Origin of the sequence: Chitinophaga sp. RCC_12 (assembly GCF_041360695.1) — a bacterium.
Taxonomy (GTDB): domain Bacteria; phylum Bacteroidota; class Bacteroidia; order Chitinophagales; family Chitinophagaceae; genus Chitinophaga.
Window position 1 is genome coordinate 1 of record NZ_JBFUPS010000003.1, and the last position, 461,373, is coordinate 461,373.

Sequence of the window (461,373 nt, forward strand, 5' to 3'; positions counted from 1 at the left end):
CGCTTATATCTCCCCGAATCTTTTAAAATCAAAAGTGATCAAATCAGCGTAATCAGTGTAATAAGTTTAATCCTGAGAAAGACAAACTACGCTCCAATCCGCAAATTTTCGCTTATATCTCCCCGAATCTTTTAAATCAAAAGTGATCAAATCAGCGTAATCAGTGTAATAAGTTTAATCCTGAGAAAGACAAACTACGCTCCAATCCGCAAATTTTCGCTTATATCTCCCCGAATCTTTTAAAATCAAAAGTGATCAAATCAGCGTAATCAGTGTAATAAGTTTAATCCTGAGAAAGACAAAATACGCTCTGATCCGCAAATTTTACAGAAATCGCGTGCCCCCTGATGATGGAACTCCAAAAAATGCTAAATTCAAGGATCGGTAAATTTAAGTTACAAATGCTGGAAGCTCCGCGTAATGAATAAAAAGCTGACAGCCAAAAGCCAAAGCAATGAGACACATCAACAAAGTAGCCGTTTTAGGCTCGGGGGTAATGGGATCAAGGATTGCCTGCCATTTTGCAGGAATAGGCGTACAGGTTTTACTGCTGGACATAGCGCCAAAGGAACTGAACGAGGCAGAAAAGAAAAAGAACCTGCCACTGGATAATCCCGCTGTGAAGAACCGGATCGTGAATGATGCCCTGCAGGCCGCCATAAAATCCAACCCGTCGCCCGTTTTTACCAAAGATGTGATCAAACGCATTAAAACAGGCAACTTCACCGATGATATGAAACGCCTCGCGGATGTTGACTGGATCATTGAAGTAGTAGTGGAAAACCTGGATGTGAAGAAAAGCGTGTTTACCCAGGTGGAGCAGTTCCGGAAACCCGGTACCCTCATCACTTCCAACACCTCCGGCATCCCGATCCACCTCATGACGGAAGGCCGTAGCGAAGATTTTCAGAAACACTTCTGCGGTACCCACTTCTTTAACCCACCCCGCTATCTCCGTTTACTCGAAATAATTCCAACACCACATACCGATCCCGCTGTCATAGATTTTCTCATGCACTACGGCGATCTTTTCCTCGGCAAAACAACCGTACTGTGTAAAGATACCCCGGCATTTATTGCCAACAGGGTAGGCGTGTTCTCTATCATGGCCATCTTTCACATCATGCAGGAAATGGGCCTTGGGATAGACGAAATTGATGCACTCACCGGCCCGGTCATCGGCCGCCCTAAATCAGCTACCTTCCGTACCGCCGATGTGGTAGGGATAGACACCCTGGTGAGAGTAGCCAAAGGTGTTATGGAAAACTGCCCGCAGGATGAAGCCATCGGCATCTTTAAAATACCTCCCTTCCTCCAGAAAGTAGTGGAAAACAACTGGCTGGGCGATAAAACAGGGCAGGGTTTCTACAAGAAAACCAAAGGAGACGGCGGCAGCAAGGAAATCCTTACGCTGAACCTCCAGTCAATGGAATACGGACCAAAGCAAAGAGCTAAGTTTTCCAGTATCGACGCAGCCAAACCCATCGAAGACCTGAAACAACGCATAAAAGCGCTGGCAGGAGCTTCCGACAAGGCCGGCGACTTCTACAAACAGTTCCACGCATTCCTGTTCTCCTATGTGTCGCACCGCATTCCCGAAATAGCAGACGACCTATACAAAGTAGACGACGCCATGAAAGCCGGCTTCGGCTGGGAAATCGGCCCCTTCGAAACCTGGGACCTGCTCGGCGTGGAAGCATCCGTAAAACTCATCGAAGAAAAAGGACTCACCGTTGCCCAATGGGTAAAAGATATGCTGGCGAAAGGTATCACCAGCTTCTACAAAGTAGACAACGGCAAGAAATTATATTACGACGTAGCTACCCAAACCTACAAACCATTACCGGGAGAAGGACAATTCATCATCCTGGAAAACTTCTCCAATAATGTAGTCTGGAAAAACAGCGCCTGCAACCTGATTGATATCGGCGATGGCGTGGTTTGTTTCGACTGGAAAACAAAAATGAATACCATCGGCGGGGAAGTGCTGGAAGGGTTGAATAAGGCTATAGACCGCGCCGAAAAAGACTTCCGCGGATTGGTAGTAGGCAACGAAGGCACCAACTTCTCTGCTGGCGCCAACGTGGGTATGATCTTCATGCTCGCGGCAGAGCAGGAGTTTGATGAGCTGGACATGGCAGTACGCCTCTTCCAGCGCAGCACCATGCGCCTGCGCTATTCATCGGTACCCGTAGTGGTGGCCCCACATGCCCTCACCTTAGGTGGTGGCTGCGAAATGTGCCTGCACGCCGATAAAGTACAGGCGGCAGCCGAAACGTATATCGGCCTGGTGGAACTGGGCGTAGGCCTCATCCCCGGCGGCGGCGGTACCAAGGAAATGGCGCTTCGCGCCAGCCTGGAATACAAGGAAGGCCGCATCGAGGAAGAACCCCTGAAAGATTACTTCATGACCGTAGCCACCGCTAAAGTAGCCACCTCCGGTTTTGAAGGATTTGATATGGGCGTGCTAAAGAAAGGACACGATGAAATTACCATGAACCTCAGTCGCCTTATTGCCGATGCCAAACGCAGCGTAATTGCACTGGCCGACGAAGGCTATACCCGCCCCGTGGAAAGAACAGATATCAAAGTGATGGGTCGCGGCGCACTGGGAGCCTTACTGGCAGGCGTATACGCCATGAAGTTTGGGAATTATATTTCAGAACATGATCAGAAAGTTGCAAATAAACTCGCTTATGTGATGTGCGGCGGCGATCTTACAGAAGCCTCTTTTGTAAGCGAACAATACCTGCTGGATCTCGAAAGGGAAGCCTTCCTGAGTTTATGCGGTGAACGCAAAACGCTGGAACGCTTACAAAGCGTGATTAAAACGGGCAAACCCGTACGAAATTAGAAACTGTTATTTTAATGTATGGGAAATGTAGTGAAGATTAGCCATAAGATCATTCGCTGCATTTCCCTTTTTATTTTCATCTTTTAGACTTACTCCCGTGCCAATTCTATCCTTACAAAACATTTCCAAACGATACGGAACGGTGCAGGCATTGTCCGGTGTGTCCTTCGATGTGCCGGCTGGTAGCGTGTTCGGCGTACTGGGCCCAAACGGCAGCGGCAAAACAACCCTGCTGGGCATTGTTACTGATGTGCTCAAAGCAGATACCGGCAGCTTCACCCTTTTTGATAAAGCGCCTTCCGCCGCAGAACGCCGGCAAATAGGAACGTTGCTGGAAACGCCCAACTTCTATCACTATCTCAGCGCCTATAAAAACCTGGAAATCTCCGCTGCTATCAAACAGCGCGGGAAAGACGACATCGCCAGGGTACTGGAGATCTGCGGCCTTACACTCCGCCAGCACTCGGCCTTTAAAACGTATTCACTCGGCATGAAACAACGGCTGGCCATTGCGGCCGTTTTACTCGGTGATCCCGATGTACTCATCCTGGATGAGCCTACCAACGGCCTCGATCCCTCCGGTATCGCGGAAGTGCGCGAACTGGTGCGTAAACTGGCAGATAGCGGCAAAACCATTATCCTCGCCAGTCACCTGCTCGATGAAGTGGAAAAGGTATGCACACACGTGGCTATTTTGAGAAGCGGGAAGTTATTGCTGTCAGGACCAGTGAACACTGTCATCAGCCGGAACGATTTCGTGGAACTGGCGGCTGCCGATAACGCGCAGCTGCAGGCCACCATGCTCCGGTTCCCGGGTTGCACCGGCGCCATCATACAAGGCAACATTGTCAGGGCTTCCTTCGCTGAATCCCCCGATGCCGCAGCTATTAACAGCTACTGCGCCCAACAGGGCATCTGGCTCAGCTACCTGCAACTCCGCAAGAAAAGTCTCGAAACTGCATTCCTGGAAATCACTAACATCGCCGCATCATGAAACAGATCATCTATACCGAATGGCTCAAAGTAAGGAACTACCGCACCTTTTGGGTAATGCTGCTGCTGGCACTGGTGATTATCCCCGCCGGCAATTTCATGGTGGCCGACAAACTCAGCGGAAACCTGGAACAGATAAGCAAAATGCTTGGCAATCCCTTCAGCTTCCCGGAAGTATGGTTAACCATGGCTTCGCTCAACAGCTATATCTCCGCATTATTCGGACTGCTCCTGATCATCCTGGTAACCAATGAATATACGTATCGTACCAACCGCCAGAACGTAATCGACGGCTGGGAAAGAAGCCAGTTTGTATACGCAAAATTATTCTGGCTGGTGGCTATCTCCCTACTCACACTAATGGTGGCTACCATCAGCGGCGCCCTGGTGGGAATCATTTATGGCAACAAGCCCTTCGGCCTGGATGGATACCACTACATGCTGTATTACTTCCTGCAATTTAATGTGATGCTGACCATCGCCCTGCTGATAAGCGTGTTGGTGAAACGGGCGGGACTGGCTATCGTACTTTTTGTGGCGTATAATATGATGCTGGATCAGCTGTTGTCTTTTATTGTTAAAAGAAATGCTGGCCCTGTTGGCGGCCTGCTGCCGCTCCAGAGCGGCGACGAGCTGCTGCCGTTTCCACTGGTGGGCAAAATGGTATCCACCGGCGATCAGTATGAAGCGTATGTGTATGTAACGGCCATGATAGCCTATATCGCATTGGGCATCTACCTGGTTTTCAGGAAAATATTAAAATCCGATCTGTAGAAATATCCATATATTTCACATTCTTTTAAAGCGAAATGTTTGGCAGAGAGCTTAAATTTGTTGAGCAAAGAAAAAAGGTGAATTATGGCAAAACAAGAGCGGGTTATACTGGTAACAAACGATGACGGCATCACGGCGCCGGGCATCCGGGCGCTGATAGAAGCAGTGAAGCCCTTGGGCAAAGTGGTGGTGGTAGCGCCGGATAGTCCGCAGTCGGGTAAAGGACACGCCATTACCATCGGTGTTCCTTTGCGTTTGGAAAAGGTGGATATCTTTGAAGGAATAGAGGCGTGGCAATGCTCCGGCACGCCGGTCGACTGTGTAAAGCTGGCCCGCGATAAAATTCTGCATGGCAAACCGGACATCTGCGTGAGCGGCATCAACCACGGCGCCAATCACTCTATCAACGTAATTTATTCCGGTACGATGTCTGCCGCAATGGAAGCGGCCATTGAAGGCATTCCTTCCGTAGGCTTCTCCTTCCTGGAATACAGCTATGACGCTGATTTCTCGCTGCCCAAAAAAGTAGCGCACAGTGTCACCAAAAGAATGCTGGAATCTGATCTGCCGCCAGGCACCCTGTTCAATGTGAACATCCCGATAGTGAGTGAAAAGGATTTCAAAGGACTGAAGATCAGCCGGCAGGCAGACGCGAAATGGGTGGAAGAATTTGATGAACGCCGCGACCCGCACGGTAAAAAATACTACTGGCTGACAGGAGAATTTAAAAACCGCGATACCGGACAGGATACAGATGTGTGGGCACTGGAAAATAATTACGCCTCTATGGTACCGGTGCAGTTTGACCTGACGAACTATTCATTGAAAAAGAAGCTGGAAGAAGATTGGAAAGACCTGTAAACATTCGTTATATCGCCATCATAATTACAGTATGTTAAAAAAAGACAATCTTCCGTTAGGAATTTTACTGGGGTTTTTAACACCCCTGCTTGCGTTTTTCCTGTATTACTTTTTTGTCATCAAACCGCATAATAACGTGGGACTGGGACAGTTTCTCGGTATTCTGAAAGATAATAAACAGATGATACCAAAGCTCACCAGCATCTGCCTGTTATTAAACGGACTGGTATTTTTCCTGTATACAAGAAAACGGCTGGATATTACTGCCAAAGGTATTTTCCTGATGACCATGCTGTATGCTATCGGCATATTGTTACTCAAACTGATCAGATAATTTTTAATCGAAGAATATTGAAATATTACATTATTGCAGGAGAAGCGTCAGGTGATTTGCATGGCAGCAATCTTGTAAAACAATTACGGCAATTAGATACGTCTGCGGATATACGTAGCTGGGGAGGCGACCTGATGGAAGCCGCCGGCGCCCATGTGGTAAAGCATTACAAAGAACTGGCCTTCATGGGTTTTGTGGAAGTGGTGATGAACCTGCGCACCATTTTAAAGAATATAGAACTTTGTAAAAAAGATATCGCGGCCTTTAAACCAGATGTGCTGGTACTGGTAGATTATCCCGGGTTTAACATGCGCATCGCCGAATGGGGCAAACAACAGGGATTTAAAATAGTGTATTATATATCCCCGCAGGTATGGGCCTGGAAAGAGAACAGGGTAAAAAAACTCAGGCAGTATGTAGATAAAATGCTGTGCATCCTCCCATTTGAACCTGACTTTTACAATAAATGGAATTATGTAACGGAATACGTAGGACATCCGCTGGTGGAAGTAATTAAAGCCGCCAGGGAACAACCCGCAGATGCGCCGTTATCAGATAAACCCGTGATCGCTGTATTGCCGGGCAGCCGTAAACAGGAAGTCAGCGTAAAACTGCCGATCATGCTCACCATGGCAAAGCACTTCCCGCAATACCAGTTTGTAGTGGCACAAGCCCCCAGCCTGGACGATCATTTCCTGGAAAGCCTCACCGGTCAGCATCCCAACGTGTCCATGGTAAAAGGACAAACCTATAAGTTATTGCGCCAGGCAAAAGCCGCACTGGTAACTTCCGGAACCGCCACGCTGGAAACAGCTTTGTTCGGTGTGCCGGAAGTAGTATGCTATAAAGGAAATCCTATTTCCTACTTCTTCGCCAAACATCTCATCAAAGTAAAATATATCTCCCTGGTAAACCTGGTGATGGACAAACTGGTAGTGAAAGAATTAATTCAGCACGACCTCACAGAAGAAAACCTGTTGAAGGAATTAAATGCACTGCTGAATGATGAAGCTGCCAGAAGCCGCGTCATGAAAGACTATGCAGAATTGTGGCATAAGCTGGGAGAAAAGGATGCTTCCCGCCGCGCAGCAGAAGTGATCTACGAATATGCGATCGCTTAGTGCCGCCTGATCAGCTTGATCACCATGATAATAATAGCGATGATAAAAAGTAACAGTGAAATTCTGTTCATCCCATGCATCATAGCCACGTAACGTGTTTTTGGTGCATTGGGATCCTTCTTGCCTATATACAGATACCTCAATATTTGTTGCCAGATACTTTTCATCTCCCAAAGATCGTAAATCAGTGCTATTTTTGGTTCTTCTGAAAAAATAGGACATGAAATATTTACTGTTAACAGTGGGACTGTTTTTTACCCTGTTTACCAATGGAATAGCACAAAATAACCCTATGCTCACCGGTTGGGAATTTTCCCGCGCCGATGAAGGCATCTGGCGGCCGGCTACCGTACCGGGCACGGTTCACACCGATTTGCTGGCACAGCATTTAATCCCCGACCCTTTTGTGGGAACCAATGAAAAGGCCGTGCAGTGGGTAGATAAGAAAGACTGGCAATACCGGAAAAGATGGCATATCAAAAAGCAGGAGCTGAATGCGGAGGTGATAGAACTGGAGTTTAAAGGTTTGGATACCTATGCAGATGTATATCTCAATAATCATTTAATACTGCAGTCAGCCAACATGTTTGTTTCGCATACGGTAAGTGTAAAAGAATGGCTGGTAGCGGGTGACAATGAACTGCGCATCCTGTTTAAAAGTCCCATCAAAACAGACATGCCTAAATTTTTGCAGGACAGCATCATCTATCCCGCCGGTAATGATGCCAGCGATATTCCGTTAAGTATTTATGCACGTAAAGCGCCATATCACTATGGCTGGGATTGGGGGCCACGGTTAGTTACCTCCGGGATCTACCGCCCCATTGTATTGCGGAGCTGGAATAAAGCGGTGATCCGCGATGTGTACTGGCGACAGTTGCAGCTGGATTCCGCGAAGGCAGACATGCAGGCGGAAATAACCATTGAAGCCGCTGCCGCGGGCGATTATACCTTGCAGGTGCTGCCTGGGAAAACTATGCGGGAACTGGCGAAGTTACCGGTAAGTCTGCAGCCGGGGATCAATGTAATAAAAGTACCTTTCTCCATACCCAAACCGGTGCTGTGGTGGCCTGCCGGTATAGGCACGCCGTTCCTTTACGAGTTGCAGGCAAATCTGCTTAGTAATAAAAAAGTACTGGCTGCGCAAAGCGCCAGGGTGGGTTTACGCACCATCGAAGTAGTGAATAAACCGGACAGCCTTGGAGAGTCGTTTTATGTAAAAGTAAACGGCCGCCCGGTGTTTATGAAAGGCGCCAACTATATTCCCCAGGATAATTTTCTGCCGCGTGTAACCAAGGAAAAACAGGAAAAACTGTTTCAGGATATGGTAAGCTCCAACTTCAATATGGTACGCGTATGGGGCGGAGGTATTTATGAAGATGATAATTTTTATAAACTGACAGATCAGCACGGGATACTGGTTTGGCAGGACTTTATGTTTGCCTGTACCCTTTATCCTTCCGATCAGGCGTTCCTGGAAAATGTGAAGCAGGAAGCAGCCGATAATATTAAACGTTTGCGTAATCACCCTTCGCTGGCGCTATGGTGCGGCAATAACGAAGTGGCCGTAGCTATCAAAAACTGGGGCTGGCAAAGCGGTTACGCCTATACGAATACGCAGTGGGAAAGTTTGCAGCAGGGGTATGATAAACTGTTTAAAGAAGTGCTGCCACAACAGGTAGCCGCTTATCAGCCGGGCGCTTTTTATTTTCATTCTTCACCCATCAGCAACTGGGGCAAGCCGGAAGATTTTACCAAAGGAGACAATCACTATTGGGGCGTATGGCATGGCATGGAGTGGTTTGAAGCATTCAATACACATATACCACGCTTCATGAGTGAATATGGTTTCCAGTCCTTCCCATCTATGGAAACGATCCGCACATTTGCTGCGAAAGAAGATTACGATATTTTCTCCAATGTAATGCAGGCCCACCAGAAAAGTCCTGCGAAAGGAAATACGGCGATCAAAACGTATATGTTGCATTACTACCGCGAGCCGAAAGACTTTCCCTCTTTTGTTTACCTCAGCCAGGTGCTGCAGGCGGAGGGCATGAAAGTAGCCATAGAAGCCCATCGCAGGGCTATGCCTTATTGCATGGGCACCCTGTACTGGCAGTTGAATGATTGCTGGCCGGGAGCTTCCTGGTCGGGCAGGGATTACGATGGCCGCTGGAAAGCATTGCAGTATTATGTAAAAGATGCGTTCAAGCCGCGACTGGTATCCAGCGTCATTGAAAACGGGCAGCTGTGTACCTACCTCGTAACAGACGAATACGAAGGCAAAGCTGATTTATTGATGAAAGCCGTGGACCTGAATGGCAAGGTGATCTGGCAAAAGGAATTAAAGGATATCGCTGTAAAAGGAAATACCAGCGAAAAACTGCACAGCATAGATACCGCCGCTATTTTACAGGGAAATAACCCGGCAAGGGTAATATTCTATGCGCAACTGCGAATAGACAGTAAGGATATGGAGCGGAATATCTTTTACTTTGCTCCTGCGAAAGATATGAACCTGGAAGTGCCGCACCTGGACGTGGTAACCAGCAAGGTGGCCAAAGATAACGGCGTTGTTTATATCCGCCTGAAAACGGATAAGCTGGCGAGGAATGTTTACCTGTCGCTGGACAATGCCACTGCAACCGATCATTTTGAAGATAATTACTTTGATTTGTTGCCGGGAGAAACCCGGACCATCCGGTTGCGGACAGGGCAATTGCCCGAACTTATCCACCAGGCTTTGAAAGTAACTACATTAGTATCGTCTTATAAAAACTGACAATGAAAAAGAAATACCTGGTTTTATTGGGATTTGCGTTGCTGGGCTTTAATAGTTTGCACGCACAGAATGAAGAACCGCCTTATGTACCTGAAACAGACCAGGCGGTGGTGAAGAAGCTGGATGAGTGGCAGGACTGGAAATTTGGGATGATCATGCACTGGGGACCTTATTCCCAATGGGGCGTGGTGGAATCCTGGAGCATTTGCCCGGAAGATGAAGGCTGGACACAGCGTAAGCCGGCAGGGATTCCTTATTACGATTACCTGAAAAAGTACGAGGCATTAGGGAAAACCTTTAACCCCGTTCACTTCAACCCCGAGAAATGGGCGAAAGCCGCGAAGGACGCAGGGATGAAGTACCTGGTGTTTACCACCAAGCACCACGATGGCTTCTGTATGTTTGATACCAAACAAACCGATTATAAAATAACCGCTGCCGACGGTGCTTTCAGCAAGAACCCCCGCGCCAACCTGGCGAAGGAAGTATTCCAGGCTTTCCGTGAGGAAGGTATTCACGCAGGGGCTTACTTTTCCAAGCCCGACTGGCACACCGAATACTACTGGTGGAGCTACTTCCCGCCAAAGGACCGTAATCCGAATTATGACCTGAAGAAATATCCGGAAAGATGGAACCAGTTCAAGCAATACACCTATAACCAGATTGAAGAACTGATGACCGGCTACGGTAAACTGGATATCCTCTGGCTGGATGGCGGCTGGGTGCGCCCGCTGAAGCAGCAAACCAAGGAATCGCTTTCCTGGAGCCAAACAGCTCCGCAGGACCAGGATATAGACATGGGCAAAATTGCCACCATGGCCCGCAGCCATCAGCCCGGCCTGATTGTAGTGGATCGCAGTGTGCATGGCCCGTACGAAAATTACCGTACCCCTGAACAGCAGATCCCCGACAAGCCGCTCAGCTATCCGTGGGAAACCTGTATGACCATGGGCAGCTCCTGGTCTTATGTGCCGGATGATAAATACAAGTCTGTGAATGTACTGATCCACAACCTGGTGGACATTGTGGCCAAAGGCGGTAATTACCTGCTGAATGTGGCGCCTGGCCCTGATGGCGAGCTGCATAACGATGCTTATACTACCATGAAGCATATTGGCGAGTGGATCCATATCAACGGGGACGCTATTTACGGCACCCGTGCAGTGGCGCCTTACAAAGACGGGAAGGTGTGTTTCACCCGTAAAAAAGACGGCAGCGTATATGCGATCTATCTCCTGGATCAAAATGAGAAACTGCCCGCAGTAATTTCATTTAAAGGATTAACGCCGGTTAAAGGCGCCCGTTTACAGGTGCTGGGCGTCAATAATAAGCTGGTGTGGAAAACTACGGCAGCAGGAGTGGAAGTGCAGATCCCTGCATCTATCCGTGATAAAGGATTTCAGCATGCTATAGCTATTAAAATACCGGCTGTGGAAAAGCTGTGATTGTAATGTGAATTAATGTGAATTAGTGTTGATAAATAAAAAAAAGAGATGGACGCTTACCCGCGGACATCTCTTTTTTGTTTTATAGTCGAACTGATCACAAATGGTAGCTATATGAACAGAAATCCAAAAGTCTTGCTTGTTGACGATGACAAGGCATTCGGCGGTATCGTCAAACAGCACCTGGAGCAGGCCGGCTACAGTGTGGAGCATTGCTTCGACGGCGTAGATGCCTGGAACCTTTACTCAAGGTCCAAATACGATATCTGTCTTATCGACATCGTTCTTCCGAAAATGAGCGGATTTGAACTGGCGAAGGAAATCCGGAATGTGACCATGCTGACGCCGATCTTTTTCCTGACAGGAGAAAAGACCGACGAAGCAGACCGCATCAGCGGATTCCAGCTCGGAGGGGATGGCTACCTCGTAAAGCCATTCAGCTTTGAGGAGCTGGTAAAAAGAATGAAGGTGATGCTGAAGTGGACCCGTCCCAACCGAACAGAGTTGCTGGTAGGACACACAGTGGCTAATTACACCTTCCATTACCGCAAACTCAAGATCTTCGAAACCAGCAGCAAACTGGCCAAAGGCAAAATTTCTCCCATCGAGGCAAAAATGCTGCGTTATTTCCTCAGCCGGCCCAATATCATTGTCCAAAAGGATGAAGTATTGCTGCGGGTTTGGGGAAAAGAAGACTTTTATGCCAGTCGTAGTATGGACGTATTTATCGGCCGCGTACGCAGGCTGCTCCGGCTGGTGCCGCGCATAGAGCTGGAAACCGTTTACAACGTTGGCCTCCGCTTAAATGTGCCGGAAGACATCCTGCCGGTAAAGATCACCGTACCTCTTCACTGATAACATTTTTTTTCCCGCCTGATAATCAACCTGCCCACCCTTTCCGGTTTATCCCCGGCAAAGGGTGGGTGTTTTTTTGCAGCACCCTGTTTTTTCTTTCAGATTATATTAAATCGTAACTTTATTGCAATGGAAACAGTGGTTGTACAAAAATATAATTTAGACGAAGAGCAGGAAAAGAAGGAAATCGTTCGGCATTACCGTGCTTTATTGAGGGCGTTGAAGCCCCGTTTGAAAAAAGGCGACAGGGAGCTGGTACGTACTGCTTTTGAAATGGCAGCAGATGCACACAAGGAAATGCGGCGTAAATCCGGGGAGCCTTATATCTTGCATCCGCTGGCCGTAGCACAGATCTGCGTGGAAGAAATAGGCCTTGGCGTACGCTCCGCCATATGTGCCCTGCTCCACGATACCGTGGAAGATACCGAAGTAACACTGGAAGATGTGTCCCGCGAGTTCGGGAATGAGATCGCTCACATTGTAGATGGTCTCACAAAAATATCTACCGTAATAGACTCCAGTACCAGCACCGCACAGGCAGAAAACTTCAAGAAAATATTACTGACGCTGGCAGATGACCCCAGGGTGATCCTGATCAAGCTGGCAGACAGGCTGCACAATATGCGTACGCTCGACAGCATGAGCCGCGAAAAGCAGCTGAAAATAGCTTCTGAAACCGTGTTTATTTATGCGCCGCTGGCCCACCGTCTCGGGTTATACAATATCAAATCCGAAATGGAAGACCTGGCCATGAAGTACACGGAGCAGCAAACTTACCGTGAGATAGCCAAGCGTCTCAAAGAAACCAAACGCGAACGCACCCGCTATATCAACGAGTTTATCAAGCCAATCAAAGAGGTGCTGCAGGAGGAAGGATTTGAATTCGAGATTTATGGCCGCCCGAAATCCATTCATTCCATCCATAACAAGATCAAAACAAAAGGCGTTGCCTTTGAAGAAGTATATGACCTTTTTGCCATCCGTATCATCCTGGATTCCGCGATAGATAAGGAAAAAGCAGATTGCTGGAAGGTGTATTCCATTATTACCGACTTTTATCACCCAAGCCCCGAAAGGACCCGCGACTGGCTCAGCAACCCCAAATCCAACGGGTATGAGGCGTTGCACGTAACCGTAATGGGCCCCAGCGGTAAATGGGTGGAAGTGCAGATCCGCTCCAAACGCATGAACGACTATGCGGAAAAAGGGGTGGCCGCACACTGGCGGTACAAGGAAGGCAGCAATGCCTCCGCCCAGCAGGAATCTAAATTTGATCAGTGGTTCACCCAGATCCGGGAAATCCTGAACAACCCCGATTCCAATACGCTCGACTTCCTCGCCGACTTTAAGAGTAACCTGTTCACAGAAGAAATTTATGTGTATACCCCCAAAGGGGATCTGAAAATATTGCCGGTAAACTCCACTGCGCTTGATTTTGCATACTCTATTCACAGTGCGGTGGGAAACAAATGTATCGGCGCCAAAGTGAATTACAAACTGGTGCCCCTGAGCCATAAATTGCGCAGCGGAGACCAGGTGGAAATCATTACCTCCAATAAACAGAAGCCTTCGGAAGACTGGCTGAACTTTGTGCTCACTGCCAAAGCCAAATCCAAGATCAAGGATGCGCTGAAGGAAGAAAAGCGGAAAGTGGCGATGGACGGAAAGGCCGCACTGGAGCGTAAGCTGTCGCACATGAATATTTCTTTCAGCCAGCATAATATCAATGAACTGGTACAGTTCTATAAACAACCGTCCCCGCTGGATTTATATTACCAGGTGGCGGTCCGCAACATTGATCTGAAAGAACTTAAACAGTTTTCTGTACTGGGCGATAAACTGGAACCCCCAAAACCGGTGAAAGTACCGGAACACGTACCGGAAGAACATGTAAAACACCAGCTGCCATCCAAAAAAGATGCAGAACTGATCATTTTCGGTGAAAGCTCGGATAAAATCGCCTACAAACTGGCGAACTGCTGCCGCCCGATCCCGGGAGATGACGTATTTGGCTTTATCACTGCCAGCGAAGGGTTGAAGATACACCGTACCAACTGCCCCAATGCCGCACAGCTGTTGGCTAATTATGGCCACCGCGTGGTAAAAACCAAATGGGTGAAGAACCGTGAAATTTCTTTCCTGACAGGCTTGCGCATTATCGGGATGGATGATGTAGGGGTGATCCACAAAATCACCAACATTATTTCCGGTGAACTGAAGATTAATATCTCCGCCCTCAGTATTGAGTCAAAAGAAGGCTTATTTGAGGGTTTGATCAAAGTATATGTTCACGATAAGGAAGAACTGGACGAGCTCGTGGACAGGCTTAAAACGCTCGATGGAATACAATCTATCCAGCGCCTCGAAGAATCTTAAAGTAAAAAATACAAACAGTAAATAAAGAAGGGCGGGTAAAAGGGAGGATTTCAGAAGATCTTGATGAAATCTTCCCTTTTATCCGCAATTCCGGCGTGTAATTAGTAATTTGTTTGTAATTCTTAATATTCGCCTTAATTTTGCGACTTCTTTTAAAGCAACAAACCTCCGATATTTAATTAAATCATTATGGTAGACGTTTTGTTAGGCCTGCAATGGGGCGACGAAGGCAAGGGTAAGATTGTGGACTATTTTGCCGGCAGGTACGACGTGATTGCCCGTTTCCAGGGTGGACCAAATGCTGGTCACACTTTGTATGTAAACGGTCAGAAAGTAGTATTACGCACCATTCCATCCGGTGTATTTCATGATAAGACCATCAACCTGATCGGTAACGGCGTGGTGCTGGACCCTGTGGCTTTCAAAAAAGAAAGCGAAGATATTTCAGCCCTGGGAGTAGATCTGACAAAAAATCTGTTTATTGCTGAAAAAACCCATATCATTGTTCCTACACACCGCGCGCTGGACAAAGCGTCTGAAATAGCGAAAGGAAATGATAAAATAGGTTCTACTTTAAAAGGTATCGGCCCTGCTTACATGGATAAAACCGGCAGAAATGGTTTACGCGTAGGTGATGTTTTATCCCCCGATTTTAAAACACTGTACGAAAAACTGAAGCAGAAACACCTGCAGCTGTTATGTCAGTACGATATAAATGAATTTTCAGAAGATATTGCCAACTGGGAAGCTGAATTCTTCGAAGCTATCCCTTTCCTGCAGCAAATGAATGTGGTAAGCGGCGAATATTTCCTGAATGAGAAACTGAAAGCCGGTAAAAAAGTATTGGCTGAAGGCGCCCAGGGAAGTATGCTGGACGTGGATTTTGGTACTTATCCTTTCGTTACTTCTTCCAATACCATTTCTGCCGGCGTATGTACCGGTTTAGGTATTGCTCCACAGTGGATCAGAGAAGTGATTGGTGTTACCAAAGCCTATTGTACCCGCGTTGGTAGCGGTCCTTTCCCTACCGAACTGCATGATGCAACAGGCGAAAAACTGCGTTCTGCAGGCCACGAATTTGGTGCGGTAACCGGCCGTCCACGCCGTTGCGGCTGGATCGACCTGGTAGCGCTGAATTATACCTGTATGCTGAGCGGCGTTACCCAACTGGTAATGACAAAAAGCGACGTACTCGACGAATTCGACGAAGTACTCGCCTGCACCGCTTACGAAATTGACGGAAAACAAACAAAGCAACTGCCTTTCCAGATAAACGGTCTGGACATTAAACCAGTCTGGGAAACATTTAAAGGATGGAGTGATAAAACTTCTACCTGTCAGCAGTTCAACGAGTTACCAGCGGAAATGAAAGCATTTGTTACAGCAGTAGACACGTATTTGGGCGTTCCCGTGAAATACGTTTCCAACGGACCTGGGCGCGATCAGATCCTTGAAAAGTAGAACCAAAAAGTAAGGAAAAAAAACAGCAAAAAAAATTTGGCGAATAAAAAAAACTATTAAAACTTTACGGCAAAGAAATAAGGTAACCTATTATGAAATCAAAATCTGATAAAGAGAAAGAGACCAAAAAAACTACTTCTCCTAAGACTGCAAAAGAAGCTCCCAAAGCTGCGGCCAAGCCTAAGAAAGAGGTGGATGATGATGATGATGATGAGGATGATGAAGATGTGAAACCTTCCAAATCTGCCTCAAAGAAATCAGATAAGTCTGCATCCAAATCAAAACGTAAAGATGATGATGAGGAAGAAGACGACGCAGATGAGGAGGATGATGTAGATGATGCGTGGGAGAAAGGAGAAGATGATGATTATGATCCTGATTTTGAGGAGTTTGACATGCCTAAGTCGAAAGGTAAACGCGGCCGTCCCAGCACTGGCAGCAAAAAAGCCGATGACGACGACGATCTGGGTATCGATGATGAATTCAAAGACATGGATCTGTTCAACGATCGTTTTGATGATGACGATGATGATTTTTAAGCACTAAACACGATTGTTATCAGGATATTTCACACTTTTCCGGTTGATAATCAGAAAATATTTAAGCAACAAATGTTGGATTGGGGAAACCAGTTCAACATTTGTTGTTTTTTAGACAATAATAATTACGATTCTCCCTGGCATCAATATGAAGCCATACTCGCTGCAGATGCACTGCATACCCTCGAAGTAAACGCCGGCAACGCATTCCCCGCTTTACAGCAATTCCATCAAACACACGCCGGCTGGCTCTTCGGGCACCTCGCCTATGATCTCAAAAACGAAACGGCAGGTCTGCATTCACACCACTACGATGGTATCGGTTTTCCCGATATGCACTTTTTTGTACCCCGCATCATTATACAACTGCAAAAAGACCAGGTGCATATCGGTGGAGAAGCCTTTACCAGGGAAGACGCGCAGGAGATCCTTACAGCCGTTTTGCGCACGCCGCCGGATACAACACCCGTAGTTACTTCCCCGGTGCAGCCGCTGCAAAGCCGCCTGGATCACCAACGCTATATTGCTGCAGTGAAAAGCCTGCAACAACACATCCTGCAGGGCGATTGTTATGAAGTTAATTTCTGCCGCGAAAACTTCATGGAAAATATCAGCATACATCCACCGGCTTTATTTACCCGGCTCAATGGGTTGTCGCCATCGCCTTTTGCCGCATATTACCGCCTGCATCACCGTTACCTCGCCTGTTCCAGCCCCGAACGGTTTGTGCAAAAGAAAGGCAACACCGTTATCTCCCAGCCGATTAAAGGCACCAGCCGGAAAGATGCGGACCCGGTAACAGACCGCCAGCTGCAACAGGACCTGCTGAACAGCGCGAAAGAACGCGCAGAAAATGTAATGGTGGTAGATCTTGTTCGCAACGATTTATCCCATACTGCCTTGCAGGGCACCGTGGAAGTAACAGAGCTTTTTGGCATCTATTCCTTTGCCCATGTGCATCACATGATTTCTACCGTCTCCGCACAATTATCTTCTGAAACGCCCTTCACGGAAGTATTGCGGAATGCTTTCCCGATGGGATCCATGACAGGCGCGCCAAAATTAAGGGTGATGCAACTGATTGAACAATATGAGCAAACCCGCCGGGGGCTTTACTCCGGAGCCGTAGGATATATTACGCCGGCAGGTGATTTCGACTTTAATGTGGTGATCCGCAGCATACTGTATAACGCAGATAACCGTTACCTCTCTTTTCAGACCGGGTCTGCCATCACTTTTTACAGTGATCCGGAAAAAGAATGGGAAGAGTGCTTACTGAAAGCTGCTGCTATGGAGAAAACCGTTATCGGCTAAACAGCTGCTCCATTGCATCATTAATGGTAGGATAAGAATACTGGAAACCGGTTCGTTGTATTTTGTCGGCAGACGCTTTCACGCTTTTCAATACTTCCACACTCATTTCCCCCAATGCCAGTTTCAGGGCAAAAGAAGGTACATAGGTAGTCATAAAGCTGCGTCCTTTGGCCATCCGGGCCATACTGAGTATCAGTTCACGGTTGGTAACAGGATTGGGCGCCACTGCATTGTAAACACCTTCCAGCCGGTCGTTCACAATAGCATTGAAGTACAACCGTACAATGTCGTGAATATGTATCCAGGGAACAAATTGTTCGCCTGATCCAAGCACGGTGGCAAATCCAAACCGCAACGGTTTGTAGAATTCCTTTAAAGCGCCGCCATCGGGGCTGAGCACAATGCCGGTCCGGAAAATCACCAGCTTTTTATCAAGTGTAGTTACTTTGGAAATGCTTTGTTCCCAGGCATGGGTGGTGGTGGCCAGGTAGTCGGTAGCAGGAGGGTCTGTTTCGGTGAAAATATGGTCTGTAAAGTCGCCATAGTAGCCCGTTGCCGAAGCGCTGATCACCTTCTTAACCTTGTTGGGGAAGTTTTTAAGCGCGGTGAAAATTAATTCACTGCTTTGGGTACGGCTGTCAATGATTTCCTGTTTACGCGCTGCTGTCCAACGTTTCTCTCCCACGTTGGCGCCTGCCAGGTGTACGATATAATCCGCCTGTTGAATAACTTCTTTATCTATGGCTTGGGATTCCACGTTCCAGTGGGCATATGTTACATTCGTGTTGCTGCGTTTATCAGGACGCCTGCTGAGAATAATCACCTTATAGCCGCGCTCCAGCAGCAGCCGGGTTAATGCCGTCCCTATAAGTCCTGTTCCACCGGTTATAATAACGGTTTCCATCCAATAATAGCTGCTTTTTAAAAATAATTTATTAAAAATACACAATAAATCGGGCCTTTTGGAATTTATGTAAAAGCAGGACTTACCGGCTTTAAATTGACAAGTTAATTTCTGAATTTTAATGTAAGTTTGAAAATGGCACATGCAAATGGGCCATCTGCATTATCACAAAAATATCTGAAATCTATATAACCGCATGCATACGCTATACCGCCTACAGTTATTATTGTTGCTGCTTTTCGCCGGCACAGCAGCAACGGCACAGAAAATAACCTATTCTGAACCGGAGAAGGACGACTATAAAAGCACCGAGTTTGAGATTATTGGCAAGGTAGCAGGGAATATACTGGTGTATAAAACAGACCGCGGCGACTATGTGGTGTCTGTATATGACAATGCGATGCAGCTGAAAGAAAGGGTTAAACTGGACTTCCTGCCCCGTAAGGTGATCAGTATGGATTTTGTGGCCTATCCGGATAAGGTGCTGATGATCTACCAGTTCCAGCGCAAGGATGCGGTGTACAGTTTCTGCGCCACCATGTCGCCGGAAGCTAAATTTGCAGATGCACCCATCCTGATCGATTCCACCCGCATCGGTATCTATTCCAAAGAGAACAAAGTATATTCTGTTGAGGTATCGGAAGATAAAAACCGCATCATGGTGTATAAGATCAACCAGGATAACGAAAACAACAACGTATTCTATACCTTCCTGTACGACAGTGCCATGAGCCTGGTGAACAACAGCCGTTTATCCATGCCCATGCAAAAGAAGCAGTTCCTCAGCAACTTTAATCTTACCAATACCGGCGACCTGCTTTTTAATAAGCTGGAACGCACGTCCAACCGCGACTATGTGGTGAGCGGCAGCATGGTAGTGAAACGTTCGCTGGTCGACAGCTTTGAAACCTCTGTAATGGCCTTCAAAGCGCAGCTGCTGGATGAAGTGAAAATGAAGCTTGATAATAATAAGCAAACGGCCCTGGTCACCGCTTTTTATTATAAACAGAAAAGGGGAAATGTAGATGGCTTGTATCTGTACAAGTACGACTACGCCAATCATAAAACGGTGTACGAGAAATCGCAGGTATTTCCCGACGACCTGAAGATGAATGCCCGCGGCGAATCCAGCACCGCCGCCGCTTTTAACGACTACTTCATCCGTAAGATCATCAATACCAGTAACGGTGGATTCCTCCTTACGGCAGAATCTTTCTCCACTTCTTCCCGCTACCAGCCCTGGAACCGGTGGAATTATATGTACGGTAGTCCTTACGGCGGCATGTACGCCCCCTATTACTACTCGCCTTACTCTTCCATGTACTACAATCCCTACTACTGGAATAATTCACAGGGATTGCGTTATCATTATGATAACGTAGCGGTATTGTCTTTCGACGATGAGGGCAATATGCAGTGGAATAATTTTGTTCATAAGAGCCAGTATGACGATAACGCCGACCTGTACCTGTCTTACCTGATGGTAAACGTGGGCAGCGAATTACGTTTTCTGTATAATGAACTGGACAGAAGGAATTATATGTTGACAGATGTAAGTCTGGCCCCGGGAGGTAAAGTGAACCGCATGCCTACGCTGCGTAACCTGGATAAGGGTTTCACCTGGATGCCCCGGTATGGCAAACAAATCAGTGGCCGTACGGTAGTGATACCATGCATTTACAGGAATTATATTTGCTTTGCTAAAATTGACTTTTAATCACACCTTTGCACTGTGATAAGATTTTTCCGCTCAGGCAATCCGCTAACGGTATTGCTGTTGTTAATATACACGCTGGTTGTTAAGTTTTACTATCTGATCCACCCATCTACCTACATGGCAGACGGATCGGAGGGGCTTTTGTATCACCTGCTGGTGAAATGGATGCATACGTTTACCGGCGGCAGTCCGCTGGTGTTTACGTCGATGGCCGTGTTACTGCTGTTTCTGCAATCCCTGCTTTTCACCCGTATCATTAATCATCACCGTTTATTTCCGCGGCCTACTTACCTGCCGGCCATGTGTTACCTGCTGTTCACGTCCATGCTGCAAAGCTGGAACGTATTTTCGCCGGCATTGATCGTAAACCTCATCATGTTGTGGGTATTTACCAGTATAACGGAGCTGTATACACGTACCTCTGCCCGTGATGTGGTGTTTAATATCGGGTTTGCGCTGGGGATAAGCGGGCTCTTTTACTTTCCCTCGGTTATATTCTGTTCTTTGCTGCTGTCCAGCATGCTGATTATGCGGGCTTTCAGGCTGGCAGAATGGATCATTGCCCTGCTGGGCCTGATTTGTCCCTTGTACCTGATGGGTACCTACCTGTTCCTCACCGGTCAGATGACCCTGCTCTGGAAAATCCCGAATATGGGCGCCTCGCTGCCCATGATCACCGACTATAAGGTTTGGGGCGCCATGATCGCCTGTTTGCTCTTTTTCGTGATAGGGTGGCTGCTGTTGCAGCGCCCGCTTAAAAAAATGCTGATACAGGGCCGTAAAATATGGGCGGCACTCATCATATATGTACTGGTAGCCATGATGGTACCATTCTTTAATGTTCACTTTTCAGCAGCCTACTGGGTACTGGCAGTTTTGCCGATTTCCATGTTCGCCGGTAACGTATTCTGGTCGGTTACCAACGACACTTTTGCCAACATTATCCACTTCTTTGCACTGGCATATGTGATTGTTATGCAATATTTCAGCTGATTCTCCCATTTTAAGGGCCTGATTACCAGTAATTTGTTAAATCAGGACAAACGGCAATGGAAAATTGCGAACGGCGAAGTAATTTTGTCCTTTCCCATTAGTTTTGTCATTCGTATAAATGGTGGCAAAAACGTGGGGAAAAACGTTTTTAAAAGCATTATTTACACATAAACACAAAACATTTTCAGATGAAATTTGGCGTTGTCACCTTTCCCGGTTCTAATTGTGATCATGATATGATTGATTCCCTGCGTAATGACCTGGGACAGGAAGTTATAGAACTGTGGCATAAGGATAAAGACCTGAGCGCATTCAGCACAGAAGATTGTATCGTATTACCAGGCGGCTTTTCCTTTGGCGACTACCTGCGTTGCGGCGCTATTGCGAAATTTAGCCCTATGATGCAGAGTGTGATTGAATTTGCCAATAAAGGTGGCCGTGTCATTGGCGTTTGCAACGGTTTCCAGGTATTATGCGAAGCAGGTCTCCTGCCGGGCGTATTATTACAGAACCAGCACCAGCAGTTCATCTGCAAAAATGTATACCTGAAAAGCGAAAATACCACGGCATCCCTTACCAAAGATGTGGCCGGCAGACCATTAATGATCCCGATCGCACACGGAGAAGGCCGTTACTATGCCGACGACGCTACCCTGGATGAGCTGTTTAAGAACAACCAGGTGTTATTCCGTTACTGCGATGAGTTTGGCAACATTATTGAAACTGCTAACCATAACGGCGCCATCCGTAACATAGCAGGCATCTGTAACAAAGCAAGAAATGTTTTTGGGATGATGCCTCACCCGGAAAGGGCTACCAGCCTGGCCCTGGGTAATACAGACGGGCAGCTGATCTTACAAAGTCTGATCAATAACAACTAGATAGATTAAAATCAACCAACCAATTAAAAAGAAAAGCATGAAAAAATTATTAACAGCACTGGCTTTATTCGCCTTGCCCATCCTGGCAAGTGCACAGATAGAGAACCCGGTAAAATGGAGCTTTACAGCGAAGAAGGTGAATGCCACTACCTACGAAGTCCACGCTACTGCTACGATCGATGCCGGCTGGCATCTGTACGCACAGGAAGCGGGAGAAGGTCCGGTAGCTACCTCGTTTAAGTTCACCAAAAATCCACTGACAGCCGCTGTAGGTAAGGTGGAAGAAGTAGGTAAACTGCATAAGTCATTCGACAAAAACTTTAACTCAGAACTGAAATTCTACGAAAGCTCTGTAGACTTCGTACAAAAAGTAACGGTAAAAGGTAAAGCCGCTACCAAAGTAAAAGGATCTGTGGAGTACATGGTTTGTGATGACCATCAGTGCCTGCCACCGAAAGAAGTGGAATTTGCAGTAAGTGTTGGAGGAAAATAAATTGAATCCGGTAACTGATAACAATACTTGCAAAACGAGTTCCTCAAAGGAACTCGTTTCTTGTTTTCTCAGATTTATATTATTTAAAGCCTATTGACTATATGAAGCATTTGCTTTCATTTCTAATACCTGTCTTTGCCCTGTTCGCACTTAGTGCAAACGCGCAGGACGCAAGCCCGAAGCCTGTTAAATGGCAGTTTTCTGCAGAAAAGAAAACTGACCAGGAATATGTGCTGCATCTGAAGGGCACTGTAGGAAAAGGCTGGTTGCTTTTTTCCACCACCATGGGAAACGATGATCCTAATACCAGGGTAGTACTGGATAGCAGCGTAAAAGCCACTATTACAGGTATCACAGAGAATGGTAAACTGGAAAACCGCAAAGAACCATTATTTGATAATCTGGAAATCAAATATTTTGAAAATGAGGTAGAACTGGTGGCGGCGGTAAAATTCGATGGACCCGTTCCTGCCAACATCAAAGGCAGTGTTAATTATATGGCACTGAAAGGAGAAGAGGTAGCCGGGCCGGAAGAAGAAGCTTTTAAGTTCAATAAAGATGCTTCAGGTAATCTGATAAATGTAGCTGCCGGCTTGCAGGAATCTGCGGATAATGCGCAAACATTAAAGCGCACGGCTATCGATTTACAGCATCCAGTAAAAGATTGCGGTGGCACGGGCCAGGAAGGCAGTGCCAAAAAGAGCCTCTGGGGGTTATTTATTCTTGGTATGTTAGGAGGTTTCATCGCGTTGTTTACACCATGTGTATTCCCGATGATCCCATTAACTGTATCGTTTTTTACAAAGCAATCAAAGGACAGGAAAAAAGGGGTGATGAATGCCATCATATATGGCTTTTTCATTTTCCTGATATATGTACTTCTCAGCTTGCCATTCCACTTCCTGGATTCATTGAATCCGGAAATATTGAATAATATTTCCACCAACATTTGGCTAAATCTTACTTTTTTCGTCATTTTCATTGTATTTGCTATCTCATTCTTCGGCTATTTTGAAATCCAGATGCCAAGTAGCCTGGCTAATAAAGTAGATGCCAAAAGCAGTGTGGGAGGTCTTGTTGGAATTTTCTTCATGGCATTAACGTTGGCGCTTGTGTCTTTCTCATGTACCGGCCCTATCCTGGGATCTTTACTGGCGGGCTCTTTATCGACAGATGGTGGCGCTATTCAGTTGTCGGTAGGTATGGCTGGATTTGGATTTGCACTTGCGTTACCTTTTGCGCTCTTTGCGCTGTTTCCGGGGTGGCTTAATTCATTGCCCAAATCTGGCGGATGGCTTACTTCTGTAAAAGTGGTATTAGGTTTTCTGGAATTGGCGATGGCCATTAAATTCCTGTCGAATGCGGATCTGGTTAAGCATTGGGGACTTCTGAAACGCGAAGTATTCTTTGCTATCTGGATCATTATCGGATTTTGTATTGTGTTGTATCTGTTTGGTAAAATTCGTTTCCCACACGATTCTCCGATTAAGAAACTTAGCAAAGGCAGAATCGCTCTCGCCTTGATTTTCCTGGCATTTACAGTTTACCTGTTGCCGGGAGTGACCAATACTAAATATGCGAACCGTTCACTCATTAGTGGATTTCCCCCACCGTTGAATTACAGCATTTATGGAGAAGATGCGGCCAAAGGAGTGGAAGCCAATGTAGTAAACGATTACGAGAAAGCACTCAAACTGGCTAAAGAGCAAAACAAACCCCTGTTGCTTGACTTCACGGGTTGGGCATGCGTTAACTGTCGTAAAATGGAGGAGAACGTTTGGCCTAAAGACGAAGTAAAAGTGTTGATAGAGAAAGATTACATTTTGGTTTCTCTTTACGTGGATGACAGGAAGTTATTGCCCGAAGATCAGCAATTCCTGTTTACTACCAGCAATGGGTTTAAAAAGGAAATTAAAACAATAGGAGACAAGTTTGCCACTATGCAAACAGAAAACTTCTCCAATAACTCCCAGCCATTTTATGTATTAATTAGTCCTGATGAAAAGTTGCTGACACATCCTGTTGGTTACACACCGGACCCAAAAGCATACGCAGACTGGCTGAAATGTGGTTTGGATGCGTTTAAAGGCGCTAAATAGTTAGTTTCTTCTGATAAACAAAGAGGGCTGCGCAATTGAATGTGCAGCCCTCTTTGTTTATTTTGAAACGAGTTTATTCAAAATGCGTAGCTGATCAATTCCGCCCCGCTGATCTTCTCCTGTTGGCCCGTGGTAAGGTTTTTCACGCTTACCAGGTTTTCCTGCAGTTCAGATTCTCCGAGGATAATTACATAAGGGATCGCTCTTTTATCTGCATACTTCATTTGTTTATCCATCTTCGCTGGTTCATGGAATAATTCCGCGGCAACGCCCTGTTGACGTAACTGCATCATATAGCTGAAAGCTGCGCGGGAACTGGCTTCTCCCAGGTTGAGGAATAATACTTTGGTAGATTGCTGCGCCGTTTGCGGGAATAATTTCAGTTCTTCCAGCACATCGTAAATACGGTCAACGCCAAAGGAGATTCCCACGCCGGAAATACCTGGCAGGCCAAAGAGGCCGGTGAGGTCATCATATCTTCCGCCGCCGCCAATACTGCCCATTTTCACGGTAGCCGGGGCTTTTACTTCTACGATTAGTCCGGTGTAGTAGTTAAGTCCACGTGCAAGCGTTACATCAATGATGGGAGTGGTGTTAAAGGTCGCATAGCCGGAGTTGAGCACAAACGACAGTTCTTCAATACCTTTTAACGCGGTGGAAGAAGATTGCAGAAGTTCTTTCAGTTGTGCCAGTTTCTCTTCGCTGCTCCCGTCAATCGCCAGGAACTTTTCGATGGTATCAATATCGGCAGTGGTTAAACCTCGTTCCTGTAATTCTTTTCTTACGCCGTCTGCACCAATTTTATCCAATTTATCTATGGAGATGGTAATATCGGTGAGTAATTCCGTTTTACCGATCACTTCAGCGAGGCCGAATAATATTTTGCGGTTGTTGATGCGTAATTCATAACCCTGCAAGCCAAGTTTTGTAAGCACGGTATCATATATCAGCAGCAATTCTACTTCATTAAGTAAGGAATTGCTGCCCACCACGTCGGCGTCACATTGGTAAAACTCTCGGTAGCGGCCTTTCTGCGGTCTGTCTGCGCGCCATACGGGTTGCATCTGGTAGCGTTTAAAGGGAAGGGCCAGTTCGTGTTGGTTCATTACCACGTAGCGTGCGAATGGAATGGTGAGGTCGTAGCGCAATGCTTTTTCAGTAATGGCGGAAACGAGTTCCTTATTATCTTTAGCCTGATGGGCTTCGTTATAGATCTCTCCGTTGTTCAGTACCTTGAACATCAGTTTATCTCCTTCCTCTCCGTACTTGCCGGTGAGGGTGGATAAATTCTCCATCGCGGGTGTTTCCAGCGGCTGGAAACCAAATACCTCAAAGGTTTCGCGAATGGTCTGGAAAATATAATTACGTTTTCTCACTACCACCGGGCCAAAATCACGGGTGCCTTTAGGAATTCCGGGCTTTATCATCTCTGAAAAATATTAAAAGTTTTATGGTTGCTGGTCTGCGATGTTTTCACAGGCCTGATAGATCATTTTATAAACAGGTGCAAACAGGGCATCGTCAAACCAGGGGTCAGGTACGTCCTGCTGATCCGGCAGCAGGAAGGCTACTTTTGCTTTATCCGAGTCGTTCCGGGCTTTGCGCAGCACATCGGCATAATTATTCCTGTCCATTACATAGATGCGGTCAAAGGCATCAAAATCGGCGGTCTGGAACTGCCTGCCCCGTAATCCGGTGATATCAACACCATTTTTCCGGGCTTCCTTTATGGAGCGGTGATCCGGCGAGTGGCCCACGTGCCAGTTGCCGGTACCGGCAGAATCAATTTCCCAGTCCAGTCCCCTTATTGCTGCCAGGTGCCTCATAATCCCTTCTGCAAGGGGGGAGCGGCAAATATTACCCAGGCAAACCATCAATATCTTCATGCGGATGAATATTTGAATATCAGGCCGCAAACCTACAAGATATTATGGAAATGTGGGTGTATTTGCATCTTTTAACAGGAATCAGCAGAAAAAAACGGGGATTTATGAGTTACAAAGAAGTATTTGCCGCAAATTGTAATAGTCAGTAAATGATCATATTGTAAATCAAAAAATAACAACATGTTGAAAAAATGCCTCAAATTGCGGCTGGACAAGCAAAAGGGTGCGGTTTTAAGTCAGTTTTTTAACATTCCTCTAAAATTCTCTATGCCCGATTAAAAAATTATTTTTTGTATAATTGTAATTCGCAACATGGAAACACACGAAGAACAAACAAGCAGACGGCAGGAAAACAGGTATCGGCCAATGGGTGAGCTGATCAGGGGAATATTTTTTATCCTCTTTGGTTTGTTCGCAATCTTTGCGGAGAAACTGGGATTCGGGGAATTCAGAATATCGCCACAGATGATGAGTATTGTTGGTGCGGTTTTAATAGTTTACGGCCTCTTTAGGGTTTATAATGGAGTGAGAAAACTTTTTTTTAACAGGAACTAAAGAGGTGTGATATGTTTTTCAGTTTAGAAAGAATGAATGCTGTATATTTAGCAGCTATTACATTGATGATGGCCGCTTGCGGACAGAATCCAAATGCGAAAAAATTAGATACAGCTACAGAAGGCACCATCCATATAAGTGTGGATGAGACATATAAGCCGCTGATTGATTCGGAAATAAAAGTTTTTCAATCGCTGTATCCAAAAGCTCATATCATCCCTACCTATAAACCGGAGGCTGATTGCTTTAAAGATCTTTTAAATGATAGTGCCCGCCTGGTAATCGTTACCCGCGATTTCAACCAGCAGGAACGCGATTACTTCAAGCAAATCAAAATTACGCCTAACAGCCTTTTACTTGCCTGGGACGCGCTTGCGCTGGTGGTAAATAAGGAGAATCCTGATTCTGTGTTAAATATGAATCAGGTACGTGAGATTATGGACGGCACCAATAAAGACAGGAAGTGGCAACTGGTGTTTGACAATGCCAACTCAAGCACCGTGCGGTATATCATGGATTCCATCAATAAGGGTAAACCTCTGCCAACCAATACAATGGCTGCGAAAACCAACCCGGAAGTGGTGGACTATGTGACAAAAAACAAAGACGCGATTGGTGTTATAGGTGTTAGCTGGATCTCTGATCCGAACGATTCATTGTCTATGGCTTTTACACGTGAGGTATCTGTAGTTAGACTAAGAGCAGACAATGGTTCAGAATTTGTTAAGCCATACCAGGCCTATATTGGTATTGGCACCTATCCGTTAAAACGCGGCTTCTTCTATTGCCTGAAAGAACCATATCATGGACTTGGCAGTGGATTTGCAACCTTTCTCGGTAGTTATGAGGGACAGCTGGTAATGAAGCAGTTCCGTTTATTCCCGGCGAGATTGAATGTAGTATTCAGGGAAGCCAACCTTAAGTAGAAGAAAAACACAACTAAAACTAAAAAACCAGATTGCATGAACAAACGGAAAAGTTTAATCGTAGCATTGCTTTGCGCCGCCTCAAGCGGTGTGATGGCCCAATCTGTGGAGGACGGACTGAAAGACCTGTATTACGGTAAGTACCTGTCTGCCAAGCAGAATTTAGAGAAAGTGATCGCAGCAAAGCCTACGGAAGACAAAGCGTATTATTACCTCGGTATAGCCCAACTCGGAATGGAGGATGCTGCAGGTGCTGCTGCTACCTTCCAGAAAGGATTACAGGCAGTACCCACATCTGCTTTACTGCAGGCTGGTATGGGCCGTATTGATCTGATCAATGGTAACGCCGCCGCCGCAAAACAGAAATTTGAAGCCGCCAGCGCTGCCACACAGGGCCGCGATGGAGATGTTGCCCGCGCTATTGCCGATGCCAACACAGAAGTGAAAGGTGGCGACCGCCCTTATGCCCTCACTGTAATGGAAAAACTCCTGAACAACGAAGGCCGTAAGAAAAAAGAACAATATACTCCCGTTGCAGCCGATTATATTGAGCTGGGAGATGCTTACCGCTTCCTCGGTGGTGAAAACGGCGGTAAAGCCATCACCACTTACGAAAAAGCACTGGAACTCGATCCAAACAACGCTGAAGCAGTAATGAAACAGGGTTTGGTGAACTACAACGCCAGGCTGAAAGCAGAAGCAGTAGCAGATTATACCAAAGCCACCAACATGGATCCGAAATATGGTCCGGCCTTATATGAACTGTTCCTGTTCTACACCACACCTAAAAAAGATCAGCTTTCCTGGGAAAATGCAGCGCAATACCTGGAAAAATATATGGCAGTAGCCGATCCTGCAGATAAAACCAAGAATGAACTGCTGTCAGCTTCTATTTCTTTCTTCAAGAAAGATTATGACGCTGCTATCAGTAAAGGTCAGGCAGCATTGCCAAATGCCACCGACGCCTATAAGAACCAGTTGGTACTGCTGATTGGGGACTCTTACCTCCAGAAAGGTGATTCCCTGAACGCGCAGAAAACAATGGATACTTACGTGCAGCAGGTGGGAGAAAGCAAACTGGATTCTGCGGATTACAAACTGTTGTCAGCCATCTACATGAAGCTGAAATCTTCTGATTCCGCTACCCAGAACCAATACAATACAAAGGCCCTGGCTTACCTGGAAAAATATGCAGGTTCTATCACTACTAAAGATCCGGAAACCTTTATCCAGATCGCAGAGCAGCTGAAAGGAGCCCGTAACTACACTGCTGCGGCAGAATGGTATGCAAAAGCGAACGAATTATCTCTCGCTAATAAAGAGCAACTGCAGGCGATCGATTACTTCAACGTAGGTATCAACTACTACTACGGTGCCGTAAATGTTAAGCCTTTCGATACTACTTTGCTGGCTAAAGCCGATTCTGCTTTCCAGAAAGTAATTGAAGCAAAACCTGAGCTGGGTACCGGTTACTACTGGAGAGGCCAGAGCAATTTTGCTAAAGATCCACAGGCCCAGGCCGGTGTAGCAAAACCTTTCTATGATAAATACATAGAAATCTCTGAGGTTGATCCTGCTAAAAACAGGGGTACGCTGATCAACGCTTACACTTATGAGCTGTTATACTACTACTTTAAGGAAGATAAAGCCAATGTAAAAGTATATGCTGATAAACTGACTGCCTTAGATCCGAATAACACCGCTGTTAAACAGATCAACGAAAATATGGCTGCCCGTGAAAAACCAGCCGCCAAACCAGCTGCAAAGCAGGGTCAGAACAAGAAATAGTTATTAATTACATATAATTGCTAAAAACCTCCTGTACCCGCAGGAGGTTTTTTAGTTTCCGGTTGGTGAAAAAAGATAATATTTTAACTCTTAATAGATTTGATAATTGGTCAACTTACAGTATTTTTGCGCATTCGGACAATGTTTTTATCGGGAAGCTTATGTATACAGAAACTGTATTTTTGTCAGCAACGACTACTCCTTTTAGCTATTTCCCTATAGTACTGCAATTAATTGCTGCTTTAGGTTTCGTTGGGATCACGATGTTAGCTACTCACTTTTTAGGTCCTAAACGCAAAACCAGCGACAAGCTTATCAACTTTGAAAGTGGTATCGAGCAAAAGGGTAACGCCCGCCAGCCGGTAGCCATCAAATACTTTCTGACCGCTATTCTTTTCGTGTTATTTGATGTAGAAGTAATTTTTTTCTACCCTTATGCGGTTAATTTCAGGGAATTGGGATGGGAAGGCTTTACAGCCGTGCTGATGTTTGTGGGCTTCTTTTTGTGTGGATTTATCTATATCACAAAGAAGGGTGCTCTGAAATGGGAAGATTAATTAACTCTTTAAATTAAAACCAATGGCTCGTCCGGTTCAATATAATAACAAGGTGAAGATGGTGGAAATCCCCGAGGGATATTCCGGTGAAGGATTTTATGCCACCTCTTTTGACAAGGTAATAGGTTTGGCGCGTAAAAACTCCATCTGGCCTTTACCATTTGCTACCTCCTGCTGTGGAATCGAATTCATGGCTACCATGGCGGCTACATACGATATGGCCCGTTTCGGGGCAGAACGTATGGCCTTTACGCCACGCCAGTGCGATTTACTCATGGTAATGGGTACCATTTCCAAAAAAATGGGACCTATTGTGCGCCAGGTATACCTGCAGATGGCAGAGCCACGCTGGGTAATGGCCGTAGGCGCCTGCGCTTCCAGCGGTGGTATATTTGATACGTACTCTGTATTACAGGGAATCGACCAGGTGATCCCGGTAGATGTATATGTGCCAGGATGCCCTCCCAGACCGGAAGGTATCATCGATGGTTTCATGAAAATACAGGCCCTGGTAGGCCAGGAAAGTCTCCGCCGCCGCAACTCCGACAGGTATAAAGAACTGATGGAGTCTTACGGTATCAAGTAAGGAGAGGGGAATGGTTAATTGTAAATCGTAAATTTCAAATTGTTAATGTCTTTAACAAACGAACGCATACAGCAACGCCTGACGGAGAAGTTTGGAGATGTGCTAACCGGCTTTGAAGAGCCGTTTGGGCTGCTTACCCTCACCGCACAGAAAGATTATAACCTGAAAGTAATGCAATTCCTGTTTGATGATGAGGAATTGCGTTTTCGTTTTTTAACGGATATCACCGCAGTGCATTATCCCGACAGGAAAAACGAAGAACTGGCAGTAGTATATCACCTGCACAACCTGCAGGATAACATCAGGCTCCGTCTGAAAGTATTCACACCCGTAGCCAAACCGGACGTTTTTACAGCTACCCAGTTGTACGCATCGGCCAACTGGATGGAACGCGAAACTTACGACTTCTACGGGATCAACTTTGTAGGACATCCCAACCTGATCCGTGTGCTGAATGTGGACGAAATGACCTATTTCCCCATGAGAAAGGAATTTCCGCTGGAAGACTCCATGCGTATCGATAAAGATGATGAGATGTTTGGAAGGGGAGGAAATCTTTAATACAACGAGGTTATGTTAGATCAGAAACAACATATAAAGCTGCCGGAAGGCTCTATAGAAAAAGATACGACCACGCTCAACCTGGGTCCTACACACCCGGCCACGCATGGCGTATTTCAGAACATTCTGGAAATCGATGGCGAACGCATTGTGAGCGCTGTTTCTACCGTAGGGTATATCCACCGCGCATTTGAAAAGATCGCTGAACGCCGTCCCTATTACCAGATCACGCCACTGACAGACCGTTTAAACTACTGCTCCGCCCCTATTAACAATATGGGCTGGTTGCTGACCGTAGAAAAGCTCCTGGGCATTGAAACGCCTAAAAGAGTGGATTACCTGCGTGTTATCATCATGGAGCTGGCGCGTATTGCAGATCACCTGATCTGTAGCTCCGTAATGGGAGTAGATACCGGCGCATTAACCGGTTTCGTATACGTGATGACCTACCGTGAACTGATATACGAAATATATGAAGAAATCTGCGGTTCCCGTCTGACCACCAACATTGGTCGTATCGGTGGCTTTGAAAGAAATTTCACGCCCGCAGCTTTCGCAAAAATAGAACGCTTCCTGAACGAATATCCTGCTGTACTGAAAGAGTTTGAAACCCTGCTTACCCGTAACCGTATCTTCATGGAACGTACACAGGGCGTAGGTGCTATCACTGCAGAAAGGGCACTCAGCTACGGCTTCACCGGTCCAAACCTGCGCGCAGCAGGCGTGGATTACGATGTACGTGTAGCCAACCCTTACAGCTCTTACCAGGATTTCGACTTCTCCATACCGGTAGGTACTACCGGCGACAGCTACGACCGTTTCCAGGTGCGTAACGCAGAAATGTGGGAAAGTCTCAGTATCATCCGCCAGGCCATGGATAAAGTGAAAAGCCTGCCTGCAGATGTGTTCCACGCAGATGTACCTGCTTATTACCTCCCTGAGAAACAGGATGTTTATACAAAGATGGAAGCGCTCATCTATCACTTTAAAATTGTGATGGGTGAAGCAGACATGCTTCCAGGTGAAGTGTACAACGCAGTGGAAGGCGCCAATGGCGAACTTGGTTTTTACCTGATCAGCGATGGTGGCCGTAGTCCTTACAGGCTGCACTTCCGTCGTCCATGCTTCATTTACTACCAGGCCTACGCGGAGCTGGTGGAAGGCGCCATGTTGAGCGATGCGATTGTTTGTATGAGTAGCCTGAACCTGATCGCAGGTGAACTGGATGCGTAGTTACGCTATTGAATATTTCGAAGATTAAAGCTGAATAAAATAATGGCTGTGGTTCAATTTTCTGAAGAGAAACTGAATAAAGTAAAAGAAATCATTGCACGCTACCCGGAAGGGAAGCAGAAAAGTGCGTTGATACCGGTGTTGCACCTGGCTCAGGAAGCATTTGGTGGATGGCTGAGTGCAGAAACAATGGACTACGTTGCAACTTTACTGCAACTGCAATCAATTGAAGTGTATGAGGTAGCTACTTTCTATAGCATGTTTAACCTGAAACCGGTAGGCACCTATTTATTTGAGGTGTGCCAAACAGGCCCGTGCATGGTAAGTGGTTCTGATCAGATCATTGATTACATTAAAAATAAGCTGGGTATCGGCGTAGGTGAAACTACCGCCGACGGGCTGTTTACCCTTAAAACGGTGGAATGCCTTGGCGCCTGCGGTTATGCTCCCATGATGCAATTGGGTAAACATTACCGGGAGCACCTTACACCGGCTAAAGTAGACGAAATCATCGCAGAATGCAGATCTAAAGCAAACGCCAACTGATGCATCCAAAAAATAACCTGATCACGCGTTTTAAGGAAATGTATCAGCGCCACAAATTACAGGTAGTGGAAGCAATACTGCTGATGGCGTTACTCACCGCATTATGGCGGATCGATAACTGGCTGGTTTCCGTTATTTGTGGCGTAAGTGCCGGGCTGCTGTTTTACAGACTGGCAGAACGCATTTCGCAACACGGCATACGTAAGGCATAAAAGATATACACAAATCTGATAATGGCGCCGGGAATACCGGTAACATTACACCATAAGGAAGACAATGGGACGCAAATTACTGTTAGATAAAGCACATATTGAAGGCATCCGGTACTATGACACCTACCGGAGCAACGGCGGTTATGCTGCAGCTGAAAAAGCGCTGAAAACCCTGGGGCCGGACGGCGTACTGGATGAAGTGAAGAAGAGTGGCCTGAGAGGCCGTGGCGGTGCGGGTTTCCCTACCGGCCTGAAATGGAGTTTCATCGCCAAACCGGAAGGCGTTCCGCGCTACCTGGTTTGCAATGCAGATGAGTCGGAACCAGGTACGTTCAAAGACCGCTACCTGATGGAATTCATCCCCCACCTCCTCATTGAAGGATTACTGATCTCCAGCTTTGCCCTCGGCGCTAACAGTTGCTACATCTACATCCGCGGTGAATACGCCTGGATTCCGGACATCCTGGAACAGGCCATTGCAGAAGCAAAAAATAAAGGCTGGCTGGGTAAAAATATCCAGGGCACCGGCTTCGATCTCGAAATATATGTACAACGCGGCGCAGGCGCCTATATCTGTGGTGAAGAAACTGCCCTGATAGAATCCCTGGAAGGCAAACGCGGTAATCCACGCATCAAACCACCATTCCCGGCGGTAAAAGGATTATGGCAATCGCCAACCGTGGTAAATAACGTGGAAACACTCGCTGCAGTAGTGCCTATCATCAACATCGGCGGCGACGAATATATTAAATTCGGTACCGGCAAATCTACCGGCACCAAACTCATTTCTGCCTGCGGTAATATCAACAAACCCGGCGTTTATGAGATAGAAATGAACATCTCCGTAGAAGAATTCATCTACTCCGACGAATACTGCGGTGGTATCAAAAATAACAAACGCCTGAAAGCCTGTATCCCCGGCGGTTCTTCCGTTCCGGTGTTACCGGCTAACCTGCTGCTGAAAACAGCAAAGGGTGAAACCCGTATGATGACCTACGAAAGCCTGGCCGATGGCGGCTTTGCAACAGGTTCTATGCTGGGTTCCGGCGGATTTATAGTAATGGACGAAGACCAGTGTATTGTGCGCAATACCCTTACCTTTGCCCGCTTCTACCACCACGAAAGCTGCGGTCAGTGCAGCCCTTGCCGTGAAGGCACCGGCTGGATGAAGAAAGTACTGCAGAACATCGAGTATGGTAAAGGCAAAATGAGCGACATCGATTTACTGTGGGATATTCAACGCAAAATTGAAGGGAACACGATCTGCCCGCTTGGCGATGCAGCAGCATGGCCGGTAGCAGCAGCTATCCGCCACTTCCGCGATGAATTTGAATGGCATGTGGCAAATCCTGAAGAATCACAGACCCGTAATTTCGGTCTGGCTCATTACGCAGACCCATTGCCGGCGCCAACACCAGCTGCTGTATAACGGGTATGCATATACTGAAATAAAGAATCAATATATAAAATAAACGTTGCTCCCCGCGAGCACAAAAGATATTAAGATGGCGGAGGAAATAAAATTATTTAAGGTTAAAATCGATAACATCTCTGTGGAGGTGGAACCCGGTACAACCATACTGAATGCGGCCCGGAAGATAGGAGGAGAGGTAGTGCCGCCGGCCATGTGTTACTATTCCAAACTGCAGGGCAGCGGCGGTAAATGCCGTACCTGCCTGGTAAAAGTATCCAAAGGTTCCGATGCCGACCCACGCCCCATGCCTAAACTGGTGGCCAGCTGCCGTACTACCGTAATGGATGGTATGGAAGTAGCCAATATCACCTCCCCGGAAGTACTGGACGCACGTAAAGGAGTAGTGGAATTCCTGTTGCTCAATCACCCGCTGGATTGCCCGGTATGTGATCAGGCCGGGGAATGCCACCTGCAGGATCTGAGCTACGAACACGGCGCCGACAGCACCCGCTACGAATTCAAACGCAGAACTTTTGATAAAGTAGATCTCGGTGATCATATCAAATTGCACATGACGCGCTGCATCCTTTGCTACCGCTGCGTGTATACCGCCGATCAGCTCACCGAAAAACGCGAACATGGCATCCTGGGCCGTGGCGATGCTTCTGAAATCAGCACCTACATCTCCCAGTCGCTCGATAATGACTTCATCGGTAACGTCATCGACGTTTGCCCGGTAGGCGCCTTAACCGATCAAACTTTCCGGTTCAAAAACCGCGTATGGTTCCTGAAACCGGTTGATGCACACCGCAATTGCGAAAATCCAAAATGCTGCGGTAAAACCGTACTGTGGATGCGCGGCGACGAAGTATTCCGCGTAACCGCCCGTAAAGATAAATACGGCGAAGTGGAAGACTTTATCTGCGATGTTTGCCGCTTTGATAAAAAAGAAGCAAAAGACTGGATCATTGAAGGTCCACGCAAAATAGAACGTAACAGCGTTATTTCCCAGGGTCATTACGTGAATACCGTAAAACCTAAAGATCCGCTGGTGGATGTATTGGACGGAAGACAACCCAAACTGTTGTTTAATATTCACTCTGAAAGCCAGGTAAACAGACCGGACATTGATTTATCGAAGATCGACGGCCCGGCTCACTCTGATGATTTTAAGAAGTAACAATCGTAATTACGTGTAAGTATGACCTTATTAAGCATAGATTGGTTTTTTATAATTGAAAAAGTACTCCTGATATCAGGGGTGCTGGTACTTTCATTGGTAGTGGCCATGTATTCTACCTGGGGTGAAAGAAAGGTGGCAGCCTGGATCCAGGACCGTTTAGGTCCAAACCGCGCCGGTTTTATGGGATTGCTGCAACCGCTGGCAGATGGTGGTAAACTCTTTTTCAAAGAAGAAATTATTCCTACCAACGCCAACCGCTTTCTCTTCGTGCTGGGCCCTTCCATCGCGATGTTGGTGGCCTGTATGACCAGTGCCGTGATTCCCTGGGGTGATACCCTGGTAATTGCCGGCCGTCCTGTTTCGCTGCAGATAGCAGATGTGAACATCGGGATCCTTTTCATCTTCGGTGTAGTGAGCATGGGGGTGTATGGTATTATGATTGGCGGCTGGGCTTCCAATAATAAATACTCTTTGCTGGCATCTGTACGTGCCGCTTCGCAGATCATCTCCTACGAACTGCCAATGGGATTGGCCCTGATCGCATTACTGATGCTGACCGGCTCCCTGAGCTTAAAGGATATTGTGGAACAACAGCGTCATGGTTTATGGAACGTAGTATATCAGCCATTAGGCTTTTTCATCTTCCTGGTATGCGCTTTTGCTGAATGTAACCGCGCTCCCTTCGATTTACCGGAAGCAGAAAACGAATTAAACGGTGGTTATCACCTGGAGTATTCTTCCATGAAACTGGGTTTCTTCCTGTTTGCGGAATATATCAACATGTTTATCAGTTCTGCCCTGATTTCTACCATGTACTTCGGCGGGTATGCCTTCCCGTATATGGATCAGCTGGGACTGGATCCGAACATGGTCACCATCCTCGGATTTGTGGCGCTGTTCCTGAAAACACTGTTTTTCATTTTCTTCTTTATGTGGGTGCGCTGGACCGTTCCGAGATTCCGTTACGATCAGCTGATGCGTCTGGGCTGGAAGATCATGATTCCGCTGGCACTGGTAAATATGCTGATCACCGGGGCACTGGTATTGGCACGTCAACATTAATATTATCTGATTAAATACACACCAAACGTGTGGATTAAATAAAGCATTCATTATGCAAGCATTAACTAACAGGGCGAAAGCAGTAGACCGCCGGCCGATGACATTCGCCGAGAAGATGTACATCCCTGCTATTGCCAAAGGTATGGGGATCACTTTTAAGCACCTTTTTCAGAAGAAAGCTACCGTTAGTTTTCCGGAAAAAACACGTGATTTCAGTCCCGTATTCCGTGGTTTACATGTACTGAACCGGGATGAAGAAGGCCGTGAAAGATGTACTGCCTGCGGATTGTGCGCAGTAGCCTGTCCTGCTGAAGCCATTACCATGGAAGCAGCGGAAAGGAAAGAGGGAGAAGAACACCTGTACAGGGAAGAAAAGTATGCAGCGAAATATGAGATCAATATGCTCCGTTGCATTTTCTGTGGTTTTTGTGAAGAAGCTTGTCCGAAAGATGCAGTGTATATGTCTGAAACTTTTGCTCCTGCAAACTATCAGCGTAAAGGCTTTATCTACGGAAAAGATGATCTGCTGATTCCTCATCCGAAAGAAGGCAAATAATATTATTCACAGCGCACATTTAGCTAAAAATACAATAGTCAAACATAGCAGAGATGGGAATGAGTATACAACAAATAATTTTCATGGTGCTGTCGGTCGTGGCGCTGGTATCAGCGTTGGGCGTGGTATTGAGTAAGAATCCTGTGACGAGCGTGTTGTGCCTGATCGTAACATTCTTTACCATAGCCGGGCATTATATTATGATGAATGCCCAGTTCCTGGCAGTAGTGCATATCATTGTATATGCAGGGGCCATCATGGTATTGTTCCTGTACGTGCTGATGCTCATGAACCTGAATGCTGACCTGGAACCGCAGAAACGCAACTGGCTGAAGTATGCCGGCGCTATCAGCGGGGGCGCTTTACTGGTGGTACTGGTAGCTGCATTACGCGATGCCAGCATGCCGGCATTGAGCACAAATGCTACTGATATCGGGTTAATTAAAAATCTCGGTATGATCCTGTTCAAACAATATGTGGTGCCGTTTGAAGTGAGCAGTATTTTGTTCCTCAGCGCAATGATCGGCGCCGTGGTAATTGGTAAAAAAGAATAGTAATACGGATTGCCTGTTGTAATTCGTAATTCCTAACCCGTAATTTATTTTATGCCTGTTCAATATTACATATTCCTGAGTATCGCCTTGTTCTGCATAGGTGTGATGGGTGTACTGATGCGCAGAAATGCGATTATTATTTTTATGTGCATTGAGCTGATGCTGAATGCAGTAAACCTGTTGATGGTGTCATTTTCCAAAATGTGGGCAGATGCAGGAAGGGTAGATGCAGGTTCTGCACAACTCTTTGTATTCTTTATTATGGTGGTAGCGGCTGCGGAAGTAGCAGTAGGACTGGCTATAATTACTATGGTCTACAGAAACACACACTCAGTAGATATTAACATTCTTAACAGGCTGAAAAATTAATAATTCTGCTCTCTTAATTATTAAATTTTTCGACGTCGTAAATAGAATTGATAAATGATTAATCTAGTTTGGCTGGTACCATTTTTACCATTATTGGGTTTCCTGGTGAATGGATTGGGACGCAGATTTTTATCCAAGTCCCTGGTAGGATTTGTTGGCAGTGGCGCAGTTCTGGCGTCCTTTGTGATTAGCTTATTAATATTCCTGGAAGTTAAAGCTCCCGGATTTTCTGCTCAGACAGTACACCTGTTTGATTTCATTTCTGTAGGTTCCCTGCAGATTCCTTTCGCCTTCCAGGTAGATCAGTTAAGTGCCTTGTTCCTGCTGGTGATCACCGGCGTAGGTACCCTGATCCATATCTACTCTACTTCTTACATGCATGAGGAAAGTGACGAAAGCTTTGCAAGATATTTTGCTTATCTCAACCTCTTTGTGTTTTCCATGTTGATACTGGTGCTGGGCGCCAACTACGTGATGATGTTCATCGGCTGGGAAGGTGTTGGTCTTTGTTCCTATCTCCTCATCGGTTTCTGGTTTAAAAATACCAGCTATAACAATGCTGCTAAGAAAGCATTCGTGATGAACCGCATCGGTGACCTTGGTTTCCTGATTGCTATCTTCTTCATGATCCTGCAGTTTGGTACGGTTACTTTCCCTGACGTGTTTGCCAAAGCGGCGCCGCTGGGAATGAACAATGGCGTTATCACCGCTATTGCCATGCTGATGTTTGTAGGCGCAATGGGTAAATCAGCACAGATTCCTTTATATACCTGGTTGCCGGATGCGATGGCTGGTCCAACCCCGGTGTCTGCCCTGATCCACGCTGCTACGATGGTTACGGCGGGTATCTATATGATTGCACGCAGCAATGTGATTTATACACTCGCACCGCATATCCAGACAGTAATCGCCATCATCGGTCTGGCTACTGCCCTGTTTGCAGCTTCTATTGCTTTAAAGCAAAACGATATTAAAAAAGTACTGGCTTATTCTACAGTGAGCCAGTTAGGTTATATGTTCCTTGCCCTCGGTGTAGGTGCTTATGGAGCGGCTGTGTTCCATGTAATGACACACGCCTTCTTCAAAGCCCTCCTGTTCCTGGGTTCCGGTTCCGTGATCCACGCAATGGGTGGCGAACAGGATATCAGGAAGATGGGTGGCCTCAAGAAATTCATGCCTACCACTGCATGGACATTCCTGGTAGGATGCCTGGCGATTGCAGGTATTCCCGGTTTCTCCGGCTTCTTCTCCAAAGATGAAATCCTGGCGCAGGCATTTGCCAACAACCCGGTATTATATATACTTGGCCTGGTAGGCGCACTGATGACTGCCTTCTACATGTTCCGCTTATACTACATCACTTTCACCGGTAAATTCCGCGGCACGCACGAACAGGAGCATCACCTGCATGAAAGTCCTTCTGCTATCACCATTCCTTTGGTAATCCTGGCAGTACTTTCCGTGATAGGTGGTTATGTTGGTTTACCCGAAGTATTTGGAACGAAGAATATGCTGGCCGAATACCTGGCGCCGGTGTTTGCACCATCTGCACCTTTTGCAGTGGAACATCACCTGTCGCACGGTACAGAATGGCTGCTGATGGGTGTGAGCAGTGTGTTGGTGATTGTATTTATCCTGCTGGCGCGTCAGAAATTTACGAAGTTTGAAGATGCGGGTACAGAAAGTACTGGTTTGGCAAAAGTGCTCGAAAACAAATGGTATATAGATGAACTGTATGATACTATTATCGTAAAACCATTGTATGAATTGTCCCGTTTCTTCCGTGATACGGTGGAAAAGGCGGGTATCGACAAGCTGGTGAACGGGGTAGGCCGCGGTGTACAATGGGGAGGTCAGCAGATCCGCCTGGTACAAAACGGGCAGGTAGGTTTTTACATCTTTGCCATGGTCATCGGTATGATCGTATTATTTGTGATCGGATTCTTATTATAAACCAATAGCAGAAGTTACAAGCGCAGATAAATTATGTTGACAGTTTTATTAATATTGATTCCTTTCATAGCGGGCCTTATTGCATTTGGTCTGAAGGGGTCCGGGCCAAAAGTGCTGGGCATGATCTCATCGCTGGCAACAGTGGTGTTGGCAATTGGATCGTGGTGCCGCTTTCGTACTGCTCCCGACAGCCTGAACTTTGTTGCCGACTGGATTCCGCAGCTGGGAAGTCAATTCCGTGTTGGATTAGATGGAATGGGTGTGATGCTTTGCTTACTTACAGCGATTGCTTCCCTGCTTGTTTTCATTACTATTTATAACCGCAACTACGAAAAGGCCAATGCCTTTTATGGTCTGATGTTATTATCGCAGGCTGGCTTAACCGGTGTATTCACCGCTTTCGACGCCCTGCAGTTTTACATATTCTGGGAACTGGCCCTGATACCTGTTTACTTCCTCTGCTCTTTATGGGGTGGTGAAAAACGGATCGCCGTTACCTTTAAATTCTTTGTATACACTTTCCTCGGTTCGTTGCTGATGCTGGTAGGTATTATCTATATCTACTTTCAAACACCGGATCATTCCTTCAGCTGGGCTTCCTTTACAAGTGCGGCACTGAATCCGGATGACCAGAAATGGCTGTTCTGGCTGTTCTTTGTAGCATTCGCCATCAAGATGCCGGTATTTCCGTTTCACACCTGGCAGCCCGATACTTACGAGCAATCACCCACCCCTGTTACCATGATCCTTTCCGGGGTAATGGTGAAAATGGGTTTATTTGGAGTGATCCGCTGGCTGCTGCCGGTAGTGCCACAGGGCGCTGCGATGTGGTCTGATGTGGCCATTGTATTATGCATCATCGGTATCATCTATGCTTCCTGCATTGCGATGGTACAAAATGATCTGAAACGCCTGATTGCTTACTCTTCCATTGCCCACATCGGTTTGATGTGCGCCGCTATTTTCGCCAACAACGAACAAAGCCTGCAGGGGGTAATGGTACAGATGTTTAACCACGGTATCAATATTATTGGTTTGTGGATCATCGTGGAAGTAATTCAGAACCGTTTAGGGATCAAAAATCTCGACCAGATGGGCGGCATGGCACAGAAGGCGCCACGCATGGCTATTTTCCTCGTTATTATCAGTCTGGCTAACATCGGTTTACCACTGACCAATGGTTTCATTGGTGAGTTCCTGATGTTCAGCGGGTTGTTCCAATATAATCACTGGTTTATGGCATTTGCCGGATTAGGTATCATTCTCTCTGCTGTATATACCCTGGGTATGATTCAGAAAGTGATATTTGGCGAAGGAAATGAATTAACCGAAACTACTACAGATCTGCAGCCGGGTGAAACACTGGCACTGAGCCTGGTGGTGATCATGATCATAGTGTTGGGCGTTTATCCCAAACCTATGCTGGATCTGGTGAGCGGCACGTCTGATGTGGTAAGTAAATTATTCTGATCTTCAGCCAAAAACTGAATACCGGAATGGAAAAATTTGTAACGGGGTTTTGTAACGCAAAAATATGAATGCACTAATTTCTACTGCTTTATCGGGCGTTGTACTGATGTTTGTTGGTTTATTTGTACGCAATAAGCAGCATATTAAATTTTTTGCCATCGCGGCCATCCTCATAGCATTTATTGCTAATCTGGCGCAATATCCGTCTGTGGAGCATGGCGGGTATATCATGTATGGCATGATTGAAGTGACCAAATTTGGTGTGTTGTTCAATGCTGTAGCATTGGGCGCCACTTTGTTATATTTCCTGTTGTCAGGCAGTGAATTTGAAAAGGTAGGAGAACATGTAGCTGATTATTTCGCCCTGGTATTCTTTATCCTGGCAGGTATTTCGCTGGCTACCTCGTTCAGCAACCTGCTGATGTTGTTCCTGGCGATTGAAATTATGTCTATCCCGCAATACATTCTTGCGGGAGCAGATAAGAAAAGCCTCAAAAGCAATGAAGCATCCCTGAAGTATTTCCTGATGGGATCTTTTTCTACCGGTATCCTGCTCATGGGTATTACCCTGATTTATGGCGCCGCCGGCACTTTTGATATTGCAGCATTAGGACTTGGTGCAGAAAGCGTGCATCCGTTGGCGTTATGCGGCATCATCCTGATGGTATTTGCCCTGTCTTTTAAAGTATCTGCAGTACCATTCCACTTCTGGACACCGGATGTATACGATGGTTCCCCCACTGTATTCACTTCCTTTATGTCTACCGTGGTGAAAGCAGGTGGATTTGTGGCTTTCCTGCGGATGTTCCACACCAGCTTTGCCGGTGGCAGCATCAGCGGACACTGGACACTGATCCTTTCTATTATCACAGCAGCGACCCTGATACTTGGTAACTTCAGCGCAGTTTTCCAGCAGAGTGTGAAACGGATGCTGGCTTATTCCAGTATTGCGCAGGCAGGCTTTATGCTGTTTGCAGTAGTGGCTATGAATAACAGGGGCGCGCAGGGAATTATCCTGTACTCCGCCGCTTACAGTATTGCCACTATCGGCGTGTTTGCGGTACTGATGAAGCTGAAAGATTATACCTTTGAAGGATTCAACGGCTTGGCCCGCAAGGAGCCTTTGCTGGCAGCAGCGGTGGCAGTGTTCCTGTTTTCCCTGGCTGGTATCCCTGTTACGGCTGGTTTCTTTGCAAAATATTTTGTTTTAGCCGCCGCTATCGAACATGGTCATATTTTATGGCTGGTGATCATAGCAGTATTGTGTGCTGCTATCAGCGTGTACTATTACTTCCGCGTGATCATTGCCATGTATTTTAAACAGGGAGAACCCGAAGTAGAACCTGTTTCAGGCGGTTTTAAAACTGCCCTGATCCTGGCCATAGCACTGGTGCTGGTATTGGGCCTGTTCCCGAACCTTTTATTATGTTGGATGTAAAAGCTGTTAGCTTATAATATAGGGAGAAGACCGAAGCGATTTACCCGATCCGCTTCGGTCTTCTCTTTTATACTGATCGCCGTTACCCGCCGTTCATCCCAAATTGAATGGATTAAATAGCTATATTACGTTAACTTTATAGGTAACCCGTTATTATGCAATCAAGAGATATTTTTTCCCTGGCATACCGTTCTGTAACCAGCAACAAGTTGCGTACTGGTCTTACTGTGTCCATCATTGCATTGGGTATCACGGTACTGGTAGGTATTCTTACGGCGATCGACAGTATGAAGAGCAGCATCTACAGCAGCTTTGCGAGCATGGGCGCGAACAGTTTCTCCATCCGTAACCGGGGAATGCAGGTGCATATCGGGGACGACAACAATAAAGCCTCCAAGGGAAACAAGCACGTAAAAAAGGTAAAAAAATCTAACAGTAATAAAATTATCCGTTACCAGGAAGCAGTGGCCTTCCGGGACCGTTATCATTTTCCGGCGGTGGTGAGTGTGTCATTCCAGGCCACCGGTATTGCCACGGTATACAAAGATGATAAGAAAACGAATCCCAATGTACAGGTGATAGGGGGAGATGAACACTACCTGCAGATTTCCAACTATGAGATTTCACAGGGAAGGGATTTTAACCAGCTGGATGTTCAATCCGGCAGAAATGTGGCTATTCTTGGAATTGATGTGGCGGAGAAACTATTTGGCAAACAGCTTAAAAATGTGGTGAACAGTACGATCCGCGTGGGAGATATCCGGTACCGCGTAGTGGGGGTACTGGCTTCCAAAGGCAGCAGCAAAATGATGAGTGCCGATAATGTGGTGATCACCACGGTGAATAATACCCGCAGGGTATTTAACCGGCCCAACGCCAGCTACCAGATAGCAGTAGCCGTAAAAGATATCAAACAAATGGATGCCGCCCAGGGAGAGGCTACAGGCTTGTTCCGTATTATACGCGGATTAAATATTAATGAAGAAGATAATTTTGAGATCAGCAAGAGCGATAGTATTGCAGAAATGCTTTTTTCCAGTTTAGGTAAAGTAAACCTCTTTGCTATTGTTATCGCCTTTATCACGCTCTTTGGTTCTGCTATTGGACTGATGAATATTATGCTGGTATCGGTGGCCGAACGGACCCGCGAAATAGGTGTTACCAAAGCGTTGGGAGCCACCAGTCACGTAGTGCGTACCCAATTCCTGTATGAGTCTATTATTATCAGTGTGATGGGAGGGGTGATCGGTGTAATTATGGGTATGCTCCTGGGAAATATTGTTTCCGTATTACTGAGCTCTGCTTTCATTGTACCATGGTTCTGGATCATTATTGGAGTAACTATCTGTGCTGCAGTAGGGCTCGTTTCCGGTTTATATCCTGCCTATAAGGCTTCCAAATTAGATCCGATTATAGCCTTGAGATACGAATAATATTTTATTATCTTGTTGTTTTCCATGTTCATGTAAAACAACAGTTGTATGCCCTTATTAATTGTTATTGCGGCCATCCTCTTGCTGGTAATACTGGTCGCCTGGTGGCGTTTAAATACTTTCCTCTCTTTCCTTATAGTGTCTTTGCTGATGGGCCTGGCGTTGCATATGAACGTAACAGACATCACGCAGTCTATTCAAACGGGCATTGGTAAAACGTTAGGTTCCCTGATTGTGGTGATTGTTTTCGGCAGCATGCTTGGAAAGCTGGTGGCGGAAAGTGGCGCCGGGCAAAAGATTGCCGGCGGTTTAATGAACCTGTTCGGACCAAAGTATGTGCAATGGTCGTTGATGCTCACTGGTTTTATAGTGGGGATTCCCTTGTTTTATAATATCGGGTTTGTGCTGATGGTGCCCCTGATCTTCACCGTGGCGGCACGTACAAAGTTGCCGGTGGTATATCTCGGTATTCCTATGCTGGCGTCTTTATCGGTAACGCATGGATACCTGCCGCCGCATCCCTCTCCAACTGCGTTGATACAGCAGTTTCATGCCAACATGGGACTTACTTTGTTGTACGGTGTTATGGTGGCTATTCCGGCTATTGTGCTGGCGGGACCGGTATTTTCGCGTTTCCTGAAACACTACACCAATCCCCCGGGGAAAATGTTTGTGGCGCCACCGATTCCGGAAGAGCAGTTGCCGGGTATGTTTGTGAGTCTCTTTGCTGCGTTGTTACCGGTATTTTTACTGGCGGTGACGGCTTTGGTAAAGTTATGGGTACCTGAAGATACTTTTCTTTTCAGACTGGCCAACTGGCTGGGAGAGCCGTTGATAGTGATGTTGCTGGCGGTACTGAATGGCATGTATTTATTAGGACTGAGGAGAGGAATGCCTGCAAAAAAAGTTATGGTGGTAATGGATGATGCCGTGCGGGATGTCGCCGTTATCATCCTGGTAATAGGGGGCTCCGGTGCGCTTACGCAGTTGCTGCACGACAGCAAGGTTAGCAGTTACATTGCCACCACGCTTCAGAATATGCACCTGCACCCGTTAATCCTGGCGTGGGGTATTGCGGCTATCATCCGGGTGTGTATAGGATCTGCTACTGTAGCAGGACTCACCACTGCGGGGATTGTTGCGCCTATGATTGCTGCATCCGGTGTAAATCCCAGCCTGATGGTACTGGCTACCGGTGCGGGCAGCCTGATGTTTTCCCATGTAAATGATGCCGGTTTCTGGATGTTTAAGGAATACTTTAACTTGTCTGTAAAAGACACTATTAAAACCTGGTCGATAATGGAAACTATTGTATCAGTAACAGGCCTGATCGGGTGTTTGATCTTAAGTTTGTTTGTATAACGTAAATGATTATACGTAGTGTAATGTAAAATTCTCTGCATGGAATGGTATCAACTTACAAATGCTGCGCAGATTGATTCTCCGGCAATTGTTATTTATAAAGACAGGATAAAGGATAACATCTCATTGTTAAAAACAATGATCGATGACATACAACGGTTACGCCCACACGTAAAAACGAGTAAGATCGCTGAGGTAATACAGCTGATCATGGAAGAGGGAATAACGCGTTTTAAGTTTGCCACCATTGCCGAAGGAGAGATGCTGGGAATGGTAAATGCAGCTGATGCTTTAATGGCTTACCAGCCGGTGGGGCCGAAGATTGTTCGTTTGCTGGAACTGGTACAGAAGTATCCGCATACCGTTTTTTCCTGTGTTACCGACAACGCTGATGCTGCACTGGCTATCAGTACCGCTTTCGCTGCGCAGGGGCGCCGGTTGCCGGTATATGTGGATCTTAATGTTGGAATGAACCGCACCGGCATCAGGCCCGGGCCCGACGCGCTGGAGTTATACCAATATCTTAACACTTTGCCGGGAGTAGTGCCGGTAGGGTTACACGCATACGACGGTCACCTGCATGATACGGATATGGATATACGAAAACGGCGTTGTGATGAAGCGTATGCGCCTGTTGCTGCACTGGCAGCGGCTATAACAAATAGTGGGCTACCGCAGCCGGAGATTGTTGCAGGCGGCACACCCACGTTCCCGGTACATGCGGCAAGGAAAGATATCACTTGCAGTCCGGGTACTTTCATTTTCTGGGATGCGGGTTACGCAGCCAACCTGCCGGAGCAGCCGTTTAAATGGGCTGCGTTGGTGATCAGCCGCGTGATTTCTGTTATCGATGAACAGCATATCTGCGTTGATCTCGGGCATAAATCCGTAGCAGCAGAGAATCCGCAGCCACGGGTGCAATTCCTGAATGCACCATCGGCAGAACCTGTATCGCAGAGTGAAGAGCACCTGGTATTGAAAGTAACAGATGCCGCCCAATATCCCGTGGGCACAGTGTTGTATGGAGTACCAAAACATATATGCCCCACCGTGGCGCTATATGAAAAAGCATATGTTGCAGAATGCAATGCGGTGGTCGCCAACTGGCGTATTGTAGCGCGCGACCGGCAGATTATTATCTGAAGACGCGGATGTTGTCTTGGCTCAGGATTACGCTGATTATACTGATTAGTTTGATTTTTACTTTTGGATTTTATAAAGGATTAAGGGAGATGGAAGCGGATATATTCGCTCTTATCTCCCTTAATTATTATTGAATCTAAAAATCAAAAAAAAATCCAAAAGTAAAAATCAAACTAATCAGTATAATCAGCGTAATCCTGAGCCAAGACAACATCCGCGTTGCTCAGTAATATAATTGCGACAAAACATTTGTGTCGTCGAAGGATTTAGGTTTTAGCCCCAGGAACTCTGTGTATTGTGTGAGTGTTAGCAGTGGCTTCAGCTTTGCATGCAATCCATTTTGCATACTGTTCATCTTGGTAGTATAAGCTTTCAGATTACTTTGCTGGAGTGGTTGGATATTGACTTTTTGTCGCAGGTAATTAGTTACGATATTAAGTAGTTTGGGCTTTTGCGTTTCGGTGAGGAGCAGTGATTTATCCAGTTTGCTGACGATTGAACTGGCAGTTCCCTCCACATTCATGGTAGGTGCCTGGAACCTTGTATTAACTGGGGAGAGCGCGGCAAAAGCGGTATAGCAACAGGTGAGTGCTATTAATAAACCAGCGGTGAACAGTTTTTTCATGAGCGTGGATTTGATATGCGATATCTCACTAAATATACTAAATACTGTTATTGCATTACCATTTTCACATAGCGTATTTGTGTATTTCCTTCCTCGTCTATTGTAATGTATTCAGATAGAATGGTTTTGTTATTGATCCAGTGTACCAGGCCCGGACCCCAGTCGTCGAGGCTGGCTTCTCCCACGGCTTTTATGTCGTTACCGTTTACAGAAAACAGTTGAAACCCATTAGGATCAAAAGCGGCTACCAGGTCCATTGATGCGGTGATGATATACTTTTTATCTGGTGAAACGGCGGGGGCCGACCAGGTTACCATAGAATCGCCATTCAGGGTATTTACCAGCTCAAAGGCACTGCCTTCGTAGTAGGTAATAAAAAATCCTTTTCTTTTGATAGCTGGATAACTGCCGGCATAGGTATAGCCGATATAATCTTCGCCGTCGTTGTTGTTATTCGCCATGATCTTTTGCTTTCCATTTTCCAGCTGGATGGTTAGTTTATTTCCTTCCCTTTTTACGAGGCTGTCTTTTGCCAGTACATCTGCTTCGCTGGAATCCGGGGGAGCAAGCGGAAATTTATCGAAATCTGTTTTTTCGATAAAGTACACGAAGAAGGTTTTATTACCCAGCTGAACGGTATCATCGGGAGTTTTATTAATAGCAGGCGGTGTGGAATCGTTGGCAGTGGCGTTGGTGTTATCTGCTGTTTTGTTTTTGCAGCTCAATATCATTATTGCGCATGCACACAGCAGAAACCATAACTTATTCATCATCTTTTGTTGCATTTAAGTGTACAAATGTAAGTATTTAGAATTTCGGAAGAGGTTTAGCGGGTAAGTCTTTCTCCATCTGCTTTTGTCAGTGTAAAAAAGAAAAGATACCCGGTAAGGGTGCCGCTTAAAAAGCCAGCCAGGTGCGCTGCATTATCCACTCCTTGTGAAACCGCAGCAGCGATTACATTTAATGCTATAAATAAGCCGATATAAGCCAGAAACGCTTTCCTTATTTCCGCCGGGAAGAGGGAAGTGGTTAGCAGCGCCAGGAATACACCGTAAATGCCAAAAATAGCACCGGAAGCGCCTACACCCACTGCGCCTTTATGATACCAGATGCTGACATAGTCGGATATTAATCCTGTGATCATATAGGCAAGGCCATAACGGAAACTACGCAATACCGGTTCCAGGAAGATGCCTCCTATAAACAGTCCCAGCATATTTGTGAAAAGATGTCCCATTCCTGCATGCAGGAACATGCTGACAAACAGCCGCCAGTACTGCTGTTGCTCTATGGTCAGTGACCAATAGTTGGCGCCGGCATGCAGCAGGTGGGTTCCATCTCCCCACCATATATTCATTCCTGTTAGTATGGTGTAAAGAAATACGAGTACGTTTATGCCGATCAACACCAGTGTAACCGGCATCGCCTTTAATCGGTCTGTGATTTTCATCTCCTAAAAGTTAATGAAAAATCCCGAATTGCGCGTTATTCGTATTGATATTCAAGTGCAAAATGGTTGTCGCTTCCCAATTTGGTATATCCTTCACTGTGTAAATGCACCCAGGCGCCAGCCGGATATTGGCGGCCGCCGTTGAAATAGTAGGCATATTGAACAGTGGTAGTGCGGTCATATTCGAGTAAACCTTGCTGGCAGCGTGTTTTTTCTTTTTCTGTAATCTTGATAAGAAAAGGATTATGGGTATTCAGGTGCAGAAAAGCGTCTGATAAGTCACCCTGGGGAGAAAGGTTAACGACCGGAGCCACAGCATGACTGAGCAGCAACTGATTGGCCAGGGGATGCAGGGGATTAATAGAATCTTCGCATTCGTATTTTGCAGTTCTCAAAGTAACGAACGTATCTTCTTTTTTGCCTGAGAAACTATCGATACAGATATCTTTTCTTACAGGGTTTGCGGCATCATAATTCCAGCTGACTGCCTGTGTGGAATCGGAGTACTTCATGGCAGCCGGTAACCCGTTCTTCCAGCGAACATTGGCAACGCGGAGCAGTTGCTCTTTTGCATCAAAGTATTGTACGGTAGCGATGTTACCATCTTTGTCCCAGGAAGTGACTTTAGCGCGCTCTTTTATTGCTGTGACGTTATTTTCCCGGTTGGATATTACCATTCCGGTGATCCGGTGGGAATGATCATAGGAAAAAGTGCTGATGGTATCGTTTAATGGCCGGTGATGTACCAGTTCAGCGAGGTTGCCCTGCTGATCATACCGGAAGGTATACTGGGGCGTGCTTTCACCCTGGATGCTGATGGTGGTCAGCCGGGGAAGTCCGGGCCTGTGATTCCTGGTGCTGCAGGCCGAGGCGGTAACAACGGCGATAAAGAAGAAGATAATATTTTTCATACTCATGGCGGAATATTGGTATGAAAATACTAATAAGATTTGAGTTTTTCGGCGGTGGATTTACTGAGATTGCGAAAGCTGGAAATGATGTGTTCCTTCATAACATTTTTTGAATGAAGAATGATGGAACAGTGGATATCTATTTCTGATGTGGTGATAGACTCATTATATTTTTCAAGAAAACTGATTTTTTGCTGCTGGTACCAATGCTCAAACATTCTCATTCTGGCCGTTCCCCTGCTGTCTGCACTATCACAGACAAAAAATAAGATTTTGTCTTGCTTTTCATTAAGGAGATTAAGAATGTGATGGGTAATTGTAAAGCGGATTTTTATGTCGGCGCGGGATTTAGAGTGGGGGCTGCTAATCCTGTCAAATCCGAATGTCATTACATCATCGGAAAATTCCGGATAATCCTGAAAATAGCATATGCCATCCCCAAAATATACATTATAAACAACCTCTTGATCAGTTGTAAATTGATATAACCCGACTTTTAATTCTGTGAGTTTATAAGGGCTGAACAAACTTAATACCTTTAGATTTTAATTCAGATAAATCACGACCGTTCGTAATGTAATCATGAATCAATTTCTTATCCGCTATCATCTTCTTCAGAATAGTGATGACTTTAGGATCAGGCGTTGATATGTGTTTTGCTGGTTTCATTGTGGTTACATTACAAATATAACCAAATCTATCAACAACTCGGTTGCCATTCGTTAATGAAACATAAATGCAATCATATTGATACAAAAAAAATCCCGGGCTGATTCAGCCCGGGACTTTCTTCTTTCCAAACAAGTTGGAATATTACTCAGCTACTACTTCAAATTCCAGTTCGGTTTCGTTGCCTTTACCGAAATCGAGGCGAGCTTTGTATGTACCCAGTTCTTTAACATCATCCAGGATGTGGATGCGGCGACGGTCAATTTCATAACCTTTCTGTTCTTTAATTGCACGGGCAATCTGAACACCAGTTACGCTACCGAAGATCTTACCGGATGTACCGGTTTTAGCGCCAATTTTAACAGGAGAAGCTTTCAACACTTCTACCACTTTCGCAATTTCAGCCAGCAGTTTCTCTTCTTTCACTTTCTGCACTTTCAGGCGTTCCTGAAGCTGCTTCATGTTGGAAGGGCTTGCTTCTACCGCAAATTTCTGAGGAATCAGGAAATTCCTGGCGTAACCATTTTTTACGCTAACCAGTTCATTCTTCTGACCCAGGTTATCTACGTCTTGTATTAAGATAATTTGCATAACTTCTTACTTTAAAAGGTCAGTAACATAAGGCAATAAAGCCATTTGACGAGCTTTCTTAATAGCCTGGGCTACTTTACGCTGAAATTTCAGGGAGTTACCCGTAATACGACGTGGCAACATCTTGCCCTGGTCGTTCAAAAATTTCTTCAAAAACTCCGCGTCTTTGTAATCTACGTACTTGATGCCCAACTTCTTGAAACGGCAGTATTTCTTCTGACGTTTCTCGGTTTTTACGGCCGTTAAGTACTTGATTTCTTGTTTCGGTTTAACTGCCATAGTTTTAAGCTTCAGTGGTTTTAGATTCAGCATTTACGCCATGTCTTTTGCGACCGTTGTAAGTAACAGCGTGCTTGTCCAGCGCAGTAATCATGTGACGTAATACATTTTCATCGCGATTCAGCTGGATTTTCAGCTTCTCATTGAGGTCGGATGGCGCATTGTATTCCAGAACAACATACATTCCTGTAGTCTTCTTCCGGATAGGATACGCCAGTGATCTTAATCCCCAGGGATTTTCGTGCGTGATTTCTCCGCCGTTATCTTTAATGATATCAGCGAATTTCTTTTGGGCGGCTTTGTAGTCGTCCTCAGAAAGCACAGGGGTAAAGATCACCATCAATTCGTAGTTCATAATTCCCTGTTTTAAATGGTTTAATTAAAAAATTAGGACCGCAAAGATACTGAACTATTCCTTATTTCCACGCATGAAAGGCCGATTTCCCTAAATATCTTGCCTTTTATAGAGAATAATGCGTAATTACTTGATACCCATACATAAAAAGCCGCCCCGGTAAGCAGGGCGGCGTCTCATTTGCATGGTTTTTTCAAAAAAGATCACTGATTAATAAGAATCTTGGTCACCTGCACCAACTCACCCGACTGCACTCTCAGGAAATATATGCCCGCCGGCAACTGGTCGGTAGCGATAGTTCTGTAGTTCCGGCCCTTTACGAAAGTAGTTCTGCCCTGGTAACGGACACGACCCTGCACATCCAGTAATGTTATATTTGCATCACCACTGCGGGGCCAGTCCAGCCAATACTGCAACTGGTGGCCAAATATGCACCACAACAGCTTCCGCCAGAAGTCCTTGTCCGTTACCAATACCATTTTAACCGGACTGTACCTTACACTGCTGTCCAGCCCAATCGTTTTTAACCGGTAAGCGGAAAATCCCGGCCAGGGTTGCTCATCATAGGAAATATAATCGGATGCCTCCGCGGTACTACCATGAGCAGCCACCGTGTCCACCGCCTCATAAGTCCGGAGATTCCGGGAACGTTCTATCACAAACCTGCTGCTGTTGATTTCATAAGGCGTATGCCAGCTAACCAGCACTTTACCGCCATCGGCCCGGGCATCGAAGTTTTCCACCGGTAAAGGATTGCCCAAAATACCCAGATTATACCTGCTTAATACCGGGTAATGATCCGTGGTAGTAGTACCATAACTGCTTACCAGCCCCGCTACCTGGGTTTGTATCCGTGCAGATGCCGGTAAATAAGCAACACCCACCTCGTTGGAACCGATCACATTGTCGATCACCGAGGCATAGCTGACGGTGGAACGCTGCCCTGATAAACTCAAGGACAGGGTCAACGGCCGGTAATTGATACTGTCGCGGATGAAGTCAATATATGAAGTAGTGGTATCCGGTAATAACTCCGTTGTAATGGTTTTAGACAGATCATCATTAAAATCTCCCAGCATAATAATATTGCTATACGGATATTGCAGGTCCAGCGTATCTTTCAACTCCTTCAACCCGTCTTTGCGGCGGTTCCAGGAAGTAATCTTTTCGGGCTTTGTACCTGTATTGGCCTTCGCATGCAATAATATGAACCGGATACGCGCCGAGTCATTACCCAGTTTGGCAGTAGCCTCCATTTCATAAGGGAACCTGCCGGACGACCAGTTATAATAAGCATTGCTGCTGCCTCCCTGTCTTAATATGCCGTAAGTGCTGATTTTACGGATCACGGCCGTCTTATACACAAACGCCAGCTTCTGTGCCGATACATAATCAGCATCCGTGGTACTATCTGCATAAGAACCAAAGTCCGATAACACATAGCTATAACCCGGTAACTGGCTCACCACCGCACGGAAACGGGCAGTGTCCACTACTTCTGCCAACGCAAAAATATCGGCATCCAGTTTTTTCAGGATGGTAGTTACATTGGCTTGCTGTAAACTATCGTTGGCCGGGTTTTGAGCCGGACTGCCAAACCATTCTATATTCCAGTTTACCACTTTTAATGACCGCAACGATGTGCCGCTGAGTGCAATGGAACGGCCGGGGAAACCGGGACCGCTGAAGGCAAGTTGGCCGCTGTAAGCCTGATCAGCCGCCGCGGGGGCGAATTTTACAAATACTTCCTGCGGACCGGCAGCTAATGCTGCTGCAGTGAAAATAACCTGGCTGCTGTAATTGGAGCTGTCGCCAGACACCATGAAACCTGCCGGGGCAGTGATTTTCAGCTCTCCGGTAAAATCATTGGCCCAGAAACTAACACGCTGTGCTTCTGATGTTTGCCCGGATTTTACGTAGTCGAAGTCAATGGCAGTGGGACTGCTGTTCAAACTCGGCGCCGGCGCAGCGGTGGTATCCGTCAGCCTGAAATCATCAATCGTCCAGCGTGCCGCCTGAACGGCAGGACCGGATGTATAAACAAAAGCAATATAAACGCCTGTCTGCCTGTAAGCAGCGAGATTAATACCAGAGGATAATGTCCACACGTCGCTGCCGGGTTCAGGAAAACGGCCATTCAGCGTAGTCCAGGTAGCATTACGCGGATCGCCGCTGCCCGTGTAGTTAGTGGAAACACGCAGACTAAGTGTGGGTCCGGCAAACGCAGTGCGGCTGCTGAATTGTAACAGCGGGAATTGCAAACCGGTGAGGTCAAATACGGGAGATATCAGCCAGTCTTCATTTTCAACAGCTCCACCGCTGTAACCATTTATCTGTATACCATTGCTGTTCTGCTGACCGAAATTAGTACATCCCCATAGCTGCGCGCCGGTTACACTGTATTGTGTGAAACCACCGCTCAACTGGCTGCTGCCAATCGGCGTACAGTCGTTGAAGTTATAGCTGAGTTCCTGGCTGCCGGTGGTAAAATTCCACTGCGTGGTATCTGCCATACCTGTGAAGTTATTATCCGACAGATCCTTTACTAATCCGCTGTCCAGCGTGATGTAATAATGACTGTGTGGTTGCAGGATTTGTTTCAGGGTGAGCACATTGTTATTAATTACAACAGCGTTACCGGTTACCGGAAAACTGTCTGTTATCCCGCTGTTACTGTTGTGCAACCTGATGTACCCGTTACCGGCTTTTATGTTTTCACTGAATATAATTTCGGGAGATGTAACAGGCGACACGTCTGCTGCCGCGTTAACCGGTGCCAGGAGGGTGATTACAGGGGGAGTGGTATCTCTGCCACTGCCGGATGCAGTGATATTATCAATGGCAAATCCTGGCCTGGAGCCCGCGCCGCTGATCTGGCGGTTTACCCATCGCAGTTGTACAATCGCCTGGTTATTACAATCCGGCGGCAATATCACTGACATATTCACCAGGTGCTGCGGTGAGGTAACACCTGAACCGGTTTGCTGAATGGTGTCATTCTGGTAGGCCGTTTCATTGATACTGGTAAAGGTACCGGTTACGCCTATACGATATTGAATAACCATTTCATTGATCCTTGTATTGGAGTTGCCATCGTAAGGATTCCTGATGGTCATGGCATCGTAGCTTAAACGTACATTCTGCTGTCCGCTGGTACTAAGGGAAAGCACCAGTGAATTGTCGGCGCTGCCGCTGTTCAGGAAGCCCGGTTTACCGGTGTAGTTATAAACGCCATTGGCAGTAGCCGACGCACTGCCGTTACTGATCAGTGGTTTATCGGATGCCGGTGCCGCTGTATTAAAGCTGCCGGAAGGAGCGCCGCTGAGTAGCCATCCCTGCCATCCCGCTGGGTATGTTACAGCAGTCGATGGTAACGCGTCAAAATTTTGTTCATACGGTAATGGCTGCCCAGCCGGATTTGTTTGTGCGCTTACATTAGCACAAACAAAAAAAGCCATAAATAAGAAGATGAGTAGAGGTCTTTCCATAGTAATATTTGAAAAATTGGGGAATCCGGGTTTCGATACAATAAATCTACTGAATAAACCCTTTCGGCGGTTTTTTTAATATGATTATTTTGTTAATTTGACGGAATGTAATATGGATTTATTTTCATATTTGTTATAGACATTTTCTGCACTGCCCTTTTTTCAGAATTAAATTACAATGATGGATAAACCCAGGTAGTGTATATTCACAGCCGCAATATTCATATTTAATATTTTTTCAACTTGTGTGTTGTCATCTTGTCAGCCTTCATCCCGCTGGCACACACTTTGAAAAAAGTTTACCAAAAAAAATCAGATATCAATGCAAAAAGGTGCAATACGTGTTCAGACAGAGAACATATTTCCAATTATCAAGAAGTTCCTGTATTCAGATCATGAAATTTTTATCCGCGAACTGGTAAGTAATGCCGTGGATGCGACCCAGAAATTGAAAACCCTGGCCAGTGTAGGAGAATTTAAAGGAGAACTGGGAGACATTGCTATTGATGTAAGAGTAGATAAGGAAAAGAAAACCATCACCATTGCAGATCATGGGATCGGTATGACTGCAGAAGAAGTGGATAAATATATTAACCAGGTCGCCTTTTCCGGTGCAGAAGAGTTTCTGAAAAAATATAAAGGACAGGAAAATGGCACCAATATCATTGGTCATTTTGGTCTTGGTTTTTATTCTTCCTTTATGGTGAGCAGCCAGGTGGAAATCTTTTCAAAATCCTGGAAAGAAGAAGCTCCCGCTGTACGTTGGGAGTGCGACGGAAGCCCTGAGTATGAACTGGAAGAAATCAGCAAGGCCGACAGGGGAACTGAAATTGTAATGCACATCAACGAGGAAAGCGAAGAATTCCTGGAAGATGGACGCATCCGCACTATCCTCGAAAAGTTCTGTAAATTCCTGCCGGTTCCGGTAACTTTTGAAGGCACGCAGATTAATAACACTACTCCTGCCTGGACAAAGAAACCAAGCGAGTTGACCACCGAAGATTATCAGAATTTCTACAAAGAATTATATCCATATGCAGAACCTCCTTTGTTCTGGATCCACCTGAACGTAGACTATCCTTTTAATCTCACCGGTATCCTGTATTTCCCGAAGATTAACAAGAGCTATGAGATGCAGAAAGATAAGATCAATCTGTATTCCAACCAGGTATATGTAACAGATGAAGTGAAGGATATTGTTCCGGAATTTCTGATGTTGCTGCATGGCGTGATCGATAGCCCGGATATTCCGCTGAACGTGAGCCGCAGCTATCTGCAGGGTGATCCTAATGTAAAAAAGATCAATGCGCACATCACCAAAAAAGTTGCGGATAAACTGGATGAAATATTCCGTAACGACCGCGCTTCCTTTGAAGATAAATGGGATTCCATCGGACTGTTTGTGAAGTATGGTATGATGACCGACGACAAGTTCATGGAGAAAGCCAACAAGTTCCTGATAATGGAAGATGTGGAAGGCGGTAAATTCTATACACAGGAAGAATACCGTACTACTGCAGCAGCCCTGCAAACCAACAAGGAACAGAAACTGGTGGTATTGTATGCTACCAATCCCGTGCAGCAGGACAGCTATGTGCAGGCCGCAAAAAATAAAGGCTTCCTGGTAGTAAAGATGGAAACAATGGTGGATGCGGCATTCATCAACAACATGGAAATCAAATGGGATAACGTTTCCTTTACCCGTGTAGATGCAGATATTGCCGATAACCTGATCGATAAAGAAGAAAATACCACTACCGTATTATCAGAAGAACAGGAGGGTGCTTTGAAGGAGCTGTTTGGCTCCCAGGTAACGCAACCCAATATCAAAGTAGAAATGAAAGGACTCAGCGCAGAAGCGCAACCGGTAATTGTAACCCGTCCGGAGCTGATGCGTCGTATGAAAGATATGGCAGCCATGGGCGGCGGCGGAATGAGCTGGTATGCGAGCATGCCTGATGAAATAAATATGACCATCAACGCCAACCACCCTGTGTATACACAAATCCTTAAGGAAGAAGACAACGCATTGCAGCAGAAGCAGATAAAGAACCTGGCAGACCTGGCGCTGTTGTCCCAAAACCTGTTGACAGGTGCAGATCTTACAGCATTTGTGAATAGAAGTGTGGAATTGATGGGCGAGAAAAAATAATAAGACGGCACAATAAAAAAAATTAACGGTGTTTGCTCTTTTGGTCTTTTATTTGCAGTTGTTGCAATAGAAAAACTGAAACGAAAAATATTGTAAAACTGTCCCCCGGCGTATGGCCGGGGGACTTTAGTTTGTACTAGTTATATGAAAAAAAGAGCAATTAAAATTTTGTGCCATGTCTTTGTGCTGAGTGCGCTCGCATTTTTTTCCTGTTCAAAAACAGAAATGACTAATCCGGTAACTAATCGGCCGGGGGATACCATACCGGTAACGCCGCCACCAGGCGATACTTTTCCTCCACAGCAAACAGGCATCACTGCGAAAAAAATAGATACCAAAGGAGGCAACATCAGTAACTACCTGCTTTATATCCCGGATGGATATAACGAAAAGAAAGATTACAAATGGCCGATCGTGATATTTCTTCATGGGGTAGGGGAAATGGGGAATAATATTGATATGATAAGGAATGTTGGATTGGTAAAAGTATCAGCAGGAAAGCCATTTGTGATAATTGCTCCACAATGCCTGAGCGGATGGTGGAATCCACAGTACCTTGATATATTATACAAAGAAGTGATCAGCAAATATCATGTAGATCCAAAGAGGGTGTATCTGACCGGATTGAGCATGGGCGGCTATGGAACCTGGGACTGGAGTTCTGCACACCCCGAAAAATTTGCCGCCATTGTTCCTATCAGCGGGGGAGGAGATATAAACCGTATGAAAAATCTGAAAACCATGCCTATATGGGTTTTCCATTCAGCAGACGATCCCACCGTAAATGTGGAGAATTCACGTGTTCTGGTAAAGGCATTAAGAACGTTGGGTAATAATGTGCAGTATACGGAATATCCAAACGGCGGCCATGATGCCTGGACAAGGGCCTACGCCAACCAGGATGTTTATACCTGGCTGCTGAAGCAACACTTGTAACTGCCTTCATCTCTCTTTTATAAAAGTTACTGGATAGCTGCAGTTCTGATATCAATTACTTTCAGCTGGAGGGACGTTTGTCCGTTCCATTCATTTTCATCCAGTGTAAATGCCATATCGAAAGGCTTTTTATCTGCCATCAACGGAAATTTCTCCGCCATATAAAAGCCAATTCCGGACATAGTGGGACCATATCTCCCCTGTTTGACGGAGAATTTAATATGGTCATCTTTTACAATCTTCGAGTAGCCGTTGTCAACAAGGTTTCTGGCAAGAAAAACAGGGCGTAGGTTATCTGGCCCCAGTGGTTCAAACTGCCGGAGAATATTATAAAATGCAGCAGTGATTTCCGTGAAATGGATTTCGGTATCTATCACTATTTCCGGTACCAGCTGATCCGGGTGGATGGTCCGGGCTACCACTTCTTCAAAGCGTTCCTGGAAAGCTTTTACATTTTCTGTTTTCATGGTCATCCCTGCCGCATAAAAATGTCCTCCGTAATTTTCGAGAAGATCTTTACACTGGTGGATGGCTTCATATACATTGAACCCCATCACAGAACGGGCGGAGCCGGCTACTTTATCGTTCGACTGGGTGAGGATGATAGTAGGGCGATAATAATATTTATCGATCAGGCGGGAAGCCACAATGCCTACCACTCCTTTATGCCAGTGTGCCTGGTAAAGCACGGTTGATTTTCTGCGTGCAATATCCACATCATTTTGTAACAGAACGATGGCTTCCTGGGTAATAGTGCTGTCTATTTCCTTTCTGTCGAAGTTATCGGCGTGCAGTACGGCTGCGATGGCCGCAGCTTTTTCTACATCATTTTCGATGAAGAGGTTCACTGCTTTGCGGGCATCGTCCATTCTGCCGGCGGCGTTTACCCGTGGGGCAATTACAAATACGAGGTTGGCAATGGTCAGTTTTTCTTTCAGCGCGCTGAGTGTAATCAGTGCTTTGATACCAGGTAAAGGATCTTCATTTACTTTTATAAGACCATGAAAAGCCAGTATCCTGTTTTCACCGGTCATCGGAACGATGTCGGCTGCAATGCTGGTAGCCACCAGGTCCAGGAATTTGTTGGCTTCCGACTGGGGAAGCCCTCTCTTTTGTGCGAAGGCGCAGATCAGTTTGTAGCCGATCCCGCATCCGCTCAGTTCTTTATAAGGATAGGGACAATCGTGCTGTTTCGGATTTAGGATCGCCACGGCAGGCGGCAGTATTGCATCCGGCAAATGATGATCACAGATAATAAAGTCGATACCCCACTCCTTTGCGGTGGTGATATGTTCGATTGATTTAATGCCGCAATCGAGCGCGATGATCAGGCTAAAATCATTATCCCTGGCGTATTCGATTCCCTGTATGGAAATACCATATCCTTCGCGGTAACGGTGGGGAATGTAAAATTCAATATTGCTGTAGAGTTTTTGCAGAAAGGCGTACACGGTAGCCACAGCGGTAGTGCCGTCTACATCATAATCCCCGTAGATCAGTATTTTTTCGTGCTGGAAAAAAGCCAGTTCAATCCTGGAAATGGCTTTGTCCATGTCTTTCATTTTCCAGGGATCGTGCAGATCTTCCAGTGTAGGTCGAAAAAATTGCCGGGCAGCCTCATAGTTGGTCACATTGCGTTGTACCAGTAACCGGCATAACAACGGATGTATGCGTAATGATGACTGTAGTAACTGTTCCTGGTTTGGTTGATATGCCTTTACTGTCCAGCGTTTTTGCATTATTATATTTTAAAGGCTTAAGCTTCTCGCTTCTTCCGCATATTACATTATTTTTTATTCTTACTAAAATGTTCTGTCAGTTGTAAATCGTACGAGGGATTCTAATCCGTTTCTGACAGCGTTTTCAGGGAATTTATTCAGGATGGTAAGGGCTTCATCCCGGTATTCAAACATTTTTTTCCTGGTGTACTCAATGCCACCGGATGCTTTTACCAGCCGGATGACTTCTTCCACCCGGTCTTTTTCTGTATTATGATTTTTGACGATATTAATAATCTTCCTGCGTGTTTCAGTGGAAGCATGTTCCAGGGTATAGATAAGCGGAAGGGTCATTTTTTTCTCCCGGATGTCGATGCCGGTAGGTTTACCGATTTTGGCGGAGCCATAGTCGAAGAGGTCATCTTTAATCTGGAAGGCGATGCCTACTTTTTCGCCGAAAAGGCGCATTTGTTCGGTGGTATGGTCATCGTTGCTGCTGCTCCATGCGCCGGCAGCGCAGGCGGAAGCCAGTAACGAAGCGGTTTTGCGGCGGATAATTTCAAAATAAATATCTTCCTTGATATTCAGTTTGCGGGTTTTTTCGATCTGCAGCAATTCTCCCTCACTCATTTCCTTAACAGCTTCTGATAATATCTGTAAAGTTCGGAAATCATTATTGTTAAGAGACAGCAGTAGTCCTTTTGAAAGGAGGTAGTCGCCTACCAGTACCGCTATTTTATTTTTCCAGAGGGCATTAATGGAAAACAGGCCACGGCGTTCGTTGGCATCATCTACCACATCGTCATGTACCAGGGTGGCGGTATGCAGCAGTTCCACCAGGGCGGCGGCCCGATAAGTGCTTTCCTGGATATTGTCACTGAAAAGTTTGGCGGATAATAAAACAAACATGGGCCTGATCTGCTTCCCTTTTCGCTTTACAATATAATGCATGATCCGGTCCAGTAACGGCACATGACTTTTTACTGAATCTGCGAACTTACTTTCAAAATCCTGTAATTCTTTACCTATCAGGTGTTTAATATCGTCCATGTATTAAATAAAAAAGGATTGCTAAGCTAACTTTTATAAATCACATTTTAACATTTTGGCCTTTAATTTGTATAAGGAGTATAACATTCCTTTAACACGAGTTAAGGAATCCTTTAACACGAGTTATACAGATCTTTAACTTAACTGGAATTAAGGTATATAAATACTTTCATTTAAGCTCTAATTTTGAAGGACTTATCAATGAAAATAATATTGCAAGAAAAATTTGTATATTCATTTATGATATTTACCTTTGCTAGGTAAAAAACGGGTTATTAGTAAATTTTTAACAGTTTTTAATAAAAAAAACAATTATGGCAAGCAAAAAGTACTTATTACTGGCAGGCGCTGTGGGTTTACTATCAGCATCTACTAGTTTTGCACAGGTTCAACCAACCGGCTACGATGCTCTGGATAGCTCCAAAGTGTCTAGCAAGCGTATGGTACAACAAAATAACTTCACGAACCACCAATCAAATTTCCCGGCTAAACCGAGAGATATGTGGGAACTGGGTTTTAGTGGTGGTTTACACCTGATCAGCGGAACCGTTCCTCCTCAACCAGGTTTTGGTGGCGGTGTTTCCCTGAGAAAAGCACTGGGACATACTTTCTCCCTGAGAGCTGAGTACATCGGTTCCATCGATAAGGGTCAGGACTACAAACTGCGTCCTACTCAGGCTGCAGGTGGTATCAATCCATGGGGAAGAACTGCAGCTTTAAACGGCGGCATGATTGTTCCTAACTACAAGTCTCAAAACCATCAGCTGTCTTTGGATGTGATTGCTTCTTTAAGCAACATCCTGTTCTACAGAGCTGAACCTAAGGTTAACTGGTATTTACTGGCTGGTTACTCTATCGTAATGGCTGACGTTGACGTTGATGCATTAGATGCAAGCGGAAATGGCTATAACTATTCCGGTATTAATTTCAATGCAAAACGCAGTGATATCAGAAAACAGATCAAAGATCTGAGAGATGATAAATACGAGCAAAATGCTCCTTCTCAGGGTAACCGTATTTCCATCGGCCGTAACGACGACAACCAATTACTCCGTCATGCACTGGATGTAGGTACTGGCGTTGCGTTTAAAGTTTCTAAACGTTTCAACATCGGTATTGAAGAAAAAGTAACTATGCCTTTCGATGCGTATCTTGATGGTTATGCAGGACCAGGCGGTGCTTCTAAAGACTTCTACTCTTACACAAGCGTACGTCTGAACTTCAACCTGGGTAACCCAGCTAAACGTGTACAGCCATTATGGTGGATCAACCCACTGGAATATGCTTACAGCGAGCTGAGCAACCCACGTCACATGAAGCTTCCAACTCCGGTTCTGCCTGATGCTGATGGCGATGGCGTAACTGACCAGTTCGATCGCGAACCTAACACCCCAGCAGGTGCACCAGTGGATGTTCACGGTGTTGCTAAAGATACTGACGGTGACGGTGTTCCTGATTACAAAGACAAACAACTGATCACTCCTACTTACTGCCAGCCAGTTGATGCTGATGGTGTTGGTAAATGCCCGGATCCAGAATGCTGCAAGAATCCTCCAGTTGCGCCTTGCGCAAGCCTGGTTCTGCCTAGCGTTTCTTTCAAAGGCAGCTCTACCAAAATAGGTAACGATCAGGAAGCTATCCTGGCTTCTGTTGCAGCTTCCCTGAAATCTAACCCTTCCTGCAATGTACTGGTTACCGGTCACGCAGGTGCTAAAGGTAAGAAAGGTGGTGTTGACCTGAGCAGCCGTCGTGTTGACTCAGTAATCGACTACCTGGCTGACAAACAAGGTATCGACCGCGGTCGTTTCATCAAACAAAACACTCCTGGTGAGTCTGGCACTGTTGATTTAGCTCCTGCTAACTAATCAGTATCACTCATTAAGATGATAACTTAAAAAAAGTCCTCTCCCGTTCATTCGGGAGAGGACTTTTTTTTGAAGCAAACACTCCTGTACGAAATATTGTTGAAGTGTCAATTATTACCCCTAATTTTGGAGGCTTTTTTAATAAACTTATTATTACGTGGGAATTAACATCAACAGGGTATCCCTGGCAGGCCTGGTAGTAGCGCTCGGTATTATCTACGGCGATATTGGAACATCTCCACTCTATGTTTTCAAAGCCATCGTAGGAGGGAACCCCATCAGCGATCTGCTGGTAATTGGAGGTATTTCCTGTGTCATCTGGACACTAACCCTTCAAACTACCGTTAAATACGTTATCCTCACCCTCCGGGCAGATAATAAAGGGGAAGGTGGAATCTTTTCACTCTATGCGCTCGTAAGACGCCACGCCAGATGGACCGTAATTTTTGGTATGATTGGCGGCGCCGCCCTGCTCGCAGATGGCATCATCACCCCACCTATCACTGTTACTGCCGCCATTGAAGGTCTCCGGACGCTGGAGGTCTTTAAAGACCTGGGCCAGTTGACCATCGTCAAAATAGTGCTGACCATTATCACAGGGCTCTTTGTTATGCAACAGTTCGGTACCGTTTCCATCGGCCGGATGTTTGGCCCCATCATGGTATTGTGGTTTTCGATGCTGGGAATCCTCGGCATTTCGCATGTGGCAGATGATTTAAGCATTTTAAAAGCATTTAGTCCCCATTATGCCATTGAACTCTTAACTACTTATCCCCGGGGATTCCTGATCCTGGGAGCTGTATTCCTTTGTACCACAGGAGCAGAGGCCCTCTATTCTGATCTCGGTCACTGCGGTAAAGGCAATATCCGGGTATCCTGGATCTTTGTTAAAACATGTCTTATCCTAAACTATCTCGGTCAGGGTGCCTGGCTGCTCACGCAAAAAGGTCAGATCCTGCCAAAAGATCAGAACCCGTTCTTTACCATTATGCCGGAATGGTTCATCATTTTCGGGGTATTAATTGCCACACTGGCTTCGGTAATTGCCAGCCAGGCACTCATATCAGGTTCTTTTACCCTCATCGCAGAAGCCATGCGGCTTAACCTGTGGCCCAAAATGCGGGTAAACTATCCTACAGAAGAAAGAGGACAGCTTTACATTCCCGGTATCAATACCATGCTGTTTGTAGGTTGCGTTTCCATTGTGCTGATCTTCCGGGAATCGTCGAATATGGAGGCGGCTTATGGCCTCTCCATCACTATCTGTATGCTCATGACCTCCTGCCTCTTCGCTTTTTACCTTTATACAAAGCGGGTATGGGTAGGGTGGATATTACTATATCTCATCGTTTATTTCACCATAGAGTTCTCATTCCTCTTCGCCAACGTGATTAAATTCATGCACGGAGGTTACGTAACGGTTATTGTAGCCGGCGCGCTCTTCCTCGTGATGATTGTATGGTTCAAATCGCGTAAGATCAAGAACCGTTACGTGGAATTTGTGCGACTGGAAGATTATCTGCCTATCATCCAGGAACTGAGCAATGATACCTCCATTCCAAAATACGCTACCCACCTGGTGTATATGAGCAGTGCCGATAATCCGAAAGAAATAGAACATAAGATCATCTATTCAATTCTCAATAAAAAACCCAAACGGGCGGATATATACTGGTTTGTACATGTGGATGTGGTAGATGAACCTTACCTGAGTGAATATTCTGTACAAACAATTATTCCAAATGAAGTAATACGCGTGGAGTTCCGCCTGGGCTTCAAAGTGGAACAGCGTATTAACCTGATGTTCAGAATGGTGGTGGAAGATATGGTTCGTAACAAGGAAGTAAATATCACCAGCCGCTATGAATCACTGAGTAAGAATAATGTGGTGGGCGACTTCCAGTTTATTGTTATGGAGAAATTCCTGTCGCACGACAACGACCTGCCTTTGTATGAAAGAATGGTGATGAAGATGTATTTCTTCCTGAAAAAGATCAGTTTGTCAGAAGAAAGGGGCTTTGGATTGGATTCCAGCTATGTGACCATCGAGAAATACCCATTGGTGGTAGCGCCGGTCACCAATCTGCAGCTGAAGCGGATCGTACATTAATATAAATCTTTAACAAGGAAAGCCGGATCTTATTATGATCCGGCTTTCCTGTTTTATATAACCGATCGTCCTCTTTAAAGGAAAAAATCCACTTTTTTTATAGATATTGAGGTTTCCGGATGACGGTGATCAGTGAACAAATCACGTTATCCGAATATCTGAAAACGCTAAATTTTAGTATGGTGAACAAATTTTTTGGCGTGCTGGTAATGCTGGCACTGCAACAAAACGTATGGGCGCAAATATCTCCTGCCGCTGGCTACAGGGACCTGCCCGATCCCAAACCCGTTAATAAAGCTTCCTGGGCGGCTGTTAATGACACCAGGCTTCACGTTGCATTCGGTACTGCAGATACCCGTTATGAAAAAAGAAATGCACCCGATAACAGCGGATTAACGCCAGCCTGGGAAACGAAAGCCTGGAAAGGCGAAAGGGTCCATACCCAGTTGGTGATCTGGTCTGCCGTTGTGCAGCCCGAAGTAAGCCTCGGGGCATCCGCACTTCAGGACAGCAAAGGCAATAAAATTGCGGCTTCGGCAGTCACCACCGGTTTTGTGAGATATGTACTCACAGATGGTTTGAATAAAGACGGCGGCGGCTGCGGGCACCGCAACCCGAAGGATTACGACTCCTCGCTCGTGGCAGATGGCATTGATATCATCAATAAAAGCACTATCGCCGCCAATACTACACAGCCGGTATGGCTGAGCGTTCAGGTGCCGGCAAACACACCAGCTGGTACATATAAAGGCTCGGTGAGTGTAAAATCAGGCGCCACAACAGTGGATATGCCTTTTGCAGTAACCGTGCTGGAACATACCCTGCCTGCTCCGAAAGACTGGCAATTTCATCTTGATTTGTGGCAGAGCCCTTATGCAATAGCCCGCGTATATGGCGTAAAGCCCTGGAGCAATGCACACTTCGAAGCGATGAAACCTTACATGAAAATGCTGGCAAATGCAGGTCAGAAAGTGATCACTGCCACCATTATTTATGATCCCTGGAATAGCCAGACACAGGACATCTATGGCACAATGGTAAAATGGACAAAGAAGAAAAATGGCAGCTGGACATACGACTACAGCATCTTTGATAAATGGGTGCAGTTTATGATGGACCAGGGCATCCGGAAGGAAATCAACTGCTACAGCATGATCCCCTGGAACCTGAAGTTCTACTATTATGATGAGGTGGCTGCAAAGGATACTTTTATTGTAGCGAAGCCCGGCTCTGCGGAATATACAAAGCACTGGCAGCCTATGCTGACTGATTTTGTAAAGCACCTGAAAGCAAAGGGCTGGTTTGATATTACGGCTATCGCTATGGATGAGCGGCCTATGGAAGACATGCTGCAAACACTGAAAGTGATCCGTGGTGCGAGCAGCGACTTCAAATTATCACTGGCGGGTAGCTATCATGAACCGCTGGCCAATGAAATACATGACTACTGTATTGCACTGAAAGAATCTTTCCCTGCCAACATCATGAAAACCCGCTTAGAGAAGGGATTGCCCACTACTTTTTACACCTGTTGTACAGAAGGATTCCCCAATACTTTTACTTTTTCCCCACCTGCAGAAGCGGCATTTATGGGCTGGCATGCTGCAAACAAAGGATATAACGGGTATTTGCGCTGGGCTTTCAACTGCTGGGTTGCAGATCCGCTGCATGATTCCCGTTTCCGCTCATGGGCTGCAGGAGATACCTATTTCGTATATCCGGGACCGAGATCTTCCATCCGTTATGAAAGACTGATAGAAGGTATACAGGACTATGAAAAGATTAGAATATTGCGCGAAGCATTTACAAAAAGCGGCAACGCGGCAGGTTTGAGTAAGCTGGATAATTTAGTGAAGCCTTTCGAGGAAGAAACGCTGAAAACCACACCGGCAGCTCAAATACTGAATACAGCCAAGCAAGGGTTGAACGAACTTTAATTGAATAAAAGTATCATAAAAAAAGTCCTCCGGGGAACCGGAGGACTTTTTTTAACACAACTAAAAAACAATCAAATGTGTTCATCAATCGGGCTTTTTCCCATCTAAAAAGGTATTGATCGTATTGATTTCTGTATGATTATTAGGGCCCTGATCACCACTCACCGTATAGTTGGAGTAGAGATGTTCAGCAGAGCCAGCACCATTATCCAGGTTCACATTTCTGCGCAGGTAAGCAGGTACGTTTTCCAGTTCCGCGTTGTTGTCCATGTTTTTCACATTGAAACTGATGCTGCGTAATTTGGCCACTCTTTCCGCTTGTTTGCGTTTCTGTTCTTCCAGATCTTCGTAAGCCTGTTGCATAGGCACTTCCGGAGGAGCAGGAGGTACGTTTACCGCACTTTCTTCTTCCTCTTTAAATACCATTTTCATTTCGGGAGCAGGCGCGCCTGGTTCCACGTAAATATGTGCAGGTCTGTTTAAATATCCTCCGGCCGCATTACCTGTTTGCGGTTGAATGATATTTACACCAGGCTGTTGTGTATGTGCAGGCGGCACTTGCTGAACAGGTTGTTGTTGAACAGGTTGTTGCTGCATTTGCTGCATCTGTTGCGCCTGTTGCATTTGTTGTTGTATCTGCTGCGGGTCTGGCTGTTGTGGCTGTACAGGTGGTACCTGTTGTATGTTCAGCACATAGTTTTGACGTGCAGGAGCAATAGGCGCCTGTTGTTGTGGCTGCGGTGGCGTATAAGCCATTACAGGCTCAGGATGACTTACTACCGGCTCCATCAGGCGTGGCGCCATCAGGTCTTGCGGCTCCTGGAATAAGGTGCCCTGTGCCTGTTGTACGCTCATCTTTTTTTCGTCACCATCTTTACCTAGCTGCATTACAATTTTAGGTTCTACGCGCTCCGGGTTGGAGGGTGTGATTTTCTGCTGTGTAATGGGTTTTTGTTCAAAACCGGTAGCAATAATGGTTACGCCCAGTTGCCTGTCGAGTGTTTGATCGTAGCCAACACCGAGGATCACATCGCAATCTTCACCAGCCTGGCTTTGTACATATGCCTGAATAATATCCATTTCATCGAGGGTGTGTTCAAATTCACCTTCAGAAGAAGAGATATTGATGAGGATCCATTTAGCACCGCGTATATCGTTGTCGTTCAGCAGCGGAGAAGTTAATGCATCTTCGATCGCCCTTTGTGCACGGTTTTCGCCTTCTGCCAGTGCTGCACCGAGGATTGCTACGCCACCGTTACGCATAACGGTACAAACGTCGGCAAAATCCACGTTGATCTGACCGGTAGAGTTGATTACATCGGTAATACATTTGGCGGCAGTAGCCAGTACGTTATCTGCTTTTTCGAAAGCAGCCTTGAACTTCAGGTCGCCGAATTTCTGACGTAATTTATCATTGGAGATAATCAGCAGGGTATCTACATACTCTTTCAGGCGGTTAACGCCTTCATCAGCCTGCAGCATTCTCTTTTTTCCTTCGTAAGAAAAGGGAGTGGTAACAATACCAACGGTCAGAATACCGAGTTCCTTACATATCCGCGCGATGATAGGAGCGCCACCGGTTCCGGTGCCACCGCCCATACCGGCAGTAATGAAGGCCATTTTGGTATTTACCTCCAGTATTTTTTTGATTTCTTCAAAGGATTCTTCCGTCGCCTGTTTCCCGATTTCAGGATTTGCACCGGCGCCAAGTCCCTGTGTCAGGTGCGGGCCCAACTGTATTTTATTGGGAACCGGGCTATTAGCAATAGCTTGTGCATCGGTATTGCAAATAATGAAATTTACCCCCTCAATGCGCTGGCTATACATATGATTCACCGCATTACTTCCACCGCCACCGATACCGATGACTTTGATGATGGAAGATTTTTCCTTAGGAAGATCAAAATGTATCATGACTCTATACTTTTATGGGTTAGTACGAATAATTAATAATGAACTATTAAGAATTAAGTGCGTGTATGCTTGTATGTTACTATGGTTCATTTGTCCTGTCATTATTAATTATCGTTCTTAATTCTTATTATATTAAACGTTTGCTTTTTGCAACAATTGCGCCATTAAACTTTTAAAGTTTTGCATCTTCTTCTTCGGTGAACATATCAATGATTTTTGTTTTCATTTTGTCCAGGAAGTTTTTCAATGAGGCGTTCCTTTCTTTTGCTTTCCGGTCCTGTATTTCCTGACTGCTGGGGGTTTCTTCTTCTATCCAGTCTTCGGGTGTAGCCACCGACTGAGCAGCCTGTTCTTTGGCCAGATAGCTGGTATTAATTTTTACATAATTTTCTTCGAGTGCTTTTCGATCGTTTTCAAAATCGTTGTAGCCTTTCAGGATCAGGCCCACGCAGGTAGCATACATAGGTTTGGTTAATTCATCTATGTGGCCGCTTGCGAGGTGCTCGTTGGGGAATCCTATACGGGCGCTTGCACCGGTGGTGTATTCTGTCAGCTGTATGAGGTGTTTCAGCTGAGATCCGCCACCAGTAAGGATGATACCGCCATTCAACATTTTATTATCCATACCGATCTGCTTGAGATGATATACCACGAAATCGAGTATTTCACTCATGCGCGCCTGGATGATGTGCGCCAGGTTCTTCACGGAGATCTCTTTGGGGCTTTGACCTCTTAATCCGGGGATCGTGATATAGGCATTTGTTTTGGCTTCATCTGCCAGGGCATAACCGAACTGTACTTTCATCTGTTCTGCCTGTGTTTTCAATACACCCAGGCCGTTCTTGATGTCGTTGGTAATGTTTTCACCACCGTACGGAATAACGGCGGTATGTTTCAATATACCTTCATAAAATACTGCCAGGTCGGTGGTACCACCACCAATATCCACAATGGCTACACCTGCTTCAAAATCCATGTCGCACATTACCGCTGCAGCAGAAGCCAGTGGCTGAAGCACCAGGTCGCGGATTTTGAGACCGGATTTCTCCACGCTGCGGTTAATGTTACGGATGGCGTTTTTGTCGCCGGTAATAATATGGAAGTTTGCACCCACCTTTACCCCGGACATACCGATAGGGTAAGTAATGTTCTGCAGGCTGTCCACTATATATTGCTGCGGAATCACATCGATGATCTGATCGCTCGCGGGAATAACTGTTTTGTACTGATCGTTGATCAGCTGGTCAATGTCTTTCTGGGATATTTCCGCATCAGTGTCATTGCGTACAATATCTCCACGGGTTTGCAAACTTTTTATATGGTGACCGGCGATCCCAACATATACCTCGTTAATTTCCAGGTTAGGGTTGGATGCATAACAATTCTCGAGTGCTTGCCTGATAGCTTTAATAGTTTGGTCAATGTTCAGCACCATACCGTGCTGTACACCAAACGATGTAGCTTTACCGAATCCCAGGATTTCCAGTTTCCCGTATTCATTCTTCCGTCCTGCAATGGCAGCAATCTTCGTAGTACCTATATCGAGTCCTACAATGATGGGAGCTTCCTGATTCATGGCGTTTTTTGTTTTTTTGATGTGTTAACAGATTTATTCCCTGGCTTATACACTGCTTTAGGTTGTTGTTTGGCCGGCGCAGCTGCTTTTTCTTTCTTCACCTTTGCTTTCTGCGGTTTAGCCTTTTCTTTCGCTGCGTGTGCCGGTTTAGTTACCGGTTTGGCAGGTTCGGAATGTACCGGTTTTGCTACTACCGGTGCTACCGTTGTTGAATCTTCGCTGTCCGCTATCGGCGGTTCATCTGCATCGGCCAGTTTCAAACTATCCGTTTTGATCACTGGTTGCAATGGAACAACGCCATCCTTACGGGTACACACCACTTCGTTTTCAAATGCGATGTTGATGCGTGTATAATTATTCCAGCCTACTTTATTCAATCCTTCCTTATAAAAAGCCAGCAGTTTGGTGAATTTTTTTTCTATGTCTATACCTTCTCCGAATGCAATCACCTGGTCCCCCAGTTTTGGTATGAACTCAAACCTGCGGTCGCCCGTGATCATGAGTTGCTCTACCTGAGCCATCCAGAAAGGGTCCTTACCAATGTATGTACCCATATCTACTATCTGTGCTGCCAACAGGCTATCGGGTTGCTGCAGCTTTTCTGCATCCGAGGGAAACCCTGTGAATACAGGCACCCTGGCTGCGTAACGACTGGATACCGGTATATGTTCGCCGGCGCCATCCAGGTAAAAGCTGTTCCCTGAAAAAGTAAATACCCTGGCTACCGGTTCGCGTTGTGTTACTTTGATATTCAGCTGCTGGCCGTTATCAAAATAGATCTCCGCATTTTTTACCCAGGGATCCTGGTCTACAATGGATTCCAGCTGAGCGATATTGATGTCGGCAATACTTTTACCGACCGGGTTCAGATTTTTATCTTTCGTGATCAAAGATTTAATATCCTTTGATTCGATAAAAAAGTTATCATCTTTCCCCTCAAATTTTACCTGTATACTTTTACATTTACCGGCATCCTTGTCCTGTATAGCCGCCACCAGCAATACTGTAAAGCCTGTGAGCACCATTCCCCAGAGAACGGCGACACCCAGTCTTTTTAATATTGTGGTAGTTTTAGACAAGCTTTTTATTTTTAATGTTGTGTTGTTTTATTTTTAAGAAGATGAGCCACCGGTTCTTTTAACTGGTCTATATCTCCCGCTCCGGCGGTAATCAGTAAGGGTACGTCCTGTTTACCCAGGTATTCCGCTACTGCTTCTTTCGGTAAAATTTTTACAGGTACTGTTATTTTGTCTGCAATCATTTCGCTGGTAACACCGGCTATCGGCAGTTCACGCGCCGGGTAGATCGGAAGCAATATCACCTCGTCTGCCAGGGAAAGGCTTTCTGCAAAGCCATCTGCGAGGTCACGGGTGCGGGTAAATAAGTGCGGCTGAAAAATAACGGTGCATTTTTTACCTGGAAACAATGCCTTCGCACTGGTGATCAATGCACGCAATTCTTCCGGATGGTGTGCATAATCATCGATATATACCTGCTGATCTGTTTTTACCACATATTCAAATCTCCGCCTGATCCCTTTGAAATTACCAATGGCTGCACGGATTTTAGCCGCATCTATTCCCAGCAGGTGTGCTACTGTAATAGCTGCTACGGCATTCTCCACGTTGTGCATACCACCAATGTGCATGGAAATATTATCGATCATCCAGTCCTGATGCATTACATCAAACTCATATCCGCCATTGATCATGCGGATGTTGGAGGCGTAAGCGTTGGCAGCATCGTTTTGTAAACTGTACAACAACTTGTTTGTTGCATTGAGCTCCTTGTTGCGATGCAGGCCGAACCTAGCAATCAGCGTGCCATTGGGCTTAATATTGTGCGTATACTGGATAAACGCATCTTCCATTGCCTCCGGAGTGCCGTAAATATCCAGGTGATCTGCATCCATGGCAGTCAGCACCGCGATATCCGGACTTAATTTCAGGAAAGAACGGTCATATTCGTCTGCTTCAATTACTGCGACCGCCTTATCGCTGCTCCAGAAATTTTTATTATAGTTCACGCTGATGCCACCCAGGAAAGCGTTACAGCCATAACCGCTGTCGGTAAGCAGGTGGGCGATCATGGTAGATACCGTGGTTTTGCCATGCGTACCTGCCACGGTGATAGCAAACAGGGAACGGGTAATTTCCTGCAGCACATCACTGCGCTTTACTACTTCATAACCATTATCGCGCAACCACTGCAACTCCGTATGAGTAGCCGGAATCGCCGGCGTATATACGACCAGGTTAGCGGTTTTGTCGATTAAGTTAATATCGTCTGTATAATGGATTTGCATACCTTCTGCTTCCAGCTGCTTTGTGAGCGCTGTGGAGGTACGGTCATAACCGCTTACCTGCACCCCTTTCTCATTGAAAAAGCGTGCAATGGCGCTCATGCCAATACCACCGATACCGATGAAATAAACCCTTTGTATGTTGTTCAAATCCATATACTCTTCTAAAAATCTCTTCTAAATAATTCCTAAAACCTGGTTCGCAATTGTCACATCCGCGTGCGGATTTCCCAGCTTGCCGATATTGCTTTCCAGTTGTTCCATCAGCGCTTTATTTTGCAAAAGGCTGAACAGCACGTTGCCCAGTTGTGATGGCACCTGCTCGTCTTTAATGATCAGGCCCGCCTGTTTGTTTACCAGGTTCATGGCGTTGGACGTTTGATGATCTTCTGCCGCGAACGGGTAGGGCACAAATATTACCGGCTTTTTCACTACACATAATTCAGCAATCGCCAGTGCGCCGGCCCTCGATAACACTACATCAGCCGCTTTATAGGCAAAGTCCATTACGTTGATGAAATCGTATACCTTGATATGCGATCCATAAGGCGCCGCGGCAGCTTTCGCTGTTTCGTAATAAGGCTTCCCTGTTTGCCAGATCAGCTGTATATCCTTAGCCACTAATTCTTTTAACAGTGGTTGTAACCCTTCGTTTATTGACTTGGCGCCCAAACTTCCTCCCACGGCGAAAACCGTTTGCTTTGCCGTACTCAGTCCGAAATGCTGCAAGGCATCTTCCCGTGTTACGGCCGACTGGGAAATGCTGTTCCTCACAGGATTACCGGTCATTACCAGTTTTTCTGACGGAAAAAATTTATCCATACCATCGTATGCCACACAGATCTTTTTCGCTTTCCTGCCCAGTATTTTATTCGTTTTACCCGCAAAGGAATTTTGTTCCTGTATCAGGGTAGGCGTACCGTTTTTCTGTGCTCTGTTCAGCATGGGGAAGCTCGCATACCCGCCCACACCTACTACCACATCAGGCTGAAAGCTTTGCAGGATGGCCTTTGCGCGACGCAGGCTTTTCCATATTTTAAACGGCAGCAGGATATTTTTGAAAATATTGCTGCGGTTAAAACCAGCTATTTCCAGTCCTTCGATCGGGTACCCGGCCTGCGGCACTTTCTCCATTTCCATTTTTCCGGTGGCGCCCACAAAAAGAATGTTGATGTCCGGCTCTATTTTTTTCAACGCATTCGCGATCGCTATCGCCGGGAAGATGTGTCCCCCCGTACCGCCGCCTGCTATGATCACTTTGCGTTGCATGTTCTATTCCTGATTACAATTATTGTTATAAATACGTATTAAGCGACTGCAGCGGTTTCCGATTGCGCAATAACTCTTTCCAATCGCTCTTTTTCTGCCTGTTTACCTTCCATCTCTTCCACGTTCCGCGATACACTTAATATAATACCGATGGCCATACTGGTAAATAATACAGAGGAACCACCCATACTTACTAACGGCAGCGGAAGCCCTGTAACCGGGAACAGCTGTACGTTTACCGCCATATTGGTTAACGCCTGTATGACCAGTGTTACACTGAGTCCTACTGCCAGGAATGCCCCGAAAGCATATGGACATCTTTTATAAATCCTGATACTTCTCAGTAATAAAATCATATAAGCCGCCAGTATCAGGAAAGCGCCAAACATGCCATATTCTTCTATAATGGTGGCGTAGATATAATCGGAATAGGCGTGTGGCAGGAAGTTACGTTGTGTACTGTTGCCGGGTCCTTTTCCCAAAATACCGCCGCCTGCAATGGCAATGTTAGCCTGTTGCACCTGGTAGGGCGTTTCTGTATGATCACCGTGAAGGAAGTTATCGATACGTTTTTCCCATGTTTTTGTACGCATCTCCATGCCGGTTACTTTGGCGATTCCAAAAAGCAGCACTACCATTACTGCTCCCGCTGCCACCATAGAGGCCAGGAACCGGATAGGCACCCTGCCTATAAAGCAAAGGAGCATACAGCTGGCGCCCAGCAAAAGTGCGGTACTCATATTAGCCGGCATGATCAGTGCGCAGATAATGCCTACCGGTATAATGATGGGCAGAAATCCTTTTTTGAAATCATTGATCAGGTTTTGCCGTCTTGATAATTGCCTGCTTACATACATAAATATGGCAAGTTTAGCCACATCGGATGTTTGAAAGGTAAGGTTGATGATCGGCAGCTTGATCCACCTGCTGGCTTCATTGATATTAGACCCAAAGGCCAGTGTGTACATCAGCAATGGTATGGATACCAGGAAGCCTATTTGTGCCACGCGGGAATAAATCGTATAGTTCACGCGGTGTGCAAAATAGATGATCAGCAATCCCATTACCAGTACCGTGAGCTGCTTCAGGAGATAATACTCCGTATGGCCGCCCCTTTCGCGGTAAGCGAGTGAGCCGGTAGCACTATATACAGCAAGCAGGCTTACCAGCGATAGAAAAAATACTACCGTCCAGATAACCTTATCGCCTTTTGTTCTATAGAGCAATCCCATCATTAGCTGCGTTTTGCTTTCATTTATTTTTTAAGATGTAACCCTTTATTCTGTTTATCAACACCTGTTTACAATGCTTTTACTTCTTCTTTAAATTTCCTGCCACGATCTTCATAATTTTTAAAGAGGTCGAAGCTGGCGCAGGCTGGCGACAATAAAACGATGTCTCCTTTTGCGGCCTGTTTAAATGCTTCCTGTACTGCATCGTGCATACTGGTGGTGTTGATCATCACCGGTGTGTCTTTTGATAACGCAGTAAAGATGGGGGTGTTGTCCACACCCATACAAATTATTGCTTTTACCTTTTCTTTCACGAGGTCGCGGATGGCATCATAGTCGTTGCCTTTGTCCACGCCGCCCATGATCAGCACAATGGGCTTGTCAAAACTTTCCAGTGCAAACCAAACGGAGTTTACATTGGTGGCTTTGCTGTCGTTAATAAAATCCACGCCTCTAACCGTTGTCACATATTCCATGCGGTGTTCGAGGCTCTCGAACGACGCAAGACTTTCGCGGATCTTTTCATTTCTTATATCCATGGTCCTGCCTGCAATTGCTGCTGCCATTGAATTGTACAGATTGTGTTTTCCCTTTAATGACAGGTCATACATTGACATGATAACCGGTTCTCCGTTGACATCTATGTGCAACTGGTCGTTGGCAATAGAGCCGCCTTCTTTCAGTGGTTTCATGATGGTAAAAGGTATTGATGCTGAATAAATGGGTTGCTGCGCTAAATGTCGCATGATCTCAGGATCATCCATGCAGTAGATGAAGTAGTCTTCAGCTGTCTGGTTCATGGCAATTCTGAATTTGGAGGCTACGTAATTTTCCATGCTATAATCGTAGCGATCCAGGTGATCAGGCGTAATGTTCAGGAGGATGGCCACATTGGGTTTGAAGTCCTTAATGTCATCCAGCTGAAAGCTGCTGATTTCAATCACATAATACTCCGCTGGTGCGGTTGCCACCTGCCTGGCATAGCTCACGCCAATATTGCCTACCATCGCCACATCCAAACCTGCGTTTTTAAAGATGTGATAGGTGAGGGCCGTAGTGGTGCTTTTGCCGTTGCTGCCGGTGATGGCAATGATCTTTTTACCTGTCGAGAAACGGTAGGCCAGCTCTATTTCAGAAATCACGGGTATGCCTTTTTCGCGCACCTTTTTCATCAATTCCGATTTCTCAGGGATACCAGGGCTTTTAACGATTTCGTTTGCATCCAGTATGATATCCCAGGAATGATGTCCTTCTTCGAAAGAGATCTGGTTTACCGCCAGTTCCTGTTTATAATTATCTTTTATTGTTCCTCCATCAGATACAAATACATCATACCCTTGCTGTTTTCCCAGCAAAGCCGCACCTATTCCACTTTCTCCTGCTCCTAATATGACGAGTTTATATTCCATTCGTTTTGTTTTATCTCATTTTCAGTGTTGCAATAGCTACTACCACACACATGATGGTAATGATCCAGAAGCGCACTGATATTTTACTTTCGTGGTAACCGATCTTCTGATAGTGGTGATGCAACGGCGACATTTTCAGAATACGCCTGCCTTCTCCATATTTCTTTTTAGTGTATTTGAAGTAAGATACCTGTAACATCACCGACAGTAGTTCCACCAGGAATACACCACAGAAGATAGGTATCAGTAATTCTTTCCTTACTATAATTGCCAGTGAAGCAATGATGCCGCCCAATGCGAGACTACCGGTGTCACCCATGAAAACCTGCGCCGGATAGGCATTATACCAGAGGAACCCGATACATCCGCCCACAAAGGCTGCAATGAAAATTGACAACTCCCCAAGGTTCGGGATGTACATAATGTTCAGGTATTCTGCAAACTGGATGTTACCGGATACATAGGCAAAGATGCCCAGTCCTATCCCGATGATGCCTGAAACGCCTGTTGCTAGTCCATCTAAGCCATCAGTAAGATTAGCGCCGTTGGATACGGCTGTAATAATAAAGATGACCACCAGGATATAGAGTACGAATGTGTACTTTTCTGCGCCGGGAATCCAGGAGATCAGTTTGGAGTAGTTGAACTCATGATTTTTTACGAACGGAATCGTGGTAATCGGCGTTTTAACGTCCACAAAGCGGTGTCCGTCGCGGGTTACACGCTCCGGGTGATTAGTCACCTGTCTTTCATAAGGCGCCAGTGTTTTTGCGCCTATTACTTCACGGGATACCACTACATCTGTATTAAAATAAAGTGTACAGCCTACAATCAAACCAAGTCCCACCTGTCCCATGATCTTGAAACGTCCTGCCAGTCCTTCTTTATTCTTTTTAAATACTTTGATATAATCATCTACAAAGCCAATCATTCCTAACCATACGGTAGATAACAGGATCAGCCAGATATATACATTTGCCAGTTGTGCAAAAAGTAAAGTGGGAATTACGATGGCAGATAAGATGATGAGTCCGCCCATCGTAGGTGTTCCTTTTTTGGTGTTTTCTCCCTGGAGGCCCAGTTCACGGATCGTTTCACCAATTTGTTTTTTCTGTAGAAATTTAATAATCCTTTTACCGAACAGCAAAGAAATAACCAGCGACAGCAGTAATGCCATCGTTACACGGAAAGTGATATACTGAAACATACCACCACCGATGACGCTGATCTTAAATTCTGTTTTCAGGTAATTTAAAAAATAATATAACATATGTTTTAGTCGTAACCTGTCCTCCGCTGTCCGGGGAGTACAGGCTTTTAAGTCATTGGATTATTAAGTATCTATCTTCAGTTTTAGTCTATTTCTCCAGGGTTTTCATCAGCTCCAGCAGCACTTCTTTATCATCGAAGTGATGTTTAACGCCTTTTATTTCCTGGTACTTTTCATGTCCTTTACCTGCCACCAGGATGATATCTTCCCGGTTGGCGAGTGACAGCGCCGTTTTAATGGCTTCTTTTCTGTCGGTAATGGAAATGACTTTCTTTTTCAGGTGAACGGGAACGCCAGCTTCCATTTCCCGGATAATTTCCGCCGGGTCTTCCGAGCGGGGATTATCAGAGGTAAGGATAACGCGATCGCTGTTTTCCACGGCTACATCTCCCATCACCGGGCGTTTGCTGGTATCCCTGTCGCCGCCGCAGCCTACTACTGTGATCACCTGTTCATTGCCTTTACGCAGGTTTTTGATGGTAGCCAGCACATTTTTCAGTGCGTCCGGCGTGTGTGCGTAATCAACTATAGCGATGATCTGTTCTTTATCGGAAATGATATAATCAAATCTGCCTTCTGCACCGGAGGTGTCGCTGAGGGCCTGTAATGTTTTGGCTTTATCGATGCCCAGCAGCACTGCGGCGCCGTAAACGGCCAGCAGGTTATAGGCGTTGAATTCACCGATCAGGCGGAAATGCACTTCTGTATCTCCTGTCAGCATTACCAGTCCTGTGAGATTATTTTCCAGGATCTTTCCTTTAAAATCTGCCAGTGTGCGCAGGCTGTACGTTGCTTTTTTAGCTTTCGTATTCTGTAGCATTACCATTCCTCTTTTGTCGTCCAGATTAGTGAGTGCAAAAGCGGAGGAGGGCAGGTTGTCAAAGAATGATTTCTTTACCCGGATATATTCATCAAACGTTTTATGATAATCAAGGTGGTCGTGGGTGATATTACTGAAGATGCCTCCCGCGAATTTTAACCCGGCAATACGTTGCTGGTGAATAGCATGGGAGCTTACTTCCATAAACACATACAGGCAGCCGTCTTCCACCATCTGTGCCAGCAGGGCATTCAGGTTAATGGGATCAGGTGTGGTATGTGTGGCGGGTATAACGGCATCGCCTATCTGATTTTGCACGGTGGATAATAGTCCGCAGTGATATCCCAGTTTGGTGAACAAACGGAACAGCAGGGTAGCGATGGTTGTTTTTCCGTTGGTACCGGTAACGCCTACCAGTTGTATTTTATGAGAAGGGTTATCATAGAAGTTGCCTGCCATGATACCGCTGCTGACAGCGCTGTTGCTTACCTGTACATAGCAAACATTTTCTGCCAGTTGTTCGGGTAATGTTTCACAGATCACTGCTGCGGCGCCCAACGCAATTGCTTTTTCAATGTACACGTGTCCGTCTGTGTGTACGCCTTTCACTGCAATGAAAGCATCTCCGGACCCGATGGATCTGGAATCGATGGCGAGTGCGTGAATGGCAATATCAGTATTACCATGCACCGCCAGGATGCTTACATTATACAATATGTCTTGCAGCGTCTTCATCTAGCTCAGTTCTATTACGATTGTTTGTTCGTTTCCTATTTTAGTTCCGCCGGGGAGTGATTGCATTTTCACTTTACCGGCGCCTTTTATTACTACCCGTAACCCGGCATTTTCGAGCAGGTACAGGGCATCTTTGAGGCCCATTCCGGTAACATCGGGCACTGCGCCTTTTGTTTGTGCTACCTGCTGGAAGGCAATTTTGCGGTCTGTTACCTTGGCGCTTACCCAGCTGTTATTAGCGGGGGCGTTGCCAATGGGCAGCTGCAGTTTACCCAGGATTTGTTTCCATTCACTGCCTTTACCATTTTTCAGTGACAGCAGGGTATCCAGTTGCATGGTGGCCTGCATGGGTTTTTGTCTTTCTACCGCGATGGCATATAATTTATCTGCCACTTCTCTAAACACGGGACCCGCAACGCCTGCACCGTAAAAGTGCAATGCATGCGGTTTATTTTTTATCACCACCACGCAGGTGTACTGCGGATCATTTGCCGGAAAATAGCCGGCGAATGACGATTGGTAAATTTTATCTGCATACCCGCGGTTGCCGTTTGCCACGAGTGCGGTACCTGTTTTACCTGCGAAGGTGTAAAACTGGCTGCGCAGTTTTTTTGCGGTACCATCAATGGGCACACCTTCCAGCATGGCCTGTAACTGTTTCAGCGTGCTTTGCGTGCAGATGCTGTCCAGCAATACAGTAGGCTCAAACTGTTTTACTACCTGGCCATATTCCTGTATGGAGTTGACGAGGTAGGGTTTCATCATTTTACCGTTGTTAGCCACTGCATTGTACAGCATGCACGTTTGCAGCGGGCTGATAAGCACTTCATATCCGAATGCCATCCAGGGCAGGGATGTGGCGCTCCATGTTTTGGAAGCGGTGGTTTTAATAACCGGTCTTCCTTCGCCTATCAGGTCTATACCTGAAAACTGGTCGAGCCTTAATCTTTTCAGATGGCCGACGAATTTGTTAGGTTGCCGGTTATAGAACTGGTAGGCCAGTTTTGCCATACCCACATTTGAGCTGAGTTCAAATGCGTGTTTGATCGTTACATTTTGCGGGCCCGGGTGAGGTTCAGAATCGAATACGGTTCTGCGTCCTACCTGCCAGCGGCCACCATCCATGTTTACCATAGAGTTCATGGTGGCGTATTTATCTTCCAGCACTGCGATGACGGTAGCCAGCTTAAAAGTGGAACCGGGTTCCCCTACCTGCAGTGCGTAGTTCATATCTTCCCAGTAGCCGTTGCCATCGGGTTGTTTGCCGAGGTTGGCTATTGCTTTTATTTTGCCTGTTTTCACTTCCATGAGAATGCAGGTGCCGTGTTCGGCTTCATTCTGCACCATCATATTCATGAGGGCTGTTTCTACGATGTCCTGCATGTTTACATCGATGGTGGTAACTATATCACGCCCGTTTTCGGGTTCAATATCGTAACCATCTACGGGTACATAGGTACCTCCTGCGATGCGGCGCATCAGTCTTTTACCGGTAACGCCTTTCAGGTATTCATTGTAGGTTCTTTCAAGTCCTACGCTTTGTGAATTTTCGCGGGCCAGCCCGATGGTCCTGTTGGCGAGCAGTTTAAAGGGGTTGATGCGCTTACTTTTGGATTCAGCGATCATGCCGCCTTTGTTTTTGCCGAGGCGAAACATCGGGAAGCTGCGTAATTCCTGGTATTGATTAAAGGGTACGTCTCTTTTAAGTAAAAAGTAGCGGTCCTTTGATTTATATCCTTCCTGCAGCTGCTGCTTCCAGGCGGCTTTGCTGCGGTCAGTGAATATCTGGGACAGGCGGTAGGATAAGGAGTCAAGGTTTTCCTTGAACACCAGTCCGTTCTTATCCCGGAGGCCATCTGCTGCAAAGTCTATCCGGATGTCAAAATAAGGGATGGAGGTCGACAGCATCCTGCCTTCCTCCGAGTAAATAGTGCCTCTTTCTGCGTCCAGTGCCACGTAGCCGGTGTGCAGGCTATCGGCCATACTACGCCAGTAGTTGCCCTGCACGTTCTGGATATAGAACACTTTCACCAGGATGGCGACGCTGAACAGCGCCATGCCGATGAGGCACAGATACACTCTCCACAATATGTCCTTTTTTACATCCACGATGTTGTATTAGCATTTTAGCCTTTAGCCTTTAGCTGTCAGTTACTTACCCTGGGGCAGATAGCTGACGGCTAAAGGCTGATAACTTATAAGAAGATACCTGACACTGGCTGCATTTATAATTGAGATGCTTGCCATTGATTTGATTTACCAGCATCCCCGACCTGAGTGATGGGTCAGGCGGGCAGCGTCAGGCATCAATATTAAATTCAATTTTCTGTATCCTTTTTCAGCACAATCTTTTGCGGAGGGGAGCTGAGTTGTTTAAGGCCCAGCGGCTCTACTGACTTACTGACTTCACTCATTTTGCTTCGAAACATGAGCTCACTTTTCACATTGATATACTCCCACTTCAACTCTTTAATTTCTTTGCCTAGTTTGTTAATGCGCCGGATTTTTTTTTCAGCGAGGTGACTGTTGGCGATATATACTAAAGCCAGGAGGGAAAGGAAACCGATAAACGGCATGTTTTGCACCAACGCTTTGTAGTTGATGCGCAAACGCCATTCTTTACGTTGCTCCGGGGGAAGGGTACTTTCTTCAGCCGGATTTTCCTGGATTGTATCTAAGTCGTCTCCCACGCGCTATGTCTTTTTAAAAATTGACAATATTAATCTGAACGCAAATCAAAACGGGTGTGTATAGGATAGGGTAGGATGTGACAGGCAGTTTACAACCTTGTCACGCTTGTTTTTCGGCTACCCGCAGTTTTGCACTTCTGGATCTTCCATTAAGCTTCAATTCTGCATCACTGGCGGTAACCGGTTTTTTTGTGATTAATTTGAACAATTTAGGGGGTGTTTCTTTTGCAAACGGGTCTTCCTGTGCTTCTTCAAAACTTCCGGTCTTCATAAAATTTTTCACCATCCTGTCTTCCAGCGAATGAAAGGTGATGACGGCGAGTCTTCCTCCAGGTTTCAGCACATTGGTGGCCTGTTCCAGTAAATCTTTCAGTGCGCCCAGTTCATCATTAACGGCTATACGTAAAGCCTGGAAAACCTGCGCCAGGTATTTTTGCGGATTGCCTTTTACAATGGGCTGGATCACAGATTTAAACGCTGCGATGGTGCGCATGGGGTGTGTTTTGCGCTGCTTTACAATTGTTTGGGCGAGGGTTTTTGCATTGGTTACTTCTCCGTATTCCTGGAAAATCAGTTGTAACCTTGCTTCTCCCCATGTTGCCAGCAATTGAGCGGCAGTAAATTCCGTTCTGGTATCCATCCGCATATCCAGGTCGCCATCAAAGCGAGTACTGAATCCTCTTTCTGCTGTATCGAACTGGTGCGATGAAACACCCAGATCCGCCAGCAGGCCGTCTACCTGATCTGCTTTATGTAACTTCAGAAAGCGTTGCAGATGACGGAAATTTTGTTGTACAAAAGTGACACGTTCGTCTATAATCCTGTTTCGGTAAGCATCTTCATCCTGATCAAATACTATAAGCCGTCCTTTTTCACCCAGTTTCTCCAGTATGGCTCTTGAGTGTCCTCCGCCTCCAAACGTAGCGTCTACATAAATCCCATCGGGATTTATCTGTAACAGCTCCGTCGTTTCCTGCAGCAGAACGGGTAAATGATATTGTTGTTCGCCCATATGCTCCCCTCTTTAAATTGATATGTTATTATCTCCTCCTCCCATTACCTGTTGTGCCAGATCACTGAACGCCCCTGGTGAGAAATTTTCAAAGAACTCCTGGTATTTACCTTTATCCCAGATCTCAATTTTATTGGATGCTGCTGCCAGCACGATATCTTTTTCCAGATTGGCGTACGACAGCAGGTTTTTCGGTACCAGCAGTCTTCCTGCACTGTCTAACTCCAGAATGGTGGCCCCGTTTAAGAAGTACCGCCTGAATTCCCTTACTTTTGGATCAAAGTCATTCAACTTGCTGATACGTTCGAAAATAGGCTGCCATTCGTTCATGGGATACAGGGACAAGCATTTTTCAAACCCACGGTTAATCACAAACTGTCCTCCGGCCCCGTCTGTCAACTGCTTTTTAAACCCGGCAGGTAACAGAAAGCGTCCTTTTGCGTCCAGCGTCGATTCATATTCACCGAGAAATCCTGTCATACCATGGGGGCAAAGTCCTTGAAAATCCTTTTTCTAACACAAAATAACACTTTTTCCCACTTTTTAACGAAAAAATACTTTATAAATTTTTTCCACAGATGCAAGCGCCCGTATCAGGGCCATTTTACCCTCATTTATGCACCCTTACGGTGTATTAAACAATAATACGTGTGGATAACGTGTTTATAAGTGTGGATTGTGTGTTTATATCTTGCAGATGCCCCATGGGATAAGACATTCCCGAATAGCATAGCGGGTGGGAAAATGGGGTGCAGAAATCGTTATGAGTGGATTTTTTTTATAATCTGAGCCCTTTTTCCAGGGACATCCGTTAGCTGAAATCAATTTTTCCACATCGGAGTGGGAAAAATGTCAGCAACCCCGGCGGTGGTGGAAAACCCGTCTTTCGGCGATTTAATTCCCTCTTTTGCAAAATTTTAACAGCAATCAAAATCTCTCTGCCTTACATTTACATTTAATTCTTAATTTTGCCACTCTTTTATGCGGAAATTTTTATTGTACATCAGTGTTCTTGCGGTTGTCGTAACTACCTCCTGTAACAACCAGTTACGGAGAATAGAAAAAAGTAACAACTTTGAAAAGAAGTTGGACTACGCCAACCAGCTGTTCCAGAAGAAAAAATACAATACGGCAATAACACTCTACACTGACCTGGTTCAGGTGTACAAGGGAACTGAGAAGTTTGAGCCCATGTATTACAATTTCGCATATTGCTCTTACTACGTTAAGGACTACGTTCAGGCAGCCTTCCAGTTTAAAAACTACCTGGACCTGTTCCCGAACAGCCCGAGAGCGGTGGAAATAGATTATATGCAGGCTTATTGCTATTATAAGCAGTCGCCAAAGGTATCACTGGATCAAACCAATACCATGAAGGCCATTGCTGCCATGCAAACCTTCATTAATAACTACCCTACCGCAGATAAAGTGTCGGAAGCCAACCTGGTAATCGAGTTGTGCAGAAGAAAGCTGGAAAAGAAAGAGTTCTCCAGCGCAGAGCTGTATTATAACCTGGGCTTCTTCAAAGCCGCCGGTATTGCCTTCAAAAACCTGATGCGCAACTACCCCGACTCTGATAAAAGCGACAGTTACAAAGTAATGGCTATCAGATCTTACTATAATTATGCTAAAAACAGTATTCCGGAGAGACAAAAAGAGCGCTACGCAACGGTTCTCGACGAATACCTGGACTTCGCGGATCACTACCCGAACAGCAAATTAAAGCCAGATGCCGAAAAATTTTATACCTTAGCACAAAACAACATAAAAACACTGGATAATGAGCAAATTAAAGCGAAGTCTAACCAGTAGCCTTAATCCCTGGGTAGAAACCAAAAATACTACCGACATTAAGAACAGAACTGGTAATTTATATGAGTCTATTGCCGTAATAGCCAAACGCGCCAATCAGATCAATATTTCCGTGAAAGAGGAGCTCCATTCCAAACTGGAAGAGTTTGCCAGTCATACTGACAACCTCGAAGAAGTGCACGAGAACAAGGAGCAGATTGAGATTTCCCGTTTTTATGAAAGACTGGCAAATCCGGCGATCCAGGCTACTCAGGAGTTCCTGGACAGCAAAATTTATTTCCGCAAGAACGACGACGATTTGTTTAGCTAATCCGCCACACATTATTTTGTGAGGTGCGTGATTGCGAAAAATAAAAATATTAATTTCATGGCGGCAGAATGATTTCTGCCGCTTTTGTTTTTATATATGTCCATGGACGCTATCAAAATGCTACAAGGAAAAAAAATCCTGCTCGGAGTGAGCGGCAGCATCGCCGCCTACAAGTCCGCTACCCTCATACGCCTGCTGGTAAAGGAAGGTGCCGAAGTAAAAGTGGTCATGACCACCGCCGCCGCCGGCTTTATTACCCCCCTCACCCTGGCCACCCTCTCTAAAAACGAGGTTCCCCTGAATATCAGTGACCACAACAGCTGGAATAATCATGTAATGCTGGGCCGCTGGGCAGACGTTATGCTCATTGCACCCGCTTCTGCCAATACCCTCGCCAAAATGGCCCTGGGCCTGTGCGATAACCTCCTGCTGGCGGTATACCTTTCGGCAACCTGTCCTGTACTCTTCGCCCCCGCAATGGATGAAGACATGTGGCATCACCCGGCCACCCGCAGCAATGTGGAAAAGCTCATTTCTTTCGGTCATCAGCAGATTCCCGTGGAATCCGGGGAACTGGCCAGCGGACTCTTTGGAGAAGGCCGCATGGCAGAACCAGAACAGATCCTCACTTTCCTGCAACAGCATTTTCAGCAGAAAAACGGAAAAAAGGCCCTGAACGGTACCACTGCTATCGTTACAGCCGGCCCCACCATCGAACATATTGACCCGGTTCGCTACATTAGCAACCACTCCAGCGGCAAAATGGGAATTGCTATTGCGGAAGCCCTGGCAAATGCCGGCGCTGATGTACAGCTGGTACTGGGTCCCACCTCCCAGAAAACAACCCACCCCGGCATCACCATTACCCATGTGCAAACCGCCCAGGAAATGTTTGATGCTGTAACGGCGCGCTATCCCGGCGCCGGAATAGTAGTGGCCGCCGCCGCCGTAGCAGACTACCGCCCGGCAAATGTGGCCGACAAAAAAATTAAAAAAGGGGAAGCCCAGCTTCATATCGATCTTGAAAAAACACCCGATATACTACGCTCGCTGGGCGATAATAAACGCCCGGGGCAATTGCTCGTGGGATTCTCCCTGGAAACAAACAACGAAAAAGAATATGCACTGAAAAAACTGCGCGATAAAAACCTGGACCTGATCGTCATGAATTCACTGGCAGATACAGGTGCAGGCTTTAACTATGATACCAATAAAGTAACCCTGTTTGACAAAAACGGGAATGAACGCAGTTTCCCCCTCAAATCCAAACAGGCCGTGGCCCAGGATATTGTTTCCGCTATAATCGAATTGCAACATGCATAATCGTTTCCCGTTGTTCCTGCTGCTTGCAGGCGTCTTTTTACTATGCTGCTCCCCGGCCGTTAAAGCCCAGGAAATAAGGGCCAATGTGTCTGTAGTTGCCCAACAGATACAGGGGGTAGACAAAAAAATATTTACTACCCTGCAGAATTCTGTCCGGGATTTCCTCAATAACCGGCATTGGGCAAACGATGCCTTTACACCGGCTGAACGGATAGAATGTAACTTTTTGCTGAACATCACCGGTACTTCCGGGAACGACAGTTATAAGGCTACCCTGACCATACAGGCCACCAGGCCGGTATATAACGCCAGCTATGTAACCAGTTTGCTGAATATCCAGGATCCCAACGTGGTGTTCCGGTACGTGGAATTTCAACAGCTGGAGTTCAGCGATACCAGGGTGGTGGGAAATGATCCGCTCGCCTCCAACTTAACCGCTATCCTGGCCTATTATGTTAATATCATTCTCGGGCTCGATTATGATTCCTTCTCCCCCAAAGGCGGAGATGTATATTTTAAGAAAGCGCTTAATATTGTAAATAATGCGCCGGATGGAAAGGAGATTTCCGGATGGAAAGCTTTCGAAGGAAACCGCAACCGTTACTGGTTACAGGATAACCTGCTGAATGCAAAGTTCCTGCGGTTCCATGATGTAATGTACCAGTATCACCGGCAGGGGCTGGACCTGATGTATGATGATGTGATAAAAGGCCGTGCAGCCATCCTGAACTGCCTGAATATGCTCTATTCCATCCACCAGGATATCCCCAATTCCATGCTGATGCAAACATTCTTCCTTTCCAAAGGAGAGGAGTTATTAAAAATTTTCTCCCGTGCCACACCACAGGAGAAAAGCCGTGCAGCGGAATTGCTCTCCCAGATGGATGTGCCCAATGCACAGAAGTATCAACAGATGAAGTAACGCTATGATGAATATGATGATGAAATACGCCTCCCTGGCTTTGTTAGTGGTATTCCTGGTTGCCTGTGCCAACAGCGACCAGGTGCCGGGTAAATATATTTCAAAGGAACGTATGACAGGTATCCTGGTAGATATGTCTATTGCAGATGCCTACAGCAATGAGCAACAAATGCAGGTTACTTATACGCCCAATTTTGATTCCCTCCGGCAGGAGAAAGTAAAAACCTATTATAAACAGATACTGGACCTGCATAAAGTAAGCGTGAAGGAATTTATGGAAAGCTACCGGTATTACGAAAGTCATCCCAACAGGCTGAAGGAAGTTTTCCAGATGGTACAAACAGATATTGCTTCCAGGAAACAGCGGTTGCCCAATCCAATCGATGAAAATGCACCGCTCCGGTTTCGTATGAAAAGCATTTTCCCCTATGCAGACAGCGTACTATTGCTGCCGAAGGCGGATACACCCCGGCCTTTTATCAAGCGGCAGCCCTAATCTATAAAACACCAAAACATGAACAAAGTAGTAGCAAATGCCGATGAAGCCATACAAGATATCCGGGATGGAGCGGTACTGATGCTGGGAGGGTTTGGTTTGTGTGGCATTCCGGAGAATTGTATTACCGCCCTGGTAAAAAAAGGAGTGAAAGATCTGACCTGTATTTCCAATAACGCAGGAGTAGATGATTTTGGTCTTGGCCTGCTGCTGAAAACCAGGCAGATCAGGAAAATGATGTCTTCCTACGTTGGTGAAAATGCAGAATTTGAAAGACAACTGCTGGCCGGAGAGCTGGAAGTAGACCTCATTCCACAGGGAACACTGGCTACGCGTATCCAGATGGCAGGCATGGGGATTCCTGCTTTTTTTACGCCCGCCGGCTACGGAACCGAGATCGCTGAAGGAAAAGAAGTACGGGTATTCGATGGCAAGCCTCACCTGATGGAACTGGCGCTGCACGCCGATTACGCTATTGTAAAAGCCTGGAAAGGAGACACGTTGGGCAACCTCGTATTCCGTAAAACCACCAGGAATTTCAGTACATCCATGGCCAGGGCAGGACAAATCACCATTGCTGAAGTGGAGGAACTGGTGCAGCCCGGAGAACTGGAACCCGACCAGGTACATGTGCCGGGTATCTACGTACGCCGCATTTTCAAAGGCGGCAACTATGAAAAACGGATCGAACGCAGAACAGTTAAGATCTAGTTCATCCAATTCTCCACTCTTCAAATCTGATATTTTATGCCGCTCGATAAATATGGTATCGCCAAAAGAATTGCACAGGAACTGCAGGATGGTATGTATGTAAACCTGGGTATTGGTATTCCTACGCTGGTATCCAACTATATACCAGCCGGAGTTTCTATTATGCTGCAGTCTGAAAACGGGATACTCGGTATGGGACCGTATCCTGCCGCTGATGACGTTGACGCAGACCTGATTAATGCAGGAAAGGAAACAGTTACCCTGCTGCCCGGTGGCAGTTTCTTTGATTCCGCAGAAAGCTTTGGTATGATCCGCGCCGGCAAGGTAGATCTTACCGTATTGGGCGCCATGGAAGTTTCCGATACCGGCGATATTGCCAACTGGAAAATTCCGGGTAAAATGGTGAAAGGCATGGGTGGCGCTATGGACCTGGTGGCATCCGCCAGGAACATCATTGTAGCCATGATGCATACCAATCCAAAAGGAGAAAGCAAACTGCTGCCGGCTTGTACCTTACCGCTTACCGGTGTCAACTGTGTAAAGAAAATTGTTACAGAGCTGGCGGTGCTGGATGTAACGCCCGATGGGTTTAAGCTTCTTGAACGGGCACCCGGTGTTACCGTCGAAGAAATCCGCTCTAAAACTGCCGGTAAGCTGATCATTGAAGGTGATATTCCGGAGATGAAAATTTAAGGGAAGCATGGAACCTTCGCATCAGCCGGATGGCTTTGTATGTCTGCATTTCGGAGGATTGCAACTCCGTAAATAATACGTAACCTGTATAGGGATTTAGATGTTTTGTTTTTGGAATACATACTTCACTGAAACAAAATGTCTAAATCTCTAAACTTAAAAATACCTAAATAATTGGTACCTTTCAAACTGCTAAAATAGTTCGAGGTGCAAGTTGGATTTCTCTGTTATAACGGTAAATATATTCCTGCAGCCGACCCGATTTTTACGGCAGATAATCGATCTTTCAGATACGGGGATGGCTTCTTTGAAACCCTGAAAGTATACCAGGGACAAGTGTTGCTGGCTGACCTGCACTTTGAACGGATGCTCGCCAGTTTACACCTGCTGCATTTTGATATCCCCATACATTTTACCAAAGCATATTTTGTTAAGCAGATACTGGAACTCTGCAATAAAAATGATATATCCCAGATGGCCCGCGTACGGCTGGCTATCTTCCGCTCCGATGGCGGCTTATACGATCCCATCAATAACTTACCAAACTACATTATTCAATGCTGGGAATTAAGCAGAACAGTATTGGAATTAAACGATAACGGACTCGTAACAGACATCTTCCCGGATGTAAAAAAGAGCTGTGATAAATTATCCGCTATTAAATCAAATAACTGCCTGCCCTATGTAATGGCTGCGATGTATGCCAAGCAGCATCGGCTGAACGAGGCGATATTGCTTAATCCATATGGAAGAGTTGCCGACAGCACCATCGCCAATGTATTTATTGTGCGGGATAAAGTACTTTATACGCCACCGCTGTCTGAAGGCGGTGTGTGCGGCGTAATGCGCAAGTTCTTGCTGAAAACAGAACTGCCATTCAAAATAGAAGAAAAACCACTCAATATAGAAGACCTCGAAAATGCGGATGAAATATTTTTAACCAACGCCATCTATGGCATCCGTTGGGTGGGCCTCTTCCGCGACAGCAGCTATGGTAACGCCACCGCCGCTATTTTGCACGAGGTATTACATGAAAGCATGCTGTAAAAATCACCGTTAACATGGAACAAAAAATCAGTTTATGCTGGTTTCGCCGTGATCTGCGGCTGGACGACCAGGCCGCTTTCTATTATGCTTTACGTGCCGGAAACCCGGTAGTACCGGTATTTGTTTTTGATACCCACATTCTCAATGACCTGGAAGATAAACAGGATCGCAGGCTCACCTTTATTCACGAAGTACTGGAGGATATGCAGCAACAACTGCAACAGCTGGGTTCCTCAATGGACATTTTTTATGGTACTCCGCAGGCTGCTTTTGCGCACTGGACCAGCAAATACAACGTAGCCAACGTATACACAAATCATGATTATGAACCCTATGCAAGAAACCGGGATGCTGCCATAGCAAAGCAACTCAGCGAACAAGGGATTTCTTTTCACAGTTACAAAGACCAGGTGATACTTGAAAAAGAAGAAGTACTGAAAGATAACGGTGATCCATATACGATATTTACACCTTACAGCAGGAAATGGCACGATACCCTCACCTTTTTTCATCTGAAGCCTTATCCCTGTAAAAAATATTATCAGCATCTTTTTAAACAATCACCTGTAAAAATTCCCTCCTTAAAAGAGATGGGATTTACAACGGGTGAAAAACACTTTCCTGCAAAAGGCCTGAAAGAAGCACTGATTAAACACTACGATGAAACCCGTGATTTCCCTTCCATGAATGGTACCTCCAGATTAGGGGTCCATCTGCGTTTTGGTACGGTAAGCATTCGCGCATTGATGCAGCAGGCCATGCAGCTCAATGCCACTTTTGCAAAGGAATTGATCTGGCGGGAGTTTTACCAGATGATCCTTTGGCATTTTCCTCATGTGGTAGGAAATTCTTTTAAGAAAGAATATGATAAGATAGTATGGCGTAATAATGAAGCGGAGTTTGAGAAATGGTGTGAAGGACAAACCGGGTACCCGATAGTGGATGCCGGTATGCGGGAACTGAACACTAAGGGGTTCATGCATAACCGTGTTCGCATGATTACCGCCAGTTTTTTAACCAAGCATTTACTGATCGACTGGCGTTGGGGCGAAGCTTATTTTGCCGCTAAACTATTAGACTATGATCTCGCCGCAAATAACGGTGGCTGGCAATGGGCAGCCGGTTCGGGATGTGATGCTGCGCCTTATTTCAGGGTGTTTAATCCCACGCTGCAAACGCAGAAGTTTGATAAAGACTTAAAATATATCCGTAAGTGGGTGCCGGAATTTGAAGGGTTTGAATATGCTAAACCGATCGTGTTGCATGAAGAAGCACGCCGGTGCGCATTGGAAGTATATGGAAAAGCGCTGAAGAAATAATAAAAAAGCAATGGAGATGATCATTCATCTCCACTGCTTTTTTATGGTGAATATTAGTGGTTAAATACTTCTTTCAACTTAACGTCTAATGCCTCATGTTCTTCTCCGCCGCCGCCATAGCGGGCTATAATTATCCCTTTCGGATCAATTAATATCTGGGTAGGCAAAGAATGAATGCCGAAGTGTTCACTGATATCATCCGGGTTAGGTTCATTCTTCAGGCGTTTATTCATGTCCAGTCCGCGCAGCACATGTTTCCATACACCAATACCATCTTTTTCCACTGCTTTTTTCCAGGCGTCATGATTGCGGTCGTCATCAGACACGCTGATCACTTCAAAACCTTTATCCTTGTATTGTTTGTATAGTTCCAGCAGGTGTGGATTGCCCGCGCGGCACGGCACGCACCAGCTGGCCCAGAAATCCACCAATACATATTTTCCTTTGAAATCGGATAAACTGAGTGGCTGGCCATTGATATCTGCTTTACTGAAATTAAAAGCAACGCTGCCCGGAGAACCTTGTTCAATTTTTTTTATCTCCTGGGCTATCTCCACACCATTTTTACTTTGTTTTAAAGCGGTGCTTAAGCCGTTGTAATAATATTTGGCAGAATCCAATGTCATGCTGCCTACCTGGAAACGCATGAGATAAATACTCAGGAAAGAATTAGGATGTTCCCGGATAAATTTCCTGGACAACTGGTTGTTTGTCTCAAAGTAAGGCGCCAGTTGCTCGCGGATAGCCCCGGCTTTGTCGTGATCTTTTTCATTCCGTAATGCTTCCAGTAATGGCTGGTATTTTACAGTAGCGATTTCTCTTTCTTTCTCCAGTTGTACATTTTCGTCATTACTTACGGAACCTTTCAGAACGGTGGTACTGAGGTCACCGTTTGTGATAGTGATCGTCATGGCGGCGGGTTCCAGGAACAGGTAAGCCTGCTCTTTTTTGTTGCCGGTCATGTTGTTGATCAGCGCTGCAGAAAACACGCCGGGTGAAGGCTGCGATAAAGTACCCGCAAAGCCGAACCTGCCATTTTTAACTTCAGCGCTATCGGTAATGTATTTCGTACCATTGCTATACTGCAGGTAGTATTTCACGGGCGCATTGCCGGTAACGGTACCGGTTATACTGAATTTTTGTTGTGCGGTTACCAGCTGACTGAATGCTAACGGTAACGATAGTACGCAAATTATTTTTTTCATAATGCTATTGTTCGTTTTGTGTAAGATTAGGATTGAGGATAATTTCTTCCTGTGGAATACGCAGTAATATCTTCGGGCTGGTGGCGGCGATCGTCATGGCGCCGCTGCTGGCAGAAGTATAGTTGCGTACCATCGGTAATCCGTTTCTGAAAAAATCAAAACCACTATGCCCTTCAAAGGCAAGTTCCAGACGCCGTTGCAGGAGGATTTCGTCCAGCAGTGCCTGCCCGGAAAGATCTACGGAGGCAAGGCCTGCGCGGTTGCGGATGATATTCAGATCGGCCAGTGCAAGATCTTTTTTGCCGAGCTTGGCATTGGCTTCTGCACGGTTCAGGTATACTTCCGCGAGGCGGATGTACCGGAACGGCGATTTGCTGTAGATGGCGGTGTACAGGTACATGTACTTGGCCGTGGCAATGCTGTCGTTTGGAAAGCCGGGAGTTACGTTTACTTTATAGTGCGATGTGCGCAGATCTGTTGTGCTGATCCGCGTCAGCAAATCGGGAGAAGGACGGTAGTAACCGCCCGTATAATTGATCTGCGGCGGATAGGCGTACTGTTGGCTGATAGAGGTGCTGCCATAATCCGTATTGCCTGCAAAAATATCTTCCTTATTGGCGGCATTGCTGCTGTTGTAGTAAGCCCGGTAGTCGTTGCTGGTGAGCAGGGTGTACTTGTTACTGTTAATCACCTGGTCAGCATAACTCACTGCCTGCTGGTTAAAAGTGGCGTCGGGTTGCTGAAACGTGCCGCCCATATAAAGGTACACGCGTGACAACAAAGCAGCGGCGCTCATTTTACCGGCGAAGCTGTTGGACTTTTCCTGGTTAAACAAGGGGATAGCTGTTTCCAGATCCGAAACTATCTGCTCATACACGGCTTTAACACTGGCACGCGCAGGCTGATAACCGGTGCCGTTGGCCGCCGTGGTAATAAGCATTACACCAGGCGATCCTGCTGCATCCTGGTAGTACGGCTTTGCATAAAAACGCACCAGGTTAAAGTATACAAACGCCCTTACAAACAACGCTTCTGCTTTCGCCTGCAAAACGGCGGGACGTTGTTCCTCTTTGGTTACATTATCCAGCAGCTTGTTGGCGTGCAGGATGGTAAAGTAACTTCCTCTCCATAAGTAGTAAGTCCAGCTATGGTCTTTATCCGGCGAGTTGGTATAGTCGAACGCATCGGAGTAACGGTTCGGGCCCAGATCGAGTGAACGGATATTGTTACCGTGTGTTTCCGAGAGGAACATCGTAACATCACCATATCCAAAGCTGCTGTTTTCCATGGCAACACCCGAAGTGATCATGGGATACAAACCCAGTGCTGCCTGGGAAAATCCTTCAGGGGTACTGAACTGGGCATCTTCGTTGATCACGTTATGCGGACGTAATTCATCGAGTTGTTTATTGCAGGCGCTTAATGAAATAAGGCTGATGGCGGCTATTATTATTGTACGCTTCATTTTTCAGTAGTTTAGAATGTAACATTAAGACCGGCAGTAATGCGCCGTGGATTTGCGTTCCCGATACCTACTCCGCCATAGGAAGTGGACGTGCCGATGGAGGCGCCTTCGGGATCTGCCCCTACATAGTCTTTACGTTTGATAACAAAAACATTGTCCATGCTAACGAATACGCCTGCACGCTGCGCGCGGATCTTTGCCAGTGTTTTCTGAGCAAGATCGTATCCAATCCTGATGTTACGCATGCGGATATGACTGGCGTTTCCATACACCAGCGATGAACGGCTGTCGAATGCCCGCCAGGTATTCATCTTGCTGCTGTACACATCAGGGTAGTTAGCATTTTTATCACCGGGTTGTTGCCATACTTTCTGGCTGGATTGCCAGTTGACATTGTTCCTGCCAAGAAACGGCGCACCAGGATCCTGGAAGTTGTTGATAAGGCTCATAGCAGTATAGTTGCCTACCTGGAACCACATCTCTGCACTCAGGGAAAATTGTTTGTAGGTAAAAGTGTTGGTGAAACCTCCAAAGAATTTAGGGGTAGCAGAACCAACTGTCTGGTAATTGCGGATATCTGACATGGCGCCAATGCCTTCTACCACCTGCTTCTTCCCGGAGGCGTCGTAATTTTCAAACAGCGGAGCGCCGTTATCGGGATTCACACCTGCATAACGGATCGCTTTAATGACATTCAGGTCTTCTCCTTCATAGCGGTAATAGGCGCGGTTGTAGTTGTCAAGAAGAGAATCGCTGTATAATTTCTGTATTGTATTTTTATTAAAGCTCACATTGAGGTTGGTGGTCCAGCTGAAATTCCGGGCATCTATATTCCGGGTGTTCAGCATCAGTTCCAGCCCTTTGTTCAATACTTCTCCTACGTTCTGATATTGTTGGAAAGATCCTTGTGCAGAACCTACGAATACCTGTTGCAGCAGGTTTTTACTGAGCTTGGAGTAGAGGTCTGCTGTGAGTTCCACGCGTTTCCATAAGCTGAGGTCTATTCCGGCCGTATTGTTAACAGTAGTTTCCCAGCTGATATCCGGATTTTCCAGTTGCGTGATGGCGGAGCCAATGTTATTAATGTTGTCGTAGGTATAGTTGCTGGCAGCAGCATAAAGGGTTTGGTTCAGGTAGCCATCGCCTACATCCCTTCCGGATGTTCCGTGCACTACTCTCAGCTTCAGCAGGTCTATTGCTTTCACATCTGCCAGGAAAGCTTCTTTGTTGATCAGCCATCCGGCGCTTACGGCATAAAAAGTACCGTATCTTTTATTGCGGCCGAAGTTGGTAAAGGCATCAGTACGAAGGGAGGCCGCTGCATAGTATTTGGCGAGATAGTTATAATTTAATTCACTAAAAGCGGAGAAACTCGCTCTTTCTGTATAGGCGCCGGAGGGCCGGTAGGGGGAATTGTATGCCACATTGATAGCGCTGCCGAAATTTTTCGCTGCGCCCATGTTTCTTTCACCCGGCAGCAGATTATACATATCTGTACTGCTGGTTTCACTATTACGCCTTGCCCATTCTGTTCCTGCCAGGAAATTCAGGCTGTGCTGTCCAAACTGTTTGGAAGCATTCAGTGTATTCGTGGAGGTAAAGTTAAAGAACCTGGTATCTGCAATGGTAAGCGTTCCATTGGGAGTAGCAGCGCCAGGAGCAAACAGGTAAGGATAACCGCCATATTTCCCGGAGAAGCTGCGGGGATCCAGGTAAGAGTTCCGGTGGGTATTGATATAGTCAATAGTATTGGTGGTTTTAAGACTTAACCAGGGCAATACGCGATAGCTAAGCCACGCGGTGCCGGTGAAGTGCTGGTTGTTTATAACGGCGGTATTATCGAATTTCTTTTCGGCTAAAAAGTTCTGCGACCAGGTGGTATAAGGAACACCAAAATTATTGGATTGCCTCACCGGGATACTGTCGGCCAGTGTACCATTCGTATTGTAAGGCGTTACAAAAGGCTGGGTCATATAAAGTGCCGGCACACCATTGCGGGAAATGGTTTTATCGATGATGGCACTGGTATTCAATCCGCCGGAAACTTTTTTGGAGAAGTTCTGGACAAGGTTCAGCCGGAGGTTACGGCGGTCGAAGGTATTACCAATGTTAATGCCTTTCTCCTTGTACCAGTTTACGCCTGCGTACACCATTGTTTTATCGTTGCCGCTGTTAAGTCCCAGGCTGATATCAGAAAAATCGCCATCATCAAACATTGCTTTTTCCCAGTCGAAGTTCTTGGTTTTATCTTCATCTGTATAAATCCTTCTTTGCTGAATAAAATCCGCTGCAGTAGGAAATTGTTGCTGAAGAGAAGGTGTTTCCTCCCATCTGCGTTGCATTACTTTATCCATCAGCGCAGTACTTTCTGTGGTGTTCATCATGCGGATGGCGCGGTTCTGTTTAATAGCGCCGTAACGGGTATCCAGCGTAACATGTACCCCGCTGTTGGCGGCAGCTTTTTTGGTGGTTACCACAATGACTCCCTGCGCCGCGCGTGAACCATAGATGGCAGTAGACGCAGCATCTTTCAGGATAGTAATGCTTTCCACATCAGCCGGATTCACTACATCCTGCAGGTTCTGCGAATTGGAAATCACGCCGTCGATAACGATCAGCGGCCCAAAGTAAGCGCTGGTACCGGATGGGAGGGAAGATTCGCCGCGCAGCAATACCTGTCCCCTCGCACCGGCATCGGCGCTGGGTTCCACGATATACATGCCGGTGGTTTTGGCTTTCAGCATAGAGAGGATGTTGGAAGAAGAAACAGAGCTGCGCAACTGGTCGCCCGAAACTTTCTGCACAGCGCCGGTTAGTTCAGCCGCTTGTTTATTGGTATAGCCCATTACTACTACGCCACCAAGACTGGTCGCATCTTCCTCCATCGCAATATGATTTTCTTTCCCGGATATTACCTGCGTTTTCTGGCGGTAGCCAATGCTGCTGATCAGCAGCGGGTGACCTTCTTCAGCACTAACAGCGAACATGCCGTTGGCATCTGTAACAGTGCCTTTGCCGGTAATAATATCCCGTACGGTGGTGCCGGGCAGCGGCTGCCCCTGGCGGTCGGTTACCCTTCCTCTTATCATAGGTAGCGCCTTTGTAACGCCGGTTGGGTTGTAAGGCTTTACCACGCCGATCATGTTACCGCTTACCCGGAATTGAAGGCCGGAAGCATCTTCCAGCTCTGCCAGCACTTCGCGGATGCTCCTGGTTTTTAAGGCCAGGGTAACGTGCCGGATGGGTAAGGTGGCGGCGTCATAAAAGAACTTTACCTGGTAGGTGCTTTCAATTTTTTTGAAGGCGGTAGAAATTGCCACATCCCGGAGCGCTATTGATTTTCTTTGCTGCGCGTATGATAGCATACAGGTCATCAGCATTAACAACACCAAAAGAGGGAACTGCCATTTTACTGCAGTGCTTAACGGCGCACGCAGGCGCGCATAATTAAAAGTCATGCATCAGATTTTTTAATGATGGTTGATATGGTCACCACAGGCGCCGGCAGCCTGCATGTGATCCCGGTTTAGCGATTTTGGTGGAAACGCTTTGTTATTAAAATTGAATCAGCACTTTGTCCGGTTGTATTTGAAAACTACATCCGGCTGTAAAACAAAAGATGTTCAAAACTTTTTCTAATTTATCGTTGTCGAAGGCGCCGGAGAACCGTTTGGCATATAATGAATTTCCGGTTACCTCGAATGGTATTCCATACCAATTTTCCAGTTCACGTATAACTTCAAAAGCGCTGGCATTGTTGAACACTAATTTTCCTGATTTCCAGGTGCGTAATGCAATCGTATCAAATGTTGACCTGCTCATTTTCCGGGTAGATTCAATCCACTGCGCCTGCTCTCCCGGCGCCAGAGTGAGCGGATCTGCCTTACCTGATTGCTCACTTACCTTTACTTTTCCGCTGAGCAGGGAAACGGTCGACTGTGGCTCATACGGATAAGATTTTATTAAGAAGGAAGTCCCCAGTACAGTGGTTTGTATCTGTTTGCTGGTTACCATAAACGGATCATCGGAATTTGTTTTTACATCAAACAGAGCGGCGCCCTTTACCAGTTCTACATGCCGGTGCCGGTTGCTGTAATCAGAAGGAATCCTAACGGTTGTATTAGCGTTGAGAATTACCGAAGAGCCATCCGGTAAGGTGAGTAATTTCCGTTGTCCCCATTCGCTGGAATACACCAGGAAGGTGTTGGGTACCGTTGCGGGCTTCCGTGGCTTTAGCCGGGGCCATAGGAGGGTAGCGCCTCCCACCAGCAGGAGTACCGCTGCTGCGCGCCAGGCCACCTGCCGCCAGTTGATCCGCCGGATGCGGCCAGGATGAGTGGGTTTAATCGCCTGTTGCAGCCTGTTTAGCTGTACCTTCCTGTCTTTTTCGGCCTCAACCGTATTGATGTTATAATATAACGCCACTGCCGCTGCCACCTTACCTGTTATTTCAGGATGCCGCAGGATATAGCTTTCCCATTTAGCAATAGCCGTGTCGTTGTTTCGCCGGATATATTGCAGGAAGGTGTCGTCAAGCAGCAGGTCTAATTCAGTCAGGTCCTTTGGCAGCATTCCCCATCTATTTTTAAAGTAGAGCGACAATCATTGCTCTTTTACCGGGTATGGACCGGTAAATTTTCAAATTTTGATAAATTTTATCTTAAAGAGGCTTTATTGAAAATAATCTAACAGGGAAATTATAAGGGAAGTAACAGCAGTAAAGTTCTCAAATGCAGGTTGCCGGATCTAAGATCCTGTTCCAGTGATTGTTTGAGCGATTTCAGTGCTTCGTACAAGTGATTGTAAACAGTGCGGTGCGTAAGGCCCGTGATGTCTGTTATTTCGTCGTAGCTCCGGTTTTCGTAAAAGCGGAGGTTAATTAGTTCTTTCTGTCTCGGACTCAGTAAAGATATGGCTTCCTGTATACGTCCGATGGCTTCTTTGTTTTGTTGTTGCTGCATCAGCAATTGTTCAGCAGAAGGAATGTCGCTGCCGGTTTCTGTATCCATCCATAGCGACAACAGACCATTGTCTTTTTTTTCCTGCTGAAGATGTAATAACAGTTTGCGTTTAAAGGAGGTAATAATGTAGCTGCGTACATTGGTGACGGTATCCAGTCCTTCTTTCTTCTCCCAGAAATAAAGAAACACCTGTTGGATACAATCCTTTACCGGTTCGCTTCTTGCGCATATTTTAAGGCCCAGGAAAAGGAGCAGGTGATAATACTTTTCATACAAGGTATATAGCGCCTGTTCCTCTCCTTGCCGGAACCTGTTCCACAGGTCTGTATCCTTATTCTCGATCATACCGCAACAAAAGAACGAAAAAATCGGCTGCTTTACGGGCGGATTTTTTCCGCTGCTTCCATCAGCGCTACTACGGCGGCTTTGCCTTCTTCGCCCAGGTCTAAGCTGAAATCATTCACATACAGATCAATATGCTGGCGCATCACGGATTCATCCATTTCCTGCGCGTGTGATTTCACATAGTCAGACAGCTGAGGGTAAGTAGTATAGCTGTTTTGCAGGCTTTTATGGATCAGCGCATCCAGTTGCGCACGGGTCGCTTCAGGCACATCTTTACGGATAAAGATGCCTCCCAGCGGGATAGGATTACCGGTGGTTTGTTCCCAGTACTCGCCCATGTCCATCAGCTTTACGAGGCCTTTGAGCTGGTAAGTGAAGCGGTTTTCGTGGATGATCACGCCGGCGTCCACATCACCGTTCAGCACTGCGTTTTCAATTTCTGAAAACAGCATTACCTTTTTATTGGTGGCTTCGGGGAAAGCGATGGAGAACAGCAGGTTGGCAGTCGTGTTTTCTCCGGGAATGGCGATGGTCAGATTTTTTATCTCTTCGCGGGGAATATCCTTCTTTGCAATGAGCAAGGGGCCGCAGCCACGTCCCAGTGCACTGCCGCTGTTGAGCAGTTCGTATTGATCTTTTACCTTGAGGTATACGGCAAAACTCAGCTTTGTAATGGCCAGTTTGCCTTGTAGTGCCCAGTTGTTCAGTGTTTCCACATCTTCCAGGTGGGTATCGAAGGTAAATTCCCTGGTGTCTATTTTGTTGTTTACCAGTGCGTCAAAAATGAAAGTATCATTCGGGCAAGGTGAAAAACCTAAAGATAAATGCATAGCTATCAAAATTTTATAGTCTGTCGTTAAATGCCGGCCAGTGTTTCCACGGTTTTTATCAGTTCGTCGTTGAGTGTTTTTATTGCCAGGGGAATCTTCCATTTGCTTTTATCCCTGATTTCCACATAGTTAGAGATACTTCGCAGCTGAAAAAACGGTATTTCTTCCAACAGGCAGGCATAGTGAAAGGCGGCGCCCTCCATGCTTTCTATGTCGGGGTCGTATTTGGCCACCAGCTTTGTTATGGTAGATTCGCTGCCGCTTACCAGGTTTACGCTCACCCCGGTAGCAGTGGGCAGGGGAGGTACTTCGGGCAATCCGGCAAAGGTGTTCACCAGGCTGCTACCGGTGAAGGGCGGCTGTGATGGCTGCCATAGCTGTATATCAAATAAATCTTTAAACTGATCATTGTCTTCCGCGCCCAGGTCGGCCAGGTATTCGCGTTTAATGAGTACCACCTGTCCCAGCTCCCAGCTGTGGCGGAAACTACCGCCAATACCCGCCTGTATGGCTATATCGGGCCGGTTTACCACCAGGTGCCTCCCGAGGCTGAAAGCGGTGTGCATCATGCCAATACCCGCAATCAGTATGTCTATATTGCAGTTCGCGGCTTTAAGGGCCGGAATGTGCTGGTCGATGTACTGTAAAAAAGGCTGTATTTCCAGCGTGGTAGCCGCGGTCACCAATATTTTCATCCCGTAAAAATACAGCAAAAATGATTGCTCCCCATGTAAAACAATTGACAGGAATTAGGATAAATTGGCTCTACTCACTTAATAGTGGTATTTTTGCAAAAATTTTTTGCAATAATGATTTATTTAACGCGAGTAGAGAACTTCAATGCTGCGCATAAGTTATCTAACCCGGGCTGGAGCAAAGAAAAGAACGAAGAGGTTTTCGGTAAATGCGCCAACGAGAACTGGCATGGTCATAATTACGAACTGCACGTCACTATAAAAGGTAATCCTGATCCGGAAACGGGTTTTGTATTTAATGCCAAGACTTTAGGGGTAATTATCCGGGATGCGGTGATAGAAAAGATCGATCACCGGAACCTGAATATGGATGTCGATTTTATGAAAGATAAATTCACTTCCGCTGAAAATTTATCGATCGCTATCTGGGATCAGCTGGCCAAACACCTGCCTGCAGAAGTGCAGCTGCATTGTATCAAACTGTATGAAACCCCGCGCATCTACGTAGAGTACTATGGTGGCAAGTAATGCCTGTATATTACCGGCCTTTGACATTTGTTAAATCATATAAGAATGGCGTATAATAAGAACGAGAGTTACGATGAAAAGATCACGTCCGGTCTTGTTGAAAACTATAAAGAATGCCTGCACCTGCTGGGGGAAGATCCTGAAAGGGAAGGACTGTTGAAAACACCTGAACGGATGGCTAAAGCCATGCAGTTCATCACACAGGGATATCAGCAGGACGCGCGCGAAATACTGGAAGGAGCGAAGTTTACCGAAGCATATAGTGAAATGGTGATTGTAAAAGACATCGAGTTATACTCTATGTGTGAACATCACATGCTGCCCTTCTTCGGAAAGGCCCACGTAGCCTATATCCCCAACGGGTATATCACCGGCCTGAGCAAAATAGCCAGGGTGGTGGATGTATATGCCCGCCGCTTACAGGTACAGGAACGTTTAACACACCAGATCCTGGATGCTATCCAGGAAACCCTGCAGCCGCAGGGCGTTGCAGTGGTAATTGAAGCGCAACACCTTTGTATGATGATGCGCGGCGTACAAAAACAAAATTCCCTTACCACCACGTCTGCTTTCAGTGGCCAGTTCGAACATGGTACCACCAGGGCCGAATTCATGAAACTGATCAGCAAATAAAATAATTTATATTACGGATTACGGATTTATGGGTAGATGATAATAGTAATTTATATTTATCAGCTACCTGTAAATCCGTAATTCTTATTTATATTTGAAAAAATATTAATTTATATCCACATGAAGCATGCTTACGTATTTCCCGGACAAGGTTCCCAGTTTCCGGGTATGGGCAAAAATCTGTACGACACCAACACAAAAGCAAAAGAACTTTTTGAACAGGCAAACGACATTTTAGGCTTCCGTATTTCTGATATCATGTTCAATGGTACAGAGGAAGACCTGAAACAAACCAACGTTACACAGCCAGCCGTATTTCTGCATGCAGTGATCGCCTTCCTCTGCACGGAACATTCCCGGCCCGAAATGGTGGCAGGTCACTCCCTCGGGGAATTTTCCGCCCTCGTAGCCAATGGCGTATTGTCCTTTGAAGCTGCCCTGAAACTGGTGGCTATCCGCGCCAATGCCATGCAGAAAGCCTGTGAGCTGCAGCCCTCCACCATGGCCGCAGTACTGGCCCTGGATGATGCTAAAGTAGAAGAAATATGTGCTGCTGTTACCGCCGAAACGGGCGAAATAGTAGTACCTGCCAATTATAATTGTCCCGGCCAGCTGGTAATTTCCGGTACCCTCAAAGGCGTGGAAATTGCCTGTGAAAGAATGAAGGCCGCCGGCGCCAAAAGAGCGCTGATCCTGCCGGTAGGTGGCGCGTTCCACTCTCCTTTAATGGCTTCTGCCAAAGAAGAGTTACAGGCAGCCATCAACACCACCACCTTCAATAATCCTTCCTGCCCGGTATACCAGAACGTGGTAGCCGTAGCCGTAACAGCACCTGCACAGATCAAACAAAACCTGATCGATCAGTTAACCGGCGCTGTGAGATGGACACAATCCGTTCAGGCTATGGTGGCCGACGGCGGTAAAGAATTCACCGAAGTAGGCCCCGGTAAAGTACTACAGGGACTGATCCAGAAAATCAACAAGGAAACGGTGGTAAACGGGATTAATTAATGCAGCGGATTTTGTCTTCCTCAGGATTAAACTTATTACACTGATTACGCTGATTTGATCACTTTTTGATTTTAAATGATTATGGGAGATATAAGCGGATATTTTCGCTGATATCTCCCATAATCATTTAAAATCCTCTAAAAAATCCAAAAAGTAAAATCAAAGTAATCAATAAAATCAGCGTAATCAGCGGGAAAGACAAAATCCGCTATAATACAATCTCCATCTCGTACTGCGACAGGTAATGCATCAACCCCGCCTGTTGCAGGAATTTGTCGATCTCCGGAAAATGTTCATCGATATTAATAATGCTCACTGCCGCGCCCATAAACTGATCGGCCGCGTATTGCAATAAGGCGCTGCCTACTCCTTTTCTGCGGAACTCCGGGTGTACCGCTATATTCCTGATTCTGCGGGTATCTTTGTGAACACTGATAAAGCCTGCCGTTTGCCCGTCCACAGTAGCTTCCCAGGTCACTGTAAAAGGCGCTTCCCGCTGTATGCTGCTCACGCTGTTGGACCAGGTGGGCATCATATCCATAAACGTAGCCAGCAGGGGCCAGTCGGGTGTTGTATTTTCTTTTATGGAGATGCCCGCCGGATTTTTATGCGTTTTTATATTGCCTTTGAAAGAATGAATGGTGCGGGTTTTATGAAACCCCGTATTCGTATATGCTTTGATGGCAGGAAGGTTGGTGCTGATTACTTCCAGTATTATTTTACGGATACCCTGCAGCTGGTATGCAGGAATAAACTGGTCATACATTTTCTGCACGAGGTGCTGGCCGCGGTATTGGGGAATAATGCCGGTGCCGCCGTTGTATAATACGGTTGGATGCGCTTTGTCGTCCACAGCATGTAAAATGAAGCCGCCAAGTGAATTCCCGGCAAAGGCGCCGATAGAATAATCCCGTAGCAGGTTTTCGCCCTGCATCTTTTGTTCCAGTATAGAGGGAGTGAGATGCAGCGGTACTATATAATCGCTGAAAGCCGCGTTGAAAGTGTCGCAGAGGTCGGGTGTGGGTACGTTGTAAAGTGTCCGGAAGTCATGGATAAAAATCATAGTGGAATGGTATGTCATCAATATTAACGAGGATTAACGACATACCGTTCCGGAATTGTATGAGCGGAAAATTATTGCAGTTCTATGCTGACATTAATCCATTCAGGATCAAATTTATCCGTATATTTTTGGTAGAAATTAATGGCAGGCGTGTTCCATTCCAACACCTGGAATACGATGCCGCTGAACTGCTTTTCCTTTGCTTCAATGATCAGCTGATCAAACAGCAGCTTGCCGATGCCCCGGCCCCGCCAGTTCTCTGTAACAATAATATCTTCCAGGTACATCCGGCAACCTTTCCAGGTAGAGTAGCGGGTATAATACAGCGCAAACCCGTGGATCACTTCCTGCCCGTTAACTGCAGTGGAGGCTACAAATGCCTTCCACACCGGGTTGGGGCCAAATCCGGCTTCCTCAAAATGTTCCTGGCTCACCGTTACTTCTTCTGATGCTTTTTCATACGCCGCCAGTTCCCGGATCAGTTCCATCAACCTGGCACTGTCTTCTCTTCGTGCAACCCTTAACGTTATATCTTCCATATCTGTTATATTAATCAGGTACCCTGGCCGTTTGTTTATACACACCCGTTTGCAGGAACAGCCTCCGGCCGCAGGCTGCAAATTAATCAAAATTGCGAAGTCTGTCGCCGCCATGCATTCCCGTACACGGATGCCCACGTACCGGCAACTAAATATCGGTGGGTTAAAATGACAAACAATATTGTAATTTGTAGGTTGTTTGGGATGGAAACGGCATTAATCTCTTCTTACATGAAAAATATGCTTGCGCATTATACTGCTTACAATTGCTGGGCAAACCAGCAGCTGGCAAAGGGGTTACTTAAACTAACAGATGAACAGCTGGACCGGGAGCTGGGAGGAGGTTTGTCTACATTGCGCGCGGCCGTTTATCACCTGTGGCATACGGAAAGCCTCTGGTATCAACGCTTACAGCTCACGGAGAAAACAACCGATCCTACGGCGGGCTTCAGCGGGAGCTTTGCGGCAGCCTGCGCTGCCTGGCTTACACAGTCGGCACAACTGGAAGAATGGGTACAAAAGGCCAGCGAGGTAAGGCTGAACCACACCGTTGCCTACACCCTCAAAAAGAGTGAGCACTATAAAATAGCGGTGCAGGATGTGATCATGCAGGTGTGCAACAGTAGTACCTTTTACCGTGGTCAACTCGTATATATGTTAGCGTTGTTGGGGATAAGTAAGATACCGGCTATGGAATACAGTCGTTTTAAGCCGAAAAAATAGGTTGGTTTTGTTATTTTTGATAGATTTTCCGCCTTTTAAAATTCCTATATGAATGCTGCTTCTTTTTATGCTAAAGCCCCGAAACACCTGGTGGCAGTAGATTGTATCATCTTCGGTTTTGATGAGGGCCGCCTGAAATTATTGATTATGCAACGTAAAGTTGCCCCTATGGCTGGTGAATGGTCACTGGTAGGCGGCTTTGTGCAGGAAGATGAAAGTACCGATGAAGCGGCCGCCCGCGTGCTGGAACATACCACCGGGTTGAATGATATTTACATGAACCAATTGCATTGCTACGGTAATGTAGGCCGTGATACCGGCGCCAGGGTAATATCTGTTGCCTATTATGCCCTGATACGTATTAAAAACCACGATAAACCGCTGGCCCGTGAACATGGTGCGCACTGGCTGGAACTCCACGAAATACCGGAACTGATCTTTGATCATACAAAAATGATTGAAGACGCACTGGCCGCACTCCGCAACAATGCACAGTTCCACCCCATTGGATTTGAACTGCTGCCGGAGAAATTTACCCTCTCGCAACTGAGAAGTCTCTACGAAGAGATCTACCAGAAAACCCTCGATAAACGTAACTTCCGGAAGAAGATCCTGTCGCTGGATGTGATGGAAAAACTGGAGGAAAAAGACAAAACCTCCTCCAAAAAAGGCGCACACCTGTATCGCTTCGATCCTGAAAAATATGAAGCCCTGAAACGTAAGGGATTGGTATTTGAAATCTAGGGGGTAAAATGAACAAAATGGATGGAAGCAGGGACTGTAAATAAAATTATTTTACAGGCCGCTGATTCCCTTTTATGTCATGTTTACGCCGTATGGGCCTGTGTGCCCTGCTTTTTATTTCGCGGACATTGTGCGCCCAGCACAATGATATTGTAGCAATTAAGCATGCGTTACCACGGTTAACGGACAGTGCGGACTATGCAGATGCGTTAAACAGGATATCATCGTTGTATCTGCCGCGCCAGCTGGACAGCAGCGGGGCAGATGCCAGGCGCGCCAACGAACTGTCGGAGCGTATCCATTACAGCAAAGGACAACGCGACGCATTACGGGGCATGGGCCGGTACTATGCCCTGAGACCCCACCGGTATCTTTCCTTTCTCTTTTATGACAATGCACTGGCTGCCTGCCGCGCTGCCGGCGACTCCGCAGGGGTTACCGTGTCACTGATGAATATTGGCACCTTTTATCAATACCAGCAAAAACATGTGGAAGCGCAGCACTATATCAACAAGGCACTGAAAGTTGCCTGGGATGCAGGGTTAGACTCCCTGCGGGCATGGGTACTGGTTAGTTACTACCTTATTAATGAATCGGATTCCACCGCTTTACCCGTTGCACAAAAAGCACTGAAACAGGCCATCAACCTCACACACAGGTATAACGACGCCCCGGGTATTTTATACACCCGCTTATTTGCAGCGCACGAACAACTGCGTGCGGGCGAAACCCGGAAAGCAGAAGAAACCCTGAAAGAGACAATGGCCGCGGCCGGCAGTGCAGGTTTTAATTACATCGCCATGTACGCCTGCATGCAGCTAACAGGCTATTGTATCTGGCAAAGAAAGGCAGATTCGTTGCTATATCAGCGCAAATCGGTGGACTATGCAGTAGCAGGCGGATACACCGGGTTAATGCTTCCCGTGATCACCGGGCTGTATAACACCTGCCTGCAATCGGGAGACACTCCCCAGGCCAACGGTTACAGCCGCCTCGCCCTCGGCGTAATGCAGCAGCAACAGGAAGACATGCAGGCCGGCGAAGCAGATTATCTTTCCTACGCCTTTGGCGATGAATGGCTGGATTCCCTCCGGCTGCAACACCACTCACAACGGGAGCAACTTAGCTTTAATAAAGCCGCAAATCACTTCTGGTATTATCAACTGCTGATTATTGCGGGTATTGCCATCCTGCTCGTCGTCCTCCTCACATACTATGTGCGCGCCCACCGCCTCTCCCGGAAAAATGCCGCCAGTATGGCCACGTTGCAGGAAGAGATCCGCCTGGGCAATAAAGCGCTCCAGGATAACGACGACTTTAAGAATAAACTGATTTCCATGATCGCGCATGATTTCAGAACACCCCTGTATAACATCGTTAATATCACAGGGTTTATAGATGAAAAAGCGCTCACCGTAACAGATGCTGCCAGCATGATTGTGCAGGTGGAACATACGGCCTCGGATACCCTGGTTATTTTTGAAGAAATATTACGATGGATCCGTACCCAATTGTCCGGCTTCGTGTACCATCCGAAAATATTCCTGCTGGAAGAAATGATCAGTGCCACGGCGAATGCCCTGCAACATTTACTTGCGGCGAAAGACATCCGGTTATCGATCGACATTCCCGCAGGTACCACCGTTCAGGCAGACTATGAAATGTTGCAGTTCATCCACCGGAATTTTTTGCATAATGCAGTTAAATTTTCGCCCGACTATGGCGTAATAACAATTAAGGCTATACGTAAAAATAACTGGCTTACGGTTTCTTTTGCTGATGAAGGCTCCGGCATCGATGCCGCTGTACTGCCGCATCTCTTTAACTGGAACAGCCACACCAGCGAGCCCGAACGTGCAGGGAAAGGCGCCGGGCTGGCACTCATCATCTGCAAGGATTTTATAGATAAAATGAACGGAAAAATAAAGGCGGAAAACAATTATGAGGAAGGCAGCACCTTTTACTATCAGCTGCCGGAATCACCGGAAACAGCATGACGCGCAGCATAAACAACTCATATTACCAACGCAGGGTATCCGCCACGTTGCTGGCGCTCGCATTGTTGTGCACTGCACAGCGTGCTGTTCCCCAAAGTCCGCAGCTGCCGGAATTGCTGCATGAGTTGTCTGTTCAGCAGGATAGCATCGCTTATATCAACACCCTGGGGAAACTCGGGGCGCTGTACATGATGATTAACCTCGACAGCAGCTTTATCTATGCCATCAGGGAATATGAAATGGCCGGACGATGGCAGTATAAACAAGGCCTGGCAGACGCCTGCGATGTAATGAGTTTCTGCTACGCCCTGAGAACAGATTTTAATGTAGCCGGCATTTATGGCTACGAAGCACTGCGGCTGCATAAAGCGTCATCAGACAGTGCCCGCATCGCTAAAACACTGAGCAACCTGTATCTCTATTACCGGAATATGGGCCGGCCGGCAGATGCCAATAACTATTTCTATGAAGCCTTTCATATGGCTGCCAGGCTCCCCGCATCGCAGGATTCTATCTACAGTATACTATTGGTAAATTACGCGATGCGTTTTTACAGGGATAGTACCCGTAAGGACTCCGTACAATGGGCATTACAAACAGCTGCGCGTATCAGTAAGAAGTATCCGCAAAGCCGGTTGCCGTTGTACATCGACGCTTACGCAGCAGATACGCTGGTAATACAGGGACGTGGAAAAGAGGCAGAGGCCAGGATCAACAACCTGGCTGCTGCTGCATTGAACAGGGGACTGCCCTATGTGGCCATGGATATTTATAACCGGTTGGAAGACTATCACCGGCTCGGCTACCATACAGATTCTACCCGTTACCGGGAGCTGTCTTATGAGCTGGCAAAAAAAGCAGGATGCATTGAGCTGAACCTGCCGGTGCTGGCGGGGTTGTACGACTACTACCAACGGCATAACAACGTTGTGAAAACCGGTTATTACAGCCGGGAAATCATGCGGCTGGCCGCGCAACACCGCTACCAGCAGGGAAAGGATCCTATTAATTACATGGCCTTCTTCTTAAAAGAACAATCCCTGCAACAGCTGTCGCGCAGCAATAGGCAGCAACAACTGGAGCTGGAACAGGTGCAGTTGCGGAAAAAGCATAGCCAGTTTGTAATAGCGGGCCTGTTTATTATTGTGATCCTGCTGTTTATCCTGCTTTACAGCAGATACCGGCAATACATCACCTGGCAGGAACAGGAAGATGCCATTTCAGACAGTTATACACAGGTATCGCTTAAAAATGTGGCCCTGCGGGCAAATGATGAGTTTAAGAACAAGCTGATTACCATCATCGCCAACGACTTCCGCGCACCGCTGTATTATATTTCGGAGGTGGCCATGAAGCTGCGGAATCAGGAGGCCGGCCAGCCCGCCATGGCTGCTTTGATCAGGGAAATTGCGTCGGTATCCGGTAACACACTCTGTGTATTTGACAACATTTTAATGTGGATCCGCATGCAGTTGTCGGGGTTTGCTTATCAGGGAACACATTGCCAGCTGAGTGATATCTTCCGGCAGGTATTAAAACAAACAGCGGCTGCTGTAAAGGAAAAAATACTGGTGGTAGTTAACCTGCTGCCGGAAGGGGCGGTGGTAATGGCGGATCCGGAAATGCTCCGTATAGCACAGCTGCACCTGCTGCGGCTTTCCATACAGTATGCACAGCCGGGCAGCCTGCTGATCTTGTCGGCCTGGAACAACGAAGGGGCAGTATATATCCGCATCATTGCCGATGCCGGCCCTGCTACAGAAGAGATCTTGCAGCAACTGGCCTGCTGGCAGTACGATATGTATGCCCTTAGCTACGCTATTACCCGGGATTTTATGGAAAAGATGAAAGGGACTGTATTGGCTACCGCCAGTGAAGGACGGTACCTGGTGTTTACGGCCGTGCTGGAAGGCGTAAAAAACACAAACGGATAACAGCTGCGGGTGATCCGTCACTGTTATCCGTTGTAATATCGGGAGTAAGGTTATTTGCCGTATTGATCGCCGTCGTACGCCCACTTGATGTAGTTGGCGCCCCAGGTGAATCCGCCGCCAAAGGCAGCCATCATTACGTTGTCGCCTTTTTTAAGCTGCTTTTCGTAATCCCACAGGCATAAAGGAATAGTGCCCGCGGTAGTGTTACCATAGCGATGAATATTCATCATTACTTTCTCATCCGGTACATTGATGTATTGGGAAGTAGCCGCAATGATACGTTTGTTCGCCTGGTGGGGTACCAGCCATGAAATATCGTTTGAGGTAAGGTTATTGCGTTCCATTACATCCTTCGCGGCTTCCGCCATGTTGGAAACGGCGTATTTAAACACCATTTTACCTTCCTGGTATACGTAGTGTTCGCGGTTGTTTACGGTTTCAATGGTGGCAGGTTTTACAGAGCCGCCGGCCTTCATGTGGAGGTATTCACGGCCGTGACCATCACTTTTCAGGATGCTGTCAATTAACCCGAAACCTTCTGTATTGGCTTCCAGCAATACGCCACCGGCGCCATCGCCAAAGATGATACAGGTGGTTCTGTCGGTATAATCAATGATAGAACTCATTTTGTCGGCCCCGATGACCATTACTTTGGCGTAACGGCCACTTTCAATGAACCGGGCGCCGGTTTCCAGGGCATATAAAAAGCCGGAACAGGCAGCGCTGATATCAAAGCCAAAAGCGTTTTTAGCGCCAATTTTGTCGGTTACCACGTTGGCAGTAGCGGGAAAAGTCATATCAGGGGTTACGGTGGCCACAATCAACAGATCGATTTCTTCGGGGGAAATTCCTCTCTTTTTGCAGATTTCCAATGCTACCGGAACACACAAATCAGAAGTACCTTTCCCTTCTCCCTTCAATATCCTTCTCTCCGAAATGCCCGTCCGGGTTAATATCCAGTCGTTCGTTGTATCTACTAATTTTTCTAATTCCTGGTTGGTTAGCACGTAATCGGGAACATACCCACCCACCGCTGTAATAGCGGCCGTTATTTTATTCATATAAACTAAATATGTGTTTAAAACGAGGCGTAAAAATACGATATAAACGTATATTTCCTAAAAAAGTCGCATATGACAAATATTAGGGATTGTCAATCCGTTAAAAGTTAGCATCTTTGCCCCGGTTTTCCCGGATACATTATTAACCATTTTCCAAAAGTTTAATTAATTTACTGAACCTTTACCTCGTATGATTGCTTATCTGAATGGTAAATTAGCATATAAATCACCTGCTCTTGTTCATATGGATGTGAATGGAATCGGTTATGAAGTACAGATTAGCCTGAATACATATTCCCGTATACAGAATATGGAAAGTTGCAAACTGTTGACCTTCCTCCAGATTAAAGAAGATGCACACACGTTATATGGTTTTTTTGAAGAAGCAGAAAGAAGCCTTTTTCTGCTGCTGATCAGTGTTTCAGGGGTAGGTGCGAGTACCGCGCGCATGATGTTGTCGTCCTTACAACCGGAAGATGTACAACGCGCTATCATGATGGAAAATGAAAAAATGCTAGAAAGCGTGAAAGGGATCGGTGCGAAAACAGCCAAAAGAATCATCCTGGAACTCAAAGACAAATTGACGAAGCATAAGGATACCGGTATACATTTATCTGCAAACGTGAACAATACAATCCACGAAGATGCGTTAAATGCTCTGATAACTCTGGGGATAGCCCGGGGTATGGCAGAATCATCTATCCAGAAGGTCATGAAAACCGAGCCGCTATTGCAAAATTTGGAAGAACTGATAAAGAAGGCTCTGAAAACGTTATAAGAAGTAAATAAAATCCTCTATAAAACCTATTTTTCTTGGCAAGAAAGACATACTATGGTGCATTTGTAGTGACAGCAATTGTATCTTTTATCATTGTTGATACTGCCGCTAGGGATCGTTCTGGGAATCTGAAATTATCGAGAAGTAGATGGAAACCGGATACCACCATTACTCCTCAAACCAAAATCGATACTACCGGGAAAAAAGATACCTTGAAATACCCCCTTCAAGACAGACGCGGCCCCAAAATAACGGATCAGGGGTCAGGGAATGCTATTGATCTCAAGGACCCTTCCAATATCAACAAGTCAGTAGAATATGATCCGGTTACCAAACAATACACCGTTACCGAAAAAATAGGTAACCAGTATTACCGTAACCCTACCTATATGAACTTCGACGAGTTCTATAAACTGCAATCCAAACAAAGTGAACAGGACTACTGGCAGAAAAGAGCCAGCGCACTCGGTAACCTGAACCAACGCGCCAATGGTCCCACCCTGTACAATGGCAACAACCTGTTTGACCGTATCTTCGGAGGCAGCAAAGTGGATATCCGCCCGCAAGGTAGCCTGGACCTCACTTTCGGATACCAGGGCCAGAATATCAAAAACCCCGTGCTGGTGGAACAAGCCAGGAAAAACGGCGGGTTTAATTTTGATATGGGCATCAACATGAACGTAGTTGGCAAAATCGGGGATAAACTGAAACTCATCACCAACTATAATACCCAGTCACAGTTCGATTTTGAAAACCAGGTAAAACTGGAGTACACCGGCTATAACGATGAAATTATCAAGAAAATTGAAGCCGGTAATGTCAGCTTTCCCCTGCGCAGTACCCTCATATCCGGTATCCAGTCGCTTTTCGGGGTGAAAACACAGTTGCAGTTCGGCCGCTTAACCGTTACCAGTGTACTCTCCAATCAGAAGTCGCAGAAACAAAACCTCATGCTCAAAGGCGGTACCCAGGTACAGGACTATAACCTGAGAGCCGATGAATACGAAGATAACCGCCACTTCCTGCTGGCACAATACTTCCGCAATAACTTCAACAGCGCCATGTCTAACCTGCCGGTGATCAAGTCACTGGTCAATATCACCAGGCTGGAAGTATGGGTCACCAATAAAACCGGCGCCACTACCCAAACCCGCGACATCGTTGGTTTGATGGACCTGGCGGAACAGGAACCTTATAATAAGGATGATATCACCGTACTCACCAGCTCCAAGCTGCCGGATAGAGGAACCAACGACCTCTATTCAAAACTGATCAGCGATCCGGGCAGCCGGAATACCGGAACAGTGGTGAGCCGCCTGCTCAATATCGGCCTGCAGCCGGTGTCAGAGTTCGAAAAAACATTCGCCCGTAAACTCGATTCTACCGAATACACCTACAACAGGCAACTGGGCTTTATCTCCATTAACCAACAACTGCAACCGGATGAAGTACTGGCCGTAGCCTATCAGTATACCTACAACGGAAGGGTGTACCAGGTAGGTGAGTTCTCCCAGGATGTACCCCCGGACCAGAACAACAGCGCCAACCAGCCGGTGCTGTTCCTCAAATTGCTTAAAGCCACTTCCGCCCGTCCTACCCTCCCGGTATGGGACCTGATGATGAAAAATATTTACGCCACCGGCGCCTTCCAGGTAAATAAGGAAGACTTCCGCATGGACGTATATTATAAGGATCCAGGCGCCGAAGGAAGGCCTCCCAGCGATAAGCGGTATATCCCCGATGCCAAAGGCGACTACGCCGGCGCACCCATCATCACCATCCTGAACCTCGACCGCCTCAATAACCAGCTGGATCCACAGCCGGATGGCGTGTTCGACTACGTGGAAGGCTATACGATCAATTCCCTGTCGGGTAAAATCATGTTCCCCGTACTGGAACCCTTTGCCGACGGATTGAAAAAAGCATTTAACGGCGACGCCAGCCTGGAAAAACAATATCTCTACAACGTATTATACGATTCCATCAAAGTTATAGCCCAACAATTCCCGCAGCTGAACCGGTACGTGATCAGGGGCTCCTATAAATCGGCCAGCAGCTCGGAAATCAACCTTGGTTCCGGCACCACCATCCCGCCAGGATCAGTGGTAGTAACCGCCGGCGGCCAGCAACTCCGCGAAAATGTGGACTATATCATTGATTATAACCTCGGACGTCTGAAAATTATCAACGGAGGCGTACTCAATTCCGGCGTACCGATCAACGTGCAGTTTGAAAATAACTCCCTGTTCGGGCAACAGGTCCGGAACTATTTTGGTACCCGCCTGGACTATCTCGTAAATGATAAGTTAAGTCTCGGAGGTACTGTGGTGCGCATGAGCGAAAGACCCTATTACCAAAAGGTGAACTATGGCGAAGACCCCATTAAAAATACAATGGTGGGCGTGGACGCAAACTACGCCTCCGAATGGAAAGGACTTAACCGCTTCCTGGATAAACTGCCCAACTATAACAGCACTTCCCCTTCCAATATCCTGTTCACCGGTGAGGTAGCCCGCTTATTCCCGGGCCACAGTAAACTGGTAAATGAACCCGGCAGCAAAAGCGGTACCGCCTATATCGACGACTTCGAAGGTGTAAAAAGTGGCTACGACCTGAAGTTCCCTGCTACCAGCTGGGCGCTCGCCTCTACGCCAAAAGGCGCTACAGACGCCAGCGGCAGGGTAATGTTCCCGGAAGCAGAATTGAATAATATACTGGATTACGGAAAAAACAGGGCAAAACTGGCCTGGTATATCATTGAACCTACCCTCCAGTTACCAAAGTCCCCCAACCTGCCGGCAGGTATTTCGGTAGATGATCAGTCGGACCCGCGGGTAAGGCTGGTATACCAGAAAGAAGTGTTCAAGAACAGGTCTACCGATTTCGGGCAAAGCCAGCTGAGCACACTCGATCTGGCTTACTATCCTACTGAAAGAGGTCCTTATAACTTTACCAATACCCCCATTGCCATGGACAATAATGGTCACCTGGCACGGCCACAGGGTAAATGGGGTGGTATCATGAGGGCTATTGACAACAGTGATTTTGAAACAGCCAATATAGAATACATTGAATTCTGGATACAGGACCCCTTTATCAAACAGCCCAACAGCACCGGTGGTTCCCTGTATTTCAACCTCGGTAATGTGTCGGAAGATATCCTCAAAGACTCCAAAAAGTTCTTTGAAAACGGAATGCCCGATCCCCGCCAGGACCCGAATAAGATCGATTCTTCCAAATGGGGCCGCGTACCTAAGTTCCAGCAGCAGATCACCCAGGCCTTTGATAACGATCCCAATATCCGTAACTACCAGGATGTGGGTTACGACGGCTTGAAGTCACAGGACGAAGGGGCCTTCTTTAAAGGATACATGGATACGCTGAGACAAAATTTCGGCGGCAGCCCCGTATATAACCACGCCGTACAGGATCCGGCCAATGATGACTATAAACATTACCGCGATCCGGTATATAATGGTCTCACCATCCTGCAGCGTTATAAAAATTACAGCAACCCGGAAGGTAATTCCCCGGTGTCTGACCCGAAATCACAATTCTCCTCCGCGGCTACCAATATTCCTGAGTCAGAAGACCTGAACCGGGATAATACCATGAATGAAACAGAGGAATATTTCCAATATAGGGTAGATCTGAAACCCAATATGGCGGTAGGTTCCAACTTTATTGTGGATAAAGTAGAGGCAGATGTGACATTGCCCAATAACCAGAAAACAACAGAAACGTGGTACCAGTTCAAAGTACCGCTGAACCAGTACAATGCTAAAATAGGCAGCATACCGGATTTCAAATCCATCCGGTTTATGCGTATGTTCCTTACCAACTTTAACGACTCCATCGTAGTGCGTTTTGGTAAACTGGAACTGGTACGTAACCAATGGCGCCGTTATATGTACGAACTGCGTCCGGGTGATCCTATCCCGCTGGATAATACCACTACCTTTAATTCATCTGCTGTTAATATTGAAGAAAACTCTTCCCGTACACCAATACCATACGTATTACCACCGGGAGTAGTACGGCAAAATACCATCAGCACCAATAACACCACCCTGCAACTGAATGAACAGTCGTTGTCTGTTCAGCTATGTAACCTGCAGGATGGGGAAATCCGCGCATTGTACAAAACACTGAATATGGATCTGCGCCAGTATAAAAAACTGCAGATGTATATTCACGCCGAAGCGGTAGGCGCCGCTACAGCCCTGAAAGATGGACAGGTACAGGCGGTAATCCGTATCGGTAGCGACTTTGTAAGTAACTATTATGAATACCGCATCCCGCTGAAAGTAACGGATTGGAACGGCCCTAAAACAGCGCTCGACATCTGGCCGGAACGTAATAACCTCGACCTGCTCATGTCGCAGCTCAGCACCCTGAAACAGCAACGCAACATGTGCGACTCCTGTTCACCGCTGTTGCCTTATCCTGCTAACCCGGTAGCCGATCAGTACGGAAACTTTATGACGGTAATCGGTAACCCCAGCCTGGGAGATGCCCGCACCATGATGATCGGTATCCAGAACCCCAAAGATGATGGCCAGCCCCGCTGCGCGGAAGTATGGCTGGATGAACTGCGCCTCTCCGATTTCGATGAGAAAGGCGGATACGCCGCATTGGCAAGGGTGGATGTGCAACTCTCCGATCTGGGATCGATCTCTGTTTCCGGTAACATGCATACCGCCGGCTTCGGAAATATTGATCAGCGTGTAAATGAGCGGTTCCGCGATAACTTCCTGCAATACGATGCCGCAGCCAACCTGGATCTGGGTAAACTGCTGCCAAAGAAAGCAGGTATCTCCATCCCCGTATATGCCGGTTACTCACAGTCGGCCAGCAACCCGGAATATGATCCTTACGACCTGGATATAAAACTGAAAGATAAAATTGCCCTGGCCAGAAGCCGGCGGGAAAAAGATTCTATCCGGCGCGATGCACAGGACTTCACCTCTATCAAAAGTCTCAACTTCACCAACGTCCGGAAACTCAACCTGGGCGGCGGCGGAAAACGACACCTCTGGGATGTGGAAAATTTTGATATCAGCTACTCCTTCTCCCAGATCCTGCGGCACAATCCCCTGATTGAAAATGATATGCTCACCAAACACAGGGGAGGCCTGGGATATAATTATGCCGGTCAGCCGCATTACCTGGAACCGTTTAAGAAACTGATCAAAAGTAAAACGCACTGGCTCGACCTGATACGGGATTTCAATGTCAACTACGTACCCTCTATCCTGAGCTTCAGGGCAGATATTTCCAGGCAGTTTGGCGTTACCCGCGTACGTAATGTAGGCGGCGACGTGAAATACAAACTCCCGGAAACCTATAATAAATATTTTACGTTCGACCGGTACTACACCGTTAAATGGGATCTTACCCGTAGTATCAATTTTGAATTCAACGCAGTAAATAACGCACGCATCGACGAACCCGCCGGACGTATCAATAACTCAGCGAAAAAAGATACGGTGCGCAGTAACTTCTTCAAAGGCGGACGTAATACCAACTACATGCACAACGCCAACTTCACGTATACATTACCTACGTCGAAGTTCCCCGCACTCAGCTGGACCAACATCGCATTTGGTTACAGCACGGAATACCGGTGGACAGGCGCCTCCCAGCTGGCCTTATACCTCGGTAACGCGATCGAAAACTCCCAGCAGAAAACACTGACGGCGGAATTCAAATTCACGGAACTCTATAACAAATCGAAATTCCTGCGCGAAATAAATGCGAGGAAACCACAGAATAACAACAATCAGAATAATAATAACAATAATAAAAACAACACCGGCAATCAACAGTCCAATCAGAACCAGACCGCTTCTTCCAGCGAAATTTCACCGTGGGTAAAAGGACTGCTGAAACCATTGATGATGCTGAAACGGATCGGGTTTAACTACAATGAAAATGCCGGTACCCGTTTGCCAGGTTATATCGATAGTACCAAAATTATTGGTATGAACTGGGCCACCATGGCGCCGGGACTGAACTTCGTATTTGGTTACCAGCCCGACAGGAAATGGCTCGACAGGTTTGCCCAGAAAGGACTCATTACCCCGGATACCATGTTTAATATCCAGGCACAACAACAGTTTACACAAAGATGGGACTTACAGGCCCAGCTGGAACCGCTAAACGATCTGCGTATTGATCTGACCATGACGAAGTCGTTTACCAAAACACATACGGAACTGTTCAAAAATCTCACAGATCCAACAGACTTCCAGCACCTGAGTCCATATGATGCCGGCGGTTTTGAAATTACTTACATCGCCATCAAAACCATGTTCGGTAAAATCAATACGTCGGATGGTATTTCACAAACCTTCCGCAACTTTGAATCATACCGCAACGCCATTTCAAAACGACTGGGCGCCGCCAATCCATACAATAAAGATCCGGGCGTACCAGCCACCGATCCTAAAGATCCGGCTTATGCTTACGGTTATACAAGGTATGCGCAGGACGTGCTGATACCGGCCTTCCTGGCGGCATATACCGGCGCCGACCCGGATAAGGTATCACTGCTGAAACAAGGCAATGATAATGTGAAGAGCAATCCATTCAGTAATTATATTCCAAAACCGAACTGGAGTATTACCTACAATGGTTTAACCAAGCTGGAACCATTCCGTTCCTTCCTTACCAATTTTACCATCAGGCATGCCTACACCGGTACGCTGAGCATGAACTCCTATAATACATCCATGTATTTTGAAGATCCGCGGCTCACCGGGTTCCCGGCGTTCAGGGATACTATATCCGGAAATTATTTCCCTTATTTCCTGGTACCTAATCTCACGCTTATAGAATCGTTCTCCCCGTTACTGGGTGTGGACCTGACTTTTGTGAACAGCCTGAATGCGAGAGTGGAATTCAGAAAGAGCCGTTCCCTCAGTTTGAGCCTTATCGATTACCAGCTCACAGAAGTACGCTCCAGCGAAATCATCATTGGGGCCGGCTATAGGGTGCGAGGCGTTCAGATGCCATTCTCATTCAGTAAAAATGGTGGCAAGAAACTGCAAAACGATATGAACTTCCGGCTGGATCTGAGCTTCCGGGACGATAAAACGGCCAATAACCGCCTGGATGCCGACCTGTCTATTCCTACCAGCGGCCAGAAAGTAGTGGGCATTTCACCTTCTATCGATTATGTGGTGAATAACCGCCTGAACTTACGCTTCTTCTACGACCGTCGGCAAACCATACCGGTTATCTCTACCGCTTACCCGATAACCAGCACCAGCGGCGGTATTACCTTCCGGTTTGTATTATCACAGTAGGTAATAAAAATATTTTACGGATTTATAGTTAGATGGATAACGGCAGCAACTGTCCCGTTTATCTAACTATAAATCCGTTTTTTCCTGGCAGGGGAATGGTAATTATTTACTAGGTTTGCGGCGTGAAAGGATTGGGTATTATATGCATATTTCTGGGCCTGCTGTTACAAAACTTCAGCAGGAGTGTGGTTTTTGTGCAGTTTAAAGTAAACCAGTCCTATATCGCCAGCGTTCTTTGTGAAAATAAGAATAAGCCCCAGATGCACTGTAACGGCCGCTGCCATCTCAAAAAAGAGCTCGACCGGGACGCTCAACAGGACAAAAATAATAATACCGGGAAAGATAAATATGAGGTGATGTTCGTAGAAACGTTACAATCTTTCCACACCACGCCCCCCGTTAATCAGCTCGTTTTTACTTCATATTATAAAGCTCCCCACCCGTACACACTGATTCTTTCCGTTTTCCACCCGCCACAGCTGGTAGTAGCCTGATTTTTGGAACTTATACTACCTGACTAACCCTGTTCGCCACCGGCGAACAGTCAATGATATATATACATGAAACAATGTTGTTTACTCCTCATTGCATGCATGGCTGTTGCTAACAGTTATGCACAGCAGATACATGGGCGCGTGGCAGATGCACAAACGAAAGAAGCCCTGCCAGGTGTGAACGTAAGACTATTGCATGCCGGCAACGGATGTAATACCAATGCCCAGGGGAAATATGAATTAACAGCTGCTGCTGCAGACTCCATAGAAATATCTTACGTGGGATATGTACCTGTGCAAATACCCGCTGAAACAGCGGCCGGAATGCCCGTGATCTACCTGCGCCAGAGCACTACCAGCCTGAATGAGATCATCGTATCATCTTCGCGCGATAAGCAGCAACGCTCGGAAGCACCAGTAGCTATCAGTACTATATCTGCCCAAACACTGAGTGAAACCAAAGCCACCACGCTGGATAAAGTACTGAATAAAGTGAGCGGCGTATACATGGTAGACCTGGGCAACGAACAGCATACCATGGCGATCCGCCAGCCCATCGGGTATAAAAGCCTGTTCCTTTACCTGGAAGATGGTATTCCCATCAGAACCATCGGCGACTTTAACCATAATGCGCTGATTGAAATTAATATGGCCGCATTGAAAACAGTGGAAGTGATCCGCGGGCCGGCCTCTTCTTTGTATGGAAGCGAAGCGGTAGGCGGCGCCGTTAATTTCATCACGGCTTCGCCAACCTTGGTGCCTACCGCCCGGATACAACTGGAAGGCAGCAATTGGGGATACAAAAGAACAGATTTCAGCGTATCCAATACCGTGAAGAAAGTTGGATTTGCAGTGAGCGGCTATTACGCCAACCAAACCAATGGTTATATGGATCACAGCGATTTTCATAAACTGGCGCTCACCGCGAAAGTGGATTACCAGGTCAATGAAAAGAATAAATGGACCAATGCCGCCACACTCATCAACTATAAAACAGATCAAACCGGTGGCCTCGACAGCGCCCATTTCTTTGCAAAAGATTACCGCAGCTTTCAAACATTTACCTACCGGGAAGTAAAGGCATTACGTGTACGCAGTACGCTGGAACATGAATGGGATAACAGCAACCATACTACCTTTACCGCCTTCTTCCGTAATAATACCATCGGGCAAAATCCCTTTTATGCCATCAGGGATATAAGAGGTACTCTCAAAGCAGGCGGACAAATCAACAGCGACGGCTTTAACAGCTATGGCATTATTGCACAACACAAAAAACAATTCGGCTGGAAACAGGCAGCACTCATTGCGGGAGTAAGCGCCGATTACAGTCCTGCTACCTACGTGGCCAACTATATTGATATTACAAAAGATGCCGCAGGTTATTATACGAGCTACCGGAACACAGATTCCCTGCTCACAGATTACCGGGTAGGATTGCTTAACAGCGCCGTATACACGCAATTCGAATTTTCTCCATGGCCGGCAATGAGGGTGGTAGCTGCTTTACGTTATGATCGCATGGATTATAATTTCGAAAACCACCTTACACCATCAGCCTATACCGGCGCGCCCAGCGAACGGAATAATTTTAATGCGCTTACGCCTAAGCTGGGACTCACTTACAACCTCGGTAAAAACCGCGGTTTGTATGCAAATTATAGTGTAGGTTTTGCGCCGCCCAATATTTCAGAATTGTATACAGGTGTAAAAGTACCGGTACTGAAATCAGCTACTTATCAGAACTATGAAGCCGGCGGCTGGTTTGCCTTTGCTCAGCAGAAAGGTTATGCCGATCTGAGTATTTACCGCATGAATGGCACCAATGAAATTATCAGCGTAAGAAATGCGGATGGGGTGTATGAAAACCGGAATACCGGCGCTACCACACACAGCGGGGTAGAGTGGAACGTAAAATACACACCGTTGCGTAGCTTGTTCGTCCGCGCCAGCGGCACTTACGCAGAACATATTTTTAAAGCTTATGCGGATGGCAGTAAAGTATACAATAACAACCAGATGAGCGGTGCGCCCAAATGGATCACGAATACAGAAGTTACGTGGAAACCTGCGCTGTTAAACGGTTTCAGGCTCGGCGCTGAATGGCAGCATATCAGTAAGTATTATATGGATCCCGCCAACACTTCTTTATACAATGGCTATAACCTGTTTAATGCAAGGGTGGGATATGCCTATAAAGGATTTGAGTGCTGGCTGAACTGTATGAATGTAGGGGACCAGTTGTATGCCACTACCGGAGAGCAATCTGCCTATGGTAAAACTTACAGGGTAGGTCCGCGGCAAACTTTCAACCTAGGCGTGGCATATACGTTCATCGGAAAAAAATAAGCAAATGAAGCAAGCAGCAGTGTGGATATTAATGATAATTGGAATTGCCGCGTGTCACTCCGGCGCCTTACAACCCGGTAAGGCAACAGTGGTGTCGCATGCAGGGAAAGATGCCTCCTGTCCGTTTATTACAAAGGATGCAGATGGTCGCCCGGTAATCAGCTGGGTGGAAACAAACAGCGGTGCAGATACCGGTTTGATGTACTATGCAGTATCTAACGATAATGGTTATACGTTTCCTGATCCGGTAGCTATTCCTGCTTCTGCAGGCGTATACCCGCATGATGAAAATTTACCCAAGTTGCTGTTTAAGCCCGGTGGTACGGTGATAGCGCTCTTTGGTGTGGAAGCCAATGATCCGCGGAATAAATATGCGGGCAAAGTAATGTATACACAGTCGTTCGACGATGGTAAAACCTGGCAGCCCGCCGTACCGATGGTAACGGATACCGCCGGCTACGACCAGCGGTACTTTGATATGGCATTACTGCCGGGAGGGGAAGCTGCAGCTATCTGGCTGGATAACCGCAAGGATACTAACGCTGAAGGCTCTACGCTTTACTTCGCCACCACTGCGGGGCGTAATGGTTTCCAGCATGCAATGCCGGTAGCATCCACTATTTGCCAGTGCTGCCGCACTAAAATGTATGTGGCAGAAAACGGCAACATTCACCTGGCCTACCGCGATATCATCAACGACTCTATCCGTGATATGGTACACCAGGTATCTGCAGATGGTGGCCGCACCTTTTCTGCTCCCGTGCGCATCAGTGCAGATAACTGGGTAGTAAATGGCTGCCCGCATACCGGGCCAACGCTTACGGCCAACAGCACCGGCCTTCACTTTGCATGGTTTACCATGGGCGGTGGACAGGGCGCCTTTTACTGCCGCTCTGTTGATAACGGTAACACCTATACGCAAAAGGAATCGTTGAGTAAGTCGCCTATGGCAAAGCATCCGCAAATGACTACCATCGCAGATCATATTATGATTGTATGGGATGAACCTGTAAAGTGGAAAGGCGATTTCAATAGCAGGAATCGGCTTTCAGTATAAAGGAGCAGATGGTAAAACAATGGAGGCGGGCAACCTTACAGCCGACAGCACCTATGCTAATTTCCCGGTGATCAGCGGCGTAAAGGACAATAAAACACTGGTGGCTTATAAAAGAAGAGCAGGTAACAGGAGTGAAGTAGTGGTAAGCCTGTTGAGTATGCCGTAAAATAATTTTGGGATTTAGCTGTTTGTTTCCCCGGAGTCAAAAAGGGGAAATCAAATAACTAAATCCCAAAATTCAAGAACCTGTTTCAGCTGTAACCCAGGGAAAAGCCCTTTTGTCCGGCCCAATCTTTACGCGATGCCCAACGGCCATAATTGCCTTTCCGTGAATTACCGAAATAGAAGCGCCAGCCTTCTTTCCACCGGGGATAGTACAGACGCAGCAAGTACACAGTCATAAATGTAAGCATAGGGATATGGTTTCATAGTTTAGGATAGTCTGCATTGGCATTGATTTTCTGCGAAACGGTAAGGTATGTACAGAAAATATATAAATGTTTCCAAATATAAAGACTATCATCAAGTAATGAAATCACACCTATGTGTTATTTTTTATCTATGTAATATGCGTTGGCCTGTTGTAATGGTGTCATTACCAGGTCGTTGATACAAACATGCGGTGGAAGCGATGTGCAGTAGTATACCACATCTGCCACATCCTGGGCAGTTAACGGGATAAATCCCTTGTACACTTCTTTCGCTTTATCTTCATCCCCTTTAAATCTCACCATCGAAAACTCTGTTTCCGCCGCACCGGGGTGAATAGCGGTTACTTTTATCCGGTAAGGCAGCAGATCAATACGCATGCCCTGGGAAATAGCGTCTACCGCTGCTTTGGTGGCACAGTACACATTGCCTTTGGCGTATACCACCTTGGCGGCAGTGGAACCGATATTGATAATATGTCCCATTGTGCGGGAGCGCATCCATGGAATAACGGTGCGCGACACATACAGGAGTCCTTTTACATTAGTGTCTATCATGGCATCCCAATCGTCCGTACTACCTTCGTCGATGGTGCTTAAACCGGCAGCAAGGCCCGCGTTGTTCACGAGGATATCAATTTTGCGCCAATCTTCCGGAATAGTGCCTAAAACGGCTTTTACTTCTTCCTCTTTTCTAACATCAAAATTCAATGCCAGCACATTGATACCAAATTCCTGTGTTAACTGGGTTTGCAATGCTTCGAGCCTTTCTTTCCGGCGACCGGTAATAATCACATCATAACCTTTGCCAGCGTAAGTAATAGCGCATGCCTGACCAAAACCGGCAGTAGCGCCGGTGATAAGAACAATTCCCATGAGTGGTTATTTTTTTGTGCAATTTACTAAGGATCAGCGGACCAACGTCACAGTTCCTTTTTTCATGATCTCTTTTCCATTAAAATCGGTACCCTGTAATATCCAGATATAGGTATCCACCGGAGCCGGCATCCCTTTAAAGGTGCCGTCCCAGCCCGTGCGAAAATTTGTTGAGGAGTAAATTTCCGTTCCCCACCGGTTGAAGATCCGGAAGAAGGTATAGGTAGTAATGCCCACAGGAATAAACCGGAAATAATCGTTCAGCCCGTCGCCATTGGGCGAAAACGCATTAGGGATATACATATCAGGCCCGGTGTAATATTTTACATGTACCGAGTCGAAACCAAAACATCCCTGTTGATTAGATACACGTAGCGCAAAGGAGATGTCCTTATTATAGTTCAGCAAGGGTTGCGCAATGTTGGGGTTATCAAGTCCGTCTGCCGGCGACCAGGAATAGAACTCGCCGCCACTGCCCTGCATCACCATTTGCTGCCCCTTCGCCAGGATAGTGTCGTTGCCGGCAAAGGGATTTACTTCGTATATCCTGATGTTTTTACTCACGGTTTTTACGCACTGCTTGTCCGTCAGCAACGTCAAAGAAATCGTATATACGTCACCTTTAGGAAAAACATATCTCATAGACCGTTGTGTACCAGGTGTAACCACACTGTCCAGCAAGCCCAGGTCCCAGATGTAGCCTGTAATGCTTCCATACCGGTAGGAGGAAGTATCATTGAACTGAACCGGATCGCCCTTGCAGTGCCCGGTAGTGGTAAAGCCCGCCGTTAACCCCGGATAGTTAAATATTTCTCCTTCACTGCTATCGGTACAGGCCAGCCCGGGGTTTACCACCATCTTTACTTTGTATACACCAGTGTCGGGGTATTGGTGATAGAACATTGTTTTGGTGTCGGTGAGGGTATCGGTACCATCACCAAAGGTCCAGTAATAGGTAGATGTATAACCGGCTACGCTGGAATTGGTAATAGGAGCGTGTAAGGCAGGGTCTTCTGTACAGTTATTCAGCACCGATGGAAAAATGGCGGTAATTTTTGTCTGGCAGTTAAATACGGTGAGTAAGATATCCTTGCTGTGGGTACCCAGGAACTGTTTGGTTACCGGGTCAAATTCGTTTACGCATACTGTCACTACATACTTTCCTGCCAGGTTCGGAGTACAGGTAATCAATCCCTGGGGAGAGATGGAAATCCCCGGGCTGCCTCCCATCGGGTTATTGCCCGAATAGGGAGGGATATAACTTACGGTAGAATTATAAGGTGGCGGTGTGGTGGAGTTGCTTTCGTTGGCGTCGGAACCATCCGTTAAGGCGCTGCAGAGGTTATAAGTCAAACTGTCGCCGTCTTCGTCATACGCTGCATAATCCAGTTTAAACGGCATGGCACTGCAAATAACAATAGCCGTATCCCGGTCGAAGTACGCGCTGTTATTATTAGGCCTCGACTCAATTCCCGGTATCACGGTGTAGTAGGTAGATCCTTCGTGTTCAGAATCATAGATATTACTCAGTTTTTCGCCGCGGCAGCAGCGCTGGGAAGAAACATAATACCCCCCGGCAACAGGTGGCAGCTCGATGGTGGCGGTATAAAAAGCCACTTCAAGGTGTTGCGCCTGCGGAGCAAGACAAGGATTTTTCAGGGTGTCTATCAGCGGACGGGTAAAAGCAATGTAGAGGTAAACGGAGGATAAAACTTTGGAACCATTGGAACTAAACACGTTAGCAGTAACCGGGTTCTCAAATCTGTCAATACAACCTTGTCGGTCGCCACAGGTAAAATCTGCGTCGCGGTATAACTTGAGAGTGATGAGATAACGGTAGCGGGAGTTATCTTCAGTCATTCCTAATGTTTTATAAAAAATTTCGCCACCAATGATATGATATCCAGCCGCAAAAACAGGGAACAAACAGCAGCTCAATATCAGTAAAACTGCTCTCTTCATGATGGGGGATACTGCTCTCTGAATTTAACACAAAAAGAGCATATACGGTTCAATTCGGCCAACTTTATCTTACAAGTGTGACGGTCCCCTTACGTTGAACGGTATTATTGTTAATATCTTTCCCCTGAACTACCCAAACATAGGTACCCACTGCAGCAATATTGCCGTTAACCGTTCCATCCCATCCCTTGAGATACGCCGTACTGGAGAACATCAGCTTACCCCAGCGATCAAACACCCGGAAGAATTCCATCTGCACAATACCTACCGGCAACGGGCGGAATAGATCATTTAAACCGTCCCCGTTGGGTGAGAATGCATTAGGTATATAAATATCCGGCCCTTTGATAAAGCGCACAAAAATGTTGTCTGTTCCGGAACAACCTTCCTGCGTATAGGCGGTAACGGTATATGTAATATCACGGTTATACGTAGTTACCGGGTTATAAATATTGCGGTTATTCAATCCGTCCGGCGGCGCCCAGGTATATCGTACACCTCCAGTCGCATTCAGCTGGAACGGCGTGTTCAGCATGATGATGGTATCGTTGCCGGCAAACGCATTTACTTTAGGCACCACGTTTACCATTGCAGTGGCAGTAACCGGTTTAGGGCAACCCAGTGTATCCGTTACCGTTACTGTAAACAAGGTGGTGTCCGGTGGATGGGCCAGTGTAACTGCCGATGTGGATTTATCCACATAATACGCCGGCGTCCATTTATAATAAGCGCCCCCGGTAGCGCGCAGCGTGAGCGGGATACCAAAACAAACGGTGGTATCAGGAGACGCAGTAGCCCTGGGCGGATCTACCACTTTGAGTGTAACGGTATCGGCAGAACGGCATTTTCCCAATGCTACCTGTATCTCATAGCTTTGTTTGGGCGGAGCCGGGGTAACATACGCATCAGCCACCAGCGACACTACCTGGTTACGGTCCAGGTCCGTCCAGCGGTAAGTATACAACCCATCTGTAACGGATGGTAAATGCACCTCATCACCGGTACATACAGTGCTATCGGAAATCGTCCGCACCCGGATGGTATCTCTTACATCTACCTTTACATCTTTAAAATTGGTACAACCCTGTGTATCCGTAAACGTTACCTTATAAACAGCCGACTTCGGCGGAAATACAACGGCGTTCGGTGCGTTGGGATTCAGGATAAAGTAATTATCCGGCGTCCAGGAATAATTTCCGGCAAGTGCGCTGCCTGCCTGCATCTGCAGGCTGTCTTTTGCACAAAGCAAGGTATCGTTGGTGGCCGTAAATGGCGGCTTATCATAAATCACCAGCGGTTGTGTAATAGTTTGCTCACATCCTTTCACATTACGGGCATACAGCTTTACATTATAAGTGCCCGGTGTTGTATAGGTGTAAGGCGGATTGGCCAGGTTGGAAGTGTCCCCGTTGCCAAAATCCCATTTATAATACGCAATACCACCGGCATCGGACCGGGTAGGAGCAGAGTTGAATTTCGTTTCTTTATTCGCACAGGCGCCGGCGGCGGTAAATGCCGGCTTGAATACCGGGTACGCATATACGATCGCAGTGGCGCTATCGCCGCAATTGCTGGCTTTATCTACATAAAGTTTTACGGTATAAGTGCCCTGCCGTGCATAAGTATGCTGAATAGGATTGGCAGTATTGGTATCAAGGGTGGTGCCATCTCCAAAGTCCCAGTGGTAGGGCTTTCCGAGCGTACTGTTATTGGTGAAGGTAACGGTTAGGCTGTTGCAGTCTGCATATTTTTCGGGCATGGCCGCCGTGGCCAGCTTCACGCAGGAGGTAACGTTGATATGAAAATCTTTCCGCAACGTTCCAATCTTCTGGCCCCTGCGGAATTCATTTACACAAACAGTTACCACGTACTTACCTGCTGCAGGCGCCACACCGGAAATAATGCCGGTATGCGGATCTATGGTAACGGTAGATCCCAGCGGACTGCTGCCGCTGAATGGCGACACATAGCTGGCGAAACTGTAGGGAGGCGCTACCGCTGCAGGCGGCACATCTCCTTCACTGGTCTGGCCGCCTTTATAAGCGTCGCAGAACTCGTAGCTGAGCGAATCCGCATCCGGGTCTGACGCAGAAAAATCGTAGGTGAATTTCTTATCTGCGCAAACAAGGGTAGCTTCTTCTTTATTAAAAACGGGACTGGAATTATTGGTAGCGCCGGAGTTGCTGCCAGGGATATCCGCATAGTAGGTAGCGCCGGTGCCCAGGTCGCCGGGACGGCCGCCGGGAATAGGTTCAGCCACTATATTTTCCATGTATGGATCGCGGCAACAGCTCTGGAAAGCAATGGTATACCCCGAGGCGTTTACAGGAATGGAAATAGTGGTAGTGTAAGTGCCTATCTGGTAACAGATCACCGGTGGGTTAACGATACAGGGATCTATTTTTGCAAGATTTTTTACTTCAAAGCTGGTACGTGAAATTTTGTACTGGCCTACCGCCCGGTAATCACTTCTGTCAAAAGAAGAAAGATACACAGCAGAGGGCATTTTGGCAATCCGCTCCCCATCGCCGCAGATGCGGTATAATTTCAGGGTGATGGAATATTGAAGGTTGTTTCCACTCGGCCCGAGAAACTTGTAGTATACCTGTCCGCCTATAATATGACTGGCCTGCGCCACCAGGGCGCACACCATGCATAGCAGGATGACAAGAAGTTTTTTCACAACAGGTGTTTTTTAGATTATCGTTGACAAAATGCGATGAACTGTTCCAATATCACATTGCTCTCTTCCGCTATTTCCCACATACCCATGTGGCCCACGTTTTCAAAAATATGTATGCTGCTAACCGGGGGTAAAGTTATCTGAGGCAACACGTTATCCAGCGGCACTGCATTATCATCTTTCCCGATCATAAATAATACCGGCACGCGAAGGGTTTTCAATACTGCTGTCCGGTCCGGCCTCACTGCCATTGCTTCGTAATACGCTATCAACGCAGGAAGCTGGCATTCCATGCCTAGTTTTACATAGGCGTCTATTAATTCGTTGTGTTTACTTTTGGTAGCCGGGCTAAACATATTGGGCAACGTTTGCCGTAAAAATGTTTCTGCTCCGTATTGTTCCATCATCCGGATGGATTTGCGCCTGCCTTCTTTTTTCTCTTCACTGTCTGCCTTTGCAGTAGAATGAAAGAGTCCAAGTCCTTTCAGCAGCGCCGGGTATTTTTCAGCCAGCGCCAGCGCAATATAGCCACCCATCGAGTGACCGATAACAACTGCTTCACTGATATCTTCTGCTAACAGGATGGCATATACGTACTCCGCCATAGATTCAATGGTCAGCGGAGTAGTCAGCGGTGATAATGCGGTGCCGGGCAAATCAGGGATAATAATCCGGTAATGCTCCTTTAGTCGCGTTGTTTGGTGGTGCCAAAGCGTGGCATTTTCTGAAAAACCGTGTATAAGCACTATCGCTGCACCCTTGCCTTCGTCGAGCCAGGTGATGTTTCCGTTATTGATTGATTTCCGCATGTCTTAAGCCGGGAATAAATCGTGAAATAAAAGCATGTACCACAAACAAGATACAAAATATTAGTGCCGCTTTCGAAACCAGATCACCATTTTTTACATAGAACGTAATACCTGCCTCCGGTGTTACAGTTGCTTTAAAAACAGCTTCTTTCCAATAGGGCTGCGGCTGATGAACGTTTCCTGCCGGGTCAATCACGGCCGATATACCCGTATTGGCACAGCGGGCTATCCAGCGCCGGGTTTCAATGGCGCGTATCCTGGCATACTGTAAATGCTGCCGGTGACCTTCGGTGTTTCCCCACCATCCGTCGTTGGTTATAATGACTAATAAATTAGCACCGGGTTTAATATGGGTGGCCATGTAGTTGCTAAACACAGATTCATAACATATTACGGGGAACACGTTGATGCTGTCGGATGGATTTGTAAACATTTCCACCCCCGGCATTCTGCCATAGCTGCCGGTAATACCACCAAAATCCAGCGCCACACTTTGCATAAACGACAGGTAGCCTACATAGGGCACCAGTTCAACGCCGGGCACCAGCTCATATTTATGATATACCTGGATGTTGCGGGAAGTATCTACCTGGATGGCACTGTTATAGGCATCCCAGCGGGTGCCGTCGTTCGTGGTGCGGGCGGTGGTGGGTACTTCATCGGTAGCGGCGTAGCGCTTCATGGTAACGGCGCCGCTGATGAGCTTCGCCTTCGGGTATTTGCGCAGCATTTCACGGACGGCCACAATTTCCGGCTGATAATTCAGTTCGTGTTCCCAGGCGCCCTGTGGGAACAATGCCGTTTCCGGCCATATAATATAACGGGTATTGCTATCCGCTTTTTCTGCTGTGAGATGTAAAAACTTTCCAAGCTGCTCCATCGCCGATCCTGCGCTGAACTTTTCATCATAAGGATCAATATTCGGCTGCACAATCACGATCTCTGTTTTCCGCGAAGGGTTATCCACCGGGGCAGATATAAAGGCGGAAATAATCAACGGTAAACCAATTACCAGCAGCGGTTTCCAGCTTTCTCCCAACAGGATCTGTTTCCACGTAAAATCGTATAGGCGGGCCCGTTTCCATACATTGTAAATCACAACGTTAGCCAGTAATACCCAGAAAGTACCTCCGCTGGTACCGGTATACTCATACCACTGGATCCATCCCGGCCGCAGCGCAAAGGCATGGCCAAGTACCAGCCATGGCCAGCTGAATTCCCAGGTCTGGTGAATGTATTCAAACGTTAACCAATATACGATCAATGCAAAGTAAGCCACAGATTCCGGCAATTTCCGCTTGGTGTTTTTGAAACCCAGCCAGGGAATGCTCATGAGCAGGGCGTTGAAGCAATTGGCAAAAACGCCGCTCAGCGGAAGGGTAGTATTGCCCACCCACCAGGTAGATGCCACATTCCAAACGAGGAAAGCCAGGAAAAGAAGCCCAAAATATTTCCAGCGGTGCTGCACCTTATCGCTGATATATAATAGGGGCGTAAAGGCGATGAAAATAAGCGGGGTAAACGGCAGGGTGGGCCAGGCAAGCCAGCAAATCAAACCACTCAGTATACTCAGCAACAGGTAAGGCTTCTTCATGTAAGCATTGCGGATTATGAATTACGAATTATGACGAAGATAAGCGGGGAATTACTGAAAACAAAAACGCCCGGTACTTTCATACCAGGCGTTATATCTAAACAGTTGCTTATCTGCTGTAGTTAGGCGCTTCCTTCGTGATCACCACATCATGCGGGTGGTTTTCTTTTACGGTAGCTGCTGTAATTTTTACAAACTGCGCTCCCTGTAAAGCCTTAATATCTTTGGAACCGGTAAGACCCATACCAGCCCGTAAACCACCTACAAATTGCTGTACTATTTCTGACAACATACCTTTGTATGGCACACGGCCTACGATACCTTCCGGTACCAGTTTCTTGATATCATCTTCATCCTGGAAGTAACGGTCTTTACTACCTTCCTGCATGGCTTCAATAGAACCCATACCGCGATAAGATTTAAATTTACGTCCTTCGTAAATGATAGTTTCCCCCGGGCTTTCTTCCACTCCTGCAAAAATAGATCCTGCCATGATGGTAGAAGCGCCTGCGGCGAGGGCTTTCACCATGTCGCCGGTATAACGGATACCACCATCTGCAATTACGGGGATACCCAGTTTCTTCAGTGCATCAGCAGCTTCCATTACAGCGGACAGTTGCGGGAAACCAGCGCCTGTAACAATACGGGTAGTACAGATAGAACCAGGTCCTACACCTACTTTCACTGCATCGGCTCCTGCCTGTGCCAGTGCCAGCGCACCATCTGCGGTAGCTACGTTACCGGCAATCACCTGCAGTTTGGGGAATGTTTTCTTTAATTTCTTCAGGTTGTTTAATACGGCAATAGAATGACCGTGCGAACTATCCAGGCAAACTACATCCACACCTACATTAATCAGGGCTTGTGCGCGGTCCAGTAAATCGGCAGTAATACCTAATGCTGCACCCACCAGTAAACGGCCAAATTCGTCTTTTACTGCATTGGGATAGCTGGTCAGCTGAAGGATGTCACGGTAAGTGATCAGTCCTGCCAGTTTGCCCTGCTTGTTAACAACCGGTAACTTTTCGATTTTATATTGCTGGAGAATTTTTTCTGCCTTTTTCAGGTCAGTGCCTTCCGGAGCAGTGATCAGGTTTTCGCTGGTCATTACTTCTTTTACAAGGCGTTTTTTATTTTTTTCAAACCGTAAGTCCCTGTTTGTCAGGATGCCTACCAGCTTGTTGTGGTCGTCAATGATGGGAATACCGCCAATACCGTTCTCTTTCATCAGTCGCAGCGCTTCTCCGATGGTAGCATCCACCTTCAGCGTAACGGGATCAATGATCATTCCGCTTTCGCTGCGCTTTACACGTCTTACCATTTCGGCTTGCCGTTCGATGCTCATGTTCTTGTGGAGAATACCTATTCCGCCTTCCCTCGCCAGCGCAATGGCCAGCGTTGCTTCTGTAACAGTATCCATCGCTGCAGATACCATTGGTATATTCAGACGTATGTTTTTTGTTAATTGCGTAGAGAGATTTACTTCTTTAGGCAGAACTTCAGAGTAGGCCGGTACCAGGAGCACATCATCAAATGTAAGTCCGTCAGCTACAAATTTGGGTTTAGATTTTCCCGCAGGCATGATGCAACTATTAATCAGTTAAAAAATAATTGCACGCAAATGTACACCTAATTACCCAATAAATAAAATAATCACTCCCCGCCAGGCGCCGCCGGTTGTTAATAAATCATTAACAAACCAGCTCGTAAAGCTGTCCCGGTAAGCTTCTTAGCACACTTTGCATTTCCAGGTTGAACACTGCGGTAGCTACCTGGCTTCCCGATAAACGGGTTTGCAGGTACAATTCTTCGAGGTGCCGCTGCGATTTTTCCCGGAAAAGCGACATAATCAGCTGTTCGTCCTCGCTTAATTCCGGAAATAGCCCCGGTTGCACCACCGGCGCCTTAGTGGCAGCCGTTTTCTCCTGCCAGCCCATCAGCGCCAGTACATCTTCTGCTCCCGTCAGCAGGGCGGCTTTGTTTTGTTTGATCAGGTAATTACAACCGGCAGATTGGGGATCATGAAGCCTGCCGGGGATACAAAACACATCCCGGTTGTAGCCATTGGCCAGGTCCGCTGTAATCAGCGATCCGCCGCGCATCCCGCTTTCTATCACGATAGTGGCGTCGCAGATGCCGGCTACGATCCGGTTCCGCTTGGGGAAATTCTGCCGGTCGGGCGCCGTTTGGCTCGGGAAGTCCGTCAGCAGCCCGCCCTGTTCCAGCATCTGCACAGCTACCTGCTTATGCGCCGGCGGATAAATCCGGTCCAGCCCATGTGCCAGCACCCCGATGGTAGGTATTTGGGCTTTTAAGGCCGTTTTATGGGCAATGATGTCAATACCATAGGCCAAGCCACTCACAATGGTAATCCCCGCCTCAGAGAGCCCTTTTACCAATGTTTCACAAACGCTCTTCCCGTAGGTGGATGGATGGCGCGTGCCCACAATATTAATCATCCGCGGGGCATTCAACGACGCACTACCTTTGTAATACAACATCGCCGGATTGTCGTAGCAATGAAGCAATCGCTGCGGATACGCCGGGTCTGTACAAAATAACGGTTGTATCCTGTACTTCTCCATAAAACTGATTTCATTTTCTATCTCCGTAAAGTCACGGAAATTCCGGATAGCGGCGGCCCTGATAGCGCCTACTGTTTCAATTCTTTCCAGCTCCTGCTTCCGCGCGTTGAAAATGTTGCCGGCACTGCCGAAATGCTCGAGCAATTTTTTAATAATTACATCTCCGATCAGGGGAATACGGGTTAACGCCAGTTGATACATGAGTTCCTGGGGCATAACAAACAATATTTCCGCATAATTTACAATTTTCCTGCGGCACTTTTTCTGCACCGCATGAATTATTTTTGCAGCTACCAACGGATATTTTTATGAAGATGAAATGGATACTGACAGGCGTAATGGTAGCAGGATTGTTTGCCTGCAAAACTACCCGGCCCGCAGCAGAGAAAACCACCGGATCGCCACTGATCCCAGGCGGACCGGCATGGGCCGCATTATGGCAGCAACAATCCGGGGAATACAAGGCGTTATGCCTGCAGGCTTATCAACTGGCGGCCCTTCGCCTCGATCAATACCTCGCTGCCAAAGGGAACAAACCGCTGGCAGTGGTTACTGACATCGACGAAACCGTGCTGGATAACAGCTCCTACTCCGTACACCAGGCGCTGGCAGGTAAAACCTACGATGATAAAAGCTGGATGGAATGGACCGCAAAAGCCGTCGCAGACACCGTTCCTGGCGCCCCTTCCTTTTTTAAATACGCCGCCTCTAAAGGCGTAAAAGTATTTTACATCACCAACAGGGCCGAAAGCGAAAGAGCCGTTACCCTGCAAAACCTGCAACGCTACCAGTTTCCCGATGCCGACGATCAGCACCTGCTGCTGAAAACCACCACCTCCGGCAAAGAGCCCCGCCGGCAACAGGTATTGCAGCAATACGAAATTGTAATGCTGTTTGGCGATAACCTCGGCGACTTCTCCGCCACCTTCGATAAAAAACCTTTTGAAGAAAGAAATACCGCTGCGCTACACGCAGCCCCCAACTTCGGCAGCCGCTATATCGTATTGCCCAACCCCATGTACGGCGACTGGGAAGGGGCATTGTACAACTTCCAATACAAACTAACCACCCAGCAAAAAGACTCTATCCTGCAAAGCCGGTTGCGCAACTACTAATGCAACTACTAATGATGCAGGGGGGTGCCGCGAAGGTTGTCTTTCTCAGGATTACGCTGATTATATTGATTTTAAGGATTTGAACATGCTGGATTTTAAATGATTTTGGGAGATATAAGCGGATATTTTCGCTTATATCTCCCAAAATTTTATAAAAAAAGTAAAATCAAAAAAGTAAAATCAAATATCCGCTTATATCTCCCAAAATCATTTAAAATCCAAAGTGTTCAAATCCTTAAAATCAATATAATCAGCGTAATCCTGAGAAAGACAACCTACGCGCCGATCCCTCCGCTCTACAAGCTGATAATCCGGAACACCGTCCGCCTGTTGGCGGCTCTTCCTTCTTCTGTATCGTTGGTAGCCATCGGGTCGTTTTCGCCGTAACCCTTTGCGGTGAGGCGGTCCAGCGGGATGCCTTTTTCAACGAGGTAGCTTACTACTGCTTTTGCGCGGTTTTGGGAAAGCAGTTGATTGTCTTTGTCGGTACCTACATTATCGGTGTATCCGGCGATCTCGATTTTTATGGTAGGGTTATCCTTCAGCAGGTTTACCAGCTTACTGAGTTCCGTTACGGATTCAGGTTTCAGGTTGTACTGTTTGCTGTCGAAGAAGATATTATGCAATACGATGCTGGCATTGGCAGCCAGTGGCTGCAATGGAATATTTTTTTCGTATGGGATGCCGGGGTTATGTTCTTTCAGTGAAAAATTATCTGAATAAAAGAGATATCCTTTCCTGTTTACGTGCATGGCGTAATCCTTTCCTACGGGCAGTGGCGCGAGGTAGTCGCCGGTTTCATTGGTTTTCACGGTGGCAATGTTATATCCGCCCTGGAGGTCGATGATATCTATGCTGGCCGTTAACCGTTGCTGCGTGAGGGTGTCATACACATAGCCTTTTACGTAGAGTGTTTGCAGGGGGCGTGCTTCCGGATAAAGTTCAAAGCGGTAAATATCGAGTGCGCCGCGGGTATCGGAACGGTCGGAGGCGAAGTAGGCTGTTTTACCATTTGCTTCTACAACCAGCGAGGCGTCTTCATCGATGGTGTTGATCGGGTAACCGAGGTTGGTGGCTGGTCCCCAGCTGCCGTCCGGTTGCCGCCGTGAGTAAAAGATATCGAGGCCGCCATATCCTGGGTGCCCGTCAGAGGCGAAGTACAGTGTTTGTCCGTCGGCATGTATGAAGGGCGTGGTTTCCCTGCCGTTGGTATTGATATTGGGTCCCATTTTTTGTGGTACGCTCCATTGGCCGTTGGGTTGCCGGCTGGTTACAAATATATCTGCACCATGATCTGGTGTTTCACGTGCAAAATAAAGCGTTTGTTTGTCGGCGCTGAGGCAGGGTTGTGATTCCCAGTCGCGTGTGTTAATGGGCGATCCCATATTCTTTGGGGCGGTCCAGCCCGAAGCGGTTTTTTCGGAGTAGTAGAGATCGCAGCTGCCTTTGCCTTCCGGAAATTCGCAGCCTGTGAATACCAGCATGGTACCATCTTGCGAAATGTTTTGTGCGCCTTCATTGAAAGAGGAGTTTACAGGTTCACCCATGTTTTGTGCCGCTGACCAGATATTGTTGTCCCGGTACGTAATATAAAAATCTTCATTGCGGCCATTTACGCGCCTGGTGAAGATCAATGTTTTACTGTCAATAGTTAATGAGGGGAAGTATTCCGGATCTTTACTGTTTACCGGATCACCCAGGTTTTCCGGGTGGAATGGCACTGCCTGTCGGTTGTTGTTAACGGCAAATTCATAATTGACTTTCAGCTTCTCTGCATTTGCACTTTTCGATTTTATGGACGCAATGTATTGATTGATTAACTGTAACGCACCTACGAAATTACCGGTGCCTGCCATCGCTTTAGAATAAGGCACCATCACTGGCCGCAGCCCGCTGCTGTCCAGTTGTTTTAATTTCTCAAATGCGGAAATGGCCGCTGCATAGTCTTTCAGCTCTACATAACACAAACCCATTTGTCCGTATGCATCAGTAAATCCCGGCGCCACTTTTATAGCATCCTGCAGCAATCCGATAGCAGCTTTTGTCTGGTAAGTTCTTACGGCATCAATGGCGCGGTCAAAACTGGCTTTGGCTTTTTTAGGGGCATTTTCATAGGTAACTGTCTGGGCTTGCAACAGCAGCCCGGAGCCCAGCAGGCAAATCAGTATTAACAGGGAGGTCTTTTTCATAGTATGTATTCGCAGTGTAATTAACGAAAATACTGTGAAAATAGTGCGCGCGGATTTTGTCTTTCTCGCTGATTACGCTGATTTTACTGATTACCTGGATTTTTACTTTTGGATTTTTTTGGATTTTTGGATTAATAATTAAGGGAGATAAAAGGGAATATATCCGCTTCAATCTCCCTTAATCCTTTATAAAATCCAAAAAAACAAAATCAAACTAATCAGTAAAATCAGCGTAATCAGCGAGAAAGACAAAATCCGCTATGGGACATTGATATACTTATGGATCTGCAATGACATGGTCCACTCCGGATGATCCTTGATATACTCTGTTATCAGCGGCGTCATTTCTGCGCTGCGTTCCCATTCAGGCTGCAGGTACAGCTTACAGTGTTTGCCGGCTAAGGCTGCATATTTTTCTGCCCAGGCAAAATCTGTTTTATTAAAGATCACCACTTTCAGTTCATGCGCGGCCTTGCAGATTTCCGGCAGGGGCGCCTTAAACTTTTTGGGCGATAAAGTAATCCAGTCCCACTTTCCGCTGAGCGGCGATGAACCGGAGGTTTCAATATGCGTATGAAAACCCTGCTTATGCAGCGAGCGGGTAAGTGCATCGAGGTTGTGGAGCAAAGGCTCACCACCGGTAACCACTGCAATGCGGCCGGGATAGGTAGCAGCTTCGGTTACAATATCGGCAACGGCTACCTGCGGATGCTTATCAGCATCCCAGCTGTCCTTTACATCACACCACACGCAACCCACATCACAACCACCCAGTCTGATGAAATAGGCAGCCCGCCCCTGATGGTAGCCTTCACCCTGGATAGTGTAAAAGCGCTCCATCAGCGGGAGGGTATCGGTACTAATATTTATCGTTGTTACAGACATGACTTACTTCACAAAGGTCCGGTTTTTTTAGTTCCGGCTATATTTAATTCATACTTCCTTTCAAACCAATAGTGGCGTGATAGGTATTTTTGAGTAATGCGGCAATCGTCATCGGACCTACACCACCCGGTACAGGGCTGATATAGCTGCATTTAGGCGCTACTTCGTCAAATTTTACATCCCCTTTCAGGCGGAATCCGCTTTTCCTGGTGGCATCTTCCACCCGGTTAATACCTACGTCCACAATTACAGCGCCTTCTTTCACCATATCCGCCGTCACAAAATCCGGTCTGCCGATAGCGGCAATAATGATATCTGCCTGGCGGCAAATTTCAGCCAGGTTGTGGGTCTGGGAATGGGTAAGGGTAACGGTGCAGTTACCGGGATTGGTATTGCGGCTCAGCAAAATACTCATAGGCGTACCTACAATATGGCTGCGGCCTATCACTACTGCGTGTTTTCCTTTGGTAGGGATGTTGTAATGCTCCAGCATCAGCATAATACCATAAGGGGTAGCAGGAATAAAGGCAGGTAAACCACTTACCATTTTACCTACGTTCATGGGATGGAAACCATCCACATCTTTGCTCGGATCAATGGTGTTGATCACCAGCTCTTCATTAATATGTTTTGGTAAAGGTAATTGTACAAGGATACCATCCACATCCGGATTCTCATTCAGCAGAATGATCTGGTCCAGCAGATGCTTTTCAGAGATCTGCGCATCAAAACGCAGGAGGGTGGAATTGTAACCGCATTCTGCACATGATTTTACTTTGGATGCTACGTAGGTTTCACTTGCCGGATTATTACCTACCAATATGGCTGCCAGGTGAGGGACCTTTTTCCCAGCGGCCTTCAATTCAGCCACCTGAGCGGCTAATTGGGCTTTTATAGCCTCAGAAACGAGTTTACCGTCTAAAATTTGCATGTGCAAAGGTAAGAAAAAGCTGTATGTAATCAGCTATGGGAATCAGCTTTTTAGGGAAGCGCTGCCAGAAGGAGCGGGGAGCTATGGACTTACATCTTCCGAAGATCCAGCAAAACAAGCTCCTGTAAAGGAACTTGCTTTGCTCAGGCATTGCGCCCATCAGGAACTTACGAGTTGTTCAGTGGAAATTATAAGGCAAAACTTAAATATAAATCTTCGTGTTGATGTATACAACGGAAGAGCCAGATCACAGTACTTTATTTATTAAATTTTAGGCGCCGCAGCCAGGATTTCCGGTGCTGCCGCTCCTGCATATTTTTCAAAATTGCGGATGAACTGTCCGGCCAGATCCTTCAACTGCTTGTCATAAGCGGCTTTGTCTTCCCAGGTATTGCGCGGGGCCAGGATGTTGGCCGGAACGCCGGCGCAACGGTCAGGGATCGAAAAACCGAATACAGGATGCGTATGGAATGTTTCCTTATCCAGGCTGCCATTCAATGCCGCGGTGATCATAGCGCGGGTATACGACAATTTCATGCGACTACCGGTGCCATAAGCGCCGCCGGTCCAGCCGGTGTTGATCAGCCATACGTTTACGTTGTATTTCCGCATTCTTTCACCCAGCATCTGTGCGTACTGCGCCGGGTGCAAAGGCATGAACGGCGCACCGAAACAGGCGCTGAAAGTAGACTTCGGCTCTGTAATGCCCGCTTCCGTACCCGCTACTTTAGCGGTGTAACCGGAAATGAACTGGTACATGGCCTGCCCGGGCGATAACCTGGAAACCGGTGGTAATACGCCATAGGCATCACAGGTAAGAAAGAATATATTCTTTGGAATACCTCCGATAGAAGGCTCCATGGCATTGTCGATATACGGCAACGGATAAGACACACGAGTATTTTCGGTGATCCGGCAATCCGCATAGTTCACAGTATTGGTGCCGGGGAAAAAGTTGATATTTTCCAGCAGCGCGCCTTCACGGACAGCATGAAATATCTGTGGTTCCTTTTCTTCAGAAAGATCAATACATTTTGCATAACAACCGCCTTCAAAATTAAAGACGCCGGTCGCCGTCCAGCCGTGTTCATCGTCGCCGATCAGCTTCCGCGAAGGATCGGCACTGAGCGTGGTCTTGCCGGTGCCGCTCAAACCAAAGAAGATGGCCGTGTCGCCGTCATCGCCCACGTTGGCGGAGCAATGCATGCTTAACACATTTTTGTTGTGCGGTAACTCGTAATTCAGGATCGTGAAAATACCTTTCTTAATTTCACCCGTATAGGCGCTGCCACCGATGAGGATGATCTTTTTGGTGAAATTCACGACGGAGAAATTTCCCTGCCGTGTGCCGTCAGTGGCGGGATCAGCTAAACAGCCAGGCGCCTGGATCACGGTCCAGTCGGGGTGCATGTAATCCAGTTCATCTTCCGAAGGACGTAAAAACATGTTGTAGGCAAACAGACTTGACCAGGGCAGTTCTGTAATTACTTTGATGTTGACCCGGTAATCCTGGTCGGCACACGCATAGCAATCACGTACCCATACATCTTTCCCGCTGAAATAACGGGTGATTCTGCTATATAAACGATCAAAATTTTCTTCAGAAATGGGGAGGTTAAAATCGTTCCAGTTAACAGTGTCTGTGGTGATGTGGTCTTTTACAATGAATTTGTCTTTAGGTGAGCGGCCGGTGTATTCGCCGGTATTTACAGCTAATGCCCCTGAATCGGCATATACCCCTTGTTTACGGGCGACCGTTTGCTCCGCCAGTTGCTCGGGTGAAAGTTGGTAATAGACGTTCGTTACGTTCTCTATGCCAAGTCCCCGTAAGTCAGCAACAGGATTCCTTACGCTACTCATTTGCATAAAAGCAAGATTGTTTTGGTGTAAAAGCAAAACTAGCGATTTTTTGATATTGTCAAATTTTATAGGTGTTATACCATTGAAATTTAGAAATTAAATAGTGGTTTGGGGTAGTTGTTGCGATATCTTCAGAATGTCCACTTTTCATTGCGGAATTATCTAAGCAAAATTGAGAGAATATACTATTAAATAATTGTAAGGAAATATTAGTACGATTTTGTCATTTAATGGTGCAGATATTGACCGATTTGCCGGTTCCGGCCATTTTCATATTTCTACCTCCCGAATTTTACATAGGTTTGAAGCCTCATTTGAAATTAAGCGATATGAAGAATCTGCCCTTGGATCCGCAGCTGTTCGTGAAGAACCGCCAGCGTTTTGTGGCTAAAATGCAGCCACAGTCTATAGCTATTATCAACTCCAATGACGAACTGCCCACCAATGGCGACGCGTTGTACAAGTTCAAACAGAATGCTGATCTGTATTGGCTCACAGGCATTGATCAGGAGGATACGATGGTGGTGCTATATCCCGATAACCCCGACCCGAAGTACCGCGAAGTACTGGTGCTGGTACGGCCTAACGAACTAAAGGAAAAGTGGGACGGCCACAGGCTGCGCAAAGACGAGGCGTATGCGGTGTCAGGAATGAATACCGTTGTATGGCTCGATAGCCTGGATGCGCTTTTACAACAGTGGATCAACGAAGCCGCCAACATCTACCTGAATTCCAACGAAAATAACCGCAAGGCAAACCAGGTACCGGTAAAAGACTACCGCTATGTACAGGAAATGAAAGTACGCTACCCGCTCCATAACTACCTGCGTGCAGCCGTTATCTTTAAAGAACTGCGCGCGGTAAAAACACCGGAAGAAATCAAGGTGATGCAGGAAGCAATGGACATCACGGAAAAAACTTTCCGCCGCCTGCTGACATTCATTAAACCCGGCGTATGGGAACACGAAATCCATGCGGAAATTTTACACGAATTCCTGCGTAACCGCTCTGCCGGTGAAGCTTACAGTTCTATCATCGCCTCCGGCGACCGTGCCCGCACCCTGCATTACATCTCTAATAACCAGGAATGTAAGGATGGGGAAGTGATCCTGATGGACTTCGGTGCAGAATACGGCGGATACAATGCGGATCTTACCCGCTCTGTACCGGTAAATGGTAAGTTTTCGCCCCGCCAGCGCCAGGTATATGATGCCTGCCTGCACCTGCATAACTACGCCAAATCCATCCTCCGCCCGGGCATCACCATCGCCAAATACCACGAAATGGTAGGAGAGGAAGCCACTAAACAATTCATAAAAATAGGTCTGCTCACAGAAGAACAGGTGAAAAACCAGGACCCGGAAACACCGGCCTACCGCAAATACCTGTACCACGGTATTTCCCATCACCTGGGTGTGGATGTGCACGATCTCGGCCCTTCCTTCCATCAACCTATCCCGGTGGGCGCTGTAATGACCATCGAACCAGGTATTTATATTGAAGAAGAACAACTGGGTATCCGCATCGAAAACAATATCTGGCTCACCGCCGATGGTAATGTAGACCTGATGAAGAATATTCCTATCACGGCAGATGAAATTGAAGCCCTGATGGCGAAAAAATAAAGGTGTTTTTTTGTGATTATCCTGGTTAGCAAAGATTAAAAGATAGATGATATAATATAATTGTCAATATTCTATCTTCGCTCATCAGGATAATCACAAAATCATCATAATCATAGTTAATGAAACAAATACCGAATATTCTTACCCTATGTAACCTCTTCTGCGGTGCACTGGCCATTATCTGCATACTGCATGCGCCCGAATACCGCGCGGAAATTAACGGTACCGACTATACGATTATCAGCCCTGAACCTGTATACTGGGCATCTGCTCTGGTAGTGATTGCAGGGATTTTTGATTTTTTTGATGGCATGATAGCCCGCCTCCTCAAAGTATCAGGGCCTATGGGCAAGGAACTCGATTCACTGGCCGATGTAGTTACCTTTGGCGTAGTGCCCGGCATGATGTTATACCGCCTCCTGCGCAGCGCTTATTTTCAGCAACCCGACGTTTTCGACGTATCTATTCTCAACCTGGCGCCGGCCTTACTGGTACCCTGTTTCGCTGCTTACCGCCTCGCCAAGTTCAATATAGATACCCGTCAGTCTGAAAGTTTCATTGGCGTGCCCACTCCGGCAGTAGCCTTGCTGGTGGCCTCTTTCCCACTTATTCTTTTATTTAATCCCTTCAACCTGGCGCATTGGTTCCAGAATATCTGGGTATTATATATCACCATTGCCGTGCTCTGCTACCTGATGGTGGCGGAAATACCCATGATCAGCCTGAAGTTCAAAAGCAAAAGCCTGGCACACAACTGGCCCCGCTTCTTACTGATCGGGCTCACCCTGGTGAGCATACCGCTTCTGAAGTTCGCTGCCGTTCCTTTTATATTTATTTGTTACGTAATATTATCGGTAGTGGCGCCGCCCAAAATAGAAGCGGTTTAACATTCTGGATTTTTTGATGTAGGTTTGCGGCAAAATTTCTAGCACAATGACTTTTACTGCACATATCAATGTGATGCCACTGAAAGAATTATTAGACCCGCAAGGTAAAGCGGTAATGAGTGGTCTCAAGAACCTCGGCCTGGGCCAGGTACAAGATGTACGTATTGGTAAACACATTACTCTGCAAATTGAAGCCGCCAGCCAGGAAGAAGCAAGGCAGATCGCTGAAAATGCCTGCCAGAAACTGTTGGCAAACCAGGTAATGGAATCTTTTGAAGTACAAATACAATAATTAATTGCGAATTGCGGATAACGGAGCTGTGGGGAGATGACTGGTAAAGTCTCCGGACTGCATCTCCCCACACTTTCGTAATTCGTAATTCGTAATTAAATTATGAAATTATATCTCGTTCCATCTCCCATTGGCAACCTCGCCGATATTACCTACCGGGCCGTAAAAGTACTCGAAGAAGCTGATCTCATCCTCGCGGAAGATACCCGTACTTCCAGCGTATTACTGCGGCATTACCAGATCAATAAACCCGTTACACCCTACCACCAGCATAATGAGCATAAAATAGTACAACACCTCCTGCAACAGCTGCAGGGTGGTAAAACAATGGCCATGCTCACGGATGCCGGTACACCCGGAGTTTCCGATCCCGGGTTTTTACTGGTAAGGGAATGCGCCCGCGCCGGCGTACCGGTGGAATGCCTTCCCGGCGCCACCGCCTTTGTACCCGCACTGGTAAACAGCGGCATTCCCATGACCCGCTTCGCCTTTGAAGGATTCTTCCCCCTTAAAAAAGGTCGCCACACCCTCTTTACAAAACTGGCTACCGAAGAACGGACCATCGTTTTTTATGAGTCGCCCATGAGGCTGCTCAGAACCCTCTCCGACCTGATCCAGTATTTCGGACCAGACCGCCCATGCTGCGTATGCCGCGAACTCACCAAAATGTTCGAGGAAAATAAACGCGGCACCCTCCAGGAAGTACACGACTACTTCGCTGAAAAAGGCGTAAAAGGAGAAATTGTAGTAGTAGTTCAGGGCGTTGAATAATTATCTTTAACTTCCGGTTGGTTGCTGACATACCGTTGTCACACCCGTGCTGTTGTTTTGTATAACAAATCATTTAGCCATGCCTGTTATTGATATCGCTGCATTAAGACTCCAGCACCAACAGTTGCTCAAAACATCTTTCAAAAAACCACAGGACATAGTAGCCTTCTTCGGCGCCATGCAGGCTCAGGAGCATGCCAACAGCAAATGGGGTATTGGTGCACGGCTCCCCGGCAGCACCGATACAGACATCGAAAAAGCGATCAGCAATAAATCCATTATCCGCACTACCGCCTTCCGCGGTACCCTGCATCTCCTGGCTGCCGCCGATGTACGATGGATACTCCAACTCATTTCGCCCACCATAAAAGCCCGCATGGGCAGCATGATGCGCAAACTGGACATGGACAACGCCCTCCTGCAGAAAACCAATCAATACATCGCCAAAGCACTGCAGGGAGGTAACCACCTTACCCGCAAAGAACTCATCATCCTGCTGCAGGGAAAAGGAATTAATACCGATGACAACCGCATGAACCACATCATTTATCACGCTGCGGCCGACGGAATTATTTGCAACGGTCCCCTCAGCGGAAAACAATTTACCTACACCTTATTAGATGAATGGCTGCCCGGCACAGCAACACTCGACAAACAAACGTCGCTGGTTACCCTGGCCAAGCGCTACTTCATCAGCCACGGCCCGGCTACCTTACCGGACTTTGCCCAATGGGCCGGCTTGTCGCTCACAGATGCCAGAACCGGACTGGAAGGCGCCCAATCCGCATTAAAACCATTGGATGTAAACGGCACGGCCTACTGGATGGCCCCCGGAAAAAAACAAACCACACAAGATACCGCCCTGCTGCTGCCCGCCTTCGATGAATATTTCATCGGCTATAAAGACCGCAGCACACTGATAGACATGCAGTTTGCCAAAAAGGTAATGACGATCAACGGGATCTTCAACCCACTCATGGTGCAGAACGGGCAAATCATCGGCACCTGGAAACGCAGCTTTAAAAAAGACAGTGTCACCATCATGACCGATCCGTTTAAACCACTTAAAAAAGCCACACTCAAAACGTTTGAACCAGCCGCACAACAGTACGCGGACTTTGTCGGGCTCACCCTCCACAGTTTCTCCTGATTTACTTCCGCCGCCCGCATTCATCAAATATCAACGGCAAAATCGCCAAATCATCCTTATTTTAGCTGTTTTAAACCAAATGAAACGGAATGAAGTATCGGGTTACAACAGGTAGCTGTCTGGCCATCGCTTTGCTGGCGGGCAGCTGGTTAAAACTAAGCGCTCAGTCAGACCGCTGGCAGCAGAGAGTAAAGTATACGATGGATGTGAAGGTGGACGCGCCGGCCAATCAGTTCACAGGGCAACAACACCTTGAATATTACAACAACTCCCCCGATACATTAAAGAAAGTCTTTTATCACCTCTACTGGAACGCCTTTCAGCCCGGCAGCATGATGGATGTGCGCAGCCGCGAACTGGGCAAAATTGTAATAGGAAAAGATAAGAAAGGGAATGAACGCCGCGACTGGGATAACCGCGTACGCGACCGCATCTCCCAGCTGAAACCAGATGAAATAGGCTACCAGAAAATCATCTCCCTGAAACGCGATGGAAAACCACAGGACTTCAAAGTAGTGGAAACTATCCTGGAAGTGCCGCTGGATAAGCCGATCCTTCCACACTCCAAAGCCGTTTTTGACATGGAGTTTGCCTCACAGGTGCCGGTACAGATCCGTCGCAGTGGCCGCAATAACGCAGAAGGAGTGGACTTCTCCATGTCACAGTGGTATCCTAAAATGTGCGAATACGATTATGAAGGATGGCACGCCACCCCTTACATCGCCCGCGAATTTTATGGCGTATGGGGCGACTATGACGTAAAGATCACCATCGATAAAAAATACGTGATTGGCGGTACAGGCTACCTGCAAAATCCCGATCAGATTGGCCATGGTTACGAGAAACCAGGCGTCAAAGTAGCGCCTCCTACCGGCAAAACGCTCACCTGGCATTTCATTGCGCCCAATGTACATGATTTTATGTGGGCCGCCGATCCGGATTACAAACACATCACACAGAAAGTGGATGGCTTTACGGCGCACTTCTTTTATATCGACAACGAATACACGCACAATACCTGGCCTCAACTGGCCAAAATGGTACCGGCAGCCTATGCCTATATCAAAGCACATTACGGCGCTTACCCGTATGAGCAGTATTCGTTCATACAAGGCGGCGACGGCGGTATGGAATATCCAATGGGCACGCTCATCATGGGCAACGGTAAAATGGATGGCCTGTATGGTGTAGCCATGCACGAATGGATGCACAGCTGGTACCAGGGAATGCTGGCCACCAACGAAAGCCTGTATCCATGGATGGATGAAGGCTTTACCACCTTCGCGGAAAACAATGTGATCTTTAATACGGTCGACTCACTGAAAGGCCGCGATGCACAGGAAGATGCTTATGCCGGCTATTTTGCGCTGGCAAGAAGCCCGTTCGAAGAACCCGCTACCACACACGCCGATCACTTTAATACCAATTATGGTTACAGTCTTACCGCCTATTCCAAAGGCGCGGTGTTCCTGGAACAGCTGGGGTATGTAATCGGTGCTAAAAACCGCGACAACGGCCTGTTACGCTATTATAACGAGTGGCGCTTCAAACATCCGAACGTAAATGATTTTGTACGGGTAATGGAGAAAGAAAGTGGGATAGAACTGGATTGGTATAAACAATATTTTATCAATGCGGTAAAACATATCGACTATGGTATCGACAGTGTTTTTGCAAAGGGGAATAAAACAATAGTGCGTTTGCGCAGGGTAGGATATATGCCGATGCCCATTGATTTTATGGTAACAGATAAGAGCGGTAATAAAGTGCTGCACTATATTCCGTTGTCAATTATGTATGGCGAAAAACCGAACGAATACCCGGATGTAAAGCGTATAGTCGATCCCGTTTGGTACTGGACTAATCCAGTTTATGAAGTGGAACTGGATACCCCGCTTGGAGATATTAAGGAGCTGGAAATAGATCCCAGTCAGCGTATGGCCGATGTGGACAGAAGTAATAACAAAGCAGTGTCTTAACACACACCAGTAATAAAGCATGCGCCGGGATGTTGTTTGCAAAAGCAGCATCCCGGTATTTTTTTACAGCAGTTGCAACACTTCTGCTGCCCGCTGTTCCCCCGCTTCCATCATTTCTTTCATTGCCTGCGGTATAAATTCGAGTCCTCCCATAGCTACATCCAGTGCTGTTTTTGGACGGATGACATGCAGCTTTACCGTTCTTTTCCCCTTGAACGGGTTAGTAGTAGGAAGATCAAAACACGCATCGATATCAGCAGCAGGGATGCCCTTTTTTTTCAGGTGATCTTTTACAGTATCAAGATAGGTCAGCGACTGGTTGATGAGCTGTGTTATTTCCAGGTCGGTAGCAGCTATTTCATTGGTGCTGTTATCCACCTGTTTTTCGAGGATATCGAGTAAGTTTTTGAATAAGATATCGTCTTCGCCGGGTATTTCCGGGGTGAGCAGGATAACATAGATTTCGGCGGCGCCTTTTTCTATGGCCAGTTTAACGGGATGATAGTGGGCGCCTCCTGCATTGGTGAACTGCTGCACATGATCGGGAAGGGAAGCCACTTCCACCGGCGGCATAAACACCGGCATGCTGCAGGATGCCTGCATGGCTTCACGGAATGTGTAATTGTCGTGCAGCGATATAACGTCATAATCCTTCTTCACCATATCCGTACCTGACGGGGAAAAGTAGGTGATACGATTGGTTTGCAGGCAGCGCGCGGCCACAAATACTTCTTTGTTCAGCTGTTGCAGCGCCCGGAAGCGGACGTCAGTAAAGATGTTGGTAATTTTATGGGTAAGGGCGGTGGCGTTGTAAAGAGAGTTGTTTTGGGGGAAGCGTTGCAACATGGTACTGGTGCTTACCAGGTCGGCGGTGGTGTTGCTGGTGAACAATTTTTCCAGCAAGCCAATTTCTCCCAAAGCTGCAAGCGGAGCAATTAATGCGCTGATACCAGTGCCACAAAAAAAGTCGAATGCAATGGCCGGTTGTTGTGAATAGAGGTACTTCAGGGCGCCAACAGCAAAAGCTGCCCTGGAGCCGCCGCCGCTGATGACTAACGCAGTTGTAGCCATGATGATTTTTTAAGTAGGAACAATTTAACCTAAAAAATCAGAATATCAGCTGCTGTAATTGGTTCTGCCAGGTGTGGCCCTGTAATTCCTGGTCCTTTAATTTGTTCAGGTGATGTTCATTATGATGCGCAATGTAATACAGCATCTCGCGGATAGTAATTTTTCCGAGCAGGGGATGCGGCAGGCGGTATTTGTCCAGGTCACTTTCCGACCAGGCAGCCAGTTTGTTGATCAGTTTATTTTTCTGGAGAAGAAAACCTTGCAGTAACGCCGGTCGCTGCGCAGGATAGATCACCCCGGGCTGATAGGCCCTGGTAGCCTTTGCGCCGGCATCCAGTATCCGCTCATAATCAGCCACCAGCTGGTCATACGACCGTGATGGCATGGCGCTGGTGCCGAAATACAGCAGGGTTACTTTGGGAAATCCCATGGCGCTGCTTACGGGCCTGATGGATTTGGTGAGATGATCGAGCTGCTGGCCGGCAGACCACTTACCGTAAGGGGATGCGGTAAAACGTATATCCGGCAACGTATTCACAAAATCCACGAAGTTATCGAAACTGGTATTTAAGAGAGATTTGATCTCGTGCTGGTTCAGGTACATAGGAAACAAAATTTAGAGGGTTTCAAATACACAATACCTGGCTTTGTAAACAATATACCCGGGCCGCTGCATTCTCTTTGAAGTTACGTCAGATTTGCGAACCGGCCAATAGCATATTACATATAAAATGAATTTATGTATAATAAAACCGCCACATGGCCCGGGAATATTGATTTGCTGTGGAAAAATCTCAGATTATTCCAGCACAGCGCATTCAAAACCTTGTTTTTGAACGAATTCTATAATAATATTCTCTTCCACCTGTAAGTCGGCAATGCGTAATACTTTATCGCAGTCGTCCAGGTCTACATGGCATGACCCAACGGGAAAGCTGGAAGCAATGGCCTGGATCATCTGCTGGCGCTCCTCCAGGCTGCCTATATTGGTTTTGAATATTCCTATCATCGCACAAATGTTTTTAGTGTGATTCTTTTTCTTCGTTTTTAGGTTGTTCAGGGTCACGGTCACGGTCCCATCTGCTGTCCGGATCACGATGCCAGTCGTCACGTTTCCATGCGCCAAACCCGGTTCTGCAGCGGTTGCGCAGGTGTTCTCTCATTTTCTCCTGTTCTTCCGGCGTCATGTTCGCCATCCTGTCTTTCAGGCGGGATTTCCATTCCCGGCCACGGTTAAATTTATCGTGATGGTTATGCCATCCAAAAAGTAACTTACCCAGTAACATCAGGCCAAGCGCCTGCCAGAAAGTAATGACCGGCCCGTGGAACAGTTCAGGGATCAGGCAGTTCCATAATAGCATGGTGGCAAATCCCACAACTGTAACAAACAGCACTCCCATTATCACAAATTTGAGCACCTGTAGTCCTCTTCTTCTGCCAAAATTGTTTCTCATATCTTTTTAATTAAATCAGTCGTTAAGTAATTCGTTGTACAGCTCTGCCAGGCGTTCCCGCAGGAATAGCACTGCATAACGTTTGCGTGACAAAAGGGTATTTACCCCGATGCCGGTTTCTTCACTCATTTCCTTAAAGGATTTCCCCTCCAGTTCGTGCTGCAGGAATACCTGCCGCTGATCGGCCGGTAACTCATCAATGGCCTGCATAATGGCTTCCGACATAATCTTTTTCGCCATCGGAGTGTCTGCCTCCATGTTTTTGTCGGAAAGTAGTTCGGGGAGAAATAGCACTTCTTCGCCCTCTATCTCGCGCGTGAATTCGGAAAAAGGAGTTTCTTTCTTCTTACGGAACCAATCGGTAATCTTATTCCGGGTTACGGCAAAAAGCCATCCGGTGATAGAATCTACCTGGCTTCCCAGGCGCAGGTATTCGGTAAACTGATAGAAAACATCCTGTAAAATATCCTCTGCATCGGACGCATTATTTACCCGTTGCCGGATAAAATGCAGCAATCGCTTGCGTTCCTGCTTCACGGTTGCCTGTATGCGTTCGTTTTGCTCTATGGCCATAATGCTATTTGTAAGGACCAGCTGTTTCATCTTAATAAGGATGACGAAGCAGCGAAGCGGATATTTTATAAGGACGAAAAAAAATCTTCTTAAATTACGTACAAGGAAATCAGTCGTTTATGCATGATCATGCCCACGCTCATACGCCGGCACTTAACAACGCCCAGGTTAACAGGGCTTTCATATGGGGTATTTCCCTCAACCTGGCTTTTGTGGCGGCCGAGTTTATCGCCGGTTTCCTCACCCATTCCCTGGCCCTCATGGCCGATGCCGGGCATAATCTCAGCGATGTGGCCAGCCTGGCCCTCTCACTGCTGGGTTTCCGCCTGGTTAAAATCACCTCCAACCCCGGCTATACCTACGGCTACCGCAAAAGTACAATTCTTATCTCCCTGTTTAACGCTATGCTGCTGCTGATTGTGGTAGGCGTAATCGGGTATGAGGCTATCCGCCGTTTCAGCCAGCCCTACGAAGTACCCGGAACCCCCATTGCCATTGTAGCAGGCATCGGTATTTTCATCAATGCCTTTACGGCCTGGCTGTTTTTCAAAGACAAAGAAAGAGACCTGAATATAAAAGGAGCCTACCTCCACCTGGCTGCCGATGCCCTGGTATCTATGGCAACCGTAGTTGCCGGTATCCTGATCATCTACACAAAATGGTATTGGCTGGATCCCCTGCTGAGTATAATAGTTATGGTAGTAATTGTAATCGGTACCTGGGGGCTGCTGCGCGATAGCCTGCGCCTGTCGATGGACGGGGTGCCCAAAGACATCGACTTACAGGAAATAAGGAAAAAGGCACTGGCCGTGAAAGGGGTGAAAGATATTTATCATATTCATGTGTGGGCGATCAGCACTACCGAAAACGCTTTAACTGCCCAGGTAACCATAGATCCGCAGCTGGACGCTGCCGGCACAGAAGCTTTGAAGAAAGAACTGCGCCATGAACTGGAACACCTGGGCATCCACCACACCACACTGGAAACCGGGTTTAGCTCTTAGCCAATACCACAAATTTCTCCTTAAAACTTTCTTCCGGGAAAATATCATACACCTTTACCAGGCGTGGCTTTAAGCCGCTGTCAGAAATTTCCTGGGCCAGATCCCCGCCCTTCAGGCAAATCAGCCCCTTCTCAAACTGCTTACCAGGTACGGTGGATTTCTTTAATACATGCTTGCTCCAGCGCCAGAGATCTCCCAAAGGAGCCACAGCACGGGAAATCACGATATCAAACTTCCGGTTCTTGATGTCTTCCACCCGGCTGTGCGCCGCAGTAACGTTTTTCAGCTGCAGCGCTTCCGCTACCCCCTCCACTACCTTGATTTTTTTACCGATAGAATCTACCAGGTGAAATTGTACTTCCGGGAAAAAGATGGCCAGGGGAATACCCGGGAATCCGCCGCCGGTACCCAGGTCCAGGATTTGGGTGCCTGGCTGGAACTCCGCTATAGCGGCTATACTGAGAGAATGTAATACGTGTTTTTCATATAAGGCGTCTATATCTTTACGGGATATCACATTGATCTTTTCGTTCCATTCCTGGTATAATCCCTGCAGTGCCTCAAACTGCGACAGCTGTCCCGGTGTGAAGTCGCTGAAATACTTTAAAATAACTTCCATGCGGCAAAAGTAAAGCAAAAGCAAATAAGCAGAAAGCTATTGCCTGCTGCTTATTACCATTTATTTTTTGACTTGAAAAGCAAAGCGGGTGTGAAGATGATATAATATAACACCATGAAAATGTCCATCAGCCAGCTGAATTTAAACAAATCGCTTTCATCCAGCCTGCGCATGGCGGCGTAAGTAATAATGGACTGTATCAGCACTTTCCCGGCGAAAATTCCCAGCACATACCAGAGCATGGGCGGCGGGAAAAATAAAGCGAAAATAAACGCCGGGTAAAAAAGGAAATGTGTCAGCGAAAATAGTCCCAGCACAAACTTATGACCGAAACGGTAATGCTTGCCGGTAGACATATGCCGGGTTTTTTGCTGGAACCAGCTTCTCCAGCTCAGCTTAGGCTCAGAGTAGGTAAAAGCCTGTTTGTCTATTACCACCCCCACATTTTTCCGGTTGGCCGCCGTGTTCACAAATAAATCATCGTCCCCGCTGGCAAGATGCTGGTGGCTCGTAAAACCCTTGTGTTTAAAGAACAGCTCTCTTTTATAGGCCAGGTTACGGCCTACACCCATATAAGGCATACCGCTCATGGCAAAGGAAAGATGCTGAAGCGCGCTGAAAAAGGTTTCATACCGGATGATCTTATTCAGGAACCCCGGTTTTTTATGATAAGCGCCGTATCCCAGCACAATTTCCTTCTTATCGGTAAAGCCCTGGCTCATCAGCGACAGCCAGTAGGTGCTGCCTGGTTTGCAATCGGCATCCGTAAGCAATACCTTTTCAAACTGGGCCCCCTTCAAACCGATGGAAAGCGGGTATTTCTTGCCGGGAATGAATTTGGCCGCCTGCTTGATCTCTATATGCCGGTAATGTGGATAACCCGGCTCAATGGAGCGCAGGTAGTACTTGGTGTCGTCCTCAGAGTTATCATTTACCACAATCACCTCGTATTCGGGTTTCATGTGCTGGTGATAACGTTGTTGCAGTACCCCCGGCAGATTCTTCTGCAGGTTCAATTCTTCATCCTTGGCACAGATGATAACCGAGAAAGGCCCGTCCGGTGCATGGTCCAGGTCAAATTTACGTCTATAGAAAGCTACCCGGGAAAACACAAAAAGAAAATAAATGATCTGTATCCCGGCTATGGCAGCAAAAGAGTATAAGGCAATTTCACCTAGATGGTCTAGCATAATGACCGCAAAAATATAATATTTTTATTATCTGTAAAAGAATTAATTATGAACATTGGAGAGATTGTCTCCCGCAGCAAAATCCACCAGCTTCGATCTTCGCTTCATTTCAATATCTTTGCGGCCTGAAATATCGACGAGTGAATTTTGAACTGATAACTACAGATAGCGGCAGCAATGCCAGGGCCGGGAAAATCACCACTGCCCACGGGGAAATAGAAACGCCCATTTTTATGCCGGTAGGCACTGTTGGCAGCGTAAAAGCGGTTACACAGGAACAGCTGCGTGCAGATGTACAGGCTCAGATCATTCTTGGCAATACCTATCACCTTTATTTAAGACCCGGCCTGGAAGTGTTGTCGCTCGCCGGTGGCCTGCATAAATTTAATGGCTGGGACCGGCCCATCCTCACCGATAGCGGCGGATACCAGGTGTTTTCCCTGGCGGCCAACCGCAAAATCAAAGAAGAAGGCGTGGTTTTTCAGTCGCACATCGACGGCTCCCGCCACCTCTTCACGCCCGAAAATGTAATGGATATCCAACGCACCATCGGAGCCGATATTATCATGGCCTTTGATGAATGCCCGCCCTATCCGTCGGAATACCGCTATGCACGCAAGTCGATGGAACTCACGCACCGCTGGCTCGACCGCTGCATCACTCGCCTCAACGACACCCAACTTGCCTACGGTCACGAACAAACCCTGTTCCCGATTGTACAGGGCAGTACCTATAAGGATCTCCGCAAAGCCTCCGCGGAATACATTGCCTCCCGCAATTGCGCCGGTAATGCCATCGGTGGCCTCAGCGTTGGAGAACCGGAAAATGAAATGTACGAAATGTGCGGACTGGTATGCGAATCACTGCCCGCCGACAAACCCCGTTACCTGATGGGCGTAGGCACCCCCTGGAATATCCTGGAAAACATCAGCCTCGGCATCGATATGTTCGACTGTGTAATGCCCACCCGCAACGGCCGTAACGGAATGCTGTTCACCTGGAACGGCGTTATCAACATCCGGAACAAAAAATGGGCAACCGACTTTAGTCCCGTGGATGCCAACAGCCCCTGCTTTGCCACCAGCACCTACTCAAGGGCCTACCTGCGACACCTGTTTGTAGCCGGCGAAATTTTAGGCATGACATTAGCCAGTATCCACAACCTGGCCTTTTACCTGGAACTCGTGAAGGAAGCCCGCAAACAAATATTGGCCGGTACTTTCGCTACCTGGAAAACCGGGATGATCAATCAGCTGAAAACACGCCTGTAAAAGTCCGGACTATAAAATAAACTAATATCTTTGGGGTCATGACTAAAATTGACTGGTACATTTTACGCAAGCTCATAGGTACTTTCATTTACTCCCTGATGATATTCCTATTGATTTCTGTAGTGATCGACACTACGGAAAAGGTGGATGACTTCATGAAGCATCACCTGTCGCTGCATGAAATCATAGTGGATTACTACTTTGGCTTTATCCCGCATATCCTGGCGTTACTGTTTCCGTTGTTTATATTCCTGTCGGTTATATTTTTTACTTCCAAGATGGCCTACCGCTCGGAGATCATCGCTATCCTGGCTGCCGGCGTAAGCTTTCGCCGTTTTCTGCGTCCCTACTGGATGGGCGCCTTCCTGTTCGGTGGTGTACTCTGGCTCGCCAACTACTGGGTAGTTCCTAACGCCAACCGCATCCGTACCAGCTTTGAAAATAAATACCTTCATAGTCACGACGACGAGAAATCACAATACGACCGCACCACCCGTATCGATAGCTTTACCTATGTAACGTTCGGTACTTACGATCCCAACTATAAAAGCGGGAGCAATTTTGTACTGTCTGTTGTGAATAAACAATCCATGACTTTCAAACTTAAAGCCGACCGTATCAGCTGGGATTCCACCGCCAAAAAGTGGAAACTGGACTACGTATCCATGCGCACCATGAACGGCCTGAAGGAAACCTGGACCAGCAAACAGGATACCCTGCTTAAAATACCCCTGGTCCCCAAAGACCTGGTCGACGAAAAGAATATCCAGGAAGCCATGACCACGCCCGATCTCCGGCGATACATCCAGCGGGAAAGCATCCGTGGCGCCGAAGGACTTAATACCTATTGGGTAGAATACTACAGGAGAACCTCCGCCGCCTTCGCAGTAGTAATCCTTACCCTGATCGGTGGCATCATCGCCGCCAAGAAGGTGAGGGGCGGAAGTGGATTGCACCTGGCAGTAGGTATTGTGATCAGCGCCAGCTACATCATATTCCTCCAATTTGCCACCGTATTTTCCGTAAAAGCAGACCTGAACCCGCTGCTGGCGGTATGGATACCCAATATTTTGTTCGGCGCGCTTGCGTTCTACCTGTATCGCCAGGCCCCCAAATGACGCGGAGCGGAGATTTTAGCGGAGGTTGTCTTGAGCACTGATTACGCTGATTTTGCTGATTGACTTTTGAGATTTGGGGAGATGGAAGCGGAGGTTGTCTTTCTCAGGATTCCCTTGATTTTACTGATTGACTTTTTGAGATTTAGATTTTAGCGGAGGTTGTCTTGGGCGCTGATTACGCTGATTTTATTGATTGATTTTTGTGATTTTGGCAGGGATTTGGGAAGATTAGTACGCTGGTTAGATTTTAATTCGTCTATTGGTTTTTCTCTGGGGAATTGGTTTAATTTCGTTTTTATGTGATTTTTCGGAAAATTCAGTGGAATTAAAAGGCTTTTTACCATCACTATTCCATAAATAATTTTAAAATACGGGTTGTATTTACCAGTAGTGATTGCCTGAATGCTGGTGAGTCATTTTCACAGTTATATTAGCACACCGGTTCACTTATATGGTAGCACTGCGTCTAAGCGCCATATACTTTTTCGTCTGTAAGGCCCTGCCATAAAAGATCTTAGCTTCAAGTCCACGTCACCTCCACATCACCTCCACATCACCTCCGGGTCATCAGCATATATTAAGCATGTATCAAGCATCTTTCAAGCATATGCTAAACCTATGCAAAGTAAAAATGAAGTATTCCACAGTCACTATCAATCCTATCTTATTCAACCTTTATTCAACCCTAATTCAACCACCATCCTCCTCCCATTTCATTCAATAAAATTTACCTATCAATTTCCCTGAAAATTCCAAACTTCCCTCAAAATCACAAAAATCCAATCAATAAAATCAGCGTAATCAGCGCCCAAGACAACCTCCGCTTCCATCTCCCCAAATCTCAAAAAGTCAATCAGCAAAATCAGCGTAATCCTGAGAAAGACAACCTTCGCGACAACCTCCGCTTCCATCTCCCCAAATCTCAAAAAGTCAATCAGCAAAATCAGCGTAATCAGTGCTCAAGACAACCTCCGCTAAAATCACCGCTATTTTTCTTTCAATATTTTCAATTCATTCTGAAAATTTTACATTTCTTTAACGTCTATATAGATGTGTTATATATTATATTCGTAAGCGGCTTGTGGATATGTTGTTAACGAAGCTCACTGCGACTATATCGCCTTACTTTTTCATCCGGGAATCGTTGTTAATTTGGCATTAAATACCACGAAAGGGTGGTAACTTCGTTAACAAATCATTACTTTTGACTATTGATCGATTTTGTTTTCATTAATAACAATAGCAGTAAAATGGGGTACATAAAAGAGAAATTCAAGGTTAAAGCAGATGAACTTAACATTGAAGTAAAAGACCTGGTAAAGAATCACGGCACCAAGAAAATTGAGGAGGTAACACTGGCACAGGTTTATCAGGGTATGCGCGGTATAACCGGCCTGGTAACAGAAACTTCCCTGCTGGATGCCAATGAAGGAATTCGTTTTCGCGGATATTCCATCCCGGAATTAAGAGAACACCTGCCAAAAGCACCAGGTGGCGCAGAACCTTTACCCGAAGGTTTATTTTACCTGATGCTGATCGGCGAATTGCCTACTGAGGCAGATGTACAATATCTGTCCAGCATGTGGGGCCGCCGTTCTCATGTACCCAACCACGTTTTTGATGCTATTGAAGCACTCCCGATCACAGCTCATCCCATGACCATGTTCAATGTGGGCATCATGGCGCTGCAAACAGAATCTGCTTTCGCACAGGCTTACTCAGAAGGAATTAATAAAAAAGATTACTGGAGCTATACCTATGAGGACACCATGAACCTCATTGCCCGTCTGCCACGTATTGCAGCATATGTTTACCGCCGTAAATATAAAGGTGGCCAGCATATTCAGCCAAACGGCATGCTCGACTGGGCAGGTAACTTTGCACACATGCTCGGTTACTCCGATGAAGGTTTCAAAGAACTGATGCGCCTTTACATGGTAATCCACGCCGACCACGAAGGTGGTAACGTGAGCGCACACACGACGCACCTGGTAGGTTCCGCACTGAGCGATGCTTACCTGTCGTTCGCCGCCGGTATGAACGGTTTGGCGGGTCCGTTACACGGCCTCGCTAACCAGGAAGTGATCAAATGGATCCTCCAGATGCGTGAAGAACTGGGTGGTGGCGTTCCTACCAAAGAACAAATTGAATCCTACGTACGCAAAACCTTAGCCGATGGTAAAGTAGTACCCGGTTACGGTCACGCCGTTTTACGTAAAACAGATCCTCGCTTCACCGCACAGATGGAGTTTGCCAAAAAACACCTGCCAAACGATGAACTCGTGAAAATTGTATGGCAAGTGTATGAAACCGTGCCGCCAATCCTGCAGGACCTGGGCAAGGTAAAGAATCCATGGCCTAACGTAGATGCTCACTCCGGCGCATTGCTGGTACACTACGGCCTGGTGGAATATGAATTCTATACCGTGTTGTTTGGCGTATCCCGCGCATTAGGCGTACTGGCTTCCCTTTGCTGGGACAGGGCGCTCGGACTTTCCCTGGAAAGACCGAAATCTGTTACCACCGAGTGGATGAAACAGTTCGTGGAAGGAAAAGTAGATGCAATAGCCGAATAGTTTTATAATTGTTTTTTTAGTAAAAGAGGCAAGTGGTGAGTTTTTACCACTTGCCTTTTTTATTTTTGTTGTTCATAAAAAACGAAATAACCATTTCTACCTTTACTGCCATATTATCAAATCCGATAGAATACCTGAAAGGAGTAGGCCCGCAGAAAGGAGAACTGCTGCGTAAAGAAATCAAAGTATATACCTTCGGCGACCTCCTGCAATATTTTCCTTTCCGTTATGTAGATCGTACCAGGATTGATAAAATTGCCTCCCTCAGCGGGTATGAAGATTTTGTGCAGATCCGCGGAAAGATCATCAACATGGTGGTAATGGGAGAGAACAGGTCGAAAAGACTGGTGGCTACTTTTAAAGATGAAACAGGCACCATCGACCTGGTATGGTTTCAGGGCTGGCAATGGATGCAGAAATCACTGAAGGAAAATGTGGCCTACCTCGTATTCGGCAGGATCTCCGTATTCAATGGCGTTACCCAGCTGGCACACCCGGAGGTGGACCTGCTCACAGAAGAAATTGCTACCGGTAAACAATTCCTGGAACCAGTTTATTATACCACAGAAAAACTCAAAGCCCGCGGACTAACGGCAAAGGCTATAGGAAAATTGACCAAAAACCTGCTGGAACAATTATCTCCACTGGAAATCAGGGAAAATATCCCCGCGGAAGTATTACAGCAATACCGGCTCATGCCCCGTGCGATGGCCTATTTCCGGATCCATTTGCCCGCCAGCGAAGACGATGCACGACTGGCACAACGACGGCTGAAATTTGAAGAACTGTTTATTGCACAAATCCGTATATGCAGGTTAAAGCTCAAAAGACACAAGCAATCACACGGCTTTGTGTTTGGTGCAGTAGGCGAATCTTTTAATGAATTCTATAACAATCATCTTCCCTTTTCCTTAACAGGCGCACAGAAAAGGGTATTGAAAGAAATAAGAACAGATACCGTTCACGGACGGCAGATGAACCGCCTTCTGCAGGGAGATGTAGGCAGCGGCAAAACAATGGTAGCCCTGCTATCCATGTTGCTGGCAAAAGACAACGGCTTCCAGGCCTGCCTCATGGCGCCCACGGAAATCCTGTCGCAGCAGCACTTTAAAGGTATCTCCGAATTGCTGGAGCGGATGGATGTAAAGGTAGCACTGCTTACCGGCAGCATCAAAGGCAAGGCACGTAAGCAAATACTGGCCGGCGCCCTCGATGGCAGCATCGATATCCTCGTGGGCACCCACGCCCTGCTGGAAAAAGAAGTGGCGTTCAAAAACCTTGGAATGGCCATCGTGGATGAACAACACCGCTTCGGCGTGGCACAACGGGCACGCCTATGGGAAAAAAATACCATCCCGCCACACATTCTTGTTATGACGGCAACGCCTATACCAAGAACACTGGCTATGACCATTTACGGCGACCTGGATGTATCCGTTATTGATGAAATGCCCCCGGGACGTAAACCCATTACTACCGTGCACCGCACCGAATATCAACGGCCGCAGGTAATGGATTTTATAAAGGAAGAAGTAAAGAAAGGACGACAGGCATACATCGTATACCCGCTGATCGAAGATTCAGAGAAGCTGGACTATGAAAACCTGATGAAAGGATATGAAGAGGTGAAAGCTTTCTTCCCCGAACCGCAGTATTATATCAGTATGGTACATGGCCGCCAGCCGGCCGAACAGCGGCAAACCAACATGCAGCGCTTTGTAACCGGCGATACCCATATTATGGTAGCCACCACCGTTATTGAAGTAGGGGTGAACGTGCCCAACGCCTCCGTAATGGTGATAGAAAGCACCGAACGTTTCGGGCTGTCGCAGCTCCACCAGTTGCGGGGAAGGGTGGGCCGCGGAGCGGAACAGTCCTTCTGCGTGCTCATGACCGGTAATAAGCTAGGCCAGGATTCCCGCGAACGGATCAACGTAATGGTGCAAACCAACGACGGATTTATTATTTCGGAGAAAGATATGGAACTGAGAGGCCCCGGAGATATTGAAGGCACCCGCCAGAGCGGGGTACTCGACTTTAAACTGGCGGATATCGTTGCGGACAAACCCATCCTCGACGCCGCCCGCGCCAGCGCAGAAAAGATCCTGGAAGAAGACACCGATCTGCTTCTGCCTGAAAATCAGGCACTAAAAGAATTTTTAGCTGCCCAGAGAAGTAAATCTGTCTGGAGTAAAATTTCCTGATGGTTTTTACGTTTATTAACTAATGGATGAATTAAAAAAGTATAAAGCTGCTGAAGCTGAGATTCACCTTGTTTCCCATTTAGCCTGTTATTCCTCAATTCAGAAGTTTTGTGCCTTTCCCGACCGTAACAATTTGAGTGGCTTCTGCGTTTAATAGTATTATATTGGTTTTTAAGAATAAAATAAAATCTAATCCCGTTGAAATTTACCTTCCCGACCGGCCTTATTGGATTAATGATTTGCTTTTTGTTCACCGGACGATCCGCCCAGGCGCAGCAGCAACATGCGAACTTCACACCGCTGAATTTTATTGAGAACAAAGGCCAGTGGGATAAAGATGTCATCTACAGAACAGAACTGGATGGCGCTGCTATCTTCCTCAAAAAAACAGGCTTCACTTTCCTGATGATGAACCAGCAGGATCTCTGGAGCCTGAACGAATATGTGCACGGACACTCCCACCGGAGTGATACGGTATACGTTCCGAAAAGCAACTTTAAACCAGCACCTGCCCAGCCAGGGAATGGCCAGCCCCCTCCGCGGCCCGGCAAAATTCCTGATGTGCGCGGACACGCCTATAACGTTACTTTCCTGAACGCCAATCCCGACGTACAAATAGTACCCGAAAAAGAACAGGACGCCAAAAGCAGCTACTTCATCGGAAACGACCGCACCAAATGGGCAACCGGGGTAGGTTCCTTCCAGGGCGTTAATTATAACTCCCTTTATTCCGGCATCGACGCGCATGTTTACTCTGAAGGTTCCCAACTGAAATATGACCTGATTGTGCATCCGGGCGCTAACCCGGATAATATCCAGATGGTATATGAAGGCGCTACCGGCATGGAACTGAAAAAAGGCCAGTTACTGGTGCACACCTCTGTGGGCGATGTGATTGAACAACTGCCCTTTGCTTACCAGTATATCAATAATCAACGTGTAACCGTAAAGGTGTCCTACCGGTTAAATGGTAATAAACTGGGCTTCAAAATATCCGGTGAGTATAACACGGCCTACCCGCTGGTGATAGATCCAATCTACGTTTTTTCTACCGTATCCGGCTCCCGCACGGATAACTGGGGCTTTACCGCTACCTACGATGATGCCGGCAATTTATACGGCGGCGGTATTGTGTTTAATCCGGGCTACCCCATAACAACCGGGGCAGTACAAAGCGTTTATGGCGGCGGACAGTTTGATATCGGCATTTCCAAATTCAACACCAACGGAACCAGGCTGGTATACGCCACTTACATGGGCGGCAGCGGCTTGGAACAACCGCATAGCTTATTTGTAGATCAGCAGGGTAACCTCGTGATCTCCGGCAGAACTACTTCCAGCGACTATCCCAATACCAACGTAAAAGGAACCCGCGGAGGATGGGATATCGCCATTACTAAAATAAACGCCACAGGCACCGCTATTATCGGCTCACTGATCATTGCCGGCGGTGGCGACGACGGTGTAAATATGCGGGCAGACCGCCAGTCCGGCGACTGGGTACTGCTGCGCAACTATGGCGACGACGCCCGCAGCGAAGTGGTAGTGGATAATGCAGGCTATATTTATGTGGCCAGCTGCACCCGCTCCACCGATTTTCCCGTAACAGCCGGCGTATTCCAGGGTACCAATAAAGGCTCACAGGACGGTGTGATCATGAAAATAAACCCGCTTTGCCAGGACCTGGTATGGGCCAGTTACCTCGGAGGCAGCAAGGAAGATGCAGCTTATGTAATTGCATTAAACGGCCTCAATACCTTGTATGTGGCCGGGGGCACCGCCAGCGACGACTTCCCCGTTACCGCAGGCACCATATACCCCCAGTACCGCGGCGGCGTATGCGATGGGTTTATTGCGCACATTTCAAACGACGGAAGAAACATTATCCAGAGTACTTTCCTCGGTTCGGATAATGCCGCAGCCGACCAGATATACGGTATCCAGCTCGATAAAAACGGATTTGTATACGTAATGGGCACCACAGAAGGAGCATGGCCCATCATACAAGTAAGCGCCAATGGATACAATGAAAACGGACTGCAGTTTATCTCGAAGCTCCAGGCAAACCTGTCCGCATTCGTGTATTCCACTACTTTCGGAAAAAGAAGAACACTGGTTTCTTCCCCTAATATTTCTCCCACCGCCTTCCTGGTAGACCGCTGCGAAAATGTATACGTGTCCGGATGGGGCGGAGGTATCAATACCTCCCTGCACTACCCGAATTCAGGAACTTCCGGTTTAACTACCACCCCGGATGCGCTGCAACGCAGCACAGACGGGATGGATTTTTATTTCTATGTGCTGCAGCGCGATGCCGTACGGTTTAGTCCCACCCAGGGCCCATTGTATGCCAGCTATTTTGGCGGCTCCGGTTTGTATGAACACGTAGATGGCGGTACCAGCCGCTTCGATCGCAACGGTATTATCTACCAGGGCATCTGCGCCTGGTGCAACGTGAGCAACAGCGGTTTCAAACCGCGGTACCCGACCACGCCGGGCGCCTACTCCAGCACACCGCCAGCCTCCTGTAATCTCGGAGCGCTGAAAATTGCCTTTAACCTCGATGGGGTGAAAGCAGGCGCCAAAACACTCGACAGGCGCACCAACTACTGCGTACCGGATACCATCACCTTTGTGGATACCACCCGTTTACCAGGTAAGTCGTATCAGTGGTTCTTCCCCGATGATGGCACCACGCTGAATTTGGGGCCTGAAGGAGATACGGTGACGCACATCTTTACAAAAACTGGCACCTTCCGCGTAAGAATGGTAAAATATGATCCGCAAAGTTGTAACGGATCAGATACCGCCTACGTACCCGTAAAACTGGGCAACAATGAAGCGATACTCCATTTTGAAGCCCGGCGCCAGGATCCATGCGATAGCCTGAAGTATATGTTTGTCAATGAATCCACACCCGCTGCGGATTTCAGGGACAGCTCATTTATCCTCGACTATGGCGACGGAACACCTCCATTCTATACCGGTTTAGATACCTTCCCGCTATTCCACTATTACCAGAATGCCGGCATCTATAATGCTACCCTTACACTGGTGGATACCAATTTCTGTAACGCACCGCAAACAATTACCTATACCCTGCGTGTAGCCGAGAACGTTATAGCGAAATTTACCGACCCGGGAACGGTTTGCGTTGGCACAGAAATACAAATGGAGAATACCACCGAGGGCGGTGAAACTTTCACCTGGACCTTTGAAGATGATGGTTCCGTTTCACACGATCCTTACCCGGTACATACATTTAACAGAGCAGGCCGCTGGAAAATAACCCTGGAGGTAGACGATCCAAACACCTGTAACAAACGGGATTCGATTACACAGGAAATAAATGTGGCAGCGCCGCCTGTAGCAGACTTCGACTTTTCACCCACCAAAGCAATTGAAAATACGCCGATACAGTTCCTGAATGGTTCCTCGGCAAACGTGATACATTACCTCTGGAATTTTGGCGACGGGGATACTTCTTCCCTTCCCAACCCCAGCCATCAATACCTGCGCACAGGTACATACAATGTGTGTCTTACTGTTACTAACGCAGAAGGCTGTACGGATACAAAATGTGAAGAAGTAAGCGCTATTGTGGTACCGCTGTTTGATGTGCCCAACGCCTTTGCACCGGGTGGTAAGAACAATGTGTTTTATGTAAAAGCTTTTGGAGCGACCAAATTCAATCTTAAAATATTTAACCGTTGGGGTCAATTGGTTTTTGAAAGTTCGGATCCTCAAATCGGATGGGATGGCCGGTTTAAAGGAAATATTCAGCCCATGGATGCTTATGCCTATATCGTAAACCTCGAGTTTACGGATGGCACCAAAGGCAGCAGATCAGGAAGTGTAACCTTGTTAAGATGATGAGCCATGAATCAGATCGTTAAATTATCAACATGTCTGGCAATTTTATTAATTGTTTCAATGGGTGGGGCGTACGCACAGGACCTCCATTTTTCACAGTTTTTTAATTCGCCGTTGACAACTAACCCTGCCAATACCGGGTTCATTCCGGACGGCAATTACCGTATTGGCATTAATTACCGTGATCAGTGGACCAGCGTTCCGATACCTTACCGGACGATGTCGGCATATGGCGACTTCCAACTATTCCGCGATCAGCTGGAATATGGCTGGGTGGGCATCGGGGGCGTACTGCTCCGCGACGTGGCCGGCGCAGGAAACCTCACCTCCACCAAAGGATACGCTTCTATCGCTTATCACCAGCTCCTGGGTTTTAGCAGCCTGTTATCCGCAGGGTTCAACGTAGGCTCCGCCGGCAAACGGGTGGATATCACCAAGCTCACATTCGCCGACCAGTGGAATGGTAAATTCTTTGATTCACAGATCCCCACCGGGGAACCCATCACCCAAAGCAGCGTCAATTATTTCGACCTGCAGGCAGGCTTGAATTATGCTTATTTTCCTACCGATAATATTTATGTAAATGCAGGCTTTTCTGTACAACATATCAACACACCCCGGGAAACCTTTTTTGATGGCAATAACACCGTTCCCCGGCGGTATATCGGGTTCCTGAATGCGAGTTTGAAAATGAGCGATAAAGTGATCCTGAACCCTGCAGCGTATTATGCCACACAGGCCGGCGCACGGGAACTGATGCTGGGCGCCAATGCAGCCTATAATCTTTCCGGCGACGGTGTACAACAACTGTATGGCGGCGTTTATTACCGCGCCAATGATGCGGCGGTATTCCTGGTTGGCTACCAGATCAACGCCATAAAACTCATGTTTAACTACGATATCACTACCTCCAGTCTCTCTGCCGCCAACAACCGGCGTGGCGCTTATGAGATAGGCATCGTTTATACAGGACTTTACAGCAACCGCACCTTTAACAATGCGAGAAGATCTACGATCTGTCCCTCTTTTTAACAGTCCGGATATACCACCTAACCGGCATTATGATTATTTTTGTTCCATGACAACGTTCAATAAAGTAACTGCCGCTCACGTAGCGGCATTACGTGAAATAGCCGGAGCGCAATATGTATTGGCCGACGAAGAAAGTATGAGCCGTTATGCACAGGATGAAACCGAGGATCTGCATTATCTCCCCGAAGTAGTAGTTAAGCCGGATACCACCGAACAGGTAAGCCGTATCATGAAATTATGCAATGAAGCATTGTTGCCCGTAACTCCCCGTGGTGGCGGTACAGGGCTCAGTGGAGGAGCGCTCGCCCAGTTTGGAGGCGTGCTCATATCCATGGAACGGTTTAACCGCATCACCCTCATAGATGAAAGGAACCTGCAGGTAATCACCGAACCCGGTGTGATCACAGAAGAATTACAGAACGCCGTAAAAGAAAAGGGATTGTTTTATCCGCCCGACCCGAGCAGTCGCGGTACCTGCTTTATTGGTGGTAATATTGCGGAAAATTCTGGCGGCCCCAAAGCGGTGAAATATGGCGTGGTAAAGGATTATGTGCTGAACCTGGAAATGGTGCTGCCCAGCGGTGAAGTGATCTGGACGGGCGCCAATGTGCTGAAAAATGCCACCGGTTACAATCTTACCCAGCTGGTAGTAGGCAGCGAAGGCACCCTGGGCATCGTTACCAAAATAGTATTACGCCTAATACCACTACCCAAAACAGACCTGCTGATGCTGGTTCCTTTCCGCTCTGCTGAAAGCGCCTGTGAAGCGGTAAGCGCTATATTCCGGGCGGGTTACACACCTTCGGCCATGGAATTTATGGAGCGTGACGCCATTGACTGGGTAACAAAATATGTACAAAGCAGCGCAGTTAAAATAGAAGACGATATACAGGCACACCTGCTCATAGAAGTGGATGGGAACTACCCGGAAGTGCTGATGCAGGAAATGGAAGGTATTGCCGGTGTGGTAGAAGGTTTTGATATAGGGGAGATATTGTTTGCAGAAGATTCCCAGCAGAAGGAAGAACTCTGGAAACTGCGCCGCCGGGTGGCGGAAGCCGTAAAGGCAAATTCCGTATATAAAGAAGAAGATACCGTGGTACCCCGCGCAGAACTGCCGGTATTACTGAAAGGCGTGAAGGAAATCGGGAACAGGTATGGATTCCATTCAGTGTGCTACGGGCATGCCGGCGATGGTAACCTGCACGTAAATATTATCCGCGGCACCCTCACGGAAGAACAATGGAACGGAACCCTCACGGAAGGTATACGGGAAATTTTTCAGCTGGTGAAAGCATTGGGCGGTACCATCTCCGGTGAGCATGGTATTGGGTTGGTACAGAAAAACTATATGGATATCATTTTTGACCACACATCCATGCAACTCATGAAGCAAATAAAACAGATCTTTGATCCAAAGAATATATTAAACCGGGGTAAAATTTTCGATTGTTAAACCTTTCTGCCGGTAAATAGTTAAACTTAATAAAGCTGATCATGAAACGTTTATTGATATGTATTTTCCTGCTGGCTGGCGTACAGCTGGCACACGCCCAGTATTATAAAACAGATACCGTTGCCCGTAAGGGCTTTGATCCTTCCCGTTTGGTATTAGGCGGTTCGCTGGGAATGGTGTTTGGCGATGTTACCAACGTGGATATCTCTCCGCTGGTAGGTTACCGCTTCTCCGACTACATCGCTGCAGGTGTTAATTTAAACGCACAGTACGGGCAATTTAAATCACGTGATTACTACACCGGTAATACCACCCAGCGCGACAAATACACCATCTTTGGCGGTGGTATCTGGGGCCGTGTATATCCGCTCCCGATGGTATTTATACATGTTCAGCCTGAATATAATTTCGTTACACAAAATTCTACCGTTTACCTCAACAACAACGAAAAACAAACCTACAAAACCAACTATGGCGTTCCCAGCTTACTGGTAGGCGCGGGTTACACCCAAAGCGTAGGCGGCAGGGTAGGTATTGGCATCTCCATTTTATATGATGTGATCCAGGACGACCGCTCGCCCTATAACAACAGCCTGATATACCGGGTGGGCGCAGGGCTCGGCTTCTAGCGAATTTTGTCTTTCCCGCTGATTACGCTGATTATACTGATTACAAGGATTTTATTTCTTTGGATTTTAAATGATTCGGGGAGATATAAGCGAAAATATCCGCTTATATCTCCCCGAATCATTTAAAATCCTTACAAAATCCAAAAGCAAAAATCCAGCTAATCAGTATAATCAGTGTAATCAGCGGGAAAGACAAAATTCGCATATTACGCGCATGTTAAATGTTTATAAATGCTAAACTTATTTTTAGTAACTCCTTATCTTTGCCACATATTAACAATGGGAAAAGATGGGAATACAATTAGTTGTTTTTGATATTGCAGGCACTACCCTGCATGATGAATCCAATGTAGCAAAGGTGTTGCAGCAAACGATCGGGCTGGCGGGTGTTACAGTAACGCTGGAACAGGTGAACGAGGTGATGGGATACGCCAAACCGTATGCTATCCGCTATTTGTTGCAGCAGCAGAAGGATAGCCGCTACAGCGACGAAACCTTTATTGGCGACCTGCACAGCCGTTTTGTAGCGGACATGAAAGTGCATTATGCCACGCATCCTGCGGTAAGGGAAAAAGAAGGGGTATCGGCGGTATTTGCCGCACTGAAGGCAAAAGGTATTAAAGTGGCACTGGATACGGGTTTCGACAGGGCTATTACCAACGTAATCCTGGAAAGGGTGGGCTGGCAGCAAAAAGGACTTATTGATGCCGTGGCTACCAGCGATGAAGTGCCCTTCGGCCGTCCGTATCCGTATATGATTTACCGGATCATGGAACAGCTGGGAATCCGCAGTATACTGTCGGTCGCTAAAACCGGCGATACTATTTCCGACCTGGAAGAAGGCACCAATGCGGGTTGCCGCTATGTAATAGGCGTTACTACCGGCGCTTATACGCGGGAAGAGCTGGAGAAAGGTCCGCATACCCACCTGGTAGCATCTCTGGATGAACTGCTATCTATATTTTAATCACACTTTACATTGATATCATGCAACAACAACAGGCAGATGTAGCAGTAATAGGTGCAGGAATAGTGGGATTGGCCATGTGTTACCACCTGGCGTCAAAAGGAAGAAAAGTAGTGCTGTTTGAACGTAACAGCAAAGCGATCAGCGCTTCCATCCGCAATTTCGGGTTGGTATGGCCCATCGGGCAAACTGCCGGTAAAATGCACAACCGCGCTATGCGCAGCCGCCGTACCTGGAAGGAGCTGGCTGCTGCCACCGGGTTGCAGTGCCAGGAAACCGGATCACTGCACCTGGCGTATGAAAAAGATGAACTGGCGGTATTGGAAGAATTTGTACAGGCCGCTCCCGGCAGCGGTTACAGCTGTGAGCTGATTGCTCCCTCACAAATAGGAAAATATACCAGCGCTATTAAAACAAACGGGTTGAAAGGCGCATTGTGGAGCGCTTCCGAAATGACCGTGAACCCACGCCAGGCCAGTGCCGCTATCGCAAAGCATTTAGAGGAACACCTGAACGTAACGGTTCGTTTTGGTACGGCGGTAAATGGCATCAATATGCCCTTTATTGAAACAAAAGACGAGCGCTGGAAAGTGGAAGAGGTATTTGTTTGCAGCGGCGCTGACTTTGAAACGCTTTACCCTACTGAGTTTGCGGCTGCACCGCTGAAAAAATGCAAACTGCAGATGATGCGTACCATTCCGCAACCGGGCAACTGGCAGCTAGGCCCCGCACTGTGTGCCGGCTTAACCCTGGGGCATTATGCGGCCTTCGAAAGCTGTAAAACCCTGGAACCACTGAAGCAGCGCTTCGCACAGGAAATGCCGGAGTATGTGAAATGGGGCATTCACCTGCTGATCTCTCAAAATGGCGCAGGCGAACTCACCATTGGTGACTCGCATGAATATGGTCCGGACTTCGAACCATTTGATAAAGCATTTATCAATGAACTCATCCTGCAGTATATGCATACGTTTTTACAGGCGCCGGAGTACACCATCCAGGAACAATGGCATGGCATTTACCCAAAACTTACCAATGGCAAAACAGACCTGGTATTCTCTCCTGAAAAAAATGTAACGATCGTAAATGGTCTTGGCGGAGCCGGGATGACATTGTCTTTCGGGCTGGCCGAAGAAGTAGTGGCAGGCGCGCATACCTTTGCGTAACCTTGATAAATTTAAATTAGGTTATTGCTTAAATAATTAATAAATTAATGGAGATTAAGCGTTATGAGAACATCTGTTGATTAAACGGTAGTACTATCTTACTAAATTTCAACATTATTTATTTTTTTGATTGCCAGCATTAGCAACGTTTCTGCAGCGATGTTTATTTAACATCGCTGCACGTTCATAACGTGTTAAATGTAAAGCAGGTTTCTATATAGTTACCTGCTTTTTTTATGCGTATAGCTGTTACTGTAAGCCAATTATTATATAAATTACATCATTCCGCGTGCCTGCACGGGGGAAGGTGTTTTATAGCATAATAAAAAAGCAGTTGCATGAACAGTAGTATAAAGAATCTTAAAGAAAGAGACTGGACGGAAACAAGAGCGCATTCCAGCTGGCAGATATTCAAGATAATGGCGGAGTTTGTTGAAGGATTTGAGAAACTGGCTAAAATAGGACCCTGTATTTCCATATTCGGATCGGCCCGTACCAAACCAGGCAACCGTTATTACGACCTGGCCCAGGAAATATCCACCAGGCTGGCAGAAGAAGGCTTTGGTATTATCACGGGTGGCGGACCAGGTGTTATGGAAGCCGCCAACAGAGGCGCGCAGGCAGCACATGGTAAATCAGTGGGCGCCAATATCACCCTGCCGCACGAGCAACATCCCAATGTTTATATAGACCCGGAAAATAGTCTCAATTTCGATTACTTCTTTGTCCGTAAAGTAATGTTTACCAAGTATTCCCAGGGCTTTGTGATGATGCCCGGTGGCTTTGGTACAATGGATGAATTCTTTGAAGTAGCCACCCTTATTCAAACCAAGAAAATGGAGGAAACGCCGATGGTGCTGGTAGGGAAAGAGTATTGGAGTGGCCTGCTCGACTGGATCCGTAACGTCATGATGGAAAAGGAAAGCAATATTAACCCGCAGGACCTCGATCTGCTGCAGTTATTTGACACGGCAGATGAAGTAGTGGAATATTTCCGTGTTTTCTACACTACCAATAAATTAAGACCGAATTTCTGATAAAGCCTGCCTTCAGGCTGGAAAAGCGGATATACGTGAACGTACCCCGGAGAGAATAAAACCCGGCAGAATAGCGTTTATGGATATATCCGCTTTTTCTGTTGGAAGCAACAGGCTGTCGGTTAGCCGCTTTTCCTTAGCTTTGCAGAAATTTTAATATATGGAGCTCATACCGGCAGCAGTGGAGGCCTATTCAGAAAAATATACCAGTCAGGAAAGTGAATTGATGTACCAGCTGAACAGGGAAACACATCTGAAGGTAGCGTTGCCGCATATGTTGAGCGGGCAGGTACAAGGGCAGTTCCTCAGTATGATAAGCCATATGATCCGGCCCCGCCGCATCCTGGAACTGGGCACTTACACCGGGTACTCAGCGATTTGCCTGGCCGCAGGCCTCGCACCCGATGGCATATTACACACCGTAGATATCAACGAAGAACTGGAAGCCCTTTGTCATCAATATTTTTCGGCAAGCGGGAATGCAGATAAAATAAAAATGCATATCGGCAAAGCGGCCGATGTCATTGAACAACTGGATGAAGTATTCGACCTGGTGTTTATTGACGCGGACAAATCCGGATATGAACAGTACTACGACCTGGTTTGGGATAAACTGCGTCCCGGCGGATTTATCCTGGCAGATAACGTGTTGTATCACGGCCAGGTACTGCTGCCTGAAAATGAACAGGGACGCCAGGCAAAAGCCATGATCAGTTTTTGTGAAAAAGTGTTGGCAGATGACCGTGCGGAACAGGTATTACTCACCATGCGGGATGGTGTACTGATGATCAGGAAGAAATAAAACGCCCATTAAATCCGAACATACATGCAAGTAAGAAAATTCTTATTGGTAGTCAGTTTTCTTATTGGCTTCGTTACCGTACTGCACGCACAGAACATCACAACGCAGCAGTACATTGCCACCTATAAAAACTTAGCCATTGAGGAAATGCGCCGCTCAGGCGTGCCTGCCGCCATCAAACTGGCGCAGGGGATTATAGAAACACAGTCCGGCAACGGCACCTTGTGTTTACAATCGAACAACCATTTCGGTATTAAATGCAAAAATACCTGGACCGGCAAAACCATCAAATACGATGATGATGCAGCCCAGGAGTGTTTCCGCGTATATGAATCCGCCACCGATTCCTACCGCGATCACTCCGATTTTCTGCACGCCAACCCACGCTATGCCTTCCTCTTCCAGTTTGATGGCGAGGATTATAAATCATGGGCTTTTGGTCTTAAACAAGCCGGATACGCCACCAACAAAACTTACCCGCAACAGCTGATTAAAGTAATTGAAGATTATAACCTTCAGCAATATACGATGATTGCTATGGGTAAAGATCCTTCTGCCGGTGGCGCAGCTACCGATGGAACGATGTATGCCGAAGTAACCGAAAAGGGAAGCAAAACATCTCCCGGAAGGAAAAATCAAAGTACGGCCACCAAACAAACTGCCAGCTATCCGAAAGGCATCTTTGAAATCAACGGCCGCAAAGCAGTGTATGTAAAGGCCGGCAGCTCCCTCATCCAGGTAGCCGACCAGCGTAATATGCGCCTGCGTAAACTGGTACGTTACAACGACCTGGAAAATGATAATCCGCCCGCAAAGGATATGATCGTTTTCTTACAAAAGAAAAGCAAAAGAGGAAGCAGGGAATACCACAGCGTTGTTAACGGGGAAACCATGCACGACGTAGCCCAGGCAGAAGGTGTACAGTTAAGATGGTTACGCCGCCGTAATAAAATGAATGAAGGGGAAGAACCTGCTGCGGGTCAGCGGTTAACGCTTGACGGTTTTGCTTCCGCAGCACCGCGGCTGGCTAAAAATACCCGGGTACTGAAAGAAGAAGACCAGGAACCCCCGGAAGATTTCTCTCCCCGTAAAGCACTGGAGGGTATTAAAGAAGAAGTGGCCCAAAATGCAGCAGGCGCTAGTGCTGTACCGGAAACAAAACCAGCCCCGCAACAGGGTGGTGTGCCGGTAGCCATGATAGAAGACCTGAAGAAAGCCGGCCAGGTAACCACCTCCGGGAATACAGGTACGCCAAAAACATCCGTGCCGCAACCAGCACCGCGGCCAGCTACACCAGCACCGGTGCAGAAATCAGGCATGCAGTACCATGATGTACAGCCGAAGGAAACGTTGTATGGCATTGCCAAAATGTACAACCGGTCTGTTACACAGCTGCAGGAATGGAATAACCTGCAGGGTTTTGATATTAAAATCGGCCAGCGTTTGCTGGTAAGTAAATAAGCAGCGATCTTTTTTTGCTGATGATTGTTAAATAAGGAAATGAGCGTATTATGTCGTTGATCAAAGTGCATGACAAGGAGTTCCAGCCCTATATTGATGAAGTGGCGTTGCAGCAGCGGGTGAAGGAGATGGCGGAACAAATCAATAAAGATCTGGAGGGAGAGCGCCCTTTATTTATTGCCATTCTTAACGGCTCCTTTATGTTTGCCGCAGATGTGTTTAAATACCTTACCATTGAGGCGGAGATCTCGTTTATTAAACTGGCTTCCTATAAAGGCACCAAATCTACGGGTAATGTGGTACAGGCCATTGGCCTGGACGAAGATCTCTTTGGACGCACCGTAGTGATCCTCGAGGATATCGTGGACACCGGCCGGACCATGAGCCAGTTCCTGCCCCAGCTGGAGCATCAGCAACCGAAAAAATTACTGGTGGCCGCGCTGCTCACAAAGCCGGATGCGATGATACATCCTATCAAAATAGATTACCTGGGCTTTTCCGTTCCCGATAAGTTCCTGCTGGGATACGGTCTCGATTACGATGGCCTGGGCCGGAATCTGCCAGCCATTTATCAACTGGTGGAATCCGGGCAGTAATTATTTTTTCCGGGCGCTTGCCCGGAAAAAATCTTAACTTAATACATGCTCAAGTACCTTTTACTCTTTCTTTTGTGGGGTGGAGGGCTGCAGGCGCAAACAATCTGGGTATCGGGAGCGGTAGAAGACAGTTTATCCCACCGCCCCGTTGCAGGAGTACAGGTGAAGGTGATGGATGACACAGTCCATGTGGTCACAAACGCTTTCGGTCTTTTTAAAATTTCAATCCCCACGGCATCGGCCACGTTATTGCTTACGCAAAACGGTTATCAATCCAAAGAGATAACGGTGCGCAAATACGACAGGCTGTTAATAACGTTATCGCCTCTACGAAAAGATGCAGATCCGGTGGCCCTTGCCAAAGCCCGGTCAAAACTGTTGCATAGCAGCAATCCCAATTACGGTAATACCGGCATGGGAGTACATTCCTTTTACAATGAAACTTACGGAGCTACCTACGAAAATAAATTTGTCCGTACGGCCAACCATCCCATATCTACCTTCGCCGTGGATGTGGACAGGGCAGCGTACAGCAATATCCGTCGCTTCGTGCGGCTGAAAGAAGCGGTGCCGGTAGATGCCGTTCGTATTGAAGAGATGATCAACTACTTTCACTACGATTATCCGTTACCGTTAGCCGGCGAAACGATGGCTATGTATAGTAATTACACCACCTGCCCCTGGGAAACTACCCACCGGTTATTACAGATCGCCATCAGGGCCCGCGCATTGGAAACAGATAGTTTTCCCGCCAGTAACCTGGTTTTCCTGCTGGATGTTTCCGGCTCCATGGGCACTCCCAATAAATTACCTTTATTACAGGCAGCTTTCCGCATCCTGGTCAATAACCTCCGCCCGGTAGATAAAGTAGCGATAGTAGCCTATGCAGGCGAACCCGGTGTTCTTTTACCCGCTACACCCGGCGATCAGAAAGAAAAGATCCTGAACGCAATAGATAATCTCAGTGCCGGTGGCGCCACTGCAGGGGAAGCCGCCATTAAACTGGCATACCGGATCGCATCGGAGCAGTATATCCCTGAGGGCAATAACCGCGTGATACTGGCCACCGACGGCGATTTCAACGTAGGCCTCAGCAGTGATAATGAAATGGAAGAGCTGATCGTTCAGCAGAAGGAAAGTGGAGTATTGCTTACCTGTTTGGGTTTTGGGATGAAGAATTATAAAGATTCAAAGCTGCAATCCCTGTCCAGTAAAGGGAATGGTAATTTTGCCTATATAGATGACCTGGAAGAAGCCAATAAAATATTTGCCCGTGAATTCGGCAGCACCCTGTTTACGATTGCCCGCGATGTGCAGTCGGAAGTATGGTTTAATCCAGCCCTCGTAAAATCGTACAGGCTTATCGGTTATGAAAATAAAATACTGCCTGCCGACAGCTCAGAGAAGGGAGAATTTAGCGGAGGGATCATTGGCAGCGGGCATTGTTCTGTGGCATTGTATGAAATTATCCCCACACCGGAAGCTGCTGTGGATTCAGTGCTGGCAAAGGTAAAAATATCCTGGCGGGATCCGCAGGATACGGCGATGCAATATTTACCCGGTGTTATATCTGCAGAAATGAAAAATTTTGATAAAGCCTCCGATGATTGCCGCTTTGCTGCGGGGGTGGCTTTATTTGGGATGCTACTGCGCAAGTCGTCTTACTGCGGCAAAGGCAATATAGAAATGGTGAACGATATTGCCCGCCAGGCGTTGGGCGCCGACAAAGGCAACTATCGCTCAGAGTTTTTGAAGATGGTAAAAATGGTACGCAAAGGAAAGCATTGATCCCTTATTTTATTAACCGGTAGCACTTCCTGATCATCTTCTGCTGAAAATCAAATGGTAAAGTTTGATTGGTAATATCCTTTATGCTGGAGGCGCTGATTTTATCGGCTTCCAGTACAAACCGGCGGTAGTTGTTACTGAAGTAAACAATGCCATCTTTTTTTGTAGCCAGCAGCACTTTATTGAGCATATCCGCATGATCCCGCTGTACATCGAGGAAATCCTTCATCCGTTTGCTGTTGGAGAAAGTAGGCGGGTCTATGATCACGAGGTCGTAGGTATTAAGTTTAAGGGTATCGAGGTATTGCAGTACATCCGCATGTACAAAAGTATGTTTCGGGTTATCGAATCCGTTCAGCTTCATATTTTCTTCTGCCCAGGCCAGGTAGGTTTTAGACAGATCCACAGAAGTTACTTCTGCTGCGCCACCAGCGGCGGCGTATACGGAGAACGAGCCGGTATAACAAAACAGGTTAAGTACTTTCTTGTCTTTTGCTTCTTCCCTTACCATGCTGCGGGTAGTGCGGTGGTCGAGGAATAAGCCGGTATCGAGGTAATCGGAAAGGTTCACTTTAAATTGCAGGCCAGCTTCGTAAGCTGTCATGATATGGCTTTCCAGGCTGAGTTTTTCGTACTGGCTTTTCCTGTTTTCTTTGCGTTGCCGTTGTTTAACCCATATTTTATTGGGCGCTACTTCCAGTACTTTGCTGATCAGTTCGAGGCAGGTATCGAGCCACTCTTCATGTGCATCTTCTTCCATGCCGTGTTTGCGGTGGTACTCTGCGATGTAAACATGGTCTTCATACATTTCTATACTGAAGGGGAATTCAGGAATATCATCATCATACACCCGGTAGCAGGTGATGTTTTGTCGTCTGGCCAGTTTGGAGGTATGCCGGAAAACTTTCGTCAGCCGGTTTTCGAACATCTGCAGTTTTTGTTCCATGGTGTAGTGTTTACCGCGCGCGGATTTTGTCTTGGCTCAGGATTACGCTGATTTTACTGATTAGCTGGATTCTTACTTTTGATTTTATAAAGGATTAAGGGAGATAGAAGCGGATATTCGCTTTTATCTCCCTTAAATATTATTAATCTAAAAATCCAAAAAAATCCAAAAGTAAAAATCCGATTAATCAGTATAATCAGCGTAATCAGCAAGAAAGACAAAATCCGCATCAGCTGAAAATATCTCTTACCTTTTCGAAGAATCCTTTATCAGATTTTTCGGGATTTGGTTTGAAGTTATCGGACGATTGTAATTTGTCGAGCATTTCTTTCTCTTCCGCGGTCACGTGTTGTGGTGTCCATACGTTCACATGAATCAGCTGATCGCCTTTTTCATAAGAGTTTACGGAAGGGAATCCTTTGCCTTTCAGGCGGAATATTTTACCGCTCTGTGTGCCGGGAGGGATTTTAATTTTGGCTTTTCCGTCGATGGTAGGCACTTCCAGGGAGGTGCCATATACTGCATCGGGGAAGGAGATGTGCAGATCGAAGGCTACATTGAGTCCGTCGCGTTGCAGCTCCGGATGTGGTTCTTCTTCGATGAGGATCAGCAGATCGCCGGGTGCGCCGCCTCTTTCGCCGGCGTTACCTTTGCCACTCATGCTCAGCTGCATGCCTTCCTGAACGCCCGCCGGGATGTCGATGCTCACCATTTCCTCACCGTACATACGGCCTTCACCTTTACAGTGGCCGCATTTGCTGGTAATGATCTGGCCTTCACCATGACAGGTAGGGCAGGTGGTAACGGTTTGCATTTGTCCGAGGAAAGTTTGGGTAACTTTTCTTACCTGGCCGGAACCGCCGCAGGTATTACATGACTGGAATGCGTTTTTATCTTTTGCACCCAGGCCACCGCAATGCTGGCAGGGTACATATTTTTTTACTTTAATCTTTTTGTTGGCGCCTTTGGCGATTTCTTCATAGGTAAGACGAATCTTAACCCGGAGATTGGAGCCGCGGGTACCGCGTCCACGGCGGTTTCCACCGCCACCACGGGCGCCACCGCCGCCAAAGAAGCTACCGAAAATATCATCGTTACCAAAAATGTCACCGAAGTTGGAGAAGATGTCGTCCATGTTCATTCCACCACCGCCATATCCGCCACCACCACGGTTGCCATTCATGCCGGCATGGCCAAAGCGGTCGTATTGCGCCCTTTTATCAGGATCGCTTAATACTTCATAAGCTTCAGCTGCTTCTTTGAATTTTTCTTCTGCCTCTTTGTTATTGGGGTTGCGGTCAGGGTGAAACTGCATAGCCACCTTGCGGTAGGCCTTTTTAATTTCATCCTGTGAAGCAGATTTGGCAACAGCCAGTATTTCGTAATAATCTCTCTTGGTAGACATTATAATAATCACTTAATGCTGGTGCAGGCACCAGCTCTTGTCCGGTAAAAAATATTGTTTTACGTCAGCTTTTAGCATAGGCATCCTTAGAGATTATGCCACATCGTCATTTTATTTGCCCACAATTACCTTAGCATGACGGATCAATTTGTCACTCAGGTAATAACCAGGTTGCAGCACATCTACTACCTTACCAACCAGCTCCGGCGTGGGAGCAGGGATTTCGGTAATAGCTTCTTGCAGATCCGGATCAAATGGGGTGTGTATACTCTCCATTGGCTTTAGTCCTTTTGCTTGCAGGGTGTTTCTCAGTTTATTGAAAACCAGCATTACGCCATCTTTAACGACCGCAACATCTGTTGTATTTTCCAACTGTTTTTCAGCCCTGTCGGTATCATCCAGCACATCCAGTAAAGATATGATAACTTCCTTGCTGGCTGTTTGCATCAGTTCTATACGCTCTTTAGCAGTACGCTTACGGTAATTGTCAAATTCTGCCTGTAACCGCAGGTACTTATCACGGATTTCACTTACTTCCTTTTCTTTCTTCTCCAGCTCACTCACTTCATCTGATTCATTATTCGTATTTGAACTATTGCTTATATTTTCTTCTGGCATGCCTTCGTTTTCGCTACCAGTGTTAGCCTGACCGTTTGTCTGCATGTCTTTTTCGTTTTCTGTCATAATAAGTAATAATTGTCTGCGCAGGTATCCAGTCAATTTCTTTGCCAACAGCGGTTTTGCCGACAAAAAGGCAGAATAGAAAGTGAAATCCCCAAGGCTAACCGCTAAATAGCTACCTTTGCCCCTCGAAATACAATAAATGACTAAAGTTTTTTTAAAGAAACAGATACAGAACAGGGTGTTACAAGGGCATCCCTGGATTTTTGGCAATGAAGTGGCCGAAATAAAAGGAGATGTAAATGCCGGTGATATCGTAGATGTATATACGCATAAAGGTTTTTTCCTGGGTCGTGGTTATATCAATCCCCAATCCCAGATTCTTGTAAGGCTCCTTACCCGCGATAAGAACGAAGAAATCAACCCTGAATTCTTTTACCGCCGTCTGCTGAAGTGCTGGGAATACCGCCAGAAACTGGGCTATGTGGAAAACTGCCGACTCGTGTACGGGGAAGCAGATGACCTGCCGGCGCTGGTAATCGATAAATTCAACGATTACTTCGTGATACAAACCCTCGCGCTGGGTATGGAGAAATGGAAAGATGCCATCGTAGATGCTATCAACCGCATTTTTTCACCCAAAGGAATTTACGAAAGAAATGACGTACCTGTAAGGGAACTGGAAGGCATGACCCAGCAGAAAGGCTTTCTCAGCGAGGCTTTCGACACCAACCTGATCATCAATGAAAATGGTTTGCGGTTTCATGTGGATATCGTAAACGGTCAGAAAACGGGCTATTTCCTGGATCAGCAAGACAACCGCCGCGAAATCAAGCATATTGTAAAAGGCGCCGATGTAATGGAAGCCTTTTGCTATACTGGTACTTTCTCCTGTCATGCTGGTTTTTACGGCGCCAAAAGCGTACTTGGACTTGATATTTCCGAAACAGCGGTTGCTACTGCCCGCAAAAACGCCGAGCTGAATAACCTGCAGGATATCTGCCGGTTCCAGGCGGTGAATGCGTTTGATCAGCTGAAGCAATGGACAAAGGAAGAGAAGAAGTTCGACGTGGTAATACTGGATCCGCCGGCCTTTACCAAAAGCCGCGAAAATATTTCGAAGGCAGTAACAGGGTATAAGGAAATTAATCTTCGTGGAATGAAACTGCTGAAGTCCGGAGGCTTCCTGGTAACAGCTTCCTGCACCAACCTGGTATCGCCGGACCTGTTCCTGCAAACCATAGATGCGGCCGCAAAAGATGCGAAGAAAAGACTGCGCCAGGTTACTTTCCAGACACAAGCCCAGGATCATCCTATCCTGCGGAATATTGAGAACACTACTTACCTGAAATTCCTGATTGTAGAAGTTTCCTGATAAGAGAAGATATAAAAAAGGAAAAGTCACGATGTAAATCGTGACTTTTCCTTTTTTATTTTGATGCCAGATATTTCTAAGCTATTTGACTACATTGAATTTCCCGGATTCCACCAGGTTGCCCCGCTGGTCTCTTAACTGGAAAATATACAAACCATTATAATAATTATCCAGGCTCACCGTTGTCTTGGAACTGATGCCTTTTAACTGATCTATTTTTTTTCCGAGGAAATTATATACAATAAGATCGTATAGGCGATCGTTATTATGTTGTTGAACTTCAAATGTTATGACGGTAGTAGCGGGATTGGGATATAGCTTCACGATTTTGCTACCCCCTTCCGTGGCAGGTTGGGATTTTTCGCTTTGAGCCTTACCTATGCTGGTAAAAAGGCTGAAAACCATTATGAGAATCAGGGTAGAGGTTTTCCACATAGTATTATAAAAATAAAGTTTTTTTCAAATATTTCCTAATTTTTGTTTGACAAATTCAGCTCATTCGAGCGCCCAGGTTTCTACATAAAAATAACAAACCACAGGCCATTTTGTTAGCATTTCCGCATATTTTATGTAATTTTTAACGCTTGGTAATTTATTTTCATAATTAATTGATTTATAATAGTTTAAAATCTGGGACAGTTTACGCTTTCCAGCGTTGAATTCCGGCTGTTAAGAAATCCCTTGAAAACCAATGAAATTTCGAAGCCGCCAAATGTCTGGCTGGCTGTTCTCAGTTTGGAAATATTGGTGTCATAACTCATTCCGATCTCGTATTTATCCATGTCAATTTTGATGGTTGGGATAATAGCGTCATTCCACCTCAGGAAGAGGCCGCCATAAATGGCCCGGGTCGATTCCAGCCCCTGGTCCATTAAACCATAACCGATTAAAGCACCGCCAATATATTCTGTGTAAGTGCCCTGGTGCAACTGGTTGTAATGTGCAATTACTTTTACCCGTTCATCTACCGGGATCGTAATACCCGCGTTAAACGTAAGTTTCGGCTGCAACTCAATATTCTGATCATTATAGAAGGATATTTTAGCGCGGTTAAAATGAAAGTAACCGGCCCCGATAAAGTAATTCACATCTTCTCCGATCACACTGTTGTAACTCAGGCCCACACCGGCATCCAGGTAACTGTAGCCTTTCAGCGCCAGTTTGCCTTCTTCCCCGGTTGCGGTAGCAGGATCAAACCGGCCGTTGGTATACTGGTTGTTAAAGGTCATGTTGGTAGGATCGAACTGCCGCTGTACAAAGCCGCCCATGAATCCTACAGAAAGGAAACTACTCTTATCCTCATTAAGCGATTTATGATAGTTGATAGCCGGGAAGATCTGCGTGGACTGCAGTTTGGAAGTGCCTGCACGGTCATAGGTAACCTGCAAACCGGTAGTTACATAGTCGTTGCTGCGACCTACAGGGAACTTTATTTCACCACTCACAGTACCGGTCTGGTAAGGAATGGTAACGCTGTTCCACTGGTTGCGATATACAGCCTGCACGCGCACATCGCCGTTGAAAATGCCTATCAGTGCGGGATTGCGGAGGATAGGCGTTTCATAGAACTGCGATAGATGTATATCCTGGGCATACAACGGTGCTGCATGCGTGATGCAAACTATCGCCAGTAATACGCGGTATATGGTTTTCATGTTAGCCAGGTTAAAAATATTTATCTGAGTAATGTTACGTTGCCTTTCATCTGGAAAAATTCGTTGGTATCACAGTAAGCCTCAATAAAGTAGATATACACATCAGAAGGCTGGGGCTTGCCGTTAAAGGAGCCGTTCCACCCGGTGCTGATATCATCGATATTGATTCTTTCGCGATGATGTACTTCCTGTCCCCAGCGGTTGAAAATCCTGAAAGACTTTATCAGGCTGATGCCCTTTCCGCGTGGATAGAATATATCATTTTGCCCGTCGCCATTGGGACTGAAAGTATTTGGAATAAATACCACGTCGGTATTACAAACGAGGTCCACGTTCATGATATCGCTTTTCGTACAGCCATACTGGTTAGTACCGGTAATGCTGTAAGTAATGGGTTTACGTACGGCAGCTGTTACATAAGGAGAACTGGTGTTATCGAGGTAATTATCCGGGCTCCATTTCCACTTCACAATGTCAGGGCTTCCGCTGGCCATCAGCCGCACAATATCTCCCACCATCACTGTCTGGTCCTTGCCGGCATCTACCTGTGGTACCGGTTTTACGGATACTTTCACAGAAAGCGGTGCACTCATGGGGCAAATGGCGTCGTTGGTACCGGTTACCTGGTAAGTGATGTCTGTTATAGGCGTGGTAACCGGGTTAGCGATAGTGTTGTTGGTGAGGCCGGTAACGGGCGTCCAGTTATAGATGGTAGCGCCGGCAGCTTTCAGTTGTACTGAAGTGCCGTAGCAGGCAATGGTATCATTGCTTACAGTAAGATTTACTTTCGGCACCACTACTACATCAGTGGAATCATATACCGTACATCCGTATACGTTGGATGCCTGTACGCGGTAACGGGTATTTGTAAGTGGCGATGCCACCGGATCTATACAGAAAACACAACTGAGCTGGTTGGTGGTGAGCCATTGTACCGTGCCGTCTGATAAGGCATTCAGGTTAACACTGTTGCCCTCGCAAATCTTTGGTTGTTGCGCCGATGCTTTCAATACCGGGGTGGGATGAATGTTGATGGTTTTGCTGACAGAGTCCTTGCAATTGCGGGCATCTGTCACCACCAGTTTCACCGCCTGTCCGCCGGAAGCGCTGTACTTAGTGGCTGGCGGTGTTTGAGCAGTGGAACTAAGGCCATTGCCCAGATCCCAGTACCAGTTGGCAATCGGGATATTGGGAGAAGTAATGGTGTTATTGATAAAGCTTACAGCCTGGCCTGCACAGGTAACCGGGCCGGTGGTAAAGTCGGCCTGCGGTGCGAGGATGTCAATATCATCCGGTTTATACACAATGTCGTCGCAGTAAGCGGGATCGTTATAACGAATGGTCAGCTGGTTATCGAAGGTGCCGGCGGCCGCCCATGTTTTTATATAGGTTTGGTCAGTAGTGGTAAAAGTGGTGCCATCGCCAAATTGCCAGGTGTAGCTGGAAACCAGTCCCAGTGGTACATTCAGCACACCATAGGTAGCCTTGCTTCCGCGGCAGATGGAGTTGACGCCGGCAGTAAAATCGGCCCGGAAATAGTAGATTGTCTGGAAGCTGCTATGGTTGCAGTTATTGCCTATTTCCCCGATAGTAAGACGAACGGTATAATTGCCGGGCGTTGTATAATTATGTACTGCGTCCATGGTGTTTACCAGGGGAGAGTTATCTCCAAAATCCCACTGGTAGGTGGAGTTAGCGCTGGTACCAATGGAGTTGTTGGTAAAGATGAATTTACTTTTATCAGTACAATCGCGGACTACGCTGAATTGTGACACCGGACCGGTTACGTTCACCCTAGCCGGTGGCGCAGCGGTGAAGCAGCCATTACTCCCTGCTTTCATTTGCACGGTGAGGGTGCCATTGGCGTTAAAGGAATGACGGATATCGTTACTGCTGCCTGATGCCGTTTTTCCATCTCCGAAATCCCAGCTGTAGGTGTCCGCAAAGCTGGCGTTAGCGAGCAGTCGTACCGGATCGCCGGTGCAGGTACTAGCCGGAGATATAGTGAAGCTTACATTGGACGGGGGATTGCCGGTATGCACAAACTTATCGAACGTTGTAGCTACAACGCATTGCCCCTGGGTAGTAACGGTAACGCCTACATTATAAGTTCCGGTTTGCGTATAGATGTGATTTGCATTTCCGTTGGTGGTGGATTGGGTGTTGCCATCCCCGAAATTCCAGGCCCAGGATACCACCGGATCATTGATATCGTTGGCAGAAGTAGCCGTGAACGCAGCGGTATAAGGCACACAGCCTGATAGTGGCGTAGCCATTGTAATCTCGGGCAGGGAGATATCGATATAGGCATCTTTCTTTAAGGTGGCCGTACAGCCGTTGGTGTTAGTAACGGTAAGGGTTACATCAAATTTCCCCGCGCGGGTGTATTGATGTGGTATATAGGCATTACTGGTGGTAACCGGTGCAGTACCGTCGCCGAAATCCCACGTACGACTGGCCGCGCCTGTGGTGGCATCCGTGAAATTAGCGGTGAATACTTTGCAGCTTTTTGTTACATCTGCCGAAAAAATTACCTGTGGGGTAGCACCTACTACCAGGCTACGCCAATAAGTACTGGTAGTTGTTCCGCCGCTTACTTTATATACTGCTTCCAGGGTAATTTTTACAGGTCCGCCAACGGTATAGGTTACCTGCGGATGCTCCTCATGTGAAGTTCTGCCATCCCCGAAATCCCAGTTATAGGTAAGCGGAGTGCCGGTGCTGGTATTTCTCAATGTAAGTGTTACGGGTGTACACAGGTTGCCTGGCGAAGCGGTATAGGTAAAGTCCGCCTTCTGTGCCAGTAAGCAGTTTGCCTGCAAAAGGGATATAAGGAGCAGCAATGTCCAAAAACACTTTGCCTGTCGGTATTTCATAGGGTACACAGGTTTTCCATTGACTAAATGTCTACACAAATTAATAAAAATTACATATATAAACTTTTTGATTTTCGGAAATTTTGATAAAGGAAAGATGGAAATACAGCAGAGTGGCTGCAAATCAACAACATCCGTATCAAAAATTCCGTTCGGGGCGTCCCTACCTGATAAGGGTAATATTCCCTTTCAACAGGTTTACAGCGCCCTTATCACACACTACTTCCACATAGTATACAAATACATCCGGGTTCAGGATGGCGCCTTTGTAACGGCCATCCCATCCCGAGGATGGATCATTGGTATTCACCCCGGTACGTTCAAATACCAGTTGTCCCCAGCGATTGAAGATCCTGAAAATGCGGATGGATTGCATACCGCGGCCCCGCACATAAAAAACATCATTCTGTCCATCGCCATTGGGGGAAAACGTGTTGGGGATGAACACATTACCTTCATCGCACACCAGCTTGATCGCTACATCGTCGGTACTTACACAGCCAAACTGGTTGGTTACCTTTACATGGTAAGTAATATCGTCTGTTGGCGTGGCTGTAGGCGTCAGGCAGTCGTAGCAGCTCAAACCTGTTACCGGCGTCCATTCGGTTTTAATAATATCCCCGCTGCCTGTTACCGGTAATGGAATAACAGAGCCGGTAGCTATCACCATATCCGGGCCGGCATTCACTACCGGTACCGCACGTACGTAAACTTTGGCTAACGCAGTATCTGTAAAGCAAGTACTGTTATTATAACCCACTACCTGGTAGGTGATATTACCATCCGGACTGGCAACGGGGTCGGCAATATCCGTGCGATTCAATCCCCTGGCGGGAACCCACTGGTAGCGTAAGGCACCGCCTGCATTCATCTTCACGCTTTCGCCCGCACATATTTCGGCATCCTGCGCATAAATTTTGAACGGCTGCGTAACGGTAACGGCTATTTCGCCGGTATTCGTGCAGCCGTATTCGTTAGTGGCGGTAACCCGGTATACGGTATCAATGTCCGGCGTTGCCTGTGGCGATACACTGGTTAGGTCGGAGATGTTGTAATCAGTCCAGTTCACTGCTACGTTTGCGGTGGTATTCGCCTGTAACTGTAATGCCGCACCACGGCAGATAGTGGCGGTAACCGGAGAAGGATTTAATACCGGTGAAGGATGTACGATCATCTGCGCAGTGGTTTCTGAAGGACAGGAACCATCACTGTTGGTGATCGTTAATACCACCGGTATGGTGCCGGTGCTGTTTAAAAGTATTTCCGGCGGTACAGGTACGTCGTATGTTTGCCCGGTCCCTATCTGCCAGTGCCATTTGGTGCCTGGTATGTTTTTACTGTCGCTGCCGGATAGCTGCACTTTTCCAGACACACAAAGTGGTAAAACAGGAGCGATGACGGCCACCGGTTGCGGCGGAATTACCACCGGCAGGATCTTCTCATCTATACAACCATAGGCGCTGGTTACTACCAGTTTAACATGAGTAGTTCCGGGCTGCGGATAATTAAACAAGCCGTTCACAGTGGTAGCACTATTGCCCGGATTGCCCGGTACGCCAAAGTCCCAGGCATTGGTGAAATCAAGTGCCAGTGAGTCTTTGGTTAACGTTTTACTTTTGTTGGTAAAAGTTACTTCACCGCCGCCACATACCTGGAAATCATTGGTAGCAAAATCGGCTATTGTTTGATCTACAATAATCTTATCGTTGCCAGCCGCTTTTACCACGCAACCCTGATTGTCCAGTAAAGATACACGCGGATAATATATGCCTGCCTTGGTATAAGTGTGGGCCGGGGATACCGGTGTGGTAGAAGTAAGTACGGTACCATCGTCGAAATCCCACATATAGCTGTCGGTTTTAACAGAGGTAGCGCTGATACTGATTGCCAGCGGCACACAACCCTGTGTAGGCGTGGTTTTCATGGTGCCATCCGGTCCTTTGATAGTAATAGGAAGCGTGGCCGTGCTGGAGCAACCTCCTGCTGAATATACAGTGAGCACTACGTCGTAGGTGCGTGCCCGTGCGTATATATGCACATCCGGATCATTTTTGGCGGAAGTGCCGTTATCGCCAAAATTCCAGCTGGAGCTTACAAAATCAGAGGACGTATTGGTAAATAAAACTTTCACCGGCGGGCACAGGTCCAGGTTATCCGGGATCGTGAATGATGCTTTCGGATCAGGCACACGAATAACATTTGTTTTGGTGATTTCATCTGTACAACCCGCGGGAGTGGTTACTTTGAGCGTTACATTATATTGGCCAGGGGCGCTGTAAACCTTTGCAGGCCTGTTTCCCGTGCCGGTGGTGTTATCGCCGAAATCCCATGCGTAGCTCTGGATAGTGCCCTGCGACTGATCCACAAATGTAAACGACTTATCCAGGCAAGCGATATTGGATGGTACCATAAAGTCGGCCTTCACCCGGTCGAAACGAATTACTTTCTGGATTTTCACTACACAACTAAACTTATCGGTGACGGTTAATGATACCGTATAATCGTTCGCGTTAGTATAGGTATGTTTTATGTCAATGGGTTGCGTAGTATAATTCTCTTTACTGCTCTGATCCCCGAAATCCCATTCCCAGTTGAGTATGCTGTTGCCGCTGTTTACAGTAGACTTATCCGTGAAGCTGAAAATCTCATCTTTACATCTTTTGCCGGTATAATCAAAATCAGGTGTAGCCCCGTTTACGTCAATGCTAATGGGTGCAGCTTCGCGGGTACAGCTGTTTTTATCTGTAATGGTTAGCTTAATGGTAAAGGTGCCTGTTTTGTTATAGGTATGTGTGATACCATTGGCAGGATTAAAATTGTAAGCCGGTATATTTTGTATGGCACTGCCGTCGCCCCAATCCCAGTTATATTCGTTGATATTGGCATTATTCAGCGGCCCTAATGAAATGTGGATGCTTTCTCCTCTGCATATCCTGGGCTTATCAGCAGTAATAACGGGTTTTTCATCAATGATGTTCACCGATTGCGTAGTGGTAGAGGTACAGATACCGTTGTCGATGGTAAGCCGTACCTGTTTCAGACCTGTTGTCTGGTACCGGAAGTCCGGGTACTGATCGGTGGATGTGGCGCCGTTTTCACCAAATTCCCAGAGCCAGGATTTTACCGCGGTGGGAATAGGTCCGAAGGTGGAATTGTCCGTGAATTTACGGTGATAAGGGTCCACGCAATCCGGCGCAGTTTCAAACCGTGCAATGGGTGGAATGATCTGGATATAATTCCGTTTTATTAGCTGCTCAATACAGCCGTTATTGTTTACTGTGAGGATGATATCATGACTGCCGATTTCGTTGAAGGTGTGGTTGGGGTTTTCTTCCGTACTGGTGCTGTTATCCTGTACAAATGTCCAGATCCAGGAAGTACCACGGGGAACAGACAGGTTGGTAAACTGTACCGGGTCTTTAGCGCATGATTTCAGGGGCGTGGCAACAAAATCCACTACAGGTCTTGTTCCTGCCATAATAATGGTAGTGCCGCTGGCAGTACATCCGCCTGCGGTGGTTACCGTAATAGTAACATTGAAAGTTCCCTGTGTGCTGAAAATATGGTGGGGCCTTGCATCGGTAGAAGTGTTGCCATCGCCGAAGTTCCATTGATAACTGACAATGGGATCGGTAACATCCAGTTCTACGTAGAAGTCAGCTGGTAAAGGGATACATCCTTCCGTTACGCTGCGATAAATACTCAGGTTGGGTTTGGCAACGTTGATATAACCAGGATTGGTGACTGTTTTACTGCAGCCCAAAGCATTGGTAGCGGTGAGGCTTACCGTGAAAGATCCTTCGCGTGTGTAGGTATGTGAAGGGTTTTCAAGCGTAGCAGTAGTGCCGTCTCCAAAGTTCCAGTTCCATGCAGTGGCGTTGGTGGATTGCGCGTTGAACTGCGTGGTAAAAGGCGTATTGCATGCGCTGAGTGGCGTAGCTACCGGGTTAATTTGTGGAGAGGGATTTACGTGAATAGTTTGCTGGATCTCTTCCATGCAGGTACCGAGGGTGGCCTGCATTTTTACGACATAATCGCCTGGTGTTGTAAATTGTTTCACCGCGTTTGCAGTGGTTTGAGTAGTGCCATCCGGGAATGCCCAGGTCACCTGGTCCGGAACAGGTTGTGTGGTATTGGTGAAGTTAACCGGTTGATCAGCACAGGGTGCTGAAAAAGTAAACGCCGGTTTCACTTTTTCAATGACGATATACGCTGTTTTGGTAAGTGGAGTGGAGCATCCGCCGGAGGTAGTGGCGGTGAGCTTTACGGTGAAACGGCCTTCCCAGGTATAGGTATGCTGGTTGGCGGTGCCGGTAGTGCCATCGCCGTAATCCCAGGTATAGGTCACCGGATCGGGCGAGTTATTCACCGTATTGTTAAAGAAATTTACGGCGAATGGTGTGGTGCAGCTTTGTGTTTTGTCGGCCGAGAAAGCCGGCGTAGGCGCACTTTGTATTTTCACTGGTTCGGGTCCTTTAAACGCCGTACATCCGTGGCTGTTAGTTACAGCGCTGAGTACATTATAAGTGCCTGCCTGCGTATAGGTGTGCGTAACATTTGCGCCGGTGGCGCCTCCGCCGTCGCCGAAGTCCCAGGTAATATCTGCAATGCTGCCGTCTCCTGGGGCAGACTGGTCCCTGAAAGTAGCCATGAAGGGCGCACATCCGGTGGTGTTGGGGATGGTGAAGTTGACAACAGGTTTGTTATATACCTGGATGTCAAGCTGTTTGACGATGGTATTGGCGCCGTAGGTAGCCGTTAGTTTAACATGATAAATGCCGGGGTCCTGGAATGTTTTGGAGGGGGCCACGTCGTTGGTCACATTGGCGCCAAGTCCGAAATCCCATTCTATCTGTTGGTAGCCTGCATCCAATGTGGCGGTAAAATTCACCAGGAAAGGCGGGCAGCCTGCTAATTTATCTGCATTGATGGCAACTGACTGCGCGCGGGCAGCAATGGTCAGGGCCATTACCGGCAGCAGACAAAGCAAAATATGTTTTGTGACAATCCACAAATAATTGTGTAGGCTTTTCATGGCATAGGTTGGCGTTAGGGCCTTTTCACAGGTATATTCAAAGCATAAAAATAGTAATAATGTTTGGAAAAGCGATGCATTTATGTATGTGGCTGAATGGCCGTAACTTAGCATAAAAAGCAATGCCGGATATGGATAGTCAGTATTGGAATGACCGCTATCTTAAAGGAGATACGGGCTGGGATATGGGAGCGGTGTCGCCACCCCTGAAAGAGTATATCGACCAGTTGGTGGACCGGGATATTCGTATACTCATTCCCGGTGGAGGCAACAGTTACGAGGCTGCTTACCTGGCAGGCCAGGCTTTCAGTGATGTAACGGTGCTGGATATTGCACCGGCGTTGGTGCAACAACTGAAAAAAACGTTTGCCCGTACCCGTGTGAAAGTGCTGGAAGAAGATTTTTTTGCGCATAAAGGCAGTTACGACCTGGTATTGGAGCAAACATTTTTCTGCGCGTTGCCGCCTTTCCTCCGGATGGATTACGTGGACCACATGTATTCGCTGATCAAACCTGGCGGGCACCTGGCAGGGGTGTTATTTAACCGTCATTTTACGCAGGACGGGCCACCCTTCGGTGGTACAGCAGCGGAATACACCAAGCTGTTTTCTCACTTATTTGATATTAAAACGTTACAGCCTTGTTATAATTCTCATCCGGCCAGGCAAGGTGCGGAGTTGTTTATTAATTTTATGCCGAAAATAAAAAAGATATGGGACGAGTTTTCTTAGCCATCATATTGATGCTCACAGGCATTACCGCAACGGCACAGGAGCGGCAGGAAGTGGATGCCGCGGAATTTGACAAGGATATTCAACAACCGGATGTACAGGTGTTTGATGTGCGCACCGCCGGGGAATTCAGTACCGGGCATTTGCCACATGCCTTACAGGCCGATTATACAAAAAAAGAAGAATTCATGGACCGGGTGCAGTACCTGGACAAGAAAAAGACGGTTTATATTTATTGCCTGAGTGGGGGCCGTAGCACCGCCGCTGCCAAATGGATGAGAGAGCATGGTTTTACGGAGGTAGTGGAGCTGGATGGTGGCATCAATGCGTGGAAGCGGGCAGGCAAACAATTGGAGGGCGTTGCTGAAAAGAAGCCGCAGCTTACTGTAGCGGATTATAACAGCGCCGTTCACGCAAAAGGAATGGTACTTACAGATGTTGGCGCTGCGTGGTGTCCTCCCTGTAAACAGATGGAGCCGGTGCTGGAAAAATTCTTCCAAAAACATCCGCAGGTAAAGAAGGTATTGGTGGATGGTGGTAACGACCTGGACGTAATGAAATCTGTTGACGCAACTAAGCTGCCTACTTTTATTTTATATAAAGATGGTAAAGAAATAGCGCGGAAGCAGGGTGTGATGGAATTGGCAGAGCTGGAGAAGCTGGCGGGGTTGTAATTGAAGTATACTACAAATAACGGGAAAGTCCGGAACCATCTTTCACAGATCGTTCCGGACTTTTTATTTTAGAAACCGTATATCCCCGCATATTTCGCTTTCGCATATGCCAGGAACTCACCAAACACCAGTTGTTTCCCGGTTACTTTCTCACACAATTCATTTGAGGTATAAAACTTTCCAAACGGATGAACGTTGCTGCGCAGCCATTCCAGTAACGGCTGGTAATCACCGCCGGCAATACGTGCATCCAAACCAGGCACTTGTTTTTGTGCGGCAGCAAAAAACTGGGCGGCGTAAAAACTGCCGAGTGAATAGGTGGGGAAGTAGCCGAAGCTGCCGTGCGACCAGTGGATGTCCTGCAATACGCCATGAATATCGTCGGGTACTGTTACGTGCAGGTATTGACGGTAGTATTCATTCCAGGTATGTTTCAGATCTTTTACATCAATGCTGCCATCGATCAGTCCTTTTTCAATTTCATACCGGATCATGATATGGAAATGATAGGTGAGCTCATCTGCTTCCGTGCGGATGAGGGAAGGCTGCACTTTATTAATGGCTTTATAGAACGCATCCAGCGGCACGTTTCCGAGGTTTTCGGGGAAGAGTTGCTGTAGGCGGGGATAGTGATATTGCCAGAAAAGAAGGCTGCGGCCCACGTTGTTTTCCCAGAGGCGCGACTGGGATTCATGTATACCCAGGCTGGTGGCTTCTCCGCAGGGAAGGCCGTATTGTTCGGTAGGAAGCCCTTGTTCGTAAAGGGCATGGCCACCTTCGTGGATACAGCTCCAGGTCATGTTACCAAAATCATTTTCATCGATGCGGGTGGTTACCCTTACATCAAGTGGACTGAAGCTGGTGGTGAAAGGATGCTCTGAAACGTCCTGCCGGCCTGCTTTCAGGTCATATCCCATACCTTCCAGCAGGGCGAGACCAAATTTCCATTGTACATCGCGGTTATAATGCAGGTGCAGGAAATCCTTATTGATAGCGGGTTGTTGTTCTATTTGGCTGAGCAGTGGTGAAAGGGCGGTTTTCACTTCATTGAAAATGTTATCCAGCATACCGGTATGGGCGCCTTTTTCATATTCATTCAGCAAGGCGTTGTAGGGATGTCCCTCATAGCCGAGGATATCCGTTTCCTGTTTTTTCAGTTCAACCATCCGGGCGAGCGCCGGGGCGAAAATGGAATAGTCGTTGGCTTTGCGGGCTTTTATCCACGCGTGATAGCTTTCGTTGGTCACTGTCGACATTTCTGCCACAAAGGCTGCCGGGTATTTTTTATTCTTTTCAAAGTCCTCGGTGGAAAGAATGATATTTTTCTGTTCTACAGGATCCAGTGTGGTATTCCCTTTCAGGGCCTGGAGGATGGCTTCCAGTTCCGGGGCGGTGAATAGTTCATGGGCAATAGAGCTGAGGGTGGTGATTTGCTGACCACGGAATCCCGCGCCTTTTTCCGGAAGATAGGTTTCCTGGTCCCATCCGAGTACCGCCAGGGCATTTCTTACGTCCGCAATTTTTTGCATTTTTATTTTGTAATCCGCATACTGTTCTGCTGTAGATTTGCTTCCGGGCATAAAAGATATTTTTTTGCAAATTTAGCAGATGCCGGGAATGAACCATTAATTTTTGCAGATATGAAGATAAAAGAGATCATACAGGCCATCGAACAGTTTGCGCCTTTGCAGTACCAGGAGAGCTACGACAATGCCGGGCTTATTTTCGGGCGGGCGGATGTGGAGGTGACCAATGCCCTGCTTACCCTGGACGCCACCGAAGCGGTTATTGACGAAGCCATTGCAACCGGATGTAACCTGGTGATTGCCCACCACCCCATTGTTTTCGGGGGATTGAAGAAGATTAATGGGAATAATTATGTAGAGCGGGTGGCTATTAAAGCCATTAAACATGATATTGCCGTGTATGCAGCGCATACCAACCTGGATAATGTACGGAACGGAGTCTGCGCGCAAATGGCGGCTAAACTGGGGCTGGAGCAAACAAGGGTATTGCAGCCGAAGCGGGGATTACTAAAAAAGTTATTCACATTTGTGCCTTCGGCAGATGTGGAAACGGTAAGGGCTGCTTTGTTTGAAGCGGGCGCCGGCCATATTGGCAATTACAGTGAATGCAGCTTCAACGGCACGGGGGAGGGCACGTTTAAAGGGGCGGAAGGCACTGATCCTTATGTAGGTACGCCCGGAAAACGACATTTTGAAGCCGAAATAAAGTTGGAAGTAATTTTTCCGGTATATTTGGAAGGAAAAATTTTACAGGCGCTGTTGGGCAGCCATCCGTATGAAGAGGTGGCTTATGACATAGTAAGCCTGGAAAATGCCTATCAGCAGGTAGGTTCGGGATTGATAGGTACTTTGCCGGAGGCGATGGAAGAGCTGGAATTTTTACAGTTTGTAAAGGAGCAGTTCCGGACTGGTTGTGTGAAATACACCCCTTTGAGAGGGCGTCCCGTAAAAAAAGTGGCGTTGTGTGGTGGAGCGGGCAGTTTCCTGTTGAAACAGGCGATATCGGCCGGGGCAGATGCCTACATTTCGGCAGATTTTAAGTATCATGAATTTTTTGACGCTGACAATCAATTAATTATAGCAGATATTGGACATTTTGAGAGTGAGCAGTTCACAGTGGAATTATTTTATCATATATTGACCGAAAAATTCCGTAATTTTGCGCCTCTTAAATCTACGATTAAAACAAACCCGGTAAATTATTTATAATACATGGCAACCGTAAAAGAATACTCCGTTGAAGAAAAATTAGCGTCTGTACTCAGATTGCAAAAGATCGATTCCAAGCTGGATGGGATCCAGGTGTTGAAAGGGGAGTTGCCGATGGAGGTAAAAGACCTGGAAGACGAGATCGAAGGCCTGAACACACGTCAGTCTCACATTGAGAATGAAATGAAAGGTATACAAGACTTTGTTGCCAGCAAGAAAAACGCCATCAAAGAAGCGGAAGCGCTGATCAAGAAGTACGAGAAGCAGCAGGATAATGTGAAGAATAACCGTGAGTTTGAAGCCATCACCAAGGAAATGGAGATGCAGGCGCTGGAAATCAAGCTGGCTGAAAAGCATATCAAGGACGCTAACGAAGAGATCAAGGAAAAAAGCCGCGTACTGGAAGTAGCCAAGAAAGCGGTAGCAGATAAAGAAGCGAACCTGAAGCACAAGAAAGGCGAACTGGAAAAGATCATCGGCGAAACAGATAAAGAAGAGAGAGCATTCCGCAAAGAAAGTGAAGACGCTAAAACCAAGGTAGATCCCCGCTTACTGCAGGCTTACGAAAAAATCCGTAAGAACTACCGCAACGGTTTGGCTGTAGTAACGGTAGAGCGTGATTCCTGCGGTGGTTGCTTTAATGCGATCCCTCCTCAGCGTCAGGCAGAAATCCGTCAGCACAAAAAGATCATCGTTTGTGAGCACTGCGGACGTATCCTGGTAGATAACGACCTCGAAGCAACTGTGACTATCTAAAATATAGTTCCTCAGCAATAAGTATTTAAAAGGACATCTCCGGATGTCCTTTTTCTATTGGTGTATGTGCATAAAAAAATATACTAATTTATTTAGTTTTGTTTTACTAATTATATTAGCTTTGTGAACATTGCCGTTGCGCAGGTACCTTGCGTAGTAGTTCTTTTATTTTGTGGCAGGGATTTAGCTAAAACAATGCAACTTTAAAAAATGTGAAGTGTTATTTGGGATTTGGAAGATGTTATGAGAGATTTGGCCTTTAATTTTGGAATTTTTCCCCGTATGCGTATTATTTTTTCTTTGTTGTTATTGTTGAGTGTAGGATTTAACGTGAGCGCCAGGCAGAAAGTTTTTGATTTTAACACCCGCTGCGAGCAGGCATATGATGCCATTATGCAGCTGAGGTTAAGCACCGGTAAGGCTTTGCTGGAAGCAGAAAAAAAAGAGCATCCGGATAATCTGGCGCCCTATTTCCTGGATAACTATGCAGATTTTTTCCCACTCTTCTTTAATGAAGACCCTGCAGAGTATTCAAAGAAAAGGAGCCTGCGTTCCTTCCGGCTGAATAAAATGGCAGAAGGTTCCCCGGACTCGCCTTATTACCTGTATACACAGGCGGCCATCAAATTCCAGTGGGCCCTGATCAAAATAAAGTTTGATGAAAAATGGGATGCTACCTGGGAGATCCGGAAAGCATATATCATGCTGAAAGAAAACCAGCAACGGTTTCCTGGCTTTGTTCCTAACAACCTGCTGCTGGGCGCCATGCAAACTGTATTCGGTACTATTCCGGAAGGCTATAAGTGGATCACCAATATCCTTGGCCTTAAGGGCAGTATGAAAGAAGGGATGGCGAATGTGAACAAGTTCATTGAGAGCAATGCGCCGGAAGCCAGAATGTTCCGGGAAGAATCTTACTACTATTATTGCTACCTGATGTTGTTTATTGTGAATAAACCGGAAGAAACGTGGGAATTCTTACAAAAAAAACAACTGGATACTAAAAATAACTACCTGTTTGCTTTAATGGTGGCGAACCTTTCTTTAAACAACCAAAGGGCAGCTACCGGCATAAAAGTGTTGCAGGAACGGAATGATACAGCGGAGTATGCGGACATGCAGTATTACAATTATGTAATGGGATTACTGAAATTAACGCGGCTGGATCCGGATGCACATATTTACCTGGAGCGGTTTGTCACTAATTTTAAAGGCAAGTTTTATGTGAAAGAGTGTTTGCAGCGACTCAGCTGGTATTATTACCTGGAAGGAAACCAGGCTGCGGCAGATAAATACCGCGCCCTGATCCTCACAAAAGGGGGACTGGAAACGGACGCCGATAAACAGGCACTGAAAGAAGCCAAAACCGGTAAATGGCCCAACCCATTCCTGTTACGCGTACGTTTACTGAGCGATGGCGGATATTTCAACAAAGCGCTGGCATTGCTGCTTACCAAAAAAGCAGCTGAATTCCCCGCAATGGAAGATAAGCTGGAATATGCTTACCGTTTGGGCCGCATATATGATGAAAGCGGGCAGGATGATCAGGCCATTGCCATGTACGAGGTAACCGTGAAAGTGGGCACCAACAGGCCGGAATATTATGCGGCACGGGCTTCCCTCCAAATGGGTTACATTTATGAAAAGAGAAACGAAAAAGCCAAAGCCATAGAATGTTATCAGCGTTGTCTGAACATGAAAGGCCACGATTATAAGAATTCCCTTGACCAGCGCGCCAAAGCAGGCATGCAGCGGGTGAACGGAACCTGAGCTTTCAACATCATAAAGGAATTTCCTTACTTATGTTACAGCGACTAACCATCAAGAACTACGCAATTATCGATCACCTGGAAGTAGACTTCTCAGGGAACCTGAATGTGATCACCGGAGAAACCGGTGCAGGTAAATCTATCCTCCTCGGAGCCCTTTCCCTGATACTCGGAGAAAGAGCAGACCCGGGAGTATTGTTCGATAAAACCGGCAAATGCATCATAGAAGGGCTCTTTAAAGTAAAGAAATCACAGGTGGCGGCCTTCTTCCAGCAACACGAGCTGGATCTGGAAGATCAGCTGATCATAAGAAGAGAAGTGAGTGCTGCTGGTAAATCAAGGGCGTTTGTAAATGATACGCCGGTGAACATCTCCCAGCTCGCAGAACTCAGCGGATACCTGGTAGACCTCCATCAACAATTTGATACACTGGCGCTCGGTAACGCCGATTTCCAGCGGGAAGTGATCGATGCCCTGGTAAACAAACCAACGGAACTGCAACAGTACCACCAGGGATTTGTTCAGTACACACAGGTACAGAAGAAATACAAACAGCTGCTGGATAACCGCGACAATGCCAACAAAGAGCTGGACTATAACCGCTTCCTGCTTGATGAACTGGCAGAAGCAGGCTTCAACACCAACGAAATAGAAGAACTGGAAGCAGAACTGCAAACATTGAGTCACGCAGAAGAAATAAAGAACACCCTGAACCGGGTTTATTTCCAGCTAAAGGAGGATGAACAACCCATTCTTCAACAGCTGAAACAGCTGCAGTCATCGCTGCAGGCCTTATCTGCCTTCCATAAAGACATGCCCGCGGTAGCTGAACGGCTGTTATCCACCTATCTCGAACTGCAGGATATTGCCGGTGAAGTGGAAAGCATCAACGACCATGTACAATATGATGCGCAACGGATAGAACTGGTGAATGAAAGAATGGCGCTGGGCTACCGTTTGTTCAAGAAACACGGGGTGCACACTACTGCCGAACTGCTGGCCATCAAAGAAGTGCTGACACAGAAAGTTGAGGATGTACTAAACCTGGACGAACAGCTGGCATCACTGGAGCAGGAACAAACCCGGCTGAAAGAAAGCCTGCAGCAAGCGGCCGCTGTCATCACGGGGCATCGCAAGGAGCAGGCCGGTCCTTTTGAAAAACACGTAAACACTTTACTGGCGCAGGTAGGCATGCCTAACGCCCGCCTGAAAGTAGACATCATACCCGGAGAACTCAATTCATACGGACAGGATACCATCGAATTCCTGTTTGACGCCAATAAGAGCAACCAGTTTGCACCAGTGGGCAAAGTGGCGTCCGGTGGGGAATTGAGCCGCATCATGTTATGCATCAAGTCGCTGGTAGCCCAGTCGGTAGCGCTGCCTACCCTGATCTTTGATGAAATAGATACCGGTATTTCAGGAGAAGCTGCCCGCCAGGTGGGGGTTATTCTGAAAGATCTGGCCAAATCACACCAGATCATCTGTATTACTCATCAGCCGCAGATAGCCGGGAAAGCAGATGCACATTACTTTGTATATAAAGACGCTAAAGCGGATAAAGTAACTACCAGCGTACGTTTACTGTCGCCGGACGAGCGGGTGAATAAAATTGCCCAGATGCTGAGCGGAGAACGGCCTACTGCCGCTGCGCTGGAGAACGCCCGCGAAATGCTGGCCGTACATTAATAAACTGCTATCTCATAATAGCTGTTAGCCTTTAGCAGGCTGCATTTAGTTAAAGGCTAGCCGTCTAAATGCTGTTCGCTGACAGCTAACAGCTTTTTTTTTCAACTATAACGACTATTTTTGCCGAAATTAATTTTTGACCAAATGGCTCATAACTTATTAAAAGGGAAGAAAGGTATCATCTTTGGCGCATTGGACGACAAGTCTATTGCCTGGAGAACTGCACTGCGTTGCGTGGAAGAAGGCGCTGAAATTGTGCTTACCAATGCCCCTATTGCCCTGCGTATGGGTGAGATCAACAAACTCGCGGAAACCTGTAAGGCACCTGTTATTCCGGCTGATGTTACCAATATGGATGATCTGGCCAACCTGTTCAACAAATCCATGGAGCACTTTGGTGGTAAGATCGACTTCGTTCTCCACTCCGTAGCAATGGGTATGAACATCCGTAAAGGCAGAAGCTATACCGACCTGGATTACGATTTTAATCACAAAACATTTGATATCTCTGCGATGTCTTTGCACCGCGTGCTGCAAACAGCCTACAAGCTGGATGCACTGAACGAATGGGCATCTGTTATCGCATTGTCTTATATCGCGTCTCAGCGTGTATTCCCCGATTATGGTGAAATGGCCGACGCAAAAGCCCTGCTGGAATCAATTGCACGCAGCTTCGGTTACCACTATGGTACCCACAAAAAAGTACGTGTGAACACCATCTCCCAGTCACCGGTTAAAACAACCGCAGGTGGCGGCGTGAAAGGTTTCGATGGCTTTATGTCCTATGCAGAGAAAATGAGCCCGCTGGGTAATGCCACTGCAGACGAATGCGCTAGCTACGCCGTAGCCATGTTCTCTGACCTCACCAAAATGGTGACTATGCAGAACCTGTTCCACGACGGAGGTTTCTCCTTTACTGGCGTTTCCAAACCGGTGATCGACCAGATGGAAAAATAAACCAGTTATTTATGGAGCCCGGCGATGTAGCAGAAACAATCATTTCTGCCACATCGCCGGATCTCTGAATACCAAAAATAAAAGCCGCTTCCTTATCAGGAGCGGCTTAGTAATTATTTGTCATAGTTGAACGGGAGTGCGGTCAGCGATACTGGCTAATATTCATCCTCATTAAAGAAGAAGTCATCCTGCGACGGATAATCAGACCAAATATCTTCAATCCCCTCATAAATTTCCCCTTCATCCTCCAGCTCCTGAAGGTTCTCGATTACTTCGATCGGTGCACCGGAACGAATGGCGTAGTCGATAAGTTCGTCTTTAGTAGCTGGCCATGGAGCGTCCTCCAGGTATGAAGCTAATTCTAATGTCCAGTACATCTTATTAAAATTTTTACTTTTTAATTTTCCGCAAAAGTATTATTTAATTTGAAATAAACAACTTTTACTATTTTATCGGTTAATTACTTTTCTTTGGGTTATGCTAACCGCTCGCAATGTTACCAAAAATTATTCCAATTTACCCATATTAAAAGGGGTAGACATTACTGTCAGTAAGGGAGAGATTGTAACCATCGTAGGCTCCTCCGGAGCTGGTAAGAGTACCTTGCTGCACATTCTTGGAACCCTTGATACGCCCACTGCTGGCAGTATCTGGCTTAATGATGTCAATCTGACCGGTTTAAAGGGAAACGCCCTGGCCGATTTCAGGAACCGTCATATTGGCTTTATTTTCCAGTTCCATCACCTGCTGCCGGAATTCACTGCCCTCGAAAATGTGTGTATCCCCGGTTATATCGCCGGCACCCGCAAAAGCCAGGTAAAGGAAAAAGCGGTGTTCCTCCTGGAAACACTCGGACTGAAAGACCGGCTTGAGCACAAACCCAACGCCCTCTCCGGTGGAGAACAACAAAGAGTAGCTGTAGCGCGGGCTCTCATCAATGACCCCGACGTGGTAATGGCAGACGAACCTACCGGTAACCTCGACTCCCGTAACGCGCGGGAACTGCATCACCTGTTCATGGAACTGCGCGATAAACTGAAGCAAACCTTTATCATTGTTACGCATAATGAAGAACTGGCGCCTATGAGCGACCGTCAGCTGGTAATGAAAGACGGGAAAATTATTTAACCGTAAATACGGATGCCTGCCTTAAAAGTATTACAGTGCGCATTTACGATATCGCGGATGTGGGTGGAATAACCTCCTCCCATCGCGACTGCACAGGGGATGTGATGTTTTTTCAGTGAATGGAAAACCATTTCATCCCGCTCCAGGCAGCCCTGCTGCGTAACCTTCAGCTTCCCGAATTTATCCGTTTCCAGGATATCTACCCCAGAAAGATAAAAAACAAGATCCGGTTTAACCCGGTTAATCAGCACTGGCAGGGCTTCTTCCAGCAACTGCAGGTAAGTGCCGTTATCCATACCGTCTGCCAGCGGAATATCCCAGTCTGATGTTTCTTTATGAAATGGATAATTGTGTGCGCCATGCATACTAAACGTATATACATGGGGGTTACCGGCAAACAATGCGGCAGTGCCATTGCCCTGGTGCACGTCGAGGTCTATCACCAGCGCCTGTTTGATATGCTGCCGGTGCAGCAGGTAATTGGCGGCTACGGCAAAATCGTTGAGCAGGCAGAAACCTTCCCCATGATCCGCAAACGCGTGGTGAGTGCCGCCAGCTACATTAAAACCAATACCATGATCGAGCGCATGCAGCGAAATATCGATGGTGCCCTGTGTAATCACCATCTCGCGAAGGGTTAGCGCAGGCGATTGGGGAAAGCCTATTTTCCGCTGTTCGCGGGGCTCCAGCGTTTGGTCTCTCAGCTTATGCCAATAGGCAACGGTATGTGTTAAAAGAATAGTTTCTTCTGTAACCGGTTCGGGAGCAAATAACTGCCCGGGGTTGATAATACCTTCCCGCAGCAGCTGGGCTGGTATCAGTTCATACTTGAGCATCGGGAAACGATGATCTGCCGGCAAAGGATGGGTATATATATCGTGACTGGCAATCTTCATTGGGCGCGTATAATCGATTTTCCGGCTATTACAAACACAGGATCCCTTTCCTCGGGGTCAAGGTTCGCTGAGCCGGTAAAGTGGCCAAAAGCGGGTAAAATGCCGCAATGCCGGCCAAAATAAAAGCAGGGTAAACGCAGCCGTTGCCTGCCGGCTCCATGCATCACGAAAGCCGGGTGCAGGTGTCCGGAAAAAGTATAGGCGAAGCCATTGTTGTCTTCACAAGGCTCATGGATAAAATGAATATTACGCAAAGTAAGTGCAGGGTGTACATTGATCTGCAGCTGCTCATACACGGCATCGGCCATAATATCATGATTGCCTTTCACCAGGTCGAAGGAGATCCGGGAAAACTGCTGCCGCCATAATTTGAAATACTGCACTTCATTGTTCTCCCGGCTATGAAACATATCTCCCACTATAATAATTCTGTCTGGCAGGTAATGGGTAATCAGTTGCTGTAACCGGAACAGGTCTTCCTGTACAATACCCGCCGGCACGGCAATCCCTGCTTTCCGGAAATGAGCCGCCTTCCCCAGATGCAGATCTGAAAGGATCAGCGCTTTTTCTTCTTCCCAGAAAATTGCCCGCTGAGGTGATAAATGCCAATGCTGTTCCTGAAAGTGAAATATTTCCGCGACCACTGAATCAACTGTTTTTTAATGAGGTGCAAATTAGAGATTTCTTAACCGTTCACCGTGATCAATTTTTTGATCCGGTCTTCCAGCTTTTCGCTGGTCATGGTGTCACGTAAACTGTCTACTTTAATCGGGAAGCAGAAAGGCGTGAGCTTTTGTGGTGTGGTGATCACGATCCGGCTAACAGCAATGCGTTCCAGCGTTTCCCTCAAACGGGCCTCTTCCATCTGGTAAAAGAAGGCCTCGTTGAAAGCCTGCTTTAGCAGCAGGTTTTGCGGATCGTAGTCTTTGAACACGTTAAATAATAAAGAAGCCGACGATTGCAGGTGACGGTTAGCTTTGTGTTTACCGGGATACCCCTGGAATATCAAACCGGCTATCACCGCAATGTCGCGGAATTTTCGCCGGGCCATCTCAGTAGCGTTTACACTGGTTTGCAGCTCCATCAGCAGGTTTTCTGTAGAAAAAAGCTGTTTGGCGTTTTCGGCCGTCAGCGGAATAGGCTGGTCAGACAACAACTCAAAGCCATAGTCATTCATGGCGATAGAAAAAGTAATAGGCTGGATGCGGCTGATCCGGTAAGCCAGCAACGCCGCCATTACTTCATGTACCAGCCGCCCTTCAAAAGGATACACAAAAAGATGGTAACCGTCTTTGGTGGCTATCTGTTCAATCAGCAGTTCATTGGCTTTTGGAATATGCGACAGTTCTTCCTGGAGGTTGAATAGTGGTTGTAAGGCAATCAGCTCCGGATCTTTTGTATTCCGCGAAAGCGCCTCATTAAATTTTTCGCGCAGCATCCGTCCCAGGTTGGAAGAAAGGGGAATACGGCCGCCCTGGTAGCTGGGCACAATCGATCTTTTGGAATTTGATTTGCGGACCAGCACCGTCATATCTTTGATCAGGATAAATTCCAGGTTGCGGCCCGCCAGGGTAAAGGAATCGCCGGGCGACAGGCGGGAAATAAAACCCTCTTCGATGACACCGATGTAGCCGCCGCTCATGAACTTTACTTTGAGCATCGCGTCGCTTACAATGGTGCCTATATGTAAACGGTGACGCATGGCCATCATCCGGCTGCGGCAGATGTAGAAGTTGCCTTCCCGTTCTACTTTTTTGAATTCATCATAGCTACCCAGCGCCTCGCCGCCGGTGGTGAGGAAGGAGAGGAGCCACTGCCAGTCATCTTCGGTAATATGCTGATAGCAAAAGGTATGTCTTACTTCTTCCCATATTTCATTGCCATGAAAGCCGTCGGATACCGCCAGCGTCATGAGGTATTGGAGTAATACATCATAAGCGAGTAGCACCGGCATCCGGCTTTCTATAAGATCCTGTTCCATAGCGGCTTTCAGTGCTGCCGCTTCTACCAGTTCCAGGGCATGGGTAGGCAGGAAGAAAATTTTACTGATGGCTCCCGGCTGATGCCCGCTACGGCCGGCTCTTTGCAGGAATCGGGCCACCCCTTTCGGGCTGCCCACCTGTATAACGCTGTCTACCGGCCGGAAGTCCACCCCGAGGTCCAGGCTGGCGGTACATACCACCGCTTTCAGGATACCGTTGTGCAGGGCTTCTTCTACCCATATACGCAGCTCCATATCTATAGAGCCATGGTGCAAAGCCAGCGCGCCTGCCAGCATGGGGTCTTCGCGGAGAAGCGCCTGGTACCACAGCTCCGACTGCGACCGGGTATTGGTAAATATCAGGGTAGTTTGACTGTCGTTGATAATGGGTAACGACTGTGGCAGCATTTTGATGCCGAGATGTCCTGCCCAGGGGTAATTTTCTATTTCGTGGGGGATCACGCTTTTCAGGGCGATATTCTTTTTCAGTTTGGCGCGGATAATAAGGCCATCGCTATGATAAGGGCCCAGCAACACTTCCAGCGCTTCATCGAGGTTGCCGATGGTAGCGGAAATCCCCCAGACTTTTAGTTGATCCTGTCGCAGTCCCCTCAGCCGGCTGAGACCCAGTTCCACCATTACGCCCCGTTTACTGCCTATCAGCTCATGCCATTCGTCTACCACCACGGTGTGCAGGTGTTTAAATACCGAAGGGTATTCTTTCTGCGCCAGCAGCAGGTGCAGGCTTTCCGGTGTAATAATGAGTACTTCCGGCATTTGCTTTTTTTGTGCCGCCCGCGTGGCAACGGGTGTGTCGCCACTGCGGATGCCTACCTGCCAGGGAACATTGAGTTCCTGCAGGGCGCTTTCCATGGCCCGGCCCAGGTCTTTGGCCAACGCGCGCAACGGCGTTATCCATAATAGCTGTAAGCCATTTTTTGTTTTGTGGGTATAATCTTTCGGGTGCGCATCTATCCAGGCGATAACGGCGCCCAGGAACAGGGAGAAGGTTTTTCCGAAACCCGTAGGCGCATTCACGATTCCTGATTTGCCCTGCAGGTAAGCCTTCCAGGCATCCTCCTGGAATTTGAAGGGCTTCAGTTCTTTTTCGCCCAACCAATTATTAATCACTTTCCATCCACCCGAACGTTGTTGCATAGGAATGAAATTAGGATAAAATGGTAAATCGTGAAACGCTTATTTTTGCATCATGCTCGCAAAATTTTTCCGGCTCTCCGAACATCGCACTACTGTTAAGAAAGAAGTACTGGCAGGGTTAACCACCTTTTCCACCATGGCGTATATCCTGGCTGTTAATCCCAGTATCCTGTCGCGTACAGGAATGGATTTTAATGCGTTGATTACCGCCACTGCCCTGGCCGCTGCCATTGGCACATTGGTGATGGCATTATATGCCAGGCTGCCTATTGGCGTAGCGCCGGGGATGGGACTGAACGCATTTTTCGCCTACACCATTGTATCTTCTATGGGCTACAGCTGGCAGTTTGCGCTTACCGCGGTTTTCCTGGAAGGCATTATTTTTATTTTTTTGTCGATGTTCAGGATCCGGGAGGCGATCATCAACAGCATACCAGAAAACCTGAAGCATGCTATTTCAGTGGGTATCGGGTTGTTGATTGCCTTGATAGGGATGGCCAATGCAGGTATTATTGAAACGGGTATGCATCATGTAGGAGGTGGAAAGCTGGATGGTGTGATCCTGAAAATGGGCGATGTGACCAGCATCGGGCCCCTGGTAGCGCTGATAGGACTCATCGTCAGCGCGGTGCTGATGTACCGGAATGTGAATGCCGCGTTGCTGATTGGTATCCTGGCGGCTACTGTAGTAGGTATTCCGCTTGGCATCACGCATTTGCCGGCCAACGGCCACCTGGTAAGCCTGCCGCCTTCGCTGGCGCCGATAGCCTTCAAGCTGCAATTCGATAAAATATTCACCCTGGATATGGTGATGATCCTGTTCACCCTGCTGATGGTAAACCTGTTTGATACAGTAGGAACGCTGATCGGTCTTTGTAATAAGGCGGGCCTGCTGGATGAGCAGGGCCGGCTTCCCCGTGCCAAACAGGCTTTGATGGCAGACGCGGTGGGTACTACGGCGGCGGGATTATTAGGGACCAGCGTAGTAACCGCCTATGTAGAAAGTGCCAGCGGGATTGCCGCCGGTGGTAAAACCGGTTTAACGGCGCTTACGGTAGCTGTTATGTTCCTGCTCTCCCTGTTCTTTGCGCCTGTTTTTGCTATGATTCCACAGGCCGCCACGGCACCGGCTTTGATCATCGTAGGGATGCTGATGATGGGAGCGGTCACCAAAATTAATTTCAATGATGTAACAGAAGCAATTCCTGCATTCCTGGCTATTGTGATGATGCCATACAGCTATAGCATTGCAGAAGGCATTGTGTTTGGTATGTTGTCTTACGTATTGCTGAAAGTATTAACCGGGCAATACAAAAGCATCAGCCCGGTCATGTATGTACTGGCCGTATTATTTATCATTACATTTTTTGTAAAGTAATTATTCCTTTAAAGTAACTGTGTCGTCGCCAACATAGAGGGAATGCATCATGCCACATTTAAGGGCATAGTTATTTTTCTGATGCCCTACGGGGAAATTAAAACACACGGGAAAGTTAAAATCTTTCACCTTTTCCAGTACCATATCATACACGGTTCTGCCAAATTCTTCGCCGGGATCATCCGGTTTAATCCGGTTAAACCCGCCAATGATAAGCCCTGCGAGATTGTCGAGTTTATGTGAGCGCTGCAGGGTGCCTAACATACGGTCAAGGCTATACGGGTATTCCCCCACCTCTTCCAGGAACAGGATCTTCCCGTTGGTGTCAATTTCCGAATTGGTGCCCGACATACTTTGAATAATAGACAGGTTACCGCCGGTGAGCACCCCTCTCGCCTTTCCTTTCCTGTTGCGGGTATCCGGCAATGCGCTGTATTGCATTTTTTTGCCGGTAAGCGCCTGGTAGATGGACATGATAGTATCCTGGATAACGGGTTCCGATTTTCCGAAATCGTCCGGGAAGCTGTTGCACATTTTTGAATGCAGGGAAGCAATACCAAAGTGCCGGCTAATATGGCAGTGCAATACGGTAGCGTCGCTGAAACCAATCACCCATTTGGGTTTCCGCTGAAAGCGGGAGAAGTCGAGTTTGTCCACAATCCGTGCGGTACCATAACCACCCCGGCCGCACATGATGGCCTTAATATCATCATCATTCAGCATGGCTTGTAAATCCGCGAGTCGTTCCGCATCGGTACCGCCGAAACTATAGTCCCGGTCGCCCACGGTTTTGCCTATACGAATATTAAAACCCCAGCTTTCCATAATCCGGATCGCGGGCTGGATCTCCTCCCTGCTGATGTATCCTGCGGGGCAGGTAACGCCGATGATATCACCGGGTTTCAGATAAGGAGGAACAAGTGGTTCCTTCTTATCTGAAGGAGCAGATAACTCAATGCCAGCGAATGTTTGCAGTGCCGGCAGGCCCGCGCCGGTGGTAATAAGAGCAGACAAAAAGTGTTTGCGGTTCATACGCTTAAAATAAGCATATTTCAGCAAATAATTTATGTGGTGATCATTTCACGGATAGACCAGTGGGCAATGTATTGCCCGTCTTTCAGCTGTATGATATCAATAATACGCAGGGTGGCTTTTTTGCCGGTGGGCGCCTGTCCCATAAAAGGCGCGGTGAAGGTGCCTGTAAATGCTTTGCGGGTTACTACCTTGTCATCTTCCGCTATCATATCAAAAATTTCCAGTTGAAGATCCGGCATCGCGGGGTGTAGTAGCTGTAGGATAAAATCGCGGGTGGCAATACGGTCGTTGTTGCCAGCAGGTGCAGTATGGTTAATAAAGTCCTGTGCTACTATTTCTTCAAAAGCCTGCAGGTTGCCTTTCACCAGGAATTCTTCATTGAAGCGTTTTACCACTGCCTTATTCTTTTCAGATAATGTTTGCATATTCTTCTTTTTATAAATGCAAAATTATCCCCGAATACGCATCGCCGGTAACGGAAAAAGCTCAGATGATAGCTTTTTTGGCTCTCACATGATTGGGCGTGATACCATAAGTTTGTTTGAAGATGCGGATGAAGTGGGAAGTGCTTTCAAAGCCACAGGCAATAGCTATTTCAGCTACCTGCTGTGTAGTGGTTTCCAGGAGCATGTGTGCATAGGACAGTCGCTGCTCATTGATCCACCGCCGGGGTGACGACTGGTATTGCTGCTGGAAATCCCGCTTAAAGGATGCCAGGCTGCGGCCGGACAATCTCGCCATTTCTGCCAGGGTAATAGGTTGAAACAGATGTTGCTTTACAATAAAGGCAATGTCCTGCGGCTGTGCGTGTACAATCTGTTGCATAAAGGCCAGCACGGAAGCATGTTGCGGCGTAGCCAGCAATAGGAGGAATGCCTCATATAGTTTTACCGATAACAGCGCCGCCAGCGTTGACGGTGTTTGTGCAAAGTAGGCGGTATAATGTTCCCCGAAAACTTCCAGCAGCGGGGTGATGGGCAAGGTAAGATGATTGGTGACAGCAGCTTTTACAGGCGTAACGTAATTGTATTTATGGAGGAACCTGCGCAGTTGTTCATCTGAAAAATATAACAGCAAACTTTGAAATTGTATTTCTTCCCTCACATAGTCGGACATTACGTAAAACCCACGTTTCATCAGCAATACAGAACCCGCTTCCACCTTTACGGTATGCTGGTCGAAATGCAGCTGTTTATGTCCCGCCAATACAAATATCATCACGTTTTCCGTCAGGAATATGGTGCGTTTATCAGCCTTACTCCTTTGCTTTAACATGGCGAAGTGGGTATTGCCTGCTTTGAGGATCTGCTGCCCGTTTTGATCTTTGGGAAATTTGAGTAACATGGGGGTAAAGGTACACGAGATTTGCTAAAAATAGATTTTTAAGAAGCTGGTTGCTTATTGGCAATTTGCTCCCGGATAAATTGCTTTTCGCGTTCAAGTTCATTTTTCAGTTCCTCCTCAGTTGGTAATACAAGTCGGTACTTTGCCGCAAAAATTTGTTTACCTTCTTCCAGCATACTATATTTAACTATAGCTTGGTCTTTTTCAGCACAGAGAATAATTCCAATAGTAGGATTATCTCCTTCTGTTTTTTTGAGATCTTCAAACATCCGAACATACATATCCATCTGCCCAATATCCTGATGTGTGAGATCCTTTATTTTCAGGTCAATTAATACGAAGCATTTTAAAATATAGTTGTAGAAAACCATGTCTATGAAAAACACTTTAGTATCTGTCTTAATACGATATTGGCGTCCAACGAATGAGAAGCCTTTACCTAATTCGAGTAAGAATGATTGTAAATTGGTAATAATCGCAGACTCAATTTCGCTTTCTGAGTATCCGGTTGGCCACTCTAATCCTAGAAATTCCAAAACATAAGGGTTTTTGATAACATCGTCAGGCTTTGTTTTTTCCATTTTTTGCTCGGCCAATAAGGCCTCCCTTTTATTAGAGGTCGATAATATCCGTTCGTAATAAAGGGTATTGATATTGCGTTCAAGCTGGCGAGTACTCCAGGATTGCTCTGCAGTCTCTATAAGGTAATATTGCCTGGCTGTTGGGCTGTCAACTCGTAAAATAATGCGATAATGAGTCCAACTCAATTCGGGGCGCAGTGCGTCCCGAATTGGGAATAGCTGGTAAAATTGCCGCATACGGCGTAGTTCTCTTTCATCAAAACCCTTCCCAAACTCCTTAGTTAGGTGCCTTGCAAGTTCCTTTATCAGAAAGGTACCATAATCTGCACGTTCCTTTCCTAACTGCTCTTCTTCAAAAATACGTTTGCCGATGTTCCAGTATACTTCTACCATTGCAGAATTAACAGCGGCATATGCTTTCTGTCTGGCGGTAAAAAGCATGCTTTTAATATCTGCTAAAAATGATGTTTTTATATTGACCATTAGGTGTAATTTTATGTTCAAAGTATATACACCATTGTTTGTGTAAACGTCACATTGCTGCTGCTGTTTTATATATTTTTGACTACAATTTTAACTTTTCTGTAGAGGAGAACGTTACTATTAATGGCAACATTTTTGAACTCATTTCCCAAACGAAAACTATGCGCCTCCTTATCATTTTCTTATCCATCTTATCTGCTACCTCCGCAGCATTCGCCCAGAAAAGCGCCTGGCTCATCACACCCGGAAAATCAATCGGACAAATAAAACTCGAAGCACCGGCCCAGAGCCTGGCAGTATTGGGAAAACCGGATGGCGGCGATGCCGCTATGATGAAAGCCTGGCGGATATGGTACAGCCGGAGGAAAGACAATACTATCGACTCATCGCATATGCTGGCCGTATTTACCGCGATGCGTACACAGGACACGCAGTACGTAAAACAGATCCGCGTAAATTCACCGAAGTTCAGAACCAGTAAAGGCGTAGGACCTGGAAGCAGCATTGCAGCTATCAAAAAAGCATATCCGGGTGTTCAAAAAGCACAGGCTTATGAATCTGCTAATAAGGCAAGAAAAATTGTAGTATATGAGGATAAGAAACAGGGTATCGCTTTTGAAACAGCCAACTCCCGCAGCAGGAAGCCGGTATGTTCTATGGTAGTTGTTTTTGATCCGGGGGAATCTGCTGCAGGCTATCTCGACTTTCACGCAGGTTTTGATTTGATGAACCCCGTGGCGCCATAATTTTTCGCCGGCTCTCCATTTTTTTCTTTCTCATTTCACGGTCCAGTTCGTGATAGTATTCCCTGGGGTGGTCGTAGTGCCGCTTCTCCCTGTGCTGATGTATACGGATGCCGATATTATAGAGCAACGACATGCTGAAGATACCTTTGATATCAGGATTGTTATTACTGAAGTTAAACATATAGGAAGACTGCAGGCTCCATGAGGAATTACCCCTAGGAAAATTGATCCTGCCATCCAGCACCAGGCCATGCGCATGCACTTCCACCGTATCGATACCGGGACCCGGATCCACATAGCGGCGGCCATTGTGCGCTGCGTAGCCTGCCCCAACGGAGTACCCAATATATTTATAGCTTCGGGGAGTGGCAGCATTGCCAAAAGTATAATTAACGGTAACGGGAATATTCACCATCCATCCTGGCTGTATAGGGCCGCCGGAAATCTTATCGCGATCAGTACGCCGGTCAGAACCAATAGAAGGTCCCATCGCAAAGCAGGCGCCAACTGATAAACTTTCCTTCTCAGAGAATTCATAAAAATTAAACCGGGGCTCAAAACTGAAAGCCAGGGCGCCGTAATGATAGCCACCAATACCGCCTATTCCGACAGCGGATTGAAAAGATTTCTTTTGGGCAGTGACAGTAGCAGTTACAAACATTAACAGGGATAGGTAAAGATATTTCATAGGTTTAAAACGGGTAAATAAGTTATAAGGTTACAGTAAATATTTTTTTGTGTATCAATTTTATCGTGTACTGCTGATCCCTAACCCGTTTGCTGGCGTTAAAACACTACCTGGTGCGTTGCTTTAATCACGGAAATCACAAATATGCTTTGTGTATGACTCAGATTGTCTAACTCACCCAGTTTATTCACGTAAAATTCACGGTACTCATCCATGTCTTTTACCTGTACTTTGATCATGAAGTCAAACTCCCCTGAAATATTCAGGCACTCCGTTACTTCCGTGAAACCGAGTATTTCCTGGATGAATTTCTTACCACACTTTTTATTGTGTTCTTTCAGGGTGATATAACATAACACAGTGAGACTCTTATTAATCTTCCTGGGATCTACGATGGCTGCATATTGTTTGATAACGCCTGCCTGTTCCATTTTCCGGATCCGTTCGTACACCGGGGTGGTGCTAAGGTTCAGCTGACGGGCAATATCCCGGATAGTCATTTTTGCATCCTGCTGTAATAACTTCAGGATGCCCAGGTCTTTCTCATCCAGGTTCAATTGTATGTCCTCCGTATTATTTTCTTTTTTGCTTGCCATGTGTATATGTGTTTGGAACAAATATCTAATTTATTGTGAGATTATAGCCGTTTGTTCTAAATTTTTAAGAATTAAATTCCTTTTGAGATGTTTTAATACGTTTGTACCGTGAAAAAGGAACGAATCATATTAACAGTTGCCTGCATGGCTATCTTCTTTGAAGCATTGGATGTATCTGTGCTCAACATGGCGATTCCGCAGATGGAATTATTTTTTCATTTTGATGCAGCTGCCATTCAATGGGTACAAACCGTGTATGTTTTATTTTATGGAGGACTCGTATTGCTTGGCGGCCGGCTGGCGGATACTACAGGAAGAAAGAAAGTATTTGTAACAGGCGCCTGCTGTTTTGTGCTGGCTTCCCTGGCAGCAGGTTTTTCACCCAACTTCACCTGGCTGCTGGTATGCAGGGCGCTGCAAGGTGCTGGTGTGGCCTTCGCCATTCCTGCGGCAATGGCTATTATTACCAATACTTTTAAAGAACCGGTAGCAAGAAATCGCGCATTCGGAATTTTTGGCGCTACCGCAGGCATCGGATTTGCCACGGGGCTTGCCATCGGCGGATTAATCAGCAACTATCTCGGGTGGCAATGGGTATTTTTTATTAATGTACCGGTAATAGGATTGGCAGTGATACTGGCGATGGTATATATTCCTGCCGATGAAAAGACCGCGGCAAAACCAGCGCATAACTTACCTAGTGCATTATTGATTACCGGACTGATGATGCTGGCAGCATGGCTGATCCACGATCTTGGCAATATCACTCACCACTATACGGAATACTGCCTGTGGTTATTACTGTTCCTCGCAGCCGGTATGTTTTTTATACGCCGTGAACGCGTGCATCCGTCTCCGTTAGTAGACTTTAAACTGTTCAGATTACATGGGGTGATCACCGGAAATATAGGAGCAGTAATGCTGGGTAGTATCTTTCTAAGCTATATTTTTATGCTCACCATCTACCTGCAACAGGATCTGCACTTCACCTCTTCACAGGCCGGCCTGCTGTTATTCCCCTTTAGTATTTTATCAGGTGTCATTTCAAAATTTATATTACCCCGTTTGTTTAGCAGGCTGGGCGTGGTAAAAACAGGCATGCTGGGAAATGCTTTTATGGCATGTGGCATACTGTTTTTTATCGTGAGCTACTTCACGGATTATAAGTTGCTGTTTATTTTTTGCGCGGTAGGCTGTATCAATTCATTTGGTATGGCGATTACTTTTCCGTGCGTAACTATCCTGGCGGTGCAGTCGGTGCCGGAACCACAACAGGGACTTGCTTCGGGGATCAATGGTACGGCCAATGCGTTGGGCGGCGGCCTGGGTTTATCTTTGGTCGGATTGATGATGCAACTGGCTGCAATAAAGGGTTGGAGCAGCTATGCCGCAGGATTAACCATGCTGGCGATGATTGCATTGGCAGCTATTGTACAGCTGCTGGTATTTTACCGGCGCAATCAATCAGCTGCAGGTGTTATGGCCGTTCACGCGCAATAGTTCTTTCAGGTCTTCGAGGGTATTTATTTCTGCTACCGGCTTATCTTTTCTCCACCGGTTGATGCGTGGAAAGCGCAGGGCTACACCGGATTTATGGCGGTTAGAGGCGGCAATGCCTTCAAAGGCAATTTCAAATACCAGCTGCGGCTGCACCGTTCTTACCGGTCCAAATTTTTCAATAGAGTGGCGCTTGATCCAGTTATCCACTTCCGCAATTTCTTTGTCTGTCAGACCGGAATAGGCTTTGGTAAAGGCTACCAGTTGATCGCCATCTTTTACTGCAAAAGTGTAATCAGTATATAAATTTGAACGGCGGCCATGGCCTTTCTGTGCATATATCATCACGGCATCTATTACCAGCGGATCTATTTTCCACTTCCACCAGTCGCCGCGTTTGCGGCCCACCTGGTAAGCGGCTATCTTCTTCTTGAGCATCAGCCCTTCACTGCCTTTATCGCGTGATTGAAGCCGCAGTTCCGTTAGCTGATCCCAGCTGTCAAAAATAATTTCGGGCGATAACTGTAATACCGGCATCTGCATATTTTGCACCAGCGCTTCCAGAAGGGTGCGGCGTTCCGCCAGCGTTTTTTCCCGGATATCGGTTCCTTCCCATTCCAAGAGATCGTAACACAGGAATATAACCGGCGCTTCCTGGAGTTGTTTGCGGGTCACGTTTTTACGGCCTATCCTGGTTTGCAGCGTTTGAAATGGCAACGGAAGTCCATTGGCAAAGGTGAGTATTTCTCCATCCAGTACAGTACCATCCGGTAGAGCGGCAGTTAATGGCGTAAACTCCGGGAACTTTTCAGTGATCAGTTCTTCTCCCCGCGACCATACAAACAGTTGTCCTTCCCGCTTGATGATCTGCCCGCGGATGCCGTCCCACTTCCATTCCGCCTGCCAGTCTTTTTCCGGCCCCAGTGATTCCGGTAATCCTTCCAATGCGTAAGCGAGATAAAATGGATATGGCCGGGAAGCGTCTGCACCGGTAGTATGTTGATGCAGCAGTTCTTCGATCGTAACATTATGCGGATCCCAGTTGCCGCTGATCATATGTGAGAGCGTAGCAGGTTCAATCTGGTATGTTTTGGCGAGTGCATTCACCATCATTTTCTGCGACACGCCTATACGAAATCCACCGGTGATCAGTTTGTTGAATACAAACCTTTCCCCGTTATCCAATGCATCCCATGCCTGCAGAATAAATGCCTGTTTCGTTTCTTCTGTTGCTTTCTCCAGTTGCTGCAGCTGCTCCAGCCAGTAATGCAGGGGCGCCGCTATGGGAGTGGTGCTCGGCGGCAGCAGCAATGCGATGGTTTCTCCGAGATCTCCCACCGTATGATAGCATTCTTCAAAAAGCCAGTCGGACAACCCCGTGGCCTGCATGCACCAGGTTTTCAGTTGTGTGCTGTTGACCGTTCGTTTGGGCCGGCGACCCGAGAACAATGCCAGCACCCAGGTTTTATCTTTGTCCGGCGCTGTGGCAAAGTATTGGCTCAGCGCCCCCAACTTCTCATTGGTTTTGGTGCTGTTGCTTAATAATTGTACCAGTTCAGCAAATTGTTGCACGGTTTACGATTCAGGATTATTAATAATTTCCTCATCGCCATACGAAGTAGTTACTTCTTTGGCGGCAATACCTTTTTCTGTAAGATAACGGGCGAATACGCTGCTGAAGCCATGAGTGGCATATACCTGCTCTGCGCCGGTAGCGGTTACCGCTTCCAGTAAGCCAGCCCAATCCGCGTGATCAGACAATACAAATCCAGCATCCGCGTTCCTGCGGCGCATATTACCACGCACCTGCATCCATCCACTGCAAATGCCCAGTGAGTATGGCTGGAATCTGCGCATCCAGACATTATCTTCCGCCGAAGGCGGGGCAATAATTACTGCATTCTTAAAAGCAGTTTTTGGTGTTTCGGGCGTTATCCTTTCTACGGGAGGTAGCGCCCAGCCTTCCTGCAACAGCACTTCATGGGGAATGGCGATGGCGCCATGCGCCAGGAAATGATCCACTTTATCTTTCAGGTGATATAACAGCCGTTGTGCTTTTCCCAGGCTGTAAGCCAGTAGTACGCTGGCTTTGCCGGCCTGCTGGTTTTCGTATATCCATTGGGTGATGCCATCAAAGATCTGTTGCTGCGGCGCCCAACGGTAAATGGGTAATCCGAAGGTAGATTCGGTAATAAATGTATGGCAGCGGATAGGTTCGAAGGGGACCGACAGTCCATCATTTTCCAGTTTGTAATCCCCGCTGGCTACCCATATTTCTCCATCCTGTTCCACCCGTATCTGTGCGGAGCCAATGATGTGTCCCGCGGGATGCAGGGATACCTTTACTCCGTTAAAAAAAATGGTTTCTCCATAGGCGACGCCCTGTACCTGGATGTCGTTGCCAAGCCGTAACCGCAGCAAGGGAACACTGGCATTTTCACATAAGTAATATTGATTTCCCCACCGGGCGTGATCGGAGTGTGCATGCGTGATCACCGCTCGCTTGACGGGTTTCCAGGGATCAATGTAGAAATCGCCTGCAGGGCAGTAGATGCCGTTGTCGGTAAATTGCAGCACATTCATATAGGGAATGTACGTAAAAAAAATCGTGCCACGGCGGTTGTCGTGGCACGAAGTAAGAGGTGTTGCAAAGCAACTATTTATTCATTTTAATGTCTACGCTGTCGCCCTTCTGGATGATGTAGATATTTTTATTTTCAAAGTAGGAAGGCGTTTCCTCTCCTTCTTTCAGATACACCGGAAGGAAGTTATAGTTGGTGATCACTTTGGGGGAAGTACTCACCATATTGTTGAAATAAACGCCATTGGTATACAGCAGTTTTACAAAGTAGTAGGTCAGGTCAAAGCCTTTGAAAGCCATGTCAGACGGGCGCGCTTTGTATACCCTGCGGAAATAATCGGAAACATACCGGCTGTAGTAATCTGTTTTGTCGTTATAATAGGGAGATGAATAAAATACCTGTAAGCCTTTAAACTCGGGTTCTTTCAGCTTAATTACGTCCCAGGTGGGCATACCAAAGATCTGCAGCGGATAGGTAGTGGCAGAAATGCTCAGCTTACGCAGCAGGCTTTTGGCGCCCGCTTCATCCAGGGCAGTTACGATGACTGCATTGGTACGGTCTGCCAGCAGGTATTTGGAAATTTCTTCCGGTGTGGTGGCCTCATTCCATACTACTTCCCGGATCCTTGATTTTTTGGAACTTTCCATTTTATCATAGGATGCCTTGAAATCTGCTGCCAGTCTTGTTTCAAAGGCAGTATTCCTACGGAACAGCACAATATTTTTAGTGGCAAATGCGTCCTGGATATAGTTCTGGAGCGCGTCGCAATGTGTTTTCAGCGTGCTGTTGGAGATGTATAAAAACGGGTTGTTGCTGATACCGCCATCGTTGGGGAAGGTACCGGAAACAAAATTGATCTCTTTGTTTTTGGCAAAGTCGCTCAGTTCTTTCAGTTCCGGGTTGCTCACAGCACCCAGGATCAGGTCCGTTTCATCGAGTGCCTTGCTGCGGATCAGGGAAGATACACTTTGCCTTGCCTTGCTGTCATATACGGTTACTTTCAGGTTATATCCCTGTTGTTGCAGCGTATCCAGCGCCAGTTGTGCGCCTTCATAAAATTCGAGACCGGGCAATACATACCGTGGCATGGTGCGGCCAGGAATTTCACTGCTGTTGGCAAAAACGGAATCGAGGTATAATGGTGCGAAGAAGGCAATGTTATAGGAAGCTTTTTTAACTTCTTTCCCAAATGCGGGCACATTAAAAGGCGCTTTTGCAGCGTCTTTCTTATTATCCTCCGGTTTTTTGGCCGGTGTAGGTTTACTCAGAGATGGTGGTGGCCCGTCTACCTTACTGGTACTTTTCCTGGTAGATGAGCAGGAGCTGATCAAAACCAATAAAGCCAATCCGGATAACAGGTGCTTAATTGAAACTAAGTGGTTCATAATTGGCGCTAATTTACAAAAATCATTCCGGGGAATGTGAAATAAAGCATTACGGAGTTATGGATAGAAGAAATTATCTGTCTATCCACAACTCCGTAACTATAGCTCAGTATTTTATTGCTTCCTTTTTTTATTCCCACTCAATGGTAGCAGGTGGCTTGGAGCTGATATCGTATACTACGCGGTTAATGCCTTTTACCTTGTTAATGATGTCGTTAGACATTTTAGCGAGGAATTCATAAGGCAAATGCGCCCAATCGGCGGTCATTCCGTCTACAGAAGTTACTGCACGTAAAGCTACTGTGAATTCGTAGGTACGTTCGTCGCCCATTACGCCAACGCTTTGAACCGGCAGCAGGATGGTGCCCGCCTGCCATACCTTGTCGTATAAGCCGGCTTCTTTCAGTCCTTCTACATATACATTATCCGCTTCCTGCAGCATGTGTACCTTTTCGGGGGTAATGGCGCCGAGGATACGGATAGCCAGGCCAGGACCCGGGAAAGGGTGGCGGCCCAGGAATATTTCGCTGATGCCAATTTCACGACCTACGCGGCGTACTTCATCTTTAAAGAGGAAGCGCAGCGGTTCTACCAGCTGCATATTCATCTTTTCCGGCAACCCGCCTACGTTGTGGTGCGACTTGATAGTAACGGAAGGACCGTTTACGGAAACGGATTCAATTACATCGGGGTAAATGGTACCCTGGCCCAGGAAAGAAATATCGGTGAGGTGAGTGGCTTCCTGCTGGAAAACATCGATGAACAGGCCACCGATGATCTTGCGTTTTTGTTCCGGATCGGAAACGCCTGCCAGTTTTCCGTAAAAAAGATCTTTTGCATTGATCCCTTTTACGTTCAGTCCCATGTGTTTATAAGATTCCAGTACGGTTTCAAATTCGTCTTTTCTCAGCAAACCATTATCCACAAAGATGCAGAACAGGTTTTTGCCGATGGCTTTATGGATCAGTTCAGCGGCAACGGTAGAGTCCACACCGCCGCTGAGGGCCATTACCACTCTTTTATCGCCTACCTGCGCCTTGATCTTTTCTACGGTTTCATGTACAAAGGCGGCCGGTGTCCAGTCCTGGCTACAGTTACAGATGTGTAACAGGAAGTTGCGGAGGATCAGCTTACCTTCCAGGGAATGGGTTACTTCCGGGTGGAATTGTAAACCAAACATCGGGTTGGCGGCCAGCGTGGTATTTTTGAAAGCCGCTACCGGGATATTTTCTGTAGTGGCAATAATTTCAAAAGCTTCAGGAATACGTTTAATGCTATCTGCATGGCTCATCCATACCTGGCTTTTTGCAGAGATATCATATAATAACTTTTCCTCTTTGTCGTTGTGCTCCATAAAGGCGCGTCCATATTCACGGAGGTTGCTTTTAGCCACTTCACCGCCAAAAACTTTGGCCATCATCTGTGCGCCGTAGCAAATACCGAGTACGGGTACTTTTGCAGCAATCGCGGCAATATCAATGATAGGCGCATGCTCATCATTCACCGAAAAAGGACTGCCTGATAATATAACACCTTTAATAGTTTCGTCCCAGGCAATGGGCTGAAGGCAAGGTTTAATTTCGCAATAAACATTCAGTTCACGGATGCTGCGTGCAATCAGCTGTGTATACTGTGAACCGAAATCGAGGATAAGTATCTTTTCTGTCATGGTGGTGCAAAGATAAAGTCCTTCCACGAATTTCGGATTTGGAAATTCGAAATTCGGAAATCTGGCGTATCTTTCTATTATAATTTAAACCCATGATATCAGCAAAATCGCTCCTGTATCAGGCCATAGTGGCCTCTTCTGTTTCTGTACTCTTTTATTCCTGTGATGTAATCGGACAAAATCGTGTAAAAGGTAACGGCCATGTTATCAAGGAAGAACGGCAGGTAGTCCCCTTTCAAAGGATCAAAGTAGAAGGAAGCATGAATGTATACCTCACACAGGGCGCTGCCAAAGCGGCTGTTATTGAGGCAGAAGATAATATCGCCCCACTGGTGGAGCTGGTAGAAGAAGATGGCCGCCTCATTGTAAGATTGAAACGCGGCGTTTCCATCAGCACCCATAAAGATCTGAACGTATTCCTCACCACCCCTGAAATCAATGAGGCCAGCCTGGCTGGCTCCGGCGACCTGAAACTGGATGGTAAGTTTACTTCCCGCTCCGATGTGAAGTTTAACCTGTCCGGCTCCGGTAACCTCAAAGGCGAAATCAATGCCCCGGCAGTAAAGGCCTCCATTGCCGGCTCCGGCGACATGTTCCTGAAAGGCGAAACAAAGGAGGTGAATTTGTCTATTGCAGGCAGCGGTAATTTTGAGGCAGATGAGCTGCTGTCGGAAAATGTAAGTGTAAATATTGCAGGTAGCGGTGACGCAGATGTATATGCCAGCGTAAAGCTGGATGCAAAAATTGCCGGCTCCGGAAACGTAAATTACAAGGGTACCCCGCAAATTTCCTCTTCTGTAGCGGGTTCTGGCAGTATTAGTAAAAAATAAGCTTCAACATTTACAAATCTTTAACATTCTCAATATCATATTTGGCGGCGTTAAAGAGTTTATAGAGATGTTTTGAAGAAAACAATATCAAGTCCTTGAGTCCAGGTACAGCATTCGCTTTAATTATCCCGCTGATGCTGTACCTGGCTGGGGCACAAGACATTACCCCCTGAACAAATACCCCACCCCATCAACAATTCGCGTCAAATTATCATTAAATCACATGAATCATTGCCGTTTTTTTGTATGTTTACGGCTTGAATTGTAGATTTTACTATTTGAACTGTTTGATTTACGTTTTGAATTGTTGAACTCCTATTCCTTTTATGAACGAAAGACCGAAGATCCTGGTGGTATATTATACACAGACAGGGCAATTGAAGAGGATTATTGATCATGTGCTGGCTCCGCTGGAAGGCAAAGCAGATATTACTTTTGAGCAACTGGTGCCTGTAACGCCTTTCCCTTTCCCATGGGGGAAACAGCAATTTTATGATACCATGCCGGAAACCGTTCAATCCACCCCCCGTGGTATTGAACCATTGAAAGTGGACGTGAATGCGCAATTCGACCTGGTGATACTGGCTTATCAGCCCTGGTTCCTTTCTCCTTCACAACCAACCGCCGCTTTCCTGCAAAGTGACGCTGCCAAACAATTGCTGAAAGGCAAAAAGGTGGTTACCCTGCTGGGCAGCCGGAATATGTGGCTGAATGCACAGGAAAAGGTGAAAAATTACCTGCAGCAGGCAGGGAGCACTCTTGTGGGCAATATTGTACTGGTAGATAAATCACCTAACCTCATTTCCGTAATCACCATCCTTCGCTGGGCTTTTAAAGGAAAAAAGGAAGCCACGCGCTTTCTGCCCCAGGCAGGAGTACAGGAAAACGAGATCATTACTTCCGGCCGGTTTGCTGCACCGATAGCTGAGGCGCTGCAAAGGAATCAATGGGACACCCTGCATGCACGATTGCTGTCGCTGGATGCGGTAGAACTGATTCCCAACCTGGTAGTACTGGAAAATAAAGGAATGAAGGCTTTCCGCTTCTGGGCAAAGTTCATCAGCGCTAAAGGCGGTCCGGGCGCCCCTTCCCGTCAGGGACGCGTATCCATGTACCGGGGATTACTGCTGGTAGGTATTTTTGTTTTAACACCAATATCCCTGATTACTTCTCTTATACAGTTAAATCTGAAAAAGGCTAAGCTGCGCCGCGAAGTAGATTATTATAAGGGTATTTCCCTGAGATAACAGGATCAAGTCCACCTTAAAGGCGTATCAAAGCCGTACATAAAGCGTGTATAAAGCGACCTTCAGGCAGTGGCGTGATACTTGTAATTCCAATTAGAATTCTATATTTACGTCTGTATACAACGTATATTAAATTAAAATATGTTTTTCACTGTGAGCTGGCTGGCAAGGCAGGGCAGCTTTGACCAGGTTTTACATGTAGCCTTAAAAGACGAATAAATTCAAATGAAGGAAGTTTATATTACCAGGCTGTCTAAATTTTTACCTAACAAGCCTGTAGAAAATGAGGAAATGGAGAGCATTCTCGGCATGGTAGATGGAAAGGCTTCCCGTGCGCGTTTGAAGATACTGGGTAACAACAAAATCAAAACCCGTTACTACTCTTTGGACAAAGAAGGGAAATCCACGCATTCCAATGCAGAGATGACCGCAACTGCAGTGTCACAATTATTTGATGAGCAGTTTCCCATCAGCAAATTGCAGTTACTGGCCTGCGGTACCACTTCTCCTGATCAGTTGTTGCCTAATCATGCTGCGATGGTGCATGGTATTTTGAAATGCCAGCCGGTAGAGCTGATTGCAGCCACAGGTGCTTGTGCGGCAGGAATGCAGGCTTTTAAATACGCCTGGATGTCCATCCGCTGCGGCAATACTTCCAATGCCGTGAGCACCGGTTCTGAAAAATTTTCCGCCTGGATGCTGGCGCAGAAATTCCAGCCGGAAGCGGAAAATCTGAAAAGCCTCGACGAAAATCCTATCATCGCTTTTGAAAAGGACTTTCTCCGCTGGATGTTATCAGATGGCGCCAGTGCAGCCCTTTTCCAGGATAAACCCAATGAAGAAGGCTTATCCCTGCGGGTAGACTGGGTAGAAATACTCTCCTACGCCAATGAGCTGGAAACATGTATGTATGCCGGCGCTATCAAGCAACCGGATGGCAGCACCACCGGATGGATTGATATGACCCCGGAAGAATGGGCGCAGCATAGCGTATTCTCCTTTAAACAAGATACCCGTTTACTCGGTAAAAATATTGTTCCTTCCGGAGCACAAATGTGGAAAGAGCTGGTAGAGCGCCACCAGATTAATCTTGATGAAATAGATTTCTTCCTGCCTCACCTGTCATCTGAATTTTTCAGGTTAAAGATAGACGAGGAAATTACCCGGTTAGGCGTTCCTATTCCTTTGGAAAAATGGTTCACCAACCTGGCCGAGGTAGGAAACGTAGGCACCGCATCACCTTACCTGATGCTGGAAGAACTGATGAACAGCGGCCGTTTTAAGAAAGGTCAGAAAGTAGTAATGATGGTTCCGGAAAGTGCACGTTTTTCATATGCTTATGCACATATCACCGTGGTATAAGCAATCACTTCTAAAACTGCTATCATGAAAAAAGAGGAAGTACCACAGGATAGTGATAACCTGCATGAAGGTACATTCAAGCAGATTATGTATGCGGTGGATAATTCCGGCAATTATGTACAGGTGCAGAGCGCAGGCTGGGAGCCGGAAAACATTGCTCTGGACCAGGCCTGGGAAGAAGTAAACGAAAGAGTAAAAGCGGCGCGCGCCAGGGTAGAAGCCGGCGAAATCAGTCCTGTTGCCTATTACATGGAAAAAAACCTGATGGACCTGCCATTATTGGCCAGTTATGTCGGTAAATTTCAATGGCAGGTAAAAAGACACATGAAACCCGGCGTATTCAAAAAGCTCGGTCCTAAACTGCTGCAGCGTTATGCAGATGCCTTCAAAGTGAGTTTAACAGATCTGCTGCACATCAGATAAAGCATACCAATAGTAACGGATTTGTGGGTAGATGATATCCGATGATCTTCCCGCAAATCCGTTATTCGTCATGCTGCTACAAAAAATATTATGACTAATTCTTTTTTCCAACACCACCAGACCGCCCATTGTGAAAGTGGAGTAATATCAAACCTGCTGGGACATTATGGTTTGCAGATCAGTGAACCAATGGCTTTTGGCATTGGTGCAGGCATCTTTTTCGGCCACCTGCCTTTTGTAAAGGTGAACGGCGTGCCTGGTACCACTTACAGGATATGGCCAGGCGCTATTTTTCAACGGGTGTGCAAACGGCTGGGCGTACGAATGGAATCCGAGAAATTTTCTACACCGGAAAAAGGAATGCAGGCCCTGGATAAAGTAATTGAAGCGGGTATTCCCGTTGGATTACAATCCAGTGTTTATTACCTGCCCTATTTTCCCGCTTCCTACCGGTTTCACTTTAACGCACATAACCTGGTTGTTTACGGTAAACAGGATGGACAATACCTGGTAAGCGATCCCGTAATGGATACCGCCACCACCATTGATCCGGAAAGCCTGGCGCAGGCCCGCTTTGCCAAAGGGTTTCCGGCCCCTAAAGGAAAAATGTATTACCCGGTACATGTACCGCCGACTGCCTCATTTGAAAAACCGATCAAAGCCGGTATTGAACAGGCCTGCCACTTTATGCTGAAAGTGCCTATTCCGATGTTCGGCGTAAAAGGAATCCGCTTTCTTGCCAAAAGGGTCGCCAACTATGCTGAAAATCCCGGCGACCGGAAAGCTACCCTGTATCTTGGAAATATTATCCGCATGCAGGAAGAGATCGGCACCGGTGGCGCAGGTTTCCGTTTCCTGTACGCCGCTTTTTTACAGGAAGCAGCAGTTTTGCTGAAGAAAGATGAATTGAGCAGGCTTGCAGGGGAACTGACAAAAACCGGCGACTTATGGCGTAATTTTGCATTTGCCGCTGGCCGCGTATGCAAAAGCAGATCGGCAGATAATGTTTCCTATAAAGAGCTGAGCCAGATGTTACTGGAGTGCGCGGCATCGGAAGATGCATTCTTCCGCAAGCTGGCACAGGTGAAGTGGTAATTAAATATCCAATTGAATTATGTCCGGCATATCTGTAAAAGATCTATATAAAACCTACAAGGGTAGTGCAGAGCCCACACTGAAAGGACTTACGTTTCAGTTCGGGAAGGGAAAGATTGCCGGTTTGCTGGGTCCCAACGGGGCAGGTAAAACCACCACGATTTCAATATTATGCGGTATCGTGAGGGGCGACAGCGGAGAAGTAATCATACACGGTTTAAAACAGCAGGCCGCCCACCGGGAGGAAATCAAACATATTATCGGGATCGTACCACAGCAGATAGCCTTGTATCCACAACTATCTGCCGTAGAAAATCTCACTTATTTTGGTAACCTCTACGGTTTCAAAGGAAAGCCACTCCAACAAAAAATTATGCATTACCTGGAGCTGTTTGGCCTGGAGAAAAGCGCTCACAAAGAAATTCATAAATATTCCGGCGGTATGAAGCGGCGGGCCAACATTATTGCAGCCATCCTGCACAACCCCAAATTGCTGGTGCTGGATGAACCTACTGCCGGCGTGGATGTGCAGTCGCGCAGTATGATATTACAGTTCCTGCGCGATTACAACAGCCAGGGAGCCAGTATCCTGTATACTTCCCATTTGCTGGAAGAGGCGCAATCGTTATGTGAAGAAGTAGTGATCATGGATGCAGGAAAAATGATCGTACAGGGTAACCCGCAAACCCTGATCCATCAGCATCCTGACTGTAATAACCTGGAAGACGTATTCCTGCATTTCACCGGAAATGCACTCCGGGATTAATTTTTAAAAGCTAAAAGCGAAGGGCCAAAAGCGATGTTAAGACTACTGGCAACCATCAGGAAAGAGTGGCAATTGCTGTTACGTGATAAAACAGGGATCATCCTCCTGTTTGTAATGCCTGTGGTATTGATTACAGTAATGGCGCTGATCCAGGACGCGCCCTTCAAAGATTACCAGGATATCAGGTTCGACATCTTAACAGTAGATAATGACCATGGTCGTTTGGGCAGGTCTGTAAAAGAAGGACTCGCATCCGGCGGACAATTCAATATAATCGATTCTCTTGATGGCCAGCCTGTAACGGCCGAACGGGCCAAACAACTGGTGAACGAAGGGAAATACAAGATCAGCATCATTATACCCGCAGGCGCTACAGCCGCTATTGTGAGCAATGCCAACCGCATTGTAAATGATATCACCCATCGAATGGGCATGTCGGTATCCCTGCCGGTAAAGAAAACCGCTGATTCATTAAACGTAACAATCTATTTCGACCCGGCCGCGAAGAAAGCATTTAAAGGCGCTATTCATCAATCGGTAGATAATTTCCTCACACAAGTGGAAACAGATTTGCTGCTAAGCCGTATTAAACAACAGCTGAAGAGTAAAGACAGCACAGTTGCTCCTGCTGATACGCTGGCCATCCGTTTGCAGGCGGTAGGGTTGAAGGAGCAAAGCACGGGTACGGCAAAACAACTGGATGTAATTTCTAATTCTGTTCAGCATAACGTACCTGCCTGGAGTATTTTTGCGATGTTCTTTATCGTGATACCCATTGCAGGCAATATGATCCGCGAAAGGGAAGATGGCAGCCTGCTGCGGATGAAGCTGATACCCGGGTCTTACCTGGCTATCCTGGCTGGTAAGATGCTGTTTTTTGTAGGGGTTTGTGTATTGCAGTTTTACCTGATGATGCTGGTCGGCATTTATGTGCTGCCACTGCTGGATTTGCCGCAGCTGGTAATGGGACAGCATCCGGGGGCTACCTTGCTGGTAGCGGGTGGAATAGGGCTGGCCGCAACCGCTTATGGTATCCTGATTGGCACGGTATTTAAAACACCTAACCAGGCATTGAACTTCGGTGCAATCTCTATCGTGATACTGTCGGCCATTGGCGGCATATGGATCCCGCTGGAGGTAATGCCCGCCAGGATGCAGCTGCTGGGGCATTTGTCGCCTTTAAGCTGGGGACTCGATGCGATTAACGATATTTACCTGCGCAATGGAGATGTCAGGTTTGTATGGAAAAATGTATTGAGATTAATACTCACCGGACTCGCTATGCTGGCCATAGCCGGATGGGTGGAAAAAAGAAGAATGAACTGATAAATGTTTTCAAAACAATAGTAAAACTGTATTTTTACTCCCCACAAGGGCATTCGCCTGTTGTGAACAACAGGTGATAAACCTACAACATTATGGAAGAATTAAAAAAGAAACTGAAAGAACAAATCATTGAGGCGCTCAACCTTCAGGATACCAAGCCGGAGGACATTGATGACAATGCGCCGTTATTTGGAGATGGCCTGGGTCTCGATAGCATCGATTCGCTTGAACTGATGGTATTGCTGGAAAGACAGTATCATATCAAAGTAGAGGACCCGCGCGAAGGCCGTAAGATCCTGCAGTCTGTTCAGTCTATGGCGGAGTTTATCCAATCAAAACAACCAGCATAAGTAAAGTGGCTACATGGCGGAAAGAGTGTTTATAACAGGGATAGGAATGATCACCGCCATTGGTGATAATGTAGCCGGAAACTTGCACCATCTGCGGTTACAGCAAAGTGGACTGGGTTACAGCAACTACATTGATACCATCTACAAAAATGTGCTGCCTGTTGCAGAAGTAAAACATGCCAGCGATGCCTTGTTTGCATTGGCCGGTGTACCAGTAAAGGAAGGATATACACGTACCACTTTACTCGGACTGGCAGCTATGCGGGAAGCCTTGCAGGATGCCGGCATTACGGATGTTCAATCGACCCCTACAGGCTTTATTAACGCCAGTACCGTGGGAGGTATGTGCGATACCGAGAAGTTATATTTTGACATTATCAATCCTGAAAAGACAGGTTCCTTTTTACAATATATAGATACGCTGGATTGTGCGGATTGTACTCAGCGTATAGCCGACACCGTAGGGTTCAGTGAACATATTGCTACCATCAGCACTGCCTGTTCCTCTTCTGCCAACGCACTGATGTTTGGTGCGCGCATGATTAAGCTGGGGATGTTACCACGGATGGTATGCGGCGGCACTGAAGCGCTTACCCGTTTTACACTGAATGGATTCAATTCCCTGAAAAATGTGGATAAGCAGTTTTGCCGTCCCTTTGATCAGCAACGCACGGGTTTAAACCTGGGCGAAGGCGCGGCATACCTCGTACTTGAAAGTGAATCTTTTGCCAGGGCCAACAACAGCCGCATCCTGGCAGAGCTAAGCGGATACTGTAATACTAACGAGGCATTCCACCCTACGTCTCCTTCACCGGACGGCGACGGCGCCTATGAGGCCATGAAAATGGCCCTCGCTATGAGCGGGTGCTCACTGGAAGAAGTATCTTACATCAATGTACACGGCACTGCCACACTGAATAACGATGTTTCCGAAGGAAAGGCACTGGAACGTTTATTCGGAGATAAAGTGCCCCTGTTTAGTTCTACCAAGCCTTTTACAGGACATACACTGGCTGCAGCGGGTGCTATAGAAGCCATCTATTCCATACTGGCCATTCAACATGGGATAATATTTCCCAATCTCAATTTCTCTGAAAGGATGGAGGAATTGAATATTAGTCCGGTTACCACCCTGATGAAAGGATACCCGGTAAATCATGTTATTTCAAACTCATTCGGCTTTGGGGGCAACAATGCTTCCCTGGTGATCAGCAAATATGAAGGGTAAGTGTTACATACAAGCAATGGCGGCCATCTCCCCGCAGCCAACTTTTGAAGGGGATATTTTTTCGGCACAGCTGGCACATACAGATAGTAATCTGCTTGCCTGTATTGAACCCGATTATAAGCCCTTCATCCCCGGCAACAGCCTGCGTCGTATGACAAGGGTGCTTAAAATGGGACTCACCGCTGCACTTAAATGCATCCGGGAAAGTGGTATCACCACACCAGGCCCCATTGTTACCGGTACCGGCAAAGGCAGTTTACAAGACACGGAAAAGTTTATCAAAGAGATTTCCGAATACAAGGAAACAGCCCTGAATCCCACTCCTTTTATTCAATCTACTTACAATTCTGTGAATGGATTAATTGCATTGCAGCAAAAGTGCACGGCTTACAACAACACTTTTGTACACCGCGGTTTTTCCTTTGAAAATGCTTTGCTGGACAGTATGATGCTGTTGCAGGAAGGCGCCACGCACACGCTTACCGGCGCATTCGAAGAAATTACAAAAGAACATTTTTATATCAAAAGCCGGATCGGTTTCTGGAAAGACCAGCCCACCGACAACCGGGAACTGTACCGTCACCTCTCCCCCGGCAGCATTGCCGGAGAAGGCGCTACTTTCTTCACACTAACGGGCACGCCTACACCGCAGAGTTATGCAGCCATTGCTGACTTCAGGATGTTGTACAAACCAACCGGGGAGAAATTGTCTGCCGCACTGAAAGCCTTTACTACTCCTCCTGACCTGATCATTACCGGCCGTAATGGCGACAGTAATTACGAACATTTTTACCAGGAGCTGGATCAGTGTTTTCCTGGCATACCACAGTTGCCGTTCAAGCATCTTTGTGGTGAATATGACACCGCCGGGGCGTTTGGATTGTGGTTGGCCGCGCAGATTGTAAAAGCGCAGCAAATACCCGTGGCCTGGTTTCCAGGTACGGAGCAATTGTCTGCGCCTGTGCATTCTCTTCTCTTCTACAATCATTTTTACGGGGAACAGCATATCATGCTGAAACTGGAAAGAGTTTAGCTTTCACATCTTCTCAATTCACCCGCCAGGAACTGCTGCAACTGTTCTTTGGTAGGGAGCTGTACTGCATAAGTGGAGATGAACATTTGCTGGTCCATTCCGGAAGGAATGGCATATTCAGCAAGTGCCTCATCTTTATTGGTAACCAACAAAATACCGATCGGTGGATTATCACCCGGCGCAGTCATTTTTGCTTTGAAATAATTCAGGTAGGTTGTCAGTTGTCCGGCATCGGCATAAGTGAAATCACCCACTTTTAATTCGATCAACACATGACATTTGAGAATGCGGTGATAAAATACGACATCTACAAAATAATATTCCTGTCCTATCAGTATCCTTTTTTGCCGGCCTTCGAGGCAGAAGCCATGCCCCATCTCCAGTAAAAATTCCTGTAAATGATCCAGCAGCTTTTGTTCTACAGTACTTTCCTTTTCTATTGCTTTTTGGGGGAGATCTAAAAATTCAAATGAGTATACATTTTTGATCAGATCTGCAGGTGTCACCGGGCTTTCAGCTGATTGTTGTATCAGCCGGGAAAGTTTGTGAGGGTCTTTAGCAAGGCCCATACGCTCGAAGTAGAGACTGTTGATTTGCCTTTTTAGTTCGCGTACACTCCAATTGCCTTTGATGCATTCTACTTCGTAAAAGGTGCGCTTAAAATCATCTTCAATAGTGAGTAAGCTGGCAATGTGTGTAAACGACAGGTTATTTACAATCTTCTTACCTGAAACTCTGCCAATTTCCACCGGGGCGATTGCAGAAGGGTCAATTGGATTATTTGAAGTTCCTAATTCGTCAGACACTGTCTGACGAATTGTATGTATTTGATTATTAACGATTTGTAATTCGTCAGTCACTGACTGACGAATTCGCATGTTAATTTTTTCAAATTCATCAGCCATTGACTGATGAATTTGAAAAGCACTATTTTTTAATTCGACTGAGACTTCAGAGTTAATCTGAGGATAATACTGATAGAATTGCCTGCACAACTTTAAGTTTGTAGGGGATAGTTTTAGCATCGGTAACGCTTTCGAAATCTGTTCTAATAATTGCGCTCCATATTTTGCCCTGTCAACTCCCTTCTGTTCATACTCTACAATATAGCATCCAATCATCCAGTTGCGGATGGTAAGGGAACGATTAATAGCTTTGGCAGCAACTTCCTGGAAATGTACATGTGTGGTTTCAATGCTGTTAAGCAGATGGTTAAATTTCATTTTGATAATGGTTTTATGTTAGAGATTTTGTTGTAAAGGAAGAATGATAACGTGTAGACGGGAACGGCAGTTATTTTGGGATTATTAAAATGAGTTGTTCATTATCATTTTTATAGCATTTTGCCCAGTGCTTCAGCATCAGGTAAAAATTCTTTCATGTTTTCAGGTATACTATTGGCCTGATAATGTGTATAGGTACCTACACTCATCGCTTTATCGATAGATTTGATAGCATAATCTACCACCATATTGTCTTTCTGTTTGCAGAGTACAATACCGATGCTGGGATTTTCATGTGGCAGCTTTACTTTGTCATCCAGTACATTCAGATAAAAGTTCAGTTGACCGGCATATTCAGGTTTAAACTTTTTACGTTTAAGTTCAATCGCCACAAGGCATTGCAGGTGCCGGTTATAGAAGAGCAGATCTACAAAGAATTCATTGTTGTTTACTTCCAGTTTATATTGATTGCCAATAAAGGAATATCCTTTTCCCATACTCATAATAAATTTCCTGATGTTGTTCACTATTTCGTTTTCAAGTATGCCTTCATCATCGTCTTCATTAATATTAATAAAGTCGATGAGGTATTCGTCTTTAAATACTTCCAGTGCTTTGGATTTGATATTTTCCGGCAGTGTTTTATTGAAGTTGTGGGGCATATTGCCCTGGTGTTTGAAAAGATTGGCGTTAATTTGATGTTCTAATTCTCTTACTGACCAGAATTGTTCTGCGGCTTGGGAGATATAGAAAAGCCGGGCATCTTCATGGCTGCATTTTTCCAGGATGAGAATATGATGGGTAAAGCTAATGCTGTAGAAAGAAGCCTGTAATTGGCCCGTCACTGACGGGCCAATTACAGGTGCTCCGTACGTGTCATAAAAGTGGCGCATTTTTTTTAAATTGGTGTAAGAGAAACCTTTTACACCAGGGAGTTCTTGTTGGAGATCCCGGGCTATCTGTTCTACTATTTTTGCTCCCCAATTCTCTGAATTGATTTTCTCAGAAAGCATTTGACCGAGCTGGAAATACAACTTTAATTGTTCCTGATTTGCTAATCTGGCAGCCAGATATCTGCTCCGAACAATGTTTTGTTTTAAATCCTGTACAAATTCCTTGTAAGACATGTTTTTCGTTTTTTTGTTAAAGAATACTGGTTATTTTATATCTGAAAGATGATTGAAAGCGTGTTTGGCAAATGATGCAATGGCTCCTATGTTTAATCCACATAAGTAATTGCAAAATTCATGTCGATATGATTTTAATAATGGAAGGATTATGCCCACTTCAGTTTCGCTGAAGTATGTAACAAACATTTAAACGGGCACGAATTTAAAGTATGTTCCAATAAAAACCCGTTCATTTTATTCAGGGGTGAAATGATCCGTTCATTATCATGAACAGCATGCATAAAAAAAGCGGAGACATAAGCCCTGCTTACATCTCCACTTCTATCTGCAAAAATATTCTATCTTACTCTATACACCGGGTAACGCATATATTCCGGCTCTGCATAAGGTGAATTTTTAAACACAAAATTCAGTTGTGCACTGGCACTGTTTGCAAATGCGGTATCGGTAGCTTTTTTCTTAGCTAACAATTCCTGCAGCTCAGGATGTTGTTTTAAATATTCAGCGCCGGTATCTTCAAAAACATAGGGAGAATATCCTTCTTTTTGTCCGAGGATGGCATCAAAAAAGTTCCAGGCAAAAAACGAATCGCCACCGGTGGGTTCCAGTGTTTCTATCAGGAAACGATTGGCATTCTGGTTCATGGGAATATAGTAATCTCCTTTACGGAGCCTGATGGAATCTTTGCTGTTGGTTACTTTAATATTGGTGTGCAGATAATGCTTTTCAAACGGTTTGGTGTAGCTCTGGAAGTCGGCAATGTGATATACTTCTACGAAGATAGTGGTATCATGTTGCAGTGGCTGCATTTTTACCTGGTTATTTTTCAACAGGTTAATTACCGCCCACCAGCCTTGCGGAATAATATAGGCTTGCGGTTTTTCCACAAAGTTTTCTTCGTTGGCGTAGTTATAAAATTTCACTTGCCTGGTGTAGGGTTTCGAGCGGTCGTAATACAACCTGGGCAGACCAGAAATGTCACTTGGCTTGTGTCCGGAAGCAAAGCCACGGAAAGTGATCAGGCTGTATTTGTTCATATCAAACTCCCAGGCGAGCGGAAATGTTTTTTGTGTAAGAGCAGTTTGCTTTGCCTGTTCGCGCAGGTGTTTAATCTCTTCGCTGTGGGTGGCAGTAAACGCAATAAAGCATTCCATCAGGGCGTAAGTTGCCTTTACGCGTAATGGATAGGGTTTCAGCATATGTGTTTCCGGCACAAAACCGAAGGTATGGAAAAGGGTCGTATAGCCGGTAGAGTAGCGGGGAGCGTCGGAAAATTCCACCCAGCCGCTGTCGGGTGTTTCACCAAAGTGATTTACGTAGGGAACGAGGTCGTAGCCTTTATTTTTCATAAGGGCGTATAATCCGGGTTCAAATGTTTTGTTCATGAATTCACCCATTGGGCCGCCGAGTTTATTGTGCTGGGTGGTGAGCAGGGTCATGATATGCTGATAGTCGGCGCCGTTGCTCACGTGATTATCCACAAATACGTCCGGATCAGTGAGGTGATAGATTTGCTGGAAGGCGAGGGCGTTTTTGGAATCGGCTTTGATGAAGTCACGGTTAAGGTCCAGGTTCTGGGCATTGCCGCGGGACCCGAAGGCATCGGGTCCGTTTTGGTCTACCCGGTACCAGGGGGAGCGGTTCAGCATTCCGCCGATATTATACACCGGGATTACAGCGAGTATGATATTTTCCGGGAGATGGATTTTCCCCTGTGCAAGGTCGCGGAGGAGCATCATACTGGCGTCTATGCCATCTGGTTCCCCGGGATGGATACCGTTATTGATGAGTATAACCCGTTTATTTTGCCGGTGAAGGCTTTTAAAGTCGAAATTCCGGCCGGGGGAGTAGGTAACCAGGTGCAGGGGGAATCCGGCATCGGTGGCGCCAACGGTTTGTATATGAATTTGCGGGAAGCGTTTGGCGAGCTGTTCGTAAAACCGGATCACTTCAGTGTAGGTGGCGGTTTCGCGGCCATTGGTTTTTTCGTATCGCGTGGTGAAATCCTGCGCAGAAGAGAGCAGGGGAAACAGGGCGGTCAGCAGCAGGAGTATCTTTTTCATCGTCTTGATAAAATGGAAAAACAAAAAGCCCTTCCTTTTCGAGGAAGAGCTATAAATATTGTTACTGAAGCAATTAAGCCAGAGCTAATACTCTCTTAGCCAGCTTGCTTTTCAGATTTGCAGCTTTGTTCTTGTGAATAACGTTACGTTTAGCCAGCTTATCAAGCATAGAAGCTACCTCAGTTAAATCTTTCTCCGCTGTTGCTTTATCGGTAACTGCTTTCAGGTCACGGATGGCGTTACGGGTAGTTTTACCATAGTAACGGTTACGCTCATTACGCTTTCTGCTTTGACGTACGTCTTTCTTTGTTGCTTTATGGTTTGCCATTTTTCAAATTTCAAGTTTCGGACGGCAAAGGTAACTATATTCCCTTTACAAAACAAACTAAATCTAGTTTTTCCGGTGAGCTACAAATATAAGCACCTTTTATCACAGATAATCAGTTGATTTTTTCTCATTTTTTCCAACCAGCGTATCGAAAAACGAGCGATATTTGCAATCCCATATATTAATATATTGGGATCAACAGAAAAGTATTTGAACTGAAGATCAGCAAAACTCGTTGTAAATGAAGGACTTCTCATTCGTCACTAACTCACATCCTGCTTACATTGAATCGTTATACCAGGATTTCCGCAAAGATCCCAACTCTGTAGACCCGGATTGGGTTAAATTTTTCGAAGGATTTGATTTTGCAGTATCCAACGTAAACGGCAAGGCGGCAACATCAGCGCCGGTAGCAGGGGGTAGCACTTCGTTGCCTGTGAGCGACGACCAGCTGGCGAAAGAACTGGGCGTGTACCGCCTGATACAGGCGTATCGCAAAAAAGGCCATTTAATTGCTAAAACCAACCCCATCCGTGAAAGAAAAGACCGCAAGGCTAACCTGGATCTTGCCAGTTTCGGATTAGGGGACGCTGATCTTAAAACAGAATTTTACGCCGGAACCACCATTGGCGTGGGTAAAACTACCCTGGAGAAGATCGTTGCCTACCTGCAGCAGATCTACGCCGGTTCCGTAGGACTTCAATACACCTACATCAACGACCGCGATAAAGCGAAGTGGATGGAGAAAGAGTTTGAGTCAATCATGCTGCAACCATTGTCGCTGGAACAGCGCAAACGCATCCTGCAAAAGCTCAACCAGGGCGTTATTTTTGAAAAGTTTCTTCACACAAAATATATCGGGCAGAAGCGTTTTGGCCTGGAAGGGGGAGAATCCACCATTCCGGCGCTGGATGCGATCATTAACGTAGCCGCAGAATATGGCGTACAGGAATCCGTGATAGGAATGGCCCACCGTGGCCGTTTGAACGTACTGGCCAATATCCTGGGTAAAACCTACGAACAGATCTTCAATGAATTTGAAGGCCTCGCCGTACCAGACATGACCATGGGCAGCGGCGACGTGAAATATCACCTCGGCTTCCGCTCACAGGTAACTACTCCCGGCGGCAAACCCGTTAACCTGCAACTGATGCCCAACCCTTCCCACCTGGAAGTGGTGGACCCGATCGTTGTGGGATTTGCACGCAGTAAAGCAGACGTGATCTACAACAGCGATTATGACAAAATACTCCCCATCCTCATTCATGGCGACGCTGCCGTTGCGGGTCAGGGAATAGTGTATGAAGTGGAACAAATGAGCAAACTGAAAGGATACTACGTTGGTGGTTCCATTCACTTTGTCATCAATAACCAGATCGGCTTTACCACCGATTTTGATGATGCCCGCTCGTCAGACTACTGTACCAGCGTTGCATCTATTGTACAGGCCCCGGTATTCCATGTCAACGGCGACGATGCAGAAGCAGTGGTGAAAGTATCCCAGCTCGCTGCCCGCTACCGCCAGGAATTTAATGAAGATGTGTTCATCGACATGGTTTGCTACCGCAAACATGGCCACAACGAAGGCGATGAGCCTAAGTTTACACAGCCGAGCCTCTACGCCCTGATTGAAAAACACGCGAATCCGCGTGAAGTATATACCCAGTTCCTCCTGAATAACGGAGAGTCTGAAGCACAGGCGCTGGCCAAAGAAATGGAAAAAGGCTTCTGGGACGATTTACAGGCCCGCCTGGATGATGTGAAACAACATCCGCTGCCTTATGTAAGCCAGAAACCGGAACAGTGGTGGCAGGCCCTGCGCAAAGCCACTCCACAGGACTTTGAGGCTTCTCCTGTAACCGCTATTAAAGAAGAAGATTTTAAACGGCTGTTCGACGGCCTTATGAAATGGCCTGAAAGCTTTGTGCCACTGCGTAAAGTGAGCAAACTGCTGCAGGACAAAATAAAACTCTACCAGGAAGAAGGCAAGGTGGACTGGGCAACCGGTGAACTGCTGGCATATGCCAGCCTCCTGATCGAAGGAAAAGATGTAAGAATGAGCGGGGAAGACGTGAAACGTGGTACATTCTCCCACCGTCATGCGGTGTTGTTTGATGAAAATACCAATGAAACGTATAGCCGTCTCAGTCATTTCCAGGAGAACCAGGGTAAATTCAGAATTTATAACTCGTTATTGAGCGAATATGGTGTATTAGGCTTTGAATATGGCTATGCCATGGCTAATCCTAATAACCTGGTATTATGGGAAGCACAGTATGGCGACTTTGTAAACGGTGCGCAAACAGTGATTGATCAGTACATCAGCAGTGCAGAACAGAAATGGACTACACAGAATGGCCTGGTAATGCTGCTGCCTCATGGTTATGAAGGCGGCGGACCGGATCACTCCAATGCCCGCCCGGAACGCTTCTTACAACAATGCGCAGAAGAAAATATGGTGATCACCAATATTACTACTGCTGCCAACTTCTTCCATGCGTTACGCCGCCAGTTAACCTGGCAGTTCCGCAAACCACTCATCAACTTCTCTCCAAAAGCGAATCTGCGTCATGTGGGCGCTTACTCTGCCATGCAGGAATTTACACAGGGTGGCTTTAAGGAAGTTCTGGATGATCCGTTTATCGACGACGCCGCTGTGGTGAAAAAGGTATTACTGTGCTCTGGTAAAATGTATTTTGATCTGAGTGACAAACAGGCGAAAGACGATCGCAAAGATGTAGCGATTGTTCGCCTGGAACAACTGTATCCACTGCCGGTTAAACAACTGGAAGCCATTGCGCAGAAGTATAAAGGAGCTACCTTCTTCTGGGTACAGGAAGAACCACTGAACATGGGCGCTGCAGCATTCCTGCAAATGAACCTGAAACAGATCAATTATGGTGTTATCAGCCGCAACCCGAGCGCTTCCACAGCAACCGGTTATGCGAAAGTTCATGCCCGTGAGCAGCAACAGATCATCGACACGGCTTTTAACATCTAAAGAAATTCAAAGTATAAACAGAATAACGGGGTTTTACGTTCAGCTAAGGGCTAACCGCTAAATGCAAAACCTGGTATCACCATCAACTGATTAAATATGGTTATCGAAATCAAAGTCCCTACGGTAGGAGAATCTATTAGCGAGGTAACAATTGTAAAGTGGTTGAAAAAAGACGGAGATTATGTTCAGCAGGACGAGGTATTGTGTGAAATGGAATCTGAGAAAGCCACCTTCGAACTGAATGCAGAAAAGGCGGGCGTTCTCAAAATTGCCGCCGCAGCTCAGGAAGGAGCTACTTTGAAGATTGGTGATGTAGCCTGTAGCATCGATACAGACGCCGCTGCACCAGCAACCGGCGCCGCACCGGCAGCTGAACCCGCTGCACCTGCAGCAGCAGCTCCTGCGCCTGCCCCGGCAGAAGCCGCACCGGCAGCACCTGCAGTGAATAAAGGGACGATTGAAATGAAAGTGCCTACAGTAGGAGAATCTATCAGTGAAGTAACACTGGTAAAGTGGCTGAAGAATAATGGTGATTATGTAGAGCGTGATGAAGTGGTATGTGAACTGGAATCAGAAAAAGCCACCTTCGAACTAAATGCAGAAGAAGCCGGTGCACTGATTACCGTAGCTAAAGAAGGCGATACGTTAAAAATAGGCGACGTTGCCTGTAAAATTGATACCAGTGTTGGCAGACCGGCAGGCAAAGCCGCACCGGCAGCCGCTCCCGCCGCACAACCGGCCAAAGCTGCTCCACAACCGCAACAGGCGCCTGTTACCAGCATCCCGAATGATGTGAAAGCATCCCCGGTAGCTGCGGCAGTGATTGCCGATAAACATGTGGATCCTTCCAGCATCAAAGGCTCCGGCGCTCATGGCAAGATCATGAAAGACGACGTGTATGCCGCCCTGCAAAATCCAGGCGTGGCAATAGGCCAGGAAATGTTTACCCGTGCGGAACGCCGCGAAAAAATGAGCAACCTGCGTAAAACCGTTTCCCGCCGCCTGGTGGAAGCGAAAAATACAACGGCCATGCTAACTACCTTCAACGAGGTAGATATGACAGAAATTATGGCGCTGCGTGCCAAGTATAAAGAAGTATTCAAAAAGCAGCATGAGGTAAACCTCGGCTTCATGAGCTTCTTTACCAAAGCATGCTGCTTCGCTTTACAGGAATTCCCTTCTGTAAATGCTTATATCGACGGAGAAGAACTGGTGTACCACGACTACTGCGATATCTCTATCGCGGTATCGGCTCCGAAAGGACTGGTAGTACCGGTGATCCGCAATGCAGAAAGCCTGGATATGGCAGGTATTGAAAAAGCAGTAGTGGAACTGGCTACCAAAGCCCGCGACAACAAACTGACCATGCCGGAAATGACCGGTGGTACTTTCACCATCACCAACGGTGGTGTATTCGGTTCCCTGATGAGCACACCTATCATCAATATCCCGCAATCCGCTATCCTGGGTATGCACAAAATCCAGGACCGCCCCATGGCCATCAACGGCCAGGTGGTGATCCGCCCGATGATGTACCTGGCGCTGAGCTACGACCACCGTATTATCGATGGCCGCGAATCAGTGAGCTTCCTCGTAAGAGTTAAAGAAATGCTGGAAAATCCTGAACAACTGCTGTTCGGTAAAGATCCGCTGAAAGCATTGCTGAAACTCTAGTTTCAGCTGAGAAGATAAAGTGAAATCCGGTCTGTTATCAGGCCGGATTTTTTTGTGCGATCACCACCGCGTCAATATTAGCCCTTATCTTCGCGTATGACCCGTTGGGAAAATTATTTAGCATCTGCAGAAAAAATTATCGGCGCCTACCAGGGCAGCCTGCCATTACACCATTTCCTGAAATCTTTTTTCAAGGAACACCCCTACATGGGAGGCCGCGACCGGCGCTGGATTTCACAGCTGGTATATCATTACTTCCGCCTCGGAAGCTGGGGTAAAAGCCTTTCTGTAAGCGAACGGATCATTACCGGCGCGTTTCTTTGCGAAACCACACCGAACGATTTCCTGGCAGCGATCCGCCCTGCCTGGAACCAGCAGATCACATTGCCGCATACTGATAAAGCAGCACTGTTGCCTGTTCCTTTAACTCCTGATACGCTTTTCCCGTTTCCGAGCGACCTGTCGGACAGTATAGATGCTAACGCATACGCCTATACTGTTCTGAAGCAGCCGCGGTTATTTATCCGCGTGCGCAACAATAAACTCGATAAAGTATTGCCATTGCTGGATAAGGCCGCCATTCCGTATGAATTGTTTCCCAATAATACTACCGTGGCATTGCCCAACGGCACTAAAATAGAAGTAGTGGTGCCGGAAAAAAGCTGGTACGAGGTGCAGGACGCTTCCAGTCAGCAGACCGGTGAATTATTCCATCCGCAGAAGCAACAGCGGTGGTGGGATTGCTGTGCTGCCAGCGGCGGTAAATCCATCTTGCTGAAAGACCAGCAGCCTGGGGTACAATTACTGGTATCTGATGTAAGAAGATCTATCATCGAAAATCTGCAACAACGTTTTGCGATAGCAGGGGTCAAACATTTTGAAGCGCGCGTGGCAGATCTTACTGCAGAAAATTTCCATGCTTCTATGGGAAGTCAGCAGTTTGATGGCATCATCCTCGATGCACCCTGCAGTGGCTCCGGTACCTGGGGCCGTACACCGGAAAGCATCTCCTTCTTTAAAAAAGACGAGATCGGGAAGTACCAGCAGTTACAGAAAAAGATAGCTCATAATGTAGCGCCATTTGTAAAAAAAGGGGGCTCGCTGATCTATATCACCTGCTCTGTTTTTAAACAGGAGAATGAAGAGGTGGTGAAATATATAGAAGAGACCAGTGATCTGCGGAAGCAGGAAGGAGGCGTAATTGCCGGATATGACAAGGGCGCGGATACCATGTATGCAGTAAGATTGTCTTAGTTTTTGAAGACAAAAAAGGGTGGGAAGACAAATCTTCCCACCCTTTTTTATGAAATTAATTTTTACAAAACCGGCATCGTCCGCTGGATGATTCCTCCGCCAACTACATCGTCGCCTTCATAAAAAACAGCCGACTGACCCGGAGCAATGCCTTTCACGCTTTCGTAGAAGCTTACTTTTACCTGTCCGTTTTCATTGTACAGGTTACTCAGCGCGCCTTTATCTTTATAGCGGATCTTGGTAACCGCTTCCATGCCGTCCGGAATGGTATCGTATTTACCCATGTTAATGCCGCTTACAAACATTTCGCTTCTCTGTAATTCATCTTCATTACCTAACACTACGGTGTTGGTTTCGGGAATAATCTCCGTTACAAAAACGGGACGCCCGAGGGCAATATCAAGCCCTTTACGCTGCCCAACGGTATAGAAGGGGTAACCCTTGTGGTGGCCAACGATCGTGCCGTCTGCCAGCACAAAATTGCCGCCGTTTACTCTTTCTTCCAGTCCCTCCACTTTTCTTTTCAGAAAACCGCGGTAGTCGTTATCCGGCACAAAGCATATTTCATAGCTTTCTGCTTTTTTAGCCAGTTCGGGATAACCGAAATCAAAGGCCATCTGGCGTATTTGTGTTTTACGGTATTTGCCTAAAGGAAGAATTGTGCGGGCCAGTACATCCTGTTGAATGCCCCACAGCACATAGCTCTGGTCCTTGGTTTCATCCAGGCCCTTGCTGATTACATAGCGGCCGTTGTCGTGCTGACGGATCTGGCCATAGTGACCGGTGGCAATAAACTCACAATCCATTGCGTCTGCACGTTTCATCAGTGCGCGCCATTTTATATGGGTATTGCACAGTACGCACGGGTTAGGCGTACGTCCTGCGATATATTCCTCGACAAAATTATTCACTACAAAATCACCAAATTCATCACGGATGTCCAGCACAAAGTGCGGGAAGCCGTGATGCACCGCTGCCGCGCGGGCGTCGTTAAAAGAATCCAGGTTACAGCAGCCGGTTTCCTTTTTACTGGAACCAGCAGATGCATAATCCCAGGTTTTCATGGTGATGCCCACCACGTCATACCCCTGTTCATGCAGCATCAACGCTGTAACAGTGCTGTCGATACCACCACTCATGGCTACCAGCACTTTACCATGCTTGCTCATTTATAAAAGTTTAGAGCAACAAAATTACTTAAATTTAAGCCAACGGCCATCTGTGCTTTATTGATCCTGACAATGGCGGGATTGATTCTGATTATATCCCTGGTATAATTTTAACAAGTTTGGGCGATTATTTTCCGAAACACTATAAATTGTTAGTTGTGAATTATATATTTATTAGTTTTAGCCACCTTTTAGCATAAATTAGTCGCAATGCTACCTATATTAAACAAAGAACTTATATTAGGAAATCAGGATTCCGGCGTTCATGAAAAAACATTCACCTTCCCGGAAAAGATCCTTCAATTCGGTACCGGCGTGCTTTTACGCGGTTTAGTAGACTACCTTGTAGATAAAGCCAACCGCCAGGGAATTTACGAAGGAAGGATTGTGGTGGTGAAATCGACCGATGGCGATACCATTGATTTTTCCAGTCAGGATGGCCTTTTTACCACCCATATCAAAGGTGTTTCCCAGGGAGAACTGGTAGATCAGGTGCTGATCAACGCCGCTATTAGCCGGGTTTTGCAATCGAATGCAGAATGGCAGGAAATATTAGCTGCTGTTCATCAGCCCGCTTTGCAAACAATTATCTCCAATACCACAGAAGTGGGGATTCAATATGTTCCGGAAAAAATAGCAGATGGCGTACCTGCCTCCTTCCCCGGCAAATTGCTGGCGGTGCTCTGGGAGCGGTTTACCTTTTTTAAAGGCAGCGCCAATACCGGCTTTGTGATTGTGCCCACGGAACTGGTGGTAGACAATGGCCGCCTTTTAAAAGATATTGTATTGCAACTGGCCGCCTATAATGAGCTGCCACCGGCATTTATCACGTGGATACAGCAGGATAATCAATTCTGCAATTCCCTGGTCGACAGGATCGTTCCCGGGAAACCCCGCAACCTGGCGGAAATTGAACAAAAGGCCGGGTACACCGATAAATTATGGATAGAAGTAGAACCCTACCTGTTATGGGCCATTGAGGGGAATGAACATACCCGTTCTGTATTATCTTTTTATAAGGCAGATGAAAGAATGCTGATTGAACCCAGCATCACCCCGTTCCGGGAACAGAAGCTCCGGTTACTGAACGGTAGTCATACTGCAGCAGTGCCATTGGCTTTCCTGTCGGGCCTCAACACGGTATACGAATGCATGCAGGACGATTATATGAGTCATTACTTCAAAGAAGTCGTGCTCCGCGAAATACTCCCTACCATTGAAGAGGCTTGTCCTACGGCCGCCGCATTTGCACCGGAAGTGCTCGATCGTTTTGCCAATCCGTTTATTGCGCATAAGCTCATCAGCATCACTTTCCAGGAAAGTTCCAAGATGAATGCGCGCAACGTGCGCACATTGGTACGTTACTACGAAAAATATAAAGCGCTCCCGCCTCATCTGTGCCTGGGCTTCGCCGCCATGCTGCTGTTTCTGCAGCCGGCGAGGGAAGAAGCCGGTAAATATTACGGCAGCAGGAACGGGGAAGAATATGTTATTACTGACGATAACGCCCCGGTTTTTGCAGCCTGGTGGCGTGATCACACCAATATAAGCGATATGGTAACCGGGATCTGCAGTGATAAACGTTTATGGGAAACAGACCTGTCGGCCATTCCCGGTTTTGCTGAACAGGTGGCCGGGATCTTAAAAATGCTGAAAAGCAACGGCGTGAAAGCATTTATTCAATCGCAGCTGCTCAAAAATTAATCATGTTATGAAGGAATTTCTGTCTGAAGATTTTTTATTAAAAACGGAAACGGCTAAACGATTGTATTTTGATTACGCCGCGTCCATGCCAGTGATAGATTATCATAACCATCTGCCACCGGACGAAATAGCAGGGAATAAAACATTTGCCAACCTGTACGCCATCTGGCTGAAAGGAGACCATTATAAATGGCGGGCCATGCGTGCCAACGGCGTGCCGGAAGAGTTTATTACCGGCCCCGCCGACGACTATACGAAATTCCGCCATTGGGCAGCCACCACGCCGTATACGATGCGTAATCCGCTGTATCACTGGTCGCACATGGAATTAAAGAATCCATTTGGTGTAACGGACCTGCTTAATGAAAAAACAGCGGAGAAGATATACCATGATTGTAATGCACAATTACCCCGGTTATCCACACAAACACTCCTGCAACATTATAAAGTAGACACGCTGTGCACAACCGACGACCCGGTAGATTCGCTGGAGCACCACCGTGCTATTGCCAATAAGCCTTTCGGCACACGGGTGCTGCCTACCTTCCGCCCCGACAGGGCCATGGCGGTAGACAATCCAGAGGTGTTCAACCGTTTTATTAACGAGCTGGCAGCAGTTACCAATAAAGAAATCACCAGGTTCGATGATCTCATAGAAGCATTACATAGCCGGCATACTTATTTTCATGAAGCCGGCGGCCGCCTGAGTGATCATGGCATCAGCACCTTTTATTTTTCACCGGCTACCGGAAAGGAACTGGACACTATTTTCAATAATACCCGCGGCCATCGCGCAGCCACGCCCTACGAGAATGCACAGTTTAAAACGGCGATCCTGCTGGCTGTTTGCGAGTGGAACCACGAACGGGAATGGACACAACAGTTTCACGTAGGCGCTATCCGTAATAATAATTCCCGCCTGCTGCAACGGGTAGGGGCGGATGCCGGTGTGGATTCTATCGGCGACTGGCGCGTTGCGGAGGCCATGAGCGCATTTTTTGATGCACTGGATAAGAAAGATAAGTTAACAAAGACAGTTGTATATAACCTCAACCCTTCTTACAACGAAGTTTTTGCTACCATGGCAGGCAACTTCCAGGATGGCACCGTTGCCGGCAAAATCCAGTATGGTTCCGGGTGGTGGTTCCTGGATCAGAAAGACGGCATGGAAAAGCAGATGAACGTATTAAGCAACATGGGCCTGCTGAGCCGGTTTGTAGGAATGTTAACCGATTCCAGAAGTTTTCTGTCTTATTCCCGCCATGAATATTTTCGCCGTATTTTGTGTAACCTGATCGGCAACGACGTGGAGCAGGGAGAGCTGCCAAATGATATTGCCTGGTTAGGGAAAATGGTACAGGATATATGTTACTATAACGCAAAAGCATATTTTGGATTCTAATGAAGCCGGTAAAAGTTATCACATTCGGAGAAATATTATTACGCTTGTCGCCGCAGCTGGCACAAAATACCGCCGCTATTTACGTAGGCGGTGCGGAAGCCAACGTTGCCGCCGCATTGGCCAACTGGGGCACAGAAGTGGCTTATATCAGCAAAGTGCCTGAAAACGGCCTGTCGAAAGACGTGCTGGAGCAACTGAGTAACCGCGGTATCCATACCGACAGGGTATTGTGGGGCGGTGCGCGCATTGGTATTTATTACCTGGCACAGGGCAGCGACCTTAAACATGCAGAAGTGGTGTACGACAGGGCATGGTCATCTTTCAGCCAGATAGTCCCCGGCACGGTTGATTGGGACAGTTTGCTGGGTGATGCCGAGTGGTTTCACTGGAGCGCCATTACACCAGCCTTAAACCCTGATGCAGCCGCCGTTTGCAAGGAAGTATTGGAGGCTGCCACCCGGAAAGGGTTGACCATTTCCACGGATCTTAACTACCGCAGCAAGCTATGGCAGTATGGGAAAAAGCCGGTGGATGTGATGCCGGAGCTGGTGCAGTACTGTGATGTAATCATGGGCAACATCTGGGCCGCCAATAATATGCTGGATACCGCACTGGATACAGCTGCGCTGGAAGCCAATACCAAGGACACCTACCTGCAACAGGCAGAAAAGGTAGCAGCAGAAATCACTGCTACGTATAAGCGTTGCAAGCGGGTGGCTTTTACTTTTCGTTTCAGCAATGCTCCTACTCATAATTTGTACTACGCTTTTTACTATAACGAAGGACAGATGAGTATTTCCCGTGAATACGATACCAACGACGTGGTGGATCGCGTAGGCAGCGGAGACTGCTTCATGGCCGGGTTGATACATGCACAGCTGCAGGGACTGGATGATCAGCAGATCATTTCTTTTGCCGCCGCTGCCGCGTATTCCAAATTTTTTGTGATGGGAGATTTTAATACTACTTCTGAGAAAGAAATAATAAAACTGATATAGCATATGGCACCAAGTCCTGATACAATTATAACAGCATTTGAGCAAAGCGGGATTATTCCGGTTTTTTATCATGATGATGAAAATGTTTGCCTGGAAGTACTGCAAGCCTGTTATGATGGCGGCTTACGGGTATTTGAATTTACCAGCAGGGGAGAAAATGCACGCAAGAACTTCGCTACCCTGCGCGACAGGAAACTGGCTGCCATGCCGGATTTGTACCTGGGTATCGGAACCATTAAAAACGCATCAGATGCCGCCGTATATGCCGGAATGGGCGCCGACTTTATCGTTTGTCCCGTAACCGATCCGGAAACGGCCGCTTATTGCAGTGCTGAAAACATTACCTGGATTCCCGGCTGTATGACGCCTACAGAAATTTCGGTCGCCGAAAAAAGCGGCGCCCGGCTGGTGAAGCTGTTTCCGGGTAATGTCCTCGGACCGGGCTATGTAAATTCCATTAAGCCACTATTCCCGCAACTGAAGTTTATGCCTACAGGCGGTGTAGAACCTACTCGTATTAGTATGGATGCCTGGTTTGATGCCGGCGTGGTATGCGTGGGAATGGGTTCTAATTTGCTGTCCAAGTCCCTGATTGAAAGTAAGGACTGGGGCGCGCTGAAAGATAAAATAGTGCAAACGTTTGCATTTCTCAGGGCTAAGAAGTAACTTATGCACTTTATAAATTCCAAATAAACCGTAATGAATTCCACAACTTTAGGTAAGTATCGCTGGCGGGTATGTGCACTTTTATTTGTTGCTACAACCATTAACTATATAGACAGACAGATATTAGGATTGCTTAAAACTGATTTATCAGCCGAGTTTAACTGGTCGGAAACAGCGTACAGCAACCTGGTAATGGCATTTTCCGCTTCCTACGCGATTGGCTTGCTTTTCTTTGGCGCATTGGTAGATAAGATAGGTTCCAAACTGGGATACGCGGTATCTATTGTGGTATGGAGCCTGTCGGCAATGGCGCACGGACTGGTGCGTTCCACGCTGGGTTTCGGCGTGGTAAGGTCTATCCTGGGCGTGAGTGAAGCGGGCAACTTCCCTGCGGCTATTAAAGCCACCGCGGAATGGTTTCCCAAAAAGGAGCGGGCACTGGCTACGGGCATCTTCAACTCAGGTTCCAATATTGCGGCTGTTATAGGACCGGCTATGGTATACTGGCTGGCCAGCAATCATGGCTGGAGAAATGCGTTTGTATGGACCGGCGCCATCGGTTTTATCTGGTTGATATTCTGGTGGATCTATTATGAAATTCCTGCCCGTCACAAGAAATTATCCAAAGCAGAATTTGATCATATCCACTCCGATCAGGAAGTGGAAGAACTGAAACCCAAACCCATTAAATGGAGTAAACTCCTGGGCATCAGGCAAACATGGGCTTTCATATTTGGAAAATTACTGACAGACCCCGTATGGTGGTTTTTCCTGTTCTGGTTACCAGGTTACCTGGAATCTATTTTCCATGTAAATATGAAAGAAACGCTGGGTCTGCCGGTAATCATCATCTATTCCATTACCAGCTTTGGCAGCATCGGTGGCGGATGGTTATCTTCCCACCTGATCAAATCCGGCTGGCCGGTTTTCAAAGCGCGTAAAGTGTCTATGCTGATCTTTGCAGTTTGTGTATTACCTATTATGCTGATACAATATTCCAATAATGTATGGTTCGCTATTGCATTGATCAGCCTGGCTACGGCAGCACACCAGGCCTGGTCTGCTACTATATTCACCACCGCATCTGATATGTTCCCTAAACGGGCGGTAAGTTCTGTAGTGGGTATCGGCGGTATGGCCGGATCAATTGGCGGTACGCTGTTCCCCATGCTGATCGGCGCTATGCTGGATCATTATAAATTAATCGGCAACATCGGTATTGGCTACAATATCCTATTCACCATTTGCGCTTTAGCCTACCTGGTGGCCTGGACCGTAATGCACTTCTTTGCACCTAAAATGGAGGCGGTGAATTTGAACTAAGCGCGCGAAGGTTGTCTTACTCAGGATTACGCTGATTAAGCTGATTACTTTGATTTTGTCTTTTTGATTTTTTTTGATTTTATAAGATTAAATAAGAGGAAGGAATTTTTGTAAAATTTATAAATAGAAAACGTCCGGGCAGATGTCCGGACGTTTGTTTTTATTCTTATGAGTATCAAAAATTATTCTCTTAGTATCTTTCTTAATTCACAAATCAAAAGTAAAATCAAATAAAATCAAAAAGACAAAATCAAAGTAATCAGCTTAATCAGCGTAATCCTGAGTAAGACAAAATCCGCTACAGGGAAACTCCCCGTTTCCATGGAATGAAATCGTCCTGGTTAAGCTGCTCGGCCTTTGTATGCACTTCGCCGCTGGCGGTACGGATAATGTATTCCAGGATTTCTTCTCCCATGCCGGCAATGGTTTGTTCGCCGCTGATGATAGTACCGGTGTTGATGTCGATGATATCTTTCATGCGGGTGGCCAGTTTGGTATTGGTGGCCAGTTTTACTACCGGTGCAATCGGGTTGCCGGTAGGTGTGCCAAGGCCCGTGGTAAACAACACCACGTTAGCGCCGGAACCAACTTCTGCTGAAGTGGATTCAACATCGTTACCGGGGGTGCAAAGCAGGTTCAGACCGGGTTTGGTGACATATTCGGTATAATCCAGTACGTCTGTAACCGGTGAAGTGCCGCCTTTTTTAGCAGCTCCCGCAGATTTGATGGCATCTGTAACGAGGCCATCTTTGATATTTCCCGGAGAGGGGTTCATATAAAAACCGGAACCTACTGACTGGGCCTGGCTTTCATATAGACGCATAATGCGGATAAATTTATCGGATATATCTTCTGTCTGGCAGCGGTTAATCAGTTCCTGTTCCACGCCGCAGAGTTCAGGGAATTCAGAAAGAATGGAAGTGCCGCCCAGCGCCACCAGGAGGTCGGAAGTATGACCTACAGCCGGGTTAGCCGAAATGCCGGAAAATCCGTCAGAGCCCCCGCATTCCAGTCCGATTACCAGTTTGGAGAGCGGGCTTGGCTTCCGGGTCAGCTTATTGGCTTCCACCAGTGCCAGGAACGTGTCTTTGATGGCGGCAGACAGCATCGCAAATTCGGAAGCACTTTTCTGCTGTTCATATACCAATACCGGCTTGTTAAAGGCCGGGTTGAGCTTTTTCAGTGATTCCTGGAGGATGGATACCTGCGCATGCTGGCATCCCAGACTCAGAATAGTGGCTCCGGCAACATTGGAGTGATGAATATAACCGGCCAGCAGGGCGCATAAAGCGTCTGAATCCTGGCGGGTACCTCCGCAGCCCCCCTCATGGGTGAGGAATTTGATACCATCAATATTCGGGAAAACTACGTTGCGTTTACTCGTTTCCGTTAGGGCACCTGCCTCATAGTTTTTAATGGCTTCCAGGTCACCGCTTTTGTAAAGCGAAACCAGGTCTGTTACCTGTTCGTTGTATACTTCCGCAGGAGAAAAACCAAGACCCTTTTCGAAGGCGGTTTTAATTACACTTACATTCCTGTTTTCACAAAAAACCAATGGAATTACCAGCCAGTAATTACGGGTGCCTACCTGGCCATCGGCCCGGTGGTAGCCCATAAAGGTGCGGGTTTTCCATTTACTCACATCGGGCGCCTGCCATTCCAGGGAGCTGTCTTTTTCATGAAATGCGTTGGCATCATGGATCACATTTTCCGTGGTAATGGTTTCACCCCTCCTGATACTTTTGCTGGCTTTGCCCACCAGCACACCATACATCGTGATGGGATCGCCTTCACGGATATCATTTACCAGGAATTTATGTTTAGCAGAAATATTTTGTTGCAGTTGAATGTTATGTCCGTTAAATGAGATATCGGTTCCTACCGGTATATCCTGTAAGGCTACCAGCACATTATCGTCAGGATGAATTTGTAAATAAGCGTTCATAGGAGCTAAAGTAGTAAATAACTGCTCCGGCTGGTGATAGTAAAATGTTAATCCATGATAAGATTTTGACTATTTGATTATACCGCTGGAACACCTTATGGGAGCAGGTCAGGAATGAATTATAAATTGTTAATCGGCTATCAGTAGGATTTCACCAGCCGGATAGGAGCAGGTCGTTATCCGGTAATGTTTATGCAAACGTTTGTAATTCTGGTATATTTTGATATTTTTGATTTACCGGCGCGGGTTTCCGGCGATGAAACCAGTAAATTCCATGGGAGAAAGAGATGATATTTTTAAAGATGCCCGTATGGGCACTACCGGAGGCGGCAAGATTCCGTTTGAAAGCAGCGCACCCGGTGAACAATGAATGACACTATTGTAACAAATACATGACAGTGCCTCGCCACACCTTTAGCCTATAATTTCGTCCTGTTTATATCTTACTAAAATAAATGTCAAATGCACGTTAAAAAACTGGTATGCACGGTATTACTCTTTTCAGGTATCAGTATAGCCGGCAACGTTAGTGCCCAGGATGCTGGTAAAACAAGAAATTATTTGTATGAAGAATACAGGCAGAAAGGTAGTGATGCTGCATTTAAAAATATTGTGCAATGGAGGCTGCAACGATATAAATCCATCGTGGAACAAATTGCCGCCCTGCCGGCCGCCAGTAAGGCCATATTGCTGAAGGAAGCGGATAAAAATTTATCGTTCAGCTGGCCTTCATTGCCAGCTACTTTATACCTGCAATACCGCGACAATGGCAACCGCGTAAATTTTGAAAATGCGCAGTTTGAACGCCGGAAGGTATTAGCAGCATTAGTGGCAGGAGAACTGGTGGAGGGAAAAGGAAAGTATATACCGCAAATAGTAAACGGTTTATGGCTGATCCTGGAAGAAAGTACCTGGGTGCTGCCGGCACATATCGGGGCACAGAAAGCAGGCAGCGATCTGCCGGACCCTGAAGAGCCGGTGGTAGACCTGTTTGCAGGGGAAACAGCCGCTACACTGAGCTGGGCGCAGTTCCTGCTGCATGATCAGCTGGATAAATTTTCCCCGGTAGTAAATAAGCGGATCACCTATGAACTACAACACCGCATTGTGGAACCTTACCTGAAACGGACCGATTTCTGGTGGATGGGATGGGCCGGCCGTAGCGTGAATAACTGGAATATCTGGATCAATACCAATGTTTTGCAAACCGCATTGCTGGGTATAAATGAAACGGATACACGAAATAAAGTAATTGAGAAAACGATCCGCAGCGCAGATAATTTCGTGAACGGCTATCCGGAGGATGGCGGCTGCGATGAAGGGCCTACCTATTGGGGACATGCAGGAGGTAAACTCATTGAATTTATCGACTTGTTGACCAATGCTTCTGCGCATCAGCTGAGCTGGAGCAACAATGAACTGATTCACCGTATTGGCGCCTACATTTATAAAATGCACGTGGACAGCAGCCGGTTTGTGAATTTTGCAGATGCTTCTGCCAGCACCATTCCACCCGCACATACGGTATATTTATACGGAGCAGCCTTTCATGATCCATTGCTGGTCAACTTCGCCGCTTACCTCTCAAGGCTGGATAGTCCCGACACCAACAGGGTAAAGACGCCTTCCCTGGCTTTCTTTGTGTATAACGTGGAACTCCGCAACGCATTACTTTCAGCGAAAGCAGCGGCCCCTTATACCGCTGAAAACTGGCTTCCTGATTTGCAGGTATTGTCTCTTCGCTCAGAAGCCGGCGTATCCAAAGGCTTGTTCTTTGCCGCACAGGGCGGGCATAATGCAGAAAGCCATAATCATAATGACGTGGGAAATTTTGTGCTGTACATGGATGGAAAACCCGCCATTATTGATGTGGGCGTAGGCACTTATACAAAGCAAACATTCAGCGCCGACCGTTATAAGCTATGGTTTATGCAATCGCAATGGCATAACTGCCCTACTATCAACGGTGTTCAGCAACGCGATGGCCGGCAGTTCCAGGCCACTGCCGTGCAATACAGCCGTAATAAGCTGAGTATGGACATTGCCGCGGCGTATCCCGAGGCAGCTATGGTACAAGCCTGGAAACGCACCTTTACATTCAACCCCGCCAAAACTTCACTGCAGTTATCAGAAGCTTACCAGTTGAAAGATTGGAAGGAGCCCTTCCTGCTGCATTTTATGACCAGCCTGGATACCGATACCCATACGCCAGGGAGGATTTTACTGAAAGGTGGAACAGCTGACCTGTTAATGACCTACGATCCTGCCTTATTTGAAGCAACAGCAGAACAACAGGAAATAAAAGATAGCCGCTTATCACCGGTATGGGGCGATCATATAACACGCATCAGCCTGAAGGCCCGGAAGCAGGCATTAACCGGCAAACATTCGGTGGAGTTCGTGATGCGCCGTAAATAAAGGAAATCCGACCGTCCTGTGAAGGCATTTTTTTAAATAAATGCTTGATTTTTGCAAACGTTTGCATTACTTTAGAGTTTCCGCCTGATTAGCAAAAATTATCGGGAAAGATAATGATGTAAATTACCAGTAAGCTGAGAAGAACCATCAGCTGCTCTTTCAAATAAATAAAAACATGCAGATTATATGAGCACCACGTTCGAATCAAGATATGCCAGCAGTCCGGCTGAAGTAAAGCAAATGGACACTGCACAACTCAGGCAGGCATTTTTAATGGAGAAAATCTTCGACGCCGACCACATTGCCTGGACCCACACCCATTACGACCGCTACCTCACAGGCGGCGCTATGCCCGTAAAAGGACCGGTAACACTGGACACAATTGACCTGCTGAAAGCAACCTATTTCCTGGAAAGAAGGGAACTAGGCATGATCAACGTAGGTGGCGATGGCGTAGTGGAAGTAGACGGCGAGAAATTTGAACTGGCGTATAAAGAAGCATTATACATCGGCAAAGGAAAACAACAGGTGATCTTCTCCAGTAAAAACGCAGCAACACCCGCTAAATTCTACCTTAATTCCACACCTGCGCATCATAGCTACCCAACCCGTAAAGTGTCTAAAAAAGAAGCGGAAGTGGTAACACTGGGCACATTGGAAACTGCCAATCACCGCACCATCAATAAACTACTGGTGAACAGCGTGCTGGAAACCTGCCAGTTGCAAATGGGCATGACAGAGCTGCAACCAGGCAGCGTATGGAACACCATGCCGGCACATACGCACGACAGAAGAATGGAAGTGTATTTTTACTTTGAAGTACCGGAAGGCCAGTCCGTATGCCACTTCATGGGACAGCCACAGGAAAGCCGGCATATCTGGATGCAGAATGAACAGGCGGTTATTTCCCCACCCTGGTCCATTCACTCCGGCGCCGGCACCAGCAACTATACTTTTATATGGGGTATGGCCGGTGAAAACCTCGACTACAGTGATATGGATCATTGCAAGATCACGGAACTACGTTAATGAACTGATAATAGCTGCTATCATGATGATGAAAAAAATTATCGCAGGAAGCTTGCTGGGCTTGTCTTTCCTGCATGCCGGCTTACCGGTGCATGCTGTGGAACCTGTTACCGGCCTGCATGCCACGGCTTTCACGGATGCCTATACCGCAGCCGCAGTAAGGGCGCAAATGGAAAAAGTGGCTTCCTGGCAATGGCGCCATATAACTGAAAATGGCTGGAACCACGCGCCTACCGACTGGACCAATGGCGCAATGTACGCCGGTATGATGTCGCTGGCCCAGGTAACATCCAATCCCTTTTTTGTGGACCGCCTGGTACAGGTAGGGAAAGACAATAACTGGAACACCGGGCCGGATCGTTTCTTCGCAGATGAATATTGCGTAGGTCAACTCTATTCACAATTGAATAGTGTGTATAAAGATCCGGTGATGACCGATAAATTCCGTAAGCTGGCAGATAGCATTGTGGCAGCGCCGCATACAGAATCGCTCGAATGGAAAGATGGTATTCATCACCGCGAATGGGCCTGGTGTGATGCCTTATTCATGGGTCCCCCGGCATTGGCTTATTTAAGCACGGCCACCGGTGATCCGCGTTACCTGGCCACCGCAGATAAGCTATGGTGGAAAACAACAGACTACCTGTATAATAAACAGGACAGCCTTTATTACCGCGATGGCAGCTATATCGGCAAAAAAGAAAAGAACGGGACCAATGTATACTGGAGCCGTGGCAACGGCTGGGTAATGGGCGGCCTGGTGCGTATGCTGGATAATATGCCCGCCGGTTACGCCGGGAAGGCGCGTTTCCAGGAGTTGTATAAACAAATGGCTTACCGCATAAAAGCCCTTCAAACAGCCGATGGTACCTGGCATGCCAGCTTACTGGACCCCGGCAGTTACCCGGCAAAGGAAACAAGCGGCACCGGCTTTTACGTATATGCGTTGATGTGGGGAGTGAATAACGGTCTTTTGCCGGAGAAGGAATTTTTACCAGTGATACAAAAAGGCTGGGAAGCGCTTACCGGCTGCGTACACCCGGATGGTAAGCTGGGCTTTGTCCAGGAAATAGGCGCTGCACCCGGAAAGGCAACCGCCAATGATACCGAAGTATATGGCGTAGGTGCGTTCCTGTTAGCCGGCTCGGAACTGATCAAATACGATCTCCGGAAAAATGCTGCTGCCCAGGTAATCATCTCCAATAACACTGGTATCAACAGGATAGAAGAAGTGACTGAAATTTCTTACCCGGCTTTCAGCGCAAAATTATCCAAACAAACGCTGAAAGGTTTTAAGATAGTGGATGTATTGAGCGGACAGGAAATTCCTTATCAGCTGATTTATGAAGGTGGTAAATCGCCAAAGAAGATATTGTTACAGGTAACACTGCCCGCTGCTGCAAGTTTGTATGCGCGGGTAGTGGAAGGCGCCCCGGCGCCCGTAAAGGCAAAGGCATACGGCCGTTATGTGCCGGAGCGTAAAGATGATTACGCCTGGGAAAATGATCGTATGGCTTATCGCATGTATGGCAAGGCGCTGGAAAAAGTACCAAAAGAAATGGCCTATGGTATTGACGTATGGGCCAAGCGTACCACCGATATGGTGATTGACACCTGGTATAAACTGGACAACTATCACCACGATAACGGGCAGGGACTGGATTATTACAGCGTGGGTTTAACACTTGGCGCGGGCGACACCGCGCCATCCGGACAGGATACCATCTATTTCCCGAAAAACTACCGGCAGTCGAAAACCCTCGACAATGGTCCGTTGCGCACCACTTTCTCCCTCACGTACGATACCTGGCAGGCAGGCAATACCGCCGTTACCGTTACTAAAACTATCTCCCTGGATGCAGGTTCCCAACTCAATAAAATGCAGGTGCAATACAGTTTCAAAGGGAATGACATCCCCGTGGTAACCGGTATTGTAAAACGCAAAGAGCCCGGCACCGTATTGCTGGATGAGAAAACAGGCGTAATGGGTTACTGGGAGCCCGCTCATGGCGACGATGGCACACTCGGCATAGGTTGTGTTTTTGCACGGGAAGTACCCGGAATGAAAACGGATCAGGTACATTTGCTGAGTCCGGGAACAGCAGGGAGCCAGCAGCCATACGAATATTATTTCGGGGCAGCATGGAGCAAAGGCGGCAGGATCACTTCTGCCGAAGAGTGGTTCGCCTATCTCGAAACATTCGCCCAAAAGATTAAACAACCCTTACAGGTAACGATTCAATAACTTTTCCGGCAGGCCACCACTGGCCTGCCGGAAAACTCCAACTTATTCATCATGGATTTATTTCAGTTAAAAGGAAAAACTGCCCTGGTTACCGGCTGCAAACGTGGCATAGGAAAAGCAATGGCGGTGGCACTGGCTACCGCAGGTGCAGATATTATCGGGGTTTCAGCCTCCCTGGAGCTGGAGGGCAGCGAAGTGGAAAAAGAAGTAAAAGCATTGGGCCGTAGTTTTAAGGCCTATCAATCCGACTTTTCCAACCGTACCAGCCTCTATGCATTTATTAAACAACTGGAACAGGATGTTCCGGTAATAGATATCCTCGTCAATAACGCCGGCACTATTCTCCGTAAACCCGCCGCAGAGCACCCGGACGAGTACTGGGACGAAGTGATTAACATCAACCTGAACGCTCAATTTATCCTGACCCGTGAAATAGGAAAAGGAATGATTGCCCGTGGAAGCGGAAAAGTTATCTTTACAGCGTCTTTGCTCACCTTCCAGGGCGGTATTAATGTGCCGGGATATGCAGCCAGTAAAGGAGCCGTAGGATCACTGGTAAAGGCATTTGCCAATGAATGGGCTTCAAAAGGCGTGAATGTGAATGCCATTGCGCCGGGATATATTGCCACGGATAATACGGCAGCCCTCAGGGCAGATCAGCAACGCAGCAGCGCTATACTGGACCGCATTCCGGCAGGCAGATGGGGCGAACCGGAAGACTTTGCCGGACCAGCCATATTCCTTGCCTCAAAAGCGGCTGATTACATACATGGTACAATCCTTACAGTGGATGGTGGCTGGATGGGAAGATAACAGGACATTTACAGCTAATAGCCTCTATACATGAGCAAACGTACCGAAAAAACAATTGTGGATATTGCAGAAGAGCTGAAGCTCTCCGTATCCACTGTTTCACGCGCCCTGAATGATAATCCTAACATCAGCGCACGTACGAAAGATAAGGTAAAGAAGATGGCCCGTAAACTCGGCTATCGTCCCAATGCCTTAGCCGCCGGGTTACGCAACAACAAAAGCAAAACCATCGGGCTTATTGTTCCGCGTATCTCTATGTTCTTTCCCGCTACCATCAGCACCATCATTCAAAACAAGCTGCAGGAACATGGATATAACCTGATCATCTGCCAATCAAATGATTCCTACGAACAGGAAATAGCACTGGTAAATACGCTGTATTCCGCAAGGGTGGATGGATTGGTGGTATCTACCACTTTATATACTACCGACTTTTCTCATTTCGATGTATTTAAGGACAACAAAATTCCACTGATATTTTTTGACAGGGTACCGAAGGATTATAATGTAAAGGTAATTAAGGGAGATGACTACCTGGGAGGTTATACCGCCACTAACCACCTGATAGAAAAAGGCTGTAAAGATATTGTTCATATTTCCGGGCCACTCAGCTGTAACCTTTATGTGGAAAGGGTGGCAGGGTATAAGAATGCATTACAGGAGTCAAAGCTGCCGTTTAAAAAAACGCGTGTATTTTATCACGAACTCACCCGCGATAACGCCTGGCAAACCTGTGAAAAAATATTCTCGCAACCTCCATTCCCCGATGGCGTATTTGCATCTAATGATACAACGGCCATTACCATCATGCAGTATTGCCGCAAAATAAATGTAAGGGTGCCGGAAGACCTGAAAATAGTAGGGTATTCCAATGATCCCCGTACAGAAATCGTAACACCGGCGGTTACCAGTGTAGACCAGTACCCGGCCATGATGGGAGAACGTGTGGTAGCCGCTCTCATGGAACTGATCAGTACCGCACCTTCCAGTGTATCACGTTATTCACAGGAAATAATACCTATTCAACTGATAGCCCGCGAATCTTCTGCTGGTACAGCAAAGAGCAGCGGAAAAAAGAAATGATCATACTATAATCACGTTATTATGAAGAAGCACCTGTTCTTTACGGCATTGTTATTGCCGGCATTTATAATGCAATCGTATGCGCAGGCGGGTAAAGCAGATAAAGCCCTGCTCACAAAGGCAGATGCCACCCTGCAATTCGCCGCCAGGCAGTACAAGCTGATGATGACGCATGTACCCGACAGCTTGTTGCCCCGCAGCACCAGCAAAGATGGCAGTTTGATGACGTCTAACTCCGGCTGGTGGACTTCCGGTTTTTATCCCGGCACTAACTGGTACCTTTTTGAATATACCCAGGATCCGGCCTTTAAAAACGAAGCCCTGAAGAGAATGGCGCTGGTACAAAAAGAACAGTACAATACCCACACACACGACCTGGGCTTTATGATGTACTGCCCCTTTGGCAATGCCCTGCGCATCACAAAAGATACTGCTTACCAATCCATTTTGCTCACCAGCGCAAAGTCACTGTCCACCCGCTTTAATCCAACCGTAGGTTGTATTAAATCATGGGATCACGGCGCATGGAAGTTCCCGGTGATCATCGATAACATGATGAACCTCGAGCTGCTGAACTGGGCTACCCGCGAAAGCGGCGACAAAAAGTTTGCAGAAATCGCCCGTATACACGCTAACACTACCATGAAGCATCATTTCCGCCCGGACTACAGCTCTTACCACGTAGTGGATTACGATCCCGCTACCGGTGCGGTAAATGAACGTAAAACACACCAGGGACTGGCCGACAGTTCTGCCTGGGCACGCGGACAAGCATGGGGATTGTACGGCTACACCCTTATGTACCGCGATACAAAAGATAAAGCATACTTGGAGCAAGCCCGTCATATCGCAGACTTTATCCTGGATAACCCGCATATGCCGGCCGACCTCGTGCCTTACTGGGACTATGACGCACCGGATATTCCCAACGCACTGCGTGATGTATCTGCCGCTTCAGTAGCCGCATCAGCCTTGCTGGAGTTAAGCCGTTACACCAATAAAGCCGATGGCAAACGTTACTGGGATGCAGCAGAAAAAATGCTGACCAGTCTTTGCAGCCCGGCATACCTGGCGAAGGAAGGAGAAAATAATAATTTTATATTGATGCATAGCGTAGGCCACCTGCCTAATAAATCGGAAGTAGATGTACCGCTCACTTATGCCGATTACTACTTTGTAGAAGCATTACTCCGGTATAAACAATGGGCAAAATAATGCCGTAAATTTATTTGCATGGACAGACGTTTTTTTATCAAAGCTATTCCAATGGCAGGAGTGGCAAGTACCATAGGCACTGAAAAGGGATTATTGAAAGCGATGGCGGCTGAAAAGCCTGCTCCCGGTGACAGGGAGTATAATGTGGATTTGATGATTCGTATATGCCAACCCGTTATTGAGCAACTGAGCAAAGGAAAACTGAAAGCCACCATGCCTACCGAAGTGGCGCCGAGCTATGGAAAGCCGGTGGAGAAAGTAACCTACCTCGAAGCATTTGGCAGAACCCTGGCCGGTATTGCCCCCTGGCTGGAACTTGGGCCAGACAACACGATGGAAGGAAGCAAGCGTATTGCCATGCTGGAAATGACCCACAAAGCAATAGCGATGGCAGTAGATCCTGCATCTCCTGACTATATGAACTTTACCGGCAAGTTTGATGCACAACCACTGGTAGACGGCGCTTTCCTCGCGCATGGATTATTACGCGCACCCAGGCATGTATGGAGCAGGCTCTCCCCTAAAACACAACAGCAGGTAATAGATGGATTAATCAGTTTACGCAGCATTAAAGCATTTACCAACAACTGGGTATTGTTTTCCGCCATCATTGAAGCCATGCTGCTGAAATTCGGCGCCGACTGGGACCGCAAACCAATTGACCTGGCCGTGCAAAAAATGATGGAGTGGTATAAGGGTGACAGTATGTATGGCGACGGCGCGCATTTTCATTACGACTATTACAACTCTTTTGTGATCCAGCCCATGCTGGTAGACGTATTAAAGGTGATGGCTGAAAAAGAAGAGGGGAGTAAAGCAAACTATGAGCTGGCATTAAAACGGATGCAGCGCTATGCCGCTATTCTCGAAAGACAAATTTCTCCTGAAGGAACTTTCCCGGTAGTGGGTCGCTCCATGCCTTACCGCAACGCAGCTTTCCAGGCACTGGCGCAAATTGCACTGGAAGAAAAACTACCGGAAGAAATATCACCCGCACAGGTAAGATGTGCACTAACGGCAGTGAATAAACGAATATTTGAGGTGCCCGGTACTTTTGATAAGAAAGGATGGCTACAGATTGGTTTCTGCGGGCATCAGCCGGAAATTGCAGATACCTATACCTCTACCGGCAGCCTGTATTTATGCAGTACCGGTTTCCTGGCATTGGGCTTACCTTACGGCAGTCCGTTCTGGTCGGATCCTGCGCAGCCATGGACCTCAAAGAAAGTATATGCCGGAGCTTCTGTGAAAAAAGACCATGCTATCGACTATTAGAGAAGGGGCTGTTAAGTCAGCCACTTCTCATATACCAGCCGTACCGGCTCATATTTTTCCGACGCCAGGAACCGTTGCATACGATGGTTGTTCGCCAGCGTATATCTGACTATCCTGCGAACACCCATTGCTACGTATATCCGTTCCAGTTCTTCATTCAGCATCCTGTAAATACCCTGGCGGCGGAATTCATCTGTCACATAACCATCAGATACATAGAGGGTGTTACCCGTATAATCTTCAATCCGGCTGTCGTCCGGTTCTTCCGGATAGGCAAAGATGAAGCCGGCTGGTTTATCACCTGCATAGGCCAGCAGGCAGGTGCCATCGCAGGTTTCCTGCATCTCTATTACATGTTGCATATAGTTGGATGCAATGCTTTCCCAGGTGGCTGTTTTCGGGAAAAATGCTTTTTCCGAAAGATGCAGCTGCTCCATCATGTTGTTGATGAGCGCATAGTGGTCGCTTATTTGTATGGATTGGATGTTAATCATTTTCGTATAGTTGATAGCGTTATTCCGGTTTAACCGGGCTGCCTGTCCAGCTGGTACCAGGTTGTAATTTTTCTCCTTTCATTAACAACGACAACGGCGCAATATTTACATCATCGCCAATCTCACTGTCGTACAGGATGATGGACCTTGCCCCAATGCTGCTCCTGCGGCCTACTTTAATGGGCCCTATCTTCATTACCCTGTCTTCAAACAGGTGTGTCTGCGGGCCGCTGTCTTCGTTCAATACGCTGTCGGTACCTATTTCCACCATGTCAAATTCCGTGATATCTGCGGTATTCAGTAATACGCGGTGGCCTGTTTTTACACCCAGCAGGCGGAGTATTACCGGCAGCCAGGGAGTTCCTTTCAGGTATTCCAGCAGGAATGGAATAGAGAGTGCTTCGTAAGTGGAAGTAATCGCTTCACTGCGCCATACATTGGATGTCCACATAGGGCTTTGTAAAGCCTTGTATTTGCCTACAAGCACCCATTTGAGCAATACGGTAAAGAAGAATGCCGGCAGTCCAAGGAAAAAGAGATAGTAGAAAGGAAACTGCAACAAGATCATCCACCAGGGTTCATCTGTTACAAGATCATGCGCATAGGCAATGAACAGGATGCTGCAGCAGATCACCACTGTTTCCGGGATGAGGATACGTATAAATTCAACCGTGGCCCTGGCCAGTTTGCGTTGTGGTGATGGATGAGTAGTGAGTTCCGGGGGAAAGAAATGACTTTCCTGGCGGCGTGGCAGCGCAATAGCCGGGGATCCAAACCAGTCGCGGGCAGTACTAGCTGCCAGCTGTTCTTTGGACGGAGGTGTGGATAACACGCCAATCAGCATATTCTCCGGCAATTCATAACCCTGTGGTATCAGGGCACTGTTGCCAACAAAGCTGGTATTATGAATAATCGTTTTTTCGAGTATCAGCTGTTGTCCGCGTACATCAGATTCGCCGAGTGTTACCGCATCTGCAATAAAGGCGCCGTCGCCTATTTCCAGTAATGGATGCGTAACGCTGCTGGCGGTAGACACTTCGGTATTGCGGCCTATTTTGGCTCCCAGTGCGCGGAACAGCGAAGAGATATACACCGTGGCAAAAATAGGATGTATTACAATCAGCGATAGCGACATCAACTGGTCAGCAAACCATTTACGGGCATAAAATGCGCTGTAAATAGGATAAGTGCCCGGCTTAATTCCCCATTGCAGTAAACGGGTAAGCAGCACGGTTTGTGCGGTAAATAAAATAATATAACTCAGCGCCAGCGCCGGTGTGATCACCATATAATTGAAGTTATAATCCGGTGCGGCATTATCCATCTGGTTGAGCGTAATGATGGTGGGCAATAACGGCAACAGCACCGTGAATGGAAACACCAGCAGGAACAGCGAAAAGATAGCGCTGTATTTTCTGCGGGTAGCTTTTGATACCGGCAGGGGCTGTGGCAGGTCACTGATGTTTTTAGTTACTTTTAGCACAGCCGGGCTACCATGCCATACCTCGCCAGATTTCACAGTACTGTTGGCAGGCAGGAAACTAAGGTCCTGTAATTCGCTCCAGGCTTCCATCACCGTGTCGCCGCCAATAACTGCACTGCTGCCTACGTATGCATGATCGCCAAGATACACGCTGCGTAGTTTCAGCCATCCATCTTCCACAAATGCATTATTGATGACTGCCTGTGAACTGATACTTACATCGCTGCCAATGGTAACAAGGTCTTCTGCGCCAATGGTCACCGCGCCGAGTTGTGCATCCGGCGCTATTTTCACGCCCAGCATCCGGAGATAAGCCGGGTATAAAGGCGTGCCATTGAGGAATTGTGAAGGCATGAGGCGCTGGATCGTTTTTACCAGCCACCAGCGGAAGTAATAAGTACCCCATAAAGGATAATCTCCTGCTTTCATTTTGCCTATTACCAGCCATTTGGTGCTGATAATAAGCATAGAAAAGAGAGGCGGCAACAGGCAAAACATGATAAGAGCGGTAAGGATCGCATATCCCAGGTGGCTGGTATCCTGTTCTACATAATAATATCCCAGGTAAGGGAGGAATATCTGCATGGCAAATAATCCGAAGATCACCAGTATGGCAATGGTTTGTGCTATCCAGCAACTGAGATGACGCCACCAGGGCACTTTATTAAAAACGCGGGGTGGCTTAGGGGCCGACTGTGGTTGTGCGGCCCATACATTTACCAGTTCCTGCAGGGGGCGGTGTATATAAATATCTTTGAGAGATGCATTAGGCACATTGGCTTCGCGGCGCAGTCGTGATACAAAAGCTGCTGCCAGTAAGGAGTGTCCTCCCAGGTCGGTGAAAAAGTCCTGTTGGAGGTCGATGGTTTTATCCGGAAATACTTTTGACAGGATAGCACTGATCCTGTCGGCGACGGGGGCATCCGGGTCAATAGCTTCATGAGTGCTTACCTGTGCAAAGGCCGCAGGCAGTGGTAGTGCCTTACGGTTTATTTTGCCACTGGGCAGGCGGGGCATATCTTCCAGCGCTACAATGGTGCCGGGCACCATATAGGGTGGTAATACTTTGGCGAGTGCTGCACGGAGGAAGGATTCATCAAAAGGAGTATGATCTTCCTGCACAATATAACCTACCAGCTGATCCTGGTCGTTGCTGTCTTTTTTCACCGCTACTGCTGCTGCGGCAATGCCGGTAATAGCATGGAGCTGGTTTTCAATTTCCCCGAGTTCAATCCTGTATCCACGCAGCTTGATCTGATCATCGAGGCGGCCCTGGAAGTCGATACTGCCATCCGGTAAAATAATGGCGGCATCACCGGTGCGGTACAGGCGTGTGCCGGGTAGTTCCGTCATGGCGGCTGGCTTGTCCACAAATTTTTCGCGGGTCAGCTCGGGACGGTCGATATACCCGTCGCCTACGCCGGGTCCTGAAATAACCAGTTCTCCGCGTTCGCCTACCGGCAGGATATCCAGTTTTTCGTCTACCACGGCCATGTTGTAATTGGGCAACGGCTGTCCGATGGTGATATAATCTCCTGGCTTTAACGCCGCAAAAGTGGCGCTTACCGTTGTTTCCGTAGGCCCATAACTGTTATAAAAGTGCCTCGGAGGTACAGCCCACCTGGATAGTACCTGTGGCGTACAGGCTTCGCCACCGGCATTAATGAGGCGCAGCGTGGGGATATTATCGTCCATGATAGCGAGCAGGCTGGGAACGGCATGTAGTACGGTGATTTTTTCACGGCGCAATACATCGCCCAGTTCATCAATGGCTTTGGCGGTGGTGGCATCGGCCACCCAAAGTGTAGCGCCGGCAAAGTAACTCAGCCAGGTTTCTTCGCACCACATATCAAAGGATACGGAGAAGCCCTGGTACACCTTATCGGTGGCACGGATATTTAAAACGGTTTGTTCTGCCCTGATAAGGTGGCAGATCTGCCGGTGATTGATCGGGATGCCTTTGGGTTTGCCGGTACTGCCGGAAGTGTATAATATGTAAGCAAAATTTTCGGGTTGTGGTCCGGCGTTAAGGGTGAATATTTCAGTGCTGCCGGGTACCGGTGGTACTGATAACACCGGGGCTTCCAGCCGGAGGGGAACTTCGCTGAAACAGGCCGCCGCCTTTACTTCTGTCAATACACCTTCTACTCTTTCTGCCGGCATCTCCCGGTCGAGGGGAACATAGGCCGCACCGGCTTTAATGATGCCCAGTATAGCCGCATGCAGTTCAAGGCTCCGTGGCCACCAGATCCCAACCACACTGCCGGGGCCTATTCCTTTGGATTGCAGGAATGCGGCGATCGCATCGCTCCAGTGATCCAGCTGCTGATAAGTAAGTGTTTGTTGCTGGAATATCAGTGCGGTTTGATGGGCATGTTCCTGCACCGATTGTGAAAAAATATCAGCCAGCGTTTCATGATGGAGCAGCTCTGGCTGTTGGGGTCCTTTAACTATACTGTAAACATTCATAAGTTCGCGTTCCCGTAGGTACTTTGGTGTTTGGTATAGCAAAGTTAGGTGTAAGAATCGGAGCGCCGCCTTATAATACGCTTAAAAAAAATAGATTGTTTGGCAAAATTTGCGTATTATCTGGTAAGATGCCAGCGCTCACTAACAGGTGTATACGGCATGTTGACCAGCCATCACCGGTCACACCGTTTCACTGATTTTATCCAGCACCTTTTTCCAGTAACCGTTCATTTTAAGCCTTTCTTCGCCATCTTTCAACCGTTCATGATGAAAGGCAATGATGGTCTTTTCTTTGGCAGGAATCACTCTTATCTGCACGGTAGACGCATGGTTGCCGGAACCCTGCTGCCATTTCATGCGGATTATCTTACCGGTAGTAACAGACGTTACCTGGATAGTGATGCCGGAGAGGGTGGTATAAGTGTCGTTTTTTTCGAAGGGAATGTCTGCATTACTATCAAGCCACAATCCAAGTATGGGTTGCGTAAACAGCATTTCCCAGGCCTTCGCCGGGGAGATAGCAAAGGTGCGTCGGATACCGGTTTCCCAACCTTGCGAGGTGGTCAGTCCGACAGGTTTCTTTCCGGAACTCATCGTTTTTTATAGAAAGGTAAGAAAACGTACGGATATTGGTATATGTAAAGGATTGATACTAAATATCGATATATTTTTTAGCACGGTCTGTAAACAAACAGGAAATTTATATACGAAAATGCAAAATTATTTTTTATTTTTAAGGTAACCTATTAAGCACTACTGAGCATCTGCGGGAGGATGTGTTTATAGCAACCAAAATCTGAAGAAAAAGTATCACAAACGATAAACTAACTTGATTAACATCTAAACCGGACGCTGATCTTCGTGAGAGAACTAATGCTCATGCCCTGAAGGCATGTTTGACGACGTTTATACAATGGTGATATTTTGACTTTTCTGATAAACTTTTTTTTCCTCGTCTAACCGGCAGGCACTATTTAGTGCTGGTCCTTTTTTTCATAAGCAAAAACGGGGCTGTCCTACACAAGCGGGCAGCCCTTTGTTTTTTTGGACGCTGCCCGAGTTATATCTCCCATCCATCTGTATTTCCTTTTTTGGCGGCTTCCCAGCCAATGATGGCGCTTTTACGTGTGCTTCCCCAATGGTATTGCCCGGTGTCGCCGGTGGCTTTAATTACACGGTGACAAGGAATCAGGAAGGCCACCGGATTCTGTGCTACCGCTGAGCCTACTGCGCGGGAAGCATTCGGGTTTTGAAGGGTTGTTGCCAGCTGTGAGTAGGTAGTTAAATTACCCATCGGAATTTTTAACAGGGCTTCCCATACTTTCAGTTGAAAGTCCGTTCCCCGCAAATGCAGTTTTATTTCAGACAGCCGGCTCCAGTCCTGCGTAAAAATATACAGGGTGTTTTGCTGAATAAGGTCCACCATCTGGGTAAACTGCGCATGGGGAAACTGCGTGGTCAGCGCTTGCAGGGCGAGTTGCTGATCGTCTGCAAAAGCCATATGGCAGATGCCCTTGGACGTGGATGCCACAATGATATCACCAAACGGACTCTCTGCAAAACTGTAATTAATGCGTAATGCCTTGCCGCCGTTTTTATATTCTCCCGGCGTCATACTTTCTATATTGATAAACAGGTCGTGCAGGCGGCCGGTGCCCGAAAGCCCCGCTTCAAAGGCAGCATCGAACACGGTTACCTTTTCTTCTCTCAATATGGTTTTGGCGTAATCCAGCGTAAGGTATTGCAGGAACTTTTTAGGGGTTACCCCTGCCCACTCCGCAAATACACGCTGAAAATGAAATGGGCTCATATGTACGGCCGCAGCAATTTCCTGTAAGTCGGGCTGCGTTTTGAAATGCTCTTTAATATAGTCTATTGCCGTGGCAACGGTGTTATAATGATTCATAGCTTCAATGTTTTTAAACAAAGGTAGCCTCGTGAATATCGGTAAAAAACCCGGTTATTGCGATTGAAGAAGATTTTTAATAAGAGTTGAAAATTGATTAAATTAGAAAGGAAGTATTAACTATGCTACACCTGACCCGTATCCTCTTTATTTTGCTGATCACCTGTTTACCCGTACATACGGCTGCGCAACAAGCCGGGCCCGGCACATTTTTATTCGACCCGGCCGTGCTCACAGCACAGAAAGCAGCCATCGCAACGCATCAGCCCGGAGCTGAAAAGGCGCTGCATGAATTACTCACGCGCGCTGACAGTGCGCTGCAACACGGTCCGTATGCGGTTACTTTTAAAAGTAAAGTCCCCCCGAGTGGCGACAAACATGATTACATGAGTGTAGGTCCCTACTGGTGGCCGGATTCCACCAAGGCAAACGGACTGCCGTATATCCGTCGCGATGGAGTGACCAATCCGGAACGTTACACGATTAAAGATGATTCCTATTTCAATGCGTTGTGCAACGATGTAAATGTGCTCGGTCTTGCCTGGTTTTATACCGGTAAGGAACAATACGCCACCAAAGCAGTGGCGTTATTACATACCTGGTTCCTCGATCCGGCTACCCGGATGAATCCCAATCTCAACTACGGCCAGGCCATTCCCGGTATCACAGAAGGACGCGGTATTGGCTTAATTGATACACATGCTGTGACTGCATTGATAGATGGAATGCAGTTGCTGAAAAATTCGCCCGCCTTTCCGGCAGCAGAATACAAAAGTATACAGGACTGGTTCCGCCAGTTCCTTACCTGGATGCGTACCAGTAAAATAGGGAAGGAGGAGCTGGCAGCAAAAAATAATCATGGTACCTGGTACGATGTACAGGCAGTAGCCATGGCATTGTTCACCGGACAACAGCCGCTGGCAAAACAATTGCTGCTCACACAAACCCGCCAACGGATAGAACAACAATTGGAAGCCGATGGCCGGCAGCCACTGGAACTGGAGCGCACCCTTTCCTGGAATTATTCTTATTTTAACCTGAAAGCATTTTTTGAACTGGCACTGATGGCGGAAAAGATGGAGGTAGATCTCTGGAATTATGAAAGCCCCGGTAAGAAAAGCCTGCGCAAGGCTTTCCAGTGGATGCTTCCATTCGCAGCCGGTAACGCCGCCTGGCAATACCGGCAAATTAAGCCACTGCAGGCAGATGGCTACCTGGAACTCGCTGCCATCGCAGAAAAAAAATATCCGGATCTCGATCTGACGCCTCTCTGGAAAGCACATCCGAAAGACACCGGTTATGCCTATACGCTAACCGGATGGGGAGAATAAAAATTCCGGTCGGTAATTGAATATATAAGCCGCTGATAGCTAAATGTTAGAGTGTTGGAAAATCGTTTTTGAAGAGATGAACGCAAAGTAATATTTATCACTGCGATGAAAAGTTAAATTTCTTTTTTATTTTTAAGCAACCAGTAAATCTGGCAACAAACCTTATTGTGAGTATTTGTACTGTAGTAGCAACCAAAGTTCTGAATCTAAACCTTAATTATTATAACAAAAATCTTAAAACTCGGGACTGTAGAGTCTTTTAGCTAAGTAATAACCTGGTCTTTGTTAATGCATGCCAATCCGGTTCATGAGCCGGAGCAGGATGTTTATTGCCAAAAATCCCGATACCACCATTGTAATTTTTATCAACAATTAAATCTAAACTGACATGAGGAAACTTCTACTCGTGCTGGCAGGTATGCTATTGATAGCAACCTCGCTGCTGGCACAGCATTCCCGCACTGTGAAAGGAAAGATAACAGACGATACCGGTAATGGATTACCCGGTGTTTCTGTGAGCTTACCCGGAGGCAAAACAGGCACCGTTACCGACGGAAAAGGCGAGTTCTCGCTTGCTGTGCCTGAAAACATCAATTCACTGAAAGTATCTTTTGTAGGATACGAAACAAAAACGCTGCCTGTCACAGGTAATACCACAGGAACCGTTATCCTGTTGCCTGATTCAAAAGCTATTTCTGAAGTGGTGGTAGTAGGATATGGTACACAACGTAAAAAAGATGTAACCGGCAGCATCGTCTCCGTTAAAGGTAGCGCCATCGCTGAATTACCGGTGCAAAGCTTTGAGGCAGGTTTAGGCGGTCGTGCCGCAGGTGTGCAGATCACCGTACCTAACGGAATCGTGAATAACCCGCCGGTGTTCCGGATCCGTGGCTCCAATTCTATTTCCATGAGCGCCTATCCCTTAATTGTTATCGATGGAGTACCTGCATTTTCCGGTGATGTAGGCGCAGGTATTTCCAACTCCCCGCTGAATCCATTATCAAGCATTAATCCTGCTGATATTGCCTCCATAGATATCGCCAAAGATGCTGCTGCTACAGCCATTTACGGTAGCCGCGCTGCCAATGGTGTGGTGTTTGTAACTACTAAAAAAGGAAAGGCCGGCCGCCCGAAAGTAGTCTACGATGGCTGGGTAGGTACTACCAGGCCCACACGCCTGCCCACCGTATTGAATACGGAGCAGTTTCTTGAAATGAAAAATGAGGCGCTGAAAAATGCCGGTAATGCCGATCGCTATGTAGCCAACCTTGATGCCAACGGTAAAGTGATTGATACCAAATGGATGGATGTGGTGTACCGCGACAAAACCATATCACAGAATCACAACGTAAATGTTTCCGGGGGTTCTGAAAGTACCAGCTATTATTTTTCAGCAGGATATACCAAACAACAGGGGATTCTGAAAAAGAATGACTTCGCACGCAAAAGCCTCCTGTTCAGCATTGACCAGCAACTGGGAAAATCATTTTCTATTGGTGCGCGGATGTCCTACTCCAACGAACAAAGCCTGATCTCGGGATCTTCCGGCTCACTGGAAGGAGAAGCCTTTAACTCCGGCGGTCTTGCCCGTCTTGCTTTCCTCACTTCCCCGTTAGTATCCGCCTATAACAATGACGGAAGTTATAATATCAGTGGTTCCGGTATGAGTGGCGGGAAAAACACTTTGCCTATTGGTATCTACAATCCACAGGTACTGCTGGATATGGACCATTCCAATACAGAGGCCAGTCACGTCCAGGGTAATATTTACCTGCAGGTGAAACCTTTTGAGTGGATGACATTAAAAACCCAGTATGGCGCCGATTACATCCTGATGAACAACGATATTTATCTCAATAACATGTCGGGCGATGGCGTTTCTTCTAACGGTGATGTGAACAGTATTTATACACAAAACAAACGTTGGGTATGGACAAATACAGCGCAGCTGGATCGTTCTTTCGGTAAGCATAACCTCAGCCTGCTGGCGGGTTTTGAGCAACAAAGGGATGCACGCGAACGGTATGGTTTGCGTCGCCAGAAACAAATGGATAACTATTTCAACAACAGTGAAGGCGGCTGGCTCACAGACCTGTCGCGTTATTTGCTGCGCAGGGAAAATTACCTGTTGTCTGCTTTCTCCCGTTTAAATTATAATTATAACGAGAAATATTATTTAAGCGCCAATGTAAGACAGGACCAGTATTCCGCTTTTGGTCCCAACTTTAAGAAAGGTACTTTCTATGGTTTTTCCGCAGGATGGGAAATTACGAAAGAAGCTTTCTGGACCAATGCAGGTCTTAATAATGTATTCAGCAGTTTCAAGATCAGGGCCAGTCATGGTAAAGTGGGTAACTTCGCGGGCCTGGGTGACTATGATGCATTATCACTGTATAAGCCTGCTCCTTACGGTGGCAGTTCTTCTATTTATTTTAACCAGGCAGGTAACCCCGATCTGAACTGGGAAACCAGTAAGAAAACAGACATAGGATTTACTTATGGTATCCTGAATAACAGGATCAGTGGTGAGTTCTCTTATTACTACAATGATATTAACGGCTTAATCCTGTTTGTGCCGCAAATGCCATCTGCCGGTATTCCTATTACCAGCATCACGGCTACCATTGCTACCATTCCTACCAACGTAGGCAGCATGTACAACAGAGGAATGGAGTTCAGCGTAAACGCAGTGGCGATTGATAAGCGCGACTTCTCCTGGAACATCGGTTTCAATATTGCACATAACAAAAATGAAGTAACATCCCTGGCCGGCGATATTACTGCCATTCCTTTTGTTACCAGCAGCCTGGAACAAACCAGTATCAACAAAGTAGGCTATCCTGCCAGTATGTTGTATGTGGTACGTACGGATGGTGTGGATCCTGCAACCGGCAGAAGGATCTTTATCAATGCCAACGGCGACAAGGTGTATTTTAATAATGCGGATGCCGTTAAGTATAAGTATGAAGATGGCAAAACAGCTCCTACAGTAGGGGTGAAAGATGCCGTGGCTTATAAAAATACCAATCCGAAAATACTCGGCGGATTGGAGAATACTTTCCGCTATAAAGCTTTTGAGCTGAACGTATTGCTTACCTATCAAACAGGATTTTATGTGTACTATGGCAGTAATGCAGGGTTAAGGGATCAACGCTACTGGAATAACAGTACTGATGTCCTGAACAGGTGGCAGAACCCCGGTGATCAGACAGATATGCCGCGCGTAGTATATGGCGATAACATTTCCAATGGTTCTTCTTTTGCGATTGCCGCCAACGTTTTCAAAGGCGACTTTGTAAAATTAAGTACCGCCGCACTCACTTACCGCCTCCCTGATAATGTTGCAAACGCTATCCGTTTGCAGGGCGCTAAAGTTTATGTGCGGGGACAAAACCTTGCGCTGATTACAAAGTACCCCGGCCCCGATCCGGAAGTTTCTTCCAATGGCAATAATGCTTCCGGTCAGGGTGTTGACCGTAACACGCTGGGTAATGGAAGAACGCTGACAGTGGGTCTTAATGTTAACTTTTAAATTGAAAGAAGATGAAAAAATATGTGTTAAATATATTGGCGGTTACTGTGATGGGTTTGGGTGCTTGTCAGAAAGGATTACTGGACCCGGTACCCTCCACAGATATTCCTGATTTCAGGGCTTTTGAAACCAAAGAACGGATTGCCAGCCAGGCGAATGGCTTATATTCTGCGATGAAGCACGGCAAGTTCCTGGGAGGGAAATATGCCATTGCCAACGAAGTAAGAGGGGAAGATTTTGTGAATGAAAAGGCCAACAACGTAACGCTGAATGCCACCTGGCGAATGGTGCCTACAGGCGAAGCGCAGGAGGTGAAAGAGATCTGGTCGCAGGGTTACATTACCATTAACAACGTGAACGTTTTCCTTACCGGTATGAATGCGGTTGGAAACCAGATAGTAGGAGACTCCATCGCAAAGCTGTACGCCGGGGAAGCCAAGTTTGTGCGGGGCGTAAGCTATTTCTCCTTACTGCAGTTATATGCACGTCCGCATTGGGATGGCGCCGGCAGCAGGCCAGGGCTGATTATTCACACGGAAGGACATGCTAAAATTGGCAGTTATGCGCGCGCCCGCAGTACGGTGAATGAAACCTATGCGCAGATTATCCGCGATCTTGATTCTGCAGAAGCGTTACTGACCAAACCGGCAGCAGGCGCCTTAACCTCCATTACACGCGCCAACGCCTATAGCGCGATCGCTTATAAAACCCGTGTATACCTGTATATGGAGCAATACGATAAAGTAATAGCAGAAGCGGCAAAACTGGTGTCTGCCAGTGCACCGTTTGTGTCGCCTGCAGGGCATGCGCTGGAAGCGGATGTACAGAAGGTATTTGCACCGCCCTATTCTACAAGGGAATCTATATTTTCATTGCCATTTACCGGGTCTACGGATGATTTCCCGGGCACACAAACCCAGCTGGGGTACTATTTTACACCTGCTGCAAAGCCATTCACCGGCAACGGAGAGTACTCCATGCATCCTAATGGCGTGATCGCTGATTCTTCCTGGAAGCCAGCTACCGACGCACGCAGGAGGTTTATTGTACAATCTCTCGGGAAGAATTTCTGGACTAAATTCCCTACGCCAAGCCCCTTCACAGATTATATTCCGGTGATCCGGTATGCAGAAGTGTTACTGAACCTGGCAGAAGCAAGGGCGCGGCAAACCAATTCAGTGGATCCTACAGCAGTAGCATTATTGTCTGCGGTACGGCACCGGTCCGACGCCACCATTACCTATACCGTTGCTGATTTTACCAACGTAACAGCATTACTGGCCGCCATCACCAGGGAAAAACATATTGAACTGCTGGGAGAAGGCTTCAGGAGTATGGAAATTACCCGCCTGGGTATTCCATTCCCTGCCAAAAGCAGCACCGTTCCGGTAATTGCGCCAACCGTTGCACAATATATCTGGCCGATCTCTTCGGACGAACTGATCTACAATAAGCTTTGTGTTGACAATAACTAAGTCCTCATAATTATAAAAAGCCCCCGCATCCATCTGGGTGCGGGGTTTTTTGCACAGTGAAGCGGAGGTTGTCTTGAGCACTGATTACGCTGATTTTACTGATTTCTCTTTTGTGATTTTTTTATGATTTTGGGAAAGGGGAGTCCTGATAGATTTTTTATTTAATAGCCTTCATTTGCTACTGAAAATTGAATTATTTTTGTCTTTTTATAGAATTTCCGGAAAATTCAGTCAATTTAGGATGGTTTTACAATAGTTGAATGCGGCATTCACTTTCCTCATGTATCAGCACGCCATTTTACATATATGGCACTGATGTGTATAACCGCCCTGTACTTTTTCGCCTGTAAGGCCCTGTGGTAAAAGATCTTAGCTTCAAGTCCACGTCACCTCCACATCACCTCCAGGTCATCAGCATACATTAAGCATATACTAAGCATGTACCAGGCATCTATTAAGCAGATGCGAAGCATCTGCTAATCATCAAAACAACCTTCTCCAACCCAAACCCCAATCTCCCCAAATCAAAAAAAAATCACAAAAGAGAAATCAGTAAAATCAGCGTAATCAGTGCCCAAGACAACCTCCGCTCAGATAACCTCCGCTCACCCTCCGCTCCATCCGCACAAAAAAGCGGCCCCACCCACCTACAACCTATTGTTCTTTTTTGTAGATTCCTTCCTAAAGGAAGCATTTAAAGACTTATTTAAACCCAAGATCAATGAAAATCAGGAAAAGCTTTGTAGTGGTGGCGGCATTTATGGCTGCCGGCACCCTATGTTCACTCGCACTGCCCCAGGAGCCGGAGAAGGCTACCAATCTGAAAGTATTGCCAAAAGATATCAGTCACGACGACCTGATCAAAGTAATGCGTGGCTTTAATGCTGCGTTGGGCGTAAAATGTAATTTCTGTCATGAGCCGCGGAAAGATGATGCCAAGAAGCTGGATTTTGCCAGCGACGCTAATCCGCATAAGGGCGTTGCCAGGGATATGATGAAGATGACCAAACGCATCAACAAGAAGTTCTTTAAGGGCAGCGAGGTAATGGCGGTTTCCTGCTACACCTGTCACCACGGGAATGAAGAGCCAAAAACCAAACCCGATGCTGCACCGGAAGCGGCAAAGTAAATTTCTAAAAAGCCGCTTCCCGGCGGCTTTTTTTTATTTAAGCCCTCATAACGGCAATTATGGACTGTTTTGACACTTAAAATACCCCTTTCATATGGTTTTTTTTTAATTTATCAACATCTTCACCAGAAAATCAGTATCTTTGCTTCCGTCTGTTGAGTTAAAAGCATAAAGCACAGAAATATCTATTCTCTCCAGTCCGGAAATCTTTTCTTTACTGCTCTCCTCAATTGTGATAACGCTAAAGATGAAGAAGCGTTATTTTATATTTATTACATCAGATATATCAACATGTTATTTGAGCAATTAGGGCTTATTGAGCCCATTTTAAAAGCAGTGAAAACTGAAGGGTACACTACACCTACTCCTATACAATTACAATCTATTCCCATTGTATTGGAAGGTAAAGACCTCTTAGGCTGCGCGCAAACAGGCACCGGTAAGACGGCTGCGTTTGCTATCCCCATCTTACAGTTATTACATAACAGTACGCCGGAAAAACAAGGTTTTAAACATATCCGTACACTGATCCTCACGCCCACCAGGGAACTGGCGGTGCAGATCGATGAAAGTTTTGCCGCCTATGGCAAACACACCGGTCTGAAACACGATGTGATCTTCGGTGGTGTTCCGCAGCACAGGCAAACCATTGCCCTGCGTAATGGAACAGATATATTGATTGCCACACCGGGTCGTTTACTCGACCTGATGAACCAGGGTTACATTTACCTGAACCACCTGGAAATATTTGTGTTGGATGAAGCCGACCGCATGCTGGACATGGGCTTTATCAACGATATTAAAAAGGTGATCCGGGAACTGCCACAGCAGCGCCAAACGCTCTTCTTTTCGGCTACCATGCCGCCAAGCATCGCGCAACTGGCTAACTCCTTACTTTACAAACCGGAGAAAGTTACCATTACACCGGTATCTTCCACCGCAGAAAGGATTGAACAATCCGTTTATTTTGTGAAGAAGAAAGATAAACAATCCCTGCTGGAAACTATCCTGAAAGACCACCGTATCGAACGCACCATCGTGTTTACCCAAACCAAGCATGGCGCGGACAGGATCGCAAAAAACCTGAAGAAACGTAACATCGATGCAGATGCCCTGCATGGTGATAAATCACAGGCTTCCCGTCAGAATACCCTGAACAACTTTAAAAATGGCCGCCTGCGTGTGCTGGTAGCTACGGATATTGCTGCAAGAGGTATCGATGTGGACTCACTGGAACATGTTATCAACTACGATCTGCCAAATGTTTCTGAAACTTACGTACATCGTATAGGCAGAACCGGTAGAGCGGGTGCGGCAGGATATGCCCTTTCTTTCTGTGATACAGAAGAAAGACCATTCCTCCACAGCATCAATAAACTTATCCGGCAAACCATTCCTTCCGTGTCGCATCCTTTTGAAGAAGCAGCACTGATGGAAGCCAACAGCGCCAACCCGGATATGCCAAAAGCGCTTCCAAGAAGACCCAAACCGCAAAACAGGAGAGGGAAACTGGATAAACGCGACAAAACTTTTTAATATTAGAAGATCGTCATAGTGATGGGGATGTTGTACCGCAACATCCCTTTTTATTTGTGGTACCGCATCAAAAGCACTACCGGTAACGGGTAAACGTGTATTTGCCTTTATTCCCCGGCCCCGGGCAATCCCCTTTTAAATCGCTGCCCTAACTATTATTGATATTGCTTTTGCTTTATCATACGCTCGTATCAGAACATTCTCTATCTTTGTGCTGTATACCTAGAAAAACTTTAACCTGGTTTTAAGCGTAAATACCAGGAGTTAGCTATTTTAACCGAACCCTTAACCAATCCTGATGAATCAGCAGCACTATATGGAGCAGCAACTGCGCAATATGGGACTCAGCGAAGAAGAAATTGCCATGTATAAGCAGCAGTTACGGCAAAGTACCAGCCCCGCAAACGATTGGCCTGCCCTGTTAAAGGATAACGTCAAACAGTTTAACCAATTATTTTCCGGTGATGATGCAGATGTAACTGACAGAGATGAACATCCGCTGGCCATATTACTGAATCCCCACAGTCAGCTGGATACCCCACAGCAATGGGCAATAGCCTGCGGCGCTGATATCGCCTTTGTAAACCGCCAATACCTGAACGATCTCACTACAGGCGCCAATGAACAGGCATCCCGCGAACATTTGTCGGAGTGGTGGGATATCAGCAATCCCGGTGAACTACAGGAAACGCTGGCCTGGCTGCAGGAAAGCGGTCACCGGATAGAATACGATATCATCTGGCAGGCGATCAATGCCGTATCCATCAAAGAGAGTAAAGCTTTTCTAAGGGAACATATTGCCACCAACGAGCTGGAAGAGGCGGTGGTAATGGAGCGGTTCCGCAACACCCGTAAAGCGCTGGAACTGTTCAGGGAAAGGAAACTGGTAACTGAAAACCTGCAGCCGGATATGCTGATCTGGGATTTTGGCCGCATTATTAACCTGAGCCGGTCGGGCTATGCGGCCGGTTATATCAGCTCCGGGGAGGCGCAGGAATATATCCAGGCCTGTGTGCCCCTGCTTAAAAGGACCTATACTTCCTGGAAACATCTCTCCGTTTCCTACCAGTTTGCACGTTGCGTGTGGAATGGCGTGGAAATGGGCAGCTTCGAAATCCTGCATAATAATATGGAATACCTGTTGGTAACGCCGGAAAGCCCCTGGGTACGGTTACCTTTCAACAGCTAGTTATTTAATGCTGCATGATCCTGTTCTGCTCACTGTCTTTCAGGTGTACCAGGATATGCTTTGGCAGCAACGGGCTGTCGAAGGCCAGGTCTACAGACGTTCGCTGGAAGTCCTTCACTTTAGCCACCCGGTGAAAGATCTCATACAGCGCTATGGGTTCTTCATTAAAGCTCACACAGGTGCTTACAAAGTTTAATTCGTTGATGGCATACCCGGATCTTTTAATATTGTCTTCCATATCTTTCAGCCGGCCTATGAAATGACGTTGACGGATAAACGTAGTACTGTTCATGATAATGAAAATGTAGTTGGCATAAGAGGTTATTTTGCCGTAATACATATGGTTGTCCCTGCCGGTGCGCTCCACCAGGTATTCATCGCCCGACTTATAGATCTCCAGGGAAGACCTCCAGATGCGTTCCGCCGCTTTCTTACCCGACTTAAACGGAAGGTTCCGGTTATAGCAATACCAGTAACCTACCAGGTGGTCCAGTAGTTTATGATTCACTTCCGACAGGGGGATACCGATCTTCAGTTCATGAAAAGGGTATACTTCTGCCGAATTGTTGATGAAATCAATGTAGCTGGTAAAGCCCAGTGCTACGGCCATTACATTCAGCTTGGAGAAATTAGGGCTGCTCAGCGCTGCAATACCCGCACTGTTTTTGGCTGCTTTCAGTTTCCGGATCACCAGGTGTTCATAGAAATAATTGTCGCCAAAGAGGGAAGGGGGTGTGGCTAATTTCCTGAAGCGCTGTTGTTTCTCAATAACGGTATTGAACTCATGCACCACATGGCTCCATTCTGTTTTTGAAACATCTTCCCAGCTTACCTTTTTCAGGTACTGATAAGCAATGTAATTCATTAATCTTTCCAGGTTAAGCAGTTCTTCCTTACTCATAATAAGACGATTATAATACGAAAATAGGTCGATGTAAGATACGCACAAGACTTTAGTATTCTGAAATAATTTCATCTTGGTATTAACAAATAAAAAATGAAATTATGATGATGAAAAACAACGAATTTGTAGCCTTGTCACCGGGTAAATTGCTCTGGGAGCAGATCAGTAACTTCCATTTGGATGAACCGGATATAAAGTTCCCCTTTTCGAAGAAGCTGGCCCGGGAACAGCGCTGGAGTGAAGACTTTACGCGGCAGGCCATACAGGAGTACAAGCGCTTTATTTATCTCTGCTGTATTTCTCCAACGGGCGCTTCCCCTTCTGAAATTGTAGATAAAGTATGGCACCAGCATTTACTTTACACGCAGAATTACTGGGAGACATTTTGTGAGAAAACGCTGGGTAAAAAGATCCACCATCACCCTTCCGGCGGGGGGAAGGCAGAACAGCAAAAACACGCCGCCTGGCAGGAAGATACGCTGCAGTTATACCGGCAATGCTTTGGAGAAGATCCACCGGAAGCCATCTGGTCAAACAAATCCCACTCTCTTTCCTTCTCCCTGATAAAGCGGCTTAACTTGTTTCCCCGTCGCTGGATAACACCCCTTCTCTTCTTTTCTTTCTTCTTCTTTACCGGTTGTTCGTCCGATAGCGCTCCTTTCTTTGGATTTACAATGGTACTGCTGTTTATGGGGCTTCTTATTGCGAAAAGCGGCAATAAAAAGAAGGAAGCCGGGAGTGAAAATGATGCCGGCGGCAGTAGCTGTAGTAGTGGCAGCAGCTGTGGAAGTAGCTGTGGCAGCAGTTGCGGAGGTGGATGTGGTGGTTGCGGTTCCTGATCTTTAAAAATGATAACATGAAAAATGAAACAACTCCACGGCCCCTTTTTCTTTCCATCCTGGTCCTCTGTGCCTTCTCGTTACCCTTCCTGTATGTTTACCACGTTACCTCGCAGTGGAATCCCTTTGCCATTAAAGGGAAAATATTCCTGGTTTTCTATGGCCTGTTTATTACCATTGGTTACCTCGCGTTATTGTTCCGGAAATATGCCGGTTTTTTCCCTTTTGCAAGAGGCATGGTGATCGCCTTACTGGTTGCCGGGGTGGCCCGGTTGTGCCAGGGACTGTATAACGGAAAGCCGGTAGGCTACCTGATCCTGCTGATGATGTGTTTGCTGATTTTGTGGCGGTGGGTACAGTGGTTGTATAATAAAAAGAGATAGACTGATGCCTATCTCTTTTAGAGCTGTAAGGGGGAAATCATAGTGTTTCCATAGAATAGAATAGTATTAGCAGGTAGATGTTCATACCCTCAGCTAAAATCTTTTTTTGGAGTTCACACAGGACAAAATTCGCTAGGTTTTCTGACCAGATTGGTGTAATATTATTAATAAATTAAATGTCAATCTATTTAAGTGACAATGGTAACAACAATGGATGAAAGTATCTTTCGTGCAGTTTATGCACATTTCATCCTTGTTTTTGTAGAATTTTTAACGGCAAAGAGCTTAAGCCAGCGAACATATTCAGGCTTGCATATCAAAAGTCAGCATTAAATAGCAGCCTGTTAAACTTATTAGACGTATTGACCTATAAACGCGATGAAAATGCGGTTGTATCCAACATCGTGTACTGTAGCTGCTGTCGGAAGGCATTCATAATGTGTAAGTTATAGACTAAAAAGGCTATTTGTATACCATTTTAGATTTATATGATAAAAGAAAATTCAGATTGGTAAAGTATTTTTATTTTACTTGCTGCTGCTTACTGTAAATTTTTTATATTCAGGGATACAATGCTAGCTTTTTTCAGAAGTAAAACCAATGGAGAGCCGCCTGACATCAGCCGGAAATTCATGGAATGGTTTTCATTTTTTTTGTCTGATAAGTATTATCGAGGGAGAGTAAGGATATGGGCACACGTGCTCATGTGGGGATGCATGGCAATGTTTTATGCGTTATTAGTGAGTGGCACTTTTGCTGTTTCCGCCAGCGCCAGCCTTGTATTTGTTATCCGGAACATGTTAGGGGCCATGTTCTTTTTTTATTCCATTTTTTATTTTACAATACCGAAGGTTTTACTGAAGGGGTATTTTTTTCTTACGATAGTATGTTTAATAATACCTTTTTTGTTCTGGTCTGTTATTAATTACCTATGCTCTTTGTATGTCGTTACATTTCTGGAGATCACGGATGTTCCGGTGAAGGAATTCCTGGAGCGGGTGGTAGGTAGCGGATGGAAAGATACTTTTTCACCTAACCATTTGCTGAAGATCTTCTTTCCTGTATTGATGACCATAGCGCCGCCCATGTCGTTGAAACTGGTCCTGGACATTATCCGCACCACCACCCGTACGTTAAGGCTGGAGCGGGATAACCTGAACCTGGAGGTTGATTTTCTACGGTCCCAGCTGAACCCGCATTTCCTGTTTAATACACTGAATAACATCTATTCATTGTCTATCAGAAATGACGCGCTGGCATCGGACCTGATCATGCACCTCTCGGAGATGATGCGGTATACGCTCTATGATTCGAATACAGAAATGGTACCGCTGCACCTGGAAGCGGAGTTCCTGAAAAATTATGTAGAACTGGAAAGTGTGCGTTATGGAAAAAATGCCAGTATACATTTCGATTGCGATACGGAAAAGATGGATGGCTACCAGATAGCACCATTACTAATGTTTCCTTTTGTAGAAAATGCTTTTAAATATTCACATAGTACTACAGCAGATAAATGCTGGATCCATGCGTCGATGGATGTATCGGATAACCAGCTGAGATTTGAAATATCAAACAGCAAAGGGGAACTCCCGGAAGGCAAAAAGGTATCCGGGGGAATTGGGTTAACTAACACCCGCAAAAGACTTATTCTGTTATATCCTGATCAACACATTTTATTTATTGAAAATAATCCCGAATATTACAAAGTTGTCTTGACACTAAAGTTGAACTAGAAAATATGGATCAAGTAATTACCTGCCTTGTAGTGGACGATGAGCCGTTTGCGAGGGATCTGATGGAAAATTACATTGGAAGGGTGCCTTATCTGCAACCTGTAGCCTTTTGCGAAAATGCCTTTGACGCAATTAATGAATTGCAACGGCAGCCGGTGGACCTGCTGTTTTCCGATATCCAGATGCCCAATATTAATGGCATCGAAATGATCCGTTCCCTGAGCAATCCGCCTGTTGTTATTTTTACTACCGCCTCAAGAGATCACGCTATTGCGGGTTTTGAGCTGGATGCAGTGGATTACCTGGTAAAACCTATTTCGTTTGACAGGTTCCTCAAAGCGGTAAACAAAGCGCGTGCGCATATCAGTCAGCGTCGGCAACCGGCAGCAGTGGAAACCACTAAGTCGAAAGTTCAGCCAGCCAATCACCTGTTTGTAAAAGATAATAACAAGTTGACGAAGATCCTCTTCGATGATATTTATTATGTGGAAGGGATGAAAGACTATATTAAAATTGTATGCAGGGAAAAAAATATCATTACCTATATGCGGATGAAAGCGATAGAAGATATTTTGCCGCCCGATCAGTTTATGCGTATCCATAAATCCTACATTGTAAGATTACAGGCGATTAAATCCATCATGGGTAATACCGTGGAAGTTGTTAACGGCCAGTCTGTAATTATCTCCAAAGCGTCGCGGCAGGACCTCAAGCGCTTGCTTGGCATTGCCAACTATAATGATGAAGACGACGAATAGTTATCAACAATGAGGGCTGTTGGTCGAAGAAAAAGGCAATTATGTCTAATAAAATATGATATTTATAAGCATTGGGCGAGATTCGGCCTGTGATTTGTTTAAGAGATCATCTTAAATGCATGTTTTATGTTGAAAAACAAATTGTCTGTGAATCGCCGCCCTGTGTTAATTTTAGAAAAAGAAATTGTTTCAAAAGCTGATGTAAGAACAATAGAGAACATTAGGGCATCCAATTATGAAGGAGTAACATCAATACTTTCGAGTGTTCCTACTACTCCCACTACTTTGACAGGGACAGGTTTTTTACGCTAGAACTTTAAATTTGTTTATTATTCCTAATTGATTAACCCCTTTGGTAAGAAATGCAATACAGATGTGCCATAGTAGATGACGAGCCTCTGGCATTAGATATACTGGAAAGCTATATCCAAAGAACATCCTATCTAAAACTCGTAAAAAAAGCATCAGAGCTGGACACCGTGGAAAGCCTGATCGCTGAAAGAAAAGTAGACGTCGTTTTTTTGGATGTTAACCTGAGAGGCAATACAAGAGATATCATAGCAAAGTTCCTTAAAAAGGACTGTGTTTTTATTCTTGTTACCGCTTATTCCAGCCGTGAGGTCCAGCATCTTTGCCAGGAAGAAAGGCAAGGTTACCTGGGTAAACCTGCCAGTTACAAGAAGTTTGTAGATGAAATGGAACGGGTTATTCCAGGTATCAAAATAGCTGTTACCTGAGATCCTGAAAAACATTTTATCTTTATTCAAGCATACGGAACCGGAAAGCATGGCTTTCCCACTAAAGTAAGTATGCCCTTGTCGCGTATGTCCGTGTTGAACGCCTGCGATTTCTTTTTATCGAGAATGCCACTATTGTCATATGAGGAAGTGTTACAACTGCACCGTAACACCCGCAATGACCAGCCCTCTTTTGTATCTGCCCTCCGGAAAATATATTCCCAACCGTTATTGCAGGAAGCCGTTTTCCTGGCCAGTCCAACGCTTTACGCAGAAATGCTGAAGTGGCTGTCATCGGCGGATACCTCCCTGAAACTGCCGCTGGCGCTTTACCGTTACCTGCTGAGAATGAGCACACGCTGCACCCCGTACGGCTTATTTGCAGGTTGCAGCACCGGTTACATCCGTACCGGGCCTACCCGCTTACCAGCCCCTGTTATAGCGCAGCGCCAGGCAGTGGCACGGCTGGACATGGGATACCTGTCCGGCTTGATGAGCGAACTGGCCCAACGGCCTGAAATAGGCCCGCAACTGCTGTATTTTTCCAACAGCAGTTTATATCATTCCGGCGATGCCTTCCGGTATTTCGAATACCAGCTGCGGGATAAAAAGCGGCATTATTTCCTCAGCGCCTTCCCGCAAAATGAATATATGGAAGCCATTCTCGCGGCTGCCGGCAAGGGGGCCAGTATTTCCCGGCTCGCCGGCCTACTCACCAACCTGGATATCCCGGCCGGCGAGGCCCGGGGCTTTATTGAGACATTGATCCGGAACCAGATCCTGGTAGCCGGATTATCGCCTGAAATTGCCGGTACAGATAACCTGGATGGACTGATCCGTGAATTGATGGCATTACATCCCGTACCGGACTGCCTGCCTGCATTACAACAAGTGCAGCAGCTTTTACAGCAACCGGCCAATGGCATAAACAGCTACCAGGAGATTAAAAATATATTAGCCTCCAATTTCCCGGGCATCGACGCGAAAGAGCCGGTACAGGTGGATCTTTTTTTCCCGTCGCCGGAAGTCCGCCTGGCTGCATCCGTTACCAATACCTTGCTGCAACGGCTGGAACGGCTACTGGTATTTGGCGCCTCCGGTGATGGCGGCGACCTTCAGCATTTTAAAGAACAGTTCCTTCAAAAATACGATCAGCGCGAAATACCCCTGATGATGGCCCTCGACAGCGAATCCGGAATAGGGTACGGGGTGGCATCCGGTGAAGACGCGAGCTATACCCCCCTCATAGATGACCTGGTAATGCCGGCCGGTAAAAAGAACGATACCATTCACTGGAACGCCCAAACGAAGTTTGTGCTGCAGCGCTTTCTTGCTGCCAGAGCCGCGGGAGTTACGGTCATTTCCCTCACGGATGCCGACCTGGACGAACTGGCCGCCGATACCGATAAACAGGAAATACCACCATTTTTTTGCGTCATGGGTTCGCTGGTAGCTGCTTCGGCCGCTGCTATGGATAGCGGCGACTTCAAATTTTTGCTGAAAGCATGCCATGGCCCCAATGCCCTGGCCTTATTAGGCCGGTTTGCTGCCGGAAACAGGGAACTGGAAAGCCTCTTACGTGATTTTACACGCCGCGAGCAGTTATTGGAGAAAGATAAAATACTGGCAGAAGTTATTCATTTACCGGAAGGCCGTTCCGGCAACGTGTTACTACGGCCATCCCTGTACGATTATGAAATACCGTTCCTGGGAAAAAGCAGCCTGCCGGAAAACTATCAGTTGCCTGTGAGCGATTTGCTGGTAAGCGTGCGTAACAACAGGGTAGTGCTGCGTTCGCAACGGTGGGGAAAAGAGGTGATGCCCCGGCTCACCAGCGCCCATAACTACAGCCGCGGCTTGTCGGCCTACAAATTCCTGTGCGACCTGCAACAGCAGAACGCACTATCAGTACAGTGGAACTGGGGGATTTTACAGGAAGAACCCTTTCTGCCCAGGGTAGTATACCATGAGGTAATCCTGGCGCCGGCCAGGTGGTACCTGACCCGTGCCGCGTTTGAATCACTCCTGGAAGCCCATTCCGCAGATGAGGCGTTGCTGCTGTTAAAAGCGCAGTGCCGGCTGCCGGAATATGTACTGTTATCCGAAGGGGACAACGACCTGTTAATAGATTTCTCCAGTGCTTTTGGCCGTATGCTATTAACAGATAAACTGAAGAAAGGCAATGTAGTATTATATGAATGTTTATTTAACGAGGCTACCCGTTTGTCGGCGAACGGACAGGGTGCTTACTGCAATGAAATTATAATACCGCTGCGTAATACCACCTGGCAGCCATCGGCTGAATTGCCCGCCACGCAGGTGCCGGCAGGGGTGCCGCGCAGCTTTGCCCCGGGCAGCGAATGGATGTATATAAAAATATACTGTGGCCCTAAATGGATGGATAAACTGTTGCTGAAAGTATTGCTGCCCCTCACCGTCAGGCTGCAATCCTCAGGGGTGACGGATCGCTGGTTCTTTGTCCGGTACCAGGACCCGGATCATCATATCCGTATCCGCTTTCATTTGCCGCAGCACCGGGAACACAGCGCCGCTGTGATACAGGAAGTGGAGGCACTACTGCACCCTTATCTTAACAGTGATATTGTACAGAAGATACAGCTGGATACTTATGTGCGGGAGCTGGAGCGGTACGGACCCGCGCTGATGGAACATAGCGAAGCTTTCTTTTTCCACGACAGCGAGGCGGCGGTAAGACTGTTACTGACCATCAGCGGTGCTGAAAGCCAGGAGCGCTGGCTGCTGGCGTTAAAAGGCGCAGATGAGTTGTTAAACGGTTTCGGCTATACGCCGTTGATGAAAATGAAGCTGTTGCAGCATTTACAACAGCAGTACTTTGCGGAGCATCATGGAGATGCCTCATTGCTACGGCAACTGAATAATAAATACCGTGCGCACAGCAGGCAAATTACGGATGTACTGTCGGATAACGTAAACGATTATACGTTACCGGATGGCGCCCGCGAAATATTGGCAGAACGGGCGGCCAGGTGGAAGGATATTATCCTGGAACTCCGGGTCATACAGCCGGCGGCAGTAACGGAACTGGTGCCGCATTACCTGCACATGTTCCTGAACCGCATGTTTACAGCCAACGCCCGTTTGCATGAACTGGTGATTTATCATTACCTGATGAAGTATTACATTTCCCTGGTAGCCAGGAGCTGATGCCATTCATCCATAAATTAGGAATTCCATAAAAACCATTACTATTTTTACACGGTAAGTTTAAATATCCCCTCATCAATCATTGTAAATAAAAGAAATATGAAAACAAGAGTAGTTCTCCTGGGATGTTTGTCTGTGATGACGCTGTTGTCCGTTCAATGCCTGGCCAATAACGGCGACAGCAGCGCTGTTCGCAGTACCGTGGCAGATCCCGGCAATGCAGGGTTGAAACTGCCCGCAGGATTCAAGGCGCAGGCAATAGCGGAAAACCTGGGCGCAGCCCGCCACATAGCGGTAACACCACTGGGGGATGTCTATGTAAAAATCCAGACTTCAAAACCGGGAAAAGCCATTGCAGTGATACACGGCAAGGATGTAAAAACCTTTGGCACTTACCGTGGTACCGGCATGGTAATCAAAGGAAACTACCTGTATACCTCCTCCGATGAGGAAGTATACCGTTATGCACTGAATGATAAATTTGAAGTGATCAACCCTGAACAACCGGAAAAGATCGTAACAGGATTGATTAACCGACACCAGCATGAAGCAAAAGCTTTAACGCTGGATAACGAAGGAAATATTTATGTGAACATCGGCGCGTATTCCAACTCCTGCCAGGAACAGGACCGCGCAAAAGGTTCCAAAGGCATAGAAGGATGTCCTATCCGCGATTCAGCAGCAGGCATCTGGCAATTCCGGGCAGATAAACAAAACCAAACCTATGGCGATGGCACCCGCTATGCCACCGGGCTGCGTAATGTGGTGGGGCTCGACTGGAATACAGTGGATAACCAGTTATTTGTAATGCAGCACGGGAGAGACGGGTTGTTTGACATGTACCCGGAATATTACACGCTGCAACAGGGTAATGAATTACCAGCGGAATGTATGTATGCCTTAAAGAAAGGAGATGATGCCGGCTGGCCTTATATTTACTACGATGGACAACAGCATAAGAAAATGCTGGCGCCCGAATATGGCGGCGACGGAAAGAAAACCGGTGGTGAAAACGCCATTGACCCCGTAGTGGCATTTCCTGCCCACATGGCGCCTAATGGCTTGTTGTTTTATACCGGCAGCCAGTTTCCGGCCAAATATAAGAATGGCGCTTTCGTGGCTTTTCATGGTTCCTGGAACCGTCAGAAAGGACAGAAGGGTTATTTCGTAGCATTTGTACCGTTTAAAGATGGCAAACCATCCGGTAAATGGGAAATTTTTGCGGATGATTTTGCGGGCGTACCGGACATCCAGTCGCCAGGCCAGGCAAAGCACCGCCCCTGCGGACTGGCACAGGGTCCCGATGGTTCCCTGTATGTAACAGATGATGTAAAAGGAACGGTTTATAAAATTACCTACAGTGGTAAATAATGATATGGTATGAAGAGAATCATTTTAACAGGTGTTGCATTTGGCGCCATGCTTTCTTTTTTATCTGCGCAGACCAAAAAGCCGGGCGCCAATCCTGCGATGGCCCGCGGTAAAAAGGTATATGAGCAATATTGTCTTACCTGCCACCAGGTAGATGGGAGTGGCGTACCACATTTAAATCCGCCGCTGATTAAAACCACTTTTGTGCTGGGAGATAAACCCACATTGGTGCAGGTGATATTAAAGGGCATGCAGTCGTCTGTTCCGATAGATGATGAATATTATTCCAATAATATGCCGCCGCATAATTTTCTGAAAGACCAGGAAATAGCGGATGTGCTGACTTATGTGAGAAATAATTTTGGCAACAAAGCCAGTGCGGTTACCGCTGCGGAAGTAAAGGCCATCAGGGCAAAAAATTAATCCGTAATGGAAAAGAGAGGCCGGATCAGCACATGATCCGGCCTCTTTTCATTTTAGTACCGGGAAGATATATGTTACCCGTTTATCGTATTTTTAAAATATGAAGGTCCTCTGGAACTATTTAAAGCCACATAAATGGCTGGTCATTTTATCTTTATTACTGGCCGGCATCAGCCAGGTACTGGTGATGACGGATCCGTTGATTTTCGGTAAGATCATTGACGATTATGCCGGTAAGGTAAACAGTATGCCGGAGAAGGACCTGGTGAACGGAGTGTTGTTCTGGCTGGGCGTTGCTGTGGTGGTGGCTTTGATGGCACGGCTCGCAAAATCTTTCCAGGAATATTTTCTTCGCCTGGTAGTGCAGAAATTCGGGATGCAGGTATTCAACGACGGGCTCAAACAAACCCTCCGGCTATCGTTTGAGGAATATGAGGAACAGCGGAGCGGGGAAACACTTGCCGTACTACAAAAGGTAAGAACAGATACAGAACGTTTCATTACTGCTTTTATTAACATCCTCTTTACTTCCCTGGTAGGTATGGGATTCCTGATCTGGTATGCCATTACCAAACACTGGGCACTGATACCTGTATTTGTGATCGGGATTATTTTCCTGGGCGGGCTCACCGGTTTGCTCAGCAAAAAAATGAAAACCGTGCAGCGGGCCATCAACCGCGAAACGCTGCAGCTTTCCGGCGCTATTACAGAATCATTGCGGAATATAGAACTGGTAAAAAGCCTGGGGTTAACCTTCCCGGAAATAAGACGGTTGAAAACCTTTACCAAAGAGATCTTCGACCTGGAAATGGAAAAGACACGGCAGGTGAGAACGCTGTCTTTTTTACAGGGCACTACGCTCAATATCTTAAAACAGAGCATCCTCTTTATCCTGTTGTGGCTGATCTTCAGGAATATACTCACCACGGGTGAGCTGATCACCATGCAGTTTATTACCACGGCTATTTTTGTTCCGTTGCAGGATCTGGGGAATATTATTATCCAGTACCGGGAAGCAGAAGCGTCGCTGCAGTTGTTTCATAAACTCATGCAACGCCCGGTGGAAGAGCGTCCGGAAGAGCCGGTGGAAATCGGCGATTTGCAGCAAATGCGTTTTGATGATGTGGTGTTCAGGCATAAAACCGCTACCACCAATGCCATCGACCATATTTCATTTGCCGTGGAAACCGGTGATACCATTGCGTTTGTAGGACCCTCCGGCTCCGGTAAATCCACCCTGGTGAAATTGCTGGTGGGGTTGTATAAACCGGTAGCAGGAGAAATATATTTCAATGATGTGCCCTCCGGCGATATCCGGTATAATGCGCTGAGGAGACAGATAGGCTTTGTAACGCAGGACACACAGCTGTTTGCCGGCACCATTAAGGAAAACCTGCTGTTTGTGAAATCTGACGCCACTGATGAAGAAGTGATTGAAGCATTGGAGAAGGCCTCCTGTACCGCCCTGCTGGCCCGTTCCGGTAAAGGCATTTACACCCGGCTGGGAGAGGGCGGCGTAAAATTATCCGGCGGGGAAAAGCAGCGTATTTCCATTGCGCGTGCCTTGATCCGTCACCCCCGCCTGCTGATCTTTGATGAGGCTACTTCCGCACTGGATTCTATTACAGAGGAGGCGATTACTGATACCGTAAGAAGTATTTCCGCCCGCAGGGAACAGATCACCGTGCTCATTGCACACCGGTTGTCGACCATTATGCACGCCGACCGGATCATTGTACTGGAAAAAGGAAAGATCGCTGAAACCGGCACACATGACGAGCTGGTGGAGCATAAGGGATTGTACTATGCCATGTGGCGCCAGCAGATAGGAGAAAGGAGAACGGCAGCCTTACCGGTGGAAAAGAAAGCGCCGGACGAGGAAAATGAAACCGAATGGGACGCTTTATAGTCCAGGCTTTAACCCCCATAAATTCCCCGGAATTACAAGATTGTCTGCTAAATCTTATTTAAACTTATATTTTTGTGCTCCAAATTTGATCGTTCCGTGGGCAAAAAATACTATATAATTGACTTTGACAGCACTTTCACGCAGGTGGAAGCATTGGATGAACTGGCGCGCATATCCCTGCAGGACCATCCGGAAAGAGAACAGATCTATAAAAAAATTGAAGATCTGACCAACCTCGCCATGGAAGGGAAGCTTTCTTTCAGGGAAAGCCTTGCCGCCCGGGTGCAGCTGCTGGAGGCGAATAAAGACCATCTGAAACTGTTGGTGAAGCATTTGAAAAAGCTGGTATCTACTTCTTTCTCCCGTAACAAAAACTTTTTTAAACATCATGCAGAGGATGTGCTGATCGTTTCCGGCGGATTCAAAGAGTTTATCACACCGGTAGTATTGCCTTTCCATATCAAAAAAGAAAATATTTATGCCAATACCTTTTTGTTTAACGACGAAGGGAAAATAGTTGGCTATGATGCCGCAAACCCGCTCTCCAACGAAGGCGGCAAAGTAAAATTGCTGCATGAACTGCAGCTCCAGGGCGAAATTCATGGTATCGGCGATGGTTATTCCGATTTTCAGCTGAAAGAGTCCGGCATGATCAAGAAGTTTTATGCCTTTACAGAAAATATAGAGCGTAAGTCCGTCACCGAAAAAGCGGATCATATCACGCCGAGTCTTGATGAATTCCTGTATGTGAACAACCTGCCCTCAGCCATCTCCTACCCTAAGAACCGTATTCTTTGCCAGGTAGCAGGCGATGTGCCGGAAGCAGCGGTAAAATACCTGAAGAAGGATGGCTTCACCATTAAACATGCCGGAACGGACGATAAACAGCTGTCGGCAGCAGGTATACTGTTAATGGGAGAAGGAGAAAAGCTCAGCGCAGAACAGCTGAAAAAAGCGACCAAACTGAAAGTGATCGGTTACCTGGGTAATAGTAAAAAACATATCCCGCAGGAGCTTTGTACAGAAATGGGGATCGTGATCTTTGATAATATGCGCAAACCGGAATCTGTGGCAAAAAGAATTGCCAGGTTTATCAATAATGGCGACTCCTTTAAAAGCAGCAACTTCCCGAATATACAATTGCCGGAAGTAAACAATGCGCACCGCTTTATCCACGTTCACCGCAATGTGCCCGGCGTGATGGCAAAGGTAAACCAGGTGCTGGCAGATCACCGCATTAATATTGTGTCGCAATTCCTGATGACGAATGCCGCTATCGGTTACGTGATTACCGATACCAGCAGCGAATACGATAAAAAAATATTGAAAGAACTGAAGAAGATTAAAGACACCATCAGCTTCCGGGTGTTATATTGAGGAAGTGGAGTTACTATATTAAAGAGGCTGTATCAAATGATTATTGGTACAGCCTCTTTGTTTTAACCCTGTCCCTGCTCAGCGCAGTTCCCGTCATATTCTAGTGACAGCTTCGTTAACTGTGCAGCCCATACAATAAACTTCGCCATTATTTCTGCTGCTACCAGGCCTGTAGCCATTGTAAAAGCTCTTGCAATGATAGCAGTCAGGGCAAACCAACCCGCCGAGACTACAATGAATTTTAAAATGGGCCATAAAATCATTTCACGATGCATTTCTGTTATAATATCCAGCCCGGACATAACGGTGATCGTAGTGCCGACTACAGCAGTGATTTTTGCCAACACCTTTGCATTCGCGATAGCGAGATTGAAAATTTTACCGGGAATCTGGTTGTAGGGAGAGAAAACCGGAAGCGGGAGGAATATGCCCAAAAATTTAACAGAGATGCTGTAGACAAAAACTATCCACCAGATAGTGCAGTCAGTTACTTCTCCTATTGGACGGTCATAAATAAGTGCGTCGCCACGAAGGTCGTGGTATATGATCTTTGTTCTTCCATTTTCATCTGTTCTCGTATAAACTTTCCGGAGATTTTCATTCTCTGAGAGCATTTCTTCTGCCCGTGCATATGCTTTTTCAAATTCTTCCCGGAAAGCATGTTGTTTTTCTCCATCCACCTTCCAGAAACTAACCAGGTCTGTAAATGTTTTCTCCTTCAGATCGGCGGAGGATAGTTCCCGCTGATCAGCAGGTTTTATGACTTTTGGAGGAGGAAGAGGTACTTCTTCCACGCTGTTAAAGTAGCTGGAATTGATAGGCATAGAAACACCCAGCTGGGCTTTTCTGTCTGCCAGTTCAAGGGTTGTTGTTGCCAGCGCGCTGGCAGCACCGTTCAGTAGTTGAACGGTATGACCCATTGAATCCATCGGTGGAGTAGTAGTGAAATCGAAGTTGGCTACCAGTCTTGGATCGGTGATCACATCATTCAGTATCCATTGACGGAGTTCTGCCTGCTCCAGGCAATCTTTCCATAAGCGGACGTTTTGAATGTAGCCGGTAAACCCGATTCCGCCTATTATCAGTCTTCCCTGGGCAACATTCGCTACGCCACCGGGAAAGTATTCAGCTGTTTGCAGGTTCCCGTTTACGTAGAGGCTCATCATTTTTGAATCTCCGTTATAGGAAACGGCAAAATGATAGAAACGTCCTTCCGTGATCTGTTCCTTGGAGTAGATGGCTTGTCCATCTGAATTCCGTTTTGCAATGAGGCGGCTGTTGACTTTATCGTACTGAATATAGTATTGCCAATGCAGGTCTTTTTCAAAGGCGACTAGTACGGCCATATCTGCTGTGGAGGTGGGGTTAAACCAACCCTCAATGGTATAAGGCTGATAGCCGCCGAAATTATACTCCGGATATACACCGCAATCAATAAAGCCCTTTTCTGTTACCCCTGTCGAAGGGATACTGTAAACGTAGTTGGGTGGCGGCGTACTGTAGGAGATCTCGATACCATTACCGGAACGGTCTTCAGTGGGCATTTCCGTGAAGTCTGTCCATAAAACGAGATCAGTTCCTGTTGCCGCGGGGGGAACAATCGCAAATGCATCTTCTGCGATTTCAAAAATGTCCCGGGCCGATTTCCAGATGGCTATGCGTGCTATATGCCCATAGAATAAATTTTGGTACCCGGATGGGGACTGGTATTTTCCGGCGCCAATATGAGTCTGAATCGGTATCGCCTGGTAAGGAATTCCCTGTATGGGGCTACTGCCTACTTCTATTCCATCCAGGCACAGCGTGATCAATTTCCTGTCGCTGTCAAAAGTAGCCGCCACCTGGTGCCATTCCAGCAGGGGTAGCTTTTTTGTAGCCGTTACCTGGAACGGCTTTCCGGTATTATTCATCGTCTCCAAATACAAAAAACCGTTGGAAAGGCCGAAGTTGAAATAAGCGCCGGCAGTCGGCGATGCACTGCAAAGAATGGTCCCTGTTGATGCCGTTGAAAAGATCGTTGCTTCAAGCGTAAACGACCTCATGTTGTTAAGGTGGTTGGATGGGAAATAAGCATACGAGGTCCCATTGAATTGAAGCGCGCTATATCCCCAGCGCATTGTTAATCCAAGATTCATAAGTGTATTTTTTGGTCCTACTCTGTTATGGTTTTTCGGTTTCACCCCCCGCTTATTGTCAAGCCAGGCAGACCTGTTTTTTTTCTGTGCTGCAGCTGCACATTCTTCTCCACAAAAGTCCGTTGATCTGCCGGCCTGAATAAGAGCGTAAATGAGTGTTTCTGAAAACAGGTATTTATACCTGTTTAGGGAGATATAGCGGGTATTTATACCTGCTTCCTGTTACTTTATGTGGCTTGCGCTAAAACGTTTTTTCCGTATTGCGTAAACCTTTTTCCCGAATCCATAACCTCGCCCGGAGTATCGCCATTAATTTTGCGCCTGAATTTTAAACTGAAATAACCGACCTATATGTTTTTATTTATCAACCGGATAACGGTGTACTTATGCTTTCTATGTACTGTTTGCTTTTCCGTGAATGCAATGGCTGATACGGAGCCCCTATCCGCTATCCGCGGCCTGGTAGTTACGTCCGACGGAACGCCTGCCGCTTATGTAGCTGTACAGATCAAAGAAAAAAACAGGGGCACACTCACCAATGAAAAGGGCGAATTTGTATTCAAAAAACTGGCGTCCGGAAAGTACACCTTGCAGGTGATGCTGATAGGGTACAAAACAATGTCGCAGGAAGTAACCGTGGAGCAGGACCAGATTGTGCAGATGAAACTGCAGCTCGAAGCTTCCGATAAACAATTGAAAGAAGTAATTGTAAGCGGTGCAAGGAACCGGTATAAAAACGACAGTCTTTCCGGATCACTGCGACTGAGAACACCTATTCTTGAAGTGCCACAGAATATCCAGGTAATATCTGCCAATGTAATTGCCGATCAGCAGGCATTTGACCTGGTGGATGGTATCACCCGTAATGTAAGCGGGGCCACACGTGTAGGGCATTGGGACAATCAGTATGCGAATATCAGGATGCGTGGTTCCAAGATCCCTGCTTTCCGCAATGGTATGAATATAGAAGCCAGCTGGGGACCTACAGCAGAAGATGCCGCTATGATTGACCGTGTAGAGTTTGTAAAAGGACCGGCGGGCTTTATGCTGGCAGGTGGTGAGCCGGGTGGCTTTTATAACGTGGTTACCAAAAAACCGACCGGAGTTACCAAAGGCGCAGCCAGCATCAGCATGGGAAGCTTTAGCACTTACCGCGCCGCGCTCGACTTTGACGGTAAACTGAGCAAGGATGGTAAACTGCTGTACCGCCTCAATGTGGCCGGTCAGCAAAAGGATTATTATACCAAATACAACTTCAACAACCGTTACCTGTTTGCGCCGGTATTAAAATACCTGGTAGACGACCGTACTTCTGTTACGCTGGAATATACCTACCAGGGATCAACCTACCTCGCGAATGGTAACTATGTTTTTTCCAGCAAAAAATTGTTGGATGAAGATATCTCGAATGATTTCTTTTATGGTGATCCATCCCTCACGCCGGGTAAATTGAAAGATCATAGTGTGTACCTGTATTTTGATCATAAGATGAATGATAAGTGGGAAGCGCATGCGCAGGTAGCTTATTTCAACTTCGGTATGGAGGCAAACAGTATATGGGCTTCCAAAGTAGATAGTGCAGGTAATATGGGCAGAACTTTCAGTGTGGCGGATGAAGCGGGGGAGAACCGTTTTGCACAGGCTTCCATTTCCGGCGAAGAGTACACAGGTACGGTGCGGCACAGGATACTGGCAGGTGTAGATATGGGGAATAAAAAGTTTTGGGGAGATTTCAGAACATTGGCCAATATCGATATGGTAGGGGGTAAGAAATTCAATGTATATAACCCTGTATACAGCATTCCTATTGGCACCCTGCCTGCTATAGACCGCAGTCAGAGCGTAAAAACAAGAGCAGGTGGCAGTAACTATGTGAGCTCAGTAAACTATACCTCCGCTTACATACAGGATGAACTGGGCTTTTTTAACAACAGGTTACGTTTATCGTTAGCCGGGCGTTTCACCTACGCAGAAACTGTTGGCAAAACCAAGGCGCTTGCTATTAAGGATAATGTGTTTACTCCCCGTGTTGGCCTGAGCTATTCTATAGATAAATCCACTACTATTTACGGTTTGTTTGATCAGTCGTTTGTACCTGTGCCGGGGGCTGATTCCAACCAGAACGCATTTAAGCCTATTAAGGGAGTGGATGTGGAAGCCGGTGTGAAGAAGGAATGGTTTGAAGGCAGATGGGTAGCATCCGCTACGGTATACCGTATTGCCAGGCAAAACTCGCTCGTAAGCCTGAATATGAAAGACAGTCGCGGTGCCGATGTACAGGAGCAACTTGGCGAAACGCTCACCAAAGGCGTTGAAATTGATATTGCCGGGGAAATACTACCTGGATTGAATGCCACGCTGAACTATGCTTACACCGATTCAAAGATCTCCAAGGAATCACCTACGGCTACAACGAAAACAGTAGGTAATATCACGCCTAATACGGCTACGCATATTACCAATGCCTGGCTGAACTACCGCATTGGCAAAGGAGTTTTGAATGGCCTCGGCGTTACAGGCGGCATTCAGTGGATGGCTGATCGCTACGTAGGAAGCGCCACAAAAGTGTTCTCTATTCCCAATTACTTCCGTACAGATGCGGGTTTGAGTTACGTTAAAGGAAAGTACAGTGTTTCATTACTGGTGAATAACCTGCTCGATAACCAACGGCTGCTCACTGCTGCTTCTATACCTACTACGGCTACCGGGTTTTATAATTATATAGTAGAGGCCCGTCGTAACTTCAGGATGACGATCGGTTACCGCTTTTGATATCTTACTAAAATGAATAAAAACAAAAGGTGTACTATGAGCAGTACACCTTTTGTTTTTATTCATTTACCAGCACTATTTTACCGGTATGTTCACTGCTGGCCATTAGCCGGTGCGCTTCCGCAGCCTCCTTAAAAGAGAACGTTGCGTATATCACCGGCAGGAATTTTTTAGCTGCTATCAATGGCCACACGTGTTGGCGGATATCAGCCGCCAATGCTTTTTTATAACTGTATTCCCTGCTCCGGAGTGTACTACCGGTGATGGTGATACGTTTCTGCATGACCGCGGAGATATTTACTTCCGACAGGTTGCCTCCCATGGAGTTGATGTACACCAGCCGTCCTTCCGGGTTAAGGATAGCAAGATTTTTACCGAGATATTTTCCTCCCACCATATCCAGTATAACATCTATGCCGGTTGTGGCCAGTTCCTCCTCAAAATCCTGTTTTTTATAATTGATATATTGCGTAGCGCCCAGCCTGATGCAGGCTTGTCCTTTCTCTTCCGTACCTACTGTTACCCATACTTTGCTGTTTAATGCATGTGCCAGTTGTATGGCGGTAATACCAATACCGCTGGAACCTCCGTGAACCAGCAATGTTTCACCGGGCATTAATTTAGCGCGTTGAAAAACGTTGCTCCACACGGTGAAAACAGTTTCAGGTAAACTGGCAGCTTCGGCGAAACTGAGACCTTCCGGAACCGGCAGGCATTGCCCTTCTTTTACGGTCACATAGGCCGCATATCCGCCGCCTGCCAGCAGTGCGCATACTTTGTCGCCGGGCGACCACATGGTAACACCCGCACCACAACTCACCACCGTACCGGCCACTTCCAGGCCGGGAATATCCGGCGGCACGCCGGGAGGCGCCGGGTATTTGCCTTCGCGTTGCGACAGGTCGGCCCGGTTTAATCCGGCAGCACGTACCTCAATCAATACTTCTTCCTGTCCGGGAACCGGTGTGGCGTATTCCTGTAGCTGCAATACTTCCGGTCTGCCCGGCTGGGTAATAACGATGGCCTTCATGACGAATGATTTCATCAAAAATCGGTGTTTCTTTTGGATTGTGCTTCTTTTATCCGGGGGTAAAATATTGAAGTTCTACCACCAGCATCCGCTTCAATCTCCCCAAATCAAAAAAATCCCAAAGAACAAAATCCGGTTAATCAATATAATCAGCGTAATCCTGGGAAAGACAAAATCCGCTGCACCCGGCAAAATTGAAGTCGCAAATGGCCCTGTATAATGTCGCGTTAATGCCTTGTGCAAACACCTGGATTATGCTAATTTTAAGAAAGAATTCAGCGATATGAAAACAGTAAACGACATTGATCAGTATATCGCCGGTTTTCCGGAGGAAACCCAGGCGCTGTTGCAGCAAATAAGGGCGGCTATCAGGAAAATGGCGCCTGCCGCAGAAGAGAAGATAAGTTATGGTATTCCAACTTTTACGTTGAACGGCAACCTGGTCCATTTCGCAGGATATAAACATCACATCGGTTTTTATCCTGCTCCTTCGGGTATTAAAGCATTTGAAAAAGAACTTTCCGTTTATAAGAATTCCAAAGGTGCCGTGCAGTTTCCATTGGATCAACCTCTTCCTATTTCCCTGATCAATAAAATAGTAAAGTTCAGGGTGAAAGAAAGCCAGGAGAAAAATACCAGCAGGCATACCAGCGCTCATGGGGAGCTTTTTGCTTCGCTGGCTGCCCCCGCCCGCCGCGCATTGGAGAGTAAAGGAATAAGAACCGTACAGCAGCTTTCTAAATTCAGTGAAGCCGATATACTGACGCTTCATGGCATGGGAAAAAGTTCCCTGCCGAAGTTGCGGAATGCGCTGAAAGAAAAAGGACTGTCGTTTAAGGGGGAGTAAAAGAATGTTTATTGTTGCAGGAAGCTGCTCAGTTCTTCCACGGTTTGCCTGGCGGTTCTGCCCACCCCAATAAGCGTGGCAGAAGCAAAGCCGGTCCACGATCCGTAGCCGGTTAGCCAAAGACCGGTAATATCCGTTGCTCTTGTTCCGTTTGTTTTAATCCGTTCATCTGGTTGAATGATCCCCAACGGGGCCAGGTGCGCTAACGCCGGCCGGAACCCGGTACAAAAAATAACGGCATCTACGGGTTCCTGTTGGCCTGTGTTCCACGCTATTCCACCGGGATAGAAATGATCAAATGCGGGAAGAAAATGTTTGTACACGCCTCTTTCCCTTGCTTCTTTTACAGCAGGCACCATTACGATATGTCCCAGTGATGGAGGCTGGTAATCCCTGCCTTGCTGCCGGGCTTCATATTGTTGAGTGGCCGCATCAAAAAGATATTTGCCATCAATATTATCCGGTAAAAATTCGGGTGGTTGCTTTGTGATCCACAGGGTAGATGCTACCTTGGAAACCTCCGCCAGGATTTGTGCGCCGGAATTGCCCTCGCCCACAATGGCCACACGTTTCCCTGAAAAGCTTCCCGGTTCCTGGTATTGCGCCGAATGAAGTATGATGCCTTTAAAAGAGCCGGTTCCGGGAATAGCAGGAATAAACGGATTGCCAGAAGTGCCCGTGGCGCTCACAATCGCTTTTGCATGATATGGGCCGGCAGTGGTGGTTAAAATAAAAGTTCCTTCCTCTTTCTCTACGGATGTAACCTTTACCGGCCTTGCTACCGGGAATTTATACCTCAACTCATACTCCTGCAAATACCTGATGGTTTCTGCGCGGCTGGGATAATGATGCTGGCCGCCCGGCATAAAAACGCCTGGAAGCGAGCTCCATTGCGCCGGGGAAAATAACGAAAGTGATTGCCAGGTATGCTGCCAGCTGCCTCCCGGAAGAGGGGCTGCATCCAGAAGTATATATTTCAGCGTGGTTCTGCGAAGATAATAGGCCACGGATAAAGCGCTTTGTCCGCCGCCGATAATGATTACGTCGTATATGTTTTGCTTGTCGTCTGTCATGATTATTTCCTGTCAATAGTCCTATCTAAGTTAACGATTTGCTTTAAAGAAGAGGCCCGCTCATTGAGCGGGCTCCTTCAAACCTGGCCTGGCGCTGGAACTAATGCTTAATAAATTTATAGGTATGATTTATTTCTGTTGAGGTAACCTTTAAGTAATACGTGCCGGGTATTAATTCAGCGATGTTAATTGACATGCCTAATGCCGTTTTCATTCGCTGACCGTCGTTGTCATACACCTCAAGGTTAGCGTTGTTATTTAGTCCCCTGATATAAAGCCTGTTGCCCACCGGGTTGGGATACAGGGAAATGTGCTGTTTTGCAGTTTTGGCGGTGTTCATCATATTGATGCGCGCATGGTTCATGCCTGCTACCAGGCTATCGGTGGAATCAACCGCCGGAAGACCATTTTTTTCACGCAGCAATTGGAAGAGATGATCCGGCCGCACCACAATATGGTTTGAATCAAGCGAATTCATTACGTTTTTAAAATTTGTAGGCTTCACATCCTGCCAGGGTTGCGCCTGTATAATCATGAACCTCGGTGATGTTCCATTCCATCCTGCAGAGGCGGAGGCAATGGCGTCCTTCATGGCTTGTTCGCCGGTGCAATAGTTGCAGGAGAGGGGCAATCCGGGCAAAGTTTGGTTATAGATGCTGAGAGGGCCGCCTGTATTCTGGGCTGTTAGCCCAAGCAATGATGGGGCGTGGGTGGCAAAGCTCTCTCCGACATTTTGGTTGATGCCACCGGTAATGGTGTTCCAGATAGTGACCACCCGGAACCCTGCTCTTTTATTATAATCTTCGGTTTTAGCAACAAATTGATTGAGTGTATTTTGATCCGGGAAATTATTGGGGTATACATAACCGTACCCGGACGGACCGGAAATAAGATTATCATTATCCGTAGCAGTTTGATGATAGAAGTTTAGCGCTCCCGGCATGGCATCCAGCATCGCCGGAGAAAGCGTCCACCCGATGGGAACCGATCCACGGTCAGCATTGTTCCAGAGCTTGCGCATCAGGTGTTCAACATATTGAAGATTGTCGCCGTCACTTAATATAAACGCCACATAAATTTTGTTTTTCAGGATTGGTTTTGGCGGTATAGGCTTAACATTAACGGTTCTGGGCATACCGCTATGCACCGTTAAATTAGTGGCATAATCGCTGGCGATGGTAGCTATTCCATAGGTGGATGCTCTTGTTACACCGGAGCCTTCTTCAGGCCACCAGCCCATGAAATTTGCCCCCGCCGGCATAGAGGCTAAGAAATTGTTCAGCAGTTCGCTTTCACCTGCCACCCGCGGGTCCAGCCATATTACTGCGGCGCCAAGGGCAGTGGCATATTCCCGCAGGGAACCCTGATGAATCTCGGGGCTTAACCCGATTAACAGCCGGTGATCCAGTGTGGGCCAATACGTGTTATACAATGTTTGGTATACCTGCAGGTTACTGGTAAACTGGCCACGTAAATCCTGCAATACGGGGAAATTATAAGGGGCGGCCGTTAACCGTGGTAATAAGGATGGTGACGCGATGAGCGCCTTTTTATTTTTTGCCAACATAGTAGCCAGGTTAACAGTGGCCGGCTGCGCCGGATCATACACGATCAGGCCGGATACCTCCGTGCGGTACTTGGTGATAAGCGCCCACCGGTCGGTATATTCTGTCCAGGTTAAACCTAATGACTGCATCCAGGTGTATGGCCCTTCTGCAAAGGCATCGCCTTCATAGGAAAAGAGCCGCGGCTGCGTGCGGTTGACGATACCTTTCAGGGAAGTGAATAAATAGGTTTCTGCGGTGGCGTTATCCTGCTGTACACCTACCCAGTCCACTTTTATATAAGCGCCTCCTCTCCAGAACACACGCAATTCGATAGCATGACTATCGGCCGGCATGGTGAACGGCAATTTAAAACTCGTATAATTGGATGCTACAGGGAATTGCTGACGGGTAATAGCCTTAAACGCAAGGATCGCACCGGTGGTAGCATCCCTCACATCGATATCGACGATGGAATCGTTATTCGCCGTATTATTATCTGTTTTCATCCTGAACTCGGCAATATTCGCTCCTGCCGTAACGCTGTTGTCGTAAGGTCCGTAAATCATATGCTGGTTCGCCGCATCGATTCCTACCTGGCAAAGCCAGCCATCGCTTTCCAAACGTCCCGTATGATGGCTGAGAGAGGGGCCTTCACCTTCCCAACGCCAGGACCGCTGAGAGGTGCCGTTATTATAAAATAGATCCAGGTTGCTTGCTGTTGCCGGAAACGAAGGCAGCAGCTGCCCCGCAGGCCAGGTTGTCTGGGCCATGGAAGTCGTTGTCATCAGCATCAATAAAGAAAAGAGCAACGCTCTGCGGGTTAAATAAGGGTTCAATTTGTGGGTCATCGTGGATAGAATTTGGGTCATAGAATAAAAATTAGAATATCAAGGGTTTATTGGTTGCGATCCGTCACGCGCACGGTATCCCCGGCATCAGTAGCCTGCCTGTTCCTGTTAACAAAGTGCCGGTGCAGCACATACATAAAATAGGGTAATTAAACCAGATTTTTCAATTTTTATTATCGACGGTTTACATCTTCTTTCGGTTTCTGACAATTCCACGGAGTAGCGGCTCCCCAACATCTAAAAACCAACCATATCCATTTGTTTTTTGTAATTCCCCGGAGACATTCCCGTAATTTTTTTAAAAATTTTGGAGAAATAAAACACGTTCTCAAAACCTGTTTGTGTAGCAATGTCAGCAAAGGTCATCTGCGTGGTTACAATCAGGTACTGTGCCCTTTCAATTCTTTTTTCATGGATGTACCTTACCGGCCTTTCTCCGGTGTGTTGATGAAAAAGGCGTGAAAAATAATCTGTATGCAGGTTCGCTCTTTTTGCCAGCGAGGTGACCGATAAATCGCGGTTCAGGTTTAATTGAATATAACTGATGGCGTTTAGAATTTTAACCGGCACATGACCGCCGTCTTTGTGTGTAAGTATTTCCTGTGTCAGGAAGCGTGAAACTAACTGAAGCAGAATACCGTGTGTTTCTGCGAATGTGGACATGCTTTGCCGGTTGTTCAATTCCTGGTATTCTTTGTAGAAAATATTTTTTTCATACACCCTTGGATTGTCTGAGCGGTTAATGCCCCTGCCCGGGTTTATTTCCAGCAAACGCGCAAAGTTCAGTATATCTATTTCAGTTGCTTTTACTTTAAGAATGGACCTGTTATTCTCAAACAAAGAAATGCCGTCCGATGATTCCTCAAAAAACTGCACGAAATACTGGCTGAGATGATGAGGGCAAACAAGGTTACATAATGTGAAGCTTGGTATGATGTACAAAAAGCCAGGTTCAAGTCTGATCTTCGCAGAAACATCCCAGATTTCACCTTCTCCACCGTCGATATAATATAGCCTGAAATACGGGCTGATCACATTTTTGTAATTCCACCTGGAGTCGAGCTTTACGTGATCAACGTTCAATAACGTGAATGTATGTTTTAGCGCTCTTTTAATCATACCGTGCAATTAATTGTTGAATGGCCTGTTGGGGAAAGCTGCTTTCACTTTTCCGGTATCCTGTTTTTCCCAATATTTCGGTTTCACCACCGCAATAATAAGCAAATAGTCGGTTTTGTATAAAGAAAAGTCCTATTAAGCCAAATGTTTGGTAAGTATTTCGGAGTAAGTTTGATTTATCGATATCATTTGCCATTAAAGGCTTGTGTTGAGCTAATAAAAAATAAATTCCATGAAAAGAAGAACGCTGATAAAGGGCCTGGCTACAGGTTTGTCATCTTTATATCTATCTAATCTTTATGCTCACCGTTTGTTAACATCTCAGTCTATTCCACGTATGGCGCCCGGTCCATTTCAACCTACCTGGGATTCACTGGGGAAATACCAGGTACCAGATTGGTTCAGGGATGCAAAGTTTGGGATCTGGGCGCACTGGGGGCCGCAATGCCAGCCGGAACGCGGCGATTGGTACGCCCGTGGTATGTACCAGGAAGGTGGCGATCAGTATAAATTTCATCTGCAGAAATATGGACACCCTTCAAAATTTGGTTTTAAGGATGTCATAAACGACTGGAAGGCGGAGAACTGGAACCCGGGAGAACTGGTTGCCTTATACAAAAAAGCCGGCGCCAAATATTTTATGGCCATGGCCAATCACCACGATAATTTTGATCTGTACGACAGCAAATATCACAAGTGGAATTCCACTAAACTGGGACCCAAAAAAGATCTTATCGGAGGCTGGGCAAAAGCAGCGAAAGAACAGGGGCTGCCCTTTGGCGTAACGGTTCATGCCTCCCACGCGTGGACCTGGTATGAGGTGGCGCAGCGTTCCGACAAATCCGGTCCTTATGCAGGTGTGCCTTATGATGGCAAACTGACGAAAGCCGATGGCAGCAATAAATGGTGGAATGGTTATGATCCGCAGGAACTATATGCCCAAAATCATGCGTTGAGTAAGGACAGCCTGAATGATGGCAGTATGGGCGACCGCTGGTATTGGGGGAATGGTGCAAGCGTGCCTGACAAGGCGTACTGCGATAATTTTGTAAACCGGACTATTGACCTCATCGACAAGTATGGTCCTGAACTCGTTTATTTTGACGATAATGCGCTGCCGCTTTGGCCAGTGAGTGATGCCGGATTAAGAGTAGCAGCACATCTTTATAACACCAGTATCAAAAAACACGGAAAATTGCAGGCCGCGTTGTTCGGTAAAATGTTGGACGAACAACAACGCAAATGCATGATCTGGGATATTGAGCGTGGACAAAGTAACCAGATAGAGCCCCTGCCCTGGCAAACGGATACCTGTATTGGCGGGTGGCACTACGATCGCCGTTTGTATGATAACAAAGGATATAAAAGCGCCAGAACGGTGATACATACGCTTGCCGATGTAGTAAGTAAGAACGGGAACCTTTTGCTGAATGTGCCTGTACGCGGTGACGGCAGCATCGATAGTGAAGAACAGGCTGTAGTGGAACAAGTGGCAGAATGGATGAAGGTCAACAGCGAAGCCATTTACAGTACCCGTCCCTGGAAAGTATTTGGCGAAGGGCCTGCCATGGAATCGGTGGTAGCTTTGAGCGCACAGGGCTTTAACGAAGGAAAGGGCAAACCATTTGGACCGGGAGATATTCGTTTTACAGCGAAAGGCAAAACGCTTTATGCGGTGATGCTGGGTTGGCCGGCAGATAAAACTGCATTGGTTAAAACATTAGCGAATGGTCAGGTTGGAAAAGTAAGCCAGGTAAGCCTGTTGGGAAATGACAGGCTGAGTTTTGAACAAACATCCGAAGGCCTGAAGGTGCAGTTGCCGGAACAACCGCCGTGCAAAGAGGCATTTGTGTTAAAAATTGAAGGTGCGATTGTATAGATGTTTTTTCACTCAACAGTTACCTGTAAAATTTAAGACGTTCATATGGCAAAGTCCCATACTCTTTTCCCGTTTATATTGATTACAAGCTTGTTTTTTTTATGGGGCTTTGCACATAACCTGGATCCCATACTTATCCCGCATTTGCAGAAATCATTTACGCTGACAACCGTTCAGGCTACGCTCGTTGATTCTGCTGTGTTCATCGCTTATTTCCTGATGGCGCTGCCGGCCGGTTTTATCATGAAAAAATATGGCTATAAGGCGGGCATTATCACCGGTTTGCTGGTGTTTGCATTGGGTTCATTTTTATTTATTCCGGCCGCCAATACGCAGCAGTATGCGTTTTTTCTCATAGCGTTGTTTATAATCGCCTGCGGATTAACCATCCTGGAAACGGCGGCGAATCCATATGCTTCCTCACTCGGAGATCCTGCCACTTCTACTCAACGGCTTAATCTTGCACAATCATTTAATGGCCTGGCTACTACGCTTGCGCCCGTGATTGGTGCGCGTGTGATACTTACCAAAGGCTACACAGCGGCGCAGTTAAGTACTATGACGGAAGAAGGCCGGAAGCTGGCCCTTGCCGCGGAAGCGGCCACCGTAAAAATGCCTTATTTTATTCTCGGTGGCGTGCTGGTATTAATAGCTGTCATTTTTGCCTTTACCCGTTTGCCGGCTATTCAAACAAACGAAGGCCATGTGGCCAGTAAGAATATTTTTCACGCGTTTAAACACCGTCATTTAACCTGGAGTGTTGTGGCGCAATTCTTTTACGTGGGCGCCCAGGTATGTGTGTTTAGTTTGTTTATTCTATACGCACCAAAGGCAGCAGGTATATCGGAGGTAAAGGCCGCTGATTATTTAGGGTTATGCGGACTGGCATTTTTAATAGGAAGATTTATCGGTACTTATTTAATGCAATACTATAGTTCCGCCAGGCTATTGGCGGTATATGCAGTCATCAGTATGCTGCTTTGTTTGATCGCCATCTGGGGAACCGGCATCATCACTGTTTATGCGGTTATTGGTATTTGCTTTTTTATGTCTATTATGTTCCCCACCATTTTTGCGCTGGGCATAAAGGAATTACGCGGCGATACAGAATTTGGAAGTAGTTTAATCATTATGTCTATTGTTGGAGGCGCCGTTTTACCGAGGATATTCGGTTATATAAGCGATGTAACCGGCAACATTCAATATGGTTACGCAGTGCCATTGGCCTGTTTCGCGGTGGTGGCTTATTTTGGATTTAAAGGTCACCTGGTAAAAATGAAGCAGGAGCAATTATCTGTTTCAACTATTCTTTGAAAATAAGTGGCTTTTATATGCAGGAACTCATATTGCCCAAAGTTATTTTTGGTACCAGCGGGTTAGGAAATTTATATGTGGCGCTACCGGATGAAGTGAAGTTATCTATCGTTAAGGAGAGCATCAAACACTCTCCAACGCCGGTTGTATTTGATTCCGCCGGTAAGTATGGCGCCGGCCTGGCACTGGAGGCGCTGGGCCGCAGCCTGGAACAATTGAAGATCAGTCCTTCGGATGTGCTGATCAGCAACAAACTGGGTTGGTTGCGCACGGAATTAAAAACAGCCGAACCCACTTTTGAACCCGGGATATGGAAAAACCTGGAACATGATGCCATTCAGCATATAAGCTACGATGGTATCCTGGAATGCTATGAGCAGGGAAATAAACTGCTCGGTAACTATCATGCGCAGCTGGTGTCTGTACATGATCCCGATGAATACCTCGCTGCATCAAAGGATGAGCAGGAGCAAAAGCAACGCTACCAGGATATACTGGATGCTTACCGTGCTTTACATGAATTAAAAGCCGCGGGCAGGGTGAGGGCTATCGGCGTGGGGGCAAAAGACTGGCGGGTGATAGCCCGGATAGTTAAGGATGTAAAGCTCGACTGGGTAATGATTGCGAATAGCATGACTATTCACAGTCATCCCACGGCGTTGGTGGATTTTATGCTGGAACTTGAGCAACAGGGCATCACCGTCATAAATTCTTCTGTTTTTAACGGAGGTTTTCTAACAGGATCTGCTTATTATAATTATCAGTTAACAGATCCGGAAAAAGACAAGGATTTATACCACTGGCGACAGCAGTTTTACCAGTTGTGCCAGGATTATAAAATAAAACCGGTAGCCGCCTGCGCAGTTTTTGGCATGAATGCACCCGGTGTAAGGAGTATCGCTTTGAATACAACACAGGCAGAAAGGGTAGCACAAAATGTTGCATTGCCCCACTCCATCATCCCGGAAGGGTTCTGGAAAGAAATGGAAAAGCGTGGACTGATTGACCAGTCCTATGCTGCCAGCTATTTGTAAAGTTAATTAGCACTATGAAAAGATATTGTTTAGCCCTTGATTTAAAGGATGATCCGGAGCTGATTGCAGAATACGATTATTGGCATAGGGCCGGAAACGGTTGGCCGGAAGTAAGAAAAAGCATTCTTGATGCAGGGATCGTGGACATGCAGATTTACAGAACAGGTAACCGCCTGATGATGATCATGGAAACCAATGATCTCTATAATGAGACAGCAAAAAATGCTTCGGATGCTGCCAATCCCAAAGTGCAGGAATGGGAGCAGTTAATGTGGAAGTTTCAGCAACCTTTGCCCTGGGCAAAGGGAGAAGAAAAATGGGTGATGATGGAACAGATATTTCAACTTTAAAAAATTGATATGCGAATAATAGTTTGTGATGAACCCGGGAAATTAACGCTTAAAGAAGGAAGCCGATCGCTGCCCGGGGAGGGCTATGCCCAGATCAGGATCCGCAGAATTGGCGTTTGCGGTACGGATCTGCATGCGTTCGAAGGAACACAACCTTATTTTAATTATCCACGTGTTTTGGGGCATGAGCTTTCGGGAGAATTAGTGGAAGCCAATGGAGCAGCAGGGTTTGCAAATGGGGAGATCGTAACGTTTATCCCCTATTTTAACTGTGGAGTTTGCGTTGCCTGCAGGTCTGGAAAACCGAATTGTTGTGTTAAAATTAATGTTTGTGGCGTTCATATAGATGGAGGAATGGCGGAATACCTGAATGTGCCCATCTATTCGTTAATACATGGGGAAGGACTGAGCTACGACGACCTGGCGTTGGTGGAGCCGCTGGCTATCGGGGCGCATAGTATCAGGCGGGCGGAGGTAAAGCCCGGTGAGTTTGTATTGGTTATTGGCGCCGGCCCTATTGGATTAGGGATCATGGAATTTGCCCGTATTGCAGGCGGGAAGGTGATTGCCATGGATATGAATGCAAAAAGACTGGAGTTTTGTAAAGAAAAGCTGAACGTTGAGCATGTTATAAACGTATCCACCGGAGATGTATCGGCGCAACTGGCTGCTATAACGAACGGCGATATGCCTGCAGTAGTAATAGATGCCACAGGTAGTTTAAAGGCGATCAATAACAGCTTTCAGTATATAGCGCATGGCGGCAGATATGTGCTTGTTGGTTTGCAAAAAGGAGAGATCAGTTTCAGTCACCCCGAATTCCACAAACGGGAAGCCACATTAATGAGCAGCCGTAATGCTACGCGGGAAGACTTTGAACATGTCATCGCCTCTATTAAAAAAGGATGGGTGCAGCCTGCCAATTACATCACGCATCGTATAGCGTTTGAAAATATTACCGGTGAATTTGAAGGGTTACTGGATCCGGCTAATGGGGTCATTAAGGCGATTATAGAACTGGAGTAATTACAGATTTAATTTCCTCTTAATATAAAACAGGCATTGGTTTTAACAATTATTATTGTTATTTTGACACTTATTAAAATTCTGTCCACGGGAAATTTTAAGTGTTTTTTATGAAACGTATATTGTTATTGATTTTCATAATTCCATTGTCCATACATGCGCAAAGCCATAAAGCGCTGGAATTTTTTTCTTTAAATGATGTCCGGCTGCTCCCCGGCATTTTCAAAGAGCAGGAGCAAACAGACATTAATTATATCCTTGCCTTAAACCCGGACAAGCTGCTGGCGCCGTTTCGCAGGGAAGCCGGTCTTCCGGAAAAATCCGGAAGTTATGGAAACTGGGAGAGCTCGGGGCTGGATGGGCATATCTGCGGGCATTATCTTTCTGCGTTAGCCATGATGTATGCCTCCACAGGTGATAAAAGAATGTCCGGCCGCCTGGATTATATGATAGGTGAGTTGAAACTTTGCCAGGACAAAAACGCCAATGGTTACCTGGGCGGCGTTCCGGGCAGTAGAAAACTTTGGGAAGAAGTACTGGAAGGAAATTTCGCGGATTATAAGCGGAAATGGGTGCCTTTCTACAATATACATAAAGTCTTTGCAGGCCTCCGTGATGCTTACTGGTATGCAGGCAATAAAACCGCCGGTGAGATGCTGGTCCGGTTTGCAGACTGGTTTTGTGAAATGACTGCTAAACTTAGCAGGGAGCAGATGCAGGAGCTGCTTGGAAATGAACATGGTGGTGTCAATGAAGTGCTGGCGGATGTATACGGCATTACCGGCAATAAAAAATACCTGGACGCAGCTTACAGCTTTTCCCACCAGGCTATTTTGCAGCCCCTGGAAAGGGACCAGGATAAGCTGGATAACTTACATGCCAATACGCAGATACCCAAAATAATCGGGTTTAAACGGATCGCCGATTATAGTGGAGATACCGCTTATAACCATGCCGCGGAGTTTTTCTGGCAAACGGTGGTGCATCACCGCACTATAGCAACAGGAGGGAATAGCGTCAGGGAGCATTTTAATCCCTCTAATGATTTCTCCACCATGATGTCCAGCGTAGAGGGACCGGAAAGTTGCAATACTTACAATATGCTCAAGCTTACGGAGGATTTATATTTATCAGATCCGGACGTGGCTTATATTGATTACTACGAAAAAGCTTTGTACAACCATATTCTAACTACCCAGCGTCCCGGAAAGGGAGGCTTTGTTTATTTTACGCCCATGCGCCCCGGTCATTACAGGGTTTACTCTCAGCCGGAAACGAGTATGTGGTGCTGCGTAGGCAGCGGGTTGGAAAATCACGCCAAATATGGAAAGATGATTTACACCCATTCTGATAACCAGCTCTTTGTTAACCTCTTTATTCCATCTGAACTCAAGTGGAAAGATAAGGGGCTCCAGGTAAGGCAGGAAACTGCGTTTCCTGAACAGGCTACTACCACGCTGAAAATAGTGAGTGTTAATAAGAACAGTTTTGATCTGAACATCAGGTATCCTTCGTGGGTAAAAGAAGGCGCACTGAAAGTAAAGATCAATGGTGCATCCGTAGCCGTCAACGGTAAGCCTTCATCTTACATAAATTTAAAACGGAAATGGAAGAAGGGAGATGTTATTACAGTGGAGACGCCTATGCAAACCAGCACGGAAGCGCTTCCAGACGGATCTCCCTATGAAGCTGTTTTGCACGGACCAATCCTGCTGGCTGCTGTAATTGATACGCTTTTCCAGAAATCACGCGAGGCCGACGACAGCAGGATGGGGCACATTGCCGGTGGTGAGCTATACAAAATGACAGATATGCCTGTTTTTGTAAGCGATGCCGCAAACGACGCTGCTATGATTGAGGAGGACAAGCATGCGCCCATGTCTTTTACGGCTGAAAAAATAATTTATCCTGCAAAGTATAAGGATTTGAAGCTGGTGCCGTTTTATAAAATACAGGATGCCCGCTATATCGTATACTGGCGAAAAGAATCCAGCAGCGGTTTTGCGGCTTTACAATCAAAATTGGCTAAAGAAGATTCGCTGGAAGCAAGCCTCGCTGCCAATACGATCGATGTGATCGCGGCAGGAGAACAGCAACCCGAATCAGACCATGCCATCTTACACGAGAGTTCCTTTGCCGGTGTTAGCTTTAACAGGCATTGGCGGTCAGCGAGAGAGTGGTTCAGTTATAAATTAACAGATAAGAACAAGACGGGTAAGAAAATACGTGTTACTTATTTCGGGAAAGAATTTAATCATAAGTTCTCCATATGGGTGAACGACCGGGAGCTGGCTAAGGTCGATCTCCGGGAAGGGCAGAGCGATACATTTTATACCCTTGATTACGAACTGCCTACGGATATTAATTATGCGGAGGATGGATCTATGCGGATTAAATTCCTGGCGGATAAGGGATCAATTGCAGGTCCTGTGTATGAAATACGCCTGTTGAAAAAGTAAGTCATGGTCCTGGAAAAGATAACGGCAATAATCACCATCGTGGTTATTGCCGTTTTTGCCAAATCGGGTCTGTCTCACAGGAATGAATTACCTTTTGCTTTTGTAAGAGCAAATACGTTATCAGGCAGCCGCAACAGCCGCAAGTGTATGAATGTCTGACGGCGTAAACTTTTTATCTAAAACCTACAGTAATGCGTTACCTTTTTGGGGTTGTTTTGCTACTGCAGTCTCTTGTTGTTTTATCGCAAAGCGAGCATTATAATTTTTCGAAGCTCAATACATATACAGGTCTGTCGCATAACCAGGTAAATGCAGTGCTAAAAGACCGGGATGGTTTTTTATGGTTTGCCACTGCATATGGACTTAATCGTTATGACGGATATTTCTGCAGGATATTTCATAAGGATCACAATGACAGCTCTTCAATAAGGGACAATAATATTCTGTCACTTTATGAGCTTCCGGACAGGAAAATGTGGCTATCGACCGTGAGTGGGCCCTGTATTTATAACCCCGATACCGAGAAATTTAATGACAACGCTGATGACTATCTGCATTCCATCGGTTTGCCATCTGGTGGTGTTACCAATATAGTGAAGGGGAACAATAACAGGTACTGGTTCCTGTATGATGATAAGGGTTTGTTCCTGTATTCAGCAAACGATAAAATTGTAAAACCATTTAATCAGAAAGCACCGCCGGCTTCCGGGAAAATTACTTCCGTCAGTGAAACATCGGATGGGAAGTTGTGGTTGGTATACCAATCAGGTTTTTTGCAGGAATATGATATAAAGCTGGATAAAGTAATTTTTTCTACCAATGCTTTACTGAAAAAGAATAAAGCTAATAACCCCTATCATCTTTTTATAGATCATGATAATGATATCTGGCTTTGGAGTTACAACTTCGGAATTTTTCTTTTTCACCCGGAAGATAATACTATCAAACAGTTTGATAAGAATTCTTATCCGGCGAGATTGAATGCAGAACTGGTAAGCCAGGTTGTACAGGATAGCAATGGTTTGATCTGGATAGGAACCGATCACGGAGGAGTAACGTTGATCGACAAAAAGAACGGGTTCAAAACCAGTTATCTGCTGAACAACCCCAATGATCCCAAGAGCATCAGTCAGAACAGTATCACCACCTTGTATAAAGATGATCAGGGGATTATATGGCTGGGAACTTACAAGCAGGGAATAAATTATTATAATAGCAACATCGTTCAGTTTCCATATTACCATCACCAGGAACAAAATGAAAAAAGTCCGCAATTCGATGATGTAAACCGTTTTGTTGAAGACAAGGCAGGTAACATCTGGATCGGTACCAATGGCGGTGGCCTGATTTATTTTGACAGGAAGAATAATACTTTCAAACAATACTTATACGATCCAAAAAATGAAAACAGCCTGAGCAACAACGTCATTGTGAGCTTATGGATCGATCATGAAGATGTTCTCTGGATCGGAACTTACCTGGGTGGCCTCAATTGTTTTGATGGAAAGAAGTTCACCCGGTTCAGGCATAATGATAATGATTCCTCAAGTCTGGCAGATGACAAGGTTTGGGAGATATTTGAAGACAGGGATCAGAACTTATGGATCGGCACTTTGGGTGGCGGCCTGGATCGTTTCGACAGAAGAACAAACCAGTTTAGCCATTATAACGCCGGGCGGGGAGTTTTACTTTCCGATTATGTTTCTGCTATTATGCATGATAGAAAGGGGAATTTATGGGTTGGTACAGCTTACGGTATTGCTGTTATGGAAAAGAATAAAACCACCAGTGTTTTTTACCTGGTAACAAATAAAAAAAATGGTTTAAGTGATAATGGGATTATCTGTCTTCTGGAAGACAGTAAAGGCCGGATTTGGGTAGGAACCAGGGAGGGATTGAATTTGTTTGATGAACAAAAAAAGGAGTTTCATACATTCACCATGTCCAACGGACTTCCTGATAATATGATCCTGAATATCCTGGAAGATAATCACCACGCGCTTTGGATATCCACACCTAACGGGTTATGTAACGTTACTCCCCACCAGGAAAATAAGGATATGGTTATTTCTGTGGTTACCTATGATGCCACCAACAACCTGCAGAACCGCGAATTCAATGATAATGCAGCGCTAAAAACGAAGACCGGTGAATTGATCTTTGGCGGCCCTTCTGGCTTTAATATTATCAATCCAGCTGCTATTGGTAAACCCGTTTATCATCCTAAAATTGTTTTCACCGGTTTTCAGATATTAAATAAAGATGTTGAACCCGGTGAGCTGGTCAATAACCGGGTGCTGCTCAAACGTTCTTTATCCCAGCTTCAGCATATTGATCTGAAGTATAGGGAAAATGTTTTCTCCATTGACTTTGCTGCGCTCGATTTTTCTCATAACGCATATGACAAATATGCATATATGCTGGAAGGGTTTAATGAAGACTGGTTATATGCAGATGGTAACCAGCGGAGAGCCACTTATACAAATCTGAATCCCGGCCACTATGTTTTCAAGGTAAAAGTTTTGAACAGGTCCGGCCTATGGAGTGACGTAAAAACGTTGCAGATCAATATTGAACCCCCTTTTTGGAGGACACCTGTTGCCTATATTATATATCTGTTGATCGCCGCGGCGTTGTTCCTGCTTATCCGGCGCATTACATTAGACCGCATACGTATGCGTTTTGAAGTGCAGCAACAGCGCAGGGAAGCGGAGAGAGCGCATACGCTGGAACAGTTAAAGACAAAGTTCTTCACCAATGTAAGTCACGAGTTCCGCACACCGTTAAGCCTGATCATTGCTCCATTGGATAAGATCATTAAAAATACGGCAGATGAAGAGCAGGTAAAGCAATTAGGGCTGGTACAGCGTAATGCCAAACGCTTATTAAACCTGGTGAACCAGCTGCTCGATTTCAGGAAGATGGAGGTGCAGGAAGTAAAGTTGCATCCCTCCATAGGCGATATTGTCAGGTTTTGCAGGGAAACCAGTTATTCTTTTACAGATATTGCAGAGAAAAAGAAGATCCAATTCTCTTTCTCGTCTGACACGGATAGCCTCGAAATTTATTTTGACAAAGATAAAATTGAAAAGATTTTATTCAACTTATTGTCCAACGCTTTTAAATATACTTATGACAGCGGGACGGTGAGTGTTGGTCTGATCTATAAGGAGCCGGCGGATAATGACTCCGATGGAACACTTGCTATCGAGGTAAAAGACTCTGGTATTGGTATTCCGGCCGATCAGCACGAAAAGATATTTGAACGTTTTTTTCAGACGGATGTGCCGGAAAGTATGGTAAACCAGGGAACCGGCATCGGCCTGGCCATCACAAAAGAGTTTGTAAAATTGCACAACGGCATCGTCACCGTAAAAAGTGAACCGGATCAGGGAACCTGTTTTACGGTATTGCTTCCTGCAAGAAAAATATATGTTTCTTCCCCCCGGATCCCACCCAATCCCGCGTTTTCAGGCGAAACGGAGCAAATAATGGCGGAGGAAAGTAAAAAAGGGGATAAGAAGAAGACGATAATGATAGTGGAAGACAATGAAGACCTGCGCTTTTATTTAAAGGATAACCTGAAAGGGCAATATCATATTGAGGAAGCTACAAATGGAAAGGAAGGCTGGGAGAAAATAAAGCTGTTAAACCCCGATCTGGTAGTAAGCGATATCATGATGCCTTTAATGGACGGCGTTGAACTTGCCAGGAAAATTAAAAACGAAACACTCACTGCCCATATTCCCATTATTTTACTTACCGCCATGGGAAGTGAGGAAAAACAACTGGAAGGTTTGAAAGCAGGTGCAAACGATTACATTACCAAACCCTTCACCTTTGAGATCCTGGCTTCCCGCATCAATAATCTGCTGGCCCAGCAGAAATTATTGCAAAAGCGGTTTCAGAAGCAGATTGAAGTCAACCCCGGAGAAGTGACCATAACGCCCGTAGATGAAAAATTCCTTCAACAGGCATTGGAAATTATTGAAAAGCAAATAGACAACCCGGAGTTTTCTGTGGATGAGTTCAGTAAAGAGATGTATATGAGCAGGGTTACTTTATATAGAAAGATACATTCGTTAACCGGTAAGTCGCCATTGGATTTTATCCGTTCCATCCGTTTGAAAAGAGCCGTTCAATTGCTGGACAAAAGCGGGATGTCCATTTCTGAAGTTGCCTATCAGGTCGGGTTCAATAATCCGAAAGTATTCCGTAAGTTATTCAAGGAGGAGTTCAAAACTACCCCTTCCGAATACGTGGCAAATCTTAAAAACAAAAGTCTCTAACGCCTCGCCTGTCAAAAATACAGCAGTGATATTCAGTCATTTGTAACATTTGTGCCCCTTGGTTGAATCAAATGGCCCCCCTGATTCAACTAACATAGCCATAGCTTTACAGTATTTAATCCACGTATATGAAACTACAATTGCTGCCGCCTCGCATGCCGGCTTATGTCCCGTTTGGGGACTTATTGGCAGGCCCTCCTGTAAACTTTGCAGATCCCAATAACCTGTTCAGCGTTATGATACTTCTGCCAATTCGTTTGCCTCGAACAGTTAAAGCAGAAGTCGTCCCCGATCACATTTAGCCTTATGAAACATCATCCTCGCTGAAAACGACTGCGAGGATCATCATCTACCCACGTTAAAATTAGAAAAATGAATTCAACCAAAATGATTCGCTTGCGAATACTACCGCTATTGGGTATTCTTTTGGGATTCCTTTCCACCCTAAACCTCTCTGCGCAAACAATAAAAATAAGTGGTAGAATCATCAGTAAAAGTAATTCCACCCCCATTCCGGGCGCCACTGTTACCTTAAAAAACACCAGCCACTTCACTATTACTGACGGAGGGGGAAAGTTTACGATCGACGCTTCCCCGGGGAGCACATTGATAATTTCAATGATAGGCTACCAGAAAAAAGAAGTGGTGGCTAAAACTGCTTCCCTTGAAGTAGAAATGACAGAGAATATTTCACAACTGGAGGATGTGGTGGTAATCGGGTACGGCAAAGTAAAGCGGCCGGATGTTACCGGCGCCATATCTTCTGTTTCCGGTGACGAGATCCGTAAAACACAGCCGGTAACCTTTGACCAGGCTTTGCAGGGCAAGGTGCCCGGACTGGTAGTTCAGCAAATATCAGGTCAACCAGGCGGAGCTGTATCTGTACAGATCCGTGGCTTGTCTTCTTTTGGAGGAGGTTCGCCTATGTATGTGATAGATGGGATCATTATTGGCAGCACCGCCACATTGGGCGCAGGTGTGAATCCATTGGCAGGTATCAATCCTTCTGAAATTGAAACCATTGATGTATTGAAAGACGCATCTGCCACGGCCATTTATGGTTCACAGGCAACAAATGGCGTGATAGTAATCACCACCAGGAGGGGACAGGTTGCTCCGCCAAGCATTTCTTATGAAATGTATACAGGCTACCAGCAAATTCCTAAAAGGTTACCTGTAATGAATTTAAGGGAATATGCAACCTTTATAAATGAGAGGAATACAGGGTTAGGATGGGGATTTGATACCCGGCCTGAATTTGTAAATCCAAAATACCTGGGCGAAGGTACCAACTGGCAGAAAGAGCTTTTCAGAAATGCCCCGATGTCTAACCATACTTTATCCATTAGCGGTGGAGATACAAGAACCCAATACCTGCTGTCGGGTTCCTATTTTAACCAGGAGGGTATCGCGCTTGGATCCAATTTCCGGAGGATTTCATTAAGGTTGAATCTCGATAATAAAACAACCAATTGGTTAAAGATCGGTACCAGCCTGCAACTGGTGAATATCAAGGAAAATGTAAATTCAACCAGCTCCAATGTAATTAATACCGCATTAAGCCAGACACCGGACATCGCCGTAAAGAATGAGGATGGCAGCTGGGGTGGAGCCTATAACCCCAATGGATGGGTGAACAGTACCGTGAACCCCTATGCGATCGCCCTCATTAATAAAGACGAGGCAAAAAGAAACCAGCTTTATGGTAATTTATATGCAGAAATTGCTTTTACCAAAGATCTCACGCTCCGGAATGAAGCAACAGGAAGTTTTTCCATGGCAACGGAAGACCGGTTTAATCCTACCTATACATTTGGTCTTGTAAAAAATAATACCAACAGCGGGTCTTATAATTTTTCGCAAAATTTGTTTACCACCATCAGGAACTTCCTTACCTACTCACATCTGTTTAAAGATAAATACAATGTAAATGTGTTACTGGGTCATGAAGCGCAACTCGGTACAAATGAAGGTTCTTCTGCTGCAAGAACAAATTTCCCTTCAAATAATGTGCAGGTAATCAGCAGCGGTGATCCAACCACCGCCACCAATAGCGGCTCCAAAGGGCAAAGCGCCCAGGAATCGTACTTTGGCCGTATCAATTTTGGCCTCAACGATAAGTACCTGTTTACTGCCAATCTCCGGGCAGACGGCTCTTCAAAGTTTGCCCCTGAAAACCGCTGGGTGAATACCTACTCAGGAGCATTTGCCTGGAAATTGAATAAGGAGAATTTCCTGCAGTCTGTTAAAGATATTAATGAATTAAAGCTGCGCCTGGGGTATGGGTTAACAAATAACCAGAATATCCGGGATTATGCCTATACCTCCACACTGGCTACGGTGGCTACGGGGCTAACGGGCATCGCCCAGCTTACCCAGAACGTGGGAAACCCTTATGTACAATGGGAAAAAACAAAGTATGCCAACATCGGGCTGGAAGGAACACTTTTTAACTGGAGATTGAATTTCTCTGTTGATTTTTATAACCGCAAAACCGACGGTCTTGTTTTGCAGATCCCTTTACCGCTGTATTCCGGAACGGCGATTGGTTACTCGCCAGGCGCCATGGAAGCGCCGTATGTCAATGTAGGTACTGTTAATAACAAGGGCTTTGATTTCAGGATCAGTTCAACCAGTATTAAAACCAAAAACTTTACCTGGAAAACTGATCTGACAGTTTCCCGCAATATCAATGAAGTGCTTAAACTCAATACAGATGGCGCTTCATTGAACAGGCAGTACAGCAAAACGGTAGTGGGCAGATCTATCGGCGAGTTTTACGGCTATGTTATTGACGGAGGTGTGTTTGCTACGAGAAAAGATTTTGAAACCCACGCATTGCCCACTAAAAATGGCGTACCACTGTCGGTAGGAGCTGCCGGTGGAAGCATCTGGTATGGTGATCTGAAATTCAAGGATTTTAATGGTGACGGCGTTATAAATGAATCTGATCAAACGTTTCTCGGTTCCCCCATACCTAAATACCAGATTGGTTTCAATAATACTTTCTCCTATAAGAATGTGGATTTGAATATATTTTTTGCGGCCAACGTTGGCAATAAAGTATTTAACCAGCTTCGCGTAAATGGGGAATTTCCGGGTACCAGCTTTGGTTATTTCAAGGCGTTAAACGACTATGCGAAATTAACCCTGATTGACCCAAAAGGCAGCGCCACTGATATTAATAATATACAGGTAACTAACCCGGAAACAAGAATTGTCGGAATCAGGAATGATAATACCAATGATAATAACAGGAATTCTGACAAGTTTGTAGAAGACGGAAGTTTTTTGAGATGTAAGAATATTTCTTTGGGATATACCTTCCCCGAAAAGCTGATCAATAAAGCCAGCATCAAATACCTGAGAATTTATTTCAATGTTTCAAACGCCTTTATCATTACAAACTATAAGGGAATGGACCCGGAGATCGGATCGTGGGACCCGCTGAGCGCTGGTGTTGATGGCGGCTTTTATCCGCAGCCCCGCGTGTTTACCATTGGTGCGAACATTAAACTGACTAAATAAAATATTCATCTGTTAATATAAATAGTTATGAGATCAATATTGGATAAAATAATTGTCTTCCTGATAGCTACGATAGCTATAACAGGATGCTCCAAAAGTTTTTTGGATCGTCCGCCCCTGTCGCAGATAAGTGCGGATAATTTTTATCAATCGGCTGGTGATCTCAGGTTGGCAACAGCTGCATTATATGCTGGTACGCCCTGGGCTGACTGGAACTACAATTGTTATTTGCCTGTTGGCGAAGTGCTGAGTGGAAATATGGCGGTTGGTTACTGGGGAGATGCTGTGCAGTTGAATACTTTCACCGTTACCGGCTTAAACGGCATCATGATTTCCAACTGGAAAGGGATGTATAATATCATTGCACACTGTAATGTTACGATCAATGCCATCACCCAAAAGGCGCCGGCTTCCATTCCTGATAAGGACAAAAATGCGGCTATTGCTGAGGCCCGTTTTATACGTGGATTTGCCTATTATAACCTGGCGGTGTTATGGGGCGCGGTACCCGTTATTGAAGATAACAGCGAACTGATTGTATCTCCGTTGATCAACCGGGTAAAAACGGAAGACGTATATAAATTCGCGATCAATGACCTCACTTTTGCAGCCGGCCATCTCCCCGCTGCTGATGCTGCCGGAAGGGTAACTACCTGGTCGGCACAAGGCATGTTAAGCAAGGTTTATCTGACGGTAGCCGGGTTAAATCAGCAGGGAGGCACCAGGAACCAGGCTTACCTGGACAGTGCAAAGAAATACGCCGGAAATGTGTGTAAGAAGAGCGGCCTCGCGCTGGTAAAAAATTATGCCGACCTGTTCAAAACCCAGTTTAACGACAATCCGGAGTCATTGTTTGCATTGCAGTGGGCGCCGGGAGGAGGTTGGGTGGAGGGAAATATGTTGCAGGTCTATTCTCCGGGAGGGGTGGAAATATCTGCCAATGGCTCGGCGGGCTGGTTTGCTATTAGCCCGACCATTGATATGTACCAGCTTTACAAAACAAAGGATTCCGTAAGGCGTAAAGCCACTTTTATGATTAACGGCGACTATTACCCCGAGTTGAATGCAGCAGGCGGAGGGTTTAAATTTACAGGTAGCTCCGGGTTGAAAAAGCATATTATCGGCACCAACAAGGATAACAGCGCGCCAACGATGACCCTGACTTCCTCTACAGAGCATAATGCATTATTAAGACTGGCGGATGTTTACCTCATTTACGCTGAATCAATACTTGGTAACAGTGCCTCAAGTGCCGACGGTGACGCGTTGCTCTACTTTAACCAGGTTCGTACAAGGGCCGGGATGGCTCCTGCTCCCAGAATAGATATGGACTCCGTCATTAATGAGAGAAGAATTGAACTGGCGGGAGAAGGACAATATTGGATAGACCTGGTCAGACTATCTTATTATAACCCGGTCAAGGCCATCAGCAAATTAAATGGAGAAAAGCGCGCACCATTTACCATTTCGAATGGTGTTATAACACCCGGAGATCCATATGGTATTATTACGCCTGCCACCATTCAAAGTTTCACATTTCCAATACCTTCTTCTGAGGTAACCGCCAACCCGAAATTGCTGGAACCTCCGGTGTCATATTATTAAGAACCACTAAAAACATTATACCGTGAATAAAATAATATTCAACCAGCGCTATTGGAGGTTACCGTTTTTTGCACTTGCAGCTGTTTTTGCACTAATGCAATCTGCTTGCAAGAAAGATGTAACTGAAGCAGCTCCTGTTATCACCAGCGTTAGAAATTATGCAGCTTCTCCTGCTGATACGCTTGTCAATTCCCTCACTACCGGGCAATGGGTGGTGCTGGTGGGGCATAATCTGCAGGATGCTGTACAGATCTCTTTCAATGGCGTACCTGCTAATATCAACAGCATCATGTTTTCAGATACCAGTGCTGCCGTACTGGTACCAGCTGTGATACCATTCCCATCGGTGCCCGCAGAGAGTCTGAATACGATCCGCTATGTGACCCGGCACGGGTCCACCACTTTTACATTCGGCATCGTGGCGCCACCGCCTTCTATTACCAGCATTTCCAATGAAAATGCCAACGCAGGCGACTCCGTTTATATCTATGGGCTAAATTTGTTTTTTATAAGCGAACTGACTTTTGCCGGTACACCAATTACCGATTATGGTACAGCCGTCGATGGTACAGCCATAGGGTTCATTCTGCCAACGCTTTCCCAAGGCGGGCCGGTAATGATCACCACAAAATCCGGTAGTGCTTCCACCACCTTTAATGTAAACGATCCCACAACCGGCGCGCTCTGTAATTTTGATAATGTAAATACTTTCAGTTGGGGTACCGGTACAGATAACAGCAGTGTTAATTTTCCCGGCAACAGGGGCAGTTATGCAGTGTTAAATAATGATGTGCTGCCTGCCGGCGAGGGCAGCTGGTGGAACTGGCAACGGAGTATCAATACCAACGACGTACAGTGGCTACCTGTTGACAGTTTAAGCGTTCCTATTGATCAATATGCCGTTAAGTTTGAGATCAATGTTCCCAACGCATGGTCCGGCACCTCTATTTATGTACTAAGAGGTAACTCATTCGACTATATGGCCCGCTATGAGCCATGGCAGGGTGCTGATGGCACTGTTGTCCCCTTTAAAACAAAGGGTTGGCATACAGTCACCATTCCGTTATCCACGTTCAGGACTAATGAAGGCAAAGGTACCGCAGCTGCCGACCTGACCACTTTGCTGGGCAGCTCGGCCAAGGGATCTGTAAATATTCATACCAAAAACTTTTCTGCGTCTCCTTCTGCTTCCGGTTTACAAGCCGCGGTAGATAATATCAGGGTAGTGAAAATAAAATAGTATCAATAAATTTTAACCAAATATCAAGATCATGAAAACCAGAAATTTGTATGGACTTATCGGATTGATGATTTCCGCGGTAATGTTTACCTACTGTAGTAAAAAGAGCACGGTTACGCCGGAATTGTCGGTTTCTTTATCTGAAGTTACTTTTCAACCGGATGGTGGCACTTCCGATGTAACCATTGCCAGTAATGTAAATTGGAATATTAATAATCCCGCTTCTTCCTGGTTACAGGTAAGTCAGTCGACCGGTAGCAGCAAGGCTGCTATCCGGTTGACTACTGTACCCAATACCACCGGTGCGCCCCGCTCCGTGGTGCTGGAGGTGAATGCCGGAACCAGCCAGACGCGCAGGGTTAAAGTAACCCAAGCCAGCGGCATTTATCCGGGCTACAATGTTTCACCTGCCCCGGCTAATTCAACCGGCATGGGAAGTAACGCTGTGCAGTTAGCCGCTAAATTTAAGCTGGGCTGGAACATTGGCAATACCCTGGAAGCTATTGGCGGGGAAACCGCGTGGGGAAATCCGTTGATCAATGAAAGTTATGTACAGGCGGTGAAACAGCAGGGATTTATTGCCATCCGCCTGCCAGTTTCATGGAATCAGTATTCAGACAAAACTACTGCCAAGATCCAGGATGCCTGGCTGAACCGCGTAAAAGAGGTGGTTCAATATTGTGTTAATAACGACATGTATGTTTTACTCAACATCCACTGGGACGGTGGCTGGCTGGATGCCAATATTAACAGTGCAAAAAAGGATTCTGTCAATGCCAAACAAAAAGCATTCTGGGAACAAATTGCTACCACCATGCGCGATTTTGATGAGCATGTGATGTTTGCCAGCGCTAATGAGCCTCCTGCTGAAACTGCGGAGCAGATGGACATACTCACCAGCTATCATCAAACCTTTATCAATGCCGTTCGATCCACCGGTGGACGCAACAGCTACAGGGTATTGGTGGTACAGGGGCCATCAACGGATATTGATAAAACCAATACCCTGATGAACACACTTCCCACAGACGCCGTGAAAGATCGCATGATGGTGGAAATACATTATTATACACCGTTCCAGTTCTGTTTATTGGAAGGCGATGCATCCTGGGGTAAAATGTTTTACTATTGGGGGGCAGGACATCATTCTACCATTGAACCTGACCGGAATTCCACCTGGGGAGAAGAAGGCGACGTAAACACCGCCTTTGGCAAGATGAAAACCAAGTTCGTCGACAAACAAATCCCTGTTATAATGGGCGAGTACGGCGCTTACAGACGTGGCAGCAGTAGTAATGTTCCCAAAGATCTGGCTACCCACAACGATGCCGTGGATTATTGGATCACTTATGTAACCAAACAGGCAATTGCCAGCGGCCTGAAGCCCTTTTTCTGGGATACAGGCGGTGCTTTAGACAGACGAAATAACACGGTGCTGGATAAACGCATGATTGATGCCATTGTTGCTGGCGGTAAATAAAAATTAAACAAAGAAATGTTGAATATGAAGTTTGCGGTTGTTTCCGTTGTCCTTTTTTCTCTTTGCTCACTGTCGTTATTTGCACAAAGGACAACGGTGCAATCGCCGGACCGGAAAATCAGTGTTGAACTATTTTCAGTGCAAAATAATGATGTTGGGAGCTGGTATATTAAAGCCTCTTACCATAACAACGGGAAGGTTTCGGAAGTTGTTCCGCATATTGATTTAGGGCTGTCGCGCAGTGACCAGGATTTTTCAAAAGAACTGAAATTCCTCAAAGCAGGTAAACCTGTTTCGATCCGGGAGCAATACCCTGCGTTGCATGGCAAGAAATCTGTTTGTACCAATGCTGCCAATGAAGTGATGGTTTCTTTTGAGAATCCTTCCAAAGCAAAATTGAATATTGTTGTCAGGGCGTATAACGATGGCATTGCTTTCCGTTATGAATTTCCGGAGAAGCAAGGAACGTTTGTTGTAAAGGATGAACTGACTGCTTACACCATTCCAAAGGAAACAACCCGCTGGATGGAAAAATGGAATGCTGCCAATGAATGGTTGTACGCTTCCATGAGCGATAACAAAGTGCAGCAACAGGAATGGTGTTACCCGGCGCTTTTTAAATTAAAAGATAATTCCTGCTGGTTCCTGCTGCATGAAGCAGATGTAAACAGTACTTATTGCGGCACTAAACTCAGCAATGCAGCTGATGAAGCAACCTACAAACTTACTTTCCCGGATCCGCGGGATGGACAGGGACTGGGAGCATCGCAGCCTACGATCACGTTGCCGTGGAAATCGCCCTGGCGTGTGATGATTACTGGTACCCTGGCTGATATAGTAGCCTCTACTTTGGTGGATGATGTGTCTGCCCCGTCTGTCATAAAAAATACCGGTTGGATTAAACCAGGAATCGCCTCCTGGAATTATTGGTCGAGTAACCATGGCACAAAGGACTATAAAATTGTTTGTGCCTTTGCCGACCTGGCAGCCGAAATGAACTGGCCTTATACCCTGCTCGATTGGGAATGGGATGCGATGAGCAATGGCGGACGCCTGGAAGATGCCCTTCAATACATTCATTCAAAAGGTGTGAAGCCATTGATGTGGTACAATTCCGGTGGTCCTCATACCGGCGTTGCCTCAACTCCCCGCGACAAGCTGTTGACGCATGAAAGCCGGGTGGAAGAATTTACGAAGTTGAAGAAACTGGGCGTTGCAGGCATCAAGGTCGACTTCTTTGAAAGCGAGAAGCAGGACATGATTAAATATTATCTCGATATCCTGGAGGATGCGGCTCAATTCCAAATGATGGTATATTTTCACGGTTGCCTGGTGCCACGGGGCTGGACAAGAACCTATCCCAACCTGATGACATACGAGGCAGTACGCGGCGCTGAATGGTACAACAATGTCCCGGATTTTACACCCGCTGCGCCGGAACATAATACCACGCTGCCTTTTACCCGCAACGTGGTTGGTCCTATGGATTATACACCAGTTACTTTCACCAATTCCCAATACCCGCATATTACCTCCTATGGGCATGAACTGGCACTCAGTGTTGTATTTGAATCCGGTATTCAGCACCTGGCCGACCGTCCGGAAGGCTACTATGAATTACCGGATGCCGCCAGAACATTCTTAAAGGAAGTTCCGAATGCCTGGGACGATACGAGGTTGCTTAGTGGCTATCCTGGTAAAGATATTATGCTTGCCCGCCGTAAAAACAATGCATGGTTTATTGGTGGCATGAATGGCGAGGAGTGGGAGAAGAAGGAAACGATCCGCTTCGCTTTCCTGCCGGAAGGAACTAAATATAAGCTGACACTCATTACTGACGGAATACACGATAAAGCGCTGTCAACACAGTATTTGGTGGTGGACAGCTCCAGTTCCGTTGAGGTTAAGATGCTTCGCCGCGGCGGTTTCGCAGCGGTGTTGAAACCAATATAATTTTTCAAAACCGGTAAAAATTTCGGTAGTAAATTAGTAAAACAGATCTACAGATGAATAAGCGCTCGCTACTTGTTATTATAACAATTTTGATTTCAGGATTGAATGCCACCTCGCAGGAGGTGAACCACTTCTTTCCTGAAAAAAATCTTATCACCACCGGTATCTATTATTATCCCGAGCATTGGAACGAAAACCAATGGGAGCGGGATATAAAGAAGATTTCCGGCATGGGGTATGAATTTGTGCACCTGGCCGAATTTGCCTGGTTTAAAATGGAACCTGAACAGGGTAAATTTGAGTTTGCATGGCTCGACAAGGTCATTGATCTCTGTACTAAATACAACCTGAAAGTGCTGATGTGTACGCCGTCGGCCACTACACCCGCCTGGATGAGGGGGAATTACCCGGAAACTTTTGTGATGGATGGCCATTACATCCGTGGGGAGCAAGGCACACGCGGATTGGGATCAATCGTTAACCCGGCTTACCGGAAGTTTGTAGCCACCATTGTAACGGAAATGGCTAAACGGTATGGAACAAATAAAAATGTGATTGGCTGGCAGCTCGATAACGAGCCTGATGCCAAACCCGATTACAGCCCATCTTCGCAGGAAGCGTTCAGGCAATGGCTGCAACAAAAATACAAAACAATTGAAGCACTGAACACCGCCTGGGGAACGGCCTTCTGGAGCCAGTGGTATAATGACTTTGACCAGGTGATCATTCCAAATACCAACCTCGTTGGCTGGTGGGGCAATAACCCCCATGCCTTGCTTGATTTTAAACGTTATTGTGCAGATGTCCAGGGTGAATTTCTCGATTTTCAGGCAGGTATGCTGCGGAATTACATCTCAAGAGACCAATATATTACCACCAATTATACGGCCGTTTCCACAGGAGCAGATCCCAGGCGTACAGGTAAACTCGACTTTGCTACTTACACCGCCTATCCGAATGGTGGCACCAGTAATATAGGGGACCAGGGCTTCCGTTTGGGAAATAGTAAAGTAATTCTTTTTGCTGCTGAATATTATAAATCAGTTGGCGGTGTATCCGGTGTGATGGAAATTCAACCCGGACCGGTGAACTGGGGGAGCTACAACCCGCTGCTTTTGCCGGGTACCGTTCGTATGTGGCTTTATCACACCTTCGCAGCAGGCGGAAAGCTGGCCTGCTCCTACCGCTTCCGCCAGATTAATTATAGCGCGGAACAGTATCATGCCGGCGTAATAAAAACAGATGGCGTAACCCCTTCACAGGGTGGCGAGGAGTACATGCAATTCATGAAGGAAATAAAAGAGCTGAGAAAACAGTACAAACCCAATACTGCAATACCTCAGAAACTGGCGGCCCGCTCTACGGCCATCCTTTGGAACCTGGAAAATTACTGGACGATTGACCGGCAAAAACAAACCTGGCAATGGGATACATGGAATTACCCGGTTAAATTCCTGGAGATAGCAAAATCATTCGGTGCACCGGTAGACGTAATCCCGGAAACCACTGATTTGTCGAAATACAAATTTGTGATTGTTCCTGCCTACGAAATGGTGGATAGTGCGCTGGTACATAAATGGCGGGAATATACAGCCAACGGCGGCCATTTGATTATTACCTGCCGCACGGCCACCAAAGATCGCATGGGCCATTTCTGGGAAGGCGAATGGGCGGCTCCTATATCCGGGCTCATCGGAGCGCAGGTAAAAGCGACTGATATGCTTTCTGGTAGCGCCAAAGGTGATATCCTTATGGGGTCAACCCACTACAGCTGGAATAATTGGGCCGACTTACTCGCCCCTGATAAAAATACAGCAGCCCTTGCGGTATTCGATAACCAGTTTTATAAAGGAAAAGCGGCGGTAGTGAAGCATAAAATCGGCAAAGGCACTGTTACCTATATCGGCGTGGATACCGATGATGCTAAACTGGAGACAGATATACTGCGGGAGATCTATACAGGCGCGGGCGCTACCACCGAGAATTATCCTCCCGGCGTATTTGTTTATTGGCGCGATGGTTTCTATGTGGCCGTCAATTATTCTTCTGATAATTATGAAATGAAAATGCCAGCTGGAGCCAGAATATTAATCGGGGACAAAGTATTGGAACCAGCAGGCGTATTGGTTTGGAACGAATAAAAATAACATTATAAAAATAAGATGAGTAACAGGTATCTATTTGTTTTAATTGTATTTATTGTTGCCAGTCATATCTGCCTGGCACAAACAGGCAAGGTTTCTTTTAACGCGGACACTGTTCCTTCGTTTCCTGATCCACCAGCGGGATTTAATGTGCAGCGTAATAATGTACCTCACGGAAAATTAGCCGTTGTTCAATACGATTCAAAAACGCTTGGGAAACGCCGGGAAATGAGTGTATATACGCCTCCGGGATATTCGGCAGACAAGAAATATCCGGTGCTATATCTGTTGCATGGTTTGGGATCAGACTATCGTCAATGGACAGAATGGTGCCAGGCAGATAACATTGTAGATAACCTGATAGCAGATGGTAAAATTCAGCCTGTAATTTTGGTTTTCCCCAACTGCGATTCAAAGCTGACAGTGACAGATACAGCAACAGCAAGCCGTTCCGGGAGAGCCGATGATTTTGAAGGCTACAGAAAACCATTTGAAGCCGATTTATTGAAAGATATCATTCCTTACATCGATTCACATTATTACACTATCAGTGACCGTGAACATCGTGCTATAGCAGGTTTGTCAATGGGGGGAGGACAGTCGTTAAATATAGGTTTGTATAACCTGGGAACTTTCGCCTATATAGGTGGATTTTCTTCGGCGCCCAATACGAATATGTTCGGTGGTATGTATACAGATGTCAAATTTGTGCCGGATATTAAAACTGCCCAGGAAAAGTTGAAACTGCTATGGGTGGCCTGTGGAAATAAAGACGGCCTTTTCGGGATTAGTGAAAAGGCCCATCAGTATCTCAACGAAATAGCTGTCCCGCATGTTTGGAGTGTGGGTACTAACGGGCATGACAACACGGAGTGGGATCGCAATCTGTATCTGTTTTCCCAGCATATTTTTAAACGGTAGGAGGAAAGGTGATCTACTTTGAATACCGGTACCGGAATGAATCTATATCAACAAACCCGCTATCCGATTCGGTATTGAAGTTGAAAATACCGATCCTGTCTCCGCGGTAACTACCCCAGGCTAACCGGGTCACGTCTCCGAATGGTAAAAATGATTTTCCATCAACGCTGTAAAAATATCTGTTCTCACCCTGGTAGTTCCAGGTAGACCGAAGCCAGATAGTACGCCCCGCAAGGGTTGCGCCGGTAGAGTCCTGGTCATTATGTGTATAGGTCAGGTACCGCGAATTATTTACCTGCTTTATTCCAATGCAGCTTGTACCCGATGTTGAAAAATGTGTTAGCCCTGCATATTCACCGTTACGCATTCCATCAATATCTAACTGAATGGTAACTACGTTGGATGTTGTGCGTAAGCTGCGTTGGGTAATGGTATTGCCTGCCTGTAACAGGATATTCCTATTGTCAGCCGTAATGGGTTTGAAGGCATACAATCGTAAAAATCCTTTACGGTCGGTTAATGACCACTTATCTGATCTCGGCTGATAATTCCATTCCCATTGAGGAAGGAGGGTAGCAGAATTAAAATTATCGTCGGTTTGTATGGTTACCAAAGGTGACTTAAGATGAATTGGTTTGCGGCCCGACCAAACCATGGAACCAATGGTATCATTCCCCACCTTTCCAATAATTGGCCAGCCATTTATCCAGGTAACGGGAAGCAGGCTGGCGGCACGGCCTTCCCAATCACCCGTACCATGATGCGTAAAGAAATACCATGCTCCGCTGGTTAATTGGATAAGACCTCCCTGGTTGGGTTCTTTATCCAGCATTTTATTCACATGGTTTAACTGCTTTATCTCCCAGGGTCCGTAAATGCTCCTCGAGCGTTCCATCATAATAACCCGGCCTTCTGATTTTACTTCACTGAAGAGATGGTAATAAAGGCCATTTATCTTGTACAATTTATTTGCTTCACTTCCATGTGACTGATGGATGATACTGTCCGTTTCCATCATCAGTTTTTTTCCATCCGGTGTCATTTTGAAAACATGGATATTATATTTTTTGTTGTTTGTGGGATCAGTTTCATAGTTGGTAGCAACAAAATACAATTGACCATCATCGTCACAGAGGGAGCAGCAATCATCCCAGCCGGACACTTTCCACAATTGATGAACCGGCTCCCATGGCCCGGCAGGATTTGCTGCCGTACTCATAAAGAAACCATCATCCGGAGTACCGAAATATACCCGGAATTTATTTTTGTAGAATCGTAAAGAACCCGCCCATATGCCTTTGCCGTAACAATTCATCTTATCCCAGTTGAGATTGGGTGAGATGCGTGTAAGGTCCGGTACCACATGACTGATAATCTCCCAATTAACAAGGTCCTTTGAATGTAAAACAACCATTCCGGGAGAATACTGCATGGTGGATGAGATGGCATAAAAATCGTTACCTACACGAATCGCGTCCAGGTCGCTGAAGTCGCCTGGCAGCACGGGGTTAATATAAGTTCCATCTCCCTGGTCTCCCCATTTCCCGGTTTGCTGACCAAATACATTTACGCATAGCAGCTGGCACGTCCAGAGTACTATCAATAGCTTGACATTATTCATAATCCCATCTTTTAATAAATATTCCACTCCCAGACACCTTTTACTCCAGTAGTAATTTTAATTCTCAAAAAGCGCGTTTTGATATTGACAGCATCGGAATGAGGGGATTGTATTTTAACATCATTGTGACCACCACAAGACGACCAGTGTGTGCCATCCGTGGAATATTCCAAAACATAGGCGTGTCCGGCTGTTGGCCGGACAAAGTAAACCTCGCTGCGTTTTATGCTCATGACTTTACCTAAATCGGCCATGATCCAGCCTGTGGAGTCTTCAGGGGAAGCCATCCAACGAGATCCGTTTGAACCATCAAAAGCAAAGGAGGGCACGAAATATTCGACACGGTGAAGCAGGGAATCTTTTGCCGGTTTGATTTTCAATTCAGACCGGGTGCTCGATGCGGTGGCCTGCATGACTTTTTTGGGAGCACCGGTTTTCACCGGATGGAGTGCGCCAACACCTGTCATGGTGAGGTCGACCGGCTGAATGGATCCATCTTCATTGAAACGTAACCTGTTGACGTACGTTTGCCGGTTGGTACTTCCCCGTCCATACTCGAGATACGCAAAATAGTAATCATCTGTACCTGGAACGTTAAAAACGCATCCATGCCCCGGACCAAAGATCTGGCGTTCGTAATTTGTGGTGGCGATGATGTCGTTGTTTTTGGGAGCATCGAACGGTCCCAGCGGAGATGCCTTGCCTGAAACGTAAGCGTATTGATACTTTTCGTCTCCGCCAAGCGTGTAAAGAAAATAGTAAATGTCTTTCCGTTTGAAAAAAATGGGCCCTTCGGAATAGCCGCTGCGGGGTGTTGGTATGGTAACAGTATTGGTGTCAACAGTGATCATGTCCTCACTAAGCGGGGCTGCATGCCTCATTTGCCAGAACAAATAAGCTTTATGGTCGTCGTCTGTAAAAATCTCCGCATCGATACCAGTAGGGCCTTTGGGCGTTTTTAGTTGTAGCAGTGTATTGGGTGAGTAGGGCTTTATAAAAGTATCGGCTCCTGTAGCCAAACGGAATGGGCCGTCGGGGGAGTCTGCAACTGCTGCATACATGTATCCGTTGACAGTGGGATAAAGATAGTATTTCCCGTTTGCGCTGATGGCCTTACTTGGCGCCCAATACAACTGCCCGGTGGCAGACGGAAAGTAGGTCCCCGAAAAGCTCCAGTGAACAAAATCTGTAGATTTCCAAACCACGGGAGGTCCCGAGGTACGGAGGCCATCGTCATAACCATCTGTAGTTGCATAGCAATAGAATATGCCATTTATTTCCTGGATACTTGCATCAGCAATCATGTCGGGAATAAGCGCATTGCCGAAGGGGTTGGCCTGGGATTTTACGGATAAAGGGGACCACAATATCAGCAAAATGATGATGCTTATCTTCGTAAGCATGAAGAGGGGCTTTGTTATCATAAGAGGAACTGCGCAAAGCTTCTTTTTCTTGAACATACGTGATGTAAGGTGAATCAACAAAATAGTCGTTTTTTTCGGTTTCTTACAGGTTATTTACGTTAATTTAGAGTGAGTAATAACTGACCTGGCTATATGATTTTTGAATTTACAGCGTCACCGGATTTTGACTTTATAACATTGTTTTCAAAACAGATTAATGTGCCTGTGAGAGATAATGTATTGGAAATTCCAGCACGCCTGGGAGAAGGTTACGTACGTAAAGTTGGGTTTGGGGATGATTTCAGGTTAACCATCCACCGGTATAAATTAAAAGAAGATTTCGTGATTAAACGTAATCCGGCCGTCATATACAATAATATACGTACCATTTTCTTTTACAATAATGAAGAAGATTTTGAACTTAAATATAATAACGAGGAAAACATACCGTTCTCACAGAAAAATGATTCTGCGATACAGCTTTCTACAAACGACTTGCGCACAGAAATCCGTTTCCCAGCTGGTAGTAATATTCAGTATGTAGTAGTAGGTGTTGCTGCAGATAGATTGCGCAGCATTCTATCTATCGAAAATCCTAACAGTACAATAAAAACCATTACCGCGGAAAATGCTTCGTTTCTCTTTTTCGAAAGTTTGGACGCTGAAATGCAATTGCTGCTTAAAAACATTGTATCTGTTGACATGAATAACTCCCTGAACAATTTCTATGTGCAGATTAAGGTACAGGAAGTACTGTACTTGCTTTTTAGTAAGCTGTCGCTCAGGGAGAACACCACATTTAAGAATATTAATAGTGCCGACGCCGAGAAACTCCTGGTAATACGCAGCGAGATATTACGGGATCTCAGTACGCCGCCGGTTTTAAAGGAATTAGCTACGATCGCTTCAATGAGTGAAACCAAGCTTAAGCAGCTCTTTAAACAAACTTTTGGCGATACTATATACAATTATTATCAGCGTGCACGAATGGAAGAAGCAGCCTTTTTATTGAAGCAGGCCAAACTCTCCGTATCCGAGGTGGGTTATGAGCTTGGATTCGCTAATCTCAGCCACTTTAGCAGATTGTTTGAAAGGCAATATGGTGTTACCCCTAAAAAGTTTTCCTACAAAGGATAGTATCCATCTTTTTCAGTTTAAGCATACTCCTGTCGTATTGGACTATTCTTACGCCCTTTTGGGTTATTTTACCCATAACATAACTTCTAATTTTGTTTGCAGAATTAAATCATCATACAAAATGAAAAAGTTATTTACGCCTTTTGAAAAGGGCCCGCTAAAACTCAAAAACCGTTTGGTAATGGCGCCCATGACCCGTAGCAGGGCCATTGGTAATCTTCCAAATGAACTGATGGCAACTTATTATTCACAACGTTCAGGCGCCGGATTGATTGTAACTGAGGGTACATCACCGAGTCCCCAGGGACTTGGCTATCCACGTATTCCCGGCATTTATTCTGATGAACAGGTGAAGGAATGGAAGAAAGTTACGGATGCTGTTCATCAAAACGGATCAAAGATTTTTTTGCAGATCATGCACACCGGACGTATTGCTCATGTTGCCAATATACCAGGCGGACAACTGCCCGTAGGTCCTTCGGATATCAGGGCTGCCGGCGAGATTTTTACTGACTCGCTTGGTTTACAGCAGCACTCTGTTCCGGAAGCGCTTAACCTGGAGGGTATTACGCGTGTGATAGCAGAATTTGTAAGCGCTTCCAAAAATGCGATCCTTGCGGGTTTTGACGGGGTGGAACTCCATGGCGCAAATGGTTATTTGCTGGAGCAATTCTTAAATCCAAATGTAAATAACAGGACAGACGAGTACGGTGGTAACTTTAAAAACCGGAGCCGCCTCATTGTAGAGATTACCGAAGGCATTGCAGCTGCTATCGGTCCGGATAAAATAGGGATTCGTTTTTCCCCGTTTTCCCAATTAAGCGATCAACAGCCTTACGATACAGAAGAGGTGCATCAAACATACGCCCATCTGAGCAGTGAATTGGATAAGATAGGAATCGCCTATATCCATCTTTCAACCAATCCGGCAATTCCAGAGAAAACATATCATGCAATCCGTACAGGATTTAATAATACTATCATATACTGTAACGGCTTGACAATGGAGACAGCGGAGCTAAAGCTGCAGGACAACTCAGCAGACCTTGTTGCCTTTGGGCGGGGATTCCTTGCTAATCCTGATTTTGTGAGGCGTATCGAAAAAAACGACCCCCTCAATGATGTTGACTTCGCCACATTGTATACACCCGGCGAAACAGGTTACATTGATTATCCAATTTACAGTTCACTTCAGTAGAAAAGCTATTTACAATTTTAAAAAATAAAAATAATATGAAAGCAATGCAGTACAAAGCCTTTGGCGGTTCAGAGGTGATTGAACAGGTAGAGGTTTCAACACCATCTATCCAAAATGAAAATGATGTTTTAATCCAGGTTAAGGCAGCAAGTGTAAACCCGATAGACATGAAAATCCGCATGGGATTTATGAAGCAGATCCGTCCGGTGGAAATGCCCTTTATACCAGGTGGGGAAGTGGCGGGAATAGTTGTTGCCACCGGCGAAAAAGTATCAAAATTTAAAGCAGGTGATGAAGTCATCGCTATCCCACAAAAAAACGGGTATGCACAATTTGTGGTTGCAAATGAGAATTTCGTTGTGCCAAAGCCACAAAGCCTGTCCTTCGAAGAAGCGGCATCGATAGGTGTTAATATCGGGACTGCTCAATCTGTTCTTTTTACAGAAGGGAAGTTAGCAAAAGGCCAGAAAGTTTTAATCCAGGGTGGGGGCGGCGCTGTTGGTGGAGCTATGGTGCAAATGGCAAAAGCTGCCGGTGCATATGTGATTGCTACGGCATCCGGAGAAGGTGTGGCCTTAGCTAAAAGCCTTGGCGCCGACGAAGTGATTGATTATAAATCACAGGATGTGACCAGTATTGTTACAGGCGTCGACCTGGTTGCAGATACAGCTGGTGGCGAAGCCCAGGCCGGGCTTTTCCGGGTATTAAAGCAGGGCGGTAAACTATTGAGTATCGTGGTGCCGCCTTCACAGGAGCTGGCAGAACAGTTCCATGTGGAAGCGCGTTTTATCGCTTCCGACTTATCGTTTCAAACATTGAAAAATGGCCTGGACCTGATAGCAGCCGGGAAATTCAAACCAATTGTTTCCAGGACATTTAAGCTTGAAGAAGCAGCAACGGCCCAGGATTTCTTAACGGCCGGCGGTGTAAATGGTAAAGTTATCCTTGTTGTAGCATAGCAATATATATTGGGAGCTGCTGCTCCACCACGCAAAGCCACTCTTTAAGAGTGGCTTTGCGTGGTGGAGGAAAAGTTTCGAACTTTTTTAATTCAGAGAAGGGTAACTTTACCATAACTAGCCCTACTTATATGCACAAAGGATTTCTTTTTTTTCTATTGTTTTGCCTTGTTGCCTGTCATGCAAACAAACCTGATCACCGCACAAAAATTGATACTGCGAAAAAAGAAGATAGTAGCCCTAAAATCACAATAGATAGTGACGCTAATCTTGTCTATACTGAAAATGAGCTAAAAAGTATCTTAAAACGGAATCCGGTGTTCATGGAGAAATATCCAACCAGCCCGGCAGAAGCTTATGCAAACCTTTGGTGTCATTCAATACCGGAAGATGCCCGTTTTGGTGGTGAAGCAGGGCAGGATGAGTTCTATCTCCTTTATAGTTATTTTTGGAAAAAGAAGAATGTTAACCAACAGCAGAGAAGAGAAAGATTGCTTAGGTTGTACAGATATGTTAATGAGATTTACGGGGAATTACATCACGGAGGAACGTATTTTGGGCATCAATACAAGAGAATACCGGCTTATGTTGAATATGATCTTTATTGTCTGGATCCTGTGGACAGTTTACCGGGCTATAAAAATATCAGGTCATTATATATAGGTTTGTTTAAAGAAGAAATTAAGAGTAAGATATCAGTGGAGAATGATATTGATCCTGCAGCGGAGGAAAAATTACTGGGGAAAGTTGATGAGTTAGCGCCTTTGATGACAGATTATGTAGATCTGATGCTTGTCCGTAAATTTCAGTATTCGAATTATCATTAGGGGATAATGTTCGAACTCAAAGCACAATCGAAGTACTTTCGATCCATATTTAGTAGGCGTGCTTCAAATAAATACATTAACTAAAATCAGGTAAGCGTACCAGGAAAAAAAATCTGAATATGAGAAATGAGATTTACAGGTTATGGATGACGGCCTTCATTATCACCCTTGTAGTACCGTGTTTATACGCACAAAAAGCAACTAATCCCATTACTTATGCAGATGTACCGGACATATCAATAGTACGCGTAGGCAATAGCTATTACATGAGCAGCACAACGATGCACATGAGTCCCGGTGTACCGATTATGAAGTCGAACGACCTGGTGAACTGGAAGCTGGTGAATTATGCATATGATACTTTAGCAAATGTTGACGCATTAAATCTCACAAATGGCAAAAACGCATATGGGCATGGTTCATGGGCAAGTTCTATTCGTTTTCATAATGGCACCTATTATGTAAGCACATTTGCGGAAACCACGGGCAAAACTTATATCTACTCTACAAAAGATATCGAAAAAGGTCCGTGGAAGGCAAGGTCATTTGCCCCCGACCTGGGTGATAACTCCTTGTTTTTTGATGATGACGGGAAGGTTTATATGATTAGTGGAAGCGGGAAATTAAGGTTAGTTGAATTAAATGAGAACCTTTCGGGCATAAAGCCCGGCGGAACAGACCAGCTTATCATTGAGAATGCAAGCCCTCCTTCGGGCGGCCTCGGTCCAGAGGGGTCTCAGCTGTTTAAGATAAACGGCAAATATTATCTTTTCAATATTACCTGGCCAAAGGGCAGCGTACGTACTGTTATAATACACCGGGCAGATAAAATCACCGGCCCGTACGAAGGACGAATTGGGTTACAGGATCTGGGCGTGGCGCAAGGCGGGTTGGTCGAAGCGCCAAATGGGACCTGGTATTCCTATTTGTTCCGTGATTATGGCGCTGTAGGCCGGATACCCTATCTGGTCCCTGTAAAGTGGGAAGATGGATGGCCTGTTTTGGGCACCGGCGGCAAAGTGCCCGATACACTCGATCTGCCGGCTGGTAAAGGTTTGATCCCCGGCATTGTTGCTTCGGACGAATTTACCCGTAAAAAAAGCGAACGGGCATTACCACTGGTTTGGCAATGGAACCATAACCCGGATAATAGCTTATGGTCTGTTACAGACCGGAAAGGATATTTACGACTCACCACCGGCAGGATTGACACCGATTTTGTGATGGCACGAAATTCATTGACACAACGTACTATTGGCCCGGTATGCTCCGGAACAGTTTCGCTTGACATTTCTAATATGAAAGATGGTGATTTTGCGGGTTTGGGCCTTTTGCAAAAAAATTATGGATTGGCTGGTGTCAAAATAACCGGGAACAGCAAAGCTATCGTAATGATCAATGCCAGCACCGGCCAGCCTGTAGAGGCACAAAAAATCCCCCTGGACCAAAAGGTGGTTTACTTTAAGGCGGAATGTAATTTTACAAACAGAAAAGATGTAACAGATTTTTTTTATAGCCTCGATGGGAAAACGTGGATAACATTGGGCACACAATTAAAAATGGCCTATACGTTCCCGCATTTCATGGGCTATCGTTTTGCTTTGTTTAATTATGCTACAAAAAATATAGGCGGAGCGGCTGACTTTGACTTTTTTCATATAACGGACTCCATTTCCACGGAAAAATAACGAATTGTTATGTTATTCGCAATACAGTAAGTCGCCGCTACTCATTTTACCAATTACCTGGTCTGCATATTCCTTCTTGATAATATATATAAATGCTTTCAGATAAGTTTTGTTCTTCCCCTCTTTTATGGTCTGCTGGTCCTTATCAGTCCCAACTTTCAAAGCATTGCTATCATTCTCACTTACCACACAATATTTAATGATCCTGTCTTTTAATTGCCAGGAATAAATATCAAATGGTTTAATGAACTCACTCTTGGTTTTAACTGCCCTCCCATACTTTTCATTCAATAGCTGCACAAAGCGTTGGGTTTCTTTCAAAGAAATCTTCCCCGCAACAGCGTTGAAAACCATCAATTTTCCGGTTACCGTTGTGGCAAAATTAATCGCATTAAACTCAAAATCACCGAATCTTGCAATAACATCTTTCTGGGAAAACATTTGCTGTTTATAGTCAATTCTTATGGGCTGCTCACTTCCTATAAATTCACCGTCTGAAACGGTGTCTGCGCCAATTATTTCAGATTTTATCTGATAATAATTAGTATAAGTTTTGTGCTTGTTTTTGGCCGATACAAATGTCGATAACTTGCTGTCCAGATTAAAATCTTCCAGTTCTATAGCTGGTTCCTTTTTACAACCTATCAGCAAAACTGCTAAAAGTAGCAATCGATATTGTTTTATCATTTGAATAGGATTATGTCTATTATTTGTGTTATTCGTTCCGATAAGAGACTTTAAATTCATTAGTTGTTGATGCCTGTATGTTCATCATGGAACAGAAGAGATCGCCGGCAATTTAGCCATTATTTGCCTATTCTATAAAAATCAAAGCTTCAGTCTTCTTTTTCCTAACCCAAAGAGTAAGCCGGTAACCGGCAAACTGGCAGCAATCAGGCTGGAAAAGCATAGTCATGATTTCACGTGGTTGCATGTATTGATGGTTGCCAATAATGTATATTTCAACAAAAGTGGGAAGAACCATCTTCGTTGAAATATACATTTCGATAACTAATAGTTATTTTTATTAAATGGAAAACAATCTTATAAACTCGCAATAGGCGGAAAAACAGAAAAGATAGCAGAATTATTAGCCCGATCCTCAGTTGATATCAATATAAGGGAATACTACACTTCATCATGCAGCCGAAAACAATTTGTTGTCAACATTACAGGCTAGATAACCACTGATGATTTTCGAAAAAGCTAAAATGTTGCTTATTTTTAACAAGTTTCTGATTTATAGTTTATTGCTGTTTGTGTTGTTGACGAATGCTCTTTATGATGGCCTGAAAACCTCCATCACTGCATGTTGAAAAAAGACAAAAACAACGCCACGGTGCAGCTCCTTAGTGTATTTATACCCTTAGTCTTATTTCAGATCGTCAAGAACTTCCCCTATTTGCCTATTAATCTGTTGCATTTCTGATGAATAACTATTTATCCCTTGCTCCGGGTCCTGAGCGATTAGTTCACAAGCTTTTATTCTTAGTCTGCAATATTTGATGAGCGTTTGGTTGCGCAGGTGTAACCGGTTAGAAAGGTTCATTTTATCCAATCCGGTGATCAATTCAATACCATGGCTCCAGGCTGATTTTCCTTGTTGCAGTGCCCGGAATAATTCTTCGCCTGTACTGTTTTCCTGCCCCTTTAGCACTTTTAATGCATTGGTATCGATTTGGTAAAATTCCTGGATCTGCTTCTGGTAGGTAACCTTGTCGCTCTTGGCAAGGTTAACGTAAATTACCGCTGAAACAAGAATGACGATAGTCACCGACAATATCTGTGTAAGCCATTTTAACAAGACATTCCCGGGTTTTTGCAAAGCGGGGTAATACGCGTATCCGATCATCACGCCTGCAAGTAGTCCCCCCAGGTGTGCTGCGTTATCTATTCCGCTTTTAAAACTGCCGAATACCAAATTGTAAACCACAAAAAGGCCAATGTTTGTGAGCAAGCCATTGCGCATGGAACGCTCGATGTGATTTGTGCTTAACAGCGCAAGGAATACCCCATATAATCCAAAGATAGCGCCTGAGGCGCCGGCACTCACGGTATTGTCATGCCACCAAAGGCTGATCACACTTGCAAAAATGCCAGCCAGGAGGTATGCTGTGATGAATTTTACCCTTCCCAGAAACGGTTCTAAAAATAACCCGACAAAAGCAAGGGCATACATATTTAGTAGCAAGTGGATTAAGCCGAAATGAATAAAGCAGCTCGTAATTAATCTCCACCACTGCCCCCCGAGCGTATAAATAGTTGCGTTCACTCCCCATGCGGTCATGCTTGCGGCATCAGGCTCGAATACAGCTACACCCGAACATACCATGATGAGGTAGATTAAAATATTGAGTACAATTAGAATAGGGGTGAAAAAGTAGCCTGTTGCCGGTTTAAAAAAGGACAGCAATCCACCTAAGTAAGAAAATTTCGGCCTGATATCGGGCTTTAAAGTATCTTCGTAAGCGGGAACAAAATCTTTTTTGTAGGTTTTATATTTTTCATGCACTTCATCTTCGTTGATCTCTGATTTTAGCTTTTCAAATGAGAAAACAAATGCACGTACGGCGGCCTCGCTGCGTCCGTAGTCAGTCAGCAGACTTGAGATGGTGACACATTGCACCGTAGCACCAGATGCGTCCAGTTTAACAGTGATTTCTCCGTTCCAGGAATGCTCGCCATTATTGGTGTAAGCGATGACACCGGCATCTGAGATAAATCTGATACGCCAGCCAAGATATTTAACCGTTTCAAATGCAATCACCAAAAACTGCTTGTCAGTCAGCTCATTCTTAGATAAGTGTTGCTCAATTTTCATATTCCGTGGTAGTTTTTCTGCCGGCCAGCTCATACTATTGACGAATTTTGCCTATTGAAAGCGTATGCTGTTCCTCCTACATCAGAGCCAAAAATGAAATAATCAGGTGCATAGCGATCCACCTCATAGTACGTATTTAATTTAACAAGTTTCTCAATACCCCACAATTTCAGATTTTGATTATTTCCGATTGCTCTTTCCGCCCCATTATACTTCTTAATAAAATCAAGATAGTCAGCGGGAGGAGCGAAACATTGGGTTAACCGGGGGTACCAATTTGGGAAATAAAACAGGTACCCTTTTAGGTACCCTTTCTCTTTGGTAATGTTTGTTAGTACTTAATATGCTTTTCTTGCTAAAACCCTGATTCTGGCGGGGTTTAATAAAAAAAGCCACTCTTTAAGAGTGGCTTCGCGGACCGGACGGGACTCGAACCCGCGACCTCCGCCGTGACAGGGCGGCATTCTAACCAACTGAACTACCGATCCTTCCTACAGGCAAGCCTTTCAGCCATTCTGTATTCCCCGTTTGGGGTTGCAAATATATAAATAATAAAATCATTTCTCCAAATATTTCTATCACCCTTCTTTTTTGTATTCAAGCAGCGCCAGTCGTCCATAATGATCGGATATCCGCGTGGTTTCCGGTAAGCGGTATTGTGTACATAGTTTCAGTACGATGTCAGTGGCGGTAGCCAGCGATATTTTATGTCCTGTGGAAACAAATACCGGGTTAATGCCGGTTTGTGTCCGCAGTGCATTACCGATATGCTCACCGGCTTCTGTTAAGGGTGCAATACTGCCTCTTTCATCTCCGAGGTGATGATATTCACCACATAGCCGCGTTTTGCCACAGCCGATCACGGGTTTGTTAACCGTTACCCCAAAGTGGCTGGCCATTCCAAAACGGCGCTGATGGGCCAGTCCCTGGCCGTCGCAAACGATGAGATCCGGCAGCATGGGCAGTTTTTCCCAGGCTTTCAGCAGGGGAGGCATTTCCCGGAAGGAAAATAATCCGGGGATATAGGGAAAGGTGACTTCCATACAATGAGTAGCCACGGCCAGTACCTGCAGCGTGGTGTAATCCAGCAATACAATGCTGCCGGCAATCAGGTTGGAATCTTTGTCGTATTCCACGTCGGTGCCGGCAATAATTTTAATGGTATCCGGCAATTCATCGGTGGTGATTACCTGCCGGCGCAATTCTTCCTGTATGGCGATAGCTGCATCTTCGGTGAGCATAAGCGACTTTTAAAACAGGCAGAAAGATACTTTTTTTGAGGTAAGATGTACGCTTTATAAATATTCTTTCCCGTTTGAAAAAGTAAATTTATATTTGATTGAGGCCAATCAGTCCACATTAAAATATCAATCAAAGTACAGTAACAACTTTATAATGAACAGCACAGGAGCAACACCACTTCTTCCTGTGAGGATCTGCTAAATCGATTTTCAAAAGAAAAGAAGCCTGGATTCATAACGTTAATATCCACGTAATATTAGACAATTACTTTTGTAGGGACTGTTATATTTCGACTTATGTCTGCGCTTAAGAAAATATCTTTCCATCATGCTTCCGGGGTTTCCGGCCAGGCCGACTTTGAAGCGGCTGTAGCTTCCTACTGGGATAAGTTACTCGGCATCGCCGTGGCTAAAACCAATCCGCACGACGCCTTTGATATTGTACAGGATGTGCTGCTTTCACTATGGGTGAAATGGGAAGATGTGCCCAAAGATGAAACACTGGAGTTTTACCTGCTCCATGCCCTGAAACTGCGCATCTTTAAATACTATCGCACCAATGGCCGTTACCAGGCACACCTGAAAAAGCTGGAAATACTATTAAACGACACCCTGGAATCACCGGGTGCAATAGCTTCCGATGAACTGCATGGACTGAAAGAAACCATTATCTCTGAAGCACTGGAAATACTTTCTCCCAGTCAGCGCCAACTATTTATCCTTCGCGTAAACCACCACTATTCTTATCAGAAAATTGCGCAGCAATTGGGTATAGACGCCGGCTCCGCGCGCGTTTTATACAGCCGTGCACTTAAACAGGTAAAGGCACATATTAAAGCAAATCCGGCTTTGTCTGCCAGCCTTATCTCCTCTTTTTTACTGTTTACAATTCCTTAACCTTAGATCGAGTTAACATTTTTTGTGTTGCGGGTATTCATTAACAGATGGCAATACAAAAATATCCAAGGGCAGAAGCCCTGTTGAAAAAGTTTCATGCAGGAAAATGTACGCAGGAAGAACTGGCATTACTGGACAACTGGTATGACGGTTTAAACAGCGAAGCAGATTTGTCTGCCCTGGAATCAAACCTTTACCGGCAGCAGTTCCTGGCTAATTTTCACAGCATGCTGCCAGCCGCCCCGGTAGCCTGGTGGAAAAAACGTGCTGCTCAATGGGCCGCCGCAGCCAGCATCTTATTACTGGCCGGTGCAGGATTTATGTGGCTCCGTTATTCACAACAGCCGTCTGCCCGCCTCGCAGATAATAAATCATTCCAGGTCACCAATGAAACCAGCGATATTAAACTGGTCGTACTGCCGGATAGCTCCCGCATCTGGCTGAATACAGCCGCTTCTCTTAAATGGAAGGAAGACTACAATAAACAATGCCGCAACGTACAACTCACCGGTGAAGGCTTTTTCGAAGTACAGGGCAACAGGAACAAGCCATTCGTCATCCACACCAGGGATCTCGCGATCCAGGTACTGGGCACGCAGTTTAACGTAGAAGCCTATGCCGGCGAAGGATTAACCCGTGTATCACTGGTACAGGGTAAAGTAAAAGTACATACGGGAAAAGACAGTACTGTACTGAAACCTGGCTATGCCGCCGCTTATAATAATGAAGATAAAGCACTGAATATTTCCGCTACAGAAGCCGGCAAAGTGGCTGCCTGGAAAGAAGGCGCCTTCAGCGCCACCGATCTGCCTTTCAAAGATGCCGTAATGCGATTGTGCACACGCAACGGTTATCAGGTGAAATGGCAGAACACACAAGGCATCGAAAAAAATGTTTCTGTGCTCTTCCAAAAAGACAGCTTCGTAAAAATGCTGGGGAATCTATGCTACATCAGCCGTAAACAATTCCGTATTTCCGACAAACAGGTGACCATCTATTAAATAACACGTGAACGCTCCTGAAAATTTCAACACATGAAAATGACATTTACTTCCGCTGATCAGCATACCCGCAGCAGCGGGCCTGCTGTATCCCGCATCAAACGTTTCCTGCTAATGGGATGTGCCCTGTTGCCAGCTACCTTCGGATACGCCAGGCAAACCGGGTTGAGCGAAAAAGTGAAACTGGATATTTCCCGTGCCTCCCTTTCCCAGGTGCTGAGCGCACTGGGCCACCAGAGCAGCTTTACATTTAATTATGTAAAACAGGACTTCGACAAAATTATTGTCAGGGATTACAAACCGGATAATATTACGTTGAACGAAGCCCTCAACATGCTCCGTAGTAAATCAGGTATAGAGTACAGCGTAAGCGACAAAGCAATCCTGCTCAGGAAAGCGGAAAAAGATCCGGAAGTACAAACCAGCCAGGCAGTCGCCCGCAAAATTACCGGCCGTGTAACCACTGAAGATAAAGAACCTATTCCCGGCGTATCTGTCTGGGTAAAAGGTACTAAAACAAGAACAGTTACAGATGCTGATGGCAAATTTGAAATCACCTTGGAAAACGATAAAGCAATTCTCAGCTTCAGTTATGTAGGCTATGAAACCGTGGAAATGCCTGCCGGTAGCTCAGATACGGTGAACCTGACGTTGAAAACCAGCAACAACGCATTGAATGAAGTAGTGGTACTGGGTTATGGCACCGCAAAAAAAGGTGACCTCTCCGCTGCCGTAGCAGTAGTGCCAGACATGAAACAGATCAAAGAACGCCCGGTACTGGATGTTGCCAATATGATACAGGGTAAAGTACCTGGTATCACCGTGGTAAGCAATGGTGGACATACCAGTAATGCCAACAAGGTAACCATTCGTGGTGTGGGCTCTGCCAACAGCGAAAATGTACTGTATGTGGTGGATGGTGTGCCAGGCGCCCCTTACAACCCTGCAGATGTGGAATCGATCACGGTGCTGAAAGATGCGGCTTCCGCAGCTATTTACGGCGCTTTCTCCGGTTCGGCAGGGGTTATCCTCATCACTACCCGCCAGGCAACACAAGGATTGCCTACTGTACAGTATACCGGCTTCGTAGGCGCTAAACAACCATGGCGTACATTGCAGTCGCTCACCGCGGAAGAACAGGGCAGGGTATCCAACCTCGCGCAAACCAATGCCGGATTACCCCCGCTCGAAGGATGGAATCCTGCTAAAAACCCGGATGGCCTGGTAAACCGTACCGACTGGATGGATGAAATTTTCCGCACTGGCCTCGTACAACGGCACAATATCAGTGTAAACGCCGGAACAGATAAATTTTCTACCCTCTTCCAGGCGCGTTATGAAAAGGAAGAAGGTACGCTGATCAATACCTATAATAAAAATATTTCCCTGAGATTTAATGCAAATTATCAGTTTAGTAAGAACGTAAAACTGCGCCAGGATATCTTCTGGAATAACAACGATAACAGGGATGCAGAAACAGCCAGCGGTTACAGCGGCGCGATTCTCTCTGCGCTGTATATGCCCCGCTCTGCCACTCCGTATTACAGCGATGGCACCTTTGGCGGTGTGGGTCCGAGGGGTTCCCAGTATAACGGGATTTATGGAGATGTGATCAACCCGGTAGCTACCCTGTTGAGAAACAAACCCTATAACAAAAGAAACGACCTGCAGTCGGTAACAGAATTAACAGTATCTGATATTATCCCTGGCCTCACTTACCTTTCCCGTTTTTCTTACCGTCAGCAAAATGCACTGTGGAAGAATTTTGAGCCCAGAAGAACAGAACCCGGAAAACCAAATGACCAGAATACGTTAACTTATTCTACAGACAAAGGTTATAACTGGATCTGGGAAAATACCCTTAACTATAATAAAATCATCAACCGGCATAACATCGGTGTGATGGCCTCTATGACCGGCCAGGAAGAATCTAACCGCAATTTCTCCGCTGCTGCAAAAGGATTTGAAAATGAGGCAGACTGGGCCCAGTTTTTTACCAATGCCACCATCTTTGATCAGAATCTGCCGGCTGATGATGAATGGAAAGACCGGACAGTTTCCTACGTAGGAAGATTATCCTATAGCTGGGCAGACCGGTACTTTGTAACCGCCAGTTACCGTAATGATGTTGCCGGAAGATTAGCAGAAGGCTACCGCTCCAAAGGATTTCCGGGTGTAACCGCCGCATGGAAAATCAGCTCAGAGTCTTTCATGGATAATGTAAAATGGATGGACCTGCTCAAGATCAGGGGAAGCTGGGGCCGAATAGGTAACCTGGGCTCTATCGTACACTATTATGGTTATGCTAAACTCACACCGGATTATACTTTTCAGATCGGCGATGGTGCACCACGAAGCAACTCCCTGGCAATGACAGCAGCCTTCAATCCTTCACTTTCCTGGGAAACTTCACAGCAAACAGACATCGGTATTGATATCAGCCTGCTGAAACAACGCCTGTCCATTACCGCCGATTACTTTGATAAACTCACTTACGACCTGATCCAGCAACAGGCCGCCGCCTGGCCTAATACCTTTGGGCTGGATGCGCCCCTGATTAACAAAGGGGAAATCGGCAATAAAGGTGTGGAAGTTGCCGTATCCTGGAATGATCACGTAGGACAGCTGGGATATAACCTGAGCGCCAATATTGCCACATTAAAAAACAATGTGGAATACATCGATACTGATCCCTCCTCTGTAATGGTACACAATGATGCTTTCAGAGGAGTGCTCACGCCCTTCCGTTCTAAAGTTGGGCAACCATTTTATTCTTACTGGTTGATAAAAACTGCCGGTATCTTCCAATCAGACGACGAAGCCAAAGCCTACCAGAAAGATGGTAAGATGATCCAGCCCAGTGCGAAAGCCGGCGACCTGAAATTTGTAGATCAGAACGGCGATGGCGCCATTAATGATGGCGACCGTGTATACATGGGCAACGCATTCCCAAAACTCACTTATGGATTCACAGCCAGCTTCACCTGGAAAAATTTTGACCTGAGCCTGTTTATGCAGGGCGTAGGCGGCGTAAAGCTGTTCAACGCTTTCAAGATGACCACCTTAAGCGGCTCCGAACAGGGATACAATCGTTGGGATAAAATACTGGATGCCTGGTCTCCTGAAAATAAAGGATCCAACATCCCCCGTATCTCCGCAAATGATCCCAATAAAAATTTTCAGACCAACTCCGACTGGTATCTTGAAAATGGTAATTACCTGAGATTAAAGAACCTGCTGATCGGCTATACCTTTAAGAAAATGAGCTGGAACCAGGGCCTTCGCGTATACTTCAGCGGCGATAACCTGCTCACCATTACCAAATACACCGGCATGGACCCTGAAGTGGGCGGTATCGGTCTGGATGGTGGCCAGTTCCCGGTATCACGTGTGTTTTCCCTGGGTGCAAATATTAAATTCTGATCAAACCAAACGCTTTTATGAAAACAACATTCAAACATATATTTCTCGCGGGATCGCTGATGTTGAGTGCAAGTGCCTGTAACAAATGGGTGGATACAAAACCCAACGGCGCACCTACCACGGCTTACTTCTGGCAAAGTGACAATGATCTCCGGAAGGCTACCAACGACATGTACGTGGCCATGCGTAATGAATCTACCTGGGGCCGTGACCTTTTCTGGGTGCAGGACGCCAGCGACGACCTGATTGTAGGAAGGGCGAAGGCAGACGGTGAAAATATCAAGAACTTTATTCCAAGTGGCCGTGAAGGTTACCTGAAAAGCGGATGGGCGGATCTGTATAAAATGATCAACCGCGCCAACCAGGTGATCCAGAATGTACCCACTTCAAAAAATACCACGGAAGCGGCACGCAACCAGGCATTGGGCGAAGCGTATTTCATGCGCGGATTTGCACATTTCTGGGTGGCTTATCTCTGGGGGCATAAAGACCAGGGCGTTCCTTTCGACGGACCGGAAAATCCTGAATTCGGAAAACGTATTCCGCCTCAGCTGCCTTCTGTAACGGACAACTATGCACAAATCGTCAGCGATATGGAAAAGGCGGCGTCCCTGCTGCCCCTTTTTGAAACATATAGCACCTCCGACCAGGGACGCGCACACAGAGCTGCTGCATGGGGCTATATGGTAAAAGCATACGCTTACTGGGCACAGTACGATGCCTCCAAATGGTCGCTGATCCCTGCACTCGCTGATAAGATCAGGGATGAAGGTCACCGCGCCCTCATCAAAGGAAAAGAAAACAGCCAGCAGAATTACCGCGCTGTTTTCAGTATCGCCAATAACTGGAGCTCTGAATATATGTGGTCTGTTACTTCCGGTGTACAGGGTGGTTCAGAATTTCCGGGTGTAGTGCTGGAAAATACCGGCTGGGCTATTTTCAATGGCTGGGGCTATTTCCAGCCTACCGAAGAACTGTATGATGAATACGAAGCGAACGACCCAAGAAGGGAAGTAACCATCCTGAAATTTGGTGATAAGTTCACTTTCTTTGGCCTGGTGCGTTCTTACTATTCTACCAACAGCTTGTCGGGTTTCCAGATGAATAAATATATGGAACCTTACTCTTATGGTAAAGATGGCGTTATTACCACCAATACCAACATCAATCAGAGCCCGGATTATCCAACTACCGCACTCAATTTACCACTGATGCGCTATGCGGAAATACTGCTCTTTAAAGCAGAAGCGCTGATCAAACTGGGCAGGGCCGGCGAAGCCGCTGCACCGCTGAATGAAGTGCGCAGCCGCGTAGGACTGGCAGGTATTGCAAATCCTACGATGGAGGATCTCAAGCATGAGCGCCGCGTGGAACTGGCCTGCGAATGGACAGACCGCCTGCAGGATCTCAAGAGATGGGGCGATTATGCAAAGATCAATGCGCCTTTGCATGGCCGTATCCACAGCGATAAGGTAAATCCATTATCGTCTTATGAAATAAAACAGGTATGGCCGGCACGTAATTTTGACCCGGCCAAACATATGGCATGGCCCATGAATCCTGATGTAATTGCGCAGAGCAACGGTGTGTACAAACAGGTGCCGGGCTGGAGAAACTAAACGCGAATAGCGAACAATGATACAGGCGGATGGTAAGAGTAAAGATATTTATATATCTTCACCCTTACCATTCGCCTCTTTTGTTTCACTCCTTATGCTCATTGTATTATGCCACGGAAGTATTTGTTTACCACCATCCTCTTCTTTACTGCTCTTATGATCAGCTGTGCAGAACATGGTCCTGCACAAACGAGCCTCGCCACCATCGATTCCATACCGGTTACCAGCCGGCCGCTATTCAGGGATTTTATGGGTGTCAACGGCCATCTTACTTTCAAACCGGATTTATATAAGCAGGTGTGCCGGCTGGTACGCAGTTATCATAATATCAGCTGGGACGTAAAAGCACCCGGCGATCCCATCACCATCCCTAACACCATCAATAATATTAACTGGAAACGCGATGCTTATGGTCCTTGGAAAGAATCGGGATTTGAAACAGATATCTGTATGCAGTTCCTGGGGGTAGGATTGGGAAGCCCCAACTACAAACAGTTATGGGCCGGTAAGGAACAGTGGGCATATGATTACGGCAAAGCAATGGCAGCTTATTACGGTCCATCGGGAGCGGAAAAATTATGTACTTCCCTGGAAATTGATAATGAGCCGGGTACCAGGTTTGACCCGGCGCTTTTCAAAACCCTGTTTACAAAAATGGCCGAAGGGGTGCGTGCCGGTGATCCGGCTATGAAAATTGTTACACCGGCAGTAGCCGTAAAGGCAGATCCATATTCACAGGGATTGAATGATTTGTATATAGATAAAAAAATATTTCCCCTTTATGATGTGATCAATGTGCATACCTATCCTACCATAGAACAATCTGCCGGCAATGAAAACAGCTGGAACAGAAGTTATCCCGAAGATAATTCCCTGCAATATCTCAAAGTAATTGAAGACGCTATTGCGTGGCGCAATCAGCATGCAAAAGATAAAGAAGTATGGGTAACGGAATTCGGGTATGATGCGTGTACGCCGGAGGCCATGAAGCACCGGAAAGACTGGGCGCTGAAACTGAACTGGCAGGGAGCCAGCGATCTGCAACAGGCGCAGTACCTGGTGCGGTCCTTTCTGATGTTCGCCACGCTCGACATACGGCGTGCTTACCTGTATTACTATAATGATGAAGATGAAGCTTCTTTTCATGCTGCTTCGGGGCTTACACGGAATTTTGTTCCGAAGATGTCGTTCTGGGCGGTGAAGCAACTGTACCAGACATTGGGAGATTACCGTTTCCGGCGTGTAGTAAAAAAAGAAACGGATTCCCTGTATGTGTTTGAATTTATAAGGGGCGATGATCCGAAGATGCTGGTATGGGTGGCCTGGTCGCCTACCGGCGCCAAAACCCATCAGCAGAAAGGGTATCAGCCACATGTGGTAAATGCGGTACTGGATAATCTGCCATCGTTGCCGGTGAGCGCTACCGCCATGACCACCGCCGATGAACCTGCAAAACAGTTGAAGTGGGAGAAAACCGGGGATACTGCTGTGCGTTTAGAAGTAGGGGAGAGCCCCGTTTATATAATGTTTCAGACTGCCCCATAAAATGCCGGAGGTTTTTTATATTAGCCGGATGAATGATCAGCAAACCCGCCCATCTGTGAAACGCCCGTTTGTTTTATCCGGTGGTGGCGCCAGGGGATATGCCCACCTGGGCGTTTTAAAAGCATTTTCCGAACAGGATATTTACCCGGAAGCAATTTCGGCTACCAGTGCAGGTTCTATAGCAGCCGCTTTTATTTGTGATGGGTACAACACCGATGAGGTGAGGGAAATATTCCGGGTGCATAAGCTCGGGCTGTCGATGCATTGGCGGAACTGGCGTGCCGGTTTTCTGTCTCTCAAAAAAGTAGCAGAAGTACTAAAGCAAACACTCCGGCATCAGACATTTGAAGAACTGAATACGCCTTTGTATATCACCGCCACTGATTTTTTAACAGGCAATCAACGTATTTTCAGTGAAGGTCCCTTGATCCCGGCTATCCTGGCGGCGTCTTCTGTGCCGCTGCTGTTTCCGCCAGTGGAGATAAATGGTGTGCAGTATGTGGATGGCGGTCTTTCCGGCAACTTGCCCATAGAGCCGCTCCTGGCCGAATACCGCGATATCATTGGGGTGCATGTAAATCCGCTTACGCCTTACAACCCGGCAGAAGGCTTCCTGGCCAATGTAGAAAGAACCCTTCACCTGGCCATTCGTGAGCCGGTGTTGAAAAACAAGTTGCTGTGCAGCTATTTTATTGAACCAACAGACCTGGGTAAATTCGGTATGTTTGACTTCAAGCACCTGGAGGCTATTTATACAACGGGTCTTGAATATACCCGCCGTCAATTACAAGAGCAGCCGGTGATGCTGCATGAGTAAACGCATAGTATTGATGCGATCCTGGTGATCTGTTAATTTGTAGTACATTTAAACAAAATATCAGCTGGTTTATGGGAATTGAGAATTTACATATCGATATTGGAAAAGTGAGTTATAAAACGATGGCAGACGAGGTGGAAATGAAGCTGCTGGAATATCTCAAACGAAAATCGTTCAAACCCGGGGATGCCCTGCCAAAAGAAATGGAGCTGACAGCAGCCCTGGGAGTGAGCCGCAATGTATTGCGCGAGGCCCTCAGCCGCTTGAGAATGCTGGGCATGATTGAAACAAAAAAACGGCGAGGCATGGTACTGTCCAGCCCCGATATCCTGGGATCCATGGAACGTGTAATGGACCCGCTGATCATCGACGATACTACGCTGCAGGATATTTTTGAGTTGCGGCTTACCCTGGAAATGGGGCTGGCAGATATCCTGTATATCCGCAAAACAAAAAAGGATATTGAAGAACTGGAGAAAATTGCCCTCAGTCAGAAGACAACGCCCACCAAACAAAATTTCCGGATTAAGCATGAAGTAGAATTTCATGGTAAAATTTACCAGATGACCGGTAACCGCACCATGCAACGTTTTCAGACGATGCTGCTTCCTATTTTCGGATACCTGGTGAACGAAGAAAAAGTACCGATCGTAGGCAAGGTATCACATATCGATTTGGTAAACCTGTTGAAGAATGGCTCCCGGGAAGAATTCCGCGAAGGCATGCGGAAACATCTTGAACATCATTTCAAAAAGTTGAAAAAGTAAGCACGATAAGTTACGCCACTGCATTGCTCCAAAAGTGGCTATGGCCTTCGGTTTTATACATCCTTCCATACACAGCATTTTCTTTTTTTTGAAAAATGTTTTGCGGTATGGATTTTTTTAGGCAATTTTAATATGTAGTACATAAGTATTTAAGAATATTAGTACAAGTTAATTGTCTAAACAAATTCCCGTATGAAAATTGCTCTCAACAAACTGATGGGGGTACTCCTTGCCATTGCCATCAGTACAATAGCTGTAGCTCAACCAAAGAAAATCACCGGCAGGATCATCTCTTCAGAGGATCAGCAGCCACTGCCTGGTGTAAGCATTGTCATCAAAGGAAAGAAAACGGCCACCATCACCAACGCGGAAGGCTATTTCACCATAGCAGCCGCACCCGAAGATGTGCTACGCATTTCCTATATCGGGTTTACGCCGCAGGAAATCGCCGCAGGAAACCGTACTACGGTAAACATCTCCCTGGTATCCGCTACCTCTAAAATGGATGAAGTAATAGTAGTGGGATATGGCACACAAAAGAAGAGCAGCCTGACGGCATCAGTAGCACGACTGGACAAACGGATCCTCGAATCCGGTATCCGCGCCAACCCCGCACAGGCGCTGGCCGGCACCATTGCAGGGGTACGGGTATCCACCAACTCAGGTAAACCCGGCGCTATCCCCAACATCATTCTTCGCGGTGGTACCAACTTCGATGGCTCCGGCAGTCCACTCATCATCATCGACGGACAATTCCGCCCCTCTTTAAGTGATATCAACCCGGAAGATATTGCCAGTATGGAAGTACTGAAAGACGCATCCGCTACTGCCATCTACGGCGCCCGCGCCAGCAACGGCGTTATCATGATCACCACCAAAAGAGGAAAGTCGGGGACATCAGAAATTAACCTGAAAGTAAAAACAGGTTTCAACTATTTAAATTCTCCCTATACCTTACTCACCCCGGAAGAATATTTATACTGGGGAAGAAAAGCACTGATGGAAACCTATAAGGTAAACGGTAACCAAAGCCTGCTCAATGCTTCAGGGCCACGTGGTACCGGGAACGTTTATAAAGATGCCGATGGAAATATTGTAGACGGCAACTACAACCTCAATGCCTTATTCAGCCCCATGCGCCTCACCGATCAGAACAGGGAACTGCTCTCCGCCAACGACGGCTGGAAAGTGATGAAAGACGCTATCCCCACCAATGCCGCAGGGCAGTATGATCCCAATGGTACCTATGCAGATCTTATCTATAAAGGCTTCAGTTATGGAGACAATGCCTTTAATAAGAAATCACTTACACAGGATTATAATATCAGTATGACCGGTGGTAACGAAAAAGGCGCCTACTATGCCAACCTCGGTTATTATAACGAAGATGGTATTGCGCGCAAATCGTTTTACAAGCGACTGAATTTTACGCTCAACGGCGATTATAAAATAAGGACCTGGCTGAAGTCGGAAAGCAACGTGTCCTTTTCCCGCGCCAACTCCCGTGATCAGGCGCAAACCAGTGATGTGAATTACTGGGGGCGTTTGCTGATGGCCGCGCCTACCATGCGTGGCAGCAATACCAACGGGGAACCGCTCCTGGGAAGGAATGCAGGCGATGGTAACCCCGCCGTGAACATGGACAAATATTCCCGGAAAAACCAGGCGGATAAATTTACCCTCGCGCAATCTTTTAAAGTTGACCTGTACAAAGACCTCTACTTCAGAGTGGGCGCCATTCTCATGTACGACGAAAGCTTTAACGAATCATTCAATAAAGATTTCCGTACCGGCGTAATGAGTAAAACCGATCCCAACGCAGGATGGGACCGCACCCGCAACAGCAGTGCTGCCTTCGATCGCACGGTGCGTCAAACCTATAACGCAACCCTCCACTACAATAAAATTATTCACGACGATCACAGCATCGACGCCATGATCGGCGGTGAATTTTTTGACGCTTATAATTATGGTTTGTCGGCCAGCGGGAAACTGTCGCCAACAGATGATTTCCCGACATTGGGATTAACCTCCAGTGATGCCAACACCCGCGGGCAAAATTCGTATCACCTCCGGGAACGTATCTTCTCTGGCTTTGGGCGTATTAACTACGACTGGAAAGGAAAATACCTCGCTACGTTTACCGCCAGAAGGGACGGCTATTCCAGGCTGATAGGCGATAACCAGTATGGCCTGTTTCCCGGTGCTTCCGTGGGCTGGCTGCTGCACAAGGAAAACTTTATGGTGAATACCGGCAAGTGGCTATCCTTCCTGAAATTGCGCGGCAGCTGGGGAAAGAATGGTAACATCGGTGAAGTGGGAAAACGTTCCGACGGCACTATCGATGTATATTCCCTCCAGGGTGGCTACCCGGCTACTACCCGTTATGAAAGCGTGATCGGATTTTCATTGGGTAATATTCCCAACCCCGGCTTGCGGTGGGAGAAAACAAATACCGTTGAAGGCGCCGTGGAATACGGATTATTCAATAACCGCCTGAACGGAAGCATCGCTTATTACAACCGGATCACCACCGATAAAATTGCCAGCGTAAACCTGCCCGGATCCGCCGGTGTAGGCAGCATCCTCACCAACAACGGATCCATGCGGAACAGGGGATTTGAAGCAGACCTGAATTATAAAGTATTGCAGTCGGGCAACTGGAATGTTAGCGTGGGCGCTAATGTGGCGTGGAATAAAAATGTAGTGTTGAAATTGCCGTACAACGGAAATGAAAATAACCGCCAGAACGGGGTGCAGATCTATGATCCATCTACCGGCAGGCTTATATGGGCCGGCGGTTTGCAGGAAGGGCAGGAGCCGGGCGAAGTATTCGGCTATGTAACAGATGGCATCATCAGAACAACCGCTGATTTAGCGGCCTATAATAAAATAGATCTCGCTGCCGGCCAGGTACAGCTGAACAACGCCGCCGGCCGCCCGGTGGCCAGTCAGCAGCTGATAGATAAAAACGGGCTCACCGGATTCTGGGCTACCAGTCTCGGTGATATGAAATGGAAAGACCTCGACAGGAACGATACGATCGATTTCAGGGACCGCGTATCCTTAGGCCACACTATTCCGCGCTGGACCGGCGGGTTCAATGTAGCTGCCGGCTGGAAAGGATTACAGCTGTTTGCCCGTCTTGATTACGCCATCGGTTTTATGCAAATGGATGTAAAACAAATGTGGGCGCTCGGCAGCATGCAGGGCGAATTCAACGGCACTGACCTGGTGAAAGATACCTGGACACCGGAAAATCCCAACGCTAAATATCCCATCTATGTAAACCAGGATCAGCAGCTGAAAAAGAACTACGACCGTCACAGCGACATGTTCTGGAAAAACTCCAGCTATCTGGCTTTCCGCGAAGTAACGCTGAGCTACATAGTGCCGAAGAAGATACTTAATAACGCAAATATTGCGGGCTTAACGGTCATGGTCACCGGGCAAAACCTTGGATACATCAGCAATAAAATGCTGGCACTGCCGGAACGCACCGGGCAGCAGGATGGCGTATATACGATTCCCACATCACTGGTATTCTCCGCTAACCTCACCTTCTAACGCATCAAATCAGCACTCATGAAAACAACATATATTTTCCTGCTGGCACTGATAGTAACGGCTGCCAGCTCCTGTAAAAAAACATTGCAGTTGTCGCCGGAAGATTCTTTTGGAGATGTTAACTTCTGGAAGAATGAAGCACAGATCACCAGCTTTATGACAGGGCTGCATAACGAGTTCCGCAACGACCAGTTTCAATTCTTCCGGTTGGGGGAAATGCGTGGTGGTGGCTTCACCACGGAAGAAGCTTTTTCATTATCGTTGCAGGAAAGTCCCCTTATCGAGCAACGGTTGGAAGAAAACGTTTCCGGTGTGAACAATTGGGCCGGATTCTACGGACCCATCTTACAAATAAATCTCTTTATACAAAAAGTGGAAGCAGCCGGTTTTTTGGGAGATGATAAAAAGAAATACCTGCTTGGCCAGGCATATGCCATGAGGGCCTATTACTATTTTCACCTGTTACGTACTTATGGTGGTGTGCCGCTGCGGCTAACTCCTGATGTGGCTAACGGTGTAACAGATCCCGTATTACTGCGCATGCCACGGGCTACGGAAGCAGCAGTGCTGGCGTCGGTGAAGTCGGATGTGGATAAGGCGGTCACTAATTTTGGTACGGCGGCGGCAAAATCCAAAGGACAATGGTCGCCGGCGGCGGCATTAATGCTGAAAGGTGAAATATATTTATGGTCAGCCAGGGTGTATGGTAACACGGCGGATCTGGCCACCGCGAAATCGGCGCTCAATGCTGTAACAGGTACCAGTTTGTTGCCAAAGTTCAGCGACGTATTTGCTTATGCCAACAAGAAAAATAGCGAAATCATTTTTGCGATTTCTTTCATGGTAAACGAAGCGGAAATGTCCAGCGTATCATTGTTTACCTACGACCTGCCCGGTATGGCGCAGGACTGGTACGCGGATTCACTCGCCTCCGGGCCAAAGCTCACGGATCCGCTGAACATCGGACAGGTAAATTCAAAACAGATTATTCAACGTTACCGTTACAGTTTTAAATTATTCCAGACTTATGATCACCTGGACCAGCGCAAAGCGGCTACCTTTTACGATTTTTATAAAGTAGATAAAACCAGTGGAACACCCGTAGTGAAAGTGCGGAACACCGTATTGCGTAAATTCCTCGGCACTTTTGATGCCGTAACACAAAAGAGATATTTCTCCGACGACTGGCCCGTTTATCGCGAGGCCGACCGGCTGTTGATGCTGGCAGAAATAGTGAATGCAGAAGGGGGCGATCCGTCGCCTTATATCAAAGCCGTGCGCGACCGTGCCTTCGGCGGCCCTGGTATTGATCCGGCTCCTTTCGTAAATTCGTCTAAAGATGCCAATGAACTTGCCATCTTCGCAGAGCGCAGCAAAGAGTTTGTACATGAAGGCAAACGCTGGTACGATTTGCGCAGGATGAAATACGGCAATGAGCCGCTGGTATTTATCAATGCAGGCCATCCTTTTGGCGTGCTGAATAAAGCCACACAGGCATATAAAATATTATGGCCGATCGATGCCAACGTATGGACCACCGATTTGCTCGTTAACCAAACGCCCGGTTACGCTACTTCGAAACCCGAATAACCCAATATAAAAGTATCATTTCATGAAGCATGAACATATTGAAGGACTGATCGCTGCCGCATTTACGCCCTTTCACGGGGATGGCTCCCTGAACCTGGAGCTGGTACCCGCTTTAACAGACAAGCTGGTAAAAGACGGCTTAAAAGGAATATTTGTTTGCGGCAGCAATGGCGAAGGTCCAAACATGACCACCGAAGAAAGAATGCAGGTAGCAGAAGCATTTGTAAAAGCAGCCGCTAAGCGGTTGCTGATCATTGTGCACGTTGGTCACAGCAGCATCGCTGAGTCGCGGAAGCTGGCCGCCCATGCCGCCTCCATAGGTGCAGACGCCTTTTCCTCGGTGGCCGCATTTTATTTTAAGCCCACTTCGGTACAAGTGCTCGCCGATGCCATGGCGGATATTGCCGCTGCCGCGCCTGCACTGCCTTTTTACTATTATCATATTCCTACACTCACCGGTGTAGGCATGGATATGATGGAGTTCCTGGAAATAGCCGGCGACAGGATACCCAATCTTGCCGGTATCAAATACACCTCTTCCACCATCCAGGAATATCAATCCTGTTTTAATTATCAGGACGGCCGTTTTGATGTGCTGTTCGGCTTCGATGAGTTGTTGCTGCCCGCATTGGCTGTGGGCGCCAAAGGCGCTATTGGCAGCACCTATACCTTTGCCGCACCGCTGTATCTGCAAACAAAAGCGTATTTTGAAAAGGGCGATATAAAAGCCGCGCAGCAACAGCATTTATTCATGGTGGAGGTGATCAGGATCTTTGCGAAATACCCGCCCATACCGGCGCAGAAGGCGATTATGAAAATGCTGGGCTGGGACCTGGGGCCATGCCGGCTGCCATTAACCACGTTTACTCCCGCGCAATATGATAAATTGTATAAAGAGCTGGAAGCCATTTCATTTTTTCAGAAAGTACAGCATTCATGAAACACCTGCTTTATTCGATATTTATGATGACAACAGTGAACAGTATCAACGCCCAGGTAAGAAATGTGCAATGGTCGGTGGCGGCAGTGCTTCCGCCTGCTGCCGGCCAACCGGTGCAACCCGGCGTAGCCGGGCCGGTAGCAGGCATTAGTAATGACATAATGATCATAGCTGGTGGCGCTAATTTCCCGGCGGCCATGCCCTGGAACGGCGGTATAAAAAGTTATAAACAGGACATTTATATTTTCCGGCAGGATGGAAAAGGAAATGTGCTGCCGGGTGTTGTAAGCCGGCAAACATTGCCGCAACCACTGGCGTATAGCGCCAATGTGAGCATACCGGAAGGACTTATTTACGCAGGTGGTGAAAATGATCACGGTCCCACGGATAAAGTAATGTTGCTAACGTGTAACACTGCCGGTGAAATTACTTTCACATCACTGCCATCATTACCGGTGGCGCTCACCAATTTATCGGGCGCCTGTTATCAGCATACGCTGTATATGGCCGGTGGCGAATCGGTGAACGGTCCCTCAGCCAAATTCTTTTCGTTGGATGTATCCACGCCGGGCGCTGCCTGGCAAACGCTGGCAGATATACCGGTGGCCGTTTCCCACGCCGTAATGGCTATACAGGATGGCGGTGCGTACCTGGTCGGAGGCAGACGGAAAAATAGTAACGGCATCAGCGATATTTTTAATACCACCTACCGCTATGATCTGCATACAAAAGCATGGACCCGGAAAAATCCGCTGCCTTATCCTGTATCCACCGGCACCGGGCTCGCCGTGGGGGATCATGAAATCCTGTATTGCAGTGGCGACAAAGGAGCCGTATTCAGTAAAATGGAAGCACTGAATGCCGCCATCAGTACGGCCACTGATGCCATCCGGAAAGAAGCGCTGACAAACGAAAAGAAAGCGTTGCTAAATGGGCATCCGGGATTCACAAAAGAAGTATTACTGTATAACACCACCACCGGCCAATGGAAAGCAACAACCGCTTTAACGATGGAAGGACCTGTTACCACTACCGCATTGCTGTGGAACGGGGTGATCATGATTCCTTCCGGGGAAATAAAAGCGGGAGTGCGCACGCCGGTAATAATTTCGGGTAAATTATTTTTCAACTGATCTGAGTATCATGTCCAATAAAGGAAGTTATCGCTGGGTAGTAGTAGGGTTGCTATGGGTAGTAGCTTTGCTGAATTACATGGACAGGCAGATGTTGTCGACCATGAAACCCGCCATGCAGGTGGATATTTCGGCTTTGCAATCGGCCACCAATTTTGGTTACCTGATGGCCATTTTCCTGTGGATCTATGGATTTATGAGCCCGTTGTCGGGTATCATTGCGGACAGGCTTAACCGGAAATGGCTGATTGTGGGCAGCCTGTTTGTGTGGTCCGGGGTAACATTTGCCATGGGCTATGCCACTACTTTTCAGCAGCTGTATTGGTTACGCGCGGTGATGGGTGTTAGCGAGGCGTTGTATATACCGGCCGGACTGTCGCTTATAGCAGATTTCCATTCCTCTGCCACCCGTTCGCTGGCCGTGGGCATTCATATGACCGGGCTTTACATGGGACAGGCGCTTGGCGGTTTTGGCGCTACAATTGCCGCCAGGTTTTCGTGGCATGCCACCTTTCATACGTTTGGTATTATTGGTATTGTATACGCCCTGGTGTTGATCGTATGTTTGAGGGAAGCCGTGAAGGGTCCGCCGGATGCGGCAAAGGAGCGGCCTCCTTTTCTGAAAGGGTTTGGATTACTGATGACAAATATTTCTTTCTGGATACTCCTGTTTTATTTTGCTATTCCGAGTCTCCCTGGCTGGGGGATCAAAAACTGGCTGCCGACTTTATTTTCTGAAAGTTTACAGATAGATATGTCGGCCGCAGGCCCTTTATCTACCATTACTATCGCGGCTTCTTCTTTCCTCGGGGTAATTTTCGGAGGCATATTATCTGACAAGTGGGTACAGCGAAATAACAAGGGAAGAATTTACACCAGCGCCATCGGCTTATCGCTGACCATCCCTGCATTGCTGCTGATAGGACTGGGGCACAGCCTGGCGCACATAATGGGAGCGGCCGTGCTGTTTGGTGTAGGCTTTGGTATGTTTGATGGCAATAACATGCCTATCCTCTGCCAGTTTGTACCATCAGGGTACCGGGCTACTGCTTATGGAATCCTGAATATGTCCGGCGTATTTGCCGGCGCATTTATCACCGATTTGCTGGGACGCTCCACGGATGCGGGCAACCTCGGGCAAAGCTTTGCCATGCTGGCGGGAATTGTACTGGTAGCGATCATTATTCAACTCTGTTTTTTGCATCCGAAAACCAATGATATTGACCTGATAAAATAAATAATGATGATTAAAAAGATAATGCCCGTGCTGCTGCTGATGTGCCTTGGCACTGCGTATGCACAGCAAAAAGAAGTACCTGTTTTTATTTCCGGAACAGATGGTTATAAAACATTCCGCATCCCTGCAATTATTGCATTGCCCGGTGGCGACTTGCTGGCTTTTGCAGAAGGCCGTGTAAACGGGATGGACGATTTCGGGGATATTGATATGGTGATGAAACGCAGTAAGGATAAAGGCAAAACCTGGTCGCCCATGCAGGTGGTGGCAGGCGCCGATAACCTGCAGCTCTCCAACCCCGCGCCGGTGGTAGATCTTACCGATCCGGCCTATCCGCAGGGAAGGGTCTTTCTTTTTTACAACACAGGCACACACAAGGAGGGGGATATTATTAAAGGCAAGGGAATAAAGCACTGCTATTACATCACCTCTGCGGATGGTGGTCGCACCTGGGCGGCGCCGGTGGATATTACCCTGCAGGTACATCGTCCTAAGCAACCGGATATTGACCCGGCGTTTAATTTTGCGGAAGACTGGCGCTATTACGCCAACACTCCTGGCCATGTTATGCAGTTTTCGGAAGGGAAATTTAAAGGAAGAATTTTTATTGCTGCCAATCACACTGCGGGCAAAGCATTGCCCGGCGCCCGGCATTATGTGGCACATGGGTACTACACCGATGATCATGGCAAAACATTTCATTTAGGCAACAGTATTAATTTGCCCGGTAGCAATGAATCGATGGCTGCTCAGCTCTCCGGCGATAAGCTGATGATGAACAGCCGTAACCAGGCAAAGGATGTGAAGGAGCGGATTGTGTCTGTCAGCAGTGATGGCGGCGCTACCTGGGATACCACTTATTTTGACCACCAGCTGGTAGACGCCGTATGCCAGGGCAGCATCCTGAACATAGGTACTTCTAAAGGGAAAAATATACTCGCCTTTTGCAACGCCGCCGACTCGCTGGAAAGGGATAACCTCACACTCCGCATCAGTTTCGACGACGGGCACACCTGGAAAAAAAGCTATGTGATCTATAAAGGGGATGGCTCAAAAAAAGCCGGATATGGCTATGCGGCGTACTCCGACATTGTACAGCTGGACCGGAAGAAAATAGGTGTACTGTATGAAAAGGACCACTATTCTTCCATAGTATTTACGGTGGTCAAATGGAAGTAAGCCGGTATTGCGGTGGCTGTCGCAAACAGGACACTATTTTGTCGTATTCAGCCATGCCGGGAATAAAATACTCGTGCTATGTTTGCATTAACAACAACGGTTAACATTTAAATCTTAAAAACATGCAAACAGCTAATAACACAACGAAGATCACGGTAAGCGCAACCATTAATGCACCAGTTGCAAAAGTATGGGAGTTGTGGAATGCGTCCGAACATATTGTTAAGTGGAATACTGCTTCAGAGGACTGGCACTCTCCAAAGTCTGTAAATGACCTGCGCCCGGGTGGTAAGTTCGAAACCCGCATGGAAGCTAAAGACGGCAGTTTTGGTTTTGATTTCGGTGGCGTGTACGACGAAGTGAGGGAACACGAACTCATTACCTACACCATGGGTGATGGCAGAACAGTACGGGTGACCTTCTCCGCTGCCGGCGACACCACTGCTGTTACAGAAACCTTTGACGCAGAAGACACCCATAGCGTTGAAATGCAACAGGGCGGCTGGCAGGCTATCCTGGATAATTTCAAGAAATATACAGAAACACTGGCTTAATCATCTCCGGAAAGCTATATAACCGCATGGATCCATGCGGTTTTTTTTATACCTGTATCCAGGTAGATTTAAATGACTGTTTGCAGGTATTGCTGAATTGCCGTGGTATTCCGTCTTTTGGGGTATAATTTTCCCCATGGTTATCATGTGGCTGGAATATTAAAAACAGAACTTGTTATGAACCGGAAATCACTGCTGATCAGTTGTATGTTATACTTTGCATCGGCTTCCATCACGGCATCTGCACAAAAAGGAGTGGAATATATTCTCCCTGCTGCTTCCTTCGATGAGGCGGCTACCAACAAGTTACTGGAGCCCGGCACTGCTACCATCCGGGGTAATGCTTCTCTGAAAAAGAAAGGCAAAGTTAATTTTGCCACAAAAGGCCATAATATCATCCTGTTTCCGGTAACCCCTTATTTTACTGAGTTTCTTGAGCTGAAGAAGAAGTACAACAAAGGAAAGAAACAAGCCTCCATGACTAACGACGCCTTCACTTACCGCATAGAAGGCCGCTACCTGGATGACCAGGGTAACTTTGAATTTACAGAACTCAAACCGGGAAAGTATTATCTCGTTACCTGGATTGAGTATGAGCGGAAGAAGAATCTTATCCTCCGCACCGGTACCCGTACCTTTTACAACGTATACAGCGGCAATGAAGTCAGGTCTGAACCTATTTATAATGCCTATTCTTATTATTATCAAGCAGAAGATGAAGTAGCCGGATTTGTAGAAGTAAATAAAGAGGGAGAAGTAGTGAATACCGTTATCAGTAACTAAACAACGCCATGAAGAAGATATTTTTATTTGCTGTTCTTTTGATGGCATTGCAAATACAGGCGCAAACCGTCAAAATTCCGGATGCCAATTTCAAAGCGGCGCTGATCAACCAGGGCTTTGATACCAACAACGACGGGGAGATACAGGTCGCCGAAGCCCAGAAGGTGACCCGGCTGTATGTAAATGGCGCCGGTATTGCCAATCTTACCGGTATTAAAAGTTTTACCAACCTCAAGGAATTTGGTTTTTATGATAACCAGATCAAAACACTGGACCTGGAAGGGATGGCCAGCCTGAGAAGTATTTACGGCGCTGATAACAACATGGAGTATGCACGTGTGAAAGGCCTCACCAACCTGGAAACCATGTACCTCAATGATAACAAGATCCGTGCGCTGGATCTCACCGGGCTTAATAAGCTGAACGATCTGAAGATGTACCGGAACGCTTTATTTAAAGTGAATTTCAGTCACCTGCCGAACCTGGAAAATGTAGAACTGCAGTATAATAGCCTCGTAGAATTTGTGGCGGAAGGATCGGGGGTGAAAAAACTGAACCTGAACAATAATAATATTTCTTCCATTGATCTTACCTCTTTAAAAAAACTGGAAAAGGTGGACCTCGATGACAATATGTTTTTGTCGACCCTGAAAATTCGTGGATTACGGTCTCTCAGATCATTGTATTGTAGCCCCAATTTAATTAAGAATCTAAACATGAGTGGTACAGTGAGTTTGACGGAACTCAGCTGGTAAATCAGTTATAGTTTATATGAGGGGGATGTTATATTTTCAGGTAAGATATATTGCCCACGTCATTTAAACTTTTCGTTCATGGGACTAACTTTCCTGCAGATTTTATTGGGAATTACGGCCGTTTCCACTGCATTGATGGGAGGACTTTTTTACGCCTATTCCTGTTCTGTTAACCCGGGGCTTGGCCGGTTATCTGATATCGGTTATTTGTCGGCCATGCAATCTATCAACCGGGCTATCCTCAATCCGGTATTTTTTGCTTCTTTTTTAGGCTCCCTGGCTTTATTGCCTGTTTGCACCTGGGCTTATTTCAGTTATTCCGTGTCGCCTGGAAGCTGGTGTGTATTGGGTGCTACATTCGTTTATTTTATTGGCGTTTTTGGTGTGACGATGGCCGGCAATGTTCCGCTCAATAATGCGTTGGATAAAGCGGATCTTGCCGCCGCTTCTGCGGGGCAGCTGGCGCAGCAGCGGACAGCGTTCGAGGAACGGTGGAACCGGTTGAATACGGTGCGGACGGTGGCGGCTGTAGGTACGGTGGCATTGATGGTGGCGGGGTGTATTGGTTTGAGATGAGTATCAGGAGGGCATCTTTCCCTTTAATGTAATCCGTTTTTCATGTACATAATAATAAAATAATCCTCCTCCAAAGTACATTACTACATCCCACATATCTCCGGTGTAGGCAGCAGAAAACTGTGGCATTACCCATTCAAAAACAACCGACAAATATAGTACGATAAACAGCAGGTAAGAGAATGGATAACTGTAACTTTCGTCGCGGACAATATAGCTACGCGTAAAAGTAAGCGCAAGGTGCGCTATAGCAGGTACCGCCATGAAATCGGTGAGGTGTCCATTGAGCAGCGGAACCGGGTGCTCTATATACCGGAAGAAGTGGATGATACTCCATAGTCCGCAGTAACTCAGGAAGAACGGATCAAATAAGCGTTTCATCTTATAATACAAACATAATAGCGCCTCCGAGCAGCAGTGTAACAAGTAACGCCATTACGGCAAACAGGTAAAATGCACTGTCTTTCAATAATCTTACAGGCGTGGCGTCTGTTGATTTAACAGGAAGAATACTGTTCCTTAATCTTTGCAGTAAAGGCTTGTCTTCCTCCTGCAGATCATCTGGTTCGTTATTCATATTATCGGTATTTAGAACAAATATACTAAATATTACTATTTTTAGATCAATTGTTCTAAATTTGACTATGGATACGCGGACAAATATTCTCAGAACGGCGCTGGAACTTTACAACAGTCAGGGTGTAAACACAATTACCAGCAGGCATATTGCGGCAAAAATGGGCATCAGCCCGGGTAATTTGCATTATCATTTCAGGCAAACAGATGAAATCATAAAGACACTTTATGAGCAGTTGGCAGCCGGTTTTGATGACCTGGTTTCGGAACTGGAATTAATTAATCCCGTTACACTGGATACGCTTCAGGATTTTTCTGTCCGTTCGCTGGAGCTGGCCTATAAATACCGTTTTATATTTTTACATTTCGTGGAGATAAGCCTGCGCGTGCCTGCCATCAGGAAAGACTATTATGCGCTCACACAACGCCGGGAAAAAGAATTCTTCATTATTTTCGGCCAGTTGAAAGCGGCGGGGATTTTCCGGACCGATTTTCCGGAAAGTATCTGGGAGTCGCTGGTAACGCAGATATTTATTATGGGAGATTTTTGGTTGTCGAATAATGAATTAACCGGGAAGCTGAGGGGAAGCCAGGCGATAAAACATTACAGTAAAATTTTCTCCGCCATGTTTTATCCTTACCTCACACCGTCAGCGCAGGCGCGTATGGCGGAGTAACTCTTTCTCCGCCCTGTTATTCTTTAAGAAATGCGGTAATCATGGTGGTAACCAGCAGCGGTATTTTACTTTGTTTATCAGGTGCGCAAATTTCCCCGATATAGTCGCCATGACCGCCCGGCAGAATCGCCAGTTGCGCATGCGGCAACGTGCGTGCTAATAATAGCGCATGTTCCGGCAGGATCACCTCTGCGTAGCCGTTTATCACCAGCGCCGGCGCCTGGATACTTTTTATATCCTCCGTGCTGATATCTTTAAAATTTTCCATCCTTGCCACATCCCGGTGAAACATCGCGTCAAGTCCTTTGGGATCAGGGTTAGCTTCCAGGTACGCTTCTTTTAACTGTGGAGGCATATTGTCCAGACTAGCTTTTTTAAAGCCATCAAAGAAGCCGGGAGGCGTACCATCGCGCCTGAAAAGGGCAGAGGCCAGTACCAGTTTATTTACCAGCTCCGGATGCCGTATGGCAATTTGCAGCGCAGTAGTGCCTCCATTACTGAAGCCCATAAAGCTGGCCTTGGCAATGTGCAGTTGCCCGAGAAGAGCAGCCACATCATCCGCATCCTGCTCAAAGCTCAGCGGCCGGTCGATGTCGGCCGTATGACCATGCGCCTGCAGTTCTACGGCAATTACCTGGTGTGTTTTTGCCAGCTCCGGAAGGATAACACTGTAGTTAGACTTAATAGTAGAACCTCCGCCATGAAGCAGTACCAGCGGCGCGCCGCTGCCGTGGATCTCATAATACATCTTTAAGCCATTCACCACTGCATAGTGGCCCGTTTGTTTTTGCTGTGCATGTATCTGCAAATGTGTTACGATTAATAAGAGTATAAAAATAATGGATGTGCGTTGCATAATGATATGTATATTTTGATAGGGTAAACCTACATCAAAACACGTGATCCTGATGGGGGTAAAAATGCCAATTTGCAGGGCAATTGCGACAATAAAATCAATATACGGGCATGGCTTTTTTCACAACTTGGCTTATATTAGAGCCATTAACCTACTATTCTTATGACAGCAGAAGAGTACAAACAAAGGTTCAGGGAGGATGATCCCGTTGGATGGCTTTCAATAGACAGTGCCCTGGAAACGGTGTACGGTAAAACCGAACCCCGTCATTACGGACCGCTCTGTGGCATACACTTTATGGCCGGAGGCACTGACCCCATCGATGGCGCAAGCATTTACGATTCGAGCAAACATGAATACCACAGGCATATTATCAGTTATGGCATGTCGGAGCTGTACTACGACCAGGAAAAGGCTGGTGGTGAGTTCAGCAAATGGGGCTTTGAATTTACTTTCCGGTTGAAACCATTTGCAGAAGATAAGGATGATCCGCTGTGGGCCGTTCATGTAATGAACAACCTTGCGCGGTATGTATTTAACAGCGGGAAATGGTTTGAAGAGAATCATTTTATACCGGCCAAAGGCCCTATACGGCTCGATACCCAAACGGAGATAACCGCCTTCGTGCTGGCGCTAGACCCCGAACTGGGAAGAATAGAAACGCCACACGGCGAAGTGTCTTTCCTGCAACTGGTGGGCATAACAAATGCTGAACTGGAAAGACTGATGCGGAATCCTACTACCACCGAAGTGGCTACGCTGATCAGTGAACTGAAAAAAGATAACCCTTTGCTGATAACAGATTTGAACAGGAAATCATAAGCAAAATTCAATGCCGGGAAATTTCGATAATGATTGATAATGATACAAAGCGGCTGTCGCGACTCACTGCCATCTTAACCCAGTTGCAAACAAAGCGGCTTTTGACGGCAGCAGAATTAGCCGGTAAATTTTCGGTGAGTAGCAGAACCATTTACCGGGATATTAAAGCACTGGAACAGGCAGGCGTTCCAATCCTGACAGAAGAAGGAAGAGGTTATTCCCTGATGGAAGGGTACCGGGTTCCGCCCGTTATGTTTACGGAGAACCAGGCCAACGCCTTGATTCTTGCAGAACAGTTAGTGCTGAAAAACAAGGATGCTTCTTTCATTAAAGATTATTCAGAAGCCATCGAAAAAATAAAAGCGGTATTAAGACATCATGTAAAAGATAAAGCCAATCTCCTGGCAGAACGGACACAGTTTGACCAGAACCGCAACAGGGAAAGGAACAGTAATAACTTATCTGATCTCCAGTTTGCCCTTACCAATTTTTATGTAACAAGAATTGAATATGCCAATGAAGCCAACAAGGTGACCAGCAGATTGATTGAGCCTTTTGCATTATTAAACACACAGGAGAACTGGTTATTGGTAGCGTGGTGCCGCTTACGCAAAGAGTTCCGGTATTTCCGCCTGGACAGGATTAAACGACTGGAAACCCTCTCTGAAAAGTTTACCCCTCATAAAATGACCTTGCAGGAATATTTTGACAAATATTATTAACCCTTTCCTACCCTTGACATAGGGCTGTCAATACCCCCATATAATTTTGCTTAAACATTAAATGAATAAAAATGGATTTGCAAAATTTAGTTACAAATTACGCCGGCTATAATTTGTCGGTAAACCAACAATTCGTGGATTGGTTGTCCAATAAAACAACAGAACAGTTGAATCAGGAGTCGCCGTCAAGTTTTTCCAGCATTCTCAAAACCTTGAATCACATTTGGGGAATGGAGGAATATTGGTATTCCATTATTTGCCAGCAACCAGATTTCGTAAATCGTTATGGCATAGAAGACCTCAACGCGGACGAAGTTTTTCAGGGACTCATTAATAGGTCGCAAGTGCTGGTAAACGAGATAAAATCATTCTCCCGGAATGATTTAGTGGAAAAAATAAAAGTGGTAAGTCCCTGGTTTGAAGCCAACCAATCCCGCTATGAGTATATACAACATTTTGTTAATCATGGTACCTACCACAGGGGACAAATCGTTACTATCGGCAGAAGCATCGGGATAACGGATGCCCCGGGAACAGACTATCTCTTCTTTAATGCGAGAAAGGAGCAGCAATAGAAGTACGGGCCAAAGCGGTGTAGCCCCTGCAATGAAAATTTGCAGGGGCTTTTTATCTTGTTCCCGGCATCCGGGAGTACGAATCTCTTTGCTTTAAACACTTTTAATTAACTTGCTTCCACACTGATAGCATCTGTTTATGCGTTTTCTTACTTTAATATTACTTTTTATCGCCGGTAGTGTATCTGCCCAGTTTACGGATGGTGAGCAATATGTCCGCTCCCGGGAGGGGAAAATTGTGTGGTCGAAAAGTACGCTGTTCTGGCGTTGCATAAATGGGATGAAAGCGGATGCCTCAAATAAAGAGGCCGTTCAGATCTGTAATTGCCAGGTAGACGCGATCGACGGATATTTCCCTATGAAAAAGATAAAAGAATATGAGCGCTTGTATCCCAATTTTTCACTGGCAAAACTTATAGAAAAAGATACCCTGCTTCAGGCGCGCATTGATCAATGTTACAAAGATATTTCCCAGACCAATCTTTTTTTCTCACCCGCTCAGATTTTAGCTTATCGTGATTCTATGGCCGCCTATATTCGCGGGAATCAAAAGGAGAAACTGGATGAAAGCAGGATAAATCCATATTGTGATTGTGCGGTATCTATTATGACAAAGCGGAAGATAAATGCGCAAACCATTAAAGATATGAACGATCCCAATTCCATGTTATTTAATGAAATTGCCTATCGTTGCGGTGGATATCCCTATAAAAAAGTATCTCCTACCACTTCCTGGAGGGCGACCGATAGCTTGGATGTAACCAGTAACAGGAGGATCGATTCTATTGATGTAATTACCGTAAGCGCCATGACAAAGCTGAAAGTAAAAATAGGACCGCTCGTAAATGTGTGGATGCTGGATTGCGGCGCCACTGACATGCTGGTGTCAGATACCATGATCAATAAATTGCTTCAATTAAAACTGGTTTCCGGCAATGATTTTCTGGGACAGCAAACATATACCCTTGCCAGCGGGAAGGAGATTTTGTGTGATGTGTACAGGATCAACAATGTTCAGGTGGGTAAATTCTCCGTTAATAACCTGGTTATTGGGGCCTCCAAAGAAGCAGATACCTTTTTGCTCGGCAAAACTTTTCTCAACAAATTCCGGCGCTGGTCTATTGATAACCAAAGTAACCAATTGATTTTAGAGAAATAGCGCTGTGGTCATGTTCTTCCATATTTATATTTTTTGGAAGAATGCTTACCTTTGAAAAGGTCAAAGCATTAGTAAAAATCACTTATGGAAGCTAAAGAAACGTTGAAAGCTCATATTGGGAAATTTGTCAGTTTAACCGGTGAGCAGTTTGATTATTTCTTTTCACATTTTAAGCCACTGAGCTTTAAAAAAGGACAGGTTATTATTGCCGAGGGCGATACGGTAGATTGTGAGTACTTCGTGATTTCAGGATGCTTAAAATCTTTTTTTATCAATGATGATCTGAAAATGTTCATCCTGCAGTTTGCCATGCCCACCTGGTGGGCTTCGGATTACAACGCCTTATATAGTCAAACCAAAGCCACCATCAATGTAGATTGTATCACTGATGCGGAAGTCCTTGCGCTTACTAACAACGACAGGGAAAAGTTATGTAACGAACTGCATATTGTTGAGCATTTTTTCAGATGGAGGACCAACAGGGGATATGTTGCTGCTCAAAAGCGGCTGTTGTCCTTTATGAACAATAATGTGAAATACCGTTACGAAGAGTTGTTAAAACTATATCCGGAACTTTATAATATGGTTCCCAAGAACCTCATCGCCGCGTACCTAGGCGTTTCAAGGGAAACCCTCAGCCGGCTGTAACCTATAAGTTACTTTATATCTTTTCTGAAGCAGGTATTTTAAATACCTGCTTTTTTATTCCCCAATTAAGGTTCGATTTAATGAAAAGTGACCTGGATCACATACGTAACACCTCCCTTCAAATGTGATGTAGATCACGCAGCCATGTTGAAAATGCTACCGTACTTTGGGGTAACATTAAAAACATAAAAACATGGAAACAAAAAAATTTGACATCGTAAGCACCCAAAGCAACATTGATTGGGTTGGCAGAAAAGTAACCGGCGCCCACAACGGCACCATCGCCGTTAAAGAAGGCGAACTCCTTTTGAATGACGGAAAACTTGCCGGTGGTAAGTTCGTCATCGACACCACCTCCATTAAAATACTGGATGTAACAGACCCTGCAACAAATGCGCAATTTTTTGGTCACCTGGCTTCGGATGATTTTTTCTCTACTGATAAATATCCGGAAGCAACATTGGAAATCACTTCCGTGGTGGGCAATCATGTTGAAGGTGATCTGACCATTAAAGGTATTACGCATCCGGTCGGTTTTGATGTAGCGGTTAGTATTAACGGCGAACTGGTAACTGCCACCGGCAAGCTGGTGATTGACCGTACCCGGTACGGCATAAAGTTCCGCTCAGGTAATTTCTTTAAAGACCTGGGAGATACCTTAATCTATAACGATTTTGAACTAAACGTAACTGTAACCGCTAAAGCCGCCTGAAAACGGCTTTAGCATAAAAACCTAAGTCATGCCATACGTTAAAATAGAAGTAACCCGTGAAGGCGTTACAAGAGAGCAAAAGCAAATCCTGATTAAAGGTGTCACTGACCTGATCAGTGACACCCTGAATAAAGATCCGCAACTGACCTTTGTGGTGATCCAGGAATATGACCTGGACGACTGGGGCGTTGCCGGGGAACAAGTATCTGTATTAAGAGAGAAAGGGATAACCGCTGAAAAGAAATAAAGCCATGAAAAAGCAAACAGTGATAGTTACCGGCGCCTCATCGGGCATAGGCAAAGAGGTAGCCCGGCACTTTTTAAAAAACGGAGATAATGTAGTAATTAATTCTTTAACTGCCGGGAAACTGGAAGAGGTTTACCACGAATTGGGCGCAGGCGAAAACCTGGCTATGGTAGCCGGTAATGTGAAGTATAAAAGTACCGGTGAGAAGATACTGGCAACAGCTATGGAGAAATTTGGTTCAGCAGATGTATTGGTAAACAATGCAGGTATTTATGAAACAAAGCCATTTCTTGAGGTGGATGAAGCTTATCTCGACAAATTTCTTGACACCAATCTGAAGGGTACTTTTTTTACTACCCAGGCGGTTATCCCGCAAATGCTCCGGCAGCACCACGGCATAATCATTAACATCGGTACGCCATTGGTAAACCACGCGCTGGGAGGCGCTCCGTCTACTGCGCCATTGGCATCAAAAGGAGCGATACACGCACTCACCCTGCAGCTGGCTGCCGAATTCGGCAAAGATAACATCAGGGTCAACACCATTGCCCCGGGTGTAATACGCACACCTATGCACGGTGATAATGCCGGTCAGAGCGCAGGATTGCATTTACTGAACCGCATTGGAGAAGTGGAAGATATCGCTGAAATGGTTTATACCGTTGCTAAGAGTAACTTTATTACAGGCGCCATCATCGACGTAGACGGCGGAATGGCGGCAGGACATCATCTGAAATAACATGAAAACGCTTTTTTTAACCGCTTTTTTGTCCGGCATCATACTGGTCTTAAAAGCACAAAATTCAATGAAAATGGAAACCAGTCAACAGGATTCCCTGGCAATTGCCCAGGCGCTGGAAGAATATTATTTCAAAGGAATTTACGAAGGCGACATTAACATCCTGAAAAATGTTTACCATCCCGGTACCTTATTGTTCGGAGATGTGAAGGGCCAGCCATACGCCAAAACTCTTGATCAGTACCTGGATGGGGTGAAAAACCGTCAAAGTGTGAAAGATTCCGGCAAACCTTTTAAAGGAACTATCATCTCCATTGATGTTGTTAATACTATAGCGATGGCAAAAATTCACGTTAAAATGTACGAATTTAATTATGACGAATTTCTCTCGTTTCATAAAATCAATAACCGGTGGATGATTGTTAATAAGATGCTTACCGATATAGCGGACTAAACTTAAAAGTTATGTGGTATCAGACAAAAGCTTCCAAAATATTAGGGATTCAGTATCCTATCCTGCAAGGACCATTTGGCGGTAATTTATCTTCTGTAGAACTGGTGTCAATCGTGTCGAATGCCGGGGGACTCGGCGGATACGGGGCTTATACTTTAAGTCCGCAGGAGATCATTGAAATAAACCAGCAGATCAGACTGGCTACGAATAAGCCTTATAACATCAACCTCTGGGTTTCGGATACGGATGCGGCAGACGGGAGTGTTTCAGACGAACAATTTGAAAAGGCCCGGCAGCTGTTCAAACCTTATTTTGACGAGTTGGGAATCGCACTGCCTGGAAAACCAGCACCATTCAAAGCCCGTTTTGAAAACCAGGTTGAAGTGATCCTGCATGAGCGGCCGCCGGTATTTAGTTTTATGTTTGGCGTTCCATCTGCCGACATCCTTGAGCAGTGCCGCCGGCTTGGTATTGTTACTGTTGGCGCCGCCACCACACTGGATGAGGCTATTTTTCTGGAATCTGCCGGGGTAGACCTGATCATCGCATCGGGCTTTGAAGCCGGAGGACATCGCCCATCATTCCTGGCGCCGGCCGAATCATCTACCATGGGAACATTTGTATTACTGCAACTGATTAAAGAGAAGGTAAAGACACCGGTTATTGCCGCAGGCGGTATTGCAAATGGAAAAGGTGTGGCCGCCGCGCTGGTACTTGGTGCAGACGCTGCGCAAATTGGCACTGCTTTTCTGGCAACGGCAGAATCTAACGCCACACCCGTTCATAAGCAGATGCTGTTTTCGGACGCCGCTAAATACACCACTTTATCACGGGCATTCACAGGCCGGCTTGGCAGGGGAATAACCAGTCGCATTGCAAAGGAATTGGTTCAACAGGAAAAAGGATTCCTGCCATTCCCCCTGCAAACACAGTTTATGTCGCATTTAAGAAAAGCGGCTACAGAGCAGGAGAAATGGGATATGATATTGTTTTGGGGTGGCCAGATAGCTCCCGTGCTGAAACATGTTAAGGCGGGTGATCTGATGAGATCTATACTGGAAGAAACAACGGCATACTTTGACCACTTAAAAGCTTAGCAGCGTCTCTTCCTGCTAATGCGCCGGGAATCGCCGGCGGACTGGATATCCTGAATCCGGGGTAAGCACAATAACCTGAATTATTTATCACAGGCATTTTTTAAAGCAGGGAAATACCCGGCCGGGATATGTCATGCCTGGAAACAAACGAAGCCGCTGATTGGATTGCAAATATTTTAAACACAATGTTATGGACACTTCAAAAGTATGGTATGTAACCGGGGCCTCTCGCGGATTAGGGCTGACGCTTGTGAAAATGCTGCTTGATAAAGGTTACCGTGTTGCAGCAACTTCCCGCGATGCGCGTGCGCTCACCCGGGCGGTTGGATTGATAGACAGTCATCGTTTTCTGCCGCTGGCTGTCGATTTGAATAACCCGGATTGTATTGATGAATCCATACGGCAAACACTGACAGCCTTCGGTGGGATAAATGTGGTGGTTAATAATGCTGGCTATGGAATGGCTGGAACGGTGGAAGAAACAGCAGAACAGGATATTATCAACATCTTTAAAATTAATGTGCTGGCGACCATCAATGTTATAAAGGGTGTTTTGCCGGTGATGCGCAGCCAGGGATCGGGCTACATTATAAATATTGGCTCGGTGGCGGGTTTTGCCGGCGCGCCGGGCTGGTCAATTTATGCGGCCACAAAATCAGCCGTGGCGGCATTTTCCGAAGTATTGGCGGCTGATGTTCAGGAGTTCAATATTAAAGTAACCGTTGTTGAACCGTCGGGATTCAGAACAGATTTTCTAACCAGTGATTCATTGGTTTATACCGAAAGTAAAATTGACGGTTATAAGGCAGTTAAAGAAACGCAGGAGCGTTACCTGGCGGCTAATGGCAAACAACCCGGCGATCCGGGCAGGGCTTCAGCAATACTGATTGCACTCGCTGAAAACAACAACCCTCCGCTTCATCTTTACCTGGGCCGGGATGCTTACAACCGGGCTTCCGGGAAATTAAAAACCTTGACAGCTGAACTGGAACAATGGAAAGAAACTACCATTTCAGGTGACTTTTAAACGCAAAGGTTAAAAAGCCCGCACTGGTTTACGCCGGTGATTATATCTCAGAATAAAAATTGAAAAATAAATCATAAAGCAATGAAAACAATTGAAAACAACAAACATGCAGTTGCCAATGCAATTATCAGTGGCCTTGCCCTTATCGCGGTTCCTTTAGCTGGTTTCTCCCAGCCGTTGCCCGCTAACTCAAAACCGGCGGAAGCAATTCGTCCTTTTCATATCAGCGTTCCTGAAAAGGCCGTGGCCGACCTCCGGCAACGGGTGCTGGCAACGAGATGGCCAGACAAGGAAACTGTTGCCGGCCGGACCCAGGGCGTGCAGTTACAGCAAATCCAGGACCTGGTAAACTATTGGGGAACAAATTATGACTGGCGGAAGGCAGAGGCAAAACTCAATGCCTTGCCACAATTCATCACCAACATCGACGGACTCGATATCCAGTTTGTACATATGCGTTCGAAGCATCCCAATGCGCTTCCATTGATTATCACCCACGGCTGGCCGGGATCCGTTTTTGAATTGATAAAAGCCGTTGGTCCGCTTACCGATCCTGAGGCTTATGGTGGCCGCGCGGAAGATGCATTCGACGTTGTAATACCTTCTATGCCCGGATACGGTTTTTCTGAAAGGCCAACAGGTACTGGTTGGGGGCCCGACCGGATTGCGCACGCCTGGGATGTATTGATGAAGCGCCTGGGATACAGCCGTTATGTGTCGCAAGGCGGAGACTGGGGCTCAGTAGTAGCGGATGCGATGGCCCGCCAGCAACCAGCAGGTCTGTTAGGTATCCACGTTAATATGCCTGCAACAGTTCCTGCTGACATAGCCAAGGCACTTAGCAGCGGCGCTCCTACGCCCGCAGGACTGTCGGCAAAGGAAATTGCCGCTTATAAGTCGCTGGCTTACCTGTATACCAAAGGCGCCGGTTATGCGGGTATGATGGTTACCCGTCCGCAAACCCTGGGTTATGGACTGTCGGATTCTCCTGCCGGTCTTGCAGCCTTTTTTCTCGACAAGTTTAACGACTGGACCTACAGCGGAGGCGATGCCGGAAAGGTGCTCACAAAAGATGAGATGCTGGACGATATCACCCTTTACTGGCTTACCAATACGGCAGCTTCGGCCGCACGGCTTTATTGGGAAAACAATAACAACAACTTTAACGCGGTGGAACAAAAAACAGCAGAGATCCGGATACCTGTTGCCATCACTGTATTCCCCGGTGAAATTTACCAGGCGCCAAAAAGCTGGGCAGAAAAAAGTTACCGCAAACTTATTTATTTCCATGAGGTAGATAATGGCGGCCACTTCGCCCAATGGGAACAACCGCAGCTCTTTGCTGAAGAAATGCGTGCGGCGTTTAAATCGCTCCGTTAGTCTATGACTGGTTGGTGCTGTAAGAAAGCACCAACGCCATAATTTATATCATAAAATGAACAAATTAGAAAACAAACACAATGGAAAAGAAAGTGTTTTTAATAACAGGCGCTTCACGCGGATTCGGTAAAATATGGGCTGAAGCGCTTTTGCAACGCGGCGATAAGGTTGCTGCGACTGCAAGAAATCTTCATCATCTGAAGGAACTTGTTGAGAAGTACGGCGATTCCGTGCTCCCGCTACAACTGGATGTAAACAGCCGGGAACAAAGTTTTGAAGTAGTGAGGCAGGTGAAGGATCATTTTGGCAGAATAGATGTGCTGGTCAATAACGCCGGCTATGGCTTGTTTGGCGCCATTGAGGAAACCAGCGCAGAAGAGGCAAGAGAACAAATCGAGACTAACTTTTTTGGCGTACTCTGGCTGAGCCAGGCAGTGCTGCCAATAATGCGGGAACAGAAAAGTGGTCATATTATACAGGTATCGAGTATGCTCGGCCTGGTGACGCTTCCATTATTGGGATTATACAATGCGTCCAAGTTTGCTGTGGAAGGACTGACTGAAACATTGGCCGCCGAAGTAGCTGATTTTGGTATCAAGGTTACGCTGATAGAGCCAAATGGATTTTCGACTGATTGGGCAGGGGCATCTGCCATTCAAACCAAACAAACAGATACCTATGCGCCGTTGAAAAAAGCCTTTGCAGAAAGTACGGCCCCCGAGGTATGGGGTGAGCCGGAAGCCACTGCAGATGCTATTCTTAAACTCGTAGACTCCCCCAATCCTCCTTTGAGATTATTATTGGGTAAAATCGCGTATCCACTGGTTAAGCAGAATTACGAAAAACGTCTTGCCAGCTTTGAAGAATGGAAAGAGGTTTCCGAAGCGGCTCATGGTAAATGATTGGTCCGGTTCAATAAATAAAAGACAGACAGCGAAATCAGGTAAGAATTGTTAATACTTAAAATATAAGTTTTATGGGAAATGAACAGGTCATTGTTGATTCAAGCTTTTCGGCCGTGATCAACGCACCCATTGAAAAAATCAACATTCCGGACTGGTGCTTCACACTTCCGGAAAAAGAGTACCAGTGGTGCTCACCGGCTCATATAGCAGCGGGTTTTACCACCTCGCCGGAAGGCAACCGGATGTCTGTGAATGTGGAGATCCTCGGCGGCAGTGTGATGGTTCAACATTATGTAGAAAAACTGGCTGAACCCACGCACCTGATCCTGGAATCGGTTTCAGATGTATTTACGCCTAATGGCCGGACTACCATTCATGTACATTGGGAACTAAGCGTAAAGAAAATTGATGATAACACCTGCGAGTTTACCAACAGGGTGAGGTCAAAGCCTACAGCAGAATTTATCAGGTTTATCGACCAACAGGGAATTCCTTTTGAGCTGTTCAAAGCGCAGCGTCAGCCGGTATCAGTTTATCATAATCAAACCGAAACACCGCTGTTTGCGAAAAGCATCGAACGGCATGCCTTAGGAGAAAATTTAAATCTATAAAACAGAAAAAAAATGAAGGCACTAACTTATCAACGCGAAAAAACAGCGCTGCTGTTTATTGATCCTTATAACGACTTTCTGTCGGAGGGAGGAAAAATATGGCCGAGAGTAAAGGAAGTTGCTGAGGCTAATCATTTACTGGATAACCTGCGGACCATTGTCAGTGCAGTCCGGCAGGCCGGCGTCCAGGTGTTTATTGTTCCGCACAAGCGATGGGAGCCAGGTGATTATCAACACTGGAAGTACCCCAACCCTACACAGGTGGGCATTATGGAGCGACATTCATTTGCCAAAGGCGAATGGGGCGGGGAATGGCATCCCGACTTCGCCCCGCAGGAGGGCGATATCATTGCCGGCGAACATTGGGCCCAAAGCGGCTTTGCGAATACGGACCTGGATATGCTGCTCAGGCAACATGGTATTACACATGTGATTGCCATTGGATTGCTGGCCAACACCTGCGTGGAAAGCACCTGCCGTTATGCAATGGAACTGGGCTACCATGTAACCCTGGTGAAGGATGCCACCGCCGCTTTTACACCGGAAATGATGCATGCCGCGCATGTACTCAACGGCCCTGCATACGCCCACGCAATCGTAACCACCAGCGAACTTATTAAAGCGCTACCCGGTGAACTAAACAAGCCCTGACCACATTGTAACCCTATGTAATGATTAAGTTGCATAGGGTTATCCATGCTTATTAAAGCCTGAATGTCAACCTCCGTTAATAAGCGTTAGATTTGTTATAAAGCAGGTAATTAATTAAATAGTTAAATTGCCAGGACTATTTAAGAACAACTTAAAATTAAATTATGACAGCAGATGAAATTTATTTAAGCATAGCAAAAGGCATCGCTAATGCTATCGACGAAAGTAACTGGACAAATGCTAAATTGGATATAGAAGTTGTTGCCAATGGAGTGGTAGGTTACACGGGCGACTACCAGGCTGGTAGCACCACCGTTGACCTGTCTGTCAGAAAAATTCCCCGGGAGATCAGGAATTGGATAAAAGAATTACACAGTATTACTACTGAGGGAGGCAAAAACAAATGGAACAAGGCTGTTTTCAGATTGGAATCTGGTGGAAAGTTCAATATGGAATTTATCTGGGATCAGCAGCTACATGACGAGGTTGAAAAGTTAAGTTAGTTTTTTTCGCTGTCAATGGGTCCTAACTATCCGGTTGAACGTCTGTTTTATGAAAGTACCACGTAAACTGAAAACGATCACCCAATTGACCACGTTGAATAGATGAAACAAATAAAGCCTCTCGGATTGTTGATCCTTAGCCTGCTGCTCTGTCATCTCGCCTTTGCGCAGCCCGTAAAAATTATTTTTGATACTGATATGGATTCCGACGTCGATGACGTGGGCGCCCTGGCTATGCTTCATGGTTTCGCCAATCTGGGGGACGCCGAGATACTGGCGGTTATGGTATCCAGCCTTAATCCATGGTCGCCGGGGGCAGCCGATGTGATTAATACCTACTACGGCAGGTCCAATATCCCTATTGGCGCTGTGCAGCGATTTGGCGTGTATCATAAATCCAAATATGCACGCAGACTTTGCGAAGAATTTAAGCCCAATGTTAAATTAGGAGAAGATATGCCGGAAGCTACGTTGCTATACCGGAAGATACTGTCGTCACAACCGGATACAAGCGTGGTGGTGGTGACGGTGGGCGACCTGACCAATCTCTCCAAGCTACTGCAAACGGAAGCAGACCAGTTTAGTGAATTGAAGGGTATTGACCTGGTAAAAAAGAAGGTAAAGCACCTGGTATGCATGGGAGGCCGGTATCCGGGAGATCAGGACCCAAGGCCCTGGGGGAATTTCAAGTCCGATCCGCACGCCACCCAACATGTTGTTGCAGCATGGCCCACCCGCATATATTTCACCGGCGGCGGGGCTTTCGCCGATAGTGTGCCTACCGGGAAGATTTTTTTCAGGGAACAATATAAAAACACGCCGATGGCGCATGCCTACAAACTGTTCCTGGAAAGCTGGAAAAGAAACTGGCACCACAGCGCCGACATCATTGCCGTTTATGTGGCGGTTAAAGGGCACCAGCCTTATTTCAGGCTGGAAGAACGCGGATATAACCACATTTTCGAAGACGGAACAAATTTGTGGCGTTTAGCGCCAAACGATGAACGGCATTACCTGGTCAGTGAGTTCGCGGAGGGCATTGATCCAAAAGTGATTGCCGAGAAGTTTGATGCAATGATGGTGGTGCAAAAGCAATCCGCCAGCCATTAGCACTATTCGCGGTTTTTTTCTAAATTTGACCAAACGCGAAAGGTTGGGCAATCAGCATTCTAATATCAATACAGCCAGTGATAAAAAGATACCGGATGAAGATGTAAGGCAGTTTTCTATTTTTTATGATAAATATAGTGCTGCAGTATACAACACCGCTATGGTTTTTACCAAAGGAGATCAGTCACTATGTGAAGATATCGTGCAGCTTGTTTTTATGCGTATGTGGGAAACCCGCACAAAGCCGGGAACATTAAAGAAACCGGAACACTACCTGTACATACTTGCCCGGAATATTATTTTCGACACATTTAAAGCGCGTGCACGCCAGCTGCATCACCAGCTACAGCTGGGCGAATTGCTTCACGACGGCCCCGATTCACCTATTAAGATCCTGGCTGCCAAAGAATACGCAGGAATTTTGAAACAAGCGGTGGAATCCCTTACCCCGCAGCAACGTATTATATTTCAACTGGCAAAAGAATCAGGCATTTCCCATGCCGAAATCGCAGAAAGAATGGAGATCAGCATCCAGACTGTGCGAACCCATCTGAAATTGGCTACCCGGGCAGTTCGCCACTATGTAATGGCCCATATAGAAGACCCTGAAATTTTAATGATTTTGTTGGTGTTGTTGATGCAATAATAGTCAACACCCATTTTTTTTCAATTCAACTACCCACTTTTAGCCTGGTGGTCGTCTTTATATTGTATCGCTTTAAAAACCGTTTATGGATGAGATTTATTTCCAGTCCTTACTTGAGAAATACCGTAAGAACGAAATTTCCGCCGGCGAGTTGTCTGAATTTACAGAAGCCATAGGTACGGGCGCTTACGATGAAACCGTGAAAGCGTCTATCCAGGGCTCACTCGAATCAACGGCCCAGCAGTGGGATGAAACGCGGCAACAGGTGGTGTTGAAAGAAATACTCCGGCAAATTGAGGCAGAAACGCCTGTGAAAAGGCTCCTGCCGGAACGGCGGAAATGGTTGTCTGTTGCAGCTGCCGTACTTACTATGCTGGCTATCGGCTGGTACACCGTTAACCGGTTAAAAACAAAGCCGGTACATGAAGACCAGATCGCTGTTCAGGACATTAGCCCTGGTCGCCCCGGCGCGGTGCTGATACTGGCAAATGGTAATAAAGTAGTGCTGGATACAGCAGGCAACGGAACAGTGGCTTCGCAGGCGGGTGTTGACATAGTGCTGAACAACGGGGGCCTGGCTTATGCACACGCCACGTCCGGTGAGGTGGTTGCAGAGGAGCTGAATACTGTTCTTACTCCACGGGGAAGACAGTTCTCCATTGTTTTACCGGATGGTTCAAAGGTTTGGATTAATGCGGAGTCTTCACTCCGTTTTCCCGTTCGCTTCTCGGGAAAAGAACGCCAGGTGCAGCTGACAGGAGAGGCTTATTTTGAAGTTGCGGAAAATTCATCCCAACCTTTCAGGGTATTGGTGAATGATAAAACCCAGGTGTTGGTGTTAGGTACTTCTTTTAATATCAACGCTTACGGCGATCAGCCACGGGTGAAAGCAACGCTGGTAACAGGTAAGGTAAATATCCGTAACGGGAAGGCCGAAGCTATCCTGGTACCAGGGCAGGAGGCCAGTATAGCCAGCGATATTACCGTTGCCGATCATGCAGATATCAATAAAGCCATTGCCTGGAAAAACGGCGCTTTTGACTTCAATAATGTAACTATAGAGGAATTAGCTGCACAGCTGGAACGCTGGTACGATATAGAGGTGACCTATGATCATCATATTTCGCAAGTCCCGTTTGGCGGCAAAATAAGCCGGAAGGTCAGTTTGAAAACGTTAGTCAGGTTAATGGATGGTACAGGGCTTAGTTTTCGCCTCGCAGAAGGCCGTAAGCTGATAATAACAGAAAGAAAATAAATTTCAGATAAAAGTATATATGTAAGAAAGAAAGGCCAACCAAAAGAAAACCGGAAGTGATTGGAGCCACTTCCGGTATAAAGCTTAGTTATTAAAGAGCGTGCCGCTCAATTTATCAACCAAACACCTGCAAATTATGCAAAAAACTGCTTATCAGCTAAGCATTTTCGGCGCGTGCCATATGGCGGCGGTCCGGAAAAAAAAGATTATCAACCAAACATTGCTGGTAATGAAACTAACCATTCTCCTTTTAACAGGAGCTCTTCTACAGGTGTCTGCATCCGGGCTGGCGCAATCAGTTACTTTTTCTGCTAAAAAAGTACCACTGATAAAAGCACTCAATGCGCTGGAACAACAGACGGGCTTCTACGCTTTTTTCAAGAGCCGTGAAATTCAGCGACTGACGGAAACCAGCAATATCACCATTGCTGCGAAGAATATGCCGCTAAAGCAATTCCTGGACGAGCTGCTTAAAGAAACACCGTTCACCTATGAGCTGGATGATAATACCATCGCATTACAGATGAAAGGCCCGGCACCGTTAGAGGCAAAGAAGGAGGTAACAGCCCCCGCCGCTTCACTTTCCGGCCAGATAACGGATATTGACGGAAACCCGCTTCCGGGAGCAACAGTAATGGTATGGAAAACAACGATTGCTACTTCCACCGATGGACAAGGACGTTTCCTGCTGAATAATATACCGGATAATGCCAGCATTGTCATATCATCTATCGGTTATATGCCAATGGGGCTTCGACTGTCGGCCAATAATACTATTATGTCGGACCCTGTCCGTATTACTACCGGCAATGGGCAGCCAGATCAAACCGAAGGCAATGCCCAAAGCAATTTTCGCATGTTGTCTTCCGGTATGGTAAATGTGCGTTTGGCCAGGCTGATCAAAGGCATTGAGGGCGTAGTGGTAACGGGACTTTTCCAGCGTTCGGGCAATAATTTTACCGGCGCATCGAAAACAATTTCCGGTGCAGAGCTAAAAAAGGTGAGCGCCAATAATGTATTCGCAGCTGTATCCGCACTTGATCCTTCTCTCAGGATTGTGCCCAATAATGTGGCCGGTGGCAATATTAACCAGCTTCCTGAAATCCAGATGCGCGGGCAGAACTCATTTCCCAATCTTACCGGTCAGCTTTCTGCCAATCCTAATGCCCCTTTATTTATTCTTGATGGATTTGAAGTAACGCTTCAGCGTATCGTGGACCTGGACATGAATCTGATCAATAGTATCACCTTGCTGAAAGATGCGTCTGCCACCGCCATTTACGGTTCCCGGGGAGCAAACGGCGTAATGGTGGTTACTACTGTTACACCAAAACCAGGCAGGATACAGGTAACATTCAACAATGATTTCCGGTTTACGACCCCTGACCTGTCTGTATATCATCTGTTAGACGCGGCGGAAAAACTTGATTTTGAACAGCGGGCAGGCGTTTATTCCTCCTCAAGTGCGCAGGCTCAGCACAAGCTGAATGTGCTGCGCAATGAAAGGTATAAAGCCATGAAAAGCGGCGTGAATACAGATTGGCTCAGGATTCCGGTTCAGGATGGCATCAGTAACCGCAGCTCATTATATCTGCAGGGGGGAGACCAGTCGATCCGCTATGGATTACAGTTTTCCGCCGATCTGCAATCAGGTGTAATGAAAGGACAGGACCGTAAAAATTATTCAGGGCAGTTTGATCTTAATTATGTAGTCAATAAACTGCAATTCAAAAACTCTGTCCGCATCTTCCAGAATAAGTCAAACGAATCTCCTTACGGCGACTTCAGTGAATATGTAGCAATGAATCCCTATTGGGCGCCTTATGATGAGAAAGGGAAACCAAAACAAATGCTGGAGGATCTGCTAGTCAATTACACTAATTACACGCAAACGAATCCCGCATATGATGCGAGTCTTCATTCTGTGAACAGCAACCAGTACTTTGGTATTTCCAATAACTTCCAGATGCGTTATACGCCGGTACCATTCCTGTACCTGGAAACAAGCCTGAGTCTTAATAAACAGAATGCCTCGGGAGACCAGTTTTATTCCGCCCAGGATTCCCGTTTTGCAGAGATAACGGACCTCAGCAGAAAGGGAAGCTATACCGTAAGAAATGAAAATAGTGCCAGCTATGAGAGTCTGACCACCGCTAACCTCAATATCTCACGGGGACCTCACCAGTTGTTTTCAATGCTTGGGTTTAATGTTTCCAGCAGTAACAGCAACTATTACTCCGTGGTAACGGAAGGCTTTCCTTTTGACAAGCTGGATAACCTGTTGTTTGCGGCACAATACGAAACAAACGGGCGACCAACCGGTGATGAGAGTACCATCAGGAGAGTGGGTGTGGTGTACAGTGGAAGCTATAGTTATGACAACCGCTTCCTGGCCGATATTTCCGCCCGCCGGGACGGATCATCACAATATGGAACAGAAAAGAAATTTGGAACATTCTGGTCGGCCGGTATAGGCTGGAACATCCATAATGAAGCATTTTTCAATAAAAGCAGCCTGGTGAACAGGCTTAAACTGAGGGCCAGTTATGGTTCTACCGGTTCACTTAATATTCCGGCTTACAGCGCCCAATCCCGGTATAACTTTGGTGTGAATACCAGCTATTTCGGAGAACTGGGAGCGGTCCTCATCGGCTTGGGCAACGAGTTCCTGAGCTGGCAGAATGTGTATAAGGCGAATGTTGGTATGGATGCGGTATTATTAAGAGAGAAACTGGATCTCCGGCTGGACCTGTATCGTGAAAATACCAAAAACTCGCTGACGCAGATTACCCTTGCTCCCTCCACAGGATTTAGCAGTTATGCAGAGAACTTAGGCCAGATACAGAATACAGGACTCGAATTCTCTGTACGGTATAAAATCCTGGAGAAGAGCGCTAAGGGGCTTTTATGGTCAGTGAATGTAAATGGATTCACCAATAAAAATATCCTGAAAGAGTTATCCAATAAATTGAAGGCTTCCAATAACAAACTCAATGTGGCTAATACTGATCAGGTCACACCCAATGTACAGTTTGAAGAAGGAGAATCTATTAATACCATTTATGCGGTTCGTTCGCTGGGTGTAGACCCGGCAACCGGTTCGGAAGTCTATCTTACAAAAGACGGAAAAAGAACTTTCACCTGGGATGCAGCAGATAAAGTACCGGTGGGCATTAGTCAGCCTAAATGGAATGGTAATTTCGGTACCAACTTTATGCTGAAGGGCTTTGAGGTCAACCTGATCTTCAATTACCAATGTGGTGGCCAGCTCTATAATCAAACACTGATAGACCGTGTTGAATCTGTGGATCCCTCGTTTAACGTAGACCGGAGGGCATATGATCTCGGCTGGTCCGGGCCGGGAGATGTAAGTCCGTATACCCGTATCGGTGTTTCCACCCAACCTACCCGCCTGACCTCCCGTTTTGTTCAAAACGATAACAACCTGACGCTTAGTTCGGCTTCCTTCGGATATAACTTTTACAGGAGTCCGCTTATAAAAAGAATTGGTATGCGGAGTTTACAGGTGACAGCCATTACCAATGACTTTTTCCGTGCAAGTAGTATTCAGATAGAACGTGGTACCAGCAATCCATTTGCCCGTACTTATTCCCTTTCACTCAGAGCCGGTTTTTAAAATTATGAATATGAAAAAGAGCTTGACTATAATAATATGCCTGGTCGCATCTTGGGGGTTCAGCAGCTGTAAAAAATTCCTGGACGTAAAGCCTAAATCCGTTATTTCGGAAGATCAGCTGTTCGCTTCTGAAATTGGTTTCCAACAGGCGCTTACCGGCGTATATTCCCAGCTGGCCAGCCGGGCGTTATATGGCGATAACCTGTCAATGGGATTTGTGTCAGCACTGGCACAAAACTACGCAGTGTCCGGAGCCGGTGCCCCATTTGTTCAAACACGGGCATTGAACTTTGCATCTGCAGAGGTAATTGGATATACCAACAATATCTGGGATACGGCATATGCTGCCATCGCCGGTGTAAACAAGATCATTGTCAACACTGAAAAAAGAAAGGATGTTCTCTCCGCCAACAGCTATGCGCTTATACGGGGAGAGTCGCTCGCACTCAGGGCATTCCTTCACTTTGAAGTATTGCGGATGTTTGGACCTGAGTATACCGCTGGCGCAGCGATGAAGGCCATCCCCTATAAAACCACTGCTGACCAATACGCAAAAATACCTTCCATTACATCAGAAGTAGTGACACTGGCACTCGCAGATCTTAGCGAGGCGGCAGATCTGATGAAAGATGCTGATCCTGTTTTAACGGGTTCACAAAACAGGCGTATCAGGATGAATTATTTTGCTGTAAAGGCCCTGGAGGCAAGGATCCGTATTTATGCAGGAGACAAACAGGGAGCTTTTCAGGCTGCTTCTGTGGTAGTGAACTCCGGTAAATTCCCGTTTGTAACCCCTTATGCCGCTTCATCCACTGCAGGTTACCGGGATCGTCTTTATATTGATGAAGAGATATTTTGTATCCGTGTGCGCGATATAAAGAACTGGGCAGAACAACGATATTTCCGCTTTAACGGAAGCGCCAACATAAAGCTGACAAGAAGTGCCGCCAACTTTAACACACTTTATGAAACGGCAACAGGCGGGGCCACTGATTTCAGATTTCTTTACCGTATTGAACAGGACGGAGGCGTCCTCTTTCCTTCTAAATTCTGGCAGACATATCAGTTTAATACACTGGATTCAAACAGATTGGACCAGCATGTACCAGCCATCCGTTTATCTGAAATGTACTATATCATGGCGGAAGCGGCTGTAACACCGGAAGAAGGCGCCGGATATCTGAATACAGTGCGGAGAAACAGGGCGCTGCCTGAGCTTCAGGCGGGTACCATTACCCCGCAAACACTGGAGAAAGAAATCACTAAAGAGTACCAGAAAGAGTTTTACGCGGAAGGGCAGCTCTTCTTTTACTATAAGCGGAAAAAGGTAACCAAAATGCTGTTTATGACAGTGGAGATTCCGCTTAGTAAGTATGTGCTTCCTGTACCGGCGTCTGAACTGGAATTTAATCCTAACTACAACTGATAAATCCCGTTTTTATGAAGTACCTGTTATTTCTCAGCATATTGTTTCTGATGGCGGCCTGTAAAAAGGAGAATGTATCAACCTATAAAGGTCCCGACGGGATTACATTTTATGTAGATGAGTATGAAGTAGACAGCCTCAATTATTCCTTTGCGTATTCCCCGGTTCCCAAAAACAGGGATACCGTTTTTCTTAAAATGCGTGTGGTAGGTGCGGCAGCTGACTATCCCCGGGTTATTTCCGTAACAGCGGGCGCAGGGTCAACGGCCAGGCAGGGTAAAGACTACGAGTTGCCGGAAATTACGTTGCCTGCCGGCGCTTTAACGGTGCTGTATCCTGTGGTAGTGCTGAATTCACCGGAGATGACTACCACCACTTTCCGGCTTGTTGCCCAGGTGGCACCGGGTAAAGATTTCCAGGTAGGCGCTACAGGGCGTGAGATCGGAGGAACAACCAGCCTCGAAAAAATTATTATTGACGTGAGTAACAAGATCATTAAGCCTTCTTATTGGGACGACGTGGAGAGTGCATTCGGCGCATTCAGTGAGCGTAAGTTCAGGTTTATGGTGCAGGTTACCGGCCTTTCTGACTTTTCTTACGATGCAATCGGCGTGGATGGTTACTACAATTTGCCGGTTAAATTACAAAATGCCCTTGCTGAATATGAAGCTGTCAATGGGCCAATGATAGATGAATCCGGTAACGAGGTCACCTTTTAGTTCAACTCAAAATTAAATTCATGCGTAAATATATATTCAGAGCATTCCTCGCAATATTGGCGCTGGCCGGGGCTTCCTGTCAGAAGGATAATCAGCGGTTTGTCTATGATAAACTAAATACGGTTTCCATCAAAACAGCCGATTCTTCATTTGTGATAACACAACTGGATACACTCAGTATTCAAACGCAACTGACAGAGTCCATGCCGTCAGGAGATAGTTATACTTATGAGTGGAAAGCCTATATGGTAGGAGAAGATGCCGTGATATTATCTGATAAGAAAGACCTGAAAGTGGCAGTTAAACTGTCACCAGGGTCATATGACCTGATATATACTGTAACAAGTGTGAAGACAGGTATATCTTCTTTTATGTTGTATCCGCTTACTGTAAATGGAGCATTTTATGAGGGGTGGCTGGTGGCTGCAAACCAGGACGGGAAGGCCCGGTTGTCTTTTATCCGGGCAAACGATTCCGTGTTTTTTTCTCCGGCGGAAGATGTGAACAAGACTACTTACCCTGGAAAGGCCCTGGGGGTCAGTGCCGGTATTACCAGTATTTATGCAAATCTTGCGCTGGTGATGTTTTTTACAGACCAGGGTATTTACAGGTTCAATGCCGACGATTTTATTCAGAATGGCACTACAGCAGATATTTTTGCGGAGCCGAAGCAATTTACTGCTTCATGCGCGTATGCCATGAATAAAATACCTTACGATCAGTATATTGTTGCTGACGGAGGACTGTATGCCGGCATCGGACCTGTGTTTTATCCCCAGGATGTGTTGAAGCCTTATTCTGAAAGGTTAACAGGTGATTATACCCTTTTCCCGGTTGTGATAAACTCCGCCACTTCTGTCACTTTATTCTATGATAATAAGTACAGGCGATTTATGTCTGTTCCGCTGGGCGGCAGAATATTGAGTCCTGTATCTGCAACTCCGGGCGCTGGTTTCAACATGGCTGATGTTGGAAAGAAGATGGTTGGCTGGAGCTATGGAACGCAGTCTGTCATTTCATCTGATGAAATCTACTTTATTATGCAGGATGATGCCGGTATCCGCTACCTGTACTCGCTTAACGGGGCAACCCCGGCATTAAACCAGCAGATCGGCAATAGTCCGGATATAGAGAAAGCTACTGCTTTTGCTGCTTCCGGAGTTGTAAAGCATCTTTATTATGCCGCAGATAATAAAATTTATCTCTATGATATACTGGCGAATTCTTCGAAAATGGTATACACGTTTCCCGATGGCGTAAAAATAAAAGACCTGAAAATGTTGTCCCTTACCAGTAAGAGAATTGTGGCGGCAACTAACACAGGAACTGCAGGGGAAGTATATTATTTCGACCTGGATAATCTGGGAGATATTATCAATCACACCTATGTTAAGAAGTTCACCGGGTTTGGTGAGATTATAAATCTCAGTTATAGATCAGCTAACTGAGATAAGTAATATTTTTTTATTTACTATTATTTACCAGAAGTATGAACAGCAATAGACTATTTTTTTTCCTTGGTTTAATATTATTTTCTCTGACCGTATCCGGACAGCAGGTGAAGAATGCACAATATACCTTAACCGGTAATATTGAAGGCCTGGTGAGTAAGGCCGGTTATGCTAAAGGGAAGAACTTTACAGCAGGATATATTTACCTTTCAGGAATAGTGCGTAACGGCGCCTACACAACGGATTCCGCCAAACTAACTGATGGCCGTTTTGTTTTCACGGGAAATGTTGATGAACCTTCCATGGCGTATATTTTCTGTATGCCCGGAGAACGTAATTCCCCTGTTATCCTGGGGATGTTTCTTGAAAATTCAAATATCTCCGTTACCGGAAAATACAGCTGGGATGAAAATTCAGTAAAGGATCCGCAAATAAAAGGATCTGCAGCGCAGGATGAATATACCGGGTTATTTGAAAATGCGAACAACATTTCAGGAAGAACTGAAATAAGAAAGCAATATGAAATAGCCATGAAAAAAAATGATACAGCGAAACTTGCCGCCCTCGAAAAGGAAGGAACAGCAGCGATGGAAAAGTATACTGATTACATGAGAACATACACAAGTACACATCCTGCCAGCTTTGTTAACCTGTACCTTTTAAGTGACTACATACCCCGCGAAGAAAGTGGGCTGACGGAACTGGAGAATGAATTGAAGCAGTTCGATAAACAACTTCAATCATCTTTCATGGCAAAAAATATTATCAGTGCTATAGCTGATCAAAGAAAGCGGTTACAAATAGGGCCTGGTATACAAGCCATTGACTTCAATCAACCCGGTGTTGACGGCAAGATCGTTAAACTGTCCGATTATGCCGGCAAATATGTGCTATTGGATTTCTGGGCGTCCTGGTGTGGCCCTTGCCGTGCTGAAAATCCCAATGTGCTCAAAGTTTACAACACTTTTAATAAAAAAGGCCTTGAAATATTATCCGTATCATTGGATGAAAACAGGGCAGCATGGTTGAAGGCGGTGAAGGCAGACAAGTTACCCTGGTTACAGGTTTCCGATTTGAAGGGATGGAAGAATGAAGCCGGTAGCAAATATATGATCCAGTCAATTCCGGAAAATTTCCTGATTGACCCCAGTGGAAAAATTATAGCTAAGGGTTTACGTGGAGAGCAGTTATATAAAGAGTTGGAGAAGATTTTTAATTGAAAATGATATAAAAATTACCTGTGAGAAAAGAACTTTTCTCACAGGTAGTCATCCGCACATCAGAACACCTTATTCAAAGCAACGTATTTCAAAAATGGCTGCCGGAGTGCTGGCCGAAGGATGCGTGGTTTTGATAGTAAGGCTCGAAGTGACTATGGCGTCGGGAAAATTAATCTCGTTCCTTGTCTGGTAGTTATCCTTTTTTTCATACACCTGGCGGCCATTTTCATCAAAGATGGCATAGTTGCGGACGCAAAACGGCATCACATTTTCCGGGTGCGACATCAGTACAGATTCCATCGGGTGATCAAAGTCTGTATCAAAAGAAAGGATCAGTTTTTTAATATGCTTTGGCGCTTTCCAGGTCAGGGTCAGCGTGGGATCTGTGTCACTAGGATCGGCCACCCATGCATTGGGTTGCGTAGTGGGCCTTGCAAAGCCATTCCGTATATTGGCAGGGCCAAATGACTGCAAAGGGGTGTCAAACCGGAGCGCAATATTTTGCCCTGTCGGTCTGCGCTGGGCGCACCAAAACTCAAAGCTGTCTATGCCAATGCCATCGGGCGCCTCCTGTTTGCCATAATTGGAAACGGCAGGGTTAACCGTATTAAAAACAGACAGGATACCGGTGATCCTTTTATCTGACCTGCTGATCTTTACCAGCGGGTTTTTGTGAAGCATAATAAATACATACTGCGATTGTTCAACGGTAGCACCGGATATCAGCTGTATGCAATTCCTACCGGGCTGAATGGCAAACTCAAAAGCAGCAATAGAAGTATCCGGCGTATAACTGCCTGTGCGGGAGCAGGTTCTTATTTCAGCATGCAGGGTAGTTGTTTCATCGCTGTACGCATGCAGCTGAATGGCCGGCAGTTTTCCTGCGTTTACCGGAATCATTTGCGCTACGGAAACATCAAGCGGTACCGGCGCCATATCTTCTTCCAGCGCCGAAAGCAACAGTTCACTACTGGCTGTAATGGCTGCCTGTTGTACAATATCCTCTTCATCTTTTGACAGTACACCCGGAATATATTGTCCGCTGCGCAGCAGCAATTGCTGCAGTTTGGGGATGCTGCCACTATTATGAAGGGAAGCAGGCGTGCATCCCAGCGAGGTACAAAGCACAGCCGCCATGGCCGATGCCTGCGAAACATATGCGCTGGTGGCCATTACGCGGCTTGAGCCAAACGCCACATGCGATGCGCTGATAATACGGCCTGCCAGCAACAGGTTATGGATATTCCTGGAATAAAGACTGCGGAAAGGTATCTGATAAATGCCTTTGCTGTGCCACTGGTTGCAGCCAGGCCCCGAAGTGTAAATACCGTCCGAGGGATGCAGGTCGAGGCTCCAGCCACCAAAAGCTACGGCATCATCATGCAGGCGTTGTTCTACAACATCCTGCTGTTTTAAGATATAGTCGCCTTCAAACCTCCGGCTCTCTCTTTTGCCGGGTATCATGCCTACCCATTCGAGGGTTAAAGTGTTTGCTTCCGGAAAATTGCCTGAGTTCTTGATGTAGTTCCATACGCCATATACTATTTTCCAAAGCTCCCATTTTATTTTCTCTGTGTCGTGTACGGTATCCATACGTCCGCCGTATTCGATCCACCATAGTTTACAGCCGTATTCCTGCGAGTTAAAGCTCCGGAACCTGGGTATCTGTGTAATATCGTTGAGGGCAAAGGAGGGAGGAATAAAATTTACGGGTTTGCCGGTGTCTTTTGAATAGAAATAAAGCGAATGGCCAAGTAGTTCGCCATAGGTTTTTGTTGGTGCAAACAGTTCATTAAATTCTTCCTTGGACTCTGCACCCATTCTGAATGCTGCGCCGGAGAGGAAGCCTACCACACCGTCGCCGGAGGCATCACAGAACAGTGGCGCCGTTAAATCGTATTCCGTTTGATTCTGACTACAGTAAGCTTTTAATGAGGAGATAGTTGTACTGTCCTGTTTCTCTACATGATAAACAGCCGTATTCAGCAACAATGTTATATTGGGTTCGCTGGTTACTTTGTCGAGTAATATCGCATCCAGGATCACCGGGTTGCCTTCCGGGTTCCGGTATATGTTTTCCACCAGTATCTCGTCTACAACGCCGCCTTCCCTTGCCCAGCGATTGTTGTTGCCCATGTGGGAGGTGGCCCCCAGGATCCATAAACGGATTTCACTGCTTGCATTACCACCCAGCACGCTCCTGTCCTGTACAAGCACTACTTGCAGCCCATGCCTTGCAGCGGTAACAGCACAACAAACACCGGACAGTCCGCCGCCCGTTACAATCAGATCGGCCTTTAGTTTTACAAGTGGGAATGTACGTTTATCCGCGCTTTCTGATCTTATCATTATTTAAGGGTTTTTTGGATGATCGTAAAACCGCCTGGTTTTATCAGCGCAACATCAGCTGTTTCCCCGGCCAGGTCAACATTAAGCACCACGCTCTCGCCGGGATGCAGGGTTTTTACAGGTATATAGGTTCCGTTACATTTTAACTGGTAACCTTTCATCGTGTATGAGGGGAAATCTTTTCTTGCGGTAATACGGATGCCTGCCCGCCCCGCGGTTTTATTAACAAGCTCAATGGTTGCAGGAGAAAATTCTTCCTGCCACGCCGTGTACATGCCTCTCAGTGTCCTGTCTGGCGCTACCAGTCCCCATGGCCGGTATCCGTTTGCATTGGTGCTGGGAAAGCGGCTGAAATAATCATTGAAGGTCCACACAGAGGCGCCTATTAAATAATCGCATTGCCGGAAATCCTGCATCGCTTTTTTGAGATAGGCGATCCGGTCTTCTTCAGATCCAACCGCATCTGTTCTTATGCCAAACTCACTCACATAAACAGGTTTTGAAGGATACAGCGCATGTATATGCTGCAGCACTTTCAGGTGACCCCCATAAATATTTGCGCTCACGAAGTCAACGTATTGTGATGCTTCATCTTCGGGCTTCCTGATATCCTCACGTCCCAGGAGCATGGTGGCGAAGGTGATAAGGCGTGAGTCATCCAGCGATTTTACATAACTGCTCATATCACGTACCCAGGCTTTGCCTTCTTCCGTTTGTGACTGAAATTCGTTGCCAACACTATAAGCGATGACGCTGGGATGATTCCAGTCGCGCTCCATCATTTCCCTCATCTGTGACCGGAACTTATTGCGCATCAGGGGATCGTTCATTTGTTTGGGTGTCATTTGCCAGTTGCCCGCTTCTACAATAATGAGAAGGCCGTGTTTGTCCGCCCATTCCAGCATGGTTTCCGGTACCGGGTAGTGACTAATACGGGAAAGCTCCATACCACCGCTTTTAATCATTGTCAGGTCTTTTTCCAGTACTTCGTCGGGATCCATGGAACCATAGCCGGGATAATCCAGCGGCCTGTTACACCCGCCCATTTTTAAGGGTTCGCCGTTCAACAGCAGTTTAGTGCCACTCACTTCAATTTTCCGGATGCCAAATCTTGTTTCAACGGTATCCTTACCGGAAACAATGGCTGCACTATACAATGCAGGTGCGTCGGGGCTCCATAAAGCCACTTCCGATGCGGGCAGGGTGCCGGTCATCTCCACCGAAACAACGCTGTCTGGTTCCACCTTTACCTGCTGAGGCTTAAAGCGGATACTGCTTTTGGCCCCGTTACGGTAAACACCGGCATTCACTGCGGAAGTAATGGCAGTTGTACTGTTGTTCCGGATGAATGCTTTTATCCTGATGGTTGCATCTCCCTTTTTCAGATCAGGAATGGCAATGATTTTACTGTTGCTGATATATGTAGCAGGCCGCGTAACAAGATGTACCGGCCTGGTAATGCCGCCGTAATTGATCCATGGATAAAACTGGCGGTGATTGGCAGCTGAATAGGGGACAGGAGTTTTAGCGCCGGGGATGGTGGTGGTATCCCAGGAATTATCCACTTGTACTGCCAGTGTATTCCTGCTTTTAAGCAACGCGGTGATGTCAAATTCAAACGGCGTATAGCCGCCTTCGTGGGTACCCACCAGCGTGCCGTTCAGCCATATCTTTGTTTTATAGAAAACAGCGTCAAATTTCAGGAACACGTGATTGTCGCCTGGTGCAGCGGCTTCAAATTGCTTAAAATACCATGCCGTGCCGGTGTAAAAGAAGTACCGGGTATCTGTAGAAAAACAATGCGGCACTTTTACTTTATCAAAGCTGCCGGTTGCAAATGATGTATCCTGCCATCCCTCTTTTTCTCCCACTTTTATAGGATCTGCGGCAAACTTCCATTCACTGTTTAAGCTGTTATCAGTGCGGCGTTGTCCGAAGAGTAAGAATGGAATGACCAGTAACAAACAAAATAATATTCCTTTCATGTTTACTTTTTTCCTTTAAGTGCAACCTGTTTTGCAACTGCTGCTCCGATGTTATTTAATGCGGTTTGATTATAGTGTATCTCATCCTTCATCCATCCTTTTTCTTTAAAGCTGTCTGTTTGAGAGTACACAATGAATACATGCTTCATTTTTCGGGCAACATTTTCCTGTGCCTTACGTACAATATCAAAACCCTTAGCCGGATGGTTGAGGTAATGGCCGGTTTGTATCATATAGAAATTCACCTGGTTACCAAGCGCCGCTTTGAATTGATTGATCAGCCATGTCAGCTGCTGCTCGTATTCATCCGGAGAAAGCTGTTGTGCATTAATGGCATTGGCGTCCCGTTCTCCCTGGCTCCATAAAATTCCTGCAACTGGCAAGCCTGTTTTGCTGGCGGCCGCCCTGGCCTTTACAATGGCGCTGTCGAACAATGGCAGCCTGCCCCTGTTATCCCAGGTGCCATAGTTATTTAACTCCGCTTTATAATGGCAGGAGCTTCCGCCCCTTGCTGCCGGCACAATCACCACCTGGCTTCCTGTGAGGTCGTGGTAGGCTTTTGCGAAAGCCGGCCAGGCGCTGCCGCTGTTGGCTTTTTCAAACTGTAGTTCACGATGCCCGGCAGGATCTTTTAAAGCAAGCAGGGTGTCGCCCGAGAACCGATATTCAAAAGCAGTTCCGGCGGTGCAGTGTACAGAAGCGGTGCTGTCTCCCTGGCCAACGGCATTACTTTGGCCGGCAGCCAGGAACAGCGTTTTCTTTTGCGCCAATGCAGGCTGTAAAGTAAGAAAACAAACAGCGGTTATTATCCATCTCATTTCCAATCAGGATTTTGTTCGAGTTTCGGGTTCGCATTGATTTCATCCAGCGGGATGGGAAAGTAACGGTTTTTTGCCTGTGGCGTCCGGACAGGGAATACATTATTTACAGCTTTTGGAATCACCTGTAAAAAAGTATTGGTCCTGGTCAGGTCATACCAACGGTCGCCTTCTCCAAAGAGTTCCCAGCTGCGTTCCTGCAATACAGAATCAACAAACGGCGCTTTGCTCAATCCGATTGTTAAACCGGGAAGGCCGGCCCTGCTCCTGACGGTATTAATATAGCCATATGCCTCACTGGATGGACCGTTTTGCTGTGCCGATGCTTCTGCGGCAATCAGGTAAACATCTGCGAGGCGCAGAATGGGTATGTTAACAGCCCCATTTCCGCCAATAGAATTCGGGTCCATATATTTTTTAACCAGTACGCCTTGTGGCGTGATAGGTGTAATATCTTTCTGTGCTACTACCTTTCCCTGCCTGTTGATATAATTGGTGTCCAGCAACAACCGCCTGCGGTCTGCCGGGTTAAATGAGTTAAAGAAAGACTGGTACGCAAATGCAGAGCCAAAAGTGGAGGCAGCATATTGCGGTCCGTCGCTGTTCTTAGGGCCAAACAAGCTGATAATCTGTGTAGAAATGCCCGGCGAAGTGCTTTCGCATTCAAGCGCCCACATGTTTTCCTGCCTGGCGGCGTCCTCCTTGGTAACGTTATAGACATCCAGCACGTCCGGCATCAGGTTGTATTTGCCGGAGTTCAGCACTTGTTTTGCTTTATCCAGTGCGGTTGACCAGTCCTGTGCATACAATGCTGTTTTTGCGTACAGTGCCAGCGCTACTTCTTTTGAAGGCCTGCCTTTCTGGATACTGGCAGAATAGGAGGGCAGTTTGGCAATGGCCTGCTCAAGGTCCTGGTATATCTGTTTAAAGACATCGGCCTGCATGGTTTTGCCAATGATAGCGGTATCAATATTAGTGCTGGGTGTTGTTTTAACTACTACGTCACGAAAATTTTTGGTAAGCATCCATAAATAAAAGGCACGCAGGTAATATGCTTCTCCCAGAATAACTGATCTTCTTGCCGTATCCATATTGGTGTCAGGTACGCGCAGCAAAACCCAGTTTGCTTTTTCGATACCCTGGTAACAGGATTGCCAGATTTGCTGAGGAGATTCAAACTGCCTGTTGAAACTTTTTTGAGTAGTATAGTTTGGATCATAACTGAAAAGCGTGTACGTATCCCTGCCTACTACGGGCCGGGGATAGATCTGGTCTGCGCTGAAGTCTGATGCCCCGGTGCCGGCGGTGCCATATATACCGCCAAGTGGCCCATAAACTGCTGTCAACGCCGCTTCTGCATCTGATGCCGTCTTATAGAAGTTATCAGTAAAAATGGAAGAGTAAGGGCTTTCTGTGAGCTTATTGCAGGATGTTTGCACAAGCATTAGTAGTAAACCGGCAAGCAGGAATTGTATATTCTTCTTTGTTTGCATAAATATCATTTTTTAGAGACCAACCTGTAAGCCAACGATGAAAGACTTTGCCATGGGATAAACGAGATTGTCAACCCCGATCTGTGTGTTTGAACCGCCAAAGGAATTTACTTCGGGATCATAGCCACTATAGTTGGTGATGGTGAAAAGATTGTTGCAGCTAACATACAGCCTTGCGTTGCTGATATATTTTACAGCAGGAAGTTTATAACCAAGGGTGATATTTTTCATGCGTATATAGGAGCCATCTTCTACAAAGCGGTCCGATACCGGTATTCTGCCTCCCTGGAAGCCGCTCGCATATTCATTGCTGGGGTTTGTGGGCGACCACCGGTCCACCATGCCCGACAACACATTTCTTCCACCCAAACCGTTTTCAAACGTATAGCGGCTGAGGTTAAAGATCTTGTTGCCCTGCACGCCTGAAAGAAAGAACGACAGGTCGAAATGGCCGTAGCTGAAGTTGGAAGAAAATCCAAAGATATAGGAGGGGTTTGCGTCGCCGGTGATCCTTTGATCCGCCCCGGTAATTTGCCCGTCCTTATCCAGATCCGCTACTTTTACACCGCCCGTTCTGCTTCCGCTGCCGGGTATCACGGTTTCGCCGGTTTGATAAATGCCGTTAAATACATAGGTTTTGAAGATACCAAGCGGCTGCCCTACTTTGAGCACGCTGTAAGGACTCAGCACGTATTCATTTGTACCGCCCTCCAGGCTTAAAAGCTGGTTGCGGTTTACGGAAACATTTGCATTGACGTTCCATTTGAATTTCCCGGTAAACAGCCTGGCGTCGGCGGCAATTTCCACGCCTTTGTTCCGGATGCTGGCGAAGTTGCCGGTGATGGCGTTATACCCCGAAGAAAGTGGTAAGTTCTTCACAAACAGCAGGTCCTTTGTTTCCTTATTATAATAATCCACCACAATGGTCAGCCTGTCCTGGAACAGGCCGATGTCAAGACCCGCATTGGCCTGGGTTGATTTCTCCCACCGCAGGTCAGCATTGGGAATACCTGTGGGGCTGATACCTACTGTATAGATATGATTGAACTGATAATTACTTCCGGAATTTTCAAGTGACAGTGACTGGTACGGTGCAATGGCTCCGGCGTTTCCTGTACGGCCGTAGCTGGCCCTTAATTTCAGATCGCTGAACAAATGGCTGTTTTTCAGGAAAGGTTCTTCAATGATCCGCCAGGCGCCGGCTATGGCCGGGAAGAAGCCCCATTTGTGGTTTTCTCCGAACTTGGAGGCGCCATCATAACGGGCAGTGATATCGAGGAAGTATTTATTGGCATAGCCATAGTTGATACGCCCCATGTACGAATTGAGTGCTTCTTTGGTACGGCTGCTGAGTACCGTTCTGTTTACCGCCAGCTGAACGGCTTCATTGCTGGTGGCATCATTCGGAAAGCCGTTTGCATTGATGATATTGTCGTTATATAAATTACTTTGAATCGCATACACACCCGTGAACTTGAGCGAATGATCTCCAAAGAGGCGATTATAGGTAAGAATGCTTTCATGCAACCAGTTGGTAGTATTGATGTTTCCTTTGGAAGCAACACCTGAATTGGCATTAACTTCCGCTTTACCAAGAATACTAAGGGGTGAATAATAATCGTTCAGCGTGCTGCCAATATCTGCATTGAAGGAGGCCCGGTAGCTTAACCCGTCGATGATCTGAGCCTCCGCATATACATTGGAGAGCGTGCGTTTAATGGTATTGCGGTTAAGGATATTCGTCAGCCCAACCGGGTTGGCAATTTCCCGGTAACGGCTATTGAACTGGTCTGCAAAAGGATAAAGGCTGCCGTCTTCCCGGTATGGCACCAGGGTAGGAGGTGCGCCAAGGGTGGCGCCTATAATACTTTGGGTTACAAGTGCCCCGTCAATATTATTTATACCCGTTGGAATGTTATTGTTGATGGTATAGCTGCTAACCAGGCTTGTGCCCACTTTAAAGCGTTTGCTGATATTATGATCCAGCGTTGCCCTTAAAGAATAGCGCTTGAAATCCGAAGAAATAATAATACCTTCCTGATTGAAGAAGTTGCCGGATAAAGAGAACTGTGTTTTCTCCGAACCACCGCTTACGGATGCCTGGTAGTTTTGTATGCCGGCCTTGCGGTAAACGACATCCTGCCAGTCGGTTCCTTTTCCCAGGGAAGACGGGTCGGTGTATATCGGGGAATTATAAACGTCATTTTCAAGTTGAGCAAACTGTGTTGCGTTGAGCATTGAGAGTTCTTTGGTAATGTTTTGTACGCCTTGGTAAACATCCAGCTGCACCCTCGTAACGCCGATCTTCCCGCGTTTGGTGCTGATGAGCACTACGCCGTTGGCGCCCCTGGCGCCGTAAATCGCAGTGGAGGATGCATCTTTCAATATTTCCACCGATTCAATATCATTTGGATTGATGGTGGATAAAGGGCTTACATCATTTACGCCGCCGGTGTTGGAGATCTGGATACCGTCAACAATATAGAGTGGCTCAGAGGAGCCGTTGATGGAATTGGTGCCGCGTATACGTACGCTGATATTACCTCCCGGGGCCGCATTATTTTGCGTAATTTGTACGCCGGGTACCCTGGCAGCCAGGCCCTGGGCCACATTCGTAACAGGTGTTTGCGTAATATCCGCCGCTTTAACGGATGCGATGGACCCTGTAGATGCCGCTTTGCGTTGAGTGCCATAGCCAACCACCACTACATCGCTTAGTTTACTAATATCAGGTTTTAAGATCACTGTCAGGTATGATTGGCCGCGGACTGCAATAGCGGTATTTACATACCCCTGGAACGAAACGGTAATGGTAGCGTTGGAGGTTACCTCTTTTAATGTAAACGTGCCGGTGCTGCTGGTGACCGTTCCTTTTGATGTACCTTTTACCGCAACAGTGGCGCCCGGCAATGCCTGCCCATTCTCATCCGCCACCTTGCCTGAAACAGTTGGCAAAACGGATTGTGCATTTGTTGGCAGCGCAAAAAGGGAAAAAGGTACAAGCAGCAGGATCCTGAAAAGATCCCGTGATTTAAACAAGGAGCTTGTTTTTTTCATAACGTAAGCGTCTTTAACTTTTATAAAACATTAGTCATAAGTGGTAAAGCAATGTTAGAGAAGAATATTAAACAATGAAAGAATTTCCAGCTTCCGGGAAAACAGAATCTACCGGGAACGATACCGCAAACGATACCGGTAGTCACGGAGTAACGGGAGCGTGGCAGACAAACGGGCAAAAGCACTTTATTTAGTACGACCAATTTAAAATTCTTCTGTTTTAATGATAAAATGTATCCGGTGCAGTCAAGTACACACGATCACAAAATCTGGTATTGTAAGAGGGAAACAGCGCTATTATTGTAAGGATTGTAATATCTATTTCACACTTCCAGGGGAAAATTCTGTGGATATGCGGCAGCTTAAGAAGCACATGACCACGATCGTTGACATTGCCAAAGCGCTGAACATATCCAAGTCTACAGTATCCAGGGCACTGCATGAACATGGGGATATCAATCCGCAAACAAAAGCAGCGGTATTAGAGATGGCCAGGCAGCTTGATTATCAGCCCAACCTGCTGGCTCAAAGTCTTGTAAAAAGTAAAAGCAACACCATTGGTATTATCGTACCTGAGTTCCTGACGTATTTTTTCCCTACCATAATCATGGGCGCACAACAGGTTGCTGCGGAGGCGGGCTATAACGTTATCATTTGCCAGTCGCAGGAATCCTATAAAACAGAGGTAGCCAATGCCAATGTACTACTGGCAAACCGGGTTGATGGCGTGTTGATTTCCATGACAAGGGAAACCAAAAAATTCGACCATTTTAAGGCATTTGAGCGGCATGGCATTCCCGTGGTTTTCTTTAACCGGATCTGCGATGAAATGAATACCTCCAAGGTGCTTGTTAATGATTACGAGGGAGCGCTTAAAGCCGTGGAGCATCTTATTAAAAACGGCTATCGCAATATTGCACATATAGGCGGTCCGCCTGCGTTACTGATAACACATAACCGGCTAAGAGGATACCGGGATGCACTGGAAAAATATCACCTGCCTTTTAAAGAAGAATTGGTTGTCCATTGCAATCTCTCAAAAAAAGATGCCATCCATTGCGCTGAAAAGTTACTGAACCTGAAACAGCGGCCGGATGCTGTTTTTTGTGTGAACGATCCGGTAGCCATTCAACTGATGCTGGTTGCCAAAAAAAGGAAAATAGATATCCCCTCCGAGCTTGGCATTGTTGGCTTCAGCAACGATCCTATATCAGAAGTGATTGAACCGGCGCTCACCACCGTTCAGCAGCCGGTAGCAGATATCGGCAGGTCGGCAGCAGCAATATTGCTGGATACTATAAATAAGGGAGAAGACTACTCACCAGTACTGAAATCGCTGAAAACGACGTTGATTGTAAGGGAGTCGTCGAAGAGACTCCCGCAATAATATCAACAAAAAAATTAGCCGGCAATATCCGTGAATTTGTATTTTGGGTGCAGTAAATAACGCTGGTGCCGTGAATTGTTCCGGCATCCTTCAGTGTTTATAGTGCAACCCGCCACGTTATACAATTTTATGAAAGCTATGCTACGAGCCATTATACACGCCGGTATATTCCTTATAGCCTTATTGGGTTTGATAACTGCAGAAGCCAGGCATCCTGCCACTGCAACAGACAGCCTGCGGCAGAAAATACTTGCACTAAAAATACCGGGGTTAACTATCACGGATATTCAATACATCAATGATGGCTCTTACCAGCCGGTTGGTTCAACAACAACATTTACCGGTTTACCGGCATTTTGCCTCGTTGCCATAACACTTAAACCAACACCTGTATCCAATATAAGAATTCAACTGTGGATGCCCCGCAATAGCTGGAACGGCAGGTTTTTAGGGACGGGCAATGGCGGAGGTGGCGGCACCATTATTTATGACAGGCTGGCCAACGGAATAAAAAAGGGGTTTGCAACGGCTAATACAGACATGGGTACCTCACCTGGCGTGGATTCCGCTGTTAATCACCCGGAACGATGGGCGGATTTCGGTTATCGTTCCACTCATTTGATGACGGTTGTTTCCAAACAGATAGTGGAAGCATATTATGGTAAGGCGCCGCATCATACCTACTTTGTGGGCTGTTCAACCGGTGGGCAGCAGGCATTGATGGAGGCGCAGCGATACCCCGGCGATTATAACGGCATCATTGCAGGAGCGCCGGCAAATAACCGCACGCATTTACATACCGGGTTCCTGTTAAACTATAACGCCATCAATGAAGCTCCGGGAAACCGGTATTCACCGGCGGACCTGGCGTATATGACAAAAACAATTGTTTCCGCATATGCCGGTAAGGATGGCGGAGCGCCATCCGACAGTTTCCTTACTGATCCAAGACTTGCCAGATTCGATCCTGGTGAGCTTTTTAAACGCGGAAGAAATGAGGAAGGCCCGCGTCTGACCGAAGCGCAGTTGACCGCCTTAAAAAGAATATATCTGGGCCCGGTGAATCCACGTACGGGAGAGCAGATCTATGCTGCGCCCCCTCCCGGAACTGAAAACTCCGGAGGCGGACTTGAACTTCAGCAAAGCCCTAAAGGAGCTGCGAGCCTGTTGTATCCTTACCGCTGGGCTTTGGGAGCTGATTTTGATTACCGCAGCTTTGATTTTGATAAACACCAGGCGGTGGTAGACTCCATGCTTGCGCCGGTGCTTAACGCCAACAATCCGGATCTGGGCAGCTTTAAAAAAGCCGGTGGCAAACTTATTATGTATACCGGAACAGCGGATGCTCTTGTTCCCTATCCGGATGCGATTAACTACTATGAGCGGGTCATACATCTGCAGGGAAGTTTGAAAAAAACGCAGCATTTTTTCAGATATTTTTTGATACCGGGTATGGGACATTGTGGTGGCGGACCAGGCATCAATGATTTCGGACAAAATCTCCGGACCGCTGTAAAACAGGACAGTGAACACGATGTTTTGCTGGCGCTGGTGAAGTGGGTGGAAGAAGGGGTGGCTCCGGCTAAAATTATTGCCGCTGCTTTGGGTTGTTGCGGCGCCGATTCATTATTCAGGTTTCAACGACCGGTTTATCCTTATCCTCAATTTCCTGAATATACCGGAGGAGATCCGGGAGATCCTTCCAGCTACAAAGCCGTGGAGCATCAAAGAGGCGGGGTAGTAATGCCGGCTGAGAGGTATCTCAAATAAGTCTGTTAACACAATCAGATCTCCGGGCAAAAAAAGGGCCGGGAAAAATTTATATCTCCCGGCCGTCCTAAAATTATTTTCTGTCCAATACCGAACGGATCATCAGTTCCAGTGTCCGCTCATTACTTCCGTCTATCCGGAAATCTGTAAACACCAGCTGTCCCTTTTGATCGATGAGGAAGTTAGTAGGCTCTCCGCGTACTTTGTATACCTTGGCGGCCCAATCGTCTGTAGCCCGCAGCGGGGTAAAGGAATACCCTGTTCCTTTCATGAACGGCAACACATAATCATCCTGGTCCGGTGAAACATTGATACCGATGTAAGCTACTTCCTGTCCTTTAAACTTATCCATCACATTCTGGAAATGAGGGAACTCGCCGCGGCAGGGGCCGCAGCCGGGAAACCAGAAGGTGAGCAGTACTACTTTCCCTTTGTAATCTTCCAGGGAAGCAGTTCCGGATGAAGTATACAACCCGAGATTGAAAGGAGGAGCAGGTTTAATCGTCTGCTCTTTTATCTGCCATATGTCTTTATCGATCTGCTGCGGATCTTTTCCCTGCGCCTTTCCGTACACTTCCAGTTCACTCCGTACATCATCTGTTGGGTCCTTTGCATATATGGTAGCAAGTGCATTGTAAGCATCCTTTGTATTTCCCATACCATGTTCCGCCCTGGCTTTCAGCAGGGTAATGAAAGTTTGTTGTCTTCCGTACCGCGGCGATTTCAATCCTGCCAGCAGGTCGGCTGCTTCCCTGAATTGCTGCTGCTCCATATACGTATTGGCTGCAATAATTTTTCCCGCCAGCGTATCTTTTGTGCCCCAGCCTTCCTGGCCCTTTAACGCGGTGGCTAGTGCAGCGGCTTTCCGGGCATCTGTTTTCAGGTAGATACTAAAGAGGTCTTCCATTCCTCCGGCCGACCAGCTGAATTTTGCAGGCGGGTATGCGGCGCGGAGCTGCTCATATACTTTTATTTTTTCCGCCGTGTCGCGGCTCCGGGCGCCGAGCCAGTATAATCCCTGGGCGCCGCGTTCATTTTGTGGAAAACGTTTGGCCAGATCATACAACATGGTGCGCCACTTTTGCCCGTCAACATGCTCAAAATCCATGGCATAATAAAAAGCATAACCGGGATCCGAAGGGTCAGCTGCAGATGCCTTCCCCATGTATTCCCGTGATCCGTTCTGATCGCCCCAGCGATCTGCATCAATAGACAGGTCCTTCCACGCCGCGGCCAGTTTGGGATTCAGCTCTACCGCCTTTAACAGATAGGGTTTGGCCTTCGGGCTTTCCACATCGGCATAAGCCTCTCCGATGGCGAAAGGCACCGTTGCCGACTTCGGAAATCGTTTTGCCCATTGTGCATATTGATCTTTCAGTAACGATACAACGGAATCGCCGTTGCGAAAAGATGCGTTGGGAATGCTTTTACGGAATGCTTCAATAAACTGGCGATGCGCCCCCAGGCTATCAGGATACTTTGTGATCACCGCTTTTAATTTATCTACGCTCATGGTTGCCTGTTGCGCCGCAACAGGCGTGGCCGCCAGTCCTGAAAGCAGTAAGGCTATGCTGGTAGTCATCATTTTTCTGCAATTCATATGGAAGTGTTTTTAGTATTTGTTTTGTTCAATTAAACCATTGCTTGAAATAATCTCTGTTTGTGGGAGAGGTGCTGCAAAACGTCTTCCGTTTTTAGGCAGTGTATAAGTCTGGAGAGGTTGTCCTGTTTGCACCTGTGCATTGGTGTAAGGATAAAAAGTTCTGCTCAGTATTACATCATCGGTTGGGTCCTCATTGTTATTCAACCGCCGGATGTCAAACCAGCGTTGGGTAAAAGGCATTTCACGCCGGCGTTCTTCCAGGATAATTTTTATAGCGGCATCTTTAGTGGCAGCAGTAAGGGTTACCCAGGGACCAGGTTTCATGCGTTTCGCGCGCAAGGTGTTCACAGCGGTCAGCGCTTCGCCGATGCTGCCGGTCCGTGCCAGGCATTCGGCTTTAATCAGCAGCATCTCGGCAACGGTGGGTCCCGAAGGTATCCTGTCTTTAAAAAAGAAAATATACCCGGGGTAGCTATATGCCGGTTTGATCAAACCACGGTCGTAAGAATAATTTTCTACGATATGATATTCATAGCGAAGGTCATGATCATGATCGTACAAGTCCAGTAATGCCTTGCTGGGCATATACCACCACGATTCATGGTTCAGCATCCTGAAATACAGGAATTCCTTCCAGCCTATCATATCGGTCATGTCGGACTGGTTGTTATGCGTGTACGGGTATTTAATAGTCACGGTTTGTGCGCTCGGTGTACCCGCATTGATCGTTATATTTCCGTCGATACCATATCTCATTTCCGTGTTGTAATCCACCAGCCGGCTGTATTCGGCCAGTGCTGCATCGGCGTGCTTTAACGCTTCTGCATAATTATTCCGGTTTAAGTAATAGCGCGCTGCAAAGCCATTTACCCCGGCTTTGCTGGCCCGCCAATGGCGGGGCGTTCCACTCGCTGACAAGGATACAGGCGTTTTCAGCGCTTCCGCCAGGTCTGATTCGATCAACTCATATACTTTCTCCAGTGGTTGCCTGACCACCGGTTCTTCAAAACTGGTACTCAGTTTTATAGGTAAACCGGCCTCCTGTTTATTGGCATCTGTGTAAGGCAGGCAATAAGTATTGGCCAGCAGCCAGTAGCTGTAAGCTCTGATGAAATGTGCATCCGCTTTTATCTCTGCTTTTTCTTCGTCTGTGCCGGTCACTTTATCCACGTAAGAAAGCGCCAGGTTTGCATTAAAGATTTTACTGAATTCACCACTCCAGAATGATTCCCGGCCATCATCCGGCAGGTTATTGATATCCCACAGCGTAAACTCTACCTGTGCCATGGAAAAGGTGGAAGGACGGGCGTTATACACGTCCAGTGGAAGGTCCGCATCATCGGTGCTGTAAATAGCAGTCCTGTTCCCTTCCCTGTAAAAGGTGACATAATTATTGAGGAGTGCATTTAAATGGTCAGTGGTGGTAACTACCAGCGACGATGTTTTAGATGGCGGCTCATCCAGGTATTTATCACAGGAGGTAATGAAAGTCAGCATAGCCATGGCTGGCAACAAGCGGTATATTTTATTGATAAACATGATGGCAGATTTAAAGCGTTAATTTAAGTCCGAACGTAAATTTGGGTTGGGGCTTCATCCCGCCCAGCGGGTATTCCGGGTCTTCTCCCGAGCTGTTGGCCAGGATGGTAAAAAGATCATTACCCTGTGCATATAACTGCAGCCCGCCAATGTGCATCGCGGATGCTAACCTGTTTTTCAGGTGATAGGTAATATTCAGTTCCTGCATGCGGATATGCGAAGCGTTTTCCGCCAGGTAGTTCATGTAAGGATAAAACCGGTCCCAGAAATAAAATCTGGGTTCATTATCGTTCTGGGGCAGCGGTACTATCTTCATAGGATCGCCATTCATTACTTCACCCAGCTTCTTGTTGGGCAATACCCTCGATCCCCACAGCACAGGATAGTTAAACGACATCCGGTTAAACACATGACCGAATTTGCCGGTAACGATAAACGATACATCAAAGTCATACACTTTGAACGAGTTGATCCAGCCCAGTGTATAGGGGGCTACCAGCGTTCCCATATCCTGCATGTAATTCCGGCCATCGCCAGGTGTCCAGCCGGTAAAATTGTACATATCTTTTCCTGCACCCTTTACGTAGGGTTGTTTGTCATACACCCCGGCATACTGGAAACTCCAGAGCGTATTGGCATCTTTCCCTTCCACATAAGCGCCGCTGCCACCGGAAAAGAGGGAATAAGCAGCGTAGTTGGCAACAAACAACTTTGTGATTTTATTTTTATTATAGGCAAAGTTTAGGTCTCCTCTCCACACAATATCATTGCCTTTGATAGGAACGGTGGCACCAATGGTGAGTTCTATTCCGCGGTTAGTCATCTCTGCGTTGTTCAGCTTCTGGGAAGTGGTACCGTTTACTGCAGGAATGGACAATATGGCAATCAGATCCCTTCCACTTTTATTGTAAACATCTACCTTACCATGCAGCAGGTTGTTGAAAAGCGTATAGTCAACCCCGAAGTTCCACATACCTGTTTTTTCCCAGCGGAGCGTAGGATTGCCATAGCTGGAAACGGATGCTTTAAAGTCCTGGGTATAAAGATCCGGTATTGCCGTGGTGGAGATCAATGGACGGAAGGCGGTGGATTTATCCACGTTGCCGTTAAAGCCGTAAGTCACCCGCACATTCAGCCAATCGACCCAGGAAATGCCGGCCATAAAGCGCTCCTTTTGTAATTGCCACGCCGCACCGGCAGACCAGAAAGGAGCATAACGGTATTGCGGATCATCGGTAATCAGGTTGGAAGCGTCTGTGCGATAGCTGCCGGATAGGGTGTATTTGTTTCTGAAAGTATAGGCGCCATTGGCATAAAAAGAAAAGTATCTTTCTGTTGCATAGGAAAAAGTATTGGTGTAGGCGAATGACTGGTTGTCGCCCATCCAGTCTTTAATAGGCGCAAAAGTACCACCCGGTCCGTTGGGAAATCTTCCCAGGGTAAGGGTTTGGTCGTTATAGCCATAGGTGGTAGGGTTGCCAAAAGTTTGTGTAACGAAACTGGTTACTTCGGAACCGGCGATCACATTTACTTCATGCTGTTTTCCGAATCCGCGGTTGAAGTTAACCTGGTTACGGAAATTATAAGACTCTCCCTTGCTCCGGCTCTGCGTTAGGATGCTACCCTTTGGCAGGTTCAGGGTAATGGCGCCGGTCGACTGGTCCCAGCTGGCAGCCGTGTTGACTGTATTTCTTACATAAAAAGTCTTGTCGTTGTATAAGCCGCGGTCAAACGTGTTAAACAACTCATACTGGATTTTGCTATCGAAAGACAGCCCTTTCATTAACCGGAACGTTAGTCCTGCCTGTATGCGGGCATTTAACTGTTTGGAAGTAATATCACGGTTGGCTACTTCCTGGATCGGATTATAGGTCCAGTCGGCATAAGGAAATTTATTCATCGGTACAGACCTCGTGAGTATAGGCCAGTAGTATTGGCTGATATTGGTATAGGAGCCATCTGTGTTAAGCAGCATATCGTATGGTGATAATCCCTGTATGTCGGCCAGTGATACACCGTTGTTATGCGCATCGTTGTACTGAACCATGGCGGAGGCATTGAAGTCCAGCCATTTGAATACATTGGCATTGGTGCGGTAATTAAACATGTAGTTGTTTCCGCCGGTGCCTTTAAAATTCGACTGTTTTTTCCCGAACATCAGCGACAATACATTGCTCATTCGCTGGGAGCCGCCATAAAGCGTAAGATTGTACTGCTGATCCGTTGGGTTTGTCAGCAGATGCTTCGAGATCTGGGAACGGTTGTCCTGTGTTTTCAGTTTCGCCAGTGCAGCGTCGCGGTCGGCATCCGACAGGTAGCCGAGATAATTTTCGCTCAGGGCAACCGTTGCCTGTGACCATTGCATCCAATAGTTGGAAGCAAGATCGCCGGAGTTAACCTGGGCGCCCCACCGGTTAAAAGTGAGTTTCTCGTAATCCACTGTTTCAGCAGACGATGCCAGTGGATTTACATAATCCAAATCTACTTTACTGCCCACGCGGGTAAATGCCGAGAACTCCACCCGGAGCGGAACGCCGCGGGCAGATTTTTTACTGGTAACAACAATTACCCCGTTGGCGGAACGCGCACCCCAGATGGAAGCCGCTGCCGCATCTTTCAGGATAGTGATGCTTTCTATATCATTAGGGTTAATGGAATTGAAATCTCCCTGGACTGGGAAGCCATCTACTACTACCAGCGGGGTGGCATTAGCATATAAACTGGTTTTTCCCCTGATCTCAAAGGTAGGGTTCCCGTCAACATCCAGTTTTGCCTGCATGCCGGCAGTGGTACCAATAAGGCGCTGGGCAATATTAACAGCGGGTTTGTCGAGCTGCGATTTACTGATCACGTCAAATGAACCCGTTGCACGTTCCTTTGATATGGTTTGATAGCCCGTAGATACCACCGCCACCGCATCCAGCTGGTTGGTTTTTGTTTTTAATACGATGGTGAGAAATTTTTTGCCATCCGGTTTTATTTTCCGGGTTTCAAAACCTACACTGCCGACCATTAATATTGCGTCTTCGTCTACGCCTGTCAGCGCAAATTCCCCGTTCTCATCGGTGATGGTACCCATCGCTTTCCCTTCCACACGTACGCTCACGCCGGGCAGGCCTTTCCCGTTTTCGTCCGTAATGCGGCCACGGATAGTAGTGGCCACTAACACCTGCAGCGGAATCGACGGGAACATATTATTCGGCATATGCCTGATAATAATAAGGCGATCTTCTATCCGGTAGGTATAGGGCAGTCCCTTAAAACAAGCATCCAGCGCCTCTTTCATGGTAACATTCTTCAGTTGAAGATGACGCACCATATTATTCTCCAGCAAAGTATTATCAGCGATAAAGGAATAACCGGTCTGATTTTTTATTTCACTGAGAATATTTTTTATGGTCAGATTCTCCTGTTTGATAGTAATGTACTGAGAGTAGGTAGTAGCGCTCAGATGCAGTGCGATGGCGAGTAATAATATAGTCAGCCGCATGATCTTCCAGATTAAAAGAGACAATAATGCTCCCCTGCCCACAGGGGCGTTCCCATTAACAATAAGTTTCATAAATTTGGTTTGTTTGGCGGTACTTTAAAAACGAGGTCCTTTAAGCAGATTTGGTTGATAAGGTACCCTGAATATCATGCCGGGGGTGAGTCGTAATCACTTCCGGCTTTTATTTTCAGGCATACCGGTGGCTTACAACTATCCTGTTGTCATATAAATTGGTTTTTGGTTGATAAATAAATTCTACTTAGCGGAAACGATTAGTGTCCGGTTCTCCAGGCGCGCGTTTACGCCGTAAACAGTTAATGCCTTTAATACATCAGATAAATATACATTCCGGTCAATCATACCGATAAAGCCGGTTTCCGGCAATGTTCCCTCGACTTTTATATCTACATTATACCATCGTGCAATTTTCCTTAACAGCGCTTGCAGGTTGTTACTTTCCAGGGAAAGCTGTCCGTTTATCCAGGCCATAGCATCGGCCGGATTCTCCGCTTTACTTACAGTTACCTGCTCTTGCCCCGCGCTGCCCTGTGCCTGTTCTCCGGGCTTCATCAGTGTTCCGTTGATGCGTATTAAGCCCTCTATCAGGGTCGTTTTCATGACCGGCTCGTCGGCATAGGCATTGACGTTAAACGCCGTACCAATATCTTCAATCACGTATTTGCCCGTGCGCACTTTAAAGGGCTGTTTCTCATTGTGCACTACTTCAAAATATACTTCACCGGTAATATCCACCAGTCGCTCTTTGCCGTTAAAGCTTAGCGGGTAGCGGATAGAGCTGCCTGCATTGAGCCACACGCCACTTCCATCCGGCAACACCATTCTCCATTGTTTACCCTTATCGGTAACAATCTCGTTATACAATTCTTCCTTTGCTGCTCCCTGGTATTTTATCATCCCGTTCTCCTTTACCACTTTCACCTGTCCCTGTACGGCCACGGTACCATTACCTGCACTGTCCAGTACTATTGTACTGCCGTCAGAAAGATGTAACACGGCTCCGTTACTTCCGGGGGCTATATCCTTTTTTGCGGCCAGCACCGGGGAAGCTTCCTTCAGAGATGGCATCCACCAATGCATGCCGGTGCCCGCCAGCAGTGCAGCGATAGCAGCTGCGGCGCCCCATGCCCATAGCCGTCGCCGGTGCGATACCACCTTCGTTTTTATAAAGGACATCTCTTTTTTCGTTCCAGGCTGATGAATACTTTTCAACAGCTTTGCTTTTATTTCCTCCTGCAACTCCCTGTCATCCTCCATATTGTCTGACCCGTTATCCAGGTCATCCAGGCTATCCATATAACTTTCAACAAAACGCACTTCAGCCGGGCTCGCCTGCCCTGCATGATACTTTTCAAGTATGGATAGTAAATATTTCTGGTGCCAGTCAGAAAGTTGCATAAAACGCCTTTTTAGTATAGTCACAAAAAAGGACACATCTTCCCGGAAAAAAATTATTTTTTTTCCTTTATCAGATAAAAAAGTGCAGGATAGTTAATAAAGTACCAAAACGGGTACGCAGATGACGGAGGGAAAGACTTAAATTATTCTGTATGGTTTTGGTCGAAAGGTTCATTTCAACGGCTATTTCCTTTACCGACAGCTCTTTCAGGAAATATTGTATAAAGATCCGGCGCTGGGTTTCCGGCAATACGTCCGTCCATCCTTCCAGCAGCTTTATAAAATCCTTCTGTTTCAATAGCTGGTCGGCTTCGTAAGGCGAAAACAGCAAGGTTTCGAATAAATCGAAAAAAGCGGGAACCTTATTACGATTGATATAATTAATAAGCCTGAAGCGGACCGCCTGTTCCAGGTAAGCAGGCAGATGGCTGATGGTTAAGGATTCCCGGCGTTTCCAGATATCCAGGAATACATCATGTACAATTTCTTTTGCCTGCTCTTTATCTGCTTTCTTACGACAGGCAGATCTGTAAAGCTGGTTCCAGTAGCGATCATAAATTTCAGTAAAAGCCGCTTCATCACTGCATTTAAGCAGCGATATCAATTGCTCATCTGTATATATATCATACTGGGACATAAAAAATAGATACGATGGTTGGTGCTATAAAGATAATCTGTTTTCATTCAGATGTTTAAAAGTTTTTTGGAGAGCCGGAAGATGATGGTGTAATCACCTGGTGGTCAACGCTGGCAGGAGAAGATCACCTTTACTGGGCAGATATTAAATCCTGTCTTTTCAGATTTTTATTATAGTTTGCAACTTACGCAGAAAGAGTTTCAGATATTGTCAACCAATCAACCATATAACGAGAAAGAACTGCTTCAATCTGTTTCGGAAGGGGATGAAACGGCCTTTGCCAGGCTTTTTAATGAATGGTATCCGCTTCTTTCCACCCTCATTCTCCGTTTAACCCGCTCTGAAATATTAACGGAAGAAATAGTACAGGATGTTTTTTTAAAAGTCTGGATGGGAAGGGAGGCGCTGGTGTATGTGGACCGGTTTAAACCATTTCTCTGGGTCATGGCAAAACACCTGGCCATTGACGCGCTACGTAAAACAGCTGCAAGGCATGCCCGGGAAAGCCAGTACCAGACCGAATATCTTAGAAAAAACAGCGCAGACGACGAACCTGATTATCATACGCTGATCGACGAAGCGGTTGCCAGGCTCCCTCCGCAACAGCAACGTGTGTATTTACTGAGCAGGCGAAACCGCCTGAAGCAGGCCGAAATAGCCAAAATGATGGGCATCTCTGTAGCCACTGTAAAATCGTATATGCAGTTATCCGTTCATTCCATCACCCATTATGTAAAAGAAAAAGCCGGGCTGGGAGTAGCTGTCATCATTATTTTGAAAATTTTTTCCTGATTTTTTTGTCCGGCTACCTACTTTTTGTCATACTGAATCGTCCTTATATAAATCACCGTTACGCACATGGCAAAACCTGGTTTCCAAGAGCTATTTTCCCGCTACCTCGCTGGCAACACCACTGAGGACGAAACACAACAGGTATTGGCGCAAATTGCTGCCGGTACAGACGACCAGGAGCTGAACGATTGGATTGCTACCTATTGGGAGCAGTTGGAGCAAACAGATGGCCGGTATACGTCTGAAACAGGACAACCAATATTGAACAAGATATTGGGTTCGCCGGATGGACAGGAGAAAAATACGCCGGTTGTATCATTGCGCAGCCGTTTCTTACACCAGTGGAGATGGATTGCTGCTTCCATCATACTGGTGCTGGGCATAGGAAGTTATTTCCTGGTAGCCAGGAAAAGCAAGGATCCGGCTACGGTTGCCATCAATGCCGCCGGTATCCAACCAGGAAAAGCAGGGGCCATTTTAACGCTGGCAGACGGTTCCCAACTGTTGCTGGATACCATCCAAAATGGTGTAATACCACTTCACGGCAGCTCCACCGCAAAAGTGATCAATGGAACGTTGCAATATAATAATGCCGGAAAGGAAGCGACGTATAACACGATGTCCACTCCGAAAGGCCGGCAATTCGGAATCACACTTCCCGATGGTACGCAGGTTTGGTTAAATTCGGCCAGCTCTATCCGTTATCCCACGGCATTTACAGGGCATGACCGGAAAGTGGAACTGACGGGGGAGGCTTATTTTGAAGTAGCCCATAACCAGGATAAACCTTTCCTGGTAAGCGTTAATAACAAAGCGGTGCTGCAGGTGCTGGGTACGCATTTCAACGTAAATGCCTATGAAGATGAGCAAGATATTGCCACCACGCTCCTGGAAGGATCTGTAGCCGTAAATGTACTTTCTGCATCAAACCACCAAAATTTAAATACACATCACACACTGTATAAAAATACCGTGATTTTAAAGCCCGGTCAGCAAGCCCGGGTAATGAACACTGTTACTGATTCCACCGCAGTAAACAGTATTAAAGTCACTAACGCCAATGTAAATAAGGTAATGGCATGGAAAAATGGTCTCTTTAATTTCGAGGACGCGAACCTTGAACAGGTAATGCGCCAATTATCGCGTTGGTATAACATTGAAGTTGTCTATGAAAAAGGAATCCCTGATATCTATTTTTATGGAGAGATGGGAAGAAATATGCCGCTCATAGATGTGCTCGCCAACCTGCAAACCACCGGCGTCCGTTTTCGCCTGGAAGGCAGAAAACTGATCGTTCTGCCCTTATAAAAAATTTCTGTAAAAAGATAAAACCGGAAGTGATTGAGCCCACTTCCGGTTGAGACTTGATCGGAATAAACGCTGTCATGCAATTTAAATCAACCAAATTAAGTGCAATCTATGCAAAAAAAATCTTATTGGGTTCACGGCTTCCCGTACCTCTTCAAAATCAATCCACCGTTTTTAAATTTTAGAGGTTACCGGGAGATGGATCCATCCATCCGTAAAAAATTACTGGTGATGAAGCTCACACTGTATTTATCAATCGCCATCTTTCTTCAGGCTAAAGCTACCAGCTATTCGCAATCCGTAACCATTTCGGGCAACAACCTTTCACTGAAACAGGTGTTTGCGGTGGTGAAAAAACAAACGGGCTATGTCCTGTTTGTAAACCGTGAAGACCTTGCAAAAGGGAAGGCGGTGTCTGTATCGGCCAACAATATGCCCCTGGGTGATTTTATGCAGCTGGTATTGAAAGATCAGCCGCTCAACTTTATTTTCAGAGGCAACACTATTGTACTGTCCGCCAAACCGGTTGGGGGAGAAAACGTTTCCCGTACAGCGGATCCTGGTGAAAGTATTTCCCCGCAAATGGCGGTGGAGGGCCGGGTTACAGATGCGGAGAAAAAACCAATGAAAGGCGTTTCAGTAATAGTAAGGGGAACAGACGCCGGTACGCAAACCGATGAAAGCGGTTACTTTAAATTGAATGTAAAGGAAAACGCCATACTCGAATTCTCTTTTCTTGGTTATGGTAAACAAACCTACAAAGTAAACAGCACCACCAGGAATATCCTCATTAGCTTAAGTACCGAGGCAAAGACATTGAATGAAATGGTAATGGTGGGATATGGCGCCACGCGCCGTAAAGACCTCACCGGATCAGTGGCTTCGGTGGATGTGAACGAAGTGAAAAATACGCCTTTTGTGAGCATTGATCAGGCCCTGGCAGGGAAGGCCACCGGTGTTCAGGTAATACAGGCGGACGGCTCCCCCGGCGGTATGGCTAAAATCCGCATCCGCGGAGGTACTTCCCTGATTGGCGGAAACGATCCATTGTATATTATTGATGGTGTTCAGGTAACCATACAAAACCGTTATGTACAGAGTGGCGCAGACCTCGTGAACCCGGTTGAAAATTTAGGAGACGACGCCGGCTATGCAAAAAATGCGGTAGGTTCGTCCTTTGCCCGCGGGTTAAACACCCTGGCTGGTTTGAACATCAATGACATTGAATCGATCGACATCCTGAAAGATGCCTCCGCTACCGCTATTTATGGTTCCAGGGCTGCAAACGGGGTAGTCATCATCACTACCAAAAAAGGGAAGAAAAATGAAAAGCCCATACTGGAGGCTAATTACTACACCGGCCTGAGCAAGGCCATCACTGAGAAACTACTGAACGCATCGCAGTACAAAAGTGTAATGCTGGAAGGCGCGCAAAACCTGAACGCGCTCCGTGCTTCGCAAAACAAACCTGCAGACGCCATTGCTACATCCATTATTAATAACCCCGATTTTCTCGGTACTGCCAACACCAACTGGCTCGACCTGGTTACCCGTACCGGCATTACCCACAACGCTGATATCAGCGTGCGGGGCGGCGGAACCGGTTCCAGGTATTATACTTCTCTTTCTTATACCAAACAAACCGGCACATTGCTCGGCACTGATTTCAGCCGCATTGCAGGTAAAATTAACCTGGACAATGAAATCACCCCGAAACTGAGGGTGATTACCAACCTGGATTATGCCTTTACAAAAAATAATGTAACCAACGGGCTCTATTCCTCTGCAATTTTTGCCCCACCTACCTTTGCACCTTTTAATGCAGATGGAACCCCTGCGGTTTTTGATCCCGCTACTTTCGCTATATCCGCCGGCTCGGGCATTCAAAACCCGATGGCACTCCTTCAGGGGATCAATACCTCGAAGAATGCGTTGCTGCTGGGCTCCATCGCTTTGGAATACGACATCTTTAAAACGCTTAAGTTCAGAAGTACCGCATCCGTTAATTATACCAACTACCACCAGTTGAACTACATTCCTTCCTCGCTCAACATTGCTGATCCATCGGGAGTGGTGAGTTCCGATGGCGGTATAGCTTCACAGGCGCAAACACAACAGTCGGATGTGTTCTATGAAAACACCCTCACCTGGGACAAACAATTCAACGACAACAACCGCCTGAACCTGTTGGTAGGAACCTCCTGGCAGAAAACCAATACACAAACATTTTCTGCATCCGGCCAGGGATTCCCGGATGATCAGTTCCTGAATGGATTGTCATCTGCTGCCCTCGCGCTTCCACCCAAAGCCAGCGAAACACAAAGTTCGCTCCTGAGCTATTATTTAAGGGCAAACTATGCGCTGAATGAAAGGTACCTGTTTACGGTAACCGCCAGGTCTGATGAATCTTCAAAATTTCCTAAAAGCAACCGCGTAAGTTATTTTCCTTCATTCGGAGTGGCGTGGAGAGCAAACGAAGAACCCTTCCTCAAACGTGCCACCTGGCTCAACGAGCTGAAATTCCGTGCCAGTGCAGGTTACACCGGCACGCAGAATCTTGGCAATAATTTATTCTATACCTTGTTTACGCCAGGATCCTACGCATCCACCAATGCACTGATTCCTACACAATTGGGGAATGACCATATTAAATGGGAAACAACCCTTCAGAAAGACGCTGGCGTTGATTTTGCCTTATTCAATTCCAGGCTCCGGGGCGCCATTGGCTATTACCACAAAAAAACTACCGACCTGCTGCTGGCATATAATGTAGCCACCAGCTCCGGGTTTACCTCTGCATTGGTAAACGTTGCAGACATCACCAATAAAGGCCTGGAGATAGATCTTCGTGCAGATATTATCCGTAAAAAAGACTGGGGATGGAGTGTCTCGGCAAACGTTTCCGGGAACAGATCCACTGTTACCCGTATCAACCAGGATCTGCAAAATCCACAAAGCACCGGGTACAGCGATCCTTATTATAACTCAGTATTCTCCATCGGTAATACGGTATTGCGTGAAGGCGAACCAATAGGATTGATTTATGGATACGAGTATAAAGGCGTTATTAAAACAGAAAAGGAGCTGGAAGAATACAAGGCAGAAAGTATTTACGCAAAATTAGGTTTGCTGCAAAACCTGGCGCTGGGTTATCCGAAGTATGGCCTTATAGATACCGGCGTATACAAGGGATATTTTAAACGCGATGTAATTGGCAGCGCCCAGCCTAAGTTCTACGGCGGTGTTTCCAATACTTTCAGCTATAAGCAATTCAGCGTAATCGCCCTGCTGACTTATTCCTACGGAGGCGATATTCTCTACCTGCCGGATGTAAATGCACTTGGCCTTGGTGACCGGGGAAACCGGAACACACGGATACTGCTCCCTCATTACGGTGCCGGAAATACTGATGCCGACAGGCCCTCGCTTCTTCTTAAAGAAAGCAATACTTATGGAACCGGTAGTTCCAGTGCAACAGTACACGATGCCTCTTATATCAAGCTGAAATCTATTTCCATTAATTATCAACTGCCGGATAAACTCCTCAACAAGCTGCATTTGCGCACCGCGTTAGTATATGTTTCGGGTAGCAATCTTTTCTGCATCACCGGTTATCCCGGACCAGACCCGGAAGTAAGCAATGATCCCTATAGTTTAATCAGCGGTTATACGGATGCAGCAGCCTATCCTTCTATGCGTCAATACACATTCGGGATGCGAATCGGATTTTAAGCAAGTAAAAATTCAGACAAATGAAACGTTTATCATTATATATAATACTACTCGCCGGCGGTGGAACATTCCTTTCCTGCAACAAGCAATTGAGTGAACCGCCGGCCAATGCCCGCGTGGAAGGTACTGCCATCACCGACCAGAAAACCGCACAAACCGCGCTGAACGGCGTATACTATAGGTTCGCGAATGTAACCTCCGACAATATTACCTTATGGCGGGAGCATCATATTCCTGGCGGGATGCTCTCCGGGTTACTTGCCTATGGATTCGGGAAGTTAGCGGAAGAGAAAAATGACAATGTAGGCGCTGGTTATATACCCGCGGTCTGGACGGAAAGTTACCTGTTGATCAATGCTGCAAACGCTGTTATCGACGGCGTGAATGCAGTTCCTGACAAAGCTTTTACAGGCACCCGGAAAAATGAAATTCTTGCTGAGAGCCGCTTCATGCGGGCATACGGGCACTTTACCCTGCTCATTTATTTTGCGGAATGGTTTAAAACAGACAGCCGCTTTGGTGTACTGATCAGGGATAAGTTTTCCACTTTAAGCAATATCCCTAAAGCACGCAGCTCTGTGGCGGAATCCTATTCTTTTATCCTGGAAGATCTCGACTTTGCCATTGCTAACGCGCCGGCGGATCATCCCAGCTACTATGTTACCAAATGGGCAGCCATGGCGCTGAAAATGAGAGTGCTGCTATGCCATGGTCAACAGGCCGACTATGCCGCTGCCACGACCCTGGGAAATAATATCATTCAAAACAGTACTTATACCCTGGAGAATAACCTGAAAGATCTTTTCTATGTTAAAGGGTTAACCAGCAAGGAAGTAATACTCGGCGTTAAGCCACAACCTAACCAGGAAGCGTTTTACTATATTCAAAGCCGCGCATATTATCCTGCGCAGTCTTCTCTTTTTACAGCTACGCAGCAACTGAAGGACCTGTTCGGAAACGATCCAAGGGGAAGCTGGATGGTCGGGCCGAAAACGCCTTACCAGGCTTATTCCCCCAATACTTATTATTTCCTGAAATATATCGCATACGGGAGCAACACTTCTCAACTCTCTGAAACTTCCTATGCCATCCGTTTATCAGAAGTATACCTGCTGCAGGCGGAAGCTATTATCCGGTCTGCCGGAGGAGACCTGCAAACAGCTAAAACACTGATTAAAATAGTGATGGGTAAGGGCGGTGTAACCGACTTTACGGCTGTCGACAACGCCAATACTGCGGCGGATCTCCTGCTGCAGAATTATTATGAAGTAGCCAGGAATCTGACGGGTGAAGATGGCATTGAATGGCGGACATTCATGCGGCTTCCTTTTGACGAAGTAAAATTGCTTAAACCAACCATAACATCCACACAGCAATTCTACTTTCCCATTCCATTGGATGAATTTAATACCAATCCTTTGATTGGTGATCAAAACCCCGGATACGGTAGACAATAATAAAAAGTAAACCCATCATTAATATGAATATTTTCCATCACAGTAAGCGATTTTTCAAAAAGGCTATCGTATTGGCCGGATGTATCTGCCTGGCAACTATTGCCCGGGCCCAGGATGTAACCCTGCATGTAGGTGATGCTGCGCCTCCATTAAAATACGCTAAATGGATAAAGGGAACCCCGGTGACCGAGTACCAAAAAGACCGGCTCTATGTATTTGAATTCTGGGCTACCTGGTGTGGTCCGTGTAAAGCTGCTATGCCACATTTATCGGAGCTGGCAAAAAAATATGAAGACAAAGCGACGTTTGTTGGTGTGAATGTCTGGGAGAAAACGGGCGACAAACCCTATGAGTCATCTCTGCCGGCTGTTACTAAGTTCGTAAACAGTATCGGTGATAAAATGGCGTACAATGTGATTGCCGACAACAACGATCAGTACATGGGTAATAAATGGATGAAGGCATCCGGCCAGAATGGCATTCCTACTACCTTCCTGCTAAAAGAAGGAAAGATTATCTGGATCGGTCATCCGGTTGTCCTCGACTCTATCATGGGATTGGTTATTTCCGGGAAATTTGATATGGCAGCTTTTGCAAAAGATTTTGAACAGAAAACTGCAAAAAATGCCGCCATCTCCAAACAGTTCAATAACGTACTACTGCCTATTGACTCAGCTATCAAAGCAAAGGAATTTGAGAAAGCGTTTGGTATGATCGACAAGGCCATTCCTGAAAATCCCATCTTAGCCATTTCTCTGAAAAACATGAAGTTCTCTGCGTTACTCAGTCATTTTAGTGAGGATACAGCACTTAATTATGCTAAGCAGTGGATAAAAGAAAATCAGCACATCAGCACCTTCGTAGCCAGTACTATTTTAGAAAAAGAGGGTCTTTCCAAACAGGCTTATATCTATGCTGCAGATCTTTTTAAAACTGCGCTGGAAGCGGAAGGAAGTGTTAAACCGCTCATTTACCATGGACTGGCCAAAGCCTATGGAAAAGCCGGTGATCCTAAAAGCGCTGTTGCAGCCGAAGAAAAGGCGATAGCCTGTGCGAAAGAGGCTTTAGAGAAAGGTCAGTGGTTAGGCACTATACTTGATTACACCGTTACGGACTACCAGGACGCCCTGGCAGACTATAAAAAGGCGGCAGAGAGCAAGTAAGATTATGCAGGCATGGAAGGGTATCAGTGGTTATTGAATGACCACCGATACCCTTTTGTTTTGTAAAGATGTTTGTGTCCGGCTTTTTAGCACTATCATCAAGAAAACATTGATATTTATCAGGATAGAAGTTGTTGGTTGGTGCCTTTTTGCCTAATTAGCATTGAGTCTATGTTATCAACATTATCACTGACCATATCAATCAATCTATGAAGAAATTGCTGGTACCCGTGCTTATTACCGCACTTTTTAGCTGTAAAAAGGACAAATCCAAAGACGGCGGACCTGCCCCTGTCGCTACCGCTGAATATTCGTTTGACAGCGATGATAATTCCGGGCTGATGTTCAAAGATGGCGAGTCCATGGAAGTGATGACGTCTGAATCCCGGCGGTATGAAATAGGGAAAGTATTAAGGGTAAAAGCCATTGATTCCGTAACGATAGAAGTGGCCAACTTCGCGCCGGTAGATATACAGGACGCCACTATCCTGTTAACTATAGCAGGCCAGGCCAGGCCCGTCAAACTTTTTAAGATCAGTAAAATAAGGGCGCATGGCATAAAGACAATCAAGTACCCGTTTACCGGAACCACCACAAAGTTCCTTGATACTGACAATAAAGAAGTAGACCTTTCTGCCTATAAAACATCCGGTATTGCTACCAGCAAGGTAATGTTTGATTTTACCGGTGAAACAGACCTGATTAAAAAACTGAAGTCACTGGCCAAATTGAAATGGACTATTAAATACCATGATTTTGACCCAACCGACGACCCCAATAATAACTGGAAGGAAAATATCGATGCAAAGGATGTGAGGAGATTTACCGGCTTTATTATTAACCTGGCTTACCTTTTCCAGGCAGATACTACCAGGAGTGTATTTATAAACGAACCAATTACCAGCAACGAGCAGGTATTGATGACAACAGAACAGAAAAGTACCGCGTTTCAAAAAATGATAGACATTCCTAAATTTAATTGCGGGGTGGTGGTTAATGTTTCCGGATTAGGTGGTGGCGCTACTTTTGGCGTGGCCAATCATATATTGAATGACTACCTGACTGCTGATGTTTGTTTTATTGTAGTGCATGAAATGGGCCATATGATCGGCTATTCGCATAGCTCCACGATGACCTACCCCAGTAACCCGGGAAACAGGGGAGCGGTGATAGCCACCGGCAATGTTTACAAACAAATGCTGGCACAAGGTGCTTTCCCGGTAAAGAAAACCAATTATTATAAAGCGACCGATTTATAGATCTTTAAACCGGACATCAACTGTACAAAACCGGACAGGTTGAAAAATACCAGCAATTTTAATTCATTGATTTTTATAATATTAGAAACTGGTATTTTATTAGTGGCGTGGGTATCAAACCTATCTCCATGTTTAAAAATTATTTTAAGCTCGCCTGGCGCAACCTTATCCACAATAGATTATATAGTCTGCTGAATATATTGGGTCTTGCCACGGGGATGGCAGTGGCATTGATCATTGGTTTGTGGATCTGGTATCAGTATTCTTATGACAGGTTCCTTCCTGATAGTCAGCAGATCTACAAGGCCGGGTTAAAAGGTACCGGGAATAATGGAGAGGTATATGCTTACCTTGTTTCACCTATGCCATTGGCAGAAGCATTGAGAAGGGACGTTCCGGGTATCAAACATGCGGTCATGACAGACTGGATAAAACCTCACGGACTGGTAGCGGGAGAGAAGAAGATATACCTGCCGGGAATAATAGCGGAGAATGATTTCCTGAAAATATTTCAATATCCTTTGTTAAAAGGCCGCGCAGAGCAGGTATTAAATGATCCTTATTCGATCGTACTTACGGAGTCGACCGCAAAATCATTATTTGGAAATGAAGATCCGCTGAATAAGATTGTCCGTATCGATAATCAGAACAATCTGAAAGTGACTGGTGTGTTAAAAGATATTCCGGACAATTCTACTTTGAAATTTAACTACGTTATCCCTTATGAATATCTTATTCAGAACAGCGATATAAAAGAATACCTCAACATGTGGGGCCAGATTACATCCAATGTGTATGTGTCATTACAGCCGGGAGTATCCTATGCGCAGGTGGAGCCGGCACTGAAGAAGATCATAGCCAGATATAACCCCGAAGAATACAAGCATTCGCATACGGAAGTAATCATGCAGGAAATGAAAGACTGGCATCTCTATACGGAGTTTAAAAATGGGGTTGCTACGGGTGGGATGATCAGCTATGTAAGAGTATTTAGTATTACCGGGATACTTGTGCTGCTGATTGCCTGTATTAATTTTATGAATCTTTCTACAGCGCGGTCTGAAAAAAGAGCAAAGGAGGTAGGCGTGAGAAAAGTCATGGGCTCCCAGCGATATGAACTGATTTTACAATTTCTGACAGAATCTTTTGTGATTACCTTTGCCGCATTTATCGTATCGCTGCTGTTGGTACAGATTGCATTACCTTCATTTAATACATTAACACAGGCAACTATCCGCATTCCATACACGAATGTATTTTTCTGGGTCATTATGATCAGCTATTTGCTGCTCACTGGTTTACTGGCGGGCAGCCGCCCTGCTTTTTATCTTTCTTCTTTCAGACCTGTCAGAATATTAAAAGCAGATCGTGGAGCGGTCCGTTCGAGAAAAATGCTGGTATTAATACAATTCTCCTGTTCCATAACACTCATCATCAGCACCATCATTATTTATCAGCAGATAAAATATGCACAGGAACGTCCTGTAGGCTATGATCAGCAACGGTTAATGATGACAGACGCCAGCAGCGATCTGAAGAAAAATTATCCGGCTTTAAAAAATGATTTGCTGCAGAGTGGTGTGGTAACGGATGTAACCATGTCTTCGGAGACCGTCATTGCACTCAGGAACTTCAGCAGTATCGAAAACTGGCCTGGAAAAACACCCGTGGAGGAAGTAGGTGCTGCAGTTGTGTTTGTTGCGGATAATAATTATTTCAAAACGATGGATATAGATCTGGCTGCAGGCAGGGACTTTACTGGTAATACAAGCGCCGATTCGTTGAATGTAATCGTGAATGAAGCCGCTATTAAACGGATGAAGCTGAAAGACCCGATAGGACAGGTTATTGCTTACAATGGCCGTCATAATTTAAAGATCATAGGTGTCGCCAAGGATGCAATTATGGAATCTCCTTTTTCGTCGCCGACTCCTACTGTCTTTATGTACAGCCCTGGCGGAGCAAGATTTATTACCTACCGGTTGTCTCCAAAGGTGAGTACAACAAAAGCGGTTGATAGGATTGCCGGGATCTTTGGACAGTATAATACAGCTTATCCCTATATCTACAAATTTGCCGATGAAGCTTATGCAAAGAAATTTGAACTGGAAATGCTGATCGGTAAATTAACCGGTCTGTTCTCTCTGTTGGCAATTTTTATTTCCTGTCTTGGTTTGTTTGGGCTGGCCTCCTATATGGCAGAACAGCGAACCAAAGAAATTGGCATACGGAAAGTATTGGGAGCGTCTATCATGCAGTTATGGGCATTATTATCCCGTGAATTTATTGTACTTGTGATGATCAGTTGTTTGATCGCCTCTCCGCTGGCCTTCTATTTTCTTAATAACTGGCTGGAGAAATATGTATATCGCATCAGCATAGGCCCACTGGTTTTCATCCTGGCGGCCATAATCACTGTCGGTATTACGGTGCTTACGGTGAGTTTCCACGCAGTAAGAGCCGCTATGGTGAATCCGGTGCGGAGTTTGAAGACGGAATAGCTGCATTGGCACAATACGAAAAAGGCCTTCAGGCTATTCATCTGAAGGCTTTTAATCTTTTGCTAAACTTTCGGGTTTATTTCGCGGACCGGATGGGAAATGTAAAGCTTCCAGCAGCAACAAACCGGAAGGTTCTTTTGCTTTTTGCACTGGTTGTTGAAAAGGAATTGAAAGAAGGATCAGCGCTATTGTGCTTATTTTATTTCCTGCTTTAAAAACTCAATCAATGCATTGTTTACTTCCTGGGCCCGCTCTTGCTGGACCCAATGGCCGCAATTTTCCAAAAGAATGACTTTTCTGAGATTCGGAAGACTGTTTTTCATCTGCTCTGTACTGCCAAATTTAATAGCAGCCTCTTTTGCCCCACCAATGAACAGTACAGGTTGGGTGATTCCTCTTTTATAAATTTTTTTAAGTTTCGGATAGTCCTCATCAGTATTACGATAGAAACCTAATGCGCCGGTTATACCTGTCTTTTTATATGCATTGACATAATAATCAAGATCTTCCTTGCTAAGCCATGCGGGGAGGTGATCTGTTGGAGGAAAGGAGGTCATTAACCTGTCATTGGGTGTTGTCTTTAAGTAAAGTTTTTCGATGGTACCGTCCGGTGCATCTCCGGAAAGGGCATAGAAAAAAAGTTTGAAAAACCGCTCGGGGTTCTTTTCAAATTCAGTTTCCACAATCCCTTTCTTTTCAAAATTAGTGAAAACACTTGACCATTTTTTCCGGATCATTGCCGGGTCTCTTGGTTCCGGATAAAAAGGTATGCTCAGTGCGACTACTGCACTTACCGTATTCGGGTATAGCTGTGCCATAGTCCACATCAGATTTGCCCCCCAATCATGTCCTACTATTACAACTTTGTCAGCGCCAATATGATCAATGAGCGCCTTCACATCCCTGGCATGCTGAATTAAGCTATAATCCCTTTCGTCAGTTGTAACCTCTGACTCCCCGAAACCGCGCAGATCTGGTGCTACAGCATGATAACCTGCCTGGGCAAGCGCAGACAGTTGCTGCCTCCAGGAATACCATAGTTCCGGGAAACCGTGCAACAGTATAACCAGAGGCCCTTTCCCGGCTTCTGCATAATGGTATTTAATTCCGTTAACGGTAATGTATTGATGTGTTAGCTTAATAGAATCTGTGTTTTTCATAGTCCTGCTTTTAGTTTGTCTTTTAGAGGAGGCAATCATGGTGTCAGTCATACAGATCAGCAGAATAGCAAAACCTATTGCCAAATGTATTTTCCTTTTAAAGGAATGGCAGCGTATTTTTTTCATTCTTTTGATTTTTTATAAGGACGATATTAATTATAACCTGCATGCAATTTGAGAATGAATCGACTCGTTTTGCAAATGAATAGACATCACGTGCAAATGTGTAGATAACCTCGCATCGCCCGGCATCATTTGCAGTTTAGCGGCTACTAATTTTGGAAATCGGAGTAAATATGAGGAAGAAAGGAAGCTTTGCTTTACCTTATAGTATGAATCACCGTTTAATAAATGAAAAACTATGGAACAAAACTTTAGCTTCAATTCAGAAAAATGTGACTATTGGCTAGTTTATGAAACAATAAATCACTATTATCCGATTGGGATATTGCCAAATTCCCCGGAAGCTGCGGATCCGGCATGGCAAATCTACCATCAATTTAAGGGGCAAAGGGCTCTCGGAAAATTGATTGAAGTGAATTTTGCGGATGGGAAGGTGTACAAAGACCAGTGGGAATCCATTGGAACGGATTTAGGCAAGGGATTGAATTTAAGATCAGAGGGTACCACTTATGGTGAAGTTCCTTCCTACAGTTTCTACCTGGAATTGTCCAACATTGAAGCAGGCAATCATACGGTCTTTAAACGAATACATGTTGCCATCAGTCTACTAGGGCCATTTTTTACAATTTGGGGGGTGGACGGTTCCATGTTACAGCTAAACAGGAGATTCTACCAGGCAATTAATGCCATTACAATTTCGCCATTTGAAGAGTACGAGCAGATTTTTAAAGAAGCATATCAGAAAATAAAGACTAGATTTCCGGATTATAAATTTGTCCCACATGATCTTTGCAACATGACCATTCCCGGATTGGAGTTTAGAATCCATTCGTATCCGATGGCGAAAAAAGGATTGATCTATCACGCCCTTTTTAATTATTTACTGACTGGCTACGAAGTCACAAGGGGAAACAGATATTTCGGATCTGATTACTGGATGAAATGAGTACTATGAGTTAAATGTAATTGCCGATATTTAATCGGACAGAAATGAACCAGGGTAACACAACTTTTTCTTACCTATAAACGTAGATCAGGCAATGAACCTCCCAGAGAATTATACTACCGACTATGTGGTGTCAAAGGATGGAACAAGAGTCGGTTATAGACAAATTGGGGCCGGGCCTGGAGTTATCCTTGTCCATGGCGGTATGATGACTTCTAAAAATTTCATCAAACTTGCCAGCTTCTTATCAGCTGAATTCACTGTATATATTCCAGACAGGCGGGGTCGCGGTTTAAGTGGTCCGTTTGGCCAGAACTATGGCATTGGATCAGAAAGCGAGGATTTGCTGGCATTAATCCATAAGACGGCAACTGATAAGATATTCGGGCTTAGCTCCGGTGCAATAGGTGTACTTCAAACGGCCATCATAGAACCAGCGCTTAAAAAAGTGGTCCTCTACGAACCTCCGATCCCAGTTAAAGGAACCGACCCTGCGGCCTGGAGCGGTCGCTATGAATCAGCCCTCTCCCGCGGAAACCTTGGAAAAGCAATGTTCACGGCCATAAAAGGCACCGACGACCCTTCATTTTTTACAGCCCTGCCCGGCTTCCTAATTGCACCATTGCTAAATATTGCTATAAACGCAAATGCTAAGAAACAAGCGGGCGATGACGTGTCCTTTAAATCCTTAATTCCAACGATGCATTACGATCTCATATTAGTTCGTGAATCTTCCGGACTGATAGACGGTTGTAAAGAAATTAAAGCTGAAGTGCTACTGATGGGAGGAACAAGGAGCCAACGTTACCTTAAACTTGCACTTGATACATTAAGCACCACTTTGCCAAAGGCAAAGCGTGTAGAATTCCATGGTTTAGGACATACGGCCGCCGACAATGACAACAGCCCGGAAAAAATCGCAAAAGAGTTAATTGTCTTTTTTCAACAAAGCGCTATACATTAATTGTAAGAATAAGTCGTGATGACAAATTTTTGATTTGTCGGATTAAATCGCGCCCAATACAGTTAAAACGTAACCCTGGAAGTAAGTTTAAACTGGACTTACCTCATTGGTATCATCCTGACACGCTGCCGCCCTGTTGATTTCAAAAAGTTTAGTCCATTAGTAATTCAATAACTTCCTGTGGATCTGTATCATTTTTTTTCCAAATATCTTCGAGCGTTTTTATGTCGCTTATTTTATACCCCTTTTCTTCTAACTTTCTGATGGCTATCGGATAGTCTATGTTCAGAATTTTGCATGATTCCTTTAAAGGAGCTTTAAATGTTTTGTCGACAATAACAATATCTAATGGCAGTTGCTTTCGTTCCAGATAAACAAAAGTTAAAGTTAACACTGTTACAGCAATGGCCGCTGGCATAAATACTTGTTTCATAAAATGGACTTTTAAGCCTTTCCAATTTAGTATAATATGTAAAATTGCGGCAAGTACGAACCCAATTCCAATTAATTCATGTGCAACTTCAGTATATCCATCAAAGAGATGAAATAGCATAAAAATCCCCGTAATAGCCAAGACTATAAACAGCAAGGAGATGAAGGGTGTTACATATTTTCTGTCTGGTTTCATTTTTTAGAATTCGTTTTTTGTTGTTAAAGTCTATTTAAAATCAGTAAACCTTTTTTCTAAATTATTTAACCATTTGACTCTCTTTTCCTGGGTAACCGATTTTACCCTGTTATAACTAATCCAATTCAGGTTCTTATATCCCATCGTTTTGAAAACGCTTCTCAACATTACTTTCTGAATCAAATTTCCGATGAGCAGCGAATACATTACTTTTGGTTTGTTCATTGTGGTAATGAGCGTAATACTTTTCAGGTTTTTTAAAAGCGGAATGAGCCCGAAACCTCGTGGGTGATGATCATACACAACTGCTGGTGCTAATACTCTGTCTATAAACCCTTTGGTTGTAGCCGGCATAATGTCCCACCAGATCGGAAAAATAAAAATCAGATGGTCTGCCTTTTCCAATCTTTTACCGTAATCGATTACCTGTGGGTCTACGGCTTGATGTGCTACAAAGCCTGTTAAATCTTCCGCAGACATTCTGGGGTTAAATTCTTCCCGGTCAAGGTGCATCAGGTCAATTTCGTGGTTGGCTTTTCGAAGCCCATTGGTAACCACGCTAAGTATGGCATTGCAGTAGCTTCCTTCGAAAGGATGGTTATATACGATTACTGTTCTCATTTTTATTGTTCATTTACAATGTAAAATTGAGAAGGATTTAACCGCCGGACGATAACAATTGTTAATAAAGTTTTTTTATCTTCTGTTGCGTATCCTACTTAGAGATACAGAAGTAATGCCTAAGTAAGAAGCTATATAGTGCTGTGGGATGCGTTTTATAATTTCCGGATGCTGTTCCAGCAATTCTGCATAGCGTTGTTGAGGCGTATTTTTTAAATAGGAAAAGAAAATCTGTTGACTTTTTATAAGCCGCATAAATAGATGTTCAACCAGATTGTCTTTTAGCTCAGGTGAGTTTTGGATAATATCTTGAAAATCTTTTTGTGAAATGGTCTGTAAGACACAGGGCTCCAAACTTTCAATACTGTATAAACTTGGCCGGTTAGTTCTAAAACTTTCAATGGAAGATACACTGTCACCTTCAAAGAAGAATTGAGTGGTTATTTCTTTGCCGTCATTGTTAACCCAAGTCCGCAAACATCCTTTTTCAATAAAGTACATAGTTTTTGATACTTTCCCTTCTTGCAAGAGGATGGATTTAGCCGGAACCTCTATTTGTTTGAAATAGGGGCTGAATATTTCCCATTTTTTTGGCTGCACATTTTCCTGTTTCATCTTATTTTTAGTGCTATTTTAGGGTTGCCGCTAACATTAGGCGACTAATTAGCGGATCCGGAGCGAGTTCTCTCTGCCGACTCGATTAAAGTTATGAAAAAGCTGACTCATGCCGGCCTTAACCAGCGATTTTTTTAAGGCTGCCTTTTTGTTAACACACGACAGTGTAAAAAGCAATGAATAAATCGGGTAATATTTTTTGACCCAGGGATAGTTCCGCTCTTTGGAGTCCACAGTCAGGAGGATAGTAATTGGCATCTTTCCGTCTTTAGATGCCTTTGATTTTTCCAGAATTAATAGAATGGAAAGTTTTTCATTGACCTTCATAACACACATTTCTTCATAACACACATTTTAGGTGATCGAATAAAAATTCGCTCGTTCCTAAACCCATCTCACAAAAACATTGGGCTAACCCGAGGGGGCCAATTTCGGAAATAAAACAGGTACCCTTTCTCTTTGGTAATGTTTGTTATTACTTAATATGCTTTTCTTGCTAAAACCCTTATCCTGGTGGGTTTTAACAAAAAAAGCCACTCTTTAAGAGTGGCTTTGCGGGTTGGAGGGGACAATGTTCGAACCGGTTCGTAGATAATTTATTTGAAATTCAGACATTTATTAGTGAAATTAATTTGAGATCCCCGTCATTAATATATGATTTCCCCTTGAAATGTGAACGAGGGCGAAAATTACCTCTGTTTATTTAACGAGGGCGAAAATTACGTATATTTGCCCTTGTTCTTCTTTTGAGGACAAAATTTACCCGCGTTTTTAAATGGAAAAATATGCCATATAATTCATCTATTCCTTATAATGATCTACCAGGATACTACTATCCTTAAAAAGACCATCGCAGCTAGTCGGTCTTTATCAGAGCTAAAAGGTGCAATTACCAATCTCCCTAATCCTACTTTATTTATTGATACTATAAATTTGCAGGAAGCTCAGGCAAGTTCTGCTATTGAGAATATTATCACAACACAGGATGAGTTATTCAGAGCTTCAATTAATGAAAAAGGAAGAGGTTCCTCTGCCACTAAAGAAGTAATACATTATAAAGATGCACTTTGGTATGGGATAAAGCAAATTCAGAAAAAGCCTGTTCTGACTACTAATCTCTTTATTTCCATCATGTAGATTATAAAAGAGAATAATTCGGGTATTCGTAATGTACCTGGAACACAATTGAAAAACCCGGCAACAGAAAAGATCATCTATACGCCCCCGGAAGGAGAATCTATAATTCGGGAAAAATTAAAGAATCTTGAAGATTTTATCCATGCTGAAGACGGAATAGATCCGTTGATAAAAATGGCTGTTATTCATTACCAGTTCGAAGCTATACATCCATTTTTTGATGGCAATGGCCGTACGGGAAGAATTATCATATTACTGTATCTCCAGCTGACAGGGTTATTAGACCTACCTGCATTGTATTTAAGTGATTATATCATCCGGCATAAAAATGAGTATTATGCAAATTTAAGGAGAGTAACGGAAGAGAAAGATTGGGCTTCGTGGATTTTATATATGCTGGATATGATTGAGCAGACATCCTCCAAAGGACGTCATCAGATTATTGAAATTGAAAGGCTAATGGAACAGATGAGCGTTGAAATTCAGGAAAAGTTACCGAGGATATATTCTAAAGATCTCATTGAAGTCCTTTTCAAATTACCATATACTAAACGTTCTCAATTGGAATTAGCTGGGCTTGGGAATCTAAAAACAGTTGGTGGTTATTTAACGGTATTAGAAGAAAACGGATTTCTGAAGAGCGAACAAGTTGGGAAAGAAAAGTTATATTTAAATTATCGGTTATTAGAACTACTTCAACATACAAGCCGTAATTAAATAATTGTCGGTTGTCTTTTGCACGTACTTCTATCAGGAGATCTTCTATAGTTTATTGAGTAATAGGTTACCTGCCTTTTCTGACTTTATATAGACATGTACAATGGAATTATCGATTAAGAATTATAAAAATATGCTGCCTAAAGATCTGATAAAAAGAGCGGGAAAGTGCAGTGTAAGAGAATATCTGTATGAAAATTAGGAGAGTGTTAGAAATAAAAAATTATTATTAGCTATCCAAACAGAATGTTCGTGATTTGCCTCCTTCTTAATGGGTGGGTTAACAATTTTATTCTTTACCTGTAAACTAAAAATGGTTGTTAGCTAATCACCAATAACCATTTTTAGTTTAACGGGCGTTAGAGTTGCAGGGAGCTAACTTTTGACGCATTTGTAATATCCCCATAGAGTAATCCTGTAATACCCAATTTATTGCTCTAACTTTAGCAAAGTTGCATTGGCTTCTTCTGATTTAGCTTGGGCTTCTTTTTTCTTTTTAGTCCCTATTTTTCAGTAATATGTATATTTAATTAAAATTATATTTGTGAATATTTTTGTAGGTAATATAAGTGACAGAACAACTGAAGATGAGATTTGGTCTTTATTTGACCCGTTTGGAGTTGTATATAGTATTAATGTAGCTTATGATAAGTACAGTGGCCGTTCTAAAGGCTTTGCATTCGTTGAAATGCCAGACGATTCTAATGCAGTACAGGCAATTAAGCAATTAAATAATTCAGTAGTTGCTGGCCAGACAATAGTAGTGTATGAGGCTCGGCCAAAACCTGAAGGACGAGAAAATAATCGTTTCTCCAGATCTGGCCCACGCCCTGGATTTAAACCCAGATACTAATAGTTGGATGTTTTAAAACGTCGGTTACCTTTTTAGGAGAACAAAAGTGCAAAGCCACAGAATACCTTAAGTAGTTGGTAGCTTTGCTTTTACTTTTCTATGTACCGGATGGCAGCACCGTTTTCTCTTACTATTATTGACACGTCAAATGCCCTCCCCCAAAAAATTGCCTGGCATTCGATTAACATATGCCATTGGGTGAATCACTAAGAAATAAATAAGAAGTATTTTATTTATTTAAGGAAATTAAAGGGAAATCGACTAACTAATCGACCATAAAACAAAAAACCCGCGACTAGCGCGGGTCTTCCCAAATTCTTGCGGGGTGGAGGGGACAATGTTCGAACCTATTAGTGGCAGATCTGGAGAAAATTTCCTTGGTGACCCACGAGATTATTTAAACAAAATTGTAATTTAAAGGAATCAATTTTCCGATTAGATTTAGTTATAAGTATTTACAATTGTATTGAAAATCATCCTGTTGTGCAGTTGGGTCGACATGAAATTCAAAATTTCCTTGATTTTTAGTAGTTTTACTTCAAATGGATACTAATGATACCAGAAGCAAACTTAAAAATATCATTGACGGAGTTATCATTGAGGGGGCAGCAGATAATTGCACAGCAACCAGAAATATCCTATGCGCAAGCTTTAGCACAAGTACAACGGTTAAAAGAGATTTCGAAAGTAAAGCAATCACAAAAAAAGAGCAGGTCGAATTCTTAAAAACCTACGCGTCGGAAAAAAATCTTTGGATAAAGCAAGCCCCAAACGAATCCCAATATCTAGCCAGAGGTGGTGAATCCAAAGTTTATTTTGAAGCAGAAACTAACAGTGTTATTAAATTAAATGATGGAATTTATTATGCCACATGGTTGGAGTTCTTTAACAGTATTGTGATTCACAATCTTCTTTTCCCCAATACAGCTTATAGTTTTCTTGGATTTATTGAAATTGAAGATACATTTTGCATCGTGTTAAAACAACCGTTTGTTACATCTGATGATGCAGTTGATCTGGCCGATGTTAAAAATTTATTGGCATATAATGGGTTTGAAAATACATTAAGGAATGGACTTCCTACCAACAATTATTACAACAAAGAGTTAGGATTGATTCTTGAAGATATACATGATGAAAATGTTATCGTGAAATCCAATACACTTTTCTTTATTGATACGGTATTCTATACAGCCTTTCAATAACGTAAATATTGGAGCTATTAGGTAATTACCAAAATTTGAACCTACCAGACAGTAAGCATAGTTTTAGATATGAGTTCTTCAAGTAACGCTCCGGAAATGATATCCCAACTTCATACTACAAAGAAGTTTATAGTAATCCTCAAAACTTAGTCGAGATGGAATTTCACACTTTTCGCAAATCTAATTTGGCTATACATTATTGCTGGTAGAGGAGAAGAATCTGTAATAATCGTTTCTTAATGAAGTACGATAAAGAAATGAGAGAGAACTCGCCTAGATACTTGACTAACTAATCGACCATAAAAGAAAAACCCGCGACTAGCGCGGGTTCCTTCGAGATTTTGTGGGGTGGAGGGGACAATGTTCGAACTTTCTATGTGCAGATATGGAGGCGATATTGAAATTTAGGAGCATGGATTCCAATCCGTTATGTCATTGATAAACAATAAATAATATATAGTTAAAAATGACTATTTGGATGTTTAGATTAAATTGCCCCTAGTTTTTGCTTTAACACTGGTTTTAGAGGATTTAGAACCAGGTTGTCAATATGAGTAAGATAAGAAAGGAATTGTGTGTTCTGGAAAAAGGTTGCAGCATCAGACAAGTTTGAATTCGAAGCCATCTATAGAAGATGAAAAGTGAGTAAACCTTTTTGGACTTTCAACAAGATTTTGCCTGTCTTGAAATATAAATTTGCATCATTTACGGATCTCCTGCTACATAGAAAGCGTAAATTAATCAGGGTATATAAATAATTTAGATTCCATAATGAGATGAGGGACACGCAAATGCTTACATAAAACCTTCTGTTAATCTAAGAAACACTCTGAATATATTTCCAACCACTTTTAATTATCATTTTGATGAGTAACGGTTAATAATATGTACCGTGATATACAAACCTAATATCCGGTATCGCCAATATACCTATTAATAATGCCAGTATAGCTGTTTGTATAATCCTATACAAAGGATCGTGTAATTTATTTTTTCTTCCGTTTGTGATATTTTTTTCTACCTTTGGAATGCCGCCAAAACTATAAATACATGTTCCATCTTAGCAAATACGCAGATATTTACTTCGGTTATACACCCAGGGCTCCCTTAGACAATGCGTACAAAGGTGAATACACCTTGTTGCAGCCAAGAGACATAAACGTTGCAACACATTCTTTTAATGCAATTGATGCTACTAAAATAGATGGCCATGTTGCAGAGAAGCATCTGCTTGTAAAAGGGGATATTTTGGTATTATGCAAAGGGAGAAACACACCGGTGATTGTATTTGATGGCAAAATAACCAAAGCGGTAGCCACTTCTGCTTTTGTAATTATACGAGTCACCGCAGGGAAACTTGATCCTTATTATCTGACTTGGTACATGCAGCAGGTGGATGCACAAAATTACTTCCTATCACGGAAGGCAGGTACCACGGTGCTGAATTTACCTATTAAAGCTATCCAAGAATTGCAAATCCCTATACTCGACATGAAAAAGCAAGAGATTTTTGGTGAGTTGTACAGAAATAGAATCAGGCTCCAGTCAATACAACTCGCCCTGCTCGAGAAAGAAAGCCTGTTAATAGACACGAATTTATCTAATCTTCTTAAAACAGTATAAGGATGAGCGCAATTTCTATTCAGGAAAATATGCTTCGTGAGATCCAGATTCAACTTTCCAGGCTTCATGATTTTTCCAGGCAATTCGATAGTGGGTATACTGGACGCTGTGTACTTGCTATGGTGTTGTTGAAGTACATAAATGATTATCAGGATGTCAGATATCAGCAATATTTGAGGCAGTATCAAGGTGATCATGACTTGATCAACCGCAAGATGGAACGTGAACGCTTTGTGCTACCGCTTGGCACAAATTTTATAACTCTCCATAAGCAAATACATTCACATCGCTTATCGGCTGGGAATATTCTTAATCAATATACCAGGAGTATTGAATTGGCAAATGAGCACAAACTCGGCGATTTATTTCGAGACGTTGATTTCAACAATGCAACCCGAGCTGGAGCGTCAGAATCAGATTGGCGACAATTTCTTGTCCATCTGGTAGCAGCCGTTGGCAAAATGACATTGGTGGTAGCAAACAACAATAATAAGGAGATTGTTCGTGAGATGCTGCTGTCAAGAATTTTATCATACTGGCCTATAATGTCTGGCTTTACTGGCACAGAACACTTTTATGCTCCCACTGAGCTACATAGCTTGCTAATAAAATTAATGGCCCCGAAAGCCGGAAGCCGGATATTTGATCCTGCATGTAATAATGGCTCTTTGTTAATTGAAGCCGCATCTGCTGTAACGGATATTCATAATAATCCCTCAGATAATTATGCTTTGTATGGCCAGGAAGCCTTAGCCGAAATAGTTATATTAACCAGAATTCAAATGTTGCTGTTAGAGTTAGACGATGCGCAGATCACAATAGGAGATCCGATCAGAAGTCCACTATTGACAAAAGAAGGAGAGCTGCTTGAATTTGATGTTTTAATATCTAATTTACCCTGGAATATCCATAACTGGGGTCACGATATCGCATTAAATGACAAGTTTAACCGGTTCAATTGGGGAATTGTTCCTGAAATGAAGGGAGATTGGGCTTATATACAACATATGATCAGTGCCGCGTCCCCTAAGGGACGTATTGGTGTGATTATTCCTCATGGTTTGTTGTTCCGGGAAGGCAAGGAACAACAAGTGCGCAAAGCAATAGTTGAAAATAATCTGCTAGATGCTGTAATAGCACTTCCTTCCAACTTATTCTACTTTACGAAACTACCCTGCGTAATAATTCTGTTGGATAAAAACAGAGGGGAAAAGAAAGAAGTACTTTTTATTAATGCCAGCGGCGAGTTTCAGGCAGATAAACGACAAAATAAATTAAGAGTAGAGGATATTACACATATTGTCTCCGTATATAAAAAATTTAAGGAAGAATTTGGTGTAAACAATGATAGGATAGAGGCGCAATACAGCGCAGTTGTTCTTCCTCAAGAGATAGCAACCAATGACTACAATTTTAATGTATCGAGGTATGTAACGTCGGAATCTAATGATACACCTCTTCCGATGAATATCGGTGAACTTGAATTGGATATTGAAATTCTGAAAGAGGAATTAGACGAAATCAGGCAGAATATTAAGCTGAACATTCAAAAGTTGAACATTCAATAAACGCAAGGTAAGAAAAGGACAAATGGCAATAGAGGAAGCTTCTAATATGACTAGGCATTTTTGCAATCTTCTGAAAAAGATGGGCTACCGGCCGTTGTCTCCATCCGAAGTGTTGCTCGCTCAGGGAGGAGTGAAAGATGTTCCTCTGTTAGAAGACATTTTGGAACAACAGCTTATTCAGCTCAATAAGCCTCTATATCAGGACAACAGGTATAAGTTTTCAGTGCACAGTATTGAGGAAGCATTTTTATCTCTTAAATATGCGCATCCTAGTCAGTACAATAAAATGTACAATTTACTGCTTCATGGCAAACCGCATCTTGAAACAGTTCAATCCGGCGGTAAAAGGATTAATATCCAATATATAGATTGGGATAATGCCGGGAATAATAAATTTCATTATGTAAGGGAATTCGAGGCCACCTTCGGAAATGAAAAGGTAAAAATAGATCTTATTTTATTCGTGAATGGGATTCCAATAGTACTGGTGGACTTTAATTCATCGGGCGCGAATCATATGGTTTTTGATAAATGGGAAGCATTAAATAGCAAACAACATAAAAATACGCCCGTTTCCTTTTCTCAATTATTTTTGTCAATATCCCCTTATCAGGTGAAATATAATACTACTAGTGGTGGTAGCAATGTATGGCCTATATGGAGGACCAGTGAAAACGATGTTACTATTGTAGAAGATGTAGTATATAATTTATGTGAGCCCACAAACCTCTTACATTACATAAAACATTTCATTTTAAACGGTGATGAAACAAGAGAGGCAGCCAGAAGGCACCAGGTAAACGCCGTTCAGCAAGCCTTAAAAAGGATTAACTCCCATAAACGGGGTGATCTTGAGAGAGGTGGAGTGATAGCGCACCCTGCGGGGAGTGGTATTGTGACTACCATAATGTTCCTGGCGCAAAACTTATTGATGGCTAAACAAATTGCTCATTCGAAGATATTGATTGTTACAGATAGACAGGAAATTGATGAACAGATAGAAAACACGTTTTCCCAGTATGGCTTGCCAATCGCTCAGGCATCTAGTGGAAGACATTTACTGGAGTTGTTAGGAGATGGTCCTACAATTATAACCACTACTTTAAAGAAGTTATATCACTTTCTCCCGGCCCCATTTTATGATAGAGACCAGGAATTATTTATACTGGTAGAGGAAATACAGAGAGGGAATTCTGGTGCTTTGCACCAAAAATTGCGTGAAATATTTCCCTCTGCCTGCTATATCGGATTTACAAAAATGCCTGTTCTGAAAAAAGAATATGTACAGTATAGTCCAAGTGGCCTAATACATTCTTTTACCTTAACGGAAGCAATGGAGAATAATATATCATTGCCTATACTGTTTGAAAGTCGCTATAACAAAGCGGAAGTACACCCGGAGAATGTACAGAAAGTTAAAAAAACCTGGAAAAAATTAGATCAGAGCATTACTATGGTTTCTAATGATGAAACAATTAATAGAATTGCAGATGATATTACCAGTCATTTTTATGCTTATAATAAAGGGACTTCTTATAAAGCTATATTGGCAACTCCTTCCAGACTTTCAGCAATTAAGTATAAACAATATTTTGATAGCAAAAAAGGGAGTAACCGTGAGATCAATACCGCCATTTTTATCTCGAACATGTCAGATATGCCCAGTCCATTTTTCTCTGACTACGAAGATCAACAAGATTATGAACAGAATATTCTGCAGGAAATAAAATCTTCACCCAGTGAGGTAGAACTCATCATTGTTTGTGATCGCCTTCTTACAGGATTTGATGCTCCCCTTATCAACACGATTTACCTTACTAAATACTTACGAAGTCATTCTTTGCTACAGGCTATTGCTACGGTAAATCGTCCTTATCCTGGTAAGACTTATGGTTTGGTAGTAGACTATGTGGGTGTAATAGATCAAATGAAGACGGATTTAAGCCCATTTAATGAACAAAATGAGACGGGAAAGAAGATGATCATTCCAGTAAGAGAAGAAGTTCAACAACTGAAGTATTATATCGCGGCACTTGACGATCTAAAAAATGCTCTTTTAAAAACAAAGGGCAAAAAATCTAAAACTCCTATTTATTATAGGTTGTCGGAAGCTGAATTAAAGGCATTGTACCTGCGTAAATTGGAACAGTGCGAGGTTCTTCTCAAACTCAGTGACTGTAATACAAGTATGTACTCTTTAAATGAAATGAAAAGTTATGAAGAACAGATATTATCGCACCGCGAGCTATTAAAAAGTATACAGTCGCCAATTGGGGAGTTATCATTCTTACCTATGCAAACAGTGAATATACTCTTACCTGGAAAGGAGGCTGTCCCACATTTCCTGGCGGAAGACCAACTAGCCATCACTTTCTTTATGCTGTTAAAAGGAATACTGGGGAATAAGGGGCTTCTGGTAAAGGATGAACAAATAGCGGAATGCGCCTTACAAGCAGCTACCAATTTTAAAACACTTAGCATACGCGATTGGCAAATAAGCACGAAAGTGCGTAGGGAGATGAATAATAGTCTTGAAGATCTTTTAGTAGCATTCAATAGACAATATGATTCTGTTCTTAGTTTTAGTGAAATAGACGATTTGCTAGATAGCTTTTTAAAGGCGGCAGATAGTAGTACTATAAATAACAATAAAGAATAATTCCAGATATGAAGAGCAGAGGTGTTTCAATAAAAATTTTCCTAAATACCGGTAATCGTAAAGGAATAGTAACTGCATCTATTGCAAACTGGACCGGAATTGCTATTAGAATTCCCCGTCATTTGTTTGAAAAGTTAAAAAAGCAAAAAGAATTACATCGCCCAGGAGTATATTTTTTATTAGGGCAGGATATAGATAACCCAACTACGCAATGCATTTATATAGGAGAAGCAAATAACCTTATGGAGAGAATTATACAGCATCTGCGTAAGTCGGATAAAACCTTTACAACAGATATTATTTGTTTTTATTCACAGGATGATAATCTTACCATATCACACACAAAATACCTGGAACTAAAAATGATTGAAATGCTGAGCAAATTAACAGACCTCCGTCTTACTAATATTAGTAGAGGTACCAGAGTTAGCATTTCACAAGCAACAAAAGCGGAGATGGATGCTTATTTTGATAATATGAAGATCATATTACCTCTACTACGGCATTTTGGAGTAGAGAATTAAATTTTGAGATGTTATACCCGATACTATTCAATGGTCTCCTATAATCATCAATGGCCCCAATTTAATAATCAACTTAACTCACTAACCGACCATAAAAGAAAAACCCGCGCATCGCGCGGGTTCCTTCGAGATTTTGCGGACCGGACGGGACTCGAACCCGCGACCTCCGCCGTGACAGGGCGGCATTCTAACCAACTGAACTACCGATCCTTAATACAGACGGGCCTTTCAGCCGATCTATATCCCCCTTTGGGGAGTGCAAATGTAGCAACATTATTTTCAAACAACCAAATTTTTTTGGATAAAATCAGAAATTTATTGGCCTACAGGTGAAATTTATATCGATGTAATCCTTTGCTGTAAATGGTTTAGAGCGCATCAGCCTAACGGGAACGGTTATATTTCCGGAAAAGAACCATCACCGGGATTTTGATATATTTAAAGTATTTCACATATTGCAGGGGTGTTTGTAAACGACCCGTAAATAAAATGAGCTATACCGGTATCATCACCCTGTTAATCATTCTCACTAATGTGGTTATTTCCTGGAAAGGATTTAAAAGCCGCGCCGTGTTCAATAAGTATGAATTTGAAGTAGAAAGAATCCTGCTGTACAAGGAATACCGGCGTTTGATCACCTGCGGATTCCTGCATGTCAGCTGGAAACACCTGATCTTTAACATGATTTCCCTACTGCTTTTCAGCGTCATGCTGGAAGCAGATATGGGCCCTGTCGCTTACGTTTGCATTTACCTCGGAAGCCTTATTGGCGGAAACCTGCTATCCCTGTACATTCACCGGCGTGAGAACGACTATAGTGCAGTCGGCGCTTCCGGCGCCATATGCGGAATCATTTTCGCTTCTATCGTCCTGTATCCGGGTATGATGGTGAGCTTCTTCGGACTGTTTCCCGTACCCGGATGGGTGTATGGCATCGTATACATACTGTATTCTATTTACGGCATCAAGTCACGCCGCGATAACATAGGTCACGACGCCCACCTGGGCGGCGCTATGGCGGGCATGCTCATCGGGTTAATGATAGAACCGGCAGCGATTACACAGAACATCGCTGTTATTATTGCGCTCACAGTACCCTGCGTATTCTTCATGTATGTAATTATTCACAAGCCGCATATTATCCTGGTCGATAACTACTTTTATAATCAGCATCATGTGCTGGCAGATATCGATGACCTGTATAATGTGGAAAAAGCCAATCGCCAGAAAGAACTGGATGCGATTCTCGATAAAATCCATCATAAGGGGATTAACAGTCTAACCAAAACAGAAAAAGAAAAACTGGAGCGATACTCCCGCCAGATAAGTTAATAAAAAAGGTGCCGGCCTTTGCCCTTACCAGACAACCGGGAACCCGCATCGGCACCTGGTTTATGCTGGTAAAGACAAAGGCCGGACGCCTCTTTAATTTTTATACACCCTTACATAATCTATTTCCAGTGCAGCACTGTTGAACGCGGGATCAATGGCCCCGCCGAAATGCCCTCCCATTGCGAAATTCAGGATCACAAAGAAATCATGATTAAACGGCACATTGCCTGAATTGGGGAAAGTATAAAACAGTTGGTCATCTACATAAAACCTCAGTAATGCAGGCGACCAATCCACGGTATATTTATGAAATACGGTGGTTTCATTCTGCACCATTACCGTACCCCCGTCGGCGTTAGCACCAGCATGATTGGGATGATGTACCGTGCCATATATTTTATTGGGCTCGTTACCTTTGTGTTCCATAATATCTATTTCCCCACAGGCGGGCCAGCCGGCAGTAGTAATGTTACTGCCCAGCATCCAGATGGCCGGCCAGGTGCCGCCGCCCGCAGGCAGTTTGGCACTGACCTCTACTTTACCGTAAGTAAAGGCAAATTTATCCCGGGTAAGTATTCTTGCAGAAGTGTAAGCGCTGCCGGAATAGTTTTCCTTCATGGCGGTAATTTTCAGGATACCATTGGCAATGCTCACATTCTTCGACCGGTCGGTGTAGTACTGCGACTCCGCATTGCCCCAGCCATTATCGCCGGTGCCAATGTCGTAGCCCCATTTGGCAGGATCGGGCGCACCATCGGTGTTAAACTCATCTGACCATACCAGCCCGGGGGCAATGGTAACCGTTACATCGGCCGACTTACTCAGCGTAAGTCCATCCGCACTTTTAGCTGTTACTTTTACGGTATAGGTGCCGCTGCCGGGATAAGTATAGCTAGTAATACCATTGGCAACGGTTTTATTGATCCCATTTCCAAAATCATAATCATAACTAACCGCGTTATCAGCAGCAGCGGTAAAGGCTACTGCCCCGCTGTTGTCTGTATTTACCACCACATGCAGTGTCAGATTGGTGGGCGCGGTTTTCGCCGGTGGTGCTTTTTCATTTTTTCCGCAGCTGGCAGTACTGATCAGTAATGCCAGCATCATTCCTGTGATATATTTCATACGCTATTGAATTGCTATTATTTTAACATACCATGCACCAGGACTCTGTAAGCAACGCAGGGTCATCTGCGTGGCGGTTCTTTCAAGTACCTGGTATTTATGTACGCCTTTATACATGCCCAGGTGTCCTTTGCTGGAAAAAGTAATATACTCCGCGGTGGCACTGCCATCGTAACCAAATGTTTCCGTATAGCCTGCTGCTTTAGGACCTGTTAAGGTAAAGTCACCCTCGCCGGTAAGCGACGGATCAAAATCTTTCAGGTACTCTTTAGATCCAAAAATATCATTGTTGGTTTCATGGGTAAAGGCATTGCCGTTGGCAGTGAAGGTGTATACGTCGTCATAAATACCCAGGCCCGCTTTTTCATCCGGACCAGCCGCCCACCATGCTGGGGTAAATACCGCCGCATCGGATACACCGAGGTGGCCGGGATTGTCTTTATCCACCCGCCATTTTTTGGTGCCGTTGTTGGTAAGCATGGTCACAAAAGCAGGATCAGGTTCAAATGCCCTGAATATAGTGATCTCCTGTGCATTGGTGCTGAAGTTACCTGCCTTTCCATAAACGGTTACGCTTACCGTAAGCGTTTTGATGCCCGTATGATCGTATTGGTATTGAAAAACAGGACTGGTAGATGTTTTGGCGGGTTTGCCATCACCAAAATCTACTTTGTAGTTAATGGTATTATCCGCAGCAACATTTACCACTATCGTTCCTGCGCCGCCGCCGTTGGGATGCGTGGCGTCTTTACCCGTGATCTCAATATTTAAGACAGGTTTGGATGGTGTGATGATATCGCCAAACCGGAAATCATCTTTATTACAACTGTTCATCACCATCAATACAAACAGCAGCACCGGTGTTAATAGCTTTATATGTATTCTCATAACCGTGGATTAGTTAGTTAAAGTAATATCGTCAAACAAAAGAGTGAAGTTGTTGCTGCCATCTCCCGTTACACCGTTGTCCAGGAAAAAGAGGATGTTCTGCAGGCGTTTGCTGTTATCTTTTATTTTTCCGGAGAAATCAAAGGTGAGCTCTTCCCAGGCATTGGCTACGGTGGTGGTCATCTCCACGTTTTCCTGGAAAGTGTTATCGCCGTTTCTTTCCAGTTGCAGTAATACCCGCATGCCGGCGCGCCAGGAATATACTTTTACCCTGAACTTTTTGTGCTGCGTAAAATCAATGGGATCGGTCATTACAATGAAGTTGCCGGCCCATACTTCCGCCTTTGTCTTTACAATTTTACCAACAGTAGCACTGGTATTAATACCGCTCCGCACGGGATTGGCGATTACGGAAGTGGCGCTGCCGCCAAAGTCGCCCCAGGCATAGTTAACAGTCGGCAACTCAAAGGTCATGGGCAATGTGAGCGGATCGTAAATCGTTACGTCTTTTGTAACAACGGTGGTGGCTTTTCCCCCGCTCAATGCTTCCACTTTAACGGTATATACGCCGCCTTTGGCATAGGTGTGTTTTATATTGGCGCCTGCGGCAATCAGCACCGGTTCTTCGTTGGGCACTTCGCCAAAGGACACCTTGAAACCACCGGTGGCATACGTTCCATTGGCAGATACGGTGAGTTCATGCGCATTGCCCGTAGTATTAACGGTTACATTTTCCGGCGCCCGGAAGGTGACGGTCAGCTGCGCGGTGGTATCCGATTTTAATCCGCTCAAACCGGTGGTCACCACCTTCACGGGATATGTCCCTTCTTTATATACATGCGTGGTGTTCTTTCCCGGTAACACCGTTACAGGCGCGGTAGTTCCATCTCCAAAATAAATATCATAACTGGTACCTCCTGCACTGTTGGGCGTAATCGTTACCTGCCCGGAATTATCGTCCGCAATTTTAAACAACAGCGATTCATCGGAAGGCGCTTGTATGGAATTTAAAAACGACAGATCGTCGTCTGTTAACTTGGTGCAACTGCTTAGCGCAAATGCCAGTAGTATATATGAAAGTCTTTTCATGCTTTTTGTTTTACTGATAAGCGATTAATACCCTGGATTCTGTGGTAAGTTGGATATTTCCACTTCCCTTTGTGGCAGTGGGAACAACTCATTTTTACCTGTTTTGAAACCGGTGATGGTGGCAGCGGCTTTACCTGTTCTTACGAGGTCAAAGAAGCGGTCGCCTTCCATGGCCAGCTCCAGCCGGCGTTCTTTCCAGATAGCGTCTGTTAAGGCGCTGCCGGTTAAGGTAATATCATGCGCATTATCCCTGAAAGCACGGCGGCGAATTTTGTTCAGGTAGGTTTGTGCTTTGGCATCATTGGGTGTGGTAGCGCGGTTGTTGGCTTCCGCGGCCATCAGTAATACATCGGCATAACGGATCGTTCTGTAGTTATTGAGATAGTTTAATTCCAGCTGACCGGAAGTTTCTCCTTTCCTCGGTAAATATTTCTGGTTGTATAAACCGGTATTTTTATAAGGGGCTACCTGGTAAGTAATTTTAAAATCCGGGTGGGCATTTTTGTAGGCTTCTATATCCAGTACAGTCACTTCTTTCCGCTGATCGCCTACGGCGTAGGCATTGGCGAGGTTCTGGGTGGGTAAGTTGGTGCTCCATCCGGAGGCATACGGACTGCCACCATTTAATCCCCGTATTCCACACTGCTGTACAGCATAGTTGCCCTGTCCGCGGGTAGCGGCGCCCCAGTTGTAGTAGGGAGAAAGATTGGAGTATTGAATTTCAAAAACAGACTCAATACCATTTTCTCCTGACTGCAGAAAAATATCACCAAACTCAGCTACCAGTGTAAACGGACCATTCACCACATTCTCCAGCATAGCCGCCGCTTCGCTGAACTTGTTTTGATAGAGCAGCACTTTCCCCAGCAAAGCCTGTGCGGCGTATTTGGTAATACGTCCGGCCTGTGGCTGCGTAGCAGGTAATACAGCAATGGCATTGTTCAGATCCAGCTCTATCTGTTTATATACATCTGTTTTGGGAGATCTGGGCAATGTCCTGGAATCGGCCAGTGTTAATCTTTTATCGGCAAACAGGGGAACATCTCCAAAAAATTTCACCAGCGTGAAATAATAATACGCCCGCAGGAAGTAAGTTTCTCCATACAACGCTTCTTTGCCGGGAAAATCAACCGTGCCGCCGCCGGGATTCTTATCCTTAAACTGGGTCAGGTAGTTTACGCGGTTAATGCCCTCATAGGAAGCAGACCATATCTCCGTTAAGTAATCATTATTGGTGGTGATGGCATAATCATCCATCTGTTGTAATCCCAATACATCGGAGGCGCTTTCACCGCCGCTTACGGAGTTGTCGGAAGCAATATCACCAATGGGCACCGCCTGGTTCAGCCACTGGATGGGAGAGTAGGTACTCACCGCCATGGTCCGGTAATCGCTTTCACTTTTCAGGTAATCCTGGTCTGTTACGTTAAAGCTGTCGCTCGGCTTGTAATCGACCCACTTTTTGCAGGAGCTCATGGCAATCGTGAAATAAAGTATACCTGCTATTTTCAGTATGTTTTTCATTTGTTGTCTTTTTACTTTGAACATTACAGTTTTAAATCAATACCTAAAGACCAGGTCCTGGCCTGTGGATAAGCGCCTCTGTCGATGCCGGATTCCATTATACCACCGGCGATTTCAGGATCAAAGCCGGAGTAACGGGTAAATGTATAGGCGTTTTTAACCTGGGCAAATACACGTACCTGTTTAAATCCTGCACGGTCCAGCACAGAACGGGGGAAGGTATAACCCAGCTGTATGTTTTTTAGTTTTACGAAAGAACCATCTTCCACGTAGCGGTCAGATACCCGCGCATTATTGTTGGCGTCCGTAAAAGAGTAGCGTGGGTGACGGGCGTCATTGGTACTTCCGGGTCCGGTCCAGCGGGCGAGTATATCACGGAATTTATTGGTGTACGTGGCATTTCTTTCGTATGCCCGGTAGATATCGTTGCCAACAGACGCATACGTGAAAACGTTCAGGTCGAAGTTTTTATAACCTAAAGAAAGGTTCCATCCCATCGTGAATTTCGGGAAGGGATTGCCAATGTTTGTTTTATCCTTGTCCGTAATTTCTCCATCGCCGTTTACATCCACAAAGCGGATATCGCCGGGCTGCGCACCACTTTGTTTGGGCGCTTTGTTTACTTCGTCGGCCGACTGGAATAAGCCCGCTGTTTTGAATCCGTAGAAATAGCCGGGCGCTTTGCCGGTTTCAAAAGCAGTAACCGTTTGCGACTGACCATTGAAGTAACTGCCACCATACAATATGAAGGAATTATCAGAGTTGGTGCCGGTTACTTCGTTTTTGGAAGTGGTGAAAGTCACGTTGGTACTGATGGAAAGGTCGCGGCCTATTTTATCGGTGTAACCAAGGTTCAGATCTATACCACTGCTTTTGGTAGAACCGATGTTGGCATCCGGCACTTTAGCCGTTCCCAGGAAAAGGGATACAATAGGTTTGAACAGTAAACCCTTTACGCTTTTCTGGAAGTAATCGGCGCTGAGGTTAAATTTGTTATGGAAGAAGGTAACATCAAAACCTGCATTGAACTGGGTTTGTTTTTCCCAGCTCAGCGTGGTATTGGCATAGGAACCTACCGTAGACCCCGAGAGGAAAGTATTGCCAAAAGTATATCCGTTGTTATTGCCGTCGTCGTAATTAGGACCGCCTGTTACAATCCTGGGGAAAGCCGGGTTGGTGTTTTCATTTCCCACAGTACCATAGCTGCCTCTTATTTTCAGGTAATTAATTAAACCGGAGTGAAAGAAATTTTCTGAAGACGCTACCCAGCCCAGTGAACCGGAAAGGAAGTCTGCGAATTTATTATCTGTACCGAAGGCAAAGGAACCATCCCTGCGCATGGTAACGGAGGCGAGGTATTTATCTTTGTAATCATAGTTGATCCTGCCGAAGTAAGATAAATTTTTACGGAACCCGTTGTATTTGCTGGCTGTTTGTCCGTTCAGGTTGGCGGGGATATCTCCTTTAGAGTTATAGATCTTTACCGGTACATTATTAATCACGGTATCTATAATATAAGGAATGGCCGCGGTATTGATACCGGTAGCGGCGTTATAGTCTGCAAACTGCCACGAGTTGAATGGTACATCCTGCCGGGTAACGGTCATGCCGTTGTTAGTAGATTTAAAAAAGGAGATACCGGCTACCGCATCAAAGTGATGATCATTTTTGATATTGAAGTTATAGTTCAGATAGGTTTCTGACGTAAAACTGGCGGCGCTGTTCTTAAACTCGCTCACACTGTTGTGGGTGGAACCCGCCAGCATGCCCAGTTCATTTTTGAGCGGAATGGCATTGCCATCCGCACCCATGGTGTTTTCCACATTCAGCGGTCCATAAAACACCAGCGGCGTAAAGTTTTTACCGGTCTGGTCGTAATTAGTATAGCCAAAGCGGGTGGTGGCTTTCAGGTTCTTGAGGATGTCGTACTGTAATTCTACTTTTCCGAACAGTTTGTTGCCGCTGGAAGTATTGTAGGTATTTTCCAGTTTGGTAAGCGGGTTGAAAATTTCGGAGGTAAGAAGGTTACTGAAGCTATATTTACCAGGCGTATTCGGTACTTCATTATATATCGGCAGGGTAGGATCAAAGTTCAGTGCGCTGCCGATAATGGAATTGAACGAATTTTCCTGTATTCCTTTATTTTTAATATTGGCGAAGCTGGTGTTCACGATCAATTTGAGGCGATTGGTGACATCGGCGGTGATATTGGCCGTACCATTGATCCTGTTGAAATTGGATTTACTGCCGCCGCCAACAATACCATCCTGTCCGAGGTAGCTGCCGGAAATGAAATAGGTGATCTTGTCCCCGCCGCCTCTTGCGCTGGCATTATAATTTTGCATGGGCGCCTGGTGGAAAACCTCTTTCTGCCAGTTGGTACCAACACCCATTTTGGAAAGGTCCGGGAAAATGATGTTGCCGCCGGAAGCTACGCTGCCTTCATTAATGATGCCGGCGTATTCAGTGGCATTCAACACTCCTATGGTTTTGAATACTTCCTGTATGCCATAATTGGCGTTCACGGTAATTTCGGGCCGTTGATTCCTTCTGCCGCTGCGGGTGGTGACCATAATCACGCCGTTGCCGCCTTTTACGCCATAAATAGCGGTGGTAGCAGCATCTTTCAGCACGTTGATGGATTCAATGTCTGCTGCGTTCACGGCATTCAGATCGTCCAGCGTTTGAGGTACGCCATCTATTACTACCAGTGGGTCGGAACCGCTGTAAGAGGGGATACCGCGTATCAGCACGGTGGGCTTGGCGCCGGGGGAACCGCTCTGGATAACGCTTACGCCGGAAGCCCTTCCCTGCAGGGCTTCTTCTGCCCTTACGGGCCGGAGATTGGCAATATCCGCTCCCTTCACTGTGGAGATGGCGCCGGATATTTTGGTTACCTTCTGGGTGCCATAACCTACTACCACTACTTCTCCCAGTTCTTTATTGGAAAGCGCCATCTGTACTGCTAATGGAGAAGCTCCTACCGCTATATGAAAGGTGGTATATCCGATGGCGGAGATATCCAGTACTTTCTCTTCCGGCGTTACGGATATGGAGAAGGCGCCGTTGGCATCCGCGGCTACAGCAGTTTTGGATAGTTTAGCGATTACAGAAGCGCCGGGTATAGGCGCCCCGGTTTCATCTGTTACCTTACCGGTAACGGTTTTGTTTTGCGCCCACGATGTGGAGGCAAATAATAGCAATAGCGGGATAAGAATGCTTTGTAAGAATTTTTTCATACGTGAATTTTTTGTTGACGATTTTACATGCGGGGTACTTTCACCAGCATCGGTGTGCTGGCGGTAAACGTGAAATCCCGTTGATGTTTATTTCATTTTATGGCTGCCGGTGATCTTTTTTACAGCATCGTGGTGTTCTGCATTTTTTTAAATGGATGGATGATTTCAGTTGACTAAGTACTATTTTTATACTGTTTTGATTGGGCTAAAATTACACCTTCCATAGAACGAAGCCAATTTTCCGACTACATCTATACTGCATCACAATTGGATAAATGATTGATTATTAATAAATTTAAACTACATCATTACTACATCACCGGAAGTAATCCTATATTTTATGAAAAGATGGTGGCTGTTTTTTTTATGCATCGGGTGTTTCCGGATGGCCGCAGGTCAGAATACGATCGGGTTACCCCGGATCATCAATTATAGTAAAAGCGACTTCCAGGCAGGCACCCAAACCTGGGATATTGAACAGGACAGCAAAGGCATCATGTACTTCGCCAACAACGAAGGAATGCTTACCTATGATGGCAGTCACTGGAAAGCATACCCGCTTCCAAACCGTACTATCGTGCGCGCATTGGCCATTGATACGGTCGACCGGATCTATGCCGGTGGCCAGGGCGAACTCGGCTACTTCGCACCCGGGCCAAACGGTAATCTCGTGTATACCTCCCTGAGAGACCTGGTTCCTGCCTCATATAATAAGTTTGCGGACATCTGGCGGATAGAAATTTATAAAGAAGCTGTTTTCTTCCAGGCCTCCGACCGCATCTTCGAATACCGGAACAACAGCATTAAAGTATACCCCAGCGAGTGGTTGTACCTGAAACAAGCCGGCGGCAAACTGTATGCACAGGATAAGTATAATGGATTGATGCTGTTTAAAAATAATGAATGGCAGCCCGTTAATACCAGCCATAAATTTACAGACGGCCTCATATCCGGCATTATAGGCATCGGGGCTGATACGCTCCTGGTGATAACCCAGGCAAAGGGACAATTCCTTTTACGCAACGACTCCATCATCCAGCAACACGCGGCCTTTTCCGCAGGCAATGTGAATATCTCCGCACAGATCAATGCCACAGAATTTGTGGCAGGCACCTCTACGGAAGGTTGCGTGGTGCTCAACTTCAATGGCGAAGTAGTGCAAAAGATTTCCCGTACGGAAGGGCTCCAGAATAATGACGTGATCAGCGTATTCCTTGATAAGCATAATAACCTCTGGGCCGGACTCAATAATGGTATCAGCTTTATCGCCTACAATGCCGCCATTAAATATATTACACCCAGTAAAAGCAATGAGCTGTCGGGATACTCCACCCGTATTTTTAATAATGAACTGTACATTGCCACATCGGACGGCGCCTGGTATGCGCCGCTGGCGGCTGCCTCGGGCGATCTCAGTTTCTCCAAAGGTGATTTTACCCGTGTAAGGAACAGTAAGGCAGAAGTGTGGCGCCTCGATGAGGTAAACAATCATATCCTGCTGGCGCAACACACCGGCAGCGCTGTACTGAAAGATCACAGCGCTGTGCCGCTATTTGCTGAACCCGGCGCCTGGCTGTATAAACCGGTATCGGCGGTGTATCCCGCAAAAAACATCCTGGTGGGCAGTTACACCGGCGTGCAGCTGCTGGAATACAATGCAGGTCAGTTTGCCGATAAAGGAAAACTGGAAGGAGTGGGAGAGTCGCTGCGCTTCCTGGAAATAGATAATAACAACACCATCTGGGCATCGCACCCGTACCGGGGCGTTTATAAGCTGCAGCTGTCGGCCGATAATAAAACCGTTTCCTCCCAACTGCTCACGGATAGTGCGGGGCTGCCTTCGGCACTGAGCAATTATGTTTTTAAGATAAAGAACCGCGTGGTGTTTTGCACCGGTAAAGGGGTGTATGAATTTGATCCGGCCACCAACCGGTTTATTCCTTCCGCCTTCCTGACGCCCATACTGGGCAACATGGAAATCCGGTATATGAATGAAGATGCCGACGGCAATATCTGGTTTTGCAGCGGCAAGGATGTCGGGGTGGTGAATTTTAACCAGCCATCCGGCGATAAACCATTTACCATTACCTGGATACCAGAGCTGAACGGCAAGATATTACTGGGATTTGAAAACATTTATCCCTATAATAAAGAGAATATTTTCATTGGCTCCGAAAAAGGCACTATTCACCTGAACTATGAAAAGTATACCACCAATAAACAGGCGGTGAAGGTTTTACTGGGACAGGTAAAGGCTTTTGGTAAATCCGACAGCGTTATCTTCGGCGGCTATTTCCATCACCGCGGAGCTGCCGGTTATTTACAGGATGAAACCGAAATAGTGGCTTTACCCAAAGGATATAATTCCTTCCATTTTGAATACAGCTCCCCGGCATACGGACTACAAAGTAATATAGAATACAGCTACCAGCTGGAAGGATACGATCAGCGCTGGTCCGCCTGGTCGCCCAAAACTGAAAAGGATTACACCAACCTCCCGGGCGGTAAATATCTTTTTAAAATAAAAGCACACGATAACCTCGGACATGAATCAGAAGTGGTGACCTACAGTTTTGAGGTGCTGCCCGCATGGTATAAAACTACCTGGGCGTATATTGGCTATGTGTTGTTGTTCCTCGCCGTGCTGTATCTCCTGAACCGCTGGCAGGAAAGGAACCTGCGCATCCAGCAGCGCCGCTTTGATGAAGAACAGCAGCGTCTTAAATACATCCACCAGCTGGAGCTGGAAAAAAACGAAAAGGAAATCATCAAGCTGCAGAATGAAAAGCTGGCCAACGAAATACATTTTAAAAATAATGCGCTGGCAGATGCGTCCATGCACCTGGTAGAGAGAGGCGATGCGCTGGTGAAAGTAAAAGATATCCTGGCATCGGTGTATAAAAAGAATGGTAACAACCCGGAAATCAAGAACGCGCTGTTGTTGTTAAATGATGTGGAAAAGAATAATGATAACTGGGATCAGTTCGCCGCTCATTTTGATGAGATCAACAATAACTTCCTGAAGAAGCTGAAAAGCAAATTCCCGTCGTTAACGAATACCGATCTGAAGGTTTGTGCTTACCTGCAGCTGAAATTATCTACCAAAGAAATTGCGCAACTGATGGCCATTTCTGTGCGTGGCGTGGAAATAAAGCGGTACCGCCTCCGGAAGAAACTGAACCTGCTGACAGAGCAGTCGATGACAGACTTCCTGAATGAGATCTGATTTATTCAAATGAGGAGGCAGTGAGGATCCGCTCAATTTTCATTACTTTAGTGGCGATACCACCAACCTTATCAACCATCAGCGTATTCTGCAACGATAATGCACGACAATATCTATATTGACAAATTACTGTTTCAGCGCATTTCTGAGGGCGATGAAGCGGCGTTTGGTATCCTCTTCAATACTTCCCTGACAACGCTGGAACCATTTATCCGGAAAATGGTGAAGTCGCCCGAGAACGCCAAAGAGGTGATCCAGGCTACTTTCCTGCGGGTGTGGCTGAGCCGCGACAAGCTCGCGGACATCGACCATCCGAAAGCCTGGCTATTTAAAGTGGCCGCCAACGAATGCTATACTTACCTGAAAAAAGAAGCCAATGAATACCGGCTGCGCGGAACGGCAGCGGTTACCGCCGATGACGCCGATACGGCTACCCGGCGGCTCACACTCAAAGAATTACATACTGTTATAGAAGAAGCCGTGATGTTACTGTCGCCGCAACGCCGGCGCATTTACCAGATGAGCCGCAATCGTGGTATGAAGATCCCGGAAATAGCCACGGAGCTGGATTTGTCGCCCAACTCTGTTAAAAATGCCCTGGTGTTTTCCCTGAAAGCCATACGGGAGCACCTGCGTCGCAACGGGCATGCCATCCCGCTTGTTTACCTGATTTTTATTTGCAGGTAAAAAATATTTTTAAACAGATAGGTCCTTTAGGTCGTTAGCCTATTCTTAATACCGGGGAGCCGTTTAAATCCCGGTTTTCTTTTTACGCATGCAGGAGCAAAGGGTCATATATTTATTGCAACAGCGACTTTCCGGTAACGAAACGGTCGAAGAGCAGGAAGAGTTGTACACATTGCTGGAAGACGACGGCAACATGGAAATACTCATGGCCGCGCTGACGGACCTGATGTGGCAGGCCCCTGCGGATACCGCACCCGCCGATACCGCCGCCCGCACCGCTTTGCTGCAAAGTATTACCGGCGCAGACCTTACCACTCCTTTTGTGGAAACGGTGCAACCGATGAAGTTTATACACCGCCTCTGGTGGGCGGCCGCCATAGTTACCGGCCTGCTGTTAGCTACCGGTTTATATTTCCTGCTCCGGCCGGTAGCCACCATGAAACCCGTTCCTGCACTCGCACAGCGTTATAAAAATGATATCGCCCCCGGCGGCAATAAAGCCATGCTCACCCTGGCAGACGGCTCCCAGATTGTGTTGGATGAAGCCAAAAATGATACGCTCGGCAAACAAGGCAGCACCAGCATCATCAAATTACAAAACGGGCAGGTACTGTACCATGCCACCGGCGCTACCGCCCCGGTTACTTATAATACATTAACCACTCCCCGCGGCGGACAATACCAGCTTACCCTGCCGGATGGCACCCAGGTGTGGCTCAATGCAGCCAGCTCCCTGCGTTTTCCTACAGCTTTTACAGGTAACAACAGAACGGTGGAACTCACCGGCGAAGGATATTTTGAAGTAGCTAAGGCGCCCGGAAAACCATTCCTGGTAAAGGCCAATGGCGCCGATATCACCGTACTGGGCACCCATTTTAATGTGATGGCCTATACGAATGAAAATGCGCTGGCAGTAACCCTGCTGGAAGGCGCTGTGAACGTAGGCCGCAACGGCGCCGTAAAAAAACTGCTGCCCGGCCAGCAGGCACGCATCAGCAACAGTAACAACATCACGGTAACAGGTACCGATGTGCAGGAAGCCGTAGCCTGGAAGAACGGCTTTTTTATCTTTGACCGGGCAGACATTACCACCGTGATGCGGCAGCTGGAACGCTGGTACGATATAGAAGTTGTATACGAAGGCGCACCACCCGAAATGCGCTTTGGCGGCGGTATGCAGCGTAGCCTGTCCCTATCGGGCATCCTCAAAATATTGGAAAAAAATGGAGTACTGTTTAAAATAGAAGGAAGAAAAATAACCGTATTACGATCGTAAGCAAGCCATATTTTTTAACACTTAAATCTGACCAGCTATTGTATTAGAAGTAATCAAAATCAACTAAAACCAGCGCCATTAAAAAACCAGTGATGGGCAAACATCACTGGTTACAGGCAATAAATTATTCGTGTAAACTCATTTTTATCACCGAAATCAAATGTATGATTTTAACTGCTTTGTTCCAAAACAGAGAAGAGGGATCGTATTCCCTTGTCCGCAGGCCTGATCATCACCACATCAACACTTCCGGAAAGCATCACCACCAATGCAGATCTTACAACCCGGTATTTGCCGGTACAATGAAAAAAAATAATCTGCCAACCAAAATTTGGAGGATCATGAGGTTATCTGCTTTATTACTAATGGCAGGCATGCTGCAGGTCAGCGCCAAAAGCGCTGCACAACGCATAACACTGTCTGTCAGAAACACACCGTTATCGACGGTCTTTACCACCATCAACCGGCAAACGGGCTACATCGTTTTTTATAATTACGATGCACTGCAAAGTACCCGCCCCGTTACGCTGGATATGAAGAACGCCACTATCCAGGAGCTACTGCATGTTTCACTCATGGGGCAGAACCTGGAGTATGCCATCGAAGACAAAACCATTACGGTCACCCGCATCGTGCCCCGCACGCCGGCATTGCCCGCCGTCCCGGCGCAGATCGTAATTACCGGGCGCATTACCGATGAAAATGGTATTCCGCTGCCCGGCGTTTCGGTAGTGGTGAAAGGCACCGGCAAAGGCACACAAACCAATAACAACGGGGAGTATACCGTTGCGGTGAGAGATGAAAATGCCGTGCTGTCGTTTTCTTATGTGGGCTACGAAAAACAGGAACTCGTAGTAGGCAAAAACGGCGTTATCAGCATCACGCTGAAACCATCCAATAATAAGCTCACCGGCATCGATGTGGTGAACACCGGCTACCAGACCATTTCCCGGGAAAGGGCCACCGGCTCTTTTTCGGTCATTGATCCCTATCGCCTCCGCGCTAAACTGAAACCGGATGTGAAATCAGCCCTTGAAGGTCAAGCCACCGGGGTGGTGCTCACCAAAGAAGGTAACCTGGAAATCCGTGGCGTGTCTACCTTGCTGGGCACTGCTGCCAGCGCACCCCTGCTGGTAATCGACGGGTATCCTTCCAGCGCGGGACTGGAATCTCTCAATATCGATAACATAGAATCGATCACCGTGCTCAAGGATGCAGTAGCCGCTTCTATTTACGGCGCCCGCTCCTCCAACGGCGTAATCGTAATCGCTACCCGCTCCGGCAGAAAAGGTGCGTTGCAGGTGGAATACAAAGGATCTACCGGCATCACGCTGAAACCCGATCTGTCGAACCTCAACAGGGCATCGTCTGCCGATTACGTGGATGCGGAAATAGAGCTCTATAACCAGGACCCCAACGACTATCTCACTACCTATAATAACTACGGCAGCACTTCCCGCGTTAACTACCTGCTGATTGCTAAGTCACAGGGATGGATGAACGAAAAAGATGTGACCGCCGAGCTCGATGCCCTGAAAAAAAACGACGGACTGGCACAGATGGAAAAATATTATTTCAGGAACCAGTTTACACAGCAACACAATATCTCCTTGTCCGGTGGCAGCGAAAAAAGTATGCTCAACGCCGCCGTGAGATATGTGTCCAATCAGAATAACACCGTCCGGAATTCAGACAACCGCCTCATCTTCGATGTGAAAAACGACTGGCAGCCCCGCAAAGGTGTGAACATCCGTCTGTTCTCCAATGTGAACTATGCCACTTCCGCTTCGCCGGTGCGTGGCTGGCAGGATATGCTGGCTTTCACCAACACCTCGTTGATACAACCGTACAACCTGCTGGTAGACCCGGCTACAGGAGAAACACTGAATGTGCCGTCTAAAAACCAGAAGAAGGAAGACCGGTATGCTGCGTTAACCGGGTTGAAACCACTGTACTACAGTCCGCTGGATGACCTGGGGCTGGAAACCTACAATACAAAAGCGTTGCAGATCCGGTTGGGCGGCAGCGTGAATGTAAAGATCTTCGACGGGCTGAACATAGAAGCAGGAGGTACCTGGAGCCGCGGCGATGCGCAAACCAGGTCGCTGTACGATAAAAAGTCTTACCGGGTGCGGCAATGGTACGATGATAATACTTCCATCTCCAACGGTTCCAAACATTATATCCCGGATGGCGCAGTGGTAAATGAAGCGCGCAATTTCAACCAGAGCTATATGTTCCGCACACAGCTGAACTTTAACCGGGTTATTGCAACCAAACACCGCGTAAGCGCCATCGCCGGTAATGAAATAAGCCGGAACACGGCAGATAACAATACCCTCCCAACCCGCTTTGGATACAACGATCAGGCAGGTACGTTTTCTACTTTTAACTATGCCGATTATAATGCAGGGTCTTATAATGCCGATATGCTGGGCACCAGCAGGCCTACAGCCAGCATAGGCAGTTATGCCTACCAGGATAACCGTTTTGTTTCCTGGTATGCCAACGGTTCCTATGAATATAATAACCGCTTTATTCTCAGCGGAAGTATCCGGCTGGATCAAACCAATTTCTTTGGCACCGATCCACGCTACCGCTACAAACCGTTGTGGTCTGCCGGGGGCACCTACAAACTGGCAGAGGAAAAATTCTTTCATGTACCATTGATTGATCGCCTTGATCTGCGCGCATCCTATGGTATCAACGGAAATATTTCCCTGAACTCAGGCCCTTTCCTGATCATTACCCCTGGCAGTTATTCCAATTATACCGGAGATGTATCTTACAGTATCTCTTCACCGCCTAATAACTCGCTCCGTTGGGAAAAAACAAAAAGCACCAACTTTGGGGTGGATATTTCCCTGCTGAACAGACGGATTAATTTAACCGCCGATTATTACCTGCGTAACAGCAGCGATCTGCTGGCATCCGATGCTATTGATCCAACACGTGGCTTCAGTTCCCTGGTGAAAAATATCGGGGAAGTAAGAAACAAAGGATATGAAATTTCAATAAATGCAGATGTATTGCGGAAGCGTAATTTCGTTTGGAACACCTTCCTCAACTTCAGCTACAACAATAATACGGTTGTTACCTATAATGTAAATTACCAGTATGCTTCCAGCGTTACCAATGGCGCGATCAAAAAAGCGGGTGATCCGCTGGATGCCCTTTATAGCTACCGGTATGCCGGCCTCGATAATAATGGCGTATCACAATTTTATACTGCCAAAGGAGAAAAAAGCGGCGGTGGCAACGTGGCTGTGGGCGACCTGATTTACAGCGGTACCCTGCGTCCGAAATATGCGATCAGCTTAACCAACTCTTTCCGTGTGCAGAATTTCGATTTATCTTTTATGTTTATTGCAAAGCTTGGGAATGTATTGAGGAGAGATGCCTTCAGCGGATCTAATATCCTGAACAAACATGTATCGGAAAGATGGAAACAACCGGGCGATGAAGCCAACACCATTTATCCTAAACTCAGCAGCTGGAATATGGATATGTTCTATTTCCCTTATTCAGACATTCTCATAGAAAGCGCCAGCTACATGAAACTCCGGGATGTAACATTAACCTACGATATTAACCCGCGTCTGCTGAAACGCATCGGCTTCACCAGTACCCGGATTTATTTCCAGACAAGGAACCTGTTCATGATCACCGCCAACAGCGATCACCGCGATCCTGAAACATCAGAACTGAACCTGTCCGGTGGTACCGGCGCCTTTACAGAACAAGGATTTTCTTCCCTGTCGCTGCGGCCGGAATTTTATGTAGGGTTATCATTCAGTCTTTAACAATTAACTACGGCGATCATGAAACAGCGTATACTCATACTGGTTATTATCATGGCGGGAAGTATCAGCTCCTGCAAAAAGTTCCTGGATGTAAAACCAAAGGGAAAACTGATCCCTTCAGAGGTGGCAGACTTTGATCACCTGCTGGATAACAGCAATATTGCCCAGTGGGTGTTTATTGATAACAACACCGGGTGTAACCTCGGCTACCTGACAGATAACCTGTCGCTTTCCGATGGTATCGGGAATATTAGTTACAAAGCGAACAACCATCCTAACATCGACCGTTACTGGGCCTATGTTTTCAGGCAGCCTTACAAAAATCCGTCTACGTCGGATTATTTCTGGGATTGGGGCACTTACCGCTCTATGGCTTATTTCAACAACGTGATAGATGGCATACGCGCTATTCCTAACCTCAGTGCAGAAAATCAGCAGTATGCAAAAACAGTAGTGGCGCAGGCACTGGTAAACAGGGCCTGGTCGTACTTTATTACCACGCTGGTGTATGGTCCGGTATATAAGCCTGGTTCACCCAATGATACCAAAACCATTCCTTATGTAACCAGTGCTGATATAGGCGCAGCGTTACCGGATTTATCCACACAGGAACAGGCCTTTGCACAGGTGAAGAATGATGTGCTCACCGCTTTGCCGGATGTGCCGGAAGTAACCAACTGGCCTTCCCGTCCGAACAAAGTGGCAGCTCAGGCGTTGCTGGCATACTATCACCTGTTTACCCAGAAGTACGACAGCGTGGTGTATTATGCTAATCTCGCCTGGACCGCCGCCAGCAAAGGCGGCACTGATAAACTGATTTATGACTACAACAGCTTTTCGTGGACGGATCCCACCAACCTTATCAACAGTACCATTAAAGGACCGGATAATTTCCTGAGCGCTGCCAACAGCCGTGAAAACCTGTTGTACCGCAATCTTGATGCCGGCGCCGGCAGGTCTTCCTCCAGCTATCCTTCCGATGAAGTGATTGCGTTGTACGACCAGGCCAATGACCTCCGGTTTAAATATTTCTTTTTAACAGCGCCGGGGTATAAAACCACTTACAATAATGTGGTGTATGATGATGGTAACCGCATCCAGTATTATCGCGGTTCCAAAACCAACATGACCGCCGGGTTCTCATATCCCGAACTGTTGCTGATGCGTGCAGAAGGATATGCCCGCACCAACCAGCTGGCCGCCGCCATCGGCGACCTCAATACGCTGCGCCGCTATCGTTACAAAACCGGAACGCCTACGCTTCCGGTAGGGTCCCAGGATGAAGTGATTCAACAGGTGCTGGATGAAAGAAGAAGAGAGCTGCCGTTAGGTTCATTCAAACGTTTCCTGGACCTGAAAAGACTTTGCCTCGAAACCGGCAAGCCCTGGTGCAAACCTAAAATACAACATAAGATAGGCACGGAAACACACGAAGGAACCGTGGATTCAAAAGACTTTATTTTAACCATCTCCAACGTGATATTGAAGTTTAACCCGCAATGGAATATACCGCTGGATGGAAGACCATTTTAAATCATAAAATTAAAAACCAAATGAAACACATCTTAGTATCAATGCTGGCGTTATTCCCGGCAGCGCTCCTGGCGCAGGACGGAACATATGTGCTGAAAGGAAAAATAGGGACACTGGATGCTCCCGCCAAACTGTTTCTCACTTACCGGGCCAATGGCACTGTGGTAAGGGATTCAGCGGCCTTGCAGCAGGGCATATTTGAATTTAAAGGCAAAGTAGGCGACCCTGTAAAAGCGACGCTGGTATTGCGTCATACCCCGCCTACCAATATGATGTCTTATAAGTCTGATATGTTGGCGGTATACCTTGAAAAGGGTACCATTGTTCTCAGTGGCAAAGATTCCGTGTATAATGCTACTATAAAAGGTTCCCGTCTTAACAATGATCAGCAGCGCCTGCAGGCAAAGCTGAAAGCAACGGCTGCGCAAAAGGACCAGCTCACAGAGGATTATATTGCCGCTACGGAAGAAGCCCGTAAATCATCTGAATTCCGGAAAACTTACGATGGAAAAAGTAAGGCTATCCGCGAAGAAGAAAAAAAGATCTACCAGGCGTTTATAAAAGAAAATCCTGCATCCCTGGTAAGCCTGGATGCCCTGCAAAGCAGTGCCGGCTCCGTTCCTGAAAATCCTGCGGAGCTGGAAACAGTTTTCAATACGTTATCTCCTGCGGTAAAGGAAAGCAAAAAAGGAAAAGAAGTGGCTGCCCTGATCAATGGCTGGAAGCAAACTGCTGTTGGCGCTACTGCGCCCGTGTTTACACAAAATGATACATTAGGCAAGCCGGTAAACCTTACCGATTTCCGCGGCAAATATGTGCTGGTGGATTTCTGGGCCAGCTGGTGTGGTCCCTGCCGTGCAGAAAATCCGCACGTGGTAGCAGCCTTTAATAAATACAAAGACCAGTCCTTCACCATCCTGGGCGTATCACTGGATCAGGCCAACGGGCACGATGCATGGCTGAAAGCCATTCATACTGATCAACTCACCTGGACGCATGTATCTGATCTGAAATACTGGGAAAATGAAGTAGCGAAATTGTACGGTGTTCGTGCAGTACCGCAAAATTTCCTGCTGGATCCGGCAGGGAAAATAGTGGCCAAAAACCTGCGTGGGGAAGACCTGGATAAAAAACTGGCAGAACTACTGCCGCATTAATAACAGCCGGGCATACCCGGCCGCTATCCATATTTGTTAAAGGGTTACTACGATCTTTCCTTTCGTAGTGCCCTTTTTCATTTCATCTATGGCCGCCCGCATCTGGTCGAACGGAAACATTTTATCGATGTAAGATTTTATTTTTCCTGATTGCAGCAATACGGCGATGGCGTCAATCGCTTTTTCATCGGAGGTAACGCCGGTGAAGCGTACATCAAATCCCTTCGACTGGTAGTATTGGGTGGTAGCTGCCGGCAAAGCATGCGGCAGGTAGAACAGGGCAGCGCCCGGCGCAAAGTGTTTTTCATACAGGGAGGCCGGGTATCTTCCGCCGGAATCCAGTACCAGGTTCAGTTGCAGGCTATCTGCCTGTTCAAAATCAAAGTGGTGATAGTCGATGATCTCATCGGCGCCCAACTGAAGTACCCAACCAGCGTTAGCGGCGGTAGTTACGGCTATTACATAGGCGCCTGCTGCTTTAGCCATTTGCACGGCATAATGACCAACGCCGCCTGCCGGTGCAGTGATGAGCACACGGTCGCCTTTTTTCACACTGTAATGTGTATGCAGGTTTTGCCATGCCGTAATGGCCGCCAGTGTTGCCGCAGCTGCTTCTGTAAAGGATATATTGACCGGTTTTTTAGCAAGATGGATAGCCGGCGCCGCGACGTACTCCGCGAATACGCGGCCATGCCCCGGCATCCTGATCATCCCGAATACTTCGTCGCCTGTTTTGAATTTGGTGACAGCGCTGCCTACTGCCGTTACTACGCCGGCAATATCCGATCCCAGGATCAGCGGCGAAATGCCATCCAGGGCAGGGGCCCAGCTTGCCCGTAGCCCGTCGGACGTGGTATAGTCCTCCAGTGTTTTATAGTCGACGGGGTTAATGCCGATTGCTTTATTTTCAATGAGCACTTCGTCCTCAGCAATAGCCGGTATGGCGGTGTGTGATAGGGTGAGGGGCGCGTTTTTATCCAGTCTTTCTAAAATAATTGCTTTCATGTGATCTTCATTTTTTATGACAGCAAAGCTAACCAGCCACCCGCCGTTACGCCCGTACTGTAAAAGGAAATAGCAGTAACAGGATGGGATACCCCTTATGCAGCGGCAGTTTATTACTTACATTTACAGTATGGAAAAGGTACACGACCCGTTTAGCATCAGCATCACCACCCTGGAGCGCTGGGAAAAACGCAACCGCAGGAACAACTTTTTTGAACTGGTGTATATTCTCGAAGGCAGCGGGGAACAGCAGGTGGAGCATACCCGTTCCGGTTACAGCAAAGGAAGTATTTTCCTGTTGCCGTCGTCCGACTGCCATACCTACCGGATAGATCAGCCCACTACTTTCCTGTTTATCCAGTTCAACGCCAGTTTTTTTTCGGGAGAACAGGACTGTGTGATAGATTTCGGGAAATGGTTCTGCCGCCTCAATTTCATCATTGGTAATTATAACCGCAGGGCAGGGGAGCTGATTACGATGGATAGCGACAAACAGCACCTGGTTCGTTTACTGGAGTTACTGATGTATGAGCAGCAGCGTTCCGATAATCATTCGCGGCGCATTATGCAGGGACTGATGGTAGCCGTGCTGGAGCTGATAGCCCGCAATGTGGCGATGGAGCTTCCCGGCGCACAAGGCGTGGAAGGCAAACGTTTTGCAGACGTACTGCTGCATATTCAATATCATTTGCTCGACGAAGAAAAAATTACGTTGTCTTATTTATGCCAGCGTTTCAATATCTCGGCTACTTATTTCAGTGAATATTTCAAACGCAACGCCGGCGAAACCTACCAGGAGTTCGTGCTCCGTTCCAAATTAAAACTGGCCGAGGCAAAGGCGCTGTACACCGACCTGCCCTTTAAGGAAATTGCCTGGGACCTTGGTTTCACGGACAGCAGCCACCTGAATAAAATGATGAAACGGTTTTACCGGAAGGGGATGAGCGATATCCGGCGGCAAGCCATGCATGGCGCCGCATAATAGTTATTGGATCTTTTCAAAATCATAATGCCCTTTGATGTGTTTGTTGAGATAAATGCCCTTTGAACCGGACGACTTCATCGCCAGGTATACTGCTTCGGGCACGTCCTTGTAATCATATATCATCCCCGACACGAATATAATCCGGAGCGTACGCGTTTCTGCGTCATATATCATACGGGCTACCACAGATGAAGGCATACCGGTGCCGGATCAATTATCATACCGGTGCGACCTGCCAAACTGGCCATGGTCTGGAACTATTTTGCTTTTTTCTGATGTAAAATTAACATTTACTAGATAACTTATCGTATAATTTTGATAATTATCGCCAACTAATTAAAATTTTCATAAAAGTTCTTGCAGAATTTACAGAAGTTTGCCTATCTTGAATCAGCATTTTACTGATAATGTTGTTCACTTGTACCAAATTGATGTAGATTTAAACTGTAAGCAAACAATCATCTAAATGGTGTCTGATCGCCAGGAAATATTTAAAAAAACGTTATTAAAACACCTGTACTTTAGCAAGGAATTATCCTGTGCCGATCTCACGCTGCTCACCGGCAAGAGTCTCCCGCATACCACCAAATCTTTGAATGAACTCGTGAAAAGTGGTTTGGTATTGGAATCGGGGTATGCCATTTCTACTGGCGGAAGGCGCCCGCAGATGTACTCTGTGAAGCCGGACTACATGTACATTTTATCGGTAGCGATGGACCAGTTTGTAACCAGTATCAGTATACTGGATATGCAAAATAAGACAGTGGGAGAAGAACGCCTGGTGTCGCTGGACTTGTCGGCACATCCGGACGCCATCGCACAACTGGGGCAGGAACTGAAAGCATTTATTGATCATTCAGAAATTCCGTTGGAAAAGTTTGCAGGCATTGGTATCGGGATGCCGGGTTTTGTAGATGTAACTAAGGGCATTAATTATTCTTTCTTCGATAAACAATACGGCAGTATCAATGGATACCTCGAAGCGCTTACCGGTTTACCCGTGATCATTGACAATGACTCCAGTTTAATTGCGCTGGCAGAATGGAAACTGGGAGCAGCCCGGAACAGGCAAAATGCACTGGTCATTAATATAGGCTGGGGTATAGGTTTGGGAATGGTGCTGAACGGGGATCTTTTCAGGGGAGAAAACGGGTTTGCAGGGGAGTTCTCACACATCCCGCTTTTTACCAATAATAAGATCTGCAGTTGTGGAAAAATGGGATGCCTGGAAACAGAAACGTCATTGTCGGTGATTGCAGAAAAAGCAGTAGCTGGTATCAGGGAAGGAAGAACTACTGTTATGAAAGATTTGTCGATGGACAACCGCGACGACACGTTTAGAAAAATTATGGATGCAGCGGTAAAGGGCGATAATTACGCAGTGGAATTATTATCACAGGCGGGTTATCATATCGGACGCGGCATCGCCATCCTTATTCACTTGTTGAATCCAAACCTGATCATTTTAAGCGGGAGAGGAACATTAGCCGGAAAGTTATGGCTGGCACCTGTACAGCATGCGTTAAATGAACATTGTATACCAAAAATCGCTGAAAATATTGAAATAATAATCTCGCCTCTGGGGTATGCGGCGGAAAGACTTGGCGCTGCAGCACTTGTTATGGAACACCTCGATAAAGGCCAACTGTAGTAAAACAAAGCAATAACGTTCACTTGTATCAATCAAAAATGAGGCAGTAACTACCTGCAGCATGCGGGCTTCCCATGCCATCAGAGAAACTATGCCTTGATTATTCATCTTCATCTAAATTCACACTAATGAAAAGGTGGCTAGGCTTCCTGCTGCTAACGTGTTTAGTGGCAACGTGCTATCAAAGCGTTTCCGCACAGGAAAAAAAATGGGTATCCGGTACCCTGAAAGACGCTTCCGGCGCTCCCGTAATCTATGCAACAGTCATTGAAAAAGGTACTACCAATGGCGCAACAACCAATGAAAAAGGGGCATTTAAGCTCCAGGTAGGCCCCGGGGCAACACTGGTTGTTTCCAGCGTAGGATTTACTACCAAAGAAGTGCCGGTAGGTACTTCCATTAATTTTGACCTGGTAATGGAAGAAACTTCCAAAGGGCTGAACGAAGTGGTAGTAACTGCCTTAGGCATTACCCGCCAGAAAAAATCTGTGGGATATGCCATGCAGGAAGTAAAAAGTGCTACGCTGATAGATGCACATGAACCCAATCTTACCAACGCGCTTACCGGCGTGGTGGCGGGCTTACAGGTGATCCGTTCCAGCACCGGCCCAGCAGGTTCCTCTAAAATTAATCTGCGCGGAAATAATTCCCTCACCGGGAACAATCAGCCATTGATTGTAGTGGATGGTATTCCGGTAGATAACTTCGTGGGCGTAACAGATGGCAACAACGATTTCTGGAATCCATCATTGGATATGGGTAATGGTCTCGCTGATCTGAACGCGAACGACATTGCCAGTATCTCTGTGCTGAAAGGCCCTTCCGCTGCCGCCTTGTATGGCAGCCGCGCAGGTAATGGTGTTATCCTTGTTACCACTAAAACCGGTAAGAAGTCGAATGGTATGGGCATTGCAGTATCTTCTACGGTAGGTTTTGAAAGCATATTCACAAATCCTGACATGCAGAAAAGTTTCGGACAGGGATCTGTGAATGATTATGATCCTATCGGTACTACCAGCTGGGGACCAAAAATTGCTGGTCAGGATGTTACTAACTGGAACGGCAAAACGGAAAAGCTCCGCTACTTTAAT

At 46.3% G+C, this 461,373-nt stretch carries 359 protein-coding genes and 2 tRNA genes (1 of these 361 only partly in view); 234 read left to right on the forward strand and 127 right to left on the reverse strand.

Going from position 1 to position 461,373, the window contains the following annotated elements; translation table 11 throughout:
• Positions 1 to 454: 454 nt before the first annotated feature.
• From AB6805_RS09780 to lpxB, 6 genes are all read left to right on the forward strand, one after another.
• Positions 455 to 2,854 (forward strand): 3-hydroxyacyl-CoA dehydrogenase/enoyl-CoA hydratase family protein, encoded by a 2,400-nt coding sequence (locus AB6805_RS09780; RefSeq protein WP_370909249.1) that lies wholly within the window; start codon positions 455 to 457, stop codon positions 2,852 to 2,854.
• A 97-nt stretch (positions 2,855 to 2,951) separates the two neighbouring features.
• Positions 2,952 to 3,848: an ABC transporter ATP-binding protein gene (locus AB6805_RS09785; protein WP_370909250.1), complete on the forward strand. Its 897-nt coding sequence runs from the start codon at positions 2,952 to 2,954 to the stop codon at positions 3,846 to 3,848.
• On the forward strand, positions 3,845 to 4,621 hold the full coding sequence (locus AB6805_RS09790; protein WP_370909251.1) for an ABC transporter permease: 777 nt from the start codon (positions 3,845 to 3,847) through the stop codon (positions 4,619 to 4,621). Before AB6805_RS09785 ends, AB6805_RS09790 begins: the two co-directional genes overlap by 4 nt.
• Before the next feature lie 84 nt (positions 4,622 to 4,705).
• A complete protein-coding gene (gene surE, locus AB6805_RS09795; RefSeq protein ID WP_370909252.1) occupies positions 4,706 to 5,482 on the forward strand; it encodes a 5'/3'-nucleotidase SurE in 777 nt (258 codons plus the stop codon).
• 31 nt (positions 5,483 to 5,513) lie between these two features.
• Positions 5,514 to 5,816, forward strand: coding sequence for a hypothetical protein (locus AB6805_RS09800; RefSeq protein WP_370909253.1), 303 nt, complete (start codon positions 5,514 to 5,516; stop codon positions 5,814 to 5,816).
• Positions 5,817 to 5,833: 17 nt separating this feature from the next.
• On the forward strand, positions 5,834 to 6,937 hold the full coding sequence (gene lpxB, locus AB6805_RS09805; RefSeq protein WP_370909254.1) for a lipid-A-disaccharide synthase: 1,104 nt from the start codon (positions 5,834 to 5,836) through the stop codon (positions 6,935 to 6,937).
• On the opposite strand, the gene AB6805_RS09810 is transcribed toward lpxB, so the two are convergent.
• On the reverse strand, positions 6,934 to 7,104 hold the full coding sequence (locus tag AB6805_RS09810; RefSeq protein ID WP_370909255.1) for a DUF6728 family protein: 171 nt from the start codon (positions 7,102 to 7,104) through the stop codon (positions 6,934 to 6,936). The genes lpxB and AB6805_RS09810 overlap by 4 nt on opposite strands.
• Before the next feature lie 53 nt (positions 7,105 to 7,157).
• On the opposite strand from AB6805_RS09810, the gene AB6805_RS09815 reads away from it, so the two are divergent.
• From AB6805_RS09815 to AB6805_RS09845, 7 genes are all read left to right on the forward strand, one after another.
• Positions 7,158 to 9,719 (forward strand): glycoside hydrolase family 2 protein, encoded by a 2,562-nt coding sequence (locus tag AB6805_RS09815; RefSeq protein WP_370909256.1) that lies wholly within the window; start codon positions 7,158 to 7,160, stop codon positions 9,717 to 9,719.
• 2 nt (positions 9,720 to 9,721) lie between these two features.
• The gene (locus tag AB6805_RS09820) at positions 9,722 to 11,164 is read left to right on the forward strand and encodes an alpha-L-fucosidase (RefSeq protein WP_370909257.1); all 1,443 of its coding nucleotides are present in this window, start codon (positions 9,722 to 9,724) and stop codon (positions 11,162 to 11,164) included.
• 114 nt (positions 11,165 to 11,278) lie between these two features.
• Positions 11,279 to 12,019, forward strand: coding sequence for a response regulator transcription factor (locus tag AB6805_RS09825; protein WP_370909258.1), 741 nt, complete (start codon positions 11,279 to 11,281; stop codon positions 12,017 to 12,019).
• A 129-nt stretch (positions 12,020 to 12,148) separates the two neighbouring features.
• A complete protein-coding gene (locus AB6805_RS09830) occupies positions 12,149 to 14,395 on the forward strand; it encodes a bifunctional (p)ppGpp synthetase/guanosine-3',5'-bis(diphosphate) 3'-pyrophosphohydrolase (RefSeq protein ID WP_370909259.1) in 2,247 nt (748 codons plus the stop codon).
• Between the two features lie 189 nt (positions 14,396 to 14,584).
• Complete coding sequence (locus AB6805_RS09835; RefSeq protein WP_370909260.1) at positions 14,585 to 15,856, forward strand: adenylosuccinate synthase; 1,272 nt, start codon at positions 14,585 to 14,587, stop codon at positions 15,854 to 15,856.
• Between the two features lie 92 nt (positions 15,857 to 15,948).
• On the forward strand, positions 15,949 to 16,395 hold the full coding sequence (locus tag AB6805_RS09840; RefSeq protein WP_370909261.1) for a hypothetical protein: 447 nt from the start codon (positions 15,949 to 15,951) through the stop codon (positions 16,393 to 16,395).
• Between the two features lie 72 nt (positions 16,396 to 16,467).
• On the forward strand, positions 16,468 to 17,709 hold the full coding sequence (locus AB6805_RS09845; protein ID WP_370909262.1) for an anthranilate synthase component I family protein: 1,242 nt from the start codon (positions 16,468 to 16,470) through the stop codon (positions 17,707 to 17,709).
• Here the strand turns inward: AB6805_RS09845 and AB6805_RS09850 are convergent.
• A complete protein-coding gene (locus AB6805_RS09850; protein WP_370909263.1) occupies positions 17,699 to 18,613 on the reverse strand; it encodes a TIGR01777 family oxidoreductase in 915 nt (304 codons plus the stop codon). The two genes, AB6805_RS09845 and AB6805_RS09850, sit on opposite strands and share 11 nt — an antisense overlap.
• 196 nt (positions 18,614 to 18,809) lie before the next feature.
• Between AB6805_RS09850 and AB6805_RS09855 the strand changes: the two genes are divergently transcribed.
• From AB6805_RS09855 to AB6805_RS09875, 5 genes are all read left to right on the forward strand, one after another.
• Positions 18,810 to 20,330: a hypothetical protein gene (locus AB6805_RS09855; protein WP_370909264.1), complete on the forward strand. Its 1,521-nt coding sequence runs from the start codon at positions 18,810 to 18,812 to the stop codon at positions 20,328 to 20,330.
• Between the two features lie 15 nt (positions 20,331 to 20,345).
• Entirely contained in the window at positions 20,346 to 21,323 is a 978-nt protein-coding gene (locus AB6805_RS09860; protein ID WP_370909265.1) for a hypothetical protein, read from the forward strand.
• Positions 21,324 to 21,511: 188 nt separating this feature from the next.
• The gene (gene purQ, locus AB6805_RS09865; RefSeq protein ID WP_089892832.1) at positions 21,512 to 22,204 is read left to right on the forward strand and encodes a phosphoribosylformylglycinamidine synthase subunit PurQ; all 693 of its coding nucleotides are present in this window, start codon (positions 21,512 to 21,514) and stop codon (positions 22,202 to 22,204) included.
• A gap of 37 nt (positions 22,205 to 22,241) precedes the next feature.
• On the forward strand, positions 22,242 to 22,697 hold the full coding sequence (locus AB6805_RS09870; protein ID WP_370909266.1) for a protein-disulfide reductase DsbD domain-containing protein: 456 nt from the start codon (positions 22,242 to 22,244) through the stop codon (positions 22,695 to 22,697).
• 101 nt (positions 22,698 to 22,798) lie between these two features.
• A complete protein-coding gene (locus tag AB6805_RS09875; RefSeq protein ID WP_370909267.1) occupies positions 22,799 to 24,796 on the forward strand; it encodes a protein-disulfide reductase DsbD family protein in 1,998 nt (665 codons plus the stop codon).
• 77 nt (positions 24,797 to 24,873) lie between these two features.
• Here AB6805_RS09875 and hisS read toward each other — a convergent pair whose 3' ends face one another.
• Both hisS and AB6805_RS09885 read right to left on the reverse strand, forming a co-directional pair.
• Entirely contained in the window at positions 24,874 to 26,223 is a 1,350-nt protein-coding gene (hisS, locus tag AB6805_RS09880; protein ID WP_370909268.1) for a histidine--tRNA ligase, read from the reverse strand.
• A gap of 21 nt (positions 26,224 to 26,244) precedes the next feature.
• Positions 26,245 to 26,682 carry a low molecular weight protein-tyrosine-phosphatase gene (locus AB6805_RS09885; protein ID WP_370909269.1) on the reverse strand — a complete coding sequence of 146 codons (438 nt, stop codon included), beginning with the start codon at positions 26,680 to 26,682 and terminating at the stop codon, positions 26,245 to 26,247.
• A gap of 312 nt (positions 26,683 to 26,994) precedes the next feature.
• Between AB6805_RS09885 and AB6805_RS09890 the strand changes: the two genes are divergently transcribed.
• From AB6805_RS09890 to AB6805_RS09990, 21 genes are all read left to right on the forward strand, one after another.
• Positions 26,995 to 27,237, forward strand: a complete 243-nt coding sequence (locus AB6805_RS09890) for a hypothetical protein (RefSeq protein WP_370909270.1) — start codon at positions 26,995 to 26,997, stop codon at positions 27,235 to 27,237.
• 11 nt (positions 27,238 to 27,248) lie between these two features.
• On the forward strand, positions 27,249 to 28,163 hold the full coding sequence (locus AB6805_RS09895) for a substrate-binding domain-containing protein (RefSeq protein WP_370909271.1): 915 nt from the start codon (positions 27,249 to 27,251) through the stop codon (positions 28,161 to 28,163).
• 36 nt (positions 28,164 to 28,199) lie between these two features.
• Positions 28,200 to 29,951 carry a hypothetical protein gene (locus AB6805_RS09900; RefSeq protein WP_370909272.1) on the forward strand — a complete coding sequence of 584 codons (1,752 nt, stop codon included), beginning with the start codon at positions 28,200 to 28,202 and terminating at the stop codon, positions 29,949 to 29,951.
• A 65-nt stretch (positions 29,952 to 30,016) separates the two neighbouring features.
• The gene (locus AB6805_RS09905; RefSeq protein WP_325640829.1) at positions 30,017 to 30,508 is read left to right on the forward strand and encodes an NADH-quinone oxidoreductase subunit A; all 492 of its coding nucleotides are present in this window, start codon (positions 30,017 to 30,019) and stop codon (positions 30,506 to 30,508) included.
• A 22-nt stretch (positions 30,509 to 30,530) separates the two neighbouring features.
• Positions 30,531 to 31,094 (forward strand): NADH-quinone oxidoreductase subunit B, encoded by a 564-nt coding sequence (locus AB6805_RS09910; protein WP_142683785.1) that lies wholly within the window; start codon positions 30,531 to 30,533, stop codon positions 31,092 to 31,094.
• Between the two features lie 45 nt (positions 31,095 to 31,139).
• Positions 31,140 to 31,655, forward strand: a complete 516-nt coding sequence (locus AB6805_RS09915; RefSeq protein ID WP_079469430.1) for an NADH-quinone oxidoreductase subunit C — start codon at positions 31,140 to 31,142, stop codon at positions 31,653 to 31,655.
• A gap of 12 nt (positions 31,656 to 31,667) precedes the next feature.
• Positions 31,668 to 32,888 carry an NADH-quinone oxidoreductase subunit D gene (locus tag AB6805_RS09920; RefSeq protein WP_370909273.1) on the forward strand — a complete coding sequence of 407 codons (1,221 nt, stop codon included), beginning with the start codon at positions 31,668 to 31,670 and terminating at the stop codon, positions 32,886 to 32,888.
• A 42-nt stretch (positions 32,889 to 32,930) separates the two neighbouring features.
• Positions 32,931 to 33,434: an NAD(P)H-dependent oxidoreductase subunit E gene (gene nuoE, locus AB6805_RS09925; protein ID WP_079469428.1), complete on the forward strand. Its 504-nt coding sequence runs from the start codon at positions 32,931 to 32,933 to the stop codon at positions 33,432 to 33,434.
• A complete protein-coding gene (locus AB6805_RS09930) occupies positions 33,434 to 33,646 on the forward strand; it encodes a hypothetical protein (RefSeq protein WP_370909274.1) in 213 nt (70 codons plus the stop codon). The genes nuoE and AB6805_RS09930 overlap by 1 nt, the downstream gene beginning before the upstream one ends.
• A gap of 64 nt (positions 33,647 to 33,710) precedes the next feature.
• Entirely contained in the window at positions 33,711 to 35,075 is a 1,365-nt protein-coding gene (nuoF, locus tag AB6805_RS09935) for an NADH-quinone oxidoreductase subunit NuoF (RefSeq protein ID WP_370909275.1), read from the forward strand.
• A gap of 76 nt (positions 35,076 to 35,151) precedes the next feature.
• On the forward strand, positions 35,152 to 36,240 hold the full coding sequence (locus AB6805_RS09940; protein WP_370909276.1) for a 2Fe-2S iron-sulfur cluster-binding protein: 1,089 nt from the start codon (positions 35,152 to 35,154) through the stop codon (positions 36,238 to 36,240).
• Between the two features lie 21 nt (positions 36,241 to 36,261).
• Complete coding sequence (gene nuoH / locus AB6805_RS09945) at positions 36,262 to 37,305, forward strand: NADH-quinone oxidoreductase subunit NuoH (RefSeq protein WP_370909277.1); 1,044 nt, start codon at positions 36,262 to 36,264, stop codon at positions 37,303 to 37,305.
• A gap of 52 nt (positions 37,306 to 37,357) precedes the next feature.
• Positions 37,358 to 37,861: an NADH-quinone oxidoreductase subunit NuoI gene (nuoI, locus tag AB6805_RS09950; protein ID WP_370909278.1), complete on the forward strand. Its 504-nt coding sequence runs from the start codon at positions 37,358 to 37,360 to the stop codon at positions 37,859 to 37,861.
• 59 nt (positions 37,862 to 37,920) lie between these two features.
• Entirely contained in the window at positions 37,921 to 38,415 is a 495-nt protein-coding gene (locus AB6805_RS09955) for an NADH-quinone oxidoreductase subunit J (protein ID WP_370909279.1), read from the forward strand.
• 51 nt (positions 38,416 to 38,466) lie between these two features.
• Entirely contained in the window at positions 38,467 to 38,784 is a 318-nt protein-coding gene (gene nuoK, locus AB6805_RS09960; RefSeq protein ID WP_079469422.1) for an NADH-quinone oxidoreductase subunit NuoK, read from the forward strand.
• Between the two features lie 54 nt (positions 38,785 to 38,838).
• Positions 38,839 to 40,737 carry an NADH-quinone oxidoreductase subunit L gene (nuoL, locus tag AB6805_RS09965; protein WP_370909280.1) on the forward strand — a complete coding sequence of 633 codons (1,899 nt, stop codon included), beginning with the start codon at positions 38,839 to 38,841 and terminating at the stop codon, positions 40,735 to 40,737.
• A gap of 33 nt (positions 40,738 to 40,770) precedes the next feature.
• A complete protein-coding gene (locus AB6805_RS09970; protein WP_370909281.1) occupies positions 40,771 to 42,207 on the forward strand; it encodes a NuoM family protein in 1,437 nt (478 codons plus the stop codon).
• A gap of 64 nt (positions 42,208 to 42,271) precedes the next feature.
• Complete coding sequence (locus AB6805_RS09975) at positions 42,272 to 43,645, forward strand: NADH-quinone oxidoreductase subunit N (RefSeq protein WP_370909282.1); 1,374 nt, start codon at positions 42,272 to 42,274, stop codon at positions 43,643 to 43,645.
• 155 nt (positions 43,646 to 43,800) lie between these two features.
• The gene (locus tag AB6805_RS09980; protein ID WP_370909283.1) at positions 43,801 to 45,078 is read left to right on the forward strand and encodes an ABC transporter permease; all 1,278 of its coding nucleotides are present in this window, start codon (positions 43,801 to 43,803) and stop codon (positions 45,076 to 45,078) included.
• A 48-nt stretch (positions 45,079 to 45,126) separates the two neighbouring features.
• Entirely contained in the window at positions 45,127 to 46,440 is a 1,314-nt protein-coding gene (locus tag AB6805_RS09985; protein ID WP_370909284.1) for a gluconate:H+ symporter, read from the forward strand.
• 39 nt (positions 46,441 to 46,479) lie between these two features.
• Positions 46,480 to 47,583 (forward strand): D-TA family PLP-dependent enzyme, encoded by a 1,104-nt coding sequence (locus tag AB6805_RS09990; protein WP_370909285.1) that lies wholly within the window; start codon positions 46,480 to 46,482, stop codon positions 47,581 to 47,583.
• Positions 47,584 to 47,806: 223 nt separating this feature from the next.
• Here the strand turns inward: AB6805_RS09990 and AB6805_RS09995 are convergent, their stop codons facing one another.
• The 9 genes from AB6805_RS09995 to AB6805_RS10035 all read right to left on the reverse strand — a co-directional run bounded on the left by AB6805_RS09995 (position 47,807) and on the right by AB6805_RS10035 (position 55,951).
• Entirely contained in the window at positions 47,807 to 48,208 is a 402-nt protein-coding gene (locus AB6805_RS09995; protein ID WP_370909286.1) for a hypothetical protein, read from the reverse strand.
• Between the two features lie 47 nt (positions 48,209 to 48,255).
• Positions 48,256 to 48,981, reverse strand: a complete 726-nt coding sequence (locus tag AB6805_RS10000; protein WP_370909287.1) for a hypothetical protein — start codon at positions 48,979 to 48,981, stop codon at positions 48,256 to 48,258.
• Positions 48,982 to 49,034: 53 nt separating this feature from the next.
• Positions 49,035 to 49,658, reverse strand: a complete 624-nt coding sequence (locus AB6805_RS10005; RefSeq protein ID WP_370909288.1) for a rhomboid family intramembrane serine protease — start codon at positions 49,656 to 49,658, stop codon at positions 49,035 to 49,037.
• A gap of 35 nt (positions 49,659 to 49,693) precedes the next feature.
• Positions 49,694 to 50,569, reverse strand: coding sequence for a hypothetical protein (locus tag AB6805_RS10010; protein ID WP_370909289.1), 876 nt, complete (start codon positions 50,567 to 50,569; stop codon positions 49,694 to 49,696).
• Positions 50,570 to 50,598: 29 nt separating this feature from the next.
• Positions 50,599 to 51,096: a DUF6169 family protein gene (locus AB6805_RS10015; protein ID WP_370909290.1), complete on the reverse strand. Its 498-nt coding sequence runs from the start codon at positions 51,094 to 51,096 to the stop codon at positions 50,599 to 50,601.
• A gap of 286 nt (positions 51,097 to 51,382) precedes the next feature.
• The gene (gene rplI, locus AB6805_RS10020) at positions 51,383 to 51,829 is read right to left on the reverse strand and encodes a 50S ribosomal protein L9 (protein ID WP_079469410.1); all 447 of its coding nucleotides are present in this window, start codon (positions 51,827 to 51,829) and stop codon (positions 51,383 to 51,385) included.
• A gap of 6 nt (positions 51,830 to 51,835) precedes the next feature.
• On the reverse strand, positions 51,836 to 52,108 hold the full coding sequence (gene rpsR, locus AB6805_RS10025) for a 30S ribosomal protein S18 (RefSeq protein WP_079470050.1): 273 nt from the start codon (positions 52,106 to 52,108) through the stop codon (positions 51,836 to 51,838).
• Positions 52,109 to 52,112: 4 nt separating this feature from the next.
• Positions 52,113 to 52,463 (reverse strand): 30S ribosomal protein S6, encoded by a 351-nt coding sequence (gene rpsF / locus AB6805_RS10030; protein ID WP_227024404.1) that lies wholly within the window; start codon positions 52,461 to 52,463, stop codon positions 52,113 to 52,115.
• Between the two features lie 203 nt (positions 52,464 to 52,666).
• Positions 52,667 to 55,951 carry an Ig-like domain-containing protein gene (locus AB6805_RS10035; protein ID WP_370909291.1) on the reverse strand — a complete coding sequence of 1,095 codons (3,285 nt, stop codon included), beginning with the start codon at positions 55,949 to 55,951 and terminating at the stop codon, positions 52,667 to 52,669.
• Between the two features lie 322 nt (positions 55,952 to 56,273).
• Here AB6805_RS10035 and htpG point away from each other — a divergent pair, with 322 nt between their 5' ends.
• Entirely contained in the window at positions 56,274 to 58,103 is a 1,830-nt protein-coding gene (gene htpG / locus AB6805_RS10040; protein WP_370909292.1) for a molecular chaperone HtpG, read from the forward strand.
• A gap of 225 nt (positions 58,104 to 58,328) precedes the next feature.
• Positions 58,329 to 59,039: a prolyl oligopeptidase family serine peptidase gene (locus AB6805_RS10045; RefSeq protein WP_370909293.1), complete on the forward strand. Its 711-nt coding sequence runs from the start codon at positions 58,329 to 58,331 to the stop codon at positions 59,037 to 59,039.
• A gap of 26 nt (positions 59,040 to 59,065) precedes the next feature.
• Here AB6805_RS10045 and recJ read toward each other — a convergent pair whose 3' ends face one another.
• Both recJ and AB6805_RS10055 read right to left on the reverse strand, forming a co-directional pair.
• Positions 59,066 to 60,778 (reverse strand): single-stranded-DNA-specific exonuclease RecJ, encoded by a 1,713-nt coding sequence (recJ, locus tag AB6805_RS10050; RefSeq protein WP_370909294.1) that lies wholly within the window; start codon positions 60,776 to 60,778, stop codon positions 59,066 to 59,068.
• Positions 60,779 to 60,841: 63 nt separating this feature from the next.
• Positions 60,842 to 61,807 (reverse strand): polyprenyl synthetase family protein, encoded by a 966-nt coding sequence (locus AB6805_RS10055; protein ID WP_370909295.1) that lies wholly within the window; start codon positions 61,805 to 61,807, stop codon positions 60,842 to 60,844.
• 314 nt (positions 61,808 to 62,121) lie between these two features.
• Between AB6805_RS10055 and AB6805_RS10060 the strand changes: the two genes are divergently transcribed.
• From AB6805_RS10060 to AB6805_RS10070, 3 genes are all read left to right on the forward strand, one after another.
• Entirely contained in the window at positions 62,122 to 63,672 is a 1,551-nt protein-coding gene (locus AB6805_RS10060) for an OmpA family protein (protein WP_370909296.1), read from the forward strand.
• 157 nt (positions 63,673 to 63,829) lie between these two features.
• Positions 63,830 to 65,782 (forward strand): KUP/HAK/KT family potassium transporter, encoded by a 1,953-nt coding sequence (locus AB6805_RS10065; RefSeq protein WP_370909297.1) that lies wholly within the window; start codon positions 63,830 to 63,832, stop codon positions 65,780 to 65,782.
• Positions 65,783 to 65,961: 179 nt separating this feature from the next.
• Complete coding sequence (locus tag AB6805_RS10070; protein ID WP_370909298.1) at positions 65,962 to 67,719, forward strand: glycoside hydrolase domain-containing protein; 1,758 nt, start codon at positions 65,962 to 65,964, stop codon at positions 67,717 to 67,719.
• A gap of 84 nt (positions 67,720 to 67,803) precedes the next feature.
• Here AB6805_RS10070 and ftsZ read toward each other — a convergent pair whose 3' ends face one another.
• The 13 genes from ftsZ to mraZ form a co-directional block, all read right to left on the reverse strand.
• Entirely contained in the window at positions 67,804 to 69,633 is a 1,830-nt protein-coding gene (gene ftsZ, locus AB6805_RS10075; protein WP_370909299.1) for a cell division protein FtsZ, read from the reverse strand.
• A 172-nt stretch (positions 69,634 to 69,805) separates the two neighbouring features.
• Positions 69,806 to 71,209 (reverse strand): cell division protein FtsA, encoded by a 1,404-nt coding sequence (gene ftsA / locus AB6805_RS10080; RefSeq protein ID WP_332006248.1) that lies wholly within the window; start codon positions 71,207 to 71,209, stop codon positions 69,806 to 69,808.
• Positions 71,206 to 72,288, reverse strand: coding sequence for a cell division protein FtsQ/DivIB (locus tag AB6805_RS10085; RefSeq protein ID WP_370909300.1), 1,083 nt, complete (start codon positions 72,286 to 72,288; stop codon positions 71,206 to 71,208). The genes ftsA and AB6805_RS10085 overlap by 4 nt, the downstream gene beginning before the upstream one ends.
• An 11-nt stretch (positions 72,289 to 72,299) precedes the next feature.
• Entirely contained in the window at positions 72,300 to 73,667 is a 1,368-nt protein-coding gene (gene murC, locus AB6805_RS10090; protein ID WP_370909301.1) for a UDP-N-acetylmuramate--L-alanine ligase, read from the reverse strand.
• 21 nt (positions 73,668 to 73,688) lie between these two features.
• Complete coding sequence (murG, locus tag AB6805_RS10095; RefSeq protein WP_370909302.1) at positions 73,689 to 74,780, reverse strand: undecaprenyldiphospho-muramoylpentapeptide beta-N-acetylglucosaminyltransferase; 1,092 nt, start codon at positions 74,778 to 74,780, stop codon at positions 73,689 to 73,691.
• Positions 74,781 to 74,818: 38 nt separating this feature from the next.
• Positions 74,819 to 76,015, reverse strand: a complete 1,197-nt coding sequence (locus AB6805_RS10100) for an FtsW/RodA/SpoVE family cell cycle protein (RefSeq protein ID WP_370909303.1) — start codon at positions 76,013 to 76,015, stop codon at positions 74,819 to 74,821.
• 65 nt (positions 76,016 to 76,080) lie between these two features.
• Positions 76,081 to 77,421, reverse strand: coding sequence for a UDP-N-acetylmuramoyl-L-alanine--D-glutamate ligase (murD, locus tag AB6805_RS10105; protein ID WP_370909304.1), 1,341 nt, complete (start codon positions 77,419 to 77,421; stop codon positions 76,081 to 76,083).
• A 10-nt stretch (positions 77,422 to 77,431) separates the two neighbouring features.
• On the reverse strand, positions 77,432 to 78,691 hold the full coding sequence (gene mraY, locus AB6805_RS10110) for a phospho-N-acetylmuramoyl-pentapeptide-transferase (RefSeq protein ID WP_370909305.1): 1,260 nt from the start codon (positions 78,689 to 78,691) through the stop codon (positions 77,432 to 77,434).
• Positions 78,692 to 78,779: 88 nt separating this feature from the next.
• Positions 78,780 to 80,246: a UDP-N-acetylmuramoyl-L-alanyl-D-glutamate--2,6-diaminopimelate ligase gene (locus tag AB6805_RS10115; protein WP_370909306.1), complete on the reverse strand. Its 1,467-nt coding sequence runs from the start codon at positions 80,244 to 80,246 to the stop codon at positions 78,780 to 78,782.
• The gene (locus AB6805_RS10120; protein ID WP_370909307.1) at positions 80,247 to 82,355 is read right to left on the reverse strand and encodes a penicillin-binding protein; all 2,109 of its coding nucleotides are present in this window, start codon (positions 82,353 to 82,355) and stop codon (positions 80,247 to 80,249) included.
• Positions 82,356 to 82,564: 209 nt separating this feature from the next.
• Positions 82,565 to 82,936, reverse strand: a complete 372-nt coding sequence (locus AB6805_RS10125; RefSeq protein ID WP_370909308.1) for an FtsL-like putative cell division protein — start codon at positions 82,934 to 82,936, stop codon at positions 82,565 to 82,567.
• Positions 82,937 to 83,036: 100 nt separating this feature from the next.
• Positions 83,037 to 83,948, reverse strand: coding sequence for a 16S rRNA (cytosine(1402)-N(4))-methyltransferase RsmH (rsmH, locus tag AB6805_RS10130; RefSeq protein ID WP_370909309.1), 912 nt, complete (start codon positions 83,946 to 83,948; stop codon positions 83,037 to 83,039).
• Positions 83,949 to 83,960: 12 nt separating this feature from the next.
• Entirely contained in the window at positions 83,961 to 84,428 is a 468-nt protein-coding gene (gene mraZ / locus AB6805_RS10135) for a division/cell wall cluster transcriptional repressor MraZ (protein WP_079469390.1), read from the reverse strand.
• A gap of 501 nt (positions 84,429 to 84,929) precedes the next feature.
• On the opposite strand from mraZ, the gene AB6805_RS10140 reads away from it, so the two are divergent.
• From AB6805_RS10140 to AB6805_RS10180, 9 genes are all read left to right on the forward strand, one after another.
• The gene (locus AB6805_RS10140) at positions 84,930 to 85,760 is read left to right on the forward strand and encodes an outer membrane protein assembly factor BamD (RefSeq protein WP_370909310.1); all 831 of its coding nucleotides are present in this window, start codon (positions 84,930 to 84,932) and stop codon (positions 85,758 to 85,760) included.
• Positions 85,729 to 86,070, forward strand: a complete 342-nt coding sequence (locus tag AB6805_RS10145) for a DNA-directed RNA polymerase subunit omega (RefSeq protein ID WP_079469388.1) — start codon at positions 85,729 to 85,731, stop codon at positions 86,068 to 86,070. The genes AB6805_RS10140 and AB6805_RS10145 overlap by 32 nt, the downstream gene beginning before the upstream one ends.
• 102 nt (positions 86,071 to 86,172) lie before the next feature.
• Entirely contained in the window at positions 86,173 to 87,393 is a 1,221-nt protein-coding gene (coaBC, locus tag AB6805_RS10150; RefSeq protein WP_370909311.1) for a bifunctional phosphopantothenoylcysteine decarboxylase/phosphopantothenate--cysteine ligase CoaBC, read from the forward strand.
• Positions 87,386 to 88,315, forward strand: a complete 930-nt coding sequence (locus AB6805_RS10155; protein ID WP_370909312.1) for a DUF4835 family protein — start codon at positions 87,386 to 87,388, stop codon at positions 88,313 to 88,315. The genes coaBC and AB6805_RS10155 overlap by 8 nt, the downstream gene beginning before the upstream one ends.
• A 4-nt stretch (positions 88,316 to 88,319) precedes the next feature.
• On the forward strand, positions 88,320 to 88,811 hold the full coding sequence (locus AB6805_RS10160) for a DUF4296 domain-containing protein (protein ID WP_370909313.1): 492 nt from the start codon (positions 88,320 to 88,322) through the stop codon (positions 88,809 to 88,811).
• 18 nt (positions 88,812 to 88,829) lie between these two features.
• The gene (locus tag AB6805_RS10165) at positions 88,830 to 89,522 is read left to right on the forward strand and encodes a CoA transferase subunit A (RefSeq protein WP_370909314.1); all 693 of its coding nucleotides are present in this window, start codon (positions 88,830 to 88,832) and stop codon (positions 89,520 to 89,522) included.
• 36 nt (positions 89,523 to 89,558) lie between these two features.
• Positions 89,559 to 90,215 carry a 3-oxoacid CoA-transferase subunit B gene (locus tag AB6805_RS10170; RefSeq protein WP_370909315.1) on the forward strand — a complete coding sequence of 219 codons (657 nt, stop codon included), beginning with the start codon at positions 89,559 to 89,561 and terminating at the stop codon, positions 90,213 to 90,215.
• A gap of 207 nt (positions 90,216 to 90,422) precedes the next feature.
• Entirely contained in the window at positions 90,423 to 91,262 is an 840-nt protein-coding gene (locus tag AB6805_RS10175) for an aminotransferase class IV (RefSeq protein ID WP_370909316.1), read from the forward strand.
• A 14-nt stretch (positions 91,263 to 91,276) separates the two neighbouring features.
• Positions 91,277 to 92,581, forward strand: a complete 1,305-nt coding sequence (locus AB6805_RS10180; RefSeq protein ID WP_370909317.1) for a deoxyribodipyrimidine photo-lyase — start codon at positions 91,277 to 91,279, stop codon at positions 92,579 to 92,581.
• Between the two features lie 53 nt (positions 92,582 to 92,634).
• Here the strand turns inward: AB6805_RS10180 and AB6805_RS10185 are convergent, their stop codons facing one another.
• The 7 genes from AB6805_RS10185 to mqnB form a co-directional block, all read right to left on the reverse strand.
• Complete coding sequence (locus AB6805_RS10185; RefSeq protein WP_370909318.1) at positions 92,635 to 93,786, reverse strand: TlpA disulfide reductase family protein; 1,152 nt, start codon at positions 93,784 to 93,786, stop codon at positions 92,635 to 92,637.
• Positions 93,787 to 93,790: 4 nt separating this feature from the next.
• The gene (locus tag AB6805_RS10190; RefSeq protein ID WP_370909319.1) at positions 93,791 to 95,251 is read right to left on the reverse strand and encodes a RagB/SusD family nutrient uptake outer membrane protein; all 1,461 of its coding nucleotides are present in this window, start codon (positions 95,249 to 95,251) and stop codon (positions 93,791 to 93,793) included.
• Between the two features lie 11 nt (positions 95,252 to 95,262).
• Positions 95,263 to 98,709 carry a SusC/RagA family TonB-linked outer membrane protein gene (locus tag AB6805_RS10195; RefSeq protein ID WP_370909320.1) on the reverse strand — a complete coding sequence of 1,149 codons (3,447 nt, stop codon included), beginning with the start codon at positions 98,707 to 98,709 and terminating at the stop codon, positions 95,263 to 95,265.
• A gap of 97 nt (positions 98,710 to 98,806) precedes the next feature.
• Positions 98,807 to 99,823: a FecR family protein gene (locus AB6805_RS10200; RefSeq protein WP_370909321.1), complete on the reverse strand. Its 1,017-nt coding sequence runs from the start codon at positions 99,821 to 99,823 to the stop codon at positions 98,807 to 98,809.
• 125 nt (positions 99,824 to 99,948) lie between these two features.
• On the reverse strand, positions 99,949 to 100,557 hold the full coding sequence (locus tag AB6805_RS10205; RefSeq protein ID WP_370909322.1) for an RNA polymerase sigma factor: 609 nt from the start codon (positions 100,555 to 100,557) through the stop codon (positions 99,949 to 99,951).
• 32 nt (positions 100,558 to 100,589) lie between these two features.
• On the reverse strand, positions 100,590 to 101,387 hold the full coding sequence (locus AB6805_RS10210; protein ID WP_370909323.1) for a 1,4-dihydroxy-6-naphthoate synthase: 798 nt from the start codon (positions 101,385 to 101,387) through the stop codon (positions 100,590 to 100,592).
• Between the two features lie 26 nt (positions 101,388 to 101,413).
• Entirely contained in the window at positions 101,414 to 102,082 is a 669-nt protein-coding gene (gene mqnB / locus AB6805_RS10215; RefSeq protein ID WP_370909324.1) for a futalosine hydrolase, read from the reverse strand.
• Positions 102,083 to 102,196: 114 nt separating this feature from the next.
• Between mqnB and AB6805_RS10220 the strand changes: the two genes are divergently transcribed.
• The 3 genes from AB6805_RS10220 to fabD all read left to right on the forward strand — a co-directional run bounded on the left by AB6805_RS10220 (position 102,197) and on the right by fabD (position 104,254).
• Positions 102,197 to 102,610 carry a 6-carboxytetrahydropterin synthase gene (locus AB6805_RS10220; protein ID WP_079469374.1) on the forward strand — a complete coding sequence of 138 codons (414 nt, stop codon included), beginning with the start codon at positions 102,197 to 102,199 and terminating at the stop codon, positions 102,608 to 102,610.
• 45 nt (positions 102,611 to 102,655) lie between these two features.
• Complete coding sequence (gene folE / locus AB6805_RS10225) at positions 102,656 to 103,243, forward strand: GTP cyclohydrolase I FolE (RefSeq protein WP_370909325.1); 588 nt, start codon at positions 102,656 to 102,658, stop codon at positions 103,241 to 103,243.
• Positions 103,244 to 103,363: 120 nt separating this feature from the next.
• Complete coding sequence (fabD, locus tag AB6805_RS10230; RefSeq protein WP_370909326.1) at positions 103,364 to 104,254, forward strand: ACP S-malonyltransferase; 891 nt, start codon at positions 103,364 to 103,366, stop codon at positions 104,252 to 104,254.
• 208 nt (positions 104,255 to 104,462) lie between these two features.
• Here the strand turns inward: fabD and AB6805_RS10235 are convergent, their stop codons facing one another.
• Together AB6805_RS10235 and AB6805_RS10240 are read right to left on the reverse strand one after the other, a co-directional pair.
• On the reverse strand, positions 104,463 to 105,317 hold the full coding sequence (locus AB6805_RS10235; RefSeq protein WP_370909327.1) for a GNAT family N-acetyltransferase: 855 nt from the start codon (positions 105,315 to 105,317) through the stop codon (positions 104,463 to 104,465).
• A gap of 71 nt (positions 105,318 to 105,388) precedes the next feature.
• The gene (locus AB6805_RS10240; protein WP_370909328.1) at positions 105,389 to 105,856 is read right to left on the reverse strand and encodes an N-acetyltransferase family protein; all 468 of its coding nucleotides are present in this window, start codon (positions 105,854 to 105,856) and stop codon (positions 105,389 to 105,391) included.
• Between the two features lie 231 nt (positions 105,857 to 106,087).
• Here AB6805_RS10240 and AB6805_RS10245 point away from each other — a divergent pair, with 231 nt between their 5' ends.
• The 4 genes from AB6805_RS10245 to AB6805_RS10260 all read left to right on the forward strand — a co-directional run bounded on the left by AB6805_RS10245 (position 106,088) and on the right by AB6805_RS10260 (position 111,254).
• On the forward strand, positions 106,088 to 106,579 hold the full coding sequence (locus AB6805_RS10245) for a DinB family protein (protein ID WP_370909329.1): 492 nt from the start codon (positions 106,088 to 106,090) through the stop codon (positions 106,577 to 106,579).
• 48 nt (positions 106,580 to 106,627) lie between these two features.
• Positions 106,628 to 107,323, forward strand: a complete 696-nt coding sequence (locus AB6805_RS10250) for an NUDIX domain-containing protein (RefSeq protein WP_370909330.1) — start codon at positions 106,628 to 106,630, stop codon at positions 107,321 to 107,323.
• Between the two features lie 74 nt (positions 107,324 to 107,397).
• The gene (locus tag AB6805_RS10255) at positions 107,398 to 109,320 is read left to right on the forward strand and encodes a sensor histidine kinase (protein WP_370909331.1); all 1,923 of its coding nucleotides are present in this window, start codon (positions 107,398 to 107,400) and stop codon (positions 109,318 to 109,320) included.
• Entirely contained in the window at positions 109,317 to 111,254 is a 1,938-nt protein-coding gene (locus tag AB6805_RS10260) for a sensor histidine kinase (RefSeq protein ID WP_370909332.1), read from the forward strand. The genes AB6805_RS10255 and AB6805_RS10260 overlap by 4 nt, the downstream gene beginning before the upstream one ends.
• A 50-nt stretch (positions 111,255 to 111,304) precedes the next feature.
• Here the strand turns inward: AB6805_RS10260 and AB6805_RS10265 are convergent, their stop codons facing one another.
• On the reverse strand, positions 111,305 to 112,315 hold the full coding sequence (locus AB6805_RS10265; RefSeq protein WP_370909333.1) for a beta-ketoacyl-ACP synthase III: 1,011 nt from the start codon (positions 112,313 to 112,315) through the stop codon (positions 111,305 to 111,307).
• A 190-nt stretch (positions 112,316 to 112,505) separates the two neighbouring features.
• Between AB6805_RS10265 and ruvA the strand changes: the two genes are divergently transcribed.
• From ruvA to AB6805_RS10295, 6 genes are all read left to right on the forward strand, one after another.
• Positions 112,506 to 113,093, forward strand: a complete 588-nt coding sequence (gene ruvA, locus AB6805_RS10270) for a Holliday junction branch migration protein RuvA (RefSeq protein WP_370909334.1) — start codon at positions 112,506 to 112,508, stop codon at positions 113,091 to 113,093.
• Positions 113,094 to 113,128: 35 nt separating this feature from the next.
• Positions 113,129 to 120,403 carry a cell surface protein SprA gene (gene sprA / locus AB6805_RS10275; RefSeq protein ID WP_370909335.1) on the forward strand — a complete coding sequence of 2,425 codons (7,275 nt, stop codon included), beginning with the start codon at positions 113,129 to 113,131 and terminating at the stop codon, positions 120,401 to 120,403.
• A 122-nt stretch (positions 120,404 to 120,525) separates the two neighbouring features.
• Positions 120,526 to 120,897, forward strand: a complete 372-nt coding sequence (locus tag AB6805_RS10280; protein ID WP_370909336.1) for a hypothetical protein — start codon at positions 120,526 to 120,528, stop codon at positions 120,895 to 120,897.
• Positions 120,898 to 120,963: 66 nt separating this feature from the next.
• Positions 120,964 to 123,246: a TonB-dependent receptor gene (locus AB6805_RS10285; protein WP_370909337.1), complete on the forward strand. Its 2,283-nt coding sequence runs from the start codon at positions 120,964 to 120,966 to the stop codon at positions 123,244 to 123,246.
• 4 nt (positions 123,247 to 123,250) lie between these two features.
• Entirely contained in the window at positions 123,251 to 124,303 is a 1,053-nt protein-coding gene (locus tag AB6805_RS10290) for a sialidase family protein (RefSeq protein ID WP_370909338.1), read from the forward strand.
• Positions 124,304 to 124,322: 19 nt separating this feature from the next.
• Complete coding sequence (locus AB6805_RS10295) at positions 124,323 to 124,469, forward strand: hypothetical protein (protein WP_370909339.1); 147 nt, start codon at positions 124,323 to 124,325, stop codon at positions 124,467 to 124,469.
• Positions 124,470 to 124,554: 85 nt separating this feature from the next.
• On the opposite strand, the gene AB6805_RS10300 is transcribed toward AB6805_RS10295, so the two are convergent.
• The 8 genes from AB6805_RS10300 to dprA all read right to left on the reverse strand — a co-directional run bounded on the left by AB6805_RS10300 (position 124,555) and on the right by dprA (position 135,456).
• The gene (locus AB6805_RS10300) at positions 124,555 to 124,704 is read right to left on the reverse strand and encodes a hypothetical protein (protein WP_370909340.1); all 150 of its coding nucleotides are present in this window, start codon (positions 124,702 to 124,704) and stop codon (positions 124,555 to 124,557) included.
• Between the two features lie 147 nt (positions 124,705 to 124,851).
• Positions 124,852 to 125,607 carry an SDR family NAD(P)-dependent oxidoreductase gene (locus tag AB6805_RS10305; RefSeq protein WP_370909341.1) on the reverse strand — a complete coding sequence of 252 codons (756 nt, stop codon included), beginning with the start codon at positions 125,605 to 125,607 and terminating at the stop codon, positions 124,852 to 124,854.
• A gap of 33 nt (positions 125,608 to 125,640) precedes the next feature.
• On the reverse strand, positions 125,641 to 127,467 hold the full coding sequence (locus AB6805_RS10310) for a gliding motility-associated C-terminal domain-containing protein (RefSeq protein WP_370909342.1): 1,827 nt from the start codon (positions 127,465 to 127,467) through the stop codon (positions 125,641 to 125,643).
• Positions 127,468 to 127,633: 166 nt separating this feature from the next.
• Positions 127,634 to 130,252, reverse strand: coding sequence for a PKD domain-containing protein (locus AB6805_RS10315; protein WP_370909343.1), 2,619 nt, complete (start codon positions 130,250 to 130,252; stop codon positions 127,634 to 127,636).
• Positions 130,253 to 130,269: 17 nt separating this feature from the next.
• Positions 130,270 to 131,061, reverse strand: coding sequence for an alpha/beta fold hydrolase (locus AB6805_RS10320; protein ID WP_370909344.1), 792 nt, complete (start codon positions 131,059 to 131,061; stop codon positions 130,270 to 130,272).
• Positions 131,042 to 132,655, reverse strand: coding sequence for an apolipoprotein N-acyltransferase (lnt, locus tag AB6805_RS10325; protein WP_370909345.1), 1,614 nt, complete (start codon positions 132,653 to 132,655; stop codon positions 131,042 to 131,044). The genes AB6805_RS10320 and lnt overlap by 20 nt, the downstream gene beginning before the upstream one ends.
• A gap of 109 nt (positions 132,656 to 132,764) precedes the next feature.
• Positions 132,765 to 134,237 (reverse strand): IMP dehydrogenase, encoded by a 1,473-nt coding sequence (guaB, locus tag AB6805_RS10330; RefSeq protein WP_370909346.1) that lies wholly within the window; start codon positions 134,235 to 134,237, stop codon positions 132,765 to 132,767.
• A 109-nt stretch (positions 134,238 to 134,346) separates the two neighbouring features.
• Positions 134,347 to 135,456, reverse strand: coding sequence for a DNA-processing protein DprA (gene dprA, locus AB6805_RS10335; protein ID WP_370909347.1), 1,110 nt, complete (start codon positions 135,454 to 135,456; stop codon positions 134,347 to 134,349).
• Between the two features lie 98 nt (positions 135,457 to 135,554).
• Here dprA and AB6805_RS10340 point away from each other — a divergent pair, with 98 nt between their 5' ends.
• Positions 135,555 to 136,355, forward strand: a complete 801-nt coding sequence (locus AB6805_RS10340; RefSeq protein WP_370909348.1) for a 5'-nucleotidase, lipoprotein e(P4) family — start codon at positions 135,555 to 135,557, stop codon at positions 136,353 to 136,355.
• A gap of 296 nt (positions 136,356 to 136,651) precedes the next feature.
• Here AB6805_RS10340 and AB6805_RS10345 read toward each other — a convergent pair whose 3' ends face one another.
• From AB6805_RS10345 to pckA, 4 genes are all read right to left on the reverse strand, one after another.
• Positions 136,652 to 138,544 (reverse strand): OmpA family protein, encoded by a 1,893-nt coding sequence (locus AB6805_RS10345; protein WP_370909349.1) that lies wholly within the window; start codon positions 138,542 to 138,544, stop codon positions 136,652 to 136,654.
• A 258-nt stretch (positions 138,545 to 138,802) separates the two neighbouring features.
• The gene (locus tag AB6805_RS10350; protein WP_370909350.1) at positions 138,803 to 139,429 is read right to left on the reverse strand and encodes a 7-carboxy-7-deazaguanine synthase QueE; all 627 of its coding nucleotides are present in this window, start codon (positions 139,427 to 139,429) and stop codon (positions 138,803 to 138,805) included.
• Positions 139,430 to 139,472: 43 nt separating this feature from the next.
• Positions 139,473 to 140,360: a bifunctional methylenetetrahydrofolate dehydrogenase/methenyltetrahydrofolate cyclohydrolase FolD gene (gene folD / locus AB6805_RS10355; protein WP_079469351.1), complete on the reverse strand. Its 888-nt coding sequence runs from the start codon at positions 140,358 to 140,360 to the stop codon at positions 139,473 to 139,475.
• A gap of 264 nt (positions 140,361 to 140,624) precedes the next feature.
• Positions 140,625 to 142,226 carry a phosphoenolpyruvate carboxykinase (ATP) gene (pckA, locus tag AB6805_RS10360; RefSeq protein WP_370909351.1) on the reverse strand — a complete coding sequence of 534 codons (1,602 nt, stop codon included), beginning with the start codon at positions 142,224 to 142,226 and terminating at the stop codon, positions 140,625 to 140,627.
• Between the two features lie 323 nt (positions 142,227 to 142,549).
• Between pckA and AB6805_RS10365 the strand changes: the two genes are divergently transcribed.
• The 6 genes from AB6805_RS10365 to AB6805_RS10390 all read left to right on the forward strand — a co-directional run bounded on the left by AB6805_RS10365 (position 142,550) and on the right by AB6805_RS10390 (position 148,924).
• Positions 142,550 to 143,845 (forward strand): aminopeptidase P N-terminal domain-containing protein, encoded by a 1,296-nt coding sequence (locus AB6805_RS10365; RefSeq protein WP_370909352.1) that lies wholly within the window; start codon positions 142,550 to 142,552, stop codon positions 143,843 to 143,845.
• Positions 143,846 to 143,964: 119 nt separating this feature from the next.
• On the forward strand, positions 143,965 to 144,732 hold the full coding sequence (locus AB6805_RS10370; RefSeq protein ID WP_370909353.1) for a phosphatidylcholine/phosphatidylserine synthase: 768 nt from the start codon (positions 143,965 to 143,967) through the stop codon (positions 144,730 to 144,732).
• A gap of 46 nt (positions 144,733 to 144,778) precedes the next feature.
• Positions 144,779 to 145,024, forward strand: coding sequence for a phosphoribosylformylglycinamidine synthase subunit PurS (purS, locus tag AB6805_RS10375; RefSeq protein ID WP_142683702.1), 246 nt, complete (start codon positions 144,779 to 144,781; stop codon positions 145,022 to 145,024).
• Between the two features lie 102 nt (positions 145,025 to 145,126).
• On the forward strand, positions 145,127 to 145,795 hold the full coding sequence (gene rsmI, locus AB6805_RS10380; RefSeq protein ID WP_370909354.1) for a 16S rRNA (cytidine(1402)-2'-O)-methyltransferase: 669 nt from the start codon (positions 145,127 to 145,129) through the stop codon (positions 145,793 to 145,795).
• A gap of 79 nt (positions 145,796 to 145,874) precedes the next feature.
• Positions 145,875 to 146,945 (forward strand): winged helix DNA-binding domain-containing protein, encoded by a 1,071-nt coding sequence (locus AB6805_RS10385; RefSeq protein ID WP_370909355.1) that lies wholly within the window; start codon positions 145,875 to 145,877, stop codon positions 146,943 to 146,945.
• 89 nt (positions 146,946 to 147,034) lie between these two features.
• A complete protein-coding gene (locus AB6805_RS10390; RefSeq protein ID WP_370909356.1) occupies positions 147,035 to 148,924 on the forward strand; it encodes a M1 family metallopeptidase in 1,890 nt (629 codons plus the stop codon).
• Between the two features lie 63 nt (positions 148,925 to 148,987).
• Here the strand turns inward: AB6805_RS10390 and AB6805_RS10395 are convergent, their stop codons facing one another.
• From AB6805_RS10395 to AB6805_RS10415, 5 genes are all read right to left on the reverse strand, one after another.
• On the reverse strand, positions 148,988 to 149,995 hold the full coding sequence (locus AB6805_RS10395) for a patatin-like phospholipase family protein (RefSeq protein WP_370909357.1): 1,008 nt from the start codon (positions 149,993 to 149,995) through the stop codon (positions 148,988 to 148,990).
• A gap of 37 nt (positions 149,996 to 150,032) precedes the next feature.
• Complete coding sequence (locus tag AB6805_RS10400; protein WP_370909358.1) at positions 150,033 to 150,599, reverse strand: DinB family protein; 567 nt, start codon at positions 150,597 to 150,599, stop codon at positions 150,033 to 150,035.
• Positions 150,600 to 150,794: 195 nt separating this feature from the next.
• On the reverse strand, positions 150,795 to 151,004 hold the full coding sequence (locus tag AB6805_RS10405) for a hypothetical protein (protein ID WP_079469342.1): 210 nt from the start codon (positions 151,002 to 151,004) through the stop codon (positions 150,795 to 150,797).
• Positions 151,005 to 151,017: 13 nt separating this feature from the next.
• The gene (locus AB6805_RS10410) at positions 151,018 to 151,449 is read right to left on the reverse strand and encodes a hypothetical protein (protein ID WP_370909359.1); all 432 of its coding nucleotides are present in this window, start codon (positions 151,447 to 151,449) and stop codon (positions 151,018 to 151,020) included.
• 15 nt (positions 151,450 to 151,464) lie between these two features.
• Entirely contained in the window at positions 151,465 to 152,052 is a 588-nt protein-coding gene (locus tag AB6805_RS10415) for an RNA polymerase sigma factor (RefSeq protein WP_370909360.1), read from the reverse strand.
• 89 nt (positions 152,053 to 152,141) lie between these two features.
• Between AB6805_RS10415 and AB6805_RS10420 the strand changes: the two genes are divergently transcribed.
• On the forward strand, positions 152,142 to 153,026 hold the full coding sequence (locus AB6805_RS10420) for a cation diffusion facilitator family transporter (protein WP_370909361.1): 885 nt from the start codon (positions 152,142 to 152,144) through the stop codon (positions 153,024 to 153,026).
• Here AB6805_RS10420 and rsmG read toward each other — a convergent pair.
• Together rsmG and AB6805_RS10430 are read right to left on the reverse strand one after the other, a co-directional pair.
• Positions 153,016 to 153,645: a 16S rRNA (guanine(527)-N(7))-methyltransferase RsmG gene (gene rsmG / locus AB6805_RS10425; protein ID WP_370909362.1), complete on the reverse strand. Its 630-nt coding sequence runs from the start codon at positions 153,643 to 153,645 to the stop codon at positions 153,016 to 153,018. The two genes, AB6805_RS10420 and rsmG, sit on opposite strands and share 11 nt — an antisense overlap.
• Before the next feature lie 53 nt (positions 153,646 to 153,698).
• Positions 153,699 to 154,835, reverse strand: a complete 1,137-nt coding sequence (locus AB6805_RS10430) for a glycosyltransferase (RefSeq protein WP_370909363.1) — start codon at positions 154,833 to 154,835, stop codon at positions 153,699 to 153,701.
• Between the two features lie 140 nt (positions 154,836 to 154,975).
• Here AB6805_RS10430 and tgt point away from each other — a divergent pair, with 140 nt between their 5' ends.
• The 15 genes from tgt (at position 154,976) to AB6805_RS10505 (ending at position 176,811) form a co-directional block, all read left to right on the forward strand.
• Positions 154,976 to 156,106: a tRNA guanosine(34) transglycosylase Tgt gene (gene tgt, locus AB6805_RS10435; protein ID WP_370909364.1), complete on the forward strand. Its 1,131-nt coding sequence runs from the start codon at positions 154,976 to 154,978 to the stop codon at positions 156,104 to 156,106.
• Positions 156,107 to 156,144: 38 nt separating this feature from the next.
• Complete coding sequence (locus AB6805_RS10440) at positions 156,145 to 157,224, forward strand: LptF/LptG family permease (protein WP_370909365.1); 1,080 nt, start codon at positions 156,145 to 156,147, stop codon at positions 157,222 to 157,224.
• Between the two features lie 1,250 nt (positions 157,225 to 158,474).
• On the forward strand, positions 158,475 to 159,800 hold the full coding sequence (locus tag AB6805_RS10445; protein WP_370909366.1) for a citrate (Si)-synthase, eukaryotic: 1,326 nt from the start codon (positions 158,475 to 158,477) through the stop codon (positions 159,798 to 159,800).
• A 65-nt stretch (positions 159,801 to 159,865) separates the two neighbouring features.
• Positions 159,866 to 162,004 (forward strand): ATP-dependent DNA helicase RecG, encoded by a 2,139-nt coding sequence (gene recG / locus AB6805_RS10450; RefSeq protein WP_370909367.1) that lies wholly within the window; start codon positions 159,866 to 159,868, stop codon positions 162,002 to 162,004.
• A gap of 246 nt (positions 162,005 to 162,250) precedes the next feature.
• The gene (locus AB6805_RS10455; RefSeq protein WP_370909368.1) at positions 162,251 to 165,877 is read left to right on the forward strand and encodes a PKD domain-containing protein; all 3,627 of its coding nucleotides are present in this window, start codon (positions 162,251 to 162,253) and stop codon (positions 165,875 to 165,877) included.
• A 6-nt stretch (positions 165,878 to 165,883) separates the two neighbouring features.
• Positions 165,884 to 166,909, forward strand: a complete 1,026-nt coding sequence (locus AB6805_RS10460) for a PorP/SprF family type IX secretion system membrane protein (protein WP_370909369.1) — start codon at positions 165,884 to 165,886, stop codon at positions 166,907 to 166,909.
• A gap of 46 nt (positions 166,910 to 166,955) precedes the next feature.
• Positions 166,956 to 168,365, forward strand: a complete 1,410-nt coding sequence (locus AB6805_RS10465) for an FAD-binding oxidoreductase (protein ID WP_370909370.1) — start codon at positions 166,956 to 166,958, stop codon at positions 168,363 to 168,365.
• A 41-nt stretch (positions 168,366 to 168,406) separates the two neighbouring features.
• Entirely contained in the window at positions 168,407 to 168,994 is a 588-nt protein-coding gene (locus tag AB6805_RS10470; protein WP_370909371.1) for a hypothetical protein, read from the forward strand.
• Positions 168,995 to 169,283: 289 nt separating this feature from the next.
• Positions 169,284 to 169,961: a phosphonatase-like hydrolase gene (locus AB6805_RS10475; protein WP_370909372.1), complete on the forward strand. Its 678-nt coding sequence runs from the start codon at positions 169,284 to 169,286 to the stop codon at positions 169,959 to 169,961.
• A gap of 20 nt (positions 169,962 to 169,981) precedes the next feature.
• Positions 169,982 to 171,127 (forward strand): TIGR03364 family FAD-dependent oxidoreductase, encoded by a 1,146-nt coding sequence (locus AB6805_RS10480; RefSeq protein WP_370909373.1) that lies wholly within the window; start codon positions 169,982 to 169,984, stop codon positions 171,125 to 171,127.
• Positions 171,128 to 171,465: 338 nt separating this feature from the next.
• The gene (locus AB6805_RS10485) at positions 171,466 to 172,164 is read left to right on the forward strand and encodes a TIGR00730 family Rossman fold protein (RefSeq protein ID WP_370909374.1); all 699 of its coding nucleotides are present in this window, start codon (positions 171,466 to 171,468) and stop codon (positions 172,162 to 172,164) included.
• Between the two features lie 160 nt (positions 172,165 to 172,324).
• Positions 172,325 to 172,966 (forward strand): O-methyltransferase, encoded by a 642-nt coding sequence (locus tag AB6805_RS10490; protein WP_370909375.1) that lies wholly within the window; start codon positions 172,325 to 172,327, stop codon positions 172,964 to 172,966.
• 24 nt (positions 172,967 to 172,990) lie between these two features.
• Positions 172,991 to 174,427 (forward strand): glucosaminidase domain-containing protein, encoded by a 1,437-nt coding sequence (locus AB6805_RS10495; protein ID WP_370909376.1) that lies wholly within the window; start codon positions 172,991 to 172,993, stop codon positions 174,425 to 174,427.
• Positions 174,428 to 174,477: 50 nt separating this feature from the next.
• Positions 174,478 to 175,023 (forward strand): hypoxanthine phosphoribosyltransferase, encoded by a 546-nt coding sequence (hpt, locus tag AB6805_RS10500; RefSeq protein ID WP_370909377.1) that lies wholly within the window; start codon positions 174,478 to 174,480, stop codon positions 175,021 to 175,023.
• A gap of 45 nt (positions 175,024 to 175,068) precedes the next feature.
• Positions 175,069 to 176,811: a von Willebrand factor type A domain-containing protein gene (locus tag AB6805_RS10505; protein ID WP_370909378.1), complete on the forward strand. Its 1,743-nt coding sequence runs from the start codon at positions 175,069 to 175,071 to the stop codon at positions 176,809 to 176,811.
• A gap of 4 nt (positions 176,812 to 176,815) precedes the next feature.
• Here AB6805_RS10505 and AB6805_RS10510 read toward each other — a convergent pair whose 3' ends face one another.
• The 3 genes from AB6805_RS10510 to AB6805_RS10520 form a co-directional block, all read right to left on the reverse strand.
• A complete protein-coding gene (locus AB6805_RS10510) occupies positions 176,816 to 177,757 on the reverse strand; it encodes a class I SAM-dependent methyltransferase (protein WP_370909379.1) in 942 nt (313 codons plus the stop codon).
• A gap of 229 nt (positions 177,758 to 177,986) precedes the next feature.
• Positions 177,987 to 179,162 carry a molecular chaperone DnaJ gene (gene dnaJ / locus AB6805_RS10515; protein ID WP_370909380.1) on the reverse strand — a complete coding sequence of 392 codons (1,176 nt, stop codon included), beginning with the start codon at positions 179,160 to 179,162 and terminating at the stop codon, positions 177,987 to 177,989.
• Positions 179,163 to 179,273: 111 nt separating this feature from the next.
• Positions 179,274 to 179,846 carry a nucleotide exchange factor GrpE gene (locus tag AB6805_RS10520; protein ID WP_370909381.1) on the reverse strand — a complete coding sequence of 191 codons (573 nt, stop codon included), beginning with the start codon at positions 179,844 to 179,846 and terminating at the stop codon, positions 179,274 to 179,276.
• Positions 179,847 to 179,985: 139 nt separating this feature from the next.
• Between AB6805_RS10520 and AB6805_RS10525 the strand changes: the two genes are divergently transcribed.
• A complete protein-coding gene (locus AB6805_RS10525; protein ID WP_370909382.1) occupies positions 179,986 to 181,158 on the forward strand; it encodes a class I SAM-dependent rRNA methyltransferase in 1,173 nt (390 codons plus the stop codon).
• 81 nt (positions 181,159 to 181,239) lie between these two features.
• Here the strand turns inward: AB6805_RS10525 and AB6805_RS10530 are convergent, their stop codons facing one another.
• The 4 genes from AB6805_RS10530 to AB6805_RS10545 form a co-directional block, all read right to left on the reverse strand.
• Positions 181,240 to 181,593 carry a T9SS type A sorting domain-containing protein gene (locus AB6805_RS10530; RefSeq protein WP_370909383.1) on the reverse strand — a complete coding sequence of 118 codons (354 nt, stop codon included), beginning with the start codon at positions 181,591 to 181,593 and terminating at the stop codon, positions 181,240 to 181,242.
• 188 nt (positions 181,594 to 181,781) lie between these two features.
• A complete protein-coding gene (locus tag AB6805_RS10535; RefSeq protein ID WP_370909384.1) occupies positions 181,782 to 182,813 on the reverse strand; it encodes a PorP/SprF family type IX secretion system membrane protein in 1,032 nt (343 codons plus the stop codon).
• A gap of 20 nt (positions 182,814 to 182,833) precedes the next feature.
• Positions 182,834 to 185,689 carry a PKD domain-containing protein gene (locus AB6805_RS10540; RefSeq protein WP_370909385.1) on the reverse strand — a complete coding sequence of 952 codons (2,856 nt, stop codon included), beginning with the start codon at positions 185,687 to 185,689 and terminating at the stop codon, positions 182,834 to 182,836.
• A gap of 163 nt (positions 185,690 to 185,852) precedes the next feature.
• The gene (locus tag AB6805_RS10545) at positions 185,853 to 190,724 is read right to left on the reverse strand and encodes a PKD domain-containing protein (RefSeq protein WP_370909386.1); all 4,872 of its coding nucleotides are present in this window, start codon (positions 190,722 to 190,724) and stop codon (positions 185,853 to 185,855) included.
• Positions 190,725 to 190,855: 131 nt separating this feature from the next.
• Here AB6805_RS10545 and AB6805_RS10550 point away from each other — a divergent pair, with 131 nt between their 5' ends.
• Positions 190,856 to 191,455 (forward strand): methyltransferase domain-containing protein, encoded by a 600-nt coding sequence (locus AB6805_RS10550; RefSeq protein ID WP_370909387.1) that lies wholly within the window; start codon positions 190,856 to 190,858, stop codon positions 191,453 to 191,455.
• Complete coding sequence (locus AB6805_RS10555; RefSeq protein ID WP_370909388.1) at positions 191,437 to 192,129, forward strand: rhodanese-like domain-containing protein; 693 nt, start codon at positions 191,437 to 191,439, stop codon at positions 192,127 to 192,129. The genes AB6805_RS10550 and AB6805_RS10555 overlap by 19 nt, the downstream gene beginning before the upstream one ends.
• A gap of 68 nt (positions 192,130 to 192,197) precedes the next feature.
• Here AB6805_RS10555 and AB6805_RS10560 read toward each other — a convergent pair whose 3' ends face one another.
• Positions 192,198 to 193,709: a carboxypeptidase M32 gene (locus AB6805_RS10560; protein WP_370909389.1), complete on the reverse strand. Its 1,512-nt coding sequence runs from the start codon at positions 193,707 to 193,709 to the stop codon at positions 192,198 to 192,200.
• 60 nt (positions 193,710 to 193,769) lie between these two features.
• On the opposite strand from AB6805_RS10560, the gene AB6805_RS10565 reads away from it, so the two are divergent.
• The 5 genes from AB6805_RS10565 (at position 193,770) to AB6805_RS10585 (ending at position 200,035) form a co-directional block, all read left to right on the forward strand.
• On the forward strand, positions 193,770 to 194,864 hold the full coding sequence (locus tag AB6805_RS10565; protein ID WP_370909390.1) for a Nif3-like dinuclear metal center hexameric protein: 1,095 nt from the start codon (positions 193,770 to 193,772) through the stop codon (positions 194,862 to 194,864).
• A 3-nt stretch (positions 194,865 to 194,867) separates the two neighbouring features.
• Positions 194,868 to 195,620, forward strand: a complete 753-nt coding sequence (locus AB6805_RS10570) for a zinc ribbon domain-containing protein (RefSeq protein ID WP_370909391.1) — start codon at positions 194,868 to 194,870, stop codon at positions 195,618 to 195,620.
• Positions 195,621 to 195,902: 282 nt separating this feature from the next.
• Positions 195,903 to 197,390, forward strand: a complete 1,488-nt coding sequence (locus AB6805_RS10575; protein WP_370909392.1) for a tetratricopeptide repeat protein — start codon at positions 195,903 to 195,905, stop codon at positions 197,388 to 197,390.
• 32 nt (positions 197,391 to 197,422) lie between these two features.
• Entirely contained in the window at positions 197,423 to 199,078 is a 1,656-nt protein-coding gene (gene recN / locus AB6805_RS10580; protein ID WP_370909393.1) for a DNA repair protein RecN, read from the forward strand.
• A 144-nt stretch (positions 199,079 to 199,222) separates the two neighbouring features.
• Positions 199,223 to 200,035 (forward strand): enoyl-ACP reductase, encoded by an 813-nt coding sequence (locus AB6805_RS10585; RefSeq protein WP_370909394.1) that lies wholly within the window; start codon positions 199,223 to 199,225, stop codon positions 200,033 to 200,035.
• A 155-nt stretch (positions 200,036 to 200,190) separates the two neighbouring features.
• Here AB6805_RS10585 and AB6805_RS10590 read toward each other — a convergent pair whose 3' ends face one another.
• The gene (locus tag AB6805_RS10590; protein WP_012794455.1) at positions 200,191 to 200,412 is read right to left on the reverse strand and encodes a DUF2795 domain-containing protein; all 222 of its coding nucleotides are present in this window, start codon (positions 200,410 to 200,412) and stop codon (positions 200,191 to 200,193) included.
• Between the two features lie 100 nt (positions 200,413 to 200,512).
• Here AB6805_RS10590 and AB6805_RS10595 point away from each other — a divergent pair, with 100 nt between their 5' ends.
• Entirely contained in the window at positions 200,513 to 201,163 is a 651-nt protein-coding gene (locus AB6805_RS10595) for an ABC transporter ATP-binding protein (RefSeq protein WP_370909395.1), read from the forward strand.
• Here the strand turns inward: AB6805_RS10595 and AB6805_RS10600 are convergent.
• The 3 genes from AB6805_RS10600 to AB6805_RS10610 are packed head-to-tail and all read right to left on the reverse strand — an operon-like array spanning position 201,160 to position 205,198.
• A complete protein-coding gene (locus AB6805_RS10600; RefSeq protein WP_370909396.1) occupies positions 201,160 to 202,059 on the reverse strand; it encodes a histone deacetylase in 900 nt (299 codons plus the stop codon). The genes AB6805_RS10595 and AB6805_RS10600 overlap by 4 nt on opposite strands.
• Positions 202,056 to 202,703: a ligase-associated DNA damage response endonuclease PdeM gene (gene pdeM / locus AB6805_RS10605; RefSeq protein ID WP_370909397.1), complete on the reverse strand. Its 648-nt coding sequence runs from the start codon at positions 202,701 to 202,703 to the stop codon at positions 202,056 to 202,058. The genes AB6805_RS10600 and pdeM overlap by 4 nt, the downstream gene beginning before the upstream one ends.
• 41 nt (positions 202,704 to 202,744) lie before the next feature.
• Complete coding sequence (locus tag AB6805_RS10610) at positions 202,745 to 205,198, reverse strand: ligase-associated DNA damage response DEXH box helicase (protein ID WP_370909398.1); 2,454 nt, start codon at positions 205,196 to 205,198, stop codon at positions 202,745 to 202,747.
• 52 nt (positions 205,199 to 205,250) lie between these two features.
• On the opposite strand from AB6805_RS10610, the gene AB6805_RS10615 reads away from it, so the two are divergent.
• A complete protein-coding gene (locus AB6805_RS10615; RefSeq protein WP_370909399.1) occupies positions 205,251 to 206,576 on the forward strand; it encodes an NCS2 family permease in 1,326 nt (441 codons plus the stop codon).
• On the opposite strand, the gene AB6805_RS10620 is transcribed toward AB6805_RS10615, so the two are convergent.
• The 4 genes from AB6805_RS10620 to AB6805_RS10635 form a co-directional block, all read right to left on the reverse strand.
• Entirely contained in the window at positions 206,577 to 207,608 is a 1,032-nt protein-coding gene (locus AB6805_RS10620) for an LD-carboxypeptidase (RefSeq protein ID WP_370909400.1), read from the reverse strand.
• Between the two features lie 32 nt (positions 207,609 to 207,640).
• Positions 207,641 to 208,036, reverse strand: coding sequence for an ester cyclase (locus AB6805_RS10625; RefSeq protein ID WP_370909401.1), 396 nt, complete (start codon positions 208,034 to 208,036; stop codon positions 207,641 to 207,643).
• A 61-nt stretch (positions 208,037 to 208,097) separates the two neighbouring features.
• Positions 208,098 to 208,955, reverse strand: coding sequence for a helix-turn-helix domain-containing protein (locus AB6805_RS10630; RefSeq protein ID WP_370909402.1), 858 nt, complete (start codon positions 208,953 to 208,955; stop codon positions 208,098 to 208,100).
• Between the two features lie 38 nt (positions 208,956 to 208,993).
• A complete protein-coding gene (locus AB6805_RS10635) occupies positions 208,994 to 210,019 on the reverse strand; it encodes a YhcG family protein (RefSeq protein WP_370909403.1) in 1,026 nt (341 codons plus the stop codon).
• 38 nt (positions 210,020 to 210,057) lie between these two features.
• On the opposite strand from AB6805_RS10635, the gene AB6805_RS10640 reads away from it, so the two are divergent.
• Positions 210,058 to 210,765 (forward strand): hypothetical protein, encoded by a 708-nt coding sequence (locus AB6805_RS10640; protein WP_370909404.1) that lies wholly within the window; start codon positions 210,058 to 210,060, stop codon positions 210,763 to 210,765.
• On the opposite strand, the gene AB6805_RS10645 is transcribed toward AB6805_RS10640, so the two are convergent.
• Together AB6805_RS10645 and AB6805_RS10650 are read right to left on the reverse strand one after the other, a co-directional pair.
• A complete protein-coding gene (locus AB6805_RS10645; protein WP_370909405.1) occupies positions 210,674 to 211,453 on the reverse strand; it encodes a hypothetical protein in 780 nt (259 codons plus the stop codon). The genes AB6805_RS10640 and AB6805_RS10645 overlap by 92 nt on opposite strands.
• Positions 211,454 to 211,551: 98 nt before the next feature.
• Complete coding sequence (locus tag AB6805_RS10650) at positions 211,552 to 212,049, reverse strand: Lrp/AsnC family transcriptional regulator (RefSeq protein ID WP_370909406.1); 498 nt, start codon at positions 212,047 to 212,049, stop codon at positions 211,552 to 211,554.
• A 108-nt stretch (positions 212,050 to 212,157) separates the two neighbouring features.
• Between AB6805_RS10650 and AB6805_RS10655 the strand changes: the two genes are divergently transcribed.
• Positions 212,158 to 213,549 carry an MFS transporter gene (locus AB6805_RS10655; RefSeq protein ID WP_370909407.1) on the forward strand — a complete coding sequence of 464 codons (1,392 nt, stop codon included), beginning with the start codon at positions 212,158 to 212,160 and terminating at the stop codon, positions 213,547 to 213,549.
• Here the strand turns inward: AB6805_RS10655 and AB6805_RS10660 are convergent.
• The 4 genes from AB6805_RS10660 to guaA form a co-directional block, all read right to left on the reverse strand.
• Entirely contained in the window at positions 213,514 to 215,118 is a 1,605-nt protein-coding gene (locus AB6805_RS10660; RefSeq protein ID WP_370909408.1) for an ATP-dependent DNA ligase, read from the reverse strand. The genes AB6805_RS10655 and AB6805_RS10660 overlap by 36 nt on opposite strands.
• A 3-nt stretch (positions 215,119 to 215,121) precedes the next feature.
• Positions 215,122 to 216,129: a ligase-associated DNA damage response exonuclease gene (locus AB6805_RS10665; protein ID WP_370909409.1), complete on the reverse strand. Its 1,008-nt coding sequence runs from the start codon at positions 216,127 to 216,129 to the stop codon at positions 215,122 to 215,124.
• A 73-nt stretch (positions 216,130 to 216,202) separates the two neighbouring features.
• Positions 216,203 to 217,513: an ABC transporter substrate-binding protein gene (locus AB6805_RS10670; protein ID WP_370909410.1), complete on the reverse strand. Its 1,311-nt coding sequence runs from the start codon at positions 217,511 to 217,513 to the stop codon at positions 216,203 to 216,205.
• 130 nt (positions 217,514 to 217,643) lie between these two features.
• The gene (guaA, locus tag AB6805_RS10675; RefSeq protein ID WP_370909887.1) at positions 217,644 to 219,182 is read right to left on the reverse strand and encodes a glutamine-hydrolyzing GMP synthase; all 1,539 of its coding nucleotides are present in this window, start codon (positions 219,180 to 219,182) and stop codon (positions 217,644 to 217,646) included.
• A gap of 92 nt (positions 219,183 to 219,274) precedes the next feature.
• Here guaA and AB6805_RS10680 point away from each other — a divergent pair, with 92 nt between their 5' ends.
• The 10 genes from AB6805_RS10680 to AB6805_RS10725 all read left to right on the forward strand — a co-directional run bounded on the left by AB6805_RS10680 (position 219,275) and on the right by AB6805_RS10725 (position 228,842).
• Positions 219,275 to 220,012, forward strand: a complete 738-nt coding sequence (locus tag AB6805_RS10680) for a head GIN domain-containing protein (protein ID WP_370909411.1) — start codon at positions 219,275 to 219,277, stop codon at positions 220,010 to 220,012.
• Positions 220,013 to 220,338: 326 nt separating this feature from the next.
• On the forward strand, positions 220,339 to 221,259 hold the full coding sequence (locus AB6805_RS10685) for a hypothetical protein (RefSeq protein ID WP_370909412.1): 921 nt from the start codon (positions 220,339 to 220,341) through the stop codon (positions 221,257 to 221,259).
• 225 nt (positions 221,260 to 221,484) lie between these two features.
• A complete protein-coding gene (locus AB6805_RS10690) occupies positions 221,485 to 222,621 on the forward strand; it encodes a beta-ketoacyl-ACP synthase III (RefSeq protein WP_370909413.1) in 1,137 nt (378 codons plus the stop codon).
• 24 nt (positions 222,622 to 222,645) lie between these two features.
• Positions 222,646 to 223,044 carry a hypothetical protein gene (locus AB6805_RS10695; protein WP_370909414.1) on the forward strand — a complete coding sequence of 133 codons (399 nt, stop codon included), beginning with the start codon at positions 222,646 to 222,648 and terminating at the stop codon, positions 223,042 to 223,044.
• Positions 223,045 to 223,134: 90 nt separating this feature from the next.
• Positions 223,135 to 224,139: a BtrH N-terminal domain-containing protein gene (locus AB6805_RS10700; RefSeq protein ID WP_370909415.1), complete on the forward strand. Its 1,005-nt coding sequence runs from the start codon at positions 223,135 to 223,137 to the stop codon at positions 224,137 to 224,139.
• A 19-nt stretch (positions 224,140 to 224,158) separates the two neighbouring features.
• Positions 224,159 to 224,905: an ABC transporter ATP-binding protein gene (locus AB6805_RS10705; protein WP_370909416.1), complete on the forward strand. Its 747-nt coding sequence runs from the start codon at positions 224,159 to 224,161 to the stop codon at positions 224,903 to 224,905.
• Between the two features lie 33 nt (positions 224,906 to 224,938).
• Positions 224,939 to 226,231 carry an ABC transporter permease gene (locus AB6805_RS10710; RefSeq protein ID WP_370909417.1) on the forward strand — a complete coding sequence of 431 codons (1,293 nt, stop codon included), beginning with the start codon at positions 224,939 to 224,941 and terminating at the stop codon, positions 226,229 to 226,231.
• A gap of 92 nt (positions 226,232 to 226,323) precedes the next feature.
• Entirely contained in the window at positions 226,324 to 226,581 is a 258-nt protein-coding gene (locus AB6805_RS10715; RefSeq protein WP_370909418.1) for a phosphopantetheine-binding protein, read from the forward strand.
• A gap of 13 nt (positions 226,582 to 226,594) precedes the next feature.
• Positions 226,595 to 227,809: a beta-ketoacyl synthase gene (locus AB6805_RS10720; RefSeq protein ID WP_370909419.1), complete on the forward strand. Its 1,215-nt coding sequence runs from the start codon at positions 226,595 to 226,597 to the stop codon at positions 227,807 to 227,809.
• Between the two features lie 16 nt (positions 227,810 to 227,825).
• Positions 227,826 to 228,842 (forward strand): beta-ketoacyl synthase chain length factor, encoded by a 1,017-nt coding sequence (locus AB6805_RS10725; RefSeq protein WP_370909420.1) that lies wholly within the window; start codon positions 227,826 to 227,828, stop codon positions 228,840 to 228,842.
• Here the strand turns inward: AB6805_RS10725 and AB6805_RS10730 are convergent.
• From AB6805_RS10730 to rpsT, 4 genes are all read right to left on the reverse strand, one after another.
• Positions 228,839 to 230,065 carry a YhcG family protein gene (locus tag AB6805_RS10730; RefSeq protein ID WP_370909421.1) on the reverse strand — a complete coding sequence of 409 codons (1,227 nt, stop codon included), beginning with the start codon at positions 230,063 to 230,065 and terminating at the stop codon, positions 228,839 to 228,841. The two genes, AB6805_RS10725 and AB6805_RS10730, sit on opposite strands and share 4 nt — an antisense overlap.
• Positions 230,066 to 230,175: 110 nt before the next feature.
• A complete protein-coding gene (locus tag AB6805_RS10735) occupies positions 230,176 to 231,192 on the reverse strand; it encodes a YhcG family protein (protein WP_370909422.1) in 1,017 nt (338 codons plus the stop codon).
• A 341-nt stretch (positions 231,193 to 231,533) separates the two neighbouring features.
• The gene (locus AB6805_RS10740; protein ID WP_370909423.1) at positions 231,534 to 233,258 is read right to left on the reverse strand and encodes a M14 family metallopeptidase; all 1,725 of its coding nucleotides are present in this window, start codon (positions 233,256 to 233,258) and stop codon (positions 231,534 to 231,536) included.
• A gap of 73 nt (positions 233,259 to 233,331) precedes the next feature.
• Positions 233,332 to 233,586, reverse strand: a complete 255-nt coding sequence (rpsT, locus tag AB6805_RS10745; protein ID WP_079469282.1) for a 30S ribosomal protein S20 — start codon at positions 233,584 to 233,586, stop codon at positions 233,332 to 233,334.
• A gap of 241 nt (positions 233,587 to 233,827) precedes the next feature.
• On the opposite strand from rpsT, the gene AB6805_RS10750 reads away from it, so the two are divergent.
• The 3 genes from AB6805_RS10750 (at position 233,828) to AB6805_RS10760 (ending at position 239,515) form a co-directional block, all read left to right on the forward strand.
• Positions 233,828 to 236,587, forward strand: coding sequence for a 2-oxoglutarate dehydrogenase E1 component (locus AB6805_RS10750; protein ID WP_370909424.1), 2,760 nt, complete (start codon positions 233,828 to 233,830; stop codon positions 236,585 to 236,587).
• A gap of 96 nt (positions 236,588 to 236,683) precedes the next feature.
• Positions 236,684 to 238,261, forward strand: a complete 1,578-nt coding sequence (odhB, locus tag AB6805_RS10755; RefSeq protein WP_370909425.1) for a 2-oxoglutarate dehydrogenase complex dihydrolipoyllysine-residue succinyltransferase — start codon at positions 236,684 to 236,686, stop codon at positions 238,259 to 238,261.
• A 96-nt stretch (positions 238,262 to 238,357) separates the two neighbouring features.
• The gene (locus AB6805_RS10760; RefSeq protein WP_370909426.1) at positions 238,358 to 239,515 is read left to right on the forward strand and encodes an Fmu (Sun) domain-containing protein; all 1,158 of its coding nucleotides are present in this window, start codon (positions 238,358 to 238,360) and stop codon (positions 239,513 to 239,515) included.
• A gap of 62 nt (positions 239,516 to 239,577) precedes the next feature.
• Here the strand turns inward: AB6805_RS10760 and mnmA are convergent, their stop codons facing one another.
• Positions 239,578 to 240,684 carry a tRNA 2-thiouridine(34) synthase MnmA gene (gene mnmA, locus AB6805_RS10765; protein ID WP_370909427.1) on the reverse strand — a complete coding sequence of 369 codons (1,107 nt, stop codon included), beginning with the start codon at positions 240,682 to 240,684 and terminating at the stop codon, positions 239,578 to 239,580.
• A gap of 210 nt (positions 240,685 to 240,894) precedes the next feature.
• Here mnmA and AB6805_RS10770 point away from each other — a divergent pair, with 210 nt between their 5' ends.
• From AB6805_RS10770 to AB6805_RS10790, 5 genes are read left to right on the forward strand one after another with little or no spacing between them, the layout of a single operon-like run.
• Positions 240,895 to 242,388 (forward strand): tagaturonate reductase, encoded by a 1,494-nt coding sequence (locus tag AB6805_RS10770; RefSeq protein WP_370909428.1) that lies wholly within the window; start codon positions 240,895 to 240,897, stop codon positions 242,386 to 242,388.
• 7 nt (positions 242,389 to 242,395) lie between these two features.
• Entirely contained in the window at positions 242,396 to 243,790 is a 1,395-nt protein-coding gene (uxaC, locus tag AB6805_RS10775; RefSeq protein WP_370909429.1) for a glucuronate isomerase, read from the forward strand.
• Positions 243,790 to 244,788, forward strand: a complete 999-nt coding sequence (locus AB6805_RS10780) for a PfkB family carbohydrate kinase (protein ID WP_370909430.1) — start codon at positions 243,790 to 243,792, stop codon at positions 244,786 to 244,788. The genes uxaC and AB6805_RS10780 overlap by 1 nt, the downstream gene beginning before the upstream one ends.
• 3 nt (positions 244,789 to 244,791) lie before the next feature.
• Positions 244,792 to 245,454 (forward strand): bifunctional 4-hydroxy-2-oxoglutarate aldolase/2-dehydro-3-deoxy-phosphogluconate aldolase, encoded by a 663-nt coding sequence (locus AB6805_RS10785; protein ID WP_370909431.1) that lies wholly within the window; start codon positions 244,792 to 244,794, stop codon positions 245,452 to 245,454.
• A gap of 33 nt (positions 245,455 to 245,487) precedes the next feature.
• Positions 245,488 to 246,777, forward strand: coding sequence for an MFS transporter (locus AB6805_RS10790; RefSeq protein ID WP_370909432.1), 1,290 nt, complete (start codon positions 245,488 to 245,490; stop codon positions 246,775 to 246,777).
• A gap of 298 nt (positions 246,778 to 247,075) precedes the next feature.
• Here AB6805_RS10790 and AB6805_RS10795 read toward each other — a convergent pair whose 3' ends face one another.
• The gene (locus AB6805_RS10795; RefSeq protein WP_370909433.1) at positions 247,076 to 248,722 is read right to left on the reverse strand and encodes a UxaA family hydrolase; all 1,647 of its coding nucleotides are present in this window, start codon (positions 248,720 to 248,722) and stop codon (positions 247,076 to 247,078) included.
• Positions 248,723 to 249,184: 462 nt separating this feature from the next.
• On the opposite strand from AB6805_RS10795, the gene AB6805_RS10800 reads away from it, so the two are divergent.
• From AB6805_RS10800 to AB6805_RS10830, 7 genes are all read left to right on the forward strand, one after another.
• A complete protein-coding gene (locus AB6805_RS10800; RefSeq protein ID WP_370909434.1) occupies positions 249,185 to 251,140 on the forward strand; it encodes a heparinase II/III family protein in 1,956 nt (651 codons plus the stop codon).
• A gap of 186 nt (positions 251,141 to 251,326) precedes the next feature.
• Positions 251,327 to 252,169 carry a 5-dehydro-4-deoxy-D-glucuronate isomerase gene (gene kduI, locus AB6805_RS10805; RefSeq protein ID WP_370909435.1) on the forward strand — a complete coding sequence of 281 codons (843 nt, stop codon included), beginning with the start codon at positions 251,327 to 251,329 and terminating at the stop codon, positions 252,167 to 252,169.
• Between the two features lie 22 nt (positions 252,170 to 252,191).
• On the forward strand, positions 252,192 to 254,414 hold the full coding sequence (locus tag AB6805_RS10810) for a DUF4861 family protein (protein WP_370909436.1): 2,223 nt from the start codon (positions 252,192 to 252,194) through the stop codon (positions 254,412 to 254,414).
• A gap of 51 nt (positions 254,415 to 254,465) precedes the next feature.
• A complete protein-coding gene (locus AB6805_RS10815; RefSeq protein ID WP_370909437.1) occupies positions 254,466 to 255,227 on the forward strand; it encodes an SDR family oxidoreductase in 762 nt (253 codons plus the stop codon).
• Between the two features lie 30 nt (positions 255,228 to 255,257).
• Positions 255,258 to 256,310, forward strand: a complete 1,053-nt coding sequence (locus AB6805_RS10820; protein ID WP_370909438.1) for a LacI family DNA-binding transcriptional regulator — start codon at positions 255,258 to 255,260, stop codon at positions 256,308 to 256,310.
• Positions 256,311 to 256,331: 21 nt separating this feature from the next.
• Positions 256,332 to 257,525 carry a glucuronyl hydrolase gene (locus AB6805_RS10825; protein ID WP_370909439.1) on the forward strand — a complete coding sequence of 398 codons (1,194 nt, stop codon included), beginning with the start codon at positions 256,332 to 256,334 and terminating at the stop codon, positions 257,523 to 257,525.
• An 18-nt stretch (positions 257,526 to 257,543) separates the two neighbouring features.
• Complete coding sequence (locus AB6805_RS10830; protein ID WP_370909440.1) at positions 257,544 to 258,800, forward strand: DUF2264 domain-containing protein; 1,257 nt, start codon at positions 257,544 to 257,546, stop codon at positions 258,798 to 258,800.
• Between the two features lie 11 nt (positions 258,801 to 258,811).
• Here AB6805_RS10830 and AB6805_RS10835 read toward each other — a convergent pair whose 3' ends face one another.
• The 4 genes from AB6805_RS10835 to AB6805_RS10850 form a co-directional block, all read right to left on the reverse strand.
• On the reverse strand, positions 258,812 to 259,294 hold the full coding sequence (locus AB6805_RS10835; protein ID WP_370909441.1) for a GNAT family N-acetyltransferase: 483 nt from the start codon (positions 259,292 to 259,294) through the stop codon (positions 258,812 to 258,814).
• Positions 259,295 to 259,313: 19 nt separating this feature from the next.
• Positions 259,314 to 263,246: a Pls/PosA family non-ribosomal peptide synthetase gene (locus tag AB6805_RS10840; protein ID WP_370909442.1), complete on the reverse strand. Its 3,933-nt coding sequence runs from the start codon at positions 263,244 to 263,246 to the stop codon at positions 259,314 to 259,316.
• Positions 263,247 to 263,426: 180 nt separating this feature from the next.
• Positions 263,427 to 263,840 carry an SRPBCC domain-containing protein gene (locus tag AB6805_RS10845; protein WP_370909443.1) on the reverse strand — a complete coding sequence of 138 codons (414 nt, stop codon included), beginning with the start codon at positions 263,838 to 263,840 and terminating at the stop codon, positions 263,427 to 263,429.
• Positions 263,841 to 264,306: 466 nt separating this feature from the next.
• Entirely contained in the window at positions 264,307 to 265,152 is an 846-nt protein-coding gene (locus AB6805_RS10850) for a bifunctional helix-turn-helix domain-containing protein/methylated-DNA--[protein]-cysteine S-methyltransferase (protein ID WP_370909444.1), read from the reverse strand.
• A 122-nt stretch (positions 265,153 to 265,274) separates the two neighbouring features.
• On the opposite strand from AB6805_RS10850, the gene AB6805_RS10855 reads away from it, so the two are divergent.
• From AB6805_RS10855 to AB6805_RS10880, 6 genes are all read left to right on the forward strand, one after another.
• The gene (locus tag AB6805_RS10855; protein WP_370909445.1) at positions 265,275 to 266,483 is read left to right on the forward strand and encodes an alginate lyase family protein; all 1,209 of its coding nucleotides are present in this window, start codon (positions 265,275 to 265,277) and stop codon (positions 266,481 to 266,483) included.
• 388 nt (positions 266,484 to 266,871) lie between these two features.
• The gene (locus AB6805_RS10860) at positions 266,872 to 270,015 is read left to right on the forward strand and encodes a SusC/RagA family TonB-linked outer membrane protein (RefSeq protein WP_370909446.1); all 3,144 of its coding nucleotides are present in this window, start codon (positions 266,872 to 266,874) and stop codon (positions 270,013 to 270,015) included.
• Between the two features lie 11 nt (positions 270,016 to 270,026).
• Positions 270,027 to 271,490 (forward strand): RagB/SusD family nutrient uptake outer membrane protein, encoded by a 1,464-nt coding sequence (locus tag AB6805_RS10865; RefSeq protein ID WP_370909447.1) that lies wholly within the window; start codon positions 270,027 to 270,029, stop codon positions 271,488 to 271,490.
• 721 nt (positions 271,491 to 272,211) lie between these two features.
• Complete coding sequence (locus AB6805_RS10870; protein ID WP_370909448.1) at positions 272,212 to 272,619, forward strand: c-type cytochrome; 408 nt, start codon at positions 272,212 to 272,214, stop codon at positions 272,617 to 272,619.
• Positions 272,620 to 272,955: 336 nt separating this feature from the next.
• Entirely contained in the window at positions 272,956 to 274,155 is a 1,200-nt protein-coding gene (locus AB6805_RS10875; protein ID WP_370909449.1) for a DEAD/DEAH box helicase, read from the forward strand.
• Positions 274,156 to 274,453: 298 nt separating this feature from the next.
• Complete coding sequence (locus AB6805_RS10880; protein ID WP_370909450.1) at positions 274,454 to 275,344, forward strand: DUF1266 domain-containing protein; 891 nt, start codon at positions 274,454 to 274,456, stop codon at positions 275,342 to 275,344.
• A 4-nt stretch (positions 275,345 to 275,348) separates the two neighbouring features.
• On the opposite strand, the gene AB6805_RS10885 is transcribed toward AB6805_RS10880, so the two are convergent.
• Positions 275,349 to 276,245 (reverse strand): hypothetical protein, encoded by an 897-nt coding sequence (locus tag AB6805_RS10885; protein WP_370909451.1) that lies wholly within the window; start codon positions 276,243 to 276,245, stop codon positions 275,349 to 275,351.
• A 104-nt stretch (positions 276,246 to 276,349) separates the two neighbouring features.
• Here AB6805_RS10885 and AB6805_RS10890 point away from each other — a divergent pair, with 104 nt between their 5' ends.
• From AB6805_RS10890 to AB6805_RS10935, 10 genes are all read left to right on the forward strand, one after another.
• The gene (locus AB6805_RS10890; protein ID WP_370909452.1) at positions 276,350 to 277,087 is read left to right on the forward strand and encodes a hypothetical protein; all 738 of its coding nucleotides are present in this window, start codon (positions 276,350 to 276,352) and stop codon (positions 277,085 to 277,087) included.
• Positions 277,088 to 277,104: 17 nt separating this feature from the next.
• Complete coding sequence (locus AB6805_RS10895) at positions 277,105 to 277,470, forward strand: hypothetical protein (RefSeq protein ID WP_370909453.1); 366 nt, start codon at positions 277,105 to 277,107, stop codon at positions 277,468 to 277,470.
• A gap of 938 nt (positions 277,471 to 278,408) precedes the next feature.
• A complete protein-coding gene (locus AB6805_RS10900) occupies positions 278,409 to 279,206 on the forward strand; it encodes a sensor histidine kinase (protein ID WP_370909454.1) in 798 nt (265 codons plus the stop codon).
• 5 nt (positions 279,207 to 279,211) lie between these two features.
• On the forward strand, positions 279,212 to 279,964 hold the full coding sequence (locus AB6805_RS10905; RefSeq protein WP_370909455.1) for a LytR/AlgR family response regulator transcription factor: 753 nt from the start codon (positions 279,212 to 279,214) through the stop codon (positions 279,962 to 279,964).
• A 362-nt stretch (positions 279,965 to 280,326) separates the two neighbouring features.
• Positions 280,327 to 280,701 carry a response regulator gene (locus AB6805_RS10910; protein WP_370909456.1) on the forward strand — a complete coding sequence of 125 codons (375 nt, stop codon included), beginning with the start codon at positions 280,327 to 280,329 and terminating at the stop codon, positions 280,699 to 280,701.
• 87 nt (positions 280,702 to 280,788) lie between these two features.
• Positions 280,789 to 283,887, forward strand: a complete 3,099-nt coding sequence (locus AB6805_RS10915) for a lantibiotic dehydratase (RefSeq protein ID WP_370909457.1) — start codon at positions 280,789 to 280,791, stop codon at positions 283,885 to 283,887.
• 99 nt (positions 283,888 to 283,986) lie between these two features.
• The gene (locus AB6805_RS10920; RefSeq protein WP_370909458.1) at positions 283,987 to 285,258 is read left to right on the forward strand and encodes a sorbosone dehydrogenase family protein; all 1,272 of its coding nucleotides are present in this window, start codon (positions 283,987 to 283,989) and stop codon (positions 285,256 to 285,258) included.
• A gap of 9 nt (positions 285,259 to 285,267) precedes the next feature.
• Positions 285,268 to 285,681, forward strand: coding sequence for a cytochrome c (locus AB6805_RS10925; RefSeq protein WP_370909459.1), 414 nt, complete (start codon positions 285,268 to 285,270; stop codon positions 285,679 to 285,681).
• A gap of 100 nt (positions 285,682 to 285,781) precedes the next feature.
• Positions 285,782 to 287,590, forward strand: a complete 1,809-nt coding sequence (locus tag AB6805_RS10930; RefSeq protein ID WP_370909460.1) for an ABC transporter ATP-binding protein — start codon at positions 285,782 to 285,784, stop codon at positions 287,588 to 287,590.
• A gap of 96 nt (positions 287,591 to 287,686) precedes the next feature.
• On the forward strand, positions 287,687 to 288,967 hold the full coding sequence (locus AB6805_RS10935; RefSeq protein ID WP_370909461.1) for an HAD-IB family phosphatase: 1,281 nt from the start codon (positions 287,687 to 287,689) through the stop codon (positions 288,965 to 288,967).
• Between the two features lie 62 nt (positions 288,968 to 289,029).
• Here the strand turns inward: AB6805_RS10935 and AB6805_RS10940 are convergent, their stop codons facing one another.
• A complete protein-coding gene (locus AB6805_RS10940) occupies positions 289,030 to 291,102 on the reverse strand; it encodes a LamG domain-containing protein (protein ID WP_370909462.1) in 2,073 nt (690 codons plus the stop codon).
• Positions 291,103 to 291,525: 423 nt separating this feature from the next.
• Between AB6805_RS10940 and AB6805_RS10945 the strand changes: the two genes are divergently transcribed.
• The gene (locus AB6805_RS10945; RefSeq protein WP_370909463.1) at positions 291,526 to 293,874 is read left to right on the forward strand and encodes a TonB-dependent siderophore receptor; all 2,349 of its coding nucleotides are present in this window, start codon (positions 291,526 to 291,528) and stop codon (positions 293,872 to 293,874) included.
• A gap of 58 nt (positions 293,875 to 293,932) precedes the next feature.
• Here the strand turns inward: AB6805_RS10945 and AB6805_RS10950 are convergent, their stop codons facing one another.
• Positions 293,933 to 294,919 (reverse strand): NAD(P)H-quinone oxidoreductase, encoded by a 987-nt coding sequence (locus tag AB6805_RS10950; RefSeq protein ID WP_370909464.1) that lies wholly within the window; start codon positions 294,917 to 294,919, stop codon positions 293,933 to 293,935.
• A 268-nt stretch (positions 294,920 to 295,187) separates the two neighbouring features.
• Between AB6805_RS10950 and AB6805_RS10955 the strand changes: the two genes are divergently transcribed.
• Positions 295,188 to 295,751 carry a DUF1801 domain-containing protein gene (locus tag AB6805_RS10955; protein ID WP_370909465.1) on the forward strand — a complete coding sequence of 188 codons (564 nt, stop codon included), beginning with the start codon at positions 295,188 to 295,190 and terminating at the stop codon, positions 295,749 to 295,751.
• Positions 295,752 to 295,759: 8 nt separating this feature from the next.
• On the opposite strand, the gene AB6805_RS10960 is transcribed toward AB6805_RS10955, so the two are convergent.
• The 3 genes from AB6805_RS10960 to AB6805_RS10970 all read right to left on the reverse strand — a co-directional run bounded on the left by AB6805_RS10960 (position 295,760) and on the right by AB6805_RS10970 (position 300,338).
• Positions 295,760 to 296,824 (reverse strand): ArsO family NAD(P)H-dependent flavin-containing monooxygenase, encoded by a 1,065-nt coding sequence (locus tag AB6805_RS10960; RefSeq protein ID WP_370909466.1) that lies wholly within the window; start codon positions 296,822 to 296,824, stop codon positions 295,760 to 295,762.
• A 100-nt stretch (positions 296,825 to 296,924) separates the two neighbouring features.
• Positions 296,925 to 299,219: a T9SS type A sorting domain-containing protein gene (locus AB6805_RS10965; RefSeq protein ID WP_370909467.1), complete on the reverse strand. Its 2,295-nt coding sequence runs from the start codon at positions 299,217 to 299,219 to the stop codon at positions 296,925 to 296,927.
• A 237-nt stretch (positions 299,220 to 299,456) separates the two neighbouring features.
• A complete protein-coding gene (locus tag AB6805_RS10970) occupies positions 299,457 to 300,338 on the reverse strand; it encodes a helix-turn-helix domain-containing protein (RefSeq protein ID WP_370909468.1) in 882 nt (293 codons plus the stop codon).
• Positions 300,339 to 300,570: 232 nt separating this feature from the next.
• Here AB6805_RS10970 and AB6805_RS10975 point away from each other — a divergent pair, with 232 nt between their 5' ends.
• From AB6805_RS10975 to AB6805_RS11040, 14 genes are all read left to right on the forward strand, one after another.
• Complete coding sequence (locus tag AB6805_RS10975; protein ID WP_370909469.1) at positions 300,571 to 302,217, forward strand: alpha-L-fucosidase; 1,647 nt, start codon at positions 300,571 to 300,573, stop codon at positions 302,215 to 302,217.
• A gap of 45 nt (positions 302,218 to 302,262) precedes the next feature.
• Positions 302,263 to 303,531 (forward strand): L-fucose:H+ symporter permease, encoded by a 1,269-nt coding sequence (gene fucP, locus AB6805_RS10980; RefSeq protein WP_370909470.1) that lies wholly within the window; start codon positions 302,263 to 302,265, stop codon positions 303,529 to 303,531.
• Positions 303,532 to 303,548: 17 nt separating this feature from the next.
• Complete coding sequence (locus AB6805_RS10985; protein WP_370909471.1) at positions 303,549 to 304,565, forward strand: aldo/keto reductase; 1,017 nt, start codon at positions 303,549 to 303,551, stop codon at positions 304,563 to 304,565.
• Positions 304,566 to 304,579: 14 nt separating this feature from the next.
• Positions 304,580 to 304,915 carry an L-rhamnose mutarotase gene (locus AB6805_RS10990; protein ID WP_370909472.1) on the forward strand — a complete coding sequence of 112 codons (336 nt, stop codon included), beginning with the start codon at positions 304,580 to 304,582 and terminating at the stop codon, positions 304,913 to 304,915.
• A 9-nt stretch (positions 304,916 to 304,924) separates the two neighbouring features.
• Positions 304,925 to 305,941: a zinc-binding alcohol dehydrogenase family protein gene (locus tag AB6805_RS10995; protein WP_370909473.1), complete on the forward strand. Its 1,017-nt coding sequence runs from the start codon at positions 304,925 to 304,927 to the stop codon at positions 305,939 to 305,941.
• 110 nt (positions 305,942 to 306,051) lie between these two features.
• A complete protein-coding gene (locus AB6805_RS11000; RefSeq protein WP_370909474.1) occupies positions 306,052 to 308,400 on the forward strand; it encodes a beta-L-arabinofuranosidase domain-containing protein in 2,349 nt (782 codons plus the stop codon).
• Positions 308,401 to 308,591: 191 nt separating this feature from the next.
• On the forward strand, positions 308,592 to 312,689 hold the full coding sequence (locus tag AB6805_RS11005; protein WP_370909475.1) for a two-component regulator propeller domain-containing protein: 4,098 nt from the start codon (positions 308,592 to 308,594) through the stop codon (positions 312,687 to 312,689).
• Positions 312,690 to 313,085: 396 nt separating this feature from the next.
• Positions 313,086 to 316,217 carry a SusC/RagA family TonB-linked outer membrane protein gene (locus AB6805_RS11010; protein ID WP_370909476.1) on the forward strand — a complete coding sequence of 1,044 codons (3,132 nt, stop codon included), beginning with the start codon at positions 313,086 to 313,088 and terminating at the stop codon, positions 316,215 to 316,217.
• Between the two features lie 27 nt (positions 316,218 to 316,244).
• Positions 316,245 to 317,822 (forward strand): RagB/SusD family nutrient uptake outer membrane protein, encoded by a 1,578-nt coding sequence (locus AB6805_RS11015; protein WP_370909477.1) that lies wholly within the window; start codon positions 316,245 to 316,247, stop codon positions 317,820 to 317,822.
• 94 nt (positions 317,823 to 317,916) lie between these two features.
• Positions 317,917 to 319,062 carry a glycan-binding surface protein gene (locus tag AB6805_RS11020; protein ID WP_370909478.1) on the forward strand — a complete coding sequence of 382 codons (1,146 nt, stop codon included), beginning with the start codon at positions 317,917 to 317,919 and terminating at the stop codon, positions 319,060 to 319,062.
• 31 nt (positions 319,063 to 319,093) lie between these two features.
• Complete coding sequence (locus AB6805_RS11025; protein ID WP_370909479.1) at positions 319,094 to 320,542, forward strand: cellulase family glycosylhydrolase; 1,449 nt, start codon at positions 319,094 to 319,096, stop codon at positions 320,540 to 320,542.
• 24 nt (positions 320,543 to 320,566) lie between these two features.
• Positions 320,567 to 322,495: a glycoside hydrolase family 97 catalytic domain-containing protein gene (locus tag AB6805_RS11030; RefSeq protein ID WP_370909480.1), complete on the forward strand. Its 1,929-nt coding sequence runs from the start codon at positions 320,567 to 320,569 to the stop codon at positions 322,493 to 322,495.
• A gap of 53 nt (positions 322,496 to 322,548) precedes the next feature.
• A complete protein-coding gene (locus tag AB6805_RS11035; protein WP_370909481.1) occupies positions 322,549 to 324,636 on the forward strand; it encodes a beta-galactosidase in 2,088 nt (695 codons plus the stop codon).
• Between the two features lie 21 nt (positions 324,637 to 324,657).
• Positions 324,658 to 325,560, forward strand: coding sequence for an alpha/beta hydrolase (locus tag AB6805_RS11040; protein WP_370909482.1), 903 nt, complete (start codon positions 324,658 to 324,660; stop codon positions 325,558 to 325,560).
• A gap of 13 nt (positions 325,561 to 325,573) precedes the next feature.
• Here the strand turns inward: AB6805_RS11040 and AB6805_RS11045 are convergent, their stop codons facing one another.
• Both AB6805_RS11045 and AB6805_RS11050 read right to left on the reverse strand, forming a co-directional pair.
• Complete coding sequence (locus AB6805_RS11045) at positions 325,574 to 327,181, reverse strand: glycoside hydrolase 43 family protein (protein WP_370909483.1); 1,608 nt, start codon at positions 327,179 to 327,181, stop codon at positions 325,574 to 325,576.
• Positions 327,182 to 327,192: 11 nt separating this feature from the next.
• On the reverse strand, positions 327,193 to 328,584 hold the full coding sequence (locus tag AB6805_RS11050) for a family 43 glycosylhydrolase (protein ID WP_370909484.1): 1,392 nt from the start codon (positions 328,582 to 328,584) through the stop codon (positions 327,193 to 327,195).
• A 153-nt stretch (positions 328,585 to 328,737) separates the two neighbouring features.
• On the opposite strand from AB6805_RS11050, the gene AB6805_RS11055 reads away from it, so the two are divergent.
• The 5 genes from AB6805_RS11055 (at position 328,738) to AB6805_RS11075 (ending at position 334,393) form a co-directional block, all read left to right on the forward strand.
• Positions 328,738 to 329,721: a helix-turn-helix domain-containing protein gene (locus AB6805_RS11055; protein WP_370909485.1), complete on the forward strand. Its 984-nt coding sequence runs from the start codon at positions 328,738 to 328,740 to the stop codon at positions 329,719 to 329,721.
• A 121-nt stretch (positions 329,722 to 329,842) separates the two neighbouring features.
• Complete coding sequence (locus tag AB6805_RS11060; protein WP_370909486.1) at positions 329,843 to 330,919, forward strand: alkene reductase; 1,077 nt, start codon at positions 329,843 to 329,845, stop codon at positions 330,917 to 330,919.
• Positions 330,920 to 330,954: 35 nt separating this feature from the next.
• On the forward strand, positions 330,955 to 331,878 hold the full coding sequence (locus AB6805_RS11065; protein ID WP_370909487.1) for an NADP-dependent oxidoreductase: 924 nt from the start codon (positions 330,955 to 330,957) through the stop codon (positions 331,876 to 331,878).
• A 131-nt stretch (positions 331,879 to 332,009) separates the two neighbouring features.
• Positions 332,010 to 332,705 carry a hypothetical protein gene (locus AB6805_RS11070; protein ID WP_370909488.1) on the forward strand — a complete coding sequence of 232 codons (696 nt, stop codon included), beginning with the start codon at positions 332,010 to 332,012 and terminating at the stop codon, positions 332,703 to 332,705.
• A gap of 119 nt (positions 332,706 to 332,824) precedes the next feature.
• On the forward strand, positions 332,825 to 334,393 hold the full coding sequence (locus tag AB6805_RS11075; protein ID WP_370909489.1) for a glycoside hydrolase 43 family protein: 1,569 nt from the start codon (positions 332,825 to 332,827) through the stop codon (positions 334,391 to 334,393).
• Between the two features lie 12 nt (positions 334,394 to 334,405).
• Here AB6805_RS11075 and AB6805_RS11080 read toward each other — a convergent pair whose 3' ends face one another.
• The 5 genes from AB6805_RS11080 to nfi form a co-directional block, all read right to left on the reverse strand.
• Positions 334,406 to 335,080, reverse strand: a complete 675-nt coding sequence (locus tag AB6805_RS11080) for a hypothetical protein (RefSeq protein ID WP_370909490.1) — start codon at positions 335,078 to 335,080, stop codon at positions 334,406 to 334,408.
• Positions 335,081 to 335,765: 685 nt separating this feature from the next.
• Positions 335,766 to 337,247 (reverse strand): rhomboid family intramembrane serine protease, encoded by a 1,482-nt coding sequence (locus tag AB6805_RS11085; RefSeq protein WP_370909491.1) that lies wholly within the window; start codon positions 337,245 to 337,247, stop codon positions 335,766 to 335,768.
• Positions 337,244 to 337,540 carry an SMI1/KNR4 family protein gene (locus AB6805_RS11090; RefSeq protein WP_370909888.1) on the reverse strand — a complete coding sequence of 99 codons (297 nt, stop codon included), beginning with the start codon at positions 337,538 to 337,540 and terminating at the stop codon, positions 337,244 to 337,246. The genes AB6805_RS11085 and AB6805_RS11090 overlap by 4 nt, the downstream gene beginning before the upstream one ends.
• A gap of 88 nt (positions 337,541 to 337,628) precedes the next feature.
• Positions 337,629 to 337,702, reverse strand: a tRNA-Asp gene (locus AB6805_RS11095).
• A 90-nt stretch (positions 337,703 to 337,792) separates the two neighbouring features.
• Positions 337,793 to 338,455 carry a deoxyribonuclease V gene (nfi, locus tag AB6805_RS11100; RefSeq protein WP_370909492.1) on the reverse strand — a complete coding sequence of 221 codons (663 nt, stop codon included), beginning with the start codon at positions 338,453 to 338,455 and terminating at the stop codon, positions 337,793 to 337,795.
• 297 nt (positions 338,456 to 338,752) lie between these two features.
• On the opposite strand from nfi, the gene AB6805_RS11105 reads away from it, so the two are divergent.
• From AB6805_RS11105 to AB6805_RS11185, 17 genes are all read left to right on the forward strand, one after another.
• Complete coding sequence (locus tag AB6805_RS11105) at positions 338,753 to 339,352, forward strand: RNA polymerase sigma factor (RefSeq protein ID WP_370909493.1); 600 nt, start codon at positions 338,753 to 338,755, stop codon at positions 339,350 to 339,352.
• A 47-nt stretch (positions 339,353 to 339,399) separates the two neighbouring features.
• Positions 339,400 to 340,353, forward strand: coding sequence for a FecR family protein (locus AB6805_RS11110; RefSeq protein ID WP_370909494.1), 954 nt, complete (start codon positions 339,400 to 339,402; stop codon positions 340,351 to 340,353).
• Between the two features lie 33 nt (positions 340,354 to 340,386).
• Positions 340,387 to 343,776 carry a SusC/RagA family TonB-linked outer membrane protein gene (locus AB6805_RS11115; protein WP_370909495.1) on the forward strand — a complete coding sequence of 1,130 codons (3,390 nt, stop codon included), beginning with the start codon at positions 340,387 to 340,389 and terminating at the stop codon, positions 343,774 to 343,776.
• 17 nt (positions 343,777 to 343,793) lie between these two features.
• Entirely contained in the window at positions 343,794 to 345,395 is a 1,602-nt protein-coding gene (locus tag AB6805_RS11120) for a RagB/SusD family nutrient uptake outer membrane protein (RefSeq protein ID WP_370909496.1), read from the forward strand.
• A gap of 108 nt (positions 345,396 to 345,503) precedes the next feature.
• Positions 345,504 to 346,940: a hypothetical protein gene (locus tag AB6805_RS11125; RefSeq protein WP_370909497.1), complete on the forward strand. Its 1,437-nt coding sequence runs from the start codon at positions 345,504 to 345,506 to the stop codon at positions 346,938 to 346,940.
• A gap of 28 nt (positions 346,941 to 346,968) precedes the next feature.
• The gene (locus AB6805_RS11130; RefSeq protein WP_370909498.1) at positions 346,969 to 347,757 is read left to right on the forward strand and encodes a patatin-like phospholipase family protein; all 789 of its coding nucleotides are present in this window, start codon (positions 346,969 to 346,971) and stop codon (positions 347,755 to 347,757) included.
• 71 nt (positions 347,758 to 347,828) lie between these two features.
• The gene (locus AB6805_RS11135; RefSeq protein WP_370909499.1) at positions 347,829 to 348,524 is read left to right on the forward strand and encodes a FadR/GntR family transcriptional regulator; all 696 of its coding nucleotides are present in this window, start codon (positions 347,829 to 347,831) and stop codon (positions 348,522 to 348,524) included.
• A 192-nt stretch (positions 348,525 to 348,716) separates the two neighbouring features.
• Complete coding sequence (locus AB6805_RS11140; protein ID WP_370909500.1) at positions 348,717 to 352,091, forward strand: SusC/RagA family TonB-linked outer membrane protein; 3,375 nt, start codon at positions 348,717 to 348,719, stop codon at positions 352,089 to 352,091.
• 18 nt (positions 352,092 to 352,109) lie between these two features.
• A complete protein-coding gene (locus AB6805_RS11145) occupies positions 352,110 to 353,681 on the forward strand; it encodes a RagB/SusD family nutrient uptake outer membrane protein (RefSeq protein WP_370909501.1) in 1,572 nt (523 codons plus the stop codon).
• A gap of 22 nt (positions 353,682 to 353,703) precedes the next feature.
• On the forward strand, positions 353,704 to 354,621 hold the full coding sequence (locus tag AB6805_RS11150; RefSeq protein WP_370909502.1) for a dihydrodipicolinate synthase family protein: 918 nt from the start codon (positions 353,704 to 353,706) through the stop codon (positions 354,619 to 354,621).
• Positions 354,622 to 354,644: 23 nt separating this feature from the next.
• A complete protein-coding gene (locus tag AB6805_RS11155) occupies positions 354,645 to 355,754 on the forward strand; it encodes a kelch repeat-containing protein (RefSeq protein WP_370909503.1) in 1,110 nt (369 codons plus the stop codon).
• Positions 355,755 to 355,764: 10 nt separating this feature from the next.
• Entirely contained in the window at positions 355,765 to 356,991 is a 1,227-nt protein-coding gene (locus tag AB6805_RS11160) for an MFS transporter (RefSeq protein WP_370909504.1), read from the forward strand.
• A gap of 6 nt (positions 356,992 to 356,997) precedes the next feature.
• Positions 356,998 to 358,170 carry an exo-alpha-sialidase gene (locus AB6805_RS11165; RefSeq protein WP_370909505.1) on the forward strand — a complete coding sequence of 391 codons (1,173 nt, stop codon included), beginning with the start codon at positions 356,998 to 357,000 and terminating at the stop codon, positions 358,168 to 358,170.
• Between the two features lie 122 nt (positions 358,171 to 358,292).
• A complete protein-coding gene (locus tag AB6805_RS11170; RefSeq protein ID WP_370909506.1) occupies positions 358,293 to 358,724 on the forward strand; it encodes an SRPBCC family protein in 432 nt (143 codons plus the stop codon).
• Positions 358,725 to 358,901: 177 nt separating this feature from the next.
• A complete protein-coding gene (locus AB6805_RS11175; protein ID WP_370909507.1) occupies positions 358,902 to 359,507 on the forward strand; it encodes a hypothetical protein in 606 nt (201 codons plus the stop codon).
• 8 nt (positions 359,508 to 359,515) lie between these two features.
• A complete protein-coding gene (locus AB6805_RS11180) occupies positions 359,516 to 360,262 on the forward strand; it encodes a hypothetical protein (RefSeq protein ID WP_370909508.1) in 747 nt (248 codons plus the stop codon).
• A 78-nt stretch (positions 360,263 to 360,340) separates the two neighbouring features.
• A complete protein-coding gene (locus tag AB6805_RS11185; RefSeq protein WP_370909509.1) occupies positions 360,341 to 360,838 on the forward strand; it encodes a DUF1772 domain-containing protein in 498 nt (165 codons plus the stop codon).
• Positions 360,839 to 360,841: 3 nt separating this feature from the next.
• Here the strand turns inward: AB6805_RS11185 and AB6805_RS11190 are convergent, their stop codons facing one another.
• Together AB6805_RS11190 and AB6805_RS11195 are read right to left on the reverse strand one after the other, a co-directional pair.
• Positions 360,842 to 361,219, reverse strand: coding sequence for a hypothetical protein (locus AB6805_RS11190; protein ID WP_370909510.1), 378 nt, complete (start codon positions 361,217 to 361,219; stop codon positions 360,842 to 360,844).
• 1 nt (position 361,220) lies between these two features.
• The gene (locus AB6805_RS11195; protein WP_370909511.1) at positions 361,221 to 361,415 is read right to left on the reverse strand and encodes a hypothetical protein; all 195 of its coding nucleotides are present in this window, start codon (positions 361,413 to 361,415) and stop codon (positions 361,221 to 361,223) included.
• Positions 361,416 to 361,482: 67 nt separating this feature from the next.
• On the opposite strand from AB6805_RS11195, the gene AB6805_RS11200 reads away from it, so the two are divergent.
• Entirely contained in the window at positions 361,483 to 362,091 is a 609-nt protein-coding gene (locus AB6805_RS11200; protein ID WP_370909512.1) for a TetR/AcrR family transcriptional regulator, read from the forward strand.
• 16 nt (positions 362,092 to 362,107) lie between these two features.
• Here the strand turns inward: AB6805_RS11200 and AB6805_RS11205 are convergent, their stop codons facing one another.
• Entirely contained in the window at positions 362,108 to 362,947 is an 840-nt protein-coding gene (locus tag AB6805_RS11205) for an alpha/beta fold hydrolase (RefSeq protein WP_370909513.1), read from the reverse strand.
• 162 nt (positions 362,948 to 363,109) lie between these two features.
• Here AB6805_RS11205 and AB6805_RS11210 point away from each other — a divergent pair, with 162 nt between their 5' ends.
• The 24 genes from AB6805_RS11210 to AB6805_RS11325 all read left to right on the forward strand — a co-directional run bounded on the left by AB6805_RS11210 (position 363,110) and on the right by AB6805_RS11325 (position 386,663).
• A complete protein-coding gene (locus tag AB6805_RS11210; protein ID WP_370909514.1) occupies positions 363,110 to 363,769 on the forward strand; it encodes a suppressor of fused domain protein in 660 nt (219 codons plus the stop codon).
• Between the two features lie 29 nt (positions 363,770 to 363,798).
• Positions 363,799 to 364,491, forward strand: a complete 693-nt coding sequence (locus AB6805_RS11215) for a helix-turn-helix transcriptional regulator (RefSeq protein ID WP_370909515.1) — start codon at positions 363,799 to 363,801, stop codon at positions 364,489 to 364,491.
• A gap of 71 nt (positions 364,492 to 364,562) precedes the next feature.
• A complete protein-coding gene (locus AB6805_RS11220; RefSeq protein WP_370909516.1) occupies positions 364,563 to 365,066 on the forward strand; it encodes a DinB family protein in 504 nt (167 codons plus the stop codon).
• A gap of 139 nt (positions 365,067 to 365,205) precedes the next feature.
• The gene (locus AB6805_RS11225; RefSeq protein ID WP_370909517.1) at positions 365,206 to 366,225 is read left to right on the forward strand and encodes a retroviral-like aspartic protease family protein; all 1,020 of its coding nucleotides are present in this window, start codon (positions 365,206 to 365,208) and stop codon (positions 366,223 to 366,225) included.
• Positions 366,226 to 366,309: 84 nt separating this feature from the next.
• The gene (locus AB6805_RS11230; RefSeq protein ID WP_370909518.1) at positions 366,310 to 366,873 is read left to right on the forward strand and encodes a Crp/Fnr family transcriptional regulator; all 564 of its coding nucleotides are present in this window, start codon (positions 366,310 to 366,312) and stop codon (positions 366,871 to 366,873) included.
• A gap of 193 nt (positions 366,874 to 367,066) precedes the next feature.
• On the forward strand, positions 367,067 to 367,585 hold the full coding sequence (locus tag AB6805_RS11235) for a YceI family protein (RefSeq protein WP_370909519.1): 519 nt from the start codon (positions 367,067 to 367,069) through the stop codon (positions 367,583 to 367,585).
• A gap of 28 nt (positions 367,586 to 367,613) precedes the next feature.
• Positions 367,614 to 367,832, forward strand: coding sequence for a 4-oxalocrotonate tautomerase family protein (locus tag AB6805_RS11240; RefSeq protein WP_370909520.1), 219 nt, complete (start codon positions 367,614 to 367,616; stop codon positions 367,830 to 367,832).
• Positions 367,833 to 367,836: 4 nt separating this feature from the next.
• Positions 367,837 to 368,571 (forward strand): SDR family NAD(P)-dependent oxidoreductase, encoded by a 735-nt coding sequence (locus AB6805_RS11245; protein ID WP_370909521.1) that lies wholly within the window; start codon positions 367,837 to 367,839, stop codon positions 368,569 to 368,571.
• A gap of 73 nt (positions 368,572 to 368,644) precedes the next feature.
• Positions 368,645 to 369,025 carry a nuclear transport factor 2 family protein gene (locus tag AB6805_RS11250; protein WP_370909522.1) on the forward strand — a complete coding sequence of 127 codons (381 nt, stop codon included), beginning with the start codon at positions 368,645 to 368,647 and terminating at the stop codon, positions 369,023 to 369,025.
• 11 nt (positions 369,026 to 369,036) lie between these two features.
• Positions 369,037 to 370,122 carry an NAD(P)H-dependent flavin oxidoreductase gene (locus AB6805_RS11255; RefSeq protein ID WP_370909523.1) on the forward strand — a complete coding sequence of 362 codons (1,086 nt, stop codon included), beginning with the start codon at positions 369,037 to 369,039 and terminating at the stop codon, positions 370,120 to 370,122.
• A gap of 190 nt (positions 370,123 to 370,312) precedes the next feature.
• The gene (locus AB6805_RS11260; RefSeq protein ID WP_370909524.1) at positions 370,313 to 371,149 is read left to right on the forward strand and encodes an SDR family NAD(P)-dependent oxidoreductase; all 837 of its coding nucleotides are present in this window, start codon (positions 370,313 to 370,315) and stop codon (positions 371,147 to 371,149) included.
• An 81-nt stretch (positions 371,150 to 371,230) separates the two neighbouring features.
• Complete coding sequence (locus tag AB6805_RS11265; RefSeq protein WP_370909525.1) at positions 371,231 to 372,529, forward strand: epoxide hydrolase family protein; 1,299 nt, start codon at positions 371,231 to 371,233, stop codon at positions 372,527 to 372,529.
• A gap of 80 nt (positions 372,530 to 372,609) precedes the next feature.
• Positions 372,610 to 373,431 (forward strand): oxidoreductase, encoded by an 822-nt coding sequence (locus AB6805_RS11270; RefSeq protein ID WP_370909526.1) that lies wholly within the window; start codon positions 372,610 to 372,612, stop codon positions 373,429 to 373,431.
• A gap of 74 nt (positions 373,432 to 373,505) precedes the next feature.
• Positions 373,506 to 374,045 carry a hypothetical protein gene (locus tag AB6805_RS11275; RefSeq protein ID WP_370909527.1) on the forward strand — a complete coding sequence of 180 codons (540 nt, stop codon included), beginning with the start codon at positions 373,506 to 373,508 and terminating at the stop codon, positions 374,043 to 374,045.
• 12 nt (positions 374,046 to 374,057) lie between these two features.
• Complete coding sequence (locus AB6805_RS11280; RefSeq protein ID WP_370909528.1) at positions 374,058 to 374,696, forward strand: cysteine hydrolase family protein; 639 nt, start codon at positions 374,058 to 374,060, stop codon at positions 374,694 to 374,696.
• A 164-nt stretch (positions 374,697 to 374,860) separates the two neighbouring features.
• On the forward strand, positions 374,861 to 375,199 hold the full coding sequence (locus AB6805_RS11285; protein WP_370909529.1) for a hypothetical protein: 339 nt from the start codon (positions 374,861 to 374,863) through the stop codon (positions 375,197 to 375,199).
• 102 nt (positions 375,200 to 375,301) lie between these two features.
• Complete coding sequence (locus tag AB6805_RS11290; RefSeq protein WP_370909530.1) at positions 375,302 to 376,309, forward strand: nucleoside hydrolase; 1,008 nt, start codon at positions 375,302 to 375,304, stop codon at positions 376,307 to 376,309.
• A 25-nt stretch (positions 376,310 to 376,334) separates the two neighbouring features.
• Positions 376,335 to 376,955, forward strand: coding sequence for an RNA polymerase sigma factor (locus AB6805_RS11295; RefSeq protein ID WP_370909531.1), 621 nt, complete (start codon positions 376,335 to 376,337; stop codon positions 376,953 to 376,955).
• 85 nt (positions 376,956 to 377,040) lie between these two features.
• On the forward strand, positions 377,041 to 378,210 hold the full coding sequence (locus AB6805_RS11300; RefSeq protein WP_370909532.1) for a FecR family protein: 1,170 nt from the start codon (positions 377,041 to 377,043) through the stop codon (positions 378,208 to 378,210).
• 136 nt (positions 378,211 to 378,346) lie between these two features.
• Positions 378,347 to 381,847 (forward strand): SusC/RagA family TonB-linked outer membrane protein, encoded by a 3,501-nt coding sequence (locus AB6805_RS11305; protein WP_370909533.1) that lies wholly within the window; start codon positions 378,347 to 378,349, stop codon positions 381,845 to 381,847.
• Between the two features lie 10 nt (positions 381,848 to 381,857).
• On the forward strand, positions 381,858 to 383,273 hold the full coding sequence (locus AB6805_RS11310) for a RagB/SusD family nutrient uptake outer membrane protein (RefSeq protein ID WP_370909534.1): 1,416 nt from the start codon (positions 381,858 to 381,860) through the stop codon (positions 383,271 to 383,273).
• Between the two features lie 14 nt (positions 383,274 to 383,287).
• Positions 383,288 to 383,992, forward strand: a complete 705-nt coding sequence (locus AB6805_RS11315; protein WP_370909535.1) for a DUF4843 domain-containing protein — start codon at positions 383,288 to 383,290, stop codon at positions 383,990 to 383,992.
• A 20-nt stretch (positions 383,993 to 384,012) separates the two neighbouring features.
• The gene (locus tag AB6805_RS11320) at positions 384,013 to 385,440 is read left to right on the forward strand and encodes a PKD-like family lipoprotein (RefSeq protein ID WP_370909536.1); all 1,428 of its coding nucleotides are present in this window, start codon (positions 384,013 to 384,015) and stop codon (positions 385,438 to 385,440) included.
• Positions 385,441 to 385,481: 41 nt separating this feature from the next.
• Positions 385,482 to 386,663 carry a thioredoxin-like domain-containing protein gene (locus AB6805_RS11325; RefSeq protein WP_370909537.1) on the forward strand — a complete coding sequence of 394 codons (1,182 nt, stop codon included), beginning with the start codon at positions 385,482 to 385,484 and terminating at the stop codon, positions 386,661 to 386,663.
• A 69-nt stretch (positions 386,664 to 386,732) separates the two neighbouring features.
• Here the strand turns inward: AB6805_RS11325 and AB6805_RS11330 are convergent, their stop codons facing one another.
• From AB6805_RS11330 to AB6805_RS11350, 5 genes are read right to left on the reverse strand one after another with little or no spacing between them, the layout of a single operon-like run.
• Positions 386,733 to 389,012, reverse strand: coding sequence for an FAD-dependent oxidoreductase (locus AB6805_RS11330; RefSeq protein WP_370909538.1), 2,280 nt, complete (start codon positions 389,010 to 389,012; stop codon positions 386,733 to 386,735).
• Positions 389,012 to 390,997 carry a glycoside hydrolase family 2 protein gene (locus AB6805_RS11335; protein WP_370909539.1) on the reverse strand — a complete coding sequence of 662 codons (1,986 nt, stop codon included), beginning with the start codon at positions 390,995 to 390,997 and terminating at the stop codon, positions 389,012 to 389,014. Before AB6805_RS11335 ends, AB6805_RS11330 begins: the two co-directional genes overlap by 1 nt.
• A 2-nt stretch (positions 390,998 to 390,999) precedes the next feature.
• A complete protein-coding gene (locus AB6805_RS11340; RefSeq protein WP_370909540.1) occupies positions 391,000 to 391,815 on the reverse strand; it encodes a sialate O-acetylesterase in 816 nt (271 codons plus the stop codon).
• Positions 391,812 to 393,308, reverse strand: coding sequence for a RagB/SusD family nutrient uptake outer membrane protein (locus AB6805_RS11345; RefSeq protein WP_370909541.1), 1,497 nt, complete (start codon positions 393,306 to 393,308; stop codon positions 391,812 to 391,814). The genes AB6805_RS11340 and AB6805_RS11345 overlap by 4 nt, the downstream gene beginning before the upstream one ends.
• Positions 393,309 to 393,320: 12 nt before the next feature.
• Complete coding sequence (locus tag AB6805_RS11350; protein WP_370909542.1) at positions 393,321 to 396,365, reverse strand: SusC/RagA family TonB-linked outer membrane protein; 3,045 nt, start codon at positions 396,363 to 396,365, stop codon at positions 393,321 to 393,323.
• Positions 396,366 to 396,717: 352 nt separating this feature from the next.
• Here AB6805_RS11350 and AB6805_RS11355 point away from each other — a divergent pair, with 352 nt between their 5' ends.
• Both AB6805_RS11355 and AB6805_RS11360 read left to right on the forward strand, forming a co-directional pair.
• A complete protein-coding gene (locus tag AB6805_RS11355) occupies positions 396,718 to 397,752 on the forward strand; it encodes a LacI family DNA-binding transcriptional regulator (RefSeq protein WP_370909543.1) in 1,035 nt (344 codons plus the stop codon).
• A 138-nt stretch (positions 397,753 to 397,890) separates the two neighbouring features.
• Positions 397,891 to 399,522: a tannase/feruloyl esterase family alpha/beta hydrolase gene (locus AB6805_RS11360; protein ID WP_370909544.1), complete on the forward strand. Its 1,632-nt coding sequence runs from the start codon at positions 397,891 to 397,893 to the stop codon at positions 399,520 to 399,522.
• Positions 399,523 to 399,595: 73 nt separating this feature from the next.
• Here the strand turns inward: AB6805_RS11360 and AB6805_RS11365 are convergent, their stop codons facing one another.
• The 5 genes from AB6805_RS11365 to AB6805_RS11385 all read right to left on the reverse strand — a co-directional run bounded on the left by AB6805_RS11365 (position 399,596) and on the right by AB6805_RS11385 (position 408,207).
• Positions 399,596 to 401,122: a redoxin domain-containing protein gene (locus AB6805_RS11365; protein ID WP_370909545.1), complete on the reverse strand. Its 1,527-nt coding sequence runs from the start codon at positions 401,120 to 401,122 to the stop codon at positions 399,596 to 399,598.
• A gap of 12 nt (positions 401,123 to 401,134) precedes the next feature.
• Complete coding sequence (locus tag AB6805_RS11370) at positions 401,135 to 402,664, reverse strand: RagB/SusD family nutrient uptake outer membrane protein (protein WP_370909546.1); 1,530 nt, start codon at positions 402,662 to 402,664, stop codon at positions 401,135 to 401,137.
• A gap of 10 nt (positions 402,665 to 402,674) precedes the next feature.
• Entirely contained in the window at positions 402,675 to 406,226 is a 3,552-nt protein-coding gene (locus tag AB6805_RS11375) for a SusC/RagA family TonB-linked outer membrane protein (protein WP_370909547.1), read from the reverse strand.
• A gap of 183 nt (positions 406,227 to 406,409) precedes the next feature.
• Positions 406,410 to 407,570 (reverse strand): FecR family protein, encoded by a 1,161-nt coding sequence (locus AB6805_RS11380; RefSeq protein ID WP_370909548.1) that lies wholly within the window; start codon positions 407,568 to 407,570, stop codon positions 406,410 to 406,412.
• A 70-nt stretch (positions 407,571 to 407,640) separates the two neighbouring features.
• Entirely contained in the window at positions 407,641 to 408,207 is a 567-nt protein-coding gene (locus AB6805_RS11385) for an RNA polymerase sigma factor (protein WP_370909549.1), read from the reverse strand.
• Positions 408,208 to 408,414: 207 nt separating this feature from the next.
• Here AB6805_RS11385 and AB6805_RS11390 point away from each other — a divergent pair, with 207 nt between their 5' ends.
• The 7 genes from AB6805_RS11390 (at position 408,415) to AB6805_RS11420 (ending at position 420,419) form a co-directional block, all read left to right on the forward strand.
• On the forward strand, positions 408,415 to 408,999 hold the full coding sequence (locus AB6805_RS11390; RefSeq protein ID WP_370909550.1) for an RNA polymerase sigma factor: 585 nt from the start codon (positions 408,415 to 408,417) through the stop codon (positions 408,997 to 408,999).
• A gap of 66 nt (positions 409,000 to 409,065) precedes the next feature.
• Positions 409,066 to 410,307, forward strand: a complete 1,242-nt coding sequence (locus AB6805_RS11395; protein WP_370909551.1) for a FecR family protein — start codon at positions 409,066 to 409,068, stop codon at positions 410,305 to 410,307.
• Between the two features lie 231 nt (positions 410,308 to 410,538).
• Positions 410,539 to 414,039 (forward strand): TonB-dependent receptor, encoded by a 3,501-nt coding sequence (locus AB6805_RS11400; RefSeq protein ID WP_370909552.1) that lies wholly within the window; start codon positions 410,539 to 410,541, stop codon positions 414,037 to 414,039.
• A gap of 20 nt (positions 414,040 to 414,059) precedes the next feature.
• Positions 414,060 to 415,496, forward strand: coding sequence for a RagB/SusD family nutrient uptake outer membrane protein (locus AB6805_RS11405; protein ID WP_370909553.1), 1,437 nt, complete (start codon positions 414,060 to 414,062; stop codon positions 415,494 to 415,496).
• A 23-nt stretch (positions 415,497 to 415,519) separates the two neighbouring features.
• Entirely contained in the window at positions 415,520 to 416,659 is a 1,140-nt protein-coding gene (locus AB6805_RS11410; RefSeq protein ID WP_370909554.1) for a thioredoxin domain-containing protein, read from the forward strand.
• A 209-nt stretch (positions 416,660 to 416,868) separates the two neighbouring features.
• The gene (locus AB6805_RS11415) at positions 416,869 to 417,918 is read left to right on the forward strand and encodes a hypothetical protein (RefSeq protein WP_370909555.1); all 1,050 of its coding nucleotides are present in this window, start codon (positions 416,869 to 416,871) and stop codon (positions 417,916 to 417,918) included.
• Between the two features lie 128 nt (positions 417,919 to 418,046).
• Positions 418,047 to 420,419: an ABC transporter permease gene (locus AB6805_RS11420; RefSeq protein WP_370909556.1), complete on the forward strand. Its 2,373-nt coding sequence runs from the start codon at positions 418,047 to 418,049 to the stop codon at positions 420,417 to 420,419.
• Positions 420,420 to 420,613: 194 nt separating this feature from the next.
• Here the strand turns inward: AB6805_RS11420 and AB6805_RS11425 are convergent, their stop codons facing one another.
• Positions 420,614 to 421,705 carry an alpha/beta fold hydrolase gene (locus tag AB6805_RS11425; RefSeq protein ID WP_370909557.1) on the reverse strand — a complete coding sequence of 364 codons (1,092 nt, stop codon included), beginning with the start codon at positions 421,703 to 421,705 and terminating at the stop codon, positions 420,614 to 420,616.
• Between the two features lie 235 nt (positions 421,706 to 421,940).
• Here AB6805_RS11425 and AB6805_RS11430 point away from each other — a divergent pair, with 235 nt between their 5' ends.
• Complete coding sequence (locus AB6805_RS11430) at positions 421,941 to 422,648, forward strand: hypothetical protein (RefSeq protein WP_370909558.1); 708 nt, start codon at positions 421,941 to 421,943, stop codon at positions 422,646 to 422,648.
• 94 nt (positions 422,649 to 422,742) lie between these two features.
• Complete coding sequence (locus AB6805_RS11435) at positions 422,743 to 423,612, forward strand: alpha/beta fold hydrolase (protein WP_370909559.1); 870 nt, start codon at positions 422,743 to 422,745, stop codon at positions 423,610 to 423,612.
• A gap of 151 nt (positions 423,613 to 423,763) precedes the next feature.
• Here the strand turns inward: AB6805_RS11435 and AB6805_RS11440 are convergent, their stop codons facing one another.
• The 3 genes from AB6805_RS11440 to AB6805_RS11450 form a co-directional block, all read right to left on the reverse strand.
• Positions 423,764 to 424,240, reverse strand: a complete 477-nt coding sequence (locus tag AB6805_RS11440) for a DUF4405 domain-containing protein (protein WP_370909560.1) — start codon at positions 424,238 to 424,240, stop codon at positions 423,764 to 423,766.
• A gap of 30 nt (positions 424,241 to 424,270) precedes the next feature.
• Positions 424,271 to 424,861, reverse strand: a complete 591-nt coding sequence (locus tag AB6805_RS11445; protein ID WP_370909561.1) for an NAD(P)H-dependent oxidoreductase — start codon at positions 424,859 to 424,861, stop codon at positions 424,271 to 424,273.
• 75 nt (positions 424,862 to 424,936) lie between these two features.
• Positions 424,937 to 425,476, reverse strand: a complete 540-nt coding sequence (locus AB6805_RS11450) for a Crp/Fnr family transcriptional regulator (protein WP_370909562.1) — start codon at positions 425,474 to 425,476, stop codon at positions 424,937 to 424,939.
• Between the two features lie 813 nt (positions 425,477 to 426,289).
• Between AB6805_RS11450 and AB6805_RS11455 the strand changes: the two genes are divergently transcribed.
• The 8 genes from AB6805_RS11455 (at position 426,290) to AB6805_RS11490 (ending at position 435,762) form a co-directional block, all read left to right on the forward strand.
• Positions 426,290 to 426,613, forward strand: a complete 324-nt coding sequence (locus tag AB6805_RS11455; RefSeq protein ID WP_370909563.1) for a Fic/DOC family N-terminal domain-containing protein — start codon at positions 426,290 to 426,292, stop codon at positions 426,611 to 426,613.
• A gap of 48 nt (positions 426,614 to 426,661) precedes the next feature.
• On the forward strand, positions 426,662 to 427,330 hold the full coding sequence (locus AB6805_RS11460) for a Fic family protein (protein WP_370909564.1): 669 nt from the start codon (positions 426,662 to 426,664) through the stop codon (positions 427,328 to 427,330).
• Between the two features lie 544 nt (positions 427,331 to 427,874).
• Entirely contained in the window at positions 427,875 to 428,183 is a 309-nt protein-coding gene (locus AB6805_RS11465) for an RNA recognition motif domain-containing protein (RefSeq protein ID WP_370909565.1), read from the forward strand.
• 542 nt (positions 428,184 to 428,725) lie between these two features.
• The gene (locus AB6805_RS11470) at positions 428,726 to 429,388 is read left to right on the forward strand and encodes a hypothetical protein (protein WP_370909566.1); all 663 of its coding nucleotides are present in this window, start codon (positions 428,726 to 428,728) and stop codon (positions 429,386 to 429,388) included.
• Positions 429,389 to 430,438: 1,050 nt separating this feature from the next.
• Positions 430,439 to 431,011 (forward strand): restriction endonuclease subunit S, encoded by a 573-nt coding sequence (locus AB6805_RS11475; RefSeq protein WP_370909567.1) that lies wholly within the window; start codon positions 430,439 to 430,441, stop codon positions 431,009 to 431,011.
• Between the two features lie 2 nt (positions 431,012 to 431,013).
• Positions 431,014 to 432,579: an N-6 DNA methylase gene (locus AB6805_RS11480; protein ID WP_370909568.1), complete on the forward strand. Its 1,566-nt coding sequence runs from the start codon at positions 431,014 to 431,016 to the stop codon at positions 432,577 to 432,579.
• Positions 432,580 to 432,601: 22 nt separating this feature from the next.
• Positions 432,602 to 435,238, forward strand: a complete 2,637-nt coding sequence (locus AB6805_RS11485; protein ID WP_370909569.1) for an HsdR family type I site-specific deoxyribonuclease — start codon at positions 432,602 to 432,604, stop codon at positions 435,236 to 435,238.
• A gap of 8 nt (positions 435,239 to 435,246) precedes the next feature.
• Complete coding sequence (locus AB6805_RS11490; protein ID WP_370909570.1) at positions 435,247 to 435,762, forward strand: GIY-YIG nuclease family protein; 516 nt, start codon at positions 435,247 to 435,249, stop codon at positions 435,760 to 435,762.
• A gap of 136 nt (positions 435,763 to 435,898) precedes the next feature.
• Here AB6805_RS11490 and AB6805_RS11495 read toward each other — a convergent pair.
• A tRNA-Asp gene (locus tag AB6805_RS11495) sits at positions 435,899 to 435,972 on the reverse strand.
• A 279-nt stretch (positions 435,973 to 436,251) separates the two neighbouring features.
• On the opposite strand from AB6805_RS11495, the gene AB6805_RS11500 reads away from it, so the two are divergent.
• Positions 436,252 to 437,094: a rhomboid family intramembrane serine protease gene (locus AB6805_RS11500; protein ID WP_370909571.1), complete on the forward strand. Its 843-nt coding sequence runs from the start codon at positions 436,252 to 436,254 to the stop codon at positions 437,092 to 437,094.
• Positions 437,095 to 437,187: 93 nt separating this feature from the next.
• Here the strand turns inward: AB6805_RS11500 and AB6805_RS11505 are convergent, their stop codons facing one another.
• The 5 genes from AB6805_RS11505 to AB6805_RS11525 are packed head-to-tail and all read right to left on the reverse strand — an operon-like array spanning position 437,188 to position 444,959.
• Entirely contained in the window at positions 437,188 to 438,219 is a 1,032-nt protein-coding gene (locus AB6805_RS11505) for a family 16 glycosylhydrolase (RefSeq protein WP_370909572.1), read from the reverse strand.
• A gap of 3 nt (positions 438,220 to 438,222) precedes the next feature.
• Positions 438,223 to 439,107 carry a PKD domain-containing protein gene (locus AB6805_RS11510; protein WP_370909573.1) on the reverse strand — a complete coding sequence of 295 codons (885 nt, stop codon included), beginning with the start codon at positions 439,105 to 439,107 and terminating at the stop codon, positions 438,223 to 438,225.
• A gap of 9 nt (positions 439,108 to 439,116) precedes the next feature.
• Positions 439,117 to 440,196, reverse strand: coding sequence for a hypothetical protein (locus AB6805_RS11515; RefSeq protein WP_370909574.1), 1,080 nt, complete (start codon positions 440,194 to 440,196; stop codon positions 439,117 to 439,119).
• A gap of 24 nt (positions 440,197 to 440,220) precedes the next feature.
• Positions 440,221 to 441,720 (reverse strand): RagB/SusD family nutrient uptake outer membrane protein, encoded by a 1,500-nt coding sequence (locus tag AB6805_RS11520; protein WP_370909575.1) that lies wholly within the window; start codon positions 441,718 to 441,720, stop codon positions 440,221 to 440,223.
• Positions 441,721 to 441,743: 23 nt separating this feature from the next.
• Positions 441,744 to 444,959 (reverse strand): SusC/RagA family TonB-linked outer membrane protein, encoded by a 3,216-nt coding sequence (locus AB6805_RS11525; protein ID WP_370909576.1) that lies wholly within the window; start codon positions 444,957 to 444,959, stop codon positions 441,744 to 441,746.
• Positions 444,960 to 445,299: 340 nt separating this feature from the next.
• Here AB6805_RS11525 and AB6805_RS11530 point away from each other — a divergent pair, with 340 nt between their 5' ends.
• From AB6805_RS11530 to AB6805_RS11555, 6 genes are all read left to right on the forward strand, one after another.
• A complete protein-coding gene (locus AB6805_RS11530) occupies positions 445,300 to 448,185 on the forward strand; it encodes a triple tyrosine motif-containing protein (protein WP_370909577.1) in 2,886 nt (961 codons plus the stop codon).
• A 99-nt stretch (positions 448,186 to 448,284) separates the two neighbouring features.
• Complete coding sequence (locus AB6805_RS11535) at positions 448,285 to 448,872, forward strand: RNA polymerase sigma factor (RefSeq protein WP_370909578.1); 588 nt, start codon at positions 448,285 to 448,287, stop codon at positions 448,870 to 448,872.
• Between the two features lie 88 nt (positions 448,873 to 448,960).
• A complete protein-coding gene (locus AB6805_RS11540; protein ID WP_370909579.1) occupies positions 448,961 to 450,148 on the forward strand; it encodes a FecR family protein in 1,188 nt (395 codons plus the stop codon).
• Between the two features lie 341 nt (positions 450,149 to 450,489).
• On the forward strand, positions 450,490 to 453,951 hold the full coding sequence (locus tag AB6805_RS11545) for a SusC/RagA family TonB-linked outer membrane protein (protein ID WP_370909580.1): 3,462 nt from the start codon (positions 450,490 to 450,492) through the stop codon (positions 453,949 to 453,951).
• 18 nt (positions 453,952 to 453,969) lie between these two features.
• Complete coding sequence (locus AB6805_RS11550) at positions 453,970 to 455,484, forward strand: RagB/SusD family nutrient uptake outer membrane protein (RefSeq protein WP_370909581.1); 1,515 nt, start codon at positions 453,970 to 453,972, stop codon at positions 455,482 to 455,484.
• A 20-nt stretch (positions 455,485 to 455,504) separates the two neighbouring features.
• Entirely contained in the window at positions 455,505 to 456,641 is a 1,137-nt protein-coding gene (locus tag AB6805_RS11555; protein ID WP_370909582.1) for a redoxin domain-containing protein, read from the forward strand.
• Between the two features lie 36 nt (positions 456,642 to 456,677).
• Here the strand turns inward: AB6805_RS11555 and AB6805_RS11560 are convergent, their stop codons facing one another.
• On the reverse strand, positions 456,678 to 457,646 hold the full coding sequence (locus tag AB6805_RS11560; RefSeq protein WP_370909583.1) for an NADP-dependent oxidoreductase: 969 nt from the start codon (positions 457,644 to 457,646) through the stop codon (positions 456,678 to 456,680).
• 130 nt (positions 457,647 to 457,776) lie between these two features.
• On the opposite strand from AB6805_RS11560, the gene AB6805_RS11565 reads away from it, so the two are divergent.
• Positions 457,777 to 458,628 (forward strand): AraC family transcriptional regulator, encoded by an 852-nt coding sequence (locus tag AB6805_RS11565; RefSeq protein ID WP_370909584.1) that lies wholly within the window; start codon positions 457,777 to 457,779, stop codon positions 458,626 to 458,628.
• Positions 458,629 to 458,631: 3 nt separating this feature from the next.
• Here the strand turns inward: AB6805_RS11565 and AB6805_RS11570 are convergent, their stop codons facing one another.
• Complete coding sequence (locus AB6805_RS11570; RefSeq protein WP_370909585.1) at positions 458,632 to 458,829, reverse strand: KTSC domain-containing protein; 198 nt, start codon at positions 458,827 to 458,829, stop codon at positions 458,632 to 458,634.
• A gap of 268 nt (positions 458,830 to 459,097) precedes the next feature.
• Here AB6805_RS11570 and AB6805_RS11575 point away from each other — a divergent pair, with 268 nt between their 5' ends.
• Together AB6805_RS11575 and AB6805_RS11580 are read left to right on the forward strand one after the other, a co-directional pair.
• Entirely contained in the window at positions 459,098 to 460,282 is a 1,185-nt protein-coding gene (locus AB6805_RS11575; RefSeq protein ID WP_370909586.1) for an ROK family protein, read from the forward strand.
• A 128-nt stretch (positions 460,283 to 460,410) separates the two neighbouring features.
• On the forward strand, positions 460,411 to 461,373 hold the beginning of the coding sequence (locus AB6805_RS11580) for a SusC/RagA family TonB-linked outer membrane protein (RefSeq protein WP_370909587.1). The gene runs 2,154 nt beyond the window's last position; only the first 963 of its 3,117 coding nucleotides appear in the window; it begins with the start codon at positions 460,411 to 460,413; the stop codon falls past the right edge of the window.

What these genes read in the sequence shown, in the direction of transcription:
- AB6805_RS09780 (WP_370909249.1), top strand. Translation starts at nt 455, where the DNA reads ATGAGACACATCAACAAAGTAGCCGTTTTAGGCTCGGGGGTAATGGGA.
- AB6805_RS09790 (WP_370909251.1), top strand. Translation starts at nt 3,845, where the DNA reads ATGAAACAGATCATCTATACCGAATGGCTCAAAGTAAGGAACTACCGC.
- surE (WP_370909252.1), top strand. Translation starts at nt 4,706, where the DNA reads ATGGCAAAACAAGAGCGGGTTATACTGGTAACAAACGATGACGGCATC.
- AB6805_RS09800 (WP_370909253.1), top strand. Translation starts at nt 5,514, where the DNA reads ATGTTAAAAAAAGACAATCTTCCGTTAGGAATTTTACTGGGGTTTTTA.
- AB6805_RS09810 (WP_370909255.1), bottom strand. Translation starts at nt 7,104, where the DNA reads ATGAAAAGTATCTGGCAACAAATATTGAGGTATCTGTATATAGGCAAG.
- AB6805_RS09815 (WP_370909256.1), top strand. Translation starts at nt 7,158, where the DNA reads ATGAAATATTTACTGTTAACAGTGGGACTGTTTTTTACCCTGTTTACC.
- AB6805_RS09820 (WP_370909257.1), top strand. Translation starts at nt 9,722, where the DNA reads ATGAAAAAGAAATACCTGGTTTTATTGGGATTTGCGTTGCTGGGCTTT.
- AB6805_RS09825 (WP_370909258.1), top strand. Translation starts at nt 11,279, where the DNA reads ATGAACAGAAATCCAAAAGTCTTGCTTGTTGACGATGACAAGGCATTC.
- AB6805_RS09830 (WP_370909259.1), top strand. Translation starts at nt 12,149, where the DNA reads ATGGAAACAGTGGTTGTACAAAAATATAATTTAGACGAAGAGCAGGAA.
- AB6805_RS09835 (WP_370909260.1), top strand. Translation starts at nt 14,585, where the DNA reads ATGGTAGACGTTTTGTTAGGCCTGCAATGGGGCGACGAAGGCAAGGGT.
- AB6805_RS09840 (WP_370909261.1), top strand. Translation starts at nt 15,949, where the DNA reads ATGAAATCAAAATCTGATAAAGAGAAAGAGACCAAAAAAACTACTTCT.
- AB6805_RS09845 (WP_370909262.1), top strand. Translation starts at nt 16,468, where the DNA reads ATGTTGGATTGGGGAAACCAGTTCAACATTTGTTGTTTTTTAGACAAT.
- AB6805_RS09850 (WP_370909263.1), bottom strand. Translation starts at nt 18,613, where the DNA reads ATGGAAACCGTTATTATAACCGGTGGAACAGGACTTATAGGGACGGCA.
- AB6805_RS09855 (WP_370909264.1), top strand. Translation starts at nt 18,810, where the DNA reads ATGCATACGCTATACCGCCTACAGTTATTATTGTTGCTGCTTTTCGCC.
- purQ (WP_089892832.1), top strand. Translation starts at nt 21,512, where the DNA reads ATGAAATTTGGCGTTGTCACCTTTCCCGGTTCTAATTGTGATCATGAT.
- AB6805_RS09870 (WP_370909266.1), top strand. Translation starts at nt 22,242, where the DNA reads ATGAAAAAATTATTAACAGCACTGGCTTTATTCGCCTTGCCCATCCTG.
- AB6805_RS09875 (WP_370909267.1), top strand. Translation starts at nt 22,799, where the DNA reads ATGAAGCATTTGCTTTCATTTCTAATACCTGTCTTTGCCCTGTTCGCA.
- hisS (WP_370909268.1), bottom strand. Translation starts at nt 26,223, where the DNA reads ATGATAAAGCCCGGAATTCCTAAAGGCACCCGTGATTTTGGCCCGGTG.
- AB6805_RS09885 (WP_370909269.1), bottom strand. Translation starts at nt 26,682, where the DNA reads ATGAAGATATTGATGGTTTGCCTGGGTAATATTTGCCGCTCCCCCCTT.
- AB6805_RS09890 (WP_370909270.1), top strand. Translation starts at nt 26,995, where the DNA reads ATGGAAACACACGAAGAACAAACAAGCAGACGGCAGGAAAACAGGTAT.
- AB6805_RS09895 (WP_370909271.1), top strand. Translation starts at nt 27,249, where the DNA reads ATGTTTTTCAGTTTAGAAAGAATGAATGCTGTATATTTAGCAGCTATT.
- AB6805_RS09900 (WP_370909272.1), top strand. Translation starts at nt 28,200, where the DNA reads ATGAACAAACGGAAAAGTTTAATCGTAGCATTGCTTTGCGCCGCCTCA.
- AB6805_RS09910 (WP_142683785.1), top strand. Translation starts at nt 30,531, where the DNA reads ATGGCTCGTCCGGTTCAATATAATAACAAGGTGAAGATGGTGGAAATC.
- AB6805_RS09915 (WP_079469430.1), top strand. Translation starts at nt 31,140, where the DNA reads ATGTCTTTAACAAACGAACGCATACAGCAACGCCTGACGGAGAAGTTT.
- AB6805_RS09920 (WP_370909273.1), top strand. Translation starts at nt 31,668, where the DNA reads ATGTTAGATCAGAAACAACATATAAAGCTGCCGGAAGGCTCTATAGAA.
- nuoE (WP_079469428.1), top strand. Translation starts at nt 32,931, where the DNA reads ATGGCTGTGGTTCAATTTTCTGAAGAGAAACTGAATAAAGTAAAAGAA.
- AB6805_RS09930 (WP_370909274.1), top strand. Translation starts at nt 33,434, where the DNA reads ATGCATCCAAAAAATAACCTGATCACGCGTTTTAAGGAAATGTATCAG.
- nuoF (WP_370909275.1), top strand. Translation starts at nt 33,711, where the DNA reads ATGGGACGCAAATTACTGTTAGATAAAGCACATATTGAAGGCATCCGG.
- AB6805_RS09940 (WP_370909276.1), top strand. Translation starts at nt 35,152, where the DNA reads ATGGCGGAGGAAATAAAATTATTTAAGGTTAAAATCGATAACATCTCT.
- nuoH (WP_370909277.1), top strand. Translation starts at nt 36,262, where the DNA reads ATGACCTTATTAAGCATAGATTGGTTTTTTATAATTGAAAAAGTACTC.
- nuoI (WP_370909278.1), top strand. Translation starts at nt 37,358, where the DNA reads ATGCAAGCATTAACTAACAGGGCGAAAGCAGTAGACCGCCGGCCGATG.
- AB6805_RS09955 (WP_370909279.1), top strand. Translation starts at nt 37,921, where the DNA reads ATGAGTATACAACAAATAATTTTCATGGTGCTGTCGGTCGTGGCGCTG.
- nuoK (WP_079469422.1), top strand. Translation starts at nt 38,467, where the DNA reads ATGCCTGTTCAATATTACATATTCCTGAGTATCGCCTTGTTCTGCATA.
- nuoL (WP_370909280.1), top strand. Translation starts at nt 38,839, where the DNA reads ATGATTAATCTAGTTTGGCTGGTACCATTTTTACCATTATTGGGTTTC.
- AB6805_RS09970 (WP_370909281.1), top strand. Translation starts at nt 40,771, where the DNA reads ATGTTGACAGTTTTATTAATATTGATTCCTTTCATAGCGGGCCTTATT.
- AB6805_RS09975 (WP_370909282.1), top strand. Translation starts at nt 42,272, where the DNA reads ATGAATGCACTAATTTCTACTGCTTTATCGGGCGTTGTACTGATGTTT.
- AB6805_RS09980 (WP_370909283.1), top strand. Translation starts at nt 43,801, where the DNA reads ATGCAATCAAGAGATATTTTTTCCCTGGCATACCGTTCTGTAACCAGC.
- AB6805_RS09985 (WP_370909284.1), top strand. Translation starts at nt 45,127, where the DNA reads ATGCCCTTATTAATTGTTATTGCGGCCATCCTCTTGCTGGTAATACTG.
- AB6805_RS09990 (WP_370909285.1), top strand. Translation starts at nt 46,480, where the DNA reads ATGGAATGGTATCAACTTACAAATGCTGCGCAGATTGATTCTCCGGCA.
- AB6805_RS09995 (WP_370909286.1), bottom strand. Translation starts at nt 48,208, where the DNA reads ATGAAAAAACTGTTCACCGCTGGTTTATTAATAGCACTCACCTGTTGC.
- AB6805_RS10000 (WP_370909287.1), bottom strand. Translation starts at nt 48,981, where the DNA reads ATGATGAATAAGTTATGGTTTCTGCTGTGTGCATGCGCAATAATGATA.
- AB6805_RS10005 (WP_370909288.1), bottom strand. Translation starts at nt 49,658, where the DNA reads ATGAAAATCACAGACCGATTAAAGGCGATGCCGGTTACACTGGTGTTG.
- AB6805_RS10010 (WP_370909289.1), bottom strand. Translation starts at nt 50,569, where the DNA reads ATGAAAAATATTATCTTCTTCTTTATCGCCGTTGTTACCGCCTCGGCC.
- rplI (WP_079469410.1), bottom strand. Translation starts at nt 51,829, where the DNA reads ATGCAAATTATCTTAATACAAGACGTAGATAACCTGGGTCAGAAGAAT.
- rpsR (WP_079470050.1), bottom strand. Translation starts at nt 52,108, where the DNA reads ATGGCAGTTAAACCGAAACAAGAAATCAAGTACTTAACGGCCGTAAAA.
- rpsF (WP_227024404.1), bottom strand. Translation starts at nt 52,463, where the DNA reads ATGAACTACGAATTGATGGTGATCTTTACCCCTGTGCTTTCTGAGGAC.
- AB6805_RS10035 (WP_370909291.1), bottom strand. Translation starts at nt 55,951, where the DNA reads ATGGAAAGACCTCTACTCATCTTCTTATTTATGGCTTTTTTTGTTTGT.
- htpG (WP_370909292.1), top strand. Translation starts at nt 56,274, where the DNA reads ATGCAAAAAGGTGCAATACGTGTTCAGACAGAGAACATATTTCCAATT.
- AB6805_RS10045 (WP_370909293.1), top strand. Translation starts at nt 58,329, where the DNA reads ATGACTAATCCGGTAACTAATCGGCCGGGGGATACCATACCGGTAACG.
- recJ (WP_370909294.1), bottom strand. Translation starts at nt 60,778, where the DNA reads ATGCAAAAACGCTGGACAGTAAAGGCATATCAACCAAACCAGGAACAG.
- AB6805_RS10055 (WP_370909295.1), bottom strand. Translation starts at nt 61,807, where the DNA reads ATGGACGATATTAAACACCTGATAGGTAAAGAATTACAGGATTTTGAA.
- AB6805_RS10060 (WP_370909296.1), top strand. Translation starts at nt 62,122, where the DNA reads ATGGCAAGCAAAAAGTACTTATTACTGGCAGGCGCTGTGGGTTTACTA.
- AB6805_RS10070 (WP_370909298.1), top strand. Translation starts at nt 65,962, where the DNA reads ATGGTGAACAAATTTTTTGGCGTGCTGGTAATGCTGGCACTGCAACAA.
- ftsZ (WP_370909299.1), bottom strand. Translation starts at nt 69,633, where the DNA reads ATGATACATTTTGATCTTCCTAAGGAAAAATCTTCCATCATCAAAGTC.
- ftsA (WP_332006248.1), bottom strand. Translation starts at nt 71,209, where the DNA reads ATGAATCAGGAAGCTCCCATCATTGTAGGACTCGATATAGGTACTACG.
- murC (WP_370909301.1), bottom strand. Translation starts at nt 73,667, where the DNA reads ATGGATTTGAACAACATACAAAGGGTTTATTTCATCGGTATCGGTGGT.
- murG (WP_370909302.1), bottom strand. Translation starts at nt 74,780, where the DNA reads ATGCAACGCAAAGTGATCATAGCAGGCGGCGGTACGGGGGGACACATC.
- AB6805_RS10100 (WP_370909303.1), bottom strand. Translation starts at nt 76,015, where the DNA reads ATGATGGGATTGCTCTATAGAACAAAAGGCGATAAGGTTATCTGGACG.
- murD (WP_370909304.1), bottom strand. Translation starts at nt 77,421, where the DNA reads ATGGAATATAAACTCGTCATATTAGGAGCAGGAGAAAGTGGAATAGGT.
- mraY (WP_370909305.1), bottom strand. Translation starts at nt 78,691, where the DNA reads ATGTTATATTATTTTTTAAATTACCTGAAAACAGAATTTAAGATCAGC.
- AB6805_RS10115 (WP_370909306.1), bottom strand. Translation starts at nt 80,246, where the DNA reads ATGAAGACGCTGCAAGACATATTGTATAATGTAAGCATCCTGGCGGTG.
- rsmH (WP_370909309.1), bottom strand. Translation starts at nt 83,948, where the DNA reads ATGGGCGAACAACAATATCATTTACCCGTTCTGCTGCAGGAAACGACG.
- mraZ (WP_079469390.1), bottom strand. Translation starts at nt 84,428, where the DNA reads ATGACAGGATTTCTCGGTGAATATGAATCGACGCTGGACGCAAAAGGA.
- AB6805_RS10140 (WP_370909310.1), top strand. Translation starts at nt 84,930, where the DNA reads ATGCGGAAATTTTTATTGTACATCAGTGTTCTTGCGGTTGTCGTAACT.
- AB6805_RS10145 (WP_079469388.1), top strand. Translation starts at nt 85,729, where the DNA reads ATGAGCAAATTAAAGCGAAGTCTAACCAGTAGCCTTAATCCCTGGGTA.
- coaBC (WP_370909311.1), top strand. Translation starts at nt 86,173, where the DNA reads ATGGACGCTATCAAAATGCTACAAGGAAAAAAAATCCTGCTCGGAGTG.
- AB6805_RS10155 (WP_370909312.1), top strand. Translation starts at nt 87,386, where the DNA reads ATGCATAATCGTTTCCCGTTGTTCCTGCTGCTTGCAGGCGTCTTTTTA.
- AB6805_RS10160 (WP_370909313.1), top strand. Translation starts at nt 88,320, where the DNA reads ATGATGAATATGATGATGAAATACGCCTCCCTGGCTTTGTTAGTGGTA.
- AB6805_RS10165 (WP_370909314.1), top strand. Translation starts at nt 88,830, where the DNA reads ATGAACAAAGTAGTAGCAAATGCCGATGAAGCCATACAAGATATCCGG.
- AB6805_RS10170 (WP_370909315.1), top strand. Translation starts at nt 89,559, where the DNA reads ATGCCGCTCGATAAATATGGTATCGCCAAAAGAATTGCACAGGAACTG.
- AB6805_RS10180 (WP_370909317.1), top strand. Translation starts at nt 91,277, where the DNA reads ATGGAACAAAAAATCAGTTTATGCTGGTTTCGCCGTGATCTGCGGCTG.
- AB6805_RS10185 (WP_370909318.1), bottom strand. Translation starts at nt 93,786, where the DNA reads ATGAAAAAAATAATTTGCGTACTATCGTTACCGTTAGCATTCAGTCAG.
- AB6805_RS10190 (WP_370909319.1), bottom strand. Translation starts at nt 95,251, where the DNA reads ATGAAGCGTACAATAATAATAGCCGCCATCAGCCTTATTTCATTAAGC.
- AB6805_RS10195 (WP_370909320.1), bottom strand. Translation starts at nt 98,709, where the DNA reads ATGACTTTTAATTATGCGCGCCTGCGTGCGCCGTTAAGCACTGCAGTA.
- AB6805_RS10200 (WP_370909321.1), bottom strand. Translation starts at nt 99,823, where the DNA reads ATGCTGCCAAAGGACCTGACTGAATTAGACCTGCTGCTTGACGACACC.
- AB6805_RS10205 (WP_370909322.1), bottom strand. Translation starts at nt 100,557, where the DNA reads ATGATCGAGAATAAGGATACAGACCTGTGGAACAGGTTCCGGCAAGGA.
- AB6805_RS10210 (WP_370909323.1), bottom strand. Translation starts at nt 101,387, where the DNA reads ATGCATTTATCTTTAGGTTTTTCACCTTGCCCGAATGATACTTTCATT.
- mqnB (WP_370909324.1), bottom strand. Translation starts at nt 102,082, where the DNA reads ATGAAAATATTGGTGACCGCGGCTACCACGCTGGAAATACAGCCTTTT.
- AB6805_RS10220 (WP_079469374.1), top strand. Translation starts at nt 102,197, where the DNA reads ATGATTTATTTAACGCGAGTAGAGAACTTCAATGCTGCGCATAAGTTA.
- folE (WP_370909325.1), top strand. Translation starts at nt 102,656, where the DNA reads ATGGCGTATAATAAGAACGAGAGTTACGATGAAAAGATCACGTCCGGT.
- fabD (WP_370909326.1), top strand. Translation starts at nt 103,364, where the DNA reads ATGAAGCATGCTTACGTATTTCCCGGACAAGGTTCCCAGTTTCCGGGT.
- AB6805_RS10235 (WP_370909327.1), bottom strand. Translation starts at nt 105,317, where the DNA reads ATGATTTTTATCCATGACTTCCGGACACTTTACAACGTACCCACACCC.
- AB6805_RS10240 (WP_370909328.1), bottom strand. Translation starts at nt 105,856, where the DNA reads ATGGAAGATATAACGTTAAGGGTTGCACGAAGAGAAGACAGTGCCAGG.
- AB6805_RS10245 (WP_370909329.1), top strand. Translation starts at nt 106,088, where the DNA reads ATGAAAAATATGCTTGCGCATTATACTGCTTACAATTGCTGGGCAAAC.
- AB6805_RS10250 (WP_370909330.1), top strand. Translation starts at nt 106,628, where the DNA reads ATGAATGCTGCTTCTTTTTATGCTAAAGCCCCGAAACACCTGGTGGCA.
- AB6805_RS10255 (WP_370909331.1), top strand. Translation starts at nt 107,398, where the DNA reads ATGTCATGTTTACGCCGTATGGGCCTGTGTGCCCTGCTTTTTATTTCG.
- AB6805_RS10260 (WP_370909332.1), top strand. Translation starts at nt 109,317, where the DNA reads ATGACGCGCAGCATAAACAACTCATATTACCAACGCAGGGTATCCGCC.
- AB6805_RS10265 (WP_370909333.1), bottom strand. Translation starts at nt 112,315, where the DNA reads ATGAATAAAATAACGGCCGCTATTACAGCGGTGGGTGGGTATGTTCCC.
- ruvA (WP_370909334.1), top strand. Translation starts at nt 112,506, where the DNA reads ATGATTGCTTATCTGAATGGTAAATTAGCATATAAATCACCTGCTCTT.
- AB6805_RS10285 (WP_370909337.1), top strand. Translation starts at nt 120,964, where the DNA reads ATGAAACAATGTTGTTTACTCCTCATTGCATGCATGGCTGTTGCTAAC.
- AB6805_RS10290 (WP_370909338.1), top strand. Translation starts at nt 123,251, where the DNA reads ATGAAGCAAGCAGCAGTGTGGATATTAATGATAATTGGAATTGCCGCG.
- AB6805_RS10295 (WP_370909339.1), top strand. Translation starts at nt 124,323, where the DNA reads ATGGAGGCGGGCAACCTTACAGCCGACAGCACCTATGCTAATTTCCCG.
- AB6805_RS10300 (WP_370909340.1), bottom strand. Translation starts at nt 124,704, where the DNA reads ATGACTGTGTACTTGCTGCGTCTGTACTATCCCCGGTGGAAAGAAGGC.
- AB6805_RS10305 (WP_370909341.1), bottom strand. Translation starts at nt 125,607, where the DNA reads ATGGGAATTGTTCTTATCACCGGCGCTACTGCCGGTTTTGGTCAGGCA.
- AB6805_RS10310 (WP_370909342.1), bottom strand. Translation starts at nt 127,467, where the DNA reads ATGACTGAAGATAACTCCCGCTACCGTTATCTCATCACTCTCAAGTTA.
- AB6805_RS10320 (WP_370909344.1), bottom strand. Translation starts at nt 131,061, where the DNA reads ATGCGGAAATCAATCAATAACGGAAACATCACCTGGCTCGACGAAGGC.
- lnt (WP_370909345.1), bottom strand. Translation starts at nt 132,655, where the DNA reads ATGAAGAAGCCTTACCTGTTGCTGAGTATACTGAGTGGTTTGATTTGC.
- guaB (WP_370909346.1), bottom strand. Translation starts at nt 134,237, where the DNA reads ATGCCTGCGGGAAAATCTAAACCCAAATTTGTAGCTGACGGACTTACA.
- dprA (WP_370909347.1), bottom strand. Translation starts at nt 135,456, where the DNA reads ATGCCCCAGGAACTCATGTATCAACTGGCGTTAACCCGTATTCCCCTG.
- AB6805_RS10340 (WP_370909348.1), top strand. Translation starts at nt 135,555, where the DNA reads ATGAAATGGATACTGACAGGCGTAATGGTAGCAGGATTGTTTGCCTGC.
- AB6805_RS10345 (WP_370909349.1), bottom strand. Translation starts at nt 138,544, where the DNA reads ATGAAAAAGACCTCCCTGTTAATACTGATTTGCCTGCTGGGCTCCGGG.
- AB6805_RS10350 (WP_370909350.1), bottom strand. Translation starts at nt 139,429, where the DNA reads ATGTCTGTAACAACGATAAATATTAGTACCGATACCCTCCCGCTGATG.
- folD (WP_079469351.1), bottom strand. Translation starts at nt 140,360, where the DNA reads ATGCAAATTTTAGACGGTAAACTCGTTTCTGAGGCTATAAAAGCCCAA.
- pckA (WP_370909351.1), bottom strand. Translation starts at nt 142,226, where the DNA reads ATGCAAATGAGTAGCGTAAGGAATCCTGTTGCTGACTTACGGGGACTT.
- AB6805_RS10365 (WP_370909352.1), top strand. Translation starts at nt 142,550, where the DNA reads ATGAAGAATCTGCCCTTGGATCCGCAGCTGTTCGTGAAGAACCGCCAG.
- AB6805_RS10370 (WP_370909353.1), top strand. Translation starts at nt 143,965, where the DNA reads ATGAAACAAATACCGAATATTCTTACCCTATGTAACCTCTTCTGCGGT.
- purS (WP_142683702.1), top strand. Translation starts at nt 144,779, where the DNA reads ATGACTTTTACTGCACATATCAATGTGATGCCACTGAAAGAATTATTA.
- rsmI (WP_370909354.1), top strand. Translation starts at nt 145,127, where the DNA reads ATGAAATTATATCTCGTTCCATCTCCCATTGGCAACCTCGCCGATATT.
- AB6805_RS10385 (WP_370909355.1), top strand. Translation starts at nt 145,875, where the DNA reads ATGCCTGTTATTGATATCGCTGCATTAAGACTCCAGCACCAACAGTTG.
- AB6805_RS10390 (WP_370909356.1), top strand. Translation starts at nt 147,035, where the DNA reads ATGAAGTATCGGGTTACAACAGGTAGCTGTCTGGCCATCGCTTTGCTG.
- AB6805_RS10395 (WP_370909357.1), bottom strand. Translation starts at nt 149,995, where the DNA reads ATGGCTACAACTGCGTTAGTCATCAGCGGCGGCGGCTCCAGGGCAGCT.
- AB6805_RS10400 (WP_370909358.1), bottom strand. Translation starts at nt 150,599, where the DNA reads ATGTACCTGAACCAGCACGAGATCAAATCTCTCTTAAATACCAGTTTC.
- AB6805_RS10405 (WP_079469342.1), bottom strand. Translation starts at nt 151,004, where the DNA reads ATGATAGGAATATTCAAAACCAATATAGGCAGCCTGGAGGAGCGCCAG.
- AB6805_RS10410 (WP_370909359.1), bottom strand. Translation starts at nt 151,449, where the DNA reads ATGAGAAACAATTTTGGCAGAAGAAGAGGACTACAGGTGCTCAAATTT.
- AB6805_RS10415 (WP_370909360.1), bottom strand. Translation starts at nt 152,052, where the DNA reads ATGAAACAGCTGGTCCTTACAAATAGCATTATGGCCATAGAGCAAAAC.
- AB6805_RS10420 (WP_370909361.1), top strand. Translation starts at nt 152,142, where the DNA reads ATGCATGATCATGCCCACGCTCATACGCCGGCACTTAACAACGCCCAG.
- rsmG (WP_370909362.1), bottom strand. Translation starts at nt 153,645, where the DNA reads ATGGAAGTTATTTTAAAGTATTTCAGCGACTTCACACCGGGACAGCTG.
- AB6805_RS10430 (WP_370909363.1), bottom strand. Translation starts at nt 154,835, where the DNA reads ATGCTAGACCATCTAGGTGAAATTGCCTTATACTCTTTTGCTGCCATA.
- AB6805_RS10440 (WP_370909365.1), top strand. Translation starts at nt 156,145, where the DNA reads ATGACTAAAATTGACTGGTACATTTTACGCAAGCTCATAGGTACTTTC.
- AB6805_RS10445 (WP_370909366.1), top strand. Translation starts at nt 158,475, where the DNA reads ATGGGGTACATAAAAGAGAAATTCAAGGTTAAAGCAGATGAACTTAAC.
- AB6805_RS10460 (WP_370909369.1), top strand. Translation starts at nt 165,884, where the DNA reads ATGAATCAGATCGTTAAATTATCAACATGTCTGGCAATTTTATTAATT.
- AB6805_RS10465 (WP_370909370.1), top strand. Translation starts at nt 166,956, where the DNA reads ATGACAACGTTCAATAAAGTAACTGCCGCTCACGTAGCGGCATTACGT.
- AB6805_RS10470 (WP_370909371.1), top strand. Translation starts at nt 168,407, where the DNA reads ATGAAACGTTTATTGATATGTATTTTCCTGCTGGCTGGCGTACAGCTG.
- AB6805_RS10475 (WP_370909372.1), top strand. Translation starts at nt 169,284, where the DNA reads ATGGGAATACAATTAGTTGTTTTTGATATTGCAGGCACTACCCTGCAT.
- AB6805_RS10480 (WP_370909373.1), top strand. Translation starts at nt 169,982, where the DNA reads ATGCAACAACAACAGGCAGATGTAGCAGTAATAGGTGCAGGAATAGTG.
- AB6805_RS10485 (WP_370909374.1), top strand. Translation starts at nt 171,466, where the DNA reads ATGAACAGTAGTATAAAGAATCTTAAAGAAAGAGACTGGACGGAAACA.
- AB6805_RS10490 (WP_370909375.1), top strand. Translation starts at nt 172,325, where the DNA reads ATGGAGCTCATACCGGCAGCAGTGGAGGCCTATTCAGAAAAATATACC.
- AB6805_RS10495 (WP_370909376.1), top strand. Translation starts at nt 172,991, where the DNA reads ATGCAAGTAAGAAAATTCTTATTGGTAGTCAGTTTTCTTATTGGCTTC.
- hpt (WP_370909377.1), top strand. Translation starts at nt 174,478, where the DNA reads ATGTCGTTGATCAAAGTGCATGACAAGGAGTTCCAGCCCTATATTGAT.
- AB6805_RS10505 (WP_370909378.1), top strand. Translation starts at nt 175,069, where the DNA reads ATGCTCAAGTACCTTTTACTCTTTCTTTTGTGGGGTGGAGGGCTGCAG.
- AB6805_RS10510 (WP_370909379.1), bottom strand. Translation starts at nt 177,757, where the DNA reads ATGGAACAAAAACTGCAGATGTTCGAAAACCGGCTGACGAAAGTTTTC.
- dnaJ (WP_370909380.1), bottom strand. Translation starts at nt 179,162, where the DNA reads ATGTCTACCAAGAGAGATTATTACGAAATACTGGCTGTTGCCAAATCT.
- AB6805_RS10520 (WP_370909381.1), bottom strand. Translation starts at nt 179,846, where the DNA reads ATGACAGAAAACGAAAAAGACATGCAGACAAACGGTCAGGCTAACACT.
- AB6805_RS10525 (WP_370909382.1), top strand. Translation starts at nt 179,986, where the DNA reads ATGACTAAAGTTTTTTTAAAGAAACAGATACAGAACAGGGTGTTACAA.
- AB6805_RS10530 (WP_370909383.1), bottom strand. Translation starts at nt 181,593, where the DNA reads ATGTGGAAAACCTCTACCCTGATTCTCATAATGGTTTTCAGCCTTTTT.
- AB6805_RS10535 (WP_370909384.1), bottom strand. Translation starts at nt 182,813, where the DNA reads ATGAAAACCATATACCGCGTATTACTGGCGATAGTTTGCATCACGCAT.
- AB6805_RS10540 (WP_370909385.1), bottom strand. Translation starts at nt 185,689, where the DNA reads ATGAAATACCGACAGGCAAAGTGTTTTTGGACATTGCTGCTCCTTATA.
- AB6805_RS10545 (WP_370909386.1), bottom strand. Translation starts at nt 190,724, where the DNA reads ATGAAAAGCCTACACAATTATTTGTGGATTGTCACAAAACATATTTTG.
- AB6805_RS10550 (WP_370909387.1), top strand. Translation starts at nt 190,856, where the DNA reads ATGGATAGTCAGTATTGGAATGACCGCTATCTTAAAGGAGATACGGGC.
- AB6805_RS10555 (WP_370909388.1), top strand. Translation starts at nt 191,437, where the DNA reads ATGGGACGAGTTTTCTTAGCCATCATATTGATGCTCACAGGCATTACC.
- AB6805_RS10560 (WP_370909389.1), bottom strand. Translation starts at nt 193,709, where the DNA reads ATGCCCGGAAGCAAATCTACAGCAGAACAGTATGCGGATTACAAAATA.
- AB6805_RS10565 (WP_370909390.1), top strand. Translation starts at nt 193,770, where the DNA reads ATGAAGATAAAAGAGATCATACAGGCCATCGAACAGTTTGCGCCTTTG.
- AB6805_RS10570 (WP_370909391.1), top strand. Translation starts at nt 194,868, where the DNA reads ATGGCAACCGTAAAAGAATACTCCGTTGAAGAAAAATTAGCGTCTGTA.
- AB6805_RS10575 (WP_370909392.1), top strand. Translation starts at nt 195,903, where the DNA reads ATGCGTATTATTTTTTCTTTGTTGTTATTGTTGAGTGTAGGATTTAAC.
- recN (WP_370909393.1), top strand. Translation starts at nt 197,423, where the DNA reads ATGTTACAGCGACTAACCATCAAGAACTACGCAATTATCGATCACCTG.
- AB6805_RS10585 (WP_370909394.1), top strand. Translation starts at nt 199,223, where the DNA reads ATGGCTCATAACTTATTAAAAGGGAAGAAAGGTATCATCTTTGGCGCA.
- AB6805_RS10590 (WP_012794455.1), bottom strand. Translation starts at nt 200,412, where the DNA reads ATGTACTGGACATTAGAATTAGCTTCATACCTGGAGGACGCTCCATGG.
- AB6805_RS10595 (WP_370909395.1), top strand. Translation starts at nt 200,513, where the DNA reads ATGCTAACCGCTCGCAATGTTACCAAAAATTATTCCAATTTACCCATA.
- AB6805_RS10600 (WP_370909396.1), bottom strand. Translation starts at nt 202,059, where the DNA reads ATGAAGATTGCCAGTCACGATATATATACCCATCCTTTGCCGGCAGAT.
- AB6805_RS10610 (WP_370909398.1), bottom strand. Translation starts at nt 205,198, where the DNA reads ATGCAACAACGTTCGGGTGGATGGAAAGTGATTAATAATTGGTTGGGC.
- AB6805_RS10615 (WP_370909399.1), top strand. Translation starts at nt 205,251, where the DNA reads ATGCTCGCAAAATTTTTCCGGCTCTCCGAACATCGCACTACTGTTAAG.
- AB6805_RS10620 (WP_370909400.1), bottom strand. Translation starts at nt 207,608, where the DNA reads ATGAACCGCAAACACTTTTTGTCTGCTCTTATTACCACCGGCGCGGGC.
- AB6805_RS10625 (WP_370909401.1), bottom strand. Translation starts at nt 208,036, where the DNA reads ATGCAAACATTATCTGAAAAGAATAAGGCAGTGGTAAAACGCTTCAAT.
- AB6805_RS10630 (WP_370909402.1), bottom strand. Translation starts at nt 208,955, where the DNA reads ATGTTACTCAAATTTCCCAAAGATCAAAACGGGCAGCAGATCCTCAAA.
- AB6805_RS10635 (WP_370909403.1), bottom strand. Translation starts at nt 210,019, where the DNA reads ATGGTCAATATAAAAACATCATTTTTAGCAGATATTAAAAGCATGCTT.
- AB6805_RS10645 (WP_370909405.1), bottom strand. Translation starts at nt 211,453, where the DNA reads ATGAAATATCTTTACCTATCCCTGTTAATGTTTGTAACTGCTACTGTC.
- AB6805_RS10650 (WP_370909406.1), bottom strand. Translation starts at nt 212,049, where the DNA reads ATGGCAAGCAAAAAAGAAAATAATACGGAGGACATACAATTGAACCTG.
- AB6805_RS10665 (WP_370909409.1), bottom strand. Translation starts at nt 216,129, where the DNA reads ATGAATGTGCTGCAATTTACCGACAACGGCATCTACTGCCCTGCAGGC.
- AB6805_RS10670 (WP_370909410.1), bottom strand. Translation starts at nt 217,513, where the DNA reads ATGAACCACTTAGTTTCAATTAAGCACCTGTTATCCGGATTGGCTTTA.
- guaA (WP_370909887.1), bottom strand. Translation starts at nt 219,182, where the DNA reads ATGACAGAAAAGATACTTATCCTCGATTTCGGTTCACAGTATACACAG.
- AB6805_RS10680 (WP_370909411.1), top strand. Translation starts at nt 219,275, where the DNA reads ATGATATCAGCAAAATCGCTCCTGTATCAGGCCATAGTGGCCTCTTCT.
- AB6805_RS10685 (WP_370909412.1), top strand. Translation starts at nt 220,339, where the DNA reads ATGAACGAAAGACCGAAGATCCTGGTGGTATATTATACACAGACAGGG.
- AB6805_RS10690 (WP_370909413.1), top strand. Translation starts at nt 221,485, where the DNA reads ATGAAGGAAGTTTATATTACCAGGCTGTCTAAATTTTTACCTAACAAG.
- AB6805_RS10695 (WP_370909414.1), top strand. Translation starts at nt 222,646, where the DNA reads ATGAAAAAAGAGGAAGTACCACAGGATAGTGATAACCTGCATGAAGGT.
- AB6805_RS10700 (WP_370909415.1), top strand. Translation starts at nt 223,135, where the DNA reads ATGACTAATTCTTTTTTCCAACACCACCAGACCGCCCATTGTGAAAGT.
- AB6805_RS10705 (WP_370909416.1), top strand. Translation starts at nt 224,159, where the DNA reads ATGTCCGGCATATCTGTAAAAGATCTATATAAAACCTACAAGGGTAGT.
- AB6805_RS10710 (WP_370909417.1), top strand. Translation starts at nt 224,939, where the DNA reads ATGTTAAGACTACTGGCAACCATCAGGAAAGAGTGGCAATTGCTGTTA.
- AB6805_RS10715 (WP_370909418.1), top strand. Translation starts at nt 226,324, where the DNA reads ATGGAAGAATTAAAAAAGAAACTGAAAGAACAAATCATTGAGGCGCTC.
- AB6805_RS10720 (WP_370909419.1), top strand. Translation starts at nt 226,595, where the DNA reads ATGGCGGAAAGAGTGTTTATAACAGGGATAGGAATGATCACCGCCATT.
- AB6805_RS10725 (WP_370909420.1), top strand. Translation starts at nt 227,826, where the DNA reads ATGGCGGCCATCTCCCCGCAGCCAACTTTTGAAGGGGATATTTTTTCG.
- AB6805_RS10730 (WP_370909421.1), bottom strand. Translation starts at nt 230,065, where the DNA reads ATGAAATTTAACCATCTGCTTAACAGCATTGAAACCACACATGTACAT.
- AB6805_RS10735 (WP_370909422.1), bottom strand. Translation starts at nt 231,192, where the DNA reads ATGTCTTACAAGGAATTTGTACAGGATTTAAAACAAAACATTGTTCGG.
- AB6805_RS10740 (WP_370909423.1), bottom strand. Translation starts at nt 233,258, where the DNA reads ATGAAAAAGATACTCCTGCTGCTGACCGCCCTGTTTCCCCTGCTCTCT.
- rpsT (WP_079469282.1), bottom strand. Translation starts at nt 233,586, where the DNA reads ATGGCAAACCATAAAGCAACAAAGAAAGACGTACGTCAAAGCAGAAAG.
- AB6805_RS10750 (WP_370909424.1), top strand. Translation starts at nt 233,828, where the DNA reads ATGAAGGACTTCTCATTCGTCACTAACTCACATCCTGCTTACATTGAA.
- odhB (WP_370909425.1), top strand. Translation starts at nt 236,684, where the DNA reads ATGGTTATCGAAATCAAAGTCCCTACGGTAGGAGAATCTATTAGCGAG.
- AB6805_RS10760 (WP_370909426.1), top strand. Translation starts at nt 238,358, where the DNA reads ATGACCCGTTGGGAAAATTATTTAGCATCTGCAGAAAAAATTATCGGC.
- mnmA (WP_370909427.1), bottom strand. Translation starts at nt 240,684, where the DNA reads ATGAGCAAGCATGGTAAAGTGCTGGTAGCCATGAGTGGTGGTATCGAC.
- AB6805_RS10770 (WP_370909428.1), top strand. Translation starts at nt 240,895, where the DNA reads ATGCTACCTATATTAAACAAAGAACTTATATTAGGAAATCAGGATTCC.
- uxaC (WP_370909429.1), top strand. Translation starts at nt 242,396, where the DNA reads ATGAAGGAATTTCTGTCTGAAGATTTTTTATTAAAAACGGAAACGGCT.
- AB6805_RS10780 (WP_370909430.1), top strand. Translation starts at nt 243,790, where the DNA reads ATGAAGCCGGTAAAAGTTATCACATTCGGAGAAATATTATTACGCTTG.
- AB6805_RS10785 (WP_370909431.1), top strand. Translation starts at nt 244,792, where the DNA reads ATGGCACCAAGTCCTGATACAATTATAACAGCATTTGAGCAAAGCGGG.
- AB6805_RS10790 (WP_370909432.1), top strand. Translation starts at nt 245,488, where the DNA reads ATGAATTCCACAACTTTAGGTAAGTATCGCTGGCGGGTATGTGCACTT.
- AB6805_RS10795 (WP_370909433.1), bottom strand. Translation starts at nt 248,722, where the DNA reads ATGAACGCTTATTTACAAATTCATCCTGACGATAATGTGCTGGTAGCC.
- AB6805_RS10800 (WP_370909434.1), top strand. Translation starts at nt 249,185, where the DNA reads ATGCACGTTAAAAAACTGGTATGCACGGTATTACTCTTTTCAGGTATC.
- kduI (WP_370909435.1), top strand. Translation starts at nt 251,327, where the DNA reads ATGAGCACCACGTTCGAATCAAGATATGCCAGCAGTCCGGCTGAAGTA.
- AB6805_RS10810 (WP_370909436.1), top strand. Translation starts at nt 252,192, where the DNA reads ATGATGATGAAAAAAATTATCGCAGGAAGCTTGCTGGGCTTGTCTTTC.
- AB6805_RS10815 (WP_370909437.1), top strand. Translation starts at nt 254,466, where the DNA reads ATGGATTTATTTCAGTTAAAAGGAAAAACTGCCCTGGTTACCGGCTGC.
- AB6805_RS10820 (WP_370909438.1), top strand. Translation starts at nt 255,258, where the DNA reads ATGAGCAAACGTACCGAAAAAACAATTGTGGATATTGCAGAAGAGCTG.
- AB6805_RS10825 (WP_370909439.1), top strand. Translation starts at nt 256,332, where the DNA reads ATGAAGAAGCACCTGTTCTTTACGGCATTGTTATTGCCGGCATTTATA.
- AB6805_RS10830 (WP_370909440.1), top strand. Translation starts at nt 257,544, where the DNA reads ATGGACAGACGTTTTTTTATCAAAGCTATTCCAATGGCAGGAGTGGCA.
- AB6805_RS10835 (WP_370909441.1), bottom strand. Translation starts at nt 259,294, where the DNA reads ATGATTAACATCCAATCCATACAAATAAGCGACCACTATGCGCTCATC.
- AB6805_RS10840 (WP_370909442.1), bottom strand. Translation starts at nt 263,246, where the DNA reads ATGAATGTTTACAGTATAGTTAAAGGACCCCAACAGCCAGAGCTGCTC.
- AB6805_RS10845 (WP_370909443.1), bottom strand. Translation starts at nt 263,840, where the DNA reads ATGAGTTCCGGAAAGAAACCTGTCGGACTGACCACCTCGCAAGGTTGG.
- AB6805_RS10850 (WP_370909444.1), bottom strand. Translation starts at nt 265,152, where the DNA reads ATGAATCATTATAACACCGTTGCCACGGCAATAGACTATATTAAAGAG.
- AB6805_RS10855 (WP_370909445.1), top strand. Translation starts at nt 265,275, where the DNA reads ATGCTACACCTGACCCGTATCCTCTTTATTTTGCTGATCACCTGTTTA.
- AB6805_RS10860 (WP_370909446.1), top strand. Translation starts at nt 266,872, where the DNA reads ATGAGGAAACTTCTACTCGTGCTGGCAGGTATGCTATTGATAGCAACC.
- AB6805_RS10865 (WP_370909447.1), top strand. Translation starts at nt 270,027, where the DNA reads ATGAAAAAATATGTGTTAAATATATTGGCGGTTACTGTGATGGGTTTG.
- AB6805_RS10870 (WP_370909448.1), top strand. Translation starts at nt 272,212, where the DNA reads ATGAAAATCAGGAAAAGCTTTGTAGTGGTGGCGGCATTTATGGCTGCC.
- AB6805_RS10880 (WP_370909450.1), top strand. Translation starts at nt 274,454, where the DNA reads ATGAATCAGCAGCACTATATGGAGCAGCAACTGCGCAATATGGGACTC.
- AB6805_RS10885 (WP_370909451.1), bottom strand. Translation starts at nt 276,245, where the DNA reads ATGAGTAAGGAAGAACTGCTTAACCTGGAAAGATTAATGAATTACATT.
- AB6805_RS10890 (WP_370909452.1), top strand. Translation starts at nt 276,350, where the DNA reads ATGATGATGAAAAACAACGAATTTGTAGCCTTGTCACCGGGTAAATTG.
- AB6805_RS10895 (WP_370909453.1), top strand. Translation starts at nt 277,105, where the DNA reads ATGAAAAATGAAACAACTCCACGGCCCCTTTTTCTTTCCATCCTGGTC.
- AB6805_RS10905 (WP_370909455.1), top strand. Translation starts at nt 279,212, where the DNA reads ATGGATCAAGTAATTACCTGCCTTGTAGTGGACGATGAGCCGTTTGCG.
- AB6805_RS10910 (WP_370909456.1), top strand. Translation starts at nt 280,327, where the DNA reads ATGCAATACAGATGTGCCATAGTAGATGACGAGCCTCTGGCATTAGAT.
- AB6805_RS10915 (WP_370909457.1), top strand. Translation starts at nt 280,789, where the DNA reads ATGTCCGTGTTGAACGCCTGCGATTTCTTTTTATCGAGAATGCCACTA.
- AB6805_RS10920 (WP_370909458.1), top strand. Translation starts at nt 283,987, where the DNA reads ATGAAAACAAGAGTAGTTCTCCTGGGATGTTTGTCTGTGATGACGCTG.
- AB6805_RS10925 (WP_370909459.1), top strand. Translation starts at nt 285,268, where the DNA reads ATGAAGAGAATCATTTTAACAGGTGTTGCATTTGGCGCCATGCTTTCT.
- AB6805_RS10930 (WP_370909460.1), top strand. Translation starts at nt 285,782, where the DNA reads ATGAAGGTCCTCTGGAACTATTTAAAGCCACATAAATGGCTGGTCATT.
- AB6805_RS10940 (WP_370909462.1), bottom strand. Translation starts at nt 291,102, where the DNA reads ATGAATCTTGGATTAACAATGCGCTGGGGATATAGCGCGCTTCAATTC.
- AB6805_RS10945 (WP_370909463.1), top strand. Translation starts at nt 291,526, where the DNA reads ATGGCTGATACGGAGCCCCTATCCGCTATCCGCGGCCTGGTAGTTACG.
- AB6805_RS10950 (WP_370909464.1), bottom strand. Translation starts at nt 294,919, where the DNA reads ATGAAATCATTCGTCATGAAGGCCATCGTTATTACCCAGCCGGGCAGA.
- AB6805_RS10955 (WP_370909465.1), top strand. Translation starts at nt 295,188, where the DNA reads ATGAAAACAGTAAACGACATTGATCAGTATATCGCCGGTTTTCCGGAG.
- AB6805_RS10960 (WP_370909466.1), bottom strand. Translation starts at nt 296,824, where the DNA reads ATGACAGACGACAAGCAAAACATATACGACGTAATCATTATCGGCGGC.
- AB6805_RS10965 (WP_370909467.1), bottom strand. Translation starts at nt 299,219, where the DNA reads ATGACCCACAAATTGAACCCTTATTTAACCCGCAGAGCGTTGCTCTTT.
- AB6805_RS10970 (WP_370909468.1), bottom strand. Translation starts at nt 300,338, where the DNA reads ATGATTAAAAGAGCGCTAAAACATACATTCACGTTATTGAACGTTGAT.
- AB6805_RS10975 (WP_370909469.1), top strand. Translation starts at nt 300,571, where the DNA reads ATGAAAAGAAGAACGCTGATAAAGGGCCTGGCTACAGGTTTGTCATCT.
- fucP (WP_370909470.1), top strand. Translation starts at nt 302,263, where the DNA reads ATGGCAAAGTCCCATACTCTTTTCCCGTTTATATTGATTACAAGCTTG.
- AB6805_RS10985 (WP_370909471.1), top strand. Translation starts at nt 303,549, where the DNA reads ATGCAGGAACTCATATTGCCCAAAGTTATTTTTGGTACCAGCGGGTTA.
- AB6805_RS10990 (WP_370909472.1), top strand. Translation starts at nt 304,580, where the DNA reads ATGAAAAGATATTGTTTAGCCCTTGATTTAAAGGATGATCCGGAGCTG.
- AB6805_RS10995 (WP_370909473.1), top strand. Translation starts at nt 304,925, where the DNA reads ATGCGAATAATAGTTTGTGATGAACCCGGGAAATTAACGCTTAAAGAA.
- AB6805_RS11000 (WP_370909474.1), top strand. Translation starts at nt 306,052, where the DNA reads ATGAAACGTATATTGTTATTGATTTTCATAATTCCATTGTCCATACAT.
- AB6805_RS11005 (WP_370909475.1), top strand. Translation starts at nt 308,592, where the DNA reads ATGCGTTACCTTTTTGGGGTTGTTTTGCTACTGCAGTCTCTTGTTGTT.
- AB6805_RS11015 (WP_370909477.1), top strand. Translation starts at nt 316,245, where the DNA reads ATGAGATCAATATTGGATAAAATAATTGTCTTCCTGATAGCTACGATA.
- AB6805_RS11020 (WP_370909478.1), top strand. Translation starts at nt 317,917, where the DNA reads ATGCAATCTGCTTGCAAGAAAGATGTAACTGAAGCAGCTCCTGTTATC.
- AB6805_RS11025 (WP_370909479.1), top strand. Translation starts at nt 319,094, where the DNA reads ATGAAAACCAGAAATTTGTATGGACTTATCGGATTGATGATTTCCGCG.
- AB6805_RS11030 (WP_370909480.1), top strand. Translation starts at nt 320,567, where the DNA reads ATGAAGTTTGCGGTTGTTTCCGTTGTCCTTTTTTCTCTTTGCTCACTG.
- AB6805_RS11035 (WP_370909481.1), top strand. Translation starts at nt 322,549, where the DNA reads ATGAATAAGCGCTCGCTACTTGTTATTATAACAATTTTGATTTCAGGA.
- AB6805_RS11040 (WP_370909482.1), top strand. Translation starts at nt 324,658, where the DNA reads ATGAGTAACAGGTATCTATTTGTTTTAATTGTATTTATTGTTGCCAGT.
- AB6805_RS11045 (WP_370909483.1), bottom strand. Translation starts at nt 327,181, where the DNA reads ATGAATAATGTCAAGCTATTGATAGTACTCTGGACGTGCCAGCTGCTA.
- AB6805_RS11050 (WP_370909484.1), bottom strand. Translation starts at nt 328,584, where the DNA reads ATGCTTACGAAGATAAGCATCATCATTTTGCTGATATTGTGGTCCCCT.
- AB6805_RS11055 (WP_370909485.1), top strand. Translation starts at nt 328,738, where the DNA reads ATGATTTTTGAATTTACAGCGTCACCGGATTTTGACTTTATAACATTG.
- AB6805_RS11060 (WP_370909486.1), top strand. Translation starts at nt 329,843, where the DNA reads ATGAAAAAGTTATTTACGCCTTTTGAAAAGGGCCCGCTAAAACTCAAA.
- AB6805_RS11065 (WP_370909487.1), top strand. Translation starts at nt 330,955, where the DNA reads ATGAAAGCAATGCAGTACAAAGCCTTTGGCGGTTCAGAGGTGATTGAA.
- AB6805_RS11070 (WP_370909488.1), top strand. Translation starts at nt 332,010, where the DNA reads ATGCACAAAGGATTTCTTTTTTTTCTATTGTTTTGCCTTGTTGCCTGT.
- AB6805_RS11075 (WP_370909489.1), top strand. Translation starts at nt 332,825, where the DNA reads ATGAGAAATGAGATTTACAGGTTATGGATGACGGCCTTCATTATCACC.
- AB6805_RS11080 (WP_370909490.1), bottom strand. Translation starts at nt 335,080, where the DNA reads ATGATAAAACAATATCGATTGCTACTTTTAGCAGTTTTGCTGATAGGT.
- AB6805_RS11085 (WP_370909491.1), bottom strand. Translation starts at nt 337,247, where the DNA reads ATGAGCTGGCCGGCAGAAAAACTACCACGGAATATGAAAATTGAGCAA.
- nfi (WP_370909492.1), bottom strand. Translation starts at nt 338,455, where the DNA reads ATGCTCACCGAAGATGCAGCTATCGCCATACAGGAAGAATTGCGCCGG.
- AB6805_RS11105 (WP_370909493.1), top strand. Translation starts at nt 338,753, where the DNA reads ATGTCTGCGCTTAAGAAAATATCTTTCCATCATGCTTCCGGGGTTTCC.
- AB6805_RS11110 (WP_370909494.1), top strand. Translation starts at nt 339,400, where the DNA reads ATGGCAATACAAAAATATCCAAGGGCAGAAGCCCTGTTGAAAAAGTTT.
- AB6805_RS11115 (WP_370909495.1), top strand. Translation starts at nt 340,387, where the DNA reads ATGAAAATGACATTTACTTCCGCTGATCAGCATACCCGCAGCAGCGGG.
- AB6805_RS11120 (WP_370909496.1), top strand. Translation starts at nt 343,794, where the DNA reads ATGAAAACAACATTCAAACATATATTTCTCGCGGGATCGCTGATGTTG.
- AB6805_RS11125 (WP_370909497.1), top strand. Translation starts at nt 345,504, where the DNA reads ATGCCACGGAAGTATTTGTTTACCACCATCCTCTTCTTTACTGCTCTT.
- AB6805_RS11130 (WP_370909498.1), top strand. Translation starts at nt 346,969, where the DNA reads ATGAATGATCAGCAAACCCGCCCATCTGTGAAACGCCCGTTTGTTTTA.
- AB6805_RS11135 (WP_370909499.1), top strand. Translation starts at nt 347,829, where the DNA reads ATGGGAATTGAGAATTTACATATCGATATTGGAAAAGTGAGTTATAAA.
- AB6805_RS11140 (WP_370909500.1), top strand. Translation starts at nt 348,717, where the DNA reads ATGAAAATTGCTCTCAACAAACTGATGGGGGTACTCCTTGCCATTGCC.
- AB6805_RS11145 (WP_370909501.1), top strand. Translation starts at nt 352,110, where the DNA reads ATGAAAACAACATATATTTTCCTGCTGGCACTGATAGTAACGGCTGCC.
- AB6805_RS11150 (WP_370909502.1), top strand. Translation starts at nt 353,704, where the DNA reads ATGAAGCATGAACATATTGAAGGACTGATCGCTGCCGCATTTACGCCC.
- AB6805_RS11155 (WP_370909503.1), top strand. Translation starts at nt 354,645, where the DNA reads ATGATGACAACAGTGAACAGTATCAACGCCCAGGTAAGAAATGTGCAA.
- AB6805_RS11160 (WP_370909504.1), top strand. Translation starts at nt 355,765, where the DNA reads ATGTCCAATAAAGGAAGTTATCGCTGGGTAGTAGTAGGGTTGCTATGG.
- AB6805_RS11165 (WP_370909505.1), top strand. Translation starts at nt 356,998, where the DNA reads ATGATTAAAAAGATAATGCCCGTGCTGCTGCTGATGTGCCTTGGCACT.
- AB6805_RS11170 (WP_370909506.1), top strand. Translation starts at nt 358,293, where the DNA reads ATGCAAACAGCTAATAACACAACGAAGATCACGGTAAGCGCAACCATT.
- AB6805_RS11175 (WP_370909507.1), top strand. Translation starts at nt 358,902, where the DNA reads ATGAACCGGAAATCACTGCTGATCAGTTGTATGTTATACTTTGCATCG.
- AB6805_RS11180 (WP_370909508.1), top strand. Translation starts at nt 359,516, where the DNA reads ATGAAGAAGATATTTTTATTTGCTGTTCTTTTGATGGCATTGCAAATA.
- AB6805_RS11185 (WP_370909509.1), top strand. Translation starts at nt 360,341, where the DNA reads ATGGGACTAACTTTCCTGCAGATTTTATTGGGAATTACGGCCGTTTCC.
- AB6805_RS11190 (WP_370909510.1), bottom strand. Translation starts at nt 361,219, where the DNA reads ATGAAACGCTTATTTGATCCGTTCTTCCTGAGTTACTGCGGACTATGG.
- AB6805_RS11195 (WP_370909511.1), bottom strand. Translation starts at nt 361,415, where the DNA reads ATGAATAACGAACCAGATGATCTGCAGGAGGAAGACAAGCCTTTACTG.
- AB6805_RS11200 (WP_370909512.1), top strand. Translation starts at nt 361,483, where the DNA reads ATGGATACGCGGACAAATATTCTCAGAACGGCGCTGGAACTTTACAAC.
- AB6805_RS11205 (WP_370909513.1), bottom strand. Translation starts at nt 362,947, where the DNA reads ATGCAACGCACATCCATTATTTTTATACTCTTATTAATCGTAACACAT.
- AB6805_RS11210 (WP_370909514.1), top strand. Translation starts at nt 363,110, where the DNA reads ATGACAGCAGAAGAGTACAAACAAAGGTTCAGGGAGGATGATCCCGTT.
- AB6805_RS11215 (WP_370909515.1), top strand. Translation starts at nt 363,799, where the DNA reads ATGATTGATAATGATACAAAGCGGCTGTCGCGACTCACTGCCATCTTA.
- AB6805_RS11220 (WP_370909516.1), top strand. Translation starts at nt 364,563, where the DNA reads ATGGATTTGCAAAATTTAGTTACAAATTACGCCGGCTATAATTTGTCG.
- AB6805_RS11225 (WP_370909517.1), top strand. Translation starts at nt 365,206, where the DNA reads ATGCGTTTTCTTACTTTAATATTACTTTTTATCGCCGGTAGTGTATCT.
- AB6805_RS11230 (WP_370909518.1), top strand. Translation starts at nt 366,310, where the DNA reads ATGGAAGCTAAAGAAACGTTGAAAGCTCATATTGGGAAATTTGTCAGT.
- AB6805_RS11235 (WP_370909519.1), top strand. Translation starts at nt 367,067, where the DNA reads ATGGAAACAAAAAAATTTGACATCGTAAGCACCCAAAGCAACATTGAT.
- AB6805_RS11240 (WP_370909520.1), top strand. Translation starts at nt 367,614, where the DNA reads ATGCCATACGTTAAAATAGAAGTAACCCGTGAAGGCGTTACAAGAGAG.
- AB6805_RS11245 (WP_370909521.1), top strand. Translation starts at nt 367,837, where the DNA reads ATGAAAAAGCAAACAGTGATAGTTACCGGCGCCTCATCGGGCATAGGC.
- AB6805_RS11250 (WP_370909522.1), top strand. Translation starts at nt 368,645, where the DNA reads ATGGAAACCAGTCAACAGGATTCCCTGGCAATTGCCCAGGCGCTGGAA.
- AB6805_RS11255 (WP_370909523.1), top strand. Translation starts at nt 369,037, where the DNA reads ATGTGGTATCAGACAAAAGCTTCCAAAATATTAGGGATTCAGTATCCT.
- AB6805_RS11260 (WP_370909524.1), top strand. Translation starts at nt 370,313, where the DNA reads ATGGACACTTCAAAAGTATGGTATGTAACCGGGGCCTCTCGCGGATTA.
- AB6805_RS11265 (WP_370909525.1), top strand. Translation starts at nt 371,231, where the DNA reads ATGAAAACAATTGAAAACAACAAACATGCAGTTGCCAATGCAATTATC.
- AB6805_RS11270 (WP_370909526.1), top strand. Translation starts at nt 372,610, where the DNA reads ATGGAAAAGAAAGTGTTTTTAATAACAGGCGCTTCACGCGGATTCGGT.
- AB6805_RS11275 (WP_370909527.1), top strand. Translation starts at nt 373,506, where the DNA reads ATGGGAAATGAACAGGTCATTGTTGATTCAAGCTTTTCGGCCGTGATC.
- AB6805_RS11280 (WP_370909528.1), top strand. Translation starts at nt 374,058, where the DNA reads ATGAAGGCACTAACTTATCAACGCGAAAAAACAGCGCTGCTGTTTATT.
- AB6805_RS11285 (WP_370909529.1), top strand. Translation starts at nt 374,861, where the DNA reads ATGACAGCAGATGAAATTTATTTAAGCATAGCAAAAGGCATCGCTAAT.
- AB6805_RS11290 (WP_370909530.1), top strand. Translation starts at nt 375,302, where the DNA reads ATGAAACAAATAAAGCCTCTCGGATTGTTGATCCTTAGCCTGCTGCTC.
- AB6805_RS11300 (WP_370909532.1), top strand. Translation starts at nt 377,041, where the DNA reads ATGGATGAGATTTATTTCCAGTCCTTACTTGAGAAATACCGTAAGAAC.
- AB6805_RS11305 (WP_370909533.1), top strand. Translation starts at nt 378,347, where the DNA reads ATGCAAAAAACTGCTTATCAGCTAAGCATTTTCGGCGCGTGCCATATG.
- AB6805_RS11310 (WP_370909534.1), top strand. Translation starts at nt 381,858, where the DNA reads ATGAAAAAGAGCTTGACTATAATAATATGCCTGGTCGCATCTTGGGGG.
- AB6805_RS11315 (WP_370909535.1), top strand. Translation starts at nt 383,288, where the DNA reads ATGAAGTACCTGTTATTTCTCAGCATATTGTTTCTGATGGCGGCCTGT.
- AB6805_RS11320 (WP_370909536.1), top strand. Translation starts at nt 384,013, where the DNA reads ATGCGTAAATATATATTCAGAGCATTCCTCGCAATATTGGCGCTGGCC.
- AB6805_RS11325 (WP_370909537.1), top strand. Translation starts at nt 385,482, where the DNA reads ATGAACAGCAATAGACTATTTTTTTTCCTTGGTTTAATATTATTTTCT.
- AB6805_RS11330 (WP_370909538.1), bottom strand. Translation starts at nt 389,012, where the DNA reads ATGATAAGATCAGAAAGCGCGGATAAACGTACATTCCCACTTGTAAAA.
- AB6805_RS11335 (WP_370909539.1), bottom strand. Translation starts at nt 390,997, where the DNA reads ATGAAAGGAATATTATTTTGTTTGTTACTGGTCATTCCATTCTTACTC.
- AB6805_RS11340 (WP_370909540.1), bottom strand. Translation starts at nt 391,815, where the DNA reads ATGAGATGGATAATAACCGCTGTTTGTTTTCTTACTTTACAGCCTGCA.
- AB6805_RS11345 (WP_370909541.1), bottom strand. Translation starts at nt 393,308, where the DNA reads ATGCAAACAAAGAAGAATATACAATTCCTGCTTGCCGGTTTACTACTA.
- AB6805_RS11350 (WP_370909542.1), bottom strand. Translation starts at nt 396,365, where the DNA reads ATGAAAAAAACAAGCTCCTTGTTTAAATCACGGGATCTTTTCAGGATC.
- AB6805_RS11355 (WP_370909543.1), top strand. Translation starts at nt 396,718, where the DNA reads ATGCGGCAGCTTAAGAAGCACATGACCACGATCGTTGACATTGCCAAA.
- AB6805_RS11360 (WP_370909544.1), top strand. Translation starts at nt 397,891, where the DNA reads ATGCTACGAGCCATTATACACGCCGGTATATTCCTTATAGCCTTATTG.
- AB6805_RS11365 (WP_370909545.1), bottom strand. Translation starts at nt 401,122, where the DNA reads ATGAATTGCAGAAAAATGATGACTACCAGCATAGCCTTACTGCTTTCA.
- AB6805_RS11370 (WP_370909546.1), bottom strand. Translation starts at nt 402,664, where the DNA reads ATGTTTATCAATAAAATATACCGCTTGTTGCCAGCCATGGCTATGCTG.
- AB6805_RS11375 (WP_370909547.1), bottom strand. Translation starts at nt 406,226, where the DNA reads ATGAAACTTATTGTTAATGGGAACGCCCCTGTGGGCAGGGGAGCATTA.
- AB6805_RS11380 (WP_370909548.1), bottom strand. Translation starts at nt 407,570, where the DNA reads ATGCAACTTTCTGACTGGCACCAGAAATATTTACTATCCATACTTGAA.
- AB6805_RS11385 (WP_370909549.1), bottom strand. Translation starts at nt 408,207, where the DNA reads ATGTCCCAGTATGATATATATACAGATGAGCAATTGATATCGCTGCTT.
- AB6805_RS11395 (WP_370909551.1), top strand. Translation starts at nt 409,066, where the DNA reads ATGGCAAAACCTGGTTTCCAAGAGCTATTTTCCCGCTACCTCGCTGGC.
- AB6805_RS11400 (WP_370909552.1), top strand. Translation starts at nt 410,539, where the DNA reads ATGAAGCTCACACTGTATTTATCAATCGCCATCTTTCTTCAGGCTAAA.
- AB6805_RS11405 (WP_370909553.1), top strand. Translation starts at nt 414,060, where the DNA reads ATGAAACGTTTATCATTATATATAATACTACTCGCCGGCGGTGGAACA.
- AB6805_RS11410 (WP_370909554.1), top strand. Translation starts at nt 415,520, where the DNA reads ATGAATATTTTCCATCACAGTAAGCGATTTTTCAAAAAGGCTATCGTA.
- AB6805_RS11415 (WP_370909555.1), top strand. Translation starts at nt 416,869, where the DNA reads ATGAAGAAATTGCTGGTACCCGTGCTTATTACCGCACTTTTTAGCTGT.
- AB6805_RS11420 (WP_370909556.1), top strand. Translation starts at nt 418,047, where the DNA reads ATGTTTAAAAATTATTTTAAGCTCGCCTGGCGCAACCTTATCCACAAT.
- AB6805_RS11425 (WP_370909557.1), bottom strand. Translation starts at nt 421,705, where the DNA reads ATGAAAAAAATACGCTGCCATTCCTTTAAAAGGAAAATACATTTGGCA.
- AB6805_RS11430 (WP_370909558.1), top strand. Translation starts at nt 421,941, where the DNA reads ATGGAACAAAACTTTAGCTTCAATTCAGAAAAATGTGACTATTGGCTA.
- AB6805_RS11435 (WP_370909559.1), top strand. Translation starts at nt 422,743, where the DNA reads ATGAACCTCCCAGAGAATTATACTACCGACTATGTGGTGTCAAAGGAT.
- AB6805_RS11440 (WP_370909560.1), bottom strand. Translation starts at nt 424,240, where the DNA reads ATGAAACCAGACAGAAAATATGTAACACCCTTCATCTCCTTGCTGTTT.
- AB6805_RS11445 (WP_370909561.1), bottom strand. Translation starts at nt 424,861, where the DNA reads ATGAGAACAGTAATCGTATATAACCATCCTTTCGAAGGAAGCTACTGC.
- AB6805_RS11450 (WP_370909562.1), bottom strand. Translation starts at nt 425,476, where the DNA reads ATGAAACAGGAAAATGTGCAGCCAAAAAAATGGGAAATATTCAGCCCC.
- AB6805_RS11455 (WP_370909563.1), top strand. Translation starts at nt 426,290, where the DNA reads ATGATCTACCAGGATACTACTATCCTTAAAAAGACCATCGCAGCTAGT.
- AB6805_RS11470 (WP_370909566.1), top strand. Translation starts at nt 428,726, where the DNA reads ATGGATACTAATGATACCAGAAGCAAACTTAAAAATATCATTGACGGA.
- AB6805_RS11475 (WP_370909567.1), top strand. Translation starts at nt 430,439, where the DNA reads ATGTTCCATCTTAGCAAATACGCAGATATTTACTTCGGTTATACACCC.
- AB6805_RS11480 (WP_370909568.1), top strand. Translation starts at nt 431,014, where the DNA reads ATGAGCGCAATTTCTATTCAGGAAAATATGCTTCGTGAGATCCAGATT.
- AB6805_RS11485 (WP_370909569.1), top strand. Translation starts at nt 432,602, where the DNA reads ATGGCAATAGAGGAAGCTTCTAATATGACTAGGCATTTTTGCAATCTT.
- AB6805_RS11490 (WP_370909570.1), top strand. Translation starts at nt 435,247, where the DNA reads ATGAAGAGCAGAGGTGTTTCAATAAAAATTTTCCTAAATACCGGTAAT.
- AB6805_RS11500 (WP_370909571.1), top strand. Translation starts at nt 436,252, where the DNA reads ATGAGCTATACCGGTATCATCACCCTGTTAATCATTCTCACTAATGTG.
- AB6805_RS11505 (WP_370909572.1), bottom strand. Translation starts at nt 438,219, where the DNA reads ATGAAATATATCACAGGAATGATGCTGGCATTACTGATCAGTACTGCC.
- AB6805_RS11510 (WP_370909573.1), bottom strand. Translation starts at nt 439,107, where the DNA reads ATGAGAATACATATAAAGCTATTAACACCGGTGCTGCTGTTTGTATTG.
- AB6805_RS11515 (WP_370909574.1), bottom strand. Translation starts at nt 440,196, where the DNA reads ATGAAAAGACTTTCATATATACTACTGGCATTTGCGCTAAGCAGTTGC.
- AB6805_RS11520 (WP_370909575.1), bottom strand. Translation starts at nt 441,720, where the DNA reads ATGAAAAACATACTGAAAATAGCAGGTATACTTTATTTCACGATTGCC.
- AB6805_RS11525 (WP_370909576.1), bottom strand. Translation starts at nt 444,959, where the DNA reads ATGAAAAAATTCTTACAAAGCATTCTTATCCCGCTATTGCTATTATTT.
- AB6805_RS11530 (WP_370909577.1), top strand. Translation starts at nt 445,300, where the DNA reads ATGAAAAGATGGTGGCTGTTTTTTTTATGCATCGGGTGTTTCCGGATG.
- AB6805_RS11535 (WP_370909578.1), top strand. Translation starts at nt 448,285, where the DNA reads ATGCACGACAATATCTATATTGACAAATTACTGTTTCAGCGCATTTCT.
- AB6805_RS11540 (WP_370909579.1), top strand. Translation starts at nt 448,961, where the DNA reads ATGCAGGAGCAAAGGGTCATATATTTATTGCAACAGCGACTTTCCGGT.
- AB6805_RS11545 (WP_370909580.1), top strand. Translation starts at nt 450,490, where the DNA reads ATGAGGTTATCTGCTTTATTACTAATGGCAGGCATGCTGCAGGTCAGC.
- AB6805_RS11550 (WP_370909581.1), top strand. Translation starts at nt 453,970, where the DNA reads ATGAAACAGCGTATACTCATACTGGTTATTATCATGGCGGGAAGTATC.
- AB6805_RS11555 (WP_370909582.1), top strand. Translation starts at nt 455,505, where the DNA reads ATGAAACACATCTTAGTATCAATGCTGGCGTTATTCCCGGCAGCGCTC.
- AB6805_RS11560 (WP_370909583.1), bottom strand. Translation starts at nt 457,646, where the DNA reads ATGAAAGCAATTATTTTAGAAAGACTGGATAAAAACGCGCCCCTCACC.
- AB6805_RS11565 (WP_370909584.1), top strand. Translation starts at nt 457,777, where the DNA reads ATGGAAAAGGTACACGACCCGTTTAGCATCAGCATCACCACCCTGGAG.
- AB6805_RS11570 (WP_370909585.1), bottom strand. Translation starts at nt 458,829, where the DNA reads ATGCCTTCATCTGTGGTAGCCCGTATGATATATGACGCAGAAACGCGT.
- AB6805_RS11575 (WP_370909586.1), top strand. Translation starts at nt 459,098, where the DNA reads ATGGTGTCTGATCGCCAGGAAATATTTAAAAAAACGTTATTAAAACAC.